The organism is Sodalis glossinidius str. 'morsitans', from assembly GCF_000010085.1.
Taxonomy (GTDB): Bacteria; Pseudomonadota; Gammaproteobacteria; order Enterobacterales; family Enterobacteriaceae; genus Sodalis; species Sodalis glossinidius.
Genome location: NC_007712.1, coordinates 690,128 through 1,151,500, shown reverse-complemented (window position 1 = coordinate 1,151,500; position 461,373 = coordinate 690,128). Strand labels below are relative to the sequence as shown.

At 55.9% G+C, this 461,373-nt stretch carries 363 protein-coding genes, 7 tRNA genes, 3 rRNA genes, 106 pseudogenes, 2 riboswitches and 2 other annotated features (2 of these 483 only partly in view); of the genes and pseudogenes, 218 read left to right on the top strand and 261 right to left on the bottom strand.

Translation table 11 applies throughout. The features are described from left to right. The 4 genes and pseudogenes from amt to SGP1_RS05800 all read right to left on the bottom strand — a co-directional run. A pseudogene (gene amt, locus SGP1_RS05815) lies at positions 1-328 on the bottom strand (ammonium transporter) (it extends 902 nt beyond the left edge of the window). A 37-nt stretch (positions 329-365) separates the two neighbouring features. After that, positions 366-704 (bottom strand): P-II family nitrogen regulator, encoded by a 339-nt coding sequence (glnK, locus tag SGP1_RS05810; protein ID WP_011410542.1) that lies wholly within the window; start codon positions 702-704, stop codon positions 366-368. 378 nt (positions 705-1,082) lie between these two features. Further along, a complete protein-coding gene (locus SGP1_RS05805; protein WP_011410541.1) occupies positions 1,083-2,858 on the bottom strand; it encodes a SmdB family multidrug efflux ABC transporter permease/ATP-binding protein in 1,776 nt (591 codons plus the stop codon). Continuing rightward, complete coding sequence (locus tag SGP1_RS05800) at positions 2,842-4,620, bottom strand: SmdA family multidrug ABC transporter permease/ATP-binding protein (protein ID WP_011410540.1); 1,779 nt, start codon at positions 4,618-4,620, stop codon at positions 2,842-2,844. Before SGP1_RS05800 ends, SGP1_RS05805 begins: the two co-directional genes overlap by 17 nt. Before the next feature lie 345 nt (positions 4,621-4,965). Between SGP1_RS05800 and SGP1_RS05795 the strand changes: the two are divergent. Further along, positions 4,966-6,004, top strand: a pseudogene (locus SGP1_RS05795) (PLP-dependent cysteine synthase family protein). A gap of 97 nt (positions 6,005-6,101) precedes the next feature. Next, positions 6,102-6,797: a 7-cyano-7-deazaguanine synthase QueC gene (queC, locus tag SGP1_RS05790; RefSeq protein ID WP_011410539.1), complete on the top strand. Its 696-nt coding sequence runs from the start codon at positions 6,102-6,104 to the stop codon at positions 6,795-6,797. Positions 6,798-7,048: 251 nt separating this feature from the next. Here the strand turns inward: queC and SGP1_RS30615 are convergent, their stop codons facing one another. The 8 genes from SGP1_RS30615 to bolA all read right to left on the bottom strand — a co-directional run bounded on the left by SGP1_RS30615 (position 7,049) and on the right by bolA (position 17,196). Continuing rightward, a complete protein-coding gene (locus SGP1_RS30615) occupies positions 7,049-7,207 on the bottom strand; it encodes a hypothetical protein (protein WP_158302339.1) in 159 nt (52 codons plus the stop codon). Between the two features lie 486 nt (positions 7,208-7,693). Further along, positions 7,694-9,547 carry a peptidylprolyl isomerase gene (ppiD, locus tag SGP1_RS05785; RefSeq protein ID WP_011410538.1) on the bottom strand — a complete coding sequence of 618 codons (1,854 nt, stop codon included), beginning with the start codon at positions 9,545-9,547 and terminating at the stop codon, positions 7,694-7,696. Between the two features lie 234 nt (positions 9,548-9,781). Beyond that, positions 9,782-10,054 (bottom strand): nucleoid-associated protein HU-beta, encoded by a 273-nt coding sequence (gene hupB, locus SGP1_RS05780; RefSeq protein WP_011410537.1) that lies wholly within the window; start codon positions 10,052-10,054, stop codon positions 9,782-9,784. A gap of 214 nt (positions 10,055-10,268) precedes the next feature. Then, positions 10,269-12,623 carry an endopeptidase La gene (gene lon / locus SGP1_RS05775; protein WP_011410536.1) on the bottom strand — a complete coding sequence of 785 codons (2,355 nt, stop codon included), beginning with the start codon at positions 12,621-12,623 and terminating at the stop codon, positions 10,269-10,271. A gap of 194 nt (positions 12,624-12,817) precedes the next feature. Next, positions 12,818-14,092, bottom strand: coding sequence for an ATP-dependent protease ATP-binding subunit ClpX (gene clpX, locus SGP1_RS05770; RefSeq protein ID WP_011410535.1), 1,275 nt, complete (start codon positions 14,090-14,092; stop codon positions 12,818-12,820). 148 nt (positions 14,093-14,240) lie between these two features. Then, positions 14,241-14,864 carry an ATP-dependent Clp endopeptidase proteolytic subunit ClpP gene (clpP, locus tag SGP1_RS05765; protein WP_011410534.1) on the bottom strand — a complete coding sequence of 208 codons (624 nt, stop codon included), beginning with the start codon at positions 14,862-14,864 and terminating at the stop codon, positions 14,241-14,243. Positions 14,865-15,255: 391 nt separating this feature from the next. Next, on the bottom strand, positions 15,256-16,560 hold the full coding sequence (tig, locus tag SGP1_RS05760) for a trigger factor (protein ID WP_011410533.1): 1,305 nt from the start codon (positions 16,558-16,560) through the stop codon (positions 15,256-15,258). A 318-nt stretch (positions 16,561-16,878) separates the two neighbouring features. Then, positions 16,879-17,196: a transcriptional regulator BolA gene (bolA, locus tag SGP1_RS05755; protein ID WP_011410532.1), complete on the bottom strand. Its 318-nt coding sequence runs from the start codon at positions 17,194-17,196 to the stop codon at positions 16,879-16,881. A gap of 289 nt (positions 17,197-17,485) precedes the next feature. On the opposite strand from bolA, the gene SGP1_RS05750 reads away from it, so the two are divergent. From SGP1_RS05750 to SGP1_RS05715, 8 genes and pseudogenes are all read left to right on the top strand, one after another. Further along, the gene (locus SGP1_RS05750) at positions 17,486-18,064 is read left to right on the top strand and encodes a lipoprotein (RefSeq protein WP_011410531.1); all 579 of its coding nucleotides are present in this window, start codon (positions 17,486-17,488) and stop codon (positions 18,062-18,064) included. A 61-nt stretch (positions 18,065-18,125) separates the two neighbouring features. Then, positions 18,126-19,522 (top strand): annotated as a pseudogene (locus SGP1_RS05745) (AmpG family muropeptide MFS transporter). Between the two features lie 462 nt (positions 19,523-19,984). Then, a complete protein-coding gene (gene cyoA / locus SGP1_RS05740) occupies positions 19,985-20,914 on the top strand; it encodes a cytochrome o ubiquinol oxidase subunit II (protein WP_011410530.1) in 930 nt (309 codons plus the stop codon). A gap of 5 nt (positions 20,915-20,919) precedes the next feature. After that, on the top strand, positions 20,920-22,914 hold the full coding sequence (cyoB, locus tag SGP1_RS05735) for a cytochrome o ubiquinol oxidase subunit I (protein ID WP_011410529.1): 1,995 nt from the start codon (positions 20,920-20,922) through the stop codon (positions 22,912-22,914). Then, positions 22,904-23,518 carry a cytochrome o ubiquinol oxidase subunit III gene (locus tag SGP1_RS05730; protein WP_011410528.1) on the top strand — a complete coding sequence of 205 codons (615 nt, stop codon included), beginning with the start codon at positions 22,904-22,906 and terminating at the stop codon, positions 23,516-23,518. Before cyoB ends, SGP1_RS05730 begins: the two co-directional genes overlap by 11 nt. After that, entirely contained in the window at positions 23,518-23,850 is a 333-nt protein-coding gene (locus tag SGP1_RS05725; protein ID WP_011410527.1) for a cytochrome o ubiquinol oxidase subunit IV, read from the top strand. Before SGP1_RS05730 ends, SGP1_RS05725 begins: the two co-directional genes overlap by 1 nt. Positions 23,851-23,865: 15 nt before the next feature. Then, positions 23,866-24,756, top strand: a complete 891-nt coding sequence (cyoE, locus tag SGP1_RS05720) for a heme o synthase (protein WP_011410526.1) — start codon at positions 23,866-23,868, stop codon at positions 24,754-24,756. Positions 24,757-24,967: 211 nt separating this feature from the next. Then, complete coding sequence (locus tag SGP1_RS05715; protein ID WP_011410525.1) at positions 24,968-26,329, top strand: MFS transporter; 1,362 nt, start codon at positions 24,968-24,970, stop codon at positions 26,327-26,329. 179 nt (positions 26,330-26,508) lie between these two features. Here SGP1_RS05715 and SGP1_RS05710 read toward each other — a convergent pair. After that, positions 26,509-26,999: pseudogene (locus tag SGP1_RS05710) on the bottom strand (YajQ family cyclic di-GMP-binding protein). A 191-nt stretch (positions 27,000-27,190) separates the two neighbouring features. On the opposite strand from SGP1_RS05710, the gene panE reads away from it, so the two are divergent. Continuing rightward, the gene (panE, locus tag SGP1_RS05705; RefSeq protein WP_011410524.1) at positions 27,191-28,102 is read left to right on the top strand and encodes a 2-dehydropantoate 2-reductase; all 912 of its coding nucleotides are present in this window, start codon (positions 27,191-27,193) and stop codon (positions 28,100-28,102) included. After that, positions 28,065-28,668 (top strand): annotated as a pseudogene (yajL, locus tag SGP1_RS05700) (protein deglycase YajL). Before panE ends, yajL begins: the two are co-directional and overlap by 38 nt. 157 nt (positions 28,669-28,825) lie before the next feature. Here yajL and thiI read toward each other — a convergent pair. After that, positions 28,826-30,277 (bottom strand): tRNA uracil 4-sulfurtransferase ThiI, encoded by a 1,452-nt coding sequence (thiI, locus tag SGP1_RS05695; protein ID WP_011410522.1) that lies wholly within the window; start codon positions 30,275-30,277, stop codon positions 28,826-28,828. A 218-nt stretch (positions 30,278-30,495) separates the two neighbouring features. On the opposite strand from thiI, the gene xseB reads away from it, so the two are divergent. The 4 genes and pseudogenes from xseB to SGP1_RS26705 all read left to right on the top strand — a co-directional run. Then, the gene (gene xseB / locus SGP1_RS05690) at positions 30,496-30,744 is read left to right on the top strand and encodes an exodeoxyribonuclease VII small subunit (protein WP_011410521.1); all 249 of its coding nucleotides are present in this window, start codon (positions 30,496-30,498) and stop codon (positions 30,742-30,744) included. After that, positions 30,741-31,643 (top strand): (2E,6E)-farnesyl diphosphate synthase, encoded by a 903-nt coding sequence (gene ispA, locus SGP1_RS05685; protein WP_011410520.1) that lies wholly within the window; start codon positions 30,741-30,743, stop codon positions 31,641-31,643. The genes xseB and ispA overlap by 4 nt, the downstream gene beginning before the upstream one ends. Before the next feature lie 37 nt (positions 31,644-31,680). Then, positions 31,681-33,543, top strand: coding sequence for a 1-deoxy-D-xylulose-5-phosphate synthase (dxs, locus tag SGP1_RS05680; protein WP_011410409.1), 1,863 nt, complete (start codon positions 31,681-31,683; stop codon positions 33,541-33,543). 162 nt (positions 33,544-33,705) lie between these two features. Next, positions 33,706-34,021, top strand: a pseudogene (locus SGP1_RS26705) (aldo/keto reductase); the annotation flags it as partial. A gap of 161 nt (positions 34,022-34,182) precedes the next feature. On the opposite strand, the gene pgpA reads toward SGP1_RS26705, so the two are convergent. From pgpA to nrdR, 6 genes are all read right to left on the bottom strand, one after another. Further along, on the bottom strand, positions 34,183-34,683 hold the full coding sequence (gene pgpA / locus SGP1_RS05675; protein WP_011410408.1) for a phosphatidylglycerophosphatase A: 501 nt from the start codon (positions 34,681-34,683) through the stop codon (positions 34,183-34,185). Next, positions 34,680-35,666, bottom strand: coding sequence for a thiamine-phosphate kinase (thiL, locus tag SGP1_RS05670; protein ID WP_011410407.1), 987 nt, complete (start codon positions 35,664-35,666; stop codon positions 34,680-34,682). Before thiL ends, pgpA begins: the two co-directional genes overlap by 4 nt. Before the next feature lie 72 nt (positions 35,667-35,738). Continuing rightward, the gene (gene nusB / locus SGP1_RS05665; protein WP_011410406.1) at positions 35,739-36,158 is read right to left on the bottom strand and encodes a transcription antitermination factor NusB; all 420 of its coding nucleotides are present in this window, start codon (positions 36,156-36,158) and stop codon (positions 35,739-35,741) included. A gap of 15 nt (positions 36,159-36,173) precedes the next feature. Continuing rightward, positions 36,174-36,644: a 6,7-dimethyl-8-ribityllumazine synthase gene (gene ribE, locus SGP1_RS05660; RefSeq protein WP_011410405.1), complete on the bottom strand. Its 471-nt coding sequence runs from the start codon at positions 36,642-36,644 to the stop codon at positions 36,174-36,176. An 86-nt stretch (positions 36,645-36,730) separates the two neighbouring features. Next, positions 36,731-37,858, bottom strand: coding sequence for a bifunctional diaminohydroxyphosphoribosylaminopyrimidine deaminase/5-amino-6-(5-phosphoribosylamino)uracil reductase RibD (gene ribD, locus SGP1_RS05655; RefSeq protein WP_011410404.1), 1,128 nt, complete (start codon positions 37,856-37,858; stop codon positions 36,731-36,733). Between the two features lie 23 nt (positions 37,859-37,881). After that, positions 37,882-38,331: a transcriptional regulator NrdR gene (gene nrdR / locus SGP1_RS05650; protein WP_011410403.1), complete on the bottom strand. Its 450-nt coding sequence runs from the start codon at positions 38,329-38,331 to the stop codon at positions 37,882-37,884. Between the two features lie 131 nt (positions 38,332-38,462). On the opposite strand from nrdR, the pseudogene SGP1_RS32775 reads away from it, so the two are divergent. Continuing rightward, a pseudogene (locus SGP1_RS32775) lies at positions 38,463-39,179 on the top strand (DUF3251 domain-containing protein). 104 nt (positions 39,180-39,283) lie between these two features. On the opposite strand, the gene secF reads toward SGP1_RS32775, so the two are convergent. From secF to queA, 5 genes are all read right to left on the bottom strand, one after another. After that, positions 39,284-40,195 (bottom strand): protein translocase subunit SecF, encoded by a 912-nt coding sequence (gene secF / locus SGP1_RS05640; protein WP_050747925.1) that lies wholly within the window; start codon positions 40,193-40,195, stop codon positions 39,284-39,286. Positions 40,196-40,264: 69 nt separating this feature from the next. Then, the gene (gene secD / locus SGP1_RS05635) at positions 40,265-42,112 is read right to left on the bottom strand and encodes a protein translocase subunit SecD (protein ID WP_011410401.1); all 1,848 of its coding nucleotides are present in this window, start codon (positions 42,110-42,112) and stop codon (positions 40,265-40,267) included. Between the two features lie 27 nt (positions 42,113-42,139). Next, entirely contained in the window at positions 42,140-42,472 is a 333-nt protein-coding gene (yajC, locus tag SGP1_RS05630) for a preprotein translocase subunit YajC (protein ID WP_011410400.1), read from the bottom strand. Next, positions 42,473-43,621, bottom strand: a complete 1,149-nt coding sequence (gene tgt, locus SGP1_RS05625; protein ID WP_011410399.1) for a tRNA guanosine(34) transglycosylase Tgt — start codon at positions 43,619-43,621, stop codon at positions 42,473-42,475. Between the two features lie 200 nt (positions 43,622-43,821). Continuing rightward, positions 43,822-44,883 carry a tRNA preQ1(34) S-adenosylmethionine ribosyltransferase-isomerase QueA gene (gene queA, locus SGP1_RS05620; protein WP_011410398.1) on the bottom strand — a complete coding sequence of 354 codons (1,062 nt, stop codon included), beginning with the start codon at positions 44,881-44,883 and terminating at the stop codon, positions 43,822-43,824. A 104-nt stretch (positions 44,884-44,987) separates the two neighbouring features. On the opposite strand from queA, the gene SGP1_RS05615 reads away from it, so the two are divergent. From SGP1_RS05615 to SGP1_RS05605, 4 genes and pseudogenes are all read left to right on the top strand, one after another. Then, positions 44,988-45,575, top strand: a complete 588-nt coding sequence (locus tag SGP1_RS05615) for an ACP phosphodiesterase (RefSeq protein WP_011410397.1) — start codon at positions 44,988-44,990, stop codon at positions 45,573-45,575. A gap of 138 nt (positions 45,576-45,713) precedes the next feature. Beyond that, a pseudogene (locus SGP1_RS05610) lies at positions 45,714-46,371 on the top strand (N-acetylmuramoyl-L-alanine amidase). 389 nt (positions 46,372-46,760) lie between these two features. Further along, on the top strand, positions 46,761-47,051 hold the full coding sequence (locus SGP1_RS29195) for a hypothetical protein (RefSeq protein ID WP_148203381.1): 291 nt from the start codon (positions 46,761-46,763) through the stop codon (positions 47,049-47,051). A gap of 130 nt (positions 47,052-47,181) precedes the next feature. Continuing rightward, positions 47,182-47,784, top strand: coding sequence for a peroxiredoxin C (locus SGP1_RS05605; RefSeq protein WP_011410395.1), 603 nt, complete (start codon positions 47,182-47,184; stop codon positions 47,782-47,784). A gap of 162 nt (positions 47,785-47,946) precedes the next feature. On the opposite strand, the pseudogene SGP1_RS05600 reads toward SGP1_RS05605, so the two are convergent. From SGP1_RS05600 to phoR, 5 genes and pseudogenes are all read right to left on the bottom strand, one after another. Next, positions 47,947-48,999 (bottom strand): annotated as a pseudogene (locus SGP1_RS05600) (amino acid permease). A 73-nt stretch (positions 49,000-49,072) separates the two neighbouring features. Next, the gene (gene brnQ, locus SGP1_RS05595) at positions 49,073-50,389 is read right to left on the bottom strand and encodes a branched-chain amino acid transport system II carrier protein (RefSeq protein WP_011410393.1); all 1,317 of its coding nucleotides are present in this window, start codon (positions 50,387-50,389) and stop codon (positions 49,073-49,075) included. Positions 50,390-51,015: 626 nt separating this feature from the next. Continuing rightward, positions 51,016-51,971 (bottom strand): annotated as a pseudogene (locus SGP1_RS05590) (5-methyltetrahydropteroyltriglutamate--homocysteine S-methyltransferase). Positions 51,972-52,164: 193 nt separating this feature from the next. Further along, positions 52,165-52,608, bottom strand: coding sequence for a PstS family phosphate ABC transporter substrate-binding protein (locus SGP1_RS05585; protein ID WP_070108738.1), 444 nt, complete (start codon positions 52,606-52,608; stop codon positions 52,165-52,167). Positions 52,609-52,826: 218 nt separating this feature from the next. After that, positions 52,827-54,114: pseudogene (phoR, locus tag SGP1_RS05580) on the bottom strand (phosphate regulon sensor histidine kinase PhoR); the annotation flags it as partial. A gap of 223 nt (positions 54,115-54,337) precedes the next feature. On the opposite strand from phoR, the gene SGP1_RS32770 reads away from it, so the two are divergent. The 6 genes and pseudogenes from SGP1_RS32770 to SGP1_RS23465 form a co-directional block, all read left to right on the top strand. Beyond that, on the top strand, positions 54,338-54,619 hold the full coding sequence (locus SGP1_RS32770) for an exonuclease SbcCD subunit D C-terminal domain-containing protein (protein ID WP_041866663.1): 282 nt from the start codon (positions 54,338-54,340) through the stop codon (positions 54,617-54,619). Next, positions 54,616-54,696 (top strand): annotated as a pseudogene (locus SGP1_RS36140) (hypothetical protein); the annotation flags it as partial. The gene SGP1_RS32770 and the pseudogene SGP1_RS36140, both read left to right, overlap by 4 nt. A gap of 352 nt (positions 54,697-55,048) precedes the next feature. After that, positions 55,049-55,195: a hypothetical protein gene (locus tag SGP1_RS30610; RefSeq protein WP_158302336.1), complete on the top strand. Its 147-nt coding sequence runs from the start codon at positions 55,049-55,051 to the stop codon at positions 55,193-55,195. Then, the gene (locus SGP1_RS05570) at positions 55,171-55,416 is read left to right on the top strand and encodes a hypothetical protein (protein ID WP_041866662.1); all 246 of its coding nucleotides are present in this window, start codon (positions 55,171-55,173) and stop codon (positions 55,414-55,416) included. Before SGP1_RS30610 ends, SGP1_RS05570 begins: the two co-directional genes overlap by 25 nt. Then, the gene (locus SGP1_RS23475) at positions 55,364-55,768 is read left to right on the top strand and encodes a hypothetical protein (RefSeq protein WP_158302335.1); all 405 of its coding nucleotides are present in this window, start codon (positions 55,364-55,366) and stop codon (positions 55,766-55,768) included. The genes SGP1_RS05570 and SGP1_RS23475 overlap by 53 nt, the downstream gene beginning before the upstream one ends. Before the next feature lie 328 nt (positions 55,769-56,096). Then, a pseudogene (locus tag SGP1_RS23465) lies at positions 56,097-56,973 on the top strand (SbcC/MukB-like Walker B domain-containing protein); the annotation flags it as partial. A 236-nt stretch (positions 56,974-57,209) separates the two neighbouring features. Here SGP1_RS23465 and mak read toward each other — a convergent pair. The 3 genes and pseudogenes from mak to SGP1_RS05545 all read right to left on the bottom strand — a co-directional run bounded on the left by mak (position 57,210) and on the right by SGP1_RS05545 (position 59,217). After that, positions 57,210-58,125 (bottom strand): annotated as a pseudogene (gene mak / locus SGP1_RS05555) (fructokinase). Positions 58,126-58,317: 192 nt separating this feature from the next. Further along, positions 58,318-58,707 (bottom strand): hypothetical protein, encoded by a 390-nt coding sequence (locus SGP1_RS05550; protein WP_041866660.1) that lies wholly within the window; start codon positions 58,705-58,707, stop codon positions 58,318-58,320. 21 nt (positions 58,708-58,728) lie between these two features. After that, positions 58,729-59,217 carry a hypothetical protein gene (locus SGP1_RS05545; protein WP_011410391.1) on the bottom strand — a complete coding sequence of 163 codons (489 nt, stop codon included), beginning with the start codon at positions 59,215-59,217 and terminating at the stop codon, positions 58,729-58,731. Between the two features lie 475 nt (positions 59,218-59,692). On the opposite strand from SGP1_RS05545, the gene rdgC reads away from it, so the two are divergent. Next, positions 59,693-60,610 (top strand): recombination-associated protein RdgC, encoded by a 918-nt coding sequence (gene rdgC, locus SGP1_RS05540; RefSeq protein WP_011410390.1) that lies wholly within the window; start codon positions 59,693-59,695, stop codon positions 60,608-60,610. 59 nt (positions 60,611-60,669) lie between these two features. Here rdgC and ppnP read toward each other — a convergent pair. The 9 genes and pseudogenes from ppnP to SGP1_RS05505 form a co-directional block, all read right to left on the bottom strand. Beyond that, positions 60,670-60,966, bottom strand: a pseudogene (gene ppnP, locus SGP1_RS05535) (pyrimidine/purine nucleoside phosphorylase). A gap of 111 nt (positions 60,967-61,077) precedes the next feature. Continuing rightward, entirely contained in the window at positions 61,078-61,749 is a 672-nt protein-coding gene (locus tag SGP1_RS05530) for an IclR family transcriptional regulator (protein ID WP_011410389.1), read from the bottom strand. 636 nt (positions 61,750-62,385) lie between these two features. Next, on the bottom strand, positions 62,386-62,577 hold the full coding sequence (locus tag SGP1_RS05525; protein ID WP_011410388.1) for a YaiA family protein: 192 nt from the start codon (positions 62,575-62,577) through the stop codon (positions 62,386-62,388). Between the two features lie 118 nt (positions 62,578-62,695). Continuing rightward, the gene (aroL, locus tag SGP1_RS05520) at positions 62,696-63,220 is read right to left on the bottom strand and encodes a shikimate kinase AroL (protein ID WP_011410387.1); all 525 of its coding nucleotides are present in this window, start codon (positions 63,218-63,220) and stop codon (positions 62,696-62,698) included. A 225-nt stretch (positions 63,221-63,445) separates the two neighbouring features. Next, entirely contained in the window at positions 63,446-63,736 is a 291-nt protein-coding gene (locus SGP1_RS29180) for an oxidoreductase C-terminal domain-containing protein (protein ID WP_148203377.1), read from the bottom strand. Further along, positions 63,711-64,613, bottom strand: coding sequence for an NAD(P)/FAD-dependent oxidoreductase (locus tag SGP1_RS29175; protein WP_148203376.1), 903 nt, complete (start codon positions 64,611-64,613; stop codon positions 63,711-63,713). The genes SGP1_RS29180 and SGP1_RS29175 overlap by 26 nt, the downstream gene beginning before the upstream one ends. After that, positions 64,535-64,975: a Rieske (2Fe-2S) protein gene (locus SGP1_RS29170; RefSeq protein ID WP_050747429.1), complete on the bottom strand. Its 441-nt coding sequence runs from the start codon at positions 64,973-64,975 to the stop codon at positions 64,535-64,537. Before SGP1_RS29170 ends, SGP1_RS29175 begins: the two co-directional genes overlap by 79 nt. 448 nt (positions 64,976-65,423) lie before the next feature. Next, positions 65,424-66,620 (bottom strand): annotated as a pseudogene (locus tag SGP1_RS05510) (MFS transporter). Positions 66,621-67,099: 479 nt separating this feature from the next. Next, positions 67,100-67,753 carry an epoxyqueuosine reductase QueH gene (locus tag SGP1_RS05505; RefSeq protein WP_011410385.1) on the bottom strand — a complete coding sequence of 218 codons (654 nt, stop codon included), beginning with the start codon at positions 67,751-67,753 and terminating at the stop codon, positions 67,100-67,102. A 242-nt stretch (positions 67,754-67,995) separates the two neighbouring features. On the opposite strand from SGP1_RS05505, the gene SGP1_RS05500 reads away from it, so the two are divergent. Then, positions 67,996-68,697, top strand: coding sequence for a DUF2076 domain-containing protein (locus SGP1_RS05500; RefSeq protein WP_011410384.1), 702 nt, complete (start codon positions 67,996-67,998; stop codon positions 68,695-68,697). A 168-nt stretch (positions 68,698-68,865) separates the two neighbouring features. Here the strand turns inward: SGP1_RS05500 and fusA are convergent. The 4 pseudogenes from fusA to bhsA form a co-directional block, all read right to left on the bottom strand. Beyond that, positions 68,866-70,325 (bottom strand): annotated as a pseudogene (gene fusA, locus SGP1_RS05495) (elongation factor G); the annotation flags it as partial. Positions 70,326-70,329: 4 nt separating this feature from the next. After that, positions 70,330-70,812: pseudogene (locus SGP1_RS26685) on the bottom strand (IS110 family transposase); the annotation flags it as partial. 187 nt (positions 70,813-70,999) lie between these two features. Then, positions 71,000-71,636, bottom strand: a pseudogene (locus tag SGP1_RS05490) (extensin family protein). A gap of 209 nt (positions 71,637-71,845) precedes the next feature. After that, a pseudogene (gene bhsA, locus SGP1_RS05480) lies at positions 71,846-72,106 on the bottom strand (multiple stress resistance protein BhsA). Between the two features lie 240 nt (positions 72,107-72,346). On the opposite strand from bhsA, the pseudogene SGP1_RS05475 reads away from it, so the two are divergent. The 7 genes and pseudogenes from SGP1_RS05475 to SGP1_RS05445 form a co-directional block, all read left to right on the top strand. Beyond that, positions 72,347-72,526: pseudogene (locus tag SGP1_RS05475) on the top strand (helix-turn-helix domain-containing protein); the annotation flags it as partial. Positions 72,527-72,867: 341 nt separating this feature from the next. Continuing rightward, positions 72,868-75,216 (top strand): annotated as a pseudogene (locus SGP1_RS32765) (M60 family metallopeptidase). Between the two features lie 39 nt (positions 75,217-75,255). After that, positions 75,256-75,414: a M20/M25/M40 family metallo-hydrolase gene (locus tag SGP1_RS36135; RefSeq protein ID WP_424141139.1), complete on the top strand. Its 159-nt coding sequence runs from the start codon at positions 75,256-75,258 to the stop codon at positions 75,412-75,414. A 42-nt stretch (positions 75,415-75,456) separates the two neighbouring features. Then, positions 75,457-75,789 carry a peptidase dimerization domain-containing protein gene (locus tag SGP1_RS36130; protein WP_050747428.1) on the top strand — a complete coding sequence of 111 codons (333 nt, stop codon included), beginning with the start codon at positions 75,457-75,459 and terminating at the stop codon, positions 75,787-75,789. 739 nt (positions 75,790-76,528) lie between these two features. Next, entirely contained in the window at positions 76,529-76,909 is a 381-nt protein-coding gene (gene mdtJ / locus SGP1_RS05455; RefSeq protein ID WP_011410383.1) for a multidrug/spermidine efflux SMR transporter subunit MdtJ, read from the top strand. Then, positions 76,896-77,225 (top strand): multidrug/spermidine efflux SMR transporter subunit MdtI, encoded by a 330-nt coding sequence (mdtI, locus tag SGP1_RS05450; RefSeq protein WP_011410382.1) that lies wholly within the window; start codon positions 76,896-76,898, stop codon positions 77,223-77,225. The genes mdtJ and mdtI overlap by 14 nt, the downstream gene beginning before the upstream one ends. A gap of 191 nt (positions 77,226-77,416) precedes the next feature. Further along, positions 77,417-77,585, top strand: a riboswitch (M-box (ykoK) riboswitch). A gap of 73 nt (positions 77,586-77,658) precedes the next feature. After that, a complete protein-coding gene (locus tag SGP1_RS05445; RefSeq protein WP_011410381.1) occupies positions 77,659-78,681 on the top strand; it encodes a magnesium transporter in 1,023 nt (340 codons plus the stop codon). A gap of 120 nt (positions 78,682-78,801) precedes the next feature. On the opposite strand, the pseudogene iraP reads toward SGP1_RS05445, so the two are convergent. Beyond that, positions 78,802-79,105, bottom strand: a pseudogene (iraP, locus tag SGP1_RS05440) (anti-adapter protein IraP). Positions 79,106-79,912: 807 nt separating this feature from the next. On the opposite strand from iraP, the gene SGP1_RS05430 reads away from it, so the two are divergent. After that, positions 79,913-80,536 carry a MurR/RpiR family transcriptional regulator gene (locus tag SGP1_RS05430; protein WP_011410380.1) on the top strand — a complete coding sequence of 208 codons (624 nt, stop codon included), beginning with the start codon at positions 79,913-79,915 and terminating at the stop codon, positions 80,534-80,536. Positions 80,537-80,631: 95 nt separating this feature from the next. Beyond that, a pseudogene (locus tag SGP1_RS05425) lies at positions 80,632-81,432 on the top strand (N-formylglutamate amidohydrolase). On the opposite strand, the pseudogene SGP1_RS05420 reads toward SGP1_RS05425, so the two are convergent. Next, positions 81,420-82,242 (bottom strand): annotated as a pseudogene (locus SGP1_RS05420) (NAD(P)-dependent oxidoreductase). The pseudogenes SGP1_RS05425 and SGP1_RS05420 overlap by 13 nt on opposite strands. 35 nt (positions 82,243-82,277) lie before the next feature. On the opposite strand from SGP1_RS05420, the gene SGP1_RS05415 reads away from it, so the two are divergent. Then, on the top strand, positions 82,278-83,123 hold the full coding sequence (locus SGP1_RS05415; protein WP_011410378.1) for an SDR family NAD(P)-dependent oxidoreductase: 846 nt from the start codon (positions 82,278-82,280) through the stop codon (positions 83,121-83,123). A gap of 35 nt (positions 83,124-83,158) precedes the next feature. On the opposite strand, the gene SGP1_RS05410 is transcribed toward SGP1_RS05415, so the two are convergent. Then, on the bottom strand, positions 83,159-83,857 hold the full coding sequence (locus SGP1_RS05410; protein ID WP_148203375.1) for a helix-turn-helix domain-containing protein: 699 nt from the start codon (positions 83,855-83,857) through the stop codon (positions 83,159-83,161). A 444-nt stretch (positions 83,858-84,301) separates the two neighbouring features. Between SGP1_RS05410 and SGP1_RS25460 the strand changes: the two are divergent. Next, positions 84,302-84,742: pseudogene (locus SGP1_RS25460) on the top strand (hypothetical protein). 223 nt (positions 84,743-84,965) lie between these two features. Here the strand turns inward: SGP1_RS25460 and SGP1_RS25455 are convergent. Together SGP1_RS25455 and SGP1_RS05395 are read right to left on the bottom strand one after the other, a co-directional pair. Next, positions 84,966-85,265: pseudogene (locus tag SGP1_RS25455) on the bottom strand (helix-turn-helix domain-containing protein); the annotation flags it as partial. A 77-nt stretch (positions 85,266-85,342) separates the two neighbouring features. After that, a pseudogene (locus SGP1_RS05395) lies at positions 85,343-85,959 on the bottom strand (TetR/AcrR family transcriptional regulator). A gap of 517 nt (positions 85,960-86,476) precedes the next feature. Between SGP1_RS05395 and SGP1_RS05390 the strand changes: the two are divergent. Continuing rightward, the gene (locus SGP1_RS05390; protein ID WP_041866654.1) at positions 86,477-86,731 is read left to right on the top strand and encodes a hypothetical protein; all 255 of its coding nucleotides are present in this window, start codon (positions 86,477-86,479) and stop codon (positions 86,729-86,731) included. A gap of 153 nt (positions 86,732-86,884) precedes the next feature. On the opposite strand, the pseudogene SGP1_RS05385 reads toward SGP1_RS05390, so the two are convergent. Continuing rightward, positions 86,885-88,064 (bottom strand): annotated as a pseudogene (locus tag SGP1_RS05385) (alanine racemase). 210 nt (positions 88,065-88,274) lie between these two features. On the opposite strand from SGP1_RS05385, the pseudogene SGP1_RS05380 reads away from it, so the two are divergent. Then, positions 88,275-89,606 (top strand): annotated as a pseudogene (locus SGP1_RS05380) (N-acyl-D-amino-acid deacylase family protein). A 76-nt stretch (positions 89,607-89,682) separates the two neighbouring features. Here the strand turns inward: SGP1_RS05380 and SGP1_RS05375 are convergent. After that, a pseudogene (locus tag SGP1_RS05375) lies at positions 89,683-90,661 on the bottom strand (IS110 family transposase). A gap of 223 nt (positions 90,662-90,884) precedes the next feature. Between SGP1_RS05375 and SGP1_RS05370 the strand changes: the two are divergent. Further along, a complete protein-coding gene (locus SGP1_RS05370; protein WP_011410375.1) occupies positions 90,885-91,283 on the top strand; it encodes a RidA family protein in 399 nt (132 codons plus the stop codon). A gap of 378 nt (positions 91,284-91,661) precedes the next feature. Further along, a pseudogene (locus SGP1_RS05365) lies at positions 91,662-93,082 on the top strand (sodium:solute symporter family protein). Between the two features lie 43 nt (positions 93,083-93,125). Here SGP1_RS05365 and SGP1_RS05360 read toward each other — a convergent pair. Beyond that, positions 93,126-93,496 (bottom strand): annotated as a pseudogene (locus SGP1_RS05360) (MurR/RpiR family transcriptional regulator); the annotation flags it as partial. 103 nt (positions 93,497-93,599) lie between these two features. On the opposite strand from SGP1_RS05360, the gene SGP1_RS05355 reads away from it, so the two are divergent. Genes SGP1_RS05355 through SGP1_RS05350 form a run of 3 tightly spaced genes read left to right on the top strand, consistent with a single transcriptional unit; the run spans position 93,600 to position 94,467 of the window. Next, positions 93,600-93,980 (top strand): MFS transporter, encoded by a 381-nt coding sequence (locus tag SGP1_RS05355; RefSeq protein ID WP_341532859.1) that lies wholly within the window; start codon positions 93,600-93,602, stop codon positions 93,978-93,980. Further along, positions 93,913-94,068, top strand: coding sequence for an MFS transporter (locus SGP1_RS36125; RefSeq protein WP_148203374.1), 156 nt, complete (start codon positions 93,913-93,915; stop codon positions 94,066-94,068). The genes SGP1_RS05355 and SGP1_RS36125 overlap by 68 nt, the downstream gene beginning before the upstream one ends. Before the next feature lie 51 nt (positions 94,069-94,119). Continuing rightward, positions 94,120-94,467: an MFS transporter gene (locus tag SGP1_RS05350; RefSeq protein WP_041866653.1), complete on the top strand. Its 348-nt coding sequence runs from the start codon at positions 94,120-94,122 to the stop codon at positions 94,465-94,467. Positions 94,468-95,145: 678 nt separating this feature from the next. On the opposite strand, the gene SGP1_RS05345 is transcribed toward SGP1_RS05350, so the two are convergent. Continuing rightward, entirely contained in the window at positions 95,146-95,409 is a 264-nt protein-coding gene (locus SGP1_RS05345; RefSeq protein WP_041866652.1) for a hypothetical protein, read from the bottom strand. After that, positions 95,409-96,038, bottom strand: a complete 630-nt coding sequence (locus tag SGP1_RS05340; RefSeq protein ID WP_011410372.1) for an AAA family ATPase — start codon at positions 96,036-96,038, stop codon at positions 95,409-95,411. The genes SGP1_RS05345 and SGP1_RS05340 overlap by 1 nt, the downstream gene beginning before the upstream one ends. A 429-nt stretch (positions 96,039-96,467) precedes the next feature. Here SGP1_RS05340 and SGP1_RS32760 point away from each other — a divergent pair, with 429 nt between their 5' ends. Both SGP1_RS32760 and SGP1_RS36120 read left to right on the top strand, forming a co-directional pair. Beyond that, positions 96,468-96,770 carry an RcnB family protein gene (locus tag SGP1_RS32760; protein ID WP_050747424.1) on the top strand — a complete coding sequence of 101 codons (303 nt, stop codon included), beginning with the start codon at positions 96,468-96,470 and terminating at the stop codon, positions 96,768-96,770. Then, positions 96,763-96,831 carry a hypothetical protein gene (locus SGP1_RS36120; RefSeq protein WP_424141155.1) on the top strand — a complete coding sequence of 23 codons (69 nt, stop codon included), beginning with the start codon at positions 96,763-96,765 and terminating at the stop codon, positions 96,829-96,831. Before SGP1_RS32760 ends, SGP1_RS36120 begins: the two co-directional genes overlap by 8 nt. A 491-nt stretch (positions 96,832-97,322) precedes the next feature. On the opposite strand, the pseudogene SGP1_RS26675 reads toward SGP1_RS36120, so the two are convergent. The 3 genes and pseudogenes from SGP1_RS26675 to SGP1_RS26670 all read right to left on the bottom strand — a co-directional run. Next, positions 97,323-98,183 (bottom strand): annotated as a pseudogene (locus SGP1_RS26675) (IS5 family transposase). A gap of 91 nt (positions 98,184-98,274) precedes the next feature. Then, positions 98,275-99,615 carry a WH2 domain-containing protein gene (locus SGP1_RS05325; RefSeq protein WP_011410371.1) on the bottom strand — a complete coding sequence of 447 codons (1,341 nt, stop codon included), beginning with the start codon at positions 99,613-99,615 and terminating at the stop codon, positions 98,275-98,277. 1,000 nt (positions 99,616-100,615) lie between these two features. Then, positions 100,616-100,801: pseudogene (locus tag SGP1_RS26670) on the bottom strand (helix-turn-helix domain-containing protein); the annotation flags it as partial. Positions 100,802-100,866: 65 nt separating this feature from the next. Here SGP1_RS26670 and SGP1_RS30605 point away from each other — a divergent pair. From SGP1_RS30605 to SGP1_RS32740, 5 genes and pseudogenes are all read left to right on the top strand, one after another. Then, positions 100,867-101,094, top strand: coding sequence for a hypothetical protein (locus SGP1_RS30605; protein WP_041866651.1), 228 nt, complete (start codon positions 100,867-100,869; stop codon positions 101,092-101,094). Continuing rightward, a pseudogene (locus SGP1_RS32755) lies at positions 101,024-101,172 on the top strand (mandelate racemase/muconate lactonizing enzyme family protein); the annotation flags it as partial. The gene SGP1_RS30605 and the pseudogene SGP1_RS32755, both read left to right, overlap by 71 nt. Further along, positions 101,167-101,722: pseudogene (locus tag SGP1_RS35580) on the top strand (M24 family metallopeptidase); the annotation flags it as partial. The pseudogenes SGP1_RS32755 and SGP1_RS35580, both read left to right, overlap by 6 nt. A 105-nt stretch (positions 101,723-101,827) precedes the next feature. Next, a pseudogene (locus SGP1_RS26655) lies at positions 101,828-102,151 on the top strand (dihydrodipicolinate synthase family protein); the annotation flags it as partial. A gap of 630 nt (positions 102,152-102,781) precedes the next feature. Next, positions 102,782-102,979 carry a hypothetical protein gene (locus SGP1_RS32740; protein WP_243466174.1) on the top strand — a complete coding sequence of 66 codons (198 nt, stop codon included), beginning with the start codon at positions 102,782-102,784 and terminating at the stop codon, positions 102,977-102,979. A 432-nt stretch (positions 102,980-103,411) separates the two neighbouring features. Here the strand turns inward: SGP1_RS32740 and SGP1_RS32735 are convergent, their stop codons facing one another. After that, positions 103,412-103,669, bottom strand: a complete 258-nt coding sequence (locus tag SGP1_RS32735) for a reverse transcriptase domain-containing protein (protein ID WP_243466257.1) — start codon at positions 103,667-103,669, stop codon at positions 103,412-103,414. 1,158 nt (positions 103,670-104,827) lie between these two features. Continuing rightward, complete coding sequence (locus SGP1_RS05295) at positions 104,828-105,010, bottom strand: hypothetical protein (protein ID WP_041866649.1); 183 nt, start codon at positions 105,008-105,010, stop codon at positions 104,828-104,830. A gap of 150 nt (positions 105,011-105,160) precedes the next feature. Here SGP1_RS05295 and SGP1_RS05290 point away from each other — a divergent pair. From SGP1_RS05290 to SGP1_RS34960, 7 genes and pseudogenes are all read left to right on the top strand, one after another. Next, positions 105,161-106,004, top strand: a pseudogene (locus SGP1_RS05290) (LysR family transcriptional regulator). A gap of 462 nt (positions 106,005-106,466) precedes the next feature. Beyond that, positions 106,467-107,420, top strand: a pseudogene (locus SGP1_RS05285) (MFS transporter); the annotation flags it as partial. 96 nt (positions 107,421-107,516) lie between these two features. Beyond that, positions 107,517-108,176: pseudogene (locus SGP1_RS26640) on the top strand (transposase). A 78-nt stretch (positions 108,177-108,254) separates the two neighbouring features. Beyond that, complete coding sequence (locus tag SGP1_RS05280) at positions 108,255-108,473, top strand: hypothetical protein (RefSeq protein ID WP_041866648.1); 219 nt, start codon at positions 108,255-108,257, stop codon at positions 108,471-108,473. Further along, positions 108,473-108,688 carry a hypothetical protein gene (locus SGP1_RS23425; RefSeq protein WP_050747422.1) on the top strand — a complete coding sequence of 72 codons (216 nt, stop codon included), beginning with the start codon at positions 108,473-108,475 and terminating at the stop codon, positions 108,686-108,688. The genes SGP1_RS05280 and SGP1_RS23425 overlap by 1 nt, the downstream gene beginning before the upstream one ends. Before the next feature lie 93 nt (positions 108,689-108,781). Continuing rightward, positions 108,782-109,333, top strand: coding sequence for a glycoside hydrolase family 28 protein (locus tag SGP1_RS34965; protein ID WP_050747421.1), 552 nt, complete (start codon positions 108,782-108,784; stop codon positions 109,331-109,333). Next, complete coding sequence (locus SGP1_RS34960) at positions 109,308-109,724, top strand: glycosyl hydrolase family 28 protein (RefSeq protein WP_158302332.1); 417 nt, start codon at positions 109,308-109,310, stop codon at positions 109,722-109,724. The genes SGP1_RS34965 and SGP1_RS34960 overlap by 26 nt, the downstream gene beginning before the upstream one ends. Positions 109,725-109,856: 132 nt before the next feature. Here SGP1_RS34960 and SGP1_RS05270 read toward each other — a convergent pair whose 3' ends face one another. Genes SGP1_RS05270 through SGP1_RS05250 form a run of 5 tightly spaced genes read right to left on the bottom strand, consistent with a single transcriptional unit; the run spans position 109,857 to position 116,029 of the window. Continuing rightward, entirely contained in the window at positions 109,857-110,849 is a 993-nt protein-coding gene (locus SGP1_RS05270) for a substrate-binding domain-containing protein (protein ID WP_243466256.1), read from the bottom strand. A 54-nt stretch (positions 110,850-110,903) separates the two neighbouring features. Next, the gene (locus SGP1_RS05265) at positions 110,904-111,941 is read right to left on the bottom strand and encodes an ABC transporter permease (protein WP_011410366.1); all 1,038 of its coding nucleotides are present in this window, start codon (positions 111,939-111,941) and stop codon (positions 110,904-110,906) included. Between the two features lie 33 nt (positions 111,942-111,974). Further along, a complete protein-coding gene (locus SGP1_RS05260) occupies positions 111,975-113,480 on the bottom strand; it encodes a sugar ABC transporter ATP-binding protein (RefSeq protein WP_011410365.1) in 1,506 nt (501 codons plus the stop codon). After that, positions 113,477-114,991 carry a xylulokinase gene (gene xylB, locus SGP1_RS05255; protein WP_011410364.1) on the bottom strand — a complete coding sequence of 505 codons (1,515 nt, stop codon included), beginning with the start codon at positions 114,989-114,991 and terminating at the stop codon, positions 113,477-113,479. Before xylB ends, SGP1_RS05260 begins: the two co-directional genes overlap by 4 nt. A gap of 3 nt (positions 114,992-114,994) precedes the next feature. Next, positions 114,995-116,029, bottom strand: coding sequence for an NAD(P)-dependent alcohol dehydrogenase (locus SGP1_RS05250; RefSeq protein ID WP_011410363.1), 1,035 nt, complete (start codon positions 116,027-116,029; stop codon positions 114,995-114,997). A gap of 223 nt (positions 116,030-116,252) precedes the next feature. Between SGP1_RS05250 and SGP1_RS05245 the strand changes: the two genes are divergently transcribed. The 3 genes from SGP1_RS05245 (at position 116,253) to SGP1_RS05235 (ending at position 119,335) form a co-directional block, all read left to right on the top strand. Then, a complete protein-coding gene (locus SGP1_RS05245) occupies positions 116,253-116,783 on the top strand; it encodes a D-lyxose isomerase (RefSeq protein WP_011410362.1) in 531 nt (176 codons plus the stop codon). 84 nt (positions 116,784-116,867) lie between these two features. Beyond that, the gene (locus SGP1_RS05240) at positions 116,868-117,869 is read left to right on the top strand and encodes a LacI family DNA-binding transcriptional regulator (RefSeq protein WP_011410361.1); all 1,002 of its coding nucleotides are present in this window, start codon (positions 116,868-116,870) and stop codon (positions 117,867-117,869) included. 494 nt (positions 117,870-118,363) lie between these two features. Then, the gene (locus tag SGP1_RS05235) at positions 118,364-119,335 is read left to right on the top strand and encodes a hypothetical protein (protein ID WP_011410360.1); all 972 of its coding nucleotides are present in this window, start codon (positions 118,364-118,366) and stop codon (positions 119,333-119,335) included. 184 nt (positions 119,336-119,519) lie between these two features. On the opposite strand, the gene SGP1_RS32725 is transcribed toward SGP1_RS05235, so the two are convergent. After that, positions 119,520-119,882, bottom strand: coding sequence for a hypothetical protein (locus SGP1_RS32725; RefSeq protein WP_243466255.1), 363 nt, complete (start codon positions 119,880-119,882; stop codon positions 119,520-119,522). Continuing rightward, a complete protein-coding gene (locus tag SGP1_RS32720; protein WP_041866647.1) occupies positions 119,867-120,094 on the bottom strand; it encodes an SDR family NAD(P)-dependent oxidoreductase in 228 nt (75 codons plus the stop codon). Before SGP1_RS32720 ends, SGP1_RS32725 begins: the two co-directional genes overlap by 16 nt. 272 nt (positions 120,095-120,366) lie before the next feature. Between SGP1_RS32720 and SGP1_RS05220 the strand changes: the two are divergent. Beyond that, positions 120,367-121,281 (top strand): annotated as a pseudogene (locus tag SGP1_RS05220) (AraC family transcriptional regulator). 39 nt (positions 121,282-121,320) lie between these two features. Here SGP1_RS05220 and SGP1_RS05215 read toward each other — a convergent pair. Then, positions 121,321-122,004 carry a TetR family transcriptional regulator gene (locus tag SGP1_RS05215; RefSeq protein WP_011410358.1) on the bottom strand — a complete coding sequence of 228 codons (684 nt, stop codon included), beginning with the start codon at positions 122,002-122,004 and terminating at the stop codon, positions 121,321-121,323. Between the two features lie 120 nt (positions 122,005-122,124). Here SGP1_RS05215 and SGP1_RS35575 point away from each other — a divergent pair, with 120 nt between their 5' ends. The 4 genes from SGP1_RS35575 (at position 122,125) to SGP1_RS32710 (ending at position 123,201) form a co-directional block, all read left to right on the top strand. Then, positions 122,125-122,298 carry a hypothetical protein gene (locus SGP1_RS35575; protein ID WP_341532844.1) on the top strand — a complete coding sequence of 58 codons (174 nt, stop codon included), beginning with the start codon at positions 122,125-122,127 and terminating at the stop codon, positions 122,296-122,298. A gap of 66 nt (positions 122,299-122,364) precedes the next feature. Beyond that, a complete protein-coding gene (locus SGP1_RS35570; RefSeq protein WP_341532858.1) occupies positions 122,365-122,559 on the top strand; it encodes a class I SAM-dependent methyltransferase in 195 nt (64 codons plus the stop codon). Positions 122,560-122,591: 32 nt separating this feature from the next. After that, a complete protein-coding gene (locus SGP1_RS35565) occupies positions 122,592-122,786 on the top strand; it encodes a methyltransferase (RefSeq protein WP_341532843.1) in 195 nt (64 codons plus the stop codon). Positions 122,787-122,847: 61 nt separating this feature from the next. Continuing rightward, positions 122,848-123,201 (top strand): hypothetical protein, encoded by a 354-nt coding sequence (locus tag SGP1_RS32710; protein WP_243466173.1) that lies wholly within the window; start codon positions 122,848-122,850, stop codon positions 123,199-123,201. A gap of 149 nt (positions 123,202-123,350) precedes the next feature. Here SGP1_RS32710 and SGP1_RS32705 read toward each other — a convergent pair whose 3' ends face one another. After that, on the bottom strand, positions 123,351-123,569 hold the full coding sequence (locus SGP1_RS32705) for a hypothetical protein (protein ID WP_243466172.1): 219 nt from the start codon (positions 123,567-123,569) through the stop codon (positions 123,351-123,353). Positions 123,570-124,069: 500 nt separating this feature from the next. Between SGP1_RS32705 and SGP1_RS23410 the strand changes: the two genes are divergently transcribed. From SGP1_RS23410 to SGP1_RS36115, 8 genes are all read left to right on the top strand, one after another. Continuing rightward, positions 124,070-124,405 (top strand): hypothetical protein, encoded by a 336-nt coding sequence (locus SGP1_RS23410; RefSeq protein WP_050747418.1) that lies wholly within the window; start codon positions 124,070-124,072, stop codon positions 124,403-124,405. Between the two features lie 2 nt (positions 124,406-124,407). Further along, positions 124,408-124,713, top strand: coding sequence for an alginate lyase family protein (locus tag SGP1_RS23405; protein WP_050747417.1), 306 nt, complete (start codon positions 124,408-124,410; stop codon positions 124,711-124,713). Between the two features lie 890 nt (positions 124,714-125,603). Next, positions 125,604-126,059: a dihydroxy-acid dehydratase gene (locus SGP1_RS34955; RefSeq protein ID WP_341532857.1), complete on the top strand. Its 456-nt coding sequence runs from the start codon at positions 125,604-125,606 to the stop codon at positions 126,057-126,059. Further along, the gene (locus tag SGP1_RS05195) at positions 126,028-127,236 is read left to right on the top strand and encodes a dihydroxy-acid dehydratase (RefSeq protein WP_279379442.1); all 1,209 of its coding nucleotides are present in this window, start codon (positions 126,028-126,030) and stop codon (positions 127,234-127,236) included. The genes SGP1_RS34955 and SGP1_RS05195 overlap by 32 nt, the downstream gene beginning before the upstream one ends. A 318-nt stretch (positions 127,237-127,554) precedes the next feature. After that, positions 127,555-127,716: a hypothetical protein gene (locus SGP1_RS32700; RefSeq protein ID WP_243466171.1), complete on the top strand. Its 162-nt coding sequence runs from the start codon at positions 127,555-127,557 to the stop codon at positions 127,714-127,716. Between the two features lie 387 nt (positions 127,717-128,103). Next, a complete protein-coding gene (locus SGP1_RS34950) occupies positions 128,104-128,238 on the top strand; it encodes a hypothetical protein (protein ID WP_279379441.1) in 135 nt (44 codons plus the stop codon). Between the two features lie 490 nt (positions 128,239-128,728). Further along, positions 128,729-129,091, top strand: coding sequence for a hypothetical protein (locus SGP1_RS32695; RefSeq protein WP_243466170.1), 363 nt, complete (start codon positions 128,729-128,731; stop codon positions 129,089-129,091). A 76-nt stretch (positions 129,092-129,167) separates the two neighbouring features. Then, on the top strand, positions 129,168-129,317 hold the full coding sequence (locus SGP1_RS36115) for a helix-turn-helix domain-containing protein (protein WP_148203373.1): 150 nt from the start codon (positions 129,168-129,170) through the stop codon (positions 129,315-129,317). A gap of 409 nt (positions 129,318-129,726) precedes the next feature. Here SGP1_RS36115 and SGP1_RS26620 read toward each other — a convergent pair. From SGP1_RS26620 to gpt, 9 genes and pseudogenes are all read right to left on the bottom strand, one after another. Further along, positions 129,727-130,586 (bottom strand): annotated as a pseudogene (locus tag SGP1_RS26620) (IS5 family transposase). Between the two features lie 745 nt (positions 130,587-131,331). Further along, on the bottom strand, positions 131,332-132,375 hold the full coding sequence (locus SGP1_RS05175) for a hypothetical protein (protein ID WP_041866645.1): 1,044 nt from the start codon (positions 132,373-132,375) through the stop codon (positions 131,332-131,334). 96 nt (positions 132,376-132,471) lie between these two features. Beyond that, positions 132,472-135,276, bottom strand: a complete 2,805-nt coding sequence (locus SGP1_RS05170) for an inverse autotransporter beta domain-containing protein (RefSeq protein ID WP_011410355.1) — start codon at positions 135,274-135,276, stop codon at positions 132,472-132,474. A gap of 2,008 nt (positions 135,277-137,284) precedes the next feature. Next, positions 137,285-137,360: transfer RNA gene (locus tag SGP1_RS05165), tRNA-Thr, on the bottom strand. Between the two features lie 373 nt (positions 137,361-137,733). Then, complete coding sequence (gene proA, locus SGP1_RS05160) at positions 137,734-138,987, bottom strand: glutamate-5-semialdehyde dehydrogenase (protein WP_011410354.1); 1,254 nt, start codon at positions 138,985-138,987, stop codon at positions 137,734-137,736. Positions 138,988-138,996: 9 nt separating this feature from the next. Beyond that, positions 138,997-140,100: a glutamate 5-kinase gene (proB, locus tag SGP1_RS05155; protein ID WP_011410353.1), complete on the bottom strand. Its 1,104-nt coding sequence runs from the start codon at positions 140,098-140,100 to the stop codon at positions 138,997-138,999. Positions 140,101-140,215: 115 nt separating this feature from the next. Then, positions 140,216-140,616 (bottom strand): annotated as a pseudogene (gene crl / locus SGP1_RS05150) (sigma factor-binding protein Crl). 67 nt (positions 140,617-140,683) lie between these two features. Next, positions 140,684-141,922, bottom strand: coding sequence for an esterase FrsA (frsA, locus tag SGP1_RS05145; protein ID WP_011410352.1), 1,239 nt, complete (start codon positions 141,920-141,922; stop codon positions 140,684-140,686). Positions 141,923-142,112: 190 nt separating this feature from the next. Further along, entirely contained in the window at positions 142,113-142,571 is a 459-nt protein-coding gene (gene gpt / locus SGP1_RS05140; RefSeq protein WP_011410351.1) for a xanthine phosphoribosyltransferase, read from the bottom strand. Positions 142,572-142,734: 163 nt separating this feature from the next. On the opposite strand from gpt, the gene pepD reads away from it, so the two are divergent. Continuing rightward, a complete protein-coding gene (pepD, locus tag SGP1_RS05135) occupies positions 142,735-144,195 on the top strand; it encodes a beta-Ala-His dipeptidase (RefSeq protein WP_011410350.1) in 1,461 nt (486 codons plus the stop codon). A gap of 202 nt (positions 144,196-144,397) precedes the next feature. On the opposite strand, the pseudogene dinB reads toward pepD, so the two are convergent. Next, positions 144,398-145,461: pseudogene (gene dinB, locus SGP1_RS05130) on the bottom strand (DNA polymerase IV). Positions 145,462-145,670: 209 nt separating this feature from the next. Between dinB and SGP1_RS05125 the strand changes: the two are divergent. Further along, a pseudogene (locus SGP1_RS05125) lies at positions 145,671-146,324 on the top strand (L,D-transpeptidase family protein); the annotation flags it as partial. On the opposite strand, the gene SGP1_RS05120 reads toward SGP1_RS05125, so the two are convergent. The 3 genes and pseudogenes from SGP1_RS05120 to SGP1_RS05105 form a co-directional block, all read right to left on the bottom strand. Further along, a complete protein-coding gene (locus SGP1_RS05120; protein ID WP_011410349.1) occupies positions 146,295-147,062 on the bottom strand; it encodes a class II glutamine amidotransferase in 768 nt (255 codons plus the stop codon). The pseudogene SGP1_RS05125 and the gene SGP1_RS05120 overlap by 30 nt on opposite strands. 34 nt (positions 147,063-147,096) lie before the next feature. Continuing rightward, positions 147,097-147,681, bottom strand: a complete 585-nt coding sequence (gene lpcA / locus SGP1_RS05115; RefSeq protein ID WP_011410348.1) for a D-sedoheptulose 7-phosphate isomerase — start codon at positions 147,679-147,681, stop codon at positions 147,097-147,099. Positions 147,682-148,186: 505 nt separating this feature from the next. Continuing rightward, positions 148,187-148,390, bottom strand: a pseudogene (locus SGP1_RS05105) (YceI family protein); the annotation flags it as partial. A gap of 84 nt (positions 148,391-148,474) precedes the next feature. Here SGP1_RS05105 and SGP1_RS05100 point away from each other — a divergent pair. Beyond that, positions 148,475-149,276, top strand: a pseudogene (locus tag SGP1_RS05100) (aminotransferase class I/II-fold pyridoxal phosphate-dependent enzyme). Continuing rightward, positions 149,264-149,911: pseudogene (locus SGP1_RS26615) on the top strand (amidohydrolase); the annotation flags it as partial. The pseudogenes SGP1_RS05100 and SGP1_RS26615, both read left to right, overlap by 13 nt. A gap of 120 nt (positions 149,912-150,031) precedes the next feature. Here SGP1_RS26615 and SGP1_RS05090 read toward each other — a convergent pair. From SGP1_RS05090 to dnaQ, 3 genes and pseudogenes are all read right to left on the bottom strand, one after another. After that, positions 150,032-150,931 (bottom strand): annotated as a pseudogene (locus SGP1_RS05090) (allantoinase). Positions 150,932-151,337: 406 nt separating this feature from the next. Beyond that, positions 151,338-151,414: transfer RNA gene (locus tag SGP1_RS05085), tRNA-Asp, on the bottom strand. 135 nt (positions 151,415-151,549) lie between these two features. Beyond that, positions 151,550-152,308, bottom strand: a complete 759-nt coding sequence (gene dnaQ / locus SGP1_RS05080) for a DNA polymerase III subunit epsilon (RefSeq protein ID WP_011410345.1) — start codon at positions 152,306-152,308, stop codon at positions 151,550-151,552. Positions 152,309-152,361: 53 nt separating this feature from the next. On the opposite strand from dnaQ, the gene rnhA reads away from it, so the two are divergent. Then, positions 152,362-152,853 (top strand): ribonuclease HI, encoded by a 492-nt coding sequence (gene rnhA / locus SGP1_RS05075; RefSeq protein ID WP_011410344.1) that lies wholly within the window; start codon positions 152,362-152,364, stop codon positions 152,851-152,853. 16 nt (positions 152,854-152,869) lie between these two features. Here the strand turns inward: rnhA and SGP1_RS05070 are convergent, their stop codons facing one another. Continuing rightward, a complete protein-coding gene (locus SGP1_RS05070) occupies positions 152,870-153,598 on the bottom strand; it encodes a class I SAM-dependent methyltransferase (protein ID WP_011410343.1) in 729 nt (242 codons plus the stop codon). Positions 153,599-153,644: 46 nt separating this feature from the next. On the opposite strand from SGP1_RS05070, the gene gloB reads away from it, so the two are divergent. Beyond that, positions 153,645-154,397, top strand: coding sequence for a hydroxyacylglutathione hydrolase (gene gloB, locus SGP1_RS05065; protein WP_011410342.1), 753 nt, complete (start codon positions 153,645-153,647; stop codon positions 154,395-154,397). Between the two features lie 70 nt (positions 154,398-154,467). Next, entirely contained in the window at positions 154,468-155,838 is a 1,371-nt protein-coding gene (gene mltD, locus SGP1_RS05060; RefSeq protein ID WP_011410341.1) for a murein transglycosylase D, read from the top strand. Between the two features lie 245 nt (positions 155,839-156,083). On the opposite strand, the pseudogene SGP1_RS26610 reads toward mltD, so the two are convergent. Further along, positions 156,084-156,866: pseudogene (locus SGP1_RS26610) on the bottom strand (endonuclease/exonuclease/phosphatase family protein); the annotation flags it as partial. A 426-nt stretch (positions 156,867-157,292) separates the two neighbouring features. Between SGP1_RS26610 and SGP1_RS05055 the strand changes: the two are divergent. Beyond that, entirely contained in the window at positions 157,293-157,931 is a 639-nt protein-coding gene (locus SGP1_RS05055) for a carbapenam-3-carboxylate synthase domain-containing protein (protein ID WP_011410339.1), read from the top strand. 25 nt (positions 157,932-157,956) lie between these two features. On the opposite strand, the gene SGP1_RS30600 is transcribed toward SGP1_RS05055, so the two are convergent. Then, positions 157,957-158,115 carry a hypothetical protein gene (locus tag SGP1_RS30600; protein WP_158302330.1) on the bottom strand — a complete coding sequence of 53 codons (159 nt, stop codon included), beginning with the start codon at positions 158,113-158,115 and terminating at the stop codon, positions 157,957-157,959. Between SGP1_RS30600 and SGP1_RS23395 the strand changes: the two genes are divergently transcribed. Continuing rightward, complete coding sequence (locus tag SGP1_RS23395) at positions 158,047-158,493, top strand: carbapenem self-resistance protein CarG family protein (RefSeq protein ID WP_424141154.1); 447 nt, start codon at positions 158,047-158,049, stop codon at positions 158,491-158,493. The genes SGP1_RS30600 and SGP1_RS23395 overlap by 69 nt on opposite strands. An 89-nt stretch (positions 158,494-158,582) precedes the next feature. On the opposite strand, the gene SGP1_RS05045 is transcribed toward SGP1_RS23395, so the two are convergent. The 9 genes and pseudogenes from SGP1_RS05045 to rluD form a co-directional block, all read right to left on the bottom strand. Then, positions 158,583-158,659, bottom strand: a tRNA-Asp gene (locus tag SGP1_RS05045). A gap of 132 nt (positions 158,660-158,791) precedes the next feature. Further along, positions 158,792-158,907: ribosomal RNA gene (gene rrf / locus SGP1_RS05040) — 5S ribosomal RNA — on the bottom strand. A gap of 196 nt (positions 158,908-159,103) precedes the next feature. After that, a 23S ribosomal RNA gene (locus SGP1_RS05035) occupies positions 159,104-162,108 on the bottom strand. Positions 162,109-162,303: 195 nt separating this feature from the next. Next, positions 162,304-162,379: transfer RNA gene (locus tag SGP1_RS05030), tRNA-Glu, on the bottom strand. After that, the gene (locus SGP1_RS29140; RefSeq protein WP_148203372.1) at positions 162,365-162,565 is read right to left on the bottom strand and encodes a hypothetical protein; all 201 of its coding nucleotides are present in this window, start codon (positions 162,563-162,565) and stop codon (positions 162,365-162,367) included. The genes SGP1_RS05030 and SGP1_RS29140 overlap by 15 nt, the downstream gene beginning before the upstream one ends. 35 nt (positions 162,566-162,600) lie before the next feature. After that, positions 162,601-164,142, bottom strand: a 16S ribosomal RNA gene (locus SGP1_RS05025). Together the 16S, 23S and 5S rRNA genes with 2 tRNA genes alongside form the textbook arrangement of a ribosomal RNA operon. Before the next feature lie 520 nt (positions 164,143-164,662). Next, positions 164,663-167,236 (bottom strand): ATP-dependent chaperone ClpB, encoded by a 2,574-nt coding sequence (gene clpB / locus SGP1_RS05020; RefSeq protein WP_041866643.1) that lies wholly within the window; start codon positions 167,234-167,236, stop codon positions 164,663-164,665. A 130-nt stretch (positions 167,237-167,366) separates the two neighbouring features. Then, positions 167,367-168,045: pseudogene (locus SGP1_RS05015) on the bottom strand (laccase domain-containing protein). Further along, entirely contained in the window at positions 168,036-169,016 is a 981-nt protein-coding gene (rluD, locus tag SGP1_RS05010; protein ID WP_011410336.1) for a 23S rRNA pseudouridine(1911/1915/1917) synthase RluD, read from the bottom strand. The pseudogene SGP1_RS05015 and the gene rluD overlap by 10 nt, the downstream one beginning before the upstream one ends. A 131-nt stretch (positions 169,017-169,147) precedes the next feature. On the opposite strand from rluD, the gene bamD reads away from it, so the two are divergent. The 3 genes from bamD to pheA all read left to right on the top strand — a co-directional run bounded on the left by bamD (position 169,148) and on the right by pheA (position 171,893). Further along, positions 169,148-169,879, top strand: a complete 732-nt coding sequence (gene bamD / locus SGP1_RS05005) for an outer membrane protein assembly factor BamD (protein ID WP_011410335.1) — start codon at positions 169,148-169,150, stop codon at positions 169,877-169,879. A 240-nt stretch (positions 169,880-170,119) separates the two neighbouring features. Beyond that, positions 170,120-170,449, top strand: coding sequence for a ribosome-associated translation inhibitor RaiA (raiA, locus tag SGP1_RS05000; RefSeq protein WP_011410334.1), 330 nt, complete (start codon positions 170,120-170,122; stop codon positions 170,447-170,449). A gap of 135 nt (positions 170,450-170,584) precedes the next feature. After that, positions 170,585-170,712, top strand: a sequence feature (Phe leader region). Positions 170,713-170,735: 23 nt separating this feature from the next. Next, positions 170,736-171,893, top strand: a complete 1,158-nt coding sequence (pheA, locus tag SGP1_RS04995; protein ID WP_011410333.1) for a bifunctional chorismate mutase/prephenate dehydratase — start codon at positions 170,736-170,738, stop codon at positions 171,891-171,893. A 108-nt stretch (positions 171,894-172,001) separates the two neighbouring features. Here pheA and tyrA read toward each other — a convergent pair whose 3' ends face one another. Further along, positions 172,002-173,123, bottom strand: a complete 1,122-nt coding sequence (gene tyrA, locus SGP1_RS04990) for a bifunctional chorismate mutase/prephenate dehydrogenase (RefSeq protein ID WP_011410332.1) — start codon at positions 173,121-173,123, stop codon at positions 172,002-172,004. Then, positions 173,117-174,208 carry a 3-deoxy-7-phosphoheptulonate synthase gene (locus SGP1_RS04985; protein WP_011410331.1) on the bottom strand — a complete coding sequence of 364 codons (1,092 nt, stop codon included), beginning with the start codon at positions 174,206-174,208 and terminating at the stop codon, positions 173,117-173,119. Before SGP1_RS04985 ends, tyrA begins: the two co-directional genes overlap by 7 nt. A 514-nt stretch (positions 174,209-174,722) precedes the next feature. Here SGP1_RS04985 and SGP1_RS04980 point away from each other — a divergent pair. Then, positions 174,723-174,962 (top strand): DUF2799 domain-containing protein, encoded by a 240-nt coding sequence (locus SGP1_RS04980; protein WP_050747412.1) that lies wholly within the window; start codon positions 174,723-174,725, stop codon positions 174,960-174,962. A 733-nt stretch (positions 174,963-175,695) separates the two neighbouring features. Here the strand turns inward: SGP1_RS04980 and SGP1_RS23390 are convergent. The 19 genes from SGP1_RS23390 to SGP1_RS23380 all read right to left on the bottom strand — a co-directional run bounded on the left by SGP1_RS23390 (position 175,696) and on the right by SGP1_RS23380 (position 196,211). Then, the gene (locus SGP1_RS23390) at positions 175,696-176,451 is read right to left on the bottom strand and encodes a transcriptional regulator (protein ID WP_011410330.1); all 756 of its coding nucleotides are present in this window, start codon (positions 176,449-176,451) and stop codon (positions 175,696-175,698) included. 120 nt (positions 176,452-176,571) lie between these two features. After that, positions 176,572-176,811 carry an acyl carrier protein gene (locus SGP1_RS26605; protein ID WP_083764673.1) on the bottom strand — a complete coding sequence of 80 codons (240 nt, stop codon included), beginning with the start codon at positions 176,809-176,811 and terminating at the stop codon, positions 176,572-176,574. 23 nt (positions 176,812-176,834) lie between these two features. After that, positions 176,835-178,529 (bottom strand): hypothetical protein, encoded by a 1,695-nt coding sequence (locus SGP1_RS04965; protein ID WP_148203371.1) that lies wholly within the window; start codon positions 178,527-178,529, stop codon positions 176,835-176,837. 709 nt (positions 178,530-179,238) lie between these two features. After that, complete coding sequence (locus tag SGP1_RS04960) at positions 179,239-180,798, bottom strand: hypothetical protein (protein WP_011410328.1); 1,560 nt, start codon at positions 180,796-180,798, stop codon at positions 179,239-179,241. 88 nt (positions 180,799-180,886) lie between these two features. Continuing rightward, the gene (sctE, locus tag SGP1_RS04955) at positions 180,887-182,896 is read right to left on the bottom strand and encodes a type III secretion system translocon subunit SctE (RefSeq protein WP_083764672.1); all 2,010 of its coding nucleotides are present in this window, start codon (positions 182,894-182,896) and stop codon (positions 180,887-180,889) included. Beyond that, positions 182,856-183,407, bottom strand: a complete 552-nt coding sequence (gene sicA / locus SGP1_RS04950) for a type III secretion system translocator chaperone SicA (protein ID WP_011410326.1) — start codon at positions 183,405-183,407, stop codon at positions 182,856-182,858. The genes sctE and sicA overlap by 41 nt, the downstream gene beginning before the upstream one ends. Positions 183,408-183,569: 162 nt before the next feature. Further along, entirely contained in the window at positions 183,570-184,682 is a 1,113-nt protein-coding gene (locus tag SGP1_RS04945; RefSeq protein ID WP_011410325.1) for an EscU/YscU/HrcU family type III secretion system export apparatus switch protein, read from the bottom strand. A gap of 2 nt (positions 184,683-184,684) precedes the next feature. Continuing rightward, positions 184,685-185,464, bottom strand: coding sequence for a type III secretion system export apparatus subunit SctT (sctT, locus tag SGP1_RS04940; protein WP_011410324.1), 780 nt, complete (start codon positions 185,462-185,464; stop codon positions 184,685-184,687). Positions 185,465-185,477: 13 nt separating this feature from the next. Then, positions 185,478-185,732: a type III secretion system export apparatus subunit SctS gene (gene sctS, locus SGP1_RS04935; RefSeq protein ID WP_011410323.1), complete on the bottom strand. Its 255-nt coding sequence runs from the start codon at positions 185,730-185,732 to the stop codon at positions 185,478-185,480. Next, positions 185,729-186,409 carry an EscR/YscR/HrcR family type III secretion system export apparatus protein gene (locus tag SGP1_RS04930; RefSeq protein WP_011410322.1) on the bottom strand — a complete coding sequence of 227 codons (681 nt, stop codon included), beginning with the start codon at positions 186,407-186,409 and terminating at the stop codon, positions 185,729-185,731. Before SGP1_RS04930 ends, sctS begins: the two co-directional genes overlap by 4 nt. A gap of 4 nt (positions 186,410-186,413) precedes the next feature. After that, positions 186,414-187,328 (bottom strand): FliM/FliN family flagellar motor switch protein, encoded by a 915-nt coding sequence (locus tag SGP1_RS23385; protein WP_011410321.1) that lies wholly within the window; start codon positions 187,326-187,328, stop codon positions 186,414-186,416. After that, positions 187,328-188,200 (bottom strand): type III secretion apparatus SpaN, encoded by an 873-nt coding sequence (locus tag SGP1_RS04920; protein WP_011410320.1) that lies wholly within the window; start codon positions 188,198-188,200, stop codon positions 187,328-187,330. The genes SGP1_RS23385 and SGP1_RS04920 overlap by 1 nt, the downstream gene beginning before the upstream one ends. Next, positions 188,190-188,642, bottom strand: coding sequence for a hypothetical protein (locus tag SGP1_RS04915; RefSeq protein ID WP_011410319.1), 453 nt, complete (start codon positions 188,640-188,642; stop codon positions 188,190-188,192). Before SGP1_RS04915 ends, SGP1_RS04920 begins: the two co-directional genes overlap by 11 nt. Further along, positions 188,626-189,933 (bottom strand): type III secretion system ATPase SctN, encoded by a 1,308-nt coding sequence (sctN, locus tag SGP1_RS04910; protein ID WP_011410318.1) that lies wholly within the window; start codon positions 189,931-189,933, stop codon positions 188,626-188,628. Before sctN ends, SGP1_RS04915 begins: the two co-directional genes overlap by 17 nt. A gap of 10 nt (positions 189,934-189,943) precedes the next feature. After that, positions 189,944-190,351 carry a type III secretion apparatus InvB gene (locus tag SGP1_RS04905; protein ID WP_011410317.1) on the bottom strand — a complete coding sequence of 136 codons (408 nt, stop codon included), beginning with the start codon at positions 190,349-190,351 and terminating at the stop codon, positions 189,944-189,946. A gap of 28 nt (positions 190,352-190,379) precedes the next feature. Continuing rightward, a complete protein-coding gene (locus tag SGP1_RS04900) occupies positions 190,380-192,434 on the bottom strand; it encodes an EscV/YscV/HrcV family type III secretion system export apparatus protein (protein ID WP_011410316.1) in 2,055 nt (684 codons plus the stop codon). A gap of 83 nt (positions 192,435-192,517) precedes the next feature. Further along, positions 192,518-193,510, bottom strand: coding sequence for a type III secretion system gatekeeper subunit SctW (sctW, locus tag SGP1_RS04895; protein WP_158302328.1), 993 nt, complete (start codon positions 193,508-193,510; stop codon positions 192,518-192,520). A 126-nt stretch (positions 193,511-193,636) separates the two neighbouring features. Continuing rightward, complete coding sequence (gene sctC / locus SGP1_RS04890) at positions 193,637-195,397, bottom strand: type III secretion system outer membrane ring subunit SctC (protein WP_011410314.1); 1,761 nt, start codon at positions 195,395-195,397, stop codon at positions 193,637-193,639. Continuing rightward, entirely contained in the window at positions 195,390-196,211 is an 822-nt protein-coding gene (locus SGP1_RS23380; protein WP_083764670.1) for a helix-turn-helix domain-containing protein, read from the bottom strand. The genes sctC and SGP1_RS23380 overlap by 8 nt, the downstream gene beginning before the upstream one ends. Before the next feature lie 214 nt (positions 196,212-196,425). Between SGP1_RS23380 and SGP1_RS04880 the strand changes: the two genes are divergently transcribed. From SGP1_RS04880 to SGP1_RS04845, 8 genes are read left to right on the top strand one after another with little or no spacing between them, the layout of a single operon-like run. Then, positions 196,426-197,670 (top strand): PrgH/EprH family type III secretion apparatus protein, encoded by a 1,245-nt coding sequence (locus SGP1_RS04880; RefSeq protein WP_011410312.1) that lies wholly within the window; start codon positions 196,426-196,428, stop codon positions 197,668-197,670. Between the two features lie 11 nt (positions 197,671-197,681). Next, a complete protein-coding gene (gene sctF / locus SGP1_RS04875) occupies positions 197,682-197,939 on the top strand; it encodes a type III secretion system needle filament subunit SctF (protein ID WP_011410311.1) in 258 nt (85 codons plus the stop codon). A gap of 51 nt (positions 197,940-197,990) precedes the next feature. Continuing rightward, positions 197,991-198,314, top strand: a complete 324-nt coding sequence (sctI, locus tag SGP1_RS04870; RefSeq protein WP_011410310.1) for a type III secretion system inner rod subunit SctI — start codon at positions 197,991-197,993, stop codon at positions 198,312-198,314. Then, on the top strand, positions 198,314-199,093 hold the full coding sequence (sctJ, locus tag SGP1_RS04865) for a type III secretion system inner membrane ring lipoprotein SctJ (protein ID WP_011410309.1): 780 nt from the start codon (positions 198,314-198,316) through the stop codon (positions 199,091-199,093). The genes sctI and sctJ overlap by 1 nt, the downstream gene beginning before the upstream one ends. Continuing rightward, positions 199,090-199,677: a type III secretion apparatus protein OrgA/MxiK gene (locus tag SGP1_RS04860; RefSeq protein WP_011410308.1), complete on the top strand. Its 588-nt coding sequence runs from the start codon at positions 199,090-199,092 to the stop codon at positions 199,675-199,677. The genes sctJ and SGP1_RS04860 overlap by 4 nt, the downstream gene beginning before the upstream one ends. Continuing rightward, the gene (locus SGP1_RS04855) at positions 199,655-200,323 is read left to right on the top strand and encodes a hypothetical protein (RefSeq protein WP_011410307.1); all 669 of its coding nucleotides are present in this window, start codon (positions 199,655-199,657) and stop codon (positions 200,321-200,323) included. Before SGP1_RS04860 ends, SGP1_RS04855 begins: the two co-directional genes overlap by 23 nt. Then, positions 200,320-200,697, top strand: a complete 378-nt coding sequence (locus SGP1_RS04850) for a hypothetical protein (RefSeq protein ID WP_011410306.1) — start codon at positions 200,320-200,322, stop codon at positions 200,695-200,697. Before SGP1_RS04855 ends, SGP1_RS04850 begins: the two co-directional genes overlap by 4 nt. Before the next feature lie 46 nt (positions 200,698-200,743). Further along, a complete protein-coding gene (locus SGP1_RS04845; protein ID WP_050747410.1) occupies positions 200,744-201,283 on the top strand; it encodes a lytic transglycosylase domain-containing protein in 540 nt (179 codons plus the stop codon). Between the two features lie 135 nt (positions 201,284-201,418). Here the strand turns inward: SGP1_RS04845 and SGP1_RS04840 are convergent, their stop codons facing one another. The 9 genes and pseudogenes from SGP1_RS04840 to ffh form a co-directional block, all read right to left on the bottom strand. Beyond that, entirely contained in the window at positions 201,419-201,793 is a 375-nt protein-coding gene (locus SGP1_RS04840) for a type III secretion system chaperone (protein WP_243466169.1), read from the bottom strand. Further along, a pseudogene (locus tag SGP1_RS36110) lies at positions 201,786-202,306 on the bottom strand (inositol phosphate phosphatase SopB). Before SGP1_RS36110 ends, SGP1_RS04840 begins: the two are co-directional and overlap by 8 nt. An 18-nt stretch (positions 202,307-202,324) precedes the next feature. Beyond that, on the bottom strand, positions 202,325-203,167 hold the full coding sequence (locus SGP1_RS29115) for an inositol phosphate phosphatase SopB (protein WP_050747409.1): 843 nt from the start codon (positions 203,165-203,167) through the stop codon (positions 202,325-202,327). A gap of 34 nt (positions 203,168-203,201) precedes the next feature. Further along, positions 203,202-203,570: a hypothetical protein gene (locus SGP1_RS29110; RefSeq protein WP_148203367.1), complete on the bottom strand. Its 369-nt coding sequence runs from the start codon at positions 203,568-203,570 to the stop codon at positions 203,202-203,204. 276 nt (positions 203,571-203,846) lie between these two features. Then, positions 203,847-204,194: a 50S ribosomal protein L19 gene (rplS, locus tag SGP1_RS04830; RefSeq protein WP_011410302.1), complete on the bottom strand. Its 348-nt coding sequence runs from the start codon at positions 204,192-204,194 to the stop codon at positions 203,847-203,849. Positions 204,195-204,257: 63 nt separating this feature from the next. Next, complete coding sequence (gene trmD / locus SGP1_RS04825; RefSeq protein WP_011410301.1) at positions 204,258-205,013, bottom strand: tRNA (guanosine(37)-N1)-methyltransferase TrmD; 756 nt, start codon at positions 205,011-205,013, stop codon at positions 204,258-204,260. Between the two features lie 38 nt (positions 205,014-205,051). After that, positions 205,052-205,600: a ribosome maturation factor RimM gene (gene rimM, locus SGP1_RS04820; protein WP_011410300.1), complete on the bottom strand. Its 549-nt coding sequence runs from the start codon at positions 205,598-205,600 to the stop codon at positions 205,052-205,054. Between the two features lie 18 nt (positions 205,601-205,618). Continuing rightward, the gene (gene rpsP, locus SGP1_RS04815) at positions 205,619-205,867 is read right to left on the bottom strand and encodes a 30S ribosomal protein S16 (RefSeq protein ID WP_011410519.1); all 249 of its coding nucleotides are present in this window, start codon (positions 205,865-205,867) and stop codon (positions 205,619-205,621) included. Between the two features lie 104 nt (positions 205,868-205,971). Next, positions 205,972-207,333, bottom strand: coding sequence for a signal recognition particle protein (gene ffh / locus SGP1_RS04810; RefSeq protein WP_011410518.1), 1,362 nt, complete (start codon positions 207,331-207,333; stop codon positions 205,972-205,974). A 165-nt stretch (positions 207,334-207,498) separates the two neighbouring features. Here ffh and SGP1_RS04805 point away from each other — a divergent pair, with 165 nt between their 5' ends. Together SGP1_RS04805 and SGP1_RS04800 are read left to right on the top strand one after the other, a co-directional pair. Continuing rightward, a complete protein-coding gene (locus tag SGP1_RS04805; protein WP_011410517.1) occupies positions 207,499-208,287 on the top strand; it encodes a cytochrome C assembly family protein in 789 nt (262 codons plus the stop codon). 26 nt (positions 208,288-208,313) lie between these two features. Continuing rightward, positions 208,314-209,603 (top strand): HlyC/CorC family transporter, encoded by a 1,290-nt coding sequence (locus SGP1_RS04800; RefSeq protein WP_041866639.1) that lies wholly within the window; start codon positions 208,314-208,316, stop codon positions 209,601-209,603. 247 nt (positions 209,604-209,850) lie between these two features. Here SGP1_RS04800 and luxS read toward each other — a convergent pair whose 3' ends face one another. The 11 genes and pseudogenes from luxS to pncC form a co-directional block, all read right to left on the bottom strand. Further along, positions 209,851-210,366, bottom strand: coding sequence for an S-ribosylhomocysteine lyase (luxS, locus tag SGP1_RS04795; protein ID WP_011410515.1), 516 nt, complete (start codon positions 210,364-210,366; stop codon positions 209,851-209,853). 157 nt (positions 210,367-210,523) lie between these two features. After that, complete coding sequence (gshA, locus tag SGP1_RS04790) at positions 210,524-212,086, bottom strand: glutamate--cysteine ligase (RefSeq protein ID WP_011410514.1); 1,563 nt, start codon at positions 212,084-212,086, stop codon at positions 210,524-210,526. A gap of 76 nt (positions 212,087-212,162) precedes the next feature. Beyond that, entirely contained in the window at positions 212,163-212,735 is a 573-nt protein-coding gene (gene yqaB, locus SGP1_RS04785; protein ID WP_011410513.1) for a fructose-1-phosphate/6-phosphogluconate phosphatase, read from the bottom strand. Between the two features lie 311 nt (positions 212,736-213,046). Continuing rightward, positions 213,047-213,123: transfer RNA gene (locus tag SGP1_RS04780), tRNA-Arg, on the bottom strand. An 8-nt stretch (positions 213,124-213,131) separates the two neighbouring features. Further along, positions 213,132-213,224: transfer RNA gene (locus tag SGP1_RS04775), tRNA-Ser, on the bottom strand. Between the two features lie 259 nt (positions 213,225-213,483). Continuing rightward, on the bottom strand, positions 213,484-213,669 hold the full coding sequence (csrA, locus tag SGP1_RS04770) for a carbon storage regulator CsrA (RefSeq protein WP_011410512.1): 186 nt from the start codon (positions 213,667-213,669) through the stop codon (positions 213,484-213,486). Between the two features lie 254 nt (positions 213,670-213,923). Next, positions 213,924-216,551 (bottom strand): alanine--tRNA ligase, encoded by a 2,628-nt coding sequence (gene alaS, locus SGP1_RS04765; protein WP_011410511.1) that lies wholly within the window; start codon positions 216,549-216,551, stop codon positions 213,924-213,926. Positions 216,552-216,694: 143 nt separating this feature from the next. Beyond that, entirely contained in the window at positions 216,695-216,874 is a 180-nt protein-coding gene (locus tag SGP1_RS32690; protein ID WP_050747407.1) for a regulatory protein RecX, read from the bottom strand. Between the two features lie 79 nt (positions 216,875-216,953). After that, positions 216,954-217,109 carry a hypothetical protein gene (locus tag SGP1_RS32685; RefSeq protein WP_243466168.1) on the bottom strand — a complete coding sequence of 52 codons (156 nt, stop codon included), beginning with the start codon at positions 217,107-217,109 and terminating at the stop codon, positions 216,954-216,956. Between the two features lie 85 nt (positions 217,110-217,194). Continuing rightward, the gene (gene recA / locus SGP1_RS04755) at positions 217,195-218,262 is read right to left on the bottom strand and encodes a recombinase RecA (RefSeq protein ID WP_011410510.1); all 1,068 of its coding nucleotides are present in this window, start codon (positions 218,260-218,262) and stop codon (positions 217,195-217,197) included. Between the two features lie 112 nt (positions 218,263-218,374). Continuing rightward, positions 218,375-218,862: pseudogene (gene pncC, locus SGP1_RS04750) on the bottom strand (nicotinamide-nucleotide amidase). Positions 218,863-219,154: 292 nt separating this feature from the next. On the opposite strand from pncC, the gene SGP1_RS04745 reads away from it, so the two are divergent. Beyond that, a complete protein-coding gene (locus SGP1_RS04745; RefSeq protein WP_011410509.1) occupies positions 219,155-219,925 on the top strand; it encodes an amino acid ABC transporter substrate-binding protein in 771 nt (256 codons plus the stop codon). Between the two features lie 21 nt (positions 219,926-219,946). Next, on the top strand, positions 219,947-220,606 hold the full coding sequence (locus SGP1_RS04740; protein ID WP_011410508.1) for an amino acid ABC transporter permease: 660 nt from the start codon (positions 219,947-219,949) through the stop codon (positions 220,604-220,606). Positions 220,607-220,612: 6 nt separating this feature from the next. On the opposite strand, the pseudogene mltB reads toward SGP1_RS04740, so the two are convergent. Beyond that, positions 220,613-221,727: pseudogene (mltB, locus tag SGP1_RS04735) on the bottom strand (lytic murein transglycosylase B). A 53-nt stretch (positions 221,728-221,780) separates the two neighbouring features. Beyond that, positions 221,781-222,122, bottom strand: coding sequence for a zinc ribbon domain-containing protein YjdM (locus SGP1_RS04730; protein ID WP_011410507.1), 342 nt, complete (start codon positions 222,120-222,122; stop codon positions 221,781-221,783). 777 nt (positions 222,123-222,899) lie between these two features. Between SGP1_RS04730 and SGP1_RS04725 the strand changes: the two genes are divergently transcribed. The 9 genes and pseudogenes from SGP1_RS04725 (at position 222,900) to mutS (ending at position 234,706) form a co-directional block, all read left to right on the top strand. Next, a complete protein-coding gene (locus SGP1_RS04725; RefSeq protein WP_341532856.1) occupies positions 222,900-223,535 on the top strand; it encodes a Na+-translocating NADH-quinone reductase subunit C in 636 nt (211 codons plus the stop codon). Between the two features lie 301 nt (positions 223,536-223,836). Continuing rightward, positions 223,837-225,778: pseudogene (locus SGP1_RS04720) on the top strand (FTR1 family iron permease). A gap of 27 nt (positions 225,779-225,805) precedes the next feature. Beyond that, a pseudogene (locus SGP1_RS04715) lies at positions 225,806-226,281 on the top strand (iron transporter). A 146-nt stretch (positions 226,282-226,427) separates the two neighbouring features. After that, positions 226,428-227,799: pseudogene (locus SGP1_RS04710) on the top strand (Fe-S-containing protein). Positions 227,800-227,801: 2 nt separating this feature from the next. Then, positions 227,802-229,041 (top strand): annotated as a pseudogene (locus SGP1_RS04705) (ABC transporter permease). After that, positions 229,031-230,159, top strand: a pseudogene (locus SGP1_RS04700) (ABC transporter permease). The pseudogenes SGP1_RS04705 and SGP1_RS04700 overlap by 11 nt, the downstream one beginning before the upstream one ends. A 6-nt stretch (positions 230,160-230,165) precedes the next feature. Then, a pseudogene (locus SGP1_RS04695) lies at positions 230,166-230,908 on the top strand (ABC transporter ATP-binding protein). A 269-nt stretch (positions 230,909-231,177) separates the two neighbouring features. Then, positions 231,178-231,696 carry a hypothetical protein gene (locus tag SGP1_RS31910; RefSeq protein WP_243466167.1) on the top strand — a complete coding sequence of 173 codons (519 nt, stop codon included), beginning with the start codon at positions 231,178-231,180 and terminating at the stop codon, positions 231,694-231,696. A gap of 445 nt (positions 231,697-232,141) precedes the next feature. After that, positions 232,142-234,706 carry a DNA mismatch repair protein MutS gene (mutS, locus tag SGP1_RS04685; protein WP_011410504.1) on the top strand — a complete coding sequence of 855 codons (2,565 nt, stop codon included), beginning with the start codon at positions 232,142-232,144 and terminating at the stop codon, positions 234,704-234,706. Between the two features lie 124 nt (positions 234,707-234,830). On the opposite strand, the pseudogene rpoS reads toward mutS, so the two are convergent. The 13 genes and pseudogenes from rpoS to cysG all read right to left on the bottom strand — a co-directional run bounded on the left by rpoS (position 234,831) and on the right by cysG (position 246,271). Continuing rightward, positions 234,831-235,821: pseudogene (gene rpoS, locus SGP1_RS31655) on the bottom strand (RNA polymerase sigma factor RpoS). A gap of 50 nt (positions 235,822-235,871) precedes the next feature. Next, on the bottom strand, positions 235,872-236,954 hold the full coding sequence (nlpD, locus tag SGP1_RS04675; protein WP_041866638.1) for a murein hydrolase activator NlpD: 1,083 nt from the start codon (positions 236,952-236,954) through the stop codon (positions 235,872-235,874). A gap of 207 nt (positions 236,955-237,161) precedes the next feature. After that, positions 237,162-237,788 (bottom strand): protein-L-isoaspartate(D-aspartate) O-methyltransferase, encoded by a 627-nt coding sequence (locus SGP1_RS04670; protein WP_011410502.1) that lies wholly within the window; start codon positions 237,786-237,788, stop codon positions 237,162-237,164. Further along, positions 237,782-238,543, bottom strand: a complete 762-nt coding sequence (gene surE, locus SGP1_RS04665) for a 5'/3'-nucleotidase SurE (RefSeq protein ID WP_011410501.1) — start codon at positions 238,541-238,543, stop codon at positions 237,782-237,784. Before surE ends, SGP1_RS04670 begins: the two co-directional genes overlap by 7 nt. A gap of 276 nt (positions 238,544-238,819) precedes the next feature. Then, a pseudogene (locus SGP1_RS04660) lies at positions 238,820-239,734 on the bottom strand (tRNA pseudouridine(13) synthase TruD). Between the two features lie 60 nt (positions 239,735-239,794). After that, entirely contained in the window at positions 239,795-240,271 is a 477-nt protein-coding gene (ispF, locus tag SGP1_RS04655) for a 2-C-methyl-D-erythritol 2,4-cyclodiphosphate synthase (RefSeq protein WP_011410500.1), read from the bottom strand. Further along, on the bottom strand, positions 240,272-240,991 hold the full coding sequence (ispD, locus tag SGP1_RS04650; protein WP_011410499.1) for a 2-C-methyl-D-erythritol 4-phosphate cytidylyltransferase: 720 nt from the start codon (positions 240,989-240,991) through the stop codon (positions 240,272-240,274). It abuts the gene before it with no gap. Continuing rightward, positions 240,991-241,308: a cell division protein FtsB gene (gene ftsB, locus SGP1_RS04645; protein ID WP_011410498.1), complete on the bottom strand. Its 318-nt coding sequence runs from the start codon at positions 241,306-241,308 to the stop codon at positions 240,991-240,993. The genes ispD and ftsB overlap by 1 nt, the downstream gene beginning before the upstream one ends. A gap of 160 nt (positions 241,309-241,468) precedes the next feature. Beyond that, on the bottom strand, positions 241,469-241,816 hold the full coding sequence (locus SGP1_RS04640; RefSeq protein ID WP_041866637.1) for a DUF3561 family protein: 348 nt from the start codon (positions 241,814-241,816) through the stop codon (positions 241,469-241,471). 59 nt (positions 241,817-241,875) lie between these two features. Then, positions 241,876-242,496, bottom strand: coding sequence for an adenylyl-sulfate kinase (gene cysC / locus SGP1_RS04635; RefSeq protein ID WP_011410496.1), 621 nt, complete (start codon positions 242,494-242,496; stop codon positions 241,876-241,878). Next, on the bottom strand, positions 242,496-243,923 hold the full coding sequence (gene cysN, locus SGP1_RS04630; RefSeq protein ID WP_011410495.1) for a sulfate adenylyltransferase subunit CysN: 1,428 nt from the start codon (positions 243,921-243,923) through the stop codon (positions 242,496-242,498). Before cysN ends, cysC begins: the two co-directional genes overlap by 1 nt. A 12-nt stretch (positions 243,924-243,935) precedes the next feature. Continuing rightward, the gene (gene cysD / locus SGP1_RS04625; RefSeq protein ID WP_011410494.1) at positions 243,936-244,844 is read right to left on the bottom strand and encodes a sulfate adenylyltransferase subunit CysD; all 909 of its coding nucleotides are present in this window, start codon (positions 244,842-244,844) and stop codon (positions 243,936-243,938) included. Between the two features lie 11 nt (positions 244,845-244,855). Next, positions 244,856-246,271, bottom strand: coding sequence for a siroheme synthase CysG (cysG, locus tag SGP1_RS04620; RefSeq protein ID WP_011410493.1), 1,416 nt, complete (start codon positions 246,269-246,271; stop codon positions 244,856-244,858). Positions 246,272-246,491: 220 nt separating this feature from the next. Between cysG and SGP1_RS04615 the strand changes: the two genes are divergently transcribed. Both SGP1_RS04615 and SGP1_RS26585 read left to right on the top strand, forming a co-directional pair. Then, positions 246,492-247,244: a M28 family peptidase gene (locus SGP1_RS04615; RefSeq protein ID WP_011410492.1), complete on the top strand. Its 753-nt coding sequence runs from the start codon at positions 246,492-246,494 to the stop codon at positions 247,242-247,244. A 29-nt stretch (positions 247,245-247,273) separates the two neighbouring features. Beyond that, positions 247,274-247,555, top strand: a complete 282-nt coding sequence (locus SGP1_RS26585; protein ID WP_041866636.1) for a hypothetical protein — start codon at positions 247,274-247,276, stop codon at positions 247,553-247,555. Between the two features lie 143 nt (positions 247,556-247,698). On the opposite strand, the gene SGP1_RS04605 is transcribed toward SGP1_RS26585, so the two are convergent. From SGP1_RS04605 to cysJ, 3 genes are read right to left on the bottom strand one after another with little or no spacing between them, the layout of a single operon-like run. Next, entirely contained in the window at positions 247,699-248,433 is a 735-nt protein-coding gene (locus SGP1_RS04605; RefSeq protein ID WP_011410491.1) for a phosphoadenylyl-sulfate reductase, read from the bottom strand. Positions 248,434-248,447: 14 nt separating this feature from the next. Beyond that, entirely contained in the window at positions 248,448-250,148 is a 1,701-nt protein-coding gene (gene cysI, locus SGP1_RS04600; RefSeq protein ID WP_011410490.1) for an assimilatory sulfite reductase (NADPH) hemoprotein subunit, read from the bottom strand. Then, positions 250,148-251,959, bottom strand: coding sequence for an NADPH-dependent assimilatory sulfite reductase flavoprotein subunit (gene cysJ, locus SGP1_RS04595; RefSeq protein WP_011410489.1), 1,812 nt, complete (start codon positions 251,957-251,959; stop codon positions 250,148-250,150). The genes cysI and cysJ overlap by 1 nt, the downstream gene beginning before the upstream one ends. Before the next feature lie 343 nt (positions 251,960-252,302). On the opposite strand from cysJ, the gene queD reads away from it, so the two are divergent. Beyond that, positions 252,303-252,665, top strand: a complete 363-nt coding sequence (gene queD / locus SGP1_RS04590; RefSeq protein ID WP_011410488.1) for a 6-carboxytetrahydropterin synthase QueD — start codon at positions 252,303-252,305, stop codon at positions 252,663-252,665. 161 nt (positions 252,666-252,826) lie between these two features. On the opposite strand, the gene queE is transcribed toward queD, so the two are convergent. The 6 genes and pseudogenes from queE to rlmD form a co-directional block, all read right to left on the bottom strand. Continuing rightward, positions 252,827-253,498, bottom strand: coding sequence for a 7-carboxy-7-deazaguanine synthase QueE (gene queE, locus SGP1_RS04585; protein WP_011410487.1), 672 nt, complete (start codon positions 253,496-253,498; stop codon positions 252,827-252,829). A 176-nt stretch (positions 253,499-253,674) separates the two neighbouring features. After that, complete coding sequence (gene eno, locus SGP1_RS04580) at positions 253,675-254,976, bottom strand: phosphopyruvate hydratase (RefSeq protein ID WP_011410486.1); 1,302 nt, start codon at positions 254,974-254,976, stop codon at positions 253,675-253,677. 79 nt (positions 254,977-255,055) lie between these two features. After that, positions 255,056-256,693: a glutamine hydrolyzing CTP synthase gene (pyrG, locus tag SGP1_RS04575; RefSeq protein WP_011410485.1), complete on the bottom strand. Its 1,638-nt coding sequence runs from the start codon at positions 256,691-256,693 to the stop codon at positions 255,056-255,058. Positions 256,694-257,068: 375 nt separating this feature from the next. Further along, complete coding sequence (gene mazG, locus SGP1_RS04570) at positions 257,069-257,875, bottom strand: nucleoside triphosphate pyrophosphohydrolase (RefSeq protein WP_011410484.1); 807 nt, start codon at positions 257,873-257,875, stop codon at positions 257,069-257,071. A gap of 18 nt (positions 257,876-257,893) precedes the next feature. Continuing rightward, positions 257,894-260,128 (bottom strand): GTP diphosphokinase, encoded by a 2,235-nt coding sequence (relA, locus tag SGP1_RS04565; RefSeq protein WP_011410483.1) that lies wholly within the window; start codon positions 260,126-260,128, stop codon positions 257,894-257,896. Positions 260,129-260,137: 9 nt separating this feature from the next. Continuing rightward, positions 260,138-261,413: pseudogene (rlmD, locus tag SGP1_RS04560) on the bottom strand (23S rRNA (uracil(1939)-C(5))-methyltransferase RlmD). Between the two features lie 60 nt (positions 261,414-261,473). Between rlmD and barA the strand changes: the two are divergent. Continuing rightward, complete coding sequence (gene barA, locus SGP1_RS04555; protein ID WP_011410481.1) at positions 261,474-264,251, top strand: two-component sensor histidine kinase BarA; 2,778 nt, start codon at positions 261,474-261,476, stop codon at positions 264,249-264,251. Between the two features lie 101 nt (positions 264,252-264,352). Here the strand turns inward: barA and SGP1_RS04550 are convergent. The 3 pseudogenes from SGP1_RS04550 to SGP1_RS04540 all read right to left on the bottom strand — a co-directional run. Then, a pseudogene (locus tag SGP1_RS04550) lies at positions 264,353-265,446 on the bottom strand (glycerate kinase). A 119-nt stretch (positions 265,447-265,565) separates the two neighbouring features. Next, a pseudogene (garR, locus tag SGP1_RS04545) lies at positions 265,566-266,382 on the bottom strand (2-hydroxy-3-oxopropionate reductase); the annotation flags it as partial. Between the two features lie 91 nt (positions 266,383-266,473). Continuing rightward, a pseudogene (locus SGP1_RS04540) lies at positions 266,474-266,938 on the bottom strand (aldolase/citrate lyase family protein); the annotation flags it as partial. Between SGP1_RS04540 and garD the strand changes: the two are divergent. Next, a pseudogene (garD, locus tag SGP1_RS04535) lies at positions 266,925-267,415 on the top strand (galactarate dehydratase); the annotation flags it as partial. The pseudogenes SGP1_RS04540 and garD overlap by 14 nt on opposite strands. A gap of 627 nt (positions 267,416-268,042) precedes the next feature. Here the strand turns inward: garD and SGP1_RS04525 are convergent. Next, a complete protein-coding gene (locus SGP1_RS04525) occupies positions 268,043-268,651 on the bottom strand; it encodes an AraC family transcriptional regulator (RefSeq protein WP_198408775.1) in 609 nt (202 codons plus the stop codon). Beyond that, on the bottom strand, positions 268,629-268,712 hold the full coding sequence (locus SGP1_RS36105; protein WP_424141153.1) for an AraC family transcriptional regulator N-terminal domain-containing protein: 84 nt from the start codon (positions 268,710-268,712) through the stop codon (positions 268,629-268,631). The genes SGP1_RS04525 and SGP1_RS36105 overlap by 23 nt, the downstream gene beginning before the upstream one ends. Positions 268,713-269,066: 354 nt before the next feature. Between SGP1_RS36105 and SGP1_RS34945 the strand changes: the two genes are divergently transcribed. Genes SGP1_RS34945 through SGP1_RS32670 form a run of 3 tightly spaced genes read left to right on the top strand, consistent with a single transcriptional unit; the run spans position 269,067 to position 270,055 of the window. Next, positions 269,067-269,426 (top strand): aldo/keto reductase, encoded by a 360-nt coding sequence (locus SGP1_RS34945; RefSeq protein WP_279379440.1) that lies wholly within the window; start codon positions 269,067-269,069, stop codon positions 269,424-269,426. After that, positions 269,374-269,904, top strand: coding sequence for an aldo/keto reductase (locus SGP1_RS34940; protein ID WP_279379460.1), 531 nt, complete (start codon positions 269,374-269,376; stop codon positions 269,902-269,904). Before SGP1_RS34945 ends, SGP1_RS34940 begins: the two co-directional genes overlap by 53 nt. After that, complete coding sequence (locus tag SGP1_RS32670) at positions 269,879-270,055, top strand: hypothetical protein (RefSeq protein WP_243466166.1); 177 nt, start codon at positions 269,879-269,881, stop codon at positions 270,053-270,055. The genes SGP1_RS34940 and SGP1_RS32670 overlap by 26 nt, the downstream gene beginning before the upstream one ends. 166 nt (positions 270,056-270,221) lie before the next feature. Here SGP1_RS32670 and SGP1_RS04515 read toward each other — a convergent pair. After that, positions 270,222-271,298 (bottom strand): annotated as a pseudogene (locus SGP1_RS04515) (enolase C-terminal domain-like protein). 21 nt (positions 271,299-271,319) lie between these two features. Beyond that, a pseudogene (locus SGP1_RS04510) lies at positions 271,320-272,561 on the bottom strand (enolase C-terminal domain-like protein). A gap of 545 nt (positions 272,562-273,106) precedes the next feature. On the opposite strand from SGP1_RS04510, the gene SGP1_RS31320 reads away from it, so the two are divergent. Then, on the top strand, positions 273,107-273,340 hold the full coding sequence (locus SGP1_RS31320) for a hypothetical protein (protein ID WP_070108732.1): 234 nt from the start codon (positions 273,107-273,109) through the stop codon (positions 273,338-273,340). 34 nt (positions 273,341-273,374) lie between these two features. After that, on the top strand, positions 273,375-273,815 hold the full coding sequence (locus SGP1_RS34935; RefSeq protein WP_070108731.1) for an MFS transporter: 441 nt from the start codon (positions 273,375-273,377) through the stop codon (positions 273,813-273,815). Positions 273,816-274,280: 465 nt separating this feature from the next. Here SGP1_RS34935 and SGP1_RS04500 read toward each other — a convergent pair. The 3 genes and pseudogenes from SGP1_RS04500 to dgt all read right to left on the bottom strand — a co-directional run bounded on the left by SGP1_RS04500 (position 274,281) and on the right by dgt (position 278,723). Continuing rightward, a pseudogene (locus tag SGP1_RS04500) lies at positions 274,281-275,440 on the bottom strand (CdaR family transcriptional regulator). 178 nt (positions 275,441-275,618) lie between these two features. After that, on the bottom strand, positions 275,619-277,055 hold the full coding sequence (degP, locus tag SGP1_RS04495) for a serine endoprotease DegP (protein ID WP_011410478.1): 1,437 nt from the start codon (positions 277,053-277,055) through the stop codon (positions 275,619-275,621). A gap of 153 nt (positions 277,056-277,208) precedes the next feature. Further along, a complete protein-coding gene (gene dgt, locus SGP1_RS04490; protein ID WP_011410477.1) occupies positions 277,209-278,723 on the bottom strand; it encodes a dGTPase in 1,515 nt (504 codons plus the stop codon). A gap of 159 nt (positions 278,724-278,882) precedes the next feature. Here dgt and mtnN point away from each other — a divergent pair, with 159 nt between their 5' ends. Genes mtnN through SGP1_RS04475 form a run of 3 tightly spaced genes read left to right on the top strand, consistent with a single transcriptional unit; the run spans position 278,883 to position 280,792 of the window. After that, positions 278,883-279,584 (top strand): 5'-methylthioadenosine/S-adenosylhomocysteine nucleosidase, encoded by a 702-nt coding sequence (gene mtnN / locus SGP1_RS04485; protein ID WP_011410476.1) that lies wholly within the window; start codon positions 278,883-278,885, stop codon positions 279,582-279,584. Next, positions 279,585-280,175 carry a helical backbone metal receptor gene (locus SGP1_RS04480; protein ID WP_041866633.1) on the top strand — a complete coding sequence of 197 codons (591 nt, stop codon included), beginning with the start codon at positions 279,585-279,587 and terminating at the stop codon, positions 280,173-280,175. Then, positions 280,172-280,792, top strand: a complete 621-nt coding sequence (locus SGP1_RS04475; protein ID WP_041867376.1) for a TRIC cation channel family protein — start codon at positions 280,172-280,174, stop codon at positions 280,790-280,792. The genes SGP1_RS04480 and SGP1_RS04475 overlap by 4 nt, the downstream gene beginning before the upstream one ends. 70 nt (positions 280,793-280,862) lie before the next feature. On the opposite strand, the gene erpA is transcribed toward SGP1_RS04475, so the two are convergent. Both erpA and clcA read right to left on the bottom strand, forming a co-directional pair. Continuing rightward, positions 280,863-281,207: an iron-sulfur cluster insertion protein ErpA gene (gene erpA / locus SGP1_RS04470; protein ID WP_011410474.1), complete on the bottom strand. Its 345-nt coding sequence runs from the start codon at positions 281,205-281,207 to the stop codon at positions 280,863-280,865. Positions 281,208-281,289: 82 nt separating this feature from the next. Beyond that, positions 281,290-282,717, bottom strand: a pseudogene (clcA, locus tag SGP1_RS04465) (H(+)/Cl(-) exchange transporter ClcA). A gap of 119 nt (positions 282,718-282,836) precedes the next feature. On the opposite strand from clcA, the gene hemL reads away from it, so the two are divergent. Continuing rightward, the gene (gene hemL / locus SGP1_RS04460) at positions 282,837-284,117 is read left to right on the top strand and encodes a glutamate-1-semialdehyde 2,1-aminomutase (protein ID WP_011410473.1); all 1,281 of its coding nucleotides are present in this window, start codon (positions 282,837-282,839) and stop codon (positions 284,115-284,117) included. Positions 284,118-284,185: 68 nt separating this feature from the next. Here hemL and SGP1_RS36100 read toward each other — a convergent pair. Beyond that, positions 284,186-284,491: pseudogene (locus SGP1_RS36100) on the bottom strand (iron chelate uptake ABC transporter family permease subunit); the annotation flags it as partial. A 46-nt stretch (positions 284,492-284,537) separates the two neighbouring features. Continuing rightward, entirely contained in the window at positions 284,538-284,720 is a 183-nt protein-coding gene (locus SGP1_RS04450) for a hypothetical protein (protein WP_041866631.1), read from the bottom strand. Between the two features lie 22 nt (positions 284,721-284,742). Here SGP1_RS04450 and SGP1_RS31900 point away from each other — a divergent pair, with 22 nt between their 5' ends. From SGP1_RS31900 to SGP1_RS31850, 21 genes and pseudogenes are all read left to right on the top strand, one after another. Continuing rightward, positions 284,743-285,000, top strand: a complete 258-nt coding sequence (locus tag SGP1_RS31900) for a hypothetical protein (RefSeq protein WP_050747406.1) — start codon at positions 284,743-284,745, stop codon at positions 284,998-285,000. Between the two features lie 51 nt (positions 285,001-285,051). Then, the gene (locus SGP1_RS31895; protein ID WP_166506412.1) at positions 285,052-285,228 is read left to right on the top strand and encodes a hypothetical protein; all 177 of its coding nucleotides are present in this window, start codon (positions 285,052-285,054) and stop codon (positions 285,226-285,228) included. Between the two features lie 426 nt (positions 285,229-285,654). After that, positions 285,655-286,221 carry an IS110 family transposase gene (locus tag SGP1_RS32655; protein WP_243466145.1) on the top strand — a complete coding sequence of 189 codons (567 nt, stop codon included), beginning with the start codon at positions 285,655-285,657 and terminating at the stop codon, positions 286,219-286,221. After that, complete coding sequence (locus SGP1_RS32650) at positions 286,187-286,618, top strand: IS110 family transposase (protein WP_243466165.1); 432 nt, start codon at positions 286,187-286,189, stop codon at positions 286,616-286,618. Before SGP1_RS32655 ends, SGP1_RS32650 begins: the two co-directional genes overlap by 35 nt. Before the next feature lie 18 nt (positions 286,619-286,636). After that, entirely contained in the window at positions 286,637-286,789 is a 153-nt protein-coding gene (locus SGP1_RS30595; protein WP_158302327.1) for a hypothetical protein, read from the top strand. Positions 286,790-286,926: 137 nt separating this feature from the next. Continuing rightward, positions 286,927-287,481 (top strand): enoyl-CoA hydratase/isomerase family protein, encoded by a 555-nt coding sequence (locus tag SGP1_RS04435; RefSeq protein ID WP_198408773.1) that lies wholly within the window; start codon positions 286,927-286,929, stop codon positions 287,479-287,481. Positions 287,482-287,543: 62 nt separating this feature from the next. Then, on the top strand, positions 287,544-287,681 hold the full coding sequence (locus SGP1_RS31890; RefSeq protein ID WP_198408772.1) for a hypothetical protein: 138 nt from the start codon (positions 287,544-287,546) through the stop codon (positions 287,679-287,681). A 164-nt stretch (positions 287,682-287,845) separates the two neighbouring features. After that, entirely contained in the window at positions 287,846-288,841 is a 996-nt protein-coding gene (locus SGP1_RS04430; protein ID WP_070108730.1) for an MFS transporter, read from the top strand. After that, the gene (locus tag SGP1_RS31130; protein WP_148203365.1) at positions 288,750-289,187 is read left to right on the top strand and encodes an MHS family MFS transporter; all 438 of its coding nucleotides are present in this window, start codon (positions 288,750-288,752) and stop codon (positions 289,185-289,187) included. The genes SGP1_RS04430 and SGP1_RS31130 overlap by 92 nt, the downstream gene beginning before the upstream one ends. A 109-nt stretch (positions 289,188-289,296) precedes the next feature. Further along, positions 289,297-289,941, top strand: a complete 645-nt coding sequence (locus tag SGP1_RS31885; RefSeq protein WP_198408771.1) for a CoA-transferase — start codon at positions 289,297-289,299, stop codon at positions 289,939-289,941. Beyond that, complete coding sequence (locus tag SGP1_RS31880; RefSeq protein ID WP_198408770.1) at positions 289,857-290,879, top strand: hypothetical protein; 1,023 nt, start codon at positions 289,857-289,859, stop codon at positions 290,877-290,879. The genes SGP1_RS31885 and SGP1_RS31880 overlap by 85 nt, the downstream gene beginning before the upstream one ends. Continuing rightward, positions 290,876-291,034, top strand: a complete 159-nt coding sequence (locus tag SGP1_RS31875) for a hypothetical protein (protein ID WP_198408769.1) — start codon at positions 290,876-290,878, stop codon at positions 291,032-291,034. Before SGP1_RS31880 ends, SGP1_RS31875 begins: the two co-directional genes overlap by 4 nt. Before the next feature lie 122 nt (positions 291,035-291,156). Further along, a complete protein-coding gene (locus tag SGP1_RS31870; RefSeq protein WP_011410470.1) occupies positions 291,157-291,621 on the top strand; it encodes a hypothetical protein in 465 nt (154 codons plus the stop codon). A 104-nt stretch (positions 291,622-291,725) separates the two neighbouring features. Then, positions 291,726-292,103: a sugar phosphate isomerase/epimerase family protein gene (locus SGP1_RS04415; protein WP_050747404.1), complete on the top strand. Its 378-nt coding sequence runs from the start codon at positions 291,726-291,728 to the stop codon at positions 292,101-292,103. Then, on the top strand, positions 292,090-292,650 hold the full coding sequence (locus tag SGP1_RS31865; RefSeq protein WP_198408768.1) for a hypothetical protein: 561 nt from the start codon (positions 292,090-292,092) through the stop codon (positions 292,648-292,650). The genes SGP1_RS04415 and SGP1_RS31865 overlap by 14 nt, the downstream gene beginning before the upstream one ends. Then, on the top strand, positions 292,647-293,285 hold the full coding sequence (locus SGP1_RS31860; protein ID WP_198408767.1) for a hypothetical protein: 639 nt from the start codon (positions 292,647-292,649) through the stop codon (positions 293,283-293,285). The genes SGP1_RS31865 and SGP1_RS31860 overlap by 4 nt, the downstream gene beginning before the upstream one ends. Before the next feature lie 6 nt (positions 293,286-293,291). Beyond that, entirely contained in the window at positions 293,292-293,474 is a 183-nt protein-coding gene (locus SGP1_RS31855; protein ID WP_198408766.1) for a hypothetical protein, read from the top strand. A 54-nt stretch (positions 293,475-293,528) separates the two neighbouring features. After that, positions 293,529-294,117, top strand: a pseudogene (locus SGP1_RS04405) (SDR family oxidoreductase). A 38-nt stretch (positions 294,118-294,155) separates the two neighbouring features. After that, complete coding sequence (locus SGP1_RS04400) at positions 294,156-294,635, top strand: MaoC family dehydratase (RefSeq protein WP_011410469.1); 480 nt, start codon at positions 294,156-294,158, stop codon at positions 294,633-294,635. A gap of 200 nt (positions 294,636-294,835) precedes the next feature. Then, positions 294,836-295,315: a TetR/AcrR family transcriptional regulator gene (locus tag SGP1_RS04395; RefSeq protein WP_011410468.1), complete on the top strand. Its 480-nt coding sequence runs from the start codon at positions 294,836-294,838 to the stop codon at positions 295,313-295,315. Then, positions 295,316-295,504: a hypothetical protein gene (locus tag SGP1_RS31850; protein WP_083764666.1), complete on the top strand. Its 189-nt coding sequence runs from the start codon at positions 295,316-295,318 to the stop codon at positions 295,502-295,504. It begins immediately after the preceding gene. Positions 295,505-295,638: 134 nt separating this feature from the next. On the opposite strand, the pseudogene mrcB reads toward SGP1_RS31850, so the two are convergent. Together mrcB and hrpB are read right to left on the bottom strand one after the other, a co-directional pair. Next, positions 295,639-298,113: pseudogene (mrcB, locus tag SGP1_RS04390) on the bottom strand (bifunctional glycosyl transferase/transpeptidase). Between the two features lie 90 nt (positions 298,114-298,203). After that, a pseudogene (hrpB, locus tag SGP1_RS04385) lies at positions 298,204-300,221 on the bottom strand (ATP-dependent helicase HrpB). A gap of 375 nt (positions 300,222-300,596) precedes the next feature. Here hrpB and sfsA point away from each other — a divergent pair. From sfsA to panD, 8 genes and pseudogenes are all read left to right on the top strand, one after another. After that, positions 300,597-301,304 carry a DNA/RNA nuclease SfsA gene (sfsA, locus tag SGP1_RS04380; RefSeq protein ID WP_011410466.1) on the top strand — a complete coding sequence of 236 codons (708 nt, stop codon included), beginning with the start codon at positions 300,597-300,599 and terminating at the stop codon, positions 301,302-301,304. Positions 301,305-301,497: 193 nt separating this feature from the next. Continuing rightward, positions 301,498-301,953 (top strand): RNA polymerase-binding protein DksA, encoded by a 456-nt coding sequence (gene dksA / locus SGP1_RS04375; RefSeq protein WP_011410465.1) that lies wholly within the window; start codon positions 301,498-301,500, stop codon positions 301,951-301,953. An 82-nt stretch (positions 301,954-302,035) separates the two neighbouring features. Then, positions 302,036-302,885 (top strand): annotated as a pseudogene (gene gluQRS, locus SGP1_RS04370) (tRNA glutamyl-Q(34) synthetase GluQRS). Positions 302,886-302,984: 99 nt separating this feature from the next. Further along, positions 302,985-304,376 carry a polynucleotide adenylyltransferase PcnB gene (pcnB, locus tag SGP1_RS04365; protein WP_243466253.1) on the top strand — a complete coding sequence of 464 codons (1,392 nt, stop codon included), beginning with the start codon at positions 302,985-302,987 and terminating at the stop codon, positions 304,374-304,376. Next, on the top strand, positions 304,376-304,882 hold the full coding sequence (gene folK, locus SGP1_RS04360) for a 2-amino-4-hydroxy-6-hydroxymethyldihydropteridine diphosphokinase (protein WP_011410462.1): 507 nt from the start codon (positions 304,376-304,378) through the stop codon (positions 304,880-304,882). The genes pcnB and folK overlap by 1 nt, the downstream gene beginning before the upstream one ends. Positions 304,883-305,203: 321 nt before the next feature. Next, entirely contained in the window at positions 305,204-305,992 is a 789-nt protein-coding gene (gene panB, locus SGP1_RS04355) for a 3-methyl-2-oxobutanoate hydroxymethyltransferase (protein WP_011410461.1), read from the top strand. Between the two features lie 14 nt (positions 305,993-306,006). Continuing rightward, entirely contained in the window at positions 306,007-306,861 is an 855-nt protein-coding gene (panC, locus tag SGP1_RS04350) for a pantoate--beta-alanine ligase (protein WP_011410460.1), read from the top strand. 20 nt (positions 306,862-306,881) lie between these two features. Beyond that, positions 306,882-307,262, top strand: a complete 381-nt coding sequence (panD, locus tag SGP1_RS04345) for an aspartate 1-decarboxylase (protein WP_011410459.1) — start codon at positions 306,882-306,884, stop codon at positions 307,260-307,262. Between the two features lie 213 nt (positions 307,263-307,475). Here panD and SGP1_RS04340 read toward each other — a convergent pair whose 3' ends face one another. Both SGP1_RS04340 and SGP1_RS04335 read right to left on the bottom strand, forming a co-directional pair. Then, positions 307,476-308,246 (bottom strand): ABC transporter permease, encoded by a 771-nt coding sequence (locus tag SGP1_RS04340; protein ID WP_011410458.1) that lies wholly within the window; start codon positions 308,244-308,246, stop codon positions 307,476-307,478. Then, positions 308,243-309,175, bottom strand: coding sequence for an ABC transporter ATP-binding protein (locus SGP1_RS04335; protein WP_011410457.1), 933 nt, complete (start codon positions 309,173-309,175; stop codon positions 308,243-308,245). The genes SGP1_RS04340 and SGP1_RS04335 overlap by 4 nt, the downstream gene beginning before the upstream one ends. A gap of 110 nt (positions 309,176-309,285) precedes the next feature. Here SGP1_RS04335 and can point away from each other — a divergent pair, with 110 nt between their 5' ends. The 3 genes from can to SGP1_RS04320 all read left to right on the top strand — a co-directional run bounded on the left by can (position 309,286) and on the right by SGP1_RS04320 (position 311,499). Then, positions 309,286-309,942 (top strand): carbonate dehydratase, encoded by a 657-nt coding sequence (gene can / locus SGP1_RS04330; RefSeq protein WP_011410456.1) that lies wholly within the window; start codon positions 309,286-309,288, stop codon positions 309,940-309,942. A 641-nt stretch (positions 309,943-310,583) separates the two neighbouring features. Continuing rightward, positions 310,584-310,976, top strand: coding sequence for an F-box-like domain-containing protein (locus SGP1_RS04325; RefSeq protein WP_041866630.1), 393 nt, complete (start codon positions 310,584-310,586; stop codon positions 310,974-310,976). 169 nt (positions 310,977-311,145) lie between these two features. Further along, the gene (locus SGP1_RS04320; RefSeq protein WP_041866629.1) at positions 311,146-311,499 is read left to right on the top strand and encodes a hypothetical protein; all 354 of its coding nucleotides are present in this window, start codon (positions 311,146-311,148) and stop codon (positions 311,497-311,499) included. Between the two features lie 521 nt (positions 311,500-312,020). Here the strand turns inward: SGP1_RS04320 and hpt are convergent. From hpt to SGP1_RS04295, 4 genes and pseudogenes are all read right to left on the bottom strand, one after another. Continuing rightward, entirely contained in the window at positions 312,021-312,563 is a 543-nt protein-coding gene (hpt, locus tag SGP1_RS04310; protein ID WP_011410455.1) for a hypoxanthine phosphoribosyltransferase, read from the bottom strand. Between the two features lie 169 nt (positions 312,564-312,732). Then, a pseudogene (locus SGP1_RS04305) lies at positions 312,733-313,632 on the bottom strand (IS110 family transposase). A gap of 424 nt (positions 313,633-314,056) precedes the next feature. Next, positions 314,057-314,800, bottom strand: a complete 744-nt coding sequence (locus SGP1_RS04300; protein WP_011410454.1) for a hypothetical protein — start codon at positions 314,798-314,800, stop codon at positions 314,057-314,059. Next, the gene (locus tag SGP1_RS04295; protein WP_041866627.1) at positions 314,763-315,359 is read right to left on the bottom strand and encodes a hypothetical protein; all 597 of its coding nucleotides are present in this window, start codon (positions 315,357-315,359) and stop codon (positions 314,763-314,765) included. Before SGP1_RS04295 ends, SGP1_RS04300 begins: the two co-directional genes overlap by 38 nt. A gap of 1,109 nt (positions 315,360-316,468) precedes the next feature. On the opposite strand from SGP1_RS04295, the gene SGP1_RS04290 reads away from it, so the two are divergent. The 3 genes from SGP1_RS04290 to speD all read left to right on the top strand — a co-directional run bounded on the left by SGP1_RS04290 (position 316,469) and on the right by speD (position 318,612). After that, the gene (locus SGP1_RS04290) at positions 316,469-316,816 is read left to right on the top strand and encodes a YacC family pilotin-like protein (RefSeq protein WP_011410453.1); all 348 of its coding nucleotides are present in this window, start codon (positions 316,469-316,471) and stop codon (positions 316,814-316,816) included. 109 nt (positions 316,817-316,925) lie between these two features. Next, the gene (gene speE, locus SGP1_RS04285) at positions 316,926-317,789 is read left to right on the top strand and encodes a polyamine aminopropyltransferase (protein WP_011410452.1); all 864 of its coding nucleotides are present in this window, start codon (positions 316,926-316,928) and stop codon (positions 317,787-317,789) included. Positions 317,790-317,817: 28 nt separating this feature from the next. Further along, positions 317,818-318,612, top strand: coding sequence for an adenosylmethionine decarboxylase (gene speD / locus SGP1_RS04280; RefSeq protein ID WP_011410451.1), 795 nt, complete (start codon positions 317,818-317,820; stop codon positions 318,610-318,612). 362 nt (positions 318,613-318,974) lie between these two features. Here speD and SGP1_RS04275 read toward each other — a convergent pair. Then, positions 318,975-319,201 (bottom strand): annotated as a pseudogene (locus SGP1_RS04275) (YacL family protein). A 242-nt stretch (positions 319,202-319,443) separates the two neighbouring features. Beyond that, entirely contained in the window at positions 319,444-322,041 is a 2,598-nt protein-coding gene (acnB, locus tag SGP1_RS04270; protein ID WP_011410450.1) for a bifunctional aconitate hydratase 2/2-methylisocitrate dehydratase, read from the bottom strand. Positions 322,042-322,528: 487 nt separating this feature from the next. On the opposite strand from acnB, the gene SGP1_RS04265 reads away from it, so the two are divergent. The 4 genes from SGP1_RS04265 to SGP1_RS04250 all read left to right on the top strand — a co-directional run bounded on the left by SGP1_RS04265 (position 322,529) and on the right by SGP1_RS04250 (position 324,675). Next, on the top strand, positions 322,529-323,143 hold the full coding sequence (locus SGP1_RS04265) for a chitinase (protein ID WP_011410449.1): 615 nt from the start codon (positions 322,529-322,531) through the stop codon (positions 323,141-323,143). 95 nt (positions 323,144-323,238) lie between these two features. Continuing rightward, positions 323,239-323,718: a hypothetical protein gene (locus SGP1_RS04260; protein WP_041866626.1), complete on the top strand. Its 480-nt coding sequence runs from the start codon at positions 323,239-323,241 to the stop codon at positions 323,716-323,718. Between the two features lie 167 nt (positions 323,719-323,885). After that, positions 323,886-324,287 (top strand): hypothetical protein, encoded by a 402-nt coding sequence (locus tag SGP1_RS04255; RefSeq protein WP_148203363.1) that lies wholly within the window; start codon positions 323,886-323,888, stop codon positions 324,285-324,287. Positions 324,288-324,492: 205 nt separating this feature from the next. Then, positions 324,493-324,675 carry a hypothetical protein gene (locus SGP1_RS04250; protein WP_041866624.1) on the top strand — a complete coding sequence of 61 codons (183 nt, stop codon included), beginning with the start codon at positions 324,493-324,495 and terminating at the stop codon, positions 324,673-324,675. 238 nt (positions 324,676-324,913) lie between these two features. On the opposite strand, the pseudogene SGP1_RS25420 reads toward SGP1_RS04250, so the two are convergent. Beyond that, positions 324,914-325,514: pseudogene (locus tag SGP1_RS25420) on the bottom strand (tyrosine-type recombinase/integrase). A gap of 66 nt (positions 325,515-325,580) precedes the next feature. Continuing rightward, complete coding sequence (locus SGP1_RS04240; protein ID WP_341532842.1) at positions 325,581-326,000, bottom strand: helix-turn-helix domain-containing protein; 420 nt, start codon at positions 325,998-326,000, stop codon at positions 325,581-325,583. 54 nt (positions 326,001-326,054) lie between these two features. Between SGP1_RS04240 and SGP1_RS04235 the strand changes: the two genes are divergently transcribed. Continuing rightward, positions 326,055-326,483: a Cox family DNA-binding protein gene (locus SGP1_RS04235; RefSeq protein ID WP_041866623.1), complete on the top strand. Its 429-nt coding sequence runs from the start codon at positions 326,055-326,057 to the stop codon at positions 326,481-326,483. 109 nt (positions 326,484-326,592) lie between these two features. Further along, positions 326,593-327,039, top strand: coding sequence for a hypothetical protein (locus SGP1_RS26565; protein ID WP_011410446.1), 447 nt, complete (start codon positions 326,593-326,595; stop codon positions 327,037-327,039). Positions 327,040-327,221: 182 nt separating this feature from the next. Here the strand turns inward: SGP1_RS26565 and SGP1_RS04225 are convergent, their stop codons facing one another. Then, the gene (locus tag SGP1_RS04225; protein ID WP_148203362.1) at positions 327,222-327,470 is read right to left on the bottom strand and encodes a hypothetical protein; all 249 of its coding nucleotides are present in this window, start codon (positions 327,468-327,470) and stop codon (positions 327,222-327,224) included. Positions 327,471-327,755: 285 nt separating this feature from the next. Between SGP1_RS04225 and SGP1_RS29075 the strand changes: the two genes are divergently transcribed. From SGP1_RS29075 to SGP1_RS04180, 7 genes and pseudogenes are all read left to right on the top strand, one after another. After that, the gene (locus SGP1_RS29075) at positions 327,756-327,947 is read left to right on the top strand and encodes a hypothetical protein (protein ID WP_148203361.1); all 192 of its coding nucleotides are present in this window, start codon (positions 327,756-327,758) and stop codon (positions 327,945-327,947) included. Positions 327,948-328,264: 317 nt separating this feature from the next. After that, positions 328,265-328,477, top strand: coding sequence for a hypothetical protein (locus SGP1_RS04215; RefSeq protein ID WP_041866620.1), 213 nt, complete (start codon positions 328,265-328,267; stop codon positions 328,475-328,477). A gap of 374 nt (positions 328,478-328,851) precedes the next feature. Further along, positions 328,852-329,265: a 3'-5' exonuclease gene (locus SGP1_RS04205; protein WP_050747399.1), complete on the top strand. Its 414-nt coding sequence runs from the start codon at positions 328,852-328,854 to the stop codon at positions 329,263-329,265. Positions 329,266-329,275: 10 nt separating this feature from the next. After that, positions 329,276-329,962 (top strand): Dam family site-specific DNA-(adenine-N6)-methyltransferase, encoded by a 687-nt coding sequence (locus SGP1_RS26560; RefSeq protein ID WP_011410445.1) that lies wholly within the window; start codon positions 329,276-329,278, stop codon positions 329,960-329,962. After that, positions 329,887-331,353 (top strand): replication endonuclease, encoded by a 1,467-nt coding sequence (locus SGP1_RS31310; protein WP_173340356.1) that lies wholly within the window; start codon positions 329,887-329,889, stop codon positions 331,351-331,353. The genes SGP1_RS26560 and SGP1_RS31310 overlap by 76 nt, the downstream gene beginning before the upstream one ends. Before the next feature lie 98 nt (positions 331,354-331,451). Then, a pseudogene (locus SGP1_RS04185) lies at positions 331,452-331,780 on the top strand (DUF4406 domain-containing protein). Between the two features lie 655 nt (positions 331,781-332,435). Then, entirely contained in the window at positions 332,436-333,758 is a 1,323-nt protein-coding gene (locus tag SGP1_RS04180; RefSeq protein WP_011410444.1) for a metallophosphoesterase family protein, read from the top strand. Between the two features lie 294 nt (positions 333,759-334,052). Here the strand turns inward: SGP1_RS04180 and SGP1_RS32640 are convergent, their stop codons facing one another. Together SGP1_RS32640 and SGP1_RS04170 are read right to left on the bottom strand one after the other, a co-directional pair. Continuing rightward, complete coding sequence (locus SGP1_RS32640; protein WP_243466081.1) at positions 334,053-334,523, bottom strand: phage portal protein; 471 nt, start codon at positions 334,521-334,523, stop codon at positions 334,053-334,055. A gap of 130 nt (positions 334,524-334,653) precedes the next feature. Continuing rightward, a complete protein-coding gene (locus tag SGP1_RS04170) occupies positions 334,654-335,247 on the bottom strand; it encodes a hypothetical protein (RefSeq protein ID WP_083764665.1) in 594 nt (197 codons plus the stop codon). Between SGP1_RS04170 and SGP1_RS04165 the strand changes: the two genes are divergently transcribed. Then, complete coding sequence (locus SGP1_RS04165) at positions 335,247-335,756, top strand: P2 family phage major capsid protein (protein ID WP_083764664.1); 510 nt, start codon at positions 335,247-335,249, stop codon at positions 335,754-335,756. The two genes, SGP1_RS04170 and SGP1_RS04165, sit on opposite strands and share 1 nt — an antisense overlap. Beyond that, positions 335,749-336,036, top strand: coding sequence for a glycoside hydrolase family protein (locus SGP1_RS29070; RefSeq protein WP_050747395.1), 288 nt, complete (start codon positions 335,749-335,751; stop codon positions 336,034-336,036). Before SGP1_RS04165 ends, SGP1_RS29070 begins: the two co-directional genes overlap by 8 nt. 160 nt (positions 336,037-336,196) lie before the next feature. Here SGP1_RS29070 and SGP1_RS04155 read toward each other — a convergent pair whose 3' ends face one another. The 4 genes and pseudogenes from SGP1_RS04155 to SGP1_RS04140 form a co-directional block, all read right to left on the bottom strand. Beyond that, the gene (locus SGP1_RS04155) at positions 336,197-337,090 is read right to left on the bottom strand and encodes a phage tail tape measure protein (RefSeq protein WP_041866617.1); all 894 of its coding nucleotides are present in this window, start codon (positions 337,088-337,090) and stop codon (positions 336,197-336,199) included. Positions 337,091-337,241: 151 nt separating this feature from the next. Continuing rightward, on the bottom strand, positions 337,242-337,412 hold the full coding sequence (locus SGP1_RS35560) for a hypothetical protein (RefSeq protein WP_341532823.1): 171 nt from the start codon (positions 337,410-337,412) through the stop codon (positions 337,242-337,244). A gap of 46 nt (positions 337,413-337,458) precedes the next feature. Next, positions 337,459-337,947, bottom strand: a pseudogene (locus tag SGP1_RS04145) (phage major tail tube protein). A gap of 34 nt (positions 337,948-337,981) precedes the next feature. Continuing rightward, a pseudogene (locus SGP1_RS04140) lies at positions 337,982-338,605 on the bottom strand (phage tail sheath subtilisin-like domain-containing protein); the annotation flags it as partial. Positions 338,606-338,681: 76 nt separating this feature from the next. Between SGP1_RS04140 and SGP1_RS04135 the strand changes: the two are divergent. Together SGP1_RS04135 and SGP1_RS23315 are read left to right on the top strand one after the other, a co-directional pair. After that, positions 338,682-339,640: pseudogene (locus SGP1_RS04135) on the top strand (contractile injection system protein, VgrG/Pvc8 family). 44 nt (positions 339,641-339,684) lie between these two features. Beyond that, the gene (locus SGP1_RS23315) at positions 339,685-339,912 is read left to right on the top strand and encodes an ogr/Delta-like zinc finger family protein (RefSeq protein WP_148203359.1); all 228 of its coding nucleotides are present in this window, start codon (positions 339,685-339,687) and stop codon (positions 339,910-339,912) included. A gap of 221 nt (positions 339,913-340,133) precedes the next feature. On the opposite strand, the gene lpdA is transcribed toward SGP1_RS23315, so the two are convergent. The 4 genes from lpdA to pdhR form a co-directional block, all read right to left on the bottom strand. Continuing rightward, positions 340,134-341,561 carry a dihydrolipoyl dehydrogenase gene (gene lpdA, locus SGP1_RS04125; RefSeq protein ID WP_011410442.1) on the bottom strand — a complete coding sequence of 476 codons (1,428 nt, stop codon included), beginning with the start codon at positions 341,559-341,561 and terminating at the stop codon, positions 340,134-340,136. Between the two features lie 220 nt (positions 341,562-341,781). After that, positions 341,782-343,362 (bottom strand): pyruvate dehydrogenase complex dihydrolipoyllysine-residue acetyltransferase, encoded by a 1,581-nt coding sequence (gene aceF / locus SGP1_RS04120; RefSeq protein WP_011410441.1) that lies wholly within the window; start codon positions 343,360-343,362, stop codon positions 341,782-341,784. A 15-nt stretch (positions 343,363-343,377) separates the two neighbouring features. Then, positions 343,378-346,044, bottom strand: coding sequence for a pyruvate dehydrogenase (acetyl-transferring), homodimeric type (aceE, locus tag SGP1_RS04115; RefSeq protein WP_011410440.1), 2,667 nt, complete (start codon positions 346,042-346,044; stop codon positions 343,378-343,380). A 127-nt stretch (positions 346,045-346,171) separates the two neighbouring features. Then, positions 346,172-346,936 (bottom strand): pyruvate dehydrogenase complex transcriptional repressor PdhR, encoded by a 765-nt coding sequence (pdhR, locus tag SGP1_RS04110; protein ID WP_011410439.1) that lies wholly within the window; start codon positions 346,934-346,936, stop codon positions 346,172-346,174. A 567-nt stretch (positions 346,937-347,503) separates the two neighbouring features. Here pdhR and SGP1_RS04105 point away from each other — a divergent pair. After that, positions 347,504-348,871, top strand: coding sequence for an amino acid permease (locus tag SGP1_RS04105; RefSeq protein ID WP_041867362.1), 1,368 nt, complete (start codon positions 347,504-347,506; stop codon positions 348,869-348,871). A 52-nt stretch (positions 348,872-348,923) separates the two neighbouring features. On the opposite strand, the pseudogene ampE reads toward SGP1_RS04105, so the two are convergent. Then, positions 348,924-349,753, bottom strand: a pseudogene (gene ampE / locus SGP1_RS04100) (beta-lactamase regulator AmpE). 16 nt (positions 349,754-349,769) lie between these two features. Then, positions 349,770-350,324, bottom strand: a pseudogene (ampD, locus tag SGP1_RS26545) (1,6-anhydro-N-acetylmuramyl-L-alanine amidase AmpD). Positions 350,325-350,415: 91 nt separating this feature from the next. Here ampD and nadC point away from each other — a divergent pair. The 4 genes from nadC (at position 350,416) to SGP1_RS23310 (ending at position 353,578) form a co-directional block, all read left to right on the top strand. Beyond that, positions 350,416-351,306 carry a carboxylating nicotinate-nucleotide diphosphorylase gene (nadC, locus tag SGP1_RS04095; RefSeq protein WP_011410437.1) on the top strand — a complete coding sequence of 297 codons (891 nt, stop codon included), beginning with the start codon at positions 350,416-350,418 and terminating at the stop codon, positions 351,304-351,306. A 184-nt stretch (positions 351,307-351,490) separates the two neighbouring features. After that, on the top strand, positions 351,491-351,880 hold the full coding sequence (ppdD, locus tag SGP1_RS04090; RefSeq protein WP_279379439.1) for a prepilin peptidase-dependent pilin: 390 nt from the start codon (positions 351,491-351,493) through the stop codon (positions 351,878-351,880). 8 nt (positions 351,881-351,888) lie between these two features. Then, positions 351,889-352,359 (top strand): ATPase, T2SS/T4P/T4SS family, encoded by a 471-nt coding sequence (locus SGP1_RS04085; protein ID WP_050747394.1) that lies wholly within the window; start codon positions 351,889-351,891, stop codon positions 352,357-352,359. 7 nt (positions 352,360-352,366) lie between these two features. After that, positions 352,367-353,578, top strand: coding sequence for an ATPase, T2SS/T4P/T4SS family (locus SGP1_RS23310; RefSeq protein ID WP_148203358.1), 1,212 nt, complete (start codon positions 352,367-352,369; stop codon positions 353,576-353,578). A gap of 184 nt (positions 353,579-353,762) precedes the next feature. On the opposite strand, the pseudogene SGP1_RS04080 reads toward SGP1_RS23310, so the two are convergent. Further along, positions 353,763-354,577 (bottom strand): annotated as a pseudogene (locus SGP1_RS04080) (GMP reductase). Positions 354,578-354,761: 184 nt separating this feature from the next. Here SGP1_RS04080 and coaE point away from each other — a divergent pair. The 3 genes from coaE to yacG are packed head-to-tail and all read left to right on the top strand — an operon-like array spanning position 354,762 to position 356,353. After that, positions 354,762-355,388, top strand: coding sequence for a dephospho-CoA kinase (gene coaE, locus SGP1_RS04075; RefSeq protein ID WP_011410434.1), 627 nt, complete (start codon positions 354,762-354,764; stop codon positions 355,386-355,388). Further along, positions 355,385-356,140, top strand: a complete 756-nt coding sequence (gene zapD, locus SGP1_RS04070; RefSeq protein WP_011410433.1) for a cell division protein ZapD — start codon at positions 355,385-355,387, stop codon at positions 356,138-356,140. Before coaE ends, zapD begins: the two co-directional genes overlap by 4 nt. Positions 356,141-356,152: 12 nt before the next feature. After that, a complete protein-coding gene (gene yacG / locus SGP1_RS04065) occupies positions 356,153-356,353 on the top strand; it encodes a DNA gyrase inhibitor YacG (RefSeq protein ID WP_011410432.1) in 201 nt (66 codons plus the stop codon). A 143-nt stretch (positions 356,354-356,496) separates the two neighbouring features. Here yacG and mutT read toward each other — a convergent pair whose 3' ends face one another. From mutT to secM, 3 genes are all read right to left on the bottom strand, one after another. Beyond that, positions 356,497-356,886 (bottom strand): 8-oxo-dGTP diphosphatase MutT, encoded by a 390-nt coding sequence (mutT, locus tag SGP1_RS04060; protein ID WP_011410431.1) that lies wholly within the window; start codon positions 356,884-356,886, stop codon positions 356,497-356,499. A 130-nt stretch (positions 356,887-357,016) separates the two neighbouring features. After that, entirely contained in the window at positions 357,017-359,725 is a 2,709-nt protein-coding gene (secA, locus tag SGP1_RS04055; RefSeq protein ID WP_011410430.1) for a preprotein translocase subunit SecA, read from the bottom strand. 77 nt (positions 359,726-359,802) lie between these two features. Then, positions 359,803-360,306 carry a secA translation cis-regulator SecM gene (gene secM / locus SGP1_RS04050; protein ID WP_011410429.1) on the bottom strand — a complete coding sequence of 168 codons (504 nt, stop codon included), beginning with the start codon at positions 360,304-360,306 and terminating at the stop codon, positions 359,803-359,805. Between the two features lie 32 nt (positions 360,307-360,338). Between secM and SGP1_RS04045 the strand changes: the two genes are divergently transcribed. Beyond that, the gene (locus tag SGP1_RS04045) at positions 360,339-360,866 is read left to right on the top strand and encodes a DUF721 domain-containing protein (RefSeq protein ID WP_011410428.1); all 528 of its coding nucleotides are present in this window, start codon (positions 360,339-360,341) and stop codon (positions 360,864-360,866) included. 70 nt (positions 360,867-360,936) lie between these two features. On the opposite strand, the gene lpxC is transcribed toward SGP1_RS04045, so the two are convergent. The 15 genes from lpxC to mraZ all read right to left on the bottom strand — a co-directional run bounded on the left by lpxC (position 360,937) and on the right by mraZ (position 377,907). Further along, positions 360,937-361,854, bottom strand: coding sequence for a UDP-3-O-acyl-N-acetylglucosamine deacetylase (gene lpxC / locus SGP1_RS04040; protein ID WP_011410427.1), 918 nt, complete (start codon positions 361,852-361,854; stop codon positions 360,937-360,939). A gap of 106 nt (positions 361,855-361,960) precedes the next feature. Next, complete coding sequence (gene ftsZ, locus SGP1_RS04035; protein ID WP_011410426.1) at positions 361,961-363,121, bottom strand: cell division protein FtsZ; 1,161 nt, start codon at positions 363,119-363,121, stop codon at positions 361,961-361,963. Positions 363,122-363,193: 72 nt separating this feature from the next. Next, positions 363,194-364,450 carry a cell division protein FtsA gene (gene ftsA, locus SGP1_RS04030; RefSeq protein WP_011410425.1) on the bottom strand — a complete coding sequence of 419 codons (1,257 nt, stop codon included), beginning with the start codon at positions 364,448-364,450 and terminating at the stop codon, positions 363,194-363,196. Beyond that, the gene (gene ftsQ, locus SGP1_RS04025) at positions 364,447-365,283 is read right to left on the bottom strand and encodes a cell division protein FtsQ (protein ID WP_011410424.1); all 837 of its coding nucleotides are present in this window, start codon (positions 365,281-365,283) and stop codon (positions 364,447-364,449) included. The genes ftsA and ftsQ overlap by 4 nt, the downstream gene beginning before the upstream one ends. Positions 365,284-365,339: 56 nt before the next feature. After that, a complete protein-coding gene (gene murC, locus SGP1_RS04020; protein WP_011410423.1) occupies positions 365,340-366,812 on the bottom strand; it encodes a UDP-N-acetylmuramate--L-alanine ligase in 1,473 nt (490 codons plus the stop codon). Between the two features lie 72 nt (positions 366,813-366,884). Then, positions 366,885-367,952, bottom strand: a complete 1,068-nt coding sequence (gene murG, locus SGP1_RS04015) for an undecaprenyldiphospho-muramoylpentapeptide beta-N-acetylglucosaminyltransferase (RefSeq protein ID WP_011410422.1) — start codon at positions 367,950-367,952, stop codon at positions 366,885-366,887. Then, a complete protein-coding gene (gene ftsW, locus SGP1_RS04010) occupies positions 367,949-369,151 on the bottom strand; it encodes a cell division protein FtsW (RefSeq protein ID WP_011410421.1) in 1,203 nt (400 codons plus the stop codon). The genes murG and ftsW overlap by 4 nt, the downstream gene beginning before the upstream one ends. Continuing rightward, on the bottom strand, positions 369,151-370,467 hold the full coding sequence (murD, locus tag SGP1_RS04005) for a UDP-N-acetylmuramoyl-L-alanine--D-glutamate ligase (RefSeq protein WP_011410420.1): 1,317 nt from the start codon (positions 370,465-370,467) through the stop codon (positions 369,151-369,153). The genes ftsW and murD overlap by 1 nt, the downstream gene beginning before the upstream one ends. 2 nt (positions 370,468-370,469) lie before the next feature. Then, positions 370,470-371,552 carry a phospho-N-acetylmuramoyl-pentapeptide-transferase gene (gene mraY, locus SGP1_RS04000; RefSeq protein WP_011410419.1) on the bottom strand — a complete coding sequence of 361 codons (1,083 nt, stop codon included), beginning with the start codon at positions 371,550-371,552 and terminating at the stop codon, positions 370,470-370,472. After that, entirely contained in the window at positions 371,546-372,913 is a 1,368-nt protein-coding gene (gene murF / locus SGP1_RS03995; protein ID WP_011410418.1) for a UDP-N-acetylmuramoyl-tripeptide--D-alanyl-D-alanine ligase, read from the bottom strand. The genes mraY and murF overlap by 7 nt, the downstream gene beginning before the upstream one ends. After that, complete coding sequence (murE, locus tag SGP1_RS03990) at positions 372,910-374,397, bottom strand: UDP-N-acetylmuramoyl-L-alanyl-D-glutamate--2,6-diaminopimelate ligase (protein WP_011410417.1); 1,488 nt, start codon at positions 374,395-374,397, stop codon at positions 372,910-372,912. Before murE ends, murF begins: the two co-directional genes overlap by 4 nt. Then, on the bottom strand, positions 374,384-376,156 hold the full coding sequence (locus tag SGP1_RS03985) for a peptidoglycan glycosyltransferase FtsI (protein WP_011410416.1): 1,773 nt from the start codon (positions 376,154-376,156) through the stop codon (positions 374,384-374,386). Before SGP1_RS03985 ends, murE begins: the two co-directional genes overlap by 14 nt. 25 nt (positions 376,157-376,181) lie before the next feature. Beyond that, positions 376,182-376,502, bottom strand: a complete 321-nt coding sequence (gene ftsL, locus SGP1_RS03980; RefSeq protein ID WP_011410415.1) for a cell division protein FtsL — start codon at positions 376,500-376,502, stop codon at positions 376,182-376,184. Further along, entirely contained in the window at positions 376,499-377,446 is a 948-nt protein-coding gene (gene rsmH / locus SGP1_RS03975) for a 16S rRNA (cytosine(1402)-N(4))-methyltransferase RsmH (RefSeq protein ID WP_011410414.1), read from the bottom strand. Before rsmH ends, ftsL begins: the two co-directional genes overlap by 4 nt. A gap of 2 nt (positions 377,447-377,448) precedes the next feature. Next, the gene (gene mraZ, locus SGP1_RS03970; protein WP_011410413.1) at positions 377,449-377,907 is read right to left on the bottom strand and encodes a division/cell wall cluster transcriptional repressor MraZ; all 459 of its coding nucleotides are present in this window, start codon (positions 377,905-377,907) and stop codon (positions 377,449-377,451) included. Between the two features lie 844 nt (positions 377,908-378,751). Between mraZ and SGP1_RS03965 the strand changes: the two are divergent. Beyond that, a pseudogene (locus SGP1_RS03965) lies at positions 378,752-379,218 on the top strand (L-alanine exporter AlaE). Positions 379,219-379,246: 28 nt separating this feature from the next. On the opposite strand, the gene cra reads toward SGP1_RS03965, so the two are convergent. Together cra and ilvN are read right to left on the bottom strand one after the other, a co-directional pair. After that, positions 379,247-380,251, bottom strand: a complete 1,005-nt coding sequence (cra, locus tag SGP1_RS03960) for a catabolite repressor/activator (RefSeq protein WP_011410411.1) — start codon at positions 380,249-380,251, stop codon at positions 379,247-379,249. A gap of 419 nt (positions 380,252-380,670) precedes the next feature. Beyond that, positions 380,671-382,349 (bottom strand): annotated as a pseudogene (gene ilvN, locus SGP1_RS03955) (acetolactate synthase small subunit). A gap of 539 nt (positions 382,350-382,888) precedes the next feature. Here ilvN and leuA point away from each other — a divergent pair. The 8 genes and pseudogenes from leuA (at position 382,889) to thiQ (ending at position 393,500) form a co-directional block, all read left to right on the top strand. After that, positions 382,889-384,466, top strand: coding sequence for a 2-isopropylmalate synthase (gene leuA / locus SGP1_RS03950; RefSeq protein WP_011410410.1), 1,578 nt, complete (start codon positions 382,889-382,891; stop codon positions 384,464-384,466). A 2-nt stretch (positions 384,467-384,468) separates the two neighbouring features. After that, entirely contained in the window at positions 384,469-385,560 is a 1,092-nt protein-coding gene (gene leuB / locus SGP1_RS03945; protein WP_011410299.1) for a 3-isopropylmalate dehydrogenase, read from the top strand. A gap of 5 nt (positions 385,561-385,565) precedes the next feature. After that, positions 385,566-386,966, top strand: coding sequence for a 3-isopropylmalate dehydratase large subunit (gene leuC, locus SGP1_RS03940; RefSeq protein ID WP_011410298.1), 1,401 nt, complete (start codon positions 385,566-385,568; stop codon positions 386,964-386,966). 10 nt (positions 386,967-386,976) lie between these two features. Next, positions 386,977-387,579 (top strand): 3-isopropylmalate dehydratase small subunit, encoded by a 603-nt coding sequence (leuD, locus tag SGP1_RS03935; RefSeq protein WP_011410297.1) that lies wholly within the window; start codon positions 386,977-386,979, stop codon positions 387,577-387,579. Positions 387,580-388,178: 599 nt separating this feature from the next. Beyond that, positions 388,179-389,858, top strand: a pseudogene (gene sgrR / locus SGP1_RS03930) (HTH-type transcriptional regulator SgrR). A 106-nt stretch (positions 389,859-389,964) separates the two neighbouring features. Then, a riboswitch (TPP riboswitch) is annotated at positions 389,965-390,079 on the top strand. 40 nt (positions 390,080-390,119) lie between these two features. Then, complete coding sequence (gene thiB / locus SGP1_RS03925; RefSeq protein ID WP_011410296.1) at positions 390,120-391,094, top strand: thiamine ABC transporter substrate binding subunit; 975 nt, start codon at positions 390,120-390,122, stop codon at positions 391,092-391,094. Between the two features lie 137 nt (positions 391,095-391,231). After that, complete coding sequence (gene thiP, locus SGP1_RS03920) at positions 391,232-392,815, top strand: thiamine/thiamine pyrophosphate ABC transporter permease ThiP (RefSeq protein WP_424141138.1); 1,584 nt, start codon at positions 391,232-391,234, stop codon at positions 392,813-392,815. After that, positions 392,802-393,500, top strand: a complete 699-nt coding sequence (gene thiQ / locus SGP1_RS03915) for a thiamine ABC transporter ATP-binding protein ThiQ (protein ID WP_011410294.1) — start codon at positions 392,802-392,804, stop codon at positions 393,498-393,500. The genes thiP and thiQ overlap by 14 nt, the downstream gene beginning before the upstream one ends. 32 nt (positions 393,501-393,532) lie before the next feature. Here the strand turns inward: thiQ and SGP1_RS29065 are convergent, their stop codons facing one another. Then, positions 393,533-393,751: a hypothetical protein gene (locus tag SGP1_RS29065; protein WP_162010777.1), complete on the bottom strand. Its 219-nt coding sequence runs from the start codon at positions 393,749-393,751 to the stop codon at positions 393,533-393,535. Here SGP1_RS29065 and SGP1_RS03910 point away from each other — a divergent pair. From SGP1_RS03910 to rluA, 3 genes and pseudogenes are all read left to right on the top strand, one after another. Continuing rightward, positions 393,717-395,010 (top strand): annotated as a pseudogene (locus SGP1_RS03910) (DNA polymerase II); the annotation flags it as partial. The gene SGP1_RS29065 and the pseudogene SGP1_RS03910 sit on opposite strands and share 35 nt — an antisense overlap. 175 nt (positions 395,011-395,185) lie before the next feature. Beyond that, positions 395,186-398,092 carry an RNA polymerase-associated protein RapA gene (gene rapA, locus SGP1_RS03905; protein ID WP_011410293.1) on the top strand — a complete coding sequence of 969 codons (2,907 nt, stop codon included), beginning with the start codon at positions 395,186-395,188 and terminating at the stop codon, positions 398,090-398,092. A 50-nt stretch (positions 398,093-398,142) separates the two neighbouring features. Beyond that, a complete protein-coding gene (gene rluA, locus SGP1_RS03900) occupies positions 398,143-398,796 on the top strand; it encodes a bifunctional tRNA pseudouridine(32) synthase/23S rRNA pseudouridine(746) synthase RluA (RefSeq protein ID WP_011410292.1) in 654 nt (217 codons plus the stop codon). A gap of 40 nt (positions 398,797-398,836) precedes the next feature. Here rluA and djlA read toward each other — a convergent pair whose 3' ends face one another. Continuing rightward, on the bottom strand, positions 398,837-399,661 hold the full coding sequence (gene djlA / locus SGP1_RS03895; protein ID WP_011410291.1) for a co-chaperone DjlA: 825 nt from the start codon (positions 399,659-399,661) through the stop codon (positions 398,837-398,839). A 183-nt stretch (positions 399,662-399,844) separates the two neighbouring features. On the opposite strand from djlA, the gene lptD reads away from it, so the two are divergent. The 6 genes from lptD (at position 399,845) to apaH (ending at position 406,582) form a co-directional block, all read left to right on the top strand. Next, a complete protein-coding gene (lptD, locus tag SGP1_RS03890) occupies positions 399,845-402,187 on the top strand; it encodes an LPS assembly protein LptD (protein WP_011410290.1) in 2,343 nt (780 codons plus the stop codon). A gap of 64 nt (positions 402,188-402,251) precedes the next feature. Next, the gene (gene surA / locus SGP1_RS03885; RefSeq protein ID WP_011410289.1) at positions 402,252-403,547 is read left to right on the top strand and encodes a peptidylprolyl isomerase SurA; all 1,296 of its coding nucleotides are present in this window, start codon (positions 402,252-402,254) and stop codon (positions 403,545-403,547) included. Next, positions 403,537-404,529: a 4-hydroxythreonine-4-phosphate dehydrogenase PdxA gene (gene pdxA / locus SGP1_RS03880; RefSeq protein ID WP_011410288.1), complete on the top strand. Its 993-nt coding sequence runs from the start codon at positions 403,537-403,539 to the stop codon at positions 404,527-404,529. The genes surA and pdxA overlap by 11 nt, the downstream gene beginning before the upstream one ends. Beyond that, positions 404,522-405,340, top strand: a complete 819-nt coding sequence (rsmA, locus tag SGP1_RS03875; protein ID WP_011410287.1) for a 16S rRNA (adenine(1518)-N(6)/adenine(1519)-N(6))-dimethyltransferase RsmA — start codon at positions 404,522-404,524, stop codon at positions 405,338-405,340. Before pdxA ends, rsmA begins: the two co-directional genes overlap by 8 nt. Before the next feature lie 13 nt (positions 405,341-405,353). After that, a complete protein-coding gene (gene apaG, locus SGP1_RS03870; protein WP_011410286.1) occupies positions 405,354-405,731 on the top strand; it encodes a Co2+/Mg2+ efflux protein ApaG in 378 nt (125 codons plus the stop codon). A 2-nt stretch (positions 405,732-405,733) separates the two neighbouring features. After that, complete coding sequence (gene apaH / locus SGP1_RS03865; RefSeq protein ID WP_011410285.1) at positions 405,734-406,582, top strand: bis(5'-nucleosyl)-tetraphosphatase (symmetrical) ApaH; 849 nt, start codon at positions 405,734-405,736, stop codon at positions 406,580-406,582. Positions 406,583-406,672: 90 nt separating this feature from the next. Here the strand turns inward: apaH and folA are convergent, their stop codons facing one another. From folA to dapB, 4 genes are all read right to left on the bottom strand, one after another. Next, positions 406,673-407,158, bottom strand: coding sequence for a type 3 dihydrofolate reductase (folA, locus tag SGP1_RS03860; RefSeq protein ID WP_011410284.1), 486 nt, complete (start codon positions 407,156-407,158; stop codon positions 406,673-406,675). A gap of 200 nt (positions 407,159-407,358) precedes the next feature. Beyond that, positions 407,359-410,583 (bottom strand): carbamoyl-phosphate synthase large subunit, encoded by a 3,225-nt coding sequence (gene carB, locus SGP1_RS03855; RefSeq protein WP_011410283.1) that lies wholly within the window; start codon positions 410,581-410,583, stop codon positions 407,359-407,361. A 1-nt stretch (position 410,584) separates the two neighbouring features. After that, positions 410,585-411,739: a glutamine-hydrolyzing carbamoyl-phosphate synthase small subunit gene (gene carA / locus SGP1_RS03850; protein WP_011410282.1), complete on the bottom strand. Its 1,155-nt coding sequence runs from the start codon at positions 411,737-411,739 to the stop codon at positions 410,585-410,587. A gap of 467 nt (positions 411,740-412,206) precedes the next feature. Beyond that, a complete protein-coding gene (gene dapB, locus SGP1_RS03845; RefSeq protein WP_011410281.1) occupies positions 412,207-413,028 on the bottom strand; it encodes a 4-hydroxy-tetrahydrodipicolinate reductase in 822 nt (273 codons plus the stop codon). Positions 413,029-413,286: 258 nt separating this feature from the next. Between dapB and SGP1_RS23305 the strand changes: the two genes are divergently transcribed. Then, positions 413,287-413,502, top strand: coding sequence for an SMP-30/gluconolactonase/LRE family protein (locus SGP1_RS23305; RefSeq protein WP_050747393.1), 216 nt, complete (start codon positions 413,287-413,289; stop codon positions 413,500-413,502). Positions 413,503-413,551: 49 nt separating this feature from the next. After that, a pseudogene (locus SGP1_RS32635) lies at positions 413,552-414,073 on the top strand (SMP-30/gluconolactonase/LRE family protein). Between the two features lie 111 nt (positions 414,074-414,184). Here the strand turns inward: SGP1_RS32635 and ispH are convergent. Genes ispH through ribF form a run of 5 tightly spaced genes read right to left on the bottom strand, consistent with a single transcriptional unit; the run spans position 414,185 to position 419,886 of the window. Then, the gene (ispH, locus tag SGP1_RS03835) at positions 414,185-415,135 is read right to left on the bottom strand and encodes a 4-hydroxy-3-methylbut-2-enyl diphosphate reductase (RefSeq protein WP_011410280.1); all 951 of its coding nucleotides are present in this window, start codon (positions 415,133-415,135) and stop codon (positions 414,185-414,187) included. Next, complete coding sequence (gene fkpB / locus SGP1_RS03830) at positions 415,116-415,589, bottom strand: FKBP-type peptidyl-prolyl cis-trans isomerase (protein WP_011410279.1); 474 nt, start codon at positions 415,587-415,589, stop codon at positions 415,116-415,118. Before fkpB ends, ispH begins: the two co-directional genes overlap by 20 nt. Positions 415,590-415,593: 4 nt before the next feature. After that, positions 415,594-416,100 carry a signal peptidase II gene (gene lspA / locus SGP1_RS03825; RefSeq protein ID WP_011410278.1) on the bottom strand — a complete coding sequence of 169 codons (507 nt, stop codon included), beginning with the start codon at positions 416,098-416,100 and terminating at the stop codon, positions 415,594-415,596. Continuing rightward, the gene (ileS, locus tag SGP1_RS03820) at positions 416,100-418,916 is read right to left on the bottom strand and encodes an isoleucine--tRNA ligase (RefSeq protein ID WP_011410277.1); all 2,817 of its coding nucleotides are present in this window, start codon (positions 418,914-418,916) and stop codon (positions 416,100-416,102) included. Before ileS ends, lspA begins: the two co-directional genes overlap by 1 nt. Before the next feature lie 31 nt (positions 418,917-418,947). Beyond that, a complete protein-coding gene (gene ribF, locus SGP1_RS03815) occupies positions 418,948-419,886 on the bottom strand; it encodes a bifunctional riboflavin kinase/FAD synthetase (protein WP_011410276.1) in 939 nt (312 codons plus the stop codon). 379 nt (positions 419,887-420,265) lie between these two features. Here ribF and rpsT point away from each other — a divergent pair, with 379 nt between their 5' ends. Continuing rightward, positions 420,266-420,529, top strand: a complete 264-nt coding sequence (rpsT, locus tag SGP1_RS03810; RefSeq protein ID WP_011410275.1) for a 30S ribosomal protein S20 — start codon at positions 420,266-420,268, stop codon at positions 420,527-420,529. A gap of 152 nt (positions 420,530-420,681) precedes the next feature. Here the strand turns inward: rpsT and nhaA are convergent, their stop codons facing one another. The 6 genes and pseudogenes from nhaA to tal all read right to left on the bottom strand — a co-directional run bounded on the left by nhaA (position 420,682) and on the right by tal (position 428,297). Next, complete coding sequence (nhaA, locus tag SGP1_RS03805; protein ID WP_011410274.1) at positions 420,682-421,878, bottom strand: Na+/H+ antiporter NhaA; 1,197 nt, start codon at positions 421,876-421,878, stop codon at positions 420,682-420,684. A 166-nt stretch (positions 421,879-422,044) separates the two neighbouring features. Beyond that, on the bottom strand, positions 422,045-423,169 hold the full coding sequence (gene dnaJ, locus SGP1_RS03800; RefSeq protein ID WP_011410273.1) for a molecular chaperone DnaJ: 1,125 nt from the start codon (positions 423,167-423,169) through the stop codon (positions 422,045-422,047). A gap of 116 nt (positions 423,170-423,285) precedes the next feature. Further along, positions 423,286-425,196, bottom strand: a complete 1,911-nt coding sequence (gene dnaK, locus SGP1_RS03795) for a molecular chaperone DnaK (protein WP_011410272.1) — start codon at positions 425,194-425,196, stop codon at positions 423,286-423,288. 249 nt (positions 425,197-425,445) lie between these two features. Further along, a pseudogene (locus tag SGP1_RS03790) lies at positions 425,446-426,521 on the bottom strand (MFS transporter). A gap of 139 nt (positions 426,522-426,660) precedes the next feature. Continuing rightward, positions 426,661-427,227: pseudogene (gene mog / locus SGP1_RS03785) on the bottom strand (molybdopterin adenylyltransferase). Between the two features lie 110 nt (positions 427,228-427,337). Beyond that, a pseudogene (tal, locus tag SGP1_RS03780) lies at positions 427,338-428,297 on the bottom strand (transaldolase). A gap of 202 nt (positions 428,298-428,499) precedes the next feature. Here tal and SGP1_RS03775 point away from each other — a divergent pair. After that, positions 428,500-429,978 carry an alanine/glycine:cation symporter family protein gene (locus SGP1_RS03775; protein WP_011410271.1) on the top strand — a complete coding sequence of 493 codons (1,479 nt, stop codon included), beginning with the start codon at positions 428,500-428,502 and terminating at the stop codon, positions 429,976-429,978. A gap of 56 nt (positions 429,979-430,034) precedes the next feature. Next, positions 430,035-430,814: a peroxide stress protein YaaA gene (yaaA, locus tag SGP1_RS03770; protein ID WP_011410270.1), complete on the top strand. Its 780-nt coding sequence runs from the start codon at positions 430,035-430,037 to the stop codon at positions 430,812-430,814. 283 nt (positions 430,815-431,097) lie between these two features. Here yaaA and thrC read toward each other — a convergent pair whose 3' ends face one another. From thrC to thrA, 3 genes are read right to left on the bottom strand one after another with little or no spacing between them, the layout of a single operon-like run. After that, positions 431,098-432,387 (bottom strand): threonine synthase, encoded by a 1,290-nt coding sequence (thrC, locus tag SGP1_RS03760; protein ID WP_011410269.1) that lies wholly within the window; start codon positions 432,385-432,387, stop codon positions 431,098-431,100. Positions 432,388-432,390: 3 nt separating this feature from the next. Then, positions 432,391-433,323 (bottom strand): homoserine kinase, encoded by a 933-nt coding sequence (gene thrB / locus SGP1_RS03755; protein WP_011410268.1) that lies wholly within the window; start codon positions 433,321-433,323, stop codon positions 432,391-432,393. A gap of 1 nt (position 433,324) precedes the next feature. Then, positions 433,325-435,784, bottom strand: a complete 2,460-nt coding sequence (gene thrA / locus SGP1_RS03750) for a bifunctional aspartate kinase/homoserine dehydrogenase I (RefSeq protein WP_011410267.1) — start codon at positions 435,782-435,784, stop codon at positions 433,325-433,327. Between the two features lie 26 nt (positions 435,785-435,810). Next, positions 435,811-435,930 (bottom strand) — a sequence feature (Thr leader region). Between thrA and SGP1_RS03745 the strand changes: the two genes are divergently transcribed. Together SGP1_RS03745 and arcA are read left to right on the top strand one after the other, a co-directional pair. Further along, positions 435,861-436,094, top strand: coding sequence for a hypothetical protein (locus tag SGP1_RS03745; RefSeq protein ID WP_041866614.1), 234 nt, complete (start codon positions 435,861-435,863; stop codon positions 436,092-436,094). (Overlaps the previous feature by 70 nt.) 783 nt (positions 436,095-436,877) lie before the next feature. Continuing rightward, positions 436,878-437,594 carry a two-component system response regulator ArcA gene (gene arcA / locus SGP1_RS03740; protein ID WP_011410266.1) on the top strand — a complete coding sequence of 239 codons (717 nt, stop codon included), beginning with the start codon at positions 436,878-436,880 and terminating at the stop codon, positions 437,592-437,594. Between the two features lie 211 nt (positions 437,595-437,805). On the opposite strand, the pseudogene SGP1_RS03735 reads toward arcA, so the two are convergent. Further along, positions 437,806-438,203: pseudogene (locus tag SGP1_RS03735) on the bottom strand (CreA family protein). Positions 438,204-438,414: 211 nt separating this feature from the next. Here SGP1_RS03735 and robA point away from each other — a divergent pair. Then, positions 438,415-439,284, top strand: coding sequence for an MDR efflux pump AcrAB transcriptional activator RobA (gene robA, locus SGP1_RS03730; RefSeq protein WP_011410265.1), 870 nt, complete (start codon positions 438,415-438,417; stop codon positions 439,282-439,284). Here robA and gpmB read toward each other — a convergent pair. After that, positions 439,281-439,906 (bottom strand): annotated as a pseudogene (gene gpmB / locus SGP1_RS03725) (2,3-diphosphoglycerate-dependent phosphoglycerate mutase GpmB). The gene robA and the pseudogene gpmB overlap by 4 nt on opposite strands. Positions 439,907-439,955: 49 nt before the next feature. On the opposite strand from gpmB, the pseudogene yjjX reads away from it, so the two are divergent. After that, positions 439,956-440,494 (top strand): annotated as a pseudogene (gene yjjX, locus SGP1_RS03720) (inosine/xanthosine triphosphatase). Here yjjX and trpR read toward each other — a convergent pair. Together trpR and SGP1_RS03710 are read right to left on the bottom strand one after the other, a co-directional pair. Further along, positions 440,491-440,820 carry a trp operon repressor gene (gene trpR / locus SGP1_RS03715; protein ID WP_011410264.1) on the bottom strand — a complete coding sequence of 110 codons (330 nt, stop codon included), beginning with the start codon at positions 440,818-440,820 and terminating at the stop codon, positions 440,491-440,493. The pseudogene yjjX and the gene trpR sit on opposite strands and share 4 nt — an antisense overlap. Before the next feature lie 54 nt (positions 440,821-440,874). Next, positions 440,875-442,533 (bottom strand): annotated as a pseudogene (locus SGP1_RS03710) (transglycosylase SLT domain-containing protein). Positions 442,534-442,940: 407 nt separating this feature from the next. Here SGP1_RS03710 and ettA point away from each other — a divergent pair. Further along, positions 442,941-444,605 (top strand): energy-dependent translational throttle protein EttA, encoded by a 1,665-nt coding sequence (gene ettA, locus SGP1_RS03705; protein WP_011410263.1) that lies wholly within the window; start codon positions 442,941-442,943, stop codon positions 444,603-444,605. Between the two features lie 132 nt (positions 444,606-444,737). On the opposite strand, the pseudogene nadR reads toward ettA, so the two are convergent. The 3 genes and pseudogenes from nadR to serB form a co-directional block, all read right to left on the bottom strand. Further along, positions 444,738-445,966 (bottom strand): annotated as a pseudogene (gene nadR, locus SGP1_RS03700) (multifunctional transcriptional regulator/nicotinamide-nucleotide adenylyltransferase/ribosylnicotinamide kinase NadR). A 13-nt stretch (positions 445,967-445,979) separates the two neighbouring features. Beyond that, positions 445,980-447,362, bottom strand: coding sequence for a DNA repair protein RadA (radA, locus tag SGP1_RS03695; protein WP_011410262.1), 1,383 nt, complete (start codon positions 447,360-447,362; stop codon positions 445,980-445,982). Positions 447,363-447,423: 61 nt separating this feature from the next. Next, positions 447,424-448,401, bottom strand: coding sequence for a phosphoserine phosphatase (gene serB, locus SGP1_RS03690; RefSeq protein ID WP_011410261.1), 978 nt, complete (start codon positions 448,399-448,401; stop codon positions 447,424-447,426). Between the two features lie 89 nt (positions 448,402-448,490). Between serB and SGP1_RS26530 the strand changes: the two are divergent. Then, positions 448,491-449,224: pseudogene (locus SGP1_RS26530) on the top strand (YtjB family periplasmic protein). On the opposite strand, the pseudogene deoD reads toward SGP1_RS26530, so the two are convergent. The 11 genes and pseudogenes from deoD to SGP1_RS03640 form a co-directional block, all read right to left on the bottom strand. Continuing rightward, positions 449,141-449,859, bottom strand: a pseudogene (deoD, locus tag SGP1_RS03680) (purine-nucleoside phosphorylase). The pseudogenes SGP1_RS26530 and deoD overlap by 84 nt on opposite strands. A gap of 108 nt (positions 449,860-449,967) precedes the next feature. After that, the gene (gene deoB / locus SGP1_RS03675) at positions 449,968-451,191 is read right to left on the bottom strand and encodes a phosphopentomutase (RefSeq protein ID WP_011410259.1); all 1,224 of its coding nucleotides are present in this window, start codon (positions 451,189-451,191) and stop codon (positions 449,968-449,970) included. 173 nt (positions 451,192-451,364) lie between these two features. Further along, the gene (deoA, locus tag SGP1_RS03670; protein ID WP_011410258.1) at positions 451,365-452,696 is read right to left on the bottom strand and encodes a thymidine phosphorylase; all 1,332 of its coding nucleotides are present in this window, start codon (positions 452,694-452,696) and stop codon (positions 451,365-451,367) included. 77 nt (positions 452,697-452,773) lie between these two features. Then, on the bottom strand, positions 452,774-453,553 hold the full coding sequence (gene deoC / locus SGP1_RS03665) for a deoxyribose-phosphate aldolase (RefSeq protein WP_011410257.1): 780 nt from the start codon (positions 453,551-453,553) through the stop codon (positions 452,774-452,776). Between the two features lie 350 nt (positions 453,554-453,903). Further along, a pseudogene (locus tag SGP1_RS03660) lies at positions 453,904-454,654 on the bottom strand (TatD family hydrolase). A 326-nt stretch (positions 454,655-454,980) separates the two neighbouring features. Beyond that, positions 454,981-455,171, bottom strand: a pseudogene (locus SGP1_RS32630) (CsbD family protein). A 64-nt stretch (positions 455,172-455,235) separates the two neighbouring features. Then, positions 455,236-455,397, bottom strand: coding sequence for a DUF1328 domain-containing protein (locus tag SGP1_RS25415; protein WP_011410256.1), 162 nt, complete (start codon positions 455,395-455,397; stop codon positions 455,236-455,238). A gap of 145 nt (positions 455,398-455,542) precedes the next feature. Then, positions 455,543-456,156: pseudogene (gene osmY, locus SGP1_RS03655) on the bottom strand (molecular chaperone OsmY). A gap of 560 nt (positions 456,157-456,716) precedes the next feature. Beyond that, complete coding sequence (gene prfC, locus SGP1_RS03650) at positions 456,717-458,306, bottom strand: peptide chain release factor 3 (RefSeq protein WP_011410255.1); 1,590 nt, start codon at positions 458,304-458,306, stop codon at positions 456,717-456,719. Between the two features lie 121 nt (positions 458,307-458,427). Next, positions 458,428-458,871 (bottom strand): ribosomal protein S18-alanine N-acetyltransferase, encoded by a 444-nt coding sequence (gene rimI / locus SGP1_RS03645; RefSeq protein WP_011410254.1) that lies wholly within the window; start codon positions 458,869-458,871, stop codon positions 458,428-458,430. Further along, positions 458,840-459,253: a DNA polymerase III subunit psi gene (locus SGP1_RS03640; RefSeq protein ID WP_011410253.1), complete on the bottom strand. Its 414-nt coding sequence runs from the start codon at positions 459,251-459,253 to the stop codon at positions 458,840-458,842. The genes rimI and SGP1_RS03640 overlap by 32 nt, the downstream gene beginning before the upstream one ends. A 112-nt stretch (positions 459,254-459,365) precedes the next feature. Between SGP1_RS03640 and rsmC the strand changes: the two genes are divergently transcribed. The 3 genes and pseudogenes from rsmC to SGP1_RS32625 form a co-directional block, all read left to right on the top strand. Next, positions 459,366-460,418 carry a 16S rRNA (guanine(1207)-N(2))-methyltransferase RsmC gene (gene rsmC, locus SGP1_RS03635; RefSeq protein ID WP_011410252.1) on the top strand — a complete coding sequence of 351 codons (1,053 nt, stop codon included), beginning with the start codon at positions 459,366-459,368 and terminating at the stop codon, positions 460,416-460,418. 158 nt (positions 460,419-460,576) lie between these two features. Further along, a tRNA-Leu gene (locus SGP1_RS03630) sits at positions 460,577-460,663 on the top strand. Positions 460,664-461,251: 588 nt separating this feature from the next. Continuing rightward, positions 461,252-461,373 (top strand): annotated as a pseudogene (locus SGP1_RS32625) (GGDEF domain-containing protein) (its annotated part continues 264 nt past the right edge of the window); the annotation flags it as partial.

Sequence of the window (461,373 nt, the reverse complement as noted above, 5' to 3'; positions counted from 1 at the left end):
CGCCGATACTTTTCAGCATAATCATGCTGAAATCGCCAAAGAAGGCGTTACCGGTGCCGAACGTTAGCGAGTAACCATAAATCATCCACAGTACGCAGACCAGGGCGAAGGTGACCGCCACCTGCGTCAGCATCGACAACACGTTTTTCCCGCGCAGCATGCCGCCGTAAAAAAGCACAATCACCGGCAGGGTCATAAACAGCACTAGCGCGGTACTTATCATCATAAACGCGTTATCGGCCTTATCGGCCGCGGGTGCCGCAGCCATGGCCCAGGACGGCAAAAGGGCCGCCGCGCCAAGAGCGGTGAGTGAGACAAGTTTCTTCATTTTTTTATTCATCCCTTTCTACAAATAGCGCATAACGTTAAAGTGCCGCTTCGTCGGTTTCGCCGGTACGAATGCGAATAACCCGCTGAAGCTCAGCAACAAAAATTTTGCCGTCGCCGATCTTGCCGGTGCAAGCCGCTTTGCTGATGACATCAATCACTTCATCAAGCTGATCGTCGGCAATAGCGATGTCAATTTTCACTTTCGGCAGGAAATTTACGCTGTACTCAGCACCGCGATAAAGCTCAGCATGGCCTTTCTGACGTCCAAATCCTTTCACTTCAGTGATCGTCAGCCCCTGAATACCCACAGAGGAGAGCGCTTCACGCACATCTTCCAATTTAAATGGCTTAATCACCACGGTTACCAGCTTCATATGTACCCCTCGAAAATTAAGTCCCGACTCGCGACCACTACGCCCAAGTAAGGCAAAATATGTGCCACAAATGTTTTGACATAGAAATTTACCATTAGCAGGCTATTCCTTTGGCACCTGCCCGTTGCTGGACAGGGCGTCGGCGTGAAAGGCGACGTTCAGCGAAGCGGGAATGCACCAAACGGGTGCTCAATGCTAAAAAAGGTGCGTGTGTCACAAAAATGGCACATTCATGCCATTCAGAGTGCGTATCGGGTGTGGGTTACAGGCGACAGGAAGGTTAAGGGTGGTAGCAATCCATTGCCCGCCTGCCAAAAAAGGCAGACGGTAGCGGCGTGAGAGGGGGCGTAGACGGCGACGCTGCGCGCCAAAGCATATTTAGCCGGACAGCGCCTGGGGCTCGTCGGCGTGCAGCGCCTGACCCGCTTGCTGCAGTTGATACATTTGATAATAGCGGCCCCGAGACTGTAGCAAGGCGGCATGGGTACCGCGTTCCACCGCTTCCCCCCTATGCAGGACCAGGATTTGGTCCGCCTCGACGACCGTGGACAGCCGGTGGGCGATGACCAAAAGCGTCGTACACCGCCGCACCGCCTGCAACGCCTGGGCAATCGCCTGCTCAGTACCGGAGTCGATATTGGCGGTGGCTTCGTCGAGAATCAATATCGCCGGCGTAGACACCAGCACCCGCGCCAAGGCCAGCAGTTGCTTTTGCCCGACCGACAGCGTGTTGCCCTGCTCACCCAGTTCAGCATAAAGTCCCCCTGGTAAGGCACGCACCAATGTAGCCAGTTGCACCTGTTCAAGCGCGCGCCAGACCTGATGCTCGTCGAGCTCCCGTCCGAGGGTCACGTTGGCATACACCGTGTCGACCAGCACGACCGGATCCTGCTGTACCATTGCCACTCCCTGGCGCAATACCCGGTGGCTGAGTGTTTCAATCGGCCTGCCGTCCAACAACAGCGTTCCTTCGCTTACCGGGTAGTACCCCATCATCAGGCTGGCCAGGGTACTTTTCCCGCTGCCGGTATGCCCTACCAAGGCAATAAAGCTTCTCGCCGGCGCCGTCAGCGAAATGTGACGCAGCACCGACTCTCCGCGATCATAGGCAAACTCGAGGTCGCACAACGCAATGGTGCCACCGCCGAGGAGACGATCATCCGGGCCATAGTGCTGTGCGGGACCATCCATTAATTCAAAGATTCGCTCACCCGCTACCGCCGCTTGCTGCATGATGGACTGCTGGGATGTCAACTCAATAAGCGGCTCATTCAACCGTCCGAGATAGTTGATAAAGGCGTAAAGTACCCCCACGCCGATTGCTCCACGCGGACTAAGCCCGAACAGCAGCAGCATGCCGCACAAGATAAGTGCGAATAGCAGGCTAAGCATCGGGCGCAACAGGTAGCCCTCCAGCCGCAGCGTCGCCATACGGGTTTGAAAGTGGGCATGGCTCGCCCGCTGAAGCTTGGCGCCGAAACGCTGCTGTTGACGGAACTGCTGTATGACGCCCATACCGTTGATGGCCTCGTTGAAACCGTCATTAATATCGGCGACATAGGACCGCAGACGCCGGACAATCGGCGTGCTGTAATGCTGATACAGCCACATCACCACAATGACCACCGGAAACAAAATCAGCGAGATACACGCCAGCCGCCAGTCCAACAAAAACATCGCCACCAGCATGGCGCCGATTAACGCCACGCTGCGCAGCACCGAAGCAACCACCGTGACGTACAGATCTTTCACCACTTCGGTATCGTTTGTGACCCTGGAAATAAGCTGCCCTACAGGCTGTCTTTCGAAAACGCTTAACGGTTGGCGCAGCGCAGCGTCCATCACTTCCGTACGCAGTTGCTGCACGACACTTAACGCCGTACGGTTAAACAGTAACGCCTGATAATAGCGCAGCACGGCCGACAGTACCTGTAGCGCGAGAAAAATCGTCACCAAGCCGGCCACCATCCCAAACGGCAACCTTTTCTCCGGCAGAATATGATCGATGAAATAGCTTATCACTATCGGCCCGGCAACCTCCGCCGCCGCCGCCAGCCATAGCATCATGACCGCCAGCGTTAAGGGCCGGCGGTACGGGCGGCCATAGGCAAGCAGCCGCTTGAGGGTGAGCCAGAGGCTAATCCAGTTGCGCATCGCCCGTCTCCTTGGGGTGGGGTTTCTGTTCGAGCTCGGCTTCCAGCTGCTGATAGCGGAACATATCCCGGTACCAGCCAGGCTGTTGCAGTAGCGCTTGATGATCGCCGCGCTGGCCGATGCGGCCTTGTTTTAACACCAGGATCTCACTCGCGCCCTGCAACGCCGACAGCCGGTGTGCGGTGATGATAACCGTACGGTGAGCGCCAAAGCGCCGCAGGTTCTGCAATATGCTGCGTTCCGTGCGGCCGTCAACCGCCGACAGTGCATCATCCAAAACAAGAATCTCCGCTTCCAGCAACAGCGCGCGGGCAATGGCCAGCCGCTGTTTTTGACCACCGGACAACATGACGCCGCGCTCACCGACCTCTGTTTGATACCCCTGGGGAAGGCGCAGTATGTCCTCGTGCACGCAGGCCAACCGCGCCGCCTCTTCAATTTGCTGCGCCGTAGCGTCCGGGCGACCGAGTGCGATATTGCTGGCGACGCTGTCAGAAAACAAAAAAGGCGTTTGACTTACCACTGCCAGCCGGCTGCGCCAGTGATCGAGCGCCAGCGCGGTCAAGGGCAGATCGTGAAAGCGTATCTCCCCTTCGGCTACGTCAAACTGCCGCAGGATTAGCGCCAGGAGCGTGCTTTTGCCAGCGCCGGTAGGTCCGCACACGCCCAGCATCTGCCCGGGAGCCAGCGTCAGATAAATACCCTGTAGCGCAGGATTCCGGGCGTGCGGATAACGAAACGCGTCTATCGCCACGCTCAGCGCTCCCCGCCCAGCAGGGAAAGATAAGGTGCCGTCCACCACCTCAGGCCTTTCCTCCAGCGTCTGGCGAATACGGCTATAGGCTGCGCTACCGCGCTCTACAATGTTAAACATCCAGGCCAAGGCGAGCATTGGCCAGATCATCAAGCCGAGATACATAATAAAGCTGGTCAATTGACCGAGCGTCATGGCGCCGCGCATCACCAGCCAACTGCCGCCGCCGACAGCCAGTAAATTGGATAGCCCCACCGCCAGATAGATAGTCGGGTCGAAGCGGGCGTCCACCCGGGCCAAATGCATATTTTTGTCACCGGCTTCCAAGGCGACGGCGGCGAAACGCGCCGACTGATGCTGTTCCAGGCCGAAAGCCTTGATCATGCGGATGCTGGCCAGATTTTCCTGTGCCTGATTATTCAGCGAGGAGAACGCCGCCTGCGCCACGCGAAAACGCTGATGCAGGCGCTGTCCGTCCCGCTTGATAAGCACAGCCATCACCGGCATCGGGAGGAGGGCCAGTACGGTCAATTGCCAGCTAATTTGCAGACTCATCACCAGCAAAACCGAACACCCCATCACCAGCGAATCGACCAGCGTCAGCACGCCTTCGCCGGCGGCGAACACCACGCGGTCGACATCATTCGTGGCGCGCGCCATCAGATCGCCGGTGCGGTGGCGCAGATAAAAGCCTGGCAGTTGCCTGCTGAGCAGATGATATAGCCGATCGCGCAGCTCCACCGCCAGCCTATAAGCGGCGCCAAATAACAAAATACGCCAGACATAACGCAGTCCGTAAACCAGCACGGCCGTCGCGGCCATTATCCCCAGCCACAGCGCCAGATGACGCCCCGTGGCCTGGCCCGCCACTACGCTATCGATGATAATGCCCACCAGCCGCGGCGACACTAATTGTAACAGCGCGATAATTATCAGCAGCGTCACAGCACCCAGGTAGTGCCGCCACTCGCGGCGAAAGAACCATCCTAATTGTGCAAATAATCTCACGAGGCGTTATTCCAAAAATATAAAAGGCAGTAGCGACGCGCCGGGCAACATTGTCGCCGTATTATACCGTGATTAAGAAATTAATGTTGGCTTCAGGCCCGGCCAAAGACATCAAAGGCGTCGGGCGCGACAAAGTCACCGGCCAATTGAGTCGCAGCAGAGATGACCGATCGATAAAAAGTTAAAATACCCAGTTAATGACCATTTAAAGGCAAAATGACACCATTAAATAAATTATAAATAGAAATATTTTCTACTGTTAGCGATAGTAATGTGAAAAAAAGCAAACTCTTTTCCCGCCGTTCCGGTTAGGCTATGTTTAGACTCATTATAAGGACTATAAGCATGTCGTCATGGGCAACACAGGCGGTAAACGAGATAGCGTGTGACTTTCAGCGCTCGGCGGATACCCATTTAATCTGGCTTACGTTGCCGGCCTTTCCCGATATTATTTTCTATCTGAAGGATGAGAGTACCCACCCCTTCCGGCAGCCTGAAACACCGACTCGCCCGTTCTTTGTTTCTCTACGGACTCTGCAACGGCTGGATCCGACAGGACAGACCCGTTATCGAAGCATCGTCCGGCAGTACCGCCGTTTCCGAGGCATACTTCGCCCGCCTGCTGGGGTTGCCTTTTATCGCCGTGGTGCCGGAATGCACCACACGGCGAAAAATTGAACAAATCGAGCACCATGGTGGCCGCTGCCATTTCGTCAGCCACGGCGGATTGATTTATGACAAGGCGAAACGGCTGGCGCGCGAGCAAAACGGCCATTATATGGATCAATTCACCTATGCCGAGCGTGCTACCGACTGGCGAGGGAATAACAATATCGCCGAAAGCATTTGGCGCCAGATGGCGCGCGAACCCTTTCCACAGCCCTCCTGGGTGGTGATTAGCGCCGGCACCGGCGGCATCTCCGCGACGCTTGGACACTATATTCGCTATCAAGGCCACCCTACTCGCCTGATGGTCGTCGACCCGGAGAATTCGGTATTTCATGCGTTTTTCCGCCAGAGCGATCCCGACCTGACCCATAATCGACCCAGCCGCATCGAGGGCATCGGCCGGCCGCAGGTGGAGCCGTCGTTTATTCCCAGCGTGATAGATGAGATGATGACCGTCCCTGATGGCGCCAGCATTGCCACGCTCGGATGGCTGGAGTCGCTGCTCGGCCGCCGCGTCGGCGGCTCTACCGGCACCAATATGTGGGGTGCGCTGCAATTGGCCAAACGGATGCGTGCCGCCGGCGAAGCGGGAGCCATTGTCACGCTTTTGTGCGACGGCGGTGAACGCTATAGCGACACCTACTACCAGCCGGCGTGGGTAAAGGAACATATCGGCGACATTCGTCCCTGGCAGGAAGCGCTGGAAAATCTCTAACGTCAGACCGTCGTCGGATTCTTCGCCGCCCGCTACTGTTCATCTGCTGGCAGAGACAGTACCCTATATCCTTTGCCCTACAGAGTGAATGAAACAGATGAAACGAGCAGTGGTGGTGTTTAGCGGCGGACAGGACTCAACAACCTGCCTTATTCAGGCGTTAAGTCAGTATGACGAAGTCCATTGCGTCACCTTTGACTATGGCCAACGCCATCGGGCGGAGATCGACGTCGCCCGCAAACTGGCGATGCAATTAGGCGCCCGCGCGCATAAAGTGATCGATGCGGGACTGCTTAATGCGCTGGCGGTCAGCAGCCTTACCCGCGACAACATTACGTTTCCGGGTTACGAGGACAGCGCCGGCGGTCTGCCCAGCACCTTCGTCCCCGGCCGAAATATCCTGTTTTTGACCCTGGCCGCCATTTACGCCTATCAGGTCGAGGCAAGCGCAGTCATCACCGGCGTTTGCGAGACGGATTTTTCCGGTTACCCCGATTGCCGCGATAACTTTATCAAAGCGTTGAATGCCGCAGTCAATCTCGGGATGGCGCGCGAACTGAGCTTCGTTACGCCGCTGATGTGGCTGGACAAGGCCGAAACCTGGGCGCTGGCGGATTATTACCACCAGCTCGATCGGGTGCGCCATGATACGCTTACCTGCTACAACGGCATCAAAGGCGACGGCTGCGGCCAGTGCGCGGCCTGCCACCTGCGCACACACGGGCTGGCGGCGTACCGTGCGCAGCCACAGGCGGTTATGGCCTCGCTTAAAGCCAAAACCGGCCTTCATTAAGCGCAACACCCTAGCCATAAACGGCAGCGGCAGTCTGATGGCCCTAACGGCAATATCGCAGCCCTGAATCGTAACGAGGCGGCGGCAAGGGCGACAACTTCAGCGCCACAAACCGCAGCCAAGTGGGCTGAAAGCATTATCGGCGCCCCAGCCGCATCAGGACAATACCGCCACCCCACGCCGCAGACAGCGGCGAAAATGCCTTTCGTGGACCCGCAGCACGTTGCGCTTACTGTCCACGCCCGTGGCGCCTACAGTTTCAGACAATCTTTGAGCCGTGCCATCGTCGCCGGCCCGATGCCTTTCAACCCCTTCACCAGATCGTCCAGCGACGCGGTGTTGATGCTGATTTTATCCTCTTCTTCGTCCTCCTCCGTGCCGCCCGTCGCCGGCGCGTTGTCTGGCTGCACCCCCTGGCGCTTTTTTCTCTCGCTTACCGCCTGGTGCCCTTTTACTCCCTGACGGGATAGGGCGCGCCGTAACGCTGGCGGTGGGGGGCGCGGGTTTTTCCTGCTTGATGTCCGGGGTGGTCGTGTCCGTGGTCTGGTAGTCCATCGGCGCGTGTGCTCCCTCCTGCGGCACCGCCGCCTCAAACATAACGGGATCGGTCTGGGTGGCTTTATCCGCGGTAGTGGGTGCCAACGCCGCTTCTCCAGCCCCAGCCAGGGTGGCTCGCACCGGCTCGGAGCATTACAGGGACAGGACGGCGATGAGGGTGAGTAACATTCTTATCAAAATGGGTTGTCGCATGCTCTTTTCTCCATAGTATCTTCCCAGCAGAGCATGCCTTGGCGTCTGATTCACCGCTATCGTCCGCGGCGAGAAACGTAACAGGCCGCGAAAGCGGCCCTGTTGGTAGTTGCAGAATTAACGGTGGAATTGCGCTCAACGCCGCATTATTGCATCTGCGCCGCCGCGCCCATTTTAATTTTCGCCTCCGCGCGCAGGTTCTCCAGCAGCGCATCAAAGGCGACGCCGGTCATCCCCTGATTCAACTGATCCACAAACTGTTTGCGCTGCTGCTCTTCCAGCGTCCGCGGCGTCACACTGTCCAGCGCGATGAGCACAATATCGCCCTGGGCATTGCTGGCCATGCCGTAACTGCTTTTGCCATGGGGCGGCTGTGGCAGCGTGAAGACGGTCTGCGCCAGCGGATCGCCCTGATTGGCGGAGTCGAATTGCTGCGGCGCGCTAAAGCTCAGTCCGGCCGCCTGCAGCGCCTCTGTGCCTTTGTCCTGCTTCAGGGCAACCAGCGCTTTTTCAGCATCGACACGCGCCTGTTCCAGCGCTTTCTGGCGTTTGACTTCCTGCTCCACCCGCGCACGCACATCCTCAAGCGGCTGCACGCGTTCGGGACGGTGCTCGGCAATACGGATGACAAAAGAGCGGTTGCCGTCCACGGTGATAACGTCCGAGTTGCTGCCCAAAAGCGACCCCTGGAACAGCACCTGTTTCACCGCGTCGTAGTTGAGCGCCGCGGGCACGTCATCGTGACTGAACCAGTCAGTCTGCTGCGCCTTGATGCCGGCGGCGGTTTCCGCCGACGCCAGCGTCTCGTTATCGTTGCTGGCTGCATCGCTCACTTTTTGCTGCAGCGCATAATAGGCATCAATAGCTTTTTCCTGCTTCACTTTAGCCGCCACTTCGTCGTGCACCGCGCTCAGCGGACTAACTTGCGCCGGCTGCATATCGTCCAGACGAATGATAAGAAAGCCTACCGACGATTTGATCACGCCCGATAGTTGCCCTTTCTGGCTCAGGTTAGCCTGCTTGAGCTCGTCGAGGGTATCGCTGTCGCTCATCCAACCAATATCGCCGCCGTTTTTCGCCGAGACGACATCAGTGGAGTGGGCTTTGGCCAAGGAGGCGAAATCGGCTCCCTGCTGCAGTTGTTTCAGCCAGTCGTTGGCATCGTTTTCGCTTTTGCTTTGAATGATACTGTAACGTTTACGCCCGGGAACGGTGAACTGGTCGTGATGCTGATCGTACCAGGCCTGAATCTCCTGCTCGTCAACGGTGGTTTTCGTCTGCATCGTTTCAGCATCCATCGGGATATAGCTCACCTTGAAGGCTTCCGGCGACAAGTACTGGTTCTTGTACGCGTTATAACTCGCCTGAATTTCATCGTCACTCGCGGTTTGCTTCGCTGCCAGCGCCGCGATAGCAAACATTGCCAGACGCGCTTCGCGGGTTTGTACCGCCACCTCCAGCAGCCGGTCGGTTTCTGCCGGCAGCAGGAAACCTGTTCCGCCGATACCCTGAATCAGCTGCTGGGTAAGTAACTGTTTGCGCATCAGCGTGGCATATTGATCCGGCGACAGCCCCATGTTGCCGATAAGCGAACGGAATTTAGCATTATCGAATTTATCCTCGGTGCGGAAGGCCAGGATGGCGAAAATGGCCTGTTTGATTTGATCGTCGCTGATAGCCAGTCCCAGCTTATCAGCGTACTGATCCAGAAGCGTTTCATCTATCAACTGCGAAAGCACCTGCTGGCGCATATAGCCCTCATTGGCCGCCAACTGGGAGAACTGTTCACCCATAGCTTCCTGCTGGCGGTTACGTTCGTTCTGCACCGCCTGCTCCAGTTGCGAACGGCTTATCTGCTGACCGTTCACCTTGGCGGCGTAGTCGCCATCGCCGCCGATCAGATAGTTGCCTACCCCGGTCAGCACGAATGAAAAGGCAATAAGCCCCAGAATAATTTTGAGCACGACGTGATTAGCGGCCGCGCGTAAATTGTCCATCATGGTGTTACAACACTCCGCTGTAAATGAATGAAACCTCTGCGCCGGTAAACGGTCTGCCCGCCTGCCGCAGCTCTCGGGAGCAGCTGCGCGTTAACGCTAGTTATCTGACAACACCAACCCTGCCTTGTCAGCCAATACAGAAAAAAAGCGCATCCTGATGATGCGCCTTGTATTCTACCCTACCCGCCTGACTGCGTCAGGTATTAGTTGACACAGGCGAGAACGGGAAAGCTATCAGTTCACCGCGTCTTTCAGCCCTTTACCGGCACGGAAGCCCGGAACCTTGGCGGCAGCGATGGTGATTTCTTTACCGGTTTGCGGATTACGTCCGGTGCGGGCGGAACGCTCGCGCACGGTGAAAGTGCCAAACCCGACCAGCGCAACGTCATCTCCCTGCTGCAGCGACTCGGTAACCGAACCGATGATAGCATCCAGCGCTCGTCCGGCGGCCGCTTTGGAAATATCAGCACCTGCGGCAATTTTGTCGATCAGTTGTGACTTATTCACTTTTTCATCCCCTCTTGAATTCTCGTCGCGGCGGATTTTTCCTTAAACGCGACAGCGCAGCTATTATATCAAACCCAGTATGTCGGAACAGACTGAACCTGCCCGCTGCCCCGACCCAACAGCCCACTAACTTAACGGTACAAAAAAAGGCTGGCAAGTCCGAAATGGCCTGCCAGCCCCTTTTTACTGGTTTACTTTACATAAACCCCTCATTTTACGTTTCGGGCACCACTTCGATGCCGAAAGGCGCATTCTGCAGCGCCAGATTCAGGACTTTGTCGATGCGCTGTACCGGATGAATGTCCAGGTCGTTTATCACGTTGGCTGGCATATCTTCCAGGTCGCGCTTGTTCTCAAACGGAATCAGCACGGTTTTTATACCGCCGCGATGCGCCGCCAGCAGTTTTTCCTTCAGACCGCCGATGGGCAGTACCTGACCGCGCAGTGTTATTTCACCGGTCATCGCCACGTTGGCTTTGACCGGATTGCCGGTCAGGCAGGACACCAGCGCGGTACACATAGCGATACCGGCGCTCGGACCATCCTTGGGCGTGGCGCCTTCGGGCACGTGGACATGAATGTCCCGCTTTTCATAGAAATCGGGATTGATACCCAGCTTGTCCGCCCGCGCACGCACCACGGTCAACGCCGCCTGAATGGATTCCTGCATCACCTCACCCAGCGAACCGGTATAGGTCAGTTTGCCCTTGCCAGTCACGCACGCGGTTTCGATGGTCAGCAAGTCGCCGCCGACTTCGGTCCACGCCAGACCGGTGACCTGACCGATACGGTTCTCGCCTTCCGCACGGCCGTAATCGAAGCGCTGAACGCCGAGGAAATCTTTCAGGTTATCGGCGCTGATGATGATATGTTTGGTGCTCTTGTCCATCAGCAGGGTCTTCACCGCCTTACGGCACAGTTTGGAGATCTCGCGCTCCAGGCTACGTACCCCGGCTTCGCGGGTGTAATAGCGGATAATCCCCACCAGCGCACTGTCTTCCACCGTCAGTTCGCCTTTTTTCAGCGCGTTGCGCTCAAGCTGCTTGGGCAGCAGATGCTGACGGGCTATGTTGAGCTTTTCATCTTCGGTGTAGCCCGACAGACGAATCACTTCCATACGATCAAGCAGGGGCGCCGGGATATTCATCGAGTTCGAGGTAGCGACAAACATCACGTCGGAGAGATCATAATCCACTTCCAGGTAATGGTCGTTAAAGGCCACGTTCTGTTCCGGATCCAGCACCTCCAGCAAGGCTGAAGCCGGATCGCCGCGCATATCCGAAGACATCTTGTCGATTTCGTCGAGCAGGAACAGCGGGTTTTTCACGCCGACCTTGGACATCTTCTGTATCAACTTACCCGGCATCGAGCCGATATAGGTCCGACGATGCCCGCGGATTTCCGCTTCATCGCGTACCCCTCCCAGCGCCATACGCACGTACTGACGCCCGGTCGCCTTGGCGATGGACTGACCGAGCGAGGTTTTCCCTACCCCCGGCGGTCCTACCAGACACAGGATCGGCCCTTTGATTTTACTGATCCGGCTTTGTACCGCCAGGTATTCCAAAATGCGGTCTTTGACGCGTTCAAGCCCGTAATGATCTTTATCCAGGGTCTCCTGCGCTTTGACCAGGTCTTTTTTCACTTTACTGCGCGCGTGCCAGGGTACCGACAGCATCCAGTCGATATAGCCGCGCACAACGGTCGCCTCGGCCGACATCGGCGACATCATCCTCAACTTCTGCAGCTCCGCCTCGGTCTTTTCCCGGGCTTCCTGCGGCATTTTGGCCGCCTCTATCTTGCGCTTCAGCGCTTCGTTTTCATCCGGCGCATCATCCATCTCGCCCAGCTCTTTCTGAATCGCCTTCATCTGTTCATTCAGATAGTACTCGCGCTGGCTCTTTTCCATCTGTTTCTTGACGCGATTGCGAATACGTTTCTCTACCTGCAACAGATCGATTTCCGACTCCATCATCGCCATCAGATATTCGAGCCGCTCGGTCACATCGGCCATTTCCAGCACCGACTGCTTGTCGGACAGCTTCAGGGGCATATGGGCGGCGATGGTGTCGGCCAGACGGGCGGCATCATCGATACTGTTTAACGAGGTAAGTACTTCGGGAGGGATTTTTTTGTTCAGTTTGATATAGCTTTCAAACTGATTGATGGCGGTCCGCACCAGCACTTCCTGCTCGCGCTCATCCAGCTCGGGCGCGTCGAAATAGTCCACTTCGGCGCTGAAATGATCGCCGCTGTCCGACAGTTCTTTGATACGGGCACGGGTCAACCCCTCTACCAGCACTTTTACCGTGCCGTCCGGCAGTTTCAGCATCTGCAGAATGGACGATACCGTCCCGACGGAAAAAAGATCATTGATACCCGGCTCGTCGGTTGACGCTTCTTTCTGAGCCACCAACATGATTTTTTTATCACTGTCCATGGCTGCTTCAAGACACCGAATCGATTTTTCCCGGCCGACAAACAGCGGGATGACCATGTGCGGATAGACCACCACATCGCGCAGAGGCAATACAGGAATTTCTATGCGTTCGGAACGCTCAGCATTCATAGAGCTCTCTCTTAGTTTAGCTTCCGCCAGGTTTGTGGGATGCGCAAAAACTCGGCTTTTGCCCGTTTCAACAATTAGGTATTTGAGTATATGGGGTCGAATCGCTTACATTCAACGGCAGCCGGTGATGAAAAAAAACGGGGGATAAAATCCCCCGCCTGGACGCTGTCACTCGGCGCGCACGCCGCCCCCCGTTACTCGCCGGAGGCCTGCTGCGCTTCGTGCTTGCCGTAGATAAGCAACGGCTCCGACTGACCGGCGATGACCGCTTCGTCGATCACCACCTTTTCCACGCTGTCCTGGGAAGGCAGTTCGTACATGGTTTCCAGCAGCGCGCCCTCCACGATGGAGCGCAGGCCGCGGGCGCCGGTTTTGCGCGCCATGGCTTTTTTGGCGATGGCGGTAAGGGCTTCATCACGGAATTCCAGCTCTACGCCTTCGAGGTTGAACAACGCCTGATACTGCTTGGTCAGCGCGTTTTTCGGCTCGTGCAGGATTTGAATAAGCGCTTCTTCGCTTAATTCATTCAGGGTCGCGACGACGGGCAAGCGACCGATAAATTCGGGGATAAGGCCGAATTTAATCAGGTCTTCCGGCTCCACCTGCGCCAACAGTTCACCCTTGGTCACTTTCTCCGAGCTGCCTTTGACGGTGGCGCTAAAGCCAATACCGCGGTTGGTTTCGGTGCGCTGTTCAATCACTTTATCCAGACCCGCAAAGGCGCCGCCGCAGATAAACAGGATCTTCGAAGTGTCCACCTGGAGGAATTCCTGCTGGGGATGTTTGCGCCCGCCCTGGGGCGGAACCGCAGCTACGGTCCCTTCTATCAGTTTCAACAGCGCCTGCTGTACCCCTTCGCCGGATACGTCGCGGGTGATGGAAGGGTTGTCCGACTTGCGGGAAATTTTGTCAATCTCATCGATGTACACAATGCCGCGCTGGGCTTTTTGCACATCGTAATCGCACTTCTGCAGCAGCTTCTGGATGATATTCTCCACATCCTCACCCACATACCCGGCTTCTGTCAGGGTGGTGGCGTCGGCCATGGTGAAAGGCACATCCAGGAAGCGGGCCAGCGTTTCCGCCAGCAGGGTCTTGCCGCTGCCGGTAGGTCCAATCAGCAAAATGTTGCTTTTGCCGAGTTCGATACCGTTGTTGGTGTCGCCATTGCGCAGGCGCTTATAGTGGTTATAAACCGCCACCGCGAGCACTTTTTTAGCCTTTTCCTGGCCAATGACATAATCGTCCAGGTGGTGCCGGATTTCATGGGGCGTCGGTAGCGCGCTGCGTTCACGATGCGGGGCGACTTCCTTTATTTCTTCGCGGATAATGTCGTTGCATAAATCGACACATTCATCGCAGATATACACCGACGGCCCGGCGATCAGTTTCCGCACCTCATGCTGGCTTTTACCGCAGAAAGAGCAATACAGCAGCTTTCCTGAACCGTCTTTGCGCTTATCTGTCATCAGTAAACCTCTTTCTTTCGTCTTTGTCCGGCGGGCCAATCAGGGCGGCAACACGACGGCTGGACTCAAAACCGGTCGCCGGAAGCGCTGATGCTTCCGCACGACGCACTACATTAACTATAGCCTATCGGATTCCGCCATTGAGCAATTACGTGCGCTGACTCAATACGGAATCCACTAATCCATAGTCTACCGCCTCAGGAGCGGAGAGGAAACGATCGCGTTCAGTATCCCGCTCTATTACTTCAAGAGGCTGCCCTGTATGTTTTGCCATCAATTCATTCATCCGCGCCTTGACCTTCAGGATTTCACGGGCGTGAATTTCGATATCGGTGGCCTGACCCTGAAAACCGCCTAGCGGCTGATGAATCATCACCCGCGAATTGGGCAGGCAAAAACGCTTGCCTTTGGCGCCGGCGGCCAGCAGGAATGCGCCCATGGAGGCGGCTTGCCCCATACAGAACGTGCTGACATCGGGCTTGATGAATTGCATAGTGTCATAAATCGACATCCCGGCGGTGATCACCCCGCCCGGCGAGTTGATGTACAGGTAGATGTCTTTTTCTGGATTTTCCGCTTCCAAAAACATCATCTGCGCCACAATCAGATTCGCCATGTGATCTTCGACCTGACCGGTCATGAAGATAATCCGTTCTTTCAGCAGGCGCGAAAAGATATCGTATGAACGCTCTCCGCGTGAAGTCTGTTCCACCACCATCGGCACCAGAGCCATATGAGGTGCAAAGTTATCTTGTTCGCCACTGTATGACATTATCGTCTCCTAGAAATAAAGCTTTCGGCGCCTGTGTTTCCGATTTTACGTGAGATGCGGCGTCATCGCCATGTCCTAAGAAGTCGCCGGTCCGCTGAACGGTTTTCGGCCCGCATCTGATCTGCGCGGCTTTTTCTCCCTTCTCCCTCTAATTGGGGGATCGCGGCGCCCTTTTCAAGGCCGCAGCTGTACTATTTCAGCGCCGGACATTACCGGGTATTTCAGCGGCGCACCTTCTTTTTAACACTGCTTACCCGTTAAATATAGCGCTATTTATCACCGTCAATAGTATGAAAAGCTTATACAAACAAAAAGCCTGCCACCGCAGGATGACAGGCTTTAAGGATGACGGCTTAGCCTAAGACCGCGCGCGGTCCGATGACGACGGCGCTTACGCCGCGCTCGGCTGATTCATCAACTCATTGAAGCCGGTTTCTTTTTCCGTCACGCGGGAGTTGGCGAGCAGCGCTTCCACCGCCTGTTCTTCCAGCGCTACGTTACGCATGTTGTCCATCAGCTCTTTATTCTTGCCGTAGAACTCGATGACTTCTTTCGGATCTTCATAGGCGGACGCCATTTCTTCAATCAGCGCGCTGACGCGGGCTTCATCCGCTTTCAGTTCATGTTTGCGGATGACTTCACCCAGCAGCAGACCGACCTTGACGCGGCGCTTCGCCTGCTCTTCAAACAGCTCGCGCGGTAATTCTAGCGCCTGTTTCTCGTTGCCGCCGAAACGCTGTGCCGCCTGACGTTTCAGCACGTCGATTTCACCGTCGACCAGCGCCGCGGGAACATGAATGTCGTTCGCGTTAAGCAGACCGTCGATGACCTGCGTTTTCACGCGGTTGCGCACGGCGTTTTTCAGCTCGCGCTCCATGTTTTTACGCACTTCAGCGCGCAGCCCCTCAAGGGAAACGTCAGCAACGCCGAAACGTTTGATGAAAGCTTCATCCAATTCAGGCAATTCGCGCTGCTCGACTTTTTTCAGCTCAACGGCGAACTTGGCGGCCTTTCCTTTCAGATTTTCCGCATGGTAGTCTTCCGGGAAGGTGACGCTGATGTCGAAGCTTTCGCCTGCTTTATGACCGATGACGCCCTCTTCAAACCCGGGGATCATACGGCCCTGGCCCATGGCCAGTACGAAGTCGGTGGCTTTGCCGCCGTCAAACGCTTCGCCGTCAATGGTACCCGTGAAGTCGACGGTGACGCGGTCTTCCGCGCCGGCGGCATCCGTGGTTTCTTTCCAGTCGGCCTGCTGTTTTTGCAGCGTATCCAGCATGGTGTCGACGTCGGCGTCTTTCACTTCTACGCGCGGTTTTTCGACTTCGATGGTGTCCAGACCCATCAGTTCAACTTCCGGGTACACTTCAAATTCCACCGCATAGCTGAAATCTTCACCGGTCTTGTATTCGCCCGGGACATAATTCGGCGCGCCTACCGGATTGATTTTTTCCTGGATAATGGCGTCGACAAAGTTACGCTGCATCAGGTCGCCCAGCACGTCCTGACGGACGGAGGCGCCATAGCGCTGCGCAACGATATTCATGGGAACTTTCCCTTTGCGAAAACCGTCAATGCAGACTTTTTTGGCGACGTTCACCAATTCGCTTTTCACCGCTTGCTCAATCGTATCGGCGGCAACGGTAATGTTTACGCGGCGCCCCAGGCCTTCAGTGGTCTCAACAGAAACTTGCATCTCGTTACCTCAAAAAATCACAGTGCTCGATCAACGCCAGAAGCCGTTTTCAAAGAAGCGGTCATCCAGGTCCACTGACGTGAAAATGGCCTCTTTAGATCCGGGTGGTCTGAGGAATCAAAACCTGTTGCCCGTTGTCGTCAGAAGCATCCCGAATACCTTCCGGAAATATAAGACGCGGCATTATAGCGGGATAGGGTTTATGAGTCGAGGACGGCGCGCAAATTGCGCGCTGCGGGGCGGGAACGTGGTCAAGAGAAACGGCCGGCGGGCCATCTCCCCGCCCTTCCGGCGCGTTGAACTTTGTCCGTTTACGGCTTAAGCCGTCAGGCCGGCGCCCCGGCAAGGGGGTGACGCCGGTACCGTATCCTGCAGCCCCTCCCACTCTTTTACGGTGTAGGTGTGCAGCGCCAGCGCATGGACAGGCCCCGCCAGTTCATCCGCCAGAACGCCATATATCGCGCGGTGGCGGCTAAGGATACGCTCGCCGTTGAACCGATCGCTGACCAATACCACTTTGAAATGACTCTCAGAGCCCGCCAGGACGTTATGCTGATAGCTTTCGTCCACGACCTCCAAATACAGCGGAGTAAACTCTGCCCTGATTTTTGTTTCTATTTGCTCGCGAATCATCATCTCTTCTCCTCAACGCCAGGCAGAGCTCTTTGCTCCGTCAGTTAAAATTTTAGCTGAATATTATTTAACGCCTAGCTTTTAAGCGACAAATTTCACGCCCGACGCCCCAAGTCGTCCTGCACGGGGCCATTGCACGGTATGGCTCAGGGCCGGACGGCGTTTGGCACGCGCGACACGGCAAAATGTTCGGTAACGTAAATTAGCGCGATTTGGGGCTTTCCCCTCCCGTCGGCGATGCTATGATGAGGCCATTTTCACCTTCCCTATCCTGATGAATGAGAAAGCTTATATGCTGAAAAAATACCTGATGCCGTTTGTGGCAATACTGTTACTCTCCGGCTGCGCCGCCAGCACCAATACGCTGGATATTTCACCCAAGATCCAGTTGCCGCAGCAGGATCCGTCGCTGATGGGCGTTACCGTCAGCGTTAACGGCGCCGACCAGCGGCCGGATCAGGCGTTGGCCAAGGTCAACCGCGACGGCCAGCTGGTGACCCTGACGCCGTCGCGCGATCTGCGTTTCCTGCTACAGGAAGTGCTGGAAAAACAGATGACCGCCCGCGGTTACATGATTGGTCCGAACGGCGCCGTGGATTTGCAGATCGTGGTCAATAAACTTTACGCCGATGTTACCGAAGGTAATGTGCGCTATAACATCACCACGCGGGCGGATATCTCTATCATCGCCCAGGCGAAAAACGGCAACAAGCAAGTGAAGAGCTACCAGTCGGTGTACAATGTGCAGGGTGCCTTCCGCGCGGCCAATGACAAAATCACTAGCGCCGTGGACAGCGTGCTGGCAGACGTGATCAACGACATGGCGAATGACAGCAGCGTCAACAGTTTCATTAAACAAAACGCGCGCTAGGCTTCCCCGTTCACCCGCCTGCCCGCGGTGCCGGGCAGGTTAACCCGAAAGCCGTATGACCATGACCTCCGTTCGTCTTGCTACCCTGACCCAGCGCCGTTCCGTCATTCTGCTGTGCCTCGGCTTTGCCTCCAGCTTACCGCTGGCGCTCACCTCCGGGACATTGCAGGCCTGGATGACGGTGGCCCAGCTGTATCTGAAAACCATCGGCTTCTTCTCGCTGGTCGGGCAGGCGTACGTCTTCAAGTTCCTGTGGTCGCCGGTAATGGATCGCTACAGTCCGCCGCTGATGGGCCGCCGGCGCGGCTGGCTGGTGATTTGTCAATTACTGCTCATCATGGGTCTGCTGGCGATGGGCACCCTTGATCCGGGGCGCAATCTGGCGTGGTTAGCGGCGCTGGCGGTATGGGTGGCTTTTTGCTCCGCCTCGCAGGATATCGTGTTTGACGCCTACAAGACCGATCTGCTGCCGGCGCAGGAGCTCGGCACCGGCGCCGCAGTCTCGGTGCTGGGCTATCGGCTGGCCATGCTGGTGTCCGGCGGTCTGGCGCTATGGCTGGCGGACCGCTGGCTCGGCTGGCAGGCCACCTATTGGATGATGGCCGCCCTCATGCTGCTGGGCCTTGTCAGCACCCTGCTGGCGCCGAAGCCGGACCAGGCAATACCCAAGCCGGCCAGTCTGTAGCAGGCGGTGATAGCGCCGCTGCGCGATTTCTTCGGCCGCGATAACGCCTGGCTCGTCTTGATGCTGATTGTGCTTTACAAGCTCGGCGATGCCTTCGCACTCAGTCTGAGTACCACCTTCCTTATTCGCGGCGTCGGCTTCGACGCCGGTCAGGTCGGGATGATTAACAAAAGTCTGGGGCTGTTGGCGACCCTGGTCGGTACGCTGGCGGGCGGATTGCTGATGCAGCGGTTGTCGCTGTTTCGCGCCCTGTTGCTGTTCGGGCTCTTGCAGACGGTATCCAACGCCGGCTATTGGGCGCTGGCGGTGAACGATAAGCATCTGTGGTCGATGGCCGCGGCGGTCTTCGTCGAGAACCTGTGCGGCGGCATGGGTACCGCGGCTTTCGTCGCGCTGCTGTCGGCGCTAGCTGCCGTTGGCCGGGTCTATATCGGCCCCCTCGCCGGCTGGTTTGTCGAATTGCACGGCTGGGCCTGGTTTTATCTCTTCTCCGTGGCGATATCTTTCCCGGGTCTGGGCCTGCTCATGCTGTGCCGCACTACGCTAACCCTCACCCAGCATACCGGCGAATTCCTGCACCGTGGCCATTTCAACGCCGGTTATCGCCTGGCGCAACGGCTGTTGGCGTGCTGGTGGTGCTGGCCAAGGCCGCGGGCATGGTGTCGACCGGTACGATCATGAATTTATGTTGGAAAATAGGTGCCCTTCTGCTCACGGTGAGTATACTCATGGGGTGCGTACTCGATTATCGCGCCATGAAACGATCCCGCTAGCCGAAGCACTGTGACGTGTCATCGATGACCCAGGGCAGTGCGGCGCCGAATAAAATTTCGCGGCGGCGGTCGCATTCCGACTTATTACTGTTTCGGCTTAAGGTCATTTTTTTAATTATGTTGCAGGAGTGACAGTTTATCGCCTCTACTATTTTACAGGGTTCATATTTACGTATTTGTAGTTTCTTTGTCAAAGAATGATATTGATTTGTTAACGCGATGATACAGATTGCACGCCGTTATTCTTTCCGTTAACGGAATCGGGGTATTCTGAAGGTTAATTCTCTAACCCTTTGTCGCGATTAATATTTTGTCATCATTCCCAACAGGTGTGACACGCCTGGCAGAATGCAGAAACATGTTTCTGACATAAGCTTAAGCGTGTTTACAGTACTGCAACCTTCCCGTAAAATGCCCACACACAAGAAACGACATTAGAGCACATTTTATTGAGGTCGTTAAATGAGACTCAGGAAATACAATAAATATTTAGGGATGTTGTCGCTGTTTAGCGTCGCCGCCTTAGTTAGCGGCTGCAGTGACATGGTGTTAATGAATCCCAAGGGACAGATTGGACTGGAGCAACGTTCATTAATACTGACCGCCTTCGGGCTGATGTTGATCGTCGTGATACCCGCTGTCGTCATGGCATTCGTCTTTGCCATTAAATATCGCGCATCCAATACCAAGGCAACGTACAGCCCCAACTGGTCCCACTCCAGCAAGGTGGAACTGGTAGTGTGGACGGTACCCATCCTTATCATCATTTTCCTGGCCACCCTGACCTGGAAGTCGACCCATGCGCTGGATCCGAGCAAACCCATTGTCTCAGACGCCAAACCTGTCACCATTCAAGTTGTCGCCATGGACTGGAAATGGCTGTTCATTTACCCGGAGCAAGGCATCGCTACGGTAAACGAAATCGCTTTCCCGGCCAACGTACCGGTGAAATTCGATATTACCTCCAATTCGGTCATGAATTCCTTCTTTATTCCCCAGTTGGGCGGCCAGATTTATGCCATGGCCGGTATGAATGCCACCCTGCATCTCATTGCCAACGAGCCGGGCAGCTATAAAGGCATTTCAGCGAACTTCAGCGGCCGGGGCTTTTCCGGTATGAAATTCACCGCCGTCGCCACGCCGGATCAAGCCGGTTTCGACCAGTGGGTTCAGAAGGTCAAGGCATCACCGGAAACGCTTGGCACCATGCAGGCTTACGAGCAGCTGGCGGCGCCGAGCGAGTATCATCCGGTTGAGTACTTCTCCAGCGTTAAACCCAGTCTGTACCAGGATGTGATCGGCAAATTCATGGGCAAGGGGACGAGTATTGCCACCACCCAGGACGAAGGGATGTACATGGGTGAACACTCTCACACGGGTACAGAGGAATAATAACGATGTTCGGAAAATTAACGCTTGATTCGGTTCCGTACCATGAACCGATCATTATGATAACCGTCGCCGCCATCATTGTGATTGGTCTGGGGCTGGTGGCCGCCATTACCTATTTTGGTAAGTGGCAATATCTTTGGCATGAGTGGTTCACCTCGGTAGACCATAAGAAAATCGGCATCATGTACATAATCGTGGCGTTCGTGATGCTGCTGCGCGGCTTTGCCGACGCCATCATGATGCGTTCGCAGCAGGCGCTGGCCTCGGCGGGCGAAGCGGGCTTTCTGCCGCCGCATCACTATGACCAGGTGGTAACCGCCCACGGCGTTATCATGATCATCTTCATGGCGACGCCATTCGTGGTCGGCCTGATGAACCTGGCCGTGCCGCTGCAAATCGGCGCCCGCGACGTTGCTTTCCCTTTCCTGAACTCCCTGAGTTTCTGGTTCTTCGTCGTCGGTGTTATCCTGATAAACGTCTCCCTCGGCGTGGGTGAATTCGCCCAAACCGGTTGGGTAGCCTATCCGCCGCTGGCGGGCAAGGAGTACAGTCCCGGCGTCGGGGTCGATTACTGGATCTGGAGTATTCAGATAGCCGGTATCGGGACCACCCTGACCGGCGTGAACTTCTTCGCCACCATTTTGCGGATGCGCGCGCCCGGCATGCCGATGATGAAAATGCCGGTCTTTACCTGGGCCGCGCTGTGCACCAACGTGCTTATCATCGCCGCGTTCCCGATTTTGACCGTGACCATCGTACTGCTGACCCTGGATCGCTATCTGGGCACCCATTTCTTCACCAATGACATGGGTGGCAATATGATGATGTACATCAACCTGTTCTGGGCATGGGGCCATCCGGAAGTGTACATACTGGTGCTGCCGGTATTCGGCGTGTTCTCGGAGTTGGTCGCCACCTTCTCGAAAAAGCGCCTGTTTGGCTATACCTCGCTGGTGTGGGCAACCATCGCCATTACCGTGCTGTCGTTCTGCGTCTGGCTGCATCACTTCTTTACCATGGGGTCCGGCGCCAACGTCAACGCCTTCTTCGGCATCATGACGATGATCATCGCCATCCCGACCGGGGTGAAGATTTTCAACTGGCTGTTCACCATTTATCAGGGCCGCGTGGTGCTTAACTCCCCGATGCTGTGGACCGTGGGCTTCGTCATCACCTTCTCCATCGGCGGGATGACCGGCGTGCTGCTGGCGGTGCCCGGCGCCGACTTCGTGTTGCATAACAGCCTGTTTTTGATCGCCCACTTCCATAACGTCATTATCGGCGGTGTAGTGTTCGGCTGCTTCGCCGGTATGACCTACTGGTTCCCGAAAGCGTTTGGCTATACCCTGAACGAAACCTGGGGCAAGCGCGCTTTCTGGTTCTGGATTATTGGGTTCTACGTCGCCTTTATGCCGCTTTATGCGCTGGGCTTCATGGGGATGACCCGCCGTCTGAGCCAGCAAATCGACCCCGTTTTCCATCCTCTGTTGATGGTGGCCGCCGCCGGCGCCGCGCTTATCGCGCTGGGTATCCTGTGCCAGGTCATCCAGATTGTGGTCAGCGTGCGCGATCGGGAACAGAACCGCGACCTGACCGGCGATCCGTGGGGTGGCCGCACCCTGGAATGGGCGACCTCCTCTCCCCCGCCGTTCTATAACTTTGCCATCGTGCCGGAAGTTAACAATCAGCGCGATGTGTTCTGGGAAATGAAGGAAGAAGGGTCCGCCTATCAGAAACCGCTGGCGTATGAACCGATTCATATGCCGAAAAACACCGGCGCCGGCGTAGTTATTGCCGCCTTTAGCCTGGTGTTCAGCTTTGCTCTGATCTGGCATATCTGGTGGCTAGCGATCGTCGGGTTTGCCGGCATGATCGTGACCTGGATAGTTCACAGCTTCAATGAAGACGTGGATTATTATGTGCCGGTAGAGGAAGTCGAACGTATCGAGAACCGGCATTTTGACCAAATCAGTGAAGCGGGCGTGAAGAATGTCAACTAAGATCCTATCCAATCATGAAGCCGCCCATACCGAGCATGGGCACCACGATGCGGGAGCCACCAAAGTATTCGGCTTCTGGATCTACCTGATGAGCGACTGTATTCTGTTCGCCACCCTGTTCGCCACCTATGCCGTGCTGAGCAATAGCGTGGCGGGCGGACCGACGGGCAAGGACATTTTCGAGCTGCCATTTGTGCTGGTCGAAACCTTCTTCCTGCTGTTCAGTAGTATCACCTACGGCATGGCTATCCTAGCCATGTACCGCGGTTACAAGAGCCGAGTCAACGTCTGGCTGGGCATGACTTTCCTGTTCGGCCTCGGCTTTATCTGCATGGAACTTTACGAGTTCCATCATTTGATTGCCGAAGGCTATGGGCCGGACCGCAGCGCCTTCCTGTCCGGCTTCTTCACGCTGGTGGGTACCCATGGTTTGCACGTCACCTCCGGCCTAATCTGGATTCTGGTGATGATGGTTCAGGTCTCCCGTCGCGGTCTGACACCGGTTAACCAAACCCGTTTGCAGTGCCTGAGCCTGTTCTGGCACTTCCTGGACGTGGTGTGGATTTGCGTCTTTACCGTGGTGTATTTAATGGGGGCACTTTAATGAGTCATGCATCCGCAGGGCATACTGGCGCCAGCCAAGGCAGCCATAAGTCTTATTTGATTGGTTTTATTCTCTCCATCATCCTGACGGTAATTCCGTTTGCCATAGTGATGCAGGGCTCCGCCAGCGAAAGCATGCTGATCGCGGTGCTGGTGATTTGCGCAGTCGTACAGATTGTGGTTCATCTGGTGTACTTCCTGCACCTCAGTACGTCGTCCGAGCAGCAGTGGAATCTGATAGCCTTTGTGTTTGCGGTGATGATCATCGCCATCCTGGTAGTCGGCTCCTTGTGGATTATGTGGTACCTCAATCACAACTTGATGGGCCACTAACAGAGCACAACGGTAATGATTAAGCAATACCTGCAAGTAACAAAACCAGGAATTATTTTCGGTAATCTAATTTCTGTCATCGGGGGCTTCTTGCTGGCCGCAAAGGGCCAGATTGATTATGCCCTGTTTCTCGCCACGCTGCTCGGTGTGTCGCTGGTGGTCGCCTCGGGTTGTGTGTTTAACAACTATATCGATCGCGATATCGACCGGAAAATGGAAAGGACCAAAAACAGGGTCCTGGTGAAAGGATTAATTTCTCCGAAAGTCAGTCTGGTTTACGCTACGGTGCTGGGTATTGCCGGTTTTGCGTTGTTGTATCTGGCGGCGAATCCGCTGGCCATGTGGCTGGCGGTGATGGGCTTTGTCGTCTATGTCGGCGTGTACAGCCTGTATATGAAGCGCAAATCCGTCTACGGTACGCTTATCGGCAGTTTGTCCGGCGCCGCGCCGCCGGTCATCGGTTACTGCGCCGTCAGCGACGGGTTCGACACCGGCGCACTGATTCTGCTGCTGATCTTCAGTCTGTGGCAAATGCCTCATTCCTATGCCATTGCCATTTTCCGCTTCAAGGACTATCAGGCAGCGTCGATTCCGGTCTTACCGGTCAAACGCGGTATTTCGGTCACGAAACACCACATCACCCTGTATATCATCGGGTTCATGGTGGCCACGCTGATGCTGACGTTGAGCGGTTATGCCGGCTACAAATACCTGATCGTCGCCGCCTCGGTAAGCGTTTGGTGGCTGGGCATGGCGTTGCAGGGCTATAAATCAGCCAATGACGATAAAGTGTGGGCGCGCAAGCTGTTCATTTTCTCGATCGTGGCCATCAACTCGTTGAGCGTGATGATGTCGGTAGACTTCATGGTGCCGTCCGCCAACAACCTGCTCACTTACCTCGGGTAACCCTCGGGGTTACCCGTTCCGGCAGGGCGCACGCCCTGCCCTCTTTCTCACCTTTCACTTCATTAACCGCCAGGGCGTTAAACGCTTTCCGGTGCCGTGCCGGCTAGCACGTCGCGTATGAGCGATGACGTTAACATCTGTTAAATATCATTCGATTTCCCGTCCTGCGTTATGGCATTACAATAGCCCGGTAAGATTTTTCGAGGTAGTGATGAACGACACAAAAATGACCGGCATGGAGCTGCGGGCCACCTGGGGCCTGGGTACGGTATTTTCTTTGCGCATGCTGGGCATGTTCATGGTATTGCCGGTGTTAACCACCTATGGCATGGCGCTACAGGGCGCCAGCGAAGCGCTCATCGGCCTGGCCATCGGTATCTACGGGCTGGCGCAGGCGGTGTTTCAGATCCCCTTCGGACTGGTATCCGACCGCGTCGGCCGCAAGCCGCTTATCGTCGGTGGTTTGCTGATCTTTGCCCTCGGCAGCGCCATCGCCGCGCTGACCGACAGCATATGGGGCGTGATCCTCGGCCGCGCGCTACAGGGATCGGGCGCCATTGCCGCCGTGGTGATGGCGCTGCTGTCGGATTTGACCCGCGAGCAGAACCGCACCAAAGCGATGGCGTTTATCGGCGTCAGTTTTGGCGTGACCTTTGCCATCGCCATGGTGGTCGGCCCCATCATGACCCATGCCATCGGTCTTAGCGGCCTGTTTTGGGGCATCACCGCGCTGGCGTTGGCAGGGGTCGCGCTCACCCTGTTAGTGGTGCCCACCGCCGGCGCCCATACGCTTAATCGAGAATCAGGCATCGTGCGCGGCAGTTTCGGCAAAGTCCTGGCCAATCCGCAGCTGCTGAAACTCAACGTGGGGATTTTTTGCCTGCATGCCATGTTGATATCGAGTTTCGTCGCCCTGCCACCCATGATGGCCCGTGCCGGCTTTTTGCCCGGCGACCAGTGGAAAGTGTACCTGGTCACCATGCTGTTTTCATTCGCCGCGGTGGTGCCGGCCATCATTTATGCCGAAGTCAAACGGCGCATGAAGCGCGTGTTTCTGGGTTGCGTGACGCTGTTGCTAGTTGCCGAGCTGGTATTGCTCGCAGCGGGCGGACATCTCTGGGTCATGTTCGCCGGCATTCAAGTGTTCTTTTTGGCGTTCAACGTCATGGAAGCTATGCTGCCATCGCTTATCAGCAAAGAGTCGCCGGCAGGCTATAAAGGCACCGCTATGGGCGTTTACTCCACCAGCCAGTTTCTCGGCGTGGCGTTCGGTGGCACGCTCGGCGGCTTTCTGTTTCAACTCCAGGGCGACTGGCTGGTCTTTCTGGCAGGAGCGGCAATAGCGCTGACGTGGTGGCTTGTAAGCATTACGCTGCGCGAGCCACCCTATGTAAGCAGTCTGCGCATTGCCCTGCCCGACCGCATGGCGGCCGATGGTCAGTTGGCTCAGCGTCTCCAGGCGCAGCCGGGCGTCACCGAGGTGGTGGTGGTGCCCGAAGAGCGCAGCGCCTATGTCAAGGTCGATACCAAACAGACCAATCGCGCGGCGCTGGAAAAAACGGTCGCTGCCTGAGGGCGGCGTGTCCATCCCGACAGGCCCCAATGCCCCCCCTTCGCGCAGCGGTCACCACCTTAGCGCTATCATCACCCTGCGCCGGCGTGCGTTAGCGCCTAAGGCGACGCGGGAAGGATAAATGGGCCAAGATTAGCTTATAGCGCCGGCAGGAACAAAATTCGGCGCCGCAACGCAGGTTAATCGCGGAAGTTGGTAAACTGGAAGGGTTGCCCCAGCTCCGCACCTTTTACCAGCGCGATGACCTGCTGCAAATCGTCCCGCGCCTTACCGGTAACGCGAACCTGTTCACCTTGTATCTGCGCCTGCACTTTCAGCTTTCTGTCTTTAATCAGTTTGACAATTTTTTTCGCCAGCCCGGTTTCGATCCCCTGCTTGAGCTTGGCGTCGACGCTGTAGGTTTTCCCGCTGTGCTCCAATTCATCCGGTAATTCAATAGCACCACCTTCAATGCCGCGCTTGGCTAACTTATCGCGCAGGATTTCGATAGCTGTTTGACCTGAAAATCGGATTCGCTGGCGGCCTTGATAGACTGATTTTTTTCATTCAACTCAAAGCTTGCCAGGACATTGCGAAAGTCCCAGCCGGTGATCAATTCGCGATTGGCGTTTTCCACCGCATTACGAACTCCTTGCATATCAATTTCTGACACGATATCAAATGAGGGCATACTGTGGCTCCGGCAAGGCAAAATTTGCCCATATCATACCCGCAAGGGCAAAGAGTTAAAAGACGGGATACCCGCAGTAGATTTCGAGCTGGCGTGCATAACCTCCTGCCGTACAGCAGAAAAGTCTATACTTATGGCTCCAAGGTGATGCGCGGGCCGGAGCCCTTTTATTTGGCTACAGGGTAAGGAAAATGAAAATTACCGTTCTGGGTTGTGGCACATTAGGACAGCTGTGGCTAGCGGCGCTTAGCCGTCAGGGACACAACGTTCAGGGATGGCTGAGGGTGCCGCAATCGGTATGCACCGTGGATGTTATCAGCCCAAAAGGGCAGGAAAACCGTTTACAATTGCCCGCCAATAACGCTGAGCATCTGGCCGCAAGCGATCTGTTGCTGGTGACATTGAAAGCCTGGCAGGTATCCGGGGCGGTACGGGCGCTGTTGCCGCAACTGCGCGCCGATTGCGCCATCCTACTGCTGCATAACGGCCTCGGCACGCGTGAGGAGTTACCTGTCCTGATCCAGCCGCTGATTATGGGTACCACCACCCATGCCGCCCACCGTGAAGAGAACAAAATCCACCATATCTATGCCGGCACGACGCGCATCGGTCCCGGCAATAGTCAGGCGCAGCAAAGCAGCGCGATGGCGAAAGTGTTACATCATGCCCTGCCGGAGGTTGCCTGGCATAACAATATCACCGCCTCAAGTTGGGTCAAGCTTGCCGCTAATTGCGTGATAAACCCCCTCACCGCCATTTACAATTGCCGCAACGGTGAGCTGGAACGCTATCCGGCCGAAATCGAAGCCATCTGCCGCGAAGTGGCGATGGTGATGGACCGCGAGGGTTACCATACTCATTATGAAAGCCTGCTGTTCTATGTCGGCCAGGTAATCCGCAGCACCGCGGATAATGTTTCCTCTATGCTGCAGGATGTCCGAGCCCAGCGGCAATCGGAGATAGATTACATTACCGGCCATGTCCTGCGGCGCGCACGTGCGCACGGGCTGAATATGCCGAAGAATCAGCGGCTATTTGATTGGGTGAAACGCAAGGAGGAAAGCTATGGACAAATCGATTCTTCTCTGTCTGGCCGATGGTAGCGAGGAAACCGAAGCCGTCACGACGTTCGATTTGTTGGTACGCGCCGGAATGCAGGTACGCGCGGCCAGCGTCAACGGCGATGGCGGATTGACCATCGTCGGTTCGCGCGGCGTACGGCTGCTGGCCGATGCGCCGCTGGCGCCTTTAGCGGAGCAGCCCTTTGACGCCATTGTCCTCCCCAGCGATATGCAGGGCGCCGAGTGTTTCCAGCGCAGTCCGCTGCTCCTGGAGTGCGTACGCCGAATGCACCTCGACGGTAAACTGGTGGCGGCGATATGCGCCGCCCCGGCCTTGGTATTGCAACACCATCAGCTGTTTAGCCAAGCCTATATGACCGGTTTTCCGGCGCTGAAGGACCGTATTCCCGCCGATCGCTGGGTGGATCAGCGGGTCGTCCATGATGCGCGTTACCGGCTCCTCACCAGCCAGGGGCCGGGGACGGCCATGGATTTCGCCCTGAACATTATCGCGTTGCTCTGCGGCCTTCCGGCCGCGGCCGAGGTGGCGGCCGAGGTGGCGGCACAGGTTAGTACTACCCCAGGGCATTGCAAATTTTCAAGATTAGCTATGTATCAAACCAGAGGTTCGGCGAGCGCGGGCAGAATATGCAGGAGGGGGCTGCAAAAGGCCTGCAGCAGGTGCAGGACAACATGGGCAGCGGGGCAAGACACAACCCGCGGCAGGCGCGGGCCGCATTCTCGCTGGAAGCGCCCGCCGGCAATTTAAGGGCGGTAAACCTTCACGTTTTGGAAGCCCTGCTCGCGCAAATAGAGCGCCTGCAAGCGACTCATCACCCCACGGTCGCAGTACAGTAAGTATAATTTACTCTGATCCAGCTCGCCGAAGTGACTGCCCAACTTGTAAAACGGCAGCGTTTGCACCGCCACATTAGCCAGCGTCAGCGGGCAGCCTTCCTGCTCATCCTGCGAACGGATATCCAGCACGACATCGCCGCTGCCCAACTCCGCGGTGGTTTCCACCTCGGCGACAGGCGCGTTCCCCTCCTCGGCGACCAGCTCGCGGATATCCACCACCTGCGCCTGCGCCACCGCCGTTTCCAGTACGGCAAAATCGAATTGCCCCTCTTCCTGCTCGATACGGCTTTTCACCGCCCGCACGGTTGGGCTTTTGGAAATCACGCCACAGTATTCCGGCATGGTTTTGGCGTACTCTTCCGTGCCAATCTGGTGCGCCAGCGTAATGATATGTTCTTTGTCATGAGAGATAAGCGGACGCAGAATAAGCGTGTCTGACGCGTTGTCAATTAAACGCAGATTAGTCAGCGTCTGGCTGGACACCTGCCCCAGCGCCTCGCCGGTGACCAGCGCCTGAATGCCGTAGCGCTCCGCAATGGCCGACGCCGCACGCACCATCATGCGTTTCAACACTATCCCCATCTGGCCATCTTCCACCTTGGCCAGAATTTCGTTTACCACTGGCGCAAAATCGAGGGACACAAAGCGGACTTTGTGGGACTGGCCAAAGCGGCGCCATAAATGATGCGCCACCTGACGGACACCGATTTCATGCGCCGCGCCGCCAAGATTGAAAAAGCAATAATTAACCCGGCAACCGCGGCGCATCAGCATATAACTGGAGACGCCGGAATCGAAGCCGCCCGAGATAAGCGACAGCACATCTTCCTGGGTACCTATCGGGAAACCGCCAAGCCCTTCGAGGCGCTCGGTTATCAACAGCAGCCGATCATTATCAATTTCCAGCAGAACCGTTTCGTCGGGGTGGGTCAATTTTACGCGGGTATTGTCCACATTCTGGTTTAAACCGCCGCCGACGTAGCGTTCCACGTCCTGGGAGGTGAAATCGTGCGTGCCGCGGCGCTTGACCCGCACGCAAAAGCTTTTGCCCACCAGACGATCGCGGTACATGACCAGCGTTTGCAGGTAAATATCATGCATATCCTGCCAGGGGCGCTCTTCCACCGCCAGGATGTGATGAATCCCGGGGATGAGGGTCAATGCGTCAGCTACCAGAGGACGGTGTTGTTCATCGCCGGCGCGGACCTCGATATGATCCCAATGACGCACCACCGCCACCGACTCATCACAATGTTTGAGAATATTGCGAATATTGCTAGTGAGTATTTTTATAAAGCGCAACCGCACGGATTGGCTTTTTATCGTGATTTCCGGAAACAGTTTGATGATAAACTTCATGGTGATAGTCGTTATTTGATCATTAAAGAGTAACGCGCCGCAACACGTTATATAATGGGACACTGGCCCACGTTAGCCCTGGCGTCGGCCTGTCGCCCTTGCGGCGCGGAGTATACCACTTTATGCCGCGGGATTAAGGCGCAATTTGCTTATCACCGCACTCTGGGCTAACGTGGGCCGCCACTCGCGCCTTCGCTATCTACCGGTAGGATACAGACATGCCAAAAAAAGCAGAAAAACCCGCCAGTTTTGAGACTGCGCTTAAAGAACTGGAGCAGATAGTCACCCGCCTGGAATCCGGTGAACTGCCGCTGGAGCAGGCACTTAATGAATTCGAGCAGGGCGTGCAGCTGGCGCGACAAGGTCAGAAAACCCTGCAACAGGCAGAACAGCGGGTGCAGATTCTGCTAAACGATACGCCAGACGCCCCGCTCGCTCCCTTTGCGCCGGAAAATGATGCGCTATGACTGATTTCGCGCGCGCGCTTGAAAATAGCCGCCAGCAAGTGGACGCGGCGCTGGAACGTTATCTCAGCGTCCTCGCCAATCCGCAGGCTCCCCTTATCCAGGCCATGCGCCACGGCGCTTTGCTGGGGGGCAAACGGCTGCGCCCGTTCCTGGTGTACCAGACCGGCCGGTTGTTCGGGCTTACAGCCGCAAGCCTTGACGCGCCGGCCGCCGCGATTGAGTGTATCCATGCCTATTCTCTGATTCATGACGATCTGCCGGCAATGGATAATGATGCGCTGCGCCGCGGGTTACCGACCTGCCACGTCAAATTCGGCGAAACGACCGCCATTCTGGCCGGCGATGCACTGCAGACGCTGGCCTTCAGCATTCTGGCCGACGTGGAGATGCCGAAGGTGTCGCCACAGGATCGGCTACAAATGATCTCGGCGCTGGCCGCCGCCAGCGGCGCCGACGGTATGTGTCTTGGACAGGCGCTGGATTTAGAGGCCGAGGGGCAGCAGGTCTCCGCCGCGCGCCTCGAGACGATTCACCGCCACAAGACAGGCGCGCTTATCCGCTCGGCGGTTCGGATGGGTGTTCTGGCGGCCGGGGAACGCGGCGGACCGGCGCTGCGCTATCTCGATCGTTTCGCCGCCGCCATCGGCCTGGCTTTCCAGGTACAGGACGACATTCTTGATGTCGTGGGCGACAGCCAGACCACCGGCAAACGACAGGGAGCGGACCAAGCATTGGGTAAAAGCACCTATCCGGCCCTGCTGGGACTGGACATGGCGCGGGCCAAGGCTCAGGATCTGTATCATGAATCCCTGGCGTCCTTAGAATGTGTCGCCGCGCTCGGTTATGATACCGCCACGCTGATGGCGCTGGCGCGCTATATTATTGAACGTGACAAATAAGTGATGCGGTTTTTTACACCTCAGATATGAGTACCCCATGAGCCTTGATATCAAAAAGTATCCGACGCTGGTCCTAGCCGACAATCCTATGGAACTGCGTCAGTTGCCCAAAGAGAGTTTGGTGGCGCTGTGCGACGAGCTGCGGCAATTTCTGCTCGACAGCGTAAGCCGCTCAAGCGGCCATTTCGCCTCGGGGCTGGGCACGGTGGAACTGACGGTGGCGCTGCATTATGTGTACAACACGCCGTTCGACCGGCTGATTTGGGATGTCGGCCATCAGGCTTATCCCCATAAAATCCTGACCGGGCGACGGGACCGTATTGCTACTATTCGCCAGCGTAACGGCCTGCATCCGTTTCCCTGGCGTGGCGAAAGTGAATACGACCAGCTCTCGGTAGGTCATTCCTCCACCTCCATCAGCGCCGGTCTCGGTATGGCGGTGGCGGCGGAACATGAGGGATTGGGCCGCCGCACGGTTTGCGTTATCGGCGATGGCGCCATTACCGCCGGCATGGCCTTCGAGGCCATGAACCATGCCGGCGATATCAAATCTGATTTGCTGGTGGTGCTGAACGACAATGAAATGTCCATTTCGGAAAATGTCGGGGCGCTGAATAACCATTTGGCGCAGATCCTGTCCGGCAAGCTCTACTCGACCCTGCGCGAAGGCGGCAAAAAGGTGCTGTCTGGTATCCCGCCGATTAAAGAGCTGGTGAAGCGCACCGAAGAGCACATTAAAGGCATGGTGGTGCCGGGCACACTGTTCGAGGAGCTGGGGTTTAACTATATCGGCCCGGTGGACGGCCATGATGTCCAGGGACTGGTGCAGACGCTGAAGAATATGCGGGCCAAAAAAGGACCGCAGCTGCTGCATATCATGACGAAAAAAGGCCGTGGCTATGCGCCAGCCGAGAAAGACCCTATCAGTTGGCATGCGGTGCCGAAATTCGATCCCCACATGGGAACCCTGCCGAAAAGCGGCGACGGATGCCCCACTTACTCAGCCATTTTCGGCGACTGGCTGTGCGCCACCGCCGCGGATGATGACAAATTGATGGCGATTACGCCCGCCATGCGCGAAGGCTCCGGCATGGTGGCGTTTTCGCGCCAATATCCGCGCCAGTATTTTGATGTAGCCATCGCCGAGCAGCATGCGGTCACCTTTGCCGCCGGGCTAGCCATCGGCGGGTATCACCCCGTGGTGGCCATCTATTCTACCTTTTTACAGCGCGCCTACGATCAGGTGATCCATGACGTCGCGATACAGAATTTGCCGGTACTGTTTGCCATCGATCGCGGCGGCGTTGTCGGCGCCGACGGGCAGACTCACCAAGGCGCGTTTGATCTCTCCTACCTGCGCTGCATCCCCAATATGGTCATCATGACGCCAAGCGATGAAAACGAATGCCGACTGATGCTGCACACGGGTTATCACTACCAGGCTGGGCCAAGCACAGTGCGCTACCCGCGCGGTAACAGCACCGGCGCCCCGCTCACCGATTTGCATGAACTACCGCTGGGTAAAGGGGTGGTACACCGCCAGGGCGCCGGCGTGGCAATTCTCAATTTCGGTACGTTGCTGCCCCAAGCCGAACACGCGGCGCAAGCGATAAATGCAACCCTGGTGGATATGCGCTTCGTTAAGCCCCTCGACGACACGCTGATAAGCGAGCTGGCCGCCAGCCATCAGGCGCTGGTGACGGTCGAGGAGAATGCCATCATGGGCGGCGCCGGCAGCGGCGTAAACGAGTATGTGATGCAGCAGCGGCTGCAGGTGCCGGTATTGAATATCGGCCTGCCGGACCATTTCATTCCTCAAGGCAGCCAGGAGGAGATCCGCGCGGATCTGGGCCTCGACGGCGCAGGGATACAGCGGCAAATCAAGGATTGGCTGGCTTAAGCCCGCGGCACAGGAGCGCAACCGCGCTCCTTTTTTTGCCGGTGCCCCTCCTTCCCGGGCCGTGCCGCGCGCATCGTGCTTAACCCCCTGTGCCGGCCCGCGTTGACCGCTTAGTGACTTTTTCGTCTGCGCCGGCCCAGGTTAATCCCTAGCGTCGCTATTCAGCCTGCGGGAGAAACGACCGCTAGGGTCGTGTCGGATGAATTTGGCAAGACACTGTATGAACAAAGCGAAGATAACGACGCCCGTATTGCCGAACGGGTCGGCGTGATAGCCAAAGTCCGCGGCGTTTCCCGCGCGCAGGTGGCGCTGGCGTGGATGCTCAGCAAGCCGGCGGTGACGGCGCCCATCGTTGGCGCGTCGCGCCCGGCGCAGTTGGCCGAGCTATTGCAGGCTTACGGAGGTCAAGCTGGACAGCGAAGAGATAGCCGAGCTGGAAACGGCTTACCTATCGCATCACGTGGTAGGCTTTCGCTAGCGGGACCGGCGTTTTCCCTTCACCACCGGCGTTGGGAAAACGCCATGACAGACCGGCCGGTAACGTCTATTCGGCATGAGACAGCGGCCGATGCGTCGTCCTGCATTAAAATAGCGGCCGCAACACCCGCGCCCAATCAAAGCGACCGTGACTGCCCGGTATCAAAACAGCGGCCAGTGGTGTCCTATCCAGTAAAACACGCCGGCGGCGATAATTCCCGCCACCACATCGTCGATAATGATGCCCATACCGCCGTGTACCTTGCGGTCGAACCAGCGAATCGGCCAGGGTTTCCAGATATCAAGCAGCCGGAACAGCAAAAAGCCCGCCAGCACCCAGCGCCAATCGTTTACCGGCAATGCCATCAAGGTGATCCACATGCCGACAAACTCGTCCCAGACAATGCAGCCGTGGTCGTGTACGCCCATATCCCACGCCGTCTGATGGCAAAAATAGACCCCCATGCACAGGCTGAACATAACCGCCAGCGAATAAAGCTGCCACGGCAGCACCACCAACAGGCACCAAATCGGAATCGCCGCCAGCGAACCAATGGTACCGGGCATCCAGGGAAACATCCCGCTGCCAAAACCCGTCGCCAGCAAATGCCAGGGATTGGAGAGTTTAACCCGCCGCTTGGCGACCAGCATATCCATCGTCATGCAATATCGTCCCGTTTGAAATGGTCATACCCGTGCCAGTCATACTCTACCGGCTGGTGATGACGCATAAATTGAATCCCTTCGCTTCGCGGCCCGATTTGGCCGATGCAGGTAAAAGGCGCGCCGGTATGGCTTAAAGCCACATCTAACGCGCCGCGGTTGATTTCAGGCACTGTAAAGCACAGTTCGTAATCTTCGCCGCCGCCGAGCGCCCAGCGCAGCGCCTGGTCGGGTGTGGTGTGGCGCAGCAGCGCCGGTGAATAGGGGATATCGTCCAGATTGATGCGGGCGCCGCAATCACTACGGGTAAGGATATGGCGTAAATCCGTGATAATACCGTCGGAAATGTCGATGGCGGCGCTGGCGAGATCGCGCAGTGCCTGCCCCTGCAAAATACGTGGCTGCGGACGCAAATGACGCGCCAGCAAATATTGCCTGTCCTGTGGATCCAGAACCTGCAGACGCTGTTGCAGTATCGCCAGGCCGGCCGCGCTGTCCCCCAGCGTTCCAGTAACATAGATCCAGTCGCCGATGCAGGCACCGTGGCGGGACAGCGCGCGGCCCGCGGGGACGATACCTTGAATAGTCAGCGTCAGGCTCAGCGGGCCTCGGGTAGTGTCGCCACCGATAAGCTGCATATCGTAATAATCCAACTGCTGGAAAAAGCTGTCGCTAAAGGCGGCCAGCCAATCCTCTTCCACCGAGGGCAAGGTCAGCGCCAGCGAAAGCCAGGCCGGATCTGCCCCTATGGCGGCCAGATCGCTCAAGTTCACCGCCAGCGATTTATAGCCTAAGTCAGACGGACTGATGTCCGGCAGAAAATGCGTGCCCGCCACCAGCGTATCCGTACTGACCGCAATCCACTTTTTCTCAGCTACCGACAGCAGCGCACAGTCATCGCCGATGCCCACCACCACATCCCGGCGCGTACTGCGCATCCGGTTGAAATAGCGGTCAATGAGGTCAAACTCACCACATGCCATACTCTGTCCAAAGTTGTGTTGGTGGTGCTGACGCGGCGTCACGGTGGGAGCGGTTATTCCGACCCCGCCCCGCTATTTTCTGTTGGGACGAATCTGGGGGGCTACCTTGTCCAGCACACCATTAATAAACTTATGACTCTCTTCTGCGCCAAAGGTTTTGGCCAGCTCGATAGCTTCGTTGATAGCGACCTTGTAAGGGACATCCTGACGCTTGCTCAATTCAAACAGCGCAATGCGCAGCACGGCACGCTCAACGTGGCCGAGCTCTTCCAACTGACGTGAAAGGTAGGGCGCCATCAGCTTGTCCAGCTCCTGGGCGTTCGTCGCCGCGCCGGCATACAGATCGCGGAAATAAGCGACATCCACATCCGACGTGTCCTGCTCCGCCAGAAACTGAACTTCGATATCGGCGATGTCGTTATGTGATAATTGCCATGAGTAAAGCGCCTGGACGGCACATTCACGAGCACGGCGACGAGCGGCTGGTTTCACAAAATTCCCCTTTACTTACGCTTTAATGGCTTGCAATACTTTGATCATTTCGAGCGCGGTCAGTGCGGCTTCCGCGCCCTTGTTGCCGGCTTTGGTGCCGGCGCGTTCGATAGCCTGTTCGATACTCTCAGTGGTCAGTACCCCGAACGCCACCGGCAGCGCGGCGCGCGCGGCAACCGCGGACAGGCCGGAGCTGCACTCGCCAGCGACGAATTCAAAATGCGCGGTGCCGCCACGGATAACCGTCCCAAGCGCCACGACGGCGTCGTAGTTTTTGCTGTCGGCCAGCGCGCTGACCGCTAACGGCAATTCATAAGCCCCAGGCACCCAGACCACGGTAATATTTTCGTCTTTGACCTGGCCGATGCGTTTTAGGGCGTCGACTGCGCCATTAAGCAGGCTGTCATTGATGAAGTGGTTAAAGCGCGCGATAGCGATAGCGACGCGCGCATCGGGGGCTGCAACAACACCTTCAATAACGTTCATGGTTATCCTTACAAAATGGCAGAAAGCTGAATCGTCACTCGAGGGAACGGATTCTAACATAATACTTTGTCCGCTGCGCGGGCCAATTAAGCGCGTTCGCCGGGTTTCAGACACAGGCGAAGGTCGGGTCCCACCTGCCGGACGTCAAGCAGGGTAAAACCCGGCGCCGCACCAAGCCGTTCCAGCCCCGGCAGCAGACACAGCGGGCGGGCGTCAGCACCGAGCAGTTTTGGCGCCTGATACAGTATCAGTTCATCCACCAGCCCGGCGCCCAGCAGCGCGCCGGCAAGCCCCGCGCCCGCCTCGACCCACAGGCTGTTAATCTGACGGCGGCCCAATTGCATCATCAGCGCCACCAGATCGAGATGCGCGGCGTTTGCCCCCTCGCCGGCCGGCAGTAGGAGTTGCTCTACCGACGAAGGCCACGTCAAATCATCCGGCGCAAGGCGCGCCAGCCAGGTCAGCCCCACCCCCTGCGCCACCCAATGGGATGGCGTCACGCTGTTGGCTCTATCGATGATAACCCGCACCGGCTGGCGCAACCGCTCCTCGGGGTAAAGGGCCTGGACATCCTCCGGCAGCGACGCCCAGCGTACCGTCAGGGCGGGATCGTCCGCCAGCACCGTGGTGGCGGTGGAAAGAATGGCGTCGCTTTCGGCACGCCAGCGCTGGACATCCCGCCGCGCTTCGGTAGAGGTAATCCACTGGCTCTCCCCGGATGCCATGGCGGTGCGGCCATCAAGCGATGCCGCAAGTTTGAGCCTGACCCAGGGAAAACCGGTGCGCATGCGTTTAAGGAAGCCTGGATTCACCGCCTCCGCCTCGGGCAGCATCAGGCCATGGCGCACCTCTATCCCCGCCTGCTGTAACCGATAAAACCCACGGCCCGCCACCTGAGGGTTCGGATCGGGCATCGCGGCCACTACCCGCGCCACGCCAGCGTCTATCAGCGCGTCGGCGCAGGGAGGCGTGCGCCCATGGTGGCTGCAGGGCTCTAGCGTGACATAGGCGGTGGCGCAGCGCGCCGCGTTCCCCGCCTGACGCAGCGCGTGCACCTCGGCATGCGCATAGCCGGCGCGCTGATGGTACCCTTCGCCAACAATGCGCCCGTCGCGAACGATTACGCAGCCGACATTGGGGTTAGGCGCCGTCGTGAAACGCCCGCGGCGCGCCAGCTCAAACGCGCGCGCGAGATAAACCTCATCATGATCCATAGGATGGTCCTTAAGGGTTGTGCCTAATCCTGCAGCCGGGCGATTTCTTCGCCAAACTCACGGATATCCTCAAAACTGCGGTAAACCGAGGCGAAACGGATATAGGCGACCTTATCGAGCTTTTTCAGCGCGTCCATGACGAGATTACCGATCATTTTGCTCGGCACCTCTCGCTCGCCGGTGGCGCGCAGCTGGGATTTGATGTGGTTGATGGCCATTTCGACATCGTCGGATTTGACCGGCCGCTTTTCCAACGCCTTCAAAAACCCGCTGCGCAGCTTTTCTTCATTGAACGGTTCGCGCACGTCATTGCTTTTGATAACGCGAGGCAACACGAGTTCCGCCACCTCGAAGGTGGTGAAGCGTTCGTTACAGATGACGCACTGCCGGCGGCGGCGAACCTGAGTTCCTTCCCCCACCAGACGGGAATCAATCACTTTGGTATCGACTGCAGAACAAAACGGGCAATGCATAGCGCTTCCTGGCCGGCTGATTAGGGATAGGATAGTTTAACGCGAACTCCGCAGACTACAAAGCAACAGTACTTAAAGCGGAACCGCCGCCGCAGAGTTGGGGATATTGACGGTGAAGCGCCGCCGGTCCCATGACTTTCCGCCGCTTACAGGTTAAACTGGAATCAACCGTAAAAAAGGAAATTGCCGCTATGACAATCAGTTATCGCGCGGGTTATGCCGTTGCAGCCCTGCTGCTGCTCACCGGCTGCGCCAGCCGGCAGGAAGCGCAGTTGACCCAGCTGCACAGCGAAGTCGGCCATTTGAACCAGCGTTTGGAAAACCTGACCAATCAAGCCGCTGCGCTAGTGGCGCAAAACGAGCAAAATCGGCAGTCCACCCGCGGCATCTACTTTTAATCCGGCGGCGAAAACGGCGGCGAAGTGCAAAGCGAGAGGCCGGCACATTGCGGGTTTCTGTCGATTCAGGTGGAAGTGGAAGCGTAGGCCAGCGGCTCCCGTGCGCAGCTGCATATCCGCAGCGCCGACAGCGCGGCCTTGACGCCGCTGCATGGCATTGTGGATTGGGGACAGGTGGACGCGGCGACGGGTAAGCCACTGACCGCCGACGCTCTCAGCCAGCCGATATACGTGCCGGCCTCGCTGCTGCCGAGAACCTAAGCCACCATCGAACTGCGGATGTCAGGCCTGACGCCGGAGCAGGTGGGGTTTATCCGGCTGCATGATATTCAACCGGACACGCCGCAGACCCCGCCGACCGCGGATGCCACCAAACCTGTCGACAACAGTAGGCCTAGCACTTACGGTTCGCCATGCGCCAGACCTTGCGCGCCTGGCCCAATAGGTTAGCCGGCAGCGCGAACAGCAGGTGATAACCGTTGCTCCTCATGCGCCTGGCCGGATGCAGCTGGCCAAGCTGACTACAGCCGCAGACCGCGGCTGCGGCGCCTCTATCAGGGCAGCAGTGACGGCTGATCAGCGCCTTCTTTCTCCACCTTCTGCAGCAGCAGATGCTCACGCTTCATACCGAGCTTAAGCGCCAGCGCCGACGCCACATAGATGGAACTGACGGTACCGATAAACACGCCGATGAACAGCGTGGTCGAGAAGCCGCGCAGCATCGCCCCACCAAAAATCAACAACATCAGCACCACCATCAGCGTGGTGGCCGAGGTCATTATGGTCCGGCTCAGGGTCTGCGTTAGCGAGACGTTGAAGATATCGTAAGCGCTACCGCGGCGAATCTTGCGGAAGTTCTCACGAATACGGTCCGACACCACGATACTGTCGTTCAGCGAATAGCCGATCACCGACATCAGCGAGGCGATAATCGTCAGATCGATCTCGATGTGGAATAGCGACAAGACACAGAGAGTGATCACCACGTCATGCGCCAGCGCCAAAACCGCCCCGGTCGCCAGCCGCCATTCAAAACGGAAACCGACATAAATCAGGATACAGATCAACGCAACCAGCAGCGCCATGCCGCCATCCTGCGCCAGATCGCTGCCGACGCTCGGTCCGACGAACTCGACCCGTTTCACGGAGGCGTTCTGGCCCGTGGCCTGATTAATCACGCCAAGAACTTTATTACCCAATTCCTGGCCAAGCCCGTCTTGCACCGGCGGCATACGGACCATTACGTCGCGGCTGCTGCCGAAATTCTGCACCAGCGGATCGGTAAAGCCCGCGTGCTCAAGCGCGCCACGCATCTGGTCAAGATCGGCGGGCTTTTCCAGGTTAAGTTCAATCACCGTTCCGCCCGTGAAATCCAGCCCCCAGTTAAAGCCCTTCACCGCCATGATGGCGATGGAGGCGATAAGCAGGATAGCCGACAGGCTGAACGCGACATAATCCCAGCGCATAAAGTCATAGACTCTACGGCCGTAATTCAATTCTTCAACATTTCGTTGTTGCTGAGCCACAAGCCACTCCTAGATAGACAGCTTATCGATGCGTTTACCGCCGTAAAGTAGGTTAACGATGGCACGCGTGCCGATGATCGCCGTAAACATGGAGGTAGCGACCCCGATGGCGGTGGTGATGGCGAAGCCCTTGATGGACCCGGTCCCCACGGCATACAGGATAATGGCGGTAATCAGCGTGGCGACGTTGGCGTCAACAATACTGGAGAACGCGCCTCGATAGCCCTCATGAATGGCCTGCTGCACCGTGCGACCGTTGCGCAGCTCCTCTTTGATGCGCTCATTGATGAGCACATTGGCATCCACCGCCACCGCCAGCGTCAGCACAATACCAGCAATCCCCGGCATGGTCAGCGTCGCGCCGGGCAGCAGGGACATAATGCCGATAATCAGCACCAGGTTGACGATGAGCGCCATGGTGGCGATAAGACCAAATTTGCGATACCACACCACCATAAACAGAATTGACGCCACCAGCCCCCATAAACAGGCCTCCAGCCCCTGGGTAATATTCTGCAACCCCAGGGTCGGACCGATGGTACTCTCTTCCACAATCTGGATTGGCGCAATCAACGCCCCCGCCCGCAGCAACAGCGACAGCTGACGCGCTTCGTTGGGATTGTTGATGCCGGTGATACGGAAGCTGTTACCGAGTCGCGACTGAATGGTAGCGACGTTAATAACCTCTTCCTGCTTCACCAGAATGGAACGGCCGTTGGCATCTTTCTTGCCGCTATCCTTATACTCCACAAACAAGGTGGCCATCAGCTTGCCAATGTTGTCCTTGGTGAAGTTGGACATGGTCGTACCGCCGGTGCCGTCGAGGGAAATATTCACCTGCGGACGGTTATATTCATCGGCGCTAGAAGTGGAATCGGTAATGTGATCCCCGGTCAGGATGACCCGTTTGTACAAGACGACCGGCTGGCCGTCGCGGGTGGCTTTCACCTCCGAATCCCCCGGCACACGGCCGTTGGCGGCGGCGGTTTGATCCACCGCGCTATTGACCAGACGTAACTCAAGCGTCGCGGTCGCCCCGAGGATTTCCTTGGCGCGGGCCGTATCCTGAATACCCGGCAGTTCAACCACGATGCGATCGGCGCCCTGTCGTTGCACCAAAGGCTCGGCGACACCCAGTTGGTTGACGCGATTGCGCAGGATGGTGATGTTCTGCTGCACCGAGTATTTGCGGGCCTGGCGCAGGCGCTCGTCCGCCAGCGTGGCACGCAGGGCGTTATCACCCTGGCTGTTAATCACCAGATCGCGGTGGCGTGGCGTGAGCCAAGAGATCGCCTGATCGCGGGTTTCGGCGTCGCGGAAGCGGATTTCGCTGCCGTAATTCTCTATCTTGCGCACCGTCGCATAAGGAATGCCCTTATCGCGTAAATCGCCGCGCAGGGTATCCATCGTCTGTTCCTGCAGCTTGTTGAGCGCGGTATCCATATCCACTTCCATCAGGAAGTGAACGCCGCCGCGCAAATCCAGGCCCAGCTTCATCGGCGCGGCCCCGAGCATAGCTAACCAGGCGGGCGTAGCCGGCGCCAGGTTGAGCGCCACGACATAATTGTCACCGAGCGCGGTCATTAACGCTTCTCGGGCTCGCAACTGCACATCGGAGCTGGCGAAACGGGCCATAATGGCGCCATTTTCCAGCGCAATGGATTTGCTGGCGATATGTTGTTGTTCTAATACGTTTCGGATCTGGACCAGCGTCGATTCACTGGCACCACCACCCCGCGCGCCAGTGATCTGTACGGCCGGGTCCTCACCATAGATGTTGGGAAGCGCATACAGCAGGCCGACGACCAACGCCAGCACCAGCATGATGTACTTCCATAAAGGATAACGGTTTAACACGGTGGTTCCCTTCGGGAAAATCGGCTATTACAGCGCTTTCATCGTACCTTTCGGCAAAACAGCGGCCACAAAATCACGCTTGATGACCACTTCATTGGTGTCGTTGAGCGCGATGGAAATATAGCCGGTATCCGCGACTTTCACCACGCGGCCCACCAACCCGCCGGTCGTCAGAACTTCATCTCCTTTGGAAATGGAGCTCATCAGTTCTTTATGCACTTTGGCGCGTTTTTGCTGCGGGCGCAGGATCATGAAATAAAAGATCAGACCAAAAACAACCAGCATCACCACCAGAGAGTAAGGACTAGACTGGGACGGAGCACCGGTGGCGGCAACGGCGTCAGAAACGAAAAAACTCATTTAAATTCCCTCATTGTTATGTAACTCGACGACTAAAGGTGGAGCCGGCTTACCTGTCCGGCGATAAAACTCACCTACAAAGTGCTCTAATTTACCCTCATCGATAGCCTGGCGTAAACCCGCCATCAAACGCTGGTAATAACGTAGGTTATGGATAGTATTCAGACGGGCACCCAATATTTCGTTGCAACGGTCAAGATGATGCAAGTATGCGCGGCTATAATTGCGACAGGTGTAACAATCACATTCCGCATCCAGCGGCGCGACATCGTCTTTGTACCGGGCATTGCGGATTTTCACCACGCCATCGGTGACAAACAGATGGCCGTTGCGGGCATTACGGGTCGGCATAACACAGTCGAACATATCGATACCGCGGCGCACACCCTCCACTAAATCCTCGGGCTTACCGACCCCCATTAAATAGCGCGGTTTATCAGCCGGAATCTGCGGGCAGAGATGCGCCAGAATTCGGTGCATATCAGCCTTCGGCTCCCCTACCGCCAGGCCGCCCACAGCGTAACCATCAAATCCAATCTCTACCAGTCTTTTTACCGATACATCTCGTAAATCTTCGTAAACACTACCCTGAATAATGCCAAATAGCGCATTGTGATTACCCAGCTCGTCAAAACGCTGACGGCTGCGCGCCGCCCAGCGCAGCGACATTTCCATCGATTGTTTGGCGTAATCCCAATCAGACGGATAAGACGTACATTCGTCAAAAATCATTACGATATCGGAACCCAGATCGTACTGGATTTCCATCGATTTTTCCGGGCTGAGGAAAATCGTATCACCGTTGATCGGATTTCGGAAATACACACCTTCTTCGGTGATTTTGCGAATGTCACCTAGGCTAAATACCTGAAAACCGCCGGAATCAGTCAGTATCGGGCCATGCCATTGCATAAAATCGTGCAAATCGCCGTGCAGCTTCATCACGGCCTGCCCCGGCCGCAGCCACAGATGAAAGGTATTACCCAGCAGGATTTGCGCGCCGGTCTCTTTTACTTCTTCAGGGGTCATGCCCTTAACCGTGCCGTATGTCCCGACCGGCATAAACGCCGGCGTTTCCACCACGCCCCGATCAAAGACCAGGCGCCCGCGGCGGGCCTGGCCATCGGTTTTTAATAATTGATATTCCACACATCCTCCAACACCAGAGAAACAGTCCGATGCTTGATGAAAAGGAGCGCATTCTACCAACCTCCCAAGCCGCTATACAAGCCAGTCCGCGCGCTGTATTTATCGCCGGCGTTGTCAATGAATGCTTTCTCCCGCCGACGGTCTGCGCCTAAATCAGGTCCGATAGGGATGGGTTTCAGGGCCGGACGGTGACAACTCGCCTACCCCCGCTCTGCGGCAGCGGCGGGATTGCGGGTGATAAACATCGCATCTCCGTAGCTGAAAAAACGATACGCCTGCGCCACCGCTTCCCGATAAGCCGCCAGCGTATGGCGATAGCCGGCGAACGCCGAAACCAGCATGATCAGAGTAGACTCGGGAAGATGAAAATTGGTTATCAGCACATCCACCACGCGGAACTGATAACCCGTGTAAATGAAAATGCTCGTATCGCCGAAAAACGGTGTCAGCGCTTGCTCACCGGCCGCGGCGGCGCTCTCAAGCGAACGGACGGCGGTCGTGCCAACGGCAACGACCCGGTTGCCGCGCGCTTTGCATGCCAGTACCGCATCGACCACCTCCTGCGGCACTTCGGCATACTCCGAATGCATCTGATGGTGCTCGATCTGGTCCACCCGTACCGGCTGAAAGGTACCCGCCCCTACATGAAGAGTGACGAACGCCATTTCAACGCCTTTAGCGCGTAGCGCTGCCAACAGCGGCTCATCGAAATGCAGACCGGCGGTAGGCGCCGCCACCGAGCCGGGCCGTTCGCCATAGACCGTCTGATACAGCTCACGGTCCGCGACGTCATCCGGCCTATCGATATAGGGCGGCAAAGGCATATGGCCGGCGTCATTCAAGAGCGTCAGAACATCGCGGGCGTCGTCAAAGCGCAGCTCAAAAAGCGCATCGTGACGGGCCACCATCGTGGCGGCAATACTGTCATCATCCCCCAACAGCAGCGCGCTGCCGGGTTTCGGCGCTTTGGAAGCGCGGACGTGCGCAAGTACCCGCTTATCATCCAGAACCCTTTCTACCAGGACTTCAATTTTACCGCCGCTGACTTTGCGGCCGAATAACCGCGCGGGGATCACCCTGGTATTGTTGAAGACCAGTAAATCCCCTGGCGCCAGTTCCTCCAGCAAATCGGTAAAGACCTGATGCGCCAGCGCTCCTGTTTGACCATCGAGGGATAACAAACGACAGGCGCTGCGTTGCGCCTGAGGATAGCGGGCAATCAGATTATCGGGTAATGCAAACGAGAAGTCGGCAACGCGCATGACAAGTCACTTCAGCTTAAAAACAAGCGGCTTAGTCTAGGGCTATGCGTTCCGCCCTGCAAGAATTAAGCAAAAGCGGGCCACTTTTGCCGTATACTGAAAGGATGAATTTTCTTGCTCATCTGCATCTCGCCACCCTGGCGCAAAGTTCCTTACTCGGTAATCTGATGGCGAATTTTGTCCGCGGCGATCCCGACGGCCTCTATCCGCCCGCGGTCGTCGCCGGCATCCGTATGCATCGCCGCATCGATAGCCTTACCGATGATCATGACGCGGTACGCCAGATACGGACGCTGTTCTCACCGGCGACACGGCGGGTGGCGCCTATTGCGCTGGATGTGGTTTGGGATCACTTTCTGGCGCGCCACTGGTCGCAGGTCGAATCTCAATGGCCGCTGGCGGGATTCGTCCTGCGGGCGCAGCTGGAAATTGCGCCTGCCCTGCCGGATACGCCGGCGGGCTTCCAGTCCCTCAACCGCTATCTATGGCGTGAACGCTGGCTGCTGCGCTATCCGGATATGCCTTTTCTGGCTCAGGTGCTTAACGGGATGGCCCAACGGTACCTACGACTGTCGGCCCTGGAGGCAATTTTTTCGGAGATCCAAATGCACTATCGCCCGCTGGAGGAGGCGTTCTGGCATTTATATCCAGCGATGATACAGTTGGCCCGCCAGGGTGCGCTGGGCCGTTAAACGAATCCGGTCTCAAGGCGCCTCCCCTCCTCCCCCTGCGCAATGTCCCTGCAATGGCACAACGGTCCTGGATTGCCGGCGGTGGCCACGGGTATGAATGAAAGGAGGACAATTTTCAGACAGGAGTCAACGTTGACCATGTATCCCATAGATGCGACAAGTTACCGTTCGGTGAAAGGATTCAATTCACGCGTACGCTTTTTAATCATGCATTATACCGCGGTTGATTTCGCCGGCTCGGTCAGGGCGCTGAGCAGCGACGCGGCATTCAGCGCGTGGGCGGGGCGCAACAATCTCAACGATACCTCTATTGGCATTGAAAATGTAAATCTGGCATCGGTCAAAAACGGGAAATTGATCTTTCCGCCCTATCATCCGGTGCAAATTGCGGCCATCATTCAATTAGCGCAGGATATCCTGCAACGGTATCCGGATATTACCCCAACTCAGATTATCGGCCACAGCGATGTGGCACCCGGGCGAAAATTTGACCCCGGCGCGGCGTTTCCCTGGCAAACATTGTTTACTGCGGGCATAGGCGCCTGGTTCGACGAGGCGACCAAACAGTATTACCTTGACGAATTTGCTGGGCAGGGCCTACCTGATCAAGCGGCGATTATCGGTAAACTGAAAGCCTATGGATATAATACCTCCGGGGCGACAGATGCCAGCGTCTATAAAAATCTTATCCAGGCTTTTCCAACTGCATTTCCGCCCCGCCGACTGGCAGGGCACAGTGGATAATGAGACGGCGGCGATTCTGTATGCACTGGTGAAGAAATATTTTAACAAATAATTGCCGCCCATCAAGACACCATCGGCCCCGGCCTTCAACGGCGTATTCAACGGCGTATTCAACGGCAAAATACCAGGATAATTGACACCCTGAATAATCGCATCAGGGTTTGACGAAACCCGGTATTACTATTTATTCCACTACCACCCTGGAGTTGATAAATATCTTTATTGCTGGACACTACGATGCCGTGAACGCTGCACCATCTGATTTCCCTGTTTTCATTCTATGAAGCGCGCTTATCCTTCAATGACGCAGCACGCTGAATATGCCTTTATCTATCCGCCCAAAATAGATTATTGCCGAACCTGGACGCCTGCATAACCGCTAAAACTACGCCCTATCACTTTACCTGTTTGCGCGCCGTTATCCATAAATGCGTCACCCCCATGAGTACAGCCCGCATTTATTCAGGTTATGCCTCGTGTGAAAAAATTTTTTGCTTCGGGTATTTGGATGATGATTTTTCCGATTTTGAACGCGAGGTAGCCGAAGAGGTTTCCCTCTTTCTACAGAGTGAAAATCCACCGCCCCTCACCGATCACGCCACGAGCTCACTGCTTTTGCCTTTAGCTCTGCCTTCGCCATTGGCTCTGCTTTTGCTCTCTGGCGAGGAACCGCGTTCAACGCTACCGGCTGAGCGACCAACGTATTTAACGGGGTATTATTGGCAAGATTGACCTATCCCTTCGATAGGTATAACCTATTTAACCAATCGGTACAGGTGACTTTATTCCCCCCCCGGTACGGCCTTATACTAGGTTGGCTCAAATCCTATCAATCCGCAAACGCTATTTTACAGGAGTTAATATGGTCCTGGTCACTCGTCAAGCCCCCGATTTTACGGCTGCCGCCGTGCTCGGCAACGGTGAAATCGTTGACAATTTCAATCTTAAATCGCATATCCAGGGTAAACCGGCAGTCATTTTTTTCTGGCCGATGGACTTCACCTTTGTCTGCCCGTCCGAATTGATTGCGTTTGACAAACGCTACGCAGAATTTCAGAAGCGCGGCGTTGAAATCATCGGCGTGTCTTTCGATTCTGAGTTTGTACACAACGCCTGGCGGCAAGTACCTACCGATAAAGGCGGTATCGGACCGGTTCAGTACCCCATGGTGGCGGATATCAAACGCGAAATCATTAAAGCTTACGGCATTGAACATTCAGACGCCGGCGTCGCTCTGCGCGGTTCGTTCTTAATCGACAAAGACGGGCTCGTCCGCCATCAGGTTGTTAACGATCTGCCGCTGGGCCGCAATGTCGACGAAATGATGCGCATGGTCGACGCACTGCAATTCCACGAAGAACACGGTGAAGTTTGCCCGGCACAGTGGGAAAAGGGACAGGAAGGGATGGGCGCTTCTCCGGAAGGGGTTGCCAAATATCTGTCCGAGAACCTGACCAGGCTGTAAGCGCCTTGCGTTCGTGCAGATAAGGCAGTCAAGGCAGTGACTCTGCCCGTATCACGCCGGTAGGCAACCCGACCGGCTTTATTTATGCCGAATGGTCAGGGCGCATGCCCTGCCGTACACGGGGAGCTCTTCCCCATCATGGCACTATATCCGGCACGGTCCTTAGGAGGCGGCTACGCGCTTCGTTTTTACCCGGCGGTACCCCAGTAACAGCAATAAAATCCATACCGCACCAACGTACAGCGAGGCGCGAGTAGTAGGAAAATACCCTATCAGGCCGATGATAAACAACAGGAAGACTACGCCGATACTCGCAGTGAGGACGCCACCGGGCAACGGGAATTTCAGCGCCTGCACCTGCTCAGGCTTGAGCCTGTGGCGAAAGGCGATTTGTGAACATAAAATCATGATCCACACCCACACGGTGGCAAAGGTTGCCAGTTAGGCAATCAGCAGGAAGACATTTTCCGGCATAATATAATTCAAATAGACCACCACCAGCATGGCCAGCAGCATCACCAATACCGTTACCCACGGAATACCGTGGCGCGATACGCGCTGGAACAGGCGCGGCGCGTGCCCCTGCCCCGCCATATGCAGCGACAGTACCATGCCCCAGACGCCGTGGGTGAAGAAGCCGCCGTGGCGCCATAAATTCGCTACGCCGGTGGGCTGGCCACCGTTGCCGATTCCCCAAACGATGATGCCGATGCCGGCCAGGATCATGACAATGATGGTGGCCACTTTGAAAAAGGAGAACCAGAACTCCAGCTCGCCGAAGGCCTTGACGCTGAGTAGATTAATCGCGCCGATAAACAGCACCACGCTTAACACCCAGACCCAATGCAGCACCAGGGGAAACCATGCACCCATATAAATGCCGAAGGCGGTGACATCGGCGATGGCGACAATCAAAATTTCAAAACAATAGGTCCAGCCGGTGATATAGCCCGCCATAGGGCCCAGATTATCCTGTGCGTAGCGTGAGAACGAACCGGCATTCGGGTTTTCCACCGACATTTCACCCAGGGCACGCATGATGATATACGCCGCTAGTCCCCCTATCAGATAAGCCAGCAGCACGCTGGGACCGGCCATTTTAATTGCATCAGCAGAACCATAGAACAAGCCGGTGCCAATGGCGGACCCGAGCGCCATAAACCGAATGTGCTGCGTAGAAAGCCCCCGCTTCAGCGAAGGGGTGGAAGATTGCATGACCTGAACCCTTTTTTTCACAAGAAAAAACCACGGAACGGTGTCCGTGGTCTATTGATTACATCGCCACCACTTACAGAACAGAGATTTGCTGCCGCCCGCGGGATTGATCGTAGATCGCCGCAACGATGAGCATGACAAGCGTCGGCGGCAGCCAAGCCAGTCCCTGGGCACTTAACGGCAGGCGCTCTACCCAGGCAGGCAGGAGGGTCGGGTAAGCCGACACCTTAATGCCATCGAGACAGCCAAACAGCAGGCTGACCAGCATGCCCGGTGCGACAAGACGGCTGCTGGAGTACCACCAACGCAGGGTAAAGCTCAGCAGAATCAGCACAATGCAAGGCGGATAAATGGCGGTAAGTACCGGCACGGAAATCGATATCAGATGGCTCAGTCCCAAATTGGAAACCACCATGGAGAACAGCCCTAGCAGGAACACCCATTTGCCATAACCGATACCGGTATGCGCGCTAAAAAACTCGGCACAGGCGCAGGTCAACCCTACCGCGGTGGCCAGACAGGCTACAGTAATCAACACCGTCAGAAAACCGCTGCCGGCGGCGCCGAAGGTGTATTGCACATAGGCGTGCAGAATTTCCGCGCCGTTTTGTGCCTCAGGCACCAGCACGCCGCTACCCGACCCTAGTTTAAACAGCGTCAGATAGACGGCCGTCAGACCAATACCGGCAATAAGGCCGGCAAAAATGGTATAACGGGTGAGCAGCTGCGCGCTCGCTACACCGCGCGACCGGGCAGCGTTGACGATAACGATGCCGAAAACCATCGCGCCCAAGGTATCCATGGTGAGATAGCCGTTCACAAAACCGCTGGAAAACGGCAAATGACTATAGCTCGCCGCCACCGGCAGTGGCTGCCCTGCCGGCCATAGCATTGCCGCCATTCCCAGCACCGCCAGCGCGATAATCTTGAGCGGCGCCAGCACATGGCCCACCGTATCCAGCAAGCGCCCGGGGTAGAGAGAGATACCGATCACCAGGGTGAAATAAATCAGACTATAAACCAGCAGAGGCAGTTCGCCGTTGCCGGCAAACGGGGCCACCCCGACCGCAAACGACACGGTAGCGGTGCGCGGGGTAGCAAACAGCGGCCCCACCGCCAGATAGCAGACCACCGCCAAAAGCAGACCGGCTTTCTGACCGATAGGCGAGCTTAGCGCATCAATGCCGCCGCCGACCCGCGCCAGCGCGATAACGGTGATAACCGGAAGGCCAACCGCCGTAATCAAAAAGCCCGCCGCCGCCAACCAGACATGCTGGCCGGATTGCAGGCCCACCATTGGCGGAAAGATGATATTGCCGGCGCCGACAAACAGCGCAAAGGTCATAAAGCCCAGCGCGAGGATGTCTTTGGAGGTTAAACGTTTTGTCATGGGTTTGTATTAAGGCCTGTAGTAATTCGCAATAATAAATTCTTATGACGGAGCGGTGATTTGCACGCCCTTGACCGCGGCGGTTGGCAACGCGTGAACGGCTGTTAAGCCGGACAGAAAAATAATGCGGAGTAGCAATACTGACGGAGGGCGCGACAACGGCGGCTAATTTAATAGTTTATAGCGGTTGCTGGCAAGTCCATCTGCCAAAACTGGCATTATAATCTGCTATTTAAATAATTTTCAGATTAAGTATTAAAATATTTCCTTATCTGCGCTACATGATAACCCACCCGGCAGCGAAAATCGCATTTGCGACATAAGAAATTTCTATGATGCAGCAGACCCCTATGCACGAGCTGGGACAAAGCGGCAAAGTCCGGAGCTGCTGAGACATTGTGGGTAATGATATCCTGAGGTACAGGCGCTGTTTGGCGTGAGGGGGCCTCGATGTTCAAGGCCTGCCACGATGCTTATGAGGCAACCCCCGATGCTCATGCCACTACCCCGCTACTCAGGGCTAACGCAGGTCTATATGCTGCCCCTAGATTCAGGGGGGTGTGCAGGGGTCGCCCGCTGAAAGGAAGACGCGCGGGCAAGCTATTACCCGCGCTTAAGGGGCATTATCAGGTGCGGCGAGCGATATCCAACACCAGCTTCAGCTTATCCCACTGCTGCTGTTCGCTGAGCTTATTGCCCTCTTCGGTCGAGGCGAAACCGCACTGCGGGCTCAGGCACAACTGATCCAGACTGACATACTGGCTGGCTTCATGGAGGCGATCCAGCACCGCTTGCGGGTCTTCGAGCGCCGGCGTTTTCGAGGTGATAAGCCCCAGCACCGCCTGTTGATGCCCGGGTTTGATAAAACGCAGCGGTTCAAGCCGCCGGCGCGCTCGGTATCATACTCCAGGAAGAACGCGTCCACCTGCACCTGACTGAACAGGATTGGCGCGACCGGCTCATAACCCCCCTCGGATATCCAGGTGGAACGAAAATTGCCACTGCAAACATGCAAGCTGACCACCATATCTTCCTGCTTACCGGCCAACGCTTTATTTAGCACATCGGCATAAGTTTGCGCCAGATCGTCAAAATACGCGGCCAGATCGGGATAGACCTGCTTATCAATCGCCGCGCGCCCGCCGCGAAAATGCAACACGCTAGGGCTGGGAATGGTCATTTTCGGCACGGCATCGCCGGCCACGCTTTGCAGAAAACGGAAATCCTCCAGCATCGGGTGATGGCTGAAACCGAGTTTACCGGTGACTTTGACGCTGCTGGCCTTGGTCTATACGCCCTGAAATTGAATCCCCTGATCGGGTTGGTAACCCTCGACCCCGTCCAATCCTTCAAAGAAATCCATATGCCACCAGGAGCGGCGGAACTCTCCGTCCGTGACAACCTGTAGCCCCAACGCGCGATGCTCCGCGACAACCCGTGCAATTTCGTTATCTTCAACGGCGCACAGCTGCGCGGCATCTATCTCGCCATCGGCGAAACGTTGACGGGCCTGCTTGATAGCGGCGGGGCGTAACAGACTACCGACCACATCAGCACGGAAAGGGGCTTGCGTTCTTTGCATTCTACTGCTCCACGAGGGCGTCATCAGCGTGATGACCAGGATAGTTTAGCAACGGGATAATCACGCCCTGCAATTTATAGACATCTAGACGTCTATATATCTTAACGGCAGTGTGTCACTTCGCCAACGACCGCACAAACGAGAAAATTTCAATGATATTGAAATTTATTCATATTCAGTGTGAAACTTTCACCTACGCGGCTGTGGGCAATCCCGCCGCCTGTAGCGCCGCCAGCCGCTGGGATTCCGTCAGCGGTATGTAACCCGCCTGGCTGACCTGTGCCTGCCCCTCGGGGGACAACACACGCACCAGAAATGCCAACGTCAGCGGATCCAGCGGCTTGCCGGGCGGTTTATTAACGTAAATATAGAGAGGACGGGTGAAGGGATAGTCTCCGCAGCGCAGCGTTTGCGCATCGGCACGGTGGGTGTGACCCGCCGCGTCAATAATTGCCAGCCATTTCACCCCACTGGCGTGAAATCCCATGCTGGTATAGCCGATCGCGTTTACCGAGGCGGCCACCGCCGCCGAGCCCGACAGCTCATTCACCGTGGGCTGCATATCCCCGCCGCACAGCACCCGGCGGCGGAAAAAGCCCTGGGTGCCGGAAGCGGTATTGCGGCCATAGCGCAACACCGCCAGGGAGAGCCATTCGTCGGGCAGCCATAGCGGCAGCGGAAACCCTCTATTTCCGGCTCGCTCATCGGTCGACTCATGGGCCCCAACTCCGCCGTGCCGGCGGCGGCGAGACGAGCTGCGCCGCGCTGCCTGGCCCCAACAGGCAGTAGGCGAACAGGCTGCCCACCAGGAAGGAACAACATCGCATTAATCTTTAGCCTGAGGTGAAAGGGGGAGACGCTATTGTCCACCCGCGGCAAGGTGCTAATCAACCGCGCTGGCAGGGTAAAACCGAAACGGGTGCCCTCCCCCGGCACGCTGCTGACCTCCAGCCGCGCATCGTGATGGCTCAGGGCATGCTTGACAATAGCCAGGCCCAGGCCGCTGACGCGAGCGGGCTTTGTCTACCCGGTAAAAGCGCTCGGTCAAGCACGGCAAATGTTCCGGCGCGATATCCGGGCCGTTATCGCTGACCTGAAACGTCGCGCCCAGGGCGCTTCGCTGCCAGCTGACTTCGACACGGGTACCGGCCGATGGATAACGGCATTGTACAGCAGATTCGATACCGCGCTGCGCAGTTGCTCCTCATTACCGTTGACCCATAGTTGGGGATTGACCCGTGCACCAGCGGATGCTGCCCCTGGCTAAGCCCTTCGACGCTGGCCTGCAAACGTTTGAGCAAGGATGGAATATCTACCGGCCTGGGGGTTTCCCCCTGCGGGGCAGCTTCGATACGCGACAGCTCCAACAATTGAGCAACCAGGCGCTCCACGCGTCGGGATTGATCCTGCATGGTCTGCACCACCCGCTGCCGCATATGAGGGTCGAGGCTATCATCGGTCATCATCTCCAGATACCCTTGCAATACCGTCAGCGGCGTACGCAATTCATGGCTGGCGTTGGCGAAAAAGTTGCGCTGCGCGCCTTCCAGTTGTCGCATTTGGGTGACATCGCGCACGACCATTAATAACTGGTTATCGGTATAGGGCATTATGCGGAACTCAACCCAATGCTGATTATTCAACTGGAGCGTCAAAGGCAGCTCAAACGCTTTCCGCTGCAAATAATCATTAAACTCCAGGTAACGTAACAGATTGAGGATCGGCTGTCCGTTATCTTCCGGCCAGCGGAAACTGAGCAGTTGTTGGGCCAGCCCGTTGCACCAGAAAATATGGCCGTCCGCCGTTAACATGACCAACGTATCAGGCAGCGACTCGGCGCCGCTGCGAAAGCGCTTGAACAATATCGCCAGTTCGCGCCGCCGGCGGCGCTGACGCTGCTGCATACAGTGCAAGCCATAAAACAGCGAAACCCAGCTGCCTCCGCCAACCGGCGGCGTCCGGCCGGGGTTGCTCCATAGCCAGTGGGACAGGCGCAGTTGAAAGTAATAATTGCGCACCAGCACAGCCAGCAAAGAGAGCGCCAGTAGCCAGCCCAAATGCCGATGAACAGCGACAGCAGCAGCGCCGGCAGACAAAACAGCACGCCTTCCAGCAACACTCTGCTCCAGGTAATAGGTTCAATCTCCTTCGCGACAGCGCCTGTGCCGCGGCCGCTTGCTTATCATGCGTCGGCGGCTGCGAGTGACGCAATTTTCCAATGGGCTCCAGATCCGCGCCAGCACAGTGTTATAGCCTGTGTGGACGCGGGCCGTAGGGAGCCGCAGCGCGGGTCTGGAGCCCGCGCGCCGCGCAGGCGCCGGATTAATAGTGTCCGGAGAAACGGTAACCGGTACCGCGCACCGGTCGTGGCCGACGGCTATCTGACCGACATTCAGCAACGCCTCCAGACGCTGTCGACACCGCTGCCGGTGGAAATACTGCTGCTGCGCCGCAGCCGCGAACAGCGGCTAGACAGCCTTCACCGTTTGCAGCAGGAGACGCTGAGCGAATTGAGCGTCAGCGAGGTGTTTGAACGGCGATTGGCGCTGGAAAATACGCCGGATGAACCACGGCGCCAGCGCATTCGGCACCTGTTTGATCAGGTGGTCAACGATCTGCGCACCGAACACGAGGCGCCGGACGCATGAAAATACTGACGCTGCGCCTGAAAAACCTCAATGCTCTGCAAGGAGAATGGAAAATCGACTTTACCGCCGCCCCCTTTGACCGCAGCAGACTGTCTCGCTGGGGCAACGCCAGGATGACCTCCGGCAACAGTTGGTGCCGCTGCAACAGCGCCATCGGCAGGAAAGCGCGACTCTGGCAACTCAGCAGCAGGCGCTTCATCAGGCGCGGAAGACGACTGGCTGGCCCGCCATGCCGCCTGCCGTCTGTGGGGCGAGCAGCTCCCGCTGTGGGGTGAGCAATTCGACCGCCGCAACGCGGCTCAAAAACACCAGGACGACCTGGAACAGCGGGTGGCCCAGCAGCAATTACGGCTTTCCGCCTTACAGAACGAGGCGCAGCAGTTGACAGCGGAGAGTCAGCGGCTGGCGTAACAGCGCGAAGCACTGGACATGAGCTTTGCCGGCGAGCAGCGGCGACGCGAAGAGCAGGAGCAAGCGCCGGGCGGCGGCGCCATCGAGGCGCGCTGGAAGCATCGACAGCGGCAGCGCCCCATTATACGCTGCTGGCCACTTTGCTACCGCAGCTGGAGGGCCTGACGGACAGGCTTCGACAGGAGGAAGAGCAACAGTCCCAGCTTCAGCAAACACAGCGTACGTTACGCCAGGCGCAAAAGGCCCTGTGCGCCAGCCTGGAAGACAAAACCCGGCTGCTGGCGCAGACGAAGACGACGCTGGAGCTGGAACGACGCATTGTGCGGCTTGAGGATGAGCGCCGCACCCTGCGCGCGGGCGGTAGAACAATTGTGCTCCGCCCCTGATGAAAACACCCCTGTCCCCGTTCTGGGGACGCTGACGCCGGCAGCGCTGCAGACGGCCGCAGACGCGCTGGCGGCTTATGAAAGGGAAGAGGTTCAACTGGAGCAGCGGATCGATCAACAACAACAGGCGGCTCAGGCTTGGCAGGCGGCGCTGACGCTTAACGGTCAGCAGCAACGCGATCTGGCAGAAAATCTCCAGGTGTCCTTGCGTAGTCTGGCACAGCAGCAAACCGACATGGCACGGCTCAAAGAGGACCTGACCACCGCCCTCGGCGCGGCGGGTTTGACAGTGCCGGTGCCGCAACAAACCGCGGCATGGCTGGACATTCACCGGGCGCAGTGGCAGCGGTAGCAGCAGCGCCACGAACAGTCACAGCGGCTCGCCAGCCAAGTTGTCTTGCTGAGCGGCAGCGTCGAGGCGCTTCTTCAGACCGTCGCCGATCTCACACAGCGTCAGAAGGCGTTGACGCAAGCGCTGACGGGCCACTGACGCTAAGCTGGCCGAAGTACATCATCGGCGCCAGACCCTGGCCGGCGATGTCTCAACCGCCGAGTTTGGCGCGCGCCTGCGCCGCGACGGTGAACAATTGCGACAGGAGCAGCTTCAGGCCGGCCAACAACTGCAGACGGCTCAGCGTCAGCTGCATGAACTAGCGGGCAACATCCGCTCGCAGCAGCGCCAGCAGGAGACGTCAAGCACCAGGCAGTTGCAGGAGGCTTTGCTCTCCTCACCGTTTGCCGATAGCGCGACCCTGGATGCCGCGCTGCTGTCCCCTGACAAACGGAACGCCTTACGCGAACGCCGTGAGCAGCTCGAGGTGCAACAGCAGCGCGCAGATGCCCTTCAGCAGCAGGCCGAGGACAATGAGGCCGCGGTGGCGCAGCACCCTGGCGGCGCTGGATGACCAATTGCGCCAGTTGGCCCGACAGCAGGGGGAAATTCAGCAGCAGCTTGATAGCCACCACCAGCGTCTGTGGGAACAGCATCAGTTGCTGCAGCAGATAGAGGACAGCCGCGATCGTTGCCGGGATTGGGGCTACCTCAATGATCTTATCGGGTCAAAAAAGGGGGATAAATTCCGTAAATTTGCGCAGGGATTGACGCTGGAGCACCTTATCTCTTTGGCTAACCAGCAATTGGCGCGTTTGCACGGCCGTTATCAGCTGCAGCGCAAAACACAAGAAGAGCTGGAGCTTGAAGTGATGGACACCCGGCAGGCGGACGCCATACGTGATACCCACACACTGTCCGGGGGCGAAAGCTTTCTGGTCAACCTGGCGCTGGCGTTATCCGATTTGGTCAGCCATAAAACCCGCATCGACTCGCTGTTTCTTGACGAGGTGTTTGGTACACTCGACGCACAGACGCTGGATATCGCGCTGGATGCATTAAACGCCAGCGGCAAGATGATCGGCGTGATAAGCCACGTGGAAGCGATGAAGGAGCGTATACCGGTACAGATTAAGGTCAGTAAGATCAACGGCCTCGGCATCAGCCGCCTGCAGCGGCAGTTTGCTGTGGTCAAAAACGCAGCCGCAGGTGATGTTATCAACTGACATTTGCCGGCGTTAAACGTCCTGAGCCGCTTTAATGCCGGCGATAACATTCCCAATCGGCCTTGACGCCGCCGGCGACACTATGCCGGCGGCCAAACACGCGATTCGGCTTTAACACCCGCCGGTGTGCCTGCATGGAGGTCGCATCCCAGCGCTTCAGGTATGCGCTCCGCTCCCCAGGCGCGAGACGGCGCTGTCGCTGCGCAGGCGACACGGGCAGGGTTTCGAGGCGAGAATTAATCGCCCTCTTCCTGCGGCCAGAGCCACGCCGCACCGCGCACGCCGCTGGAGTCGCCATGCACCGCCTTGCGAATCGGCGTCTGGCATTCGTGGCCAAATACCCAAGGCGTGATGAGAGACGGCAATGAATCGTACAATCTGTCGGCATTGCTCATGCCGCCTGCCAGCACGATCATATCCGGATCCAGCAGATTAATTACCTGCGCGAGCGCCTTGGCCAGACGCCGTTCATAATGATGCAGCGCCCGCTCGGCCAGTCTATCGCCCCCGGCGGCGAGCTGGACGATCTCCGCCCCGCTGCGGTGTTGACCGCTGAGCCTTTCGTAATCCTGCATGAAGCCGGTACCGGAAATAAAGGTCGGTACAACCGGATTTCCCGCAGTAACAGGGAACCGTTTGTTGAATGCTCCGTTCATCCTCATCCATCCACGGCAGCGGGTTGTGTCCCCACTCCCCCGCTACGCCGTTGCCGCCGCTATGCACTTTTCCATTCATGGCGATACCGGAGCCGCAACCGGTACCGATAATCACCGCAAACACCGTCTGCATGCCGATGCCGGCGCCATCCGTCGCCTCCGATACCGCCATGCAGTTGGCATCGTTGGCCATCCGCACCGGACGCCGCAGCCGCGTTTGTAAATCTTGATCCAAAAGTTGACCGTTGAGCCATACCGAATTGGCGTTTTTCACTTTCCCGGTATAAGGCGACAACGTGCCGGGAATACCGACACCGACGCTGCCGCGCTGCTGGGTCTCTTGCTATATCCACTCTACCAGCGCCGCCATCGTCTCCACCGTTCCCGGGTAATCATCGCGCGGCGTCGCGACCCGTTTGCGTAATATTGCCTGACCTTGGTCATCCAGCGCTATTACCTCGATTTTCGTACCCCCCAAATCAATGCCGATACGCACGTTGTCAGCCCACGTTCCGTTTAGTCACTGCGCCGTTACCTCTCCCCGGAAACAGCATGAAGCGGCACGGCGCACTATTTGGGGATCAGCATAGGGTATCCGACGGAAAAAGTTGAGCTATTCCCGCCGTGGGAGAACGTTTCAGCCCGGCTTTGTGGCGCCGGCCACCCCGCGCACTAAACAGCGCTGGTGTTAGCCTACGTGATAGCGATCGCCGCTTCTCACGCCCCACCAGCCGCCAGCAGTGCTGACTATCGCCCCCAGCAACAGAGTAATGAATAGCCAAAGCGCAGATTTGGCAGTGGCGGCGGCGGCTTTATCGGTGGCTTGATTCAGCTCCTCCGGCGTTATCGAGCGATTGCCCGAAGCAAGCGCCTGATGCACATCGTCCCGCTTGATTTCGTCGGCGACCGCATCAGTGCGGTGTTTCAATCGCTCAGCCAACCTCGCCATAATTTTTGCTCGCTGCTTTCGGGTGCGCGCATCGCCTCGGCTACCGCCCTGGCTGACTTCCGAACGTATTTCCGTCAGTTGACGCTGTAGATAATCGGGATGCAGCGCTTCTATATCGTTATTTTGCAACGTATCGGTAATATTTCTTGGCTATGCATCGCTGGACAACGTATCGTCCAGCGTGATTTTCCCCAAACCATTATTGACCGCACCTGCTAAATCGCCGCTATTATTAGCAAGCGTTGTAGCGATATCCCCGGCGGCGCTACCCGCCGCGCCAAGCATATTTCCTGCCAACCGTATTGCCCCACTGATAATGAAGCCGCTGATAATCACCGCCAATAGCAGAGATAATGCCCAGGTTAGAAAACCGTGGGGCACACCTGCCATCATCGCCAATCGACCGGCCACAAAGCCGCCAGCCAGCAGACTAATAAGCAGCGCTGCCGCCGTCCATATCGTCATGGTGGTACCCACGCCGCTGGCCGGCCGCTGTGCCCAGGGATCGACCATGCTGAATCCCAGCACACTGCCCAACAGGGCTAATAATAGTGAAATAGATAATGCCGTAAGAACGCCATTGAAAAGTGATCCCCATGACACCCGGCTGGCGCAAATAGCCACATCCCGCGTTTCCATAAACTGACCCCTTTAATTTCGGCGAAATAGAACAATGCTACGCCCTTAAGTTAGTCTATGTTTACGGTAATACAATAATAATTTTGAATTTTATTCTCAGAACATGAAATCGGGTTAACGTTATTTATGCAAACGACAAAGGAAGGATCAATTAATAAAATTATTATCCTCAGATAGTCGCCACGTCATTACAATAGGCGGCGTCGGCATAGACGCACTGCCGTCGAAAGGCTTTTTCACGTTACATCATCAGTTTCGCCACAATGAGCGCCGTCGTTTACTTATGCGATCCTCGCGCCGTACCCATGTTCCTCCCACGCGCCCTTTTCTCTCACTGCCTGCACCGGTCCGGTGTCAAATACGGACAACTCTGTGCGCTTTTTCCTAGGGTTAGAGCCAGCAATTCGTTATTATGCGCGCTGCGTTTGTTGGCAAATCGCGCCAGTTGCGGTGCCTCAGGTCAGGGATATCTCATATGTTGTGGTTTAAGAATGTCATGATTTACCGTTTGAACCGGCCAATCGAGCTGTCGGTTGAGCAAATCGAACAGCAGTTGTCCGCCTTCGCCTTCACTCCCTGCGGTAGTCAGGATATGGCGAAATCCGGCTGGGTTCCCCCAATGGGCGCCAAAAGCGATGCGCTGACCCATTCGATACCGGGGCATGTCCTGCTTTGCCTGCGCAAAGAAGAAAAGATTCTTCCGTCCTCGGTTGTCAAGCAGGAGCTCGAGGGCAAAATCAGCAAGCTGGAAAATGACCAAAGCCGTAAACTGCGTAAAACTGATAAAGACGCGCTTAAAGATGAGTTGTTGCACCAATTAATGCCCCGCGCCTTCAGCCGTTTTGGCCAGACGCTGCTGTGGCTGGATTTGGCTAACGATCTGGTGCTCGTTGACGCCGGTAGCGCTAGAAAGGCGGAAGATTGCCTGGCGATGCTGCGAAAATCAATCGGCTCGCTGCCGGTGGTACCGTTGACCATGGAAAAACCGATAGAGATGACCCTGACCGAATGGGTACGCAGCGGAGAGCCCGCCGCCGGTTTCGCCATTCAGGATGAAGCTGAATTGAAAGTACTGTTGGAAGAAGGCGGCATCTTGCGCTGTAAAAAACAGGATTTATCTAGCGATGAAATCGCGGTGCATATAGAGGCGGGCAAACTGGTGACCAAGCTGGCGCTGGATTGGCGTGAGCGGGTGCAATTTCTGCTTGGCGACGATGGGACGGTCAAGCGCTTGAAGTTCTCCGACACGTTGCGCGAGCAAAATGATGATATCGACCGCGAGGATTTCGCCGCGCGTTTCGACGCCGATTTCCTATTAATGACCGGTGAACTGACGGGCCTCATCGCCGAGCTGATTGCAGGGCTGGGCGGCGAGGCGCCGCGGCAGGGCTAAGCGGTAACGCGTCGCCAGGCGACAGCACCGCGAGGGCGCTCCGGCCCCGCCCATGGCTTTCAGGGCGAGTGGCTGAGATATTTGCACAGATAGCTGCTGGTTTCCGCCAGCTGCAGGTAGAATTCGCTGTGCGCCGGCACGTAAAAAGTCTCCCCCTGCATAAAGACCTGCTAGTCGTTCGCACCTGGCAACAGCGTCTTCAGCGCGCCGCTGATGACCATCATCTCTTCCGGCTGGCCGGTGGTAAAGGTGTACTCCCCCGCTTCCATGACGCCAACGCTGGCACGGCCCGTGCTGGCGGCATCGAATCCAATGGACTTTACTTTCCCTGAAAAATAGTCATTCACCTTCAGAATCGGTCTTTTCCTATCGATTAATGTCTTAGCAGTGTAAAAGGGGCGCTGACGGGCGTCACGCCCTTTTCTGCAAAAACCCCGGTCGGGACAAAGAAATTGCGCTTCGCCGCTTCATTGATGCATATTTTGGGCAATCATCCTCGTGGCGGACTGCAATCCCGCTAATTTGTCGACCGGAAACGCGCCTTTATCTCCGGCATTAACGAAAGACAGACATAACCCGATTTGTTCACGTCGTTCGCTGTCCGCCAGCGCCGTTGCGAGCACGCTGTAACCGGGACGGGTGTCATTGCGGTTAAAATCCCAGCCCTGCCCGCGCACCAACGACATACGCTGCAGCAGGCGGACAATGCCGGGCTGATGAAATCCACCCGGTAAATTCTGACGCGGCATCAACCGCGCTATCACTTCCCGCTCGGAGAAACAGGCCAGCAGCGCTCTGCCAGCCGCCGTGTTCATGGCGGGCAGATGTCGGCCCACCGCATAGACCGCCGGCGCGGCGGCGCTGCTTTGAAAGCGGTCAACAATATGGACCCTATCCTGATGCAGCACGCATAAATACCCCGTGCAGCGATAGCGTGCGCTGAGCTGGTGCAGTGGCACAGGAGGGTTCAGCGATCGCACCAGGTGACCGATCGAATAAAGACGACTGTGGGGATCCCGCGCCAGCAGCCCCTGCGACTCCATCGCGACAAGCAGCCGGGAAAGCGTGCTTTTCGGTAATGGCAGCCGGCGGGCCATATCGCTGAACGACAGACCTTCCGTCGGCACCCAGAGCGACAAACAACGTTAACACCGCAGCGGCGTTTTCCAATGTCGACATAATGCTATTTTTTGCAGGTGAACTGATGTCGGAGTTTTCATCATTCATCGCCGGCGCGTCGGCGTCAAGATATTATTGCCCTGTACTCCTCTCCCCGTTCTTTTTTTTCGTTACGCAGGAAAATCCGGGGTTATTAATATTTATTATTAGGTTAATTAAACCTTCGGCCGTCGTTATCGGCGCCACTAATGGCGGAGAAATGTCGATTACCGTTATTTGCACCATCGCCACCGCGACAATAAATAACAGCCGAACAGATACAGGCATTAATTTTACGTCAGCATAACAACTCGCTTTTCGTGACAGCGTAATATGTCGCTATGGCATTGCGGAAGAGAAGGCAGAAAACGTGCGCAACAGGAGGGAAAAACGTCACTGACGAGGAAAAGAAGACAGGGAGATATCAAGACAGGGGAACATGAGGGGCGGCAAGAGCATGGAATACGACGCCTAGAACGTCCGCGCAGAGACGGCGCCTGCGGTTTTAAGTCAACACGGCATCATGAAAAAGAGGGCAGACGCGCCTGCTCGGCAACCGTGCAAACACGGCTGGCGCCGAAGACGGCGACGGGATAATGCCCCCTGCCGCCGGGAGATCAGCTCTTGCTTTCGTCCTCATAGCGCTCTTTGGAATCCAGCGCCTCCTGCTCGGTGTCATGCTCACTGATAAACGTATTGGGATGAGGATGGTCGGCACGCAACTCATAGACGGTTTTCGCCTTGCCGGCCGGCCCCTTTTCTTTTTTGACGATATGCGCTTCGCGCGGATAGGGCGGTTTGCTTGCCATACTGACTTCCTTATAGTTATGCTCACGTCAGGTAAGTATAGCCAACACCTCACGCCTCGTGTGCCGGCACGATTTCCCCGACTACACCGGTCACATTCCGCCACGGCATCTAAAGGGTTTAACTCGCCGCGCTGGGGTAAAGCTGTTGCAAAATGGCGGAGACTACATCGTCAGGGGGCTGGCTGGCGTCCAGTACGTGGTGTGCCGCCTCCTGGTAGAGTTTTTCTCGAGCGGCGAGCACTTCAGCAATTTCTTCTATCATGGGTTTCCCCGTCAAACTGGGCCGCTGATCATCCTCGGGGTAGGCCCGCAGACGGCGCGAGAGTTCCTGCGCCGTCGCGTGCAGGTACACGACGGTGCCGCGCGCGCGCATGAAACGGCGGTTAGCGGCCGATAAAATAATACCACCGCCCGTCGCGACAACGGCGTTTCCTTGCGTCACGCTGGTCAGGATTTCGCTCTCCCTTGCCCGAAAGCCCGTCCAGCCTTCTTTAGCGACGATCTCTGCCACAGTCTTACCGGTAGACCGCCACAACATATCGTCGGTATCGGCAAAGGCATAGCCCAATACCCGCGCTAATGCCTGACCCACCGTGGTCTTGCCGCATCCGCGCGCACCAACCATAAATAGGTGCTGTGTCATTACCTGTCTGTCCTTTTCCTTACCTGAAATAGCGGACGAGAACACTCATCGTCCCTGGGCCGGAGCAGGTTGAGGCGGAGAGTTGCCGCCCCGTTGCGTACCGGCAGCGCATCATATCATCGACCTTCGGCGACGCACATGTTTGCCGGCAACATTTTGCGCTACCGGTAAAGGTATCGGCGCCGTGACGGGCGCCGGACCCGTGGTGACGGCGGCGTCAGGCGATTAACTATCCGGTTCGCGGGTCTCGGCGACGATACGCTGCGCCTCGCGAAAACCGAGTTTTGCGTCCATTATCAACAAAAGTACGCCGGTGGGGCGCATACGCCCGACCGCCACGACCGCCACCAGGTTGCCTTCAAGGCCATACAAAGAGACAAACTTGTCCTCATCCGGCGAGCCGATGATTTCCTGCTGATCCCATTTGGCGGCATGGCCAAGATATTCATAGCGGACGCCATAATGCTGCGTCCAGAAAAAGAGCACAGAATCATAGGATTGTGGCTTGTCCATCATCGCGGCGGCGGCGATACGCCCGTGCTGTTGCGCGACGCGCCAGTGCTCGATGCGGGTCGCCTTGCAATTTAGCGGAAATGTTGCGATATCGCCAATGGCATAGATGTCCTCGGTCACCTTCATCGTCTCGTCTACCGTCGTCATTCAGCGGTAGATCGTGGATAAACCGCGTCGCCGGCGCCACACTGGTTGCCAGCAAGACCAGCGTCGCTTCGATACAGCGGCCGTCCTTCAACGTCACCGTGCTAACGCGTTTTTCCCCTTCAAAAGCGGCCGGTTCGCCGTCGACAAAAGCGACGCCTTTTTCCTGGTGGCGGCGGTGGAAAAAGGTGCCTAACTCGGTGCCGAATTGTTTTTCAAAGGGTAAGGGGTGGGGAGAAATGATGGTCACCGCAACCTCTTGTTTACGAAACGACGCCGCCACCTCCATGCCGATAAAACTGTTGCCGATGATCACCAGCCGGTGCTGGCGTTCCACGGTGTCAATCAGCGTTGCAGCTTGCTCTAAGCTACGCAATACCTGCACGCCGTGCAGCGCCTTACCGGGCAGATCCGGCCGCTGCGGCGTGGCTCCGGTGGCCAACAGCAGACGATAATAGGACAGGGTTTTACCGTCGTCCACCCGCAAGCTATGGCGTTTGCTGTCCAATGCTTCCACATTGCCGTTAATGCGCTCTATCCGTTGTTGCTGATAATAGTCTTCCGGCAGCAGAGAAGGCACCTCGTTGATATCCATGTCGCCTTGCGGGACAAATTTTGATAGCGCAGTACGATCGTAGGGCGCCTGTTTTTCCCTCTCTACCACCACCAGCCTGCCGGTAAATCCCTCTTCCCGCAGCGCTTTGACTGCCGCGCTGCCGCCGGCGCCCAGTACCACACAGGCTGCTTATCCGCCGCCTGTAGCGGGTTCGCCTCGTCCAACGGCTGTGGATCGATCCATACGGCATCATGATCCACTTTTACCGGGTAGCGTTTTAATGCCCGCAGTGAGGGCGGTTCCAGTAGTTCCCCTGCACGGTTTTCGCCCTTGGCGAAAACCGATTTATGCCAGGGGCACACCAGCTTATCATCGCAGAGCGCGCCTTTTTCCAGCTGTGCACCGGAATGCGGGCAGGTGGCTTCCAGGACGTAAACATCTTCACCTCGACGGATCACTACAATATCAGTTTCTCCGACGGTGACTTTGCTCGGTGTCATCTGCGCCAGCGATGATAACGACATGACTTGCTCATAGGCCACGGTTGCCTCTTTCTGTATTTATAAATACCCTACTCTTTAAGGCACTATCAGTAAGCCTAGCAGCAAAATCATAAATTACTTTGGCGTAAAGCGCCGCTTCCGGCTGCGACTAAACCCCACATTCCGATTTGACCCTGGAACCACATTCAGACGTAACCCCGGATTGAGACCTGGCTCTGGCCCCGTATCCAGACTTAACCCTGGACTAAGACGCCCACGTAGACCCAGCGCCATTCCCAAACACAGACATCAACGTTGACCTGGAGCTGAACCTGGACTTATATTTGGACTTGGCCCTGGACCTGAAATTGGATCTGGAGCTGGAACCGGGCCTTAACGCCAGTTTGCCTTAACGCCAAAAGCCCGCGGCGTGGCGGGCTTTTGTACGAAGTGGGGGAACAGATATCGGCTATTTGCCGGGCAGGTCTCCAATTGCCGTGGGAGGTCTTTACTCGCCGTGTGCATGCCCCAAACGGTAGCTGTGCTTGCCGTCATCTCCCGGCTGGCGCAGCGTCAGCGAGATTATCAATGCGATAACCAACAAAACCGCGATGAGTTGGAAGGTCACCATAAATCCGCCAAACAGAGATGCAACGAGTTAGCCGATGATGCTGCCAATACCGAAACCCAGATAAATAATGCTGTAGTTTTTGGTCAGATTATTCAACCCGAAGAAATTGCTCACCAGCGACGGGTATACCGTGATAGTGCCGCCGAAGCTGAAATCCACACAGGCCAGTGAGATAAAAAAACAGCGTTCCGTTAAGATGGACAAATAACAGCATAACCATCCCCGCCATGGCGATGACCTGGGCCAGCGAAACGACCCGAATCCGGGATAGTTTATCGGACAGAACACCCAACACCAGACGGCCGCTGAGATTGGCAATGGCAATAACCGCATTGGCCGCCACCGCCGTCGTCAAATGGACCAGGCTCTCGCCGATATCCTTGGCGACGCCTATAACATATAACCCGCTCATGCAGGCGGTAACAAACATTAGCGCCAACACCAATACTGCGATTCGGCCAACGTGTAATCACGGGCTGCGCGATGCTGACGTGCTTCTTGGTGCGGCGCGTCTCTCATCATCACCGCACCGCTCACCATCAGCAGCAGCGCAATGGCGCTCCATAATCCAAATGTCGATTCCAGGCTGAAATGAGCCAGTAACTGACTGTTAATGTATTTGAATCCCAGACTCCCCAGGCCATAAGCGCCGATAGCGCAGGCAGAGATCACCACCTTGCGTTCGGGAAACCATTTCACGCAATTGGACAGCGTCAAGAGATAGCCGATCCCGTCCACCAGCCCGACCAAAATACCGGCGCATAGCCAGAGCATGATGACCGAGCTGGACCAGCCGGTCAGACAAAGGACGACGCCCAGCAACAGGCCGGCGCCCATTGTCACCTTACGGACACCGAAGCGCTCCTGAAATTTCCCGGCGGTGGTTGACGCCACCGCCATCGCCAGACTCAGCAAGCCGAAAGCGAAAGCCACCTGACTTATAGGATGTCCCAATTTATGCGCCAGCGGGCCATTGAACAAACTCCAGGTATAGACCGACCCCAGGGCAAACCGGGTGATAATGGTGCCAGCCAGCGTGAGCCAGCGAATAAAATGGGATAGTAGCGTCATCATGCTCTGCCTCGCATAAACAATTCAAAATTGAATCTGTTTCCCTATGGGATAATGTAGGCACTATAAAGCTATTGCGCGCAGGCCGCGTCAAAACGGGAATGAGTTGTCAATGAGAGGGAATGAGATGCTTTATTTTCGGCATGAATGACATGATGCCGGCAGTGCGGACGGCACCGCCGTCAATAATCGCTGTCGCGGCATAGCGCAATTTAAACAGTTATTATCACACCCTGTCAATATAGCCTGAAAAAAATAACATTTTTAACATTAAAGTGATACGAGCGCAGGACGCATTACGCCACACGCTCACTGGTCATCTCTGCGTCATTAACAGCACAGGGATTAAGTTCTGAGGTGATTTGCGGGCTGCGGGAGGCGGAGCTATCACGCCGCGGCTCCGACGAACTCACCGGGCGTTCGCGGCAACCCGGTGAGGCAATTATTCCCTACTCCGTTCGGAGAGGACAAATCAGGAAATATTAATCTTCGTCGCCATAATATTGCGTACCGATACGGATAATATCCCTACCCTGCGAACGACGGTGTTTATTTGTATCACGTAGTGAATAAATACAACCGCAGTATTCCTGCTGATAAAAGCGCTCACGCTTACTAATGTCAATCATCCGGGCGGAACCACCCTGCTTGCGCCAGTTATATTCCCAGTAAGTGATACCGTTATAATGGCCAGCGGCGCGTCTGCCGCACTCGTTAATCTGCTGCATATTTTTCCAGCGGGAAATACCTAGCGAGCTTGAAATGACGCTAAAACCATTTTCGGCGGCGAAAAGCGCGGTGCGTTCAAAACGCATATCGAAACACATCGTGCAGCGTATGCCCCGTTCAGGTTCCTGTTCCATACCTTTAGCGCGGGCAAACCAGTTATCGCTGTCGTAATCCGCATCGACAAACGGCACCTTATGCTTTTCAGCAAAACGAATATTTTCTTCCTTGCGGATCAGATACTCGCGCTGCGGGTGGATATTGGGGTTATAGAAGAAGATAGTGTAATCGATCCCCGACGCGGTGATGGCCTCCATCACTTCCCCCGAGCACGGTGCGCAGCACGAGTGAAGCAGCAATTTGTCGGCGCCGTTGGGCAACGTCAGGATGGGGCGGCTGAATTCGACCATAGTAAAAAACTCTCCAGCGGCAAAATGGGCGATCACTGGCGGCAATAGTAGCATAAAAAGAAAGGCACTTTGCTCCCCTCACCGGCATTGGACAGGGCAGTCATGCCCGTAAGGGGGTGCCAACTGGTAACAATTAACCATAAACCTTTACGCTGGGCGCCTTTCCGCTGCGGCAGGATGGGGCTAAATTTAAGTATAGGCCTCATGGCCCTTCCTACACATCATTTACGGGAACATCACTTATGCAATCTGAAGAACAACGTCTTATCGAAGGCCTGTTTCAACGTCTGAAGCAGGCGGAACAAAACGCAGGCCCTCGCGATGTCGAGGCGGACCGGCAGATTCAAAGTTTTGTTCAGCAACAACCGGCGGCCCCCTATTACATGGCCCAGTCTATGTTGGTTCAGGAAGCCGCGCTGAACCGGCTGAATCAGCAAGTCCAGCAATTGCAAAACGAAGTGGCGCAGTTGAAGGCGACAGCACAGCAGCGCCCGGCGGGCGGCGGCTTTCTCAGCGGGTTATTCTGCACGGAGCGTCAGCAACCGTCGGCGTTGCCATGGGGCAATCAACCCTCGCAGCAGCAAGCGGTAGGTTATAGCGGTTATGCACAGCCGTATAACTCCCCGCGCGGCGGAGGGTTTCTTTCCGGCGCGCTGCAAACGGCCGCGGGCGTTGCCGGCGGCGTTGTGCTGGGTAATATGCTCACCAATATGTTCCATCAGTCCGCGCCGCAAGAGATAGTCAATATCATTGACGATCCTGCCGCATCGCTTACTGGCGGCAGCGATCCCCTGCTAAATCAGGATTTCAACGCCGATAATCTGGATAATTTCAATAACGTTTCCAACAGTCATTTTTTCGATCAAAACAGTGATCCGGGCAACACAGACTATAACGATTTCGGTGATGATGATTTTAGCAACGACGATGATGACTTTATCTGACTCCCGCGACGATCGGGCGGGTACGTTTTAGGCCGTAATGCCGGGCCGTGACAATAACCCTTCACGGCCCGGACGGCTAGGTTCTTCGTAATGTAAGGCCCGCGCGGCGCGCTCCCCCTCACGCAAATCCCCTGACACCGGCGTTGTGCCGCCGCCTGGAAGCCAGCCAGCTTTGGCAATTTGCCGCGGCGCCGCGGCATAATGCTTAAACTCCATCGTATAGGTCGGCCCACCCCTGCGACATCGAGCGCCGCACGGTGGAATAACCGAATATCTCGGCCAGCGGCACCTCGGCGCGTATCAGCTTACTGCCGGCGATATCCTCCATTCCCTGCACCATACCGCGCCGGGATGAGAGATCCCCCATCACATTGCCCATAAACTCCTCCGGCGTTTCAACTTCCACCGCCATCATCGGCTCAAGCAGCACGGGGCACGGGCGCCGCCCGGCGCATGCCCTCTTTGAAGGCCATTGATGCCGCCATACGGAACGCATTTTCATTGGAATCCACCTCATGGTAGGAACCAAATACCAGCGCCACTTTGACATCCACCACCGGGTAACCGCTGAGGACGCCTGTAGTCAGGGTGTCCTGGATCCCTTTATCCACAGCCGGGATATACTCTCGCGGCACCACGCCGCCCTTGATGTCATCGACAAAGGCATATCCCTGACCGGCAGGCTGCGGGGTCAAATTCAACACCACATGCCCAGATTGTCCCCGGCCGCCGGACTGTTTGACAAATTTGCCTTCCACCAACTCGACAGCTTGCGTAATGGTTTCCCGATAGGCCACCTGGGGTTTTCCTACCGACACCTCGACATTGAATTCCCGGCGCAGGCGATCCATCAGAATTTCCAGATGCAGCTCGCCCATTCCCGAAATAATCGTTTGAACGGACTCCTCGTCGGTACGCACGCGAAACGACGGATCTTCCTGCATCAAACGGCTAAGGGCGATACCCATTTTCTCCTGGTCACCTTTGGTTTTCGGCTCGATAGCCTGGGAGATAACCGGCTCAGGGAACACCATACGCTCAAGTATGATAGGCTGCGCCGGATCGCTTAGCGTATCGCCGGTAGTCATGTCCTTCATCCCCACGGTGGCGACGATATCCCCGGCGCGCACCTCTTTGATATCCTTGCGTTCGTTGGCATGCATTTGCAGCAGCCGGCCGAGACGTTCCTTCTTGCCTTTTACCGGGTTGTAGAGGGTATCCCCGGTCTGGCAAACGCCGGAATAGACCCGAAAGAAAATCAATTGCCCGACAAAGGGATCGGTCATGATTTTGAACGCCAGCGCAGAGAAAGGCTCTCTGTCTCTGGCGTGTCGCACCGCTTCGTCATGGCCGCTTATCGCCCGCACGTCTACCGGCGACGGGAGATAATCCACGACCGCATCCAGCAGCACCTGCACGCCTTTATTTTTGAACGCGCTACCGCACAGCATCGGCACGATCTCATTTGCGACAATACGCTGACGCAGCGCCGCTTTCAGCTCCGACTCACTCAGGGGCTCGCCGTTGAGATATTTCTCCAGCAGCGCCTCGTTGGCCTCGGCGGCGGCTTCCACCAGCCGGTTATGCCAGGTTTCAGCCAACGGCTGCAGATCGGCCGGGATGGCCTCATTGTTGTCTTGGAACTAATCCAACCGATGCTGAGAATTCTCGCCCTTTAGTAAATTGTTTTCCATCACTAAGTTCTGGAGTTAAGAGACTTGCTGTAATTGGTCCGATCGCAGGAATAGATAGCAATCTTAAACCATTTTCATCAGCAGCTAACGCTATTTCAATTTCTTTATCAATTTCGCTAATCTGTTGATGTAAATATTTATAATGTTCATGAAGACGTTTTAGTGCTGAAATTAAATAGCAGGGAAACTGGTTATCGTTTAATAACTCCGCTAATCTCTTTACTACGGCAATTCCTTTAGGTAAGCAGATGCCGAATTCATGAACGAAAGCATGCATTTGGTTAGTGACCTTAACGCGTTCGGTAACCAGATTGTCACGTACTCGGTGTAGTGTACATAAAGCTTGTTGGGTCTCTGTTTTCGGCTTTACAAAACGCATGTTGGGTCTGGATGCTGCATCACATATAGCTTCGGCGTCAATGTGGGCACTGATACCGATGTTACGGTAGCGCTCAATAGGCGTTCGACGGGCCATAGTCTTTTCTTCCTAACCTGCGGGAATTCCCCGCGTTGTGATTGTTACCGGCGCGCCCGCGTCGGAACCGATTTGCTTCGGACCAACGGCGGCGGTACCGGCTAGCCCTTGAGTAACCTGTAAACCCTGACGATTAGCGACACAGACCGAAACCGCGCATGCCTAAATGAAAATGACTGGAGTGGGTGGCGTTATAGTCCGGCCCAAGCGCATTGCCATAATAGGCGCAACTGGCGCTGAAAAGGCTGCGCACATAATCGCCACCGGCGTTGTTAGCGCGATAATCGGCGCCGATAGTCAAACGACTGCCATCGCTGAATCGAAAAGCGGTCACATCTAGTGCCTCCGCGCTGGCGTGCTCGCTGCGCCGTCCTTCGGCACGGTGATAAATATTGCGGCAGGCAAAGCTGCCGACATGGTCAATGCGCACCAGACGCTTTCCCAATAACGTTTGCGCCTGAGGCGCAGCCGCTTGTCCAACAAACATGGCACTGCTGAACGCCAGCGGACAACTGGCCAGAAAACTCGCGCTCAACACCACCGGCCCGTACCGGGTTGTCGAGCGGACACGCTCCAGTGCTCGAAGGCTGCTCGCGAAAGGCGATGCGTCCTGCCGCCTGAGCACGCATTAATACCGCGATCCAGGTGGGCGGATCGTCTACCGACAACGGCGAAAACGGGTGATAACCCGGCGGTAAATATTTATCAATCCAGGGATATGCTCCCGCTAAAAGCACCACCAATAACACCAGGCCCAGCAAAAAACGCACGTTGCCCCTTGGGTCTAAACCGTTTCGTTACTGGCTGAAAGTATAGTCATCATCGCCGGCGCCCGAAGGGTACCGGGGGAACAAGCCGGCGTTACCCCGAGTACTCATCACCGTTGCCAGCGGCAATAAAAAAACGGCCCCGGAGCTATTGTTGCCACCTGGGCCGATTATGCATTCAGGCATCAGGAAATCGCCGTCTGACGATTTCATTATTGATAAATGACGGCGGTACCATGCAGATTGTTCTCGCCCGAGGCGGAAGTAATCTGGTAAGACTTGGCGCCGCTGGCATCAGCCTGCGCGGCCAGTTCTGACTGCAACTGCGACAGGTTGCTGTTATTCACCGTGGCTGACACTACACCGACTTTATGCTAATCCGCCGGGGCTTGCTGAACCTCTTGCGCAGCAAAACCGGCAAAGGACAGAGTGCTGAGCAGCATAGCGGCAATGGAGAAGGTAACATTTTTCATAAAATTCTCTCTTCTCTGGTCGCTGAAATGGGGAGCAAACGCTTTAGTTAACGTTCGATAACTAAATACTAGACCCGTTCATCACGTCGATCAAGAATTTTATTAATGATTATTAATTTTTATTTTTCGAGCGGCCACCCCGACAAGCGACCGGGTTAACATTGTGGCGTAAAGGGGGTTTTATTTTTTTATATGATCACTAATTATATAGTTGAATGTCATAAATCCAGAGAGGAGACCATGAGCAGCAACACGGCCACTACCGCCCCTCGCGGACGCGGCAGGCCGAAACACTTTGATGCCGATGCCGCACTGGACGTGGCTCTGCGTTTATTCTGGCAACACGGCTTTGAGGCGACATCAATGCATGATTTGGTGGCCGCAACCGGCGCCAAGGCGCCCACCCTGTACCATGCTTTCGAGCGCCATTAATTGCTACCGCCGTTGAGCCTCAGCGCCGCTAAACACTCAACGGTTTCGCCCGACTGTCTCCCAACCCGCCATGCACAGCCGCCCAGGGAACAAAGCGCGCGGCGTCATTAGCGCGTCTCACTACGACCCGCGCTAATGCTGCCGCTGCCTCTGTGGTTCCTGCCGGTTGGCCGCCATGCTGGCTGCTTTCACTATTCTGTTTATCTTTGCCTTACACGTCATTATGGCATTCACGCCAAGAACCCAGCTCATTATATTATGCTGGCGATTTATTTTAATTCTCAGATTCAGTCATCAACAAACTAACACATAACGAGTAAGGATAAATAATGGAAATATTTACGGTTCATGGTAATGGTTCCGCCAGCACTTTTTGCGATCTGCAAAGACGTTCATTACGCCATAGCGAACTGCGGCCGACAGGGTTTTATGCGCAAAAAGGGAATAAAATCACACTCACGGTGCGGGGGGACACCAATAAATTAGTATTCGCTCAAATAGGCATTCCTAATATGCACAATACCACTGTGACCCCTCTCGCCAGAGGTGAAAACACCTTTACCGCTGCCCATGATGGCTTATTATCCTTTATTAATAAAAATGCCGGTTGTGCAGTCGAGATAACGTTAGATTCTGAACTAATGCGCATACCTTCATTTAGTCTGGGAGTCAGTAGCAATGAGACGTTCTTTGCCGAAATGGACAAATACCCCAAAGCGCCGATCATTCCGCTTTCCAGCAAACGGGCGGATATCGTGGTTTATTACAACAGTGCCGTCAAATTTCTTTCGGATCCCGATAGCCTCATGCAAAATGTTGAACGTTTCCTGCAGGCGCAAGAAACGATATCAGGTTTGCAAGCCAACGGCCACTATGACTATGGCCTGGATCCTAACAAAATGCTCTATATTGAAGCCGATCATGGTTACATGTTTGCTACCCATGGCTATATGGGCTTTCATGGAGAGGCGGCATTAAAAAATTTACTGAAGACGCAAACGAGCTGGGGGGTTTGGCACGAGTCCGGCCATCAAATGCAACAGCACCCGACCAAGTGGAACGACGGTAACGGTATGACTGAAGTGACGGTTAACCTCTATTCTATGGCTGCAGAGGAGGAGTTATTAGGCAGGGCTTCATGGCTCGACAATTACTACCCCCAAATACATAAATTTTTGAATCTGTAGGAAAAAAATTATGATACGCAAGATTTTCCTATTAAATTAGGCATGCTGTGGCAACTGCGATTGGCGTTTGGCGAGGCTTTCTATCCACAAGTCCACCAAGCCTATCGGGTGATGGATGAGTTGCCCACGACTTCACAAGAAAGAAAAAACACTTTCATACTCGTTTGCTCGCACATAGCCAATATCAACCTGATTGATTACTTTGATAAATGGGGAATTGTGGCCAGTAAGAAAACCCGAGATTTATTAAGAACATTACCACCGTTAACCAAAAAAATATGGGAGAACGACCATAATAATACTATTACGCTCCCGCTGCCTTACGATAAATACCTTCCACAACTGCATTATATTAAGAAAACGGTAAATCACATTGTTCTCTCTGCAACCGAGATCATGTTCAGCATTGAAAATATGTTTATAAAAAACAACGATTACATCATAAAAGTCAACCACCAACGCGTCGCAGAGATCAAAAATGGCAAATCAACTGAATGTCAACTCACCGAGATCCCTACTGGGGTAGTCTGCTCACTACCCTATGATTTGGCCAACGATGATCTGGTAGAGGTATGCCTTGCGATCAATGAGGATGCCTATGTCATCTGGCAAGGAAGCATCGATTACATCACTATTTCCAAAAGATTGACAAGTCTTTATGCGGACGATAAAACGATTGCAAGCTGGGTCACGCAAGCCGATCTTGATAATCTTTATAAAAGCATCATTTCACTTCAGCACACTAATGACTTACTTTTAGCATACCATGACGCGCAGAGGCTATTTCTTATACCGACGATTGATCACGTCAACGTAACAGATACAAAAATAAATGTGTTATTTAACATGGGCGGCATTGAAAACTATAAATATGTTATTTTATACAACGGTAAGTATCTCGCCGAATTAGATAAATTAAAACCTTATTACTCTTCATGGTATCAGCCAAATCGATGGTCCATTACCAAGCCAGCGGATACCGACCTGGAAACGATTTGCATCGAAGTCAGAATGAGCATGGGAAAATATACCCTCTTTGAACAACCCCGTGCCATCCTTGATTTGAGTGCTGAAATAGATGCACTTTACATCGATGAGGACAGGAAGATCATCAAACCGGAAATTGACCAACCTACGTTATCTGACTTATACCAGAGGATCGTCGTTGTGTGTAATAACTTACAAGACAATACTCTTTTGCGCGAAATTGATAAAGCGGAAATGATTTTTTTGCAGCAATCCATACAGGATGTCACCCTGAAAAGCAATAACATACAGGTATCTTTCTTCCCAGAACATTATACAGAATTGAAATATATTCTCATAAGAAATGGCCAATATTTATCTGAAGTCAATCAGGGAAAAGCCTTTTATTCGTTTATCGAGGATGATATTTGGCTAACGATGGTGGATACCACGCCCGGTGACCTATTTTCAATTGAGGTAAGAGTCAATGACAAAAAATATACCCTATTCACGCAAATAGCATAGTCTGGGTAAATCCCCCGCGGGGCAGCCGCTGACCTGGCCATGTGTGGCAGCGCTCTTTGCCGAACCCGCCGGTTTAGCGGCACCCTGTATTTTATTTTCCAGCCGGCGGAGGAAAATTTGGCCGGTGCCCACGCCATGATTGATGACGGCCTGTTCCGCCGCTTTCCCATGCAGGGGATATACGGATTACATAACTAGCCGGGACTGCCGGCGGGCCATGTCGGTGTTAATCACGGCGCCATGATGGAGTCGCTGGATACGTTTGAGATTACATTGACCGGCAGAAGTTGCCATGCCGCCATGCCCGAAATGGGCAACGATCCGCTTATTGCCGCCGCCCATCTGTTGCTGGCACTGCAAACTATCACCGCGCGCCATATCTCGCCGATGCATTCGGCAGTATTGAGCGTCACCCAGATTAACGGCGGTGTAGCGCTGAATGTAATCCCCGACCATGCGGTGTTGCGCGGCACATTCCGTTGCCTGCAACAGCCGGTGCGTAACCGGGTCAAAACGCTGATTAGCGATCTGGTGGCCTCCCTGCCGCCGTCCTTCGGCGTTGCGGCTAGGTGACGTTCAGCGTCGGTTATCCGGTCAAGTGCAATCACGCGTTAGAGGCGGAAAAAGTGCGCACGATTGCCATCAATACCCTGGGCGCCGAGCACGTGCACAGCGACATTCCGCCGTCGATGGCGCAACGCCCTCCCGTCCCCTGCACAACGCCAGCTACGATTTTAACGATGCGCTTATCGGCCCAGGTATCGCGCTATGGCACGCCATTGTCGAAACACTTCTGCCCCAGCAGGTATAAGCCCAAGTTCAGCACTTTTTTCCGCCATGGGCTATAACCCGCCACGCCGTGCCACATCAGGGGCGACCCCCGCTTCATACCCGCGCTTTACAAATCCTGAAATTTCCCGCTTTGCCTTTTATCTGCCCATATGGTAAAAATATCCATAGATGATAATTTTATTTTTACGAGGATTTTCGGAATATTACAAGGACTTCAGCTAATAACTGAAAATAACCATGATGTTTACTAAAAGTCTTACCCTCAATTGTTCTTCTTACCGGTATTTCATTTTGGCTACCGCTGCCAGTGAGCAGCACTGGTGCGGCGAGCTGTAGCGTAGTTTCTTCCAATACCGGACCTGACAGCCTTGGCTTGACGCCTGCCGTCGCCAGGATCCGTGTTAATGATGCGTTTGGGGCAGCTTAATCCCCGCCGGCAGCAATCCGTGACTGGCCCTCTGGCCGCACATCCCCCGGCATAAATGCCCCGACATGCGTGTTATCCGTCGGGAGAATTACCATGATTTACTGGATCTTTTTAGCACTCGCCATAACGGCCGAAGTTATCGGCACGCTGTCGATGAAATATGCCACCGTCAACGGCCAAATAACCGGTCATATTGTGATGTACATTATGATCACCGCCTCCTACATCCTGTTATCGCTGGCGATTAAACGGGTAGCGTTGGGGGTCGCCTATGCGCTGTGGGAAGGCATCGGTATTCTGTTTATTACTCTGTTCAGCGTGATGTGGTTCGATGAGCCCTTTTCGTTGACCAAGCTGGCGGGGCTGGCCATTTTAGTCATCGGCATTGTGATGCTGAAATCCGGCACCCGTAAAGCGCAGGGCGATAGCGGTCTGAAAGCGCGGCAGAAGGAGCGCCATCATGCAACAGTTTGATCTCTATCACTCCGGTTTCCTAGCGTCGGCGGTGGTATTGGAAATTTTGGCCAACATTTTGCTCAAAATGTCGGACGGTTTTCGTAAATTGTGGCTGGGCCTGCTCTCGCTCTTGGCGGTACTCGGCGCTTTCAGCGCCCTGTCACAGGCTGTCAAAGGCATCGATCTTTCCGTCGCCTATGCGCTTTGGGGGGGGTTTGGCATCGCCGCGACCATCGCCGCCGGCTGGATAATGTTTAATCAGCGCTTGAGCAGCCGCGGTTGGGCTGGTCTGGTATTGTTGCTCATCGGCATGTTGGTGATAAAGTTGGCGTAACCCAGGATGACGCCCGACGGCCAAAGGTCATTTTTCTTTGGCATCCCCTGTCACAGGACTCTTTTTTTACCCCCGTTTTATTCGCTCGTGGATTTTATTTCCCGGGATAATAATCAACGGCTGATAAACGGAAAGCGTGTTCGCTTTGCCGGATATTGTTTTTAAAGATATAATCTCCGCGATTTTTATTTGCAGTATCTCGTTTGGCGAGGCTCCTATACAAATACAGGTTACTGATCTGACGACGTCGAGAGACGCCCAAGGTTAGGACAGGCTTTATCGGATTAAGGTTTAGCCCAAAGTAACTTCTGTTGTACAGATACGTTGTATAGTGCCAAAACCGTGACGTGGAGATAGGCTTGCTGCGCTCTCTTCTCAGGTTTATGCCCCTTTTGAGAACTGTTGATGTCGAAAACAGCTTGGGGAACCCATCATGCATTACTCATCAACACCCTCGACAGTAACCGCCGTGGGGGAAAAAATTATGGATCACGCGGTCGCTTATTACATGAGTGACCGCTATATTGCTATTTCAGGCGCCCTGTCCGCAGGGGATGCCCGGCAATATTTATTAGATCATCTTACCGACAATGCTATTCCACCACAGATTTACATTGTCGATAAAGATAATTATCTGGAAGGGCTTCTTTCGGTCAAACGGTTATTTACCGAAGATAACGCCGATGTACCGGTCGCCAGCCTGATGACCCGGGATTATGTGACCGTCACACCGGAACAGGACCGCGAACAGGTCGCTGAAATGCTGGGGAATCATCTTAACGGCCCGGTGCCAGTGGTACGCTATGCTAAACTTATCGGCGAACTGGGCGAACGGGAAATCGCCGCGTTGCTGCGTGACGAATATACCGAGGATGCCCAGCGTCAGGGGGCCAGTCTGCCGCTGGACGAGCCTTATCTCAGTTCCTCGCCCTGGCGGCTGTGGCGAAAACGTATCAGTTGGCTGATGCTGCTGTTTGTGGCGGAAGCGTACACGGGCACGGTATTGAAAGCTTTTTCCGATGAATTGGAAGCGGCTATCGCGCTGGCGTTCTTTATACCGTTACTGATTGGCACCGGCGGCAACAGCGGGACCCAAATCACCTCGACACTGGTGCGGGCCATGGCGCTGGGCGAGGTCAGCCTGCGCAATCTGCCCGCCATACTGCGCAAAGAAATTCCAACGTCGTTTTTAGTGGCGATATCTATCGGGCTGGTGGCGTGGATACGAGCCTGGATCTTGAACGTGGGTCTGCAGGTAACGCTGGTAGTCTGCCTGACGCTGATTGCTATCACGATCTGGACGGCGATTGTCTCGTCGATAATTCCGCTGCTGCTTAAGCACTTGCGCATCGATCCGGCGGTTGTATCGGCGCCATTCATCGCCACCTTTATCGATGGCACCGGGCTGATTATCTATTTTGAGATCGCCAAGTTGGTCATGCGTGATTTGGGCTGATCATCGCTAAGGGAGTGAGTTTAACGTACAACCCTCGTAGGGGCGTGCTCTTGACGGCGCGACCCTGCCCTGGATGGGCCTTCCCCCCCCCTCCCCGGCGGCTCGGGGCGGAAGGCGCGGCTAACGGTGGGCTAAATCGCTGTCGGTATTCTCCTCCACAAAATGCGATACCGAAATCAGCCGGTCAAAATGGGCCAGCCAGCAGTAAATCGGCGTCGGTCGAGAGGATTTCGGCAGAGGCCTCGGGCGCCGACAATATTGCTTTTTGGATATTGCTCGACATGCTGGCGGGAATGCCTTTGCCCACGGTCAGCCCCAGCGCCGCCAACAGCAGCGATTGCGCTTCCACCTGCGCCGTCAGTTCTTTAGTCTGAACATCCGCCTTGGCCATTTTAATTAAAAGATCGATTACGAGATTTTTCATGGTGGCTTACTCAATAAGAGATGTCCTGTAAACGCTATCAAAAATTTAGCGACGCGTATACTTCACCGCGGCTAATGTTGGCCCTGCGCCTTTCAATAGCCGATTAATCAAGCGTCCACCGCCTGCAACAGCAGTGAGAGACGCGCATTTCGCCTTATCCCTTATGATTTTCCCTCAGGCCGGTTGCGCGGTAGGCGTCTCTTCTGGCGCAAAAAAGCGCTGTATTTTTAAACACATTCATTAACGTCGACGACATGCTTCTGAGATGAGCCGAAGAAAAAGGCGGCGCCCCGCGTCAATTTTGGACCGACATGAAGGACGGCGTTCGGCGCGAAGCGCCGGAAGCCGTAAGGGTAACGCGTGTGCTGAGCAAGAACATCAGCAGCCATGCCGGAGTGAACGAAACCACTCGCCGTGGCGGCGTTGCTAAGCGCGTCGATCCGTCCAGCGCTAATGCCCTGCGTTCTCGCCACATCTTATACGCCGCTGTCGTTAGAATGTGCAGCGTGCTTTCCCGAGTGTTGATACTGTCGCGCCATCGTCGCCACCTGCCGGCTGCGAATAACTGCTTGCGTCTATTTTATATCTGTAACAAAATCGCTGCTAAACCAGTATCTGTAATGAATATAATACCATTGACATTCATTAACCTATTTCTTAGCGAAGAAAATAGCGTGGCAGATGACGGAACCTCTTACCGCCCCCCCCCCCACCGGACGGCGCGCCTGAAGCGCCGCTGCTGATTCAGCATCTGCGAACGGGATTGGCGCAGCTTAGCCCAACCGAGAGGAAAGTGGCGCGCGCCGCATGGGATTTAGCGGCTTCGTGGAATTGCAGCAGGCGCTACGCGCCGAACTGTCCTGGCGATCAAATGGCCCGTTGCAATTACTGGACCGCCATCAAACCGCCGGCGGCCATCTTGAGGCGATGGAGACATCGTTGCAGGCCACCTGCGACTCCATCAGCCAGTCGCTGCGTCAAATACCTGCCTTCGATATACAGCAGGCGATCGCGCTACTGGGCCAGAGCGGCAAACGGGTAACGCTGGGGGGCAGGCGTTTCAGTCAGTCGCTGGCTATCTATCTGGAACGTCACCTGCGGCAACTGCGCCCGCAGGTCATGCTGTTGCCGGAAGTCCCACATCAGCGCATTCTGCCTGTCGTCGATGCCGGCCGGCAGGACATTTTTGTTTTATTTGATTTTCGCCGTTACCAACGCAATATGGTGGAACTGGCGCAACAGGTCACCGAACGCGGCGCGGCCCTTATCCTGGTGACCGACTCACACCTCTCCCCTCTTGCCGCCCATGCCCAGGTGGTATTACCGGTGCAGGCGAATCCTGTTGGCCCTTCGGCACCCACGCCGTGGCATTTGTCCTGGTGGAAATGTTGGCGGCGGGGGTGCTTGCCAGTCTGGGGGATCAGGCGTTAGCACGGATGGCGCAATGGGAGCGGCTCGATCCGTCGTCGTAACCCCTCTTTTCATTCAGGGCGCCGAAAGGGGCCGCAGGAGACACCACAGACGTGATGAATGCCGCTTTACCGCCGCCGCTGCTGACGCAGGATGAACCGGAACCCGTCAGCGTTGTCCGACCTGATGCCCGTTCTCCCTTCGTGATTCTTTGCGATCACGCCGGTAAACGCATACCGCGCCGGCTGAATTCGCTTGGACTGCCGCAGCGGGAAATCGCGCGCCACATCGGCTAGGATATCGGCGCGCTCGGCGTGGCGAAGTGGCTGAGCGCACGACTGAAGGCCACGCTGGTCCACCAGCGCTATTCGCGGCTGGTTATCGACTGTAACCGACACCCGGGCGCGCCCGGCACTATCATCCCCGCCGTCTCGGAGCGTACCGCCATCCCCGGCAATCTGGCTCTGGACACCGCGGAACGGACGGCACGGCGGGAAGCAGTGTTCGACCCTTATCATCAGGTTATTGATAATCTTCTTCAGCACCGCATCGCGCGCAGGCAGCTCACCTGTCTCATCGCCATGCATAGCTTTACGCCTGTGTTCATGGGCGTGTCGCGGCCGTGGCAAATAGGGGGGCTTTTTGATCGCCAGCCGGCGTACGCCCGGGAAGTTCTGCGCTTATTGCGAGTGGTGGGGGATCAGGTGGTCGGTGACAATCAGCCTTATGCGCTGGACGACACCGACTATGCAGTACCGGTTTACGCCTACGGCCATCGCCTGCCGTATGCAGAGATCGAAATCCGGCAGGATTTGATTGGCGATATCCGCGGGCAACGGGCGTGGGCGACGCGGTTGGCCCACGTCTTGCCCGCGGCCTTAAGACGGTGGCGAGCAAACGGCGCTCAGGTCAGTTGACGCACGGGCGCGCCGTCCAGCCAAGCCTGGATATCCTCCACCGCCTCACGAAAATAAATACGGTAATTACTGTCCGCCACGTAGCCGAGATGGGGCGTCGCCAGCACATTGGGCAATTGACGTAGACGGTCCTGCGCCGGCGATCCGCCCTTGCTCCAGCGCCGTTATCAGCGCCTAGCGCTCGACAATGGCTGCCCGCAACGTATTGATCAATAGCGCGCCGGGCTTCATACGCGCCAGCGCGACCCCCGCAGCCGCGGCCAAATCCGCGTCAAGATGCTGACTCCAGGCGATAACGTCCATGCCGAATGCCTGCGTAACAGAGACCATGGCGCCACCGATTTTGCCGAGTCCCAGCAAACACAGCAGTTTCCCTTTCAGCGTCATTCCCAGGATCTGCTGCCAGGGGTCGCTGTGCCGCAGCGCCTGATTTTCAGGCACAAGATGACGCGCCAGGCCCAAAATCAGCGCCCAGGTCAACTCCATCGGTGGCGCGGCATCGCTAGCGGTACCGCACACGATAATATTGTGCGCCCGCGCGGCGTCAAGGTCGATAGCCACATTACGCATCCCGGAGGTCACCACCATGCGCAGCGCCGGCAATCGTCCCATTAGCGAGGCGGTGATCGGCGTACGCTCGCTCATCACCACAATAATCGCGCAATCGGCAAGCTGCGCCGCCAATGCGGATTTATTGTCATAATACGCCGCCAGGCTGAAGACCTCGACGCTTGCGCCGTGAAAGGTCCAGTCGGCGAGGGGTAAGGCGACTTGCTGATAATCATCAAGAATGGCGCAACTTAGGGTCATGGCAGCTCTCTCTGGTGACAGCAGCAGGGGGAACGATGGCCGGCAGCGAGGCTTACGCCGAAACCCAGCCGACCCTTGTCCTCAACGAATCATCACACCATAGCAAAACCCCGACAGTGCCGGCAATGGCGCAAAAAATGATCGATGCCCCTTGCGAGACACTCGTCGGCAAGCGGCGCACCGCGCCGCCCTATAACAGTTTTTTATTGGAGAAGACAATTATATCAACGTTTCTTTCTACGCCCGATGAAGTGGCTGGCAAAGTGGTGTTGGTCACCAGCGCCGCCAGCGGTATCGACCGCAGCATCGCCGAGTTGATGCATCAGCGCGGCGCCCGGGTTATCGCAGAAGATGTTCAGCCAGAGGTCAACCAGCTTGCCGCCGAAAGCCTGGTCCCGCTGGTGGCCGACATCATCGCCGATGGCGCGGCGGAGCAGGCGGTGGCCCTGGCCCAGAATGCCTTCGGCCGATTGGACGTCCTGGTTAACTGTGCGGGACGGATCCTTTATAAGCCGCTGATCGACATAACCCGCGAAGAATGGCACTGGCAGATGGAAACCAACGTTACCGGCGCGTTTCTGCATTCCCGCGAGGCGATGAAAGCAATAATGCCGCAGCGCAGCGGCGCCATTGTCAATGTCAACATTGCGTCTTATGCCGCCTATTTCGCCTTTCCCGGCATCGCTGCGTATACCGCCTCCAAAGGCGCGCTGGTACAGCTGAACCGCACCCAGGCGCTGGAAACGATTGCCCACGGTATCCGGGTCAATGCTATCGGCGTCGGCAACGTCGTGACCAATATCATCAATCACTTCCGCGAAGACGGGCGGGAATTTCTTGCCGAACACGGACGCAATGCCCCCATAGGCCGGGCGGCATAAGCGTAGAGATAGGCTAACGCCTGCCCTATGGCGCGCTATTGCCGGTAATGGCTGGGTGACAGTCCGACTTCACGCCGGAATATCTGCGAGAAATGGCCGGGGCTGGAATAACCGACCTCCAGGCCGATATCGATAATACTGCGCGATGTATCAGCGAGCAATTGGCGGGCACGTTGCATACACAGCCGGATAAAATAACGTGAGGGAGATAATCCGGTGGAGTTTTTAAACTGCCGGCTGAAATGGTATTTGCTCAGCCCTGCCGCTTGGGCAATGGCGGTAAGATCAAAAGGCTGCGCCAGACCGGCGAGAAAACAGGCGCTGGTGCCGTGCCGGCCCAGCAATTCGCGCCGGCACAACTCCAGCAGTTGTGAAATCACTTCGTCTCGCTCACCCTCCGTCTCGCGGATGCGGCACGGCCTGCCCTGCTCCTGCACGACAGCGTCTTCAAGCAGCGAGACCCCCAGATAAACGTGCATGACGTCAAACGACTCGGGACCGCGGGCCTGCCAGCGCATTTCATAAGGCACGTCGGTCGCGGTCAAATAGAAATCCCCCGCATGGACGTCCTTCCCTTGCCATACTTCGCCGACGACACACTCTTCAACCCGGGCGTTACCGTTCATAATCCACACCAGCAGTGGCTCCGCCACGGCGGGAACCTGCACGCTGTGTTCAGTACGCTGACGGCGGAACATCTGCACCAGCATTGCCCGGCTGCAAGCTGTCTTCATTGCCGGCAATGCGTTCCCCTGGAATATACGCCTCCAGACCGCGGGGCTTGGTTTGTCCAGTCGCCCCCGTCACGGCGCACGGCGCCATTTGTGCGGCAGAGGCCTGCGCGGTGACGTGATATTTTTCCCGGCTACCACCGACAGGGCGTTTCCATCCCTATGCACCGGTCTCATCCTGTTGGTACCCATATAGCCTCCCCCTTCTTGCGCGAAACCCACCGTGTTTCGCGCCTGCCCTGCCAGGGAGGAGCGGACAACGCCGGGCATACTTGCAGTCTGTATGGCATTTTACTGTAAAAATACTAGATAAAAAAACAGTAAAGTTATATATTTATTGTAATCCTATGGAGAGCCAAAGCTTTAACTTGAGTGGTGAACATTATGATGATATCCGCAGCGGGTTTTGCAGCCCATCATCAAGCCGTCGTAATGAGCAGCCGTTAGCTGGCCGAATTAACCGGCGTCACCCATGGCGAAGTCAAGCGCCTGATAAATATCCTGGACAGCGGCAAACGCCTTTCCCGCCCCCTTCGCACGGCAGAGTATCTCTATGCTAACGGACAACCGTGCCAGGAGTACCTGTCGACAAGCGTGATTCGCTGACCGTTGTCTCCCTACTGTCGCCGTCTTTCACCCCTGTGGTGATCGACCGCTGGCAGGCGCGGGAACAAACGCATGATCTTCCTGATTTTACCAATCCGGCGGCCGCGGCGCGCGACTGGGCGGAAGAGTTTGAATGCCGGCAGGTTTGAGGTGCACACCGGTACCAGCGGCAGCCGTTATACCTTTTCACAAGCGCGTTTTACCGCCAAGGGCGTGAAGTGGGTCGCCGATCTTTGGGCCGCCTATTCGGCGACGCCGCAGACAAAAGGCGCAGCAGCGTAAACGCTTTTGGCACTAAGGCCCCCTTGCCTTTCATCGTTATCGCGCACAACGGACTACCGTCTGCGCGCGCTTAACGATCCTCAACCCGCGCTTCGCCCGGGGGAAAAGCGTGGTGAAGTCTTGCACGGGCCTGGGCCTGCTGCACGTCGTGCTCCGCATCCTGCATTGGCTGCTTCGGACAGACGCAGCAAAGGGGAATACCGCCCTGGCGTTTGCCCGCCATACGGCGATATATCCCTGGCGATTCACCATATTCACGTTTGAAACTTCGGGAAAACGACTGTTGGGAATCAAACCCAACCGCCAGAGCAACCGACAAAATTGCTTTCTTGCCGGTTGCTAATCGGCAGGCGGATTCACATAGGCGCCGGCGACGAATGTAGTTGGCCAGCGGATAACCGGTATGGTGTTTGAACATACGCTGCAAATACCATTTAGAGAAACCGGCACGCTCCACCACATGGTTAATATCCAGCGGCTGTTCCAGATTTGCCTCAATCCAGGCGATTAGATCCTGTACTATTCCGGTATGACTCGTCTTATCTCTCCCTTGGCTAGCGAAGGAAAGATACTAACCTAGTGACTAATTAAGTCACTAGGTTAGTATACATCTTGACGTTTAAAGCTGCGCAGCACCAATCTCGAAAGCTGCTCTGGACCCAGCGGCAATGACTCAAGATGATGCTGTAAGAGCAAAGGATTGATAAAAGGCTGCATGACTAGGTAGACAGCCTGGCAGCATTCATCCAGCGGGGTTTGCTGCTCAAATTCGCCATTTTCGCGACCTTCTTGAATGATCTGGCGCAGCAGCGCGCGGATTTCCTTCTCATAGGCCAGCGCTCGGCCGCTGCATAGACCGCAATATCATACAGTTTGCGATCATTAACGAATAATTTGGCGGCGTTGCCCACTAGCAAATCGAAAAGACGGCAAAATTTTTCCGACGCGCTGCCCGCAGTGCGCATCGCTTCCCCCACCGCCTCCAGCGCGCCGTTCATGCAGCGGCTGCAGATAGCTTCACAGATTGCCTGTTTGGAGTCGAAGAATTTGTAGATGTAAGCCTTGGAGAATCCAATGGCTTTCACCAAATCCGATACCGTCGTTTTGCCATAGCCGTAGTGGCTAAAGTGGTCATTGGCAGCGCTGACGATTTGGTCGCGAATACAGTGATCGGTCGGGCCACGCAGGCCACAAAGGGTAGCAGTATGTTCTTTCATAAATAAAGTGTAACTCAGTTAGCGCAAGACCACATCCAGCAATTAATGTCCGGTTGATGGAATCGTGATGGTGAGCGCCTGAGCCTGACCGCAAATTACCCCTTGCGTGTGCCCACCCGTGGCCAGGGCGATGAAAAAACGCCTTGTGGGTGCAGTATGCCGCAATCGACGCGGCCACAACGTACACTCTGGGCTTTTCACCCTCCTGCGCCCGGCAACGAACTTTGGTTAAATAAGTCATTAACCTTCACGAGAAGCAAACCTCTCTATTATTAGTTTTGAAACCGTTGCTGCAGGGTCGTGTGCGTTCGCGGCTACCTGAGCCGTTAGCCGTAATAGTTGGTTTTCCCTTTATCGGTTAGCGAGGCAACGCGCTGCCGGTTGCGCGGGAAGGCACGTAGCGTTTCAGCGGAGCGCATTTTTTACATAGATTTAACCAATGGAAGGTCAATAATCAATGTCAGCAGTCTTTCTGTCACTCAGATGAAGTCATAGCAATGAAAACAGGCATTCTTTATTGCCCGTCCTGCTGATGGCGACGTCGGCCTATGACCTGCATGCCGACAGTACCCTCAATGCTGCCCGGCCCGCCGCCGGCTTTGAAACGGTCAGCGTCATCGACACACGGCAACTTACCCCCAACACGCCCTCCGACCTGACGGCGGAGCACGCCTCTTCACCCTGCAAACCGGATATTGTCCCGCCAGGTAAATTTCGCCGCCGCTCGCTGGATGGTAAAGACAGCAAGCTGAGCAAGTTTGGTTTATTTTAACCTCGGCGCTCGTGGGCGGCAGTCAACCGTGACCTCTTGCGCGACGCACCGCCTAACAGGTGCCACTGCACGCGCCCCCGGCAACGACCGGCCCGGGAAACAACGCCGACGGCCGGGCGCCGGCGGTGCATTTCCCGCCACGGCCGTCGCTGGCTAAAAGCAGGTTTCTATCTCTTCCAGCACGTTATAATCGTTATCGATTAAAAACAGTGTTTTCCACTTATCAAAAGTCAGGCAAGGATGCGACTTGGTAAACACCAGAATATCGCCGACCCGGACCTCGCTGCCGGGCGCAAGGGTCAGCATGGCGTGCTGGTCCATGATATCCACCGTCGTGAGCGCCCCGGGCGTGAACGGCACCGGCTGCCCCCTGGCGGTAATGCGCTACCGGCTGCGGCAACCCGGCATCAAACGCGCTGTCCCGATTGCCAAAATTTACCACGGCTCTGCCGAATTCTGGCACCGATTGCACCATCGCCAGAAGCTCCAGCGCCAAGTGCAAATCGCCGCCCAGATCGCATGCGACCGGATCGCGCGCCATCACGGCTTCCTGGGCTTGCTGATAGATCCCGCCGTCATGGGTAATATAACAGCCCGGACGGATCACCAGCCGGCGCCGGTCAGGATCATTTCTCCCTTTACCCACCGATGGCGGCTAAAGGACAGCGCCAGGGCGGCGGCATCGCGCAGCAGCTGTTCAACCCGCGGCCGCGGATCCTCATCGTGAATCACCCCTTCATACAGCTCAATACCATGCAGGGTCAGGCCAGGTAGCGTGGTCACCCGTTCCGCCAGCGTCTCCGCTTCCGCGCCACTGCGGCAACCGCAGCGGCCGCACCGGGCACGCCCAGCTCAATCAGCACGTCCAATCGCTGGCCGCGGGCGGCAAAAAACGCCGATAGCTCACCGGCGTTGGCCTCGCTATAAACGCAGAAGAAAAAATGACACGCCGGATAGTCGGCTTTTAGCTGTGACACCAATTGCATATTCGCACGGCCGACCAGCTGATTGACCATCAGTATCCGGCGCGCGCTGCTGCGCATGGCGACGCTGGCCTGCCAGGGGCGCTACCGACGCCGATAGCCATGGCGCCAAGGGCGATTTGCCGGCGAAAAATCCACGGCGTCATCGTCGTTTTACCGTGAGGCGCCAGCGACACGCCCCGTGCATCGACATAGCGCTGCATCCAGGTAATATTATTTTCCAATGACTGACTCTTTACCGCTACCGCCGGCAAACAGACATCCTCCAACAGCAAATTGACCGGGCGATCATCAGGCCGGTGCATGATGGCGGCCTGATGCGCCGCTCCTGCGACATCATGATACCTCATAACATATTCCTATTATTTAATCATTATCAGAGATAAGCGATATCACACATTAAGAAAGTGAAAATAAAGTGTATTTTATATAAAAGTAACTTTTTACGATAAAAAGTACCAATAAATGGTCTATTTTTTTGTGTAGTTTTCCACTGTTTTCATCGGGTGTAAATGATTATATTCAATCTATGTTCCGGTCAATGTGGTGAAAAGAAAATCATGGAGTACGACTACCTGTTCAAGCATGTTACGGTCATCGACGGCAGCGGCGGTCCTGAATACCGCGCCGATGTAGCGGTAGCCGGGGTTTATCTATGTCCATACCCACGATGATATCAACGTCATTCCATGCCGACATACCTGCCTAAGATAAGCCAGGGCATCACGACGGTTATCGTCGGCAATTGCGGCATCAGCGCCGCCGCCACGCTACAGGGTGAAGTACCGGATCCCATGAATCTTCTGGGTGAGGCGGAACAGTTTATCTATCCGACGGTGAATCACTATGCCCGGGCCATCAGCGATGCACGCCCCGAGGTCAACGTCGGGACATTGATGGGGCATACCGCGCTGCGCAATAACCATATGGACGATCTGTTCCGGCCGGCGCGGGAAAACGAAATTGCCGCCATGCATGGTGATTTGCGTGAGGCGCTGCGTCAGGGCGCGCTCGGGTTGAGCACCGGCCTGGCCTATGCTAGCGCCTTTTCCTCCACCACCGAAGAAGTGATGGCGCTGGCTGAAGAGCTGACCGACGCCGGTGGTCTTTATACCACCCACCTTCGCTCCGAGTTCGCGCCGATTCTGGACGCGATGGATGAGGCCTTCCGCATCGGCCGCCATGGCCTACCGGTCCTTTATTTCCCCACCATAAATGCGCCGGCGCGCAAAACTGGGGACGGACGCGGGAAACGCTGAAGTTATTTGATAAAGTGCGGGAACAGCAAGATGTGTCCTGCGATTGCTACCCCTACTCCGCCAGTTCGTCGACGCTGGACAAAAAGCAAATCACTGATGAATTCGATATCGTGATTACCTGGTCGACGCCGCATCCTGAAGTGGCCGGCCGTAAGCTGGCAGAGATTGCCGCCGATTGGTCGATGAAGCTACAGGAAGCCGGCGCGATTTATTACAATATGGATAAGCAGGATGTCCGCCGCGTGCTGAGCTACCCGGTTACGATGATAGGCTCTGACGGCCTTCAGAATGATCCGATACCGTATCCGCGGCTGTGGGGCGCGTTTCCGCGGGTGTTGGGCCACTACAGCCGTGAAGAAAAGCTGTTTCCGTTAACCACCGCCATTCATAAAATGACCGGTTTATCAGCGGCACGCTTCAATCTGCCCCATTGCGGGCTGGTGCGAGAAAGCTATTTTGCCGATTTGGTGCTGTTTGATCCGCAAACGGTGGCGGCGCGCGCCACTTTCGCCGAACCGCAGCAGCCCGCGGTGGGGGATAGAAACGGTGATGGTGAATGGCATTATCAGCTACGGCGAAGCCAACGGCGCTACCGGGCGCGCCGGCCGTTTTCTGCGCCGCGCGCCGAACTAACGCGCCGGCAGCCCCATTCCTCGCCCTTATCCGCGGGGAAGGCATATGAGATAAGCAATTTTCTTGAACGATAAAATTATAGAGAAACGTGATGGTACGATTCATCCCACTCTTCGTTCTTTCTGAGCATCGTGTTCAGGATAGTCAGAAGTTTACGCATACAGGCAACCAGCGCGACTTTTTTGGCTTTTCCCGCTGCAAGCAGCCGCGTATAAAATGCTTTTATCACCGGATTAAAGCGGGTTGCGACAAGTGCGGCGATATAAAGCGCTGTTCGGACTCCGCCCCTTCCGCCAAAGATGGTTCGCCGGCCCCGCATGGTACCCGAGTCCCGGTTTATGGGAGCAACGCCTACAAGCGCGCTGATGGCTCGTCTCGAGAGGCTACCCAGGTCGGAAACCTCCGCCAGCAACGCTGCAACCGTCATTGTACCAACCCCTTTAATACTGCTCAGTCTGGCAGCCAGCTCTTTGAAGTGGTTCCTGATGTGGTTGTTCATGTCTTCATCGATTCTGGCAAGCTCATCTTCCAGCGCTTTGATGATGATATTGATACTTTTCCCGCTCTGTGGATGAACGGGATAAAGACGGTTACGCTTACGCTCAGCAATCAACATCGCTGTTAGCTGGCGTCGGCGCACTACCATCGCAGCAAGAACCTGAAGCTCCGCATCCAGCATGGCACGGATAAAGCGTTCCCGCCCTGGATGTCGATTAATGACCTCCGCCATTTGTGCAAGCACCCGTGCATCAATACGGTCCGTTTTTGCCAGATAGCCCATAGTGCGGGCAAAGTCACGAGCCTGTCTGGGATTGACCACCGCGACGTCAAAGCCTTCAGCCTGAAACAAGCAGGCCACGGCAGCTTCAAGTCCACCAGTGGCCTCTATCAGAACCAACACCACCGGATACTTTCTCAGTTCATCAGTAATAGCATCAAAACCGTCCGTCAGAGTCATTACTGACCGTAAACTGAGCAATATCACTGCTGGCAGCAATGTCCAGTGTCGCTTTAGAAACATCAATTCCCACAAAAAGTGGATTTGGCAGACTCATTATTACCCATCCTTGCAAATACGTTATGGAGTACGGACAACTGTTCAGGTTTCAGATGAGTGGCTCAGTATAGGCGTCATTAACTTCTCTACGGGCTATAAACCCTGGGATGAATCAGACTACATACACCTTGCCAAATCTATTCGTAACCATGCTAACTAAATTTCAAGATACAAGGGTGTAATTGCGCCTCTAGCGCAGAATTTCAGGAGAAAAAAGAACTATGAGTATCAAACGTTATGGCATTGAAGGTGGCACCGGCACGGGCGGGCAACATCTGCCGTTCTCCAGTGCGGTAGAAGCCGGCGGCTGGCTGTACGTATCCGGTCAGACGCCGATGCTCCATGGAGAAGTGGTGGAAGGCGGTATCGTCGAACAGTCGCGTCTGGCCATCCAGAACTGCCTCAATATTATGAAGCAGGCGGGCTACGGCCTGGAGCATGTGGTGCACGTCAAAGTTTTTCTGACCGATGCCCGTTACTTCCAATCGTTCAATAAAGTCTTCCGCGAGGTCTTTGGCGAACACCCTCCCGCCCGCGTGTGTTGCTTGGCGGACCTGGTGGTGGACTGCAAGGTGGAAGTGGACGTCACCTGTTATAACGCGGCGCGGGTAAACGGCTAAGGAAACCGGAATGACCCACCGGCGACGGCGGGTATGCCTGGGATCAGGCCACAGTTTGCTTATGGCCAATGCCTTTACTACGGCGAAGCAGCACCGTCACCCTATTAACTTTAACTATCGGCAGAGGCGTTTCAAGATTAATAACCAGACCCTGCAGTAAACTATTACGATGCCACATTCGCTATAGGCTCTATTTGGCGCTACGTAACGAAATAATAACTTTATTCACCACCGGCGATAATCATTATCGGCTATCCGGTAAATGCTCTGCGCGTGATAAGCGCAATGTCGTGCCATGCACATTGATGTAATACTGCCAGAATGTGAGTCATGAATAATATTTCTTTTCTGTTGTAGTTCTCCGTTTATACCCTTGCCATGATAATTCTTGGCTGGTATGTCTCGCGTAACCAAAAAAACGGTGACGATTTTCTATTGGGTGGCCGATCAATGCAGATGATCCTAACGCTGGGATCGACGGTGGGCACTATGGTAGGTACAGTCTCAAGCGTCGGCGCGGTGGGCTTTGGTTACCTTAACGGCTGGGCCGGCATGCTGTACGGCATTGGCGGCGCGATTGGCATTTTGCTGGTGGCCCTCCTCTTTGAGCCGGCGCGCAGAATGCGCTTTATGACCATGAGCGAAGAAATTTGTTATTACACCGGCGGTAGCCGTCTGGTTAAAAACCTGGTCGCTGTTTTAATTTTTATTGCGTCTATCGGCTGGCTTGGCGCGCACATTCTAGGCGGTGGGTTATATCTCGCCTGGGCTAGCGGCATTGATATTAATACTGCAAAAATCATCATTGCGCTGGCATTTATTGTGTATATCGGAATTGGCGGTTATTCCGCGGTCGTGTGGATTGACACGATCCAATCTATTGTATTATTCCTTGGCTTTATATTAATGGCGGTGCTGGCGGTCAATTATGTCGGTGGCTGGAGCCATATTCAGCAGGCGGTGGATCCGGCGGCGCAAAACTTGTTTGCGGTGGATAAACTGGGATTGTTACCCGCGTTCTCGCTGGCGCTGGTAATAGGCGTCGGCGTCATGGCCACCCCCTCCTACCGTCAGAGGATCTACTCGGCGAAAACCGTCGGTGCGGTACGGCAATCGTTCACCATCACCGGCGTGCTGTATTTGTTTTTTCGTTCCTGCCGGCTATCATCGGCACGGCCGCCTGGACCATGAATCCGCACCTTGAAAACAGCGGCTTCGCGTTCTTGTTTGCCACCCAAGTCCTGCCTCATGCGCTGGCGATGGTAGTGCTCATTGCAGAGATGTCAGCCAATATGTCTTACGGCAGCTCCGACGCTATCGCCAGCGTATCGATTATTCTGCGCGATCTTTATACGCTGATTAACGGCCATATGCCGGCCGAAGATAAAGCCATTCGTTTGTCGCGTATCATGCTGGTGGTTGGCCTGGCGCTGCTGTTCGCACTGACCTCCAACGATATCATCAGCTATATCACCAAAATGATTTCGATGATTATGTCCGGCATGTTCGTCTGCCCGATACTGGGGCGGTTCTGGCGCCGCTTTAACTGGCAAGGTGCCGTCGCGGCGCTGGTCGGCGTAGCGGCAGCGGCAAGCGTCGTTCTGATGGACAGCCAATGGCTGGCATTCTGGGGCAACCCCTGTTTCCCGTCAGTACTGTTCAGCCTGTTGTTCGCCGTGGTAGCGACGCTGGTGACGCCCGCCAGCAAACTGAGCCGGGAAGAGGCGTTGGAGCTCATTACCCGTGAGCGGGAAAATCACCCGGCGCCGGTGATTCTGGGGAAAAAACGCCCGGAATGATACCCGCTCAGCGGCGCCGGCACGCAGCCATCATCAGGGGGGATCAGTCCCCCAACGGCTGGCGGTTTTCGCCGCCGCGATGGCTGTCAAGGGAGATTTTGATCCGGCGCAAATGATCTTTGGCCTGCCGCTTGTTGGCCATCACCATTTCCGTGGCCAGCACATCCACCATCGCCAGCATCGCATAGCGCGAGGTGTGGGTTTAAAGATGTAATCATTTTCCTGCACCACTAGCGCCAGCAAGGCATCAGCATGCTGAGCCAGCGGCGTCCCCGCCGGCGTGATGGCAATGACCTTGGCGCCATACTGGCGGGCGATGGCCGCGCTGTCGACGATCTCGGGCGTATAGCGGCCCAGCGACAGCGCCACTACTACATCTTTGGTACTGACGACCGAACACATCATCCTTTTCTTTCCATCATCATTTCCCGCCGTCGGCGGTATTATTTACGGCTACGACACCGGTATTATCGGCGGTGCCGTGGCCATCATCGGCGCAGTCTTTCACCTCGGCATCATGATGCAGGGCGTTATCGTCAGCGCCTCGCTGCTGGGCGCGATGGCCGGCGCGGGAGTTTCCACCGTCAGCAGCAGTGTGGCGGTGCTCGTGGCCGCGCGCATGCTGCTTGGCACGGGGGTGGGCGCCTGCCTGGTGCTGGTGCCGGTGTATATTGCAGAGCTTGCCCCGGCGCGGATCCGCGGGATGTTGGTGGCCTCATTCCAGCTACTGATCACCCTCGGTATTTTGCTGGCCTACGGCATCAATACGCTGTGCGGAAACCGGCGGCGTCTGGCACCTGCCGTTGGGGATTGCCGCTCTGTTCGGTGCGATGTTAGCCTGCGGCGCCCTGTTTATCACCGAATCGCCGCGCTGGCTTATCTCCATCAATCGCCGTGACGAAGCACGCCGTATTTTGATTACCTTGCGCGGTATCGACAAGGTAGAAAAAGAGCTGCGCACAACCGAGCGGCTGAATGAAAAATAAAAGCACGAGGTCAGTTGGGGGGAGTTATGGCGGGGTCCTGCGCGGCACATCATGATAACCAGCGCACTGGTCGCACTTCTGTGCAACACCTGCGGCATCAATCTGGTTATCTATTTCGCGCCGCAAATCTTGCAGTCCAGCGGTTTCGACACCGATACGTCCTGGCTGGGTACCCTGGGACTCGGTGCGACCAATGTAGTGTTCACCCTGGTGGGTATGCTCACGGTTGATAAGATTGGCCGCCGACCGTTGCTCATTGGCGGCGCTATTGGTTTGACGCTTTGCATGACGCTCCTGACGTCAACCTTTACTTTCTCTCCTTTCGCCGGCAGCGACTGGTTGGCACTGACCGATTATATCGTCATGTATGCCATCAGCCCGGGGGTGATCTGTTTTTGATCATTTCCGAAATAGCGCCGCTACGCGCACGCGCCAAAGTGACCAGCCTGTCGATCCCGGCTGGGCGCCGCCGCTACCTTCTGGAGCTTTGCCGTCATCTGCGCCAGCTTTGTGTAGTTAAGTTTTCATGTGCCGAAAACCCGGGGCAAAAGTCTGGAAGACGTGGAGCTGCATTTCCGGCAACGTCACCGTGAACGGCAGCGCCAGAACCGCGGGAAGCGGGTTATCCCCGGTCCACCGAGCGCAGGCGGCCAGGCAACCCGGAAGGCCCCTGGAGGGGACGGAGCGACCGATAGTAGGCGGCAGGGGCCGAGACAGGCGTCGGTAACAAATACGGCACGTTTGGCTGAAGTTTAGCCTCGTTGTGAGACAGTAATGTCTCTCACCTTCTTTCTTCTTTGATTATTTATTCTCCGCTTGGGCATGTTATGCCCAATTTTTTTCCGCAACGGTGTTGCCTAACGGCAAACCGGGTTTAGGAGCATTCCTGTATAAGCGGAGCGGTACAGGGGTTAAGGTTTTGCCTCTTCATGAGGATGGAGGGTAGGGACAGCAGCAGGACGCGGGCAAAGGAGTCGCCCGAACGCTTTAGGGAATAAAGGTCCGGACGGAACCGGCACCCTCCTGTAGGGCAACAGCGGCCTGAAGGCAAGACCACAAGCGATGCGAGCTGACGCGTTATTTCGCCGCATCTTGCTGCGCGTAGATGAGCAACGCGTGGCGAATCATATTCAGCTTGGAGCGGTTGGTCTGCTGACAAAGCTTTTCCAGCGTCTCGTACTCATATTGATTAAATGGCACCCGAATCGCTTTATAGTCCCGCGGCGCTTCTTTATCGATCTGGCGCTCCGCCGTTTTTACGCCGTCCGCCGCCGCGGCGAACTCTTCAATGCGCCGCTCCACGTCCAGTGAAGGGGTAACGCTCTCTCTGCGTTTAACCATTAGATAAGCTCCTTTACCAGGCATTGTAACTCAGCTTTCGCTTTCGAGTTGTTCATTTCCACGACGCCTTTACCTTCTGACATACCGTCACGGTAAATTTTGCGATCGCGGATGACCGTTGATAGCAGCTTAAGTTGCGGGTAGTCACGCAGATAAGCGCGGGCTTCGGCGGTTTCATTAATGACAGGATTAGTGGGTGCCATAGTCAGCATCGCCACCGCCCGTAGCACCGGATTAATATCCTGCGCTTCGGCAATAATCTCATTCATGCGCGGCAGCGTGTCCAAATCCGGCTGCGACGGGCGAAACGGCACAAGGATAATATCCGCCGCCGTCATGCCGGTACGCACCTCGCGGCTGTCGCGTCCGGCGGTATCGACGACCACATAGTCATAGCGCGCCTTCAGATCCAGCAGCGTCTCACGAATATTATCGAACTTCTGGATACTGTGGATGGTATCGAGTTCGCCGGCACTGTTTCTGTCGCTAATCCAAGTTGACGACGTTCCCTGCCGATCGGCATCGACAAGCACCACGTCTTTACCCTGTCTGACCAGTTCGCTGGCAATATTGACGCACGTGGTTGATTTACCGCAGCCGCCTTTTTGGCTGCCGATAAGAATGATCATACTCCCACCTTACAATTCCGGTGCTTAAGCGGTATCAATAAAACACTAAATTTGTCGTATAATCAACTGCCTTGCAGCGCGAGCGTCTTTTTTCGCTAAAAAAAGGCTCCTGCAGCGGCGCCCTCCTCGTTCAACAAGCGTAAACCGACTTCGCCATCGCCAAAAGTCGCGTCTGACGGCACAGCGCGAGCCGCTCCTGGCAAGTCTGCCTGAAGCCGGCATGCGCGATAAGTGCTACCGGCACTTGCCGCCATGAGTCATTGCAAAATGCAACAAGCGGCGGCATAAGTGTAAGCAATGCGAAAAGATCCCCTCCGTTTAAGAGTTTTCATATTTCCCCTCTCCGGCCGTTGCTCTATGTTCTTTTTTCGTCATTGCCGTCCCGACAGGGGCAAACCTTAATCCGATTAATCCGTGATAGGCGGTACTATGAAAAAAATAAACGTCATGCTTTTTTCGGGCGCGTTGCTGGCATTGGCCTCCGCCCCGACCTTCGCTCAAGGCGAACAGCCCAACGGCGGTGCGCCGCAAAACGGTGGCAAAAATCAGAATGCCCATACCTCCAGCAAAGCGCACTCTGGCCAGCCGCAAAGGCAGCGAAAGGCAGACCATGCTTTTCGTCAGGGCCATGCCTTACCCCACCAATATCGCGCCAAGCAATATTACGTCGACGATTGGCGCGCGCGGACTGAAAGCGCCGCCGAGCGGCCATCGCTGGGTACGGGTGAATAATGACTACCTGTTGATTGCAATCACCACTGGCGTGATTACTTCCATTATCACTCATCCTTAACAGCGTGTCCGCCGGCGGTGGCGCATCAGGGGAAGATTAGCCGAATTGGTGACTTATCTGGCGGGACCGGATTCCGCCTAGCGTAACCCTGGTTATCTACGGCAGCTTGCTATGTAATTATTCAAAGCTGTGAGCAGAAATAATACTGTCGCGACGGAGTCTGCCCTGACGGTAGCGGGTAAACCGGGAAAAGCGGCATTGGGGTTCATCGAACACTGCTCGGCTACGAAGTGGCAAAAGGGATGCTTTAGCAGACAATAGAGATCGTTTTCGCCGGCGAAGCTTTAACCAGAGTGGCGCGCTTTTGATGCGGAAGTGAAAGTGAAGCGTTAGGGCATGTGTCACTCCTTTTCCGTATCTTTTATTGCAATGACACAGAACCTCTAACGCTCCTTCTTACAGTAGATTCAATCTACAGCAACTTTATACTTCGCTACGGCTTTGTTGAATAAATCAGAATTTATGACTACGCCCCCCTAGCAGATCGATTGTTATGCGATCCGGATGCTGTTCGGCATTCCTAACAGCGTCATTTTGTTAAGCGCTTTGACCATCGCCATTGCCTCACCTACCTGCGCATCATAGTCACGCAGACTTAGATGATCGCCCATAAGCGTTTTGAACCGGAATATAGCTGTTTCAGCCACTGAGCGTCGATGATAGCCCACTTGCTTTTTCCATACATCGTTACTGCCGCTTAGACGCTGATTCGCAACAGCGTAGTTACCGCTCATGGTATCGGTCTGGCCAATATTGCGCCCCACCTCGTGGAGAAATAAAAGGCCTTATTTTCTTCCTCAGCAGAGCATCATGACAGTAGCGGGTAGGGCCTGAGTATCCGTCGTACCGCTGAGCGATAAGTCAGCACAGATAATCTCATGCATTACACTGTCTGCGGCCATATGCAGCTTACGCCACACCCTCCGTCTGTCGGCACCATGCTGTCGGACTTTCTATTCGCCTTCGCCAAAGACCTTCAGGCCGGTTCCGTCAATGACTAGAGGTGAGATTTCACCACGGGTCGGCGTTTTTATGCTGATCTTAACTGTCTTTGCTCGCTTGCTGATCAGCGAATAGTCTGGGCATCTTAGCAGCAGCACCATCAGTTTAAAAATGGCGTCAACGAAGCCCTGTAAAGCCCTTAACGAAAGGCCAAACACGCGTTTCATCATCAGAACAGTGGTGATAGCCATATCTGTGTAGTGAAGCGGCCGACCACGCCGTTCAGGCGTTGTTTTTTCCGCCCATGCAACAATTGCCGACTCATCCAGCCATATCGTTAGAGCCCCGCGCTGCTTGAGAGCTTTGTTGTAAGTGGACCAGTTGGTTATTTTAAACTTTTGCTTTGCCATGAAGTGCAGATGTTGAAATGACGGTAGTGATCTGAGCAGACGATCACCTAAAAGTTATATTTATTTAACAAAGCCCTTCGCTACTGTTTTCTTAGTCATCCCACTCATCGAAATCAGTATTATCGATGCCGGAATCGTCGTCTGGAGCCATAGCTCTCATTCTTGCTTTCAAAACGCCTTGAAGCGTGCTTTTATCTGCATCGTCGCTCTCGGCTGTTGGCTGTTTTTCAGTGGCTTTCGCCTTCTTTAGGTTTTCCTTACTAAATTGGCGAATACTCGATAACAGCGTTGCTCTTTCATCGTTCTCAACCTTTTGCTTCTCAATGATTTCTGCCTTTTTGAGATTTCCCTTATCAAATTGGCGAATACCAGATAACAACGCTGCATTATCTTCGTTCACAACCTCTCGCTTCACTTCTTCAAATTGAGCTTCTCTGAGGGATGCAGGGGTAGTCTTCTGCTCAGAAAGAAGAGAAGAGGCGGCTAAACTACTTTCTCCCTTCGGCATAGGCGGCGGAACGGGAATAGTCGGCCCAGCCAGCGCTGGCGATGCAACTGGATGCGTGGACTCAGTCGGCATAGGCGGAGGTGCGGAAATTGCTGACTTGGTAGCTTCCCTCGTCCCTTTACTTGCGGTCTCCTTAACCTGCTGTTGTGGTGCGGGAGTGACCTCTGCTTTTTCTGCAACAGAAACTTTGCGATTGCTAACGGCATCATGCGGTGGTGATGATTCTCGTTGAGCGGCAGGAATGACCGTTGTTTTCTCGGCCGGTTTACCGCTTTGGATATCGCTTAAGGTATTTAACGCCGCTACATATTTATCTCTTTTATTTAACAAAGGCTGTAGTTTCTCCTCAAACATCGACTGAATCTTGGGAGTGTTAATTTCGCTCTTTGAAAAGGTAGAAAAAAATTCATTTTGCATTTCAGGACTGGTCTTAGACAAGTAGTACTCGATGCTTTCTTTATAATTAGCCGTCTTATGTTGCTCATCTCTCAGCTTGCCTAAGATTTCACTGTTTGCCTTTAATTGATTGTTCAAATTCTCTAATTTTTGTTGGTTGCCTGCTTGTTTGATGACCATGATATTATTGTGTATCCCAGACCTGTGGGATTTGGTGCTGTTCCCATTAGAAATTTTATTTTCTAATCTAGCTATTTCATTCTCAATATTTTTCTTTTTCTTCTCATAGATAGTAATATTTTTTGTAATCGTTGAGATATATTTTTTCAGAATTTTATCTTCTTCGGTGATTATTTTTTTAACCATCTCGGTTATTTTAAGATTATTATCACTGTTTTTGACACTAACCAAGTGATGTCCAATGCTTGCTTCATTAGCATTGACTTTAGAGCGTTCGACAATTTTATCGGTACTGTTGTGTGTAACGAGTTTGATAAATTGCGTATTTGCCTGAATATTAAGACTCATAAAACCTCCTTTGCGACCTAAAAAATAATGGTAGAAATTACACTTTTACCGAAAAATCAAGACATTCTTATATATATCACAGCACGATCTACGAAATTCAACTTCCACCACGTCTATGGTTACTGAATTGAAATACACATAATTTTGTAAGACGATACAGTTTCTCTAATATGCAAAATATCAAATTTCATCACTCAAATTTTTTTCATTGATTTAAGTCAAGTTATCATGATGCCTTATCAAGGAAGATAACCCGGGCTATCAGCTCTCGGCTTCAGGGAGGAACTGGATATCGCAGCAGATCATCTCGAATAACGTGTGATATAGCGAAAATCGCAATTCAGTAATTACTCTACATCACAGCAGACACATCCATCAGAATTGATGCTTATGCATCTTTCGATGATTTCGGTTCTTTCTTTATCAAAGATGTGGATCCCCTATCGGTCTGCGTCCCGCGATGACCGGGCTAAGCAACACCGAGCATTATCCGCACAGTTCAGGCCAGCGCGAGGTAAATTTTGCCGCGAAGAATACGCGTACCGACGCGCGTGAGGTCCAGCATTATTAAAATAGCCATTGATGGCCAGCTCGGCTGTACGCGACTTCCTCTCCCGCAACTCGACATTTGATACCCCGAAGAGGGGCACATTGTTCAGTCGCTACAATCCCTCAACGGTCACATCGCCCGGTACAAACCGTTTTTTCAGTGCAACAACATTCACCCAGCATTTAAGCGTGGCCGAGGCCTGCGCCCATGGTTGAACCAATAAGGTCTAGAACCGCTTGCCGTTCTGAGGATTCAATAACGTCAAATCTCAATGTGGATAATGGCCGTTAACGCCTCAATGAGACTGTACAGTTCCCGTACAGGCACTTTAATTCCAATAAGCGCATCATCCGTGCAGGCATATACGGGTAGGCATATAATGTGGGGAAATAAAGCCCCTTGCAGCTCTCTATAAATGTGAATTAAGGCTCACCCCTATCTCTCCAACCCGTTAATCCAGCGTGTGACTGAACGGCGAGCACAGCAGAGCATTCTGGCAACTCCACTGACGCAGTCCCTCCGATGCAACAGCAACATGGCGGTAAGCCTACGGGCGTGGTTTTTGTCACGCGTTTTACGAATCGTCTTTTTCATCAGGCGTCTTTCAGTTCGGGAGATATAAGCGATGAACGACATGACTTGGTCGAAGTAGTGATTTGATGATTGATCAGATCGCAAAATAGGAACCGAGTTCCGCCCAAGTGATTGAAGGCCAGGTAAAACAGGAGATTGACGCACTGCTGGCGCAGGAACGCTTCGGCGTACGCGCGGAGATCCTACGCTATCAACAGACCACCAGCGGCGCGACCGAAACCGATAGCCGCGAGCGTATCGTGCAGGCCGGTTTGGCCGCCTGCCGCGCCCACGGTTCGCGCGGCGCGCCGTCTGCAGGAGGCCGGCGTGCCCTTCATGATCGGGCAAATGAATGAAAGCGCCACCGCCGCGGCGTTGCATGTTACGCACCTGACCCGGCCGCGCTTTCCGAACTGTATGGCGCCGACGGGCTGGAAGTAATGATTATCACCGGCCCGGAAAATATTTTTTATCTGACCGGTCAGCAAACGCCCGGCTACTACACCTTCCAGGCGCTGCTGTTGCCGGTAGAGGGAGATCTGGTGTTTGTCATCCGCCAACTGGAATATTGAAACTTTATCCCCAATACCTGGATTAGCGACGCCGCCATTTACCAAGACGGCGACAATCCTATCGATTTTCTGTTTGGCGTTCTGCGCGACCGTCGCTGGCTGAACAGCCGCATCGGGCATTGATAAGCGCGGCTGGTTCCTGCTGATTGCGGTGTATGAAGCCTTACAGGCGAAACTTGGCACCATTTACGACGGTGCCGGCGTCATCGAGCAACTACGCGCGGTGAAATCTGCAGCTGAGCTGGAGAAAATGGGCCACGCCGCCCGCTATATCGATGCCGGCACCGACGAAAACGCTCTGGTCACGGCCATGATGGACCAGGCGATTGCCGCCGGGTCGGAATATGTCGGCATGGAGCCGCTGGTTTCCTCCGGCACGCGCAGCGGCGTACCGCACGGCACCTGGCGTCAGTGAAACCATTGTCGTAACGGAAACCGGTTATCGCAGCCTCGGCACAATCCCACGGCTGCTGACCCTGATTAACGCTTAATAACCCTGCACCCTAAAGGATATCTGATGAAAGACATGACCGAATGCCGCGAACGCCTGCGCGGTATTTTCAATATCACCGTGACACCCTTCACCCAGAATGGCGACATCGACTACGCCGGGCTGGCCGCCAATATTGAACGGGTTATCGGCCTGGGCTATGACGGCATTCTGATAGGCGGCACCTACGGTGAATTTCCCGCCCTCTCCCCGGACGAGCGCGTGGCGATTTTTCGCCACGTCATGGTGGTGGTGAACGACCGGGTACCGATAATATTGTGCAGCGCCGGGTCCGATGCCCAGGTGGTAGCGCAACTCACCCAACTGGCGGGCGATCTCGGCGGGCTGCCGGGCCAGCCGTTCACAGGCACGCTGCGGCGCGAAATACAGATGGTGTTTCAGGACCCCTATTCTTCCCTACATCCGAAGCATACATTAATGCAGACATTAGCTGAATCGTTAAACCTTCTGCATGAACGCGACGTGATAGACCACATGTATGACCGGGCGGCGACGATGGCGCAGGGGTCATTGTCGACGGCGGCAATTAACCGCTGCGAAGGTTAATGCAGCGTGATCCCTAACGCCGGGCACCCTTGCGTGCTCGTCGGCATAAACTTCGCTCATTTCTGCCCGCGGCGACTACACTTTCTTACATCACCGACCGGTTAGAGCCACACGCGTTGTCAAAACAATAACGGCCCGACTGGCGAAATGGCCGGTTGCCGGTCGTACACCCGCCCGGCGGGAGGGAAGCAGCCAGACAGATCCGACGTCAATAATATAATAAGGAAGATGAGGCTATGGCGTTAAAGCAGGGAGTCAAATCACCGCGCGCAGGGGCAAAGTTAACCCGGCCATTACGCACCGGCCAACGGGCCGGCATCGCGCTATGTGCGTTACTTCTGAGCGCCTGCGCATCGCAGTACCGGGGCGGAATGCCAGGGGGAAATCAAAACGCTGGTGGGACAGCCGCTTGGCGTGACGCAGGCGCTGATTATTGACTGGTTCACGTCTTTCTCGGTCGCCATGCCGAAAATGACCGTGGAAAGCGGGCCGCTGAAATCCACCGATCGTCATAAATATATCCCTTCTGCCGTCACCCAAGAGGCTATTTGGCGCAAAGGGTTTCCGACCATAAATTCAGTATCATCAATGCGCCAGAGAATAAATGGGTGACCTACACCTGCCCTTGAAGGCGGCGCCGGACCTTCATTTGTCAGCCACGGCACGGCACGCGCCTGTCTGTTTGCTTTGCAACGTTCCCTAGCGCATCACTCCCGGGCGGGTTAGCGGTCCTCTCTCGCGGTTTTTTCGACAAAAAGAACACCCTTCGTTGTCAGAATCCGCCTAAGAATATAATCACCCATCTTGACCTTTACCCGATGCCGGGTTGGCTGTTTACGGCGGCTTGGCGACAGTTAAAAACAGCAGCGGGTTACAAAAACATTCTATTTTATTCGAGGAATTATTATTGTTAATAACCAGGGCAGCCCATGCGCTGAGGTATTGTGAGCTGCAGAAGAAGCGAAAGGCGCACGACAAGATCGGGATAGGGGCGGCCAGTAACTGGCCAGTCCCCTCCCACACCGCCCTTCATGATTCCTGCGTTCAGGAAGCACGCACCAGCCGGATCACTCCAGCGTCGTTAACGTACTTCCTTAAACGATCAATCAGAATGTCGTGGTTAATCCGATCAAAGAACTTCGATAGATCAACATCAACCACAACGCGGTAGCCATCTTGTACGTACTGATGTGATGCAAGAACAGCGTCATGCCCACGACGACCGGGGCGAAACCCGTAGCTGTATTCACTAAAAGTGGGATCGATCAGTGGTTGCAGTGCCTGGAGCAGTGCCTGTTGAATCAGACGGCCGATGACGGTGGGTATCCCCAGTTCACGTTCGCTTCCATCCGGTTTTGGGATGCCTACGCGTCGTACCGTTTCACCTCGCCCTGAAACGATCGCTCCGCTGGCGCGGACATCTGATGCAATACACGATTCATCGGCAAGGCGTTTGATGCTCCTTCTCGTTCGGCCCTTCGCCCAGATTGCGACTACTACGATCTCTGCTGACTTCTCGCTCCGGCTTGCACCGTCGCCCTTTCAGGTGTCAGGCGAGATCTCCCCAGGTAAGAACGCATTCCTTCACTGCACAACCACCGGATCTACGCCACCTCGCCTTGACCACAAGAGTTTCACGGTTTCTAGCCCACTCACCCTGCTCGCCAGCGCCTTCTATCCGATTCTTGTTCATCGGCTCGCAGTTTCTCTCTACACTTCCTCCCCACGCTCAGTCACCCTTGCGCAGTTGTGCTTCGCTCACTGTGGCCAGCTCGCGGCGGGACTTGCACCCACAAGAGTGCGCCCATGCTGGGCGCACTAAAAAAGCCCGGGAAAACCGGGCAATGTAAGAGCGAAGGAGGATGGTACAGTGGTTTTATTAAATGATAGCATTGGCGTCCCAGCGTGTAATGAGTGCTGTTTACCAGGGAATTGCGTCATCCTCCAACGCTTAGGGAGATACGCCTATGTCAGGAAATAAGCGCATGGATAGCCCGCTTTTTTAGCATCATTATTCCCAGCGCCATGAACACCTTAGGTTAGCGATATCCCCCCGTTTAATAAGACCTGACCGGCCGCGAGTTCTAGAATATTGGCCCGTTTCCGCCAGCGAAGGCGATATTAACTCCTGGTCGCCGCATAAGCTGCGTTGGCTGAGTAATTATTTCTCTGACCAAGTAGCAAATAATAGGCTGGATAACATGATTTAACGCATAATTTGATTAACCGGGGGGTCAACTAACCCACAACGCCAGCGAGCATCCTCGTGCCGGGTGTAGAATTACTTCTGACAGAGGTAGCCACTAAATTTCGCGGCGTGCAGGCGCAACGACTATCGGTTGCAAACCTCTATCCTGCGGCGGTGGGATAAAACAGATCTGGTGTTGGCACCTAACACTCTACCCTCGTAGCGGCACCGTCCTTGCCTACGGTTTGACGGTCTTTGCCAATGACGCAGCATCAATCCTGCCCTGCTGACCAACGATATTGCGCGTCGGAAACCGGCTCCAGCCAGGTTACCGTGGCGCCCCCGACTCGGGCCGGCGCCGGCGTCTGGAAAGGAGAATCGATCCTGACCCGGCCGGTGAAATAGGCCTCCGATCCGATGGCGGAGGGGATTGATGCGCTGCGGCGAATGTTCATAAAGGTTTTCTCGCTCTGAAGGGATGCGACCAGCCTATCAGCCCACCAGCGTGACGATTAGCGGGGCAAAGAAGAATAGCGTTATGAATCTTATTCATCAGTCAACCCGCTATAATGCGTTATCGACACTCGTTAAAGAGGACAGTTTGGGTGCTAAAAGAGAACTTCAATGATCTCATGGCGTTCCTCGTTGTCGCCGAAGAGCGCAGTTTTAACCGTGCGACGGCGCGGCTGGGGTTATCGCAATCCGCCTTAAGCCACTCCATGCACAATCTGGAAGAGCGGATGGGTATTCGTCTGCTCACGCGTACCACGCACAGCGTATCGCCGACCCAGGCCGGTGACCGATTGCTCGCACGTATTGGGCCACATTTCAACGATATTGAAATTGAGCTTAATGCGATGAAAGACATGCGCGATGTGCCGGCAGGAAATATCCGGATCACCGCCGGTGAGCATGCCACCGATTATATTCTCTGGCCGGTATTGCGCACCTTTATGCCGCAATGGCCGGATATACAGGTTGAGGTGACGGTGGATAATGCCTTGACTGATATCGTTAGCCACCGTTTTGATGCAGGGGTCCGCCTGGAAGAGCAAGGTGGCCAAAGATATGGTGGCGATCCCGATAGGTCCGCCAATGAGGATGGCGGTCGTAGGATCACCCGCTTATTTCACCCGCCATCCACCACCGCTGACGCCATCGGATCTGCAACACCACCGCTGTATCTCGATGCGCTCGTTGACGCTGGGCGGGCTGATGCCTTGGGAATTTGCACGCGACTGCAAAGAATTGCGGGTACGGATTGAGGGCCAGTTGATTATCAATGCCCTCCGCCATCGTATTGCAGAGGCGAAGGCCGATATGGGTCTGATTTACCTGCCTGAAGACACCGTCGCTCTGGAAATTGCCAAGGGACGCCTTATCCTGGTGTTAGAGGAGTGGTGTGACGTTTTTCCCGGCTATTATCTCTATTATCCAAGCCGACGTTAGCACACGACGGCATTCTCCCTCTTCGTCACGGCCCTGCGCGCCAACAGGGAGGCGGGCGCAGATTGACGGCCGCTATTCCCCCAGCCACCCACTACCGGCTAAGCGCAGCGCCTGGCGTATACCTTCGGGCGCCGGCGGCGTCAACGTCACAGCAGATTGTGAGCTGGCGCACGTTTGGGAAATTTTTCAATAACATAGTGAAATAATGGAATTGTTCACGACACCGTTCCCGCCAAGAATACCTCCGAGCCTCCGGCGCTGACGATGCAGTTGATTATTCAAATACCTACCGCGGCGGCCCAGCGGGCATCGCCTGACAACGGGCTTTCCACCTCCAAATGACGGCTGCCGTCGGCCCAACGGCCGATTCATGTGCAGCGTTATCGCGGCAGGGTAAACCCGCCTGTTATGAAACGCATTCGACACGCTTAATTGCTGATTCCATTTTTGCGAGGGAGATAAATGTCGCAGCATCCTGACTATGACAACATGCGCGTTTATAAGAAGAAAAACATCACGATGCTTCGCTCTTTAGCCTATGCCATGACGGACCTGAATGGATCAGCCTGGGGAACACTGGTCAGTTCTTATTTGATGTTATTCTTGACCACTTTCGCCGAACTTAATGCCGGCCTTGTTGGCACCATGTTATTTGTCTTGAAACTACTCGATATGCTGGTGTGCGGCACTATCGGCGGCGTGTCGGATCATCTCTTTAGTACCCGTCTGGATCGTCGGCTTGGCCGCCGCCATACATTATTTATCGTTGGGGCGATATTAACGCTTATTTGCTTCCCGCTCCTCTTTACCGTGCAAGTAGGTTCCTATCTGTGGTATTTCATCGTCTTGTTCCTGCTGGACACCGCGCAATCATTTAACAACATTGCCTATGAAACGCTGGCGACCGAGATGACCGATGACGCCAATGAACGGGTAAAGCTGAGTTCGGTACGGATGTTTATCTCCGCATTTGGTACCTTTGCGGTAACCAGATTGCCCGCCATTTTGCTTTCCGCCCTGGGGAAAGACAGCGCCGAGGACTACACCCTTTCTGGCATCATTTTCGGCATTGCGCTGTGCGCCGGCACACTTATCACCTATTTTACCACCTGGGAATTTTCCCCTCGATACGTGGCAGAGTTTGAACAAAATACCAAAACCGCTGAAAAGAAAACAGTTCTGTATGCTTTCAAGGAATACGGCCGGGTTTTAAAAACCAAGGCCTGCCGCAGGACCTGCACCCTCTATTTCGTCTCTTATTTTGCCAAGGATTGTTTTAATACCGCTTTTTTCTTTTTCGTCGCGTTTGTGCTGGGCCTTTCCCAGGCGATGGCACAAGCGGCCTCCTCCCTTTCCATCATTGGCCTGATCGTGATCCCCATCGCCACCTATTTTATGTACCGGTACGGGCCGAAATGGCTCTGGACTTGGGCTTTCTCGTTGATGATCCTAGTTCTGGTCTATTATTATCGTCTGCTCAAATCACTACCGTCATTTCAATATCTGCACTCCATGGCAAAGCAAAAGTTTAAAATAACCAACTGGTCCACTTACAACAAAGCTCTCAAGCAGCGCGGGGCTCTGACGATATGGCTGGATGAGTCGGCAATTGTTGCATGGGCGGAAAAAACAACGCCTGAACGGCGTGGCCGGCCGCTTCACTACGCAGATATGGCTATCACCACTGTTCTGATGATGAAACACGTGTTTGGCCTTTCGTTAAGGGCTTTACAGGGCTTCGTTGACGCCATTTTTAAACTGATGGTGCTGCCGCTAAGATATCCAGACTACTCGCTGATCAGCAAAGCTGCATATGGCTGCAGACAGTGTAACGCATGAGATTATCTGTGCTGACTTATTCAGGCCCTACCAGCTCTGATAAACCAGACCCAGCGGAAAATCAGGGAAGTGTTGGCTGATGGCGCTTACGATACCCGCTACTGTCATGATGCTCTGCTGAGGAAGAAAATAAGGCCTCTTATTCCTCCACGAGGTGGGGCGCAATATTGGCCAGACCGATACCATGAGCGTAACTACGCCGTTGCGAATCAGCGTCTAAGCGGCAGTAACGATGTATGGAAAAAGCAAGTGGGCTATCATCTAAGTCTGCGTGACTATGATGCGCAGGTAGGTGAGGCGTTAGGAATGCCGAACAGCATCCGGATCGCATAACAATCGATCTGCTAGGGGGGCGTAGTCACAAGTTCTGATTTATTCAACAAAGCTACCGACGGCGCCAAACTCGCCATTATGCTGGCCTTTATCATTATTCCACTCATATGCTTACTGTATTCGCTCTATCTTGCTCGCACCTTTAACCTTAATCCGCACACCTACAAAATCATCAAAGACGAAATGACCCGCCTGCAGCAGGGTGGCTCAAAAGCGGACGTTGATCCTATCACCCGCGCCGTAGTTGAAGATTTGACGGGTTATCCTTACGCTGAAATTTGGGATGCCAATAAATAATGACCCGCTATAACGCCACACATTACCCCCACCTGCAGGATGCCATTGACGCGACCGCAGCGGCCGCCTCACCTGGCGCCAGCGCGGAGCTGGTCGTTCCCGCAGGTCTCTATGAAACCGGTCCTCTGACGCTTTATAGCGATTTAATTATCACGCTGGATCCGGGGGCCATCATTCGCTTTATCGCTGACCCCGATTGCTATCCGCCGCTATAGACGCGCTGGGAAGGTATTGAGTGCTATGCATGCGGCCGCTGATGTATGCGAGCGAGGCCCATAACATTACCCTGTGCGGCGAGTGTATTATTGATGGCGCGGGCCAGTGGTGGGGGATACCTTTCGCCAGATCGAAGCAGAAGACCGCATGACCCCCGCGAACCTTATGAGCTGGCGCTCGCCGAACGCAATCCCGATTATCTCTCCCGCCCCGGAGGCAGAGCGCGGCCGCAAACGCAGTTTCTTCGTCCGCCGCTGCTGCAATTTTGGAAATGCAGCCAGATTCGCCTTGAGGATATCACGCTGCAAAATTCGCCTTTCTGGACCTGCCATACTGTGTATTCGCGGGATATTACCCTCAAGGGCATCAAAATAATCAATCCCGCCGATGCGATCAATACGGACGCCATCGATCTTGACTCCTCGGAAAATATCCTCATCGAAGAGTGTCTTTTCGATGTCGGCGATGATGCCGTGACGTTGAAATCAGGCTCAGGCGCGGATGGGTTACGCATTAATATGCCAACACGCGGCGTCTCGGTCAGCCAGTGTAAAATTTTGGCAAGTCACGGCGGTATCGCCATCGGATCCGAAACCGCGGGGGGGGGGGATCGAGGATGTGACGGTACGCGATTGCGTCTTTGAAGGGACTCAGCGGGCGATACGACTGAAATCACGGCGCGGCCGGGGCGGCACCATCAAGAATATCACGCTGAGCAATCTGACCATGACCGGCTGTTGGTGCCCGATTGTCATCGGACAATATTTCGCGCCCGGTGTCCTGCCGGCCAAGCGCGACACCACGTTATCTGAAGCACCGCAACCGCTAACGGCCATGACGCCGCGGATAGAGAACGTGCGGATAGCCCATGTGCTGGCGACCGATGTCCGCGGCGCCATCGCCGCTTTTATTGTCGGGCTGCCCGAAGCGCCTATTCAAAATGTCACCATAACAGACTATCGCTACGCTGGCGCAGGAAGACCAGTTGCTTCCAACCTGGCATACCGAACCCACCGAAGGTCATTTCCACGATGACGACCGCGATATAAAAGTGATTAACGCCGACAATGTGACCTTCTCGTAACGCGTCAGCCCGACGCATCGCGCCGGGCTGACGTTTCCCTTAACCGAGGCCACGCTTACCTGACCGCGCGAGTGGTCCAGGACTTATTTACGCGCGTCCAGCAGTTGGGCTGCATTTTGCGGCGTCACTTCGGTCCAGGGTACAGAATAGCGCTTGGCCTCGCCGCCGTCCCAATTCATTTGGCCGGCATACTGCTTCCAGATATCCGACTGCGGTTGGTAGCTATCGCCTTTCACCGCATGCAGCGCAACGTCAATCGATCCCTGCATCTGCGCGTGCGCATCCTGCAGAATCGATACCATTTCGCCCGCCTGCACTGCGCGGATGGCATCGGATACACCATCAACGCCGGCAATGGCGAAATCTTTCACGTTCAGATTGGCGCTTTTGATAGCTTCGATAGCGCCCAGCGCCATTTCGTCGTTTTGCGCAATGACGCCATTAATCTGGCCTTTATGCTTCTGCAACCAGTTTTCCATCAAAGGCAGCGCTTCAGCGCGCGACCAGTTGGCGGTTTTGCGCTCCAAAACTTTGATGTTGCCCGCGACGCATTCGGCGATAGCCTTATCGTTACCGTGCCCACGCTGGATCTCGCCGCTGCCTCCTTTTGGGCCTTCGATAATCACCACGTTGCCCTTGCAATTCATTTTCTTCAGCACGGACTTGGCTTCCAAATAACCGCCCAGCACATCGTCAGAGACCACTTCCGACGTCATTTTGTAGGTATTCAGCCGGGCATTGGTGACGATAACCGGAATTTTGGCTTCGTTCGCCATAGTGACCACGTCAATATTGGCCTCGTAGTCCATGGGGTTGATGATGATGGCATCAGCATGGGTCTGAATAGCGGTTTCGGCCTGGTTGTTTTGCACCATCGGATCATAACGGCCGTCATACATGGTCAATTGGACATCGCCGCTTTTTACAGCCGGGTGCTCTTTCGCCGCTTTTTCCATCAGTTGGACAAACTCTGCTTTCATGCCATACATCAATACGGCGATTTTTACCGGCGCAGCCTGTGCCACTACACTATTGGCAAAAAACAGGCTGGAGGTCAGTAACGCTATTTTCGTCATCTTATTCATGGATGCTCCTGGTCATGTAGGGAAACCGCGTGAGTTATTGGTGTTTTAATCGCGCTGTTGTTTGCGCGAAGGGTCGAGCAATACCGCCACAACGATTAATGCGCCTTTGATAATCTGCTGGTAATAAGACTGCACGCCCAGCAGGTCAAGTCCGTTATTCATTACGCCGATAATCAAAATACCGAAGAAGGTGCCGACCAGAGTGCCTACGCCACCCGCCATACTGGTGCCGCCAATGACCACGGCCGCAATGGCGTCAAGCTCATAGGCGGCCCCTGCGCTGGTCTGCGCGGAGCCGGTGCGGGCGGTCAATATAAGACCGGCGATACCCGCCAACGCGCCGCACAAGGTGTAAACCAGGACTTTGATTTTCACCACGCTTATCCCGGACGTGCGGGCGCTTTTCTGATTGCCGCCCACCGCATAGACATAGCGTCCAAACAGAGTTTTATTCAGCAGCACCCAGCCCAGGGCAAACAGGGCGATAAACAAAATGACAGGCACCGGTATCCCCAGCACATAGCCATTACCCAACCAGCGAAAATCCGGATTGAGCTGCGAGACCGGGTTACCGTCGGTGGTGAGCAACGCCAGACCGCGCGCCGCCGATAACATACCCATGGTGACAATAAACGGCTGCAGGCGGTAACGAGCCAGAATGGTACCGTTAATCAACCCGCAGACAATACCAATGGCCAACGCCACCAGCATCGGCATAATCAGCGCGTGGGCGCTGTCGCCAATCGACAGGCCGCTATTGGTCGTGGCAAAACGTGCTGCAACGATGCCGCTCAACGCCAGTACCGAGCCGACAGAAAGATCGACGCCTGCGGTAATAACCACAAACGTCATACCGATGGCCAGAATGCCGTTAATGGAAATCTGACGTAATACAATCAGCATATTTTCATTTCTGAGAAAATAATTATTACTCCAGGCGCCGTTTGCCACCTGAACCTCACCAATAATGGTCACGACAAGGCAAAGAACAAAAAACGCGATGATAATGCCGTATTTGTGCAGGCGCCGTTTATTGCGCGCAATAAACGTCAGCCCCTGGGTCAGTGAATGCGTACTGTCCATAATAAGGTTCTCGTTAATTTAATTATGCCGGCTTTAAACCGCCAGCTTCATCAATTCCGCCTGGGTCGACTGTCCGGCCTGCACTTCCCCCGCCAGACGGCCGTCTTTAAACACAATAATTCTGTCGCTCATGCCAATAATTTCGGGCAGTTCGGAGGACACCATGATGATGCCTTTATCCTTCAGCGCGAATTCAGACATGAACCGGTAGATTTCCTTTTTGGCGCCCACATCAATCCCGCGCGTGGGTTCATCCAACAACATGACCTGCGGGTCGAGCAGCGCCCAGCGTCCAAGCACGACTTTCTGCTGATTGCCGCCGCTGAGATTACCGACGATATGTTCTCCGTCCGGGGTTTTGACGTTGAACCTTTTTATCATTTCCGCAGAACGCTTCCGCTCCAGCTTATCGTTGATAAAACCGCCGCGGCTGATGGAGGTAAACGAGGCGATGTTAATATTTTCCATGACCGATCGGCACAGCACCAGCCCGGTATCCTTGCGATCTTCTGTCACATAAGCGATACCGCTGGCAATAGACGCTTTGGGCGAATGACGGGCCAGTTGCCTGTCGCCAATCCTGACCGAACCGCTGTCGGCATGCTTGATACCAAAAATCAGATCGAGAAATTCGCTGCGCCCTGAACCGACTAGACCGTAGATACCGAGTATTTCCCCCCGCTTGAGCGTCAGGCTGATATCGCGGATCTTGCTGCCCCAACTGAGGTTTTTCACCTCCATAATCACGTCTTCGCCCGGTTGGTTAAATTTGGCGAATTCGTCTTTGAATTCCCCGCCGATGATATGCTCAATCAGCTGTTCGCGGGTGATATCGCGCAGGAAGCCTTCATGAATATAGGCGCCGTCGCGAAAAATGGTGTAGCTGTCGGCTATCTGGAAGATTTCCGACAGGCGATGGGACACGTAAATGATACCCTTGCCTCTCTGTGCCAGACGGGTAATCACCTGGAATATTTTCTGCACATCCTCTTCGCCAATCGCCGAGGTGGGTTCATCCATGATGATAATGTCGGCATCGGCATGGGACATCGCCTTGGCAATTTCCACCAGTTGCTGTTCAGCCACGCTCAGGTTGCGCATTTTTTCCGTTGGCGACAGGGCGAACTGTAGGTCTTCCAGCAGCGCCGCGGTCTGCTGATTCATTTTACCGAAATCAACAAAACCGAGCCGGCGCGGCTCGCGCCCCAACCAGATGTTTTCCGCGACCGTCAAGTCAGGGATCGCGCTCAGCTCCTGTTGTACAATGGCCACGCCGGCTTCCAGGGCCTCTTTGGGATGCGCGAATTCGCAGCGTTTCCCGTTGATAAAAATATCGCCGCCGTCCGGCTGAATAAAGCCCATCAGGATGCTGAGGAAAGTGGATTTTCCAGCGCCGTTGCCGCCGCACAGGGCATGAATCGACCCGCGCCGCAGACAAAACTCGGCGTTTTTCAGCGCCACGACGGGGCCAAAGCTTTTTTTGACCTCCGTGACCTCCAACAAATAGGCCGCTTCAGCGCCGGCGTTTTCACTGCTCATAGGCTCACCCCATATTCTTGTTGCAGCAGGCGCAGATAGCCCGGATAAAGCTCGGCGTAGCGCTGCTGGCGCTGCGAATCCGGGCGACAACGGCTGTCCTCATCCAAATGGACAAAGCGTTCGCACAGCGACTGCAACTGTTCACGGGCCGGACGCTGCGGGTTTTGCGCCACGCGCAGGGACCAGATAGCCTGAATGGCGGCGCCCAATGCGGCGGCTTCTTTTTCCACGGGACAGACCACCGGGCAATTCATCACGTCCGCCACAATTTGCCGCCAGCGCGGACTGCGGGCACCGCCGCCGGTCAGGCGAATTTCCGTGACCGCGATCCCCTGCTGACGAAACAAGTCCATACCGAAGCGCAGCCCGTAGGTGGAGCTCTCTACCACCGCCAGGCAAAGATTGGCCGCGGTGAAATTATCCGCATCCAGATTATGCAGACTGGCCTTGGCGCCAGGCAGTTGAGGCACCCGCTCGCCGTTGAAGAACGGCAACATCAACATGCCGCCGGCGCCGGGGTCCGCCTGTTCCAGCGCCTGGTTGAATGCGCTGACATCCTTATCAAGCAACTTTTGCACGGCCCCGCTGGCGGAGGTGACATTCATGGTGCAAATCAACGGCAACCAGTTGTTGGTGCTGGAGCAAAAACCGGCGATCATTTCCGAATCGGCCACCACCGGCGCATCAGCACAGGTAAATAAGGTGCCCGACGTGCCCAGGCTCATGGTCAGAATCCCCGGCTGGATATTGCCGGTGCCGATGGCCGCCATCATGTTATCGCCGCCGCCGCTGGCCACCGGCGTACCTGGCGTCAGCCCCAGACGTTTGGCCGCCTGAGCCGTTACCCCGCCAATACAGGTTTCAGCGCTTACCAGCGGCGGCAGCGCACGCCACAAACGGCCGCTGCTGTCGATTTTATCGATGGTGTCACGATCCCAGCAGCGCTGACGAATATCGAATAGACCGCTGCCGGAGGCATCGCCGTATTCCGCCACGCGCTGCCTTGTTAACCAGAAATTGAGGTAGTCGTGCGGGAGTAACACCGTCGCCAGCCGCTGCCACAGTTCCGGATGTTGCTTCTTGAACCAGATGATTTTGGAAGCGGTATAACCAGTGGTAACCATCAATCCAAGTTGCGCCAGCGATCCGCTGATACCACCGAGCTGCTCCAGCAGCCAGTCGTTTTCCGCCGCGGTTTCGGTATCGCACCACAGCTTGACCGAATGCAACACCTCGCCCGCCTCGTCGAGCGCGACAAAACCGTGTTGCTGGCCCGACACCGCCAACCCTTGAATGTCCTCCGGGTTGACCGCTGCCGCGTCGATGGCGCGACCGAACGCGCTGACCAGCGCGTCGACCCACCATTGTGCCTGCTGTTCGCGGCGCCCGGAGGCGTCGCTTATCAGCGGATGCAAGGCGCTGCCTTCACCGAGGATCCTTCCGGACTCGTCATCGACGATTACCACCTTCGTCCCCTGCGTACCGCAGTCGATACCGGCAAAGATCGCCATGTGTTACTCCATTTCCAGCATGATTTTGATATCGCTCGGGCTCCCCGCGGCAGCGCGATCGAACGCCTCGATGGCATCGTTGAATTTGTAGGTTTGCGAAATCAGCGGCTGGACTTTCAGCTTGCCAGCGCTGAGCAGCCGCAGCGTGCGGGGATACATGTTGGCATAGCGGAAAATGGTCTTGAAAGTGACCTCCTTCTCCTGGGCGGCAACGATATCCATCGGCGCGGCATCAATCGGCATCCCCACAAGCACCGCAGTTCCACCGGGGGCGATATGATCGCTGATGCTGGCGATGGCCTGCTTCGCCCCGCTACATTCAAACACCACGTCCGCGCCGTTACCGGAGGTCAGAGCGGCGACTTTCTCGGCCAGATTGCCGGTTTTGATATTGACCGCATGCAGCCCGGGATAACTTTCAGCGACTTTCAATTTTTCCGCGAACATATCGCAGATAATGACATCGGAACATCCGCCTGCCAGCGCAGCGAGCGCCGTCACAACGCCGATCGGACCAGCACCGATGACCAGCGCAATATCGCCGGGTTTAATGCCGGCTTTGGTTGCGGCATGCATACCGATCGCCAGCGGTTCCACCATTGCGCCTTCGGAGAAACTGACATTGTCCGGTAATTTGAAGGTAAACGCGGCCGGATGGACTACCGTTTCGCGCAGACAGCCGTCGATGGGCGGCGTGGCCCAGAATCGGACCGCTGGATCCAGATTATAAATGCCGGCGCGGGATTGTGCGGATTGCATATCGGGAATGCCCGGTTCCATGCAAACGCGATCGCCTTGCTGTAAATGACGAACATTTTTCCCGACGGCTAGCACAACGCCGGCGGCTTCGTGGCCGAGGACCATCGGCGCTTTAACCACAAACGGGCCGATACGGCCATGTTGGTAGTAATGCACATCGCTGCCGCAGATGCCGACGGAATGAATTTTTATCAGTACATCGTCATCACCAGGCTGCTCGTTAAATTCGCGATCCTGAATGGCAATTTTGCCCAATTCTTCAAGCACTAATGCTTTCATAACACGTTTTTCCTGATCATTTTAATGATATCGATATCATTATCTTGCGGCGGATACTAAATGACTTATCGCTGAAAATCTGTGAGGTGGGTTAAAAAATGAGGAAATTTGTAAACATTAAGACTATTTTGGCCGTAATAATAGTCTCAATCGCCGCCTGTTAGCGGTGTGAACGGCTTTTTGTCAATGATACCGATAACATTCACCCTAGTAGGAGGACGTCATGACAACGCATGAAAAAGCGCGGGAAGAAACGGCATCCGTGCTGAACGAGGCAGGCATCGTTATCACCGAAGCGGAAAAGGAAAAGATTGAAATCGCCGATTTTGGCCTACAGAGTTATCCTGTTTCCGGCCTACAATTACTGACCTATTGTAATTCGCCACGCTATTGTGCGAAGGAGCTGGTGTTATTCCCCGAACAAACGTGCCCAGAACACTTGCATCCGCCGTTCGACGGCACGCCCGGTAAGCAAGAAACCTTTCGCTGCCGCTGGGGAGAAGTTTACCTGTTCGTCGACGACCCCACCCTGGCCCTGAATCACGGCGAAGTGGCGCCACCGGCCGGCGACGAAGAGTGGTATCATTGTCAGCGCTACATCGTACTGCGTGCAGGGGGACAATATACCATCCCTCCCAACACCCGCCATTGGTTCCAGGCCAGTGCACAGGGTGCGGTCGTGTCCGAATTTTCCTCCGAAAGCCGGGACGATTTGGACATATTTACCGACCCTCGCGTGCGACGCGTGGCATAAAACGGGGAAGATCATTCGCTTCCGGCACAGGGATGTGTCATGATACTAAAATGATACAAAATGATAAAAACATAGGAGTGTAAATTGGCACCAGGCAGGAAGGTCAAGGCTACGCTTGCAAGCGTAGCCGCACAGTCCAACGTCAGCAAAATCACCGCATCGCGCGCGTTCTCCCATCCGGAGAAGGTTCATCCGGATACGCTCAGGCGCGTGCTGGAAACGGCGCAGGAGATGGGCTACGTTGTGAACACGGCGGCGAGAAATCTGCGCGCCAGAGCCAGTAAAACGATAGGCATCGTCAATCCCGATATGGGCAACCCTTTCTTCGGCAATCTGACCAAGCTCATGACGCTTGAAGCGCAGAAGGCCGGTTATGACACGCTGGTCTTCGATTCATGGGAATCACAAGAGCAGGAAAACCGTATTATCGACAAGCTTATTGGCTACGGCGTCGATGCGATAGTGTTGTCGGTCATCTCTGCCGATCAAAACTATCGACCGGCGTACTTCGAGCGGCTGGCGTTATTGAATATTCCGATCATCCTGGTGGACCGCGAGCTGGATATTGCCTCCTGCAGCGGCGTATATATCGACAATCTCGATTGCGGGCTACAGGCGGGCCGCTTTTTACAAGAGCAGCAGGCGCAGCGGGTGGTTGTGGTGTCCGGTCCGGACGACTCGAACGTCGCCCGCGAAAGGGTTACCGGCGTTACCGCCGCACTGCAGGGCAAAATAGCGCACCTGGATATTCTGTATGCCGATTTTTATATGGATGTGGCCTGGCAGGTCACCACGTATTATCTCAATCACCAGCCGGCGCCAGATTATTTCGTAGGCTGTAATAACCAGATATCGCAAGGCATCATCAAATCCTGCATTGACCATCGGCTGCGACCGATGCAGGATGTTTCCGTTTTTAGCATCGATGAAATTCCCCATGCCGCCGTTTTCGGATTCAATTTCCCCTGTATCGCCCATGATCTGTATGAGATGGCCTGGCAGGCGATTAATCTGGCGGTACGCCGCGCCTCGGATAGTCAAATCAAACCGGGTAAAGTGATTATTCGCGGTAAAATGATGGTATGACGCGGGCTGGTTTGTCCCGGACATCCCCCGTTGTACCAAGCGCATACCGCTCACGCGGTGCCGCGTCCAACGCGTTCGCTGAGCGCCCCCAGTCCCCCCTTTTCCCCGCAACGGCGATTTTTGCAAGAAAGTGCTACATCCCGCTCCAGCGGTTCCGCCCGGGACATAGACTGCCCTGCTGCCCCCTCACCCGACTGCGCAGGCATTATGCCTGAGTCTTATTCCATGCCTTGAGCAGACGTGGTGTCCCGCGACGACCTGACACTTTGCGCAAGCCTGAACATCGCTTCCTGCGCTGTTGCCGGCGGTCTACATCCGGCCGCGCGGCGGATGAAGCGCATGCCTGTTTTAGCAATAACTCATTAAAAAGCGCTTTTGCTCTTTTCCCTATATTTAGAAGGGATTAATACTACTCCTGTGCTGCACAGTGCAATGACCCATTCCTCAAACAATAAGCAGGAGATAATCGATGTCTATCGTCACTTCCCTCATAAGTGAGTCATCCGCACATCACCTTTCATCAGCTCGCTCTCGGTGAAGCGGAAAACGTTGCATTTCATCGATCGGCCGCCACCGGGTGGGCGAAAAGCCGTAGTCCGGTTCCCCCCTCACCTCCGCTACCGGATCACCATGCCGGCCCTCTGACTGCGGAAGACCGCAGGCCCTCACCGGACCGTTGGGGCGGTCTCTGGAACAATATTGCCGTCTGGCGGCGCAAGAATGAAGAGGTTTGCCAACAGGAGGCGCTGACCGCGGAAACAGGCGCAACCGGCACGTTGGTGGGGACGCTCAAACGCCTTACCGATTTGCTTTTAGGAGCAAGTTTACTGACTGGCCTGAGTAGCACGGGCGTAATGCCACCGCGTCGTCGTTCTTTAGGCTCGGACTGGCGGGGATGGCCCGCTCCGTTCTCGCTTGAAGATCCCATGGGCGAGACCCTCCTGCGCGAAAACGCCGGCTGGCAGAGCGGCGGCGCAGGTTTGGCTATAGCCAAACGGCAGATGCCCTTATTGCCTCGCCATGACCAGGTTGAAACTTTCCCGCTTTATACCCTGCTCGAAAAAACCCTTAATAGTATCGCTGTGGAAAAAGAGAAAAACCGCGTTTACGTCGCCATCCTCAATCATAACCGGCGCAAGTACGGTGATGGAAAGCTCTACCGCATGCAAAAGAAGAATCGGGGCAATCATTTTCACCACGTGCGGTATGTCGACATGGACGGCAAACTTATTCCCGTCAGGGTGGTGCGGTATCCGGGTCAGCATTTGAATTATGAAATCTACGATGTGGGCCATCCAGCCGCAAAAGGGTTTCCCATAAAATTTGACGGCGCCCGTTGGGTGTTTGATAAGCCGCCGGCGGAGCCGTTGAACACCCGCCCAGCCTCTTATCGCGGCGGAGCAAATCACGTCCATAATTTCTCCTCGCCTGCGGACGTGGATCATGTGTTTCTGCGATTCGGTTAGTCGCTCGCGAGGAGGGGTCTCACCCGTGCTTAGCCGACCACGGCACAGCCATGGTCACTCGCTCCGCTCCGGTATTGGCGCCAACAGCGGCAAAATAAGCCTCCCCTTTGCCAACCACATCGTCTATGGCCGCAGGCCGCCATAGACGATAACCCTCAGCCGACAAAAGACGCTTAAGCGCCCCTTAGCCCGCGACATCATCATGATCGGTCGTGAACGACAGGCTTTCCCAAGCATCGATTTCTGCCAAGCGTTCCGTCAATGCTTTGCGAGCGATCGCCAAGGCATCGGAACCGAGCAATAAATGCCGGGGCGGTGTCTTTTCGTTCGCCAATCGAAGAATGGCGGGTCCGAATTTCACCGGGTCGCCCGGCTGCTTATGATTATATTCCCGGTACACGGCTTCCGTTTGCTCTCTGACATCATCATAATCCGCGATGGGATCAGCGGAAAAACGGACCGAACTGGCGTCAAGAAAATCGGTGCGGAAATAGCCCGGCTCGACGACGGTCACATGAATGCCGAAAGGGGCTAAATCGCGCGCCAGGTTAATGCTGAAACCTTCAACTGCAAACTTGGACGTGCCATAAAGGGTACATAAATCGAAAGCCGGTCGGTATGGGCCGTAAAGGCCGCGCGGGCCGCTTCGCTATCCCGTGCCGTCACCACGACATTGTCCCCTGCCGCGAGTACGGTCTGCGCCAGTTGGGCGCCCAGCCCGCGGCCTGCTCCCGTGATAAGCCAAGTTTTATGCGTCATAGTATCAGTCTCCTATCGGGTAAAGAGATAGCGTTGTTGGGGAAGCGCGACGTGCGCTTCGAGGGTGCGCAGGCAGAAAGGATATCGCCCGTGCTCATGGCCCGTGGTCGCCGCGGGATACCCGACTCCAAACACCGCTATAGTGTTTAAGCGTAGGCAGGCACAGCGTTGACGAAAAGGCGTATTCCTCTTCATTGATTGCCTGATACTATTCAAACCAGAAATAGAGCGATTATCAGGCGAAAATGAGTTTTCATCAGGATGTAGGAAAAATGCGCGACGCTATTGCCTCGATACCGCGTCAAATGGCGCTGCTGCTGGACACGCTTGCCCGCGCCGAGGGTTACACACGCTCATTGCTTGAGGGTATACAGTTTATGCGGGCCGAACACCCACTCGAACGTACCCCGGTGCTGTATGATCCCTGCATCGTCATCGTATGTCAGGGCCGTAAGCGAGGGTATTTGGCGGAAAAGGGGTATTGCTATGATCAGCACCACTATCTGGTTCTGTCCGTACCCTTACAGTTTCTCACGGAAACGGAAGCCAGCCCGCAATATCCCCTTCTGGCCGTGGCGATAGCCCTGAATATGGCGGTGCTGTCGGAGCTGGTCATGTGGCTTGACAGGCCCGGAACGCGGGCCTGCGACGCGCCGGAAGGCATTATCTACACGCCGCTGGATGCGGCAATAGCCGATACCACATTACGCCTGTTGCAGGCGCTGGCCTCAAAGGAAGAAGCACGCATCCTCGGCCCGCAGGTGGTGCGCGAGCTTTATTATCGAGTGCTGGTGGGGGAACGGGGCAATGCGCTTAGGGCGGCGTTGGCGAATCAAGGGCATTTCGCCCATATCTCCCGTTCGCTGGAGCGCATTCATCGCGGACTACCCCCGCGCTGTGTCCATCGCCACGCTGGCAGAAGATGCCGGGATGAGTGTTCCTGCTTTCCATAAACGCTTTAAAGCCGTCACCGGCACCTCGCCGCTACAGTACATTAAATCCTTACGCCTGAATCAGGTGCGATTGTTGATGATACGCAACTCTCTCAGTGCCACGTCAGCAGCGTTCAAAGTGGGTATGAAAGCCCGTCGCAATTCAATCGCGAATTTCGGCGTTTTTTCGGCCGCAGTCCGGAGGAAGAAGCGCGGAAAATGAAAGCAACCTTTGCCTTGCTGCCGCCGGTTTAACCCTGTGGGTCGCGCCGTTCTGCCTTTGCTGCTAGTGACTCAAGTTGGCTCGTCGCTATCGTGACGCGCCTGTGTCGGATTGTCACTATTCTGACGCGCCTGTAAGGACGTCAGCCAGGCACAGAACATATCCGCCATCCCCTCCGCCCAGCGGTTAACCGCTTTCGGCGAGCGGGCATTTTCTGAAACCGCATGGCCCACCGTGCTTAAGGTGGTGGTAATCAATTCCCCCGCCTGGACAAGGGTGGCCTGCGACGCGCCGGGCAGGACTTCCCGCATAAATGTTTGAAAAACAATGTCACCTGCGGCTTTCGCCTGCTGCGCTTCAGGCGCATCGCGATAAAGGGACGCGGCGTCGTTCAACGCGACGCGCATCGCGACTTCTTCACACTCGGATTGAATAAAACTGTGGACCAGGGTGCTCAGTCTGTCCAGCGGCGGCCTGCCAACCTCTTCCAAAATACGGCGCAACATTTCCGTGGTTTGCTGCCATTCATCGAACTGCAGGCGAAAAAGAATCGCCGCTTTGTTGGGGAAATACTGATACAGGGAGCCAATGCTGACGCCGGCTTTTTCGGCGACCCGCGCGGTGGTGAAACGCTGAGCATCCTCCTGGGCCAAAACCTGAGTCGCCGCCTGCAAAATGGCGGCAACCAGCTCCGTGGAACGGGACTGTTTGGGGTGTTTTCGTGAGGAAATACGCGCGGTCTGGCGATTGGTCATAAGCGTGTTTTAACCCGGCAATGAATGCGAATAGCAAATATGAGTTATTCGTCGCATTATAACAATGTGATAAATTAATAGCATTCTTTTTTACGGCTAGATACAGATCGGGATACCGTTATGACTTCAACACTCACCACCGCTCCGCTGGCGACATTACTGGAAAGCCTGTATGCCCAAGCTGCCGCGGCGACCAGCCCGGCGTTGGCCGGCATACCCCGCGAGGAGCGTGAGCGCCTGCTGCGCAGTAAAATCGATTATGTGGATTTTTACGGCCATCTGAAAGATCTTTAGTTGCCGGTGTCGCGCCAAACCGGCGTGCTGCTTTATCTATTGGCGCGCAGCGCCAATAGATAAAGCATTGTCGAATTTGGCACCTCGTTCGGTCTCTCCACCCTGCATCTTGCTGCCGCACTGCGCGAAAATGGCGGCGGTCTCATGATAAGCAGCGAGTTCGAGCCTTCCAAGGTGTTGCGCGCGCGAGCATATCGCGGCGGGCGGGGCGGGCTTGCTGATCTGGTGGAAATACGCGAAGGAGACGACTGCAAACGCTGACAGACCCGCTGCCCGATGTCATCGATCTGCTGTTGCTTGACGGCGCCAAGGCGCTCTACACCGACATTCTGTCGCGTCTGGAAACCCGACTACGCCCGGGCGCACTCATTATCGCCGACTATGCACACCACAACCAGGACTATCTGGAGTATGTCCGCACGCCCGCAAATGGCTACCTGTCCGTTGCCTGCGGCGAGGACGTCGAGCTGTCCATGCGGATCCATTAACCCCTTTTCATTCCATTCAGGAGACTCTTGGTATGCATGTATTTGTCACTGGCGCGACAGGATGAGTCGGCTCAGCCGTGGTTCAGAAGCTTATCAACGCCGGCCACCGGGTGACGGGACTCGTCCGTTCCGACGAAAAGGCGGCGACCCTTGCCGCGACAGGCGCCCAGGCGCAACCCTGGATGATCTTGATGTGTTGCGTCAGGCGGCAGGAGCGGCGGATGCCGTGATACATACCGCCTTTAATCACGATTTCTACCGGTTCATCGAGAGTTGCGAACAGGACCGGCAGGTGATTGAGACGCTTGGTAGCGCTTTGGCGGGAAACGATCGCCCGCTACTCGTCACGACCGGAGTATCGGGGCTGCCGCGAGGGGCGACGGAATATGACCGGGCAAGTCCGTCCGCGCACTGAACGACCGCGGTGTCCGTGCCGCTTTGATCCGCCTTGCCTCATCGGTTCATAGTCTGGGAGACCATGGCTTCGTGGCCCTCCTGATGCATCTGGCGCGGGAAAAAGGCATTTCGGCCTAGCTTGATAACGACCAGAACTGCTGGTCGGGCTTACATCGGCTGGATGCGGCACTCGTCTACCGTCTGGTACTGGAGCAAGGCGTGACCGAACCGGTGTACCACGCCGTGGCGGACGAGTAAGTACCTTTCAGGCTCATCGCGGCGACGATAGGTCGGCAGTTGGGGCTGCTCGCGGGGAGACGGGAGCCCCAGCATTTCGGCTAGTTCGCGGGGATGGTGGGCACGAAAATGGCCGCCTCCAGCACGCACACGCGTGCGATGCTGGGGTGGAAGCCAGAGGGTCCGGGTCTGCTGACCGAACTGGAGGATCCCGAGTATTACGCCGGCTGACGCCCTGCTTTTTCAAGCCGAAGGCTCTCGGCGGCAGGAGGCAACGGGTTCAGGGTGACCTGGACCCGTCATCATTGTCCCCTTCTTACTTAATGTAGAGCCAGCCACCGGTTAAGGCCTATCCGCTTTCAGGTTCTCTGCCCTCTGACGTCCATTTTGCCCGTGTCTGCGAAACCTATCCTAATACGAGACAGCGTCAATTTTGCCGTCAACGCGCCCTCCATTACCGTTTGTGGCATAAATGGGTTACCTTGATGCCTAATGCTAAACTGCGCCGCTCATCGGCCTGTTCCGGGGACAAGGAGGCGACGTTATGAATCGGTATAGCGCACGTTCACAGTATTAACCGCCGCGATGCTGCGGCCTTACCGTCGGTTTACGCGGCGCAAACCACAAAAGCGGCCCCGACCGCTTTACAGTTGCAAACGTCATCCTTGCATCAAGCGGTGATTTACGCCAGACGCCATGCCCCACAGCCGATAGCGCATTTGCATACCGAAGGAACGTTACCGCATCAGGGCATTTACGATCAAAACGTGCAGGCCCGGAAGGACCTGCCGTTAATGCTGAAAAACGCCCTCGCCTGGCAGGCCGGCATCGATGGTGATGAAGGCCTGCGCCAGGCGCGGCGCTATCTGTTGGCGTGGGTGACGACCTGGCAACCTGATGCCAACCCGATTGATGAAACCCCCTGCGGCCAATTAATCCAAACCTGGCACGTATCCGGCACCACGTACCGACGAGCGAGCGCCTGACGGTGGATCGCTTTCTCAGGCGTTGGGCCGATAGCTATCTGCACCGTATCGCGCAGGCCAATCAGGCCATGATCTGGCGCAATAACTGGCAGAGCCATCGTATCAAACTTCTGACCCTTATCGCCGTGGCCACTGACGATAGCAGGTTGTCTAATCGCTCCCGAGCCCTCTTCCGGCAGCAGATCGCCCAGAATATTGATAATGCGGGCGTGACGCTGGATTTTAAGGATCGAGATGCGTTGCATTATGTCGTCTATGATCTTCAGCAGCTGGTGGATGCCGCGTTGGCGGCCCGACACCGGGGGTAGGATTGGTATCATTGGCGGGCGGATAATGGCGCGTCGCTGGCCGGCGCGATCCATTGGCTACTGCCCTACGTCAACGGTGACAAGACCCACCAAGAATTTGTTCACACCTAGTCAAATTTGACCGGATACGGGCCAACGCGGGCATCAAAGGTTTCACGGGCGCTTTCGACGCCCAAAACGCCAGTGGATTACTGTGGCGCTCAACGCTCTTTGATCCATCATTTAACACGCTCGCCAGAACGCTTTCCGCTCAACCGCCCTGTTCTATCGCCGGCGACTTTTCGCCGCAGGGAACTCCGCTGTAATAGCAGCGTTATCATTAACCGCGACCTGCCAAAGCGGTCCGCTAGTTATCAGGGCTTTTATCAGCCGCGATAAGCGCCCCTGCGCGGCACGCGGGCGGGGGGATGTGAGCGATAACTACCTGCGCACGCCCCCCCTCCAGACAATTAACGCGCAATAGTTTCCCCCGAGTGACGGGCTTTACACGCGCTCAAGGCGTTTAAACCTGTTACAAAGATCACACTTCTGATATTTTCCTGGCGAATTTTCACTTTCACTAATAAAAGTAACTTCTATTAGCTGTTAATTTACCCACTGATTTGTAATCTTTTTTCCGTTGTCACCACCCATAAGCTACACACTGACTTTCATATATAAAAATTGCTCCCCAAGACGCAAGTCATAATCCCCGTCCTTGTTCACAAAGTCTTTAAATTGCGGCGCCGGGGGACACTATTGACGGATTACGGCCGCCCCCGCCACACTCCCACCTCATCATATCCCGTTAGCTAAGTGTGGGTAAAATGAAAAAGTATCGTAGCAAGGAGTGGTTCGGTCGCAAGGATAAATCCGGATTTATTGCCAGGAGCTGGTTAAAAAACTAAGGGCTGCCCAATGACGTTTTCGACGGGCGGCCGGTTATCGGCATCTGTAATACCTGGTCGGAATTAACCCCGTGCAATACGCATTTACGCGACCTGGCCGAGCAGGTGAAAACCGGCGTTCTTGAGGCGGGCGGTATTGCCTTTGAATTCCCGGTCATGTCGTTGGGTAAAGCATTAATAAAACCGACGACGATGCTGTACCGTAATCTCGCTAGCATGGACGTGGAAGAATCTATTCGCGCCAATTCCATTGATGGCGTCGTTGTCCTCGCCAACTGCGACAAAACCACACCGGCCTGCCTGATGGGCGCGGCCAGCGTTGACTTGCCTACAATGGTCGTCAGCGGCGGCCCCATGCTCAACAGCAAACACCAGGGGCGTGATATCGGTTCAGGCACTGATTTATGGAAATTCAGCGAAGATCTGCGTGCCGGTAATCATCAGCCAGTCGATGTTTGACGAAGCAGAAAACAGTATGTCGCGCAGCCCTGGTGCCTGTAACACAATGGGAACGGCTTCTACCCTCGACTGTATGGTGGAGGCGCTCGGCATGTCCCTGCCGGGTGCCGCTGCTATCCCTGCCGTAGATGCATCACGGCGCCGCGCGGCGCGTTTGTCTGGCCGCCGTATCGTCGGCATGGTGCAAGAGGAGCTGCGCATGTCGCAGATCCTTACCCGCGACGCGTTTGAGAACGCGATTATCGTTAACGCAGCGATTGGCAGGTCGACCAAATTTATATTGCATTTGCTGGCCATTGCCGGTCGGATTGAAGTGCCGCTTACACTCAGTGATTTCGACGTATTGAGCCAGAATATTCCCCTGCTCGCCAACCTTAAACCCTCAGGGGAATTCCTGATGGAAGATTTTTACTACGCGGGCGGCATACCGGCGGTGATAAGCCAGCTGCGCCATAAGCTGCACGATAATGTTATACAATGTAATGGCAAGACGCTGAGCGAGAATTATGTCGATGCCTCTATCTTTAATCCGCTCGTTATCGTCCCTGCCGAACAGGCCCTAATCAAGGATGCCGGCACCATTGTTCTGCGCGGCAATCTGTGCACGGACGGCGCGGTGATAAAACCCACCACCACCCCCGCGCTGCTAAATCACCAGGCCAGAGCGGTCGTCTTTGAGAATATCGAAAACTACAACCAGCGCATTAACGATCCCCAGTTGGATGTCACGCCCGACGATATTTTGGTGTTAAAAGGCACCGGGCCACGGGGCTATCCAGGCATGCCGGAGGTGGGGAATTTCGGCATGCCGCTAAAGCTAGTTCAGCAAGGCGTACGGGATATGATCCGTATCTCGGATGGACGCATGTCCGGAACCGCGTTTGGCACCATCGTCTTGCATGTCAGCCCGGAAGCCACCGTCGGCGGTACGCTGGCGTTGGTACGTAACAGCGATATTATCGAACTAAACTGCCATGAGCGTCGCCTGACATTGAACGTCAGCGAGGAAGAGCTGGCGCGGCGGAAAGAACAATGGCGGCCGCCCTTGCTGGATTATCCGCGAGGTTACACCCATTTGTATATACAGTCCGTCGAACAAGCCCACACCAGTGCCGATCTGAATTTCCTGCCGGGGAAGTCCGGCGGCCATATCCAACGCGAGCCGCATCCTGAATAATCACTAATGGAGGCATTATCAGCCAGTACTCGAAAGAAAAATTATTCGTCGCCCTGCTGGGAGACGTGTTGGACACCATGGGATTATTTCATCAATTCCTTTCACCGCAATTAAAACCCATTGACGCGGGAATGGTTATTTTAGGGCATGCCATGCCTGTGCTGGAAGCAGATTATTTTCAGCAAAGCGGACCGGGAAATTCCGCGCTGAGTGAAAAACCCTTTGGATTAATGTTCCATGCTCTGGATGACTTACAAACAAATGAAGTGTACATCTGCGTAGGGGGCTCGCTTCGCTATGCACAGTGGGGGGAGATTAATGTCCACACTCACCAGACAATGCGGTGCGGTAGGGGCGGTGGTCCACGGCTTTCATCGGGACAGAAATGAAATTCTGAAACTGGGCTTCCCGGTAGCGTCCTTCGGCAGTTACGCGCAGGATCAGGGACCACGCGGCAAAGTGGTCGACTGGCGCGTTTGAAAAATCGAAGGGTGAAAGCGAAGTTCTACAGATATTGAAAAAAGGGATGACGACCGTAGAGGCCTTTGACAAATTCGGTATTATGTAATCATTTCTTTTCCGCTTAATTAAGGTGAATCTATACAATACGCTGATAGTCGTCTTGGTATCACGACGATAAAAAATATCAATTAAATTTTTGCTAATAATGATTTTGCTTTATGTCATCGCTTATATAGACAGACAAAATATCAGCTTTACCAAACTCCACATGGTGGAAAGCTTATCATTAAGTGAAACCGCTTATGGCTTCGGCGCATCGTTATTTTTTATTGGCTACCTCTTATTTGAGGTAACCAGCAACATCATAATGCATAAGTTGGGTGCCATGTCTGGTTCGCCCGTATTATGTTCTCATGGGGACTGGTAACGATTCTGATTGCCTTCACCACCAGCACGACCATGTTCTATATTCTGCGGTTTTTGCTGGGTGCCTTCGAGGTGGGGCTGTATCCCGGGCTGCTTTATTATATGACCCGCTAGTTTCCCATCGAGCACCGCCCACGCGTCGTTGGCTATCTCATCATGGCAAGCCTGATAGCCAACTTGATAGGCGCCCCGCTAAATGGCCTGTTATTGAATATTCACGGTCTGCTTAATTTGGAAGGTTGACAATGGATCTTTATCGGCACCGGGTTGCCTGCGCTGGTATTGATTCTTCCCGTTTTATACTGGCTGCCGGAGTCACCCGAAAAATCGCAATTTCTCAGCCAAGACGAAAAATCCTGGCTTAAAAACACGCTGAAACAGGAGGAAAGCCGCGACCAGGATCATCATGTCAGAGGTGTTTTGACCACGTTGAAAGATTCATGCGTCCTGTTGCTCGCCCTGGTGTTGGGGTTCATCTCATTCAGCGCCTAAGGGCTAAGTTACTGGATACCGACCATCGTGAAAGGCTTTGGCGTGTCGGATATCGCCAACGGCGTAATCAATATGATCCCGTGGCTTGCCGCAATCGTGTTGCTCTAGGTGGATGACGCGAAATCCAGCGCGAACCGCCGATCCGGTGAAAAATATCGCGTTGCCGATGTTCGTGGCGGCGGTGTTTCTGACCGGCAGCGCCCTGTTTATTGCTACGCCTTGGTTGAGCTTCTTGTGCATCACCGTAGTCATTATGGCTATCTTCTCTATTCAACCCTGTTTTTGGACGCTGACGCGTTTTTTGGGTGGCTCCGCCGCGGCTGCCGGACTTGCCGCAATTAACTCGCTGGCCAATTTAGGCGGCTTTTTCGGGCAAAATACCGTGCCTGCGGTACGCGAAATGACAGGTAGCCCGAGCACGCCAATCTATTATCTTGGAGACTGTATGGCGATAGGGGGGGTATCACGCTCCTGACCATCCGTTATCTCCATCTCCATGGCCGGCAACAAGAGAGCAGCGCTACTGCCGATATACCGCAAAAACGCGCGCAATGAGCGATTATAGCGCGCCAGCGTTAAGTCGAAGCCTGGCTATTTTGGAACATCTATCTCAGGCTGGAGCGCCATTGATGATGAGTGAAATCGCTGCACTACCTGGGCTTTCCTTTAACCGGTTATTTCGCGTAATGCAGTGCCTGTAAAATGAAGGATATTTAGATCAGGATGAGCGTTGTTATTATCACCTGACCGGTAAATCCATTTTCGGAACCTAAAAGGGTAGGTCCCTTACTATCACGAAAGCTTCATCGACGCAGGCGATATTGATATGCCAAGAGTACTGCAAGTCTTGAAACGTCATGAATTTGATGGCGTGTGGATCCCGGAGCATTCCGTACAAATGCGATGTGATGCGCCATGGCATGCCGGCATGGCGTACACGATGGATACATGAAAGCGTTAATGCAAACCCCTTGACGGAGGCCCCCGGTCTACACAGGCGGGCGCTGCGCATTCAGCGAACGCCCGCCAAAGGGCCTTCAATGACAATGCTCCGCCGGCTTTGTTGAATAAATCAGAACTTGTGACTACGCCCCCCTAGCAGATCGATTGTTATGCGATCCGGATGCTGTTCGGCATTCCTAACAGCGTCATTTTGTTAAGCGCTTTGACCATCGCCATTGCCTCACCTACCTGCGCATCATAGTCACGCAGACTTAGATGATCGCCCATAAGCGTTTTGAACCGGAATATAGCTGTTTCAGCCACTGAGCGTCGATGATAGCCCACTTGCTTTTTCCATACATCGTTACTGCCGCTTAGACGCTGATTCGCAACAGCGTAGTTACGCTCATGGTATCGGTCTGGCCAATATTGCGCCCCACCTCGTGGAGGAATAAGAGGCCTTATTTTCTTCCTCAGCAGAGCATCATGACAGTAGCGGGTAGGGCCTGAGTATCCGTCGTACCGCTGAGCGATAAGTCAGCACAGATAATCTCATGCATTACACTGTCTGCGGCCATATGCAGCTTACGCCACACCCTCCGTCTGTCGGCACCATGCTGTCGGACTTTCCATTCGCCCTCGCCAAAGACCTTCAGGCCGGTTCCGTCAATGACTAGAGGTGAGATTTCACCACGGGTCGGCGTTTTTATGCTGATCTTAACTGTCTTTGCTCGCTTGCTGATCAGCGAGTAATCTGGGCATCTTAGCAGCAGCACCATCAGTTTAAAAATGGCGTCAACGAAGCCCTGTAAAGCCCTTAACGAAAGGCCAAACACGCGTTTCATCATCAGAACAGTGGTGATAGCCATATCTGCGTAGTGAAGCGGCCGGCCACGCCGTTCAGGCGTTGTTTTTTCCGTCCATGCAACAATTGCCGACTCATCCAGCCATATCGTCAGAGCCCCGCGCTGCTTGAGAGCTTTGTTGTAAGTGGACCAGTTGATTATTTTAAACTTTTGCTTTGCCATGGAGTGCAGATGTTGAAATGACGGTAGTGATCTGAGCAAACGATCACCTAAAAGTTATATTTATTCAACAAAGCCCCATCAATAATAACGTTAACGCCGCTGGTAGACATATTTTCCACTAAAGAGAAGGATGTTCATCTCTCATAGGACGATAAAAAACAGACTACAAAAAATTTATAGCAAAATAGACAAAAATTCCCTCAAAGGACTTATCGAATACTGCCACCTTGTCGGACTAAATCGTTATGTACCTAAAAACTCCTCAGGGAAGGCGTTAATTTCTGCTGGTATCCCTTTATGGCAACGTTCTGCATTGCCAGCCCATCAGTTGAGCGCAGGCTTTGCTTTTCCTCACCCTCATCACCCTCACATCCATTGCAGTAACGTTATAGCCGTAGCTTGGTGCTTAAACGGAATAGACCGTTATGTTGCGCTTGTCCTGTTGCCCGCGGTTGATCCGCCGTTCAACGCGGCCAGACGCCTGCCGCCCGCGCGGGTATCGCGCCGCCACATCATTATAGCGAGTCCTGGAGGGCGTTCCTGATGAGCAGGCCTGCGATCAGCGTTTCGCCCCACGGATAACCGATAACTTCAGCGGCACCCTCGCCATCGGCCCTGCACCAGCGCACATGTCCCTCTTCCGATACCCCACGCCACCTTGATAGGATGAGTGACAGGAGGCGGGTGCCCGGCGTCAACCTGGCGGAACGCGGCGGCACGCCGGTTATCGTCCGAGGGCCCAGACTTAGTGGATATTCAGACTTTGGGGAGTAAACGTCATCGTCATCGTACTGTTAATGGCCTGCGCCTCATCAGTAAACAACCAGGCCGGATTACCCAGCGCTAACGACGTGGTCAAATACGGCTTCAGGGTAAAAGTCAGGTCTTGGCTAGCGACACCTGCGCTGACCGGCACACTTACACTTTTGGTCCCGGCGGGGGCAAGGGAAGTACCGTCATAAGACAGGCCGACGCCCAGACCCGTTTTATCAGTAGCGAAATAGCTGCTGTTACCACTGAACGCAGTCCCGTTTACCCTCAGTGTACCATTGACGCTCTTAATGTTACTCAGGACATTCGCTGACTCACTGCTGCAATTAATTTTAATCGATGCCAGGGCACTCTCTTCGGATGCCGTACCGGCTAATGCCTTGTCGGTATCGATGGACGAGATTGTCGCATTCTTACTTGTAATGGCAGTATCACAACTCACGCTGCCAATATTGTCCCAGCCATTAATGGAAAAGGCGTAATTCTTATCTTTTAACGAATTTACACCATCCAATTGAAATAAGGTTAAATCCGACATGCCCTGGGTACTAATCTCACCTTCCTTCACCAAATAGACTTTGAAAGAAATCTGAAGAGATTTCGTTTGCCCTTTTTCAATGATATGTTTAGTCGCGACTCTACTTGCATACACGTCGCCATCAGCGTTGAATATGCCTAGATCATCACCATCAAAAATCAAACCTAATTTCACCCCTTCCGGCAATTGTTGTGTTCCTCGTCTGGGGTAAGGGTAGACATATAAATTTTCCTCAGTTTTCGAATCTCTCAGTTCACTTTTGCACGTCACCGTTCTGTTATAGGTTTGCGACTCCCAAATCCTGTCCCCATTAGCTGTCCCCTTTAAATAAGCAATTGTGCTCAAGGTAACCGACTCGGCCGTGGCGGAAGTGTCCTCTCCGACATAGCATATCAGCGCGTGAGCGTTCGACATCGCGAACATCCACATGATAAATGATGCAAATAACGCTAAGGACGACTTACTGATTTTACTCTTCATGCCATTATCCTCGCACCGCGATAGCCACCGCGATGCTCTGAATTGATACTGAGATCCCTGAGCGCCGATCATTTTCCGTACGGCGCCCCGCGGGGATTAAGAACTCACATTTACCGAAAGCGACAGCGTCGATGAATAAACACCCGCGTCTACCGCCGTTAGCTCCTCCAGCCGGGTGCCATTGACGGCAACACCAATAGTGCCAACGCCAGTCTTGGTAGAGGTAAAGGTGGCGGTATAAACCCCATCCTGTTCACTGACCGTGCTTATTTTTCCCTCAACGCCATTCGGTTCGAATGCCACCGTCAGCCCGGTGACGGCATTGTTGTGGTTATCATGCGCGGTGAACGTCAGGCTGATTGCACTGCTTCCATTTGAAGCAATAAGGGATTTATCCGCTGCCAGCGTGGATTTGACACCCACCACCCCACCGGCGACAAAGACCACGGAGGCAGTTTTAGAATAGCCGTTCGTCGTCGCGGTCACCTTAAACGTTCCGGATGTGGTGCTCATGGCGTTAAAGGTTGCCGTACCGTCTTTATCGGTGGTGACGCTATTAGTGGACAAAACGACGCCGCCTTCGGCCTGCAAGGTCACGGGCTTATCTTCGATGACATTGCCATTGGCGTCCGTTACGCTGACTTTTAACTGATTTTCCGCTTTACCGTCGGCGGTGGCGCCGTCTGACACCACTTTCAGCTCGGCGACCATCGCCGATTTGTCATCGCTGACAAAGGTGGTCTTAACGGTTTTGGTCACCTGATTATCCAGCGCCGCCGTCACAGTCACCTCACTCGCTTTTACACTGGTGAGATCCGCGACGGCTGCTCCATTGGCGTTGGTGGTCGCGTTATCGATGATAGTCGCGCCGTTATCCGCCGAGAACGACACCACATGGTTGGGTATCGGGTTGCCATTGGCATCTATAACGGTCACTTTAACCTGATTAGTGGCCTGACCGTCGGCGGCGGCATTGTCCGACACCACTTCCAGCGCTTTTATCTGCGCGGTCGTACCGTCTGCTTCAACCGTGACGCTGGCGGAGGCAAAGTTTGCACCTCGGGCGCTGGGGGTAATTTTTATTACATCAGTGCCCGTTCCCGCCGTCACCACCAGCGTGTAGATACCGCTATCCTGGCGTTGTAAAGCGGAGACCTTGGCACCCGAATTCTCTTGCGCATTATTGCTGGTGACAGTGATTTCATCTTCGCCGATATCAACGGGATTGCCCTGGATATCCTTAACCTTTAAGGTCAGCGTTTGCTGGGCGACAGTATCGGCCGGCAACGTGCTTTTCACCGGCGTGAATTCGCTGGTGGTAGTATTAATCGCGGGCTGCGTAACGGTGAGGGTCGTCTTGGCCTTTTTCGACACATTACCGTGGGTATCGATGGCAACACCGCTAATTTCATAAACGTTTCCGTTAGCCGAATCAAAATTATAATCAGGCAGTACGATACTGTAATTATCTATGCTTTCCTGGACGATTTTACCGCCCGCCGCCAGCAATTCCGGTGCCGACCAATCGATACGCTCAAGCCCGTATTTGGTGTTAATCGACACATTCAGCGATTTTTGTTCGCCCGCATAACCGGCCAAATGATCGGCGGTATACAGATGGATGACTTCTTTCTTGCGATATTCCAGAACGATATTGTTGTTGCGATCCACCAAATCATAGCGGCTACCCGCGAGGGTACGCATAGCGCCGACGGCACTGGTATCCAATTGATGTTGCCACGGGGTACCGAGCTGAATATTCAACTGTACGCCCAAACGGGTATCGTTTTGTCCCGCCTTGCCCTGACGCTGGTCGGCGCTAAACGTTAACAGAGGAAACGGCGTATAATTAACCCCTACGGTGATGGCATGGGGGTCTTTTTGTCGGTTGTCCTTACCGAATAGCGCGACCTCTTTACCATAATATTGTTCGTATTTCAGATTCCCGCCCAATTGCGGCAACGCCGGCACCCAGCCTTCAAGACTCATATCCCAGCCGTTGGCCGGACGCTCCTGGTAATCGGCAAAATCTTTGCTGTCACGCCAGTTGGTCAGACGCAAATAATTGTTAGCGCCTATTTTCAGGTAATCACGCCAGTATTCTACGCCCATCCCCATACGCGCATGGTCGCGAGACAAATCGTAATCCAGGAACGTGTTGCCTCCCAACATATAGCCGTCATTGAACCAGCGCATGCCCATCCCGAGATTAGTCTGGGTACGATCGTCGGTGCGGTGCAGACTTCCCTGGGTAAAAACGAGTTTATCCGGCTGCTCATAAAGTGGGATGAGTAAATCAAGTTGGGAATTTTTCAATGAAAACTTGTTATCGACATCCAATTGCAGGCGGGCGGTACCGAATTGGCTCAACCATTGCTGAACCTCGGTGCTGGCGGCCCCGGTCGCCATGCCTCGGGCAATAGAAGCGGCGGCATCTCCGCGCGGACTGTTAGCCAAGAAATTACCGGCCTGGCTAGCAATACCGGCGATTTTTTGCGCTTGTAGATCCTCTTTCGACGCAGAAGCCGGTACGGGCGTTTCTTCAGCCCACGTGACCGCAGGCAGCGGCGCTAAGGGGACATCAAGCTCGTCCCCCGGCTGCAAATGATCAAAGCCGCGAGCAAAAGTGCGAAATTGATTCAGCTTGCGCAGAGCCTCTAGGCTCATGTGATATTTTTGCGCGACGGAAGCTGTTGTTTCACCGGTAGCAAGGGTATATGTTTTGGTGTCCAGCGTCGCCTTATCTGCAGAGCCCTTAAGGAATTTGGTGTTACCTGCAGCGCTGGCCTGTGACGGCACAAAAGCATACGTTAACGGGACAATGGCCTGAATGCCGATATTTAACCAGGTGAAAAGAATAAGACCCCATGAAAGGTCTTTTTTTCTGTAGACTTTTTTCATTTAAAAGCACTCTTTGATTTACATTTATTTACTACCACGCGCTAAACGGGAGATGAAAAACACCGGTCCCAATACGTATTACTTAAGAAAGGAAGCTATAGAAAGTTTTGACAGACACGCAAAGCGAAACGGAGGCCCCAACCTGATTCAGTAAATGAGCCTTTTCGTTCTATTTGAGCAATATAAAGCCAACCGACAGAATCGGTAAAATAGCTAAACCTTCTTGTCATTCCGCGTGCTAACCATTTAATGATCGCTGATTTTGCATTAACACCAGCCCATCGATCTGACGATTTAAACAACACTCCTGATTAACAAAATAATAATGGATGCGTCAATTTTTCGTAAAGACCATCCACTCTGGTTGTCGTAAAACGACAAAAAGTCAAGTGTGCCTACCAGCATTTATTATCCGGAAGCAAGATAGCTTATCTCGATAATTTACACCGGGCGAACCGCGTGCATGATCTCACCTACGATATCGTAAAGGACCTAGAATAAACATCATGATGAAAGACAAATTTTTATTGGCAACAGAGATGGTATGACCCGTTAACATAAGCACAATACGCCATTACGACGAAATAGAGGAGATAATGCTTTATGCCTTATGACGTCTAAACGACATTATTGTGGCGCGGCGGTCGCGTCGTCACGATATAGCCACCGTCACAAAACCGAATCAGGGCTATTGCATTCTCCTCAGGTAAACTGCTGTCACACTCATTCTTACCCTGGAATGCCAATGTTTATCTCTGTTATCCCTTTTATAATAACGGGCGTAGGGGGCAAAGCTCAGACTTTGTCTTTTAATTCAATCAGTCGAATATCATATGAAACGGATTATTACATGTCGATATATAAAATTCAAATCACTTTTCAACGAGTGACTTACTGTCATCCATTCTTGTTAATGAGATTACCGGGGAAGTTCGCGCAAAGATGTAACTAAAAAATCAATAAATTCATAATGATAAAATATATATCTTTGTCAGTAAATTTTTTATTTTAAAAAATAACCTCATTACGCTAACTAAATAAATACGATAAAGCAACAAACCAAAAACAATTAACTGTAGGTTCGTTTGGAATTCATTTAGATAATTAGTCATTCTCTCTAATGGCGTTGCCGACAAATTAACGCCCTACATTACTTATAATGACAGTGAAATATGAACCCCTTCCAGTTTTCACCCATCACAAAAATAGTTTTCACTGCCGGTAATATACACTCAGCATGAGTAATGCTTTTCCTCCTTGTGATAACGGGCTTTTTCCTCCGGCAAATATACCGCTTACCTGCTTTGTTAAGCGCGGTAATCTTAAGTCGTTACAATGCGAATGGACGTCCCAACGCGTCAAAGAGGCAAAAAACGCTGGGCTGCACCTTGCCACGCCCGCTTGATTGATTAGTAGCCGATGTTGCAGCAAAGCCTGATAGCTGAACGTGGCGAGAGCCGCTACCTTCAGATTGTCCCAAGGACAGGCCGTATCGCTTCGGCGTAAACACGCAGCAGCCTTTTTCAATAACGCGATGCCAAAGTGGCTTACCTCAATATTAAAATGGGACGTGACAAGCGATGCTATGCCGGTAGTGAGAAAAGCAGGCGTCGCCGGAGGTCGCAAACCCCTGGCTAGGCTACGTAAGCCACGGGCTGTTCATTAATCACTACGCCGTTTAGAGAATTAGAAAGGAAGGCAGGGCATCGGGCTAAGCGCTCGCCATGAAGTGAAACCGCCGCAACGGTGGCTAGCACGTCATAAAACATAACGCGGGACCGTGTGCCGGTGACGCGGGCCACCTTGCCCGTTGCCGGTGTTATTTAGGTGCCAGGCAGGATGCCAGAGGGACGCCTGGGGATCACAGAGGGGGGATGGGTAACATGTGGCGTGTGCGCCCGCTAAAAGAAGTTACTTGCCTGTCGACACCTTTCCGGTTGAGAAAGACATAAATAGTGCGCAAGATACTTTTGGAATTCAGTGGATGTTATCTGACTTATTGCTTTGATGGTGCCGATAATAGGAGTCGAACCTACGACCTTCGCATTACGAATGCGCTGCTCTACCAACTGAGCTATATCGGCATGGGGAAATCAGCATGCGGGCGTTAATCTCGGGTGAACACGTTATGCAAATCCGGGAAAAGAGTCAATAGGCACGCGTGCAAGTGCTGATAAATGCAGCATCTCATTCCCTGCGGGCGCCGAATAACCTTTGATGTCTCTTGTCGCTCCACGGATACCCTGCGCTGTCCATCCTCTCTCTCCTGGCGCATTTGCGCCAATCTCGATTGTAACGGGAACAGCCACGGCGCGAGGAGAAGCCTCGCCGCCGCGGCCAGAATGTCAGCGCGCGGCTGGCTCCGCCCTGAGCGCTTACCTTTTCGCTGGCTAACGCCTGCCCGCTTGTGCCATCTGGCGCGCGAGCGCCGACGCGCGTTTGTCCATGCCGCCGTTATCAGGGTCGGCTCAGGTTGTCGCCGTAGCCGATCCATTTGTAAGTGGTTAACGCTTCCAGCCCCATCGGTCCGCGCGCGTGCAGTTTTTGCGTGCTGACCGCCACCTCCGCGCCCAGACCGAATTGGCCGCCGTCGGTGAAACGGGTGCTGGCATTAACATACACCACCGAGGAGTCCACTTCACGCACGAAACGATCCGCCGCCTGAATCGATCGGGTCAGGATGGCGTCAGAATGCTGAGTGCCATAATGACGAATATGCGCCACAGCTTGCTCGAAGCCGTCCATCAGTTTGACATTCAGATCGCGCGACAGCCATTCGTCATGGTAGTCGGCCTCCGTCACGGCAACACAGGTTGCCGGGCCATCAGCCAGATACGGGCGCGCGTTGTCGTCGGCGTGCAATGTCACGCCCAATGTATGCATATGATGGCTCAGACGCGGCAGGAAACGTTCGGCGATGGCCTGGTGTACCAGTAGCGTTTCCAGCGAATTACAGGCGCTGGGACGCTGTATTTTGGCATTTTCAATGACCGGCAGCGCCTGCTCGAAATCGATAGTGTCATCGACGTAGATATGGCAAACGCCGATGCCGCCGGTGATAACCGGAATGGTAGATTGTTCACGGCACAGTTTGTGCAGCCCGGCGCCGCCGCGCGGGATCAGCATATCAACATAACGATCGAGGCGCAGCAGTGCATTGACCAGCGCGCGGTCCGGATCCTCAATGGCCTGCACCGCGCAGGCCGGCAGACCGCAGTCTGTCAGCGCCTGCTGTATTACTTTCACCGTGGCGGCGTTGGTACGATAGGTTTCCTTACCGCCGCGCAGAATCACCGCGTTGCCGGTTTTCAGGCACAGGGCCGCCACATCGACGGTAACGTTGGGGCGTGCTTCATAGATAACCCCTACGACGCCGAGCGGAACCCGGCGGCGTTCCAGCGACAGGCCGCTGTCCAACCGCTGGCCGTCTATCACCTGCCCCACCGGGTCGGTGAGACGGCACACTTGGCGCACGTCGGCGGCAATAGCGGATAAACGCGCCGGGTTTAGCAACAAGCGATCCAACAGCGCGTCAACGAGGCCGTTGCGGCGCGCTTCCGCCATATCCTGCGCGTTGGCGTCGAGGATGCTCTGGCTATTGGCTTCCAGACTGTCTGCTATGACCTGCAGCGCGCTATCTTTTTGTGCGCTGGTCAACACCGCCAACTGCCACGAAGCCGCTTTCGCCGCCTTGCCCATTTGCTCAAGCATGTGCGCTCCTTAACATAAAATCATGTCGTCGCGGTGGATAACCACAGGCCCGTATTCATACCCCAGAATATCACTGATGTCCTGTGAATGGTGACCGGCAATCATGCGTAGGGCATCGCTGTTGTAGCGGCTGACACCGTGGGCAATATCGCGGCCATCGGTGCTGCGAATACGCACGACAATCCCGCGGGAAAAGTCGCCTTCCACCGCCAGAATGCCTTTGGGCAACAGCGAGCTGCCGCGTTGTAATATTGCCTTCAGCGCGCCATCGTCGACGGTAATGTCCCCCGCCGGCGGCGGGCCGAACAGCCAGCGTTTGCGGCTCTCCAGCGGCATTTTCTGGCCGTGGAAACGGGTGCCTACCGATGCACCGGCCATCATATCGCCAATCACACCTGGTTTGCCACCGGCCGCAATCACGACTTCGATTCCGGCGCGGTTGGCGACTTCGGCCGCTTGCAGTTTCGTCTCCATGCCGCCGGTACCGAGGCCGGAGACGCTGCCGCCGGCCATTTTGCGCAACGCATCGTTGATACCTTCGACCTCGCGTATGAGCTCCGCGTCAGGGTTAGTGCGCGGATCGGCGGAGAACAGGCCTGGCTGATCGGTTAGCAGCAGCAGCTTGTCGGCATCGGCCAAAATCGCCACCAGCGCCGACAGATTATCGTTGTCGCCCACTTTGATTTCGGCGGTCGCGACCGCGTCATTTTCATTGATGACCGGCACGATACCGTTATCCAATAAGGCGCGCAGCGTATCGCGGGCATTAAGGAACCGTTCGCGATCTTCCATATCGGCTCGGGTCAGCAACATTTGGCCGATATGAATGTTGTAAAGGGAAAACAACTGTTCCCAAAACTGAATCAAGCGGCTCTGCCCCACCGCCGCCAACAGCTGTTTTGAGGCGATGGTGGCGGGCAGCTCGGGATAATTGAGGTATTCCCGTCCGGCGGCAATGGCGCCGGAGGTAACGATAATAATCCGGTGCCCGGCGGCATGCAGCGGAGCACACTGGCGCACCAGCTCGACAATATGGGCCCGGTTGAGCCGGCGCGAACCACCGGTAAGGACGCTGGTGCCTAATTTAATCACCAGAGTCTGGCTGCTGTTCATAACGATATCTGCCGTTAAGGATGTTGATTGACTTAAGGTTTGCCTGCCGCCGACGGGACCAGGCGCTATGCCTGCCAGCATAGCGCGAAACGAATGAGAAAGCAGGAACGGAAAATCAGGCGGTAAGATTGAATGGCTGCTCTTTGAACGCATCGGCTGTCTCCAGCGTCATGTTCAGCGTTTCAATATACGCGCGCAGGCGGGTATGAAAGGCACGTAGCGAACTTTCCAGTTTCTCGATAACGTCCTAATCGCTAAACTCGCTTTCGGTCCATTTGCCTTCTTTGTCGAACTTACCCAGATGGTAGGTGTAGGTGTAACGTTTCGCTTCCGCTTCCAAATTGATCCACCAGCCCCAAAATTCACGTTTTTCGGGCGCAGGCTGCATATTGATGCATACCGCAAGACAGTCGAAGAAAAATGGTTGTCGCTGCACTGCCCTTCACGAATATAGGGGCCGAGGGCGCTAAAACCTTTCAATATCTTGCCCCTGGGATGCCCACGCACTAACGCCATGCTATAACCTCACTTTGCTTATTGTTCACCTTAAGGAGCAAACAAACGGTAGTGCTATATTAACTTTTCAAATTGTTTTCAGCCAGCGGCTGATTTGTGTTAACGCCAGATGGAAATTGCGGTATAGCGGTGATGAATTAATCGGCAATAATTTACCCGCCCGCGAGGAAGAGACGATCAACTGCGCCTCGGCCGGCGGGCAAAAGGGATCGTCGGGCCAGCAGCCCGCCAGCATCGGCGTCGGACAATGACGGCCGAGCAGCCCCTGCACTTTGAGAGAATAGCTGTTCAGCTCGGTTTTCAGCGCACCGTCAGAGACGCCGGCCATGCCGATGCGGCTGGCCAGCACATCGAGGTACATATCCGGTGCGCTGTCCTGTCTTTGGCTGTCGGTCAGTAACGCATGCACGACCGGACCGAGGCAGGCGACGCCTCTGAGCCGCTGCGGTTCCAGGTAGGCGAGCCTGACCGCGATGCTGGCGCCGAAGCGGAAACCGAAAGCGCTGACGCGGCGCTGGTCAACCCAGGGGACGGCATCCAGACCGCGCAACACTTGCTGGTGTAAAAAACTGGTGTCCTGACTGAGTTTCCATTTGGCGGAAAAGCCGATGGAGGGCATATCGATGGTCAGCATTGCCAGGCCCGCCGGGGCGAAGTAATCGTCAAACAGTCGATAGGTATCGTTTTGCAACATATCCAGACTGCCGCAAACCAGCACCGTCGGATAGGGAGCCTGCCCCGTCGGCGGCAGATGCAGGAAACCGGTCACATTGCCGCCGCCGATCGGGAAATCCAATTGTTTGATTTCATGCGGCAGGTGTTTGGCCGCCTCTTCCCAGGCGTGATTGGCCAGCGTCTGCGCCTGCTCCGCCAGCATATCGCCTTTCAAATGCGGATAACTGGCGATGCTGTAAAAGCGGGCCGCCTGTAGCCAGTCGCGCGCCACGGTAGCGCCGTCAACGCCTTCCATTGCGCGCTGCTGCCAGACCATCCCCTGATGGCACCATTCGTAGATCCAATTGCCGCCGCGGTAGCCTATGACGGTATCCAGCAGCCGATCGTTAGTGTGGGGCGCGCGACTCGCGGCGATACGCGCCAGGACCTCCTCGATCTCCCAGGGATCGATGCCGCGCCAAATCCACATCAGACGATTGATTAACCGGTACCAGTTGCCGGGATTGGCCCCGTCTAACTCCGACATTATCCTATTTTGCCCGTCATGACGGACGCGGGCCACCAGCGTGGAGGTCTCACGGTGTTTAACCGAGGGTTTGAATAGGGTTTCGCTCAGATTGTTACCTGCCATCGAGCATCGTCTCCAAAGACGGGGGCTGGAATTCCAGAACGATGCCTGCAAGGTTAACCATTCAGCCCACAAAAAACAAACGCTCGGCGATGCCGGGCGCCGGCAGAGACAAATAGCCGCTGTGCGGCACAAGCCGAATTCGCGTCCGGCGCCAGCTGTAACCGCTCCCAGGCTTGGCGCAGCAGACAGATTATTTGCCCGCCAGCGGCGACACAAACACCACGCCCATATCCCAGGGCTGCTCAATCCAGGTATTTTGCGGGATGTCGATAATATAGTCATCCACCAGCGGACGGCCGGCCGGTTTGGCAAAAATGGTGACGAAGTGCGCCTTGGGGTACATTTCGCGAATGGCTTTAGCGGTAACGCCAGTATCTACCAAATCGTCAACCACGATAAACCCTTCTCCGTCCGCTTCCGCCCGTTTTAACACGTTCAGGTCGCGTTGATTGTCATGGTCATAACTGGCGATGCATACGGTATCCACGTGGCGGATCCCCAGCTCGCGCGCCAGCAAAGCGCCGGGCACCAGGCCGCCGCGGCTGACCGCGATAATCCCTTTCCATTGTTCAGCGGGCAGCAGGAGTTTAGCCATAGTACGCGCGTGGATTTGCAACATGTCCCAGGTGACGACGTATTTTTCGCTCATAAATTCAGACGCAGCCGTCCAAATACCAGTACCTCCCCCTTTTTAACCTCAGTTTTACCCTCAGGTAAAGTAAAGTGATATCCTTGGTACACCAGGGTTGCGCCGCCGCCGGCCGCTCACCGCCGCCAGCGCGGTTTTTACGATATCACAGGAGTTTTTTATCGTGTCTGAATTGTCTCAACTTACGCCGCAGCCGCTGTGGGATCTTTTCGCCAACATTTGTTCAATCCCACATCCGTCCTACCATGAGGAAGCGCTGGCAGTGCACATCGTGCAGTGGGCGCAGGACAAGGGCCTGTTCGCCGAACGAGACCAGGTAGGCAATATCCTCATCCGCAAGCCGGCGACGCCGGGTTACGAAAATCGCCGTCCAGTGGCGATGCAGGCGCATCTGGATATGGTGCCGCAGAAAAACAGCGATACCCAGCATGATTTCACCCGGGATCCCATCAAGCCCTGGGTAGACGGCGAATGGGTCAAGGCACGCGGCACCACGCTCGGCGCCGATAACGGCATCGGCATGGCGTCAGCGCTGGCGGTGCTGGCCGACGACAGCCTGGAGCATGGTCCGCTGGAAGTGCTGCTGACCATGACCGAGGAAACCGGTATGGAGGGCGCTTTCGGGCTGCAGCCCGGCTGGCTGCAGAGCGAGATCCTCATCAATACCGATTCCGAAGAGGAAGGCGAGATTTATATGGGCTGCGCCGGCGGCGTTGACTTCAAGACCCAGCTGCCGATTAGCCGCGAGGCAATACCGGCCGGGTATCACACGTTGCGGGTGGCGCTGACCGGCTTGAAGGGCGGCCATTCCGGCGCCAATATCCATCTGGGTCTCGGCAACGCCAATAAGTTGCTGGCTCGCTTCCTGGCAGATTTCTGCGCCACGCTGGACATCCGTCTGCTGGATTTGCACGGCGGGACACTGCGCAATGCCATTCCGCGCGAAGCATTCGCCGTTCTGGCGCTGCCGCAGGAAAACGTCGACAGCTTGCGTCTCCAGGCGCGCACCTTTCTGAGCACCATCGAAAGCGAACTGACGGCGGTCGAGAAAAAACCAGCGCTTGACGTTAGCGATAGCCAGCCCGGCGAACAGGCGCTGACCAAAGCCTGCAGCGACCGGCTTATCGCGTTGCTCCATGCCATGCCGAACGGCGTCATCCGCATGAGCGATGATGTAAAAGGCGTTGTGGAAACGTCGCTGAACGTTGGCGTCGTGTCGATAAAGGCCGACAAAGCCGAAATCCGCTGCCTGATCCGCTCGCTTATCGACAGCGGCAAACTACAGGTGGAAGGGATGATGCATGCGCTGGGGCGACTGGCCGGCGCGACCACCTTCGCCAAAGGCAGCTATCCGGGCTGGAAGCCAGACGCTAACTCGCCGGTGATACACTTGGTGCGCGATATTTACCGGCAGCTGTTTGACAAAATGCCCAACATTCAGGTGATTCATGCGGGTCTGGAATGCGGGCTGTTCAAAAAACCCTATCCCGAGATGGATATGGTCTCCATCGGGCCGACCATTACCGGCCCGCATTCGCCGGATGAGCAAGTCCATATCGCGAGCGTCGGCCAATACTGGAAGCTGCTGACCGCGCTGCTGAAAGCGATTCCCGTCAAGAAATAAACCAGACCGGCGCTGGCCTTTTGGCCGGCGCCGCAACGAGACAGCCTCCCCACCGCCGTTAGGCCCACCGCGTCATTCTCTTCTACGTGGCTCATCAGCCCGACGCCCAGAACAGCCATGGGCGTGAGCAGAGCGCGACGTTTTCACCGCCCATGTATGACCCGTGCGGCCATTGGCCGCTACGTGCCTAAAGGAGAGAATCTCATTCCTCTTCCCAATTCAACAACAGCTGACGCTCAAGTTGCGGATCCATGAGCGTGACATGCAATCCCACCAGCCGGACGCCGCGATCGCCGTGCCGCTGTTCCCAGGCCTGGCGCGCGATGGCGATCAAGTCCGTTTTATTCAGCCGCGGCCAGACATACTCCTGCGTCGTCTGCTGAAAATCGGCGAATTTGAGTTTGATACCCTGACGGGCCATCTGCAGATCGGGACGCACGCGGGCTAGACGCCGTTCCAGCTCGGGGGAAAGATGGTCGATAATCTCCTCGCACGCTTCCAGCGGGTGATATCTTGCGCCAGGGTACGTTCGAACCCCACCGACTTGCGCAGCCTATCGGCGGAAACCTGTCTCTCATCAATACTCTGCGAGCGTTCCCAAATGATACGGCCGAATTTGCCAAACTGGCGCAATAGCGTCGCCAGGTCAAATTGCTGCACGTCCGCGCAGGTGACAAGCCCCATATCGCTGAGTTTTTTGGCCGTCACCTTACCGACCCCCGGATCTTCGCCAGCGGCAACTGTAATAAGAACGCCGGCATAACGGCGGAGGTAATGACATATTGGCCGTTGGGCTTATTGAGATCGGAGGCGATTTTCGCTAAAAACTTAACCGGCGCCACGCCTGCGGAAGCCTTCAACCGCAGTTCATCGGCAATCTCCTGGCGTATGGAGCGCGCCACCAGTGTGGCAGAGCCGTTGCAGCAATCGCTGTCGGTGACGTCCATAAACGCCTCATACAGCGGCAGCGGCTCAATCAGCGCCGTATAACGGGCGAAGATGGAACGGATATGCTCAGACGCCTCTTTATACACCGCCATACGACCGGGGATCACCGTGAGATCGGGGCAGAATTTTAATGCCATGGCGGTGGACATGGCGCTGTGCACACCAAAGCGTCGTGCCGGATAGTTGGCGGTGCTGATAAACGCCGCGGCGGTCGGCGCTGCCGCCTATCGCCAACGGGATGTGGCGCAGGTGCGGATTGTAGCGCATTTCGACCGCGGCAAAAAAGCAATCCATATCGACATGTATGATTTTACGCATCCGGCCCCCTTGACTTGTACAAGTATACAGTAAGGATTCTCATCTATACAAAATGTATCTTGATAAAATAATAGCAGTAATATCTTGTCGCTGATTGCCCACGGGCAGTTGACAGTCCCGCCGGTAACGTTCGTGGCCGGCTGCTCATTTATTTGATGAAACAGGAATGACAATGCGCAGATTCGCGCTGCTGTTGGCGATGCTTACAGGCAAAAGTCGGCCAGGAACTTAAGCAACAACTATTAGGCTCACCGGTATTTATTCAAGTCTTTAAAGAAGAACGCATTTTGGAACTGTATGCCAAGATGGGTAATGCATACCATTTGGTGGACAGCTTTCAAATTTGCAAGTTCTCCGGCGGACTGGGCCCGAAACGGCGTGAAGGCGATTTCATGAGTCCGGAGGGTTTTTACGCCATTGACACGCGCAATCTGAATCCGAACAGTCATTATTATCGCTCCATTAATATCGGTTTCCCCAATGACTATGACCGGGAGCAGGGCTATTCAGGCGCCAAGCTGATGATTCACGGCGATTGCCGCTCTATCGGCTGCTATGCCATGACGGATTCTTCGATTGCGGAGATTTATCGCTATGTGGAAGATGCTTTGCTTAATGGTCAGGCGCAGGTAAATATTAATATATTTCCGTTTCGCATGACGCCGGCAAATATGCAGCGCCATCATTATTCAGTTAATTACAAATTCTGGAGCCAGCTTGCGCCCGGTTACGCCTATTTCGCCTAACACCATCAACCGACGGCAGTATCGGTGGTAAATGGTCAGTATGTGATAAGCGCGCCGCTGATGTTGCAAAGCGGCGCACCGGCCGTCTCACAATTCGCGCTCGCCAAGCCGGAATAAGACCCATTCCCCCGGTGCCACCCGCTGCCAGGTTTCATTGCCGGTCAGCGGCTGGGTGGCTATCACCGTGACCACGTCATTGGGCGTGGTCTGCTTTTGAAAATCGATTTCCACATCCTGATCGAGCAACGTGGCTTTACCAAAGGGCGCGCACCGGGTAATCCAATACAGATGACTGGAACAATAGCCCATAACGTAGCAGCCGTCGGACAGCAACATATTGAAAATCCCTTTTTGCCGCAGCGTGTTCGCTAAACCGGCGATATAGCGGAATACCGACGGCCAATGGCGCGGCGTGTGCGGGTAGCGTTCCGCCAGGCGCGCCAGCAACCAACAAAACGCCTGCTCGCTGTCCGTCTGCCCCACCGGGCGGAAATTGCCGGTTTGCAGCGTCCGGTAGCCACGCAATTGGCCGTTATGAGCGAAGGTCCAGTGGCGTCCCCAAAGTTCGCGAGTGAAAGGATGGGTGTTTTCCAGCGCCACTCTACCGCGATTGGCCTGACGAATGTGTGAGACCACCGCGCAGGATTTGATCGGATAGTCCTGCACCAACCGGGCGATGGGCGAGTCGATGCTGGGCAGCGGATCCTTGAACGTGCGGCAGCCCAGTCCTTCGTAGAAGGTGATTCCCCAGCCATCTTTGTGCGGTCCGGTTCCACCGCCGCGCTGCGCCAGGCCGGAAAAACTGAAACAGATATCCGTTGGTACATTGGCGCTCATGCCGAGCAATTCACACATGCCCCTCTCCTGTCGCTCCCCTGCCGAACAGGGGTTATCCCTGCGCCACCATTTCTTTCTCGATAAGCAGTATCAAGATATGGATAGCCTTGATATGGATTTCCTGAATGCGGTCGGCATAGCCGAAATGCGGCACGCGAATTTCTACATCCGCGCTGCCGGCCATTTTGCCGCCCTCTTTGCCGGTGAGGACGATCACCCGCATGCCTTTGGCGCGCGCGGCATCAATAGCGCGGATAATGTTCGCCGAGTTGCCGGAGGTCGAGATGCCGACCAGCACATCGCCCTTGTTGCCCACCGCTTCTACGTAGCGTGAAAAGACCTGCTCATAGCCGAAATCATTGCTCACACAGGACAGGTGGCTGGGATCGGAGATGGCGATAGCGGGATAGCCCGGGCGATTCTCGCGATAGCGGCCGGTCAATTCTTCGGCGAAATGCATCGCGTCGCAATGTGAGCCGCCGTTACCGCAGGAGAGCACCTTCCCGCCGGCTTTGAAGGTATCGGCGATAAGTTTGGCCGCGTCTTCAATAGACTGAATATGGCGCTCATCGCTGAGGAAATTTTGCAGCGTTTGCAGGGCTTTGTTAAGTTCGTTGCGAATCAAATCCTGATACATGGGGTCGTCCCTCAATCAAGGCTGGCGATAAAAGATATTTTCCGGCAGCAGTTTACCGGAATGCCCGTACCGCGAGAAGCGCCGGTCCGACGGACGGTTTGCGCTATCTCATAAAATGGGCAGATAATAAATCTATTGATAATAGTATTGCATAATGGTATCGAGAGGACATGGCCGCGGCGCACAATGCGACAAGAGCGAGCCATAGGTTGGCGCATTCCGTGCCAGAGCAACAACAGCTGCGGCTGCCGGATTCAGCGCCGGCGCGGCGGCAGTCACCGTTGTCGCAAGCAGCGCCAAGGCAGCAACCTAGCCTGCCGCGCCATTTTCGCCCTTTGCCGCGGCCTGGATTGGGTTGCACGTTTTTCCGCTGCCTGCGATGCCCGGAGCTGAGAAAAAAATGTCCCGCGTCACGAGGAGGCAGGGCAGTGGAGATCGCATCGGACAGGCGGAAGGATCACCCCGGCAGCAGCAGTGTCACGCCGGCGTGGCCGCGCGCGGGTAATTATTTTGCCAGCGCTTTTGTCGAAATGCTGATGGTGACGTCATCGCTCACGTTGGGCACGAACTGCCCCATTTTAAACTCAGAACGTTTGATGGTCGTGGTGGCATTGAAACCCACGGTGGCTTTTTTAGCCATGGGATGCTCGCCCTGCTTATTCAGCACCGCATCCAGGATCACCGGGCGGCTGATGCCCTTGATCGTCATTTAGCCGTCTACACGTCTTGATTGTCAAATATAGCCAGCATGTTATATTGGCTGAAAACCCGGCTATCAGGAGTCATATTAGCCATGAGTACCCCGCTTGTACCGCAAAGTAAACTTCCGGCGCTGGGCACCACCATCTTTACCCGGATAAGTGCGCTAGCGCAACGCCACCAGGCGATTAACCTGTCTCAGGGACTTTCCCGATTTCGACGGTCCCGACTATTTGAAATCCCGGCTGGCCTGGCATGTAAGCCAGGGCGCCAATCAATATGCCCCGATGACCGGCGTCACGCCACTGCACGAGGCCATCGCCGATCGGGAAATCTATGTCTTGAGCGATGAAGTGTATGAACATATCTGTTTTGCCGATGGCGGCCATCAAAGCGTGCTCGCCCATGACGGACTGTGCCAACGTGCCATTGCCGTTTCCTCCTTCGGCAAGACATACATATGACCGGCTGGAAAGTCGGTTATTGCGTAGCTCCGGCGGCCTTAAGCGTCGAAGTACGCAAAATACACCAATATCTGACCTTCGCGGTCAACACGCCGGCACAGCTGGCCCTCGCCGATATGTTACTCCAGGAGCCGGCGCACTGGCAGTAGCTGCCGGCGTTCTATCACCAGCGGCGCGACCACCTCATGCAGGCGCTGGCGCCCAGCCGGTTGAAACTGCTGCCTTGTGAAGGCACCTATTTTCTGCTGGCGGATTACAGCGCCCTCTCCGATAAAGACGACGTTAGCTTTTGTGAGTGGCTCACCACCCATGTCGGCGTAGCCGCTATCGGTGTTCTGCGCCGACCCCTTCCCACATAAACTAATCCGCCTGTGCTTCGCTAAAGGCGATCAGACGCTGGACGCCGCCGCGGAGCGCTTATGTCGACTTTAGCGCTTAGCCTGTTGCAGCCGCCGCTGGTGTGGATGGACGGCGAGGCAAATCTGGCACACTTTGACCGCCTGCTGGCGCCGCTCATTGATCAAGATCTGATTCTCCTGCCGGAAATATTTACTACCGGTTTCTCCATGGAAGCGGCAGGCAACGCCCTGCCCGAGCAGCGGGTAGTGGCATGGCTTGGGGATTGGGCCCAGCGCCCTGGCGCAATGGTAGGTGGCAGCGCGGCCATCGCCACGCCCGCGGGGGCGGTCAACCGTTTCTTGTTGGTGCAGCCCAACGGCGTGACGCACCGCTATGATAAGCGTCATCTGTTCAGAATGGCCTACGAGCATCACCATTATCAGGCCGGCCAGGAACGGGTGGTGGTAGGCTGGCGGATATTGCCGCTGGTCTGTTATGACCTGCGCTTTCCGCTGTGGTCGCGCAATCGGCAGGACTACGATCTGGCGCTGTACGTCGCTAATTGGCCAGCGGCGCGCGCCATCAAAAATCAGGCTTATGTCGCCGGCTGCAATCGCGTTGGCGACGATGGCAATCGGCACCACTATAGCGGTAACAGCCTGATCCTGGATCCCATGGGAACGGTGCTGGCACAGGCCGAGCCGGACGCGGCAACCTGCCTACAGGCTCGCCCGTTACTCACGTCCTGGCCCTTTTCTGCTTTGTTTTCCCAGCCACCAAATGGTCATCCGCGCCTGCGCTTTGCCAACGGGCATAAGCGAGGACGTCTCGGCACGCGACGCTCTTTGTTACCCGTCCTGCGCCGGATGCGCTTCCTGGTAGGGATGGTGGGCAATCCAGTGGTCAGCGATATCTTGACGACGGCAAATCCACACCCGTTCGTGCTGTTGGATATAATCCAGAAAACGTTGCAGCACGCGAAACCGGCCCGGCCGGCCAAATATGCGGCCGTGCATGCCGATGGAAAGCATCTTGGGTGACGTCTCCCCTTCGGCGTAAAGTACGTCGAAACTGTCGCGCAAATAGCTGTAGAACTGGTCGCCGCTGTTAAACCCCTACGGCGTGGTAAAGCCCATATCGTTCGCATCCAGCGTATAGGGGATGATAAGATGCGGTTTTACCGTGCCGTCCTGGCGGGTGACCTGCGCCCAAAACGGCAGATCGTCGCCGTAATAATCACTGTCGTAGAGAAAACCGTCCTGCTCCACCACCAGCCGCCGGGTGTTGGGGCTGTCGTGGCCGGTATACCAACCCAGCGGCGCTGAACCAAATAATTGCGTCAACCATTCACCGCCTGCTGCATATGCTGGCGTTCGGTTTTGGCATCGACGCCCTGATAATGCAGCCAGCGCCACGCCAAAGACGGTCAACGGCAGACCGCGGCGGCGGAACTCCTGGTGAATCCGCCAGAAACCGGCACGTGAGCCGTATTCGTACAGTGAATCCATCGACATATGCCTCTCCGGATAACTGGCGGCGCCAATGATATCGGAAAGGAACTTTTCGAAACCCGCGTCCCCATGCAGCACATGACTTTCGACCCCTTCTTCATAATTCAGGACAAATTGCACCGCGATACGTGCCTGCTGAGGCCAGCCGGCATGAGGGGGCTTTCCGGCATAACCGATAAGATCGCGCGGGTAATTGGCGTTGAAATCGAAACTCTTATTCTCGGTCGCGTCACTCATGGTCAGTTCCTTTTTTGTGAGCCGGTGTTTTAGTTTAGTCCTATAACGCGAGCGGTTAGTTCTTTTTGTGTCGGAATGTCGCGCTCGACGCCCTCCGTAAGGAAGAGTAGCGCCTGGGGGCTCAGATTCAGGCTTGGGATTAGGTTTAGGTTTGGGCTCAAACTCACACTTAAACTAGGACTGGGCTCGGGCCATGATGGCGAAGACGGCGTTGGTGGCAATCCGCCCGCTATTGAATGGGTTCATCGGTAAGCAGCAAAACGCCCGGATACGGGTTTAGTCAGGCTATTCGCGGCCTGAATCTCTGCAGGGCTGGCGCAAGATACGCTGGGGAAATGCAAGGCGGCGCTGCTGCCGCAGAAAAGACAAAACCCTGTGTTTAGGCAAACACAGGGTTTCAAATGATTGGCGGTGCGGATGGGACTCGAACCCACGACCCCCGGCGTGACAGGCCGGTATTCTAACCGACTGAACTACCGCACCGCACTTGTGCTTTGTCGGGAAAGCGAGGCGAATAGTAAGGTCAGTGCCGTTTGACGTCAATGCTTTTTATGCGCCGGGAAATCGTTTGCTGATCATTGCAGCACCCTGCGTTCATTTTGACCTGACAGGATGATTTTATTCGCTTTGTGCAGATCTTTCCGCCCGCCACACACAGCTACCGCCCTTTTTCTGCACCAGATCCAAACGCTGCTCATGGGCTACGACCTCCTCGTCGCTGGCATAGATCACCTTCAGCGACGTCTGGACGCGCTGCACCCGCTGAATTTGTACGGTTTCGCCCACATCGCGTTGCTCTTGCTCTCCTTCCATGGCAAAACGCATCGCGGTCTGGCCACCGGTCATCAGCAGGAAAACATCCGCCAGAATTTCGGCGTCAAGCAATGCGCCGTGGAGGGTACGCTTACTGTTATCGATCAAGTAGCGGTCGCACAATGCGTCCAGGCTGTTGCGCTTACCCGGGAACATTTTGCGCGCCAGCAGCAAACTGTCCGTCACCTTACAAAAGGTGTCAGTCTTGGCAATGCCGCGGTTTAGCATGCCAAACTCATAATCCATAAAGCCGATATCGAAGGGGGCATTATGAATGACCAGTTCGCCACCGCGGATAAAGTGCAGAAACTCGTCCGCCACGTCGGCAAATGTCGGCTTATCCGCCAGAAACTCGTCGCTGATGCCGTGCACGTTGAACGCTTCGGGATCGACGAGCCGGTCCGGTTTCAGATAAACATGAAAATGCCGGCCGGTCAGGCGGCGATTGATGACCTCCACCGCGCCGATTTCGATAATCCTGTGTCCTTCATAGTGGACCCCCAACTTGTTCATACCGGTGGTTTCGGTATCCAGAACAATCTGTCGCGTAATGTCAGTGCTCATAATGCTCGTTTATGTCAGACTTGGGCTTTTAACATGGAGCAAGTTTACCAGAGATGCGTAAACAGGTTGCAATTTTCACCGACGGTTCGTGCCTGGGCAATCCCGGTCCCGGCGGCTATGGCGCCATACTGCGCTATAAGCAGCACGAAAAAACCTTCAGCGCCGGTTATCGCCTGACCACCAATAATCGCATGGAGCTGATGGCGGCGATTGTGGCATTGGAGGCGCTGACGGATGCCTGCGAGGTGGTGCTTAGTACCGACAGCCAGTACGTCCGCCAGGGGATTACCCAATGGATACACAACTGGAAAAAGCGGGGCTGGAAAACCGCCTACAAGAAACCCGTGAAAAACGTCGACTTATGGCAGCGGCTGGACGCGGCCATTCAGCCTCATACCCTGCGCTGGGATTGGGTAAAGGGCCACTCGGGCCACCCGGAAAACGAACGCTGCGATGAACTGGCTCGCACCGCCGCCTGCCATCCGGCATTGGAGGACATCGGTTATCGAGTGGAAGCGCAAACGAGCGGCGGCCGGGCGGATTAAATCGGGTTCACTTTGTTTATGAGACATGCCGTTGCCGGCAGCTGCGGGTGGTGGCGTTAACCGGCCGGCTTAATCCCCGGGAGGGCGTCGAGTTCTTCAGCGGCGTCAGGCTGAGGGGGAATGTGCGTTTTCGCGCGACAATCACGCTCAAGCAACCGATAGCCGGAAAATGGGTGCTGAGCAGCCTCCCCCCCTGGCGCCGCCACGGCAGCACCTGCAGATGGGTGCGGTGCAAAACCTCGAAATTAAGCACCCCCAGCCAATCCAATAGCCGCATCTGTGTATACATGCGGCTTCTGTACGGCTGGCGGCGAAAGAGAACCGGGCAGATTTTGCCCAACCCCAGCATACTTACCGGGTTAAACGTCGTGATGACCAGCCAGCCGTCATCAATAAGCACGCGGTCCACCTCCCGCAGCAGCCGATGGGGATCGCCGGTATAGGATAAGGTATGGGCCAGCAGACAGACATCAGCCGACTTATTGGCAAAGGGTAATTGATAAGGGTCGGCGATAACCTGCAAACACTCGCCTTCAAGTCCCACATTCACCTGATGAGAAATCGCACAATCGCTGGTATCCAGATCCGCGCTCAGCGCGCCGATTTTAAGTAAATGGAAACCGAACAGCTTTGGCCACCAGGCTTTCAAACCCTGCTCCAGCGCCTGACGATAGTAAGCCCCGCAGGGAATATCGTCCCATGAGACAGGCGCCTTAATCGTTTTGTTACTTTGCGCTGGTTTCATGTTTGTCTATCTTCTAAGTGCCATAGAAAAAATAACGAGGTTAACAATGAATCTTATCAGCATTCCCGCATTGGCGGATAATTACATTTGGCTTTTACACAATGACGACAGGCGCTGCCTGGTGGTCGATCCGGGCGATGCGACGCCGGTGTTGCAAGCGCTGGCCGACCACCGGCTGACCCCTGTCGCCGTTTTATTGACTCATCATCACCAGGACCATGTAGGCGGCGTTAGCGAGCTGCTGCAGCATTTTCCCGTGCCAGTCTATGGCCCAGAAGAAACCCGTTCCAAAGGCGCAACGCAGATAGTCAACGAAGGCGATAGCCTGACATTACTGGACCACACCTTCAGCATAATGGCATTACCCGGTCATACACTCGGACATATCGGATTTTATAGCGCGCCCTGGCTTTTTTGCGGCGACACGGTTTTTTCCGCAGGTAGCGGCCGGCTGTTTGAGGGCACACCCAGGCAAATGTATGAGTCTTTTCAGAAGGTTAACCAGCTTTCGTCCGCTACCCTTATTTGTGCCGCACATGAGTATACTTTAAGCAATTTAAACTTTGCTGCCGCCCTATTACCCCAAGATAGCGTTATCACTGATTATCAACGTAAAATTAAAGAGTTACGGCTGAAAAACCAGCCCAGCATGCCGACAAAACTGCATTTAGAGCGACAAATTAATCTTTTCTTACGTTGCCATGACGTTAATTTACAAAACAAATTAAACGTTCACCCCGCTCCCAGCGAGGAATGGCGTGTTTTTGCGGCATTACGCGAGAAGAAGGATCATTTCTAAAGGTTTTATTTGTAATGTCCCAGCCTTCAAAGTACCATTGCCCGTCTTTTAAGCGACTATTGACATACAGATGAAGACTCATGCGATCTTATTCGCCTCGGTCTTGCTGGTGGGGTGTCAGGCGTCCAGGCAGGACACGCCACCCCACGAACAGCATGCACAGAGTGTTTCTTCGGCAGGTCAAGGTGAAGCAGGAAAGTACACAGATGACCGAGCGGGCACCGCGCAATGGCAAGATATTAACACTAGCCTGCCGCAAGGCGATTTGTGGGACTTCATTGGCGACGAGCTGAAGATGCATATACCGGATAACGCCCGGGTCCGCGAGCAACAAAAGCGTTATTTGAAACAGAAGAGCTATCTCCACGATGTAACATTACGGGCAGAGCCGTACGTGTACTGGATTGTCGAGCAGATTAAGCAACGTAAGATGCCGATGGAATTGGTACTGCTACCCATAGTGGAGAGCGCTTTTGACCCTAAGGCAACATCCGCCTCTAACGCGGCTGGCCTTTGGCAGATTGTTCCCAGGACAGGCAAGAATTATGGCTTGAAGCAAAATCAGTGGTATGATGGCCGCCGTGATGTGGTGGCGTCTACCACCGTTGCGCTGGATATGATGCAGCGGCTTAACCGTATGTTCGACGGCGACTGGCTATTGACTATCGCTGCCTATAACAGCGGTGAAGGCCGTATTATGAAGGCCATTAAGCGTAATAAGGCCAGGGGCCGCCCTACCGACTTCTGGTCGTTGGCGCTGCCTCGCGAAACCACCATTTATGTTCCGAAGATGCTTGCGCTTAGCAACCTCATTAAGAATAGCAAACAATTTGGCATCGCGTTGCCTAAATCGAATGCACAGCGCGCACTGGCGCGGGTGGAAGTCGGCCAGCAGATCGGCCTGACGCAGGCGGCGGAAATGTCGGGCCTGTCGCTGACCAAGTTGAAAAGCTTCAACACTGGCTATAAGCGCAACGTGACGGCGCCCAATGGACCGCATTACATAATGCTACCCAAGGAGCATGCCTCCCAGCTGCGTACCTCGCTGGCGGAAGGCGGCATTGCGGTGGTACAGTCCACGCAGCTTGCCGATAACCTCGGCGGCAGCTATGAGGTCCGCGCCGGAGATACGTTATCCGGCATCGCACAACGGCTTAACGTTAAAACCGCTGAACTGCATAAGTGGAATAATCTGCGCAGCGCGCGTAGCCTGAAGGTGGGCCAGACGCTGAAAGTTGGCAGCGGCACGATGCAGATTGCCAACAACAACAGCATTACCTATCAGGTGCGCAAGGGGGATTCCCTGGAGAGCATAGCCCGCCGGCACGGCGTCGATATCAAAGACGTAATGCGCTGGAACGATGCGTTGACTAATGCGAACAACCTGCAGCCGGGGCTTAAGCTCACGCTGTTCGTTAACGGCAAGTCAACGGATTCCTGAGGCAGCGCTGATCGCCTCGTTTTTTCGGCGATGTGAGACAGCACGACGCGATGCCTGGGCAGATTCATGCCACCGTTAGCATTATAAAAAGCATACGCTACAACGTCTGCTTTTTTTATGTCTGTCTGCAATCCCCCGTTCTGAACCCCGCTACAGTATTGGAAATATAGACCCCCATATGCTGAGGGCCTAAGTCCCGATACCGACGATTTTCGGTTCCGCCGGGGGCCGCGCGCGACGGGGGTAGGCTCAAACTCGACCAGTAAGGGATTATGGTCTGAGGCCTCGGTAACCAGCACTGACGCCTCGCAGACGTTCATATCGCGGTAAAAAACGAAATCCAGCGGACGGCCAAACGCCCGCCGGCGCTGATCGTCGACAAATCTCACTTCGCCCAGGCCCATTTGTTCCGCGAAACGGTAAAGCGCCAACATACGCTGTCGGCTCCAGGCGTTAAAATCCCCCGCCATGATCACCGGACCGCTGTGATTACGGATCTGCTCTCCGATGGGGTCCAACTGCTTACTGTATACATCAATGCCCAGACTGAAATTCACCGCATGGATATTGACCACCATTAGTAGCTGGCCATTGTGGATTGGATATACGGTGACCAGCGCCGATTTAGCTAACCGTAACAGCGGTTCACGTTCGCGTAGCGGACAGCAGTAGACGGGATGAGCCGCGGACAAGGTCATCACCCCAGACGGGTGCTGCGGGAAAATCAATGCAGGAACCTGATCCGCCGCCAGATAATGAGAAGTGGCGAATCGGACCAGTTCAGGAGTAGTTTGCGCTTCCTGTAGCAGGACCAGCTGGGTGTCTTTTCCAAACCCCTGCAGAACCGATAGCCAATTGGCGCGCTGCTGTTTGAAGATATTCCATACCATCACCCGCAAAATGCGCGAGCCTGGCAGAGGTTCTCCCGGCGGCAACGCCTGACCTAATTGACCAGAGGCAAGAGGTGGGAAAATACGCTCGACTGGCTGGCCCGCGACATACCTGACGGCATATGTTTTTTTTGGCACGGTTACCGCCTATGTTCTCAAATTTTTTTTGCGCCCGTGGCAGTGTTTGAGTTAATTCCCCGCTGTTTTTCGTCCACAGGCACCTTACGATCTTATGCTGTTATAAGCTCTCGGCCCGGAAAATTCAATGTGAAGCCATGACGTAGCGGCCCGACCCACACAGTATATCACAAACCCTTCTTACTGAGACTGACTCCGGGTACGACAACAGCAATCCAAGCTGTGTGGCATCGGCTAAGACCTTTCCGGCCTTTCCTATAGGGACATTGGCCCTGGTCTGATCTGCTGATTAGGCCATCCGCCGCCGTCAACTACTGAACTATAGTCCAGTATTCATTACTGCCAAACTTGTTTATCGTGAGAGTTTAAAAGTCGAGCAGCCGGCACCGCGCTGCAATCGATAGCATAATCGAGAGGAGTTGAGAGATGGTGGACAATGACTTTTGCATCATTCATGGTAATATCAACAAAGATATCAGTCTATTAGCACACTGCTGCAGCGGCAATATTGAAATGCTGCGTAATGGATGCCTGTTTACCGGGCGCAAAACCCCGGTGCAGAGTTATCGCTTCACCACCGGCAGCGCCTATCTCATTGGATCGCTGCGTAACAAGCGCCTGCTGCGCCATCTGGCGACGCACTTCACCGGCGGTGTGCCCGTGGTTAACGGGGCGGAAATACTCTACCAGATTAGCACGCAACTGGGCTCAGCGGCGCTTGGCCTCGCTGAAGGTGACTTTTGCTTTTTTATCGAAGATCGCAACGGCACCCTGACGCTGCTGACCGATGCCTGTGGCCAGAACCCGGTGTATCTGGTAAATGCGGGCGACCGGTGGATTACCGATAAATTGAAACTCATCAGCGCGCTGCACGACCACGATATCCAGCACGACCCGCAGGCAGGTGAAACGGCGGTCAGTACGGGCTGCCATATTCAGCGCATTTTGCCGGGAACGTTGAACGTATTTCGCTTTAGCAACGCCGATTATCAGGTCTGCGAGAGCCGGCAATTACTGCGCCCGGCCAAGATGCCTCTGGCGATTGAGGGCAATATATTCAATTAGGGCGTTACTGCTAGCCCTGTTTGTCTCAGTCAGCGCGACAGGCGCCAATCTGACGCCGGTTCCGCTGGTTCCAGGCGGTAATCGGGTAGACATTGATAATAATGGCAAACCTGACCTGGTAATCCTGGGGCAATTCGATAATAACCACACGCATAATTGCCACGGCATCAGTTTTTTCATTCACCACCCGGATGGCGTATTTAGCATGGTACCCGTCGCCAACAGCGACAAATTTGTATGGCTGGATAGCCGTCTTACCGCCAGTTCTGCCAAGGTGCTGGTCAACCGCCTGTTTCACGACGGCAGGCGTTATCATTTAGTGAAAGCGCAAAAATATGGAGCTAATTTGTATACCCTGCTGCCGGTAAAATTTACCTTATATCTGCTCGACAAGCATCAGGGTGAACCCGGCGAACCGCATTACCGCTGGCACGCCTGGCGCAGTTTCCTTAGCCAGCAGCGTTATGGCTCCGTTGAGGAGTCGTTTGCGGAGATCGCCCGCTTCAATCCGGATAACCCCGAGAAGCGCTACATTGCGCCATTGCCCAACGTTGCGCCATGAGGCGATTATGCCGCGGTCAGTGATCGGAGCCTGCTCGGTGTCTGAAACAAAAAAAGCCCTAAACCGATGTTCAGGGCTTTTAATTGGAGTGGCGGTGCGGACGGGACTCGAACCCGCGACCCCCGGCGTGACAGGCCGGTATTCTAACCGACTGAACTACCGCACCACCGAATCACTACACACACACCAGATTAACATGAGCGAGGTCAGACGCCTGTTGACCATCCCGGGTGTTACCGCAGCTCGCGCTACCTGTTGATACTGCTCGTCACGGGCTACCCGTTAGGACGTAATGGATGCCTGGCAGTTCCCTACTCTCGCATGGGGAGACCCCACACTACCATCGGCGCTACGGCGTTTCACTTCTGAGTTCGGCATGGGGTCAGGTGGGACCACCGCGCTCGTGCCGCCAGGCAAATTCGTTTTCCGCACCGCTTTCACCATGCAGACTGCTCTTGCTGCCCAACCCTCACTTGCGTGACCATCGGGCGTTATCCGGAACATCGCTGATATCGTCTTTCTGGCGCTCGCGTTCATGTCGCTTGCGCTTTGCCGCTAACGTTCGTTACAGCTCTGGCTTTCGCCCTCTCTCAAACAGCTCAGGTGTTGTAAGGTTAAGTCTCACGGGTCATTAGTATCGGTTAGCTCAACACCTCGCAGCGCTTACACACCCGACCTATCAACGTCATCGTCTTTAACGTCCCTTTAGGAGGCTCAAGGCCTCAGGGAAGACTCATCTCGAGGCAAGTTTCCCGCTTAGATGCTTTCAGCGGTTATCTCTTCCGCACGTAGCTACCGGGCAATGCCATTGGCATGACAACCCGAACACCAGTGGTGCGTCCACTCCGGTCCTCTCGTACTAGGAGCAGCCCCTCTCAATCTTCCAGCGCCCACGGCAGATAGGGACCGAACTGTCTCACGACGTTCTAAACCCAGCTCGCGTACCACTTTAAATGGCGAACAGCCATACCCTTGGGACCTACTTCAGCCCCAGGATGTGATGAGCCGACATCGAGGTGCCAAACACCGCCGTCGATATGAACTCTTGGGCGGTATCAGCCTGTTATCCCCGGAGTACCTTTTATCCGTTGAGCGATGGCCCTTCCATGCAGAACCACCGGATCACTAAGACCTGCTTTCGCACCTGCTCGAGCCGTCACTCTCGCAGTCAAGCTAGCTTATGCCTTTGCACTAACCTCACGATGTCCGACCGTGATTAGCTAACCTTCGTGCTCCTCCGTTACGCTTTGGGAGGAGACCGCCCCAGTCAAACTACCCACCAGACACTGTCCTCGGCCCGGATGACGGGCCTGAGTGAGAACATCAAACATTAAAGGGTGGTATTTCAAGGTTGGCTCCATGCAGACTGGCGTCCACACTTCAAAGCCTCCCACCTATCCTACACATCAAGGCTCAATGTTCAGTGTCAAGCTATAGTAAAGGTTCACGGGGTCTTTCCGTCTTGCCGCGGGTACACCGCATCTTCACGGCGAGTTCAATTTCACTGAGTCTCGGGTGGAGACAGCCTGACCATCATTACGCCATTCGTGCAGGTCGGAACTTACCCGACAAGGAATTTCGCTACCTTAGGACCGTTATAGTTACGGCCGCCGTTTACCGGGGCTTCGATCAAGAGCTTCTCCTTACGGATAACCCCATCAATTAACCTTCCGGCACCGGGCAGGCGTCACACCGTATACGTCCACTTTCGTGTTTGCACAGTGCTGTGTTTTTAATAAACAGTTGCAGCCAGCTGGTATCTGCGACTGGCTTCAGCTCGGGGCGCAAGGCCCTCCACCTACATGCCAGCGTGCCTTCTCCCGAAGTTACGGCACCATTTTGCCTAGTTCCTTCACCCGAGTTCTCTCAAGCGCCTGGGTATCCTCTACCTGACCACCTGTGTCGGTTTGGGGTACGATTCGATGTGACCTGGAGCTTAGAGGCTTTTCCTGGAAGCGTAGCATCAATTCCTTCACTACCGTGGTAGCTCGTCATCACGCCTCAGTGTTATGAAAGAGCGGATTTGCCTGCTCTTTCCACCTGCACGCTTGAACCGGGACAACCGTCGCCCGGCAAACCTAGCTTTCTCCGTCCCCCCTTCGCAGTCACACCTAGTACAGGAATATTAACCTGTTTCCCATCGACTACGCCTTTCGGCCTCGCCTTAGGGGTCGACTCACCCTGCTCCGATTAACGTTGAACAGGAACCCTTGGTCTTCCGGCGAGCGGGCTTTTCACCCACTTTATCGTTACTTATGTCAGCATTCGCACTTCTGATACCTCCAGCAGCCCTCACAGGCCACCTTCACAGGCTTACAGAACGCTCCCCTACCCAACGGACGTATCCTTAAAACGCCTTGCCCTTGTCCGGCTGTTGCCGACTTAACGGGAATGTGGCTTGCACGCGCCCGCTCATCGTCGCGTGGAGCGTTTTAAGTGATACGTCCGCTGCCGCAGCTTCGGTGCATGGTTTAGCCCCGTTACATCTTCCGCGCAGGCCGACTCGACCAGTGAGCTATTACGCTTTCTTTAAATGATGGCTGCTTCTAAGCCAACATCCTGGCTGTCTGGGCCTTCCCACATCGTTTCCCACTTAACCATGACTTTGGGACCTTAGCTGGCGGTCTGGGTTGTTTCCCTCTTCACGACGGACGTTAGCACCCGCCGTGTGTCTCCCGTGATAACATTCTACGGTATTCGCAGTTTGCATCGGGTTGGTAATCCGGGATGGACCCCTAGCCGAAACAGTGCTCTACCCCCGTAGATGACTTCACGAGGCGCTACCTAAATAGCTTTCGGGGAGAACCAGCTATCTCCCGGTTTGATTGGCCTTTCACCCCCAGCCACAAGTCATCCGCTAATTTTTCAACATTAGTCGGTTCGGTCCTCCAGTTAGTGTTACCCAACCTTCAACCTGCCCATGGCTAGATCACCGGGTTTCGGGTCTATACCCTGCAACTAGACGCCCAGTTAAGACTCGGTTTCCCTACGGCTCCCCTATACGGTTAACCTTGCTACAGAATATAAGTCGCTGACCCATTATACAAAAGGTACGCAGTCACACCCCGAAGGATGCTTCCACTGCTTGTACGTACACGGTTTCAGGTTCTATTTCACTCCCCTCGCCGGGGTTCTTTTCGCCTTTCCCTCACGGTACTGGTTCACTATCGGTCAGTCAGGAGTATTTAGCCTTGGAGGATGGTCCCCCCATCTTCAGACAGGATATCACGTGTCCCGCCCTACTCATCGAGCTCACAACAAGCGCACCTTCGGATACGGGGCTATCACCCTCTGTCGCCGGACTTTCCAGACCGTTCTCCTGATGCGCAAGCTGATGATGGCTCTGGGCTGTTCCCCGTTCGCTCGCCGCTACTGGGGGAATCTCGGTTGATTTCTTTTCCTCAAGGTACTGAGATGTTTCAGTTCCCCTGGTTCGCTTCGTCAAGCTATGGATTCACCTGACAATGATGCAACGAGTTGCACCGGGTTTCCCCATTCGGACATCGCCGGCTGATAACGCTTCATATCAGCTCACCGGCGCTTTTCGCAGATTAGCACGTCCTTCATCGCCTCTGACTGCCTAGGCATCCACCGTGTACGCTTAGTCACTTAACCTCACAACCCTGAGCTGTCTGCGCGCTACAGTGATAACGCTTGCGCGTTACCTCAGGTTTGCTTACTTCGTTTGAGAGACTCGCATACTGAGTTTGCACTTCAGCATGTGTTTCAAATTTTCAGCTTGTTCCGGATTGTTAAAGAGCGGTATTTCGCAGCGCGCTTGATAAACGCGCTCTGAAATAACAAGCAAAGTGGCGTCCCCTAGGGGGTTCGAACCCCTGTTACCGCCGTGAAAGGGCAGTGTCCTAGGCCACTAGACGAAGGGGACTCGAAAAGCGCGGGCATCGCGATACTTTGGCGTGGAAGGCACCGCTTTCAGTAAGGCAAAGCGGGTAACCCTGACCGCAAAAGCGGTGGTAACTTCGCTCAGCCGCCAATGACTTTTACCTTGCTCGCCGGGTGAACAGGAAAAAGCCGCCGACGGGCTGCTTTGCTCGTGACAGTTATCAGACAATCTGTGTGGACACGTCACTCAACGTATCGCTTAGGTAAGGAGGTGATCCAACCGCAGGTTCCCCTACGGTTACCTTGTTACGACTTCACCCCAGTCATGAATCACAAAGTGGTAAGCGCCCTCCCGAAGGTTAAGCTACCTACTTCTTTTGCAACCCACTCCCATGGTGTGACGGGCGGTGTGTACAAGGCCCAGGAACGTATTCACCGTGGCATTCTGATCCACGATTACTAGCGATTCCGACTTCATGGAGTCGAGTTGCAGACTCCAATCCGGACTACGACGCACTTTGTGAGGTCCGCTGACTCTCGCGAGATCGCTTCTCTTTGTATGCGCCATTGTAGCACGTGTGTAGCCCTACTCGTAAGGGCCATGATGACTTGACGTCATCCCCACCTTCCTCCGGTTTATCACCGGCAGTCTCCTTTGAGTTCCCGACCAAATCGCTGGCAACAAAGGATAAGGGTTGCGCTCGTTGCGGGACTTAACCCAACATTTCACAACACGAGCTGACGACAGCCATGCAGCACCTGTCTCAGAGCTCCCGAAGGCACCAAGGCATCTCTGCCAAGTTCTCTGGATGTCAAGAGTAGGTAAGGTTCTTCGCGTTGCATCGAATTAAACCACATGCTCCACCGCTTGTGCGGGCCCCCGTCAATTCATTTGAGTTTTAACCTTGCGGCCGTACTCCCCAGGCGGTCGATTTAACGCGTTAGCTCCGAAAGCCACAGCTCAAGGCCACAACCTTCAAATCGACATCGTTTACAGCGTGGACTACCAGGGTATCTAATCCTGTTTGCTCCCCACGCTTTCGTACCTGAGCGTCAGTCTTCGTCCAGGGGGCCGCCTTCGCCACCGGTATTCCTCCAGATCTCTACGCATTTCACCGCTACACCTGGAATTCTACCCCCCTCTACGAGACTCTAGCCTGCCAGTTTCAAATGCAGTTCCCAGGTTAAGCCCGGGGATTTCACATCTGACTTAACAGACCGCCTGCGTACGCTTTACGCCCAGTAATTCCGATTAACGCTTGCACCCTCCGTATTACCGCGGCTGCTGGCACGGAGTTAGCCGGTGCTTCTTCTGCAGGTAACGTCAATCGATAGCGCTGTTAACGCTAACGCCTTCTTCCCCGCTGAAAGTGCTTTACAACCCGAAGGCCTTCTTCACACACGCGGCATGGCTGCATCAGGGTTTCCCCCATTGTGCAATATTCCCCACTGCTGCCTCCCGTAGGAGTCTGGACCGTGTCTCAGTTCCAGTGTGGCTGGTCATCCTCTCAGACCAGCTAGGGATCGTCGCCTAGGTGAGCCATTACCCCACCTACTAGCTAATCCCATCTGGGTTCATCCGATGGTGTGAGGCCCGAAGGTCCCCCACTTTGGTCTTGCGACGTTATGCGGTATTAGCTACCGTTTCCAGTAGTTATCCCCCTCCATCGGGCAGATCCCCAGACATTACTCACCCGTCCGCCGCTCGCCGGCAAAGAAGCAAGCTTCTTTCCGCTGCCGCTCGACTTGCATGTGTTAGGCCTGCCGCCAGCGTTCAATCTGAGCCATGATCAAACTCTTCAATTAAAAGCTTGATGCTCAAAGAATCAAAACTGGTATTCATATGAATATTTGTTGTTCACTCTTCAAGACTTGATATTTCGGTATGTCGATATCGTCTTGTGAGTGCCCACACAGATTGTCTGATAAATTGTTAAAGAGCAGTGCCGGCTGTTTTCTCGACCCGCACGGGTGGCACATATTACGCTTGCTGTAAAGTCAAGCTTTTATTTTCCCGTAGCGGGCCGCCTGCCTCTGGCTGAACCGGTGCGCCGTAGCGACTGTTTCCGGTCAGTGGAGGCGCATTATAGGGCCTTCCCAGCCGGTGGCAAGCGCTAAATGCAAAATAAGTTTTAATTGGTGAAATATGCAGCAGCCGTAACAAGATGTTGGTGGTTAACGCGGGAAGATTTCGGGACAAAAACCGCGTCCCGATGCGGTGTGCCGCAGTCGGGACAGGTTTTACCATGAAGGTCAGTTATAGGGGGCAACATACCATACCCAGACTGCTCGGACCGGGGTAATCGTCCCTCTCACCGCCGTGGGTTTACTGGCTGGCGACGATATGATCGTCCTGTACATCCAGTCTGATGGGTTTGCCCGGCAATAGCTGACCGGACAGGATCTGCTGCGATAACGGGTTTTCGATCTCTTGCTGAATAGCGCGTTTCAGCGGGCGTGCGCCATAGACGGGATCGAAGCCGGATTTGCCCAGCAGCGCCAACGCCTCGTCGCTGATAGTCGTGGTGTAACCCCGTTCTTCCAACCGCTGATACATACGCTGCAGTTGGATCTGAGCAATCTCGGTAATATGCTCCCGGCTCAGCGGATGGAACACGACAACTTCATCCACACGGTTGATAAACTCCGGCCGGAAATGGTGCCTGACCACATCAAGCACCATATCCTTCATTTCCTGATAGTTCATCTGGCCGAAGCGTTCCTGGATAACATCCGACCCCAGGTTGGAGGTCATGATGACCACTGTATTGCGAAAATCCACCGTGCGTCCCTGACCGTCGGTCAGTCGGCCGTCATCCAATACTTGTAGCAGGATATTGAAGACATCGGGATGCGCCTTTTCGATCTCATCCAGCAGAATGACTGAATAAGGACGGCGGCGCACCGCCTCGGTCAGATATCCCCCTTCTTCATAACCGACATAGCCGGGAGGGGCGCCAACCAACTGCGACACCGAATGTTTTTCCATGAATTCGGACATATCGATACACACCATGGCATCGTCGCTATCGAACAAGAACGTGCCCAGCGCTTTACACAATTCCGTTTTACCTACCCCGGTCGGTCCCAGGAACATGAAGGAGCCGATGGGACGATTGGGATCCGCCAAGCCGGCACGGCTGCGGCGAATAGCATTGGAAACCGCTTCTACTGCTTCATTTTGCCCAATGACCCGCTGATGTAAATCCTGCTCCATACGCAGCAGCTTTGCCCGCTCGCTTTCCAGCATCCGTGAAACTGGAATCCCCGTCCAGCGGGCTAATACTTCGGCAATCTCAATGTCGGTCACGCGATTTCGCAGTAAGCGCATACTTTTTCCTTCAGCTTGCGAGGCCACCGCCAGTTGCTTTTCCAGCTCGGGAATTTTACCGTATTGCAGCTCGGACATCCGTGCCAGGTCTCCGACGCGCCGTGCTTGTTCTATCGAGATTTTTGCCTGTTCCAATTCCGCCTTCAAATGCTGGGTGCCCGACAAAGAGGCTTTCTCCGCTTTCCATTCCTCTTCAAGTTCGGAGTAATCGCGTTCTTTTTGCGCCAGTTCGTCATTAAGCATCGCCAATCGCTTGAGACTGGCGTCATCCGATTCTTTCTTCAGTGCCTGCTGTTCCAGCTTCAACTGAATGATCCGGCGATCCAGCCGGTCAAGCTCTTCCGGTTTAGAATCGATCTGCATACGAATGCTGGATGCGGCTTCATCAATAAGATCAATAGCCTTGTCAGGCAGTTGCCTGTCGGCAATATAGCGATGGGACAGCGTCGCGGCGGCAACAATGGCCGGGTCGGTAATCTGTACATGGTGATGCAGCTCGTAACGTTCTTTCAAGCCGCGCAGAATAGCGATGGTATCCTCTACGTTCGGCTCAGCGACAAACACCTTCTGGAAACGCCGTTCCAGCGCGGCGTCCTTCTCGATAAATTTGCGATACTCATCAAGCGTCGTTGCGCCAACGCAGTGCAGTTCGCCGCGTGCCAATGCAGGTTTGAGCATATTACCGGCGTCCATCGCTCCATCGGCCTTGCCGGCGCCCACCATGGTATGCAACTCATCGATAAATAGGATGACATTGCCCTCTTTTTTGGACAGATCGCTTAAAACGCCTTTCAATCGCTCTTCAAATTCACCGCGATATTTCGAGCCCGCCACAAGCGAGCCCATATCCAGCGATAACACCCGGTTGTTCTTAAGGCCTTCGGGTACTTCTCCGTTGACAATACGCTGCGCCAGCCCTTCAACAATCGCGGTTTTACCCACCCCGGGTTCACCGATGAGGACTGGATTATTTTTGGTGCGCCGCTGGAGCACCTGGATGGTGCGGCGAATTTCTTCGTCACGCCCGATAACGGGATCGAGTTTGCCCTGTTCGGCGCGCTCGGTCAGGTCGATGGTGAACTTTTTCAACGCCTGGCGTTGATCTTCCGCGCCCTGATCGTTCACCTGCTCGCCGCCGCGCATCTGCTCAATGGCCTGGGTGATGGATGCCGTCGTGGCGCCCGCCGACTTCAGCAGCTCGGCCAAGGTGCCGCGCGACTCCAGCGACGCGAGAACGAAGAGTTCGGAAGAGATAAAACTGTCGGTGCGTTTTTGCGCCAGCTTGTCGCACAGGTTTAACACCTGCACCAGATCCTGCGAAGGCTGAACATCGCCGCCGGTTCCTTCCACCTGCGGCAAACGCTCGCAGGCCTGTTCCACCGCACTGATAAACGTCACCACGTTAACCCCGGCGGATTGCAGCAGCGGACGTACGGTACCGCCCTCCTGCTTTAGCATGGCCGCCATCACGTGTAAAGGTTCGATAAATTGGTTGTCGCGCCCGAGAGCCAGGGACTGGGCGTCGGCGAGGGCAAGCTGGAATTTATTGGTAAGACGATCCAGACGCATAATTCCTCCCATATTGGTCAAAATTGCTACTCTGGAGATTAAATAAGGTCGTTTATTTAAAATTCAAGGATATTTCGCCAATAAGCTGGAAGATAATTGCTATCCATCCTGGATCGTCTTAGGCAAGAGATTATATCAGCCAGACCAAAGTTGCCATACGTCCGGTGATACCTTCGCGCCGATAGGAGAAAAAAGTGTCGTTTTCCTGCACCGTGCAATGCTGACCGCCATATATGGCGCGGATCCCGGCCGTCCACAGACGTAAACGCGCCAGTTGATAGAGATCGGCCAGATATTTTTCGCCCCGGGGGACAAACGCATCGGCCGCCGCGGGGTCGTAACGGGCAAAGGCATCTTTGACTTCGGCGCCCACTTCAAACGCCTCGGGACCGATGGCCGGCCCCAGCCAGGAGAGAATATCCGCGCGCGGCGTGTGCCGCGGCGACTTCCCGCCCTGCCCGATCGCAAAACAGCACCGGCAGACAATCGGCGGTCATGACGGCGCAGACCTCGCCGGGTGTCCGGGTGTAAACCGCATCACCACGCAACGACGGCGGCGTGGCACCATCCAGCGTGACCACATCAATACCGTGCACCTGCGTTAACCAGCACGGTGCGGCGTGTAAATCTGCCAGCGCCACCAGCCAGCGACGATTTTCCGCCACGGCCTCGTGATCGTCCCCGACATAGTCGCCTACATTTAGCAAATGCCAGGGCGCGCGGCTCACGCCGCCCTCGCGGGTTGTGCTGCAGGCCCGGACCCGGGCGGGAGCAGGCCAGTCGGGCAGAATAAGCCGGCTTACAGCCAGTCCATGCTATCTTTGAACAGTTCTGTATCTGCCTTCAACGCCGCTATCAGCGCCACCATATCCTGCGGCAGCGGCGCATGCCACTCCATCTCAATCGAGGTAATGGGATGGTATAGCCGCAGCAAAGTGGCATGCAGCGCCTGACGATCGAAACTGCGCAGCACCTCATTGAAGGCGTCGGAAGCCCCCTTCGGCGGTCGCGAGCGCCCACCGTAGAGCGGATCGCCTACCAGCGGATGATTGATATGCGCCATATGCACGCGGATCTGATGCGTTCGTCCGGTTTCCAGACGCAACCGCAGACGCGTATGGGCGCGGAAGTGCTCCATTATACGGTAATTGGTCACCGCCGGCTTGCCCATCGGGTGCACCGCCATATGCGTCCGCTTGGTAGCGTGGCGCGCGATCGGCTGCTCCAAGGTGCCGCCGGCGGTCATGGTGCCGATAGCGACCGCTTCGTATTCGCGGGTAATCTCCCGCGCCTGTAGCGACTCCACCAGACGGGTCTGCGCCGGCACGGTTTTAGCCACCACCATCAAGCCGGTCGTGTCTTTGTCCAGACGATGCACGATACCTGCACGAGGAACATCCACAATGGGCGGAAAATAGTGCAGCAGCGCATTCAACACGGTGCCATCTGCATTGCCGGCGCCGGGATGCACGACCAGATCACGCGGTTTATTGATGACGAGAATATCGTCATCTTCATAAACGATATTCAGCGGTATAGCTTGCGCTTCCCAGCGCGGCGCTTCTTCTATAAACGCCTGTATTTCAACAGATTCACCGCCAAGCATTTTTTCTTTGGGGACTGCCGTGACCCGTCTGTTCACCCTCACCAGGCCGTCAAGGATCCAGGCTTTTATCCGCGATCGTGAATAATCAGGGAACAATTCCGCCAAAGCCTGATCTAAACGTTGCCCGAGTTGTGATTCACTCACCGTTCCGGTGAGGTGTTGATACTGTGCCATATAAGGTATCTTCGTTAACGTTGGGTTTTCACGGCGATGCCGTTTAAAATAGTATGCTATTATAGCTGGTCTCATCCGAGAGCTAAACGGACAGTCTCCCGGAACAACACTCTGAGGATAAGCAAAACGTCATGATGCGTATGAAATATCTGGTGGCAGCCGCCACACTTTGCCTGGTGCTGGCGGGTTGTTCCAGTAACAAAGACGCCGTTCCCGATAATCCCCCCTCCGAGATCTATGCCTCCGCGCAGCAAAAGTTGCAGGACGGTAATTACAAAGGCGCAATCAAGGAGCTTGAAGCGCTGGACAACCGTTATCCGTTCGGTCCCTACGCGCAGCAGGTTCAGCTTGACTTGATTTATGCCTACTACAAATCCGCCGATCTGCCGCTGGCACAAGCCTCTATCGATCGTTTTCTGCGGCTGAATCCGACTCATCCGAATGTCGACTACGTCCTTTACATGCGGGGTTTGACCGATATGGCGCTGGATGACAGCGCATTGCAAGGATTCTTCGGCGTGGACCGTTCCGATCGCAACCCGGAGCATGCCCGCGCGGCGTTCCGTGATTTCACGCAGTTAATTCGAGGTTATCCGAACAGCCAGTATGCCATGGATGCCACCAAACGTCTGGTTTATCTCAAAGACCGGCTGGCCAAGCATGAATTGTCCGTAGTGGAGTACTACGACAAACGCGGTGCTTATGTCGCGGTGGCCAATCGCGTGGAGCAAATGCTGCGCGACTTCCCCGACACGCAGGCGACGCGCCAAGCGCTGCCCTACATGGAAAAAGCCTACCGGGAATTGCAGTTGAGCGGCCAGGCGGACAAAATGTCGAAAATCAGAGCGGCGAATCCGGCCTGATGCCGTGGCGAGACGTGCTATGAACAGCGGCTTCGGCCGCCGTTTCTAAAAGGTTAACCTGATAATATTGCCCCATTGTGCATGCGCTGACAAGGGCAGAAACCCCGTTCCTGACCCCCGCTCACAGAACCCATTCCCTCCACCGCCACGCCGAAAAAAAAGTGATCTAAATCACAAAAAAGATACCGGCTGCAGGTATGCTTAAACTATGTCGACGGAAACACGCAGAGAGGTAAGTTTATGATAATCAACATTACCGGTAAGCAAATGGATATCACTCCCGCCATTCGTCAACACGCGGAAGAGCGCTTGGCTAAACTGGCGAAATGGCAGACCCAGCTGATTAATCCCCATATTATCCTCTCTAAACAGCCGCAGGGATTTGTGGCCGATGCCACCCTGAGCACGCCCAACGGACAGCTGGTGGCCAGTGCAACCCATCAGGATATGTATTTGGCCATCAACGAGCTGCTGGCGAAACTTGAACGTCAAATCAATAAAGTCCAGCATAAGGGTGAAGCTCGCCGCGCCGCAGAATGCGTTAAAACTGCGAATTTCATGGCGGTGTAATCCTGCCGGCCGGGTAAACCGTCCCGCCCGACAGTGAGCAACACATTGCATACGCGCCCCCGGGCGCGTTTTATATTGACAGAAAGAAAAGCGAGCGGTTACTGTACCTCCTATTCTTCATTCCAAAGAGCTCACCATGACAACACCGTCGTTTTTCTTCGCTTTCTTTTTTAACTTCCGTTGCTAAGAGGCCCGCGCTCGTCGTGTGAGAAATAAAGCGAAGACGAACCGCAAAGCCTCCTGAAACAGGGGGCTTTTTTTGCTGGCGTGAAAGGTAACCCATATTATGAATGACAACACTTTATTGACGCTGCGCGATCGGATTAGCGCGCTGGATCTCAAATTGCTGTCTTTACTCGCGGAAAGGCGCGCTCTGGCCCTGGACGTCGCGTGGAGCAAGATAGCCTCCCAGCGGCCAATACGCGATATGGCGAGGGAGCGCGAACTGCTAAAACGCCTGGTCGCGGAGGGTCAGAAATGTGATCTGGATGGCTTCTATGTGACCCGGCTGTTCCAAATGATTATTGAAGATTCGGTATTAACGCAGCAAGCCCTACTGCAGTTGGATCTTAATCACCAGGAGCAGCTTTCGGCGCGCATCGCCTTTCTTGGCCCCAAAGGCTCTTATTCTCACCTGGCGGCCCGGCAGTACGGCGCGCGCTATTTTGAACAGGTCGTCGAATGCAGTTGCCAAAAACTTGCCGATATTGTGCAACTCGTGGAAACGGGCCAAGCGGAATACGGTATTTTTCCTATCGAAAATAGTAGCTCAGGTTCCATCAATGAAGTGTACGACCTGCTGCAACACACGCATCTGTCTTTAGTGGGCGAAATCGCTATCCCTATCGATCATTGCGTTCTGGTCAGCGGCAATACCAATCTTGATCGTATCGAGGTCATCTACAGCCATCCGCAACCTTTCCAGCAGTGCAGTCAGTTTCTGGGACATTTTCCTCAGTGGCAATTTGAATATTGCGAAAGCACCGCCGCGGCCATGGAAAAAGTGGCGCAGCTCAACCGGCCTACGGTCGCCGCGCTAGGCAGCGGCCAGGGTGGCGCCTTATACGGCCTGCAGGTGCTGGAAAGCAACTTGGCCAACCAGCAGCAAAATATCACCCGCTTTATCGTACTGGCCCGCAAACCTATCGACGTCACCGAGCAGGTGCCGGCTAAAACCACTCTTATCATGGCTACCGGCCAACAGTCCGGCTCCCTGGTTGAGGCGCTGTTGGTGCTGCGGACCCACGGTATTGTGATGACGCGTCTGGAATCCCGGCCGATACACGGTAATGCGCATGAAGAGATGTTTTATATCGATGTGCAGGCCAATTTGCGCAGCGTGAAAATGCAAAAAGCGCTGCGCGAACTGCAAGCCATTACGCGTTCGTTAAAAGTGCTAGGCTGCTACCCCAGCGAGAACGTTTTGCCGGTGGATCCGGAGTAACCGGCACCGGTAATCAGCCACTTGTCATTAGCGACTTGTGACCTGCAAGGCGCCGCCGCCGTGCTTCCCGTCTCCCCGTCCTACGCCTGTTTACGGCGAGTGTAGGGCCTATTTACGGCTATCGTTGGCCTGGCGCAATAACACGCAGCTTTCCGCCAGGAAATGGTCGGCGTAAGCGCCAAACCAGCGACCGATATGGGCGAAACGTTCGATAAAGACCCGCTTGTCGCCCTGTTCCAAAAGTTCGATTGCCACCCCGAAACGCTGATAGTAGCGTTTGATCAGCGCCAGATTGTCCTCTGACGCCATAATGATATCGGCATACAGCTGTGGATCCTGCGCAAACAGGCGCCCTATCATCGCCAGCTCGAGGCGATAAATCGGTGAGGACAGCGCCAAAAATTGCTCCAAATCGACATTTTCCTCCGCCAAATGCATGCCGTAGGTAAAAGTGGCGAAATGACGTAGCGCCTGGATAAAGGACATATTTTGGTCGTGTTCGATGGCGCTAATGCGATGCAACTGCGCGCCCCAAACCTGTATCTGTTCCAGCAACCATTGATAGGCTTCCGGCTGGCGCCCTTCGCAATAAACGACCACTTGCTTGGCCAGACTGCCGCTATCGGGACCGAACATGGGATGCAGGCCGAGGACTGGCCCATTGTGCGCCGCTAGCATTGCCTGCAGCGGCGCATTTTTCACGGAGGCCAAATCCACCAAAATGCAATCTTCCGGCAGGGGCGGCAATTGCTCAATGACTGGTACGGTCAAATGAATCGGCACGCTAACGATGACCAACCCCGCATCGGCCAACAAGGCTTCAGCGCGCGGCCAGTCCTCTTTTTCCAGGACGCGTGCACTGTATCCTGACAGCGTCAGCATTTTGTCAAACAAGCGTCCCATCTGGCCGCGGCCGCCAATGATCACCACCGGTCTCAGTTGCGGACACAGCGTTTTAAAACCTTTGTCGTTTTCGCTGGCGTAAGACTCCCGCATCAGGCGGCGCAGGACATCCTCAATCAAATCGGGCGGCACGCCCAATGCTGCGGCCTCACGCCGCCGCGAGGCCAGCATCGCCGTCTCACGATCCGGCGCATAAATAGGCAGGCCGGCACGGCTTTTTACTTCACCAACCTCGGCCACCAGCGACAGGCGTTTAGCCAACAGATCCAGCAGCGCTTTATCCACGTCATCGATCTTGTCCCGCAGGACGCTAAGCTCTGCTACCATGCTGCGACTTCGCCCGCTGCCTGTCGCGCCGCGAGCACCCTTTGCAATTCGCCGTGCAGCTGACGCAGCAGGCTATCGGTGCTTTCCCAATCAATACAGGCATCAGTCACCGACACGCCGTAACGCATTTCCTCACGCGGTAATTCAGAGGATTGATTACCGGCATGAATATGGCTTTCCAACATTAAACCGATAATGGAACGATTACCGGCTTTAATCTGCGCCAGCGCCGACTGCACCACCTCGGCCTGTCGGCGATAATCTTTATTGGAGTTACCGTGGCTGCAATCGATCATCAACGCCGCCGGCAGTCCTGCCGCCGCCATCTGGCGCTCGCAATCGAGAATATCTTGCGGATGGTAATTTGGCTGTTTGCCGCCGCGCAAAATCACATGACCGTCAGGATTACCGCGTGTCTGGAGTAAACACACTTGTCCTGCCTGATTGATGCCCATAAAACGGTGGGCCATTGCCGCAGCACGCATCGCATTGATTGCGGTCGCCAGGCTGCCGTCGGTGCCATTTTTTAAGCCTACCGGCATAGACAGCCCGGACGCCATTTCCCGGTGGGTCTGGGATTCGGTAGTTCGTGCGCCAATCGCCGACCAGCTGAAGAGATCGCCGAGGTATTGCGGGCTATTGGGATCCAAGGCTTCCGTTGCCAAAGGCAGCCCCATTCTCACCAGTTCCAGCAACAGTCCGCGGGCGATTTGCAGCCCGGCCTCGACATCAAAAGACCCATCCATATAGGGGTCGTTGATTAAGCCCTTCCAGCCAACCGTGGTACGGGGTTTTTCAAAATAGACGCGCATAACGATATACAGCTGATCGCTCAATTCAGCTGACAGGTTTTGCAAACGGCGGGCATAGTCAAGCGCTGCATCGGTATCGTGGATTGAACAAGGTCCACAGACCACCAGCAGGCGCGGGGCGCGACCGTGGATGATATTGGCTATGGTACGCCGGGATTCGGCAATAGAGTGCTGCTCCGCCTCGCTTAAAGGAAACTGGCGTTTTAATTCTTCGGGGGTGATCATTACCTGTTCATCACTGATATGGACATTATTGAGCGCGTCTTTTTGCATGATACTAATCCTGACTAAAATGAGATGGCCGCAAAGCGTTACATTAAACTCTTACGCCAAAGCGTATAGATAGCTACCTTACCAGCAATCGTAAAGTTTTCAATCCAATTTTGTAAACAATTTATTACTCTTTGTTCTCCGGTGCGCACCGTTCAAGGCCGCCTTCGGCGTCAGGAGGAAAGGATTTCGCTATAGGCGAGCTATACAGCGGTATGATACGCATCCTACACCAAAATTTAAATCACTTATTGGACATAATAAAGTGTCAAAATGCCAGCCAAAGTGTAAATAATAAATTACACTCCTAACCCGGTCAGACATGAGCTTTTGCGCTTTGCAACTGAGAATGCGGCTGAGGGAAGATAATCCCGCCAACGTGGCTAACAAGATGAGAATGCAACTTTATTTCTTGCTCTGTGCATTGCTCATGCTGGCAGGCTGTAGCGACTCCGATCGTCCCGCCAACACAGCATCAGGGGATTCGGCATGGCATCAGGCCGGCTAACACGACGCTATGGCCGGTAAAGCGGTACGCGACAATGATACCCTGACGGAATGGTATGGCACGCCGCACGTCGATAGAGAAGACTATCTTTCGGGCTACACGGCGGGACAGGCCGACCTCTGTCGTGCCGCAACTCTGCGCGCTTGGGGTGAAAAAGGCCGTAATTTCCCCGCCAACTGCGATGGTATCGCCAACGCTGAGCAATTGCGTCAACAATGGCAAACGGGAATGGATCACGCTACACGGTAAGGCACTCCTCCCTCCAGGCGCTATAGGGAACCCTGACCAAAATGACCGTGTTGAGTCATCCGGCTTTGTTGGCGGTTCTCTTCGGCTCGGAAATGGCGGATCCCGGTGACCCTGGTTTCAATCATGACGGGGGCAGTTGCGCGACCTAAGCCGATTTAGTCATTCAATTTTGCAGAATAAAGAAGGGTCGTCCAGCGCTTGGTGAATAGCATGCCGGTGCGGCGGTTTCTCTTTTTAAAACCAAGGCTCAGCGCTATTCTATTATTATGGAATTATAGCTTACGCTATTACCGATAACCTTAATGCCGGCCTTAAATATTAATGCAACATGAAGTCAAAAGGGACCCTCGCCTTAAGAAAACCTCAACTCTCGTGCTCAATGCCTATACTGCTTGCAAAGTTGATTAGCGGTAATGGGTTGAAAATTGATATGGCGACGCAGACTAAAAATGCGGTTTTTGATGCTGAGCTTGATAGCACTCCGCATAACTCATTCTAAGGGAAAACCCCTTATATAGACAGCCACTCTTAGTAAGAATTAAAAGTTATACGTTGGGCTTAATTGAACCATTCATGCTTGTCGCTCGAAAGAAACATTATGCGCATTTGAGTATGAGACTTTTAAAGACGACGTACTGCCAGCAGAATAGAATAGTCAGCTAAGTTACAATGTAGTAGAAACGATAACGCAATGCCTGAATAGATAACGACGGTCCTGTCTACCGGAGCATGATTAATTAATATTGAAAGTATCGCTTCCCGTATAGCATTTAGTTAACTCCGACTTTACATTATTGCTTAACATTGCCGTTTTAGTAATATCTCCATACAAAATCACATAATCATCCTTAACTTCTACATCCTTTATTCCCGAACGGGGGATTATCATTAATATCTCTTTATCTTTGGGCTGGTGAAACACTTGGGATTTAGGCATCAAACCGCAATAAACACCGTAAGATGCCGGAAATAATAACATAAAAATCAATAACCTAAAAAACCACTTTACTACTTTACCCGAGGTTTGATACAGTCGCGGCGGCGGCGTTGACGGATGCCGGTCTCCTGAAGACACGAAATAGTCTTCTTCTGCGGAATTACCTGCATTTTCCTGTGAAAAATCAAATATCTTAACCTCATTCCCTTCATCATATTGCGGCTCTATACCGAGACGATACCCTAATTTCGGGATTGTCAGAATGATGTTTTTACCATTTTTCTTCAGCAGCTTCCTTAAAGAACGGATGACCTGGGCAATGCTATGAGACGTAACATACCCACCACCCCACACCTCATCCAGAAACTCGGAATGATGCACTGGATTGGGATATTTCCTGCATAACAAAGCCAGAACTTCCGACTCTTTCTTTCGCAGCTGATGGATAGTACCTTCTAATTCCAAACACCGTTTTTTTGGATAAAAGGTAAAACATGATGTAATTACCTCAACAGGTTCTTTATAAACATTAGCCAACTTATCTTCAGTCACAGAGCATATTCCGGGTCAATGGTTTTTTTGCAACTACATTAATGTTTTGGGCGGAAATTTTCAAGTGAAAATTCATTTCTGGCGACAAACCACTAATAAGAAGTTCGCAAACCCCGTTAACTAATTGCTTGTCGCTCCGCTGATGGAAACCACCTGTATCAGATCAGAAACCGTTAATTTCGGCGTTAAATCCTTTTCTTTAATAATTATACCCCGATCTTCCAACCTTATAATAACATCAATAAGATCGACCGAATCCATCTCAAGATCAAAGAATAATTCATTCTGTGGCTTGATATCCGATGGATGTCGGCCAGTAACATCCGACAATACACCTATAACAATATTAAATTGTGACATAATTAAATTAATTCATATTTATATTATTTTTTAAACATATCGGGTGTGGGCATGGTCATGGGTTTAGCTTCCGTAGTATAAACGCGATTATTCTCTTCCACCCCCCACCTAAAGTTTTGGCGTATGGACTCGCTTTTAACCTCATTTCCCTTGTTAAAGAGCGCCATTTTTTCCCGTACCATGGAACCCTTTTCGACATTATTGACAATGTTGCTGTCAACCTTGTTACCAGGGTGATTGGTTTCATCAACCTGAACCTGAGGAGCGTGATCAAGTTCGTTTGTGCTCGCGAGGCTATTGTGGTCCCCCTCGCTATCGTAACCACTTTCAGCGGCCGAGCTCTCGCTCATACGCCGGGAGACATTACGGGGAACATCGTCACCATTGCTGTCAATGCTGTTTAGAGTGGCCGTTTCGCTATCGTACATCGTCGAAAGGTAGCTGCCGGCTGTGCTTTCGTAGCCTGCATCGCTCTCAGGGTTAAGGCCATTGGGGTGAACAGGCACGTTGGATTCCTCAATCGCCACGTTTTCCCATGCATTAATGAGATTTCTTACGCCTTTCAAGTCAGCAAAACTGTTCTTCCCAGCTTGGTAGTCTACCTCTTGGCGTGGCTGGGGAGACCGCTTAAGGTTGCCCGTAAAGAGGGGCTGATTGGCGCTATGTGGCACACTGGCTACAACCTGCATCTTGACCGCCGCAATGTTGTGCGCAATTGCACGGACATAGAATTGCGCCACCCCAACATTCACATCTTTATTAACTTCTTTCTTCGCCTGTTTGATTTCTTTAAGCGGTGTATGAGTGAGAGTAAGGCTGTCGATGAACTGTTCATCGTTTGCAATCGGTTGTTCCATCTCCGCGTCGAGCACATCATCGCCTATCGACTTTGGCGGTTGTGCCCCTTTACGGGTTGGCTCCTGCGCAACATTCTCAGGTGAATCGGTTTGCGTCCCCATATCTGCCATAGCGGCACGTGCAGCGGTCGGGACGCCCTTATGGTGCTCGCCAGGTGGCAAAATGGTTGACGACGTGTGCTCCGTTGTCGTCACCTTTTCGCTAACCACAGTGCCAGATGGGCGGCCACTGGTATTATCATTACCCGGCGGCGTCCCATAATAATGGTTATGAATCGTATCGCCCTGTTGATTATGAATATTACCGAACGAGACCCCTTTATCGGTGGCGGGGTTCTCCGTGACATCCGGTCCCGGATTAGCTGCCGCTGGCTGATCTGGAGAACGAGGGATCAACGTATGGCAAATCGTGGTTAAGGCATCAATAATTTGGTTAGCAGGACCGCTAATCGCTTGATTACTCGCATCAGAGGGCATGTTAGTCAGTTGTACCAGACTGTTTCTGACTTGAGTCTTACACATTTCTAATTCGTGTCTAAACGGAAGAGGATTCGGGATTGCCTCGCCGGGATGAAATGCTTGCCATGCCTCTAATGCATTGGCAGTCATTTTTTCTTCTACCTGAGCGAAAATGGCGTTGCCCTGCCCTTTTATTTGCGGCAAAAGATCCTGCCAGCTATTACCTGACACTGATTCCAAACCGAGCAGATCTGATATGATAACAGTTTTTTTTCCTTGCTCATCATTCTGCAATTGGACACGCTCATTCTCAGAAAGATTGCTGGCGTGGCTGGCGAACAAGAAATTGAACGCATTTTCCTGCACGGGACGTGTCAGGAAAGCGGCACGGGCCGTGGTCACCTCTGGCCTCTCATCGATCCTCTCCGAAGAAGATCCGACATTCGCCGTACGGGAAGATGAGCTTGACGCCTCTTCCACTGTACTCCGGTCGCTGCTTGTTCCCTGCCTCTCCGCCGTAAGGGTGGAACGGCTTGACGATTCCCCGCTACCGACTGTATTTCGGGCGCCTCCCTGTACGTTTAAAGACTTTATCTCCCGGGCACTATTCTCGACGCTGGTCACAGTATTAGACAACGGAGACTTCCTCAGGTTTTCAGAGGGCGGAAGCGTCAGGTTAATAGCAAAGCTATTTTTCCCGGTGGCTATATTGCAAGTTCCAGACATAAAGTATTTCTCCCTGGAGATAATCGTTCATGGTCCACTCACCGGCTGTCGTATTGTTCCTCAGCCGATCTCAGGCCATTTGAAGCGACATAATAACCCTTTACACAGTGAAGGATGTATGTTAAATAATCATTATCAAAGTGACATATCACTCACCTAGAATAATCGCCTTTGATATATGCCGTAACCCGATGCCGGTTATATCGCCTTCACTTTGTGAAAGAAGATAATGTTATTTATTACTGCTTGCCGTAGGCGTATTTCGCCCACAGCAAGCTCATGGATTTCGGTGCACAATTGTTTCGCACCGAATTGACAACCCGTTTTTCCATTGACCTAACCGTCATATTCCGGGACGGTTATCTTTATCAGACTCAGGTCAAAGCTAGCCGCGCATATTACCGGCAATAACGCTGTTGGTATCCTGAGTACGAGATATAACGCTTTGCAATGTTTGCAATAGTTTATCCCTGTTAGATTGGTTTGTATCGCTGGTTTTATTCGCCATGGCGCTAAGGGTGCTGGCAAGTTCTTTACTGGCATCCAGCTTTTTGGAATCCGCGTCATTCGACGCAGCGGCGACATTGAAAGCTCTGGAAACAATATCACTCGAACCGCGTCCCATTGCAGCCAAAACATCAGCATTGGCAACGGTGATGCCGGTTTCGCGTTGGACTTGTTGGTGTTGCATTTCAAAGGTCATGATATCCGCTTTCTGTTGCGGATGTGATTTACGTAGTCCCGCGCCCACGTCAGAAGACATATCCGTACCCTTCGCGACAAGCTTACTCTGTGAGGTCAGAATGCTATTTTCCGATTCGCTCAGCCCTTTTTGCATATTCCGCGCTTCGCCTAAATTAGCTTTAGCCGACGCGCCTTCTTTATTCCAGGCGCCGACTTTCTGCTTCGCCGAGCTATAGGCAGCGGTCATTTGGATCGCCGCCGATGCTATTACCCCCCCTAAGCGAACACCCGCGGCATCCACCAGCTTTTTAGCCGATTGATTAGCGGCTTTAGCCATCAGCTCACCAAAATGTGCAGAAAGTTTATTATTTTCATTGCACATTTCTGTTGTAAGACCGATGACTCTGAGCAATGCCTCAAACGAGAGATCCGATCCCAGCATCACCGACGGGTTTGATGCCCGCTCTGTGGCGAGCTTTTTCTCCACCTGATCCAGGCCTTCAGAAAATTTGCTTACAACCGCAGCCTGCTCTTCAGCGAACTTATTTTCACCTTCCAGACCTTTCGCTAAATTGCTAACCGTTGTACCCATATTTTTAGCGAAGGCGCGCGCGGCCGAAATCAAGCTGTCAGCGGACTTGAATGTCACTACAGCCAGGTCTTCAGGCGTTTTGAGATTCGACCCATTAAGGTCAGCAACAAATTTGTTTGCTATTGCATCTATGTTATTAGCAAAACCAAACTCCAACTTTGCCCGGTCGACAGCATAATTGTTTATCGTTATTTTCTGACTTGCAGAAAACTCAGTGTTTAACACACCTGGTTCTACAGTAACTTTTCGCATCTTCGCGGGGATTTCAGCATAATCCGTTGCCGCCCTTTTTTGGCCAACCGAAAATGTACTTAAGTCTACATTCAAATCTTGCGCAGCGTTGCGCGCCGCTACCTCAACGGTATAACTGGCCATAGCATATTGATCGGTACTGTAATAAGTCGCGACGGTATTAGCCATTTGTTTTAACGCTTCTGGATCGTTGGCTTTCTTGGCATTGGGTGCAAATAATATTATCATTGGAGCTGCAGTATATAAGGCACCAGCTTGTGTAACCCCTTCCACATCGGATTTATTTAATGCACTGGCCTCGCGTCGATTGACTTTGGCTAATACAGTGTTATCTTCCGCCGAGGTATTGCCGATAGTGTACGATGTTGGATACTGCTGTTGCATGACCGCTGAGTTGTTTAATGAAAATCCTGACATATTAGTTCCTTATAAATATATTATGAAATGTATCCATCGCTTCAACCGGTCGATAAAAACAGCCAGGATGCGACATGCATGCGTAACGTCACGCAGGACGAAGCGCGATCTGCTGCGTAATGAACCGCTTCGTTTGCTGATCCTGCAGACCCACTTGGCTCATTTGATTCATAATTTCGTTCATGGTGGCTAAATTATGGGTGAATACATTCACCGCTTCATCCATCATTTTCTTTAATAGCTCTTGTGTCGCCATTGCCTGCAGCAAATCAGCTTTATCTTGTGCTGCGCTTGACTGTAATGCCGCGACGGCAATATTTCCGCCGGCTTGCGCGGTCGTGTTTACCACATCGGCTACGACGACAACTTTTTGTACTGTGGCAGCATTACCCTTATTAATCGGTGAGAATTTTGCCAAACGGGTACCGGATTTTTTGGCGAAGGAGGTCAGTGTATTCAGTCCAAGTTTTTTCCCCAACGTCTCAGCCACTTTTTTGCCCATGTTTTGAAGCATTCGTTTGGCAAATGCCATGCCCGCCTTAACAATCATGGTACTGCCGATTTTTGACGCTATTGATTTCACCAGGCTTCCCGCCATCATGACGGCGGCTATCATCATTACTGCGGCCTGTATGGCCCCCATTATTTGACCTATGGTGTCAGCGAGACCTTTATCCAAGCCTAATCCCTCCAGCACTTTGCTAAACAGATTGGCATAAAATTGCATCAATGGTTGAATTATCCCTTTCATGATCGGATCCAGAATCGCCCCCATCGCTTCTTGCATGAAGGATTTCCCGGTGATTGCCTGGCCAATTTCATCCCCGATCGCTAACGACAATCCTACTCCCGCCAGCGCGAGCGAGGCACCGCCGGTAAATGCCGCTGCGGCAACACTGACCACCGTGATGATCCAGCCGATAATTTTACCGATGCAACCCATGGTTTTTTGCATCTCTTCGGCTTTTGCCTGCTTGGCGGCGAAATCTGCGGCTCTTTCCTTCGCCTCTTTAATAGAGGCTGCACTCAGCTTTTTGTTGAGTTCGGCACTCGCTTCCAATTTTTCGCTGGCGCTTTTGCCGATCAATTCATTGATGACCGCCAGGAGATAAGTCAGGCTCAAACCTTCATTTTCTTTTTGCTGTTTACGTTCCAGCGCGCCCTGCTGCTGCGGTGTCAGTGCATTGATAAAACCGCTGACTTTGGCACTGATGGCATCAAGATTTTGCCGGCTGCTTTTTTCCGCGCTGATAGCGGGATTGAGCGTATTAATGATGAATTTATCGCTTTCCGCCCGCGCGCGGCTCGCCTCACCATCGGCCTTTTCACTTAAGGCTTTGGCGGCATCGAGTTTTTTTTGTAGGGCAGGAGAGACGCTGCCGCTATCGGCTATCTCTTTCGCCGCCTGTGCCTGCAATTCTTTCAGGCTCTTTAGCGCCTCGCTTGCCGCTTGCGTCGCCTGGTCCGCCGCTGACTGGAGTTGATCCGCATGCTCTTGTGCCGCAGTTAAGTCGTCCTTACAACCGGCCCATTGAGATGTCGCCTGTTTGAGGACCTCCGACATCGCCGACGCTGCCGTCTGAGTCCCTTTACTTTGCGCGACATAGGCCGCCAAGTTATTTGAAAGCTGCTGCAGCGATTTGTTGCCGGTCAGTTTGATGATGTTCCCCATGATATAGGTCAAACTGGCCATGCCGCTCAACGTGCCGCCCTTCCCCGCCTCCGCGCCTTCCGTCGACGAGGCGTCGGCGGTCGGGACGGTTGTGGCGCTGGACTGAGCCGGCGCTGCCAACCGTGGTGTATCGCCTACGTCAGCAAGCAGCCTTCGGGGCTGCTTGCTGACGAGCTCCCGTTGCGTCTCCTGGATCACCTTTTGCAGTTGTTCGGCGGTCAAACTTTGCTGCAGGGTTTGGACTTTGTTCTTTAGGCGATGTTGGGCATAGCGCTCATCGCCAAATCGTCTCGCAGCTTCCTGCTCCCGCTTGGTGACTGCATTACTCGCCTCTTCATGGCCAAAAATTTCGTTTAAGTATGGCAATGAGTGGCTATTCACTGCACTAGTCATGGTCGCTGGTCTCCTTATTGTCTCCTGGTGCATCCGCTTCGTTTGTCTCCAACTCCGCTAATGCAACAAGGTAAGCCTGGGCTTTTTGCATGAGGTGTTCATCCTGTGATTTTTCAAGCACAATCTCAAAACAGCGTTTGGCCATATCTCCTTTACGCAGCATGAGATTACATTGACCTGCATATAACATAGGACGGTAGTCGTTTTCCGATAATGAATACGTCAGGGCATAAAGCTCGATAGCTTTTTCATAGGATTTTTTTAACTGATGTACCGCCGCCAATCCCATAACGTATTCGGGATTATAAAAATCATAAACACAGAGGAAGCGAAACAATGATTCCGCATCATCCAGACGACCCTGCTGATAAAAATCGTAGGCATACAAATAAACATCCTGCATAGTCAACTCAGGTATCTGATGTATATCTTTCAATGTGGCACCATCTTGTATCGCCTCCATGAAATTCTCTGTATATTGTTGCTCCAGATTCTCTTTCTGGTGAGAGGAATGGCTTTTGGCGTGTCTGGTTTTAGTTTTCATTAGTGAATCAACCTTTAATGGAATGAGATCTGACTTGGAGTTGCCGCTCGCAATCCCGGCCTACTGGGGTCGATGCACGCTTTCCTGCCCTGTACTTGTAAGGAAAAGTAACATCAGCCCCAGGGGATAAATATCAAAAAACAGGATCACAATAGGGGATAATTACCCTTCTTCTGGCTCTTTTGGCGAAGATTTTTCCTCAGAAGACGGCTCGGGTGGAACATTTTGCTCTGGTTCGGGTTGCCCCGCGCTTTCAACCTGTTTTAGCCAAATGAGAATACGCATAATTTCTATCAAATCGTTGTCATTCAACGAGATAAAGCTGTGTACGGTATAGTTTTTATATAATCGACGCGCCAGGGGTATGCTGCGCACGACCGGCACACCCACCTTCTCGGCATAGGCGATGATTGCCCGCGCCTTCATGTTAGTGGCCCGCAAGGTGATAAACGGCAGCATCGCGACGTCAGGATTAAAAAATATACCAAGCGCGATGTGCGTCGGGTTGGCCAATATCATCTCTGAGGAACGAATCGCCGCCTGCTCCGCACCGCTCAGCAATTCAAAATGAGCGTTACGTCGTGCAGATTTTATTTCCGGGTTACCCTCATTTTCTTTATGCTCCTGCTTTACCTCGTGCTTTTCCATTTTCATATCTTTGAATTGGAGAAAATATTCACATAAGCCATCAAGCACTAGAACAATCAGTGAGACGCCGACATAGATAAAGACCAACTTCACCGCAAGCTCGGACCAAATGCGGATAACCTGCCAGATATTCCCGTGATAGATTGATAATAGTTCTTTTAGATAATGTGATTGAAAATAATTTACGCCAACCACAAATACGGCGACATAACATAACGTTTTCACCAATTCTTTTACCGCGCGTAAATTGAATATCCTTTTGAGGCCCTTTACCGGATTAAGCGCATCAAAATTTAATTTAATCGCTTTGGTGGCGATCACCATCCGTGTTTGAAGCAACGTCGAGAAAGTACCTGCTATAAAACAGACCGCCACGATGGGTAGTGTCAATTGCATAAATAACATGGCTAAACTGATGAGGTAAGCTTGATAACTCAGGCGTTCGCCGTTTAGGACCACATTATTATAGAAGGCGATAAACGGTTGAAAATCCATACCGTATCCTAAATAGGCGATACCGCCTATCAATACCACGGTTGTGGTAACATCTTTGACCTTAAAAGATTGCCCTTTTTGCGCAGACTCTCTGCTTCGTTTTTCTGTAGGTTTTTCTGTTTTCTCAGCCATGATTAATTCCCTACGGCAGGAAGAACAAATTGGTAGAAAGGTGTAAGCGTAAACAGGAGCATCAAGGGTTCCGACATGGCCCCAAAACCGTAAAACATGAAGATGGTAAAGGCGATAAAACTCTTTAGCGATAGCGACAATGAAAAGGGGTTGAGCTGAGGGCAATAGCGGGAGAACACGCCCAGGGTCATTTCCGATAACATTAACGTGATGAGTGTCGGGGCCGCGAGTATGACGCTATTTTCTAATAACAGGTGCACCAATTTCCCTGCAACGGCCCACTGCGCTCCCAGCAGAGAAGAACCTGAGGGAAAGACGCGGTAACTTTGTACCAGCGCATTCATCAACAGAATCATACCGCCTTGCGCCATGAAGATAGCGCCAAAGGCAAAACTGAGGAACGATGACATGGTGGTGCTTTGTAGGCCGTTGACCGGGTCAATACTGTCGCTGATTGTCGCGCCGCGCTGGTTATCTATGACTTCCCCGATCGCGCTGGCAATCCAGAACGGTAAACTCAGGATCATCGCCAACATCAGCCCCGTTACACATTCTCTTGCGATGAGGACCAGCCAGCCTTGTTCAATATTCGGAATGGTTCGGATGTCAGGCCAAATGCCTATCAACGTGATAAAGATAACCATATTCTTCACGATAAGATGCGACAATATTCGTCCCCCCAATAGGGGCAGCATCAAAAAGACGATGCCTACGCGCACGTACGCCAGCATGATGATCATGCTGTTTTCCTGGTAGGCGAAGAATAAACTAATTAGCGGCATAGATGCACTTTATTTACCGGAAACCAATCAGAAATGATTCGGTGGCGAAACGCAAGCCTTCGCTGGCGAACCATCCCATCAGCATAAGAAGGCAGGCAAATACCGCGAGCATTTTCAAACCAAAGGGCAGAGTTTGTTCTTGGATCTGCATGACCGTTTGAAATAACCCTACTACTAGACCGACGATAGTCGCCATCGCAATAGGCACGGCAGAAAGCTTCAGTACCAGGAGCAAAGCAGAATTGCCTATATATGAAATCTCACTCATTGCTTAATCAAATCCGCATATTGCAGGATCAGTCCTTTTGTTAATAAGGTCCAACCGTCCATTGCCACAAACAGGATCAATTTGATAGGTATTGAAATAGTGACTGGACTCATCATCATCATCCCCAGCGCGAGTAGTATACTGGAGACCACCATATCAATAACGACAAAGGGGACATACAAAAAGAAGGCAATTTTAAATGCACTTTGTACCTCACTGAGCGCATAGGCAGGCATCAGCATCATCAATGACAACGATGACATATTCTCTTCGGTGCATTCAAGATCCGTTTCCTGCTCGCCGCCGCTTTGTCGATGTTGGGTCTCACAAAAAAAGCGAATCAATTTTTTATCTGAATAACGTACTAAATAGTCTCTATAACTTCCCAGGCCTTGGTCGACAAATTGCATCGTTGAGTCAATATTATTAAAATTGGTCTGATGCGTTTCGATATAGTGGCTTATATTTTGGCAAACAGGCATCATAACGAAAGCGGTTAATATCAGCGCAATACCATTAAGCGTAAGCGTAGAAGGTATTTGCTGTATGCCCAGCGCATTTCGCACCATCACCAGTACGATAGAAAATTTGATATAGCAGGTGCCCCCCGCTATCACAAAGGGCAACAGGGTGGTGAACGAAAGTAAAACAATGAGCGTCATGTCGTTGGTGAGCATAGCGTCACTCTTCAACCGGGGTCTGGAAAGTATTAAGACCGGTGATTTCCACCGCCAGGCGCTCATCTTCCAGCGTCACCAGTTCGCCGTGGCCAACTAATTGTTGATTGAGGAAAATTTTGATGTTTTTTTCCACATTTTCCGACAAATCAAAAACGGTCCCCGGCTGCAGGTTGTCTAATTCCGCCAGAGGGTAGGAATTCGCTTCAAGGACAAATTCTACCGTTACCGGCACGCGGCTCCAGTCAAAGAGCGGCAACGTATGCTGCGGCTGAGTTTCCTCATTTGAGGGGGCGATGACATTATCCACAATGATTTCCTTCGATGGTGCTTGATGACAGCTAAAAATAGCGCGCCCGTTGACAGCCAAATGCAATTCCGGTCGAGTAATCAGTAGCAGGTCCCCGGTATCCAGCCTCACCAGGTCTAGGGCCGCCAAACGACTGCATCCCAAGACACAGCGTAGCTCGAACGGCAGCCGTTTTAGCCAGGCGCTGGCTGTTTGCGCCTGAGGGAATGCTTGCTTTGGCCAGTCGGCGACATGCACGATGAGGTCTTCACCCGGCAGGGCCAATAATTGCATCGGTAATGGTGCTTTTGGCACGCGGACCGCCTGCAGCGTCCACGTCTTTCCGTATAGCGCTTGTGGGCCGACGCTTCCTTGCAACAGCGGACAGAGATAGTCCAGCGGAATCTCCTGCCAGGGCATACCCGGCAACGCCGTTCGGCGAGCTGCAAACCAGCGGGTCATGTCGACAAAACCCTCTTGGCGCAGGCCATGTTCGTTTTCCAGCGTGACCTGCAGGTAGCATTGGCTGGCGCAAACCGTCACTATCACGCTTTGCGGTAAGGCGTTTTGCAGCTGCAATAAACGCTGATGTTCACGATTCACCCGTCGCAGGCGAGACGAAAGCTTCATTACTGCGCCTCAGGATCCGGTTGTTCATCGGAATGACGCTGCTGCTGTTGCTGCCCTTCGTCCTCATCCGTCGGGACCACCACCATGGTGCTGTTACCCTGCCAATGTTCCATTTCACGGTTCATTACCTGGCCGACCTGAAGGCTGGAGGGCTGCAGCATCAGCACGCTTTCCTGCAAAGAGCGGGGTGCAGCGGACAGTTTGACCGAATGATTACCGGTCCATCCCTGAAAGCGATATTCCATGGAGAGGGCATTATTGGGCGCCTCCACCTGGTGTTTTGCGATCGGCGGCTGTGTCGATTTAGGCTGTGGCGCCGGTGTTGCAACCTGCTGCGGGTCGGTATTCGCAGGCGGGGTCGCGGCGCTATGGCCCTGCGGCTGGGTGGTCAGTCCGTCTGCCGCGGCGGATTGACGGCAATTTTTATCGGACTGCTTTGCCTGTCCGGACGAGGAAACGGTAGCCGAGGCAACAGCCGCCGCACGGGTTATATCAGGCTGCGAGGTTTGTGTGTGCTGCCCGGCACCAGACCAACCCAGCGGCACCGTGCGGGCGGTAAGATCAGCAGGCTGACTCTCGGATTGCCGTGCTGCATCGGTTTTCCCGCTGCGGGCGTCATCGTCGCCGGTAGCTTTTATCTGACCTTTCTGCGCTTTTGTCTGCGCCAGGCCCCCTCGATTAAGTTGCAGGTCCGGTCTTATCTGATCGATAAGTTGCTGCAAACCATAGGGGACCGCCTCGGGGGATGCGCCGCGACGCTTTTCCTTTTTGTTCTTGTCACGCGGGCTCCAATTCACGCCTGTGTCGTCTTCCGGAGTCGTTACGCCGGAGGGTATGGATACCAAGGCTGCAAGCTCTGCTTTAGCGGACATAATTTGCCATCTCCTGTATATCGTTCTCGTTTTGCCGTTCCCGGCTGCGTAAATGTTGCGCACGCACAGAATGAAAATAACGATCAATTTTGCGCTGCCGTTTCTCCAGTGCGCTGATTTGCTGCTGATAATGCTGCAGTTGTTGCAAGTGTTCCTCGCGCTCTTCCGCCAATTGCAGCAGTTGCTGTTCAATCTCCTCCTGTCGGCTTAGCAGCACGGCCTGACGACGCTGTTGTTCATATAACGAGGCGCGGGACACTGCTCCTTTGACCTGACAGGCTACCACCTCCTGGCGCAATGCGGCCGACTGACACCGGCATTCTTCGTGCTTCTGTTCAAGCTTTAACAGCGCGTGTGTGATGTGTTGCGTTTGCCGTTGAAAACCCTGCTGTTTCCGGTTCAATAAGGAAATAAATTGCTGCCCCCTAAGCCAGACATTCATTCAATCGCTCCAGTGTTTGGCTAAATTCCATACATTCGTCCAGCGGCTGGCGCAAAAAATCGCTCATGATGTTTTCTTTATCGAAAGCGTTATCGTTTTCCTGATTTTCACCACGACGGTATTCACCCAAGTCCAGATAGAGCTGCATATCTCGCTGGCGAACTAATAAATCGCGAAAACGAACGGCGGCACGCTGCTGTTGCTTGTCGGTAATTTGTAGAAACAGTCGGCTGGTGCTGCGTAATATGTCTATGGCCGGGTAATGCCCCTGGGCTGCCAGAGTGTGGCTGAGATAAATATGGCCATCGAGGATCGACCTTACTTCATCACCGATTGCATCCGGTTCTTCCTCATTTTCCAGCAGCACGGTATAAAAGGCGGTAATGGATCCCAACTGGCTGCTGCCCGGTCGTTCAAGCAGCTTGGGTAAGCGTTCAAACACCGACGCGGGGTACCCGCGCCGCGCGGGTAATTCCCCCATGCTTAACGCCATATCGCGCAATGCGCGCGCATAACGTGTGATTGAATCAATGAACAACAGCACGTTTTTGCCTTGGTCGCGAAAATATTCAGCGACAGTGGTGGCCACCTGCGCCGCATTACAGCGTTCCACCGAGGAGCGATCCGAAGTCGAATTCACCAGCACCACTTTCCCGCTGCGCGAGGAATGTTTTAACTCTTCGATGAATTCCGTCACTTCGCGGCCACGTTCTCCAATAAGTCCCACGACATAAACGTCAGCCTCGGAGTGCTCAATCAACATATTCATTAACGATGTTTTTCCGCAGCCCGCCGCTGCGAAAATACCCAACCGCTGGCCGTGTCCACAGGTTAATAAGCCATCAATGGCACGGATCCGCGTAATGAGTTTTTCCGCGATAGGCTCACGTTCGCTAAAATGCAGCGCCTCCACGTCAATCGGCCTATGTTCGGTGGCGATAAGCGCCGTCTCCGTTGCGCCGTCCAGCCGTGCGCAGATATTTCCCAGCGGGTCAAGCACCGCCCCCAATAAGGCCTCCCCCAGAGGGAATTGGAAAGGTTTACCGGTGGGCACCAAAAGATGGTGCTGGGAAAATCCCGCGCTATCGCAAAGCAGGCTCAGCATGGTGCGACTGCCGTTGAAACCAATGACCCGGGCATAACCCGCCAGAGAAGTGTCGTTAATTGATGACAGCACTTCACAGACTTCGCCGATCGCGGCCGCCGGCAAACTGGCTTCAATAATGTTTCCCTGAATCCGCGTTGGATGGGCCGCATAGTCAAAACAATTTTGCAGAGGACTTCTTCTCATCGTTAACGCCTCAGGCCATTGCCGCCTGATAGTCCATCAGTTGAGTGAAAAAAGCGTCCAGCATATCTGTAAAGGCGGTTACCGATTCCAGATTCTCTGATTTTACCTGCGCCCTGAACTCAAGGTTCCCTTCTACTTCCACCAGTGAGGGTTGGCCAAAAATGAAGTTATCGCTGTGGCTGTTAATCATAAACGGCAGGAGATTGGCGCTGTTGAAGGTCAGCGCATTCTGATTGAACTCACCCAGCACCGACCAAATCCAGGTTTCATCATTTTGGGTGATAATATTGATATCCGGGTTGTCATCGGTAAGCTTTAGCGTGATGGTAGAGTGATCATCCAGGCTGCCTTGGGCAACATCGCTAATACCCATTTGCTCAAGAGAAGACATCAATAATTCCGAAACATTATAACTCATGGTGATTTCCTTATTGTGGACTAAAAACTTAATTGGTCTGAATAGTTGCGATAATGTCGATGTCGATGCCATCAGTCATTTCGTTAAATGACAGCACCTCAAGTTCAGGATAACGCCCTTCCACCAGCTTTTTAATAAAACGTCTGATATCAACTGACACCAGTAAAATGATGTCACGGGATGATATACCATTTTTATTAAGACATTCCGTCAAATAATTCAGAATCTCATCAATCTCGGGCGGGGTTAAATTGATAAAACTCCCGCCCGACGTTTGCCGGATCCCACCGCGAACTTTTTCTTCAATATCATGTGTAAATACCAATGCGCAAATTTTACCGAGATAAGAAAAACGATTACAAATATAACGTCCCAGCGCACCGCGTACATGCTCTACCAGCATGATCGGGTCCTTTTCCTTGGGTCCCCATTGCACCAGAGATTCCAGAATGAGCTTCATGTTGCGAATTGATATTCTTTCCTTCAATAAGCGCTGAAACACCTCAGAAATACGCTGCACTGTATTATTGCGATAGCTTTCTTTTAGCAACTCGGGGTATTTTTTCTCTAAATCATCCAATAACATCTTGGTTTCCTGAATCCCGAAGAACTCAGAGATATTATGGGTAAGCAAGGTGGAGATGCAGAAATAGAATTCGTCAATAGCAGAGCGGGTAACGTAACCCATTTTCTGTGCGTTATCCGCTTTTTCTTCCGGCAACCAGTAACTTATGCCTTGAGGGGTATTGATACTCTGAACACTATTATCCAGCATCTTGAGTTCTTCACCGTTGATCAGCACTTTATGCATTCCCGGCATTACCGTATAGTCGGCGACGGGGATCTCGTTGATAGCAATACTCATTGAGTCACATGCCGATTTGGGCGCATAGCCGATAGTGATTTCCGGCAGCCTGACGCCATACTCAATGAAGAAATTTTTCTTCAGCAGCGAAGATAAATTGTGCTGCTCCAGCTTCGGCTTGAACGCCTCATTGAAGGTGATCATCAGCGGTAAGGTTTCCGGGATGATATCGCCGTCAATGGTAACCGCCTCGGACTGTCCTTCATCATCGGCGGTCTTATCGCGATGACCTTCCCCGCTTTTAACCTTGTTCCGGTTGCTCCATTTGTCTTTGAAATAAATCACAATCAGCAGTGCGGACAGCACAATGAATACCGGTAACGGGAAGCCGGGTAAAAAACCCATCGCCAGCGCCAGACAGGCGGTCACCATGAGCGTTGACTGGTTCGCGAACAAATCGGTAATAATCTTGGAACCCAGATTATTGTTTTTATTGTTGTTAACCCGGGTTACGATAAACCCGCCGCTGATGGAGATCAGCAGCGCAGGGATTTGCGCCACCAACGCATCACCAATCGAGAGGTGGGTGTAAACTGTAAGCGCCTCGGAAAGCTCCATACCGTGCTGAACCATGCCAACCGAAATGCCGCCTATCAAGTTGACAAAAATGATGATAATGCCGGCAATGGCATCGCCTTTGATGAATTTCATCGCACCATCAAGCGCGCCGTATAATTGACTTTCCGCTTCCAGGACTTCGCGGCGTTTCTTAACTCCATCCTCATCCAGCACGCCTGCTTTCAAATCGGCATCAATGCTCATTTGTTTGCCCGGCATGGCGTCCAGGGAGAACCGCGCCGCCACTTCGGCAATACGTTCCGACCCTTTCGTGATGACGATAAATTGCACGACGGTAACAATAAAGAAGATGACGAAACCGACGACCAGATTATCGCCTATCACAAATTGCCCAAAGCTGGCCACGATTTCACCGGCGTCTGCATCCATTAATACCAGTCGGCTGGTACTGATCGATATTGCCAGACGAAACAGCGTCGTCACCAGCAATATAGACGGAAAGCTGGAAAAATCAAGAATCCGGGAAATATAAAATGATCCCATAAAAATCAGGATCGCCATGGTCAAATTAAGCCCTATAAGAAAGTCAATCAAATAGGTGGGTAAGGGAATAATCAGCATGACGATAACGAGTACCATCATCGCCAGAATAATAAGCTCCGGCCGTGATTTAATCTGATACAAAAGTGTATTTATCATTATTTATACTAAATCATCTAATCAAGGCTTAAGAAATTCACCGATTATTTATCCATTAATCTGGGGAATGCACGATGTAAACATTATCTACTGTAATAATTTTTCCAAACACCGCTTTTCTTTTCGATCGCAAAGAGCTCCGTCAAATAGTTTTCACATAACGCCAGCACGCTATCTCGATCTTCATCAACGGCATATAACATCGTTGGTGTCTGATTAAACACACCACGCATTGACTGCATGAAGTTTGTTTTTTGTCTAACGGTTTGCCGTTTGAGATATTTCTTAACGAATTCTGCGAGCGCGGCGATGAGTTTTTTGTGATCCAGCAAGCCAAGTAAAAAAATATGCATCGCGTCAACTTCATAAGGCTTGTGCGGCGGCTGTAGCGATAGTTTGGCCAGTTCCTTCATCAATATCAGGTCTACGGTATTCAAAATACGCGCATCGGACAATTTACTGCCAAGCGGGCCATATTCCTCGCTATTCAAGCCCGGGAGCGTGGATTTCATATCGCATACCAACGCACGCAAGGTAAAGGCCAGTAAGCGGGTACGATGCATAAAACCAAATTGCTCAATCCAGTCCTGATAGATATAAGCCGCGGCCAGATCCAGCTCGATAAATTGCTGGTAGCTGACACGTAGGGCTTTCGCCGTCAGGTTCGCCACTCCCTGACTATATTGCTTGGCGCACTGGCCTACGTTAGCCCCGGCGTACATCTTGCGCTGATCGGCATGCTTCTCAAGGTCAGTAATCGCTTTTTCCAGCTCTTTTTTTTGCAGCGCTGAGAGTTTATGCCGATACAAAAGCTCCCGTAATGCCAGGAGTAAATCACTGTCGTCAGGGAACAGGCTGCGGGCATGAGAAAGCAGACGGGTGTAGCTCATTTTCCCTTTGCCGAGAACGGTAATCAGCGCGTTGATCTTCTCGTCTGCTGACTCCTCAAGCATTTGCGAGAGGAAATCATTTTCTTCAATGTCATTGCCCTTACCACGCCTGTTCATACGCCGGAAAGCATTAAATATTTGACCTATCTCCTCCATGCCGAGCGCGATTTCCGTTTCCAGATTCACCTCAACCACCGGCATGACGTCATCGATGGGTATCGTTTCGCTCTGGCCTGTTTTGGCGGAAAGGGAGATAAAATCCCGAAAACTTCTTGTGTCTATCGAATTGATCGCCATCGCACCGCTCTCAGGTTAATGCTGGGCCATATAATTGTGCAGCATGGCCACGGTCGCTTTTAAGGTAATATTGGTGCCCAGTGAGGTGTGGCCGAGCGACGGGTTTTCGTCAACGCCTTCCCATACCGCTCCCTGAGGCAACAACTTGGGCTGTATAAGGAACATACGTACAAATTGTTTGGTTTGTTTATAACGGTAATCAAACAGTCGCCCCAAAAACGGGATGTCTCTCAGCACGGGAATCCCCCAACCGGCGTTAACACGCTGATCGCGGCTATAGCCCCCCACCAGCAAACTACTTCCCTTGGGTACCCGCGCCTCAGTACTGATTTGGGTAGTATTCACCAGCGGTAACTCGGCAACCTGCATGACGGCGTTATCGTCGCCGGTCATGAGACCGCCATCCTGGATATCCAGAATCATTTCGATTTCTTTACTGCCGCTGGACAGCCGCGGCAAGACGCTTATCAGCGTGCCGTAAGTGATTTTTTCCAGCGTGGCGGTACGTTCACCTTTCACCTGCACATAAAAACTCGAATTGTTGTCAAATAAAGCCGGAATGTTTTCCTGCGTTAAAATTTCCGGATGTGCGACAACTTGAGCATCCTTACGACTGGCTAGCGCGCTGACCTTGGCAAGAAACTGATAACTGGTGCTGGCGCTCAGCGAACTGGAATTAAACTCAATGCTGCCGCTCCCAATATTAGCGCGGGCTGCCCAATCCACACCCAGTTGATTAACCTCTTCCTTGTCAATATCCAGTATCCAGAGCGAAAGCTGAATCTGTTGCTTGGCAATATCAATCGCCGTAACCAGATCTTGCACATAGCTCACCTGCTGGCTCGCCCCCTGGATTAGCAAACTGTTGGTGTCGGGATAAGCAACGATATTTATCGTGCCGTAATTGATGTTTTCCGCCGTCTGGGCACTCTTATTTTGCTGTGGCAAGGGAGGCAGCGCGGGGAAATTGCCCCCACCTTCTGTGGCATTGGCAGCGGCCAATGCGCTGCGGGTATCGCGGTCAATCGTGATGGTTGCCAGCGGCACCGGATTACGGCTGTCCCGTGAGACACCTTTGCCGTTAGCGCCGTTCAGCAATTGATTTAATACCGTTGCGATGCCCGGTATCGTAATGGGTGAGTCCCGCTGCGAATAATTACGATCGGTGACGAAGGAATTTTTCAAACTGATCACGCGAATCTCATTTCTGCCGGTCGTGGTATCGCTAAAGGTATTGTCAAGATACTTGGCAGCAGCGATGACCAAACCGACATAGACCGGCGGTCCGGAGATGTAAAACCCGCCTGAACTGCGGTTAGTGCGCGGCGGGAAACGCTGGTCATACAGCATGGTGGACTTGAGAAAGGCCATCAAACGTTCAAATGGCGCATGACGCAGCTGTACCATCTGGCTTTGCATTTCACTGACGTCATAGACATAAATTGCGCTACCGTCGTTATACCAAATCAGAGCCGTCCTGGCGGCCAGGCTTTCAAGCAGCTGTAACGGTTTCTCCATGTCGAACTTGCCCGAGACCTGTTTACGACCGGCCAATTCGCTGACGATAATAGGCTTATGTATTTCGCCCGATAACGCGGAGAGCAGCTGGCGTATGCTGCTTTTGTTGGCGACGTATTCATTAATACTGCCGCTGGAGATGTCATTGTTCGCCTGCTCGGAGCGAAACGGCCCTGCCGTGGCCGCCGTCGGCATGCCTACGGTGGCTAGCAACAGCCAGGCACAACCGACCTTAAAAAAATGCACTACCTTACTCATATAAAAAACCTTCCAGCGCTCTGAAACTTTTTGGTGTAATACCAAAAAAAGACTTCATTTCCATAGAAAAATGTGACGATGAACTATAGCCATTGTCTTGAGCAATAACCGAAATGCTGCTATTGCCTTCAATAAGCTGCAGGGCGCAATAGGCCGCACGCCAGATTCTCATCTGACCTTTGGCGCCGCGCTTCAAATAGCGATGGCACAATCTTCTGAAATAAGACTCGGAGACGCCATAACGCTTACTGACTTCCTGGATTTTATTATTTACCGCATCACCATTACCGTTCACAATGAGCGATAGCAGGTAGTTGACTATCCAGTAGCATTCCCGCTGGCGAATAAAATGGTAAATTCCCGCATAGGATTCCTGAAAAGCTGGGTTTTTACTCAACAGCAGGATGTCCTGCAATGTCACGTTCTGATCTTTCACTAACAAGCTGTAGAAAATATTTTCTTCAACATTGATAATGGGTGATTGTATTTCATCATGATACTTGATATCGTATTCGGTAAAGGCTAATAATGCCGCGGCTTCATTAAGAGAGATGTCGATCATCCGCCATTCACCATAAAAGCAAAAGGTCACAAGGGATTGCACACCGACGATAATAGCGTGAAAAGGCTTTACCCATTTCCCCGGTCCTTCATTAGTGTGAATGCTAAAATAAGCGTTTTTTGAAATAGGAACTAAATATAGGACTTTATCATGTAGCTGAGTAGTCACTCCTCGTTCACCGCTAATTTCTTCAGCATTGACGGAAAATGAAGGGCGGAAATCAGACATCACCTGCTGAATTTTACCTCTCATATTTCACCCTTTGGCCGTTAGTGGAAGTTAATTTTCTTTTCGTAATAAGACCAGAGGATCGTGTGACCGTCAATCATCCGGCTTAAATATCATAAAAAAATCATAATATGATAAAAAGATCATAAATTTTTGATTTTAAAATGACGTAAACAACATTCCTATTTTCATTTAAGTTCACTATCATCGCGTCTGAACTTATTTAGAGATGGAAATAATGTCTGACGTTTTCACTGATAATAAAAATGAAGCCGATGAATTAATCTATACGCTTAAAATCTTGTTTGGCCCGATGTACGGTAGCGATCTTATTTTACCGCCCAATACGTATTCTATTATTATCGGTCGCAGCCAAGCGCTTATGATTGACGCGCAGGGGGATGAACAAGGACATGCTTGTCACTTCGCGCACAATACTTTATTCATTCCTTATGACGCTCGCCACGTCAATATAGCATTGCACCTCCCTGCCATCCAGGAAACGGGCGCGGAGGAACAAAATGATTTTATCCTCGAAATAAATAACCCCGAGGCGCCTCAGCAACGGCGGGTGACGCACAATGCCGTATTCAGCGATGGGGATATTCATTTTGCCGTTAAGCGAGCCAATGAAGAATGGCATCCGGATATCAGCGACTTCAAACAGCCTAACGCGAATCCAACGCCCGTAGGTGATGGCGGCGCCGCCTGGGACAAACTGAGAAAGCGCCGGGTCCTGGTGGCGGGCATATTAGCAGTCTTCATGCTCCTTATCGCCTACGTAATCGGTGTTCGTTATTATCGCACCTCCCACCAGATTATCTCACTGACTGCGGCCCTTGCTGGTTCCCCTTCGCCGGTAATGTTACTCCAAGGTAGCGACGGTAAAATTTATGCGCTCGCCAGTCATTATCGCGACCTGCAATGGCTGAATGCCGCCCTGGCCAAACGGCCGAACACCGCGGAGGTTGTGCCGCTTTGGTTAACGCAGACCGCCCAGGACATTACCAGCAGACTGCGTTTGGAGGGTGTACCGGTACTGCGATTAGATATGACGCACCCCGCTTCGCCGGTACTGCTGGTGCTGGAGGACATGACGCAGGCCAAGCAAAACGCGTTGCGAAAAAAGCTATTACCCATGTTGCCCTACGCCAAGACCCTGAATTTCCGTAGCTTTAGCAAAAATTTCCTGGTGCAGCAGGCCAAGCAAGGTCTTAACAGAATGCACATTGTCTATCGCCAGGTCGCCACACCATTCGGCTTTAGTTTCCTTATCCACGATCAGCTGAACGACAATACTATGGCGGAATTGCAGGGTTTCATGGAGATCTATTATTCACAATGGGGAAGTGATTTTATCACCTTCTCCATCAATCTTGACGAAAACTGGCTGCGGGACAAGTCCTATCTTGCTGCACCCAACGGCTATGTTTTCGTCAATCAACATAACTGGTATTTCCCATCAGTTAATGCAACGCAATAAGGACAATACGTATGAGTGACCTCAGAGCCTGGAACGGTAATGGCTGGTTTATCGATGATATCGCCAAAGATTTTGATACCGGCGCACAAACCATGATGGAGCAGCTTGAAACGGCGCGCAAAGCGTTATCTGACGCTCCCGATAATCCAAGTGTGTTAGCGGAGTTCCAGGCTAAATTATCTGAGTATACCCTTTTCAGAAATGCCCAATCGTCCACCGTCAAAACGTTTAAAGATATTGGCGCCGCGATTATCCAAAACTTCCGCTAAGGTATTTACCCCGGGTTAAGCCTGACGGCTTACCCGACCCAGGAGCTATTTATGACCATGCAAACATTGTTGTCCCTGAAGGAACTGACTGCATTATCCACCCAATTCATTACGGCTGCTTCACATATCGAATTGCCCACCGGTGGCACAACATCGCAACTGGTTTCCTCCGCATTTAAACAGTTAAGTGAGCAGGATTTAGATTTTAAGCAAATGATAAATGCCTTAAGTTCATCGCCTGAAACGACCAGCAACCCAGAAAAAATAGCGCAATTGCAATCGCTTATCGGTGAATATTCCAACTATGTCTCATTAGTGTCCACTATTGCCAAAAAGGGAGTCAATACCGTCGAGACACTGGGAAAAGCACAATAATGTTTAAGCGACTTCTATTAACCTGTATGGTCATTATCGCCGCTTTGCTGACGACAGGCTGTGACAACACCATTTTGCTGAACAATTTAAGCCAGGAACAGGCCAACAAAGTTTTAGCGGTATTACAGCAGCATAATATCGCCTCGCAAAAAAGCGGTTCGCTGAAGGAAGGGTATGCAATTACGGTTCCCAAAAGCGATACCACCACGGCGCTGTCAATTCTGAATCAGTATCAGCTCCCGGCCAAACCTGAAGTCCAAATTTCTCAGGCGTTCCCCGATAACGCCTTAATTGCTTCGCCGCAGGCTGAACGGGCACGTATGTTGTCATTACAGGAGCAGCGTTTAGAACAATCGTTAAAGATTATCAGCCAAGTGGTGAATGCTCGTGTTCACGTCAGTTATCCGCTGAACGATAATACGTTTATTACAGACCCACCCGCTGAGCGGGTCTCTATTTTGATTACCTACAGCGGCAGTCTCAATGAAAATATGTTCATCAGCAAAATAAAAACGTTGATCAAAAACGGTCTGGCCAACGTTCGCTTTGAAGATATTTCCGTTGTGCTGTTCCAGGCGCCTCCCTTGCAATATAGCGCGCCAACGCAGGGTGCCCAGCCGTTTATAACACCTTGGTTGTATGCCCTTTGCGGAGTGCTATTGGCCGCATTGCTGGCAGGCGGCTCGGTGTTATATCTGCTGGTCAAAAAACAGCGACCGGAGACAGCGCAGGAGCTCACGCCACAGGATCCACCGGCGCAAGAGGAGAAACCGGTATGACCCCGCTCCGGTTTGCCAACGTCATGCGCGTGATGTACCACCCTGTCAGTTACCTGCACGCCAGCCGTTTCCCTTCCGGCTGGCACCGCGAGGATCAAGCAGCGCATCCGCTACTTAATCATTGGATATTACGGCATTATCACTGCCCCAGTGATGACGGCGCGGACAGGGGAGATCCTTTTTATCGGTTCTTGCTCGATAATTGGCAACGGCTTGGCGATGCCGCGCTTTTGATAGGCGCACATCTGTTGCGTAATCGTCTACTGTCCGAAGGGCGGTTTATTTTACTGTCGGCGCCGGTGCAATCTTTTCTGGCGCTGCCTCTACCGCCCTTGACACCGGGCGCCCTACCGCAAGAGCAGGAAGAACCAGCGACGACGCTGTTGCAAGATCCTGACCCGGCCGCCTGGGGTGCCTATTGCCTGTTGTCGATGCTAAAGCGTTTATCCCCCGCCGTTTACCGGCGGGCCTGCCTGCTGTTCCCGGTGGAGCAGCCGTTACCACAGCAAGCGACGTCTTTGTCGCCGTCCTCCATCAATCTGATCAAAATGGCCCTTCATCATGCGCAATATTTTACTCGATGAGCTTAATGAGGGCGGAGACCCCGTCATCATCAAAGCCCGGCGTTCGCGTCGCGCCCGCCGGGCCGCGAACATGCTGGAGCGAACCTATCGGCGATGTCAGGAGTTGGTCGCCGAGAACCAGCGTGAATGCGAAGCGCTATATCAACAGCAATACCAGGCAGGTTTTTGCGCCGGTTTCCAGCATCTCTATCAACAATGGCTGATGCATCTGGATGAATGGGTCGGTTTGCAAAACGAATTGGCTCAGGCACGCCGTTTGCAGTTGGCCGAGGATTTAAGCGCGCTGTTCATCCAGCCCAACATAGTGGAATTTATCGTTAAACAATTAACCCAAACACTGGGTGTCGACGTCCCTTCGGTCATTGTACTGCCCCAGGGCGTCACGCCGCCTGCCGCGCTGTTGCACATTCATTGTATCAGCGCCGAATACGACAGTTTCGCGGTAAAAGAGGGCGAACACATTGTCCGTTTTCCTCAGGATCTCCTGTGTCGGCAATGGTTGGCGGATATAGAGACGCAGGATGGAATAAGCGCACTTCAGCAGCATATCAACACGTTGCCATCTTCCCGGGTCGACACGTTACGCCAGTCGATGACCGATTTCGTACAACACCTTTTTACGCCTGAAAGCGAGGAAGAATCATGAATATCAGCGCCATGAGCGCTGCCGTCAGCAGCGCCCGGAGTTCATCCACTGCCACGAGCGGCGATTTTAATCAAATTGTTACCGACTGGCTGTCAAAGGAGCAGCCGAAATGCACCCTGACGGAACTGAAACAGCAAATCAAAGCGTTGTATCCCAACAGTAGCCATGTTGTCACCCAAAAGGAAATCACCTCTGCCCTATTGTACGCCAGCGCGACGCTGAAGCAGTCGCTTAGCCTTGAAATACAGAATTACCTGAAAGATACGCTCAATCCCCTGACGTCACAATCTTTGGGGTTGAGCTACACCTATGACAATTTTATGCAGGCCATGATTATGGGCAATGATGATGACGCGCCCGAGCCTTTTTTCTAACACCGTCCCATCCCTGATTCAGCAGCCTCTTAAAGCTTTTGTCGGTTTGAGAGGCCTGGCAACATTCATCCAAACGCCAAAAACCGTCGCTTTACTGCTACTGTTGGGCTGTGGGGCCGCCAAGGCGGAAACGGATTGTGTGCGATATGCCGCGCAATGTTTTCAGGTCAATCCGTTACTTATTCGGGCGATTATTTGGCAGGAGTCCCGCTTTGAACCGCGGGCGATTAACCATAACAGTAATCGCACACGGGATATCGGCCTGATGCAGATCAACAGCGTGAATCTACCGATGCTTAACACCCTGGGTATTAGCGCACAGAGTATACGGGAAAATAGTTGCGTCAACGTCTTCTCCGGCACCTATATCCTGCATAAGCTGGTGCAGCGCTATGGCTACTCCTGGAATACCATCGGGCGATACCATTCCGCCACCCCGCGTTTTAACAGCGTTTATGTCGATAAATTGCTAAATACGCTGACCAAACCCGCCCAGGTGGCCGATTTACGCGCCTATCGCGTCCCTATCGCATCGCGCGAAGAAATTGATAAACTCTTTGCGCCGCACTGCCTGGCCAAACCCTGACCCCAGGCGTAACGGTGGGCGCCTCCGGTGCACCCTGCGGGAATGCGACGGATCCTCTTACGCCGTCTTGCCGATGGCGCGCCGGCAGTTTCTCGATTTAAGCTCACGCCGCGGCTTCCCGCGACGTGAGTCTTTTCAGGCGGGTCTGAGCGCAGGTTCCTGAAGCAGTTGCTCTACAGATTCGACAAACAGCGATAATCCTGCAAGCATTTCCTCCTCACTGCTTTGTGCCGGCAAGCGATAAAGCGCTAACAAGACGGAACGTTCAGCATCCACCGCTAGAGTAACTGGACTGGCATAATTAATACTCAAAATGGTCTGCAGCCGCTCGCTGTTGTCTGGCAGAACTATTAACGGACAGCTCATTTCCAGGCCTTCAAATGCTTCGTCAAAGTAAATTTCCAGATCATCATTAATTAACACCGCAGGCTCGTGTAGCGGATCGAGACCGAGTGCTTCATACAGGCATAACACTGAATTAAAATTAATATTCTCTTCACGACTAATCAAGATGGGATAATCCTTTCGCTCTAGACCAGAGGGCGTCCAGCCCAATGCGTCTTGATAGAGATAAATTGAAGCAAGGCAGTTTGAACTTCTTCAAGACTTTGTTGCCTTTAACGCCCGTATTGCAACGCTGAATTTCCATATTGCCGCTTTTCATCAGTACCTCTTGCAACAACGTTCTATGCGCGTCGTTAAGAGGCCCCGCGGGGTGACTTAGCGGCTATTGGGTATCATAGTGGATAATCTCTCTCTTCAATTCCACATCAAGCATACCGGTCCGGTCTTTGCCGCTCTTACAATTCCAGCATGGTACGGCACCAATGTCGTAGGCAGCATAGCGATGCACTGCGGTGCTTTGTAGGGCTCGCCGCCATCGCTACGATGTGCTTTCCGCGCCCAAATACTTTTTATCTGGTAACAAAGATCGCGTACTTTCCTGGCATTAGCAGGTTCGGAACCTAAATACTCGCCATCCCCCCCGGTTCGGCCTCTGGCCGCAAATCGTTCCCCAGCAATTGAGCGAGGGCGGGGGCGTTATAAGAGTAGGAGGTCGAGGTACCTAATCCTAGTGAGTGCCGCTTCATTGACCCCAAAATTCAATGCGGCGACACTCAGCGCCACTTGGACCGTCTTTATGTTACCTTCGTGGTCGTGAACGCAAATCTCCAGCGGCTGTTTTAGCGGATCACACAGTGTTTTCCAGGCCGCCATCTGGTCACGCAGCATGGCTTTTTCCTTGCCAGCTACGCTTGTGGGCGTTAGCAGCGATGTGGATACTAACCGAAGCGGTACCACCTCTCCTTCCAACGCGCGCGTCATGAGGTCATTTTGGCTATACAGGGCGGTGGCGACCACCTCCTTTGCCCGATTTAACGCGCCTGATGTGCGTTGTTCGGAGCCGGCGGGCAGACCATAGGGCGACAATACGCCGTGACGTATTCCCTGAAACAGCACCTTTTCCTCACCGTTGGCATCTTTAACGCTTAGAGAGGATTGCCACAAATTGGCGGCGTGGTCCAATTCAACCGTATCGGCGCTACAGATACCTTTACCGTTATAGGATTTCTCGAAGATATCGCGCTCACCCAATTTCATCTCGGCCGCCAGGCGTTGTGTACTGACATAGGTATGCGCTTTATGGCTGAGTTCGTGTCGTAAGGTTTTCCAGGGTTTGTGATTAAGAAATTTGATACGCGCGGCATGATAGTCGCCAACTGCAAGTCGTTTGGCCTGGCAGTAAGACAAGCCGTTACGACGGTATTCTCCAGCGATCAGACTGACTAACTTATTGCGCAGGCGGCCAGCCTTTCGCAGCTCGGTTGGGGTGGCATTCCTATCCTGCTCAAGATGTGTCATTGCATCAGCAATTTCTTGCATCAATTTGCCTAACTACGGCGCGTTTAGCTCCGACTCAAAGCGCTGATACCCTCCTATCCCGGTGCGCCTGGCGGGCGCCATCCAGTTCATCTCCTTCCGCCCGGTTTCTGGTAGCCAGTGCCAATGCTGCCGTATTGATCATGTCGAGCTGATATTGCAGTAGTTCGCGCACCGACTGGCTAAACTCAGAAACATGATTTTCGGCCAAGGGTAAAGACACCGCTTGTTCTTCGTCCCTGCCAAAGGAGGCACTATCGCGGCGCAATGACGCATTGAAACGGTATTTTTCCGGTCGGGGACTCGCGTCTTGTCCAACGCTTAAGTTAGGCCGTGGCCGATAGACAGGGAGGTTATGTTTTTTATTTATTAAGATTTCAAAAAACGTAACCTGCCGTTTAGTCACGATGCGGCAAACATAACCGTCAGCACATCTGCAATGCATTGACACAGCGAAACCCGAGCGCGTTTAAACGACAGAACTGGCGCTACGATGTCGATAGGGCGTTTAAATGACAAAACCGGCACTGCGAGGCTGCAGGAACGTGCCAGGCTTCACCGATGCAACGCGCGGTGATTGAGTAATAAAGGGGAGATTGACCGGCTTAATGATAAAAAAGGGTTAGGCCGCGGCCTAACCCTAGGGTGGTTATTAACTTTTGGATGAGGCGTGAGCCGTACCTTAGTTCAGGCGTTCTTTGATGCGCGCTGCCTTACCGGTACGTTCACGCAGGTAATACAGTTTGGCCTGACGCACGGCGCCACGACGTTTCACAGTAATGCTATCAATGACCGGAGAGTGCGTCTGGAATACGCGCTCAACACCTTCGCCGTTGGAAATTTTGCGAACAGTGAATGCAGAATGCAGACCGCGGTTACGAATAGCGATAACCACGCCCTCGAATGCCTGCAGACGTTTTTTGCTGCCTTCAACAACCCATACCTTGACTTCCACCGAGTCGCCGGGGCGGAAAGACGGTACGTTCTGCTTCATCTGTTCTTGTTCAATTTGCTTGATAATGTTGCTCATAATTTGGTCTCTTACCCTAGATAAACTGATAGTTCAGGTTAACCAGCCATCAGGCCAATCCCTTTAATCATCGTGTTGCCTTACCCGATATTCCCGCTGGAACTCGTTCAGCAATGTTGCTTGCTCGTCAGTCAGAGCTAGGCTTTCCAGAAGTTCAGGTCTTCTGAGCCAGGTACGGCCCAAAGACTGTTTCAGACGCCAGCGACGAATTTCAGCATGATTACCCGACAGCAGAACTGACGGTACCTCCATGCCGGCCAATACCTCAGGACGGGTATAGTGCGGGCAATCCAGCAACCCTCTGGCGAAGGAGTCCTCCGCCGAGGAGGCTTCATGTCCCAGTACACCCGGGATGAACCGGGATACCGAGTCAATCAGAGCCATCGCCGCTAATTCACCGCCGCTGAGCACATAATCACCCATTGACCATTCTTCATCAATCTCGGTGGCGATTAAACGCTCATCAATACCTTCGTAACGGCCGCACACCAGAATCATCTTCGGGTTAGCGGCCAGCTCGCTCACGCCTTGCTGATCGAGCTTGCGGCCCTGAGGGGAGAGATAAATCACCTTTGTCCCTTCGCCTGCCTTGTTTTTTGCCTCGTGAATCGCATCCTGCAAGGGCTGCACCATCATCAGCATCCCCGGTCCGCCGCCGTAAGGGCGATCGTCCACCGTACGATGCCTGTCGTGGGTAAAATCACGCGGGCTCCAGCATTGCACATTCAGCAGGCCATTCTTCACTGCCCGGCCGGTCACCCCGTAGTCGGTAATGGCACGGAACATCTCGGGGAACAGACTGATGACGCCAATCCACATTCCACCGCTTCCACTATCGCCACCCTCAAGTTCGGGGTTCAAAAGCCCGGATCCCAGTCAACTTCAATGATGTGGGCCGCGAGATCGACGTTCTTAATCACCTTCCCGTCGAGGAACGGAATTAACCGCTCCTGAATGCCAAAGGCATCTTTCAGGTTGGCTTTCACCACCAGAACATCGTTCGAGCCGGTTTCCATCAAATCAATGACTTCGCCCAGCTGATAACCGCCAACGGTGACAACCTGGCACCCCAGGAGGTCTTTCCAGTAATACTCACCGCTGTCGAGATCCGGTAATTGCGACGCGTCGACGACGATTTCGCAATTGGTCAGCAGCGTGGCCGCTTCCCGGTCTTCGATGTCCCTGACCTTGATGATCAGATCCTGATTGTGGCGCTTCCAGCTTTCCAGCCCGATCGGCTGCCACTCTCGGGCCCTTTTGATAAACCAGGGCTGGTAATCAAAAATGCTTTCGGCTTCTTCAGTGGATGAAAACACTCTGAGCCAACCGCGAATGCCATACGCCGAGCCCATCTTGCCCACGACTACCGGCTCAACGGGTGCTGCGATACGGAGTTGTTTGCTCATTTTCACCACCAGCAGGTGTTAGGCTGCTTTTTTCGCGTCTTTAATCAGCGCGGAAACGCGTTCGGAAACCGTTGCGCCCTGGCCAACCCAATGTTCAATACGATCCAGATCCAAACGCAGACCTTCAGCCTGACCGGTGGCGATCGGGTTGAAAAAGCCAATACGTTCAATAAAGCGACCGTCGCGGGCATTGCGGCTGTCGGTCACGACGATTTGATAGAACGGGCGTTTTTTAGCGCCGCCACGTGCCAAACGAATTGTTACCATAACATCCTCTTTAGTTAATAAAACAACCGGGCCCTGTCGGGGCCCGGTTGCCGTATAAAAAGCCCCAAAATTTTACTCGTTTCGGGGTAAAAAGCAATCGATAGTTAACGCCCGGGGAAGCCGGGCGGCATCATGCCCTTCATATTGCGCATCATTTTCGCCATACCGCCTTTTTTCATTTTCTTCATCATGCGCTGCATGTCGTCGAACTGTTTCAGCAAGCGGTTGACGTCCTGGACCTGCATGCCGGAGCCGGCGGCAATACGACGCTTGCGCGAACCTTTAATAATGTCCGGGCTGACGCGCTCCTTGGCGGTCATGGAATTGATGATAGCCTCCATGCGCACCAGGACTTTATCATACATTTGCGATTTGACGTTGTCCGGCAGCTGGCCGACGCCGGGCAGCTTGCTCATCATGCTGGCCATACCGCCCATATTACGCATCTGCTTGAGCTGGTCGAGGAAGTCGGTGAGGTCGAAGCCATCGCCTTTTTTCAGCTTGCTGGTCAGCTTTTCTGCCTGAGCGCGATCGACTTTGCTCTCGATATCTTCGATAAGCGACAACACGTCGCCCATGCCGAGTATTCGTCCAGCCAGACGATCGGGGTAAAACGGCTCCAGCGCATCGGTTTTCTCACCGACGCCCATGAATTTGATCGGTTTACCGGTGATATGCCGGATGGAGAGCGCCGCGCCGCCGCGCGCATCGCCGTCCACCTTGGTCAGGATAACCCCGGTCAGCGGCAGCGCCTGATTAAACGCTTTAGCGGTATTGGCGGCGTCCTGCCCGGTCATGGCGTCAACCACAAACAGGGTTTCCACCGGTGTGATAGAAGCGTGAATGGCGATGATTTCCGCCATCATCGTTTCATCCACGTGCAGGCGGCCGGCGGTATCCACCAGCAGCACATCGTAGAACTTGAGCTTGGCCTGGTTCAGCGCCTGATTGACAATGTCGATCGGCTTCTGGCCGGCGTCGGACGGGAAGAAATCAACGCCGACGGTTTCGGCCAGGGTTTCCAGCTGTTTAATCGCCGCCGGGCGATAGACGTCGGCGGACACCACCAGCACTTTCTTCTTCTGCTTCTCGCGCAGATATTTGCCGAGCTTGCCGACGCTCGTGGTTTTCCCGGCCCCCTGCAAGCCCGCCATCAGCACGACGGCCGGCGGGTGCGCCGCCAGATTAAGGGAGTTGTTTTCGTCGCCCATGGCGTTCACCAGCTCGGAGCGCACAATCTTGACGAATTCCTGTCCCGGCGTCAGGCTTTTATTGACTTCCTGCCCCAGCGCGCTCTCTTTGACCCGGCTGATAAAATCCCGCACCACAGGTAGCGCCACATCCGCTTCCAGCAGCGCCATGCGGACTTCCCGCAGGGTATCTTTGATATTGTCTTCAGTCAGGCGGCCTCTGCCGCTGATATTGCGCAACGTGCGCGATAATCGATCGGATAAATTGTCAAACATCGTTTTTACTCAACGTAGCGTCCGGCCGCTTGCGCGACATTATTGGCGGCAGTATAACACGAAGCAGGCCGGGATCGCTGCACCCCTTACGACAACGGTTGGAGCATGACGCGCTGAAGGCTATACTGGTCGCCTCTTTTATTTAAGTCAGACGATGACGCTGCTATGTCCTGGATTTCCCTTCTGGCCTTTATTTCCTACTCTTTAAGCCTCGGCCTGATTCTGCACAGCATTTTGCGCCGCAGCAGCGCCTATCGCCGGCTGGCCCTACTGTCGGCCACGGTGACGATGTTGGGACATGGCGTTCTCATCTGGCTACGTATCTTCGGCGTGCAGGCGGGGCAGAATCTGAGCTTGTTGAACGTGGGCTCCTTAATCAGCCTTATTATTTGCGTGGTGATGACGGTGGCGGCGTCGCGCAACCGCGGTTGGTTCTTATTGCCTATCGTCTATATCTTCGCGATGATTCATGTGGCGTTCATTACGCTGATGCCGGGTGAATTCATCACCCACTTGGAAGCAACGCCCGGTTTGATGGTGCATATCGGCCTGGCGCTGTTTTCCTATGCGGTGCTGATTATCGCCGCGCTGTACGCGTTCCAATTGACCTGGCTCGATTACCTGTTGAAAAACAAGAAGCTGAATTTTCATTCCGATATGCCGCCGCTGATGGGTATTGAGCGTAAAATGTTCCACATCACGCAGGTCGGCGTGGTGCTGCTGACGCTGACGCTCGCCACGGGTCTTTTCTTTATACGGGATTGGTTTGTCGCCGAGAACCGGCATAAAGCGATACTCTCTTTCATCGCCTGGCTGGTCTATATTGTAATACTATGGGGTCATTACCGGCAGGGCTGGCGCGGCCGCCGGGTGGTGTGGCTCAGCGTGCTGGGCGTGCTATTGCTGACGCTGGCCTATTTCGGCAGCCGAATTTGGCAAAATGTGATGGCGTAAGATAACGCCGATAAGGAAAGCCCACTTTGGAACATGTTTCAACCAGTACACTGCTGATCATCCTTATTATCATGGTATTGGTTTCCGCCTATTTTTCCGCTTCCGAAACCGGCATGATGACGTTAAACCGCTATCGTCTGCGTCATCAGGCCAAACAGGGCAACCGCGGCGCCCGCCGCGTTGAGAAGTTGCTGCGGCGTACGGATCAATTGCTGAGTCTGGTGCTGATTGGCAATAATCTAGTCAACATTCTTGCGTCGGCGCTGGCGACCATTGTCGGGATGCGTCTGTACGGCGATCTCGGCGTAGCCATCGCCACCGGCGTTTTGACCTTTGTGGTGCTGCTGTTCGCCGAGGTGCTGCCAAAAACCGTGGCGGCGCTCTATCCTGAACGTATCGCTTTCCCAAGCAGCCTGCTGTTGGTGCCGCTGCAAAAACTAATGTTGCCGATAGTGTGGCTGCTGAATCTGATTACCCGGCTGCTTATGCGGCTGATGGGCATCAGGCTCCCTTCCAACGTACGCGATGCGCTGAGTAAGGAAGAGCTGCGCACCATCGTGACGGAATCCCACTCGATGATTTCGCGTCGCAATCAGGACATGCTGATTTCCGTGCTGGACTTGGAAAAAGTGACCGTTAACGACATCATGGTTCCGCGCAATGAGATTGTCGGCATCAACGTCAACGACGAGTGGCGGTCGATTATTCGTCAACTAACCCACTCCCCTCATGGCCGTATCGTGCTGTATCGCGATAACCTTGATGACGCAATCGGTATGCTGCGGGTGCGTGAAGCCTACCGTTTGATGACGGAAAAGCAGGAATTTACCAAAGAAAACCTGCTGCGCGCCGCCGACGAAATTTATTATGTGCCAGAAGGAACGCCGCTTAATGTGCAGCTGGTGAAGTTCCAGCGCAATAAAGAGAAGGTGGGCATCATCGTCAATGAGTACGGCGATATCCAGGGGCTGGTGACGGTGGAAGATATTCTTGAGGAGATCGTGGGAGATTTCACAACCTCCATGTCCCCGAGCCTGGCGGAAGAAGTCATTCCGCAAAGCGACGGTTCGGTGATTATCGAGGGCGGCGCCAGTATCCGGGAGTTGAACAAGGCGTTTAACTGGTCGCTACCGGAAGAGGAAGCGCGCACTATCAACGGCATGCTGCTGGAGGTGCTGGAGGATATTCCGCTAGCCAATACCCATACGCATATCGGCAGCTATCAAATTGATATTCTGGATGTGCAGGACAATATGATAAAGCAGGTGCGCATCACCCCTATCAAACCGTTAAAGCAGGGCGTCGACGGCAAATAAACGCGCCGTCTGCGCAGAGCCACGCCGTTGCACAGGCTTTGCAGGGCGCATGAGACCGTAACGGGTAATCTCTCGCGAGCAGAAACTAAAAAAGCTCACCCGGGGGTGAGCTTTTATCTTTGGTTGAGGGTGAAGATCTACTGACTCCTCTGCCGGTTGAGCCCGCCACCGTCCACCGCCGTGCCAACCGTTAATGCGGCCAAGGCGGCGGACCATGCGAACATCCCCCCCCCCGGCCCGCGCTAGACTAGATGTGTAGTTCCGCCAGCTTTTCTTTCGGCAAAGTCAGTTCGTCGTTCTGGTTGACGCGGATAGCGTTATCCAGAATATGTTGCGCGATATCTTGCGCTTCCGTGAGCGAATGCATTTGATACGTGCCGCACTGGTACTCATTCAGCTCAGGGATCTGCTTCTGGTCTTTAACTTTCAACACATCCGCCATCGCCGCTTTCCAGGCATCGGCCACGCGCTGTTCCTCCGGCGCGCCGATAAGGCTCATATAGAAACCGGTACGGCAGCCCATCGGGGAAATATCCACGATTTCAACGCCTTCACCGTTCAGATGGTTACGCATAAAGCCCGCAAACAAATGCTCTAGGGTGTGGATGCCCCGCTCCGGCATGACTTCCAGATTCGGCCGGCAAAAACGCAGGTCAAAGACGGTGATAGTATCACCATGAGGTGTTTTCATGGTTTTCGCAACACGAACCGCAGGCGCTGCCATACGGGTATGGTCTACGGTAAAGCTATCCAAAAGTGGCATGATTCCACCTCCTTTAAAAATAATTTATTTTTTGCGAATGTAAGGAAACCTTTTTCCCCGCCGTGGGTCCTAATTAATGAAAGATGCGCATTTGTTATCATCATCCCTGTTAACAGGAATGTTAATTTAGCCACAGTTTCTGTGGCCTTTTCTTTTTTCAGCGCCCGTTCTGGCTCGCCAAAAACTCATCAAAACTCAGGTGGTCCGCCACTTCAAGGCTACGCTGTCGTTGCCAGGATCGCAGGCGTTCTTCATCCAGTTGCGCTTCGTTTAGCACCTGCAGCGGTTCATCGCGCAGCGTCTGGCGATAGTCGTTGGCCAGAATAAGCCCCAGCCCGCCAATACCATGCTCTATCAATTGATCCATAAAACGGGCGGAGAGCGTCAGTTCGGGATTATCGAAGCCCGCCACCAGTTTATCGCACACCAGCTGGTAGTGCGTGTCGCCATTGTTGCTATCGAGGGTTTCGGCCACGCGCCGCAGATCGCTAAACAGCGATTTGCCAAGGATCGTCAGCGGCTGCTCGGTGCTGCCGCAGTCAATGCCAAGCATCAGGCCGGGCTTGCGCCCTTCGAGGATCACCCGATTCCAATTGGTGCGGGTACAGCGTAATTCTTCCGCGCTCATTTCGGGTGCTTCAGCCAGCGTACACCAAATCAGGAAAAGATCCAGAAAGCGCGCCTGCTCCTCGTCAACGCCCACCGGCGAGAAGGGGTTGATGTCCAGCGAGCGCACTTCGACATACTCGATACCGCCGCGCATCAGCGCATCGGACGGGGATTCGTCATCTCGCGTTACGCGTTTCGGGCGTATCGGCGCGTATAGTTCATTTTCAATTTGCAGCACGTTGGTATTCAACTGCAGATAATGGCCGCCTCGTTGCAGCCCCATGCGCTGATAGTCGGCAGAGGGCGTTTTAATCGCCTGCTTCAAACCGCGGACATACTCGTCCAGATGGTTAAAGGTAATGTTCAACTGACTCTGGGACTTGTTGGTATAGCCTAAATCGCTCAGGCGCAGTGAGGTGGCATAGGGCAGGTAAATGAGCCCCGATGGTGCTTGTTCAAACAGCAGATCGGTCTTGCGGCCGTTCAGGAAAGATGGACAAATACCCGGCGAGGCGCCGAACAGATACAGGATAATCCAGCCGAAGCGGTAGTAATTGCGGATAAGCCGCAGATAGCCGGCGGAAATCGCCTCTTTGCCGCTCGCCTCATCGCGGATACCGGCGTAAGCCTGCCAGAAGGCCAGCGGCAGAGAGAAATTGTAATGTACGCCGGCTATCACCTGCATCAGCGCGCTGTAACGATTCTTTAATCCTTTCCGGTACAGAGTTTTCATCCGCCCGATGTTGGAGCTGCCGTATTGCGCCAGTTCAATGGGTTGAGCGCTGTCAATGAAACAGGGCATGCTCATCGGCCATAGGCGTTCATCACCCAGACGGCGAGCGACGTAGCGGTGGATATCGCGCAACAGTGTCAGCATATGATCGATATCGTCGTCAACCGGCGTAATAAATTCCAGCAGCGCTTCGGCAAAATCGGTAGTGATCCACTTATGGGTCAGCGCCGAACCGAGCGATTCAGGATGGGGGGTCTGCGCCAGGCTGCCGTTGGCATTGATGCGCAGCCCTTCGCGCTCTACGCCGCGACGAATGCCCTTCAGTGCTTGAGGGTTGGCTTCCAGCCAGGAAAGCGCGGTGGATACATCCGGGATCAAATTGACCTCCCGCAGTTGACAGTATTTGGGCTTAGCATAAGGGAGCCGACTTGTTGATAGCTATGTCTGGTCAACGTCACGCGCTCAAGGCACGGACATCCACAAACGCCATCCTGGCAGCCTGTGCGGCCATGATACCAAAGTCGGCGTCCTCAAAAACCACGCAGGCTTCGGGGGAAACACCGATAAGCTCCGCGCAGCGCAGGAAGGTTTGCGGATCGGGTTTATGACGGGTAACGTCATCGGCACCGACAATGGTGTCAAAGTAGTGCAGCAGCCCGAGATGGCGCAACAGGGCCTCCGCTATCGCATGTTCACTGCCGGTACCCACCGCCATAGGACGCTTACCATGGTAGCGCTTGACCACGTCAATAAGGGGCAGCGCGGTCACATCGTCAAAGAGAATTTTGTGTAGCGCCGCGGTTTTTTCGCTAGCCAGCTGATGGGGATCCATCTGGGCCTGATGACTTTCAATGATCATTTTCGCGATATGCCAGGTCGGCGACCCGTTTAACGAGACGACCGCCGCCTCGTCGAACTGCATCCCATAAGGGGCCAACGCCTGTCTCCAGGCTTTGCGGTGGGTCGGTTCCGTATCAAGCAGCGTACCATCCATATCGAAGATCAATCCTTGGTACTGATCGTACATCGTTGCTCACCTGAAGCTGTAAATTAAGCGTTTACTTTAGCGCAATCTCGTAACATTGTCGCTGATTCTGTTGGCACCAGATGTGCTCCCTGGATTGGAATCACGCGCTGTGACAGGGCGGTGGTCCGGGCGAGATAGGCGAAACGGCGGCCCCATGGCGGTATGGCCACAGAAGACAAGAAGTCGTTCACCGGCTGCGGCATTGCGGGGCGTTTTGCCGCTTCACGGTAGAGCAGGTTATCAAAATGGAAACAGAGAGAGGTAAGAGAGAGAAAATCATTGGCGCAATGAGGGAGGCAATGCGTTGGAAATGGTGCATCCGGGAGGATTCGAACCTCCGACCGCTCGGTTCGTAGCCGAGTACTCTATCCAGCTGAGCTACGGATGCAGTGTAAATGGCGGTGAGGGAGGGATTCGAACCCTCGATACAGCTTTTGACCGTATACTCCCTTAGCAGGGGAGCGCCTTCAGCCTCTCGGCCACCTCACCTACGCGCCGTTGTTGAAGCTCATCGGCACTGCGTGGCGAACATATTACTTTCTGGGCTTGATAAGTCAAACCTTTTTTGCCCCCCGGGAAGCGATTGCGCAATTCCCATGCAGCTTGCGCATATAGGCAGCTAAATAGCGGTAAATTAACCGTCTTTTAAAGATTTGGGAAAGGAAACAAAAAGCAGGAATAGGAAGGCGCTGATAATGGAATTATCCAAGGGGCTGCGCCTCGCCTGGGGCAAGGCGCTGAAAAAGGATCAGTAAGGAGTCTGTTGTGACTTCTCAGCCTGGATACGCTGGTATATTTCTTCGCGGTGCACAGAAACTTCTTTAGGAGCATTAACACCGATACGGACTTGGTTGCCTTTGACGCCTAAAACAGTAACCGTAACCTCATCGCCAATCATGAGGGTTTCACCAACTCGACGAGTCAGAATAAGCATTCTTTGCTCCTTGAAAGATTAAAAGAGTCGGGTCTCTCAGTTTCCCGCCACTATCCATCATATACCGTGAAAGCGTAAGCCGTGCAGCATGCATGTGACACACGCCGGCCGGCCGGGCGCTTTCCATATCTGGTATAAGTTTAGTCGATATGACCAGCTTCGCGCCTAACTTTTGTTTCCCGAAAGAGTATGTATTGAAACACCCTAACTTAACAGAAAGTTAGGGTGTTTATTATAACGTATTCTTATTCTACTCAGAGTTTTGCGGCCAGCATCGCATCTACACTTGCCAACGCGGCCGGCAAAGCGGCGATATCGCTGCCACCCGCCTGCGCCAGATCGGGGCGTCCACCGCCTTTTCCCCCTACCTGCTGTGCGAGATGACCGACGATGTCACCTGCTTTGACCCGATCGGTCAAATCTTTGGTCACGCCGGCTATCAGGCTGACCTTCCCCTCCGCCACCGTGGCAAGAATGATAACCGCCGACCCCAACTGGTTTTTCAGATCATCCACCATGGTACGCAGCATTTTCGGTTCGGCACTGTCCAGCTGTCTCACCAGAACCTTGACGCCGTTGATGTCGCGCACGTTGCGGCCGAGCGAGGCGCTTTCCTGTGCCGCCTGTTGGTTCTTCAACTGCTGAAGGTCTTTTTCCAGCTGTCGGGAACGCTCCTGCAGCGCCCGCACCTTGTCCACCAGCGTTTGGCTATCGCCTTTCACCAACTGGGCTATGTGCTGCACCAGATCGCTTTGCTGATGTAGCGACGCCAGCGCCTCTTCACCGGTGACCGCTTCGATGCGGCGGATACCGGCGGCAGTGCCGGATTCAGCAATGATGCGGAACAGACCGATATCGCCGGTACGGCTGGCGTGGGTACCGCCGCACAATTCGGTGGAGAAATCCCCCATGCTCAACACCCTGACCTGCGCCTCGTATTTCTCGCCGAACAGCGCCATAGCCCCTTTGTTACGGGCGTCTTCCAGCGCCATGATGTCGGTTTGGATGGGCAGATTGCACCGGATCTGCTCATTGACAATCTCTTCTACCCGACGGATTTGTTCGGGTTTCATGGCTTCATTATGGGAGAAATCGAAACGCAGGTAGTGGTCGTTTACCAGCGATCCTTTCTGCCCGACGTGATCGCCCAGCACCTGACGCAACGCCGCATGCAGCAAATGGGTGGCGGAATGGTTCAGGCGAATGCGCTCGCGGCGTGCGCTATCCACCTGTGCGGTGACCTGCGCGCCCAGTTTCAGTTCACCGTAGCTGAGCTTGCCCTGATGCCCGAAGGCCTTGCCGTATTTCTGCGTATCCGCCACCTCGAACACCCCGGAGGCCGCTTTCAATACCCCCCGATCGCCCACCTGACCGCCCGATTCACCATAAAACGGCGTCTCGTCGAGTACGACCACCGCCTCTTCTCCCTGGCGAATGACGCCCACCAGCTGGCCATCGCGGAACAGCGCGGTCACCCGTCCCTGATGCTCAAGGTGTTCATAACCGAAGAAGCGGGTGGTTTCATCCACGCGCAGCAAACTATTATAGTCAGCGCCAAAACCGCTCGACTCACGGGCGCGTTTGCGCTGCGCCTCCATGGCGCGCTCAAAACCCGCCTCATCGACGCGCAGGTTGCGTTCACGACAGACGTCGGCGGTCAAATCCAGCGAGAAACCGTAAGTATCGTAAAGACGGAAGGCGGTTTCGCCGTCGAGCGTATCGCCGGTCAGTTTGGCCAGCTCATCGTCCAGCAGCGTCAGACCGCGTTCCAACGTGCGGGCGAACTGCTCTTCTTCGGCGCGCAGCACCTGTTCTACCATTGCCTGTTGCGGCTGCAGCTGGCTGGCGGCGCTGCCCATCACGTCGATGAGCGGCGCGACCAGCTTGTAGAAAAAGGTGTCGCTGGCGCCCAGCATATTGCCATGACGAATCGCCCGGCGGATGATGCGGCGCAGGACATAGCCCCTGCCCTCGTTGGATGGCACGACGCCATCGCTGACCAGGAAGACACACGAGCGTATATGATCAGCGATAACCCGCAGCGATTTGCTGTCGGGATCGCTGGCGCCCGTTGCTTCTGCCGCGGCTGCGATAAGCGTCTTGAACAGATCGATATCATAGTTTGAGTTGACATGTTGCAATACCGCCGCAATACGCTCCAGCCCCATGCCAGTATCCACTGAGGGTTTCGGCAGCGGCAGCAGAGTACCGTCGGCCTGGCGGTTAAACTGCATAAACACCAGGTTCCAGATCTCAATGTAGCGATCGCCATCTTCCTCCGGGCTTCCCGGGGGACCGCCCCAAATATGCTCGCCGTGATCGTAGAAGATTTCCGAGCAGGGACCGCAGGGGCCGGTATCGCCCATTTGCCAGAAATTATCGGAGGCATAGGCGCTGCCTTTATTATCGCCGATGCGGATAATGCGCTCGGCGGGGATCCCCACTTCGCTGGCCCAGATGTTGTAGGCTTCATCATCGGTGGCATACACCGTGACCCAAAGCTTTTCTTTGGGCAGGTTGAACCAGTGTTCCCCCGTCAACAGTTCCCAGGCGAACCGGATAGCGTCATGTTTGAAATAGTCGCCGAAGCTGAAATTCCCCAGCATCTCAAAAAAGGTGTGGTGGCGCGCCGTGTAGCCGACATTTTCCAAATCGTTGTGCTTGCCGCCTGCACGCACGCAGCGCTGTGACGTGGTGGCGCGCCGATAGAAACGGTTATCCAGGCCCAGGAACACATCCTTGAACTGGTTCATGCCGGCGTTGGTAAACAGCAATGTTGGATCGTTATCAGGCACCAGTGAACTGCTCGCCACCACCTGATGTCCCTTGCTATGGAAAAAATCGAGAAACGCCTGACGGATCTCAGCGGTGCTCTTGCTCATAGTTGTCCCGGAATCATGCAAAAAGATCGAATCTCGAACAGAATAGCGCAGTTGTAAGGCGCTCTAGTAGCGTTCAGGATCGTAAAAAGTGGGAATAAGATAAATTTTCTTTGGTGCGAAGTAAAATCCCGCACACCATCTATTTATAAATTTGTATAAATAGAGCAGATTTCGTCGAAGGAAAAGCCACGGGAGAGAAGATAACGCTGTAGTTTGATTTTGATCTGCGGCGCGTCCGGCAGCGGCTGACCGAACTTTTTTACCGCTACGGCGAAGGCCGCATCGATATCATCCCTGTCGATGCCTTTTTGCAACAGCTCCATGCGGATACGCTGTTCGCCATAGCCTTGTTTACTACGCCGGCTGACATATCGCCGGGCAAAACGCCCGTCGTCAAGCCAGTCATGCTCGTGACAGTAGGTGAGCCTGGTTAATCTCTTCCTGGCTTACCGCCTGCACGGGTTGCGCGTCCGGACGCTCACGAAAGCGGCGGCGCGCAACCGGCGGTATCGCCAGCTTACGCTGCAGCCCGGCTTCGCTGTGATCGCGGCGGGACAATAGCCCCAAGCCCGGTCAAGAAGGAAGGCCACCGCGTCAGCGACCTCGCGTCGCGGCCGGAACCGCCGTTTTCACTGCCGGTAGGTTAAAACTCTTCATTGCTCTCGCTAGCGCCTTCATCCTCACTTTCCACGTCGCTGACCAGGCTGTTGCCTTCAGCGCTGTGCAGCAACATGTCGCGCAGCTTTTTGTCCAGCTCAGCCGCCACCTCGGGATGATCCTTCAAGAAGCTGCAGGCATTGGCTTTGCCCTGGCCGATCTTCTCGCCGTTGTAGCTGTACCAGGCGCCGGCTTTCTCAATTAGCTTGTGCTTGACGCCCAAATCAACCAATTCACCGCGAATATTGATACCTTCGCCGTACATGATCTGGAATTCGGCCTGTTTAAACGGCGCGGCAACTTTGTTCTTCACGACTTTGACGCGGGTTTCACTGCCCACCACCACATCGCCTTCTTTTACCGAGCCGATACGACGGATATCCAGGCGAACCGACGCGTAAAACTTAAGCGCATTACCGCCGGTGGTGGTTTCCGGATTGCCGAACATGACGCCGATCTTCATACGGATCTGGTTGATGAAAATCAGGAGTGTGTTGGCGTTTTTCAGGTTGCCCGCCAGTTTCCGCATCGCCTGGCTCATCATACGGGCGGCCAGCCCCATATGGGAATCGCCGATTTCGCCCTCGATTTCTGCTTTCGGCGTCAGCGCTGCCACGGAGTCGACGATGATGACGTCTACCGCGCCGGAGCGGGTCAAGGCGTCACAGATTTCCAGCGCCTGTTCGCCGGTATCCGGCTGGGAGCACAGCAGATTGTCGATATCGACGCCCAGCTTTTTGGCATAGATGGGATCCAGGGCGTGTTCAGCATCGATAAAGGCGCAGGTTTTGACTTCACGCTGCGCCGCGGCGATGACCTGCAGGGTCAGGGTCGTTTTACCCGATGATTCCGGGCCGTAGATTTCGACGATGCGGCCCATGGGAAGCCCACCGGCGCCCAACGCTATATCCAGAGACAGAGAACCTGTGGAGATCGTTTCAACATCCATGGAGCGATCTTCACCCAGACGCATGATCGAGCCCTTGCCGAATTGCTTTTCAATCTGGCCCAGTGCTGCCGCTAACGCCTTTTGTTTATTCTCATCAATAGCCATTTCAACTCCTATCAAGCGGGGAGCGACATCGCCACCCTCTTTCGCCAACGATATGTACCGGCGGTACTCAGTGCTAATTATACTGTATAATTGTACAGTATCAAGCGGATTTTTAGAGAAAAGTGGCAAGCAGCGTGGTCAGCGCGAAATGCACCGCCTGACGACGTACTGCCTCCCTATCGCCCTCGAAATGCATAAGCTGGGAAAAAGGCTCCCCGTTTGCAGCGGCGAAGCCGAACCAGACCGCACCGACCGGTTTTTCGATCGTGCCGCCGTCGGGGCCGGCAATACCGCTTATCGCCACCGCATAGTCGGCGGACGCGGCGCGAAGCGCGCCGGAAACCATCTCCAGCACGACCGTGTCGCTTACCGCACCGTGCTGCTCAAGTGTTTTGGGCTGCACGCCGAGCAGATCGATTTTTGCCTGATTGCCGTAAGTAACAAAGCCGCGCTCGAACCAGCCAGCGCTGCCGGAAACATCGGTAATGGTCTGGCAACCCAACCGCCGGTGCACGACTCGGCGCAGGTAATGAATGTGTTGTCCCGTTTGAGCGCCGCGCCCAGCCGCGCGCTGAGCACATAGAGTTCGCTGTCGTTTATTATCATTTTATCCTGAGCCCCTATCGACCTACCGCGATCGTGCAGACAGGGCGGCCCGGCTGTCAATAGGTGTTTATGAAGGACGTATTCCAACTTTAGCCTGCGGGCTGCCGCTACGCGCGCCCTTGTCACGATTCACGCTATGCACTACAGTTGCAAACGTACGGAGATTGTATAACTAAACGCAATGACTAATGACATAAAATGCTTTAGCCCTGAAAGTAAAATAGTTTAGCATTGCCGGCTCTCGAAGCGATATTCGCCTCTCTTCACGGTCTTTTCAGGAATAATCATGAAAAAAATAACTTTGGCACTGTTATTCAGTACCCTCGCATTTACCGCAGCGCAGGCAGTGGCCGCCGACGATTTGGCGGCCATTAAATCCTCTGGTACCATTACCTTCGGTACCGAAGGAACTTATGCGCCCTACACTTTTCACGATGAGATCGACAAACTGGTCGGCTTCGATGTTGACCTGGGCCGCGCAGTGGCTCAGAAGCTGGGCGTCAAGGCCAAGTTTATCGAAGGTCGCTGGGACGGTCTCATTGCCGGTCTGGACGGTAAACGTTACGACGCGGTAATTAATCAGGTAGGCATTACGCCGGAGCGACAGGCGAAATATGATTTCTCCAAGCCTTATATCGATTCCAAGGTGGTGTTGATAACCCGCGACGACAATACCACGATTAAAAACTTCAGCGATCTGAAAGGCCAGAAATCCGCGCAAAGTCTGACCAGCAATTATTCCCAGCTTGCCAGCAAATATGGCGCCGATATAGTGCCGACTGATAGCTTTACGCAATCGATCGGTCTGGTTATAACCGGCCGCGCGGCCGCTACGTTCAATGATAATTTGTCGTTCCTGGATTTCAAAAAACACCAGCCGAATGTCAAAGTGAAAGTCGCCGCTTCTGAACCCGCCAATGCGCCGTCAGGCATTTTAGTGCGTAAAAACCAAACCGCGCTGGTGGACGCCATTAATAAAGCCCTGGATGAAATTAAAGTCGACGGCACGTATAAAACTATTTCGCTGCGCTATTTCGGCCAGGACGTTTCTCAGTAATTTTTTTCGGGAGTCACACCGATGCCGCCATGGCTGCAATTGATGTACGACTCCTTTTGGCGTTTGTTTACAGCCGGGCTAATGTTTACCCTGCCGCTGGCTCTGCTGTCATTTGTCGGCGGCCTGGTGCTGGGGTTTCTGGTGGCGCTGGTTCGTTTGTATGGCCCGCAACCGCTGAAAGGGATCGCTGATTTTTATGTCTGGGTTATCCGGGGAACACCGCTGCTGGTGCAGCTGTTTTTGATTTTCTATGGTCTGCCGAGCGCAGGCGTCACCCTCGACGCTTTTCCAGCGGCGCTTATTGGATTTACCTTGAGCGTCGGCGCTTATGGCTCGGAAATCATCCGCGGCGCTATTGTTTCGGTGCCCAAGGCACAATGGGAAGCCGCCTGGGCTATCGGGATGAATTCAACTCAGGCGATGCGCAGGGTTATTTTGCCCCAGTCGGTATTTGTTTCTATACCTCCTCTGGCCAATTCGTTTATCTCGTTGATAAAAGACACATCGCTGGCGGCGGTGATTACTGTGCCGGAAATGTTTCTGGCCGCGCAACGCATTGTGTCAGTGACCTATGAGCCGTTAATTCTTTATATCGAAGCGGCGGCAATTTATCTGCTGTTCAGTACGGTGCTCAGCAAAGTGCAAAATCGTCTTGAGGTCTATTTCCGCCGCTACGAATAATGGCGTTCACGACAGTGGATGCAGCCAACCTTCTCCTCCGGCCGGTTTATGGGATCGCAACGGGCGCCTTCGCAAGGCGCCCGTTTTCTGTCCCGCTAGCCGCCGAGCCGTGCCTGCTTCACCGCATTGCCCAGTTGCCATGGCGTATTGGGTATTGGGTATTGGGTATTGGGTATTGGGTATTGGGTATTGGGTATTGTGATTGTGATTGTAGCGGGTAATGACATAAAAGTTGGGTAGCCCGTACCAGTACTGATAGCGGGTGCCGATATCCAGCCGCAGCAGGCTGGCCTGCTGTTCATCCCCAAGCGGCTCGAGGGGCGACAGCCCCGCGGTGGAGAGCGTCACCAGCGTATAACGGGTATCATAGCCATTCTGTAGCCAGGGCGCCTGACCGTTGGCGGGTACCGCGACCTTACCGCCCGGCACCCAGTCGTGGGCATGGAAATAGTTGGCAACGCTGCCGATAGCGTCCTGGGGATCCCAGAGATTGATGTGGCCATCGCCGTCAAAATCCACAGCATAACGTTTGAAAGAAAAGGCATAAACTGCCCATAGCACATGGCGCCGGCAAAGGAGCCGCGCAGCGCCAGCGGATCATCGCCCTCATCGCGCGCCATCAGCAAAAACGTTTCCAGCTCGGCGGCGAAATAGTCGCCGCGGCGCGGATAATCAAAAGCCAGCGTCGCCAGCGCATCGATAATGCGCGTTCTGCCCATTACCCGTCCTCAGCGTGTCTCGACGCCGATGATGCCGACGATAATTTCGGGCGGCACGCCGTATTGACGCCAGGCGCGATCTAAGGCGTTCTGGTTCCAAAACGCAACTCCGTTTTGTACGTTGTCCGGCGTGATGAATTTTTGACTGTAGCGCAGCCAGGCGCCAGTCAGCCTGGTAGGCCCCTGTGCAACGGGGGCCTACCTGTTCATGAGCCGCAACAAGCCGTCCAGCCGCTGCGTTTGGGCCAGCAGGTTATGCAGCGCCTGGCGATCGAAACCATGTTTGCTGACCATTTTATCGATGAAGCGCTCGACGTTGGGATTAGTGGCAAAATCGCCATACAGCACAGGGCGGGCGGCGAGCAGAGCAATAAAAGGAACAAGGGCTGCCAGGTGACACATTGAGGATCCATATACCATAAAAAATAGGAAAACAACGCCTCGTTTATGAAAATTTATATTTTCTTCACGAATTCCGATTTGAGTTTCATGGCGCCGAAACCCTCAATTTTACAGTCGATATTGTGGTTCCCTTCCACAAGACGAATACTCTTCACTTTAGTGCCGATTTTTAGCATCGAAGTGCTGCCCTTGACTTTTAGATCTTTGATAACCGTCACCGCATCGCCGTCCGCCAGGAGATTGCCGTTAGTGTCGCGCACCACCAGCCCTTCTTCCGTTCCGGCGCTCGCCTCTGCAAGCGACCATTCGTGGCCACATTCCGGGCAATTAAGCTGTTCATCCTGCTGCCATGTGTAGGCAGAGTCGCATTTAGGGCAATTTGGTAATTGTGACATGGTCATCTCTCTAAAAAGTAAGGTATCTGCAAAATTTGGCAAGAAAATCATAGCTAAGCGTTTTGCTGGTCGACAATTTTAGCCGATCTCCCGCCGCTTGACTACCTTTCGTCCCGCCGGCGCGTCCCCTAATCGCCCCAGGCTGGGGTGGATAGCCCCTCCCAGGCCACCGGCAGGGGCGGAGATATTTGGTCTGTCTGGTCTGGCTTGACCATGCGATCCAGACCCGGCATCCCCCCGTTCTAACGGCGCTGACGGGCGTGAAGAAAAGCGCTGCGCCACCTTGCTATTTCTATTTCCCATGCCAGATGACATTGCCCATTCCTCTCGACTGCGTTTAATTTAGCGGCTGCCTCACTGTTAAGGGAAGCCAGTTGTAATTTCTCTCACGCCTGGCTCATTCCGCACAACCTGCCCATTTGTTCAACGCTAACCCCAATAATTCAACTGTACCAAACCTTGCCAGCGTGCCTTGACCGTTTTATTTTTCCGCTGCTATAGCGATTTAATTTCCCCTTTTTTATCTCATTTCCGCCCTGCCCTTTATTGCTATTTGCAAACCTGACCTATCGGTGGCATATGTATGCGCCAAGAGCAGCGTTATTTTCTGGCGTGCTATGAGCGTCGCAAGAAAGGGGAAGAAAATAAAAAGATGAGAAAAGGTAAAATTATTGTTGCGTCGATGATTTTATTTTGTGTCGTCTGTTTCGCGGCGGGGGTCAGTTATTTTTTGCTGATTAACAAAATAATAGTGCGGAACCCGAGGATGCACAGCGAATCGCAGCGATCATTCAAGTCGTCGGGCTGGGCTGGGCCGGTGAAACCGACACGCGCACGCTTAACGCCCTCTACCACCGGCGGGTCATTGCCCGTCAGGTCAATTTGGATAGTGGTGCATTACTGCCAAACGCTTCCCCTAAAAATACACCTCAATCCTGTGTGAGTCTCCCAACGGATCAGGATCCCGAGCAAATCCGCCAGCGCTGTACGACAGGCGATGTCTACTTTATTCATATTAACGATGAACTTCAGCAGATTATATTGGCCATTTATGGCAAGGGCGCCAAGTCGATGATGTATGCGTTTGTCGCTCTGACCCCGGACGGCCGTACGGTAAAAAATTTACTGCACTACCAGCAAAACGAGACGCCTTTTTTGGGCGCGCGGGTGGAAGATCCCGACTGGCTGCGCCAATGGACAGGAAAAAAACTGCTAAATGACGACGCCCAGCCCGCCTTGAAGGTCGTGCAATCTGGCGCCGATCCCCAAGATGTTTACACCGTCGATAGTATTAGCGGGGCGACCATGACCTCCACTGGCGTGGAGAAAAACGTTAATTTCTGGATAGGTGAGTGCGGTTATGGTCCTTTTTTACAACGCCTCGCCAGGGAAAAACTTTTGCTATCTCATTAAGCCTGAGCAGCAATAACATTCGATAGCATCACGTGACGCCGGCGCGAGCGTTATTGCCCATGTCATGTTTGCATATACGTCGTCGTTTATTTCCACGTGTTATACAGGGGTTTTCCGCCGGAATAGTACGCCAATAAATATAAATTACCAATCCACTAAAGAGAGGTGTTAGTTCGTTATTCTTTTCCAAGGAAACTTAAACATTTTGTCACTGTTTTTCATTTTTATGATCTTAATCATGCACAAATAACAAAAAAGATTCGTAATAATTATTATCATTTGCGTTTTGACGGTATGCATTGTGTTTATTGCCCGATCCTTTCTGCTGGCCGTATTAAGGGTGCTCTTTAGCACCTGCGTCTGGGCGCAAACTCAGTACGCGTCTTATATTGAAGATATTGAGCAACTCCTTGATAAAACTGCATAACTTTACCAACAACAGCAAAACACCGCGGCACGACGCGAAGTACAAATGGCTTATTTCGGGGTTTTTGAGAATCTCGAAAGGCCGATTCGCATCAATATCTCCGCCAGCAAAAGCTATGAAATGGAGGCTGCCTTCGGTGACATTCGCCGTATGATCGGCGAGAGTAAACCGGTCGGCGACGTTTTGGCCAGAATCGAAGGGCTAAAAAAGCGCTGCGCGAGGTAGAGCCAGTTCTGGACAGTCGGCATCAACTGGTAGCGGAAGAACAGCACACGGCATTAACCCGTTCCGATATCGCCGTTTACTGGCAGGACAGCTTCCGTAGCATTGATGACTTGCTGGCTGAGGCGGTGACGCTATATCAGGCCGGCCAATACGACGTCGCCAGCCAGCGCATCAAGCAGACACATTTTCAGGGGTTTAAAAATTCCGAAATGGAAATGGCGGTACGATAGAATCGTTCCGCCCAGGACGCCGCCGCCATCAATCAGCAATTTACCGCGCTGGCCAAACAGCCCGACCGGCTCAATGACGTTGCCTATCAGGTCACAACCCTGCGGCAGGATATCGAAGACACTTTGCCAGGTCTGCCGACACGCGCGATAACCAGCCGGTAAGCGCGCAGCAAACGGCAGATAATGCCGCTGTCGCCAGCGCCAGCGTACCGGATGCCGACTGGGCAAACGTGGCGTCAGGGATTAATCAGAGCATCAGCGAGGCGATTACGCGTTATCAAAGCGGTGAAGCGCAGGAGGCAATCCTGGCGGTGCAGGATGCCTATTTTGATCGTTTTGAAGCCACCGGCATGGAAAATAAAATAGGCGCGCGCAATGCCGCGTTCAAAACCACGCTGGAAAACTATTTTACCCGCCTGGTCAGTCTGATGAAGGCCGGCCAGCCGGTAGACCAGCTTACGGCCCAGGCCAGCGCGCTACAGCAAGACTTGCAAAAGGCGGTCGCCATGCTGGGAACAGGCGATGAAACTCACTGGAGCCTGCTGCTTTACAGCCTGATGATTATCGTGCGCGAAGGGCTGGAAGCGCTGTTGATTGTGGCGGCCATCGTCGCCTATCTGGTGAAAAACAACCACCGCGACAAGCTGCCGTAATTCGTCAGTCGGTGATCTTCGCGTTGTTGGCGAGCGGGTGACCGCCGCCCTATTCCAGCTACTATTCGCCAATTCCGGCGCCAGCCGGGAGTTGCTGGAGGGTATCACCATGCTGATAGAGGTGGTGATGCTGTTCTTTATGAGCTACTGGCTGCTGTCCAAAGTGGAAGCGCGTCATTGGCAGGCCTAGCTGGAAGGCAAACTATCCCACTCCTTATCCCGCAATTCGCTGATCGGTCTGTGGCTGACCAGCTTTTTGGCCGTGTACCGCGAAGGCGCGGAAACGGTGCTGTTTTACTATGCACTTTTCGGCGATACGCAGAATTTGTCCGGCCATTTGGCGATTGACGCCGGTTTTGCGATTGGCTGCGTCGTGCTGTTGCTGGCCTGGCTGGTCATGCGTTACTCGGTAGTCAGGCTGCCGCTTAAACCGTTCTTTATGGTAACCGGCAGTTTTATGTACCTGATGGCTTTCGTCTTTGCCGGTAAAGGGGTGCTGGAACTAGTGGAAGGCAAATTGTTCCAGCCGACGCTGATTAACGGCATACCGGAAATCGGCTGGCTGGCATTTACCCCTATCGCGAAACCTTGCTGCCGCAGGCGGTCTGGCTGCTTGTGGCGCTGGTGGCGCTGGTGGCGCTGGTGGCGCTGTGGGTTATGCAGCGCCGCGGTCAGATGGCCGACAAAACAATACACACTAATCCGTAGTTCTTTTTTGACCAGAGGAAATGTCAGATGAACATCAATAAGACACTGATTGCCGGCGCCGCGATCGCCGGCATTTTTACCGCCCCCGCCGCGCTGGCGTTTACGGAATACCCCGCGGGCGAGCCGGTCACCATGAATGAAATGGAGCTGGCCGCCGTGTATTTGCAGCCGATTAATATGGAGCCGCCCGGTATGGGGCTGTCGGCGGCAAAATCCGACATCCATCTGGAAGCCGATATTCATGCTACGGAAGGGAATAAAAACGGTTTTGGCGCGGGCGAATAGATTTCGTTTCTGACGATCAATTACACCTTAGTCAACAATAACACCGGCGAGAAGCAAGAAGGGATTTTTATGCCCATGGTCGCAAGCGTGGTCCGCACTATGGCACCAACATCAAAATGATGGGCATAGGCAACTACAAGGTCACCTATCATATCGATCCGCCGTCAAAAGCCGGTATGCACAGCCATACCGATAGAGAGACCGGCGTCGACCGCTAGTGGAAGCCGTTCGACGTCAGCTACGAATTCAAGTATGTCGTCCTGAATTAAAGGGCGCGGATCGCCATGACAATAAGGCGGGAGGGTCGTAGGGCCGTCCCGCATGTTTTATCTGGCGGCGCAGAAGCCGTTTTTGAGTCGACGTTATGAGTTATTTTTTCACCACAACGCTACAGTCCTTTTTCTGTATCGCCCTGCTGGCCGGTGTCCTGTGGAGCCGTAACCCGCCGCCCGCACTGCGTCCGCTGGTGTGGACCACGCTGGCGGGTCTGGTCGCCGGGCTGCTGTGCGGGCTGTGGTTCCGCGGCTCCCAGCCGCTGCAATTGCTGACTGTCAGCACCGAAGTGTTGATTTCGTCGCTATTTCTGCTCAGCTTCTGGTGGGTGCCGCACTCTGTCCGTTATCTTTGGCAGGGGATTCTGGTGTTTGGCGCAGCGCGCCATTAGGGCCTGGATCCGAATCTGGGCGGGCTCACCAGCACGCACGCTCAATACCGATCTGCTATTGAATCTCACCGCGCTGGCGCTGGCGTTTGCGCTACTGAGCCTTATCGCTGCGGTAGTGCGTCTGCTGGTGGCACGTCTGCGCTTGCTTTACTGGCCTCTGACGCTGGTGGTGCTTTTCATGCTGTGGCTGCCGATGAGCGGAAACCTGCTGTTGCTGCTGATGAAACTGCAAGTGGTGCCGCTGTTGAAGTCGTTGCTCAGCTTTGTTGCCCACGTCACCAACAACGCAGCGATGTTCAATTGGGTAGGTGCCGGTCTGCTTGTGCTGCTGTCAGCATGCTGGCTGCCGACCCTGCGGCGTCATTTCCGCGCGACGCGCGACCCCATAGCCCGCCGCCTTGCCCGTGCCGACCGACGCGATGCCCTGCGGCTGGCGCTGACCACGGCCGCTTGCGCCGTCATCGTCATCGTCATCGCCGGCCAGTTGTGGTGGAATCTGGTCTCCTCGCAACCGCCGCGTCTGTCCGAAGCGCAGACGGTGACGCTTGCCGGTGATGGCCTGGTTCATCTTCCCATCGAGGGTGAGCGACGGAAAACTTCACCGCTTTGTCTGGGTGGCGGATGATGGAAAAGCGGTGCGCTTCTTTGTCATCAATCGTTATCCCGACAAATTGCGTTTTGGCGTCGTGTTTGACGCTGTCTGCTGTGCGGCGATCAAGGGTACGTCATGGAAGGCAACCAGGTCATTTGCGTTGCCTGCGGCGTCCATATTTTCATTCCATCGATTGGCAAGCCCGGGGGATGTAACCCGGTACCCATCGAAAACTGGCGCAACGACGCGCGGGAACTGGTCATCCCCCGCGATGCCCTGGCCGCGGGGGCAAACTATTTTTCCACAGTTTTGACCATCAATGTGGTCGATCCGGTGGACGGAACACGGCTTACCAACACCGCCGCTGACTATAAATACGTGTGGGCCGGCAAAACCTGGTACTTTGCCTCGGACGCCAACTATACCCGTTTCCGCGATGCGCCTGAGCAGTTTGTGCCCGGCGTGGCGAAGGAGGAGTAGCCATTTTATGGAGAATGTTGCGTCAGTCCTGGGGGCACCATTTACGGTGGAAAGGGCTGGCGGTGTCTATCGATATTGGCGATAAGATATCGCGCGAGCTGAAATCTTACGGCGCTAATATTCTGATTGAACCCGCCGGCCAGGCAGCGCTGCCCGCCGTGTTCAGCGGGAAAAACAACCCGCTGTCAGGTCAGGACTTCCTGGATGAAGCCGAACTGCCCAACATCAAAGATATCTTCTGGCGCAACAATATTGTCGGCTTCGCACCGATGCTGGGCGGCGACGTGCAGGTCGGCAACCGCGATGTCGGCATGCTGGGGACCTTTTTCAGCCAACCGGTGGACATCCCCTATGAAGAGGGGTACCAGACCGGCCAGCTCACGGTTAGCCCGTTCTGGCAGGTTACGGGGGATTGGCCCCGAGAGCCGGCAGGCGCGCTGCCGCAAACGCTGGTCGGTCAGGCGCTGGCCCATCGTACCGGTTGGCAGGTCGGCGACAAACTCCCGCTGCCCGTCGATGGGAATACGCGTGAAGTCATCGTGAGCGGCATCCTGTCCAGCGGTGGCGAAGAAGACAACCAACTGGTGATGCCGCTGGGTGTAGTCCAGTCATTACTGAACCTGCCGGGAAAAATTCAGGCTATTCGCGTTTCGGCCCTGACGGTACCGGAAAACGCGCTATCGCGCCGGGCGTGGGAAAACCTGGACGCGCTTAACTCCGAAGACTATGACCTTTGGTACTGCACCACCTATGTCTCCTCTATTGCGCACCAGTTGGAAGAGGCGATTTCCGGGGCGGAAGTGCGTCCGGTCTGGCAGGTAGCCGCATCGAAAGGGGTAGTCATAGATAAAATTCAACTGCTGATGGCGGTGGTGACGCTGGCCGCGGCGGCCATGGGTATCGCCTCGCTGATGACCAGCACCATCATGGAACGTGCACGGGAAATCGGGTTGATGAAAGCGCTCGGCGCACCCCCATAGCAAATTCTGTTGCTGTTCTATCTCGAAGCCGCGACCAGCGGTTTACTCGGTGGCGCTGTCGGTTGCCTTGGGGGCTGGGGGCTGGGGGCTGGGGGCTGGCGCAGGTTATCGGCCTGATGTTTTTGGCTCGCCGCTGAATTTCGCCTGGATAGTGGTGCCCTGTGTCTTGGTTATTGCGGGGCTGATCGCGTTAATCGGCACCTGGTTCCCGGCCCGGCGCATCGCCCGTCTATACCTTGTGGAGGTGCTCTATGGCAGTTAAGCACGACCTGCTCTGGTTGCTGGTCTGGCGTGCATTACGCCTGCGTTTGCAGCGCGTGGGGGGGTGTTTGTCGCCCTCACGGTGGGCGCGACTATTGTGACCGCGCGCTCTGCCGTCTGGTTCGACATCAACACCAAAATGAGCGAAGAGCTGCGCACCTTCGGCGCCAATTTCTACCTCGGCCCGGGGCACGGCACCCATATGCCGCAGCAGGATTTGCAAACCATTATCGAACAGGCGCCTGCCGGACTCATTCACAGCGCCAGTCCGTGGTTTTATGGCATGGTGCGTACCGAGCTCGAAAAGGTCGTCATGGTGGGCGTATGGTTCGAGTCGCTGCCCAAACTGGTGCCTTATTGGCAGGTCACGGGCAAATGGATCGGCGTCAATTTTGACGATCGCAACGCCATGGTGGGCATCAAGCTCGCCGAGCGTCTCAATCTGAAGCCAGGCGATAGCTTGACGCTCGTGGATCACCAAGCGCGCAAAAAACTGTTGGTGAAAGGGATCGTTGAGGCGTGCGACGCCACGGATAACATGCTGATCGTGAGTCTGGACGTAGCGCAGGCGTGGCTAAACCAACCGGGAAAATCAGCCACGGCTTATTGAGCGTCAGCAATGACGTAGGACAGGTGGACAGCTATGCCCGGCGTCTTTCGCAGCACTATCCCGCCCTCGATATTCTCCCGATACGTAAAGTGTCCGCCTCCGAAGGACAGGTGCTCGACAAGATCAAAGGATTGATGGGGCTGGTATCGGTCGTCATTCTGGCGCTGTCGTCGCTATGCGTAAACACCACGCTCATGGCAATCGTCAGCGAACGCACGCGGGAATTTGCGCTGCAAAAAGCCTTGGGCACCAGCAACGGCGATATTATCCGCCAGATCCTACCGGAAACGAGCATCATCGCGCTGGCAGCGGTGGTGAGTGGTTGGGTGCTAGGCTATCTGCTGGCGCAGCTATTGGGGTTGACGGTTTTTAATTACGCCATTTCCCTGCGGCTACCGGTCTTGCCCATCACCCTGCTGTTGTCTTTGCTGGTCGCGGTGCTCGCGGCCATCGTTCCGGTGCGGCGCGCGGTCAGCGTCGAGCCGGCGAAAGTGCTTAAAGGAGAGTAGTGCCATATCCGTCATACACCTACCCAGAGGGTGATTGAAACCCGCCATTTGTACAAACGATTCGGTGAAGTTACCGCACTGGAAGATATCAATCTGCACATCGCGCGCGGCGAATTTGTGGCGGTCATGGGAGCATCGGGTTCGGGTAAAACCATGCTCATGAACATCCTCACCTGCCTTGATACCGCAAGCGAAGGTCAGGTTCTCCTTGACGGCACCGACGCAGAGGCGCTGGATGAGGAAGGACGGCGACGTTTCCGGGCGCAGAAGATAGGCCTGGTGTTTCAGCAATTCCATTTAATCCCGTTTTTGACCGCGCTGGAAAATGTGATGCTGGCACAACATTACCATAGCATCGTAGACGAACCCGCCGCCCGGGCGGTGCTGGAGCAGGTAGGTCTGGGTCATCGCGTCAGCCATTTACCCAGTCAGCTTTCCGGCGGCGAGCAGCAACGCGTCTGTATCGCCCGGGCGCTGGTTAATGAACCGCCGGTGATTTTCGCCGATGAGCCGACCGGCAACCTGATGAAGAAAACAAGCAGCGCGTGCTGGATGTGCTGCAAGACCTGCACCGGCAAGAGCGGACCATCGTGCTGGTAACGCATAACCCGGCGTTGGGGCACGTTGCCGACCGCATCCTACGGTTGCAACACGGAAAATATCTCGGCGAGGAGAAAAACCAACATGCAATAGCGTACTTTACCCGATGCGTGATGACGCATCCCGATAGAAACAATAACGTCGAATAGCCCCTTGACTTGAAAACATGATTTCGGATTATTACACTCAAATCACAGGGAAAAAAATGAACCAGGACGTCTTCTAAGTGGTTTTCGCAATACAGTAAGTGGACAGGGATCACTACGCCCATGATGGTAACGTTAATCGGCCGCGTGAGCGCCCCGGCTATAGTGATCTATGCCAAAGCGAGTATCATTTTGACGTAACGACGCCCAACGGAAAAAAAACGCTCATTCTTGAAACCTATCTTTATGACCATAGTATCCCGGGCTTGGTCATGACCGAGAAGCGGTGGAGCTTTACCCTGCCCAAAGTGCAGGGGACGGAAGCGCGTCCTGAGTTTTACGTGCAATTGATTGCCTATAATAAAGGTCGCCTGCGCCCTTCTCGTGCCCGACAAAAGGGTGAGCCTGCTGTTCCCATTCTCTATGATAGCCGTCAGGCCTATGTCGACATGGGCGACGGTTCGCGTCAGTATGCCAGACCTGAGATCTTCCTCGGCACGGACGCATTCCCCTATGACTTCCCGGGTGACACGATGAAGTATGCGCGGCCCTTACTCTATGATATCAACAGTGATGAGGTGCACCGTCTGGTTCCGCGAATTTTCAACAATGACGATTATGGTTCGGTCTATATGGTATTCAAAACATGGAATAAAGGTGCAAATGAAAAATGGACAATTCACTTAGGAGAATTGGCGATAGCGGGGCAGAAAATCGCCCTACCGCCCCTTCAGCTTTGCTATCGACCAACAAAAAAATGGGTCGATATTGAACCGCTGATGCGCCCTTAAACACTCCGCCAGTCGGGCGAATGCGTGCGTTGCGCCATCAGCCCGCCGGCGTTCCCCGCACAGGCCCGCGTCCGGGATCTCGCTGGCCGGAAAAAGCGCGTCTGTGTCGGGGCGCTTTACCCTCCGTTCCCCGCCTGCGGTGTTCAGGGGCTTTGTTTTCCTCGCCTTCTCCCGACGGCCGCGCTTCCTGATTATTTTGCCCTCACTGCTGCCCTTAGCTCTCGGCCAACGTACGAAATTTGCCTGAAGGCGCGTATTTTACCCTGTGACAGCGGAACAGTCGCTGGGCTAGTATAGCGGTAGCAAAAGGGACGGTCCTCCCCCACCCTACGTGAAGGCGTCGAGCAGAAGGGAGCAGGGCTGCGTTACCAGACATCGTGATACTCAATGACAACAACAAAATCACAATAAACTTAAAATTCAATGGATTATTTTAAACATGTCGATGATTGACACCAAAAACCTGGATTCACACACCCCCATGATGCAACAGTACCTGAAGCTGAAGGCGCAGCATCCGGATATACTGCTGTTCTACCGGATGGGGGATTTTTACGAGCTTTTCTACGATGACGCCAAACGTGCGTCGCAGCTGATGGACATATCCCTCACCAAACGGGGCGCTTCCGCCGGCCAGCCTATCCCCATGGCCGGGGTGCCCTATCACGCGGTGGAGAATTATCTGGCCAAGCTGGTGGCGCTGGGGGAGTCGGTCGCCATCTGTGAACAGATTGGCGATCCTGCCACGACGAAAGGGCCAGTGGAGCGCCGCGTGGTCCGCATCGTTACCCCAGGCACGCTAAGCGATGAAGCGTTACTCAATGAACGCCAGGATAACCTGCTGGCCGCCCTCTGGCAGGCGCCGCAGGGTTTCGGTTACGCCACTCTGGATATCACTTCAGGCCGCTTCCTGGTTTCCGAGCCCGCAGACCGCGAAGCGATGGCCGCGGAATTACAGCGTACTAATCCGGCCGAGTTGCTTTATCCGGAAACACTGCAGGATATGAAGCTTATCGAGCACCGTCGCGGCCAGCGGCGCCGCCCGCTGTGGGAGTTCGAGCTCGATACCGCCCGTCAGCAGCTCACCTTGCAATTCGGCACCCGCGATTTAAACGGTTTTGGCATTGAGCGGGCGCAGCTGGCCCTGCGCGCTGCCGGCTGTCTGCTGCAATACGCCAAAGACACTCAGCGCACATCGCTGCCGCACATTCGTGCCGTCACGCTGGAGCTGCAACAGGACGGTATCGTGATGGATGCCGCGACGCGGCGAAATCTGGAGTTGACGCAAAATCTTAGCGGCGGCGGCGAAAATACGCTGGCGGACGTTTTAGACCGCACGGTGACGCCCATGGGCAGCCGCATGCTTAAACGCTGGCTGCATATGCCCACCCGGGACATCACCACCCTCACCTACCGTCAGCAGAGTATCCGTGCGCTACAGGACCACGTGGCGGAACTGCAACCTCTGCTACGTCAAGTAGGCGACCTGGAGCGGGTGCTGGCGCGGCTGGCGCTGCGTTCGGCGCGCCCGCGCGATCTGGCGCGCATGCGTTATGCCTTTACGCAGTTGCCGGCCATTCAGGCGCTGCTCTGCGGCCAATCGGAGCCGTATTTACCGCAGTTGCTGGACAGGGTCGGTGAATTCGAGACGCTGCGCGATTTGCTGGCGCGGGCCATTATCGAGGCGCCGCCGGTGCTGGTGCGCGACGGCGGCGTTATCGCCCCGGGTTACCATGCCGAGCTGGATGAGTGGCGCGGTCTGGCGGCGGGGGCGACCGATTATCTCGATCGTCTGGAACTGCGCGAACGGGAGAAAACCGGGCTGGAGACGCTCAAAGTTGGGTTTAACGCCGTACACGGCTATTTTATTCAGCTTAGCCGCGGCCAAAGCCACCTGGTGCCAATCCACTATGTGCGGCGTCAAACTCTGAAAAACGCTGAACGCTACATCATTCCCGAACTGAAAGAATACGAAGATAAAGTGCTGACCTCGAAAAGCAAGGCGCTGGCGCTGGAAAAAGCGCTCTACGATGAGCTTTTCGACCTGCTATTGCCCCATTTGGCGGCGCTACAGCAGAGCGCCACCGCGCTGGCGGAGCTGGACGTATTAAGCAATCTGGCCGAGCGCGCGGAGACGCTGCGCTATGTGTGCCCGACAATCGACGCCCGTCAGGGGATCCACATTAGCGGTGGGCGCCATCCCGTCGTAGAACACGTGTTAAGCGAACCTTTTATCGCCAATCCGCTGACGTTGTCCGACGCGCGGCGCATGTTAATCATCACCGGTCCAAACATGGGCGGTAAAAGCACTTATATGCGCCAGACCGCCTTGATTGTGCTGCTGGCGTATATCGGCAGTTTTGTACCGGCTGATGAAGCTACTATCGGTCCGATAGATCGCATTTTTACCCGCGTCGGCGCCGCCGATGATCTGGCCTCCGGCCGTTCCACCTTCATGGTGGAGATGACCGAAACCGCCAATATCTTGCACAATGCTACGCACCAGAGCCTGGTGCTGATGGATGAAATCGGCCGCGGCACGTCGACCTACGATGGGTTGTCGCTGGCCTGGGCCAGCGCGGAGAGCCTGGCAGGCCGCATCAAGGCCATGACCTTGTTCGCTACGCATTACTTTGAGCTGACCACCCTGCCGGAAAAAATGGAGGGCGTGGTTAACGTGCACCTGGACGCGGTGGAGCACGGCGACACCATCGCCTTTATGCACAGCGTACAGGAGGGCGCCGCCAGCAAGAGTTACGGCCTGTCGGTGGCGGCGCTGGCAGGGGTGCCTCGTGAGGTTATCAAACGCGCGCGCCAGAAGCTCAGAGAGCTGGAAACGCTGTCTACCGGCGCGGCGGCAGGCAGCGTAGACGGCTCCCAGCTGTCGCTGCTGCAACCGGAGGAGCAGCCCGTGGCACCGGCGGTCGAGGCGCTGGAAAACCTGGATCCTGACAGCCTGTCGCCACGCCAGGCGCTGGAGTGGTTGTACCGGCTGAAGAAAATGCTATAAGTTCCGGTAATGCGGCAGGCACAAAAAAAACGGTGAGGGCAACCTTACCGTTTTGGGTGGCGTCCGCAGCAGTGAGTAACGCCGACGGGCCTGACATGGCGCTTGACCGGCGCCAAGAGTAAGCTTATTCGCGGAACAGCGCCTCAATGCTCAGGCCCTGACCCTGCAGGATCTCCCGCAGACGGCGCAAATCTTCCACCTGAATCTGACGCACGCGTTCGCGGTTCAGACCGATTTCACGGCCCACATCTTCAAGCGTCGCGGCTTCATAACCCAGCAAACCGAAACGTCTAGCCAGCACTTCACGCTGTTTGGCGTTCAGCTCGAACAGCCACTTGACGATGCTTTGCTCCATGTCATCGTCCTGCGTGGTGTCTTCCGAACCGCTGTCTTTTTCATCGGACAGAATGTCCAGCAGCGCCTTCTCGGAATCATAGCCCAGCGGCGTGTCCACCGACGTGATACGCTCGTTCAAACGCAGCATACGGCTGACGTCTTCCACGGACTTGCCAGCTGCTCGGCAATTTCTTCCGCGCTCTGCTCATATCCAGTTTATGCGACAGTGCACGCACGGTGCGCAGATAGACGTTCAGCTCTTTAACGATATAGATCGGCAGGCGAATGGTACGGGGGTTTGGTTCATGATGGCCGGTTCAATCGTCTGGCGAATCCACCAGGTGGCGTAAGTAGAGAAACGGAACCCTCTTTCCGGGTCAAATTTTTCTACCGCGCGAATCAGACCGAGGTTACCTTCCTCGATTAAATCCAGCAACGCCAGTCCACGGTTACTGTAACGGCGGGCAATTTTCACCACCAGACGCAGGTTGCTCTCAATCATCCGGCATCGTGAGGCAATGTCACCCGAAGAGCGCGCCGTGTGCAAAGTAGACCTCTTCTTCAGCGGTCAGCAGCGGGGAGTAGCCGATCTCGCCCAGATACAGCTGTGTGGCGTCCAGAACACGCTGACTTGCTCCCTGAGACAGCAGCTCTTCTTCGGCTAAATCATTATCAGCAGGCTCATCGACTAGCGCCTTCTCGTCAAATGTTTCAGCCCTATTCTCATCGAATTCGGCCTCTTCATGTAACTCGTTAACTTTCAGCGTATTTTGGCTCATAGTGCTCCTACCCGTGATCCCAGGACAGAACGTCGAGACATTCCGCCAATTTATCGCTGCGGAAGATAACGCAGCGGGTTTACGGATTTCCCCTTGTAACGAATTTCAAAATGCAATCTGGTTGTGCTGGTTCCGGTGCTACCCATGGTAGCGATTTTCTGCCCCGCCCTGACTTCTTGTTGTTCTCGGACTAGCATCGTATCGTTGTGGGCGTAGGCGCTCAAGTAATCATCATTGTGTTTGATGATGATAAGATTACCGTAACCCCGCAAGGCATTGCCGGCATAAACCACTCTGCCGCTGACGGTCGCCAAAATTGGCTGTCCTCGAGAACCGGAGATATCAACCCCTTTATTACCGCCTTCAGCGGCGGAAAAGTTGTCAATAATCTTCCCATCCGTCGGCCAACGCCAACCGGTGATTGCCGTGCTGCCAGACGCCGTGGCGGCTGGTGCCGTGCTGGGTGCTGCGACCGGCGCAGTTGTGGTAACAACGGTGCCGGTGGTAGGTAACATTTTGCCATTCGACGACGGCAACATTTTCCCTACACTCTGTTTACTTGAACTTTCAGGATAACCATTGTTTTTATTAGAATCAACACTTGATTCTGTCAATCGTGTATTCGAGGTAGGAACCAGGGCGACCACAACACCGGTATTGGTCTGGTTGGCGTTGGACGCCAGAACGGTTCCAGCCGGCGCATTGCCGGTAATCGGTACCGTTCCGTTACCTACCTGCAAAGTCTGACCTACGTTCAGGCTGTAAGGTTCCGGAATGTTGTTCCTTTGCGCCAGATCCCGGTAGTCGTTCCCCGTAATCCAGGCTATATAGAACAGCGTATCGCCGCGTTTCACCTGATATGTCGCGCCGGAATAGGAACCTTTCTGAATATTGTCATAACTCCTGTTGTAAACAATATTTCCTTGCGGAGAGACATTCACCTGGCCCTGCTCGCCACCGCTCACCACAGCGCGCGGCTGACCGAGCTGGGGGGCGCGCTCAACGGTGGTGGCACTGCCGCCGCCCACGCTGCTTATCGGTGCGCTGGATTCATTATTGGCGCACCCCGCCAGCCAGATACTCGCCATGGCACAAACCGCAACGCGGCGCCACGCGCTCTTCGGGCTTCCCATGCTCAATTCTCCCCTATGGCAGCAACGCCAGTCATCATTCCAAATAGGCCAGACATTATGTGTTATACATCCTTTTTTGGCTTATTGTCCCACTAACAGGAGCATTTTCAGCTATTTCTTAGTTAATAATTATACTATCGTTAATGCTAGCAACAACCGGTCGCCTGCGCCATTAAACACTTGTATAGAAATTTAAGCGCCGGGAGATCAGGCCAGTTCGCCTTTCACCAGCGGAACGAATCGGACCGCTTCAACGGTATCGACGACAAACTCGCCGCCCTTACGCCGTACCCGCGTCAAATGCTGCTGTTCATCGCCGACCGGCAACACCATCACGCCGCCTTCATCCAGCTGCGCCATCAGCGCCTGAGGGATTTCCGGCGGCGCCGCCGTGACAATAATGGCGTCGAACGGCCCGCGCGACAGCCAGCCCTGCCAACCGTCGCCGTGGCGGGTGGAAATATTATGCAGATCGAGAAGTTTTAGCCGGCGCTTGGCCTGCCATTGCAGCTTTTTGATGCGCTCTACCGAGCAGACGTGCTTCACCAGATGCGCCAGAATGGCGGTCTGATAGCCGGAGCCGGTGCCAATCTCCAACACCCGCGATTCCGGCCACAACGCCAGCAGTTCGGTCATTCGCGCCACGATGTAAGGTTGGGAAATGGTCTGCCCAAGGCCGATGGGCAGTGCGGTATTATCATAGGCTTTGTGCTCGAAAGCCTCGTCGATAAAATGTTCGCGCGGCACCGCCTCCATGGCCTGCAGCAGGCGTTCATCGCGGATACCCTGCTGACGCAGCTGCGCCAGCAGCGTCTGCGTACGTACGTCTACCATGAGCCAAGCCCCTCCGTATCGCCAAGCCAGTCGCTCAGTACGGGCAGTGCGGCGCTGGCGGTCAGATCCACCTGCAGCGGCGTCAGGGAGACATAACCGCGGTTTACGGCGTCGAAATCGGTGTCAGCCCCCGCATCGAAGGAGCCGGCCGGCGGCCCGATCCACAGCATTTCCCGGCCGCGCGGATCGGTTTGCCGGATAACCTCGCTGGCAGGATGCCGGCTGCCGCAGCGGGTGACTTTGTACCCCTTGAGGGACGACAGCGGCAGGTCGGGGACATTGACGTTAAGAATTTTGCCCGTGCGCAACGGAGTGCTCGTTAGCGCGCGCAGCAGGCGGCAGGTGACGGCGGCGGCGGTGGCGAAATGGCGGGTGCCGTTCAGCGACACCGCCAGCGCCGGGTAGCCCAGATGGCGCCCTTCCATCGCGGCGGCGACGGTGCCGGAGTAAATAACGTCGTCGCCCAAATTCGGCCCGGCGTTGATGCCGGACACCACAATATCCGGTCCGGGGCGCATCAGTGCATTGACGCCGAGATAGACGCAGTCGGTGGGGGTACCGGAGAGGATGGCGATATCGCCGTTGGGATGGGTTTGCATGCGCAGCGGCGCGTCCAGCGTCAGAGAATTGGACACTCCGCTGCGGTCGCGGTCTGGCGCCACGATCTGTACGAAAGCAAGCGTGCGTAACGCTTCCGCCAGCTGCTGTATGCCGGGCGCATGAATGCCATCATCGTTGCTTAAAAGTATGTGCATAGTCTTTTTTGAGGTTATAAGAAAATCTCCCGCACCACGACGCCCTGCGGTGAAAGGCAAAAACCGGCCTGACCCGCCGCCGGTCAGGGTCACCGGCGCACGATCAGGGCGGAAATAGAGATCAATAATGGCATGAAATGTCACCGTGGTGAAGCTGGCAATTCAGCGGATGAGGCAAATTTCGCCGCCGTGCAAGAGAGGGTGCGCGAGGCGTAACGGCGGGCTGACCACGGCAGTCACGCCGCAGCTGAAAGGTTTCGTGAGGACGATGGCGGGTCAGTGGTCAATTTCGGCGGTGGCATCCAGCAATTCACGCACTACCGCCGTAGCATAACTGCCTGCAGGCAGGCTGAAGGAAAGCGTCAGCGTCGCGTGGTCTTGCCAATGCCAGCTTAACTCCTTCGGTCGCAGCAGCAGGGCGCGTCGCCAGACAAGTTTGTTTAAACGCCGCCGCAGCAGCAAGGGAACCCAATTCCCCCTCCTCCGGCAATGGCGCCGTCAGCGAAAGCTCCCCCGCCACCAGCCGGTCGGTCAGCGCCGGTAGCTCCGCCGTCGTGGCGACAAACCAGCTGCCGCGGCCGGTTAATTGCAGGGCGTCGCCGTTCAGAACACGCTCTGGCCCAAATTGCGCCAGACGCTGGCTGACCACGTTATTGAACAATGCGCTGCGGGCGGCGGAAAGCGCAAAGCTGCGCTTGCTGCAATCTTTAATGCGGCGATTATCCTCGGCCCAGCGCTGCGCCAGCCTCAGATTATTGCCCTGATGACCGAAATAATCCGGTACGCCTTCCCGGGCAAGGCAGTTCAACCGCACGTCGACATCCGCCTGGTCGCTTATCTCACTCAGCGTCAGGGTGAAGGCGTTGCCCTTAAGAGTGCCAATGCGCAGTTTGCGGCCGATGACGGGCGGTGGCGAGAATCTCGCAGCCCGCAAGCTGGAAAGCCGCGAAGTTGGGATCGCTTCTACCGGACAGATGCAGGCAAAGCCACTGTTCGGTAACGACGTGGCGATCCTTCAGCCCAGCGTAGCTCACGGACCGGGCGGGTACCGGCAAAGGCCGCCAGCGCCTCGGCAACATAGGGCGTATTGCAGCCAGTTTTGCGCAGCCGCACCAACACACGTTCACCTTCGCCGTCCGGCTCGAACCCGAGCGTTTCTCGTACCTGGAAATCCGCCGCCCCGGCTTTCATCAAACCGGTCGCGGCCGGTTTGCCCTGCAACCAGCAGCTGATGATAGTCCAGATCGTCAGTTATGAGGTCCTGACCAGTAGAGCCACCGCCTCGCAGGCAATGCCTTCGCCGCGACCGGTAAAGCCTAACTGTTCGGTGGTGGTCGCCTTGACGTTGACATCATCCATGTGGCAGCCGAGATCTTCCGCGATATTCACGCGCATTTGCGGAATATGCAGCGCCATCTTAGGTACCTGGGCAATAAGGGTAATATCCAGATTGCCCAGACGGTAGCCTTTGGCCGCAATCCGTCGCCAGGCTTCGCGCAATAACGCGCGGCTGTCGGCCCCTTTGAAGGCCGAATCGGTATCCGGAAACAATTTGCCGATATCGCCCAGCGCGGCGGCGCCCAGCAAGGCGTCGGTGGCGGTGTGCAGCGCAACGTCACCATCGGAATGCGCCAGCAGGCCCTGCGGGTAAGGGATACGCACGCCGCCGATGATAAGTGGGCCTTCGCCGCCGAACTTGTGCACGTCGAAACCGTGTCCGATACGCATTTACACGCTCTCCGTATTAGCCAATTGAGAAAAAAAGAAGCGGGCCAGCGCCAAATCTTCCGGGCGGGTCACTTTGATGTTGTCCACGCGCCCCGGTACCAACAGCGGCGCATAACCGCAATACTCTAAAGCCGAGGCCTCATCGGTGACGGTCGCACCTTCCGCCAGCGCCCGCTCAAGGCAGGTTATCAGCAGGTCGCGCGCAAACAGCTGCGGCGTCAATGCGTGCCATAAATCCTCGCGCTCGACGGTGGCGGCAATAATGTCCGAGCCAGTGTGGGCGCGTTTCATGGTGTCGCGCACCGGCGTCGCCAGGAGCCCCCCCACCTCGGTATGCGCGGTTATCACCAGCAGGCGGCGGAGATCGTCTTGATGCAGGCAAGGGCGAGCGGCGTCGTGCACCAGCACCCATGATGCCGCGCTGGCGCAGCGCAGCGCAGCCATGACCGAGTCGGCGCGCACCGACCCGCCGGTGACAACACGCACCCGTGGATCGGCCGCGACCGGCAACTGGTAGAACCAGCGGTCTTCCGCGCTTATCGCCACCACAGCCTCGCTGATGCAAGGATGACACAGCAGCGCGTCAATGGCGTGTTCGAGCAACGTTTTGTTGCCGATGGTGAGATATTGTTTGGGAAGGGCGGTCTGCATGCGGCTGCCGATACCGGCCGCCGGTAGTATGGCGATAACGTCAGGGGTCTGCCCTGCTAATGCGATCATTATTGATTGTCTTGTGTCGCGGGCGCTGCCGGCTGCCGTTTCGACTGCTCCGGCACCAGACGATAGAAGGTCTCGCCCGGCTTTATCATGCCAAGCTCGTTGCGTGAGCGTTCCTCGATGGCTCCCTGGCCGCCGTTCAAATCATCAATTTCCGCAAACAGCTGATCGTTGCGCGCTTTGAGCTGCGCATTGTTGCTTTGCTGCGCCGCAACGTCGCTCTCGACGCGCACCAAATCGTGCACACCGTTTTTACCCAGCCATAGCGAATATTGTAACCAGCCAAGCAATACTAATAACAGCAGCGTCAGTTTTCCCATACCTCCCCCCCTGAATGACGGCATAATCATCCCATAACCTGCGGTCGGACTCCACACCAGCCAGCAAATACCGCGGCATTTACGCCAAAAAGTCGGCGGCTCAGGGGCTTTTTTACCGATTTTTTACGCTTTGTTACCGCATGAGGAGGCGTACTGGCCGTTACCAGCCCGAGAGAAAAATGAACACCAGCCAGAACAGGCTGAAGACCGACAGACCCGTGGCCAGCAGCGACAGGCAAACTCTGCCGCCAAGCAGCACGCTGTAGATGACGCCCATCAGCACGCACACCGGCAACAGCGCCAGAAAGAACGGCCAGGTGTAGAGCAGGAAAAACAGGGCGTTGGCGCCAAATTGCAGAATCGGCACGGCAAAAGCCAGCCAGTAAAAGACAAACCCGGCGATACCGCCCCACAGGGCATAAGGCGGCTCATCCCGGCGAAACTTACGGTCAAGGGCGAGGCTGAATTTGAAAGGAATAGCGCGTTTTATCTCGGTAACGTTCGGCATCAAGACCTGTCTCTGGCTGGTAATCGCCGGCGACGTTCAGTCGCTCGCCGGCAGCGCATTCAGAAGTTGATAATAACGCGCTCATCCAGCAGATCTAATAAACGACCGGTCAAATTTGTTACCAATTGTTCGCCATCCAGATGCAGATCCGGCCGCTGCGGTGCCTCGTAAACCGTGTCAATACCGGTAAAATTACGCAGCTCGCCGGAACGGGCTTTTTGGTAGAGCCCTTTGGGATCGCGCGCCTCGCAGACGGCCAGCGGCGTATCGACAAACACTTCGATAAAGCGGCCGGCGGGCAGCATATCCCGCACCAGCTGACGCTCGGCGCGATGGGGCGAAATGAAGGCGGTTAACACGATGAGACCGGCGTCAACCATCAGCCGCGCCACCTCGCCTACGCGGCGAATATTCTCGCGGCGATCGTCATCGCTAAAGCCCAGATCGCGGCACAAACCGTGGCGGAAGTTGTCGCCGTCCAGTAAATAGGTGCTGACGCCCCGCTGATGCAGTACCTGCTCCAGCGCGCCGGCAAGGGTCGATTTGCCCGAGCCGGACAGACCGGTAAACCACAATACCGTCCCCTGGTGCTTATGCAACCCCTCGCGGTCCTGACGGGTAACCGGATGCGTATGCCAAACCACATTGTCGTCGACAGGACGCCCTGCGTCGGCGGTCATTATTTGCCTCCCAGCAGGTCGCGTGCGCCCCAGTGCGGAAAATGGCGGCGCACCAGCGCGTTGAGCGCCAGCTCAAATTCGCCGTAGGCGCCCGGCTCGCGATAAACGTCCTGTAGCGGCTGGCGCACCATGCCGGCGCCAACGGTGACATTGCTTAACCTGTCGATGAAAATCATGCCGCCGGTAGTCGGATTATCGGCATACTTATCCAGAATCATCGGCTCGTCGAACGCCAGCTCCACCAGACCAATACCGTTAAGCGGCAGACTGTCGGCCACACGCTGAGTCAGGGTGTTGATATCAACCTGATACTGAATGTTGTCCACCCGCGCGCGGGTTTTCTTGCCGGCAATTTTGATATCAAAGCTCTGGCCCGCCACCAATGGCTGTTCGGTCATCCACACCACATCGACCTGGGCGTTTTGCACCTCCGTCAGCGTCTCGCCGGCGTCCACCAGCAAATCGCCACGGCTGATGTCTACCTCATCTTTTAAAACCAGGGTCACCGCTTCACCAGCCCAGGCCTCCGTCAAATCGCCATCAAAGGTCACGATGCGGCTGATGGTGGAAGTGACGCCCGACGGCAGCACTTTCACCGCCTGACCGACGCGCAGTACGCCCGCCGCCACGGTGCCGGCGTAACCGCGAAAATCCAGATTGGGACGGTTAACGTATTGCACCGGAAAGCGCGCCGGCTGCTGCTCGTTAAGATTGATAACCTCCACCGTTTCCAACACATCCAGCAGCGTCGGGCCGTTATACCAGGGCATGGCCTTCCCCAGCGCGGCAACATTATCGCCCTCCAGCGCCGACAACGGGACGAAGGTAATGTCCAGATCGACCGGCAATTGCTCGGCGAAACGCAGATAATCCTGGCGAATACCTTGAAAGATCTGCTCGTCGAACGCCACCAGATCCATTTTGTTCACCGCCACCACCAGATGACGGATGCCCAACAACGTACTGATAAAGCTGTGGAGCCGGGTCTGATCCAGCACGCCTTTGCGCACGTCGATAAGCAGTATGGCCACATCGCAGGTCGAGGCGCCGGTCGCCATATTGCGGGTGTACTGTTCATGCCCCGGCGTATCGGCAATAATAAATTTACGCTTTTCGGTGGAGAAATAGCGATAGGCAACATCAATCGTGATGCCCTGCTCGCGCTCGGCCTGCAAGCCATCCACCAGCAGCGCCAAATCGAGTTTGTCGCCCTGGGTACCCAGGCGCTTGCTGTCGGTATGCAGCGTCGACAGTTGATCCTCGTAGATTTGCCGGGTGTCGTGCAGCAGGCGGCCAATCAGCGTACTTTTGCCGTCATCGACGCTGCCGCAGGTCAAAAAACGCAGCAGGCTTTTATGCTGCTGGGCGTGCAGGTACGCTTCTACCCCGCCCTGCTCGGCGATCTGTTGGGCTATGGCATTGTTCATGTAGATGGCTCCTTAAAAATAACCCTGACGCTTTTTCATTTCCATCGACCCGGACTGATCGCGATCGATAACACGGCCCTGACGCTCACTGGTGGTGGATACCAGCATCTCCTCGATAATCTCGGGCAGGGTCTGCGCGTCGGAGGCCACCGCGCCGGTCAGGGGCCAACAACCGAGCGTGCGAAAGCGCACCATACGTTGTTCGATAACTTCACCCGGCTGCAGGTCGATACGGTCGTCGTCCACCATAATCAGCATCCCGTCGCGTTCGAGCACGGGGCGCTTCTTGGCCAGATACAGCGGTACGATTTCGATGTTTTCCAAAAAGATGTATTGCCAGATATCGAGCTCGGTCCAGTTGGAGAGCGGGAAAACGCGAATGCTTTCCCCTTTGTTGATCTGGCCGTTGTAGTTGTGCCACAGCTCCGGACGCTGGTTTTTCGGATCCCAGCGGTGAAAGCGGTCGCGAAAAGAGTAAATACGCTCCTTGGCGCGGGATTTCTCCTCATCGCGCCGGGCGCCGCCAAAGGCGGCATCGAAGCCGTATTGATTCAGTGCCTGTTTCAGGCCCTCGTTCTTCATGATATCGGTGTGCTTGGCGCTGCCGTGGACAAAGGGATTGATGCCCATCGCCACCCCTTCCGGGTTTTTATGCACCAGTAGCTCGAAACCGTAGGCCTTGGCGGTGTGATCGCGGAACGCATACATTTCGCGGAATTTCCAGCCGGTATCCACATGCAGCAGCGGAAACGGCAGCTTGCCGGGATGAAAGGCCTTACGCGCCAGATGCAGCATCACGGACGAGTCTTTGCCGATGGAGTACATCATCACCGGATTGCTGAATTCGGCAGCCACCTCACGGATAATATGGATACTCTCAGCCTCCAGCTGCAGAAGATGGGTAAAACGTTGTTGATCCATAAATGACATCCTTATGCCAGATTAACCACCGACGCGCGCTTTTGCGCCGCCAGGTTTTGCTGACCAAACCAATTGATTTCATGATGAAGGGCGACCACTTCGCCAATCACCACCAATGCGGGGGTGGGCGCCTTTTGCGCCAGTTGATCCAGCGCCTCCAGCGTGCCCGTCTGCACGTACTGGTCGCTGCAGGTCCCGCGGCTTATCACCGCCACCGGCGTTTGTGCCGACCGGCCATGGCGAATCAGCTGGCTGCTGATTTCCGCCGCCTTGACTACCCCCATGTAGATAGCCAGCGTCTGGCGCCCACGCGCCAGCGCCTGCCAATCCAGGGCATCGGCGCCGTCACGCAGATGCCCGGTGATAAAAGTAATGCTCTGGGCATGTTCGCGATGGGTCAACGGAATGCCGGCATAGGCGGTGGCGCCCGCGGCAGCGGTGATGCCGGACACCACCTGAAAGGGTATGCCCGCCGTCGCCACGGCTTGCAGCTCTTCGCCGCCGCGGCCGAAAATAAAGGGATCTCCCCCTTTAAGCCGCACCACCTTTTTGCCCTGCTGCGCTAGCGTCACCAACAGGCGATTGATCTCCTGCTGCGGCATCGAGTGCTCGCCGACGCGCTTGCCCGCGCAAATCCGCTCCGCATCGCGGCGCACCAGTTCGAGAACTTCAGGGCTTACCAGATAGTCATACAGCACCACATCCGCCTGCTGCATCAATTGCAGCCCGCGCAGCGTCAATAGCCCGCTATCGCCGGGGCCGGCGCCGACCAACGCCACCTCGCCCCCGTGTTCCGGGCCCGCGTTCAGGGCCTGCTCCAGCGCCTGTTCGGCCTGTTCCAGCCGCCCCTGCGCCATCAGACTGGCAAAGCGGCCATTGAGCGCTTTCTCCCAGAACCGGCGACGGCCGGCCATGCTGCGGATCCGCTGCTTTACCCGGCCGCGCCAGGCGCCCGCTATGGCAGCCATGGGGCCGAGAAAGGTCGGAAGAATCGATTCCAGTTTCTCGCGCAGGATGCGCGCGAGCACCGGCGCCGTACCGCTGGAGGAGATGGCCACTACGATGGGGGCGCGATCGATAATTGAGGGAAAGATAAATGAGCAGTACGGCTGGTCGTCCACCACATTGGCCAGCAGATGGCGCTGTTCGGCGCACTGGGAGACCCTGGCATTCAGCGCCGCATCATCGGTGGCGGCGATCACCAGGAAAACGTCGTCCAGCATGGCCGGTTCAAACGATTCGCCTAGCCAGGACAGACCGCCGGCCTGGCGGATTTCCTCAAGCGCCGGGCATAAAGCCCGCGCCGCCACTATGATTTGCGCACCGGCGCGCATTAACAGTTGAATTTTGCGCGCGGCCACCTCGCCACCGCCAACCACCAGTACCGGACGACGCCTGAGATCGGCAAATAGCGGTAAATATTCCACAGCAACCTTTCTGTTCGTGTTTAGTAATATAATGACTATACGTCGACCATTTATGGTATATGAAATTCTTAATTGGAATTTGATTTACCTTTATGGAATAACGACACCATTGACTTTCCAGCGAAACGGAATTGTTTTGCCGCCGTCGCCGCCCCATACTATAGCCGACAGTTGCGCGGCCGAATATTGAGGCCATTCCGGTAAACAAGGACTTTCCGTTATGCGTTACCCCGCTTGCCTGCGTATTGCGCTCTGGCTGTTCGTAAGCGCTGGACTGACGCAGGCCGCCCAGGCCGCTTCTCCTCTCTCTCCCGAACGCTACGCCCAAGAGCAAACCCGCGCTATCGCCACCTATTTTCCCGGGCGCATGGCGGGCAGTCCTACGGAGCTGCTGGCCGCCGAGCACCTGCAGCAACAATTTCGCGCGCTGGGCTATCAGAGCTATCTGCGCGCTTTCAATACCCGCTATCGCTATGGCGCGCCGGGCGAACGAGTGGACTGGCAGCGCATTACCGCCAGTTCTACTATCGCCGCCAAAGCCGGCCTGGCCGGGCAAGGGGAGATTCTGGTTATCGCCCACCTCGACACCTACCTGCCGCGCAACGATCGCGATCTGAACCACAACCTCGGGGGGTTGACGCTGCAGGGGGTGGACGACAATGCCGCCGGGATCGGTATCATGCTGGCGCTGGCGCGCGATCTGGGACGCCTGCCGCTGCGCTCCGGCGTGCGTTTCGTGGCGTTGAGCGCCGTCACGCCCGATTTGGCAGGCAGCCAGGACTACCTTGATCGCGTGTCGCCGCCGGAGAAACAGCAAACGCGGCTGGTGGTGGATCTACAGCAGCTCATCGCCTGCGAAAAGCTGCGCGTCGATTATCAGCTGCTGGCAGGCGCGAACGCGCTATTGCCGCAAATTAACGCCCTGCGCGCGCAGGCCCGCCGCGCCAGCATACCGCTGCTGATCCATCAGTAACTTCGCGCGGGCTGGCGTGCCCGTCACCATTGCTGCCGTTCGCCCGCGCCGAGCTACCGGTGCTGGATATCACTTCCGGCGTTGCCGGCGACAGTTGCCTGCAACGGAAAGTCAGCGCCTACATCCCGCAGGGCACGGTGTGTTACCAGAGCCAGCAGGATAACCTATTGTGGCTGGACCGCCACCTGCATGGTCAACTGGCACGGCGTACCCGCGATGGTCTGATCCTGCTGCGGCCGTTACTGCGCGAACCCACCGGCGCCCAGGTGAAGGCCACGGCGAAAACGAACCGCGCCAGCACGCAAACCTGAACAAGCCCCCGCTCCGCCGCGGACGGAGCTTAGAGGACCGTCCCGACTGAGGTAAATCCAAAATAGCGCCCTCCGGCGCCCACAACTGCACTCAAGGGGCATCCGCCCCGGGCTTTTCCCTCTCCCCCCAACGGGGCAGAATCTTAGCCTTCATGCAACCCGCATTCGCGTTTCAACCCGAAGAAGCGCGTCTCTTCTTCGCTCATGCCGGGCTCACACTTGCGCGTCGTGTGAGTGTCACCCACAGACAGGTAACCCTGTTCCCACAAGGGATGATAGCTGAGGCCGTGACGGGTAAGGTATTGGTATACCTGCCGATTATCCCAGTCGATAATGGGCAGCAGCTTGAAGACGCCGCGCTGAATCGCCAGCACCGGCAGGTGGGCGCGGCTGCCGGACTGCTCGCGCCGCAGACCCGCAAACCAGGTCCCCGCGCCCAGAGTCGCCAGCGCGCGATTCATCGGCTCCACCTTGTTGAGCTGGTTATAGCGTTCGATCCCCTCAACGCCCTGCTCCCACAGTTTGCCGTAGCGCGCTTCTTGCCAGGCCGGCGAGGTCGTGGCGCGAAAGATTTGCAGGTTCAGCCCCAGCGTCTCTGTCAGCTCATCGATAAAGCGATAGGTCTCCGGGAACAGATACCCGGTGTCGGTCAGAATAACCGGAATATCTGGACGCTGGCGCGTCACCAAACGCAGGCTGACCGCGGCCTGAATGCCAAAGCTCGATGACAGCACCGCCTGCTCCGGCAAATGTTCCAGCGCCCAGGCGACCCGCTGTTCAGCCGTCTGACTTTCCAACTGCTGGTTCACCGCCGCCAGCGCCGCCGTCTGCTGCGCTTTTTCCAGCGCATTCAATTCGCCGAGATCCCAATCGCTCATGCCATTCTCTCAGCTTAATCGTAAAAGTCGCGCGCCGAATCAACCACCGGGCGCACTATCCCGGCCCGCACCAGATAATCGCCGTAGGACTCCTGCGGCTGACGCTCACGCGCCCAGCGGCCCGCGGTGTCATCGATGATGCTCAGAATTTCGTCTTCGGTGATATTTTCCCGGTATATGCGCGGTATCCGGGTACCGATGCGATCGCCGCCCAAGTACAAGTTATAGCGGCCGATGGCTTTACCCACCAGCCCGATTTCCGCCAGCATCGCGCGGCCGCACCCGTTAGAGCAGCCGGTCACGCGCAGGATAATCTCGTCCTCCGCCAGCCCATGTCCCGACATGATGGTTTCCACATTGCTGACAAACTGCGGCAGGAAACGTTCCGCTTCAGCCATCGCCAGCGGACAGGTGGGAAACGCCACGCAGGCCATGGACGCTTTGCGTTGGGGGGTGGCATCATCGTTAATCAGCCCGTGCCGACGCGCCAGCGCCTCAATAGCCGCTTTGTCCTTCTTATCGACGCCGGCAATAATCAGGTTCTGATTGGCGGTCAGGCGGAAGTCTCCTTTGTGCCTGCGGGCAATTTCCGCCAGGCCGGTTTTCAGCGTGCGATCCGGATAATCGAGGATGCGGCCGTTTTCGATAAACAGCGTTAGGTGCCATTGGTTATCGATCCCCTTAACCCAGCCGAAGCGATCGCCGCGCTCGGTAAAGGCGTAGGGCCGGATAGGGGCAAACTGCACCCCCGCGCGCACCTCCACCTCTTCCCGAAACGCGCCGACGCCTTCGCTCTCCAGGGTGTACTTGGTCTTGGCGTTCTTGCGGTTGGAGCGGTTACCCCAATCACGCTGCGTGGTGACCACCGCTTCAGCGATTTTCAGCGTGTCGTCCAAAGCGATGAAACCGAATTCGCTGGCCTTGCGCGGATAGGTGCTCTTATCGCCGTGGGTCATCGCCAGGCCGCCGCCCACCAGCACGTTAAACCCGACCAATTGGCCGTTATCGCTGATGGCAACAAAATTGAGATCGTTGGCATGCAGATCCACGTCATTGAGCGGCGGCACCACCACCGTGGTTTTAAATTTACGCGGCAAATAGGTCGGCCCCAGGATCGGCTCTTGATCGGTGGTTTCGGTCTTTTCGCCGTCCAGCCAGATTTCCGCATAGGCGCGGGTTTTCGGCAGCAGATGTTCGGAGATTTTTTTCGCCCATTCCCAGGCCTGTCGGTGCAGCACCGATTCCACCGGATTGGAGGTGCACAGGACATTGCGGTTGACGTCGCCGGCGGTGGCGATAGAGTCCAGCCCCAAACAGTGCAACAATTGATGCATCCCTTTCAGCTTCGGCTTCAGTACGCCGTGAAACTGGAAGGTTTGCCGGGTAGTCAGACGGATACTGCCGTAAAGGGTCTGCTCGGCGGCGAACGCGTCGATGCCCAGCCATTGTTGCGGTGTAATCACACCGCCCGGCAGGCGGCAGCGCAGCATCATGTTAATCAACGGCTCCAGCTTCTCCTCGGCGCGCTCAGCGCGCAGATCGCGATCGTCTTGCTGGTACATACCGTGAAAGCGGATCAGCTGAAAGTTATCGCCATTGAAGCCGCCGGTCAGCCCGTCCTGCAAATCTTGCGCGATGGTGCCACGCAGAAAACGGCTTTCGCCTTTTAACCGCTCATTGTCGGAAAATTTGGCTTTCGGTTGTTGTTCGCTCATCAATAGACATCCCGCTGATAACGGCGCTCAATGCGCAGCTCACTCAAATATTCGTCCGCCTGCTCAGGGTCCATGCAGCCATACTCGGCCACCACCGCCACCAGCGCCTGCTCGACATCACGGGCCATACGATTGGCGTCGCCGCAGACATAAATATGCGCACCCTGCTGGATCCAGCGCCACACTTCGGCGCCCTGCTCGCGCACTCTATCCTGCACATAGATCTTTTCCGCCTGATCCCGCGACCAGGCGAGACTGATTTTGGTCAGAAGCCTCTCTTTGACATAACGCTGCCATTCCACCTGATAAAGAAAATCATCGGTGAAATGGGGATTACCGAAAAACAGCCAGTTCTGGCCCGGGGCGCCGTCGGCTTCGCGCTGCTGCAAAAAAGCGCGGAAAGGCGCAATCCCGGTGCCCGGCCCTATCATGATGACCGGTGTATTGGGATCGCCCGGCAAGCGGAAATTATCGTTATGCTCGATAAACACCCGCAATTCATCATCTTCTCCCAACCGATCGGCCAGATAGCCGCTGGCGCCGCCGGTACGCGGCCGGCCATCGATCTCGTAACGCACCACGCCGACCGTGATATGCACTTCCTCGCCGACTTCCGCCTGCGACGACGCGATGGAATACAAACGCGGCGTCAGCGGCCGCAGCAGCGACAGCAACTGTTCGGCGCTCAGCTCGATGGGCGCGCGGCGCACCATGTCGACAATCGGCGTCGCAAGCGCGAACTGTTGTAATTGCGCTTTATCCGCCACCACGGCCAACAACGCCTCGTCCCGGGCGAAGGCGGCATAGCCTGCCACAATGGCCGGGGTGTTTTGCGTCAACTCGTAATGCTTTTGCAACGCCTCAGCAAGGGGCAGCGTCTGCCCGGCCACCGGGACCGGCTCATCACCCTTACCCTTGAGCCACAAAAGCGCCAGCAGTTCACAGATAAGCGCCGGATCGTTTTCATACCATACCCCCAGCGCGTCGCCAGGCTGATAACGCAGGCCAGAATCGGTCAGATCGATCTCCAAATGGCGCACATCTTTGAGCGACTGACGGCTGGTGATCTTCTGGCTCAGCGCCAAATGCGCGGTGAGCGGCGCCTCTTTGGTGTAAGGACTGGAATCCACCTCGTTAACGTTACCGCTGGCCGCCAGCTGCTGCTGCGCCGGGCTGGCGACGGCTACCCGGGACTTCAGCTGTTCAACGATGGCGGCACGCCAGGTCTCGGCCTGCGCCTGATAATCCACATCGGCATCCACGCGGTCATGCAGGCGCTGCGCCCCAAGCTCCGCGAGCCGGCTGTCGAAATCTTTGCCGGTTTTGGCAAAATGCTCATAAGAGCTGTCGCCGAGGCCGAAGACTGCGAATTGCGTCGACGGTAGTGCGGGCGCTTTCTTGGAAAATAAATACTTATATAATGCGACTGCCTCTTCCGGCGGATCGCCCTCCCCTTGAGTGGAGGTGATTATCAGCAGCAATTTTTCCTGCGCGATCTGCTTGAATTTGTAGTCACCCGCGTTAATCAGCACCACATCAAGCCGGGCGGCGATAAGATCATCGCGCAGTTGCTCCGCCAACCGGCGTGCGTTACCGGTCTGGGAGGCGCTAATTAGCGTAATGGGTGCCGCTGCGGCGGCACTTTGCGACGGCGGCGGCACGGCGGGCTTCCCTTCCGCCACCCGCCCCCAGAAATAACCCGAAATCCAAGCCAGCTGCAGGGGAGATAAATCACCAGTCGCTGTCTGTAAGCGATCCAGCTGCTCCTCGCTTAGCGGCAGCACTGTCGTAGGGGGGGCCTGTTTCGTCATGGGGGTAGGCAGTTCCTTGTGCCGGCACGCCGGGCCGGGCCATAAAGATCATTAGAGTTTGTAATGTTAATCACTCGCCGGTCCACAATAAAGGATGCGATGTGAATAATAAATAACTAAACATCATAAGGTATAAATAAGCTTAAACTTACCGGAATTATCGATAGAACAGGTCCGCCGAATGCGCGTACACTTTACACTGTGAAGGCGCCGGCGCGATCGATGCGGGCTGGCCACCAGGTTAACCGCATTTTTCGCACCCGGGGTTGCCGGCGGCGCCAGACATGGCATCATAGCGCGCTAACCGTTATCATGCAGTTAATGTAGTTGAAGAGAAGCGACAGTGATTACCACGTTATATAAAGATTTTACCTTTGAATCCGCCCACCGTTTGCCGCATGTCCCCGCGGGGCACAAGTGTGGCCGGCTGCATGGCCACTCTTTCCTGGTACGCCTGGAAGTAACCGGCGAAGTGGATCCCCATACCGGCTGGATCATGGATTTCGCCGAATTGAAAGCCGCCTTCCAGCCGATCCTAGATCGATTGGACCACTATTATATTAATGAAATCCCCGGCTTGGAAAATCCCACCAGCGAAGTGCTGGCGCAATGGATTTGGCAACAGCTCAAACCGCAGTTGCCGCTGCTGAGCGCCGTTACCCTGAAAGAAACCTGCACCGCGGGTTGCGTTTACCGCGGCCAATAGCGCGCGCTACGTCAGCCACCCGCCACGTCCATCACGCCGGACGTCTGCGGGCATTTCTGCGAAGCGGAGAGGGTTGGGACGGTATAGGGTCCAGATTTTAGCTACGCGCGCGCTGTTACACCCTAAGCGTCTGACCGGATAAATGACGTGGCGGGCAGCTATCAGGAGATATTGAGATATTTGTGAGTTTGCATCGACAAGCGCCAATTGCGGGCGATACAGGTTTCGATACACAAGCGGGTGGCCGCCTCTTTCTGGCTGATGGGCTGCAGCGCGATTACCCGCTGCTTGGTATCGTGCAGGGTCGCCAATAGCGCGTCCAGCTCGTCAATATCGCTCTGTCGCGCCGCCGGGTGCTTGATTTCATCGCTGCGGCCCAGCGCCTGCGCCAGTACCGGCAGCCCGCCCCGCATGTTGATCTTCGGCGATACCGTCACCCAGGTTTGCGGCGTGCAATGTATCTCCTGGGTTCCGCTGGTTTCAATCTGGCAGCTAAACCCCTGCTGCTCCAGCGTATGAGTCAGCGGCATCAGATCATGCAGGCAAGGCTCGCCGCCGGTTATCACCACGTGGCGGGCGGTCCAGCCTTGCTTTACCATCAGCGCGATGATCTCTTCTGCCGTTATGCTGGCCCAGCGGCTGCTGTCGGCGGTTTTTAACGGGATCTCCCCCGCCGTCACCCTCTCGGCCTCGTCCTGTTGCCAGGTGTGTTTGGTATCGCACCAACTACAGCCCACCGGGCAACCTTGCAAGCGGATAAATATCGCCGGTACGCCGGTAAAATAGCCTTCGCCCTGGAGTGTCTGAAAAATTTCATTAAGCGGGTACTGCATAGCTTTCTCATAATGACGGCTGCGGATAAGACTGTATTGTCTACCCGCCGGAAATCGCCAGCCGGTTTAGGCATGGGCCGCAGCGATGGATAAAAAAAGCCCGCCGAAGCGGGCCTGACTGCTTTCAGACGCTGCTCAGGGGCCCAAGGGCCGCAGAGCAGGACTGAGTGCCAGCGTTACGCCTGGCCTTTCACTTCACGCAGACCGTTGAACGGCGCGCGGTCGCCCAGCGCTTCTTCGATACGAATCAGCTGGTTGTATTTCGCCACGCGATCGGAACGGCTCATGGAACCGGTCTTAATCTGGCCAGCCGCGGTGCCTACCGCCAGGTCGGCGATGGTAGCGTCTTCGGTTTCGCCGGAGCGGTGGGAAATGATGGTGGTATAGCCCGCATCTTTAGCCATCTTGATAGCCGCCAGCGTTTCGGTCAGCGAACCGATCTGGTTGAATTTTATGAGGATTGAGTTGGCAATGCCTTTCTCGATACCTTCTTTCAGGATCTTGGTATTGGTGACGAACAGATCGTCGCCCACCAACTGGATTTTGTCGCCCAGTACTTTGGTCTGGTAAGCGAAACCGTCCCAGTCAGATTCGTTCAGGCCATCTTCAATGGACACGATCGGATACTGTTTGGTCAGATCTTCCAGGTAATGGGTGAATTCCTGGGAGGTGAAGGTCTTGCCTTCGCCTTTCAGGTTGTAGTTACCGGTGGCTTCTCCAAAGAATTCAGAGGCCGCGCAGTCCATAGCCAGGGTGATGTCTTTACCCAGCATATAACCGGCTTTCTCGACCGCTTCCTTGATAGCGGCCAGCGCCGCGGCATTGGATTCCAAGTTCGGCGCATAGCCGCCCTCATCGCCCACGGCAGTGTTCATGCCTTTGCTTTTCAGCACTTTCGCAAGGTTATGGAATACTTCGGAACCCATACGGACCGCTTCTTTGATGCTTTTCGCGCCGACCGGCTGGATCATGAATTCCTGAATGTCGACGTTGTTGTCGGCGTGTTCACCGCCGTTGATGATGTTCATCATCGGCAGGGGCATGGAGAATTTACCCGCCGTACCGTTCAGCTCCGCAATATGCTCATACAGCGGCATGCCTTTGGAGGCAGAGGCCGCTTTGGCGGCGGCCAGGGACACTGCCAGAATGGCGTTGGCTCCGAATTTGGATTTGTTTTCAGTGCCGTCCAGGTCGATCATGGTTTTATCCAGCGCGGCCTGATCTTTGGCGTCTTTACAGGTCAGGGCCTGAGCGATAGGACCGTTCACCGCGTCAACCGCTTTGGTGACGCCTTTGCCCAGAAAACGGGATTTGTCGCCGTCACGCAGCTCCAGCGCTTCGCGCGAGCCGGTTGAGGCGCCCGACGGCGCGGCAGCCAGACCAACGAAACCACCCTCCAGATGTACTTCTGCTTCTACGGTCGGATTCCCGCGAGAGTCGATGATTTCACGGCCAATGACTTTTACAATTTTGGACATTCGTATTTCCTAAGTACAAGTTAAAACATAATTCCTGACGGGCTGCCGGCGCCGCTCGCGCTCTGGCCGCTCCCTGTTTTTATTTCTGCGCCCGTTTTTGATACTCGCCCGCGGCTTTAACTAAGCCTGCGAATAACGGATGACCATCGCGCGGCGTTGAGGTGAACTCCGGGTGGAACTGGCTAGCAACAAACCACGGATGATCCGGGTATTCGATGATTTCTACCAGCTTATGATCTCCCGACCAGCCAGCAACGCGCAGGCCGGCGGACTCGAGATGTTTCAACAGCATGTTGTTGACTTCATAGCGATGACGGTGGCGTTCCAAAATGGTGGCCTCGCCGTACAGCGACCGCGCCAGGCTATCGTCCGCCAAATGGCAGAGCTGGCTGCCGAGGCGCATGGTGCCGCCCAGATGGCTCTGCTCGCTGCGCATTTCTACATTGCCGTCTTCATCACGCCATTCGGTGATAAGCGCCACCACCGGATATTTACAGTCTGGCACAAATTCGGTGGAGTTGGCATCCTGCATCCCCGCCACGTGGCGGGCGAATTCGATTAACGCCACCTGCATCCCCAGACAAATACCCAAATAGGGGATATTCTGCTCACGCGCGTACTGCGCGGTCAGGATTTTACCCTCCACGCCGCGATAGCCGAAGCCGCCGGGGATCAGGATAGCGTCCAAATCTTTCAGTATTTCGACGCCGCGGGTTTCGACATCCTGGGAATCGATCAGACGAATATTCACCGTCAGACGATTTTTCAGGCCGGCGTGTTTCAGGGCCTCGATTACCGACTTGTAGGCGTCTGGTAAGGCAATGTATTTGCCGACCATGCCGATAGTCACTTCGCCGACCGGATTCGCCTGCTGGTAAATCACCTGCTCCCACTCAGACAGATCTGCTTCGGGACAGTTCAAGCCGAATCGTTTACAAATATAATCGTCCAGCCCCTGTGATTTCAATAGCGCCGGAATTTTATAAATCGAATCAACGTCTTTAAGCGAAATCACCGCCTTTTCCGGCACGTTGCAGAATAAAGCAATTTTCGCCCGTTCGTTGTTGGGCACCGAACGATCGGAGCGGCAAATCAGCACGTCGGGCTGAATGCCAATGGAGAGCAGCTCTTTCACCGAGTGCTGGGTCGGTTTGGTTTTCACCTCCCCGGACGCCGCCATGTACGGCACCAGGGTTAAATGCATGTAGAGGGTATGCTCGCGCCCGACTTCTACCGCCATCTGGCGGATGGCTTCCAAAAACGGCAGCGATTCGATATCCCCGACGGTACCGCCGATTTCCACCAGCACCACATCATGGTCCTCTCCGCCTTCTATAATGCGTTCCTTGATGGCGTTGGTTATATGAGGAATGACCTGAATGGTGGCGCCCAGATAGTCGCCGCGGCGCTCTTTGCGCAACACGTCGGAGTAAATGCGACCGGTGGTGAAGTTATTGCGGCGCGACATTTTGGTACGAATGAAGCGCTCATAATGCCCCAAGTCCAGATCCGTTTCGGCGCCGTCTTCGGTCACAAAAACCTCGCCGTGCTGGATAGGGCTCATGGTACCCGGATCCACATTGATATAGGGGTCCAGCTTCATGATGGTAACGTTAAGGCCCCGGGCTTCGAGAATAGCAGCCAGGGAGGCTGCGGCAATGCCTTTACCCAAGGAGGAGACGACCCCGCCGGTTACAAAAATATAGTTTGTTGTCATGCTGAACCTGAGAAATTAGGTGTAAAGACGGAATAACCAAGACGGGAAAACAGTATACCTGAAGCCACATTGCGCCACAAATATTCGTTTTGGTTCACAGCGCACGCCTGTTGGCCTTCCGTAAAGGCAGGCGCGCCGCAGCAAGGTTAAAATACAGCTAAAAATCAATAATATAGAACAAAATTTACTTTTAATCGCACTACTCGCGCCCTTGGCGTAAACGCCTTATCTGACGCCTGAGCATCTTCGGCTGACGCGGCCTCGCCTCGTACACCGGCGGCGCACCGGGCCGTTGCGCTCTTTCCCGGCGCTTTACCTGCCGTCTGCGCGCCTCTCTTGGCCGCGGCCCCATCCCTCAGCCGACAACGTAGCGCGCTACTGTGCCTTCTCCCGGCGCTTCACCTGTTGCCAGGCGTCCTCCATTTGCTGCAGGCTGGCCTGCCTCAGGTCAAGTCCCTGCGCGCCGATAATCGCCTCCACCTGGCGGAAGCGGCGCTCGAATTTGCGGTTAGCCTGCTGCAAAGCGATTTCCGCCGTCTGGCCCAGATGGCGCGATAAATTCACAGTGGCGAACAGCAGATCCCCCACCTCCTCCGCCAGCTTGTCCGGATCGACCTCCGGCTGCCGCGCCTCATGCATCACTTCGTCGATCTCTTCGTACACTTTCGCCAACACCGGCACTAATGTCGACCAGTCGAAGCCCACCGCCGCACAGCTCTGCTGGATTTTTTGCGCTTTCATCAGCGCCGGCAGCGCGGCGGGAATATCATCCAGCGGCGACAGGCGGGACTTTTCCGCCCGCTCCTGCGCTTTCAGCCGTTCCCACTGCTCGCGATGGTTCGTCGGCGCGACCGGCGCATCGCCGAACAGGTGCGGATGCCGGCGCTCAAGTTTGTCGCTGATGGCATCGCAGACCGCGGCAAAATCAAATCGCCCTTCCTCACGCGCCAACTCGGCGTAAAACACCACCTGAAACAGCAGATCGCCCAGTTCGGCGCGCAGGTCACCATAGTCGCGGCGCGCGATAGCATCGAGCACCTCATAGGTTTCTTCCAGGGTGCAGGGTGCAATGGAATCCAGGGTTTGGCTTTTGTCCCAGGGACAACCCGTTTGGGGATCGCGCAAACGGGTCATAATGGCCAACAGCCGATGCAGCGCCGTGGCGGCATGTGGTTCAGACATAAAACGCCCTTTGACGCGTCAATTTCCGTGCAGCCGGCGCGCGTTAATGACGTCCGGCAGTTGGTTAAGTTTCGACAACACCCGTCCCAGCACCTGCTGGTTATAGATTTCGATATCCATATCGATGGTGGCCAGCTGTTTTTTCACATCGCTGCGGCTGGCCACGCCCAGCACGTTGACCTTTTCGTTGGCCAGAATGGTGGTGATATCGCGCAGCAAGCCGCTGCGATCGTTGGCGGTCACTCTCACCACCAGCGAATAGCCGCTGGAGTAGCTCTCGCCCCACACCGCGTCAACGATGCGCTCCGGCGCATTGGCTTGCAACTCCGCCAGCTGTTCGCAATCGGCGCGGTGAATGGAGATGCCGCGCCCCTGGGTGATGAAGCCGGTGATATCGTCCCCCGGGATCGGCTGGCAGCAGCGGGCGATATGGTGCATCAGGTTGCCTACGCCCTCCACGACCACCCGCCCGTTGTCGCGGTTGCGCGGCACCGGCGGGGTTTTCTGCGTCAGCTGGCGCAGCGCCTGTTTGTCTTCCTCTTCGGCGCTGGGCTTGTTCAGCTTGCTCTGCAGGTAATTGACCATCTGATTGATGCGCACGTCGCCGCCGCCGATGGACGCCAGCAGTTCATCGAGCGTATTGACGTTGTAACGCGGCAGCAGCATTTTTTCCACCTCGCGCACGCTGATGCCCAGATGTTCCAGTTCGTCTTCCAGCAGTTGACGCCCGGCGACAATGTTCTTATCCCGATCCTGCTTGCGGAACCAGTTATGGATCTTGGATCGCCCGCGGCTGGTGGTGACGTAACCCAAATTAGGATTTAGCCAGTCGCGGCTCGGGTTCGGGTGTTTCTGGGTGATGATTTCGACCTGATCGCCCATGCGCAACTGATAGGTAAACGGCACGATGCGGCCGCTGATTTTAGCACCGATACAGCGGTGGCCAACGTCGCTGTGGATATGGTAGGCGAAATCCAGCGGCGTGGATCCGGTCGGCAGGTCCACCACGTCTCCTTTAGGCGTAAATACATACACGCGATCGTCGAACACCTGACTACGCACTTCGTCGAGCATTTCGCCGGAGTCCGCCATCTCTTCCTGCCAGGCCAGCAGCTTGCGCAGCCAGGCGATACGCTGTTCGTAGCCGGAGCGACCGCCGGTAAGGGCAGTGCCGCCCTCTTTATACTTCCAGTGCGCGGCCACGCCCAGCTCGGCATCTTCATGCATCTGGCGAGTACGAATCTGGATTTCCAGCGTTTTGCCGCGCGGGCCCAGCACCACGGTATGGATTGACTGGTAGCCGTTGGGTTTCGGGTTGGCGACGTAATCGTCGAACTCGTCCGGCAAGTGGCGAAAGTGCGTATGCACAATGCCGAGCGCGGCATAGCAATCCTGCAGACGCTCGACCACGACCCGCACCGCGCGCACATCGAACAATTCGTCGAATTCCAGCGTCTTTTTCTGCATTTTTCGCCAGATGCTGTAGATGTGTTTCGGCCGGCCGTAAATATCGGCCTTCAGCCCTTCTTCCTGCATGGCCTTGCGCAGGGAGGCGACAAAATCCTCAATATACTGTTCGCGGTCAATTCGCCGCTCATGCAGCAGCTTGGCGATACGCTTGTATTCATCGGGATGCAAATAACGGAAACAGAAATCCTCCAGCTCCCATTTCAACTGACCAATGCCGAGACGATTGGCGAGCGGCGCATAGATATTGGTACTTTCTTTCGCCGCCAGCACCCGTTCGTCTTCCGGCGCATCCTTCAGTTCGCGCAGATGGGCGATACGTTCGGCGAGCTTGATGACCACACAGCGGAAATCCTCGACGATCGCCAGCAGCATGCGACGCACGTTATCCACTTGCTCCGGCGCCATCGAATCGTTATGGGTTGCCTTCAACTGGCGGATGGCGTCCATATCGCGCACGCCGTGCACCAGTTCGACGATGCTCTTGCCGAATTCCGCCTCCAGCACCGTCTCTTCCACCACACCGGCATCGGCCAGCGGGAACAATAGCGCCGCGCACAGGCTGTCGTTGTCCATGCTGAGCATGGACAAGATTTCCACCATTTCGATGCCGCGCCACAACAGCAGGGGGGCATCCGGATGGTCCTTGCACCGCTGCTCGCAATAGCGCCAGGTGTCGGCCAGCCATTCACTTGATTGCGGATTGGCGATGCCCAGACTGGCCACCCAGTCATCCACGGCAAATTCGCCCGCCGGATTCAAATGTGCACTTCTTACCGCAACCATACCCACTCCCTATCTTGCAGAGATGCCGGAACGCTTGATAAATAACGCCATCGATTCAAGATGGCCGCTATGCGGAAACATATCCAGCATCGCCAGGCGTGCCAGGGTGTAGCCTGCCGCCAATAAAATTTTGCTATCCCGCGCAAGCGTCGCCGGATTGCAAGAAACATAGACAATGCGCTGCGGCGCCCACGCCGCCAACAGAGGCATCACGCCGGCCGCACCCGCTCTGGCCGGATCGAGCAATATCTTATCAAATCCGCCGGCGGCCCACGGCTGCCGCATCACATCCTGCTCAAGATTTTCGTGAAAAAAAGTCACGTTACTTAGTGAATTTACTCTGCTCATTATATTGCCTATTAGCTACTAACGCCGCAACCCCTTCCACGCCGGTGACTTGCCCGCTTGAACGTGCCAGCGGCAGAGTGAAATTGCCCATGCCGCAAAACAGATCTAGTACCCGATCGCCGGAGGTCGGCGCCAGCCAGTCCAGCGCCTAGGCCACCATTTGCCGGTTGACCTCGTCATTGATCTGAATGAAGTCGCGCGGGCTGAAACGCAACGTCAATGCCGCTATCCGGTAAAAAGGAGGCTCGCCGCGCAAACAGTCCAGCAGCCGGCGGCGGTCCTCTTCCCCCAGCGGCTGCAGGTGGCGCACCACCACCAGCGGACCGTTATCCGCCGCCGCCAGTTCAACATGCCCCAGATGCGCCACGGCCCGCAACCCTTCCAGACAGGCGCGCAAGGGCGCGATAAGTTGCTCAAGCTCCGGCCGCAAAATCGGGCAGGCGTGAATATCTACTAATTCACTCGACTTTGCCTGTCGATAACCCATGCTCAGATGACAGCCTTTCGGGCGATAGACCAGCCCCAGGCGCGTACGCCGCCGGTAACAATAGGCGCTGGAACCGATTTGCGCCACATCTGGCACCGCGCCTGGCTGTTCGCGCGCAATAAAGCTGAGCCAGCACCGCGGCCTTGGTACGCTGCTGCAGCGACTGGCTGATATGCTGCTGACAGCCGCCGCACACGCCATAATGCGGACAGCGGGGCGTGACCCGCTCAGGGGGTCGTTCAGACGGCGGATAACTTCGCCGCGGCTGTATTGGCGCTTATCCTCGGTCAGACGCACTTCGACCTGCTCGCCCGGCAACAGTCCGGGGATAAACATCACCTTGCCCCGGTGGCGAGCCAACCCCTGGCCGAACGCATCCATTTGGTCACAAGAGACCGTGACCCTCTCGCGGGTAGCCACGCGGCGGTTTGCAGAGTAGAATTGTGCCATAGATTGCCGGAAACGCCTTTGCGAAATGAGCCTGACGCTATTCTCCCATATTGGACCGTTATGACCAAATACAGCTTGCGTGCGCGAATGATGATACTGATCCTGGCTCCGACGCTTTTCATTGGCTTACTGCTCAGCGCGTTTTTTGTCGTCCACCGCTACAACGAACTCCAACATCAGTTGGTCGACGCCGGCGCCAGTATTATCGAGCCGCTGGCGCTGTACAGCGAATACGGCATGACGTTTCACAATAGCGAATCAGTACGCCACCTGGTCAATTTGCTGCATCGCCACCACTCTGATATTGTGCGGTCCATCTCGCTGTTCGATGCTAACAATACGCTGTTCGTTACCTCCAATTATCAACAAAATATGGCGCGGCTGAAGTTGCCGGACGGCGCGCCGATGCCCGAAGGATTGACCCTGCTACGCACCGGCTCATCGCTCATCATGCGTACCCCCATCGTGCGCGAGGACAGTCTGCCTGACGGCGAGCACGCTTATGGCGCGGCCAGCGGCGCCATAAAACCGCTTGGTTATATCACCATCGAACTGGATATGGACGCGGTACGGCTGCAACAATATAAAGAGGCATTCGTTTCCACGCTGCTACTGCTTCTGTGTCTTTGCTGCACCGGGTTGTTCGCCTACCGTATGATGCGCGATGTTACCGGCCCTATCCGCAACATGGTCAACACCGTCGACCGTATCCGCCGCGGCCAATTGGACAGCCGGGTGGAAGGCTACATGCTCGGCGAGCTGGACATGCTGAAAAACGGCATTAACGCCATGGCGATGTCCATTAGCGCCTACCACGAAGAGTTGCAGCAAAATATCGATCAGGCCACGTCGGATTTGCGCGAAACCCTGGAGCAAATGGAAATCCAGAACGTCGAACTGGATCTGGCGAAAAAACGTGCTCAGGAGGCAGTGCGCATCAAATCAAAGTTCCTGGCGAATATGTCTCACGAGCTGCGCACGCCGCTGAATGGCGTCATCGGCTTCACTCGTCAGACGTTGAAAACACCGCTCTCCCCTACCCAGCGCGATTATCTGCAAACCATTGAGCGCTCGGGTAATCACTTGCTCAGCATCATTAACGATGTACTGGATTTCTCCAAACTGGAAGCCGGCAAACTGATGCTGGAAACGATCCCCTTCGCGCTACGCGCCATTCTCGATGAGGTGGTGATCCTACTGGCTCATACCGCCCATGAAAAGGGGCTGGAGCTGATCTTACAGGTGCAGCGCGAGGTGCCGGAATATGTCATCGGCGATCCGCTGCGGCTGCAACAGGTGATGACCAACCTTATCGGCAACGCTATTAAATTTACCGAGCAGGGGCATATCATCATTCGCGTCAGCTGCCAGGGCCACGAGCGGGAGCGCGTGGAAATCAACGTACAAATCCGCGATACCGGCATCGGTATTCCTGAGCGCCAGCAATCGCAGCTGTTCCAAGCTTTCCGTCAGGCCGATGCCAGTATTGCCCGCCGGCACGGCGGTACCGGTCTGGGGCTGGTGATTACGCAAAAACTGGTGCACGAAATGGGCGGGGAGATCACTTTCCGCAGCCGCACCGGACGAGGATCCACCTTTTGGTTCCATATTCCGTTGCAGATCAACTGTCACGCCTGGGTCGATCCGCACCGCTACGACGCCCTGATGCATAAGCGTCTCGCGCTTATCGAGACCAATAGCGCCTCGGCCCAGGCCACCCTCGAACTGCTGGCGGATACGCCCCTTGAGGTCAGCCATTACCCGGACCTGGACGCGCTGGGGGATGCGCAGGTGGATATTCTGCTTCTCGGTAAACCGGTCACCGCGACACTATCGCTGCCGGAAATGCGCTATGAGCTGTTGCAGGCCAGCGGCCATGCCCGTTGTATTATCCTGGCGCTGCCGGGCTCCTGGATGGTAGAGGCAGAGCTGCTGAAACAAATGGGCGCGGACGCCTGTCTGACCAAACCGGTATCCGGCCAGCGCCTGCTTCCCTTGTTGCAATCGCCCCCCTCACCGCGGCCAAGCAGCGAGCCCGAGGCCGGCACGCCCTGCCTGCCGCTGACCGTAATGGCGGTGGATGATAATCCCGCCAATCTCAAGCTTATCGGCGCGTTGCTGCAAGAGCAGGTGGAGCAGACCCTCTTGTGTAACAGCGCCGCCGAGGCTGTTGCCTACGCCCGTAAAAAACCGCTAGATATTATCTTGATGGATATCCAAATGCCGGAAATCGACGGTCTGCGCGCCGCGGAGCTGATTCGCCAGTTGCCGCTGCATGCCCATACGCCGATTGTGGCGGTCACCGCCCATACCATTAGCGACGAACGCCAGCGGCTGCTGGATGCCGGCATGGTGGATTGTCTGGCCAAACCTATCGATGAAGCGATGCTGCGCCGATTGTTGTCGCGTTACGGTATTCACGACCCTGCGTCGCCTGCGGCGCCGCGTGAGGGACCAAGCGACGTCCGCCCGCCGCCGCTGCCTTCCGGCAATCAAGATGTATCGCTTGATTGGCAGCTGGCGCTGCGCCAGGCGGCGGATAAGCCGGATCTGGCACGGGAGATGCTGGGTATGCTGCTCGAATTTCTGCCCGAGATCAAACAGCGTGTAGAAGCGGTGGCGAGCGGCGCGCACGACGAGCATATCGGCAGCCTGATCCATAAACTGCACGGCAGTTGCAGCTATAGCGGCGTGCCGCGGCTGCGGCGTTTGTGCGCCAATATTGAGCAACAGCTGCGCAGCGGCTTCGAGGTCGCGGCATTGGAGCCGAAGTGGCTGGAAATGCTTGATGAGATTGAGAATGTCCGCATCGCCGCCCGTGCCTGGCTGAGCGGCTAGCGTGGGATAAGCGTGCAAACCTGCCGTGTTTGGACGAACGACGAGCGGGTGCCCGTGGCTGATGCGGCGCGCGAGCGCAGGGCGAGTGTTAGCCAGTGCCGTTAGCGTAGCGTCTGACCGAGCTTCACCGGCGCCGCAATATTGCGCGCCGTCATACGCACATTTTCGCCGGCGTTTTCCAGCGCCTGCTCCAGAGTACAAATGCTATAAAGCACGCTAAATACCGCGTCCAGCCCGTGTTGATGCACGACGCCCAATCAGCGGTCAAACTCCCGGCGATGCCGATAACCGGCTTCTGGTGCCGTTTCGCCACCCGCGCTACGCCGATCGGCACCTTACCCTGTAGCGTCTGGCTGTCGATGCGGCCTTCACCGGTTATCACCAGCGACGCATCTTTCACCAACTACTCCAGCCCCAGCACCTCGGTGACAATTTCAATACCCTGACGCAACTCGGCGCCGGAGACCCGATCGACATCCTAGTCAAGATCGCGCTTAATGATATCGGCGTAATGCTTCAACGCCACATCCAATTCGCGGATCATTGCCGGCGTTGCCCCCTTTTGCGGGCCGAAGATCGCCGAAGCGCCCTCGTCACCGGTCAGCGGATTGCTGACGTCGCAGGCGACTTCAAACCGACAATCGCGAATACGCGCATCCAGACCGCTAATATCAATGCGGGCCAATTTGGCCAACTGGCTGCCGCCAAAGCCGATAGCCTCGCCGTTGCCATCCAGCAAACAGACGCCAAGCGCCTGCATCATGCCGGCGCCGCCGTCGTTGGTGGCGCTGCCGCGATACCGATGATGCAGTGCTTGATGCCGTGGTCCAGCGCGCAGCGGATTAATTCACCGGTACCGAAAGAGGTGGTCAGCAGCGGATTGTGATCGTCGCTGCGCACCAGCTCCAGCCCGCTGGCGGCGGCCATTTCAATAAACGCGCTGGCGCGATCGCCGGACAAACCGAAGAACGCTTCCACCTGCTTACCGAGCGGGCCTGTGACCCTGCACGCGGATAATTTCGCCGCCGGTGGCCGCCACCATGGCCTCCACGGTGCCCTCGCCGCCGTCCGCCACCGGTAACTTGACGTAATCGGCGTCGGGAAACACCTCACGAAATCCTTTTTCGATCTGCGTCGCGACTTCCAACGCCGATAAACTCTCTTTGTATGAATCCGGAGCGATGACTATTTTCATAAACTACCCGCTACGCCTGTTGAGAGCTGAAGCCGACGACGTCGGCATTCCGCCGGGTGAAAGAGCGCCCGGCCGGCGCTCGAGGCCGTTACTGCCGCTTTACGACAAAATGGGCCAGTCTTTACATAATAGAAGGCCAGTGCGCTATGGTATGCGGTACCCAAATCGTCTTGTTTCAGCGCCTGCATCATTTCCATGACCACGGCGGTCAGCGGCAGCTGCGCGCCCACGCCGTGGGAGGTATCGAAGACATTGGCCAAATCCTTGATATGCAGATCGATACGGAAACCGGGTTTGAAATTGCGATCCAGCACCATCGGCGCTTTCGCGTCCAATACGGTGCTGCCGGCCAGGCCGGCCGCCGTGGATGGCTTGATAAACCATTTACGGATCCATAACGGCTTTAGTGGCGAGTACCATGGCTTCCGACATGGCGGCAATGTTCAACGCCACAATCACCTGATTCGCCAGTTTGGTAACGTTGCCGGCACCGATGTCGCCGGTGTGCACCACGGAGCCGGCCATCGACTTAAGCAGCGCGGCATGGCGCTCGAAAATCCCTTTATCGCCGCTTACCGGCACGTCCAGCATCTGAATTTGCTTTGCCGCCAGCGCCGCGGCGATTTCACGACTGGCCAGCGGCGCGATGGAACTCATATCAATGACCACGCTGCCGGCTTTGGCCCCTTCAATTACGCCGTTCTCGCCCAAAACGACCTCTTTGACATGGGGAGAATTGGGCAGCATGGTGATGATAACCTCGCACTGCTCAGCCAAGGTTTTCGGCGACGAGGCCCGTTCGGCGCCGGCGGCGACCACCTCTTCAACCGCTTCAGTGTTGCGATCCAGCACGACCAATGCATAACCCGCTTTAAGCAGATTTTTACTCATTGGTTTTCCCATGATCATCCCCAGGCCAATAAATCCAATCTTCATCGTGACATCCTCTTGATTCGTGTAATTTACGCCAGCCGGCGTTTGGCTTTTCGCATTTTGCGTTCAGCATGTTGCGTTTAACGCCAGACGCTCAGCCTTTGAATTTGTCGCACAGGGACTGGGTTGCGCTGCGAAACACCCCCAAATCGCTGCCGACGGCGACAAAGCGCGCCCCCCATTCCAGATAACGACGGGCGTCGGCTTCGACCGGTGCCAGAATGCCGCTCGGTTTACCCTGCGCATCGGCGCGGGCGAAAATGTGCTGGATCACCCGCTGCACTTCGGGATAGTTGGGCGCTCCGAGGTAGCCCAGCGCCGCCGACAAGTCCCCCGTGCCGACGAAAATACCGTCCACTCCATCGCATCGACTGCGGCAATGGAGTGGATATTGTCCACGCCGTCCTGACTTTCGATTTGCGTCAGTACCGTGATGTTGTCGTTAATCAGCGAAAAATACTCCGGTACGGTCGGTGCCGTAATTATTACAGCGGTGAGACACCGATACGCCGCGCATGCCCGCGGGCGGATAGCGCGTGGACGACACGGCCCGCAGCGCCAATCCCTCCCCCGGCAACAAAAAGGGTGGCCTGGCCAATGTGGTGGAAAAGGCGCTCGGCTCTATCGCCAAATCCGGCACCAGCGCGATCGTCGAAGTGCTCTCCCCGGGTCAGCGCCCCACCCGGCGCGGCCTCATTTATGCCGCTACCCCGGCGAGTGATGTTGTCTGCGGTACCCAGAAATTGGCCTCCAGCATCACCGTGCAGGTGTTCACTACCGGCCGCGGAACACCCTACGGTCTGGCGGCGGTACCGGTGATTAAAATGGCCACCCGTACGGCGCTGGCGGATCGCTGGTACGATTTGATGGACATTAATGCCGGCACCATCGCCACCGGCGAGGCCACCATTGAGGACGTGGGCTGGGAGCTGTTCCATTTATTCTGGAGATTGCCAACGGTCGCAAAAAAACCTCGTTGGATCAATGGAGTATCCATAATGCGCTGTCGGTCTTTAATCCGGCGCCAGTAACCTGATTCGAGACGGCGCCTACGCGATGCCGGCGTTTTGCGCCGGTCTATTTATCCCACCCCCAGTCGCCCCTCGCCTGCTGGCCGGGGCTTTTTCCCTGCCGGCAAATAAGCCTCTTCCGCCGTTTTTCCCATAGCGAACGCCGCTTGGGCCTCTCCGCGCCTTCGCTGCCCGTGTAGTGGCCCACTAAATGGGCAACCGGGACATCCGCTGCCTGTGAAGCCAGTGCCAACATTGATGACCTGCGAGTCGGCATCGGCCCCCTACTGCTGGCAGATGGCTACAATAGCGGCTGGAACCGCTGATCAGTTTGCCTATTTCCGCGCTGCGCTGGCATAGGCTGAACGGGACAAAAGCGAATATTATCTGCTGGCTGAAACGACTATGGCACTGGCAAACATCGCCGGCGGCGGGTCCATGGGGCCCATTAGCGTACTGTTGATTCTGTCACGCGAAGACAGCTTATCTGCGCCGACCAGGAGTTAACCGGTAGCGTTACGTTTACGGGGGTTACGGGTATGTACCAAGTCAAAGAGTGTATCGAATCACCCATATTTTGCCAGGCGTAAATCCATCACGTTACCGGCAGCGAGCCGTGGCTTTTAATTTGCGGCCGTCAGGCTGCCCTGTTCCTATCTCAACCGGTGGGCATGCTTGGCTGGGTACATGCCGAATATGCGTGCATAGTCACGGCTGAACTGTGAAGGGCTTTCATAACCAACCTGGAAGCCGGCGCTGGCCGCGTCGGCGGCCTCACTCACCATTAGCCGCTGCGCTTCCTGTAGCCGCAGATGCGTACGGAACTCAATAGGACTTAAGGTCGTCACCGCCTTGAAATGCAGGTAAAAGGTGGAGCGGCTCATTCCCGCAATCTCGGCAGCGTTATCAATACGATAGGGCTCACGAAAGTGTGTTCTGATCCACAGGATCGCACGGGCAATCTGATTGAGCCGGCTGTCCGCCAGGACCATGTTCCTGATAATGCAACCATTTGGCCCGACCAGGTGGATTGCTGCATCAAGCAACAGAGGGGACGTTTTGTTCAGCGTTAACCCGGCAAGCAGGGGGCTCTCATCCCTGGGGGGTGCCGGATGGCGGATCGCGAGGTCTGACAGCTCTGACGAGTCCAGATCGAGTTGGAGACACAGATAAGGATGGCTTGCGCTGGCCTTGATGACCGATCCCATCACCGGTAGCCACCAGGTAATGCGCGGGATCTTAGCAATACGCCGTGGTGCCAAGGGATGCTTGCTTCGTCCCCTGGGCGACCAGACAGAGCATCGGGCCATAGATCACCGGCATTGGCATGGTAGGTGAAGAACTGCGATGCAGTTTTACCCCCCGGAATGGCGCTCGCATGCGTGCCATCCGCCGACGCATGGCGGCTGATGAGATCAACCAACCTATCAAGTCTGTTCATCGTTTTTATGTTACAGCAGCCATCGCAAAATGCGCCGTTTAAAGACCGGACAATCGTGCAATGAAATAGGACAAGCAGGCTACCCTTGCTGAAGGGCGCTGATTGAAGATATTGCCATAGATAACTCACTGCAACCACAGGATAGGATAGCGCTACATGACAACATTAAGCTCTCTTGACCAATACCGTCTGCTCGGACGATCCGGCTTCGCGTTTCAACGTTTGCGCTCGGTACGATGACCTTCGGCACCGAATGGGGCTGGGGCTGCGACGAGGGAGAGGCAAAGCGCATCTTCGATGCCTATGTTGATCGCGGCGGCAATTTCATTGATACCGCAGTCAACTACACCAACGGCAGCTCCGAGAAAATCCTGGGGAGGATTATCAAGGACAAGCGAGGCCGTATCGTCCTGTCAACCAAGTTCACCATGGCCCGCGAGCAGGGCAACCCAAATTCGGGCGGCAATCATCGCTACAACCTTGTCCGCTCGGTAGTAGGACAGTTTGCTCCAACTCGACACGGATCGCATCGAACTTCTGCACGTGCATGCCTGGGACTTTACCACGACGCCCGAAGAGGTAATGCGTGCGCTTGATGACTTGGTGCGGGCGGGGAAAATTCTGTATGTGGCCATCTGCAATACACCCGCTTGGCGCATCTCACAGATGCAAACCATCGCTGACCTACGCGGCTGGTCCCCTTTCGTCGCACTACAGGTCAAATACAGTCTGGCCGAGCGATCTGTTGAGCATGAATTGTTGCCGATGGCGCAGGCGCTGGGGGTATTACCCTGGTCTCCGCTCGGCGGGGGTATCTTGACCGGCAAATATCGTCGCGCCGACCTGTCGGAGGCGAACGTCGCCGACGTATCCCCAACCCGAATAGGGATCATTGCCTCTACCGGCCACCTCAACACGAAGGCGCTGGACATCGCCGATGTCGTGGGCGAAATCGCCGTTGAACTGGGGGCCTCGCGCTCGCAGGTGGCGCTGGCGTGGACGCTGCTCAATCCGGCGGTGGTCCGCGCCGATTGTGGGAGCGCGCACGTTGGAGCAAGCCGAAGACAACTTTAAAGCCCTGTCCGTCGTCTTCACTGAGCAGCAACGCGACCGTTTGGAAAAGGCCAGCGCCTTGCCTCCGATCTTCCCGGCGCGGTTCATGGTCCGTCCGATGGCCCAGCAATTAATGTTCGGCGGGACGACGATTCTGAACCGCAGAGGGTAATGAATGAGGCCGACGGCGAGCGCCCTCATGAATCCCTGAATCACCCAACGCCGGATGAGAGCAATAGGGGCTGATGACGAAAACAATCTTTTCCCTTTCTCCTGCTCAGATAGGGGGAGTGACCGGGCCCCTGACAGGGGACACTGCACCTTGCGGCTCCCAGCGATTAGCGCACCATACAGGGACGTTTACCGTCAAACGTCCAGCCGGGGATAAGCGCCTGCATACCGGCAGCATCGTTGCGCGCGCCCAGGCCATGCTGGCGGTAAAGCGCATGGGCCTGCATGACACGGTCCATATCCAGCTCAACGCCAAGCCCCTGCGTTGACGGCACCGTCACCTTACCGGCGCTAATTTCCAGCGGCGCTTGGGTCAGGTGCTGATTGCCCTCCTGCCAAATCCAGTGGGTATCGATGGCGGTAATGTTACCCGGCGCGGCGACGGCCACATGGGTAAACATCGCCAGCGAGATGTCGAAATGGTTATTCGAGTGCGATCCCCACGTCAGTCAGGCCGCATGGCGATGGCATGGCACATTTGCCGCAAGTCGGTGGCTATCATGTTGGTTGCGGTCGGCAGGCCTGTGGCACGGCGGAATTCGGCCATCACCTCGCGCCCGGAAAAGCCCTGCTCGGCTCCGCAAGGATCCTCGGCGTAGGCCAGTACGTGGCGCAGTGATTTACCGAGCTCAATGGCCTCGTTTAATGACCAGGCTCCGTTGGGCTCAAGGGTAATCCGCGCGTCAGGGAAATGGCGCGCCAACGCCGTCACCGCCTGCGCTTCCTCCTCCCCCGCCCAGACCCCGCCCTTAAGTTTGAAATCACTAAAGCCGTACTTCTCCTGCGCCGCTTGCGCCAGCCGCACAATAGCGTCCGGGCTCATGGCGCAGGCGGTACCAATCGCACCCCGCCTCGGGCTGACTTTGATAGAGCAAGCCGGTTTCGTTACCCTCTCCGATATAAAACAGATACCCCAGCATTGCCACCTGATCCCGCTGCTGGCCTTCGCCCAGCAACGAGGCGACATTGACGCCCAAATGCTTACCAAGCAAATCCAGCATGGCGGCCTCGCCACCAGGGACCTCCCCCACGTCGCGCTGGCCGGCGCTGTCTTCCAAGAGCACGAGATTACACGTGAAAAACGGCGCATGGGCACCGCTGAGATTCAACAACATACTGTCATGGCCGGCGACCGGTATCACCTGCATACCGCGCACTACCGGCGTATCGTTGCGCTTCATCATCTTTTTCTCCGCCACCGTGGCTCAGCCGCGACCGAAAGCCAGGCATTTGCGATCAAATTGCCAGTCCGGCACCAAATAGCGCATCGCGGTAGCGTCATTGCACGCCCCGCCCGGCAGGCTTTTGTACAGGGCATTGTCCTGCTCCACCTGCTCCCAATCCAGCTCAACCCCGAGCCCGGGCTGCTCCGGTACCGCGATTTGCCCGTGGCGAATTTCCAGCGGCGCCTTGGTCAGGCGCTGATTGCACTCTTGCCAGATCCAGTGGGTGTCGATAGCGGTGGGACGGCCGGGAACGGCCGTGCCCACGTGGATAAACATCGCCAGCGAAATATCGAAGTGGTTATTGGAATGGCAGCCCCAGGTTAGCCCCCAGTCGTCGCAGAGCTGCGCGACGCGCACTACTCCGTGCATCGTCCAGAAATGCGGGTCGGCCAGCGGAATATCCACCGCCTGCAGCATGACGGCGTGATTCATTTCGCGCTAGTTGGTGGCGATCATATTGGTCGCCACCGGCAGCCCGGTAGCGCGGCGGAATTCGGCCATGACTTCACGGCCGGAATAGCCTTGCTCGGCCCCGCACGGATTTTCGGCGTAGCTGAGGATCCGCTGCATCCCCTTACACAGCCGGATGGCCTCGTCCAGCAACCACGCACCGTTGGGATCGACGGTAATGCGTGCGTCGGGGAACCGTTTCGCCAGCGCCGCTTCCGCCAGCCGCACCACCACCGCTCTGTCCAGGGCTTTTTGATGACGCAAATGGTACCAATCATGGCCGCCTTGAACGCCGCTTTGATAAGGCAGGTCGGTACGTTCGCGATCACCGACATAAAACAGGTAGCCCAGCACCGTCACCGCATCGCGCTGTTTGCCGGGGCCGAGCAGTTCCACTACCGGCACGCCGAGGCACTGGCCCAGCAGCGCGGCCACGGCGTTAACCCGCAGTTCAAACGTCCAGGCGCCGCCGACGAAAGCGTCAAAGCCTGAGGATTGATTACCCAAATGCACCTGCTGCACCAGCCGGTTCATCCGCGCTACCTCGGTACCGATTACCCTCGGAATTGCCTCTTGCAGCGTTTGCAGGATGACTTCGCCACCCGGCACTTCGCCGACGCCGGTATGGCCGGCGCTGTCGGTGAGAACCACGAGATTGCGGGTAAACCAGGCGCTATGCGCACCGCCGATGTTCAGCAGCATGCTGTCGTGGCCCGAGACCGGGATCACTTTCATCTCGGTAATAACGGGACCGCTTTGGGTATTGGCCATTGACGTTTCCTCTCACGAAAATACGCTATTGCTCCCCCGCCGGATGCGGGAAAACCCAAGGTTTAAGCAGTTGATACCTCAGTATAAGGACATTGCTCCGCCGTTTTCATTGGGCATCTTCCCAATAAAAAAGGCAAAAAACCGCCGCGGATTGCAGCGGATGTCCATAACGGCCCGCGTCAGCTCACAAACCGCCTCTGCCAGACACGGCTGGCCAAAAATAAAACGCCTTTTTAATAATCTAGCGCGCGGCGAGGATCAGTGATCGCCATCACTTGCTTTCAGCGCATTTCTGTAAAAAGCCCGCGCATCGGCCCGCCGCCCTATTCAGCCATAAGCCCAATGTTTGCCGGGAAATTAACTCTTATACTGCTGCTGAACCGCTATGCAGATTAAAAAACGTTCATTTTACTTCACTACCGTACAGGACACGACTATGCAGCTTTTCAGCCCATGGATCGTTAGGTATACCGTCCGTTGCGAACAACGGGCCTTCTCTAGCCACCACACTCCCTTTGCAGGTGCTCTGCCGGGAGTCGCTTATCATGGATAATACGGTGATTGACTCCAGCGCCCATAAAACGCGCTCGCGCTTTTGGATCTTGGCAGTGTTATTCATCATCCGTACCGTCAATTACGCCGACTGCTCCACGCTGTCCATCGCCGATCCGCATGTGGCGCGGGACTTGGGTCTGGACCCGCTGCAAATGGGCTATGTCTTTTCGGCCTTCGGCTGGGCCTACCCTGGCTCAGCTGCCGGGCGGCTGGCTTTTGGATAAATTCGGCTCCAAAAAAGTCTAAGGTTGCGCGATAGTGATCTGGTCGGTGTTTACCTTCTTTCAGGGTTTTGTCCATTTCTTCGCCAATACCGCCATGATGCTGTTTATACTACGGTTTATGGTGGGTTTCGCCGAAACGCCAGTGATGCCGGCCAATAGCTGCATCGTTTCTGCCTGGTTTCCCGTGCGGGAGCGCGGCACCGCCTCAGCGATATTCAATATTTCACAGTATGCCGCGCTGGTGGTGTTTAACCCGCTTCTGGGCTGGATAACGCAAGAGGTGAGCTGGGAATACGTGTTCATCGTAATGGGCGTAGTGGGCATCGTTCTGTCGGCGGTGTGGGTGAAAACCATGTACAGCCCGCTGAGCCATCCCCGGGTAAGCCAGAGCGAACTGGCGTACCTGCTGCGGGCGGCGCGTTGGTGGAGATGGACGCCGCGGCGGGACGCAAGGAAGATCGCACGCCGCAGTTAGGCTATATCAAACAATTGCTGTCCAGCCGTATGCTGCTTGGCATCTATCTGGCCAATTACTGTGTCAACGCCATAACCTGATTCTTACTGTCCTGGTTTCCCATTTATCTGGTCAAAGGGCGCGGGATGTCGATTCTTGAGGCAGGCTTTGTGGCGGCACTGCCGGCAATTTGCGGCTGTATTGGTGGGGTGTTCTCCGACTATCTGCTTAACCGGTGCTACTCGCTGTCGGTGGCGCGTAAAAAGCCGATTATCGTCGGGATGCTGTTATGCACCAGCATGGTCATCTGTAACTACACCGCCTCCTATGTGGTGGTGGCGGCGGCAATGAGTCTGGCGTTCTTCGGTAAAGGCATCGGCGCTTTAGGCTGGACGGTGAACGCCGACACCGCCTCCGCTGCCTGGATTGCCCGACGCCGGGCAAGTTTAGTCCCCCTGCGCCGGCATAGCGGGCCGCCCCGCTGCCTCAGACATTATCGTCCAGCTGTAGTGCCACATACAGCAGCAGACGATCATCAAAATTGGCCAGATCCAGGCCGGTCATTTCGGAAATGCAGTTCAAACGATATTCCAGGGTATTGCGGTGAATAAACAGCGCGCGCGAGGTGGGCGTTGGCTGCACGTTATGGCGAAACCAGGCGATAAGGGTTCGCCGCAGCAGGCCGTTGCTGTCCATCGCTTTGAGTTTTACCAGTGGCCGCACCAGTTCATTGGCTTGCCATCCGCCGCGCAAGCTGTCCAACAGTACCGGCAGCATCAAATAGGGATAAAAGTAGCGCCGCTCATCCGGATAGCGTTGCTTGCCTACCGCCATGGTCGTACAGGCGGTAAGCCAGGAACGGGCAATGCCGCCAGGTCCGGTAAAGAAGTTCCCCAATGCGATACGTACCCGCAGGCGGCTACTTTCGGTCATGCGCGAAAACAGACTGTCCACCCGGACGCCGGTGTTCCTCGACATCCCAGCGGCCGTGGCTGTTCAGCACCGGCTTCAATACCACCATTTCGGTCAGGGAGACGATAGCGATAAGATTGTCCCGCTCCGGCGTCGTCAAAAGGGTTTGCAATTGTTGCAGTTCGGCCACGGCGCTATCGACACCGAACTGCCCGCTGTCCACCTCCACCACCGCCGCCACGCGCGGCTGATGAATATCGATCCCCAGGCGCTGCGCCCATTCGGTCAGCGCCGGCGTCACTTCTTCGGCGCGGATAAGATTCAGCACTAGTTCCTCGCGCAGCCGGCTGTCCTGCGCCAGCATATGCAGCAATCGCGCCTGCTACAGCATCATCTCGGCGGTCATGCACACCAGTTCGCCATATTGACGCAGCTGGCCGAGATTGCCGGTTAACTCGATGACGCCAACGATATTACCGTCGATTTTCAGCGGCAGATTGATGCCGGGGTGCACGCCATGGAGGTGCTTGGCCACCCCATCGTCAATATCCACTACCCGTGGCCTGGGACAGCGCCAGCAGCGCCCCTTCATGCAGTTCGCCGATACGCTCTCGATCGCCGCTGCCGATAATCCAGCCGCGGGCGTCCATCACGTTAATGTTACTGTCGATAATCTGCATGGTTCTTGCCACGATTTCCTGCGCCAGCCTGGCATCAAGATGATAGGTTGCCATCGCCGTCCTCACCGCTGATTACACAATCCTTGCAGCATACTCACCGTCACGTCTTCAAACATTGTGCAAATGCACAAAGTCAGCGGCGGTGCATGCAAGTTGTGGTTAACATCACGTTTTTTTGCGGGCAAAAAAAACCGGACGGCGTGACGCCGTTCAGTTTTGATAAAGCAGCGATTTATTGCGCCAATAAATACAACGAGGTATCGCCGCGGCGAATACTCAGCGCCAGTACGTTAGGTTTGGTGTCGAGGATTTTACGCAGCTCACCGATATTTTCCACCGGCTGCTGATTCACACCCAAAATGACATCCCCTTTCTTCAGTCCAACCCGCTCGGCGGTGCTGCCAGCTTTCACGTTATCCACCCACACGCCTTTCTGACCATCCAACTCGGTATTACTGAGCTCCGCACCCTCAATACCGGTAAAAATCATTCCGGAGTCAACCTGAGACTGCATACTTTGCTCAAGGGTAACATCGACCGTCACCGGTTTACCGTCACGCAGCAGGCCAAGAGTCATTTTGGTGCCCACCGGCTGCGAGCTGATATCTGCCCGAAACGAGGCGAAGCTGTTCAGCGCCTTGCCGTTCATGGTCACGATGACATCTCCCGCCTTGACTCCGGCTTTCTCCGCGGCGGATTTCGGCATCACCTGACTGACGAACGCGCCGCGCTGGGCGTCGATCTTCATCGCTTTGGCCAGTTCTGGCGTCAACTCGGTGCCGAGGATGCCGATTTCGCCGCGTTTAACCTGGCCGAATTCGACGATCTGTTTGGTCAGATTTTTTACCATATTGCTCGGTATGGCAAAGCCGATACCGATGTTGCCGCCGTCCGGCGCCAAAATGGCGGTGTTAATGCCGATAAGCTCGCCGTTAAGATTAACCAGCGCGCCGCCGGAATTGCCACGGTTAATGGCGGCATCGGTCTGAATAAATTTTTCATAATTTTCGATATTCAGTCCGCTGCGTCCCAGCGCCGACACAATCCCAGACGTTGCCGTTTCACCCAGGCCGTAGGAATTGCCGATGGCCACGGTATAATCCCCGACGCGCAGCTGATCGGAGTCCGCCATTTTGATGGCGGTCAGATTTTTAAAATCGATCAGTTGCACCAGAGCAATATCAGAGCGCGGGTCCTTACCGATAAGCTTGGCATCGAATTTGCGACCATCGCTGAGCTGTACCTGTATTTTGGAAGCGTCGTTGACCACATGATTGTTGGTCACCACATAGCCTTTCGCGGCATCGATAATGACCCCAGCACCCAACGCCTGGAATTTTTCCTGGGCCAGCGCGCTGCCCCCCTCCCCACCGTCATCGCCGCCGCCCTGGCACAGCGGCGACGCCTGGAACGGCGAACCGTCCTGGCATAATGGCGAGTTTTGGCCGAAAAATTGTTTTAATTGATCGGGCATTTGCCGCGACGTAATCGGCGTGCTGCCCTCTACGCTGATACTCACCACAGAGGGCATGACCTTTTCAAGCATCGGCGCCAGGCTTGGTAACTGCTGATTGGACAAGGCGGTTTCTGCCGCAAAGACAGAGACGGGACTTAGCGCCATACCCAAACTTAGAGCAAGCGCCGTCAGGGCCAACGTGGATTTTTTCATCTGTGATTATCTCGACTAAAATTAAGGGGTCATAATGCAGAGCGTGTTGCATTTCTCCATAAGAGTAATGAAATACCCCGTAGTTCAGCGCAAAGAAAGCGGCAAAGGTAAATAAATATTGATCCGCTTTACAAATGACCACCGTTACCGCGGCTACTCGGCCGCCATCAACCGACGATATTCATCCCAGGCATAAAGATCGGTCATTCCGCTAATATAATCTTGAATCAAACGGGCGCGATAATAAAATTCCATCATGGATTGCTGCCCGGCGGGATAGCGGTTGACCGTTTCCATGGCTTCGCCATAAGCCAAACGATGCTTGGCGGACAGTTTATGATACAGCCGGCTGGCGATGGGATGCGCGGGATGGTAGTCCTCCGTCACCAACCGCTGAAAATCCGCCTGCGACATCTCGAGCAGGGGATTATAAATTTCCAGCAGGCCGCTTATCACACGGTAGCCCTGTAGTTCCAGCTGCTCTACTTCCAGATGATTGAACACATGCTTAAAAGCAACACTTTTAAATATCTTTAACAACCGAAACGCCGGACTTGAGTCCTCCAGCAGCGCCTGATTGAAACGGCCGTCGTAAATAGGCGCCAGATTATCCAGAAAACGCTGCGCCGCGTGGGGCACCAGTCGCGCCACGGTATTGACCCGTAAATACATAAAAAACTGGTCGCCACTGCGCAATCCTTGATAACGCCTTATTTTATTAAACGCCTGGCCGATGACTTTATCGAACAAATCGCCTTTGACGACGCTGCCCCATTCTTTTTGCAGGAATAGGTACAATTGTTCCACGGTAAAGATTTTTTTCTCCACCGCGTCTTCCAGATCGGCAATGCAATACGAAATATCATCGGCGGCTTCCATAATATACGTCAGCGGAAAGCGGTGGAATTCACCCAGGGATAATTCGCGGCGCAGCGTCTGGACATACTCCTCTTCCGCCAGATAAAAGCCGGGCTTTTTCATCAAATAGCTGAAGGGCGCCGGGGCCGGCCCATGCCAGTAGGCCGGACGGGTGTATTTGAGAATGCAGCCGACCTGCGCATAGGTCAAATTAAGCTTCAGCAGGCTATGGACCATACGGATGGCCTGGGCGTTGCCTTCAAAATGGCACAGGTCGAGGCGGATACGGCTGCGCAGCGCATTGTTGTCTTCGTCGCCGGCGCGCAGGCGCAGGCTGGCTACCTGGCAGCGGTCATTGCCGAGCGCATCCTGTTCCAGACCGGCGATATCCAGCCAGCGACGAAACCAGTCATTGATCGCCGCTTCGCCAAAATGGCCGAACGGCGGATTGCCGATATCGTGCATCAGGCAGGCCATTTCGACCATACTCTCGCAGGGCGCTTCCAGTTGCGATAATCCCAGTGCGCCAATGCGCCCGTCGTTTTTGAGATGATGAAATATCTCTTTCACGATATGGCGACCCACCTGCTGTACTTCCAGCGAATGCGTCAGGCGCGAACGTACCGCGGCATTGCGCTCCAGCGGAAAAACCTGGGTTTTTTGCTGAAGCCGGCGTATGGCGGCGGAATTGATGATCCGCCCGCGGTCGCTTTCAAACTGGCGAATAATGGCATAATCATCCTGGGCCCTGATCGCCGGACTATAGGAACGTTGAAAACTGATTTTATGACTGAAGTCGATTTCGGACATCTTTTTCCCCGCTTGAAAACCGCACCCTGCCGTGATACCAATGCCGGTTGGCAAACGCAAGCCCACCGGCCGTTATTTCTCCGCACCAGGCATGCTAGAATGCAGCCTATGAACGCCCCCTAACATTTCAATACGCATTTTTTAACGGGAACGCTTTTTATGAAAATTGGTATTATCGGCGCAATGGAACAGGAAGTAGCGCTGCTGCGCGATCGCATAGACCACTCTACCCTGTGTCAGCAGGCGGGGTGTGAAATTTATATGGGTCAGCTACACGGTGTTGAGGTGGCGTTGGTGAAATCTGGCATCGGCAAAGTTTCCGCCGCGCTGGGCACGACGCTATTGCTGGATCATTTTAAACCGGAGCTGGTCATCAATACCGGCTCTGCCGGCGGTTTGGCGCCGTCGTTGAAGGTCGGCGATATCGTGGTGTCCCATGAAGTGCGCTATCACGATGTCGATGTGACCGCTTTCGGCTATGAACCTGGCCAGATGGCGCAGTGTCCGGCGTCGTTTAATGCCGCCCCGTCGCTGGTAGCGCTGGCAGAGGAGAGCGTCGATCGTCTGGGTATGCATGCGGTACGCGGTCTGGTGGTCAGCGGCGATGCCTTTATCAACGACGCCGACGGCCTGGCCCATATCCGCCAGACCTTCCCGCAGGCTATCGCCGTGGAAATGGAGGCGACGGCCATCGCCCATGTGTGCCATCAGTTCGCCGTCCCCTTCGTCGTGGTGCGCGCGATTTCCGATGTCGCGGATCAAGCATCCCATCTGAGCTTTGATGAATTCCTCACCGTGGCGGCGCAAAGCTCCTCCCGCCTGGTGGAGGAAATGGTGCAAGCGCTGGCCGGCCAGCGGTAAATGCGCTACCGACGCGCGGCGCAACGGGTGGTCAGCCTCGCGCCCCACACCACGGAACTGGCTTACGCCGCCGGCATGGGGGCGGTGCTGGTGGCGGCCAGCGACTGGTCGGATTATCCTCCCGCGGCGCGACATCTTGAGCGGGTCGCCTCGTGGCAGGGCGTCAATATCGAGCGCATACTGGCGCTGAAACCGGATCTGGTACTAGGGTGGCGCGGCGGCAATCCGCAGCGTGCGTTGGAGACATTGGCTGCTTTCGGGATTCCGGTGGTGACCCTGGATCCGCAAAGCATCGACGAGATGGCCGGCGCGCTGAACACCTTGGCCTCCTATAGCCCGCATCCGGAACAGGCGCGGCAAGCGGCCCATGCGCTGGAGGACCAGCAGGCGACGCTGCGAAAGCGTTACGCCGGCGGCGCGCCGCTGCGGGTCTTTTTGCAGTTCGGCAGCCGGCCGCAGTTGTCGGCGCCGGTGCTTGCCCTCAATGAGGACAGTTTTACCCGTCCGGGGCCGCGCATTCTGCTGGCGGCGCAGCAGCTTTGTACGCAACTGGCGCCAATCCGCGCCGCCCTCCCGGCAAAGGTGCCCTGATGCTGTACTGGCTGGATATTCTCAGTACGGCGGTGTTCGCCATTTCCGGCGTTCTGCTGGCCGGCAAATTGCACATGGATCCCTTCGGCGTGCTGGTGCTCAGCGTGGTGACCGCGGTCGATGGCTGCACCATCCGCGATATGGCGCTGGCTAACGGCCCCGTATTCTGGGTACGCGATTCCACCGATTTGGTGGTGGCCATTATCACCTGTTTCGTCACCTTGCTTGTCATCGGCCAGCCGCGCCATCTGCCGAAATGGATCCTGCCGGTGCTGGATGCTATCGGGCTGGCGGTATTTGTCGGTATCGGCGTCAATAAAGCATTCTCCAGCGGCGCCGTGCCACTTATCGCGGTATGTATGGGGGTCATTACCGGCGTGGGAGGCGGCATGCTGCGGGATGTGCTGGCGCGAGAAATTCCGCTTATCCTGCGCACCGAGATTTACTCCACCACCTGTATCGCCGGCGGTATTGTGCATACCGTGACCTACAGTGAGTGGCGTTTCACGCTTCAGCACGCCGCCATGCTGGGAATAGCGACGACGCTGCTTATCCGGCTGGCGGCCATCTGCTGGCACCTAAAACTGCCGGTATTTGAATTTCACAGCCGCAACTAGCGCCGACCGCCGCGCCGGCGGAACCGACATAGGGCCCTATCGCGGGCATAAAAAACCGGCACGCGGCGCGTCAGATGCTGAACGACGACCCACAACCGCAGGTGGTCTTGGCATTAGGGTTGGTGACGATAAAGCGCGACCCTTCCAGCCCTTCGCTGTAGTCAACGGACCCGCCCACCAGGTATTGCAGGCTCATGGGGTCCACAACCAGCGCAACACCCTGTTTCTCGATGGTAAAGTCGTCTTCGTTGACTTTATCGTCAAAGGTGAAGCCATACTGGAAGCCGCTACAGCCGCCGCCGGTGATGTAAACCCGCAATTTCAGATTCGGATTCTCTTCGTCTGCGATAAGGTTTTTGACCTTGCTTGCCGCTGAATCGGTAAACCGTAATGGCAAAGTTGCCGTTTCACTCATAATTCTACTCCCGGGCCATCGTCGGGCTGAAGGCACGTCAACCCGATCGCTAGGGCTATTATCCGTTAGGCATCGTTTACGTTCAAGTATTGCGCATCGGGGAAATCGCGTTTGCCTCAACGTGCGCTTGCCGAGCATCCTTTTCCTGCCCTAGGCGCTGCAAGGTGCGCGCCAACAAGGAGGAATAAAGCGGCTTGCTCCCCCAGGAACTGCGCCAACAGCGTCACGCCCAGACAGGTGATAATCATCAGCAGAATAAGTTGATAGCTATCGATCATCTCCAGCACCAGCACAATACCGGTCAGGGGTGCCCGTACCGAGGCGGCGAACAGCTCCCCCATGCCGGCGATGGCAAAAGTGCCCGCCTGCAGGCCGTCCTGGGGAAATAACATCATTGCGCCCACGCCGAAAGCCATACCCAGCAGGGTGCCTAACGCAGCATTGGCGCGAAAATGCCTCTTGGCGCTCCTGAACAAAAGCACAAAAGTGTGGTAAGCATGCGCGCGAGAAAGATGAATATCAGCATGCCGAACGTATAGTGTCCGGCTGCGGCGAGCGGGATCAGGCTGAAACCACCGCTGGCGGCAAACGGACCCACCAGTACCAAAATGCCGCAGCCGCCCCCCAGCAGACCGCCAATGGCGATGATCTTGCGCCAATCGCCGCCGTGCAGGCGTTGAAAAACGTCCTGTACGCGAAAAATCAGGGCGTTAAACAGAACGAACGCCCACCGCGCCAAAAAGGGCGCCTAACAGCAAATAGAGCCACAAGGTATTGACCGGCGCGAAGGCCAGTTTCCCTACCGCGATGACCGCCCGTTCGCCATTGAACAGGCGAAACACGATACTGGCCATTAATGACGCCGATAAATACCGCTTTAATCGAAATCAAATTGTAACGGAACTGCGGCCTCATCTCTTCGATGATAAACAGAATCCCTGCTAACGGCGCATTAAAGACCGCGGTCAATCCGGCGGCAGCGCCGGTCGCCAGTAGAGTGTGGCGCGCTTCCGCACCGCGCAACCTACACACATCCAGCACCATACGGCCAAGATTGTCCCCCAACTGCACCGTAGGGCCTTCACGCCCCAAAACCATCCCGGCGCCAAGCGTGCCCATGCCGCCGATAAATTTCACCGGGATGACCCGCTACCAGCGTACCGGCCGCAGTTCTTCCAGCGTGTCTTCGATTTCCGGGATGCCGGAACCGCCGGCTTCCGGGGCGTAGCGGCGCCAGAAAATAGCCGATCATCGCCAGCAGCGCCGAGAGCACGAACGCCGCCGGCATCAGCAGCCAGGCATGCTGCGGCAATACCGCCAGCGCAGCGAGACGGGCCTGTACGCCATTGACCGCTTTCTCGAACAACACGCCTACCAGCGTTCCCACCAACGCGGCCATTAACAAGATCAGCACCGGCGTTTTATCGCGGTAAAGCAGCCGGCGGATCATACGTCGGCGCGCCTGCCGCTCCTGCAGCACCCACGTATAAGAAGGATTGGATTTATTCATAACACACGTAGTTTGACACTGCTCTTTGATGTTAAATGCCAGGCGCGGTGATTTCACAATGGCCGCCAGTTGATTACACTACAGGGGTCAGGTTAATTTTGCCATTCAGGAGTCGATTGATGAGTCATTCCGCAAGTTTGTACGCCGAGGCGCAGCAGCTGATCCCCGGCGGGGTCAATTCACCGGTGCGTGCATTCAACGGCGTTGGTGGCACGCCGCTGTTTATCGCCAGCGCCGACGGCGCCCGTTTGACCGACGCCGACGGCAATAGCTATATCGACTATGTTGGCTCGTGGGGCCCTATGGTGCTGGGCCATAATCACCCGGCGATTCGCCAGGCGGTGCTGGACGCCGTGCAGCGCGGTCTGAGTTTTGGCGCTCCTACGGAAATCGAGGTGAAAATGGCGCGGCTGCTGACCGAGCTGGTGCCCTCTATCGAGAGTGTGCGCATGGTCAACTCCGGCACCGAAGCCACCATGAGCACCATCCGGTTGGCGCGCGGCTATACCGGCCGCGACAGGGTAATCAAATTTGAAGGCTGCTATCACGGCCACGCGGACGGACTGCTGGTCAAGGCCGGATCCGGGGCGCTCACTCTGGGGCAACCCAGTTCTCCCGGCGTCCCGGCGGATTATGCCAAATATACCCTCACCTGCAGCTATAACGACCTGCAATCGGTGCGCGAGGCGTTTACGCTGTACCCGCGCGAGATCGCCTGTGTCATCGTTGAACCGGTGGCGGGGAATATGAACTGCGTCCCGCCGCTGCCGGAATTTTTGCCCGGCCTACGCGCGCTGTGCGACGAGTTCGGCGCACTGTTGATTATCGATGAGGTGATGACCGGTTTCCGTGTCGAGCTGGGCGGGGCCCAGGCTTATTATGATGTGAAACCAGATTTGACCTGCCTGGGCAAGATCATCGGCGGCGGCATGCCGGTTGGCGCCTTCGGCGGCCGCCGTGAGGTGATGGCGGCGCTGGCGCCGACGGGGCCGGTCTATCAGGCAGGTACCCTGTCGGGCAATCCGGTCGCCATTGCGGCGGGCTACGCCTGCCTGCGCGAGGTCGCCCGGCCGGGCGTACATCAGCAGCTAACGCAGCAGACCGAACGTCTGGCGCAGGGGCTGCTGGCGGCAGCGGAAGCGGCGGGCGTGCCTCTGGTGGTCAACCGCGTCGGCGGTATGTTCGGCCTGTTCTTTACCGAGTCGCCGACGGTGACCTGCTTCCAGGACGTCCAAGCGTGTGACGTGGATCGTTTTAAACGGTTCTTCCATCTGATGCTGGCGGCGGGGGTTTATCTGGCGCCGTCGGCGTTTGAAGCCGGCTTCATGTCCCTGGCGCACGGCGATGCCGAAATTCGCCACACGGTGGAGGCCGCGGCACAGAGTTTTGCCCAGCTGTGAACTGTCTGTCGCCAGGCTTGTGCTTGCGCGGCTTTTCCCGACAGTGGCCCCTATGCCATGCAGCCCCGTCAGGCGCGGTTTGCTCCCGGCCCCGCCTGACGGTGGTGGCCGAACAGCGTACCGCGTCGCCCGTTTCTTTTCTTCCGGCGACGCAGCGAAGGGGTCGCCCACACCGTCCCACAGTACGCGGGGCTGCGGACGGCGGGGATTTGGTTCGGAAACATCACCATACGACCGCACCAGTCGGCGAACATCATCAAGATGCCCCCTACCGCCGAGGCCATCAGCCCCTGCGCCAGCGGTTTGTGGAAGCCCAGCATGCGCACCATATGCGGGGCCATTAGCCCGATAAAGCTCAGCGGTCCCACCGTTAGCGTGACGCCGGCGCGTCTCTACCCGGCGTTAACAGCCCACCCGGCCTCAGGGTTTAAGCAGACGAAGGGTGGTGTCGACATTAAACGCGAAACGCGCCTCGAGAGCGTCGGCGGAAACAAAGTTCTGACCATAGATGACTTCGAGAGTATAGCGATTGTTGAGATAATAATAGCCGACTGACGCCATCGTAATATAAAGATGCCCCGGGTCGACGCCCGTACTGGCCACGGCTCTGGTTCCCTGGTTAGCAGTGAGTTTCGGCTGGCAAAGCGCTTTTTTGCTGACCGGTATCCCCGGCTTCATCTGGTTTGCCTTTTGGTACGTCATGTATCATGCGCCGCAGCAGCATCCGCGCGTCACCCCGCAGGAATTAAGCGTGATCTGCCACGACAAAGAGACTGACCAGGAACAGGATAGCGGGCACGCCGTCGGTTGGTTCTCGCTGTTTAAACACCGCGCCACCTGGTCTATTTTGGTGGGCAAAGGCATGACCGATCCTATCTGGTGATTTCTACTGTTCTGGCTACCGTCTTACTTCAACAGCCGCTTCAATCTAGATTTGCAGAACCTCGGTCTGCCGCTGATCATTGTCTATATTTTCACCTCCATCGGCAACGTGCTGGGCGGGGCGGCAGCGTCAAAATTGATCGCGCGCGGCTGGTCCGTCAGCCGCGCCCGCCAAACAACCATGCTAGGGCTTGCCATGCTGGTGATGCCAATGATGGCGGCGCCGTGAATAGAGAATGTGTGGGTCATCGTCGGCTTACTGAGATTGACCGTGGCGGCGCATCAAGGCTGGTCGGCCAATATGTTTACTCTGGCCTCCGATATGTTTCCCAAACGGGTCGTGGCTTCGGTCGTGGGCATCGGCGGCATGGCGAGCGGCGTGACCTCCGCGCTGTTTCCGTTTGTGGTGGGCGCTGTGCTCGATCACTTCAACCTTATATCTCGATCATTGTACTCAGGGTATTATGCTCCCCGACTGATCATCGGGAAGTCGTGGGTGAGATGGAACCCTCCCTCGGGCTTAGAGCCTGTCCAATAGATTCATCCCCCACGACTTATCTCCCGCCTTCAAGACTGGACGGTATCCTGTGCCTGGAGCACGTATCTATAAGGAAGGTCATGGCGGTTTCCTGATTCACCCAGAAGGAGATAGCACGTGCAAATTCTCACCCCTGTCGGCATTGATGTTGCTTCCCAGAAATTTGACGTTGCAGTCTGGAAAGGTAAAGCAGCCTACAAATCCAAAGCCTTTTCTAACACGCCTAAGGGTTTCGATGCGCTGAAAAAATGGCTTGAGCCGTTCGGTGACTGCCATATATGCATGGAAGCAACAGGTGCTTACAGTGAGCCATTGTCTACTTTCCTGGCTGATGCAGGTTACGCTGTAAGCGTGGAAAATCCAGCACGCATAAAATCATTCGGCTGCAGTGAACTGAGTCGTAACAAGACAGATAAAGGCGATGCACGCATGATCGCGCGTTATTGTAAGCTGCATGCTCCCGTGTTGTGGCAACCGTTGCCGCTGAATGAAAGAAAGCTGAAAGCGTTGGTCAACCGGCTAATAAATCTGCAGGAAATGAAGCAGATGGAAGAAAATCGCCTGGAAACAGCCCCCCTCGTTAGTACAGGTTTCCATCTGCGCGGTCATCGCTGCGCTGGATACCCAAATAGCAGAGATAAAACAGGCGATGGACAATCATATAGGCAACGATCCAAGTCTTAAGCAAAACAGGGAACTGTTGGAATCGATCCCTGGGATAGCTGGCGTGTTGAGTAGCATGATATTGGGCTATTTTGGTGATATGTCACGGTTCGATAGCAGCAAAGCTGTCGTGGCTTGGGCTGGTCTGAATCCGATGTTGCAGGAGTCTGGGCTGTGGAAAGGTAAAAGTCGGATATCAAAGGTGGGCAACGCCATGATACGTAAAGCCCTGTATATGCCGGCCCTGACGGCAATGCGCTATAACCCAGCAATAATAGCGCTGAAAGAGCATATGAATGCACGTAATAAATCAGGGAAAGTTGTCGTGTGTGCGGCAATGAAGAAACTATTGCAACAAGCTTACGGAGTGCTGAAATCAGGACAGGTGTTCGATGCTGGAATATGTCTTGCAAGATAACTGGCAAGACGGTATCTATTGGGCAAAATCGGTCTCGGTTATAACCTGTTGTTTATCCTTTGCGGCATCACCTATATCGCGGCATGGCTCTGCATGCGGTTTATTTACCCGTCGCAAGATAAAGTGTCCCTGGCGCAGACCGCCGTTCAGAACACCCACACTACCACGTGAACAAATTAATTCCATGGTAAGAATGCAATGACGTAACGACCAAATTATAAAACTGTTATGTTGATCACCATTTACTAGTAAATAAATATAACTAGTAATGCGCTACCCTGCGCTTCATAGGACTATAAGGACACATTATGAGCGACCAAATCGCTTTATACCGACACGGGGCCGTTGCCGAAGTGGTGATCAACCGGCCGGAGAAAATGAACGCCATGACGCCGGAAATGAGTGAAGCTCTGGCGTCGTTATTCGCCCGGCTCGACAACGACGACGCGGTCCACGTCATCTTGCTGCGGGGAGAAGGCGAACGGGCATTCAGCGCCGGCAGCGATTTACAGACGCTGTCAAGCTATCGCTCGGCCATGGAGTTTCGCCATCGTACCGATTACGGCACCACCGTGCGCCGTGCGCGCAAGCCGGTAGTGACCGCCGCGCTGAAAGGCTGGGTGCTTGGCGGCGGCCTGGAAATGATGCTGGCGGCGGATATCCGCGTAGCGGGCCAAAGCGCCAAATTTGGCCCGCCTGAAGTCGTGCGCGGCTGGGTGGGCGGCGGCGGAGCCTCGCAGTTGCTGCCGCGGCTGGTGGGGTATGGTCAGGCGATGCGTTTACTGTTAAGCGGTGACACCATCGACGCGCAAGAGGCCTGGCTTCTAGGCTTGGTGGAATACCTGGTGGCTATAATGACGTAAACGACACCGCCCTGACCTTATGCCAGCGGCTGGCAGAGCATGACCCGCTGGCGGTGCAGGCCGTGAAAAGCGCCGTTCGCGCCTCGTTATCGATGCCGCTGGAAGCTGGCATGCAATATAAAAATGAATTAACCACTCTCTGTTTTGCCACGGGCAATTACCAACAAGGAGCGGCGACATTCAGCCAACAACGATCGTGACAAACACGGCGCAGCCTGGCGCTTCCCTCCGGGGAATATTTCGCCACCCGTTATAACGGTTTTTCGCCGGCCACCCTGCGGCAGCGATGGCCCCCTGAGGCAAAGCATTCTTCTTATTATGCTGTGAGGAAGAACATCTCGTCTTGTATGCAGGAGAACGTTCGATGAACCCGATATCGCAACAACCCGTCAGTATCGATAAAAATGTCAAACGCGCAATCTTTGCGTCGACGCTGGGCACCATCATAGAGTGGTATGACTACGGACTGTATGCCGCGGCCTCCGGGCTGATTATCAATAAACTGTTCTTTCCGCAACTGAGCCAACTGGGCGGTATGCTGGAAGCGTTTGCCACCTTCGCCATCGGATTTATTATTCGCCCGGTGGGGGGGATAGTGATTTCCCATATCGGCGATAAATTTGGCCGCAAACCGGAGCTCATCCTGCCGACATGGCACAGTATCGGCATCTGGGCGCCGATACTCCTTATCTTCCTGCGCATTCTGCAGGGTTTCGGCGCCGGCGCCGAACTGGCAGGCGCCATTACCCTGGTCGTGGAATACACCCCGGTCAAACGGCGCGGCTTTTTTACCGTTATCCCCAATACAGCCACCAATTTTGGCGTATTAATCGCGACCGTAACGTTTTTGTTCTTTTCTTGGCTGCCGGAGGAAACGTTATTAGGCTGGGTATGGCGTATCTCTTTCCAGCTGTCGGTATTGCTGTTCGTTATTGCGCTTTATATCCGCGCCAAGCTGGACGAAACGCCGGAATATGTAAACGCCATAGATAAAGCGCAGCGTGAGCGCCAGCAGCAAAAAGCGCCGATTCGTCAACTGTTCAAAGAAAGTCCCCGCGAGCTGCTCTGTGGCTTCTTTGCCATGGGGGGCCATCAGGCGCTGACCTATGTCCTCAATACTTTTGCGCTGAGTTATATGATTAATACCCTCGGTATGTCGAAAACCGACGATCTGATGGTGTTGATCATCGCATTTACCTTCACGCTTATCTGCGGGCCGATTGGCGGTTGGCTGGCCGACCGGTATGGCAGCACCAAGATATTTATCTGTGGCGCGCTGTTTTTTTGTCTACCCCCTGTTTTATCTGGTCGATACCAAAAATACTTTATTAGCGGCGCTGGGCGTAAGCGCCATCTATGACATCAGTTGGGGCTGCACCGGCGGCGCACAAGGCGCTTTTCTCTCTAATTTATTTCCCACCCGTTATCGGTTCTCCGGCATTGCCATGTGTCGAGAATTATCCGGCGCCCTTATCGGCGGGCCAACGCCTTTTATCGCCACAGCGCTGGTGGCGTTAGGGGGCGGCAGACCGACGTGGGTCATGGTGTATTTGGGCGCGTTTTGTTTGTTTACCGTCATTGCCGTGGCGCTGGGAAAGCACTTATCCCACCACGATGAAGACCGCACGCCGTTATTGCAGCAGAAAAGTAACGCCGAGCCTGCGTCCTCACTTTCAACCGCGGCGTTAATGCCGCGGCCGAAATAGCGCAGTGGATTGGCAGCAAATTGCAATGTGGTGTTAATGCGATGCAGGGCATGGCCTGTTTACCCGCGCCTTTGGGTAGCCAGGGTTGATTATTCACGAATGGAGAAAAATGATGCGGATTGTATCGGCTGATGACGCGGTTTCATTACTGCGCGATGGATATACCCTCATGATCGAAGGATCGGGAGGGGGACATGCGGTACCCGAAGCGCTGCTTGAAGCTGTGGAACGGCGTTTTCAGCAGCAGGGCTCTCCCCAACGCTTAACCGTGCTTAATCCGGTGGGGCTTGGGGATTGCGGCCAGCGCGGCGCCTCACGGCTGGCGCATACGAGCCTGCTGAAACGCGTAGTCTGCGGCACTCTGGTCGATTCTCCTGCCCTGGCGCAGCTGGCGCTGGCGAATGAGATCGAAGCCTGGACGCTGCCTCAGGGCGTATTGTCGCAGTTGACCCGAGAAATGGCCGCCGGCAGGCCCGGTTTGATAAGTCATGTCGGGCTGCATACTTTTGTGGATCCGCGCCTCGGCGGCGGCCGCCAGAGCGAGCGTTGCCATGAGGAATTGGTCAGTCTGATTGAAATTGCCGGCCGTGAATGGCTGTACTACAAACCTTTTCACGTCGATGTTGCTTTTTTGCACGCACCACGGCGGACGAAGACGGCAATATCACCATGGAGCAAGAGGCCATCTTCGGCGACATGCTGTCAATGGCACAGGCAACCAAACGCTGCGGCGGTCTGGTCATCGTTCAGGTGAAACGCCTCGCCCGCCGCGGCACGCTGCCGGCCAAGAATGTCAAGATACCGGCGATGCTGGTGGATCTGGTGGTAGTAGACGCACAGCAGGCCGTGACCTATCAAAGTCCGAACGATCCGGCGTTTACCGGCGAGTTCCGCATTCCGCTTAACGATTTTCCATTACTGCCGCTCGATGAACGCAAAATCGTGGTGCGCCGCTTCGCCATGGAACTGTTGCCCGGCGCCGTATGCAATGTGGGATCCGGCATTTGCACCGGCATCGGTCTGGTGAGCGCGGAAGAGGACGTGCTGGATTCTATTGTGTTCACCAACGGGAAGGGCTTATCAGCGGCGCCCCTGCCGCCGGGCTGGATGCCGGCGCCGTGCGCAATTACAGCGCGCTGGTGGACCAGCCCTATCAGTTTGATTTTTACGATGGCGGCGGGATTGATATCGCCTTTCTTTCCGCGGCCGAAATCGACGCCGGCGGCAGAGTCAATATCAGCCGCTTCGCCAACAAACTCATCGGCGTCGGCGGTTTTATCAACATCAGTCAAAACGCCAAAAAAATGGTATTCGGCGGCACATTTACCGCCGGCGGCCTGCACCGGGGGGCAATTACATATCGAACAAGAGGGCGCCCACCGCAAGTTCGTCGCCGCCCTGCAGCAGATTTCCTACAGCGGCCCCTACGCAGCCAGCGGTGTCAGACGGTGCTGTTCGTCACCGAGCGCGCCGTGTTCCGCGTGGTCGACGGCGCACTGGACGCCCGGTATCGATCTAGAACGCGACGTTTTGCAACAGATGGCCTTTCGGCCGCGCATTGCCGCTGATCTCAAATCGATGGACGCCAGACTGTTTTTGCCGCAGCCCATGGGCCTGCATGAAGAGATGGCGGCGAAAACGCGCGCACGGCATCCGCGTCTCGCTCAACTTGCGCCGCAGGTACCGCTATGACGTCGTTAACGATTGACGGCAGTACGCGGCTGTACGGCATTGTGTGCGATCCCATCGCGCAGGTGAAAACGCCTGAGTTGATGAATGCGTTCTTCCAGCAAAACGGCATCAACGCGGTCTACGTGCCTCTACAGGTGGTCGCCGCTACCTTTTAGTCCAGCCTGCGCGGCATCATGGCCTTGGGTAATGTCGCGGGTCTGGTGATAACCATGCCCCATAAGGTGCGCGCCTGCGCGCGGCGGATACGCTTTCCGCGCAGGCGCAGCGGGTCGGCGCCGTGAATGTCCTTCGACGCGACGCGCAAGGTGGGTGGCAGGGCGATATGTTTGATGGCGCGGGGCTGGTCGCCAGCTTGCAGGCGGAGGGCTTCATGCTACGCGGACAGCATGTCAAACAGCTCGGCAGCAGCGGTGCCGCGGTGGCCTTATTGGGGGCCGGCGTGGCCTCTTTGACGCTGTGCGATCCCAATGGCGAAGTGGCACAGGCGCTGGTAGACCGTATCAACGCCTATTATCCTAACGAGCCTACCCGCGTTAGCACCGCACCTGCTGACCTGCATGGGATCGATTCTGCTTATCAATTGCTCCCCCGTCGGGATGAAACCCGGCGAGGACCTCCCTGCGCCCTTTACCGCGTTCAGTCCGGCGCTACAGGTGGTGGATATCATTATGCATCCTCCCGAGACGCCGCTTATCGCACGCGCGTCAAGCGGGCTGCCGGGCGACTAACGGCAGGCCGATGATTGAAGGTCAGCTGGCGGCGTTCCTAACCTTCTTCGGTCTGCACGCTAAGGAGTCGCCATGCCGCCATTGACAGCGCAGCAGATATCGCTCAATACCGCCACCCTTGGCGCTGGCGCTTTGCGAGCGTCTGGGCCCGGAGGTAGGTATTGCCGCCGACGTTTATCACACTTGGTGGGATCCCGACGTCATCCCGCAATTACCGCGTGCGTGCCGGACGCAACGGTTGCTGGCGTTTCATCTCAGCGATTGGCTGGTACCCACCCAACACCTGCTGACCGATCGCGGCATGATGGGCGATGACGTCATCGATCTGCCGCTGCTATGCCAAAGCGTGGCCGACGCCGGCTATCGCGGCCTGTATGAAGTGGAAATCTTCTCCGCCGACAATTGGTGGCGGCAGACGATCGATGTGACGTTAAGCACCCTCCTGCAACGATTGCCCATGCTAGACAGCAAAGAGGACCCCAATGAAAATCGATGACTCTCTGACCCCCGCCCGTTTGTTGCCCGCCATTGAACGCATGTGGGCGCTTTCGGCTCATAAAATCAGCGCGCTCGACGCCAGTTTCGATCGCGCCCGGGGAGCGCCGGTGCATACCGTTGCCGGACGCTATCAGCCCAAAGGCTGGACGGATTGGACTCAAGGGTTTGAATACGGCAGCGCTCTGTTGCAGTTCGATGCCACCGGCGAACGGCATTTTCTGGATACGGCGCTGACGCTCATCCGCGACGACATGCCGCAGCATATCACCCATTTTGGCGTGCACGACCACGGCTTTAATCAGGTCAGCACCTACGGCAATCTGCTGCGCCTGGTGGCCGAGGGCAAACTACCGGCCGAGCCGGGTTGCCTGGACTATTACCGCCTGGCCATCCGTTGTTCGGGCGCGGTGCAGGCCTATCGCTGGACCGCGCTCGGCGCCGGTGAAGGATTTATCCACTCCTTTAACGGAGCGCACTCCCTGTTTATTGACACGCTGCGTACCCTACGGGTGTTGCTGTTGGGCACGACCTGGGACAAGTCATGAAAATCGAGGGGGATGAGGGGCCGTCTCGCTTCTGGATCGCGCCGTGGCGCATTCTCTCACCAGCGCGCGCTATTGCATTTTCTATGGCGAAGGGCGGGATATTTACGATATCCGCGGCCACACGGCGCACGAAGCCCTCTTTAACTCGCGCAACGGCGCTTTTCGTTGCGTGGACCCAGCAAGGCTATTCCGGCTTCTCTACCTGGACCCGCGGGCTGAGCTGGGCGATATGCAGCTTCGCGGAACTGCTGGAGTATCTGCAAGCGCTGCCCGCCGACAAATGGCACGCCTCTCAGGACAGAGCCAGTACCGTGGCGACGCTGGAAAAAGCCGCCGCCGCCGTGTGCGATTTCTATCTGGCGTTCACCACCCTTGATGGCATCCCCTACTGGGACACCGGCGCCCCCGGTCTTGCGACCCTAGACGCGCCCTACGAGCGCTACCCGGATCCGGCCAACGCCGTCGAACCCGTCGACAGCTCCGCGGCGGCGATTGCGGCGCAGGGGCTACTGCGATTCGGCGCCTGGCTCGGCGCCAATCAACGCGCCGGTGCGCAACGCTATCGCCAGGCGGGATTAACAGTGCTGCAAACGCTGTTGGACGACCGGTATCTCAGCCTGGCGCCGCAGCACTAGGGATTATTGCTGCACAGTCAATACCATCGACCCAACGGCTGGGATTATGTCCCCGCAGGCCACCAGAACCCGTTCGGCGAAGCCATCCAGTGGGGGGACTATCATCTGCGCGAGCTGGCGCTCTATGTCGAGCGTTTGGCGGATAACGGCCCCTACCTAACCTTTTTCAGCACCCTAGGAGACGCCTGATGCAGCCGCATTACCCGACCGCCACCGCAATTATTACCGGCAGCGGTGGCAGTGATGCGCCAACGCGCGCCGACGGGCCACGCCGCCGTGCTGGATAGCATCGAGCAGCAGTTGGGACCGATCGCCGTACTGGTTTCCAACGCCGGCATCGCGCCGCCTGAGCAGCTTGATGTGCTGGACACCCCAGCGGCGAACTTCGACGCAGTGCTGAACACCAACTTGCGCGGCGTTTTTCCTCGCCCAGGCGGTGGCCAAGCGCATGCTGATCCGAACAGCTGCAGAGGGCGAGCGCAGCATCGTTTTTATTTCCTCTTGCTCCGCGCAAATGGCATCGGTGAACCAGCTGGAGTATTGCATTGCCAAAGCGGGACTCGCCATGGTGGCGCAGGGAATGGCAGCGCGCCTGGCCGCAGATGGCATCGAGGTGTTTGAAGTCCATCCGGGCATTATCCGGACCGATATGACCGCCGGCGTAAACGAAAAATATGACCGATTGATCGGTGACGGTCTGGTGCCGGCACAACGCTGGGGCCGCGGGGACGATATCGCCGCGGCCGTCGCCATGCTTATCAAACGCGAGGTGTTTTTCGCCACCGGCTCGGTTATCCATGCCGACGGGAGTTTAACGCTGCAACGCTTATAACTCTGTGCAACGCTCAAGGCGGACGCTAAGGAGATGCTATGTCACAATCCGCTACCGTTCCCCCCACGGGACGGCGGTTACCGGCCGGCGAATATGGTTATGCCGATTTGCACTCGGGCGATCATTATGACACCCAAGCGATCACCCTGACGGAGTCGCATATTGTGGCTTTTGCAGGCATTACCGGCGATTTTTTTGATGTGCATATGGACGATACTTTCGCCCGGGAGCAGGGATTTCCGGGACGTATCGCCCATGGTTTATTGGGGCTGGCGCTTCTCGAGGGCTTGAAGACCCGCTCGGCCGTGCGATTGAGCGGCATCGCAACCCTGGGCTGGAACTGGACATTCTGCGCGCCGCTGCTGCCCGGCGATCGCATTTACGCCGAGATTACCGTGGTGAGCAAACGTCCGACCAAACGTGCCGACAGGGGCATTGTCACCTTTGGCCTGCGGATGATCAATCAGCATCAGGCTATCGTGCAACAGGGCGAGACCCTGTTGATGATGCGGCAATAATCCCGTCTAGTGCCGCCGGACGCGACGTCTTCATCCTGAAGCGCCGCCAGACTTCTGTTGCGCAAATTGCTGCTCCGTGTTTTGCTATCCCCCTGAAAAATGCTAAATATTCTGCCCACCTTCTCCGTTTAATTATATCGTGCAGAAAACGCCATCTCTTGTTGCAAGGCGCAGTGGCATTAGCTAGCCTCGAGAGGATTATGCCAAAACCAGAATACAGCCAGTGCCTGACAACCAGCAGCTCAATGCAGGAAAAGATCAAAGACATTACGCACAACTTGCTGATTGCCCATGGTTACCATAAAACCACCTTTGGCGTTATCGCTAAAGCCTTACAGATCACGACCACCAATATTCATTATCACTTCGGCAATAAAAATCATCTGGTGGAAATCGTAGTGCGGGAATATGTGGCCGAAGCCAAGAAAAATCACAGTATTATTTGGCTGGATACCACCACGCTGGAACAAAAGGTGGCCCAGGTGGTAGCGTACAATTATCGGCTATACCGCAAATATAATCCTGATGATAAAGGGAGGCATCCCTGGAGTTTAATAGGCCGATTGCTTCTTGAAAGCGATGTTCTGAGCGATGCCGCCTACCGTTCTCTTGCGTCGTTCACGCAGACCATGTATGACGTGATTAGCCAGGCGGTGGAGTATGCCTGGCAGCAGGGATAGTTGAAGACCGATACGCCGCGGCAGGACCTGGTGTTTCTGCTGACCAATCTGGTGGACAGCTCATCGGTATTTGCCCAGGATGCGGGAAGTTTTGCTCACCTGGAGCAATTCTTCACCACCTTCTCCCGGGTGGTGCTGTCGGTCTATACCCTCGAGCCGCACGGCAGCGACGCTAAACGTCCAGAATGAGGCCAGCGCCGGCGGCGGGCTTGCCGGACAACGCCGCTGTTAACCTGCCCGCTGCCCGACGGCGCGCCGCCCGTATTCGATCGCTATTTACCGAACATTTCCCGAATCCAATTCGCGACACCGTTACTGTCTTTTTATTCATCCTGCGACGGCGGATTTTGCTGCGGCTGTCCCGCCGGCGCGGCGGCGTCAGGCTGCTATTGCACCTGCGTCTGGGCCGGCTGGCACAGCGACTGTGGGTCGTCGGTCCACACCGGCAATGTGCGCATCGCGCTGCCGCTGTTGCAGACAAAATTCCCCGCGTAATCGATGGACATCTGACTGATACCCTCCGGCGGCGTCAAGTTCAGCGTCAACGGCGCCTGGTTTTCCAGATAACGGCGATACAGCGTCAATGCGCCGTTGGCGCCGGTCAATTTGGCAGGCCCGTTATTATCGCGACCGACCCAGGCGATAGAGACCTCTTTGCCGTCAATACCGGCGAACCAGCTATCGCGCAAATCGTTGGTGGTCCCGGTTTTCGCCGCCAGATGTGAAGACGGAAATTTCATCGACAGCGAGCGCGATGTCCCTCGCACCACAACCTGCTGCATCGCATACAGCGTCAGATACGCCGCCTGAGCGGGCACGACCCGCTCTGCCTGCGGGAAGCTTTGGTACAGCACGGCACCGTCTTCCCCTATCACCGATCGCACCGCTGACAGTGTGGCATGGTTACCGCCGCTGGCGATGGTCTGGAATTCCTGCGCCACTTCCATTGGCGTCAGGCTTATAGCGCCAAGCAACATCGACGGCACCGGGTTTAGTACCAAAGAGGGGATGCCCAGCTTCACCAGGGTCGCGGTAATACGATCAAGCCCCACCGACAGACCGAGGTTGACCGTCGGCACGTTAAGCGAGTTGGTCAAGGCATCCACTAACATGACCTTGCCGCGGAATTGCCGATCGTAGTTTTTGGGCGACCACAGGCTGCCGTTCGGCTGCTTAAGGGTAATCGGTTCATCGGCTATCCAGGTGTTGAGCCGATATTTATCCGGCTCGCTCAGGGCGGTCAGATAGGTGGCCGGTTTCGCCAGCGATCCCACCGAACGCCGCGCCTGCATAGCGCGATTGAATCCGGCAAACTGCGGCTCCGCGCCGCCTACCATCGCGCGCACTTCGCCGCTTAATCGATCGACCACCACCATCGCGGCCTCCAGATCCTTCACGCCACGGCCGGCGCGCAGGGCGGGGATGCCGACTTCAACCGCTTTTTCCGCCGCATCCTGCGACAGCGGGTCCAGCGTGGTGAAAATCTTGACGCCGGACAGATCATTAATTTTATCGCCCAGATTGCTTTGCAGCTCTTCGCGCACCATCTGCATGAAGGCCGGCTGGGGCGTCAATACCCCGCCGCGCGGCTGTACCCCCAGTGGGCGGGCGCTCAGCATATTATACAGCTCACCGTCGATAACCTGTTGGTTCTCCAACAGCTTCAGCACCAGATTGCGCCGTTCCAGCGCCAGTTTGGGATTGCGCCAGGGATTATACAGAGACGCCCCTTTCACCATCCCCACCAGCATCGCCTGCTGATCCAGACTAAGCTCATCCACCGGCCGACCGAAATAATACAGGCTGGCCAACGGAAAGCCGCGGATTTGATCGCTACCGCTCTGGCCGAGATACACCTCGTTCAGATACAACTCCAGGATGCGATCCTTGCTGTAGCGATAGTCGACGATCAGCGCCATATAAGCTTCATTGGCCTTACGCCACAGCGAGCGTTCATTGGTCAAAAACAGGTTTTTCACCAACTGCTGTGTCAGCGTGCTTCCTCCCTGCACCGCGCGTCCGGCAGTGATATTGGCCAGAAAAGCGCGGCCGATAGAGGAGAGACTGATACCATCATGCTGGTAGAAATGCCGGTCCTCGGTGGCAATCAGGGTATCCACCAGCAGGTCCGGAAAACCGGCGCGCGGCACGAACAGCCGCTGCTCACCCTTCGGCGATTGCAACATGGTAATCAGCCGCGGGTCGAGGCGGAAGAAACCAAAATTGCGCCCGGTGTCCTGATTCTTGATTTCCAGCAGCTGGTTTTTGGCAAAGGTCATGCAGGCGTGGATCTGGCCCTCCTTGCCGTCCGGGAAATCGAACGGCCGGCGCAGCAGCTCGATGCTGTTGCCGCGTACGGTGAATTCGCCCGGCCGGGTAATACGCGATACCTCGCGGTACTGCATGCCTTCCAGCAGCGTCGCCATGTCGCTGCGGCTGTAGGACATGCCAGGCTCCAGGTTCACCATGCGACCATAGACCGCCGCCGGGAGTTGCCAGACTTTGCCATCAATGCGGTGACGAACCTGAGCATCCAAATACACGCCATAGATCGCGATAACAACTACCAGCAGCAGCAAGATGCTAATAAGCCAGCTCAGCAGCCGGCGTTTTTTCCGCGGCGCGCCTCCCCTTCCCTTACGTGGCGGCATCAGGTACTCCTCTTCGTCTTCGTCATCATCCTGCCAACGGTCATCATAATCATCATCCCGCCTGCGGCGCGGTGCGGCCTTACGCGGGGCCTTGCGGCCTGACGGTCGTCCATGACGTCCGATAGGTTCACGGTCATCCCCAGACATCGTTTATTACTCTCCCAACTGCCGACGGCTAAACCGTCTACTTTGTTCCTACCCCGGCCGGGCCGAAAGCGGAAACCTCTGAATTTCCCGTTATTGCGGCTTACGGGTGCGCCGGGTGGGCAACGCCTGTGCCGGATCGTCCGGCCAGGGGTATTTTGGATAGCGCCCTTTCATCTTTTTTTGCACCTCGCGATAGGCGCCGCGCCAAAAAGCCGCCAAATCACGGGTGATCTGCAACGGCCGGTGGGCGGGCGACAGCAGCTCCAGGACGACCGCCACGCGCGGCGTCTGCTGCTCGCCGAACATCTCCTGCATGCGTACCGCCAGCACCGGCGGCTCGCCTTGCTGATAACGCAGCAGCAGCAGCGCCTCGACGAGATTGACGCGCGCATCGCGTACGCCGGACAGCGATGGTAGCAGCCAGAGGGGCAATGCGGCGAGTAATGCGTCATCATCAACCGCCGGCCAGCCGCTTTCCGGCAGCCATTCGGCTACGCACAGCAGGCGCCCCAAGCGTTCGCGCTGTACGACCCGCAGGCTACCTTTGTCCTGATCCCATTGCATGGCGGTGGTGCGACTGAACCAGGCGGGCCGGGGGCTATCAGCCACTCCTGTGCGCTCAACGCGTCGTCCGGCGCCAGCGCTGCCCCGGCGCCGCTGGCAAGCTGGTAGCGTCCATCGGCGTCGTAGCAGCGGGCGATGCGATCGCGAAAGCCCCAGGCCAGCAGCAAAGGGGCCAGATCGAGGTCCGGCCGTCCCTCGCCGCCTCCGCGTCGACTACGCAGTTGACGTGCGCGCGCCGTCCAGTGCGGCAACGGGCGGTGGAAATGGTCACGGATATCCGGCGAGCCGCTCTTGGGCGGCTCCTCGATCATGGCCGCCAGCAGCGCGGCGGTGGCGACGGCATCGGCCTCTTCGCCGGCGTGGTACAGCATCGCCCCCAGGCGCGGATCGCAGCCGTAGCCGGCCATGGCGCGGCCGGCAGGCGTCAGGTTCTGGCGGGCGTCGATGGCCCCCAACCGGGTCAGCGTATCAACCGCCGCCAGCGCCGGCGGGGCGTCCAGCCAGGTCAGCTGCCCGCTCTCGCGCACGCCCCATTGCAGCAGCTCCAGCCAGAATGGGGCCAAATCGGCGTAGGTGATTTCCGGCGCGTAATGATCCGGCGCACTCGCCCCCTGCTCCTGACTAAACAGATGTAGGCACACGCCCGCAGACAGCCGCCCGGCCCGGCCCGCGCGCTACGCCATCGACGCCTGACTGATGCGCCGGGTAAGCAGACGCGACAGCCCGCTGCGCGGTTCGAACTGCTCCACCCGCTCCAGACCGCTGTCCACCACCAGGCGGATGCCCTCGATGGTCAGGCTGGTTTCGGCGATATTGGTGGCCCGCACCACTTTGCGACGGCCCGCAAGGGCGGGATGGATTGCGCGCTGTTGGGCCTCCAGAGGCAGCGCGCCGTACAGCGGGCACAGCATGACGTCCGCTGCAACCCGCTCGCCGAGCAGCCCCTGCACCCGGTTGATTTCCGCCACGCCGGGCAGAAACAGCAGCAGCGAACCGGGCTGTTGCCGCAGGAGTTGCTGCACCGCGCCGGCGATCGCCTCCTCCGGTCGCGTCTGGGCCGGCAGCGCCTGATAGCGCCGTTCCACCGGATAGCTGCGTCCTTCAGAGCGAATCACCGGCGCCTCAGGCAACAGTTGACTCAGCCGACGGTCATCCAGGGTCGCGGACATGATCAGCCCCACCAGATCGTCACGCAGGCCGCGCTGCACATCCAGCAATAACGCCAGCGCCAGATCCGCCTGCAGGCTGAGCTCGTAAAATTCATCCAGGATCACTAGCGAGACGCAGTCGAGCGTCGTGTCCTGCTGCAGTTGACGGGTCAAAATGCCCTCGGTGACCACCTCCAGCCGGGTCGCCGGACCGCAGCGGCTCTCATTGCGCATCCGGTAGCCGACCGTCTGACCCAGACGCTCGCCCAACTGCTCCGTCAGCGGCAGCCAGGTAGATTTGCCAGCGCCGGTTGGCGCATGCAACATGACCTGCGCGGCTCTTTGCAAGGCGGCGAACACTTCATCAACCACGGCACTGACCGGTAATAACGCCACAACGTCTCCGCGAAAAGGTTAACATTCCAGGGCAGGCATTGTAGCATCGCTGCATCCTGGAACAATGATCGGTTCCGCCCCTGACGGCGTCAGGGGCGCCGCCTCTTGATGAAGAACCCGTTTATGCCTGCACCTCACACCCGCCGTCCCGTCGAAGCCTCTAGCGCGCCGCGCAGGAGCGGGCGCTCATCGCGGCAGCGGGTCGTCTGCGGCAGGCGACCAAACCGGTAGCGCTTCCGCCGGATACGCCGGGCTGGACAAACCACGTAAGCCGATTCAGTCTCTAGCTATCGGCGTTTGACAACGGTCGCGTGCGCTATACGCTGGTGCAGAACTGGCCCCTCCACCGCGATGCTCCACATTAAGGAAGGCCTTATGCTATTCGAGCCTGCTCTCAAACCCGCCCGACTGATACAACGTTATAAACGTTTTCTTGCCGATGTCGTCACCCCTGACGGCGAAGCATTAACCCTTCACTGCCCCAATACCGGCGCCATGACCGGCTGTGCTACCCCTGGCGATACCGTATGGTATTCCGCCTCGGATAACCGCAAACGACGTTATCCCCATAGTTGGGAACTAACTGAGACCGCCAGCGGTCAATGGATAGGTGTTAATACGCTGCACGCCAATACCCTGGTGGGGGAGGCGCTACGCGCTGGAACGATTCCAGAGCTGGCCGGATATGCGCATCTTCGCGGCGAAGTGCGATATGGCGCAGAGAACAGCAGGATAGATTGGTTATTATCGGCAGAAGGTCGCGCGGACTGCTATATTGAGGTGAAATCCGTGACGTTATTGCAACACCAGTCGGGTTATTTCCCGGATGCGGTCACGCTGCGCGGACAAAAACATTTACGAGAATTACAGGCAATGGCGGAAATGGGGTATCGTGCGGTGCTGTTTTTCGCCGTGCTGCATTCGGGTATCGACCGGGTGTCGCCAGCCCGCCACATTGACCCACACTATGCCGATCTGGTATTACAGGCTCAGCAGTATGGCGTAGAAGTCCTGTGCTATGGTTGTCAGTTATCCCGGCACGGCATGCGTATCCACACTCCGCTGCCGATAATTATTTCATAGGGCGGTTATCGGCAAAATGGCGTAAAATGCGTCAGTTTTCCAAAGTTTACCGTCGCGCTAAATACGCCTTTCCTGACACCCCTGTCAAGTAGGCGTTATGAATATTGCCAACCTTAACGTCATCTGCTATTTATAGCGGCCTGTTTTTCCCCCACGTTGGGGATCGCTAGTGCGTGTTAGAAGGAGAAGCACCATGCAAGAAGGGCAAAACCGTAAGACATCCTCCTTGAGCATTCTCGCCATCGCCGGGGTGGAACCATACCAGCAAAAGCCTGGTGAAGAGTACATGAATGAAGCCCAGCTTCTGCATTTCAAGCGCATTTTAGAAGCGTGGCGTAATCAGCTCAGAGATGAAGTCGGGCGTACCGTCTCACATATGCAGGACGAGGCCGCCAACTTCCCCGATCCGGTAGACCGTGCCGCACGGGAAGAAGAGTTCAGCCTTGAGCTGCGCAACCGTGACCGGGAGCGTAAACTTATCAAGAAAATCGAGAAAACCCTCAAGAAAGTAGAAGAAAATGATTTCGGCTTCTGCGAATCCTGTGGCGTGGAAATCGGTATTCGTCGCCTGGAAGCGCGGCCGACCGCCGATTTGTGCATTGACTGCAAAACCCTGGCTGAAATTCGCGAAAAGCAGATGGCAGGGTAAGAGTGAGCCCAGTTTACTGCGGTGTCGTTGACGGAAATTCATGACATCGCGGTAGCTGCTCGGTTACTCCTTCATCACCATCATGCCAGCCTCAGTTTCCTACATCGGACGTTTCGCTCCGTCGCCTTCCGGCGCGCTTCATTTTGGTTCTCTCGCCGCCGCCCTCGGCAGCTATTTGCAGGCGCGCGCATGTCGCGGCCAGTGGCGGGTGCGCATCGAAGATATCGACCCTCCACGGGAAGTCCACGGCGCCGCCGATACCCTGCTGCGCCAGTTACGCCATTATGGCCTGCACTGGGACGGTCCGGTCATGTATCAGTCGCAGCGGCATGAGGCGTATTTGGCCGCGCTGGTGACGCTGCACTGGCGCGGCCTCAGTTATTATTGCGACTGCACCCGCAGCCGTATCCAGAGCCTGGGCGGTCTCTACGACGGCCATTGCCGCGATCAACACCTGAGCGCCGCAGGGGCGGCTATCCGCCTGCGGCAAACCGCGCCGGTGTTTCATTTTCACGATAAATTGCGTGGCCGAATCGATGCCAGCCCGGTGCTGGCGCAGGAAGATTTTATCATCCGCCGCCGCGACGGGCTGTTCGCCTATAATCTGGCGGTGGTGGTGGTGGATGCCGCTACGGGCGTCACGGAGGTCGTGCGTGGCGCCGATCTCATCGCCCCAATTAGCGTTCTATCGTCAATTAGGTTATAAAGAACCTGACTATATTCATCTGTCGCCGTCAGGGCTGAAATTATCGAAATAAAATCACGCTCCGGCGCTGCCGATGAGCGACCCCCGACCGCTGCTGACGCAGGCGTTACAGTTGTTAAATCAGCTGCTACCGCCGCAGTGGCGCGCTATGCGCCTTGAGTGTATGTTAAACTGGGCGGTGGACCACTGGCAGCTTGATGCCGTGCCGTCCACGCCCGCCCCGTAAGGGACAAAACACCCACCCATTCTCAAACTTAGCGGGGTGAGCTATTATTAGCCGCGGTTTTAGGTTGTTCCTGTTTATTTGTTACTATTGAGGTGTACTATTTTTACCCGAGTAGCCAACTTCTGCCGTAAGATGCTCAATCGTGAAAGCGTGGAAACGGCACCCGAGGATATACGCCCTTTGACGATTATCCCGCGCGACCAGCACACCATCTCCCGTAAAGAGATCAGTGAAAACGCATTAAAGGTCCTTTACCGCCTGAACAAAGCGGGATACGTAGCCTACCTGGTCGGCGGTGGCGTGCGCGATCTGCTGCTGGGTAAAAAGCCCAAGGACTTCGACATCACCACCAGCGCGACCCCGGAGCAGATGCGTAAACTGTTCCGCAACTGCCGTCTGGTCGGCCGCCGTTTCCGGCTGGCTCACGTCATGTTCGGGCCCGAAATTATCGAAGTCGCCACCTTCCGCGGCCATCATCAGGTGCTGGAGCCGGAAGAAGGAGCGACGGGGGCAGCCCTGACCGGGCAAAACGGCATGCTGCTGCGCGACAATATTTTCGGTTCCATTGAAGAAGACGCCCAGCGCCGTGACTTTTCCGTGAACAGTCTCTATTACAGCGTGGCCGATTTCACCCTGCGCGACTATACCGGAGGGCTTAAAGATTTACAGGAAGGCACTATTCGCCTGATTGGCGATCCGGAAACCCGCTACCGGGAAGATCCGGTTCGCATGCTGCGCGCGGTGCGCTTTGCCGCCAAGCTGGACATGACCATCAGCCGCGAAACCGCCGAACCGATTCCCCGTTTGGCGGCGTTGCTGCACGACATTCCGCCCGCGCGGCTGTTTGAAGAAGCTCTCAAGCTGCTACAGGCGGGCTATGGTGAAGCCACTTACCACCTGCTGTGCGAATACCAGCTGTTCCAGCCGCTGTTTCCGCTGATTAGCCGTAACTTTACCGAGCACGGCGACAGCTATATGGAGCAGATGGTCATCCGCGTTCTGGCCAACACCGATCAGCGTTTGCGCAGCGATATGCGGGTCAATCCGGCCTTCTTGTTCGCCGCCATGTTGTGGTATCCGCTGCTGGAGCATGCGCAAAAACTGACCCAGGAGAGCGGCCTGTCCTATTTCGACGCGTTTTCTCTGGCGATGAACGACATCCTCGACAAACAATGTAGAACACTGGCCATCCCGAAACGATTAACCGCCCTGATGCGGGATATGTGGCAACTGCAGCTGCGGCTATCGCGCCGCCAGGGCAAGCGCGCCCATAAGCTGATGGAACATCCCAAGTTCCGCGCCTCCTATGATTTGCTGACGCTACGCGCCGAAGTCGAAAAGAACGCTGAATTACAGCGACTAAGCCGCTGGTGGGGTGAGTTTCAGGTCGCCGCGCCGCCGCGGCAAAAAAATATGCTTACCACCCTTGGCGATGAGGGTCCGACTCGTTCCCGTCCGCGCCGTCGGGCGCCCAATCGCGACAGCGCCTGATGGAGTGCGTCTGGCTGGCTCTTGGCAGCAATCTGGCGGAACCTCTACAGCAGGTAAGCGCCGCCCTCGTGGCGCTGGCGAGCCTGCCGCAAACCCGGTTGGTCGCCTGCTCATCCTATTATCGCAGTCGCCCGCTGGGCCCGCAGGATCAACCCGATTTCCTTAACGCCGTCGTGGCATTGAACACAACCTTGGCACCGGAAACGCTGCTCGATCACACCCAAGCGATCGAACTGCGCCAGGGACGTACGCGCAAGGCCGATCGCTTTGGGCCACGCACGCTGGATCTGGATATTTTGCTGTTCGGCGAGCGCATTATCGCTACCTCGCGTCTGACGGTACCGCATTACGACATGCACAACCGCGAGTTTATGCTCTATCCCCTCGCGGAGCTCGCCCCGGATCTTCAGTTTCCCAACGGCGTCCCGCTGGCTGAACGTCTGCGTCAGGTGCCGCGCAACGGCCTCACCTATTGGGATGAGGAGCACAGTTACCACCAGGACTGAGCGCTGCCGCCCGCACGCTGACGCCATGGCACACTAACGCCCGTGCGGCGGTCTCTGCCTTCTCTCGCCTCATGCCAGAGGCCACGTCGCGGCCCGCCCTCACGCGCCGGCCTCCGGGTTTCAGCACAAGGATGCATGTTCGCGCCTCCCCCACCTTCTCTCTCTGGCCGGCAGGGTAATAGCACCCGCGACGGGGTCATGTCAATGTCCCCCCCTTGTTTTGTGCGATAAACGCTATACCCCCGGCAAAGCTTCCATTAAAATAGGCTGCCATTCTTTAAGCTGACAGCGGACGCTCCCGCGGCACAGAGGTTACACACCATGACCACGATTTCTCATTTGCGCAAATGGAAACAGCAACAGCGCAAATTCACCTCCATTACCGCTTACGACGCCGCATTTGCCCGCCTGTTCGCCGAACAGGGGATTAAGGTGATGCTGGTGGGCGATTCTTTGGGCATGACCATGCAGGGCCATGACTCGACGCTGCCGGTCACCCTGGAGGATATGGTTTATCATACCCGCTGCGTGCGGCGCGGCGCGCCCTCGTGCCTGCTGCTGGCCGATCTGCCATTCATGAGCTACGCGACGCCGGCACAGACCTTTGAAAATGCGGCAGCGCTGATGCGCGCGGGCGCCAATATGGTCAAGCTTGAGGGCGGCGCATGGCTAGCCGATACCGTTAACGGTCTGACCGCGCGGGCGGTACCCGTCTGCGGCCACCTTGGCCTAACCCCGCAATCTGTGAATATCTTCGGCGGCTATAAAATTCAAGGGCGCGATGCGGTCGGCGCAGACCAGCTGCTGGCCGACGCACGGACGCTGGAACAGGCCGGCGCCCAGTTGCTGGTGCTGGAATGCGTACCGGTCGCGCTGGCGGAACGCGTAACGCATGAGCTGAGCATTCCGGTTATCGGCATTGGTGCCGGCGCCGTGACCGACGGCCAGATCCTGGTCATGCAGGATGCGCTCGGCATCACCGGCGATAGCGCACCCTCCTTCGCCAAAGATTTTCTGGCGGCAGGCGGGGATATTGCCGCCGCCGTACGCCGCTACGTGCAAGAGGTCGAAACCGGCCAGTTTCCCGCGGCCGAACATAGCTTTCAATGATGAAGGAGACTCCCGTGCTGATTATCGAAACGCCGCCAACACTGCGTCAGACGGTTAAACAGTGGAGTCAGGAGCATAAGCGTATCGCCCTGATCCCGACCATGGGAAATTTGCACGAAGGCCATATGGCGCTGATTGACGCCGGGCGCGCCCGCGCGGATAAAGTCGTGGTCAGCGTGTTCGTCAACCCGATGCAGTTCGACCGGCCGGAAGATCTTGCGGCCTACCCGCGAACGCTTCAGGAGGACTGCGAACAGCTAACAAGGCGCGGCGTGGACATGGTCTTCGCACCGGCGACGGGGGTAATCTACCCCGACGATCTCGCCAGTCAGACCTTTGTCGATGTGCCCCGTTTCGCCAATATCCTGGAAGGTGAAAGCCGGCCGGGCCATTTCCGCGGCGTCGCCACCATTGTCAGCAAGCTGTTTAATCTGGTTCAGCCGGACGTGGCCTGCTTCGGCGAAAAGGACTTTCAGCAACTGGCGTTTATTCGTCAACTGGTGCGCGACATGAGCTATGATATCGAGATTATCGGCGTACCAACGGTGCGCGCCGCCGATGGGCTGGCGCTCAGTTCGCGCAACGGTTATCTGAGCGCCGAGGAGCGCCGCCTGGCGCCGCAGCTCAATCAGGTGCTCATGCGGCTGGTGGCGCAGTTGCGCGAAGGCGAACGCCACATTGATGGGTTGCTGACCTCAGCGACGGAACAACTGCTTCAGGCCGGGCTCAGGCCGGATACATTGGTCATTCGCGACGCGCAGACCCTGCAGCCGCTGACGGTCGACAGTCGGCGAGCGGTGGTGTTATTCACCGCCTGGCTGGGTAAGGCCCGGCTGATTGATAATGCGCAAGTGGATCTCATTTCATAACGGTTAAAAGGCTTAAGCTCATGCAACGCACGATGTTACGAGGCAAGCTACACCGGGTGCACGTCACCCAGGTGGATCTCCATTACGAAGGTTCCTGCGCTATCGATCAGGACTTTCTGGATGCAGCGGGTATCCTGGAGTATGAAGCGATTGATATTTATAACGTCGACAACGGTCAGCGCTTCTCTACCTACGCAATTGCCGCCGAACGCGGCTCGCGCATCATCTCGGTCAACGGCGCGGCCGCGCGCTGCGCCTGCGTCGGCGATTTATTGATTATTTGCGCCTATGTGCAAATGCCGGACGAAGAGGCGCGACATCACGCACCCCGGGTGGCCTATTTCGACCAACACAATCAGCTACAGCGCACCGCCAAAGCACTGCCGGTGCAGATGGCCTGAACCATCCGCGCCAAACCCCACAGGCAGCGTTACCCAGCGGTACGGCGCGCCAAGGGCCGCAGGGAGAGACTGCCTGAGTTCTGGCACCCGCGGGCCGCGGGTGAATTTACGCCCGCGCCCGTTCCCTATCGTGGTGGCCCAACCGGCCAGCCCGCGCTGAAACAGGATTAAGCCGCAACACGCCACGGCGCGGCGCTAGCGCCGCCAGTCAGGCTAGGTGCGCAAACCGCGTCCGCGCTGGATAAGCGTCCAGCACAGCAGATAAAACACCAAGATAAAAGCCACCAGCACTGCAAGCGTAAGCGTAAGCGGCACGTCGCTGATGCTCAAGAAGCCATAGCGGAAGCCGCTAATCATATACACCACCGGGTTCAAGCGCGACACCACCTGCCAGAACGGCGGCAGCAGCGTTAACGAATAGAACACGCCGCCCAGATAGGTCAGCGGTGTAAGCACGAAGGTGGGAACAATGCTGATGTCATCAAAGCTTTTGGCAAAGACCGCATTAAGCAAACCCGCCAGCGAAAACAGCACCGCGGTCAATATCAGTGCCAGCACGACCATCCACCAGGAGTGGACCTGGAGCGGCATGAAGAACAACGATACCGCCGTCACCAGAATGCCAACGCAAATCGCGCGCGCCACGCCGCCGCCCACATACCCCGCAATGATCACATGGGTAGGCACCGGCGCCACCAACAGTTCTTCGATGTTGCGCTGAAACTTGGCGCTGAAGAACGATGACGCGACGTTAGTGTAGGCGTTGGTGATCACCGCCATCATAATCAGGCCCGGCACGATGAACTGCATGTACGAAAAGCCGTGCATGGCACCAATCTGCGATCCGATGAGATTGCCGAAAATGATAAAATACAGCGTCATGGTAATGACCGGCGGCACCAGGGTTTGCACCCAGATCCGTGCGAACCGGTTAATTTCTTTACGTAATATGCTTTTAAATGCGACCCAATACAGCTGCATCATGCCCGTTGACCCCTTGCTTTGCCGTCCGTGACCAATGACACGAATAATTCCTCCAGGCGGTTGGCCTTATTGCGCATACTCAACACCTGTACCCCCTGTGCGCTTAGCTGACTGAACAGGCTATTAAGTCCCTGTTCGCGCATCACTTCCACCTCCAGCGTACTGGTATCAAGCAGCTGGCTGCGATACCCGTTCAGCTGCGGCAGCGCGCTTTTCGCCGCCAAATCCAGTATGAAGGTCTCGGATTTCATCTTTGACAGCAGCTCGCGCATAGACGTATTTTCCATCAGTCGGCCGTGCTGGATAATGCCGATATGCCGACAAAGCATCTCCGCCTCTTCCAGGTAATGCGTCGTTAATATAATCGTGGTGCCGCTGTTGTTCAGATCGCGCAAAAAAACCCACATGGAACGGCGCAGCTCGATATCGACGCCGGCGGTGGGTTCATCCAGGATCAGAAGCTTCGGCTCATGCATCAGCGCGCGCGCGATCATCAGCCGGCGCTTCATGCCGCCGGAGAGCATGCGGGCGCGCTCGTCGCGTTTGTCCCACAGATCCAGCTGGCGCAGATATTTTTCCGCGCGGGCCGCAGCCTGCTTGCGCTCCACGCCGTAGTAGCCGGCCTGGTGTACCACGATTTGATAGATAGTTTCAAACGGGTTGAAATTAAATTCCTGCGGCACCAGACCCAGCTGGCGTTTCGCATTGACAATGTCCTTATCGGTATCGTAGCCGAACACCCGCACTTTACCGGCGCTCTTGTTCACCAGAGCGCTGATAATGCCGATGGTGGTGGATTTTCCCGCCCCGTTGGGGCCAAGTAGCGCATAGAAATCGCCGGCTTCCACATTCAGATCGATCCCTTTCAGAGCCTGTACGCCTCCTGCGTAGGTCTTGGTCAACTGCTCCAACTCCAATGCATATGTCATTTGTGACCGGTTACCTTATTCTAAACGGTTTTCAGGAACTGATTTTAAAACACCAGCGCTTGGCCTATATTAGCGCATCGCATTACGACAGTTACGGGCTATTAACATCTATGAAAGACATTTCAACCCTTATCAGTAACAACAAGGACTGGTCCAAGCTTCTGCATGAAGAGGACCCGGGATTCTTTGAGCGGCTGTCGCTGGCGCAGAAACCACGTTTTCTGTGGATTGGCTGTTCTGACAGCCGCGTCCCGGCGGAAAGATTGACCGGGCTGGAGCCCGGTGAGCTGTTTGTGCATCGCAACGTCGCCAATCTGGTTATCCATACCGATCTCAATTGTCTGTCGGTGGTGCAATATGCGGTCGACGTGCTAGAGGTCGAGCATATTATCATTTGCGGCCACTACGGCTGCGGCGGCATTCAGGCGGCCATTGACAATCCCGAGCTGGGGCTTATCGACAACTGGCTGCTACATATCCGTGATTTGTGGTACAAGCATAGCTCACTGCTGGGCGAGCTTCATCCCGAAGACCGCGCCAACATCCTGAGCGAGATTAACGTGATTGAACAGGTATATAACCTGGGACACTCGACTATTATGCGCTCTGCCTGGAAACGGGGCCAGAAGGTCACTATTCACGGTTGGGTGTATGCCCTGCACGACGGACTGCTCCGCGATCTGGAAATTACCGCCACCAGCCGCGAGACACTGGAACAGCGTTATCGTCAGGGGATGGCCACCCTGCTACAGCGCTACGGCAGTTAATTCGACGGACGTTCACTTTGGCAACGGCTGTTCTTGTTGACCGACCTGCCTGCGCCTGATGTGCGTTTAACCGATCGGCGTCCACTTAGTCGCCAGTGATCCGGTTACTGCTGCGGCCAACGGCCTCAGGACATTTCCAATCCATTTCCGGCGGTTTTGTACAGTATAGACGATCTGCACACGCGGTCTTTAACCGCACAAGCCCTGCCGTGGGTAGAGTATGACCTCGCCGAGATCGACATCGGCAGTGCGGCCGACGGTTCTTGCTGGAGTGGTGATGATAAGGCTCGTCGTATTCTGGAATATACGCAGCGTTTTTCAATATGCCGCCGTCTATCCCGCAGAAAGCCCCACTGGTAAGGGTTTCGCTTATTTCCCTTTGCCCCGGCAAATAAATCGAGCGTTAGTGCAGCTTGACGGGTCGTTCACATGATGGTCATTCCTCTTTGAGCGTGGTGCTCACAGTTATTCACGTTGACGTTTTATTCATATATTTGTGTTATAAAACCATTCACTTGACTGGCTGAAAATGTTCTTAACTCATAGAGAGGTCTATCAATGATATGTAAACACAACGCCCGATATTTTAAACACGGCCGGCCCGAAAAATAGAGTTTCAGCTACACCACCTGGCATCCCTGATGCCGATAAGGGTAGACAATACGCCTGTCGATTTAAACACAGCGGCACCAAACAAAAAAAACATTAATGACCTACCACCTGAAATGCTCGAACATATATTTAACTATATCGGTAACGACAAGTTCAACGTGCGCTTAACGTGCCATGCTTTCAACGATGTTGTAGAAAGAACACTTAATGAATATGAATTATTCAAGATTGCATATAGTGAATTGCTTCTTAAATCAAGTTTTGATTCAAGATTAATTAATGATTTAATAAAACAAAGCGAAGAGGAAAAGCGTTTTGTCCTGAAAAATTGTCAAGTTCTGCATAAAGCAGGATTTGATATGAGCCACATATTAACGCTTGACAAAAAAGACGATAAAACTCAGCCCAGTCTTTTTTATTAGATCATTTCAAAGTGCTACATGATATGGAGGCTAGCATGGAGTATATTTATCACCTTGCCACCAACCCCCCCCACGGACACAGACGTTTTTGGTTGAAAATGGAAACGCACTGCTTAAAATGGGTTTCAGTCTGTTTCACACGCACACCCTGTCGTAAAAAAGCGATGAAGTGCATAATTTTATTTTAAACAATTTTTATCATCTGCATGACGCTGGACTGGATCTTGTCCATATCGAAAACCTTGCTGGACGAGACGTCCGTGAACAGAATTTTGTCATGAAACACGTTAAATACCTTCGTGATGAAGGCATTAGCGTGATCCTTATCTTTTCACTGTCTACTCAAAAAAGGAAAATACAGGATTTCATAATCAAAAACATTAAGCACCTGCGTGAAGAGGGGCTTGACACGGAATATATTTTTACTTTTGCTCGTCTGGAAGAGAAAGCGCGGAATTTTCTATTAGCAGAACGAGGTAAAGAGCTGGGTAAAGACTTTAGCAAATTAAAATCAAACCATTAACACACTGTTGCCAATACCATTTCGTGGGCCGTTTCATCGCCACTGACCGGAGATCGTGAAGAAGTCTGCTTCTGCTCACTCATTAGCCTAGACTATGAAGAGAGGTTTCTGAGAGTGTTTATTTATGCGAGGCTTCATTGCGTAATAGAGAATCATGCTTTTCTTAAGGTCGATTTGGCATAAACAGCTCACGTAAATAATGATTTCTACTAAGAATCGACATTCTGATAATATTTTAAGGGTGGTAACAGCCCTCCTCCTGTAATAACAACATAAAATCTCATTATGCCATAAAGTCTCAGTGGTGGTTGTATTGGCCCCGCCCCGGCCATCCAGCAGGGCGCGTGACGTAAAGCGAACTGCCTTCAATCCCGGTTTCCCCTTCCAGAACACACGTTTTCCTGGCCCGCACTCCGGTCAACGATGGCAAATACCGTGGCCGCCTATATCAGGTGTGCCGACCCCACAATCTCTGTGGACGCTCTTGCCCGGCGGCCAATCTGACTGGATGACAAAGCGGTTTAGGCAGATTCTGTAGCCGTCACGACTTTGCCGACATAGGGTAAATACCGGTAATGCTGGGCATAATCGATACCGTAGCCGACGACAAACTCATCGGGAATGGTAAATCCCACCCACTCCACCGTTACCTTGACTTCCCGGCGGTCTGGTTTATCGAGCAGTGTGCAAATGGCGAGGGATTTTGGCTGGCGCAAGGCGAGGATCTCGCGCACCCGGCTCAGGGTATTGCCGGAATCGATGATATCTTCGACAATCAACACGTCCTTGCCGCGGATATCCTCGTCCAAATCTTTCAGGATTTTTACGTCGCTGCTTGAGCTCATACCACTGCCGTAACTGGAGGCAGTCATAAAATCCACTTCGTGGGACACGGTGACAACGCGGCACAAATCCGCCATAAACATGAATGACCCCCGCAACAGGCCGACCAGGATCATTTCGCTGTTGCTATCGCGATAATGCTCACTAATGGATTGCCCCAGTTCGGCAATACGCTTGGCGATGTCCTGTTCGGAGATCATGACTTCCACGTGATGTTTCATAAATTACCTATACCACTTATGTTAATCAGTCAAAACCATTACGACCGTGAATGAAAAGCTGTCAATGAGATGCCGACTGACCGCAGACACATCGCGCCATCAGGTACCCGCTTCGCACCTCTTAAGGCGGGGGATTATATCAGGGAAGCAACTGTCTTGAACGATAAAATTATAGAGAAACGTGATGGTACGATTCATCCCACTCTTCGTTCTTTCTGAGCATCGCGTTCAGGATAGTCAGAAGTTTACGCATACAGGCAACCAGCGCGACTTTTTTGGCTTTTCCCGCTGCAAGTAGCCGAGTATAAAATGCTTTTATCACCGGATTAAAGCAACAAGTGCGGCGATATAAAGCGCTGTTCGGACTCCGCCCCTTCCGCCAAAGATGGTTCGCCGACCCCACATGGTACCCGAGTCCCAGTTTATGGGAGCAACACCTACAAGCGCGCTGATGGCTCGTCTCGAGAGGCTACCCAGGTCGGAAACCTCCGCCAGCAACGCTGCAACCGTCATCGTACCAACCCCTTTAATACTGCTCAGTCTGGCAGCCAGCGCTTTGATGATGATATTGATACTTTTCCTGCTCTGTGGATGAACGGGATAAAGACGGTTACGCTCAGCAATCAACATCGCTGTTAGCTGGCGTCGGCGCACTACCATCGCAGCAAGAACCTGACGCTCCGCATCCAGCATGGCACGGATAAAGCGTTCCCGCCCTGGATGTCGATTAGTGACCTCCGCCATTTGTGCAAGCACCCGTGCATTAATACGGTCCGTTTTTGCCAGATAGCCCATAGTGCGGGCAAAGTCACGAGCCTGTCTGGGATTGACCACCGCGACGTCAAAGCCTTCAGCCTGAAACAAGCAGGCCACGGCAGCTTCAAGTCCACCAGTGGCCTCTATCAGAACCAACACCACCGGATACTTTCTCAGTTCATCAGTAATAGCATCAAAACCGTCCGTCAGAGTCATTACTGACCGTAAACTGAGCAATATCACTGCTGGCAGCAATGTCCAGTGTCGCTTTAAAAACATCAATTCCCACAAAAAGTGGATTTGGCAGACTCATTATTACCCATCCTTGCAAATACGTTATGGAGTACGGACAACTGTTCAGGTTTCAGATGAGTGGCTCAGTATAGGCGTCATTAGCTTCTCTACGGGCTATAAACCCTGGGATGAATCAGACTACATACACCTTGCCAAATCTATTCGTCACTATGCTAACTAAATTTCAAGATACAAGGATGTCGGATGGGGTGAAAGCATGAAAACAAAGCGACATATCTGGCCGCTGAGCGGTGTTATCGCTACCCCTCCCCCTCCAGGCCAGGTTGGCACCAGCGTACAGACAAGGGAGTATCCATTACGAAGACGATAAGCACGGACGGGAAGCGAACAACCGCCATCATAGCGGGGGAAGAAAAGCGCGCCATTGCTAACGTGGCGGGACGGCAGATAGCCGCTGGCCCTAGCCGCAGCCGTCCATGATTCTAGGCCAGTGCGAGCTTGACGTCATACCGGCTGGCATGACCGTCAGTCTTATTGAATTTTGCCCGTAACAGGGGCTCAATAGTGTTTAACATGGCGCGGATCGTCTCTTGTGAGAGACCCCGGTTTTCCCAGACCTGCACCATGCACCAAATAAAGACGTCGACCCGCTGTGGCGCCGCGTCTTTTCTTTTGTTAGCCAGCGCAAAAACCGCCTCATCATCGCTGAGACCGCACTCCCGCGAGATGGTCTGCCAGGGCAATCCCTGCGCCACCTTCTCCCCGGCCGGCCCGTTATCAACCGCGATCCGTACCGCGTTGGTTTTCGTGATGCCCAGCGCGTCAGCGACCGCCCGGCAGGATTCACCTTTGATAACCCTATCAGCGGCCGCGCTCTTTACCGAAATCATCTCTAGAGCGAAGGCAGCCTGGGCATCGCTAATAGCACATTCTTCGGCAATCACCCGGCATGAATCGCCCTGCCGCGCGCGATGACCTGAGGCTCCTTCCACCGCCAGCAATTGCAGCTCAAGCTGCTCCTCAGGCAGGTCAATGCCGTAGCTTTCGCCTATGCTGCGACACGATTGCCCCTCTTTGACGCCTTCGCCCGCCGGACCGTTGACGGCAAGCAATTCTAGCGCGATAAGCGCATCTCTCCTGTCGATTCCGAAGGCGCTGGCGACCTCCTCCTGGCAAGGACTCCCCTCTTCAACGCTTTGCACGGCCACGCTTTCGACGGCAATCAACTGCAGGTCCTTTAACCGTCAGCATCTCCAGGGCCAATCGCGGGGCGGAATGGAGAATCTCGAGCGCATCCGCAATGGTTTTACAGGTTTGTCCGTCCGCGACCCCCTTGACGCTAGGCCCCATAACTGCGCTGAGTTCAAGACCGCATTGCACCAGTTCATCCGTAATCCCATGCTCCTTTGCGACCTTGTGGCAACCTTCGGCCATTTTGACTCTCGCCTGCGCAATACTCACCACCAGCAATGGGGCAGTTTGATAAGGTATAGAGCACAATGTTTGACCAAAAGCAGCCAGGAGCTGCGGCGCTATTTCTGCCGGCGCCGCCAGAATGGCGCTATGCAGATTTTTAATCTTCACAAAATCATTCGCCAATGAACGACAGGAGCATTTTGGGCGAATTGTCGGTGGGGGAACCCTCCACCTCTCAGCGCTATTCCCGACGTGTAAAATCTTCTGAATTATACGGTGATCGTCGGCGTCGAGGTTTACTTTCAAAGACAGCATCTTTTTGACGCACTGAAACTGGTTATCTAATTCTGCATAACTTGTGATTGGCATTTTCCTCTCCTGTGTACAGGTTATTTCCACCAAGACAGCCCCTTGAAGAATATATTGCATTCATTCATGGGGCGTAAAATGTGTAATCCCGCTTGATGCCGCCACGCCGCACCTAATGCTTATATGACCGTCAGCGTATAATAGCCAAACTTACGCTTTATTCTCGTCACCCACCCCATCCCATAATTAGTGTTTTTTGGCTATAACGTTCAGAAAAATATAGATTACAACGCGCGCGTCAAGCCCTCTTCAGGCAATGATGTTTGAATCAATTTGCGTTAAGCAACACCAGCCAGGCTGTTACGGCGGGATACTCACTGCTAGCCTTTATAAAATAATCTTCTGTCCGTTTAAAAAAATCTTGTTGCCAGTATATATCTGCCTTCCACCAAGAGCAGACGTCGTTAATAATTCTGAGGTCTGGCAAAGGGGTAATCCTGCCGGGCCGGGCACGAGGCTATATTATTCAACCGGCGACGTGTCATTATCTTCGCGATAACAAACGGGGCAAGACGCTGTCCGGCCTGTAAACTCTATTTATCACACCCTGCCAAATTATCTTAAGCCAACGTCGACCTGAACAAGAAACACCTGTTTTTGACGATAAGAAAGGGGCGGCAATGACCGACATACTAAATTAGTGTTTTATTAATATAATATTAGTTATAAAATAGATGTTATATCCCTGATTGCAAATACGGCCTCAGGTACTTTCGCTTCACGCCCAACGCTTCAATGCCCGTTACCAACGCGAATGGGCAGCTCACCGGTCTGTGCTGACGGCATAATAACGTTAATCAGACTGAGCCAGGCGCAAAGCAGATTCAGTAACCCGAGGCGCCGACAAGGCAACGAAACGGCGGCCCTGTCGAGGATGACGCGTTCCGGGTATTGGGTTAAGGATTGTCACCGTGCTTGACGGGAGAGGCTGAGATGGTGGTAGTGTAGCTAGTTAACGGTGTGACTGGTTGGCGGTGTGGCAGGGAGGCAAGACAGTTGCATTATCCTGTTCCATACTAAGGAGATGCGGTCCTGCGGCCAAAAAAACTGAAGGCGTCCATCCTGAAATATGATAACGTCAAAGTATAACTATCGAATTGAGTTTCACTATGAAAAACACCGTATTGGTGATGCATTTTATTAGCATGCTATTGATTTCCAGCGCTGCGCAGGCGCTGACGGAGAATGAAGCAGAAGACATGGCCTACTTGACGGCGGTATTTGTCTATCTTAAGAATAACTGCGGTTACGCGGATATGCCCAATGAACAAATTCGCCGCGCCATTTTAATTTTTGCCCAGCAAAACCGCTGGGATCTGAGCAACTATGCCGCCTACGATATGCGTACGCTGGGTGAAGACAGCTACCGCGACCTGAGCGGCATCCCCTTACCGTCGGCGAAAAAATGCGAATCGCTGGCGACTAACTCTCTTGGTTTGCTCGCCTATACCAAATAATACGCTCTCCTAGCCCCTGTGCACGAAATTTAACCGTGCAACGGCGGGCAGAGTTAGCTATCATATTGCGCTGTTTTTTCATGGCGGACTTGCCAAGGAGCAGCCAGACATGTCCCATCAAGAAACCTGGCACGAAACGTTACACGATCATTTCGGCCAATATTTTACTGTGGATAATCTTCTGTACCGGGATACAACCGGCCAGCAGGATTTGGTGATATTTGAAAACGCCGCGCTCGGCCGCGTCATGGCGTTGGACGGCGTGGTGCAGACCACCGAGCGTGATGAGTTTATTTACCATGAAATGATGGCTCATGTACCGCTTATCGCGCATGGCGGTGCCAAAAAAGTGCTGATCATCGGCGGCGGCGACGGCGGTATGCTACGCGAAGTCAGCCGGCATCCCGGCGTTGAACAGATAACGATGGTTGAAATCGATGCCGGCGTAGTGACGTTCTGCAAGCAATACCTGCCGCGCCACAACGCCGGCGCGTTTGACGATCCGCGCTTCAAGCTGGTGATCGCTGACGGGGTGAACTTTGTTTCCCAAAGCAGTGAGAAATTTGATGTCATCATTTCCGACTGCACCGACCCTATCGGGCCGGGAGAAAGCCTATTTACCTCTAATTTTTATCAAGACTGCGCACGCTGTCTCAATGAGGGCGGCATTTTCGTCGCGCAGAACGGCGTGTGTTTTTTACAGCAGGATGAAGTGGTAAACAGCCATCGTAAACTTGGTCACTATTTTAGCGACATCAGTTTTTATCAGGCGGCGGTGCCGACCTATTATGGCGGCATCATGACCTTCGCCTGGGCGAGCCAGAATCCGGCGCTACGCCAGCTCGACACGGCGACCCTGGCGGCTCGTATCGACGAGACCGCGCTAACCTGCCGCTATTACAATGCGGCGATCCATCACGGCAGCTTCGCCCTGCCGCAATATTTGCTGAATGCCTTATCAGCCTCCCGCTGAAACGGTATCCATAAGGGGGTGAACCAAATTGCAGAAGCTAAAACTACACGGCTTTAATAACCTGACCAAGAGCCTGAGTTTTTGTATTTACGATATTTGCTATGCCAAAACGGCGGACGACCGTGACGGCTATATCACCTACATTGACGAACAATATAACGCCAATCGTCTGACGGAAATTCTCAGCGAAACCTGCTCCATGATAGGCGCCAATATCCTGAATATCGCCCGCCAGGACTACGAGCCGCAGGGTGCGAGCGTGACCATACTGGTGAGTGAGGAGCCGGTTGATCCGGGCAGCATTGACACGTCTGAACACCCTGGCCCGCTGCCGGAGTCGGTAGTGGCACATCTGGATAAAAGCCATATTTGCGTGCATACTTACCCGGAAAGCCATCCCGAGGGCGGTCTGTGCACCTTCCGCGCCGATATTGAGGTATCGACGTGCGGCGTCATTTCCCCGCTAAAAGCGCTCAATTACCTGATCCATCAGTTGGAGTCGGATATTGTCACCATGGATTACCGCGTGCGCGGCTTCACCCGCGATATCAACGGGGTAAAACATTACATTGATCATGAAATCAATTCGATTCAGAATTTCATGTCGAAAGATATGAAAGCGCTCTATCACATGATGGATGTGAATGTGTATCAGGAAAATATTTTTCATACCAAGATAATGCTGAAAGATTTTGATCTGAAACATTATCTGTTCAATGCCCGACCGGACGATCTCAGCGCCGAGGAGCGTAAAGCGATTACCGACTTACTCTATAAAGAGATGCAGGAAATCTATTACGGCCGCAACTTGCCGGTGCTGTAACCCCCCGCCGCTGCCAGCGTCCTGGTCTTCTACCCTGGTGGGGATCAGGGTCGGCTATCCCGGTGATATGCCTGCCGCCCTGAGCGGGTGCAAAAGGGGATACGCCGGGGCATAGCCTTTTGCCGCTAAGGGGACCAAAAGCGATTATCCCGGCAGTAAAGCTTCCGCCCTCTAGAGGACTAAAAGCGGTTGTCCCGCGGCGGTGCTCCAGGCCCGAGCGGAGGTAAGCATGGCGTGCGCCGGTACGCGGTAGCGATGAGCGGCGACAACGGGCGACGTCGCGTTCAATATAATACTATCGGCCGCACTGCCGTTATTCCCCACGCTTCATCCGCCGGTTTGGATAAACTAGCGATACCGGCTTATAGCATCAGCAGAAAATCGTCGCTGCCGCACAGCGACAGGCTTTCTTCATTGTAATAACTCGCCCCTCCTCCAGCGCGTCAAAGGCCACCGACATGCCGTTGGCGCGGACTATCACCTCTTCGGCGTCAATAAGCAGGGTAAATTCATGGCCGATGGCTTCATGGCCCATGGAGAATTTGACAATCACCTGGCCGGTAACATCGCGGAGGAATTCGTAATCCATTGTAGCTGTCCACCCCGCAAGAGGCGCAATGCCGCATCCGTTTAAAACACGACGGTGGAAGATAAGGGGAGTTTACGAGCTTTTTCTTCGTCAGCCAAAACCGGATAGCGGGAACAATCCACAGCTGGCTCCGCAGCACATCGCGTGCCACGTCCATCCTCAAAAAAATGCCAGTCAGCAACGACGGGCGGTGGAGGAGTAGCCGAAGCGGTCGGCAGAGAACGCCGCCGACCAGAGACGCGTCAGACCACGGTTTGAAAAATGACCTGATCGGCTTTATCGGTATATTCACTGAGGCGGTCGAAATTCAGGTAACGGTAGGTATCCACCGCCGTCTGATCCACCATCGCCATCGCCTGCAGATACTCCTCTACCGTCGGCAAGCGGCCCAGCAGCGAGGTGACCGCCGCCAGCTCTGCGGAAGCCAGATATACGTCGGCGCCGTTGCCCAGACGGTTGGGGAAGTTACGGGTCGAGGTAGACACCACCGTGGCACCATCCGTTACCCTCGCCTGGTTACCCATGCACAGCGAGCAGCCCGGGATTTCCATGCGAGCACCGCTCTTGCTAAATACGCTATAGTAACCTTCCTCGGTGAGCTGAGCGGCGTCCATTTTGGTCGGCGGCGCAACCCACAGGCGGGTCGGCAGCTGGCCCTTGTGGCTGTCCAGCAATTTGCCCGCAGCACGGAAGTGGCCGATATTCGTCATGCAGGAGCCGATGAAGACCTCATCGATTTTGCTGCCGGCGACATCCGACAGCAGACGGGCATCATCCGGATCGTTCGGAGCGCATAAAATAGGCTCGTTGATCTCGGCCAGATTGATATCGATGACCGCGGCGTATTCGGCATCCGCATCCGCCGCCAGAAGCGAGGGATTGGCCAGCCAGCTTTCCATGTCTTTAACACGCCGTTCCAGCGTGCGACGATCGCCATAACCTTCCGAAATCATCCATTTCAGCAGCACGATATTGGAATTCAGATATTCGGTAATCGGCGCCTGGTCAAGCTTGATGGTACAACCAGCGGCAGAGCGCTCCGCCGAGGCGTCGGCCAATTCAAACGCCTGTTCCACTTTCAGCTCCGGCAGCCCTTCGATCTCCAGGATGCGGCCGGAGAAAATGTTCTTCTTGCCCTTTTTCTCGACCGTTAGCAGCCCCTGCTTGATGGCGTAATACGGAATCGCATGCACTAAATCGCGCAGGGTGATGCCCGGCTGCATGGTGCCTTTGAAACGCACCAGCAGCGATTCGGGCATGTCCAGCGGCATCACGCCGGTCGCGGCGGCGAAGGCGACCAGACCGGATCCTGCCGGGAACGAGATGCCGATCGGGAAGCGAGTGTGGGAGTCCCCACCGGTGCCAACGGTATCAGGCAGCAGCATACGGTTTAGCCAAGAGTGGATGATCCCGTCGCCCGGGCGCAGAGAGACGCCGCCGCGATTCATGATGAAGTCCGGCAGGGTATGATGGGTCTGCACGTCAACCGGCTTCGGATAGGCAGCAGTATGGCAGAACGACTGCATAACCAGATCAGCGGAAAAGCCCAGGCACGCCAGATCTTTCAATTCATCGCGGGTCATGGGGCCAGTGGTGTCCTGTGAACCCACCGAGGTCATTTTCGGCTCGCAATATTGTCCCGGACGCACGCCCGGTACACCGCAGGCGCGGCCGACCATTTTCTGCGCCAGAGTGTAGCCTTTGTCGCTGGCGGCAACATCCCGCGCGTGGCGGAAGATGGTGCTGGAGGAAAGTCCCAGTGATTCGCGCGCGCGCGCGGTCAGACCACGACCGATAATGAGCGGAATACGGCCGCCGGCGCGTACTTCGTCCACCAGCACGTCCGTTTTCAGGGCAAAATTGGCCAGCAGCGCGCCGGTATCATGATGACGTATTTCACCCGCAAAGGGATAGATATCGATGACGTCGCCCATATTCAAATCGGAAACATCGACTTCGATCGGCAGAGCGCCGGCATCTTCCATGGTGTTGAAGAAAATCGGCGCGATTTTGCTGCCCAGCACTATCCCACCGCCGCGTTTGTTAGGCACAAAGGGAATATCATCCCCCATGAACCACAGCACCGAGTTGGTGGCGGATTTACGCGAGGAACCGGTCCCCACCACATCGCCAACGTAGGCCAACGGGAAACCCTTGCCGTTCAGCGCTTCGATCTGCTGAATGGGGCCCACGTTGCCGGGCTGATCGGGGATAATGCCGTCACGGGCGTTCTTCAGCATCGCCAGGGCATGCAGTGGAATATCCGGCCGCGACCAGGCGTCGGGCGCCGGCGACAGGTCATCGGTATTGGTTTCGCCGGTGACCTTGAACACGGTCACGGTCATTTTTTCCGCCAGTGGCGGTCGTGATAAGAACCATTCCGCTTCGGCCCAGGACGTCATGACCTCTTGGGCATGCGCATTGCCGGCCCGGGCTTTTTCTTCCACGTCGTAGAAATTGTCGAACATCAGCAGCATGGACTTCAGCGCGCGCGCGGCGAGCGGCGCCAACGCGTCATTATCCAGCGCGTCCACCAGCGGCGAAATGTTGTAGCCGCCTTGCATGGTGCCCAGCAATTCAATGGCCTTTTCCGCCATCACCAGAGGAGAATGCGCCTCGCCCTTGGCAACGGCCGCGAGGAAACCCGCTTTAACGTAAGCCGCTTCGTCCACACCTGGCGGGACACGATTGGTCAGCAGGTCCAGCAGATAGGCTTCTTCACCCGCCGGCGGGGTTTTCAACAGTTCAACCAGCGCCGCCATTTGTACAGCATCGAGAGGCTTAGGGACAATGCCCTGTGCAGCACGCTCGGCAACGTGCTTACGATAATCTTCTAGCACGACGTTCTCCTCGCTTTCATTGTCATAGTAGTGCCTGGCTTTCCATTCCTCACCAGCGATATATTTATTAGAAAAGGTTTGTTGTTATCCGGCTGGGCAAGCGCCAGTTTATCAGTATTTAACCGCCTTGTTAATTTGTTTACATAAAAGCAACATGATATTTAGCTGAAACGATAATGCTTTAGCGACTCATGACGAGGCAGGCAGCCGCACGGCGTGAACCGCGAGCCGCCTGACGGATCACTTTGACACGAAAGCATGCCGATGCATAGCGTCAGCACCCGCCCGGTATCTACGTTATCGTCAGCACAATACAGCCAGGGCGGATAAGCGCTCGGCCGCCGTTGCTGCGCACCCGCTCTAACCGGCCGCCCTCTGCTCTCTGCCGCTGCGCTTTCGTTCAAGAGTTAATGCCTTACGTCCTCTTTTTTTTCATCAATACTCCTCTGGCGCGCGCAATTATTAATTCCAATAGTAAGGAGACTGAATGAACACCCCTTTGACTTTTACGCCCTATGTGGATGTTTCGGTTAACGCAGAGTGGGATGTGGGAGAGGCATTTCCCACTGGTCGTCCCAACCCTTTGTATGCCGAACTCACGGCCGCCTTGAAAACCGATGGCCTGACACTGTCCTTCATAACACTTGGTCAAGATAATGCTCCCTGCTGGGCCAGGCAGAGCACGACCCCTCTGGCATGGGCCAAACCGCTTGCCGACGCCCTGACCGAAACCGGGTTGGGTTTCAATCTGTCCTTCGGCAGCGCTAATGCTCGGGATATTTCCAGCACCCTATTCGAAGATGAGTTGCTGGAAGCCTATCACCAGGCGATTACTCTATATCAGCCGCGAGGTTTGGATTTTGACCTTGAGAACAACCAATTCGATATGGGGAAAATCAGCGCGGCGCTTGCCCGTCTACAGCCGGAATTCCCGGACGTGAAGCTGACGCTGCCAACCGGACTGGCGCCCGCGCAATTTGCCCTGGTTGAGCAACTGGCCACTGCAAACGTGGATTTTATCATCAAACGGCATGGCGATGGATTTCTTCCAGCCCGGCGTTGCCGGCGAAATGGGACAGGCGGCGAAAGACGCGGCCGTTAATATCGCCGCCCAGCTAGAGACGCTTTATCCCGATATCTCCGAGAAAGCGCGCTTCACGAAAATCGGCGTGACGCCCATGATAGGCCGCAATGACGATGGCACCATATTTACTTCTGGACAATGCCTTCAACGTCGGCGCCTTTGCCGCTCAGCATGGATTGTCTTCGCTCTCGTTCTGGTCGCTGAACCGCGATAATCCCTCCAATCTCGATTATGTGGACAGCGAGAGCAGCAACAACCCTGAACAGCGCGTGACTGGAGAATATACCCGCAGCTTCCTGGCGGGCGCGTTGAATGTGTTATTGCCTACGCTGCCAGATGTCTTACAAGTGGTTGATACTCATATGAAAACACAGCCGGTCGATATTACTTCTTCGCCGCATTGGCGGGCGAAAGAGATTGAAGCCTCTGTCGCCAGCGCATTGCCCCCCTCCACACCCGCCGTGGAGGAACCGGCGCCGGCACGGCTCAGGGGGACGTTATTTCGGCCTGGCAAAGCACGCTCCCCCTCATCCCCTTTACATGCACCGTCTTATCATCACCAACCACCTATTCTTACCTTTTTAATCACCTAACGGAGAACCGCCCTGTTTTGGGGTCTGCAACCACCTGTGCGAAGCCACACCGATCGAATTGCAAAAAGCGCCCAGTCAATCGCAGGTGGTTAGCATTAGGTGGTTGCCCTTTACGACGGAGGCATCATGATATGAATATCATCTCTTCTCGCCCTCTCGGTACTCTTTTGAATAGAGGTTTTGCGCTCAACAGCAGGCGCATCGCGCGCATTATCCACGCCCGAATGCTGGAAGACGCCAGCCATATGGAGCTAGTCGATCGACTGTTTGACAAATTTCTGCGTCAAGGGGGCAAACGCACCGCTATCGCCCGGCTGTACCGGCAAATTAGCCAGCCCGGCGCCGGCGAGCCGCGGGATCTCTCCCCGGTAACGATGGTTGCCCGCTTTATGCAGTTACGCGCCTTTGCCGACGGCGAGTACCGCGGCGTTTTTCAGCTAGCGCTCCTCTACGACCGCTGGAACAGGCATTGTGGTCTTATCTGCTACAAATCGGTGATCATCGGATCTATCAATCGCCGCCTCTGGATTACCGTCTGGAACATCAGTTTGCTGAAGTTTGCACGATGAAAGTCTGCCAGTCGCTGGGCGATGCACTGGCAGAAATACGTGAACAGCTGACGCCGGAACGGTACATCTAATCGCAAATCGAAAGCATGGCCGACGCGCCGGCGATGCGACAAAAACTTCATGCCGTACTTGACGATCCCGCCACGGCCGCGCGACCTGCTGCGCATTACCGATAGCGCCTGTTTTCTGGCACATTTGCCATGATGTGCTGGCGCTTGCCAATCGCTGCGCCACCCACGATGAGTTTCGCGGCAGCCGGTTGAAAACGGCGCTTCGGGAAACTGACTATAGCGATTTGCGGACGCTTTGCCTCGCGGACTACATGACCCGAGAGGATGCGCTGCTGAAATATATGGCCAGGCCTCATCTGCTGCAATTGAGGGACTAAATCGGCGACGCGATTTATCGCCCGGAGGTGAGACAACTGTTAACCCGTTTTACGGTGGGGGAAACAACCGCCTGTGAACTGTTTGATCTGGCGCAGCCGATAACGGCGATAGCGACGGGCAGCAAGCGCGCATAGCGCAATAAAAAAGGCGCCCTCCGGCGCTTTTTTCGCCCCTCGATGGATTTTAAATTTATTTATTTTTCAAAAAATTAATAATAAATCAAAGGGCGATCCAGGCTTATTTAGGCCATATCGGTGGACAGAATATGGACACTTTTGGCCAAGGGGTTATGGGCATGGCATCGCGTAAAAAGTCCGGCGCGAAGTGCGCGTAGACCATGGTTTGCATGATGTTGGCGTGCCCCATAATGCGTTGAAGCGTAATAATACTGCCTCCATTCATCATAAAGTGCGTACCAAACGTATGCCGTAAAACGTGCGTCGCCTGCCCTTTGGGAAGGTTTGGCTTCACTATGCGCAAATTTTCTCTAAAAGCGGTATACCTCACATCAAATAGCGGCCCGCTCTGGCAGGTTTTGATCAGTGCGACAACTTCATCTGCTACAGGAACTGTTCGCTTTTTGCCGTTCTTTGTTTCAACAAACGTAACCCGATTACCCACAATATGCTCCGCCTTCAGATTGGCGGCCTCACCCCAGCGGGCACCGATCTGCGGGTTTATCTACCCACGCTTTGGAGTGGTAGTTAACAAGAACATGCAAATCGTAAGCCTGTGCTTCCGATTTGCTTGCAAACATCTTGCGGATGCGTTTCCCTTCTGCACCCTGCGGTCTAACATCAACCTGATAACGTCCGTCTTTGAGCTTCTTAATCGACATGATGAAGCCCTCCGACATCACTGAGCGACTGACTTTCTGCCCAGTCTAAAAATGCGTTGTGAAGTGTCAGCCAGTTTTGCGGACATAGCAGGACGATCTCACATCCGAACCCACGACCGTTTTTTCGGTTGGCTTGCCGACTTCCATACCATCGGATCCATCATGAGAGAGAGCAGGCTCAATTTGGCCGGCTTCTGGTGCTGTTTTATTAATTGTCAACCACATTGAATATTTTTCAAACATTTCAACTTGAAGAATCTTTTCCATGATTTCAGCCATGGCTGGTTTATGCCCAGATTCGTAGTTTCTCACGGTGCTAAGAGCTAGCTGTGTCATTTCGGAAAATTGCTTTTGAGTTAGTTTTTCAGCTTTTCGGATCGCGCAGAGCTTTCGAGAATAATCTATTGACAAGATACTTATGAGGGGATCAACCTCTAGCAAAAGATCCCCCTTGCGGGGATTTAATAGAAAAGCAAACGCCGCCATCTCTAGACAGGTCTGGACAGATAGCGACAAATGCACCCGTTAGGAGGATACCAGATGGAGCCTACGCTTTCAGCTGAGGCATTAATCAGAACTATCACCGAGCAGATCGCAGATCACGACGAACAGGACGACGAAGAGATGGACATCTCCTCCGAAACTGACGAAGACGAGGAAGAATCTCAGCTAGATCAATCTGTTGGAAAAGCACACAAAAAGAAGAAAGAAGTTACCTACGATGGCCCGATCTCCGCTTTGGTGACTGTGGCGCTTTTTGCTCTTTATGTGGGGTATACGGCTGCTGCGGTTCGCAAAATGTGCCAGCGTGGCATGTTGCCAGCGCATCAAATGAAACAACCTGATAAACCGAACGGTAAAGGTACCTGGTACATCAATCGGGCGCGTTGGGACAAACTGGCGGAAATACTTCCCGATCTGGAGCCGCCAGCCAGAATGGCACTCCTGGGAAGATTACTGGATGTATGACCGTGGGACAAAGAAGTTAAAACTCAAAGATGACTCTCAAAGCAACGGTGCAGAAAAGCCGCGCATCGTCGCAGTAAGCTCGAAATCATGATGCAGGAAGCGGCCGCCAATGAGTGATTTAACTCTCATTGCCCGCTGCCTGATGGTTATTGGCGCTATTGGTTTCATGCTCTATGTGTTCTTCAACAGACTAATAGACATCATTCAGCAAAAACGTGCCGACGACATGCGCAAAGCCTATCAGGCCCGCAAGGCAGCGTTGAACGCCAAGCTCGCCAACGTTTGTAGGAGAAAGCCAATGCAACCGGCCTACGCCACATTGATAAATGAACTTGTGCAGGAATACCACACCAAGCGGGCAAACCTCCGCGCGGCGACAGCCACGCCGCCCGAGTTGCAGCAACAGCTAGACGACGATTACGCCTACCGGCTGAGTATTGGTCTGGAGGATGCCTTAGAAGATGCCTATTCCGCCGGAGACATCGACAGCGCCAGGCAAATAGACCGCGTTATTCGGCGGTTTTACACCGGTCAAGGGGTAGTCTATGCAGCGTGATAGCCTGAGTACTGCGCAAGATCCTTTCGAGGCGAACTCAGGACCGGGCCATGTTGTTACCTGCACAAAGTTTACGCGAGGTGGCGGCGTTATTAGCTGTGAATACCGAGCGGAAGACAATGACAGCAACACTATTGACGCGAGTCATTATGCTGCGGGGATCATTAAAAGTCTGGGGTGCGTTAATGACGACCTTCTTTGTCAAGAAATTCATGCTCATGCTCGGCGACATAAACAGCGCCTTGAAGATCAGCGATTAGCTTTTTTATCTGAGGAATAGTCAGGGCTGTCAATATTTCATCGGCAGGCGGTAACGGATTTTTACTGGATTGATAAGAAAAGCGTAGCGCATAAGCCTGACCGATGTACCTGGAATCAGCCTCAAAGATAACGAATGACTTAGCAAAGTTGAATTTATCTTCAATGCTCATGTTTATTATCTCCTTTTTGTGGGTGGTGATCATGCCCGTGTTCCGCTCAGAACATGACGGACATGGTGAGATTACCACAGAACCATGCGCCGGGCATGGCTAAAACCCGGCCATATTTTATTAACGCGAGGGTTAACATAAATGAGCGAAAAAAGTCGAAACAACGAGGCTGGCAGAATCCATGTCACTGAATTCCATCGTAGATATTTCAAAGATGGTCGTTATGTGGGAGCGCTTAAAACCAGTGGTTTTGGTTCTGCACCAGAAACACGTGAGGAATAAATCATGATATTGCAAGATTTATGGTGGATGGATTATTTGGTACCGGTACTCCTGTTACTTATTGCGCTGCCACTCTCCCTCTATGCAGTCATTATCGATATCAGGGAAAGCAGGCAGCGCAAAGATGACCAGATACGCGCCAAAGCCCACCGAAAACATGCGGCAAGGCATGTCAAAAAAGTTTATCGGGGATAAAAAGGAGTCGGTCATGAATCATTTTTATGCCGACTATATGAATGAAGCATTACGACATTATTATGTTGACTGCGCGAATAAACCGGAAAAGAGGCTGGTCTATTTTCGTATTCATGGCACATGAAATACGCGAAATTTATCAGATCGCCTTTTTCATCGGGGATAGTGGAAGTGTAGAGGCATTAAAGCCCGCACTTAAATCCCTGGCATTAGGCGATGTCCCCGGGCCGATATTGCCGAAGGAGGTGCAGCGTTATGTTATGCTGTCCTGTTCAAGCAGCTGCTAAAAATACCTGTCACCATTAAGGATTTTTATTATGAATACCGACGATATGGCCCGTATTCTCTATCATGTATTGCCCGCCATGCAAAATGATTTTTCTATTCGGGCACAGGATGATTACACCTATTTTTATGTTGATCCACAACAGTCTTACGCACAGGCATTTATTGCCGGAATAGAAAAGGATTTGAGGCGGCGCATAAAGTGGTTAATGGAGAATCACACTGATGGCTTAGTGCCACAATAATTTATTACCCGCCATTAAAGTGAAATAAAAAAGGCGCAGGGCGCTAGGGCTTCATACGGCCTGAATAAAGGAGAACTTACCATGACTGAAATAATCCATTCCCGTCAGGACGGCGCGCCGGGTCGCTACCGCCATCCGCCATCCGCCATCCGCCAAAATTTGGCGAATCTGAGTATCTGAATATTGGTGCGGAAGCCAGAAAAAACGAACTTGCTCATACGCTTGCGGTGATACGCACCATGCTGAAATCGAAACGCGAACGTGGGCTGGCGCCAGAAAAAATACTGGATGAACTGCTCGCCTGGATGCCCCGGCATTTATCGAAGCTTGACACGCATGAGGGGCCGAAGCCATGAACCACCTGATGATAGACATTGAAACCCTCGGCGTTCGCGGAAGTCGATACGGCGTTGTGGTGGTTACGTCAGGATGCACAAGCGCGCGCCGAACTGATTATTGAACCGCGCTCTTCTGCGCGAGATGCCCTGAATGACATCAACGCCAGCCAGATACCCGCTGGCCGCAAGCACCTGAATATCTGGTGCAAGGGAGGCAACTTTGACGTGGTGATTATAAGCGCCGCCTTTGAGCGCCATGGCCTGCCCATCCCCTGGCATTACTGGCGGGTGCGGGATATGCGCACTCTGCAATGTCTGGCACAGGCAACCGGCTGCTCGCCCGCGCGCCAGACCCTGAAGCACCACTCCCTTGAGGATGCCTGCTATCAGGCGCAGGTGGTGGCAGAAATCTGGCAGCGTCATTCCGACGCTTTTATCGAACATTGCTGAGGACATGCAGATGAAACCTATCCTGAAATGGGCGGGCGGCAAGTCTCGCCTGATGCCCCGCTTGCGCCCCTTCCTGCCGGCGGCTGACTGTCTGGTCGAACCTTTTGTCGGCGGTGCCTCGGTTTTCCTCGCTACTGACTACCCTCGCTATGTGCTGGCAGACATTAACCCGGACCTTATCAATTTCTACCAGGCGGTTGTTGATAGCCCGGAAAGCGTCATACAGGCAGCGCTGCCGCTGTTCAGGCACGCTAACACTTCTGTTGACTATTTTCGTTACCGCACCAATTTTGCCCAATGGCGAGCGACCAGGGGCATTAAACGTGCCGCCGTGTTCCTTTACCTCAATCGCCATGGCTACAACGGCCTGTGCCGCTACAACCTGCGTGGCGAATTTAACATCCCGTATGAACATTACAAAAAGCCCTATTTCCCCGCCGCAGAAATCCGCCTGTTCGCCGAAAAGGCGCGCGATACCCATATCCGGTTTGTCTGCCTGCCCTTTGAGGAAACACTGGCGCTCCATGTAGATGAGCACTACGCAGTGTATACCGACCCGTCTTATTTCCCGCCTGAAGACAGGGACGGCTTCACCGGTTATTACATCACGCCGTTGAGGAAATGCGCCTTACCGAGCTTCGCCGCGAGGACACTCTCCTGGCGAAAAAGCAGGTTGACGACCAGCTGGAAACGGTGAGTTCCAGTATTTACTGGCGCTTTGACCAGCGCGAAAAGCAAAAGGGCTTTGACAGCGCCCGCCGCTGGCTAACCGAGTCCGTGGTTAAGGTGATGTTGCCGCGCATTGCGTGTGCAAACGCCGGCTACCGCCTGAATGAAATAGCAGACGACGATTTCCGGGCGCTGTTTGGCGACCGCGCAACCCAATCCCCCCAGCATAATGGCGTGGTGGCCTTTTTACGCCTGCGCACCCAGCGTCAGCGTCTGCCCGACCTGGACAGTCATGCGCTCAAGTCCCTGGCGAACGACGCCGCCCATGTTGCCGCCACGGAAGTGGCCCGCCTGACCCACGCGCAGTGCGATAAAAGCGAATGGCGCATCGTCTATGACCACCTGGCCCACATTGTTCATCTGCTGGGCCTACAGCCGCCGCTCTGGCGCAAGCTAGAAAAATGTTTTGTTCCCTTTGATGCCCAACCGGCCATCAGACGAATGTGTGATGCGCGGTGGTGGCTGAACAGCCTGCGCCGTACCGCCAACGAGTGGCGCAAATGCATGGCGCTGGAAGATGGAGAGGGTAACCGTATCAGCCTGATGGATGGCTATGCCGCCAGCCAGGCCAATCCCGCCATCCGACACACTGAGCTGATGGTACGACTACAGGGGTATGAAGATATCGCCAATGAACAGGGCTATATTGGCGCATTTGTAACTGTTACAGCCCCCTCAAGCCATCACGCCACGCTGGAAAATGGGCGCGTTAACCGTAAATGGAACGGGGACAGCCCGGCAGACACCCAGCGCTACCTTAATGGCGTCTGGACTTGCGCCCGCGCCAAATGCCATCGCCAGAAGCGGCGCTTTTTCGGTATGCGTGTCGCCGAGCCGCATCATGACGGCGCGGTAGAAATCTATAGTTCAGGTTTTCACACCTGCGAATATCCGCTTGATGTCTTTAATTACGACGAGCCTGCAAATCATCGTTTTGCCGAGGTTGAAGTATTCGGCGATATCGCCCATGGAGCGAGAGGCAGCAAACTCGCCAGTAGCACAATTACCATCAAGAAGGCGCTGTCCCTCCACCAAATGGTTGGCCGCGCCGTCGAGTGCATAGCGAGTAAAATTGATAAGTCCGCAGAACGGACTATCGTTGAAGGCGACGGGTCCGCCGCCACCAACACCGGCCACCGGTCGACGGCAGACGTTAGCGGCATCGGATCGGTTGCCGCGTCTCTCGGCGCGCAGGGTAAGGCTAAAGCCGCTGAGGGCAGCGCAATCGTACTGTGCTACCGCAATGATGAGGGCGACATTATCCACATCCGCGCCAGCAAGATTGGCGACAACGGCGTGAAACCGGATACCTGGTATGTGCTTAATGCAAACGGCGAATTTGAAGAGGCCGGTGATTGAGCCCTGGGGAGCCATTTACGACGCCTTGCCGTGCGTTCCTTTAAACCAACATTTCCTGTTAAACCGAACGCCCATTCAATACTTATTAAGAGGTCATCATGCGAATTTACATTGCCGGTCCTATGACCGGAAAACCCGATTTCAACCGGACAACTTTTTCCCTGGCCGGCTATCCGCTCAGGGCGCTATTCCACTCAATCCCACCATGCTACCGGATGGTCTTTCCGAGGCTGACTGCATGCGCATCGGCCTGGCCATGTTGCAATGCACCGACGGAATTTACCTGCTGGACGGCTGGCAGGACAGTGCGGGTGCCTGTGCTGAAGTTGCCTTGGCTAAAAAGCTCGGATTGGCGTGCCTCTCTCAGACGGCACACGCTGCCATACCTAGGGCCGATTTTACAAGCGTCAACGAGGTTTCCGGCTAGAAGGGAATGACTTTTGAAGAGGCTTTCAAACGCTGCAGGATGCAGCATGCTGAGGTACTGAAAAGGCTTGCGGATAACTAAAATCACTCGTCGTTTCCAGTCCGCTGCCATCGTGATTTCTGGCTGCACAAAAGTGCACAATTTTTACCACCCCCGAAAACCCGTCTCGGGCCAGTACTGGCGCGGCGTCTCCCCCTCTGCATAGGTGCACAAAAAAGCCCCCTTTTTGCGCGCTGAGGGGTTTTGGCGGCAAGAAACCCTGCGTGCACTTACCGACGAAAAAGGCGAAAAAATACGCCGCCGCGGCACTGCACGGCGTTAAATTTTCATTGGCGGGAGGTTATCGTGTTTTTACATGTGCCTTGCTTGGTGGGCTGTTCAGGGGTTAACGAGAATGGCTATTTTTGTTTGAGTGAATTTTTGGTGCGGGCCAGACGTTTTAGACAAGATCAGGGTTCGATCTCTGAAATCGTCTTAACATGCTTTATTTGTCGTTTTCTGAGATTTCCCCTTATTGTTTCAACCTTCTATCAATAAACATTAAATTAATTTAATAAAAATCATAAATAATATATATTGATAGTTATAATAATTATTATCGTTGTTAGACACACTCATAAAAGTTAAATGTAATTTATAGTAAAGGATATGTGATATGATTATTGGCGTAATTAGTGATATACACCAGAATGGTAAGCGTGAGAATGATATACTTGAGGTGTCATTGAAAAATATGGTAAATAATGGAGCCACAGCATTAATTATGGCCGGTGATATTGGTGATTATCATAGAGATAGAGAAAAGGCTCTTTCAATTATAACAAATTGTTTCCCAAGTGATTTTCATAATCACATGATGCTTATGTTGGGTAATCACGATGTGAGAACAGGAGCTAAACCAGATCAATCTTTAGACCCGGATTTGGTTGGTTTATATCACAAACATTTAGATAAATTTGGCATTAAATACTATGATAATATGATGTGTATTGATGCTTGGTTTAATGAATATCATGTTTTATGCTTGAATACCGATCTCGGTCTTAAAGATAAAATGTATTTGAATGATAATTCAATAAGATGGCTAAAAGAAAAGTTAGCTGAAAATAGCGACATCCATAAACCAATTTTTGTTGTCACACATCAACCATTTAACTCCTCTCATTGGAGAGCAGGCCTCTTTGGTGGTTTCGGCGATCAGGATGAAATCCTAAAGGAATTATTCAACGAATATCCGCAAATCATCATGCTGAACGGCCATATACATAATGGTTTTGGAGTAATTGAATTTATTCAACGCCCTTTTGGTACACTGGTTGAAATTCCAAGTTTGACGAAAGGAGAAAATGGAGTTAAATCAGATGGTCCTGGTTGGTTAATAAAAACAAGTCGTGAATCACTAGTTTTTGAAGCATGGGATTTCTTTAACAACAAGAGATTAGACCAATATGACCAGACTATCAATCTCCCTCAATTATCGGTTTTGGCTAGAGAGCTAACTGAATTAGAGAGAAATGACCGAAATGACCTGTTGACCAATGCGTCAATATTAATGAACAAAAAATATCTTAACGATATGCCTGATGGCAACAATACCGTTAAAGAACAAAATTATTACAAAATTGATAAAATATATGATCAAAAAACCTGGCTTAAAATTGATGAATTACGGCATGAAATCATTGATTATTTAGATGAAAAATCATTCCATACTTTTCCCATAATTAATGGAAAAGATATAACCGAAGAGGCGTTGCGCAACGCATTAAATGAACAAAATCATATAATCATTAAGATGTATGATGGCGGATGGGCATCTAAAATTTTTATTCCTTCAGTTGTAGAAGAAAACAAAATAATAAAAATTGCCACGAACGCAGGCTATCAGACACACGTCTATTACGATAACAAAGAGGTGGTTCTCAATAGAGGGGATGCCTTGACGCTAACCACCAAAGTGATTTGGCATGAGTTATGAGCGTCTGATTATTAAGTCTTACTTGCTCCCAGCGCATCCAGCAGGGCATAAGACTTAAAGCGGATAACCTCCTGCCCCAGCCAGCCATTGAGGGAGAGCAGGCTTTCCATCACCGGTGTCAGTTCATTGATGGCAAAGACCTTCGCTGCCTTCTCTACGTCCCGAAATTACTGCTGCTGTTGGGGATAATCCCCATCAGCTGCGGCGGGACGCGATGCATGGCCAGCATATCGTCGCGCGTCGCGTCCTTGATGTTCATAAATTCATCTTTGGCTGCAATCTGGCTAAAAGGTTTTATCTGGATGCCGTCCTTTGAACCGCTACCGTATGTAAAAACACATTCCTGAAGGCCCCGTTGCCACGGGCACTGCTCAGGGCCTGCTCCAGTTTTTTGGCCCCTTCCGGATCTGCCAGCGCGTCCGTCAAATGGACCAGCACTCCGGCATGGCTGCCGTTCTCAAAGAAGCGGGTACGAAACAGCGTGGCCACCTGACTCAGGCTGGCGGACACCAGTCCTGCCAGATATTCCGGTAGCCCGTAAATTTCCTGATGAATATCCGGGTTCATCAGATGAAATACGCTGTCGGGGGCAAACTCATGCTCTTCCATCCAGCTTTTCACAAACCAGTAGCGCCCTGCCTGCTCACCGCGCCGCATATATTTGGCGGGCGTGCGGATTAACCGGATTACCTGTCCCAGCCGGTTACGCCTGGCTTCCAGATAGGCATTGCCAAACACCAGAAAATCCAGCACAAGCGCTTTCATATCATCATGCGTCAGCAGCAGGTGTGGCTCAACGCAGCTTATGATCACATTGCATTTAAAAAACAGCGGCGACTGGTGATAGACCGCCGAGGAAAATGCCCGCGCCAGTCCGTCAAAGCTGATGGGCGGCTCATACCAGTGCCCGCTTCAGTGCCGGGGAATACTGCAGGCACTGGGCCGCCGGAAAGAACTTACGCACCAGTGACCAGACCGCTTCACCGGCACCGGTACCGTCAATACCGATAAACTGGACCTGATAGCGCCGGGTTATCAGCCGGATGGCTTCTGCCTGCTGCTCAAACTCCAGGCCGCGTAACTGCTGGCGCTCCACGATACGAAAGGTGCCGCCGGCGACCTGTGGCGGAGCCAGCACCACCAGACCTCCGCTATCCCCCTTGCCGCCGCTGCCGGTCGGATCGTACCCCAGCCATACCGGGCGATCGCCCAGCGGGCGCGGCGCGAAGGGTTGCCAGTCTGGCCAGACGTTTTTGTTGTAGCCATCGACGGCGCAGCGCAGCAGTGCATCATAGTCGAACGCGGATTCGCCCCTGCGCACAAATTCACACATAAACAGATTGGCAAATTCGTCCGGTCTGTACTCGGCCATCAACGCATTGATATCAACGCGATCATACCCCTGGTCGATGGCATCGCGCAGGGTCACACGTTGTCGCCAGAGGTTATCTCCCCCCCCCCCCCAGCGATCGCCGTGAGCCAGTCTCACTGCATACCCTGACGGCGCACCGCTACCGCTGTGAGCAAACCAATTTCGATACCTTCCTGTCGTATACGCAGATTGATGCCTGGAGCGGCCACCCGCAGTTTCATCAGATGATAAGCGACCAGATCGCCCGCCAGGAGGCGAATGACCGGCTGATGGTGGGCTTCAACGGCACTTCTCGCGCCGCGAAGTCGGACCGGGCCAAACATCCGCTGCTGCAGGACACCAAGAAGGGCTGGTTACAGCACCTGCGTGAGGACGCGCCACAGCGCATCATGAAGGGGATCACCCTGACTCAACGCGATGAAGACGGCAAGATTGTCGCCAAAGGCAAATATGCCCACCTCGACGCCTTGGTGTATGACGCCCTTACCTCCCTGCTTAAAACGCTGGCGTACACCCTGAGAAACAGGGCCGCCGACGGGGACAGCGCCGAGGCATTGTCACTGCTGCAACAGGCCTTGCGCCTGCACAGCGGTAATCGAGGTCAAGCGGGATATCGAAGTGCTTGATCGCCAGTTGAAAAAAGCCGCTGAGTCGACACCGGCCAGCAAGACGACGAAACGCACACCGGCGGGACGAAAACGCGCCGCCGAGTGCCGGGCCTTACTGGAGCGCGACTGGGCAACGTTTTCCCGTGTGGTTGACCGTGCCGTCAGCGTACCGATGAGCGATTACCAGCGGGCGGTGCTGGTCTCCTTTAGCTACAACGTCGGTGCCGCCGCGTTTGAGCACTGGTGCATTTTTCGAGGGAGGCTTTTGAGGACGCCACCGGCGTCAGAAGACGCGTAGACCAGTCCCACACCTGGCTGATAGAGTGACCAATACCGTCAAAGACCGGGGCCAGAGGCGTAAAGACCGCCATAAACGCCTCTTTCAGTGGTGCCAGTCCTGCTCAGGCCGGTGAAAAAACCGGAGAAAAACGCCTTAAGGGGTTCCCAATACGTCCAAATCAGTACGCCCGCGGCCACCAGTGCCGCAACCAGCAGGGTAACCCCCGCTCTGGCAACATTGCACAACATACCAAAGCCCGAAGTGGCCAGCGTCCTGAGCCCATTGCCCAACACGGCCAGCGCTGCCCCCGTCCGGCCCTGGCCGCACCCCGTGACAGGCCCATCTGCAGGGCATTGCCAGCAGCGCCCCGCGGTTGCGCAATGCGCCCAGTTTCGCCGCCCGCGTGCATCAGGGCGTTAAACAGGGCGTCATACTTGCCGTTAACGGCGGCCTCCATCACCGCGCCCATGCCCACCATGGCCTCTTCGCCAAACAAATCTTTTTTCAGGCGCGCCTGGCTGGGTTGGTCAAACGTGCGCAGCGCCTGCCTGGCCTCCTTGAGGATCTCCGCCATGGCCGCCATGCTTTCCAGACTGACGCCCAGATCCGCCGCCATCGGGCCCGCATAGGTCATGGTTTCCCCCAGCTGGCGTAAATCGGTATTGGTACGGGTAAACGCACCGGTCAGGACGTCGGACACGCGATCCATCTGCCCCGCATCCAAGTAGCCCAGGCGGGTCAACGCCTGCACGCTGGACATGCCGGCATCAAAATCCCGTCCAGGGGCCAGCAGGCGTTGTGAGGCATACAGCTCGCCCCCACCCGCCGCCATGGCGTCGGCCCCTCTGCCCGCGAGCTTGCCGCGCGTCTCTTTGGCGCGGGCATAGCTGGCCTGCATGCGCGTCAGGGCACTTAAATGGCGCTGCTGCGCGACCAGCTGGCGGTTATAGCTTTCAGTGCGGCGGGTGAGCTGCGCGGTAGCGTTATCGCTCTGACGGATGGAAATGCCGTGACGGTACAGCTGGGCGGCCACCGCCTGGAGTTTTTTCTTCTCCTTCGGCAATAAGCTCATCAGTTTCTACGCAGGGACAGCGGATAACGCATCGTCCGATGTCGTCCCAGTCGCTGCCGAGTTCGGTGCCAAAAAATCAGCCACGCCCGCCGCAAACTGTGAAAAGTACTGAACATTCATGGTGATAATTTTTCCGTCAGGCGTGGGTGTGTTACGCGGGCAGAAGCGTGATCAGGGCATTCACATCACTGGTCATCACGTCATACAGTTTCAGGCCGCGCAGCGCACCGACCTGTTTTAGGGTATCGGTTATCGTCACTTCCGTGATTTCTTCGCCGCTGGTACGTTTGATGGCAACACTCAAAGGGATAATTTTAGACATAAGTCGCGTCTTCCTGTGGTTTCATAAAGGGATGGTGCCTGGCGTATCAATGACCCATGTTGGCACGGTGACTCTCCAGCAGATCCTTGCCGCCGACTTTCCAAATCATGTTAATCATATCGACTTCGAGCACATCCTCGCGTTCGATGGCGATGCGACAATAGGTATTTTTCAGCGTGTACTTGTGCTGGGTGTTTTCTCCCTCCTTGGCGGCCCCCCAGTCCAGCTCGGTAAAGCGGCCACGCGTCTAGATTTCACAGGCGACGGCCTGCCTGCTGGCAGCATCCGTGTAGGAGCCCGCGAAGCGCAGCTGCAGGCTGTCAATGGGGCCGCCCAGGGTTTTCAGCAGGCTCACTTCCAGCCCGCACATGGTCAGCTCCATATCCAGGGCGCTGCTGTCAAACCCCATCAATACCGCTACCGAGCCTGGCATGCCGGCCCCCTGATAGTCTTCGGTTTTCAACGACAGCTTGGGTGGCGTAATTTCCTCAATCAGCCCCAGATAGGTCTGGCCGTTAATATAGGTATCGAACATAAACAGCTTTTTCGGCATTCCCATGATGTCTTCCTTACCCCAGCTGATTGAAAACGGCGAAGTATTCGTCCGTGAAGGTCTGGATCAGTCCCATGCTCTCCAGTGGCGGTACCGGCGTGTATTTGTAACGGATATGTGCCTGCCCTTCGCGCAGGGTTTCTTTCGGGTTATCGGCCGGATCATACCAACAGGAAAAGCCCAGCAACCGTCCCGACGTCACCAGCTGCATCCCCTTGCGGTTGATGCCGTCGACCACATCTTTCACCAACAACGGGGTAAGCGTTTTATCCATATAGGAAAAATGCGCCTCGGCGATCATGTCCGCCAGGATCTGCGCGGTACGGGTATAGAAGCCACCACGCTTGATAAGCGTGGTGACGTGATGCGCGTTGAGGTCGCTGGCATCGGTGTCCTTGCCCTGCAACGACCACCAGATGTCCGCAGAAATCCCCAGTACGCCGTCCAGCGCCACATTCGATAACGATTTGTGCCAACCCTGCTCCGCATCCAGTTTTGCCCGTAGCCCCAGGGCATAGGCAGTGGCCGGTACGGTCTCGTTTTTACCTGACTGGGCGTTGTAGGCAATAAAATCCGGGTAGATGATCATCAGCTCGCGCTGGCTAAAGGTCTTGCGGTAGGTTTTCACCCCTTCAAGGGTCTTCTTACAATCTGGCAGGATTGCCCGCGCAGGGCCTGGCGGCAATGCTGTATGACAAAAAAGCGGAGACCGTACCATGGAATTTGTCGACACCCTGCTCAGCAATGAGGATGCCCGCCGCCCGGCGTTTGATTTGCTGATGGGCGGAAAGCGCGTCGGGACGGTGAATGACCGTCTTCTCTCCCTGACGCTGACGGATAACCGGGGATTTGAGGCCGACACGCTGGAGATGGTGCTCGACGATGCCGACGACGGGATAGATTTGCCTGCTCGTGGCGTACAAATCTCCGTCTCCCTGGGCTGGGAAGGCGAAGCGCTGGTTCATAAGGGGCTATTTACCGTCGATGAAGTGAGCCACAGTGGTCAGCGCGATAGCCGGACGCTACCGCCTGCAAACCGGCGTGAGCCGCAGTCTGAAGGACGTGGAAATTGACCACGCCGATCAGACTCAGGAGAGTGATATCAGCTTTTTAACCCGCATGGCTGAACTGCTGGGTGCCATTGCCACCATCAAGAACGGCATGTTGTTGTTTATGGTGCCAGGGCAAGGAACAACGCAAAGCGGTAAGCTGTTGCCAGCCATCAGCCTGACCCGTGCAAGCGGTGACCGGCACAGCTTTCGGGTGGCGGACTGTGACGCCTATACCGGCGTACGTGCCTACTGGCTGGATTTGAATGTGGGCAAAAAAGCGGAAACGACCCTGACGCGCAAACGGGCGTCCGACAAGAAAAAACACGCCTCCTCCCGCCGTGAAGGGGATTATCTTGCCGGCGCGACGGGCGGCAGCGGCGAAATGGTCCACCCTACAACGCGGTGCAGCGGAGTTCGGCATTACCCTGGCCCGGGGCAGACCCGATATTTACCCTGAGCTGCCTGCGCGCGTCAGCGGCTTCAAGCCGGCCATAGACAACGCCGGGTGGGTGATTGCCCGTGTGGTCCATACGCTGGGCGAGCGGGGGTATGTCACTGCTCTGGAGCTTGAGGTCAGCCTGCGGGATGCCGAGATGGCGCTGGCTGACAAGGTGTCAACATAATGACACACTATCCGTAAACAAATAGTGTCATTGTGGGAAGTTTTATGGCGTTCAAGTGTCCACGTTGCGGCGCGGTGGCAAAAACCCGCACCAGCGAGGGAATGAGTTCGGAAACCCGGCGCAGCTACCATCAGTGCCAGAATCTGTTATGCGGTAGCACCTTTACCACGCTGGAAAGAATGCTGAACACGCCGAAGTCCGTTGACTTGCCGAAAGATTTTACCCTGCCCAAAACGTTTTTCTCCGCACACATTACGGCAATGACCTGCTGACCCTGAACCTCTCTTAACTCTCTGCATCAGGCAAAAACGGCAGCCCAGGCGATGCTGTGTGCTGTCGTTGACGACAAAAGAAAAGCCCCGGAAACCGGGGCCTTTTGGTCAAAGATGGACGTTATCTGGACACTGCGAAATTAAATCCCTTTATTTTCAATGCATTGCCATTTAATTTAACGCTCCCTCCGGCGCCTTTGTTGCGGATGACCGCAGATACTTTATTTCTTTTTCTTCGCTTTGGCGTTGGGCAGATCGGTAATGGTACCTTCGTACACTTCCGCCGCCAGACCCACCGATTCATACAGCGTGGGGTGCGCATGGATGGTCAGCGCGATATCTTCCGCGTCGCAGCCCATTTCGATGGCCAAACCGATTTCGCCCAGTAGCTCGCCGCCGTTGACCCCGACCACGGCGCCGCCGATGACCCGATGGCTTTCTTTATCGAAAATCAGCTTGGTCATGCCGTCCTGGCAGTCGGAAGCAATGGCACGTCCGGAGGCTGCCCACGGGAAAGTGGCGACTTCATAGCTGATGCCTTTCTCTTTCGCTTCTTTTTCCGTCAGGCCGACCCATGCCACTTCCGGCTCGGTATAGGCAATAGACGGAATGACTTTAGGATCGAAATAGTGTTTCTTGCCGGCGATGACTTCCGCCGCCACGTGGCCCTCGTGGGTGCCTTTGTGCGCCAGCATCGGCTGGCCGACGATATCGCCGATAGCGTAAATGTGCGGCACATTGGTGCGCATCTGTTTGTCTACACGGATAAAGCCGCGATCGTCTACCTCGACCCCGGCCTGGCCGGCATCCAGCAGCTTGCCGTTCGGCACGCGGCCGATGGCGACCAGCACGGCGTCATAGCGCTGGGTTTCCGACGGCGCTTTTTTCCCTTCCATGCTGACATACACGCCGTCTTCCCGGGCTTCCACAACGGTGACTTTGGTTTCCAGCATCAGGTTGAATTGGGAACTGATGCGCTTGGTAAAAACTTTTACCACGTCTTTATCGGCCGCCGGGATAACCTGATCGAACATTTCCACCACATCGATTTCCGAACCCAGCGCGTGGTAAACGGTGGCCATTTCCAGACCGATGATCCCGCCACCCATCACCAGCAGACGCTCTGGCACCGACGTCAGGGCGAGCGCACCGGTGGAATCCCATACGCGGGGATCATCATGGGGGATAAACGGCAGCTGGATCGGACGGGAGCCTGCGGCAATAATAGCGTTGTCGAAGGTAATGGTTGTCGTGCCGTTTTCGCCTTCCACCTGCAGGGTGTTGGCACCGGTAAATTTACCGTAACCGTTCACCACCTTCACCTTACGCGCTTTGGCCATACCGCTCAGACCGCCGGTCAGCTGATTGACCACCTTTTCCTTCCAGGTGCGCACTTTGTCAATATCAGTTTGCGGCTCGCCAAAGACGATACCGTTTTTGCTCAGCGCCTTGGCCTCTTCGATAACCTTAGCGACGTGCAATAATGCTTTGGAGGGGATACAGCCTACGTTCAGGCAAACCCCGCCGAGGGTGGAATAACGTTCCACCAGGACGGTCTCCAGACCTAAATCCGCACAGCGGAATGCCGCGGAATATCCGCCCGGGCCTGCCCCAAGTACCACGACCTGAGTTTTTATTTCAGTACTCATAATGACCTCTTAGTTGATTGTCCGGCGGGTCAGACGTCTATTTTATCGCGTGTATTTGCATAACACGCTGTGTCCACCGGGACGTCTCCATCGCGCATAGTTTACAGAAATGTTAATAGACTGCAAAGTATGTTACGACGGCGCTTGTTGAGTTGGTAACGCCGAGGACAGCCCTTTGCCACCGGCGGCGACGCAGAAAACAGGCAGGCCGGCCTGGAGGTTACATCACCAAGCGGCGAATATCAGACATAACGTTATTGATGAAGCTGATGAATCGCGCACCGTCGGCGCCGTCGATGACCCGGTGGTCATAGGACAGCGACAGCGGCAACATCAGCCGCGGCGCAAACTCTTTACCATTCCATACCGGTTTCGTCGACGATTTTGATACACCGAGAATCGCCACTTCCGGCGCATTGACGATAGGCGTGAACGCCGTGCCGCCAATGCCGCCCAGGCTGGAGATGGTGAAGCAGCCGCCCTGCATATCCGACGAAGTCAGTTTGCCGGCGCGGGCCTTTTTCGAGATCTCCGCCAGCTCGCGCGACAGCTCTACGATGCCTTTCTTATTCACATTGCGGAACACCGGCACGACCAGGCCGTTCGGGGTATCAACCGCCACGCCGATATTGATGTATTTCTTCAGCGTCAGTTTCTGGGCGTCCGCCGACAGCGAGCTGTTAAAATGCGGCAGCTCTTCCAGCGCCTTGGCGACCGCTTTCATGATAAACACCAGTGGGGTGATTTTCACATCCAGCTTCTTCTTCTCGGCTTCAGCGTTCTGCTGTTTGCGGAAGGCTTCCACTTCGGTGATATCGGCTTCGTCGAACTGGGTTACATGGGGGATCATGACCCAGTTACGGTGCAGGTTGGCGCCGGAGATTTTCTGAATCCGGCCCAGCTCCACCTCTTCGGTGTCGCCGAACTTGCTGAAGTCCACCTTCGGCCACGGCAGCAGCCCCGGCAGCGTACCGGCAGCGGCTGGGGCGGCCTCAGCGCGTTTGACAGCCTCTTTGACGTATGCCTGAATATCTTCACGCAGGATACGGCCTTTGCGCCCGGTGCCTTTCACTTTCGCCAGGTTGACGCCGAACTCGCGCGCCAGACGGCGAATCACCGGGGTAGCGTGCACATAGGCATCATTCTCGGCAAATTCACCTTTGCCTTCGGACGATGACGGGGCAGCAGCTGCGCTTTTGTTGGCGTCTGATGCCGACGCAGGGGCCACAGCCGCGGCGCTTTCCTTGGCGGCTCCTTCCACCTCGAACATCATAATCTGCGAACCTGTGCTGACTTTATCACCAACGTTAATCTTGATCTCTTTGACGATACCCTCGAACGGCGCCGGCACTTCCATCGACGCCTTGTCGCCCTCGACGGTGATAAGCGACTGTTCGGCTTCGACCTTGTCACCCACCTTCACCAGCACTTCGGTGACTTCCACCTCGTCGCCGCCGATATCGGGAACGTTAACCTCTTTACTCTGTGCGGCACCGCCGCCGGCGGCCGGTTTGGCCGCCGCGCTGTCGGCCTTCTCCGGCGCTGCGGCAGGCTTCTCAGCGCCACCCTCGGCTTCCTCGAAGACCATAATCAGTTTGCCGGTGGTGACTTTATCGCCCACCGCCACCTTTAACTCTTTCACCACCCCCGCCTGCGGCGAGGGCACTTCCATGGACGCTTTATCGCCTTCCACGGTAATCAGCGACTGCTCGGCGTCAACTTTATCGCCCACGCTGACCAGGACTTCGGTGACTTCCACTTCATCTGCACCGATATCCGGTACGTTGATTTCAATAGCCATGATTTACTCTACCTCTTACACCAGACGCGGGTTGACTTTGTCAGCATCGATGCCGAATTTGCTGATGGCCTGCGCCACCACATCAGCGCCGATATAGCCGCGTTTGGCCAATTCACCCAGCGCCGCAACCACCACATAGCTGGCGTCCACTTCAAAGTGATGACGCAGGTTCTCGCGGCTGTCCGAACGGCCAAAACCGTCGGTGCCCAGAACGCGGAACTCGCTTGCAGGAATAAAGTTGCGGATCTGCTCGGCGAACAGTTTCATATAGTCGGTGGACGCCACCGCCGGTGCATCGTTCAGCACGGTGGCCACATAAGGCACGCGCGGGGTTTCGGTCGGGTGCAGCATGTTCCAGCGCTCGCAATCCTGGCCGTCGCGCGCCAGTTCGGTGAACGAGGTCACGCTGTACACATCTGAGCCTACACCATAGTCTTTCGACAGGATCTGCGCTGCTTCGCGCACGTGGCGCAAAATGGCGCCGGAGCCCATCAGCTGCACTTTGCCTTTGCCGCCTTCCAGCGTTTCCAGCTTGTAGATCCCCTTGCAAATACCCTTTTCCACGCCTTTCGGCATGGCAGGCATGGCGTAGTTTTCGTTCAGCGTGGTCAGATAGTAGTAGACGTTTTCCGGCTTATCACCGTACATCCGTGTCAGACCGTCATGCATGATGACCGCGACTTCATAGGCATAGGCCGGATCGTAGGAGATGCAGTTCGGGATGGTCAGCGACTGGATATGGCTGTGGCCGTCTTCGTGCTGCAAGCCTTCACCGTTCAGCGTAGTGCGCCCCGAGGTGCCGCCGATAAGGAAACCGCGCGCCTGCTGGTCGCCCGCCGCCCAGCACAGATCGCCGATACGCTGGAAACCGAACATCGAATAGTAGATGTAGAACGGAATCATCGGCAAATCGTTGGTGCTGTAGGAGGTCGCCGCCGCCAGCCAGGAAGAGGCCGCTCCCAGCTCGTTGATCCCTTCTTGCAGGATCTGCCCCTTTTCGTCTTCGCGGTAATAGGCGACCTGCTCGCGGTCCTGCGGCGTGTACTGCTGGCCGTTGGGGCTGTAGATGCCTATCTGGCGGAACAGACCTTCCATGCCGAAAGTACGGGCTTCGTCGGCGATGATCGGTACCAGGCGATCTTTGATCGACTTGTTCTTCAGCATCACGTTCAGCACGCGAACAAAAGCGATGGTGGTGGAGATCTCTTTTTTCTGCTCTTCCAGCAGCGGCGCAAAATCCTCAAGCGTCGGCAGCTCCAGCGGCTTGGTGAAATCCTTCAGACGGCTCGGCAGATAGCCGTGCAGCGCTTTGCGGCGCTCGTGCAGATAGGTGTGCTCTTCGGACCCTTCTGCAAAAATGATATAGGGCAGCGCTTCGATCTTGTCGTCGGTAATGGTGCTCAGATTGAAACGATCGCGGAAGTAGAGTACCCCTTCCATGTTCATTTTCTTCACTTGGTGCGCGATATTCATGCCTTCCGCGGTCACACCCATGCCGTAGCCTTTGATGGTGTGCGCCAGGATCACCACAGGCTTGCCGGTGGTTTTCTTGGCCTTTTGCAGAGCGGCATAGATTTTCTTCGGATCGTGGCCGCCGCGGTTGAGAGCCCAAATCTCGTCGTCGCTCATGTCTTTCACCAGCGCGGCGGTTTCCGGGTATTTACCAAAGAAGTGCTCGCGTACGTAGGCGCCGTTTTTCGATTTAAAGGTCTGATAGTCGCCGTCGACGGTTTCGTTCATCAGCTGAATCAGCTTGCCGGAGGTGTCTTTGCGCAGCAGCTCATCCCAGCGGCTGCCCCAGACCACCTTGATCACTTCCCAGCCGGCGCCGCCGAACACGCCTTCCAGCTCGTTGATGATCTTGCCGTTACCAGTGACGGGACCGTCCAGACGTTGCAGGTTACAGTTAATGATGAATACCAGGTTGTCCAGCTTCTCGCGGGTCGCGATGGTGATGGCGCCCTTGGATTCCGGCTCGTCCATCTCGCCGTCGCCCAGGAAGGCGTACACGGTCTGATTGCTGGTGTTCTTCAGCGCGCGGTGGTCAAGATATTTAAGGAATTTTGCCTGATAGATGGCGCTTATCGGGCCAAGGCCCATCGACACCGTCGGGAACTGCCAGAACTCCGGCATCAGCTTCGGATGCGGATAGGATGACAACCCTTTACCGTACACTTCCTGGCGGAAGTTGTTCATCTGATCTTCGCTCAGACGACCTTCAAGGAAGGCGCGAGCGTACACGCCGGGGGAGATGTGCCCCTGGAAGTAGACCAGGTCGCCGCCGTCTTTATCGTTGCGCGCGCGGAAGAAATGGTTGAAGCACACTTCATAAATGGTGGCGGACGACTGGAATGACGCCATGTGGCCGCCCAGTTCCAAATCTTTCTTCGACGCGTGCAGCACGGTCATCACGGCATTCCAGCGAATGGCGGAACGGATGCGGCGCTCCAGTTCCAGATTGCCGGGATACTCAGGCTCCTCTTCGACTGGAATCGTGTTGATGTAGTTGCGTCCGGCGGCACCTTGCGCAATGCTGACCCCACCTTTACGCGCTTCATCCAGCACCTGATCAATTAGGAATTGCGCGCGTTCAATACCTTCTTCACGGATAACCGATTCGATCGCCTGGAGCCAGTCGCGTGTTTCGATCGGATCCACGTCATTGTACAAACGTTCTGACATGGTGGTGTTCCTTATCTATCTTTAATATTGGTTTAGTTGGAGCCTGTCTTCCTATGCTCTGGCCGTCAGAACATACGAAGACAGGCCCATAGCTTCTGCTGCCGCGTGGGCCGCCGTTCCCGGAGGCTTAGTCCTTGCGTTGCTGGAGACGTCGAAGCGATCGTTCCCGCCGGCTATGTTCCCGGCCAAGGTCCAGCAAAATTTCCTCAATAAACGCCAGATGGCGATGTGACGCCTCGCGCGCCTTTTCCGGCGCGCGCGCAACTATCGCCGCGAAAATTCCGGCGCGGTGGCTGCTCACCTGCGCCAGCATTTCCCGGCGCGAGTAGAGCAATTCAAAATTCTGACGCACGTTGTTTTCCAGCATCGGCCCCATACAGCGCACCAGGTGCAATAAAACCGCATTATGCGCGGCTTCGGTGACAGCAATTTGATAATTCATGACGGCATCGGCTTCCGCGTCGAGATCACCGCTGTCCTGCGCCGCCTGAATCGCCTGATGGCATTCACGGATATGCTCGAAATCCTGCTCGGTACCGCGCAGCGCCGCATAATAGGCTGCAATCCCTTCAAGGGCGTGACGGGTCTCCAACAGGTCGTATTGCGATTCAGGATGCTCCGCCAAAAGTTCAGTCAGCGGATCGCTGAAGCTTTGCCATAAATTACTTTGCACAAACGTCCCTCCACCCTGCCGACGCAGCAGCAGGCCTTTAGCTTCCAATCGCTGGATGGCTTCCCGCAGCGAGGGGCGGGACACGTCAAACTGCTTGGCCAGTTCACGCTCGGGGGGCAATTTTTCGCCGGGGCGCAGCGTCCCTTCCAGAATCAAATATTCCAACTGTTGTTCTATGACATCCGATAACTTGGGTTGGCGGATCTTACTATAGGCCATTTCTTGTCTTCTCAGCGGATGGTGCGGAGTCAATTGGTAATACCAATTACATTTACACGGCGCTAAAAGTAACAAAGTATTCACCTTCTGTCCATCGTGGCTTTGACCTAAATCATCAAATCGCGCACATTCTCACAAAAGCCTTACATCTGTGCTGTATCAGGCCCGCTCTCCAGCACAATCGTGTTTTCCGGCGAAAACGTTATTAACGTCTATGAAACGTTCCGGGGACGCCGTGGGAAGATGACGGACACGTAAAGCCAGGGAAAAACGCCGCCAAATGCATAGTCATGCAACCCTGACATGACCTTATGAACCCCGGCGATTTTCCCGGCGCCGTTACGCCCATCGTCCAGCAAACGACAACGCCGGTTTATTACGCGCAAGTGTCATAAATCCCGTGCAAAGCCTACCACACATCACTATTCTGTTGCCCGCGACAGCCCGAACGCGAAAATACCCCGCCGGGCCGCGTAAATTAAAACGTACAATAACCGTAACCGTGGACAGACACAGCGCAGGCCGGCATCCAGGTACTTGCCCGCCTTAACGACAGAGGATTCGATGATGGAAGGTCAACAGCGCGACGAGACGCTGAAACGCGGGCTAAAAAACCGCCATATACAGCTCATTGCTTTGGGCGGCGCGATTGGAACCGGCCTGTTTCTAGGGATTGCACAAACCATACAAATGGCCGGCCCTTCGGTTATTCTGGGCTATGCCATCGGCGGTTTTATCGCTTTCCTTATCATGCGCCAGCTGGGCGAGATGGTGGTGGAAGAGCCGGTAGCGGGCTCGTTTAGCCACTTCGCCTATAAATACTGGGGTAATTTCGCCGGTTTCGCCTCCGGCTGGAACTATTGGGTGCTCTATGTCCTGGTGGCGATGGCGGAATTGTCCGCGGTCGGCATCTATATGCAATATTGGTGGCCCGGGCTGCCGACCTGGGTATCGGCGGCGGTGTTTTTCCTGCTGATTAATGCCATCAATCTGGCCAACGTGAAGCTTTATGGTGAAATGGAATTCTGGTTCGCCATTATCAAGGTGATCGCCATCGTCGCGATGATCGTGTTTGGCGCCTGGCTCCTGCTCAGCGGTCGTGGCGGCCCGGAAGCCAGCGTCACCAACTTATGGGCGCAGGGAGGCTTCTTCCCGCACGGCGGCAAAGGTTTGCTGATGGCCATGGCGGTTATCATGTTTTCCTTCGGTGGTCTGGAGCTGGTGGGTATTACCGCCGCCGAGGCCGACGACCCGACGCGCAGTATTCCTAAAGCCACCAATCAGGTCATTTACCGCATCCTGATATTCTATATCGGCGCGCTGGCGATCCTGCTTTCGCTCTACCCCTGGGCCAAAGTGGTAGAGGGCGGTAGCCCATTTGTCCTGATTTTCCAGGCCATTAACAGCTACTGGGTGGCTAATATCCTCAATCTGGTGGTCCTGACCGCCGCGTTGTCGGTCTACAACAGCTGCGTTTACAGTAATAGCCGCATGCTGTACGGTCTGGCCCGTCAAGGCAATGGCCCGCAATCGCTGGCGAAAGTAGACCGGCGCGGCGTGCCGGTGGCTGCGCTCGGCGTCTCGGCGGTCGCGACCGCGATTTGTGTGCTGCTCAACTACCTGATGCCCGGTCAGGCTTTTGGTGTGCTGATGGCGTTGGTGGTGTCAGCGCTGGTAATCAATTGGAGCATGATCAGTCTGGCGCATTGGAAATTTCGCCGCAAAAAAGCGCAACAGGGCGTCATTCCGCGTTTTCCGGCGCTGTGGTACCCGATAGGCAACTGTCTTTGCCTGCTCTTCATGGCGGGTATTCTGGCGATTATGCTGCTCACCCAGGGCATGGCGATTTCGGTGTATTTGATTCCGGTTTGGCTGGTGGTGCTGGGTGTCGGCTTCGCGCTGAAAACTTCCGGCCAGAGCGCTGACGCACGCTGATCCCCGGTTTCCGCACCGGCCGATTTTACCGTGCCGGCGACAGGCGGACAGCCTAGACCAGCGCGCCGTAAATGGTCAACAGCGCCACCACCACAATCACCAATGTGACCTTTTTCGCCAGCGACACCGCGGCACGGGGCGTTTGCACCGCATCCAGATGCGGCTCACGCGCCAGCGAAAACTGCGCCAACCGCGTGAGAACCTGATACTGGCTGCTATGGATATCCCATAGCGAAGCGAACCAGGCCGGCAGCGCCTTCTCGCCATGCCCCAGCAGGGCATAGGCCACACCCGCCAGCCGCACCGGCAGCCAGTGCAGCAGCAAATCGATGCCGGAGCGCGCGCGTTTTAACGGTGTTGAGCGGCGCGCCAGCCAGGTTTGCCAGGCGCGCAAAAAGGCATAACCCGCCAGTGGCACGGGTCCCCAGGGGCCGCCGATGACCAGCCAAAACAGCGGCGCCAGATAAAACCGGAAATTAATCCACAGCAGCGCGTTTTGCAGTTCGCGCAACCGTTCCGCCGGAGTACCTTCCACCGGCAGGCCGTGTATTAACGCCAGCTCATCGCCGCGCTGGCATCGATATCGCCGCGGGCGGCGGCAATCAGATAGTCACGATAATGGCGCCGGATCCCGCCCGCACCGATGCACAATAGCGCCAGGATGACCCACAGCAACGGGATTTGGTAAAACCACCCTGAGGCCAGCCGCAGGCAGACCGCTACCAGTAAAATCCAGCACAGCGCCAGAATCAGCGTCTGCGCCAGCGACGTCTCGCGCAGACGGCTGAACGGCCGCGCAAGCCAGTGGTCCAGTTGCCAATGCTCGCCGTGTTTGAATAACCGCTCCCAAGCCAGCACCAATAGTAATGTAAACAGCGTCATAACCCGCGTCTCCCTGTTAAATGTCGTCAGCCTGTGGTGATAATAATTGCCGAAAATCGTGCCAATTGAAGGACGGTCCTGGATCGGTTTTCCACTCGGCGCGATATCGCTATGGCCGGTAATGTGCGCCGGCGTAATGGGATAATGGCGCATCAACAAGCGGGTCACGTCGGCAAGCTGGTGATACTGGACATCGGTATAGGCTAGCGTATCGGTCCCCTCCAGCTCGATATCGATGGAAAAATCATTGCAGCGCTCACGCCCCTCTGATAGCAGGACACTCCCGCGTGCCAGGCGCGTCGATGAAAGGGAACATACTGCACCACCTCCCCATCGCGCTGGATGAGACAATGCGCGGACACGCGCAGTTGGATAGCGGCAAAATAGGGATCGTCCGCAGGGTCCAGCGTACCGGTAAACAACCGATCTATCCAGGGCCGCCAAATTGGCCCGGCGGCAAACTGATATTGTGCACCACCAGCAACGTAGGAAATATGTCCGCCGGTCGATCGTCGCAATGGGGAGAAAGCACGCGCTTCACATCTGCAATCCAACCGTTATCCAACCGCATGGTGACCTCATTTTACCAAGTATGGTACTTCGCCCGGCTTCAGGGTAGCATGAATCCTCGCTTCCCTTTATCCGCAGATACGGAGATTTTTATGTCTACCCGCCGTTACAACGTTGAGCGCCGCCGGGCGGAATTGCTTGCTCGAATTCAACAGGATATCCCGCCGTCGGTCAGCGCCGCATTGAAAGAAGATCTGGGCGGCGGCACCGACGCTCAGGCCGATATCACCGCGCTGCTGCTGCCAGTGGACAGTCAGGCCAGCGCCGTGATTATCACTCGCGAAAACGGCGTTTTTTGCGGCCAATGCTGGCTTGAAGAGGTATTCAACCAGTTAGGCGGCGGCGTGGCGATTGAGTGGTTGGTTGCGGATGGCGATGACATTCTAGCCAATCAACCCCTGTGCCGACTGAGCGGGCCGGCGCGCCTGCTGCTTACCGGTGAACGGACCACGCTCAATTTCGTCCAGACGCTGTGCGGCGTGGCCAGCGAAGTGAAACGGTATGTCGCTGCGCTGGCGGGTACCGGTACCACGCTGCTTGATACGCGCAAAACCGTGCCGGGCCTTCGGACCGCCCTGAAATACGCGGTGCTGTGCGGAGGCGGCAGCAACCACCGGCTTGGACTGGCGGACGCGTTCCTCATCAAGGAAAATCATATCATCGCCGCCGGATCCATCGCCAATGCCGTCACCAACGCCGTGGCGCTGCGCGCCGATGTGCCGGTGGAAGTCGAAGTAGAATCTCTGGACGAGCTGCATCAAGCGCTGGATGCCGGCGCTGATATCATTATGCTCGACAACTTCAGCCGTGAAGATATGGTGCAAGCAGTGGCGGTAACCCGCCAGCGAGCGGCGCTGGAGGTGTCCGGCAATGTTACGCTCGCTACGCTGCGCGATTGCGCGCTGACCGGCGTCGATTACATTTCCGTCGGCGCACTGACCAAACATTTACGGGCGCTGGATCTCTCCATGCGTTTTCATTAACGATCACTATTGCGCGCGGCCACGCAATTTACTTGTCACAACCTGCAGCCGCGCGGTGTAGCGCCGAATCCGTCTGCCACTTTTTCTTTCCGCCGCTATCTGGGCGTCTGCCGGGCCGCTAGGGTGAAGGGGTTTTCGTTCACCCTAGCGGCCAGACATGCATCGTCAGCGCGGATTTACCCTCATGGAGCTAATGGTGGTGATCGCCATCATCCCTATTCTTAGCGCAATTGCGCTGCCCGACTATCAACGTTATCTGGATCGCGCGGCGCTGACCGATATGCTACTCATCGCCAGCCCCTTCCGTCTGGCGGTGGAGCTGTGCGCCATGCAGCAGGGCGACATCGATAGCTGCAATGCCGGTCAGCTGGATATTCCGGCCAGCCATCGTTCCCGTTATGTCAGCAGCGTCAGCGTGCGTCAGGATGTGATAAGTCTTACCGGCCGCCAAACCCTGGCGGGGCTGACGCTGGTGATGACGCCCGAAACACAGGGCGACGGTCTGCTCTGGCAGCGACACCGCGGCCGACGGCCATCTTGCCGCTCCGTGCGAAGCGTTATTCCAGAGCGCTGAACACTAGGGTGCGTAATGCTCAACCGTACGCATGCCGAGGCGCGCTGGCCGGTACTCCTCTGCACGACGATATACCGGTAACCGGCACGCTGGATCTATTGCTGCAGCGCGCGCTCTGTCGCGAGGCGTCGGATATCCACATCGAACCCTGTTCGCCCACAGGCTACCGGCTGCGGCTGCGCGTCGATGGTCTGATGACCGCCGCGCAGGGTTGTCCCGCCGGCCTGACGGAAGGTCTGGTCGCACGTCTGAAGGTCCTGGCGCGGTTGGACATCGCCGAACGCCGCCAGCCCCAGGACGGGCAATTCAACGCTAGCGGCGATAGCCTGCCGTGTTCACTGCGGCTTTCCACACTGCCCACGCTGTATGGAGAAAAAACGGTACTGCGTCTATTACGCTGCTCGCCACAGCGCCTGACGATTAAAAGATTAGGTATGCCGGCGTCCGCTCAATATTTGCAGCGTGGAGGATCCGGTTGAGCTGCCGTTGACTGGTATTAACCAATGTCAGGTCAATTCCCGGGCGCGGCTGGATTTTCCGCTGCTGCTGCGGGCGCTGCTGCGTCAGGACCCGGATGTGTTGATGGTCGGCGAGATTCGCGATCCGGAAACCGCTGCTGTAACGCTGAACGCTGCCCGCACCGGCTATCTGGTCCTTTCAACGCTACACACGCTGTGCGCCGACTCGGTCTGGAAGCGGCGCAGGCATGGCGCTGGCGCAGCAGGGCACAACCTCGTTCGCCGAACTCAGGCGCGTTTTGGGTCATTCGCCATGAACGGCCTCTGGCTCTGGCGTTGGCAGGGTCTGTGCGCCGAAGGCCGATTCTGCCGGGGAAAGATGATAGGCCGTAGCCGCCGCGACTGCGGCATGCGTTTAGTGGCGCAGGGCTACCAGCCCTTTCGCCTGCGTATTCACTGCTGGCTGCCGGCACGCTATTGGCAACGCCGGGCGCTGATTACTCTTACCGACCGGCTCGCCTCGCTACTGCATGCCGGCCTCCCGCTGCGGGAAAGCCTGACGCTGCTGGCCGCCGAATACCCGCGTGCAGGCTGGCGCTGTCTACTGGCACAGATCGGCGCGGATATCGAACGGGGACTGACGCTGTCGCGGGCCTGCGCCGCCTGGCCGCAGGTCTTTCCGCCGGTGTGGTGCGCCATGTTCGCCCTGGGCGAGCTTACCGGCAGACTGGACAGCTGCTGCGCCGAGCTGGCGCAAAGCGAAGCACGGCTATGGCGTATTAGGCAGCAGGTAATGCGGTCGCTGCTGGTCAGTTTGGGCGCGGTTGGCGACGGTTGTGCCATTATCATCCGCGCTGGCGTCACCCGCCTGCGCACCGCCGCACTGTGGCTGCCGCTGGCGGGTCCCCTGTTGCGTCATCACACGCTTCATCAGTTGTTTCAAACGCTGTCGATGACCCATCGCGCCGGCATCGCTCTCGATCGGGCGCTGGCGCCGACGTCGCTGTTTCCGGCGCATTGCCACTGGTTGATTCGCAGCGGCGGACTCACCGGCACGCTGGACGAGATTTTGTCGCAGCTGGCACGGTTACACGGCGAGCAGGCGCGGCAAAATGCCGAACAGCTGGCGCAGCTGGCTGAACCTGCTCTGCTGTTGCTCACGGGCGCCATGGTGTGCGGATTGGTGGTCATGCTTTATTTACCGCTGCTGCAGTTAGAAGAGGTCTTTAGCCAGTTTTAAGCGACTACGGCACACCCGCCGCGCGCGGTTGCAGGCCGAAGGATGCGCTGGTTGGGGGCGCCGGCGTCACCTCTATTTGCAGGGCCGGGAGAAGCTCATCAAAACGGCAGGCTGAGAGCAACGCTGAACCACGCAACCGGGGACAGGTTAAGGCGGTGGCGTCCTGTTCGCCGCCTGGCGCTGTTTACAACTGGGTGAAGATCCTGTTTTCCTGCTCGGCGACGCGAATAAACGTGGTGCGTTTGGTCAACTCCTTCAGTCGTGATGCGCCAACGTAGGTGCAGGCGGAACGCAGACCGCCGAGGATATCGCGGATGGCATATTCCACCGGCCCGCGCAGCCGCCGTCGCTGACAATCTGACCGATCAGACCGTGGGCGCATCGGCACACTCGATCACCGCCGACAGCTGGGGATAGCCGACGCCGGTTTTTACCCGGGTGGTGCATACCGAGCCGGGACCAATACCCACTTTGACGATATCGGCGCCGGAGAGAATAAGCTCCTCCACCATTTCGCCCGTGACCACATTGCCGGCGCAAATCACTTTATCCGGGCAGGCTTCGCGAGCTTTCTGGACGAAGGTCACAAAATGCTCCGAATAGCCGTTGGCAACATCAATGCAGATAAAATTCAGCTGCGGTGACAACGCCAGGATCTGCTTCAATTTCTCGAAGTCGGCGGGCGGAGGTCCCGGTAGACACCATCACATGACGCAGTACCGATTCCGGCGCCCGCGCCACAAATTCACGCCACTGATCCACGTTATAATGTTTATGCACCGCGGTGAGCACGTCGAATGCGGCCAGCGCCTCGGCCATATGAAAGGTGCCGACGGTATCCATGTTCGCGGCGATAACCGGCACGCCGGACCAGCGAATGCCGGGGTGTTTGAAGGTGAAGTCGCGCTGCAGTTCAACATCGGAGCGGCTTTTCAGCGAGCGCTTAGGCCGAATAAGGACATCTTTGAAACCTAACTTCACATCTTCTTCAATACGCATAGAGTTTTCCTGTTAAAAGGCGACGAGTCGCTAATCAATATCGGATACAATTTGCCTATTCCAGTAGCGGTATCATACTCGGGATTAAAGTTAGGGCAAGACTGCGAAATCTGCCCATTTTACGCTACAATCGTACCAATTTACCTTATGCTAGGAGATTCTCTTTTAGGGTGAGGCAGTTAACGTGACCCAATACATTGTGGCGTTGACCGGCGGTATCGGCAGCGGTAAAAGCACGGTGGCCAACACCTTTGCCGCACTCGGCGTGCCCCTGGTGGATGCCGACGTCATCGCCCGGGAAGTGGTGCAGCCGGAAAGTGCGGCTCTGCGCGCCATCGTACAACGTTTTGGCCCAGCGATGTTAAGCGCGGACGGCTCGCTGGATCGCGCCGCGCTTCGAGCGCGTATTTTCAGCGACCCGGCAGAAAAAACCTGGCTTAATGGCCTGCTTCATCCGCTTATTCAACGGCAAACCGAGCAGCAATTGCGCTCCGCCCGCGCGCCGTACGTGCTGTGGGTGGTGCCGATGCTGATCGAAAACAACCTGCAGCAGCGCGCCAATCGGGTGCTGGTGGTGGATGTGGACCGCGAGCGCCAGATCGCGCGCACGATCAGCCGGGACGGCGTCAGCCGCGAGCAGGTGGAAAACATTCTGGCGGCGCAGGTGTCGCGTCAGCGGCGTCTGGCCTGCGCAGACGATATTATTGATAATAGCGGGCGCCCCGAGGAGATAACGGATCGCGTTGCTACTTTGCATCAACGCTATCTGGCGCTTGCGGCATCGGCAACCCGACAGGATAAATCATCATGAGTAACGTTTACTCGACAACTGTGCTGTTTGAACACCCGTTAAATGAAAAAATGCGTACCTGGCTGCGGTTGGAGTTTCTACTACAGCAGCTTTACCGACATCCGGCGTTAAGCGAGACGGCTAACACGCTGACGTTTTTCCGTACCTTGGCCGATTTGCTGGACGTTCTGGAGCGCGGCGATATCCGCAGTGAAATTCTGAAAGAGCTCGATCGTCAGCAGCAAAAGTTATTGCAGTGGGAGGGCGTGCCCGGCGTCAACAGCGAACGCGTCAGCGCTCTGCGCACCGAGTTCAAACGCTGCGCTACGACGCTGATGGCGGCCCCGCGCCTGGGGCAATTGCTGCGCGAGGATCGCCTGATCGGCGCCGTGCGCCAGCGGCTTTCCATACCCGGCGGCGGCTGCAGCTTCGACCTGCCGGCGCTGCATATCTGGCTCCATCTGCCGCAGCCGCAGCGGGACACGCAGGTAAACGGCTGGCTGCAAACGCTGGATCCGCTTAACGCCGCGCTGACCCGCATACTGGATATCGTTCGCCATTCAGGGCCGTTCAAGAACCAAATCAGTTTAAACGGCTTTTTCCAGGATAACGATGGCGATGGCGATTTGCTGCGGCTGCGCATCTCAGTAGAGCATCAACTCTATCCGCAAGTATCCGGCCATAAAACCCGTTACGCTATCCGTTTTTTATCCCTGGACAGCGAAAACGGCGTGGTGCCGAACCGCCTGCCGTTTGAACTGGCCTGTTGTTAGGAGAACGCTATTATGAGCGACGATATCGTTAACGTCACCTGCCCCACCTGCGGCAAAGCGGTGGAATGGAGCCCGACAAGCCCGTTCCGGCCGTTTTGTAGCAAACGCTGCCAGTTGATTGATTTGGGCGAATGGGCGGAAGAGGAAAAACGCATCCCAAGCGATGTGCAAATTACCGATAGCGATGAGTGGAGCGATGAAACCCGCTATTGAGAGGAATGCACCGGCGGCGCTATATCTGCCGTCGCAGGCGACACGCTTCACCCCCGATGCCGCGCCAGACTTTCACCTTACCTTGGTTATCCCCGCCAGCTGTTAGCGGCATGGTGCGCTAACAGCTGTCCCCACGCGCGCTTCTAGTCCGCCGTCAGTTGGCGGATTATGGCCGCGTTGGCTGGCGGAAACTCATCCGCACGCAGCGCCTGCTGCGGGCACCAGCGCACCGGCTGTCCCTCGTTGCCGCAGGGCGTGCCGCGCCACTGCTCCACCAGATAGAAATAAAACGCCAACTGCCGCTCGGCGAAAGCATGCTGGGTGGTCGCCAGCAGTTGGGCACGCTCGACGTCAATGCCGGTCTCTTCACGCAATTCGCGATACAGCGCCTGCTCGGGGGTCTCTCCAGGCTCCACCTTACCGCCTGGAAACTCCCAAAATCCTCCCATGTGCACGTCCGCCGGGCGGCGGGCGATAAAGATCTCCCGCCGGGCGTTACGAATGATGCCCACCGCAATGGTTCGTATCGTCATAGCTGTCAGCGCTCCTTCACGTTGTCCCGCACAGCCAGGCCGCGTGCCCTAGAAAAAGTGTAACACGTTTTCACTAAAACGCCCGGCGAACCGGGCATGATGTGCGACTATTGACCGCGGGATGCCATCATTATTGCAGTTTGCCGTGGCAATGCTTGAACTTCTTGCCCGAACCGCACGGGCAGGGATCGTTGCGCCCGACTTTGCGACCTTCCTGCGCCGCTGCCGCGCTCCCCTGGGTGAGTTCCTCCACCGGCGCCTGATGGCTTAACTGCTGCTGTCTGGCGAGACGTTCGGCCTCTTCGCGCCGCTGCTGCTCCATCGCCTCAACCTCTTCCGGCATACGCACCTGCACCTTGCTAAGCATGCTGATCACTTCATATTTCAGCGACTCCAGCATGGCGGCAAACATGGCGAAAGATTCGCGCTTGTACTCTTGTTTCGGATCTTTTTGCGCATAACCGCGCAGATGGATGCCCTGACGGAGATAGTCCATCGCCGCCAGATGCTCTTTCCACAGAGAATCCAGCGTTTGCAGCATGACGCCTTTCTCGAAATTGCGCATTATATCGCTGCCGACGATCTCTTCCTTACGCTGGTATTGGGCCAGCATCTGTTCTAGCACTCGCTCGCGCAGGATTTCTTCGTGCAGGCCCGGTTCGTCGTCCAGCCATTGGGCGACAGGCATATCCAGATCGAAGTCATCCTTAAGGCGATGCTCCAGCCCCTGCACATCCCACATTTCCTCCAGGGACTGCGGCGGAATGTAGCTATCGAGAATGGTTTTCAGCACATCTTCGCGGATGCTCTTGACGGTCTCGCTAATGTCCGCCACATCGAGCAGTTCGTTCCGCTGGGTGTAAATTGCACAGCGCTGGTCGTTGGCGACATCATCGTATTCCAACAATTGCTTACGAATATCGAAGTTGCGGCTTTCCACCTTGCGCTGGGCGTTGGCAATCGCTTTGGTGACCCAGGGGTGTTCGATAGCTTCGCCGGGCTTCATGCCCAGCTTGCGCATCATGCCGGAGACGCGATCGGAGGCGAAAATACGCATCAGGGCATCTTCCATCGACAGATAAAAACGGGAAGAGCCGGCGTCGCCCTGACGGCCGGAGCGACCGCGCAGCTGATTGTCGATACGGCGCGATTCATGGCGCTCGGTGCCGATAATATGCAGGCCACCGGCGGCCAGCACCGCCTCATGGCGCGGCTGCCAGGCATCCTTGATGGCGGCGATCTGCTGCTCGTCCGGGGACTCCAGGGCCGCGACTTCCGCCTGCCAGCTGCCGCCCAGCACGATGTCGGTACCGCGCCCGGCCATGTTGGTGGCGATGGTGACCGCCCCCGGCTGGCCCGCCTGGGCGACGATGTCGGCCTCCATGGCATGGAATTTGGCGTTCAGCACCTTGTGCGCAATGCCGGCTTTTTCCAGCTCGCCGGAAACCAGCTCCGATTTTTCAATGGAAATCGTCCCCACCAGGACCGGCTGACCGCGTTCGGTACAGGTTTTAATATCCTCGATGATGGCGTCGATTTTTTCCTTTTCCGTCATATAGACCAGATCGGCCAAATCCTTACGGATCATGGGACGGTTGGTCGGCACCACGATGGTATCGAGTTTATAAATGGAGCTGAACTCAAACGCTTCGGTGTCGGCGGTACCGGTCATACCGGCCAGCTTCTCATACAGGCGGAAGTAGTTCTGGAAGGTAATCGACGCCAGCGTCTGGTTTTCATTCTGGATCGCGACATTTTCCTTGGCCTCCACCGCCTGGTGCAGCCCGTCGGACCAGCGGCGTCCCGGCATGGTGCGGCCGGTGTGCTCGTCGACAATGATCACTTCACCGTCTTTAACGATATAGTCCACGTCGCGGGCGAACAGCACGTGGGCGCGCAAAGCGGCGGTCACATGATGCATCAGCATAATGTTGGCCGGCGAGTAGAGCGATTCGCCCTCCTCCATAATGCCGGCTTTCACCAGCAGCTCTTCAATCAGCATCAGCCCGCGTTCAGTCAGATTCACCTGGCGGGACTTCTCATCCACCGAGAAGTGCCCCTCGCCCTGAAAACTCTCGGAGTCTTCTTTGTCCTGACGAATCAGATGGGGGATAAGCTTATCGACGCGGCGATACATATCAGAGCTGTCCTCCGCCGGGCCGGAGATAATCAGCGGGGTACGCGCCTCATCGATAAGGATGGAGTCCACCTCGTCCACCAGCGCGTAATGCAGTTTGCGTTGCACCCGCTCTTCCGGGCTGAACGCCATATTGTCACGCAGATAGTCAAAGCCGTACTCATTGTTGGTACCGTAGGTGATATCGGCGGCGTAAGCGGCGCGTTTGGCCGGCGCCGGCAGCCCCGGCAGGTTGATGCCGACGCTCAGCCCCAGGAACTCGAACAGCGGGCGGTTGTTTTCCGCATCGCGCTGCGCCAGGTAATCGTTCACCGTGACCACGTGCACACCTTTTCCGCTCAGGGCGTTCAGGTAGGCCGGCAGCGTAGCGGTAAGGGTCTTCCCTTCACCGGTGCGCATCTCGGCGATGCAGCGGTCGTTAAGAACCATACCGCCCATCAATTGCACATCAAAATGGCGCATTCCGAACACCCGCTTGCTGGCCTCGCGCACCACGGCAAAGGCTTCCGGCAACAGGCTGTCAACGGTCGCTCCCTGGGCGATACAGTCGCGGAATTCAACGGTTTTGGCCGCGAGCTGTTCATCGCTCAGCTGCTCCATCGCCGGTTCCATCTGGTTGATAGCGTCCACCGCTTTGCTCATACGGCACAGGGTACGATCGTTACGGCTGCCAAAAATCTTGGTAAGTAATTTTGCTAGCATAGTTAGTCACATCTCATCACGGCCCCGTCCATCAGCGGCCAAAAAGTCGTTTGCGGAAAAGTTACGGTCCTTCAGCGTCAGACGGCGGCGTGCGGGCCGGCGCGTATTCCCTGCTGCTGCGTCAGACGAATGCCGCTACGGTTGTCGATGAAAGCGACGTGGCCCGTTGACCGCAGCCGGCGGACCAGCACCGGCGGCCGCGCTTCGCGGTTGAGCAACAGACCCAGCGTGGTCAGCAGTACCTGATGCTGCACGCGCAGCGGCGCGACGGCCTCGGGCAACGGCGCGGGGGCCCAGGCAATGGAGAGATGACGGATGACGGTACGTATGGCATGCTGATGCCAGTAGTCAACAGCGTAGGTGGTGCGACACGGGACATCTTTCAGCCGTGCCAGCTGGCTGAAGCCGGCCTGAAAGGCACTTTGCCGGCTGAGACTGGGGCAATTGTCGGCCTGGTACAACATCTCCTGGCCGCCGCCTGGCAACAAAGGCACGCCAAAGCCGGCCGCAACAATCCCCAACAGGAGATGCGGCCAGAAATAACGTCTGCCAATTTGTCGCCAACGATTTAGAATACCCATTACCCGATAATGTCTTCCGCCGGAGTGTTGTTATGCGCGATAGTCGTCCACATCCCATCGACAGCCTATTTGGCGACGCCGCCGAAACGGGCCGCGTGTCCCTGTCAAAGATTCAGCAGCGTGCCATCCTGCTGCTGAAGCTCAACCGCGCGGTCAATGCGCTGTTGCCGACACCGCTGCGCCCCTGGTGCCGTGTCGCCAACGTCCGCCAGGGAGTGCTGGTACTGGAAACCGCTAATGCCAGCTGGAAGATGCGGTTACGCTATGAACAACCTCAATTATTGTCTGCGTTAAGAGCGCAGATTCTACCATCATTGTCGTCTATCGACATCAGGATTAACCCTGGCCTGGCGAGAAAACAGGAGTTGAATGCGCAAAATAACGACAGCGGCCGGCAACCTGACCGGCCGCTGGGGGAAAAGCCACGGCATTTGAGCGTACAGAGCGCGGCGTCTATTCGCCATGTAGCGGCGCGCAGCGAAGGAAAATTAAAGAACGCGCTGGAACGACTGGCGGAGCTGGCCGGAGAGAGTGCCAACCCCACCCGTCGCGGGAAATAGACGCCAGAAGGTTAACCCTGCCGACGACAAGCCGGAACGCCGCAATAACACTGCGTCACCGCGACCTCGTTCAGACCATAACGAAGGAAGGGGCTTTGAACGCCAGCGGCAGTTTAGCCTCATCCTCGAAGGTCACCAGTTCCCAGGCTTCCTGACGCGCCAGTACCGCCTGCAGCAGCTTGTTATTCATGGCGTGGCCGGATTTGAAGGCAGTAAACGCGCCGATGATGTTGTGACCGAACATGAATAGGTCGCCGATGGCGTCGAGCATTTTGTGGCGGACGAACTCATCTTCAAAGCGCAGGCCGTCTTCGTTCAGCACCCGGTAGTCATCGACCACGATAGCGCAGTCGAAACTGCCGCCAAGCGCCAGGCCGCGAGATTGCAGGTACTCAATATCACGCATGAAGCCAAAGGTGCGCGCACGGCTTATCTGGCGAACGAACGACTCCGCGGAGAAGTTCAGGAAATAACGTTGCGAGCTGGCATCAATCGCGGGATGTTTGAAGTCGATGGTGAAATCGAGCGTAAAGCCGTTATACGGCGCAAGCTCGGCCCATTTATCCCCATCCTCGACGCGCACCGCCTGTTTCAGACGCAGGAATTTTTTGGCACTGTTAAGCTCCTCAATGCCGGCATCCAGCAGCAGGTAGACGAAGGGGCTGGCGCTGCCGTCCATGATCGGGATTTCAGGCGCATCCACTTCAACGATGATGTTGTCGATTCCCAATCCCGCCAGCGCCGCGTTCAGGTGCTCTACGGTGGAAATACGCACATCATGCTCGTTCACCAGACAGGTGCAAAGCATGGTGTCGCGCACCGACTTGGCGTCAGCGGGAAAATCTACCGGCGGGTTCAAATCGGTTCGACGATAGATGACCCCGGTGTTTGCCGATGCAGGGCGTAGTGTCAGTGTGACCTTTTTGCCGGTATGTAACCCCACACCGGTGGCCTGCACGATACGTTTCAATGTCCGCTGTTTGATCATCTGTTTCTCTCGCAATGTTTAACCATGCCGCCTACTCCACACAGTATAGATAAGAGTGGGTGGGCCAGTTTAGCACAAAGAGCGGCGTTTCCCAAAACTGCACGGTTTAATCCGCCTGTTTACGCAAGAATGCCGGAATATCCAGGTAGTCGGGTTCCTTACTCCCCTGGGCGTTTTGCTCATTGACCGCCTTGGCCGCCGTTTTCTGCTCCTGATTGAGCGAAGACATGCCCGCGGCGTGATCGCGATAGAGGTTATCCATCACCCGCTGGCTGCTCTGCTTATTGGTCACCAGCGTTATTTCCGGCCGTTTGTCCATACCGATGCCGGTCGCGACCACGGTAACGCGCAGTTCGTCGTTCATATCCGGATCCAGCGAGGTACCGATGACGACCGTGGCGTTGTCGGAGGCAAAAGCGCGGATGGTGTTACCCACGGTTTCAAACTCGTCCAGACGCAGGTCGAAGCCCGCGGTAATGTTGACCAGAACCCCACGGGCGCCGGACAGATCGATATCTTCCAGCAACGGACTGGAAATGGCCATTTCCGCCGCTTCTTCCGCGCGATCTTCGCCGCAGGCAACGCCGGAACCCATCATGGCATAGCCCATTTCAGACATTACGGTGCGCACGTCGGCAAAGTCGACGTTCATCAGCCCCGGGCGGGTGATAAGCTCGGCAATACCCTGCACCGCGCCTTTCAATACATCGTTGGCGGCGCCAAACGCGTCAAGCAGCGAAATACCGCGTCCCAGGACTTTCAGCAGCTTGTCGTTGGGGATGGTGATAAGCGAGTCGACATGCTTGGAGAGTTCAGCAATGCCCTGCTCGGCGAACGCCATACGTTTTTTGCCCTCAAAATTAAAGGGCTTGGTGACCACAGCCACGGTCAGGATACCCAGATCCTTGGCGACTTCCGCGACAACCGGCGCAGCGCCGGTACCGGTACCACCGCCCATACCGGCGGCGATGAACACCATATCGGCTCCTTCAAGCGCGGCCCGCAGCGCTTCGCGGTCCTCTTCGGCGGAGTGGCGGCCCACTTCGGGATTGGCGCCGGCCCCTAGCCCTTTGGTAATGCCGCTGCCGATTTGAATAGTCTGGCCCACCGCCGTCTTACGCAATGCCTGAGCATCGGTATTCACCGCGAAGAAGTCCACGCCTTCGATGCGCTCTCGCACCATATGCTCGACGGCGTTGCCGCCACCGCCGCCGACGCCGATGACTTTAATCACCGCGTCGTTGGTTAATTCCATAGGTTCAAACATAATTTCTCTCCGTTTTGTGCCTGTCGCTTCGGAATCGGCCGCCTGCACAGCCGGGTTCCGTCTTGAAAATCGTTAAAATTCTTTTCGCAGCCAGCCGCTGAACCGCTTGAACCATGTGCTGACCGACGTTCTTTTTTCCACGTCTACTTCGCCGCTTAAATGTGACTCTTTACCGTAATGCAGCAGCCCCACGGCGGTAGAATAATAGGGCGCCTGCGCATAATCCGTCAGGCCGGTGATATTCAGCGGCTGGCCAATACGCACCTGGGTATGAAATACCCTCTGCGCGCACGCCGCCAAACCATCGATTTGCGCCGCGCCGCCGGTCAGGACGATGCCGGCGGCCAGATGGTGCTTCACTCCCTGCGCCCGCAGTTGCTCCTGCAGTTGCAAAATCTCGTCGTTGACCAGATTAAGCAGCTCAGTGTAACGCGGCTCGATCACCTCAGCCAGGGTCTGGCGCTGCAGGCTGCGCGGCGGCCGGCCGCCGACGCTCGGTACCTCAACGCTCTCGTCCTTGCTGACCACCGCGCCCAGCGCACAGCCGTGGCGGACTTTGATCGCCTCGGCGTCGGTGGGCGGCGTGCCGAAGGCGTAGGCGATGTCGCTGGTGACCACATTGCCGGCGTAGGGAATCACCTTGGTATGGCGCAGTGCGCCGGCGGTATACACCGCCATGTCCATGGTGCCGCCGCCGATGTCGACCACGCACACTCCCAGTTCGCGTTCATCTTCGGTCAGAACCGCGTAACTTGACGCCAAACCGGCGAAAATAAGTTGGTCAACTTTCAGCCCGCAACGTTCAACCGCTTTGACAATGTTCTTCGCCATATCATTATGGCAGGTAATCAGGTGGACCTTGGCCTGCATGCGTACGCCGGACAGGCCAACCGGGTTTTTTATTCCTTCCTGATAGTCAATCGCATAATCCTGCGGAATGACGTGCAAAATACGGTGCTCATCGCGTACACGCACCGATTTGGCGGTATGCACCACATTCTCCACGTCTTCCTGGGTCACTTCTTCTTCGGAAATCGGTACCATGCCAATTTCATTCTGGCAGCTAATATGTTTGCCGGACAGGGCAAGATACACCGAGGAGATCTGGCAGTCCGCCATCAGCTCCGCCTGATCAATAGCGCGCTGAACGCATTTCACGACCGATTCCAGATCGTTAACGCCACCCTTGTCCATGCCGCGCGACGGGCAACTGCCGACACCGATGATATTCACCATACCATCGGGCAGCACCTCCCCTACCAGCGCGGCCACCTTGGCCGTGCCGATCTCCAGTCCTACTACCAGTTTTCTGTCCGTCGCCTTGATCATTGTTGTTCTGCCTGTGCCTGAATCTGTTGCTGATTACTATTTTCCGGTTCGATATAGGCCGCTGCCCAACCGACGGCCAAGCCCGAGTCATAGCGCAGATCCACATAGCTGATGCGCTTATTATCGTTCCGGGCCTGCTGGAGAAGAACCGGATAAATCCCGATAAAGCGCTGCAGGCGCCTGGCTCTGTCGTCCCGGCCCAGTTCCAGCCGGGTATCGTCCCGTAACGTCAACTGCCACGAATGGCGGGCGCTCATGCTAACCGCCTTGAGCTGAAACTTGGCCGCCGTCAGCACCGCGTTCATGGTGCGATAGCCGCTCAGCACGTCTTGCTCGCTGCCCTCCGGGCCATAAAGCATCGGCATGGGCTGATTGCCGATACGCTCCGCCGGCGCGCTGAATACCTTGCCGCTGCCGTCAAGCAGATGTTGATCGTTCCAGCGCACCACCGGCACATATTCCACCAGGTGGATTTTCAACTCGTCCGGCCACTGTTTACGCACGCTGACCTGCTTTATCCACGGCATGCGTTCAATTTGCTGCTGAATAACGTTAACGTCCTGCGTCATAAAGGTGCCGGGCGCTCCCAGCGCCAGAATCGCCTGGCGGATATCGTCATTGGTGGTGTAATGACGATATCCGGTCACCACCAGCCGGGACAGCGGTAAACGATGGGCATCTTTCATCCAGCCCACGACCATCCAACCTCCCCAGACGATGGTGCCGAGCACCATCAGCAGGAAGATCAGACCCGCGAGCTGGCCGCCGTTGCTGCGTCCCGCAGCGGCTCTCTCTGTCTCACGGTTGCGTACGTTTATCGCCGCCTGCGACATGTCAGGCCGCTCCCGCCGCGGCGACCGTCGGCGCATACCGCTGAAAATCAAGCCGTTTAACCATGACGTCCCTCGCCAGGCTGCGGCTGCAGCCTGCTGTCAGCCAGTTTACGGGCTATTTTGCCCACCGTACCGGCGCCCTGCATCAGCACCAAATCGTTGTCTTGCAGCACCTGCGCCAGCGTTGCGGGCAGCGTCTCCATATCCGGCACCAGAATCGGATCCACCTTGCCGCGGCCGCGAATAGTGCGGCACAAAGAGCGGCTGTCGGCGCCGGGGATCGGCGCTTCGCCGGCGGGATAAACATCCAGCATCAGCAGGACATCCACGCCGGAGAGGACGTTGGCGAAATCGTCGTAAAGGTCTCGCGTACGCGTATAGCGGTGCGGCTGAAACACCATTACCAGACGCTTATCCGGCCAGCCGGCACGCGCCGCTTTAATCGTAGCGTCCACCTCGGTCGGGTGATGACCGTAATCGTCCACCAGCATGACTTCGCCCGTTTTGCCGTTGACGTTGACCAAATCATAATGGCCCAAATCATCGAAGCGGCGGCCGGTGCCCTGAAATTGCAGCATCGCCTGCAAAATGCTCTCGTCGTTGATGCCCTCTTCGGTCGCCACCGCAATCGCCGCCACCGCATTCAGCGCGTTGTGGCGACCCGGTGCGTTGAGCTCCACCCGTAAATCGGCCTTTTCCTGCCGGGTGAAGGTAAAGCTGCCACGCGCACCGTCCTGGCGATAATCGGTGATACGCAAATCGGCATCGTCGCTGAAGCCATAAGTGGTGATTTGCCGCCCGACGCGGGGCAGCAGTTCGCGGATCACCGGATCGTCGATACACATCACCGCACGGCCGTAAAACGGCAGATTGTGCAGAAAGTTGATAAACGTCTGCTTGAGATTTTCAAAGTCGCCCTGATAGGTATCCATATGGTCGGCTTCGATATTGGTAATAATCGCCACCATCGGCTGCAAATGCAGGAAGGAGGCGTCGCTTTCGTCGGCCTCGGCAATCAGGTAGCGACTGCAGCCCAGACGGGCGTGCACGCCGGCGGCTTTCACCAGTCCGCCGTTCACGAAGGTCGGATCCAGGCCGGCCTCGGCATAAATACTGGCCACCATCGCGGTCGTCGTGGTTTTACCGTGCGTACCGGCAATAGCGATGCCGTGACGAAAACGCATCAGCTCCGCCAGCATTTCCGCGCGCTGAATGACGGGAATACGCACCTCTTTGGCCGCCACAATTTCCGGGTTATCAGCCGCGATGGCGCTCGACACCACCACTACGCTGGCATCACTGATATTCTCCGGGCGGTGGTTGAAATAAATTTGCGCACCCAGGTCCGTCAGTTGCTGCGTGACCGCGTTCGGCGCCAGATCGGAGCCGCTGATTTGATAGCCCTCGTTCGCCAGCACTTCCGCGATACCACCCATGCCGGCACCGCCGATGCCGACAAAATGGATTTGCCTGACGCGGCGCATCTCTGGGACAAAAGTTCGCAGTTTAGCCAGTTGTTGTGTATTCACAGTGTCATCGCTTAAGTCAAAAAAAACGCTCAAGATGGCACGCCCGGCCCGTCCGGTGTTGTCGGCGCACGCTCAGGCGCGCACCGCCGCCGCCACTTCCCGCGCCACGCGCTCCGTTGCATCGGGTATAGCCGCCGCCCGGGCGCGTTGCGCCATGGTCAGCAATGTCGGCCGATCCCAGCCGGCCAGTACGTCACTAACCCGCTCAACGCTAAAGGCCGGCTGCTCAATAATTTTTGCCGCGCAGGCCTGCTCCAGCAGCCGCGCGTTCCAGTACTGCTGACGATCTTTGTGCATAAACGGCACAAACAGGGCCGGCAGCCCGGCGGCAGCGATTTCGCTCACCGTCAGCGCCCCGGCGCGGCAGACCACGGCATCTGCCCAGGCGTAGGCGGCGGCCATATCGTCGATAAATTCTACCACCTTGTGCTGTGTCTCGCCGTTCGCCGCGTAAGCTCGGTTAACCTCCTCCAGCGCCCCTTTCCCTACCTGATGCCACAGCGTCAAGATGCCCGCCAAACGAGCGGCGACCGCCGGCATGGTCTGATTGAGCACCCGCGCGCCCTGGCTGCCGCCGATAATCAGCACCCGAATCGGGCCTGTGCGATCGCGAAAGCGCGCTTCGGGCGCCGGCAGCGCCAGCACCGCATCGCGTACCGGATTCCCCACCACGTCGGCATGGGGGAAGGCACCGGGAAACGCCTGCAGCACTTTGCGGGAAATTTTCGCCAGGCCGCGGTTGGTCAGGCCGGCGATACCGTTCTGCTCGTGCAGGACCACCGGGATGCCGCAGCTCCAGGCCGCCAGACCGCCGGGCCCGGAAACATAACCGCCCATACCCAGCACCACATCCGGCCGCCACGCGCGCATAATCCGCCGCGCCTGCCGCAGCGCGCGCCAAATGCGCACCGGCGCCAGCAGTTGCGCTTTCAATCCCTTGCCGCGCAGGCCGCTGATGCGGATAAAATCGATATCAATGCCGTGCTGCGGCACGAGATCGGCCTCCATGCGATTGGCGGTGCCGAGCCAGCGGACCTGCCAGCCCTGCGCCATCAGGTGATGCGCGACCGCCAGCCCCGGGAACACATGTCCGCCGGTACCACCCGCCATCACCATCAACCGCCTTGTCTTTGCCGTCATCGCGGTCCCCTCGCAAACGCCTGCGCTTTGGCCAGACGCGTCTCAAAATCCACCCTCAGCAGCAGTACTATCGCCGTCGACATGATAAGCAGGCTCGAACCACCGTAGCTGATTAACGGCAGGGTCAAGCCTTTGGTCGGCAGCATGCCGGCGGCAGCGCCCACGTTGACCAGCGCCTGAAAGCTGAACCAGATGCCGATGGAACAGGCCAGGAAACCGGAAAAGCGCTGGTCGATTTCCAGCGCTTTGCAGCCGATGGACATGGCGCGGAACGCAACCAAAAACACCATCAGTAGCGCCAGCACCACGCCGAAGTAACCCAGCTCTTCGCCCAAAATGGAGAAGATAAAGTCGGTATGGGCTTCCGGCAAATACTCCAGTTTCTGTACCGAGTTGCCCAGTCCCTGTCCCCAGAATTCGCCGCGGCCAAACGCCATGAGCGACTGGGTAAGCTGGTAGCCGCTGCCGAAGGGATCATCCCACGGGTTCCAAAACGACGTCACGCGCCGCATACGGTAGGGCTCAGCGATGATGAGCAACACCACCGCGAAAATGCCCGAACCGATAATCGATAAGAATTGCCATAGTTTGGCGCCGGCCAAAAACAACATGGCCAGAGTGGTGACGAACAACACCACCACGGTCCCGAGATCGGGCTGCGCCAGCAGCAGTACCGCCAGCAGCACCATCACGCCCATCGGTTTGCAAAATCCCCAGAAGTTAGTACGTACTTCCTCTACCTTGCGTACCAGATAACTGGCCAGATAGCAAAACAGCGCCAGCTTGGATAATTCCGCCGGCTGGATACGCAGCTGCCAGAGCGCTATCCAGCGCGACGCGCCGTTAACCGAGCTACCGACCACCAGCACCACCAGCAGCATCACCAGCGTGATAAGCAGCATCACCGAGCTGTAGCGCTGCCAGACCGCCATCGAGATCCTGAGCGTTGCCAGCGACAGCACAAACGCCAGACCGAGATAAAACGCATCACGTTTGGCAAAATAGAACGGGTCGTCCGACAGGCGCGCCCCGATCGGCATCGACGCCGAGGTAACCATCACGAAACCGATACCGGCCAGCCCCAGCGTCAGCCACAGCAGCGTACGATCATAGAGCAGATGGGTCGGCGCCTCAGGCTCGCGCCCCCCCATCACCCACGCTTTCAGGCGGGGAATCAATCCTAAACCGGGAAAGCGCATCAACCCACCTCCCGCGCCAGGCGGGTGAATACGTCACCACGCACTTCAAAATTGCTGAACTGATCCAGGCTGGCGGAGGCCGGCGACAGCAGCACCAGATCCCCTGCCCTCACCCGGGAACCGATGATGCGCATCGCCTGCTCAAGCGTCTCGGTGAGCGTAGCGGCTTCAGGACACAGGGACGCCAACTGCGCGCCATCCTGGCCGAAACAATACAGCTGTACCCGGTCTCCCTGCAGCCACGGCGTCAGCGGCGTGAAATCGGCGGATTTACCATCGCCGCCCAATAGTAAATGGAGCGTACCCACCACCTCCAGTCCGTTCAGCGCCGCCTCGGTACTGCCCACATTGGTCGCTTTGGAATCATTAATCCAGCGTACGCCGCGGCGTTCATGCACTAATTCAAAACGGTGCGTCAGACCGCGGAACTGACGCAGCGCCGCCAGACTTGCAGCGCTCGGAATGCCCAGCGCATCCGACAGCGCCAGCGCCGCCAGGGCGTTGGTGTAATTATGGCGGCCGCCAACGCGCAGTTCCGCGCCTTCCAGCAGCGGCTCACCGCGCGCCATCAGCCAGGTCTGCCCCGCATGCCGGCGGAGGCAGTAGTCGCCGCGCTCCGCGCCGAAGCTGATGCAGCGCGCGTCATGTCCGCGCACCGGCAGGGTGAGCGCATCCTCTGCGTTGACCACGCAGACCGCGGCATCGTGGTAAATTTTCAGCTTGGCTGCCCGGTACTGTTGCAGGCCAAGCGGATAGCGGTTCATGTGGTCTTCACTGATATTAAGAACCGTCGCCGCCGCCGCTTTCAGGCTATGTGTGGTTTCCAACTGGAAACTCGACAACTCCAGAACATACAGCTGGCACGGCGAATCCAAAAGCGTCAGCGCCGGCAGACCAATATTGCCGCCAACGCCCACCTGCCAGCCGGCGGCGGCGGCCATTTCGCCCACCATACAGGTGACGGTGCTTTTGCCGTTGGAGCCGGTTATCGCCACCACCGGCGCCGATGCCTCACGCGCAAAGAGCTCTATATCGCCGATAATGGCAACGCCGGCCGCCGCGGCCTCGGCCAGCGCGGGATGCGACAGGGGAACGCCGGGGCTGGTGACGATAAGCGTAGCGTCGAGCAGCCACTGTTCATGCAACGACCCCAGGTGGCGCGGCACATCGGCCGGCAGTTTCTCCAGACCCGGCGGTGTAAAACGGGTGTCCATCACCCGCGGCGTCACGCCGCGGCGGCGCAAAAAGTCAACGCAGGAAAGGCCGGTAAGCCCCAGCCCGATGATGACCACTTGTTCGCCCCGATAGTCCGTCATCATTACCGTACCTTCAGCGTTGCCAGTCCGATAAGGACCAGCATCAGGGAAATAATCCAGAAACGCACAATGACGCGCGGCTCCGGCCAGCCCTTCAATTCATAATGGTGATGGATGGGCGCCATACGGAAAATGCGCTGACCGCGCAATTTGAACGAACCTACCTGTAAAATCACCGACAGGGTTTCCACCACGAACACCCCGCCCATAATCAGCAGTAAAAATTCCTGGCGCAGCAGCACGGCGATTGTGCCGAGCGCGCCGCCCAGCGCCAGCGAACCGACGTCGCCCATGAACACCTGCGCGGGGTAGGTGTTGAACCACAAAAACCCCAGGCCGGCGCCGACGATAGCCGTACACACCACCACCAGCTCACCCGCGAAACGCACATAAGGAATGTGCAGATAGCCCGCAAAATTCATGTTGCCGGTCGCCCACGCCACCAGCGCCAGACCGGCGGCGACAAACACCGTCGGCATAATCGCCAAACCGTCTAGACCGTCGGTCAGGTTGACCGCGTTGCTGGTGCCGACGATAACAAAGTAGGCCAACAGCACATACCACAGCCCCAGCTGCGGCATGATGTCCTTGAAAAATGGCACCGCCAGCTGGGTCGCCGGCGTATCTTTGCCCACCGCGAACATGGTGAAGGCAACTGCCAGCGCTATCACCGACTGCCAGAAATATTTCCAGCGGACGATAAGCCCCTTGGTGTCTTTGCGCACCACCTTGCGATAGTCGTCGATAAAGCCCACGATGCCGTAGCCCACCAGGACAAACAGCACACACCAGACATACGGGTTGGACGGATAGGCCCACATCAATACCGAAATCGTGATCGACGTGAGGATCATCAACCCGCCCATGGTCGGCGTGCCGCGTTTGCTGAAATGCGATTCCGGGCCATCATTGCGCACTACCTGTGCGATCTGCAATTTTTGCAGCCAGGCGATAAGGCGCGGTCCCATCCACAGCGACAGGAACAGAGCGGTCAGCAGGCTGACGATGGCACGAAACGTCAAGTAAGAGAAGACGTTAAATCCTGAGTAAAATTGGACCAGATGTTCGGCCAGCCAGACTAACATGGTGCTTTTTCCTGTAACGCGCGCACCACCTGCTCCATCGCGGCACTACGTGAACCCTTCACTAATACGGTCATGACCGCCTGTTCGGACAGCAGCTGTGCCAGTCGGGCGGTCAGCGCGGTTTTGTCCTGAAAATGTTCGCCCCGGCCGCTGGCCTCACCGATAAGGTGGCTAAGGCTGCCGACGCTTAAGACTTTGTCGATACCGGCCAGGGCGACGGCTTCGCCGACCTGTCGATGGCATTCCGCCGCTTCCTCCCCCAGCTCGGCCATATCGCCGACCACCATCACCCGGTAGCCCGGCATTTCCGCCAGTACCTGTGCGGCGGCGGTCATGGAGCCGACATTGGCGTTATAGCTATCGTCCAGCATCAGACGGCCGGCGCCGAGCGCAATAGGGAACAGCCGTCCTGGCACGGCCTGCAACTGCGCCAGACCGGCGGCAACCGCCGGCAGCTCCGCCCCCACCGACAGCGCCAGTGCGCATGCGGCCAGGGCATTGGCGACATTATGCTTGCCCGGCAGCGGCAACCGAACCGGGCATTCATCCAGCGGACTGTGCAGGGTGAAACGCACGCCCTGCTGGTCGCTTTCGATGTCGCTGGCAAAAAAATCCACGCCGCCGGCGGCCTGTACGGCGAAACGCCAGACCGCCTTGTGGCCCAGTACCTGTTGCCAGTGCGGCCAATCATGGCTGTCGGCATTAAGAATGCCGCAGCCATTGGCCGGCAGGCCGGCGAAAATTTCGCCCTTGGCCTGCGCCACGCCAGACAGCGAGCCGAACCCAGCCAGATGGGCCGCGGAAAGATTGTTCACCAGCGCGGTTTCCGGGCGCACCAAATCGGTGGTCCAGGCTATTTCGCCAAGATGATTGGCCCCCAGCTCGATAACCGCAAAATCATGCGCCGGCGTCAAACGCAGCAGCGTCAGCGGTACGCCAATATCGTTGTTGAAATTACCTTCGGTCGCCAGCACCCGCCCGCACTGGCGCAGAATGGCGGCGGTCATTTCCTTGACCGATGTTTTGCCGGAGGACCCCGTCAGGGCCACCACCCGCGCCGGGACCTGCTGGCGCACCCAGGCGCCCAATTGCCCCAGCGCGCGCCGGGTATCGGCGACAACCAACTGCGGCACGTCCAGCGGCAGCCGGCGGTTGACCAGCAGCGCGGCGGCACCGGCGGCGACCGCCTGCTCGGCGAAATCGTGGGCGTCGAACTGCTCACCCTTCAGCGCGACAAACACACTGCTTTCGGCAGCGCTCGGCGCCCGCGAGTCGGTGACGACAGACAGGATAGTACAATCGTCTCCCACCCGTTCGGCGTTAAGCACCGGCGCGATTGCACTAAGCGTAAAGGGGATCATGCCATCACCCCCAGCAACCGCGCCACAGTGGTGCGATCGGAGTAGTCCAGCCGCTGCTTACCGATGATTTGATAATCCTCATGACCCTTGCCGGCCACCAGTACCAGATCCGCCGGCGCGGCCTGCATAATGGCACTGGTCACCGCCTCGGCGCGGCCTGAAATCACCTGGGCGCGGCCCGCATCCAGCAAGCCGCTCTTAATGTCGTTGATAATGTCCTGCGCCGCTTCCCCGCGCGGGTTATCGTCGGTAATAATCACTCGGTCGGCGTACTGTTCGGCGATAGCGCCCATCAGCGGCCGCTTGCCTTTATCGCGATCGCCACCACAGCCGAACACACACCAGAGTTTACCGTGGCAATGCAGCCTGGCCGCCGTCAGCGCCTTTTCCAGCGCGTCGGGGGTATGGGCATAATCCACCAGCACCGTGGGACGGTCTTCAGCGTGAAAGACTTCCATGCGGCCACAAATCGATTGCAGGCGGCTGGCGCTGTCAAGCAGCGCCGGCAGCGGGTAGCCAAGCGCCAGCAGCGTGGTCAGCGCCAGTAACAGGTTACTGACGTTGAATTCCCCGATTAATTGACAGTGGACGATCCCCTCTCCCCAGCTGGAGCGGAAGGGAATATCCGCGCCGCGCGCATGATAGCGCACCTCGCCCGCACACAGCCAGTCGCCCTGCCGTTCCGGCGGCAGCGTGCCGCTGACCGCCACCGCTATCGCCTGCGGCAGTTTCTGCAGCCAGCGCCGGCCGGTGGCGTCATCGGCGTTGATAATGCGCTGACCAACATCAAGCTCGCCGAATAGCCGCCATTTGGCCGCTTCGTATTGCGCCATGTCGCCGTGATAATCCAAATGATCGCGGCTCAGATTGGTAAAGACCGCAGCGGCGAAATGCAGAATGCTGACCCGGTGCTGCACCAGGCCGTGGGACGAGACTTCCATCGCCGCGAAGGTCGCGCCCTGGCGCTGCAACTGCAACAACAGCTGCTGGACTTCGATCGGTGAGCCGGTAGTGTTGTCGGCCGGATGGATGTGACCCAGCACGCCGTTGCCGACCGTGCCCATCACCGCACTGGTCTCGCCCAATAACTGCGCCCATTGCGCCAAAAGATGCGTAGTGGTGGTTTTACCGTTGGTGCCAGTGACACCAGTCAGTCGCAGCGCGTGCAACGGCTGCTGATAAAAGCGCCCCGCCAGCGCCGATAACCGCTCTTGCAACCGGTGAAGATAGATGACCGGCACGCCGTGCAGCTCACGGATTTCACCTTCTTCGGCTTCGCCTTCCGCTTGTGCCACGACGGCGGCAACGCCTTGCGCGATCGCTTGGGGGATATAGCGACGCCCGTCCGTCTGATGGCCGGCAACGGCCACAAACAGATCGCCCGCAGCCGCGGTGCGGCTGTCCAGCGTCATTTCCCTTAGCACGCGTCCCGGCGCGTTAGGCACCCAGGGCGCGAGCAGCTCACGCAAATTACGATCGGTCACCTGATGCCTCTTTTCGATTATTGACGATCATGTCGGATTTCTCACCGGGCTGCGGCAGCGCATCCGGCTCTATGTTCATTGTACGCAGTACGCCGCCCATGATGGCGCCAAACACCGGCGCGGAGACCGCCCCGCCGTAGTATTTGCCGCCCTGCGGATCGTTTATCACCACCACCAGCGCAAAGCGCGGATTACTGGCGGGCGCGACCCCGGCGGTATAGGCGATATATTTATTGATATAATTACCGTCCGGCCCGACCTTTTTGGCGGTACCGGTCTTGATAGCGATGCGATAGCCCTTGATCGCGGCTTTGGTACCGCCACCACCCGGCAGCGCCACGCTTTCCATCATGTGCACCACGGTACGCACCAGCGATTCGGGAAACACCCGCTCTCCCGCCACCGGGGGATCGACCCGGGTAATGGAAAGCGGGCGTAAAACGCCCATACCGCCGATCGTGGCGTAGACCCGCGCTAATTGTAACGGTGTTACCATTAGCCCGTAGCCGTATGAGAAGGAGGCCCTCTCCATGTCAGACCACCGTTGTTTATAGGGATATAAGCCACTACTTTCTCCGACCAGCCCCAAATTGGTCGCCTTACCCAATCCAAAGCGCGAGTAAGTTTCTACCAGCGCCGAGGACGGCATCGCTAACGCCAGCTTAGACACACCGACGTTACTCGATTTCTGCAAAATACCTGTCACGGTTAATTCGGCGTAGCGCGCCACATCCTTGATTTGGTGGCCGCTAATCATGTAGGGCAGCGTATTGAGTACGCTGTTTTCCCGCACCACGCCGCGCTGCAGCGCGGTCATCACCACCATCGGCTTGACCGTCGAGCCCGGCTCGAAAATATCGGTGATGGCGCGGTTGCGCATCACATCCATGGTGGTGCCGGTCAAATTGTTGGGGTTGTAGGAGGGGCTGTTGGCCATGGCCAGTACTTCGCCGGTATTGACATCCACCAGAACCGCGGTGCCGGACTCGGCCTTATTGAACGCCACCGCATTGTTCAACTCGCGATAAACCAGCGCCTGTAGACGCTCATCGATACTCAGCACCAAATTGTGCGCCTCCTGGCTGTCCACCGAGGAAATATCCTCAATAACCCGGCCAAACCGGTCTTTGCGCACCGTACGCTCGCCGGGCTGGCCGGTCAGCCAGCGGTCAAAACTCTTTTCGATGCCCTCAATGCCCTGGCTGTCGATATTGGTCACTCCGATGAGATGCGCGGTCACCTGACCCGCGGGATAATAGCGCCGCGACTCTTGGCGCAGGTAAATGCCCGGGAGTTTAAGTTTATGGATGTAATCGCCGATAGCAGGATTAACCTGGCGCGCCAAATAGACAAAACGCCCTTTGGGATTGGCGTTGATGCGCGAGGAGAGCTGATCGAGAGGGATGGAAAGCGCATCGGACAGCGCCTTCCAGCGGCTGTCGGCGCTGATGCCGCCGTGATCGTTAAGTTCTTTCGGATCGGCCCAGATGGCGTTAACCGGCACACTCACCGCCAGCGGACGGCCGGCGCGGTCGCTTATCATACCGCGCGCGGTGGGAACCTGCTGCACGCGCAGCGAACGCATATCCCCTTCGCGCACCAGTTTGTCGGGATTGATTACCTGCAAATAGGCCACCCGCAACATCAGCCCCAACAGCGCCAGCAGGATGCAACCACACAGCAAGGCGAAACGCCAGCTGACAAAGCTGGTCTGGTTCTCCTGGCGTTTCAGTTTCATCGTGCGTGCTGCGGCTTTCATGTATCGTTAGCGATCCCTGTGTAGATTACGGTTGAACCACAATATTTTCTTGCGACGGATCCACATGCTGCATCTGCAGCTTCTCGGTGGCGATACTCTCCACGCGGCTGTGATCCCCCAGCGCGTTCTCTTCCAGGATCAGGTTGCGCCATTCGATATCCAGCGCGTCCTTCTCCAGTACCATCTGTTCACGTTCCGCGGTCAGCCGCCGGGTCTGATGGGTGGTGGTGACCACCAGGACCGCCGAGACCAGAACGGCAATCAGCAGCAACAACGGCAACTTGCCGTGGCGCAGCAAATCGTTGCCGATAATCCCGATAAGGCCGTGCCGTTCGTTGCCGATCATGGCGCAAGCTTCTCGGCGAAGCGCAGTACCGAACTGCGCGCGCGCGGGTTATCGCTTATCTCTCGCGCCGAAGGCTGCATTTTGCCCGCCGCTTTCAGTAGGCGCTGGTCCTGGTACTGCGCGGCAATCTGCGCCTCCGTGAGCGGCAGCCCCGCCGGTACCTGCGGTCCGCGGCTGTGCTGACGAATAAATTGTTTCACCAATCGATCCTCCAGCGAGTGGAAGCTGATAACCGACAACCTGCCGCCGGGGGCCAACACCGTCAGCGCGCCGTCAAGCGCCCGTTCGATCTCTTCCAGCTCGCTGTTGATGTAAATGCGGATCGCCTGGAAGCTGCGCGTCGCCGGATGCTTATGCTTATCGCGAAACGGGCTGGCATCGGCAATCAGCGCCGCCAGTTCGCGGGTGCGGGTCATCGGCTGCTGCCGGTTGTGCGCGACGATAGCCTGAGCGATGCGCTTGGCGAAGCGCTCCTCGCCGAAGGTCTTCAAGACCCAGGCGATGTCCTCCGCCGACGCCTGCGCCAGCCACTGCGCGGCGGATTGGCCGCGCGTGGTATCCATACGCATATCCAGCGGTCCGTCACGCATGAATGAAAAGCCGCGTTCCGGATCATCGAGCTGTGGCGACGAGACGCCAAGATCCAGCAATATGCCGTCAACCTTGCCCAGCAGGTCCCGTTGCGCCATGTATTCCGCCATGGCGGAAAACGGTCCGTGAATAATGGCAAAGCGCGCATCCTCAATAGCCCGCGCCGCCTCGATGGCCGCTGGATCGCGGTCGATGGCGAACAGCCGTCCCTGCGCACCAAGCTTTGATAAAATAAGACGCGAATGCCCGCCGCGTCCGAAGGTCCCGTCCAGATAAACGCTATCTGGCCGAAGATTCAGACCCTTCACCGCTTCATCCAGTAACACGGTGGTATGTAAATAATTTTCTGACATGGCTATAGCGATAAGTCTTGCAGCCGGTCGGTAAGCGGTAGCTCCGCCGACAGCTCAGCGTCGATGTCATCCTTGACTTGTTGATACCAGGTCTGTTCGTCCCACAACTCGAACTTATTGAATTGCCCAACCAACATCACTTCTTTTGACAGCCCGGCATGCTGCCTGAGCGTCGGCGCCAGCAGTATTCTGCCTGCGCCATCCATCTGGCACTCGCTCGCATGTCCCAGCAACAAACGCTGTACCCGGCGTTCCGCGGGATTCATGCTCGACAATCGCGACAGCTTTTGTTCGATGATTTCCCAGGCCGGCAAGGGATAAAGCAGCAGACATGGCTGATGGAGGTCAATGGTACACACCATTAAACCTGCCGATTCCTCATTCAGCTTTTCCCGGTGACGGGTAGGCACGGCGAGCCGGCCTTTGCTGTCAAGGTTAACCAAGGTTGCGCCACGAAACATGCGTCCGTTTACCCCTTAAAAACCTTAATCACCACTTTGCCCCACAAATTCCCATACAAAAGAGTGTACGAATGGTGTCAAAACATTGTCAAGCGACTAAATGACTCAGAAGAGATTATTTACGTCGGTAATTACCCTTCGAGAGGAGAATATGTAATACATCACGAAAAAAAGCTAAAAATAACATCACTCTATTCATCGTCATTCTGTTTGGATTAAAAATATAAATATTCGCGCCTGCAAAACCACCGCCGGCCAAAAAACAGGTCTGACGGACTTCATGGCTGCGGTACAACGCTAGGCGACACGAGGGCGGATGAAGCAAGGGGGGGAGTAACAGAAGGGTTTACCATTCCTCTTTTTTCATACTGCGCAGATATTTTAACGCCTTATATTGATCCGGTGAAAGCGTTCTGTTCGATGGCTTAAAATACACCTCTAGTTTTATATGCCCTAATCTTTGTTGATTTTATCATCAGATGTTTATTGGTATCCCTCCGCTTTATTTTATAGCCAGACTAATCCTAAAAATGGCGCAATTCTTTTTTCTCACCGCGGCGGTAGTTAAAACCTATCAGGACCGCCCCTGAAAATCATTAAGCTCAACCATTTGATTATCATTATCTTTCATTATCCGACGGCGAGAAATCGCCTAAACGACGACCCCCGGATATTTTATCGGTACAAATCACGAGATTAACTATTTAAATAAAAATTATTAACTAGTTAACTAAGTATAGGCAGTGATGTACTCTACACTCCATAAATTAATCCTTAAAAATCACTCCGTCCCCTGCATCTTTGGCCGGTTTTACTTCTCTTTTTGCGCTGGAGCTGTCACCCCATGTCTTCTGTCACATCTCGTCTGCGCAGTGCCACGGCGGATACCTTCGCGCTGGTGGTGTATTGTTTCTTTACCGGGATGGCGATTGAAATCCTGTTGTCCGGTATGAGTCTGCAGCAATCGCTATCGTCGCGTGTGCTGGCGATACCGGTCAATGTGATTATCGCCTGGCCGTTTGGCCAGTATCGCGATGCGGTAGTGAGTCTGGCGTCACGTCACGGGCCCAAACAATTCTGGACCCGGAATCTGGCTGATCTGCTTGCGATGTCAGTTTTCAATCACCGGTCTATGCGGCGCTTCTTCTTGCGGTGGGGGTGGAGTGGCGGCAGTTGCTCGCGGCGGTGGTCAGCAATGCGGTAGCTTCTATGGTGCTCGGTGTGGTGTACGGCTACTTTCTGGATTATTGCCGCCGGTTGTTCCGGGTAACCGGGCCGCTACCGGTCGCCTCAGCGCCGTCCCGGCAGTAACCCGGGCTCACGGCCCGGCGGCGCAGGGTTAATTACGGCTAAGCTGACCGCGCCGGAACAGGCTGCGGCGTATACGCGTCAGACCCGGCTTGGGCCGGTGGGGCTCGTCGAGGCTGGCGAGCACCAGCTCCAACACTTGCTCCGCCACTTCCCGATGGAGCTGTGCGACCGCCAGCACCGGACATTCCAGAAAATCCAGCAGCTCATTATCGCCAAAGGTGGCGATAGCCAGATGGGTGGGCAGCCGGCCGCTGCGTTTCAGCGTCACATCCATCACCCCCTGCAACAGTGAAAACGACGTGGTGAACAGCGCCTGCGGCATTGGATTATTCTCCAGATAACGGCCGAAGAGTCCTGCCGCCGCCGAACGCTCATAGCTGTTGGCATAGAGAAAGTCCGGCTTGCGCCGATCCTGCCCCCAGCCGCGCCGAAAGCCTTGCTCGCGCAGAAAGCTCACCGACAGCTCCGGCAGTGCGCCAAGATACAGCACGTGATCCCCCGGAAACTGGCTCAGCTCCTGGGACAACATTTCTGCATCTTCCTCATCCGCGCCGACAACGCTGATAAAGTGCTCGCGATCCAGCGCACGGTCGAGGGCAATGATGGGGAACGCGTCATTGGCCCAGCGCTGATAGAACGGATGCTCTGGCGGCAAGGCGGTTGAGACGATAATCGCGTCAACCTGCCGCTGGAGCAGATGCTCCACGCAGCGCATCTCGTTGTCCGGCTGGTCTTCCGAACAGGCGATCAATAGCTGATAGCCGCGCTGACGCGCCTGGCGTTCGAGATAGTTGGCGATGCGGGTATAACTGGTATTTTCCAGATCGGGGATAACCAGGCCGATGGAGCGGGTACGCCCGGCACGCAGGCCGGCGGCTACCGCATTTGGATGGTAATTATGCTCCCTGACCACTGCCATAACCTTTTCCACGGTTTTATCGCTGACGCGGTATTGTTTCGCTTTGCCGTTAATGACATAACTGGCGGTTGTGCGCGAAACACCAGCCAGGCGCGCGATTTCATCCAGTTTCACATAGACCCCTTTATGCTTATCAATTAACCGTTTGCCCGAATATCCATAGTCGCACCGGGGAATTCAACCATGCTACAACTATCAGCACAAAATGCTAAGCGAAAATCCGACGGCCTGTGCCGAAGCGGCGTCAGCCTCCGGCTGAAGTCGCTGATAGCCTATCTTCAGCGGAACAAACGACAACAGAAACATCACACGGTGTCGGATCGGGGAAAGTCTGAGAGCACGTCATCCGGGCTCGGGGAACGCGACGGATTGGGTCTGAGAGCGCATCACGCCGGTCCGGGGTAAGGCACCGGGCACACGCTTTCAGCCGGGCGTCAACAAAATCATTCGCCGGAGGACACCAACTTGTCGCCCGGCGTAAAGCAGGACATTCAGCCGATACCGCAGGCTTCAGCCCTGTGTGAAAGACGCGTTCAGCACATGACTTTATCGCCGCGGGACAGGCCGACGATACCCGAGCGGGCGACTTCCACTATCTCCGCCACCTCACGCACCGTAGCGAGAAAAGCATCCAGTTTTTCACTGGTGCCCGCCAGCTGTAAGGTATAGATAGCCGGCGTGACATCGACAATCTGACCGCGGAAGATTTCGGCGCAGCGTTTCACCTCTTCGCGACCGAAACCGCTGGTCTGCACTTTCACCAGCATAATTTCCCGTTCAACGTGGTTACCACCCCCCTGCCCCGATTCGCTGACACGCAGCACGTCCACCAGCTTATGCAGTTGCTTTTCAATCTGCTCCAGCACCTTCTCGTCTCCCACGGTCTGAATGGTCATACGTGAGAGGGTCGGATCGTCGGTGGGCCACTGTTTCACCATACCGAGATAGCGGTTGTTCAAACTGACCACCACCACCGGCAAATCGTATTGCAGTGCGGTGGACAGCTCTTGAATATTCATCTGGATACTGCCGTCGCCGGTAATGCACAGCACGGTTTCCTGCGGAAAGGCTATCTTCACTCCGAGCGCCGCCGGCAGGCCAAAGCCCATGGTGCCCAGGCCGCCGGAGTTGATCCAGCGCCGCGGTTCATCGAACGGATAGTACAGCGCGGCAAACATTTGATGCTGGCCCACGTCGGATGTCACGTAGGCGTTACCCTGCGTCAGCCGGTACAGCGTCTCGATCACCGCCTGGGGTTTGATTTTATCGCTGCTGTTGTCGTATTTGAGGCAGGCGCGGGCGCGCCATTGCTCGATATCCCGCCACCAGTCTCGCAGCGCGTCGAACGGCTGACGGCTTTCTCCCGCCGCCAGCAGCTCCAGCATCTGGTCAAGGACATGGCGGGCGTCGCCAACAATCGGTACGTCGGCGGTGACGGTTTTGGAAATCGACGCCGGATCGATATGCAGCATCGTGGCATCCGGACAATATTTCGCCAGATTGTTGGTGGTGCGATCGTCAAAACGGACACCGACGGCGAAAATCACGTCGGCACGATGCATCGCCATATTCGCCTCGAAGGTGCCGTGCATCCCCAGCATACCGAGGCTTTGCCGATGGCTACCGGGGAAACTGCCCAGCCCCATCAGCGAGCTCACCACGGGCAGATTCAACTGTTCGGCAAGTTGACGCAGCGCGTGATGGCAGGCGGAAGTAATCGCACCGCCGCCGGTATAGACCACCGGCCGCTCGGCGGCGAGCAGCGTCGTGAGCGCGCGCCGGATTTGCCGTTTGTGGCCCTGTACCATGGGGTTGTAAGAGCGCATCGTCACCGAGTCGGGATAGAGGTAGGGCAGCTTGTGCGACGCGCTTAAAATGTCTTTCGGCAGCTCGATCACCACCGGCCCTGGCCGGACAGCACCACCAAGGGAATCGAGTCCATATAGGCGGTGGCGATACCGGTGACCGCATTGGTGGCGCCGGGACCAGAGGTCACCAGTACCACACCGACCTCGCCGGTGGCGCGGGCGTAGCCGTCGGCCATGTGTACCGCGCCCTGTTCGTGACGCACCAGCACATGATCGATCCCGCCGACCGTGTGCAACGCATCATAAATATCCAGCACGGCACCACCGGGATAACCGAATACCTGCTTAACGCCCTGATCAATCAATGACCGGACGACCATCTCGGCTCCTGACAACATCTCCATGGTTTGCCTCCAGGCTTACAGTGTTACGCCGACAGCGGAACGCCTTTCCGGTGTCGTGAGGGACAGTGAGATAAGCACCCTGAATACTGTGTAGTTATATTTTATGGCCGATTACGATAGCGCCTGTTAATGATGCAGGCAAAGAGCAAAAAACCCTGCACCCTTAAAGGGTATATTTAATACGCTACCCCGACGCAACCTGGCAAGATAATATACTGGATAAGACCCTTCTTTGTGGCAGGTTGTTTTTGTCGGTGAGTCAATTTTAGCAGGCGCGCGACCGCAATGAACGGTTGACAGCACGCGCCAGATGCGGTACCAATAACCTTACTAACCGAATTCATTAATGGAAAGCGCATAACTTATGTTCAAGTCTATCCGTCTACTAAGCCTACTACTACACGTAGAATTGATGCGCGGCAGGCTGGTGCACGGTATTCAGAACTGAATTCGGGCCACTCCAGATTAAAACCCGCGCACTACTGCGCGGGTTTTTTTATGCCTGGCGTGTGCGGAAACCAACAGAATAAGGATCGACCATGAGCCAACAAGTCATTATTTTCGATACGACGCTGCGTGATGGTGAACAGGCGCTGCAGGCGAGCCTGAGCGTAAAAGAGAAACTGCAGGTTGCGCAGGCGCTGGAAAGAATGGGCGTTGACGTCATGGAGGTGGGCTTTCCGGTGTCTTCCCCCGGCGATTTCGAGTCGGTGCAAACCATTGCCCGCCAGATCAAAAACAGCCGGGTTTGCGGCCTGGCGCGCTGCGTCGATCGCGATATTGATGTCGCGGCCGAGGCGCTGCGCGTGGCGGAAGCGTTCCGTATCCATTTGTTCCTGGCCACCTCGACCCTGCATGTGGAATCCAAGCTAAAAAAGAGCTTCGACCAGGTGGTCGAAATGGCGGTGCACTCTGTTAAACGTGCGCGCAACTATACCGATGACGTCGAATTTTCCTGCGAGGACGCCGGCCGCACCCCGATCGACAACCTGTGCCGTATTGTTGAAGCCACCATTAAAGCTGGTGCGCGCACCATCAATATTCCCGATACGGTGGGCTACACCACGCCGAATCAGTTCGGCGGCATTATCAGTTCCCTGTATCAGCACGTGCCAAATATCGATAAGGCCATCATCTCGGTCCATTGCCACGACGACCTGGGCATGGCGGTCGGCAACTCTATCGCCGCAATTCAGTCCGGCGCCCGTCAAGTGGAAGGGACGCTGAACGGCATCGGCGAACGCGCCGGCAATACCGCGCTGGAAGAGGTAATCATGGCGATCAAAGTGCGCCAGGATCTGCTGAACGTCCACACTGGCATCCATCATCAGGAAATCTACCGCACCAGCCAGGTAGTCAGCCAGCTGTGCAACATGCCTATCCCCGCCAATAAAGCAGTAGTGGGCGCCAATGCCTTCGCTCACTCTTCCGGTATTCATCAGGACGGCGTGCTGAAGAATCGCCAGAACTACGAAATCATGACACCGGAAATCATCGGCCTGAAAGAAGTGCAGTTGAATCTGACCTCCCGCTCCGGTCGCGCGGCGGTGAAACACCGCATGCAGGAGATGGGCTATCAGGAAAGCAATTACTCCCTGGACGAACTGTATGACGCCTTCCTGAAACTCGCCGATAAAAAGGGGCAGGTCTTCGATTACGATCTGGAAGCGCTGGCGTTTATCAATAATCAGCAGGAGCAATCGGAGCATTTCCGCCTGGAATACTTCAGCGTGCAATCCAGCTCCGCCGATATCGCCACCGCCTCGGTGAAACTGGCCTTCGGTGACGAGGTGCACGCCGAAGCCGCTACCGGCAACGGCCCGGTAGATGCCGTCTACGAGGCGCTGAACCGCATTACGCAACTCCCCATTCAGTTGGAAAAGTATCAGTTGACCGCCAAGGGTCACGGCCGTGACGCGCTGGGCCAGGTGGATATCGTCGTGGAGTATGAGGGTCGCCGTTTCCACGGCGTCGGTCTGGCCACGGATATCATCGAATCCTCCGCCCTGGCGATGGTCAATTCGATGAACACTATCTGGCGCGCGCGGCAAGTCGGTATCGAATTGCGGCGCCTGCACCAACACAACAACAGTCAGGATATGCAGGAAACGGTGTAATGATGAGCAAGACCTACCATATTGCGGTTTTACCCGGCGACGGTATCGGCCCGGAAGTCATGGCGCAGGCCTATAAGATTCTTGATGCGGTGCGCCAGCGCTTCAACGTGCGCATTTCCACCAGCGAGTATGATGTGGGCGGCGCGGCTATCGACCGCCAGGGCAGCCCGCTGCCCGCCGGCACCGTTGCCGGCTGCGAGCAGGCGGATGCGATTCTGTTCGGTTCAGTGGGCGGTCCGAAATGGGAACACTTGCCGGCGGCGGAACAGCCGGAGCGCGGCGCCCTGCTGCCGCTGCGTAAACACTTCAAGCTGTTTTCCAACCTGCGCCCGTCGCGCCTGTACCCTGGGCTTGAGGCCTATTGCCCGCTGCGCGCCAATATCGCCGAACGCGGATTCGATATCTTGTGCGTGCGGGAACTCACCGGTGGCATCTATTTCGGCCAACCGAAAGGCCGCGAAGGCACCGGTCCGCACGAGCATGCTTTCGATACCGAGGTGTACTATCGCTTTGAGATTGAACGCATCGCCCGCATAGCTTTTGAATCGGCGCGCAAACGGCGCGGCAAAGTCACCTCCATCGACAAAGCCAACGTGTTGCAAAGCTCCATTCTGTGGCGCAAGGTGGTCAGTCAGGTGGCACCGGACTACCCGGATGTCGCTCTGTCGCATTTGTATATCGACAACGCCACCATGCAATTGATTAAAGATCCGTCCCAGTTCGATGTGATGCTGTGCTCGAATCTGTTCGGCGATATTCTCTCCGACGAATGCGCCATGATCACCGGCTCCATGGGCATGCTGCCTTCGGCCAGCCTGAATGAGCAGGGCTTCGGCATGTATGAGCCGGCCGGTGGCTCGGCGCCGGATATCGCCGGCAAGGATATCGCCAACCCGGTGGCACAGATTTTGTCCGCCTCCCTGCTGCTGCGCTACAGCCTGGGGCTGGACGACGCCGCGGACGCGATTGAGCTCGCGGTTAATCAGGCGCTGGAAGCCGGACACCGCACCGCCGACCTGGCCGGCGGCGGCAGCGCGGTAGGTACCGGTGAAATGGGCGATATTATCGCCGCGTTAATCAGTCAAGGGGCATAATCAACATGGGCAAGTCGTTATACCAAAAATTATATGATGCACACGTGGTTTATGAAGCGGAGAACGAAACGCCGCTTTTGTATATCGACCGCCATTTGGTGCATGAAGTCACCTCGCCGCAAGCGTTTGACGGCTTGCGCGCCCATGGCCGCACCGTACGTCAACCGGGCAAAACCTTCGCCACCATGGACCACAACGTTTCCACGCAAACCAAAGACATCAACGCCTGTGGTGATATGGCCCGCATCCAGATGCAGGAGCTGATGAAAAACTGCGCGGAATTCGGCGTGCAGCTGTATGACCTGAACCACCCTTATCAAGGGATCGTGCACGTCATCGGTCCGGAACAAGGGATGATCTTGCCGGGCATGACTATCGTCTGCGGCGATTCCCATACTGCCACCCACGGCGCCTTTGGCGCGCTGGCGTTCGGTATCGGCACCTCAGAAATAGAACACGTACTGGCGACCCAGACCCTGAAACAGGGCCGTGCCAAAACCATGAAAGTGGACATGACCGGCCACGCCTCCCCCGGTATTACCGCCAAGGATATTGTCCTGGCGATCATCAGTAAAATCGGTTCAGCTGGCGGTACCGGCCACGTGGTGGAATTCAGCGGCTCCGCCATTCGCGCGCTTAGCATGGAAGGCCGCATGACGCTTTGCAATATGGCGATCGAAATGGGCGCCAAGGCGGGCCTGGTCGCCCCGGACGACACCACCTACGCCTACCTGCAAAACCGGCAGTTTGCGCCCAAGGGCGATGACTGGCATCAGGCCGTGATGTATTGGGATACGCTGAAATCCGACGATGATGCCCGCTTCGACAAAGTCGTGACGCTGGATGCGCAGGACATCGCGCCGCAGGTGACCTGGGGCACCAACCCCGGCCAGGTCATTGCCGTCAATCAGGTCATCCCGTCGCCGGAGTCATTCAGCGATCCGGTAGAGCGTAATTCTGCCGCCAAGGCACTGGCCTATATGGATTTGCAGCCCGGCATTCGTCTGACCGACGTGACGATTGACAAGGTCTTCATTGGTTCTTGCACCAACTCACGCATCGAAGATCTGCGCGCCGCCGCCGCTGTTGCCCGCGGTCGTCGCGTTGCCGCCGGCGTACAGGCAATCGTGGTCCCCGGCTCCGGTCCGGTTAAGGCGCAGGCCGAAGCGGAAGGGCTGGATAGAATTTTCCTCGATGCCGGGTTTGAATGGCGCCTGCCGGGCTGCTCCATGTGCCTGGCGATGAACAACGACAGCCTGAACCCCGGTGAGCGCTGCGCGTCAACCAGCAATCGTAACTTTGAAGGCCGTCAGGGCCGCGGCGGACGCACCCATCTGGTCAGCCCCGCGATGGCGGCGGCGGCGGCGGTAGCCGGCCGTTTCGCCGATATCCGCGAATTAAATTAAGGAAAAAGAGATGGCTAAATTTACCCAACATACCGGCATCGTGGTGCCCCTTGACGCCGCCAACGTCGACACCGATGCCATCATCCCCAAGCAGTTTCTGCAGAAGGTGACCCGCACCGGATTTGGCCAGCATTTATTCAATGACTGGCGCTTTCTGGACAACGCCGGGCAACAACCTAACCCGGATTTCGTGCTGAATCAGCCGCGCTATCGCGGCGCCAGTATCCTGCTGGCGCGGGAAAACTTCGGCTGTGGCTCCTCGCGCGAACATGCGCCCTGGGCATTGACCGATTACGGCTTTCATGCCGTGATAGCGCCGAGCTTTGCCGATATTTTCTACGGCAACAGCTTCAATAATCAATTGCTGCCGATTACGCTGTCGGAAGAGCAGATCAACGAACTGTTTGCTATGGTCGCGGCGCAGGAGGGGATGACATTTACCGTCGATCTGGAACGACAGCAGGTCGTGGCCGGCGATAAGGTTTATCCTTTCGAGATAGACAGCTTCCGCCGCCATTACATGATAAACGGCCTCGACAGTATCGGTCTGACGCTGATGCACGATGAAGCGATAAGCCAATACGAGAGCCGGCAGCCGGCATTTCTGAACTGATCGTCGCCGTCGCGCCCGGCGGGTGCGACGGTCGGGCCTCGCCGTTCCTCTTTCACCACGGCGGTATCGAATACTCACTGTGCAGACGGAACCCACCGCTATGCACCGGGGTGGCCTGGCGTTTTTTCTATCCCGAAGTCGCGTATCTCCTCTCGCGCCCTGTCGTCCCCCCCCCCCCCGCCACTGCCGTGTCTGCTGTTATCCTCCATGAAACGGTTTCATCCTTACCCGGTTAGCCAATACTGTTACCGCCTCGCAACATTATGCGTTACCGTCCCCCCATTCGCCGCTGCGCGCAAGCGGTGGCCGATGGCTTGGCAACCTCATGTGCGGCGATCGGCGGACAAAAAAAAGCCGGCACCCTACATCGCCGGCCGGTGATCACCACCTGATTCAAGAGTTAATGTGTCTAGGCGCTTGTCCATTGCATCGTTTGCACCACGGTATCGGCGGCTGGCTAACTTGAGACACATTGAGGAGGTACAGCCGCTTAACCGCGGCGCAGCGGAGGTGCATCCTGCCGCGCTTTCGGCCTCTAAAGTATCGGCGTAATATACGGAAAGAAAAACAGATGACTTTTCAGGGAGGGTTCCTCTTTTATGACCTCACAGCGTTTACAGCAGCAATTTATCCGACTATGGAAAAGCTGCCAGGGCGAGTCACGCGATACCCCCCTCAGCAAATTGGCGTTACAGCTCAATTGCTCACGCCACCACCACGTCCGTTCGCTGCTGAAAAACATGCAGCATGTAGGTTGGCTCAGTTGGCATTCTCAGGCCGGGCGCGGTAAACGCTCCCGGTTAGACTTTCACTATACCGGCCTGGGGTTGCAGCAGCAGCGCGCCAGCGAGCTGCTCGAACAGGATCGTATCGATCAGTTGGACAGTTGGTGGGAGAGATCGCGAGAGCCTGCGGACGATGCTGCTTTCTCACCTGGGCCGCGGTTTCCGCCAGGGCAATCATATCCTGCGGGTGCTCTACTATCGCCCGCTGAACAATTTGCTGCCCGGTACACCGCTGCGGCGTTCAGACAACCATATCGTTCGGCAAATTTTCAGCGGCCTAACGCGCATAAATGAGGAAAATGGGGAACTGGAGGCAGATATAGCACACCACTGGCAAGCGCTGGCACCCGACCATTGGCGGTTCTATCTGCGGCCTGCGGTACGTTTTCACCACGGCCGGGAAATGACCGTCGACGATGTCATCCAATCGCTAGCGCGTATGACCGGTAACCCGCTGTTTGCACCTATCCTGTCATTGGGTTCGCCCGCCCCCCCATACGCTGGATATTCAGCTTGCCGAGCGCGATGACTGGCTCCCCTGGCTGCTGGCGAGCGTACCGGCGATGATACTGCCCGCCGAATGGCGGACCCTGCCGGATTTCGCCCGCCGGCCGGTTGGTACCGGCCCCTATAGTGGTACATAATCACCCGAGCCAGCTCACCATCCGCGCCTTCGACGATTATTTCTGCTATCGAGCGCTTATCGATGAAGTCAATATCTGGGTCTTGCCGAAGTTATCCCATGAACTCAGCTATAGCGGAGTTCAGTTGCAAAATTTGGGTGTGTCGCCGGCAGAAGACGGCAGCGAGAGCGCCGCTGCGGAAATTCGACAGGAAGAAGGGTGCTATTTTCTCCTCCACGATCAGCGCTCGCCGCTCATGCAGCAACCCGAGGTTCGCCGCTGGCTGGGCGACTATCTCAATCCCCTGGCGCTGTTGCCCCATACCCCACCCCCAAGCCAGCATTTCTGGTCGCCTGCCTATGGGCTCCTGCCGCGCTGGAATCATCGCCGTCATCAACCGCCGGGGGCCAAACCGCCGGAACTGACCCGCCTGACCCTTTATCGCAACCATGCCGAATTCGAGGTGCTGGCCGCCGCGCTAACGGCGATATTGGAGGCAGAGTCCATACAGTTGGACATCAACACTGTGGACTATGAGCAATGGTACCGCGGCAACACCACCACGGATATTTGGTTGGGCAGCGCCAATTTCTCGCTGCCGCTATCGTTTTCGCTGTTCGCCACGCTGTATGAGATGCCGCTGCTACATCGTTGCCTGCCGCCGACGCTGTTTGATGCAGCCGAACGTTGGCGCAAAAGTCAATTGCCAATGGCGGAATGGAGCCGGTCGCTGGTTGACGAACATTGGCTGCACCCTTTGTACCACAATTGGCTTAGTCTGCAGGGCAGCCGCAGCATGCGTAGAATTCGTATGAATACGCTGGGCTGGTTTGATTTTAAATCTGCCTGGTTCGCGCCGCCGGCGCCGTAGCACCGCTTACGCCATCGTCCTGAGTAACTTTTTCTTTATTTTTTTCTTTGTGACACCAAATAGGGGATTTACTGTCAACCAGACTCGTAAGCATTTACAATCAATGCCGTTCTCAACGGGGTGCCCATGCTACCGCCCGCCGCGGTCGGAGTGAGCTGAGAGAAGACCCGTCGAACCTGATCCGGTTAATACCGGCGAAGGGATTTGAGAGTGCGCACTGCTGCCTCAAGTCCTTTGCTACCTTGTCCTTAGGAGCGCAAAGTGTTGAAAAAATGGTTATTCTGCCTGTTACTGGCCGCGCCGGCACTGGCCAAACCCATCCTGACGGTATACACCTATGACTCGTTCTCTTCGGAATGGGGTCCGGGGCCGGCGATAAAAACGGCGTTTGAAAAGGAGTGTGGTTGCGAACTGAAGTTTGTCGCGCTGGAAGATGGAGTGGCGCTTTTGAACCGCTTACGTCTGGAAGGGAAAAACAGCCGGGCAGATATCGTGCTGGGTCTGGACAACAACCTGATCCAGGCGGCGCGGGACACCGGACTGTTCGCCCCCCATGCCGTTGCGACCAAAGCGCTAACCCTGCCCGGCAGCTGGCATAACGACCTCTTCCTGCCCTACAATTATGGCTATTTCGCGTTTGTCTATGACCAGACCAAACTCAAGAACCCGCCCCGCAGCCTGCATGAGCTGGTGGACGACCCCGCGTCACTGAAGATCATTTACGAAGATCCGCGCACCAGCACCCCGGGGCTGGGACTGCTGCTCTGGGTGCAAAAGGTCTATGGCGACGCTGCGCCTGCGGCCTGGGAAAAGCTGGCCGCGAAAACCGTGACCGTGACCAAAGGCTGGAGCGAAGCCTATGGTCTTTTCCTGAAAGGGGAATCGGACATGGTGCTAAGCTATACCACCTCGCCGGCCTACCATATTATCGAAGAAAAGAAAAATCAGTATGCGGCGGCGGCCTTTAGCGAAGGTCACTATCAGCAGGTGGAGGTGGCCGGACAACTGGCGGCCAGCAAGCAACAGGCTCTGGCCCATCGCTTTATGCAATTTATCCTTACCCCGGCTTTCCAGCAGGCCATTCCGACCGGCAACTGGATGTATCCGGTGATTGATACCGCGCTGCCCGCCGGTTTCACCCCGCCACCGCAGCAGACATTAAGCTTTACCCCGCAGCAGGTGGCAGCCGGGCGCGCCGGGTGGGTCAGCGGCTGGCAGCAGGCCGTTAGCCGTTAATGTCTCCTGCAGGTCGTCACGGCGGCGCGTCCCCGCGGTCCCCGACGCCGACGCAACCGCCCCGGCACCGGGGCGGGCGCAGCGGATCTGACCTGTTCCTCGCCCGGTCTGCGGCAGTGGCGGGCCGCGTCAAAGCAATGCCCGGTTGGCTGTGGCCCGGCGCTACGGCGGCGGCGGTGATTGCCGTTATCGCACTCGCCGCCTTCAGCGCCCTGTGGCGTCACGTCCCCTCCCATCCCTGGCGTCCACTGCTGGCGGATCGTTATCTTTGGCATGTGGTGTCTTTTACCTTTACTCAGGCCCTGCTATCGGCGCTGTGCGCCACCCTGCCGGCCGTAGCGCTGGCACGGGCGCTTTACCGCCGACGGTTTCCCGGCCGCGCCTTGCTGCTGCGGTTCTGCGGTATGACGCTCGTGCTGCCGGTGTTGGTGGGCGTTTTCGGCATTATGAGCGTTTTTGGCCAGCAAGGCTGGCTGGCCCAGCTGTGCCGGGTGCTACAGGTGGAATACCGTTTTTCCCCCTACGGCCTGGGTGGCATCCTGCTGGCGCATGTTTTCTTCAACCTGCCGCTGGCGACGCGATTACTGCTGCAGGCGCTGGAAAGTATTCCGGTGGAGCAACGGCAACTGGCGGCTCAATTAGGTATGACCGCCGGACCGTTTTTCCGCCTGGTCGAATGGCCCTACTTACGCCGTCAACTGCTTCCTGCGGCCGCGTTGATTTTTATGCTCTGTTTCGCCAGTTTCGCCACCGTACTGGCGCTGGGCGGCGGTCCGCGCGCGACGACGATCGAACTGGCGATTTATCAGGCCCTCAGCTACGACTTCGACGTCGGCCGCGCCGCTTTGCTAGCGCTGGTGCAAATGGTCTGCTGCCTCGGGCTGGTAATGCTGAGTCAACGGCTGGCCAGCGCGCTGCCGGTAGGGCATTCCCATCATGCCCGCTGGCGCGATCGCCAGACGGCGACAGGGGGAAGAATAGGCGACGCGTTGATTATCCTGGCGGCGCTACTCTTGTTGCTGCCGCCGCTGCTGGCGGTCGTCATCGACGGGATCAACGGCGATCTGCCGACGGTGTTGCGGCAAACGGCGCTATGGCGGGCGGTATTCACCTCTCTGGGGGTTGCGCTGTGCGCCGGTCTGTTGTGCCTGCTGCTTACCGGTATGTTGCTCTGGAGCAGCCGGGAACTGCGCCTGCGTCAGCGATGGCTGGGCGCCCAACTGTTGGATCTGAGCGGCATGGTGATCCTGGCGATGCCCGGTATCGTGCTGGCGACAGGTTTTTTCCTGCTGGCAACCGATAACGGCGGATTACCCGCCTCGCCGGCGCCGGTAATTATCCTCGCCAATGCGCTAATGGCTATTCCCTATGCGCTAAAGGTATTGGAAAGCCCGATGCAGGACGTAGCCGAATGCTACCGGCAACTGTGCCTCACGCTCAACATCGGAGGCCTCAACCGGTTACGTTTGGTCGAATGGCGCGCACTGCGCCAGCCGGCGGGACGTGCGCTAGCCTTCGCCTGTATCTTGTCCTTGGGGGATTTTGGCGTGATAGCGCTCTTCGGCAGCGAGGATTTCCGTACCTTGCCGCTTTATCTTTACCAGCAGATCGGCGCCTATCGCAGCCAGGATGGCGCGGTGACCGCCCTGGTGTTGCTGCTGCTGTGTCTGCTGCTGTTTACGTTGTTTGAAAAAGGGTCGGGGACCAATGATAACGCTTGATAAAGTGACCTGGCTTTATCGCCATTTACCCTTGCGGTTTGACCTGCACGTCGACGCCGGCGAAAAGGTGGCGATACTTGGCCCGAGCGGCGCCGGTAAAAGCACGCTACTCAATTTGATGGCGGGTTTCCTGACACCGCACAGCGGCGAACTGTGGCTGAACGGCGCAACCCATAACAAAACGCCGCCGGCCCGGCGACCAGTATCGATGCTGTTTCAGGAAAACAACCTGTTTGCCCACCTGACCGTGGCGGAGAATATCGGCCTCGGGCTGCATCCCGGATTGCGACTGACGTCTGCTCAACGTTGTCAATTAAAGGATACGGCGCGGCAGGTCGGGTTGGAAAACCTGCTCGAACGCTTGCCGGCGGCGATCTCCGGCGGCCAACGGCAGCGCACGGCGCTGGCGCGCTGTCTGGTGCGCCAACAGCCGATACTGTTGCTCGATGAGCCTTTTTCCGCGCTGGACCCCGCGCTACGCGCCGAGATGGTGAAATTGCTGGATGAGGTTTGCGCCACGCGCCGGCTGACGCTGCTGATGGTGTCGCATAATTTGGATGATGCCCTGCGGCTGGCGCCACGCACCCTGTTAGTGGTCGACGGCCGCATTTATTATGATGGGCCGACCGCGGCGCTGGCGAGCGGTGAGTCCCAGGCGGCGGCGATACTGGGCATCGACTGCTAAGCGCCGCGGCCGCGCTGACTGTGCACAGAAGCTCAGGTGATACGCTCGATTTTCCCCATAATCACAATCCAGGAAAAAATACTGAGCAGCGTCATACCGCCGACAAACATCAGTGCCGGCGCAAAGTTACCGCCGGAGACCAGATAGCCGATAAGAATAGGAACCAGAATTCCTATACTGGTGCCGACGAAATTAAATATACCGCCCGTAATGCCCACCCGGCTGCTGGCGTTCCTGCTGGAGCGGGCCACGGTCACCGGACTCGCAGTGGCGGATCGGTGGCGGCGTTTAGCTGGCTGTATATGCCGCGCATGCATCGCGCCGGCTATGTCGCGCCCAACCTCGGGGACGTGGCGCCGCAGGCCAGCCCCGGCGGTTATGTCATGGATTCCCGCCCCGGGCTGTACGATTCAGTGCTAGTGCTGGACTACAAAAGCCTTTATCCCTCCATCATCCGCACGTTTTTGATAGACCCGATCGGATTGATTGAAGGGCTGGCGGCGGGTGAAAGCCCCGACACGCTTGCGGGTTTCGCCGGTGCGCGCTTTTCGCGCCGGCATCACGTCGACCAGCTCTGGCAGGGCTGTGAGCGCGCCAAACGCGACCATAACGCGCCGCTGTCCCAAGCGATGAAAATCATCATGAACGCTTTTTATGGCGTGTCGGGCGCGCCCGGCTGCCGTTTTTTCGACAACCGGCTGGCTTCCTCCATCACCCTGCGCGGCCACGCCATCATGCACCAGACGCGGGAGCTTATCGAGGCGGAGGGTTATCCGGTCATTTACGGCGATACCGATTCCACTTTCGTCTGGCTCAAACGCCCCTTTGTACAGGACGCGGCGGTGTCCATCGGTCAGGCGCTGGTAAGCAAAATCAACGACTGGTGGCGAGACCATCTGCGCCAGCAGTGGGATCTCGACAGCGCCCTGGAACTGGAATTCGAGACGCATTTCAGTCGGTTTTTCATGCCGACCATCCGCGGTGCGGAGCTGGGCAGTAAAAAACGCTATGCCGGGCTGGTACAGGACGAGCAAGGGGAACGGATGGTGTTTAAAGGGCTGGAAACGGTTCGCAGCAATTGGACGCCGCTGGCCCAGCAGTTTCAGCAGCAACTCTATGAGCGCATTTTTCGACGGCAGCCTTATCAGTCTTTCGTGCGCGATTATGTGTGCCAAACGCTCGACGGCAGCTTCGACGATCGGCTGATTTATCGCAAGCGGCTGCGGCGCAAACTCGGCGATTACGAGCGCAACGTCCCGCCCCAGGCCCGCGCGGCACGCATCGCCGACGATTATAATCAGCGCCACCACCGCCTGCAGCAATATCAAAACGGCGGCTGGATAAGCTATATCATGACCACCGCCGGCCCCAAGCCGCTGGAATGCCGCCTGAGCCAGCCGGATTATGATCATTACCTCAGCAAGCAGCTGCAGCCGGTGGCGGACGCGATCCTACCTTTATGCAGGATGATTTTGCTACCCTTATATCAGGTCAAATGGGATTGTTTTGATTGACGGGCCGATTGACAGGTGACGTCGCCGTCACCATCTATTACTATAGCGCCCTCAACGCGTAATGTTAACCTCTGACCCCGTTTCACGCCGTGTACTTCAGGCTTGCACCTGCCACGGCCAGTTCCTCTATTGCCGGTAATTTAGCCCAATACAACACTGAGCCGAGAATTTATGCCATTTACGCTAGGTCAACGCTGGATAAGCGATACTGAAAACGAGCTGGGACTGGGTACCGTCGTTGCCCAGGACGCCCGCATGGTGACCCTGTTGTTTTCCACCAGCGGTGAAAACCGCCTCTACGCCCGTACCGATGCCCCTATTACCCGGGTGATGTTTAATCCCGGTGATACCGTTACCAGCCACGAAGGCTGGCAGCTGCTTATCGACACCATCGAGGAAAAAGAGGGCCTGCTGACTTACATCGGAACGCGTCTGGATAACGGCGAAACCGGCTGTACGCTGCGCGAGGTGTTGCTCGACAGCAAACTGACCTTCAGCAAACCGCAGGATCGCCTGTTTGCCGGCCAGATCGACCGCATGGACCGTTTCGCGCTGCGCTACCGCGCGCGCAAGTTCTACAGCGAGCAGTTTCGCGCGCCGTGGAATGGCCTGCGCGGCATTCGCGCAAGCCTGATCCCCCATCAATTACATATCGCCTCCGAAGTCGGCCAGCGCCACGCCCCGCGCGTCCTGCTGGCGGACGAAGTGGGGCTGGGGAAAACCATCGAAGCCGGGATGATAATCCATCAGCAAATGCTGACCGGACGCGCGGAGCGGGTGCTGATCGTCGTGCCTGAATCGCTGCTGCATCAATGGCTCGTGGAAATGCTGCGCCGCTTTAATCTGCATTTTTCCCTCTTTGACGACGAGCGCTACAGCCAATCATTGCTCGATAGCGACAACCCCTTTGAAACCGAACAGTTAGTGCTTTGTTCGCTGGATTTCGTGCGGCGTAATAAAGAGCGGCTGACGCACCTGACCGAAGCGGAATGGGATATTCTCGTGGTGGATGAAGCCCACCATCTGGCCTGGAGCGAAACCGCCCCCAGCCGCGAATATCAGGTGATTGAACGGCTGGCGCACCATATCCCCGGCGTGCTGTTGCTGACCGCCACGCCGGAACAGTTGGGCATGCAAAGCCATTTCGCCCGCCTGCGCCTGCTGGATCCGAACCGTTTTCATGACTATCAGGCCTTTGCCGACGAACAGCAGCGCTACCGCCTGGTGGCCGATACCGTTGGACTGCTGCTGAACAACGAGCTGCTGGATGCCGCGGCCATGACGCTGCTGGCCGAGATGCTCGGCGGGCAAAATGCCGATGCGCTGCTGGCCCGTGTCAATGAGCAAAACGCGGCCGACGACGACGCACGCCGCCGGCTCACGGCCATGTTGATGGACAGCCACGGCACCAGCCGGGTCATGTTCCGCAATACCCGCCAGGGCGTGAAAGGCTTTCCGGCGCGTCGACTGCACGCCTGCGCCCTGCCGCTGCCCGCGCAGTACCAGACGGCCTTCAAGGTGGCCGGCATCATGGGCGGCAAGCAGAGGTTGGATGAGAGCGCACGCCACATGCTCTACCCGGAGCAGATCTTTCAGCAATTTGAGGGGCAAAATGCGACCTGGTGGAACTTCGACCCGCGCGTGCAGTGGCTGGTAGACTTCCTCCTTGATCTGCGTCAGGAAAAAGTATTGGTGATCTGCGCCCATGCCGGCACGGCGCTGCAGCTGGAGCAGGTATTACGCGAACGGGAAGGCATTCGCGCCGCGGTGTTTCATGAAGGGTTATCGCTGGTGGATCGCGACCGTGCCGCTGCGTATTTCGCCTCCGCAGAAGACGGAGCCCAGGTACTTTTGTGCTCGGAAATCGGTTCCGAAGGCCGCAACTTCCAGTTTGCCAGCCAGATGGTGATGTTCGACCTGCCCTTTAATCCGGATCTGCTTGAGCAACGTATCGGTCGTCTGGACCGTATCGGCCAGAACCGGGATATCCAGATACATGTCCCCTATCTGGAGCAATCGGCGCAGGCGGTGCTGCTGCGCTGGTACCATGAAGGACTGGATGCCTTCGAGCATACCTGCCCCACCGGCCGCGCGCTGTATGACGAAACCTATCAGACCTTGCAAGGCTACCTGGCGGAGCCGGGCGCGCTTACCGGCCTGACGGCGTTTATCCACGATTGCCGCGCGCGGCACGATGCGCTGAAGGCACAAATGGAGCAGGGCCGCGACCGCTTGCTTGAGCTGCATTCCAACGGCGGCGAGCCGGCGCGCGTCCTGGCGCAGACCCTTGCCGAGCAGGATAACGACAGCCAACTGGTAAATTTTGCTCTCAATCTGTTCGATATCATCGGCATAAGTCAGGAAGACCGCAGCGACAATCTCCTGGTGCTCAAACCGTCGGATCATATGCTGGTGCCTGATTTCCCCGACGTGTCGGAAGAGGGCTGTACCATTACCTTTAATCGCGATCAGGCGCTGGCGCGCGAAGAGACGCAGTTTATCAGTTGGGAACACCCTATCATTCGTAACGGCCTCGATTTGGTCCTGTCGAGCGAAAGCGGCAACAGCGCGCTGTCGCTGCTGAAAAACAAGGCGCTGCCGGTCGGCACCCTGTTGTTGGAGTTGATTTACGTGGTGGAGTCCCAGGCCCCGCGCAATTTGCAGCTTAATCGCTTTCTGCCCGCGACCCCGCTGCGCCTGCTGCTGGATAAAAACGGCACCAACCTGGCGCCGCAGGTGGAGTTTGAGCAATTTAACCGTCAATTGAATGCCGTGAAGCGCCATACCGCCAGCAAACTGGTCAGCGCGGTTCAGCCGGAGGTGCATGGGATGCTCACGCACGGCGAGCACCTGGTTGCCGAACAGGCCCAGGCGCTGATTGATGAGGCGCGGGCGCAGGCGGATCTTCTCCTCAGCGCTGAGCTGAGCCGACTAAAGGCGCTGCGGGCGGTCAACCCGGCTATCCGCGACAACGAGCTGGAGGCGGTGGCGGAAAACCGCCGTCAGGTGCTCCGGCACCTTGATGAGGCCAGTTGGCGTCTGGACGCGATCCGCCTTATCGTGGTGACACATCAATAAACAGCAACCTCTTCCCGGCGGTCATTGCCACCGGGATCACCCGGAGACCTATGGAACCTTATCATCCCCCGCAAATGCCCTGGCTGCATATCCTTTATCAGGATACGCACATCATGGCGGTCAATAAGCCGAGCGGGTTATTGTCAGTGCCCGGGCGTGCGCCGGAGCACAGAGACAGTGTCATGACGCGGATTCAGGCGAATTTCCCCCAGGCGGAATCGGTGCACCGGCTGGATATGGCCACCAGCGGCGTACTGGTGGTGGCGCTGACCAAGGCCGCAGAGCGTGAGCTGAAACGCCAGTTTCGCGAGCGCGAGCCGCGCAAAACCTATATTGCCAGCGTCTACGGGCATCCCGCCTGCGATGAAGGCGACATTGACCTGCCGCTGATTTGCGACTGGCCTAACCGGCCACGGCAAAAGGTCTGTTTCGGCACGGGTAAAGCGGCGCTAACCCACTATGAGGTACTGTCCCGCGACCCCGACGGCAGCGCCCGGGTGCGCCTAACGCCGATGACCGGCCGCTCGCATCAGTTGCGGGTGCATATACAGTCCCTGGGTCATCCCATCCTGGGCGACGGGTTTTACGCCACGCCTGAAGCCAAAGCGATGGCACCCCGGCTCTTGCTGCACGCGCAAACGCTGGCCATCACCCATCCCCAATACGGATCGCCTATTCATTTTCACTGCGAAGCGGATTTTTAAGCGCGATAACGCGGCGGCTAACCATCGGCCAGCGTTCCGCTTAGCGAAACCCTTTCTCCCGCTTCAGCAAATCATAGGCTTGCTGAATCGCCTGGGTCTTCTGTTTGGCCATCTCCATCATCTCCGGCGGCAGGCCTTTCGCCACCAGCTTGTCGGGATGATGCTCGCTCATCAGCTTGCGGTAGGCGCGCTTAATCGTCGGACCATCGTCCTGCGGGCTGACGCCGAGCACTTTGCAGGCGTCTTCCAGCGTCGGCCCCTGCGACCGTCCCGGCTGACGATAGCCGCCCTGATAAGACTCCTGCTGTCCGCCGAACTGCGCGCCTCCCTCCATCATGCTGAGGAACTGGTCAAACTGGCCACGGCTGATGCCCAGCTCTTCAGCGATAACGTACAGCACCTGCCGTTCGTTGGGATGCAGCGAGCCATCGGCGAAGGCCGCCTGGATCTGAATTTCCAAAAACATGCGAATAAGATCGAAACGACCAAAGCAGACCTGGCGAAACTCGCGCAGCCGGCCGCGCAGCGGGAAATCGCTATCTTTCCCTTCGCGGAACGCCTCCTGCGCGGCGCTTTTCAGCGCATCATTAAGCTGCATCCGCGTCATCAGCCTGTTGGCGTTGACAATGTCCGCCTCGGTAACCCGCCCTTTGGATTTGGTTAAATGGCCCATCACCTGAAACGTGGTGCGGAAAAAAACGTTTTGACGGGTTTGTTGATCGGAAAAATAACCGGGACCGGTCACGCGGACGCCCCGTGCCTTGTCCACCATATGGCCTATTAACAGGCCCAGCACCACGGTCCAAAAACCGCCGCCCGCCCAGATAGCCAGAATAACGCCCAACAGCTTACCCCAATAACGCATATACTCCTCAATTCATCATGCCGTCGGTACAAAATTGCTTTATCATACCTGTCATTTAACGCTAAGCCTAACGGTGCGCGGCGAAACGGCAGGATTTAACACTGGCGCAACGCTGGTGAGTGATATAGCCTCTAACCATTTGCCGCGATGAGCCCTGGATGACGGAACACCTGAAAAACGCTTATGAAAAAACGTTTACCCACACTGCTGGCCAGCCTTATCGGGTCCGCTCTTTATAGCCAGCAGGCGCTGGCCGATCTGGCGGATCAATGCCTGTTGGGCGTGCCGGCCTATACCAAACCGCTGGTCAGCGGCGATGCCAATTCGCTGCCGGTGCATATCCAGGCCGACAAGGCCGCAGCGAATTATCCCGAACATGCGCTCTTTAGCGGCAACGTGTATATTGAACAGGGCAACAGCACGCTCACTGCCGATGAAGTGCAGCTCACGCAGCGCCAGGAGCAGAACAACGCGCCGCTGCGTACCGCCACGGCCACGGGGAATGTCAATTATTCTAGCAACGAGATCAAGCTGCAGGGGCCAAAAGCCTGGTCCAATCTCAATACCAAAGATACGGATGTCTATCAGGGCAACTACCAGATAGTGGGCAGACAAGGCCGCGGCGACGCCGATACTATGAAACAGCGCGGCGATAACCGCTATACGGTATTGGAAAACGGCAGTTTCACCTCCTGTTTGCCCGGGGACGACAGCTGGAGCGTTGTGGGATCGGAGGTCATCCACGACCGCGAAGAGCAGGTCGCCGAGATTTGGAACGCGCGCTTTAAAATCGGCAAAGTGCCGGTATTCTACAGCCCGTATTTGCAAATACCGGTGGGCGACAAGCGCCGTTCCGGCTTTCTTATCCCCAATGCCAAATACGGCAGCAACAACGGCTTCGAGTTCAGCGCACCCTATTACCTGAATCTGGCGCCGAATTATGACGCCACGATCATGCCGAATTACATGAGTAAACGCGGTACCCAGATCCAGACCGAGTTCCGCTACCACACCACACCGGGCGAAGGGCTGGTGGAGTTCGACTGGCTGCCTAAAGACCGGGTTTACAGCAGCGAGCACGCCAGCGACGGCGATAGCGATCGCTGGTTGCTCTACTGGCGCCACAACGGGGTCATGGATCAGGTATGGCGTTTTAACGTCGATTACACCAAAGTCAGCGACTCCAACTACTTTGACGATCTGGATTCCAAATACGGTAGCACCACCGACGGCTACGCCACGCAGAAATTCAGTTTCGGCTATGCCGACGAGAACTGGGACACCGCCCTGTCATACAAACAGTTCCAGGTCTTTGACACCAACAGCAGCGACGCTTACCGCACCGCTCCTCAGCTCGATGTGACCTACTATAAAAACGACGTTGGTCCGTTTGACTTCAAAGTATTCAGCCAGGCGGCCAAATTCACCAACGTTAACAACAGTTACCCTGAAGCGACTCGGTTACACATCGAGCCCACGCTCAACCTGCCGCTGGCCAACCGTTGGGGCAGCTTAAATACTGAAGCCAAGCTGATGGCCACGCATTATCAGCAGGAAAATATCGACGAATATAATGAAAATACCGGCACCGGCCGCCATCTGAAAGGCTCGGTAAACCGCGTGTTGCCGCAGTTCAAAACCGACGGCAAGATGGTGTTCGAGCGCGATATGGATTACGCACCGGACTACACGCAGACGCTGGAACCGCGCCTGCAGTACCTGTATGTGCCCTATCGCAACCAGAACGATATCGGCGTCTATGACTCCACCATCCTGCAAACCGACTACTCCGGTCTGTTCCGCGATCGAACTTACAGCGGCCTGGACCGCATCTCCTCCGCCAACCAATTGGCGGGCGGTGTCACCACCCGAATTTATGACGATCAGCGCGCGGAACGATTTAACGCTTCCGTCGGTCAAATCTACTACTTCTCGCGGCCTCGTACCGGTGATATCACCGGCACCTGGGATAATTATGATAATACCGGCAGCGTGGTATGGGCGGGAGATAGCTACTGGCGTATCAGCAATCAGTGGGGGATCCGCGGCGGCCTGCAGTATGACTCCCGGCTGAACAGCGTTGCGTTGGGCGATGCGGTGCTGGAGTACCGACGCGACGAAAACCGCATCCTGCAGCTAAATTACCATTACGCCAGCCCGCAATATATTGAGCAAATGCTGTCCGATATTAGCCATACCGGCTATCAGCAGGGCATTTCGCAGGTGGGTGTAACCGGCAGCTGGCAGCTGGTGGACCGCTGGTCGCTGGTTGGGGCGTATTATTACGATACCAAGGCGAATCAGCCGGCGGACCAACTGGTCGGCCTGCAATACAACACCTGCTGCTGGGCTATCAATGTGGGCTATGAGCGGAAGATTACCGGCTGGAACAGCACCGACAGCTCCAGCCAGTACGACAACAAAGTGTCGTTTAATATTGAACTGCGCGGTTTGAGCAGCAATTATGGCCTGGGTACGGACAAGATGCTGGCCTCCGGCATTCTGCCCTATCAGCGGGCGTTCTAAGCTGCAGTCTCGACGCAAACATTGAACTTAATCCGCATATGCGGCTGATATATATGGAAAAGTTATGAAAAACTGGAGAACGTTTATCCTCGGCCTCGCCCTGTGCGCCAACGGCGCGCTCGCCGCGCCGCAGGTTGTGGATAAAGTTGCCGCCGTGGTGGACAACGGCATCGTCCTGGAAAGCGAAGTGGACAATATGCTGTCCACGGTGAAACACGGCGCTCAGGAAGCCAACCAACAGCTGCCGGACGACACGACGCTACGCCGCCAGATCCTCGACCGGCTGATTATGGATAACATCATTTTGCAGCTGGCCCAGCGCACCAATATCACCATCAGCGACGAGCAGCTGGATCAGGCCATCGGCAATATCGCCGCCCAGAACCATATGTCACTCGATCAGCTGCGCAGCCGCCTGCCCTATGACGGCATAGACTACAACACATATCGCACGCAAATCCGCAAAGAGATGCTGATTGCCGAAGTGCGTAACGGCGAAGTCCGCCGTCGCGTCACCATCTTGCCGCAGGAAGTCGAGTCGCTGGCGCAACAAATTGCCGCCCAGACCGGCAACGGCGCCGAATTCAATCTCAGCCATATCCTCATCCCGTTACCGGAAAACCCGACGCAGGATCAACTGGACAAAGCGGAAGAACTGGCCACCTCAATTGTCGAGCAAAGCAAAAGCGGCGCCGACTTCGGAAAGTTGGCAATTACTTACTCCGCCGATGCCCAGGCGCTGAAAGGCGGCCAGATGGGCTGGGGGAAACTAGAAGAGCTCCCATCGCTGTTCGCGGCGCGCCTTCAGGGCGCTCAAAAGGGCAGCATTGTCGGCCCGATTCGTTCCGGCGTCGGCTTCCATATTCTGAAAGTTAACGACATCCGCGGCGGCGATCAGAAAGTGGCGGTCACCGAAGTACATGCGCGCCATATTATGCTGCGCACCTCGGTCGTGATGACCGACCAGCAGGCCCGCGCCAAGCTTGAAGATATCGCGGCGCAAATCAAGAGCGGACGTATCAGCTTCGCCGCCGCCGCCAAACAGCTGTCCGAAGATCCGGGCTCGGCAAATCAGGGCGGCGATCTGGGCTGGAGCTCAGCCGATGCCTTCGATCCAGCGTTCCGCAACGCGCTGATGCACCTGAAGAAAGGGGAAATCAGTACGCCGGTGCACTCCTCCTTCGGCTGGCATCTGATTCAGCTTATCGACACCCGCCAGGTGGACCGTACCGACGCTGCCCAGAAAGATCGCGCCTACCGGCTGCTGTTTAACCGCAAGTTTGCTGAAGAGGCGCAAACCTGGATGCAGGAGCAGCGCGCGTCCGCTTACGTGAAAATCCTCGATAGCAATGGGCAGTAATCAACGCATTGTCATCACCCCCGGCGAACCCGCCGGGATTGGTCCGGACCTTGTCGCCGCGCTGGCCCAGCAGGCGTGGCCGGTTGAACTGGTCATTTGCGCCGATCCCGCACTGCTGACGGCGCGGGCGCAGCAGCTTGGCCTGCCGCTGCGGCTGCACTCCTATCGGCCTGAACAACCGGCTACCCCGCGGCCGGCCGGCGAGCTGACGGTGCTGGCCATTGATACGCCGGCGCCGGTCGCCGCCGGTGAGCTCAACGTCGCCAACAGTCATTACGTGGTCGAAACGCTGGCCCGCGCCTGCGATAGCTGTCTTAACGGTGAGTTCGCGGCGTTGCTCACGGGCCCGGTACATAAGGGCGTCATCAACGACGGTGGCCTACCATTCAGCGGCCATACGGAATATTTCGCCCAGCGCAGCGGCCGCGAAAGGGTCGTGATGATGCTGGCCACCGAATCGCTGCGCGTCGCATTGGCGACCACTCATTTGCCGCTGCTGGCGGTTCCGGGGGCCGTCACCCGCCAGTCCCTCGATGAAGTCATAACGATTCTGGTCCACGATCTGCAGCAGCAATTCGGCATCGCGCAGCCGTGCATCTACGTATGCGGGCTGAATCCCCACGCTGGCGAAGGCGGCCATATGGGCCGGGAAGAAATCGAGGTGATAACGCCAGCCCTGGATACGCTGCGCGCCAAAGGTTATAATCTCGTCGGTCCCCTGCCCGCCGATACCTTGTTTCAACCGAAATATCTGCAGCAGGCGGACGCGGTGCTGGCGATGTATCACGATCAGGGTCTGCCGGTACTGAAGTATCAGGGATTCGGCCGGGCGGTCAATATCACGCTGGGACTCCCCTTCATTCGTACCTCCGTCGATCACGGCACCGCGCTGGAGCTGGCCGGATCGGGTCAGGCGGAGGCCGGCAGTATCAAAACGGCTCTTAATATCGCCATCGACATGATAAAACATCGTAATGAATAACCGCGTACATCAGGGGCATCTGGCGCGCAAGCGTTTCGGCCAGAACTTTCTGCACGACAGCTCAATCATTGATGCTATTGTTGCCGCCATTCATCCGCAGCCCGGCCAGGCAATAGTGGAAATCGGGCCCGGCCTCGGCGCCCTGACCGAACCGGTGGCGGAGCGCGTCGATGAGATGACTGTTATCGAGCTCGACCGCGATCTGGCCGCCCGTCTGGCCAGCCATCCTTTTTTACAGTCCAAGCTGAACATTGTGCAGAAGGACGCGATGACGGTCGATTTTGCCGCGCTGTCCGCCGAACGGGGGCAGCCGCTGCGGGTCTTCGGTAATCTGCCGTACAATATTTCCACGCCGCTTATGTTTCACCTTTTCAGCTATACTCATGCCATTCGCGATATGCACTTCATGCTGCAAAAAGAGGTGGTCAACCGACTGGTGGACGGCCCGAACGGCAAGGCCTACGGCCGGTTAAGCGTCATGGCCCAGTATTACTGCCAGATCATCCCGGTGCTGGAAGTGCCGCCTGCCTCGTTTCGGCCGGCGCCGAAAGTGGATTCGGCGGTGGTGCGGCTGGTACCCTATGCCACGCTGCCGTTCCCGGTGAAGGATCTGAGCAAACTCGCCACCTTGACCAGCCTGGCGTTCAACCAGCGCCGCAAGACGTTGCGTAATAGCCTGGGTAATCTTTTTAGCGCGCAACAGCTGGCGGAACAGGGTATCGACGCAACGCTGCGCGCGGAAAATGTGAGCGTTGAGCTTTATTGCCGTTTAGCCAACGTGCTGGCGGAGCGCACCGTTTCACAAGACTAACAGGAGTGCTTTGATGATTAACTCGCCCCGTGTCTGTGTTCAGGTTCAGAGCATGTACATCGAGACGCAGTCTCAGCCGGAAAGTGATCGTTATGTCTTTGCTTATACCATCACGCTGCGCAATTTGGGTCGGCACCCTGTGCAGCTGATAGGACGTTACTGGTTGATCACCAATGCCAACGGTCAAGAGACAGAGGTTCAGGGCGAGGGCGTCGTCGGTGAAAAGCCGCGCATTCTGCCCGGTGGCGAGTTTCAATACACCAGCGGCGCGGTGCTGGAAACCCCTCTGGGTACCATGCAAGGCCATTACGATATGGTCGATGACCAAGGACAGGGATTTCACGTTGCCATCCCCGTCTTCCGCCTGGCGATTCCTTCTCTTATAAACTAACTATGTCGACTTATTTAATTGGTGATATTCACGGCTGCTACGATGAGCTGAAAATCATATTGGCGCAGGTCCGGTTCGATCCAGCGGTGGATACGCTGTGGCTGACCGGCGATCTGGTCGCGCGCGGGACCGGTTCGCTAGAGGTATTGCGTCTGGTGCGCAGTCTGGGCGACAGCGTACAGTTGGTGCTGGGCAATCACGATCTCCATCTTTTGGCGGTGTATGCCGGCATCAGCCGCAATAAGCCGAAAGATCGCATCACGCCGCTGCTGGAAGCGCCGGACGCTGATGAATTAATCAACTGGCTCCGCCGTCAGCCGGTGCTACAGGTGGATGAAGAGAAAAAATTGGTCATGGCTCACGCCGGCATTACGCCGCAGTGGGACCTCGCCACGGCGCGCCAGTGCGCCCGTGAGGTGGAAGCGGTACTGAAGAGCGACAGCTATCCGCTGTTCCTCGACGCCATGTACGGCGATATGCCTAACAACTGGAGCCCTGAGCTAAGCGGTCTGGCGCGCCTGCGGTTCAGTACCAATGTCTTTACCCGCATGCGCTACTGCTTCCCCAACGGTCAGCTGGAAATGAACTGCAAGGATACTCCGGAAAAAGCGTCGACGCCGCTGCGGCCGTGGTTCGCGCTACCGGGGCCAGTGTCTGAGCGCTATAGCATTGTTTTCGGTCATTGGGCCTCGCTGATGGGCCAGGGAACGCCGGCGCACATCTACGGGCTTGACACCGGCTGCTGTTGGGGCGGCGAATTGACCCTGCTGCGTTGGGAAGACAAGGCGTTTACCCGCGTACCCTCGAACCGTCAAAACGAAACCAGCGTCGAAAATCCCATCAGCGCCTGAGGTCCACGCCCCTTAATCTGGCGGTTTAACGGCCTGACGGTTCGGCGGTGTTCCGAATCCAGCGCGGGGGCGCCCCGGGAGGGTCTGGCATCAAACGCGTCGATCCAGGATTTCAAAGCAGTAGCTGTGGGTATTCTTCTCGTCAGCGTCATGAAATGCGCTGAAGGTAGAGCGCCATTCATCCGGTTCATAGTCGGGAAACCAGGTGTCACCGTCCACTTCAGCGTCGATATGGGTCAGATAGAGCCGCCCGGCCTGGGGCAGAAACGTCTCGTAGACCTTACCGCCGCCGATCACCATCACCTCAACCACCTCACCCGCCGCCGCCAGCGCCTGCGCCGGCGTCGTCACCCAGGTCACGGCGTCGTTATCGCCGGGATGGCTGCTTAACACGATATTCTGTCTTCCCGGCAGCGGCTTGCCGATGGACTCAAACGTTCTACGCCCCATGATGACCGGTTTATTAAGCGTGTTACGCTTGAACCAAGCCAGATCGGCGGAAAGGTGCCAAGGCATGGTATTTTCCATCCCAATCACACGATCTACCGCCAGAGCGGCAATCAGGCTAATAATCATAAAAGACCTTACAGGCAACAAAATTGCTGACACTATACGGAAAGAGATCCGGGGCGTCGATAGCTGCCATTGTAAGGCGTGACAAATTTCAGAAAGCGCTTAAAAGCACCGCGCCGGCAGAATGAAATCGGTTAAACCGGAGCGAAACAGCCATAAAAAAGGGTGCTTTCGCACCCTTTTCAGCACTGCCAGGAGTGACTTTACTCCGTGATTTGCGCGTGCATTTCCTGTACCGAAATCACCTGGGCGGTGGCGTCGGCGTTAAGGGACATCGCAGTCGCGAAGCCGCCGTTCAGGGTCGTGTCATAATGCACTTTATATTGCAGGGCGCTGCGCCGGATGAGTTTGGAGTCCTCAATGGCCTGGCGGCCGGCGGTCGTGTTGACGATATAGCTGTATTCACCGTTTTTGATTCGGTCCTGAATATGCGGCCGCCCCTCGTGAACTTTATTGACCAGACGCGGATTAATTCCGGCCTCTCCCAGAATCACCGCCGTGCCGTGGGTCGCATCCAGCTCAAAACCGTGTTTCAGCAGCTTGGCCGCCAAATCGACTACCCGGTCTTTGTCGTCTTCGCGCACTGACAGCAGCGCGCGGCCGCTTTTCTTCATGCGTGACTGGCTGCCAAGCATCGCCTTGGCGAACGCTTCGGCGAACGTCCGTCCCACGCCCATGACTTCACCGGTGGAGCGCATTTCCGGGCCGAGGATCGGGTCCACGCCGGGGAATTTGTTAAACGGCAGCACCACTTCTTTCACCGAGTAGTAGGGCGGGATAACCTCGCGGGTCACACCCTGCTGCTGCAACGATTTGCCGACCATCACCCGGGCGGCAACTTTCGCCAGGGCCACGCCGGTGGCCTTGGACACAAACGGCACCGTGCGCGCGGCGCGCGGATTGACCTCAATCAGGTATACCTCATTGTCCTTCACGGCGAACTGCACGTTCATCAGGCCTCTGACCTGCAGTTCAAACGCCAGCTTCTCCACCTGCTGGCGCATGACGTCCTGAATCTCACGGCTCAGCGTATAGGCCGGCAGCGAACAGGCCGAGTCGCCGGAGTGTACCCCGGCCTGCTCGATATGCTCCATAATGCCGCCTATCAGCACGTTTTCACCGTCGCAAACCGCGTCCACGTCCACTTCCACAGCATCGTCCAAAAACCGGTCAAGCAGCACGGGCGCGTTGTTAGAGACACTGACCGCATTGTGGAAGTAGCGCAGCAGATCCGTGTCGTCGTAAACGATTTCCATCGCCCGGCCTCCGAGAACGTAGGAGGGGCGGACCACCAGGGGATAACCGATGGTCGCGGCTTTCTCCACCGCCAGATCGATGGTGGTGACGGTCGCATTGGCCGGCTGTTTCAGCCCCAAACGCTCGACCGCCTGCTGGAACCGTTCCCGGTCTTCCGCCCGGTCGATAGAGTCCGGGCTAGTGCCTATCACCGGCACGCCGGCGGCTTCCAGCGAGTGGGCCAGCTTCAGCGGCGTTTGACCACCGTACTGGACAATGACGCCCTTGGGCTTTTCGATACGTACAATTTCCAGCACGTCTTCCAGGGTCACCGGCTCGAAATAGAGGCGATCGGAGGTGTCGTAATCGGTGGAGACCGTCTCGGGATTACAGTTGACCATGATGGTCTCGTAACCGTCTTCCCGCAGCGCCAGCGAGGCGTGTACACAACAGTAGTCAAACTCGATGCCCTGCCCTATCCGGTTCGGCCCACCGCCAAGCACCATGATTTTTTCACGATCCTGATGCGGCTGGGATTCACACTCTTCGTCGTAGGTCGAGTACATGTAGGCGGTATCGGTAACAAACTCGGCGGCGCAGGTATCGACCCGCTTGTACACCGGATGCAAATCGTAGCTTTCGCGTAATTTGCGGATTTCCGCCTCCGCGACGCCCACCAGCGCGGCCAGACGCGCATCGGCAAAGCCTTTGCGTTTCAGCTGACGCAAATAATTGGTGCTGAGCGCGGTGACGCCGCGCTCAGCCACGTCGTTTTCCAGTTTGACCAGTTCCTCAATTTGCACCAGGAACCAGCGGTCGATGTTGGTCAGGTTGAATACGCCATCCACCGACATGCCGGCGCGGAATGCGTCGGCCACATACCAGATACGCTCTCCGCCGGCGTCCTTCAGCTCACGCCGCAGGGTGGTCAACGCTTCCGGATCATCAAGGTTGACCTTGGGATCGAAGCCACTGGCGCCCACTTCCAGTCCGCGCAGCGCCTTTTGTAACGACTCTTGCTGGGTGCGGCCGATAGCCATGACCTCGCCGACCGATTTCATCTGCGTGGTCAGGCGGTGGTTGGTGCCTGAGAACTTCTCAAAGTTGAAGCGTGGGATTTTGGTGACCACATAGTCGATGGACGGCTCGAAGGAGGCTGGCGTGCGACCGCCGGTAATGTCGTTCATCAGCTCATCAAGGGTATAACCCACCGCCAACTTGGCGGCCACCTTGGCGATAGGGAAGCCGGTAGCCTTGGACGCCAGAGCGGAGGAGCGGGAAACGCGCGGGTTCATCTCGATAATGATAAGCCGGCCGGTTTTCGGATTGACCGAGAACTGGACGTTGGAGCCGCCGGTTTCCACGCCGATTTCACGCAGTACCGCCATCGAGGCGTTACGCATGATTTGGTATTCTTTGTCGGTCAGGGTCTGCGCCGGCGCGACGGTTATCGAGTCGCCGGTGTGGATCCCCATCGGGTCGACGTTTTCAATGGAACAAACGATAATGCAGTTGTCTTTTTTATCGCGCACCACCTCTATTTCGTACTCTTTCCAACCGATAAGCGATTCATCGATCAGCAGTTCGGTGGTAGGTGACAGATCCAGACCGCACTCGCAAATCTCTTCAAACTCTTCGCGATTATAGGCAATGCCGCCGCCGGTGCCGCCCATGGTGAACGACGGGCGGATGATACAGGGGAAACCGACATCCGCCGCCACCGCCAGAGCCTCGTCCATGGTATGGGCAATGCCGGAGCGAGCAGTTTCCAGACCAATTTTTTTCATCGCCTTATCGAAACGCTGGCGATCCTCCGCCTTATCGATCGCGTCAGCGGTAGCGCCGATCATCTCGACGCCGAATTCTTTCAGCACCCCTTCACGCCCCAGCTCCAGCGCGCAGTTGAGCGCCGTCTGGCCGCCCATGGTTGGCAGCAGCGCGTCCGGCCGCTCCTTTTCAATGATTTTACGCACCACTTCCCAGTGGATTGGCTCGATATAAGTGGCATCGGCCATGTCAGGGTCGGTCATGATGGTAGCGGGGTTGGAATTCACCAGCACTACGCGGTAGCCTTCCTCGCGCAGGGCTTTGCACGCTTGCGCGCCGGAGTAATCGAACTCACAGGCTTGGCCGATAACGATAGGACCAGCGCCGAGGATCAGGATACTTTTTATATCGGTACGTTTTGGCATCTCAGGCTCCTGATACATTAGGCTTTGAGCGATAAGCGTTGATGAGCTCGATAAAATGGTCAAACAGCGGTGCGGCGTCGTGCGGGCCAGGGCTGGCCTCGGGATGCCCCTGGAAGCTGAAAGCCGGTTTATCAGTACGGTGCAGGCCCTGCAGCGTGCTGTCGAACAGCGAGGTATGCGTCACCCTGAGCGTGTCGGGCAGCGTTTTCTCATCCACCGCGAAACCGTGGTTCTGGGCGGTGATCATCACCCGATCTGCCGCCAGATCTTTAACCGGATGGTTGCCGCCGTGGTGACCGAACTTCATCTTCACGGTTTTGGCGCCGCTGGCCAGCGCCAGCAGCTGGTGGCCAAGACAGATGCCTAACAGCGGAATATCGGTGGTAAGGAAGGTCTGAATCGCGGCGATCGCGTAATCGCAGGGCGCCGGGTCGCCGGGACCGTTAGCCAGGAAGATGCCGTCCGGATTCATCGCCAGCACCGTTTCGGCCGGAGTCTGCGCCGGCACCACCGTCAATCGGCAGCCGCGATCTACCAGCATGCGCATGATATTGCGCTTGATGCCGTAGTCGTAGGCCACCACATGATAGGGCAGATCCGTCGCCGGCGCGGGCAGGCCTCCTTCCAGGGTCCAGCTGCCCTGGGTCCAGCTGTACTGTTCGGTGGTGCTCACTTCTTTCGCCAAATCCATGTCGTTCAGACCGGGAAATTCACGGGCTTTACGCAGCGCCAGCTGCGCGTCCGGGGCATCGCCGGCAATAATACAGCCGTTTTGCGCTCCCTTCTCCCGCAGCAAACGCGTCAGCTTACGGGTATCTATATCGGCGATGCCGACAATATTCTGCTGCTTCAGGTAGTCCGACAGCGACAGCGTATCGCGAAAGTTGCTGGCGATGAGCGGCAGATCGCGGATCACCAGCGCCTGCGCCTGCACGCGGGGTGATTCATTGTCTGCTTCATTAGTGCCGGCATTGCCGATATGGGGATAAGTAAGGGTGACGATTTGGCGGGAATAGGAAGGATCAGTGAGGATTTCTTGATAACCGGTAATTGACGTATTGAAAACCACTTCCCCCACCGCCGTGCCCTCTGCACCAATGGCCCGACCGTGGAATTGGGTTCCGTCTTCCAGAACCAACAGCGCTGACTTTATCAAAACACCCTCCAAGGAATATTCAGTCATTATATTTGCATATTAATTCATTAAAAATGGGGGGAATCAATGCAAAAATCACCTGTAAGGTAGAATTTTGGCAAATTGGGCGCATTTTAAAGATGACCCTGCACTTTGTCTACCCAAAAGGAAGAATATTTATCTGCTTTCGTCTACTTTAGGGAAATGACAGCATGAACAGGTTAAAAAAGAGAATAAAACCGGCCGAGAAAACGGTTGCCCGCCATTTTATTGCCGCCAGCGCGGCAGGGAATGCTTAAAAAGGTACTTTAGCGGAAAAAACCGCCATACGCCGCAAAAAAATCAGCGTCAAATGCTACATTTTAGCCTATTAGTATATAAAACGCCAATAACACAGAAAAAAAACAATACTGCATCCGACGGTATTTTTTTTATATTAAAATCATCACGATATGTCGTTAATTTTGGCATGACTGCCGGAAAATGGGTTAAATTTTATCGAGATTAAGCACATTTACCATGTCAAAAAAACCCCTTTTCTGGCCAGAAAGCCAAACGGCGGCACGAACTGCCCCGCTGGCAAACGTCATCCTGCTGGAAGCCTTATGGGTAATCTCCAGACGCTCGCCGATCTCGGCAAACATCGCGGTATGCTCACCCACAATGTCACCGGCCCGCACCGTGGCGAAACCGATACTTTTAGCTTTACGTTCGCCGGTGTGCCCTTCACGGCTGTACACGGCGCAGCGGGCCAGATCGCGCCCGAGCGCGCCGGCTATCGCTTCGCCCATGGCCAGCGCGGTGCCCGAGGGAGCATCCACTTTGTGGCGGTGATGGGCCTCGATAATTTCAATATCGGCTTCCTCCCCCATCACCTGCGCCGCCTTTTCCAGCAGCTTGAGCATCAGGTTGACGCCAACGCTGAAGTTGGCGGCGAAAACAACGCCCGTCTCTTGCGCCTCAGCTCTGATGGCCTCTTTCTGGGCATCGCTGAAGCCGGTCGTGCCGATAACGATACCTTTATGATGCCGACGGCAGAATGCCAGATACGCCATGCTGGCGTCGGGACGGGTGAAATCGATAAGGATGTCAAAGTCGTCTTTTACCGCTGCCAGCTCGCCGCTTATCGCTACACCCAGGGCACCGATACCGGCCAGCTCACCGGCGTCTACACCGCACAATGCCGAATCGGTACGGGTTAACGCGGCGCCCAGCGTCGCCTGTTCCGACTGCGCCACAGCCTGAATAAGCTGGCGCCCCATCCGGCCGCCCGCGCCGGCTACCGCAATGCGGATTGATGTATTGCTCATGAACCTTCTCACTCTTATGACCTGTCATTTATCCTCAGGTTAACCGCGCCCGTGCATCGCCGCCAGCAAAAATCCGTTGCGATAATGAATTCGCGATAGGGCGCGCAGCTGATAAGCAACAATGCTGGCAATCGACTTTTTTGCACGGTGCCGCGCACTTTGAATAATTATTCACCTCAGCCACGTTGATGCGCTTTTCCCCGGAACAAAACCGCTACACTTAGGGCTTATCGGGAAGCAAACGAAGAAGAGGTCAGGATGGAAACGTTTTTCAACGGCCCAGTGCGTCCGGTGGGCCCTTACCGCGCTCAGTTGGGTGAATCCCCGGTCTGGTGCAATCACAGCCCGTCCCTGCTGTGGGTAAATATTGAGCAGCAGCGCCTGCTGCGCTATTGGCCGACGAGGGATGTCATCGAGCAGCGTCCGTTCGCAACCTTGTTCAGCGCCGCACTATTGAACGAGCGCCATGAATAGTTTCTACTGGTGAGCGACCAGGGCATCCTGCTGTATCAATGGGACGATCATGAGGCGCAACCGACAACTCTGTGCCCCTACCCGCTGGACGCGGCAGGGTACCCGACCGAACGAGGCCGCTATCGCTCCTGACCGATTCCTGTGGTTCAGCACCATGGACGTTAACGAGTCAGCGCCGCTCGGCGGCTGGTATCGTTTCTCCCCGGGCGATACCCGGCCGGTGAAGATGGAGGGCGCGATGACCATTCCCAACAAGCTCGCCTGGCATGAAGATCGCGTCTAGTTCGCTGATAGCGCGGAACGATTGTTCTTCTCGGCCAGCGGCCTGGGAATTCTGCCGCAGGAAATGCGCAGGCACCCCGCCGATGATATGACGCCTGACGGTTCGGCGCTCAGCCGCGAGGGGGAGCTGATTACCGCCCGCTTCGGCCACGGTTGCCTGAGCCGCTACCGTATTCGTCAGGGGACGCTGACGCTGGCAGAACATGTGCCGCTACCGGTCATACAGCCCAGCTGCTGCGCTTTCGGCGGTCCTGACGGCACGACCCTTGTACATTACCTCGGCGCGTAAGCAACTTACTGCCCCCGGCGCGCCAACGTATCGATTCCGGTTCGATTAAGCCTCGCCAGCGGTCTGCACCGCCGACCAGGGTAAAGGAGAAAGGAGCGACGAGGGTGGGTGTTATTCCACCGTTTTCACTTCCAGGCGCAGCTCTTTCGGTACCTCGAACACGATATTCTCCTCCCGGCCGATGAGCTCTTTAGCCCCTTCGGCACCCAACAAGCGCAGGCGTTCGATCACCTGCTGTACCAGTATATCCGGCGCCGACGCGCCGGCGGTAACGCCGATAGTTTGCGTCCCCTGGAGCCAGCTTTCCTGGATGTCGCCGGCGCTGTCAATCAGATAGGCCGGCTTGCCGACCCGCTGGGCCAGTTCCGACAGCCGGTTGGAGTTGGAAGAGTTTTTTGAACCAACGACCAGCACCACATCGGCATCGGCGGCAAGACTGCGTACCGCTTCCTGACGGTTGGTGGTGGCATAGCAAATATCGTCCTTGCGCGGTCCAATGATGGCGGGAAACCGCGCGCGCAGCGCGTCGATGACATCTGAAGTATCATCCACCGACAGCGTGGTTTGCGTCATAAAACACAGGTTATCGACGTTTTTGACCTCAAGCTGCCAAACATCCTCAGGTGATTCAACCAGATACATGCCGCCGGCGGGGTTATTGTATTGCCCCATGGTGCCTTCAACTTCAGGATGACCGGTATGGCCAATGAGGATGGCCTCGGTGCCTTTGCGGCTGGCGCGGGCCACTTCCATATGCACTTTGGTCACCAGCGGGCAGGTGGCGTCAAACACGGTCAAATCGCGGCTGCGCGCCTCTGCCCGTACCGCCTGAGAAACGCCGTGGGCAGAGAAAATCAGGATTGAACCATCAGGTACTTCCGTGATTTGCTCAATAAAAATCGCGCCCCGCTGGCGCAGCGTATCGACGACGTAGCGGTTATGCACGACTTCATGGCGCACATAGATGGGCGCACCGTAAATTTCCAGCGCGCGCTCCACGATACTGATTGCCCGGTCTACGCCGGCGCAAAATCCGCGTGGATTAGCCAGCAGTATGCGCATCGGTCGCCTCCTGTTGCGAGTCAATCGCCAGCACTTCAATGTCGAACCACACCACTTTACCGGCAAGCGGATGATTAAAATCGATGGTGATGGAGTCTTCGGCCACATCGCTGATAAGCCCCGGCATTTCGCTACCGTTGATACCGGTGAAGAGCATAATGGTGCCCACCTCCGGCACCCCGGTCTCGATAAAATTGCGGCGCGAATAAAACTGAATCAGATCGGGATTGGATGGACCAAACGCCGCCTCCGGCGCCAGTGAGAAGGTTTTCCTGTCTCCCAGATGCAGGCCAAGCAGCGCCTGTTCCAACTCGGTGGACAGGCTGCCGTCCCCAAGCCGGAAGAGCGCCAGTTTGTTCTCGCGCCGGGTGGAATCGGCCAACTGCCCGTCCGCTAGTTTAACATCAAAATGCAGCAATACCGAGCTGTCCGGTTGTACAACGTGAGTCGTCATTACTTCACCCTTTCTGACTGGCGGTTTTACCGGCGGGGCGGCAAAAACCCTCCAGCACAATCAATACGGCGCCGATGCAGATGCCCACATCCGCCACGTTGAACGTCGGCCAATGCCAGTTGCCGACATAAAAATCGATAAAATCGATCACGACGCCGTGCACCATCCGGTCAAACAGGTTGCCCAGCGCGCCGCCGATAATCATCGCGTAGGCGGCGTTAGACAACCTGGCACGCTTGTCCGAACGATACATCATGACCAGCAACACCACCGCGATCACCACTGCAATCGCGGAAAACGCCCAGCGTTGCCATCCTCCTATGTCCGCCAGAAAACTAAAGGCGGCGCCCGGGTTATGGGCGTAGGTAAAATTGATAAACGGGATCACCGGCACCGACTCACCTAGCCAGAAATGCGTCATGACCCACTGCTTGCTGCCGAGATCCAGCGCCAGGACCACCAGCGCCAGCCAAAGCCAGCGCAGTCCCGTGGACATTATCGTTCTATTCATCAGACAAACTTACGCTCTTCGCCCGGGCCGGCCACATTCGTGACGCAGCGACCACAGATTTCCGGATGATCGGCATGCTGGCCGATATCCGTCTCATAATGCCAGCAGCGCGGACATTTTTCCCCTTCGGCTTTCGCCAGGGCAATTTTCAGCCCCTTGAGCCCTTCACACTGCACCGCGTCATCGCCGGCGTCGGCATAATCCGCGACTACCGCGTTGGAGGTGAGCAGCGTAAAGTAGAGTTCATCGCCAAGCTCGCGCAGCGAAGCGGCAAGATCAGGCTCCGCATACAGCGTGACGCGGGCTTCCAGTGAGCCGCCAATGCGCTTGTCCGCCCGCGCCTGCTCGATAACTTTGTTGGTCTCGCTGCGCACCTGCAACAGAATTTGCCAATAAGCATCGTTCAACGGTTGGGCGGCGTCCAGTCCGAACAGGCCATCGTACCACTCTTCAGTGAAGACATACTGCGCCCGTTCCCCCGGCATAAAGCCCCAGATTTCATCGGCGGTAAACGACATGATGGGCGCCATCCAGCGTACCAGGGCTTCAATGATATGATACAGCGCGGTCTGGCAGCTGCGGCGGGCAATACTGTCCGCTTTGGTGGTGTACTGACGGTCCTTGATGATATCCAGGTAAAAAGAGCCCATCTCGACGGAACAAAACTGCATCATACGCTGCACGACATTATGGAAATCATAGCTGTCGTAAGCGGCGACAATCTCCGCCTGCGCCGCTTGCGCGCGACCCACCGCCCAGCGATCCAGCACCACCATCTGCTCCGGGCTGACGCTGTGGCGCGCCGGATCAAAACCGTTCAGGTTGGCCAGCAGGAAACGCGCGGTGTTGCGGATGCGGCGATAGGCGTCGGCGGAGCGCTTGAGGATCTCATCGGACACCGCCATCTCGCCGGTATAATCGGTAGAGGCCACCCAGAGGCGCAGGATATCCGCGCCCAGCTTGTCCATGACCTGCTGCGGGCTGACCACGTTGCCCACCGATTTGGACATCTTCCGGCCCTGCCCATCGACGGTAAAGCCGTGGGTCAGCACCTGACGATACGGCGCCTTGCCGTGCATGGCGGTGGAGATCATCAGCGATGACATGAACCAGCCGCGATGCTGGTCGGACCCTTCCAGGTACATATCGGGCGCATGGCCTTCAAATTCCGGCCGCACCGCCACTATGGAGGAGTGGGTAGAGCCGGAGTCGAACCAGACATCGAGCGTATCCGGCACTTTGTGATAATGAGCGGCATCGTCACCCAGGATCTCGGCCGGATCCAAATCCCACCAGGCCTGAATGCCGTCCTGCTCGACCCGTTGCGCCACGGATTCCATCAGTTCGATAGTGCGCGGATGCAGCGCTTCGGTCTCGTTATGCACAAACAGCGCCATCGGCACGCCCCAGGTGCGCTGACGCGAAATGCACCAGTCGGGACGGTTGGCGACCATGGTTTCGATGCGCGCCTGGCCCCAGCCGGGGATCCACTGCACGTCCTTGATCTCCGCCAGCGACTGTTTGCGCAGACCGCGCTGATCCATGCTGACGAACCACTGAGGCGTGGCGCGAAAGATAATCGACGTTTTATGGCGCCAGCAGTGCGGATAGCTGTGCTGTAGCTTTTCCACGTGCAGCAGGGCGCCGCTGTCGCACAGCAGATTGATGACCACGTCATTGGCTTTAAAGACCTGCAAGCCATCCAATGCAGGTAGGGTACCCGGCAGATAGCAGCCATCGGGGCCGACCGGATTGGCGACTTCCAGGCCGTATTGCTGACCGATGACATAGTCATCTGGGCCATGGCCGGGGGCGGTATGCACCGCGCCGGTACCCGCGTCCAGCGTCACGTGCTGGCCGAGGATGGCCGGCACATCGAAGCCCATAAAGGGATGGCGGAATCGCAGCAGCTCCAGCGCGCTACCTTTGGCGCTACCGAGCACCGTCCAGCACGTAATGCCGGCGCGCGCCATCACACTGTCCACCAGATCGGCGGCCAGAATATAGCCTTGCCCTTCCACCTCAACCAATTGATAGTCGAAGTCGGGGTGGACAGCGATAGCGCGGTTGGCCGGCAGAGTCCACGGCGTGGTGGTCCAGATGATCAGGGAGATCTGGCCAGCGAAGTCTGCGGCGCCGAACTTGGCGGCGACCGCGCGGACATCATCGGCCGCGAAAGCGACGTCGATGGACGGCGAAGTACGGTCGTAATACTCCACTTCCGCCTCCGCCAGCGCGGAGCGGCAGTCGATGCACCAATGCACCGGCTTGGCACCTTTATGCAGGTGGCCGTTGGCGATAATCTTGCCCAGCGCGCGGATGATATTCGCTTCGGTGGCAAAGTTCATCGTCAGGTAAGGATGTTCCCAGTCACCGAGCACGCCCAGGCGGATGAAATCCTTTTTCTGCCCTTCCACCTGTTCGGCGGCGTAACGACGGCAGGCGGTGCGGAATTCCGCGGCGCTGACCTTCTCCCCCGGCTTACCGATGAGTTGCTCCACCTTCAGTTCAATCGGCAGGCCATGGCAGTCCCAGCCCGGCACATAGGGCGAGTCATAGCCCATCAAACCTTTGGATTTGATAATAATATCTTTGAGAATTTTATTGACCGAATGACCGATATGAATGCTGCCGTTCGCATATGGCGGGCCGTCGTGCAGTATGAAGGTCTTTTTGCCCTTCCTGGCCTGACAAATAATCCCGTACAGATCCTGTTCATACCAACGCTCTAGCATGCCAGGCTCACGCTTGGCTAAATCGCCGCGCATGGGAAACCCTGTGTCCGGCAAATTCAGGGTATTTTTGTAATCAGTCATTCGATTCTCGGTTCCGTTATCGGTTTGAGCATTATTGGGGTGTCGCCAGTCCGAAATAGTCGCGGGCACTCACCACATCATTCGCGATTTGCCGCTTTAGATCGTCTAGCGAGGCAAACCGTTGTTCGTTGCGCACTTTCGCACGTATCACCACTTCGATATGGCGACCGTACAGATTTTTGTCCACATCCAGCAAATGCACTTCCAGCCGCTGGCGCAAACCGGCCACCGTGGGCCGGGTGCCGATGTTCGCGACGCCAGGCAAAGGCCGCTCGGCAAGGCCGTGGACCTCTACCGCATACACGCCGTTTATCGGCGCCTGTCGCCCTTTGAGCGACACGTTGGCGGTCGGGAAGCCGATGGTCTGCCCCAGCGCGTCGCCGTGCACCACGCGGCCGGAGAGACGGTACGGATGCCCTAACAGCATTTCCGCCTCCGACAGCCGATCCTGCGCCAGCGTCTCACGGACGGCGGTGCTGCTGATGCGCCGGCCGCCTTCGGTGTAGGTCACGGTGCTCATTACCTCAAACCCGGCCTCCTTCCCCGCCTGCTGAAGCAGGGCGAAATCTCCCTGACGCCAGGCGCCAAAGCGGAAATCGTCGCCAACGCCGATGAAGCGCACGCCCAATTTTTTTACCAGCAGATCGGTCACAAACGCGCGTGCACTTAGCGCCGCAAAACGCTTGTCGAAGGTGACGCACACCGTCGCGTCCACGCCGGCGGCCGCCAGGTATTTCACTTTGTCCCGCAGCCGGGTCAACCGCGCCGGCGCGGCATCGCCGGCGAAATGCTCCTGCGGCTGAGGCTCAAAGATCATCACCATCACCGGCAAACCGCGGCGGCGGCCCTCAGCCTGCAACTCTGCAATAAGAGCCTGGTGTCCGCGGTGAAAGCCGTCAAAATTGCCGATGGTCAGCACGCACCCATGGTGACGTGGCTGTAAATTATGTATGCCGCGAATAAGCTCCATAGCAGGCTCAAGACACCTAAAACAGTGGAAATCGGCGGATTATACCTTGTACAGCGGTTAAGGTTAACCCGCGATTCCAATCTTTGGCATCGCGCGAAGAGAAAGCCACGCTTATTTCGCCCCTGCGCTATTTTCACGCAGCTTATGCTGGCGCGTTGCCGGCGGGCAATGGGCGTCCGTACACCGGTAATCGCTTTTTTCGCCTTAAGCACTGTATTCCGCCGGCAGAAACTGGTAGAATCCTGCGCCATCACATTTGTAACAGGCGTCGCACATTTCAGCGGCGCTTATTTGCACAAATCCATTGACAAAAGAAGACCGAACGGGCATATTCCTCGGCCTTTGAATTGTTTCATAGAACAAGTTTGGGAGTTGGACCTTGGCTAATATCAAATCAGCTAAGAAACGCGCCGTACAGTCTGAGAAGCGTCGTCAGCATAATGCAAGCCGTCGCTCCATGATGCGCACCTTTGTGAAGAAGGTTTACGCTGCTATCGCCGCCGGCGATAAAGAAGCTGCGCAGAATGCGTTTTCTGCCATGCAACCGATTGTTGACCGTCAGGCCAGCAAAGGGTTGATCCACAAAAACAAAGCAGCACGTCATAAATCAAACCTGACTGCGCAAATCAACGCCATGCAGTAATTGCTGTCGCGTTGTGCTTTTGAGAAACCGGCTCTGGCCGGTTTTTTTATGCCTGCAAACCGGCCAAGGCCGGCTGTGGGGGAAAGCGCACCGGCCAAATTCGCATACTTTCCCCCCATTTGCTAGCTAGGCCCGCGTATTGCCTTCATCCGTTAACCCCCGACCGGCACTGACCCGCTACCCTGCGGCTGCGGCAGGATAGCGCGCAGCAGCAGGTAACCCAGCAGCGCCGCAATCACCGAACCGGATAAAATGCCGACTTTCGCCAGCACAATCGTTTCCGGGTCATCATGCCCAAACGCCAGATTGGCGATAAAAATCGACATGGTGAAGCCGATGCCGCACAGCATGGCCGCCGCGGCAATGTGGCGGAAAGCAATGCCGGCGGGCAACCTGGCCAGTCTGAGTTTCACCGCCACGGCGGTAAACAATACTATCCCCAGCGGTTTACCGACCACCAACCCGGCAGCGATCCCCAGCGGTAAGAAGGAGATCAAATGCCCGGGCGCCACACCTTGCAGCGAAATCCCCGCGTTAGCGAAGGCGAACAGGGGCAGGATCAGATACACCACCCAGGGCTGCAACCAGTGCTCCAACGCACGCGCCGGGGAGACTTCGGTGGAGGGCAGCGTGAGCGGGATAAGCCCCCCGACCACTACGCCGGCGAGCGTCGCATGGATACCCGAAAGCAGAATACAGCCCCACAATACCGCCCCCAACAGCAGGTATAGCGATAGAAAACGAACATTGGCGCGATTCATCAGCGCCATGATTCCAATCACGGCACCCGCCGCGGCCAGCGCCAGTGGCTCCAGTGCAGTGTTATAAAACAACGCGATAATCACTATCGCACCCAGATCATCAATAATCGCCAGCGCCAGCATGAAAACTTTCAGGCTGACCGGCACCCGCGTCCCCAGCAAGGCCAATACGCCGACGGCAAAGGCAATATCGGTGGCGGCCGGAATCGCCCATCCGGCGCGCAATGCTGGCGTCCCGGCGGTCATCAGACTGTAAATCACCGCCGGTGCCACCATGCCACCCAGCGCGGCAATAGCGGGAAAGGCCGCCCGCACGCGGCTATTGAGCGCACCCTGCAGCAGTTCGTATTTGACTTCCAAACCGACGGCCAGGAAAAACACCGCCATCAAGCCATCGTTGACCAGCACCAGCAATGACAAGTGCGAAGGCGTCGCGCTAGCGGATTGTGCCGGAAAGTAAATGATGGCGTTGTACAGCGCGCGGGCGTCGGTATTGGCCATCACGATAGCGGCAAGCGCGGCGGCGAAAAGCAATACGCCACCAGCGGCCGGGTGGGTAATCATGCGGCGTAAAGACGCAGCTATCATAGTGTTTCCTCACTCGTTGCGGGCAGGGGAATATTGTGCAACAGGACGCGGTAGGGGTAAATGAAAACCGCCCCCGGAACCGACGAAAAAGCGCTTACGGCGCCGCAGGCGCAGCAAAAAACCCCGGCGGAGGCGCCGGGGAGAGGTGAAGCGTGCGCGGACCCGACTAACGGGTTAAATCATCGAAGAATTTTTTCACGCCATCGAGGAAGCTTTTCGAACGCGGACTGTTCTGATCGCCGCTCGGCCCTCCAAAGCTCTCTTCCAGCTCCCGCAGCAGCTGTTTTTGGCGCTCGTTGAGTTTCACGGGTGTTTCCACCACCACGCGACACAGCAGATCCCCTTGCGATCCGCCGCGCACCGATTTCACGCCTTTGCCACGCATGCGGAAGAGTTTACCGGTCTGCGTTTCCGCCGGCACTTTCAGCTTCACCCGCCCGTCGAGCGTCGGCACTTCGATCTCGCCGCCCAGCGCTGCCATGGCAAAGTTGATCGGCACTTCACAGTACAGGTTGTTTTCTTCGCGTTCAAAGATAGGGTGTTTGCACACCTGGACCTGTACATACAGATCGCCTGCGGCCGCCCCATGCTCCCCCACTTCCCCTTCGCCCGACAAACGGATGCGATCGCCGGTATCCACGCCGGCCGGGATCTTCACCGACAGCGTCTTGGATTTCTCTACCCGACCATGGCCGTGGCACTTGGTGCAGGGATCTTTGATGATTTTGCCCTGTCCCTGACAGGTAGGACACGTCTGCTGAATCGCGAAGAAGCCCTGACGCATCTGAACCTGGCCCTGGCCGTGGCAGGTCGGACAGGTGACTGCCGACGTCCCCGGCTTCGCGCCGCTGCCGTGGCAGACATCGCACTCTTCAAGCGTCGGAATGCGGATTTCGCGTGTCACGCCACGCACTGCTTCCTCAAGGGAAAGCTCCATGTTATAGCGTAAATCCGCGCCCCGGCTGACGCGCTGACGCCGGCCGCCGCCAAAAATATCGCCAAACACATCGCCAAAGATATCGCTGAAATCCGCGCCGCTGGCCCCGCCGCCGCCCATGCCGCCCTGTTCAAAGGCCGCATGACCATACTGATCGTAGGCGGCACGCTTTTGCGCGTCAGTCAGCACTTCATAGGCTTCTTTAATCTCTTTGAATTTCGCTTCGGCTTCGGCATTCCCTCGGTTGCGATCCGGGTGGAATTTCATCGCCTGGCGTTTATAGGCCTTTTTGATTTCACGCTCCTCCGCATCCCGGGAAACGCCCAAAATCTCGTAGTAGTCTGATTTCGCCATCGTTGTCTCTTCCTGCCCTCAACATGCTTGCACGGGCGCAGAGTTTCCCCGACGCCCGTGCCTGTTGCCCGCAGCGGCGGTGTAAGCTACCCCGCCGCCGTGCCCGTTTAGGGCGATTATTTTTTATCTTTAACTTCTTCAAACTCGGCGTCGACAACATCATCGTCCGCCTTGGCGCTACCGTCCGCGCCGCCGTCGCCCGCCGCCTGAGCCTGCTGCTGAGCCACTTCGAGCAGTTTGCCGGACACCTGAATAAGCGCCTGCATTTTCGCTTCGATATCGGCCTTATCCTCGCCTTTCAGGACAGTATCCAGATTTTTCAACGCGTCCTCAATGGCGGTCTTGTCATCAGCCGGCAGTTTGTCACCCGCGTCTTCCAACTGCTTACGGGTGCTGTGCAGCAAATGGTCGGCCTGGTTACGGGTCTGCACCAGCGCTTCAAACTTGCGGTCGGATTCGGCGTTCGCTTCCGCTTCCTGCACCATCTTCTGGATTTCCTCTTCGTTCAAACCGGAGGAGGCCTTGATGGTAATCTTCTGTTCCCGGCCGCTGTTCTTGTCCTTGGCGGAGACGTGCAGAATGCCGTCGGCGTCGATATCGAACGTCACTTCAATCTGCGGCGTGCCGCGCATGGCCGGCGAAATGCCGTCCAGGTTGAACTGGCCCAGCGATTTATTATCGCCGGAGCGCTTACGTTCCCCCTGCAACACATGGATAGTCACGGCGGACTGATTATCTTCCGCGGTGGAGAACACCTGGCTGTGCTTGGTCGGGATGGTGGTGTTCTTGGCAATCAGCGGCGTCATTACGCCACCCATGGTTTCGATCCCCAGCGACAGCGGGGTAACGTCCAGCAGCAGCACATCTTTCACGTCGCCGGCCAATACACCGCCCTGAACCGCGGCACCGATGGCCACCGCTTCGTCCGGGTTAACGTCCTTACGCGGCTCTTTGCCGAAGAAGTCGGTGACTTTCTTCTGCACCAGCGGCATACGGGTCTGCCCGCCGACCAGGATAACGTCTTTGATGTCGGAAACCGACAGGCCCGCATCCTTCAGCGCCACTTTCAGCGGCTCAAGCGTGCGATTGACCAATTCTTCCACCAGCGACTCCAGTTTGGCACGGGTCACTTTCAAGTTCATATGCTTAGGACCGGAGCCGTCGGCCGTAATGTACGGCAGGTTGACGTCGGTCTGCTGCGCGGAGGACAGCTCGATCTTGGCTTTTTCGGCCGCCTCTTTCAGGCGCTGCATCGCCAGAGGATCGTTGCGCAGATCGATGCCCTGATCTTTCTTGAATTCGTCGACCAGATAGTTGATAAGACGGCTGTCGAAATCCTCGCCACCCAAATGGGTGTCGCCGTTGGTCGCCAGCACTTCAAAGGTTTTTTCACCGTCGACATCATCGATTTCGATAATCGAGATATCGAAAGTCCCGCCGCCCAGGTCATAAACCGCGATGGTACGGTTGCCGGTTTCTTTGTCCAGGCCGTAGGCCAGCGCGGCCGCGGTTGGTTCGTTGATGATACGCTTGACGTCCAGTCCGGCGATACGGCCGGCGTCTTTGGTCGCCTGGCGCTGTGTATCGTTAAAATAGGCCGGCACGGTGATGACCGCTTCGGTGACTGGTTCGCCCAGATAGTCTTCCGCGGTTTTTTTCATTTTCTTCAGAATTTCAGCGGAAATCTGCGGCGGCGCCATTTTCTGTCCCTTGACTTCCAGCCAGGCGTCACCGTTGTCAGCCGCGACGATTTTGTACGGCATGATACTGACATCGCGCTGTACTTCTTCATCCTGGTAACGACGGCCGATCAGACGCTTGATGGCGAACAACGTGTTCTGCGGATTAGTGACAGACTGACGTTTAGCCGGTTGGCCAACCAGAATTTCACCATCCTGCGTATAGGCAATGATAGAAGGAGTCGTACGATCGCCTTCGCTGTTTTCAAGTACGCGAGGTTTGCTGCCTTCGATAATTGCGATGCAGGAGTTGGTCGTACCCAAGTCGATACCAATAATTTTTCCCATCTAAACATCTCCACTAAAGTTCAATTTCGTTGTGGTCGTAAACCTGATATGCGGCCGAAAATTACCTTTTCAAGTTTTCGCCGCCCGATAATTTCCCAGGTTTAACAACGTTGGATGCAAATAAGATGGGGTCATGCTGCCCTGCATCAAGGGGTAATAGCAAAAAAAAAACGGCGCCGGCACCCTATTACGACGGGCGTTTCGCTTCTGAACGCACAGCGCATTAGCTAATGCATTTAATTATTAAGGTCAGGCGCGCCTGCCAAAGAAGGTGTTACAAGACCGCTTTAGCCCGATCGGTGTGCGGCAGCGCAAATATCCCAGCGCTACACCCATCAGCGCAAGCACGTACCAGGACGGCGCCATTGGCGTCACTTTCATCAACAAGGTCACCACCATGGGCGTTAGCCCGCCGAAAAGGGCGTAGGAAATATTGTAGGAAAAGGAAATACCGCTGAACCGCACCGGCGCCGGAAACGCGTGGACCATGATAAAAGGCACCCCGCCTATGATGCCGACGAAGAAACCGGCTGACCTTAGGTCAGGAACAGTTGCGCCGGATGGGTGACGTCGCCGTGGTAAAAGATCCAACTGCCGACGGCCAATAGGGCGCAGCTGGCGACAAAGGTTTTTCGCGCCCCGAACCTGTCTATCGCCACGCAATTGACCTGCAGAGCCATGGTGGCACTGACGCCCCGCTGTTGTTACAGCCACAGCGGCGCCATCAGGATAACCACCACGATGCCGGCGGAAAGCAGCCAGGTAAGCAGCATCGATACCGCTACCGCTTTCTTGTGATTGACGACCACGGATTTGAGCGGCAGCTCGCGAGCCAGCGCTTTGCGCGCCTGCAGTTCGATAAAGATGGGCGTTTCGCGCAGCCAGCGGCGTAAATACATGGCAAACAGGCCAAAAATCCCGCCGATGAAGAAAGGAATGCGCCGGGCGGGTACGTGTTCGGCGACAAAGACCCAGGCGCCGCGATACCCAGCGCGGCATAGGTCGGCAACAGACCAATCAGCAGCGTCGGTAGCGCCATCAACAGGATAGACAGGGTAAACATTTTCTTGCGCCCCACCCTATCGCCGAAGTGCGCCATTACGATCCCCCCAGCGGCCGCGCCAGATAGCCTGCGGCAAAAATACCGAAGGTTTGCATCTGGCGCAGCCCTCCGGCATGTCAGCAGGGAAAAACAGCTGCCCCATCACCCCGGCGAAAAACACAAAGATAATAAAGTCGTAAAACTCCAACGCCCTACCCAGTGCCGACAGCGTAAGCGTCTTATAATCCTGCCGGTTCAACCGGCGGTGACGTTCGTCCTGCATAATCATCTGCGCTTGACAAGAGAAATGGCAACAATATATCACGCCTTGTAAACTTACACTTACTGGCTCGGTAAAAATGTCTACCGTTCAGGCATTAAATCATGAACGCGGCGCAAGGTGCCCATTATCGCCGCGGCGCTCACTCGTCCACTGCCCTGCGCGCGCTTTTCGGTCGAAACGCCACAACCACCGAAGGCTCGGTTTCCAAATAAGGGCCATCTAGCAGTTGGATACAATAGGGCACGCTGGCGAAAATGCCCTGAACCTCAACATCGCCGTACGTATTTTTTACCCTTCCAGCGTCTCCTGGATCGATTTTGGCTGGCCCGGCAAATTAAGGATCAGGGACTGTTTACGGATAACGGCGGTCTGACGCGATAGAATAGCTGTAGGAACAACGTGCAGACTGATTTGCCGCATTTGCTCGCCAAACCCCGGCATTTCGCGATCGGCCACCGCCAGCGTGGCATCGCGCCGCGCTGGCCCGGTGTCGCCGGTGGTCAGGACCAGATGGCAACCGCTCTCATCCACCAATTCGCGCAGCGTTCAGAGGTTGCTCGTCCGGCACCAGCCGGGTCTCAAGGCTGAACGGGCTAATAAGGGCGCGGTTTAGCCACGCTTCGAGCGCCGGCACCCCCTGATCGACATAGACACCGCGGGCGGCGCGGTCTGAAATGGATACCAGCCCGATGCGACAAGTTTGCATAAAAATGTTCTCCTTAACCACGATCGCGGGCGCCGGCGCCATAAAAAACGGCCCCACCGGGCCGTAAACGTTTTCTTTCGCTCCGCCGACGGAACAGCCGGCGGTCTGCGTTACAGCAGTTCGCCCAGCATTTTCTCCAGTTTTTCCTGGTCAACGGCGAAATTACGGATACCCTGCGCCAGTTTATTCACCGCCATGGGATCCTGATGATGCTGCCAGAGAAAGGCCGCTTCGGTTAACGTCTCCGGCCGCGCCTTCACCGGCCCTGTATAGGAAAGTTTACGCTCAAGCTCTCCCTCACTTTCCTCCAGCTCTTTTAGCAACGCCGGCGCGATAGTGAGCCGGTCGCAGCCGGCCAACGCCATAATTTCGCCGCTGTTGCGAAAGCTTGCGCCCATAACGACGGTGTCATACCCATGCTCTTTATAATAGCGATAGATGGCGGTAACCGATACCACGCCGGGATCCTCCTCCGGGCAAAAGTCTGGCGTTCGCCGTTGGCCTTATGCCAGTCGAGAATACGCCCGACGAAGGGAGAAATCAGATACACGCCCGCCTCGGCGCATGCTCGCGCCTGGTCCCTGGGCAAAAGAAAACAGCAGCGTCAGATTACAATTGATCCCTGCTTTTTCCAGCTGTTCGGCGGCACGGATACCCTGCCAGGTAGAGGGCAGCTTGATCAAAATACGTTCGCTGCCAATACCGGCGACGTTGTAGAGTTTGACAAGACTCTTGGCCTTGGCAACGCTGGCCTAGGTATCGTAAGAAAGGCGGGCGTCCACTTCGGTCGAAACACGGCCGGGCACCAGTTTCAGAATTTCCATGCCGATATTGACCGCCAGCCTGTCGGCGGCGTAGGTCACCTGTGCCGTCCGATCGTTACTCTGTCCGCGCGCCCAGGCAATAGCGTCGTCGATATAGCCACGATATTCCGGGATTTGGGCGGCGTTGAGAATCAGCGACGGATTCGTGGTCGCGTCCTGGGGCTGGTAGCGCTTGATGGCGGTAATATCGCTGGTATCGGCCACGACGGTGGTCATTTTACGCAGGGAACTGAGTTTGTCTGTCATAATCATATTCTCATGTTGTCGCGTGCTCTGAGGAATCGGACATACAGCGCCGAAATGATAGCACGGGCTGCAGCGGCGGAAATCGGCCGGACGCGGACTTTTACCTGTCGCACCTATCGATGAAATCATTCGTAAAATAGGTAAAATGGGCGCTGGGCCCTACAACACCCAGCCAGGATGCTGGAGCAGGAGAAAAGGAACGATGGCTGAGCTATTGAATTTTATCAATAACCTGTTACGGGATTCACTCTTAATTTATCTGCTGTTGGGAACCAGCATCTGGTTTACGCTACGCACCGGCTTTATCCAGATACGCCATTTCTGCCATACCTTCACGATTCTCAAAGACTCAGGGACGCGCGGCGGCGGCGGTATTTCACCGTTTCAGGCCTTATGCACCTCCCTTGCCGCCCGTATCGGCTGCGGTAACCTGATGGGCGTCGCCATCGCGCTGATCCTGGGCGGACCGGGCGCCATTTTCTGGATGTGGCTGGCGGCGTTGATTGGCATGGCGACCGCCTTTGCGGAAAGCACCCTGGCGCAGCTGTACAAAATACGTGATGACCGCGGCAACGCCTGCGGCGGGCCGGCTTGGTATATGGCCAACGGACTCGGTTTGCGCTGGATGGGCACGTTATTCACCCTCTTTCTGTTGGCGGGCTATGGCGGTTTTTTCAGCGCCGTTCAGGCCAACGCGATTACGCTGTCCGCGCAGCAGCTGTCCGGCATGGGCCGCTGGCCGATAACCCTGGCTCTGCTTATCCTGAGTGCCGCGGCCATTTTCGGCGGTCTTCGCGCCATCGCCCGCCTGACCCAATGGCTGGTGCCTATAATAGGTATTATATACTTACTACTGGCAGGTTGGGTGGTCGTGCATCACTGGCGCCAGCTCGCGACGGTCGCCGCCCTGGTGTTCAACAGCGCCTTTGGCCTGCCGGAAGCCGCCTCGGGGCTGGTCGGCTATGGCCTGGCGCAGGCGATTTTCCAAGGGGTACAGCGCGGTTTGTTCTCAAACGAGGCGGGCACTGGCTCGGCGCCGAATATCGCCGCCGCCGCCGCGCCCTGGCCGCCGCACCCTGCCTCGCAAGGCTATATTCAGATGTTGGCGGTGTTCATCGATACCCTGGTTATCTGCAGCGCCACGGCCGCAATCATCCTCACCTCCGGCACGCTGGAGCATGCTCATGCCGATCTCCACGGCATCGCGCTGATTAATCAAGCGCTGGCCACGGTGACCGGTCACTGGAGCATGCCGCTACTCATGGCGTTGGTGTTTGTGTTCTCCTTCGCCGCCATCATTGGCAATTACGCCTATGCGGAAAGCAGCCTGCGTTTTTTCGTGCTGCAGCCAATGAAGCTGAAATGGCTGCTGCGTCTGCTGACGCTGACCATGATACTGTTTGGCTGCGTAGCGGAAGTCTCGGTGGTCTGGAGACTGGCGGACCTGGCGATGGGCCTGATGACGATAACCAACTTGATCGCCCTTTTATTGCTGTCGCCGGTCGTGTTGATGCTGGCCAATGATTACAATAGCCAGCGCGCCATCGGGAAACTACCGACATTTTATGCGGTAAACTTCCCGGCTATCGCACCGCAGTTGGCGCCGGATCTGTGGGGACGGCCGACCGCGTCACACCAGGAAAGCAGCAGCACGGCAGCGCCCAAACCCCTTGACCGTTAACGCGCCGCCGCGACATAACCGGCGCCCGTCTTTTTTCGCGACAACAGGAATTTGCAATGCTGATTGTTATTTCTCCGGCGAAAACGCTGGATTTTCAGAGTCCTCTGGCAACCCGGCGCTACACGCAGCCCGAATTACTGCCTCAGTCGGCGGCGCTTATCGATCTGTGCCGGAAGCTGACGCCGGCGCGTATCAGCACCCTGATGGGGATTAGCGATAAATTGGCTGATCTGAACGCCGCGCGCTTTCAGGCCTGGCAGACGCCGTTCACTCCCGACAATGCGCGACAGGCGATATTAGCCTTCAAGGGGGATGTTTATACCGGGCTGGCGGCGGAGACCTTCAGCGAAGCGCAATTCGATTTTGCCCAACGTCACCTGCGGATGTTGTCTGGGCTATACGGCGTACTGCGTCCGCTGGATCTGATGCAGCCTTACAGGCTGGAGATGGGGATCCGCCTGGCTAATCCGGCCGGGGCCTCTTTGTATCACTATTGGGGCACTATGCTCACCGACAAACTCAACCAGGCGCTGGCGGAACAGGGCGATACCTTAGTGATTAATCTGGCTTCGGACGAGTATTTCCGCGCGGTGCAGCCGGCGCGGATTAACGGGCGGGTCATCAAACCAGTGTTTCTGGATGAAAAAAACGGCCAGTACAAGGTGATCAGTTTTAACGCCAAAAAAGCCCGCGGCATGATGAGCCGCTGCATCATCACCGAAGCGTTGACACAGCCAGAGCAGCTGAAGGCCTTTGATGCGGGCGGTTATCGATTCGACGCCGCGGCCTCCAGCGACAATGAATGGGTATTCAAACGACTGCAGCAGGACGGTTAACGCCGCAGCCAAAGACCGCCGGTGGCGCGCTCATGCGCGGCCGCGACGCTGACCGACACTAGCGTCAGCCGACATGCCATCCGCCGGCCAGGGACGCAGCCTGGCGCCAGCGGATGCACCGACCAAAGCGACTGCGCCGCGTGCAGATGAAACCCGTGGCGACATGTCGCTAGGACGCCAGCCCCACCAGTGAGCGGGCGCCGGGCGCTTAAGGACTCCGGCGAACGCTTCGACGAGAGCGACGGCGCAGCGCGAACATAACGCCCGCGGCGACGACGGGCCATTAGGGCGCCAGCCCCAACATCAGCGTGCGCAGGGCGCTGAAAGACGCCGGCATGCGCTCCGACAACAACGGCAACGTCGCGCGCACCGCCAGCGCTGGCGGCAACGGCAGACTTTGGCCGAGGATCGTGTCCACCGATTCCTTGAACTTGGCCGGATGGGCGGTGCCGAGGAATAATCCGTACTCCCCAGGCTGTAAACTGTCGCGCAACAGGCGGTAGGCGATGGCGGCATGCGGCTCGGAAATATAGCCCAATCCCGCCAGCTCGCGCATCGTCTCGGCGGTGGTGTTATCGTCGACGCAGCCGTAATCGAGCGTGGTCAGTTGCCAGTTTTTGCGCCGGAACAATTCTTTCACCCGCGGCCAATTATTGGGCTGGCTGACGTCCATCGCGTTTGACAGCGTGGCCACGGTCGGATTAGGCAGCCATTTACCGTCGCGTAAAAACCGCGGTACGGTATCGTTGGCGTTGGTGGCGGCGATAAAACGCTTCACCGGCAGCCCCAGGGTTTTGGCCAGCAGACCGGCGGTGAGATCGCCGAAGTTGCCGCTCGGTACCGACACCACCAGTTGATTACGCGCTTTCTGCGGCAGTTGCGCCACCGCTTCAAAGTAATAGCAAATCTGCGCCAGCAGACGACTGATATTGATAGAGTTGGCGGAGTTCAGCCCTAGCGTCTGTTTCAATTCTTCATCATCGAACGCCTGTTTCACCAGCGCCTGGCAGGCGTCGAAATCGCCCTCGACCGCCACAGTGTGAATATTGCCGCCCAGCGTACAAAAGAGTTTTTCCTGCAGCGGACTGATTTTGCCCTCGGGGTAAAGGATCACGACCCGCACATTCTCCAGGCCGTAAAACGCATGCACCACCGCAGCGCCGGTATCACCGGAGGTCGCGGTCAGGATGGTGACCTGCTGCCCTTTGCCAACCTCGGTGAGCATCTGCGCCATAAAACGGCCGCCAAAATCCTTGAATGCCAGGGTCGGGCCATGAAACAGCTCCAGCGCGGCGATATCCTTGGAGACCGGTACCACCGGCGCCGGGAACTCAAACGCCGCCGCCACCCGCGCCAGAACGCGCTCCGGCGGCAGCTCATCACCGATATAGGCCGACAGGATGCGCGCGCTGCGTGCGACGAAATCCATTTCCAGCAACTCGTCTATCTCGGTCAGGGCGAATTCGGGCAGCGCCATGGGAAAAAACAGCCCCTGCTGACGGCCGAGGCCCTGCTTGATCGCCTGGGCGAAGCTGACCTGCTCGTTGTGTTCCTTGATATTGTAGAGTTTCATCATTTAATCCATCATCAAACGGGCACCGGAGGTATCCAGGCGGCAAATATGAACAAAACCTTCGTCGTTTTGCAGGTAGTGCTGCGTCAGCCAGTCGGCGACGCGCGACGCGGTGTCCTGGCGATCGCAGATAGCGAATAGCGTTGGTCCCGAACCCGAGATACCACAGGCCAGCGCGCCGATATCGCCCACCGCCTGGCGCGCATCGGCGAAGCCCGGCAGCAGTCGGGTGCGATAGGGCTCGGCGATAACATCTTTCATCAGTTTAGCCGCAAGCGCCGGCTGACGGGTATGGCAGGCGTGCACAAAGCACGCCAGATAACGGCCATGGCTGATGCAGTCCTGGCGACGATATTGTGCCGGCAGAATCGCCCGCGCCTCGGCGGTGCTCACTTTGATGCCCGGATAGGCCATCACCCACAGCCAGTCGTCAAACCCCGGCACCGTCTGGCTGATGATGCCGTTTTCCTCAAGCATCAACTGCATGCCGCCGAGAAAACAGGGTGCGACATTATCGAAATGCACCCCGCCGGAAATGCGCCCCTCCATTTCCCCCATCAGCATCAGCATCTGATCATCGTTTAGCGGGCGGCCGCAATGGGCATTCATCGCTACCAGCGCCACCACCACCGAACAGGCGCTGGAGCCCAGACCGGAGCCAATGGGCATATTTTTTTCCAGTAGCATGGCGACCGGCACCGTTTCCCCCACCGCCTCGCAAAAACGCTGCCAGCATTGATAAACGATATTCTGCTCCGGCTCTGCCGGTAGTTTGTCGACAAAGCGCCCGGCGCTTTGCAGGCTAAAGCTGTCGGCGCGGGATACGCTGACGCAATCCCCCAGTAGCGTCCCGTCCACAGGCGACACCGCCGCGCCCAGCACGTCGAATCCCACGCTGACGTTGCCGATTGAGGCCGGCGCATACACTTTAACCATGTTAAACTCCCAACTTCCATGACAGCGTGCGTAATAGATCGGCGAATACGCCGGCGGCGGTGACATCATTGCCAGCGCCATAGCCGCGCAGCACCAGTGGTAACGGTTGATAATAGCGGGTTGAGAACGCCAGAGCGTTTTCCCCGTCTTTCACTTTAAACAGCGGATCGTTGCTGCCCACCGCCTCGATATTGACTTTACAGCGCCCTTCGTCAATGCTGCCCACATAGCGCAGCACCTGCCCTACCGCGCGGGCCTTCGCCACTCTGGCGGCAAACTCAGCGTCCAAGGTCGGCAGTCGGGCAAGAAAAGCGTCCACGTCGCCGCCGGCGTAAAAACTCGCCGGCAGCACCGGCTCGACGTCGATATCCGTCAACTCCAGGGCATACCCTGCCTCGCGTGCCAAAATCAGCAGCTTGCGCGCCACATCCATACCGGAAAGATCATCCCTGGGGTCAGGCTCGGTGTAACCGTTGCCGCGTGCCAGCAGCGTCGCCGCCGACAGTGACATCCCCTCGTCCAACTTGCCGAAAATAAAGGACAGCGAGCCGGAAAGAATACCGGAAAACCGCGTCAGCTCATCACCGGCATTCAATAAATTCTGTAAATTTTCGATAACCGGCAGACCGGCGCCAACGTTGGTATCATAAAGGAACTTACGGCGCGAGACTGCTGCTGCAGCGCGCATCTGATGGTAGTAATCCATTGAGGCGGTATTGGCTTTCTTGTTAGGCGTCACCACGTGGAAGCCGTCAGCCAGAAAATCCGCATATTGATTGGCTACCGCCTCGCTGCTGGTGCAGTCGACGATGACCGGGTTGAGCAGGTGGTACTCTTTTACCAGCCGGATCAACCGCCCCAGATTGAACGGCTCGCGCGCTTCGGCCAGCGCCGCCTGCCAGTTCGCCAGATCGATACCGTGCACATTGGTCAGTAGCGCACGCGAGTTAGCGATACCGCACACCCGCAAATCGATATGTTTGCCTTTTAGCCACGCATGCTGGCGGCGGATCTGCTCGATCAACGCGCCGCCGACGCCACCCGCACCAATAACGAACACCTCGATAACCTGATCGGTATTGAACAGCATCTGGTGCGCCACCCGCACGCCGGTGGTGGTGCTGTCATTGTCTACCACCACCGAAATGGAACGCTCGGACGATCCCTGAGCGATAGCGATAATGTTGATATTGGCGCAAGCCAGCGCCACAAACAGCTTGGCGGACAGGCCGCGCTGTGCGCGCATCCCATCGCCCACCACCGAGATGATCGCCAGGCGGGAGATAACATCCAGCGGCTCCAGCAGGCCATCCTTGAGTTCCAGGTAAAATTCCTCTTCCAGCGCCCGACGGGCGCCCGCCAGCTCATGCTGCGGCACGCAAAAACTAATGCTGTATTCCGAAGAAGATTGGGTAATTAGTACCACAGAGCTGCCGGCGCGCGACATGGCGGCAAAAACCCGTGCCGCCATACCGATCATCTCTTTCATCCCGGGACCGAAAACGTTAATCATCGCCATATTGTTCAGATGGGTGATACCTTTGACCGGATTGCCTTCCTCACCGCTGGTCGGCCCGATTAAGGTACCGGGCGCCTGAGGATTGGTGGTATTTTTGATAAGGCAGGGAATTTGGAACTGAGCAATGGGAACGATGGTGCGGGGATGGAGAACCTTGGCGCCGAAATAAGACAGCTCCATCGCCTCCTGATAGGAAAGCTGACTCAATAAACGTACATCCGGCACCTGATGAGGATCGCAGGTATACACGCCGTCCACGTCGGTCCAGATTTCACAACAATCGGCGCGCAGACAGGCCGCCAGCACCGCCGCGGAGTAATCGGATCCATTGCGCCCCAGCACCACCAGCTCGCCGCGCTCGTTACCGGCGGTGAAGCCCGCCATCAGGATAATGTGATCGGCGGGGATCGCGGCGTCATTAATATGCCGGGTAGATTCCGCGATATCCACCGTCGACTCTAGATACCCCCCCTGCGCCAGCAGTTTTGCCACCGGATCGATGACCGTCACGCCGAAGCCGCGCGCGCGCAATAGCGCTTCCATCAGCGCGATGGACAGTTTTTCACCGCGGCAGATGATGGCGGCGTTAACGTTGTCAGGGCAATATTTCAGCAGCGAAATACCGTGCAATAGTTGCTTGAGCTGGGCGAATTCCTGCTCGACCACACTACGCAGCGCCGCGTGATCAAACTCCGGCTGCGCGGCGGCCAAACCGTCTAACAGCCGGCTGAAGATCTGTTCAGCATCGAGGATATTCGGCTGGATATCGCTGCCGTTGAGCGTGCGGTCGATCATGGCGACTAGATGATTGGTAATTTTGGCCGGCGCGGATAATACCGCCGCCACCTGTCCCTGGCGACTATTGCTCTCGAGGATATCAGCGACGCGGATAAAACGTTCCGCGTTAGCGACAGAGGTACCGCCAAATTTCAGTACTCGCATTTCTGTTTCATCTCCTGAATTAAGCTTAAAAAAAAGCCCGCATTATCAAGGTGCGGGCTTTTTTCTGGATTCCTGTATGCGTCAGCCCGCGCCGCTACCCGTGGTGGTATCGGTGGTGGTGGTAATAATGGTGCTGTGGCTGAAGCGAGTACGCATAGTAGTGGGTGTTATCACTGTTTTTTTGTTAGTACCCTATTGGTTAAAGCAATCAGGCGCTAAAGTCAATGAATATCTGCTTTTGCCAGGCGGCGCGCAGTGCATGCCGTGGCGTTCAATATTGACATCCCGGCGCGCCGTCGGCACGCCGTAATGTTTATCACCCCCTATCCAGCATGTTATGCTATCAATGAAAGATATAACGGCAGGTAACACCGTCAGAATTTGGCCGCCGATGATGCCCGCCACAGCATACCGGCCTGCTCCCCAGCCCCTCTCGCAGGGAGTAACGGCAACCCCTGACGAAAAGAGTTAATTAGGTAGTCACTTACATTATTAAACAACAGCTATTGTCATTTGTGGAAAATCATCGGCGGGAAATAGAATATTCGCCGCCGTTGAGCGCGCAATTAGAATGTTTATCTATTATAGCAGACGTTATCCGTACGCGCCCGCTCAGACGCCACGCCGCAGGCGCTCAACGCCCTTCTGACACGACCGGCAGCCGCTCGGCTGGGGCTATTTCTCCCCTCTCATTGCACCGAGTTAAACAATATAAGATAATGGTACATAAAGAGACATTAAAGTTATCTTAAGGGCCACGCTGTTAATCCCGTCTAGTGAAATGGCACAGGTGTTAGGGTTTATTTTGATATACGTCAGCAAAATGATACTTTCTTGAGTGGTAAATTCGGTTGACGCTGTTATATTGTTGTTAATAAGGGTAAGCTATGCAGCATTTAAGCTTGAGAAATCAAGTCCTATCCTATATACAGGTAAGCGTCGCCGGTAACAAAGCGTTAATCACGATAGGGCACGTTGATGTGCTTAGGCCCGAAGCCTTGGAGGATGCATTTTGTTCCTCCGCTACCGTTAAGGACGACAGCGGCTTGAGTACCTCCTCTTTCAATTATGTTGTTAATTTTAGGTAGCAAACATGCAGACCCCGCACATTCTTATCGTTGAAGACGAGTCAGTCACCCGTAATACCCTCAAAAGCATTTTTGAAGCTGAGGGCTATATGGTTCATGAAGCTACCGACGGCGCAGAGATGCACCGCGCGCTGTCGGAACATGATATTAATCTGGTTATCATGGATATCAACCTGCCGGGTAAAAATGGCTTGTTGCTGGCGCGAGAACTTCGGGAACATGCCAGCGTTGCCCTGATGTTTCTTACCGGCCGCGATAACGAGGTGGATAAAATCCTCGGATTGGAAATTGGCGCCGACGATTATATTACCAAGCCTTTCAACCCGCGCGAACTCACTATCCGTGCGCGCAACCTGCTGTCCCGCACCATGAATCTAGGCGGCGCCCTGGAAGAGCGCAAGGTGGTGGAAAGCTACAAATTTAACGGTTGGGAGCTCGATATTAATAGCCGTTCTTTGCTAAGTCCTCACGGCGAGAGCTATAAACTGCCCCGCAGCGAGTTTCGCGCCATGCTGCACTTTTGCGAAAATCCCGGCAAGATCCAATCGCGCGCCGAGCTGCTGAAGAAAATGACCGGCCGCGAGCTGAAGGCCCACGACCGTACCGTTGACGTCACCATCCGTCGCATACGCAAGCATTTTGAATCCACGCCAGATACGCCGGAAATCATCGCCACCATACACGGCGAAGGGTATCGTTTCTGCGGCGATTTGGAAGAGTAAGTTTCACCAATGGCGCCCTCCCCACCAGGGGCGGGCGTTCGATTATCCCCACCGGTAAACGTTTCCGCGTCGCCCCGAACGGTGCCGCCCGTTACACCCGCTATCCCTCGACCGACTCAAGCACTCATCCTCGTTGCAAGCCGACGCGTTTTACTACCGGCCAACGCCGGCTAGTGTGACGCCGCCTTAAACATGACGCCAGATAAAGCGGTTACGGACCCTGTTCGCCCAAGGGAATAATCGGTACCGCACTCAGCGCATTTTTCGGCGAGCCTTCCACCACCCGATCCGAATAGGACAGATAGACAAGCGTGTTACGTTTGGGATCATAAAAGCGGACCACCTGCAGGCGCTTAAATATCAGCGAGGTGCGTTTTTGATTTTATCGCTCAGGGTAATCGGCCCGACCTCTTGACAAGAAATCGCCGCATCGGAGGTACCTTCCGCCAGGCCGAGGCCGCCTCTGATGCCGCCGGTTTTAGCACGGCTGAGATAACAGGTCACGTTGGGGACATCAGGATCGTCAAAAGCTTCCACCACGATTTTGTGATCCGGGCCGAACAGCTTGAACACGGTGTCGACGGAGCCAACTTCCTCGGCCAGGCCCAGGCCATCAGGGCGAAAACGATTTTTTTATTCATAGTCGTAGCATGATTTCCTATAGCGCTTAAGGGCCGCCGGCGCGATGACGTCGGCGGGACTGGTCAATATTAACTATAAATAATAAGCCATTAAATCTTTTACGATCTGTTAGCCAGATTATTGCTATCATGCGTCGACACTTTTCTAATGACGCCATCACCGCTTTCTGAGGATTCTTATGGATCAAGCCGGTATCATTCGTGACCTGTTAAGCTGGCTCGATAGCCATCTGGACCAGCCGCTGTCGCTGGATAATGTCGCCGCCAAGGCCGGCTATTCCAAATGGCACCTGCAGCGTATGTTTAAAGAATTGACTGACCACGCCATCGGCGCTTATATTCGTGCGCGCAGGTTGTCCAAGGCCGCGGTGGCCCTGCGGCTGACCAGCCGGCCGATATTGGATATCGCGCTGCAGTATCGTTTCGATTCTCAGCAGACGTTCACCCGCGCTTTCAAAAAACAGTTCGCCCAGACGCCGGCGCTGTATCGCCGCAAAGAAGAGTGGGATTCCGCCGGCATCAGACCGCCGATTCGCCTGGAACACATCGCGCTGCCGCAGGCGGAGTTCATCCGGCTGCCGGCGATAGAACTGGTCGGCGTTACGCAAAGCTATACCTGCACCCTTGAGCAGCTCAGCAGTTTCCGTACCGAGTTGCGCATCCATTTCTGGCGCCAGTATCTCGGCGAGGCCAAATGCCTGCCTCCCACCCTGTACGGCCTGAACCATACCCGGCCCAGTCTGGAAAAGGATGACGAGCAGGAAGTGCTCTACACCACCGCCATCGAACCGCAGCATATGCCGGAAAATGTGCACGGCGGCGAGCACATCCATTTGGAAGGCGGCGAATACGCCCGCTTTATTTACCAGGGCCCGCCCCACGACCTGCAGGACTTTATCCTGGCGCTGTACGGCACCTGCCTGCCGTCGCAAAGCCTGGTGCGCCGTAAGGGATGCGATATCGAACGCTTCTTTCCGCTGGAACGCAAACCGGACGCGGAACTGCCGCACACCATTCGCTGCGAGTATTTGATTCCGGTAAGGCGTTAACGCTGTAGCTCATCCAGGGCGGGCATATCCAGATGGGAGACATCGCCCGCCGTTTCCACCACCCAACCGGGCGCCAGCCACGGGCTTTGCTGGTAATCCATGCGCGAAAGGGAGGAGTTGCGCAGCCTGAGTCGGCGCTCGGCATAGGCCGGCAGCCCCAGAATGGTGCTTATCAGACAGCCAAGGGCCATGCCGTGACTGACCAGCAGCGACAGGCAGCCGTTCAGGGCGGCATTCATACGCGTCGCCATTTCAGTCATCGACTCGCCGCCGGGGATGCGGCCGCCTTCGGTGCCGTTGACCAATTGCCGACGCCAGTTTTCTTCCTCGTCGGTCAGGGTCACGATATCGCGGGTTTCCAATACCCCCATATCAGCTCGCGCAGCCGCGCATCGACCGTCATCGGACAACCGCAGCCGGCGGCGATGATCTCTGCGGTACAGCGTGTACGGCCCAAATCGCTGCTGATAACATGAGTGATACCCAATGATTTGGCCCGTTCTGCGACCTGTTCCGCCTGGCGCTCACCCTTGGTGGTTAATGCACTGTCGGATTGCCCCTGAATACGGCGCAGCGCATTCCATTCAGTTTCGCCATGACGAACAAGATAAACCTGTAACATACTTTTTTCCGTTATACTGCGTGAAAGAGACGGGAGTTAACCAGATACTATGTACAATGTAATCGCTGCCACCCATAATCCGGCCAAGATTGACGCCATTCAGTACGCTTTTGACGATACGTTTGGTGCGGGCAATTGCCGAGTGGAGGGCATTGATGTTGACAGCGGCGTGCCGTCCCAGCGCCGATGGGCGATCATCAAACCCGCAGCGGCGCGCGCAACCGGGTGATGGCCGCCCGCCAGGTCAATCCGGAGGCGGACTTCTGGGTCGGCGTCGAAGCCGGCGTGGAAGAGAATATGACCTTTGCCTGGATGGTGATTGAAAATGCACATCTGCGGGGTGAATCGCGCTCCGCCAGTTTAATGTTACCTAATAGTATATTACAGGGAATCGCAGAAGGGCGAGAATTGGGTCATGAAATGGCACAATTAACCTGTATTGAGAACATAAAGCGCCGCGGCGGGGCTATTGGCGTCTTCACGGAAGGCCGTCTGACGCGCAGTAGCGTATACCATCAAGCACTGTTACTGGCGTTGGTGCCTTTCCATAACGCTATCTTTCAGGAACCACGCCGACCGCGCAATTAGAGCGGCGTGTCCCGCAGTTGCTGTATGAGCCAGCGTTTCAGCTCCGGCGGCGCGGATTTCAGGCTGTTCGATCCCCGGGTTATCGTGGCGATACCGGTTCCAAGCTCATTTTTCAGCTCCCGCTGGCTGACATCGCCGGCCAGCAGGGCCTGAATAATGCGGATACGCGTCGCCAGCGCCTCGCGTTCGTCGGGGGTGAGCATCAGTTGCAAGAGCGGCACGTGCAGCTCGTCGTCATAGGCCTGGCCCAGCAGGCGGGCGAAGGTGCGCCAGTCCTGCTCCAGACGTTCGGCGCCCGCGCCGGGGGTGGAAGATGTCGCGTTCATAAGCTACCGCCATACCATTAAACTAGTACAGTAGCTTATCATACTTTTTGCCGCTCAGTAGCGGCGCTGCCACTCGGCGTCGGTCAGCAGTTTCGCCGGCTGGTGCAGGAAGTAGCGGTAAAACACGTCATATGCCAGCACATTTTTGACATAACTGCGGGTTTCGGAAAATGGAATACTCTCGATGAAGGCGATGGCGTCGGCGCTGCCGGGACCAGCGTTATAGGCGATACTGGCAAGGATGCGGTTACGGCCGAACATCTGATAAACATACTCCAGGTAGGCCGTGCCGAGGGCAATATTGATTTGCGGATCCAACAGTTGGCCAGGTTGGGTGTAGTTCGCCATATTAAACATCTGCGCGGTGGCCGGCATCAATTGCATCAGCCCGGCAGTGCCCACCGGCGAACGCACTTTCGGATTCCAGGCGCTTTCCTGGCGGGCAATAGGCATGGCGTAACTCTGGCTTATCCCCTTATCGTTAGTCGCCTGATGAAACGTTTGGTACCAGGCCAGCGGAAAGCGTTCTTCCAAATGGTCCCACAGCTTGCCGCTGATTGTGGCCTGCACGCTTAAATCCGGCCACTGCTATAAAAACGCGTAGCGAGCCAAATTGTCCATATTCCAATACATCAACTCGCGCACCCGGGCGATAGCCGGCTCCCGCGCCAATAGAGCCATTCATCCTTTTGCCAATCCTCTTGCGGTAGCCGCTCCAGCCAGGCGCGCACCTCCTGCTTGTTGCCCTGCCCCAGCGACATGCGGATACGCCGTTCCAATAGCGCAGTGGAGTGACCGCGCAGGATAACGCCGTCGCGCCAGCGCGCTTGTTCAGGGTTGGCATCGGTCCCCATCAGCCGCCAGGAGACGCTCTCTTCCAGCGCCAGACGCTCGCTGTCACGCATTTTCTGCGCGCGCGCCACAATCGGGATCAGGGAACGGACGTTTTCCACATCGCTACGGGCCAGACGGGTGAAGGCTATCTGCGTCGCCTGGCGGGTCAAATCAGTGGGGCCGACGCTGCGGGCGAAATCCGCCAGCGTCGCCGGGTTATCCTGTAGCGCCGTCAGCGCATTCCCCATGGTCTGGTATTCGGCAGGCAACTGTTTCGACAGGTAATTAACCAGGCTGGTATTACCCTCGTTCATCGCCAGCCGGATCCGTTCCAGTGTCGCCAGCGGGCTGCGTTCGCCGGCCTGATCCCAGGCGCCGAACAGCTTGTTGCAGCTGTCCGGCAGAGAATGGCCGTTCAGCCAGATATCGCGCGCGCCGTCCCAGGCCTCCTGCGGCTTGCCGGTAGCCCATTTGGCGTAATAATAATTGCAGCGCGCCGCCACCGGTTTAGGCGGTTGGGGGCTGAAAGCCAACAAGCTATACCAGTCCTGGCGATTCTCCAGTTCGTTGACATAGCGCGCGCAACGAACGGGCCGGCGGCAGCGTCGGGTAGGCCTCGGTAAAAGCATTGATTTGATCGGGACTGACCTGGGAGAGATCTTGCGAGAGCTGCCGGTATGCCAAATAGGGATACAGCAGGTAATCACGCAGCGTGGGCAGCAATTGCGCCACCACGTCCATCTGATACGCGTCCCAAGCCTGCTTCACCTGCAGATAGCGCTGCCGCTGGGCATCAATGGAATCCGCCTGCGCCAGCAAAGGCAGCGCCATCATCCCGATTGCCGCTACCCACAACCGCCATTTGTCCACCTTGACCATCTCTACACATCCTCAGCTGATTACCCGTCCCACTGGGGGGACTTCGTTGCGCGCTTGACCGACCGGGTTCCGTTCACATGCTAGACACGCTGGCGGAATCGCGCCAGCCACACGTGAGAATACAAACATTGTTTATTAATTAATGTTTTTATGCATTAATATAGCAAACTGCGACCGCCAGACGGGCTAAAGTCGGCGATTTACGTAGTTTTACAGCCCAGCGCCATCAGAAAACCGCCCCCTGCGTCCTAACCGCGCGCGCCGGCGTTGCCGTTGCCGGTCAGGCTGTGATTACGCGCCGAAACGGGCTAAACTGCGTTATCGCAGCACTGGCGTGGCCCCGCCACGCTATTTCCCGCCAATCCGCGGGACAGGCAAAAACCCGTTAACATGAGGCTTATCGCAACGTGGCTCAATTCGTCTACACTATGCACCGCGTCGGCAAAATCGTTCCGCCGAAACGGCATATCCTGAAAAATATTTCGCTGAGTTTCTTCCCCGGCGCCAAAATCGGCGTGCTGGGTCTCAACGGCGCGGGGAAATCGACGCTGCTGCGCATCATGGCCGGCATCGACACCGATATCGAAGGCGAGGCGCGACCTCAGCCGGGCATCAATATCGGGTACCTGCCCCAGGAGCCTCGGTTCGATAATGAAAAAACCGTGCGCGAAGAAATAGAAACCGCCGTGGCGGACGTCAAGCAGGCGCTGTCCCGTCTGGACGTGGTGTACGCCGCCTATGCCGAGCCGGACGCCGACTTCGATAAACTGGCGAAGGAGCAGGGGGAGCTGGAAGCCATCATCCAGGCCCACGACGGCCATAATCTGGACAACCAGCTGGAACGTGCCGCCGACGCGCTGCGCCTGCCGCCCTGGGATACCAAAATCGGCACCTTGTCCGGCGGTGAGCGCCGGCGGGTAGCGATTTGCCGGTTGTTACTGGAAAAACCCGATATGCTGCTGCTCGACGAACCCACTAACCATCTGGACGCCGAATCCGTCACCTGGCTTGAACGTTTCCTGCACGACTATGAAGGCACCGTGGTGGCGATTACCCATGACCGCTATTTCCTGGATAACGTCGCCGGCTGGATCCTGGAGCTGGATCGCGGTGAGGGGATCCCTTGGGAAGGGAATTACTCATCCTGGCTCGAGCAAAAGGATCAGCGCCTGGCGCAGGAAGCCTCATCCGAGGCGGCGCGCCGCAAGTCCATCGAAAAGGAACTGGAGTGGGTACGCTCGAACGCGAAAGGCCGCCAGTCGAAAGGGAAAGCCCGCCTGGCGCGTTTTGAAGAACTCAATAATGTCGATTACCAAAAACGCAACGAGACCAGCGAATTGTTTATCCCGCCCGGTCCCCGTCTGGGTGACAAAGTGCTGGAAGTCAGTCAGCTGCGCAAATCTTACGGCGACCGACTACTGATCGACGATTTGTCTTTCTCCCTGCCTAAAGGGGCAATAGTCGGCATCATCGGCCCCAACGGCGCCGGTAAATCCACGCTGTTCCGGCTATTGTCGGGCAAGGAGCAACCGGACAGCGGCAGCATCACGCTGGGGGATACGGTACAGCTTGCCTCGGTGGACCAATTCCGCGACAGTATGGACAACAGTAAAACAGTGTGGGAGGAGATCTCCGGCGGCCAGGATATTATGCGCATCGGTAATTTTGAGCTGCCGAGCCGCGCCTACGTCGGCCGTTTCAACTTCAAAGGCGTGGATCAGGGGAAACGGATTGGTGAGTTGTCCGGCGGCGAACGCGGCCGCGTCCACTTGGCCAAGTTGCTACAGGTGGGCGGCAATATGCTGTTGCTCGATGAGCCGACCAACGATCTGGATGTGGAAACGCTGCGCGCACTGGAAAACGCCCTGCTGGAGTTCCCCGGTTGCGCCATGGTTATCTCCCATGACCGCTGGTTCCTCGATCGCATTGCGACGCACATTATCGATTATCAGGACGAATGTAATATCGAGTTCTTTGAAGGCAATTTCACCGAATACGAAGAGTACAAGAAGCGGACGTTGGGGGCGGAAGCGCTACAACCGCACCGTATCAAATACAAAAAAATGGCTTAACGTTAAGCCCATTGTGACGGCGCCGGCAGGCGCCGTTTTTGTTTACCCCTACACCCGGGGTTTGCTCCTGCACCGCGGGTTCAATCCTGCGCCGGGCATTTGCCCCTGTGCCGGCGTTTGCCGGAAATGCCGTCAGCGCTCCCCCAGCAGCTCTTTCACCAGGGTAATGCACTGTAAAAAGCACTGATCGTAATCCGCCACATCGACGCGCACGTAAGGGATCTGATTGACGTGCAGCAAATCCTCCAGCAAGTGCTGAAACGCATCGCGGTCCATCGGCGCGCCGAGACTGCGCAAACCATCGGCGACCCAGGGCGTATTGTTTTTCAGCAAAATCACTAAATCAAAGCGGTATTCGTCGATCATCGCCTGCACAAAGGGATGTTCCCGGCCGTGATATTTTTTGCAAAACGCCTGGCTGGTGACAAAATCCGTATCGATAAAAGTCACTTTATTGGTATATTTCACTGCAAAATCAATAAACTGAGCCTGACCCAGCGCAATTTTATCGTAATCGGAATATTGCAGCGCCATTTCGTCGTCGCCGAGGTGGGAAACACGTAATCCCAGCCGTATTCCCACGCGCTGGTGGTATTGAAGATATTGGCCAGCTTATTGACCATGGTGGACTTACCGCTGGACTCTCCGCCAATCAGCGCGACGGTGCGGACAAAGAAGGGTTTGACTTCCGTTGGAATATACTCCCAATAGCAGAAGGGATCCTGACGGATTTGCTGTCCGCTGATGGACATAAAGGAACGATCCGGATCGATAATCACGGTTTCAATCCCCAAATGTTCACGATAGTGCTCAAGATCCTGTTTTTCGCTGGAGTAAATAAAATCCGCCTCGATGCCTTTATCGTCCATGAAACCCTTGACGCCCCAGCTCCAGACATCCCAGCCGTGGGGATAAGGCTCCATTCCTTGTTCATTAAAGGCATGAATACGAATATTTTTCTGATACTTGAAGGTTTGCAACGGCCAGCGCAGCCTGTCGCTGAGCGTGGGCTGCTGGGACATGTCGCTGTCCTCGAACAGCCGCAGGTCGCGCTGATCGTCGTAGTTGAGGATCACATGCAGCTAATCAACCTGACTACAGGCCCACTGAATCAAGTAGATATGGCCGGTGTGCAGCGGATAAAACTTGCCGAAGATCACCCCGACCGTTTTTTGCCGGCGGGGGAACTCCAGCCCGAGGAAACGGTGGATGGCTTCGAGCTTCTGGGCGCTCGGACTTTTGATTTTGGCGTTCAGCAGCTGGCTAAGGTAACCTTTGGTTACGCCGCAGGCGTCCGCCACCTGCTGTAGGGTGCATCCTTGTTGTTTAATGGAGCTTTTCAAATAATTGAACGACGACATACCTTCCTCAACGTCAGAGTTCTTCCAGTATCGCCAGCGCATCGGCCAGTTTTTTCACGCCGAAAATCTGCATATTTTCCGGCGCCTTTTTCGGCACATTGGCCTGAGGCACGATGGCGCGGCGAAAACCATGTTTGGCGGCCTCGGTGATGCGCTCCTGCCCGCTCGGGACCGGCCTGATCTCGCCCGCCAGCCCCACTTCGCCGAAGACCACCAGATCCTTCGGCAAGGTTCGGTCGCGCAGACTGGACACCATCGCCAGCATTAGCGCCAGATCAGCGCTGGTTTCGCTCACTTTCACCCCGCCGACCACGTTGACGAACACATCCTGATCCGCCATCTGCAACCCGCCGTGGCGGTGCAGCACCGCCAGCAAGATAGCCAGCCGGTTTTGCTCGAGGCCAACCGCCACCCGGCGCGGATTGGACATCATCGAGTGATCCACCAGCGCCTGGATTTCCACCAACAGCGGGCGGGTGCCCTCCCAGACTACCATCACGCTGCTGCCGGGCGTCATCTCTTCCCCGCGGCTCAAAAAAATCGCCGATGGATTGCTGACTTCGCGCAAACCCTGCTCGGTCATGGCGAATACGCCAAGCTCATTCACCGCGCCGAATCGGTTTTTATGGCTGCGCAGCGTGCGAAAACGGGAATCGGAATCGCCGTCCAGCATAATAGAGCAGTCGATGCAATGCTCCAGCACTTTTGGCCCCGCCAGCGTGCCGTCCTTGGTTACGTGACCGACCATGATGATCGCCACCCCCTGGGTTTTGGCGAAACGCGTCAGATAGGCGGCAGATTCCCGCACCTGGGCGACGCTGCCCGGCGAAGACTGCACATCCGCCATGTGCATTACCTGAATCGAGTCGATGACCATCACGCGCGGTTTTTCCTGCGAGGCGGTCAAACAAATCTGTTCGATACTGGTTTCCGACAGCATGTTCAGTTCGTCGGTGGGCAGTCCGAGCCGATGCGCACGCATCGCCACTTGCTGCAGCGATTCCTCGCCGGTGACGTACAGAGTTTTCATGCCGACGGCAAGCTTGCACAGCGTTTGCAGCAGCAGGGTACTTTTCCCCGCGCCCGGGCTGCCGCCGATCAGAATGGCGCTGCCCGGCACCATGCCACCGCCCAGCACGAGGTCTAGTTCTTTAAAACCCGTGGAAAAGCGCGGCAGCGCTTCGAGGCTTATCTCAGAGAGCTTTTGAACTTTACTTACGCCGCTATCGCCGGCGTAGCCGCTAAACCGCTCGTTGCGCGCCGCCGCCGGAGTGGACGCGATGCGCACCTCGGTGATGGTATTCCAGGCATGGCAGGCGGTACATTGTCCCTGCCAGCGCGGATAATCCGCACCGCATTCATTACATACAAAAGCGCGCTTTACCGCTTTAGCCACACATTACCTCGGCAAGACATGGCGCGCCGCACGCCGCGACCGCGGTCGCCGGCGGGCAAGCTCAGCGTTCATCGTGTTTGAGATTGCCGCTCAGGATGCACAGCACTCCCAGCAAATCGGCGTGACGGATTGTCACCTTGCTTTGTTCATTGACCTTCGGCTTGGCGTGGAACGCAATGCCCAGCCCCGCTGATTGTATCATCAATAAATCATTTGCACCGTCGCCAATCGCCACCGTCTGGCTGATAGGGATAGCCAGCTTATCCGCCAGGCGCGCCAGCTCGCGCGCCTTGTAGCCGGCATCGACCACGTCCCCCACCACTTCGCCGGTCAGACGGCCATCGTGGATCTCCAGCTCATTGGCGGCGATGGAAACCAAACGCAGCTTGTCGCGCAACAATTCGGCGAAATAGGTAAAGCCGCCGGAGGCAATGGCGACATGCCACCCCAGACTTTGCAGCTTTTTGGTCAGTTGGGTCAGACCGGGCATCAGCGGCAGCACCTCACGCACCTGACGCAGAATATCGGCATCGGCGCCTTTTAGGGTCGCCACCCGCTGACGCAGGCTGGCGGTGAAGTCCAGTTCGCCGAGCATGGTCCGCTCGGTCACCGCCGCCACATCCGTGCCGACCCCCACCAATTTGGCTATCTCATCGATGCACTCGATTTGTATCGCCGTGGAGTCCATATCCATAATCAGCAGGCCCGGCGCGCGCAAATGGGGCGTTTTGCCAAAGGGGGCCACGTCCAGCTCGTGCTCATGGGCCAGCCGCGTAGCGCGCGCCGTCAGCGATCCCGCCAGACGCACTACCTGATAATCATCGATTTGCCAGGCGGAAACCACCACCATCGCCGCGCCCAGCGCGCGCTGATACCGCGACAGACTCTGTTTATCCAGATTTTTGCCGTATAATAACCAACCGGTATGGCCAGCTCGGTAATCCAGCGGCATTACTTCGTCGCCGCTTAATGACAAAGGCAAACCCGGCCAGTGTGAAATACCCTCGGGCAGATCGCAGTAGGTCAGACTATTGGGCATTTTAACTCCTGTAGGAAGATGTTCAACCGCCGTTCTCAACGCGCAACAAGCTATCCTATCGTCGACGAATCTGAAGAGAAAGGAAACCTATGGCCCGCGCCAGACTCTCATTCCGTTTGCACCGCACGGTTATCGTGCTGATTTGCGTCGCGCTGCTGGTGGCGTTAATGCAGGGCGCGACCTATTTCAGCCTGAGCCACCAAATGGCCCGTTCGGCGCAGGTGGAAGAGTTGGCGGATACGCTGATTCGCCAGGTTACCGGCGAGCTGGCGCCGCTAATGGCCGGCCGCGACGACAACAGCGCGCCGATCAAACAGGTGCTGGATCGATTAACGCAAAACAGCCGCATTCTCGACGCCAGCGTGTACAACATGGACGGCAGTCTGGTGGCCCGCGCCGGCGAAAACATCAGCGTACGCGACCGGTTGGCTATCGGCAATCAGCGGGCGGGCAGATTCTTCAACCATCAGCTGTGCGGACGATTGAAGATAATAAGGGCCCCAGCGGTTTCGTCCGCCTGACGCTGGATACCCACTCATTAGAGATCGAAGCCAAACAGGTGGACAATACCACCAATCTGCTGCGCCTGATGATGATGCTGGCGCTCGCCATCGGTATCATCCTGGCGCGCACGCTGCTGCAAAACCGCCGCAGCCGCTGGCGGAACGACGTGGGGAAGAGGACGCCGACGCGCGCCCCACAGACGACATTAAGCCGCCCGAGGCCCCCTGGGGCGGCGTTAGCGCGCATCGCCCAGCAAGACCGATTCCAGCGCCACTTCAATCATGTCGTTGAAGGTGGTTTGGCGATCGGCCGCGCTTAAGGCTTCACCGCTAAGGATATGATCGGATACGGTACAGATCGCCAGCGCGCAGGCGCCAAATTCCGCCGCGACGCCATAGATCCCGGCGGCTTCCATTTCCACGCCCAGAATGCCGTATTTTTCCAGGACATCGAACATCTGCGGATCCGGCGTATAGAACAGGTCGGCGGAAAAGATATTGCCCACACGCACCGGAATACCGGCGGCCTTGGCGGAATCTACCGCATTGCGCACCAAGTCGAAATAGGCAATGGCGACGAAGTCATGATCTTTAAAGCGTATGCGGTTCACCTTGGAGTCGGTGCTGATGCCCAAGCCGATAACGATATCCCGCACGTGGACATCGCTTCTGATAGCCCTGCAGGAGCCGACGCGAATGATCTGTTTGACGCCAAAATCGGTGATTAGCTCTTTGGTATAAATCGAGCAGGACGGAATGCCCATGCCGTGCCCCATGACCGAGACCGCGCGACCTTTGTAGCTGCCGGTGTAGGCCAGCATGCCGCACACCTGATTAACTTCCCGGGCATCGGCGAGGAAGGTGTTGGCAATATGCTGCGCCCGCAACGGGTCGCCCGCATGAGCCCGACCTCTGCGAAATCGCCCCTCTCAGCGTTAATATGCAACGTTGCAATACTCTCTTTCCTTTTGTGTGAATGTTAAAAACCAACCGCCGGCCCGGCAGGCCAGCGGCGAAATCCAATACCGGCGCCAGCGCGAAGCCTGACGCCTCCGTGCAAGGCCTACATTATCGCCTTGCCGTAGTCCATCGGCGAGAGGCCGAAGTAGCGCGCCACCGTCTGGCCAATGTCGGCGAAGGTGGTGCGATGACCGTAAAAACCCGGATTAACCGTCGGTCCGTAAATCAGAACCGGCACATGTTCACGGGTATGATCGGTCCCGTGCCAGGTGGGATCGCAGCCGTGATCGGCCGTGAGGATCAAGATATCATTGCCTTGCACCCGCGACATCAGCTCCGGTAAACGGCGATCGAACAGCTCCAGCGCCGCCGCGTAGCCGGCGACATCCCGCCGGTGGCCGTAAGCGGAATCGAAGTCAACGAAATTGGTGAACACCAGCGTATTCTCCCCCGCCGCGTCCATCTCCCGCACCGTCGCATCAAACAAGGCGTCCAGGCCGGTGGCCTTCACCTTTTTACTGATGCCCACCTGGGCATAAATATCGGCGATTTTGCCGACCGACACCACCGTCCCGCCTTTCTCCTCCACCAGTTTTTGCAACATGGTCGCTGACGGCGGCGGCACCGCTAAATCGTGCCGGTTGCCGGTGCGCTCAAACTGGCCGGCTTTCGCGCCGACAAAAGGCCGGGTGATGACGCGGCCGATGTTGTAACCGCCATCGGTCAGAATCTCGCGCGCAATCTCACACAACGAGTACAGGCGCTCAAGCCCGAACGTCTCTTCGTGGCAGGCTAACTGAAACACCGAATCCGCCGAGGTGTAAAAAATCGGCTTCCCGGTGCGCATATGCTCCTCCCCCAGTCGGTCAAGGATCACCGTCCCAGAGGCGTGGCAATTGCCGAGAAAACCCGGTAGGCCCGCCCGGGCGACCAACGCCTCCAGGAGCTTCGGCGGAAAGCTGTTTTCCACCGCGGGGAAATAGCCCCAGTCGAACAGCACCGGCACGCCCGCTATCTCCCAATGTCCCGACAGCGTGTCTTTGCCAGAGGAAATCTCGCTGGCATAAGCGTAGGCACCGACGATTTCCGCCTGCTTATCCAGTCCCGCCGGGAAGCGTCCTGTGGATTGTTCAGCGGCTTTAGCCAGGCCGAGGCGCGTCAGATTAGGCAGCTTCAGCGGCCCTTTGCGCCCGTGATTGGCATCGCCGCGCTCACAGCGTTCAGCGATATGCCCCAAGGTATCCGACCCGCGATCGCCGAACTTATCGGCGTCCTCTGCCGCCCCGATACCAAAAGAATCCAGTACCATGATGAATACACGTTGCATCATTGTTCTCCTGCTTGCGGCGATATGCCGACCCATCGGCCGCGCCATTACCACCATTGAGGGGAGCGGCATACGCCGTTCCCGCAATAAAAAGTTGACCGACCCACCGGCCGCCGTCTCTCGCACGCCGGGAGATACCACGCCTGCCGTTTACGTACTATGGGGGCGGGCGGTTAATCGGCCGCCGCGGTGATACGGCGATAAACCACCGGTAACGCTTGTGGCGCCACGTCCCCCAGTTGGATGGCCGCGCGTACCGCCTCGGCCGCGCGCGCCCAGCTTTCCTCGCTGGCGGCATGGACTACGGCCAGCGGCGTGTTGGCGTCGACATAGTCTCCCAACCGCGCCATCTCGGTGAGACCAACGCTATAATCAATGGCGTCTCTGGCCCTCTGACGGCCGCCGCCCAACGCCACAACGGTCATACCCAGCGCGCGGGTATCCATGCTGCGAATATACCCCTCTCCGGCCGGAAAGACCGGTTTGCTGAGCGTCGCCACCGGCAGGTAAAGATCATAACGCTGGACAAAATCCGCCGGGCCACCCTGCACCGCCACCATCCGGCCGAAACGTTCCGCCGCCTCGCCGCTGTCCAGCGCCCGCACCAGCGCCGTGCGCGCCGCGTCCTCACTGTGCGCCAGGCCGGCGATCATCAGCATTTCGCTGCACAGCGCCATGGTGACCTCGAACAGCCGCGGGTTGCGTTCGTCGTTGGTCAGAAACCGGACCGCTTCGCGCACTTCCAGGGCGTTGCCGGCGCTGGAGGCCAGGACCTGATTCATATCGGTCAGCAACGCGATCGTCCTGCAGCCCGCGCCGTTGGCAACGCCGACAATAGCCTGCGCCAGCGCTTCCGAGCCCGCAAGGGTGGGCATCAGGGCGCCGGAGCCTACCTTGACGTCCATCACTAGCGCATCCAGCCCTTCCGCCAGCTTTTTCGCCAGAATCGAGGCGGTGATAAGCGGGATCGAATCCACCGTCGCGGTAATATCGCGGGTAGCATAAATGCGCTTGTCCGCCGGCGCCAGCGAGTGGGTCTGCCCCATAATCGCCACCCCGACCTGTTTTACCTGGGAGCGGAAGGCATCGTCGTCCAGAAAAATCGCCAGCCCCGGAATGGCCTCCAGTTTATCGAGCGTGCCGCCGGTATGCCCGAGTCCGCGCCCGGAGACCATAGGTACGAAACCGCCGCAGGCGGCGATCATCGGCCCGAGCATCAGCGAGGTGACATCGCCCACGCCGCCGGTAGAATGCTTATCCACCACCGGCCCGCCCAATGCCTCACGGCGCCAGTCCAGAGTATGGCCGGAGTCGCGCATCGCCAGCGTCAACGCCACACGTTCCTGCAAATCCATATCGTGGAAAAAGATGGTCATCGCCAGCGCTGCGATTTGGCCCTCCGAGACGGTGTTATCGTATACCCCATTGATGAAAAAGCGAATCTCTTCGTCGCTCAGCGGCTCGCCATCCCGCTTTTTACGGATAATTTCTTGTGCCAGAAACACAGTATCCCCTCTGCAAAGCAAAGCGGGCCACAGCCCGATAAATGGCATGCGCCGCCGCGGCGGCGCACCGTCACGGCTTAATACCCGTTTGCGTCAGGTTGCGCTTCCTGGCCCAGGACCGTCAGCAGACTGCCCAACAGACTGGAGGCACCGAAGCGGAAATGGCGCACATCAGCCCAGCCCTCTCCCATAATCTCATCGGCAAGGGCCAGATAGGCCGCGGCCTCTTCGGCGGTGCGCACGCCGCCGGCGGCTTTGAACCCTACCCGTTCGGCAGCGCCTTCCTCCACGATAGTGGTTAGCATAATGCCGGCGCTTTCCAGGGTGGCGTTCACCGGTACTTTACCGGTGGAAGTTTTGATAAAATCCGCGCCACCCGCAATCGCCAGCTGCGACGCGCGGCGGATGAGATCCAGCCGGCGCAGTTCGCCGCTCTCGATAATTACCTTCAGCAGCACCTGCCGAGCGCGGCACACTTCGCTGGCCTCTTTCACCATTTCCAGCCCGATGTGTTCATTGCCGGCAATAAGCGCCCGATAGGGGAATACGATATCCACTTCATCCGCACCATAGGCAATAGCGGCGCGGGTTTCCGCCAGCGCGGTTTTCAGGCAGTCATTGCCGTGGGGAAAATTGGTCACGGTAGCGATACGTACCGCCGTGCTGCCTTGAGCGTCAATCGTCTGGCGAGCAATGGGAATGAAACGCGGATAAAGACACACCGCCGCGGTGTCGCCCACGGGGGTGTGGGCCTGGCGGCAAAGGGCGATGACCTTTTCATCGGTATCGTCATCGTTCAGGGTGGTCAGATCCATGAGGCTCAGCGCGCGCTGGGCCGCAAGGGTTAATTGATTCATTGTACTCTCCAACTTACCGTTTTTCGCCCTGGAGCGAATCTGCAAACAGCGCGCGGAACAGACGAGTGTTCACACGCAACGAGGTTGGCGAGCGGACTTGGTTCCATGAAGAGCTACCCGCCGGCCATGCAGACCGCGGGCGTCATAGCTCCCTCTCGCCGCGCCGTTATCCAATGCACGGGGCATTGTGCTCTCCCCATATTGCGCTGACGCTATTTTTTCATATTTATGTGAAATAAGCTGCTGCATTATCGCGTTTTATGCGCCACAACACGGAAATCATGCTGCAACTGCACTGCCGCGTGCGCCGGGCCAACACGTACCCGCGCTGGTGGGGATGACCCGTTTTGTTATGCCGCGCCGGCGCCATGCGCCGGCAGTCCAAACAGACGCAGGCTATTTTGATATAGCGTATCGGCAATCACCACCGGCGGCTCGGGGCACAGTTCGCGCAGCGCGGCAAACGTTAGGTGGATGCGCTCTGGCCGGTTAGGCTGCCCCTGGTAACCGGACAGCAGCATATCAGGCGCATCGGTCTCCAGCAACAGACATGCCAACGGCAGTCGGGCCATGAAGTCACGGGTTTTGCTGGCGCGGGGATAGGTAATGGTTCCACCGACGCCGAGATAATAGCCCAGCCGAACAAACATCTCCACCTGCTGTTAGGGTCCACAACAGCTTGGCCAGCAGGTCGTGGGTACGGCGGGAGTGCAGTATCACCAGCAAATCGTAGCGCGCCGCCAGACACAGTTGCGCCGTCAATAACGATAGCTGACGCGGCAGTTGCGGCTACGGCATATAAGTATCCAGATCGATTTCCCCGACTGCCGCAAGGGTAGCACGATGCCGGTGCAACTGCTGCTGTAATTGGTCGACATCCTCATCCTGATGCCGATCGATGGCAATGGGATACAGACCGAGCGCGGCATGCAGCATCGGGTAACGCTGCGCCAGCGCGCCGGCGAATCTTTCTGCCGCCACGGACGGCACCAGAATGCGCTCAACTCCCACCGCCGCCAGTTGTAAACTTTGCTGCTCCTAGCCTGAAAACGGCGGGAAATCAAAATGACAATGGGTGTCGATAAAGCGCGGTTGGTGCATTAGCGCCCCTGTTTTCAGCGGCGTTTCATCAGCCGCCCTAACCTTTCCTTTTACAGCTTATAACATAACGCATCGCCCGCGGTGACAAAACGCCAGCCGGCGCGGAAAATCAACGAGCCAGGCCGCCGCTATACCGTTAACGGACGCAATACAAGCGGCTACGATTGCTGATAGCGGCAGGGCAGTAAGGGGGGGTGATAGGGAATCTGAGTACAGCGCTGGAAAATCCGGGTAAGACGATAGAGAGAAACGCATGGCCGCTACCCGTATGGTAAACATTATTGCCGGTGGCGGAATGACGGGATTTTGAACATCGTGCCGGTGGCTTAATGACAGGGCTTATCGGGGTGATAAGAGTCCGGATTCATCGCTTTACCGTAATCTTCCTGTAAACGCCGGAGAGGTAATCATTGCTTCCCGCAACCCAGGCACAGTCACTGTCAAACCACTCTACCCACAATAATCACATCTGTATTTTCCATTGTTTCCATTTTCCAACCACGATGTCGCTATTCATAAGCCTCTCCGTAAAACCGTTCAAAAGTACTGGCCCGAAGGCCAGTCTGGTTTCATAGGCAACACTACCTGCCGCGACGGCCGGTGAACAGGCTTATCAGGAACAGGATAATACCCACGACGAATACGATTTTCGCGGCCCAGGCTGCTGTACCCGCCAGACCACCAAACCCCAATGCAGCTGCAATCAAGGCAATAACCAGAAAAATAATGCCCCAACGAAACATAAGCCTCTCCTTACCCAAATGATGGAATGACAACTTTTGTGTAACCAGGGAAGAAGGAGCGGTTCCCTCTTCCTCTTACTTTACCGGCTATTTTAGATCCTTTAACCGCCAACTCACCGCGGTTACCGTTCTCTCGTGTTACACCTTATTGGCCGGAGGTGAGATCGTTTTTGACGCTCTTCACGCCATCAACCGCCTTGGCAACGCTTTCTGCACAGGTTATCTGCGCAGCATTTTCGACTTTACCGCTTAACTGCACGATACCGTCGGTAGTTTCAACCTTAATCATGCGCGACGGCACGCTCTTATCCGCCAGGAATTTTGCCTTCACTTTACTGGTGATCGCCGCGTCGCTGGCGTAGGTTTTAACCGAAGTGTTATTAGTTTCTTTAACATGCAGTTTGTCGCTAACGGATTTCACGCCTTTGACATTACGAGCAGAGGCGACCGCTTTTTCCGCCTGGCTCTGGTTCGCGACAAAACGGCTCAGCGTAACGACTCCTTGATTGGTCTCGACGGAAATATAGTTGCTATTGACGGCATCATTGCCCACCAGCGCGCTTTTTACTTTTGCGGTAATGGCGCTATCGCCCATAACCCCAACGCTGACTTCATGGAGCTATCGATTTTCTGCCCCGTGGTATTGGCCGCAGATTTGGCCTCCTGCGTCACGGAAGTGTCCGCCATTGCGGTTGCGCCGGCCAGGACTGAACCCTGTACGATAGCCGTGAGCGATTGTGCAATCTTGTTCTTATTCATCGATGTTTTCCTTTTATCATTCCACCCAATGCCTGGGCGATACACCACAACTGTAGCTTGAATAATCTGCCGCCGCGCAATAAGGCGGTCAGGCATTCAACAATTTCCGCGTCCTGCAACCTTGCAGTGAGCTTCATTAAAAAAATATCAGGTGATAATCACCGTTGCTGCGGTCTTCTCTCCTATTGGCCTTATTCCATCCTGAGAGCCGCGGACAATAACAGCCTGTCGTCACGACTCTTAACAGCAAATTTCTCTGACTTCACCGGATTTATTAGCTTAATTAACCGCTCCGTCAGTGACAATTTAACTATAGACCACCACGGGTAATTTGCATGCTCAGGGAAAAGAAAATCGTCGAATTAAAAGCAGAAGCAAGGATTTAGGAACTTTCCGGGAGGCGGTAATCTACCGCAAGGGGGAAGCCAGCGGACGACGGAGGCACACGCGCTGCGGGCAAAACAGGGCTGGAATCGCCACCGCTACCATGGATAACATAAGGATATTAATGCCGGCGCCCTGACGCATCACGCCGGCCAGGCGGCGGGTGCAGCGCGGGATTAGTGTTCGCGTGTTTTGTGGAACTGAATATCCGGATAGCGCTCCCGGGTCAGATTGAGATTAACCATACTCGGCGCGATGTAAGACAGATTATCACCGCCATCGAGGACCAGATTGAGTTCATTTTTTCGCTTGAATTCTTCCAGCTTTTTGGCGTCGCCGCACTCCACCCAGCGGGCGGTGGAAACGTTGACCGGCTCGTACAGCGCTTCCACGTTGTATTCGCTTTTCAGCCGCGCCACGACCACATCAAATTGCAGTACGCCGACCGCGCCGACGATGAGATCGTTATTGGCCAGCGGACGAAACACCTGTACCGCGCCCTCTTCCGACAATTGCACCAACCCTTTGAGCAATTGTTTTTGCTTGAGCGGATCGCGCAGGCGGATACGGCGGAACAATTCCGGCGCGAAATTGGGAATGCCGGTAAATTTCAGTTCTTCGCCCTGTGTGAACGTGTCGCCAATCTGGATAGTACCGTGATTGTGCAATCCAATAATATCGCCGGCGTAGGCCTCCTCGATATGGGAACGGTCTCCCGCCATGAAGGTCAACGCATCGGCGATGACGACGTCTTTGCCGGTTCGCACCTGGCGCAATTTCATGCTTTTCTCATAACGGCCAGACACGACGCGTAAAAACGCCACCCGGTCCCGATGCCGCGGATCCATATTGGCCTGGATCTTGAACACGAAACCGGTGAATTTTTCTTCTCGCGCGCTCACCACCCGCACGTCGGTCTGACGCGGCATCGGCGGCGGCGCCCATGCCACCAGGCCATCGAGCATATGATCGATGCCAAAGTTACCCAGCGCAGTGCCGAAGAAGATCGGCGTCAGCTCCCCCGCCAGGAAAGCCTGTTCATCAAACGGATGAGAGGCGCCCTGCACCAGTTCCAGCTCTTCGCGCAATTGCGCGGCCAGATCCTCGCCCACCGCCTGGTCCAGCTCGGGGTTGTCCAGCCCTTTCACTACCCGCACAGCCTGAATGGTATGGCCCTGGCCGCTCTGGTAGAGGTAAGTTTCATCCTTCGCCAAGTGGTAGATGCCCTTGAACAGCTTGCCGCAGCCGATAGGCCAGGTTATCGGCGCGCAGGCAATGCGCAGCTCGCTTTCCACCTCATCCAGCAGTTCCATCGGGTCGCGAATATCGCGGTCCACTTTATTCATAAAGGTCAGGATCGGCGTGTCGCGCAGGCGGGTGACTTCCATTAGCTTGCGGGTCCGATCCTCAACCCCTTTAGCGGCGTCAATCACCATCAGGCAGCAGTCCACCGCCGTCAGGGTACGATAGGTATCCTCGGAGAAGTCTTCATGCCCCGGGGTATCCAACAGATTGACCAGCGCCTGGCGGTAAGGGAATTGCATCACCGAGGTGGTAATGGAGATACCGCGCTGCTTTTCCATTTCCATCCAGTCGGATTTTGCGTGCTGGTTAGAGCCGCGGCCTTTAACGGTGCCGGCGGTTTGTATCGCCTGTCCGAACAGCAGCACTTTTTCAGTAATCGTCGTTTTACCAGCATCGGGGTGCGAAATAATCGCAAAGGTGCGCCGTGCCGCAATCTCGTCGGCGTAAAGTTCGTTCTTCATGGTCACTTTCTCGAGGGGCATACGACTGACGCACGCCACAAATTAGGTCTAAACGGAATTTGCTGTTGCAGATTCTACATGGTGTGGGGAGGCATTGATAGCACCCCGGTCGGCACGGGCGTCAGCCCAGCGGCAAGGCCATAATTACCGCATCTTCGCGGCCGTCTGCCGTGGGATAATAATGGCGCCGGACCGAGACTTCATTAAAACCCAGCGCGCGGTACAGGGCGATAGCCGGTGCATTGGACTGACGCACTTCCAGCCACAGCGTGAGCACCTGACGCTGTTCCAGTTCGGCTATAAGATGGTTCAGCAACGCCCGGCCATGCCCCTGGCGCTGAAAATCGCGATGGACGGCAATATTGAACAGCGATGCTTCATCCAGCACCGTCTGGGTAATTGCGAAAGCCACAATGAGATCCCCCACGCACAGCTTGTAATTGAGATAGCGATCGCCTTGATTGCCTGCAAAGGTTTTGGCGCTCCAGGGAAAGGCGTGGCTGGCCTGTTCAATGTGCCAGGCTTCGGTTAAATCAGCCGGCAGCAGCGGTAATACCGTGTTCATTATCACTTATCCGGTGCCATAGCTCGCGTTTCGCGCCAGCGTCCTGTGAAAGCGCCGCTAGCGGCGGCGTGTGGAAAGATATGCCGGCAAAATCGCGCGTGGCTTCCAGCCCAAGCCACCAGCAATGGCAGCGCACGCTGTCAGGCAACATCACCACCTGCTCCGGCGTCACCCCATAAAGCTGCGCCGGCGTCAGCGCCATGCTGCGGGCCACATCGACCACCAAGGGATGATCCACCGGCGGCAGCGGGTCGGCCACCAGCAACAAACGAATCTGATCCGGCAATTTGACCGCAACCTCACCCTGCAATACCGCCGGGCGCCGGAGCGTCCATTGCGTAATGCCGAGCTGTTGTAATTGCCAGTCGCGCCTTGTCGTCATCGTTATTCCCATGGGCGGCCATGATTCCGCGCCGCTATGCTACCAAACCCATCGAACCCAGGGCAATAAAGCACTATACTCCCTGCTCGATTTAATGAGGAGCGTTTGTCGCATGTCTGCTTTAATCCCCGCCAGTGAAGTCATACTCCGGCATCAGGATACATTTTCAGATAAACAGGTCGTGATCGCAGGCGACGTGCAGGATTTGCTGCCGGCCCGGCTTGAGGCGCGGAGTGTTAAGGTGCATACCGCCTGGTTTCACCATCGGCAGACGCTGGCGCGCGCGCTAGGCGAGCAGGCGGTGCAATTCGGCCTGGTGGCGGACGCCGCGCTGGGCGGCGGGTGCGACACGCTGATCTATTACTGGCCGAAAAACAAGCCGGAAGCGCTGTTCCAATTGACCAATCTGCTATCGCTGCTGCCGTTGGGCTGCGATGTATTTGTGGTGGGGGAAAACCGCAGCGGCGTGCGCAGCGCCGAACCGATGCTGGCAGCCTGGTGCCCGCTGGCTAAAATCGATAGCGCCCGGCGCTGCGGGCTGTATCACGGCGAGCTTGTTCAGCAGCCCCGTTTCGATGCCGAGGCGTTTTGGCAATCCTACCAGCTTGAGGATGTGGTGATAAAAACCCTGCCGGGCGTTTTCAGCCGTGACGGGCTAGACAACGGTAGCCAGTTGCTATTGTCGACGTTTGATCGGCCGTTTCAGGGCCATGTGGCCGACATCGGCTGCGGCACCGGCGTCCTGTCGGCCGTTCTGGCGAAAGGGGCGGCGGGAGTGCAATTAACGCTCAGTGATGCCCATGCGCCGGCGCTGGCGGCCAGCCGCGCCACCCTGGCGGTCAATGGGCTGCAGGGAGAGGTGCTGGCCGGCGATGTGTACTCCGCTATCAGCGGTCGCTTCGATATGATTATCTCCAACCCGCCGTTCCATGATGGTATGCAAACCAATCTAAAGGCGGCGGAGACGCTGATTCGCGGCGCGCTTAACCATCTGCGTATCGGTGGCGAATTGCGCATTGTCGCTAACGCCTTTTTGCCCTATCCGGATCTGCTTGATGCAGTATTCGGCAATCATCAGGTGCTGGTGCAAAACGGCCGTTTCAAAGTTTATCAGGCTATCCATCAGGTAAAACGCAGCCGCGATAAGGGTCCTAAACGCCGCTGACACAGGCGGTAGCGCGCGGTCATGTGGCGCGGGTCCCGCTGAGCGTGGTATTTTTTTGCAGCAAACGCCCGCGAAATCACAAATAATCATTGACCTTAACGCCAAAACCTCTAAAATCCGCCTCCGTGGTGATAGCCTTAAGCGGCTGTCTGTATCAGGCGAAGGTAGCGGAATTGGTAGACGCGCTAGCTTCAGGTGTTAGTGTCTTAACGGACGTGAGGGTTCAAGTCCCTCTCTTCGCACCACTGTCAAGATGTCGGTTTTCCACCCACACGTTTCCCCCTTGCTTTCTGATTATCCTTCTGCAGACTGCTCTCTTCGCTGGCGTAGTTTTTGCGTGACCTTCCCTGTGCCTTGTCAAACCGCATTGTCTTGGATCCACAATGGTTCAGAAGGCTGACGGTGGCGGCCAACACTTAACGTTTCGCAGGCGTTCGGTCGCGGCGACTCGGCCGGCTTCACGACCGCCGCTGACCTGTGACTTGCAGGCGGCAGACTCCCATTTTTTGTGATGTTATTCCATTTGTGAAGGACCCTAGTTAATGACATTGGCGACTAAAGCTGCTAAATTAGCCCGGAAGCGAAAAATTAAATTCAGTTATAAAAACGCTTGGCGATTTTCAGCCATCCATCATTTTCTCGCAGCAATATTTAATATTTGTTTTCACAGCCGGGGCTTAACCGTTTGTTTATGTCCAAACCTTATAACACCTATTATCAGCTCCGCCAAAGCAAGCTTCGCACGTCGCTTTTGTTATTTTTGTTACTAAATATCGCATTTTCTCTTTTCTATGTGGTTAACGCGATAAATAACAGCCGTCAGCGGCGGCGATAATCGTCGCGGGCTGCACAACAGACTTGAAGGGTTGCTGGCTGCCACTATCTGCTGCTGGATATAGACCATTTTAAAGCCTATAATGATAATTATGGCCACACCATGGGCGACAAAGCCCTT

Coding starts and splice junctions, on each gene's coding strand:
- glnK (WP_011410542.1), bottom strand. CDS start 704: ATGAAGCTGGTAACCGTGGTGATTAAGCCATTTAAATTGGAAGATGTG.
- SGP1_RS05805 (WP_011410541.1), bottom strand. CDS start 2,858: ATGCGCAACTGGATTAGCCTCTGGCTCACCCTCAAGCGGCTGCTTGCC.
- queC (WP_011410539.1), top strand. CDS start 6,102: ATGAAACGAGCAGTGGTGGTGTTTAGCGGCGGACAGGACTCAACAACC.
- ppiD (WP_011410538.1), bottom strand. CDS start 9,547: ATGATGGACAATTTACGCGCGGCCGCTAATCACGTCGTGCTCAAAATT.
- lon (WP_011410536.1), bottom strand. CDS start 12,623: ATGAATGCTGAGCGTTCCGAACGCATAGAAATTCCTGTATTGCCTCTG.
- clpX (WP_011410535.1), bottom strand. CDS start 14,092: ATGACAGATAAGCGCAAAGACGGTTCAGGAAAGCTGCTGTATTGCTCT.
- clpP (WP_011410534.1), bottom strand. CDS start 14,864: ATGTCATACAGTGGCGAACAAGATAACTTTGCACCTCATATGGCTCTG.
- tig (WP_011410533.1), bottom strand. CDS start 16,560: ATGCAAGTTTCTGTTGAGACCACTGAAGGCCTGGGGCGCCGCGTAAAC.
- bolA (WP_011410532.1), bottom strand. CDS start 17,196: ATGATGATTCGCGAGCAAATAGAAACAAAAATCAGGGCAGAGTTTACT.
- SGP1_RS05750 (WP_011410531.1), top strand. CDS start 17,486: ATGCTGAAAAAATACCTGATGCCGTTTGTGGCAATACTGTTACTCTCC.
- cyoA (WP_011410530.1), top strand. CDS start 19,985: ATGAGACTCAGGAAATACAATAAATATTTAGGGATGTTGTCGCTGTTT.
- cyoB (WP_011410529.1), top strand. CDS start 20,920: ATGTTCGGAAAATTAACGCTTGATTCGGTTCCGTACCATGAACCGATC.
- SGP1_RS05730 (WP_011410528.1), top strand. CDS start 22,904: ATGTCAACTAAGATCCTATCCAATCATGAAGCCGCCCATACCGAGCAT.
- SGP1_RS05725 (WP_011410527.1), top strand. CDS start 23,518: ATGAGTCATGCATCCGCAGGGCATACTGGCGCCAGCCAAGGCAGCCAT.
- cyoE (WP_011410526.1), top strand. CDS start 23,866: ATGATTAAGCAATACCTGCAAGTAACAAAACCAGGAATTATTTTCGGT.
- SGP1_RS05715 (WP_011410525.1), top strand. CDS start 24,968: ATGAACGACACAAAAATGACCGGCATGGAGCTGCGGGCCACCTGGGGC.
- panE (WP_011410524.1), top strand. CDS start 27,191: ATGAAAATTACCGTTCTGGGTTGTGGCACATTAGGACAGCTGTGGCTA.
- thiI (WP_011410522.1), bottom strand. CDS start 30,277: ATGAAGTTTATCATCAAACTGTTTCCGGAAATCACGATAAAAAGCCAA.
- xseB (WP_011410521.1), top strand. CDS start 30,496: ATGCCAAAAAAAGCAGAAAAACCCGCCAGTTTTGAGACTGCGCTTAAA.
- ispA (WP_011410520.1), top strand. CDS start 30,741: ATGACTGATTTCGCGCGCGCGCTTGAAAATAGCCGCCAGCAAGTGGAC.
- dxs (WP_011410409.1), top strand. CDS start 31,681: ATGAGCCTTGATATCAAAAAGTATCCGACGCTGGTCCTAGCCGACAAT.
- pgpA (WP_011410408.1), bottom strand. CDS start 34,683: ATGACGATGGATATGCTGGTCGCCAAGCGGCGGGTTAAACTCTCCAAT.
- thiL (WP_011410407.1), bottom strand. CDS start 35,666: ATGGCATGTGGTGAGTTTGACCTCATTGACCGCTATTTCAACCGGATG.
- ribE (WP_011410405.1), bottom strand. CDS start 36,644: ATGAACGTTATTGAAGGTGTTGTTGCAGCCCCCGATGCGCGCGTCGCT.
- ribD (WP_011410404.1), bottom strand. CDS start 37,858: ATGGATCATGATGAGGTTTATCTCGCGCGCGCGTTTGAGCTGGCGCGC.
- nrdR (WP_011410403.1), bottom strand. CDS start 38,331: ATGCATTGCCCGTTTTGTTCTGCAGTCGATACCAAAGTGATTGATTCC.
- secF (WP_050747925.1), bottom strand. CDS start 40,195: ATGCGCTGGGATTATGTCGCGTTCAGCCTGTCGGCTATCCTGCTTATC.
- yajC (WP_011410400.1), bottom strand. CDS start 42,472: ATGAGTTTTTTCGTTTCTGACGCCGTTGCCGCCACCGGTGCTCCGTCC.
- queA (WP_011410398.1), bottom strand. CDS start 44,883: ATGCGCGTTGCCGACTTCTCGTTTGCATTACCCGATAATCTGATTGCC.
- SGP1_RS05615 (WP_011410397.1), top strand. CDS start 44,988: ATGAATTTTCTTGCTCATCTGCATCTCGCCACCCTGGCGCAAAGTTCC.
- SGP1_RS29195 (WP_148203381.1), top strand. CDS start 46,761: ATGAGTACAGCCCGCATTTATTCAGGTTATGCCTCGTGTGAAAAAATT.
- SGP1_RS05605 (WP_011410395.1), top strand. CDS start 47,182: ATGGTCCTGGTCACTCGTCAAGCCCCCGATTTTACGGCTGCCGCCGTG.
- brnQ (WP_011410393.1), bottom strand. CDS start 50,389: ATGACAAAACGTTTAACCTCCAAAGACATCCTCGCGCTGGGCTTTATG.
- SGP1_RS30610 (WP_158302336.1), top strand. CDS start 55,049: ATGAGCTTTGCCGGCGAGCAGCGGCGACGCGAAGAGCAGGAGCAAGCG.
- SGP1_RS23475 (WP_158302335.1), top strand. CDS start 55,364: ATGAGCGCCGCACCCTGCGCGCGGGCGGTAGAACAATTGTGCTCCGCC.
- SGP1_RS05545 (WP_011410391.1), bottom strand. CDS start 59,217: ATGGAAACGCGGGATGTGGCTATTTGCGCCAGCCGGGTGTCATGGGGA.
- rdgC (WP_011410390.1), top strand. CDS start 59,693: ATGTTGTGGTTTAAGAATGTCATGATTTACCGTTTGAACCGGCCAATC.
- SGP1_RS05525 (WP_011410388.1), bottom strand. CDS start 62,577: ATGGCAAGCAAACCGCCCTATCCGCGCGAAGCGCATATCGTCAAAAAA.
- aroL (WP_011410387.1), bottom strand. CDS start 63,220: ATGACACAGCACCTATTTATGGTTGGTGCGCGCGGATGCGGCAAGACC.
- SGP1_RS29180 (WP_148203377.1), bottom strand. CDS start 63,736: ATGATGGACAAGCCACAATCCTATGATTCTGTGCTCTTTTTCTGGACG.
- SGP1_RS05505 (WP_011410385.1), bottom strand. CDS start 67,753: ATGGTCGAATTCAGCCGCCCCATCCTGACGTTGCCCAACGGCGCCGAC.
- SGP1_RS05500 (WP_011410384.1), top strand. CDS start 67,996: ATGCAATCTGAAGAACAACGTCTTATCGAAGGCCTGTTTCAACGTCTG.
- SGP1_RS36135 (WP_424141139.1), top strand. CDS start 75,256: ATGTGTGGCAGCGCTCTTTGCCGAACCCGCCGGTTTAGCGGCACCCTG.
- SGP1_RS36130 (WP_050747428.1), top strand. CDS start 75,457: ATGATGGAGTCGCTGGATACGTTTGAGATTACATTGACCGGCAGAAGT.
- mdtJ (WP_011410383.1), top strand. CDS start 76,529: ATGATTTACTGGATCTTTTTAGCACTCGCCATAACGGCCGAAGTTATC.
- mdtI (WP_011410382.1), top strand. CDS start 76,896: ATGCAACAGTTTGATCTCTATCACTCCGGTTTCCTAGCGTCGGCGGTG.
- SGP1_RS05445 (WP_011410381.1), top strand. CDS start 77,659: ATGCATTACTCATCAACACCCTCGACAGTAACCGCCGTGGGGGAAAAA.
- SGP1_RS05430 (WP_011410380.1), top strand. CDS start 79,913: ATGGGATTTAGCGGCTTCGTGGAATTGCAGCAGGCGCTACGCGCCGAA.
- SGP1_RS05415 (WP_011410378.1), top strand. CDS start 82,278: ATGGCCGGCAGCGAGGCTTACGCCGAAACCCAGCCGACCCTTGTCCTC.
- SGP1_RS05410 (WP_148203375.1), bottom strand. CDS start 83,857: ATGAAGACAGCTTGCAGCCGGGCAATGCTGGTGCAGATGTTCCGCCGT.
- SGP1_RS05370 (WP_011410375.1), top strand. CDS start 90,885: ATGAGTATCAAACGTTATGGCATTGAAGGTGGCACCGGCACGGGCGGG.
- SGP1_RS05355 (WP_341532859.1), top strand. CDS start 93,600: ATGATGCAGGGCGTTATCGTCAGCGCCTCGCTGCTGGGCGCGATGGCC.
- SGP1_RS36125 (WP_148203374.1), top strand. CDS start 93,913: ATGTTAGCCTGCGGCGCCCTGTTTATCACCGAATCGCCGCGCTGGCTT.
- SGP1_RS05350 (WP_041866653.1), top strand. CDS start 94,120: ATGATAACCAGCGCACTGGTCGCACTTCTGTGCAACACCTGCGGCATC.
- SGP1_RS05345 (WP_041866652.1), bottom strand. CDS start 95,409: ATGGTTAAACGCAGAGAGAGCGTTACCCCTTCACTGGACGTGGAGCGG.
- SGP1_RS05340 (WP_011410372.1), bottom strand. CDS start 96,038: ATGATCATTCTTATCGGCAGCCAAAAAGGCGGCTGCGGTAAATCAACC.
- SGP1_RS32760 (WP_050747424.1), top strand. CDS start 96,468: ATGAAAAAAATAAACGTCATGCTTTTTTCGGGCGCGTTGCTGGCATTG.
- SGP1_RS05325 (WP_011410371.1), bottom strand. CDS start 99,615: ATGAGTCTTAATATTCAGGCAAATACGCAATTTATCAAACTCGTTACA.
- SGP1_RS05295 (WP_041866649.1), bottom strand. CDS start 105,010: ATGAACATTCGCCGCAGCGCATCAATCCCCTCCGCCATCGGATCGGAG.
- SGP1_RS05280 (WP_041866648.1), top strand. CDS start 108,255: ATGCTGGCCTTTATCATTATTCCACTCATATGCTTACTGTATTCGCTC.
- SGP1_RS23425 (WP_050747422.1), top strand. CDS start 108,473: ATGACCCGCTATAACGCCACACATTACCCCCACCTGCAGGATGCCATT.
- SGP1_RS34965 (WP_050747421.1), top strand. CDS start 108,782: ATGGCGCGGGCCAGTGGTGGGGGATACCTTTCGCCAGATCGAAGCAGA.
- SGP1_RS05270 (WP_243466256.1), bottom strand. CDS start 110,849: ATGACGAAAATAGCGTTACTGACCTCCAGCCTGTTTTTTGCCAATAGT.
- SGP1_RS05265 (WP_011410366.1), bottom strand. CDS start 111,941: ATGGACAGTACGCATTCACTGACCCAGGGGCTGACGTTTATTGCGCGC.
- SGP1_RS05260 (WP_011410365.1), bottom strand. CDS start 113,480: ATGAGCAGTGAAAACGCCGGCGCTGAAGCGGCCTATTTGTTGGAGGTC.
- xylB (WP_011410364.1), bottom strand. CDS start 114,991: ATGGCGATCTTTGCCGGTATCGACTGCGGTACGCAGGGGACGAAGGTG.
- SGP1_RS05250 (WP_011410363.1), bottom strand. CDS start 116,029: ATGAAAGCATTAGTGCTTGAAGAATTGGGCAAAATTGCCATTCAGGAT.
- SGP1_RS05245 (WP_011410362.1), top strand. CDS start 116,253: ATGACAACGCATGAAAAAGCGCGGGAAGAAACGGCATCCGTGCTGAAC.
- SGP1_RS32720 (WP_041866647.1), bottom strand. CDS start 120,094: ATGACGCATAAAACTTGGCTTATCACGGGAGCAGGCCGCGGGCTGGGC.
- SGP1_RS05215 (WP_011410358.1), bottom strand. CDS start 122,004: ATGACCAATCGCCAGACCGCGCGTATTTCCTCACGAAAACACCCCAAA.
- SGP1_RS35575 (WP_341532844.1), top strand. CDS start 122,125: ATGACTTCAACACTCACCACCGCTCCGCTGGCGACATTACTGGAAAGC.
- SGP1_RS32710 (WP_243466173.1), top strand. CDS start 122,848: ATGAGTCGGCTCAGCCGTGGTTCAGAAGCTTATCAACGCCGGCCACCG.
- SGP1_RS32700 (WP_243466171.1), top strand. CDS start 127,555: ATGTCCACACTCACCAGACAATGCGGTGCGGTAGGGGCGGTGGTCCAC.
- SGP1_RS34950 (WP_279379441.1), top strand. CDS start 128,104: ATGTTCTCATGGGGACTGGTAACGATTCTGATTGCCTTCACCACCAGC.
- SGP1_RS32695 (WP_243466170.1), top strand. CDS start 128,729: ATGACGCGAAATCCAGCGCGAACCGCCGATCCGGTGAAAAATATCGCG.
- SGP1_RS36115 (WP_148203373.1), top strand. CDS start 129,168: ATGAGCGATTATAGCGCGCCAGCGTTAAGTCGAAGCCTGGCTATTTTG.
- SGP1_RS05175 (WP_041866645.1), bottom strand. CDS start 132,375: ATGAAGAGTAAAATCAGTAAGTCGTCCTTAGCGTTATTTGCATCATTT.
- SGP1_RS05170 (WP_011410355.1), bottom strand. CDS start 135,276: ATGAAAAAAGTCTACAGAAAAAAAGACCTTTCATGGGGTCTTATTCTT.
- proA (WP_011410354.1), bottom strand. CDS start 138,987: ATGCTTGAGCAAATGGGCAAGGCGGCGAAAGCGGCTTCGTGGCAGTTG.
- proB (WP_011410353.1), bottom strand. CDS start 140,100: ATGAACAGCAGCCAGACTCTGGTGATTAAATTAGGCACCAGCGTCCTT.
- frsA (WP_011410352.1), bottom strand. CDS start 141,922: ATGGCAGGTAACAATCTGAGCGAAACCCTATTCAAACCCTCGGTTAAA.
- gpt (WP_011410351.1), bottom strand. CDS start 142,571: ATGAGCGAAAAATACGTCGTCACCTGGGACATGTTGCAAATCCACGCG.
- SGP1_RS05120 (WP_011410349.1), bottom strand. CDS start 147,062: ATGTGTGAATTGCTCGGCATGAGCGCCAATGTACCAACGGATATCTGT.
- lpcA (WP_011410348.1), bottom strand. CDS start 147,681: ATGTATCAGGATTTGATTCGCAACGAACTTAACAAAGCCCTGCAAACG.
- dnaQ (WP_011410345.1), bottom strand. CDS start 152,308: ATGAGCACTGACATTACGCGACAGATTGTTCTGGATACCGAAACCACC.
- rnhA (WP_011410344.1), top strand. CDS start 152,362: ATGCGTAAACAGGTTGCAATTTTCACCGACGGTTCGTGCCTGGGCAAT.
- SGP1_RS05070 (WP_011410343.1), bottom strand. CDS start 153,598: ATGAAACCAGCGCAAAGTAACAAAACGATTAAGGCGCCTGTCTCATGG.
- gloB (WP_011410342.1), top strand. CDS start 153,645: ATGAATCTTATCAGCATTCCCGCATTGGCGGATAATTACATTTGGCTT.
- mltD (WP_011410341.1), top strand. CDS start 154,468: ATGAAGACTCATGCGATCTTATTCGCCTCGGTCTTGCTGGTGGGGTGT.
- SGP1_RS05055 (WP_011410339.1), top strand. CDS start 157,293: ATGGTGGACAATGACTTTTGCATCATTCATGGTAATATCAACAAAGAT.
- clpB (WP_041866643.1), bottom strand. CDS start 167,236: ATGCGTCTGGATCGTCTTACCAATAAATTCCAGCTTGCCCTCGCCGAC.
- rluD (WP_011410336.1), bottom strand. CDS start 169,016: ATGGCACAGTATCAACACCTCACCGGAACGGTGAGTGAATCACAACTC.
- bamD (WP_011410335.1), top strand. CDS start 169,148: ATGATGCGTATGAAATATCTGGTGGCAGCCGCCACACTTTGCCTGGTG.
- raiA (WP_011410334.1), top strand. CDS start 170,120: ATGATAATCAACATTACCGGTAAGCAAATGGATATCACTCCCGCCATT.
- pheA (WP_011410333.1), top strand. CDS start 170,736: ATGAATGACAACACTTTATTGACGCTGCGCGATCGGATTAGCGCGCTG.
- tyrA (WP_011410332.1), bottom strand. CDS start 173,123: ATGGTAGCAGAGCTTAGCGTCCTGCGGGACAAGATCGATGACGTGGAT.
- SGP1_RS04985 (WP_011410331.1), bottom strand. CDS start 174,208: ATGCAAAAAGACGCGCTCAATAATGTCCATATCAGTGATGAACAGGTA.
- SGP1_RS04980 (WP_050747412.1), top strand. CDS start 174,723: ATGGCCGGTAAAGCGGTACGCGACAATGATACCCTGACGGAATGGTAT.
- SGP1_RS26605 (WP_083764673.1), bottom strand. CDS start 176,811: ATGTCACAATTTAATATTGTTATAGGTGTATTGTCGGATGTTACTGGC.
- SGP1_RS04960 (WP_011410328.1), bottom strand. CDS start 180,798: ATGTCAGGATTTTCATTAAACAACTCAGCGGTCATGCAACAGCAGTAT.
- sctE (WP_083764672.1), bottom strand. CDS start 182,896: ATGCACCAGGAGACAATAAGGAGACCAGCGACCATGACTAGTGCAGTG.
- sicA (WP_011410326.1), bottom strand. CDS start 183,407: ATGAAAACTAAAACCAGACACGCCAAAAGCCATTCCTCTCACCAGAAA.
- SGP1_RS04945 (WP_011410325.1), bottom strand. CDS start 184,682: ATGGCTGAGAAAACAGAAAAACCTACAGAAAAACGAAGCAGAGAGTCT.
- sctT (WP_011410324.1), bottom strand. CDS start 185,464: ATGCCGCTAATTAGTTTATTCTTCGCCTACCAGGAAAACAGCATGATC.
- sctS (WP_011410323.1), bottom strand. CDS start 185,732: ATGAGTGAGATTTCATATATAGGCAATTCTGCTTTGCTCCTGGTACTG.
- SGP1_RS04930 (WP_011410322.1), bottom strand. CDS start 186,409: ATGCTCACCAACGACATGACGCTCATTGTTTTACTTTCGTTCACCACC.
- SGP1_RS23385 (WP_011410321.1), bottom strand. CDS start 187,328: ATGAAGCTTTCGTCTCGCCTGCGACGGGTGAATCGTGAACATCAGCGT.
- SGP1_RS04920 (WP_011410320.1), bottom strand. CDS start 188,200: ATGTCCGCTAAAGCAGAGCTTGCAGCCTTGGTATCCATACCCTCCGGC.
- SGP1_RS04915 (WP_011410319.1), bottom strand. CDS start 188,642: ATGAATGTCTGGCTTAGGGGGCAGCAATTTATTTCCTTATTGAACCGG.
- sctN (WP_011410318.1), bottom strand. CDS start 189,933: ATGAGAAGAAGTCCTCTGCAAAATTGTTTTGACTATGCGGCCCATCCA.
- SGP1_RS04905 (WP_011410317.1), bottom strand. CDS start 190,351: ATGAGTTATAATGTTTCGGAATTATTGATGTCTTCTCTTGAGCAAATG.
- SGP1_RS04900 (WP_011410316.1), bottom strand. CDS start 192,434: ATGATAAATACACTTTTGTATCAGATTAAATCACGGCCGGAGCTTATT.
- sctC (WP_011410314.1), bottom strand. CDS start 195,397: ATGAGTAAGGTAGTGCATTTTTTTAAGGTCGGTTGTGCCTGGCTGTTG.
- SGP1_RS23380 (WP_083764670.1), bottom strand. CDS start 196,211: ATGAGAGGTAAAATTCAGCAGGTGATGTCTGATTTCCGCCCTTCATTT.
- SGP1_RS04880 (WP_011410312.1), top strand. CDS start 196,426: ATGTCTGACGTTTTCACTGATAATAAAAATGAAGCCGATGAATTAATC.
- sctF (WP_011410311.1), top strand. CDS start 197,682: ATGAGTGACCTCAGAGCCTGGAACGGTAATGGCTGGTTTATCGATGAT.
- sctI (WP_011410310.1), top strand. CDS start 197,991: ATGACCATGCAAACATTGTTGTCCCTGAAGGAACTGACTGCATTATCC.
- sctJ (WP_011410309.1), top strand. CDS start 198,314: ATGTTTAAGCGACTTCTATTAACCTGTATGGTCATTATCGCCGCTTTG.
- SGP1_RS04860 (WP_011410308.1), top strand. CDS start 199,090: ATGACCCCGCTCCGGTTTGCCAACGTCATGCGCGTGATGTACCACCCT.
- SGP1_RS04855 (WP_011410307.1), top strand. CDS start 199,655: ATGCGCAATATTTTACTCGATGAGCTTAATGAGGGCGGAGACCCCGTC.
- SGP1_RS04850 (WP_011410306.1), top strand. CDS start 200,320: ATGAATATCAGCGCCATGAGCGCTGCCGTCAGCAGCGCCCGGAGTTCA.
- SGP1_RS29115 (WP_050747409.1), bottom strand. CDS start 203,167: ATGCAAGAAATTGCTGATGCAATGACACATCTTGAGCAGGATAGGAAT.
- rplS (WP_011410302.1), bottom strand. CDS start 204,194: ATGAGCAACATTATCAAGCAAATTGAACAAGAACAGATGAAGCAGAAC.
- trmD (WP_011410301.1), bottom strand. CDS start 205,013: ATGTGGATTGGCGTCATCAGTCTGTTCCCCGAGATGTTCCGTGCCATT.
- rimM (WP_011410300.1), bottom strand. CDS start 205,600: ATGAGCAAACAACTCCGTATCGCAGCACCCGTTGAGCCGGTAGTCGTG.
- rpsP (WP_011410519.1), bottom strand. CDS start 205,867: ATGGTAACAATTCGTTTGGCACGTGGCGGCGCTAAAAAACGCCCGTTC.
- ffh (WP_011410518.1), bottom strand. CDS start 207,333: ATGTTTGACAATTTATCCGATCGATTATCGCGCACGTTGCGCAATATC.
- SGP1_RS04805 (WP_011410517.1), top strand. CDS start 207,499: ATGTCCTGGATTTCCCTTCTGGCCTTTATTTCCTACTCTTTAAGCCTC.
- luxS (WP_011410515.1), bottom strand. CDS start 210,366: ATGCCACTTTTGGATAGCTTTACCGTAGACCATACCCGTATGGCAGCG.
- yqaB (WP_011410513.1), bottom strand. CDS start 212,735: ATGTACGATCAGTACCAAGGATTGATCTTCGATATGGATGGTACGCTG.
- csrA (WP_011410512.1), bottom strand. CDS start 213,669: ATGCTTATTCTGACTCGTCGAGTTGGTGAAACCCTCATGATTGGCGAT.
- alaS (WP_011410511.1), bottom strand. CDS start 216,551: ATGAGCAAGAGCACCGCTGAGATCCGTCAGGCGTTTCTCGATTTTTTC.
- SGP1_RS32690 (WP_050747407.1), bottom strand. CDS start 216,874: ATGGAGCTGTTGCAAAAAGGCATCGACAGGGATGATATCGATGCGGCC.
- recA (WP_011410510.1), bottom strand. CDS start 218,262: ATGGCTATTGATGAGAATAAACAAAAGGCGTTAGCGGCAGCACTGGGC.
- SGP1_RS04745 (WP_011410509.1), top strand. CDS start 219,155: ATGAAAAAAATAACTTTGGCACTGTTATTCAGTACCCTCGCATTTACC.
- SGP1_RS04740 (WP_011410508.1), top strand. CDS start 219,947: ATGCCGCCATGGCTGCAATTGATGTACGACTCCTTTTGGCGTTTGTTT.
- SGP1_RS04730 (WP_011410507.1), bottom strand. CDS start 222,122: ATGTCACAATTACCAAATTGCCCTAAATGCGACTCTGCCTACACATGG.
- SGP1_RS31910 (WP_243466167.1), top strand. CDS start 231,178: ATGACCGAGAAGCGGTGGAGCTTTACCCTGCCCAAAGTGCAGGGGACG.
- mutS (WP_011410504.1), top strand. CDS start 232,142: ATGATTGACACCAAAAACCTGGATTCACACACCCCCATGATGCAACAG.
- nlpD (WP_041866638.1), bottom strand. CDS start 236,954: ATGGGAAGCCCGAAGAGCGCGTGGCGCCGCGTTGCGGTTTGTGCCATG.
- SGP1_RS04670 (WP_011410502.1), bottom strand. CDS start 237,788: ATGGTAGACGTACGTACGCAGACGCTGCTGGCGCAGCTGCGTCAGCAG.
- surE (WP_011410501.1), bottom strand. CDS start 238,543: ATGCACATACTTTTAAGCAACGATGATGGCATTCATGCGCCCGGCATA.
- ispF (WP_011410500.1), bottom strand. CDS start 240,271: ATGCGTATCGGACACGGTTTCGACGTGCACAAGTTCGGCGGCGAAGGC.
- ispD (WP_011410499.1), bottom strand. CDS start 240,991: ATGATCGCATTAGCAGGGCAGACCCCTGACGTTATCGCCATACTACCG.
- ftsB (WP_011410498.1), bottom strand. CDS start 241,308: ATGGGAAAACTGACGCTGCTGTTATTAGTATTGCTTGGCTGGTTACAA.
- SGP1_RS04640 (WP_041866637.1), bottom strand. CDS start 241,816: ATGCCGAACGTTACCGAGATAAAACGCGCTATTCCTTTCAAATTCAGC.
- cysC (WP_011410496.1), bottom strand. CDS start 242,496: ATGACCGCCGACGCAGGGCGTCCTGTCGACGACAATGTGGTTTGGCAT.
- cysN (WP_011410495.1), bottom strand. CDS start 243,923: ATGAACAATGCCATAGCCCAACAGATCGCCGAGCAGGGCGGGGTAGAA.
- cysD (WP_011410494.1), bottom strand. CDS start 244,844: ATGGATCAACAACGTTTTACCCATCTTCTGCAGCTGGAGGCTGAGAGT.
- SGP1_RS04615 (WP_011410492.1), top strand. CDS start 246,492: ATGCGTTACCCCGCTTGCCTGCGTATTGCGCTCTGGCTGTTCGTAAGC.
- SGP1_RS04605 (WP_011410491.1), bottom strand. CDS start 248,433: ATGAGCGATTGGGATCTCGGCGAATTGAATGCGCTGGAAAAAGCGCAG.
- cysI (WP_011410490.1), bottom strand. CDS start 250,148: ATGAGCGAACAACAACCGAAAGCCAAATTTTCCGACAATGAGCGGTTA.
- cysJ (WP_011410489.1), bottom strand. CDS start 251,959: ATGACGAAACAGGCCCCCCCTACGACAGTGCTGCCGCTAAGCGAGGAG.
- queE (WP_011410487.1), bottom strand. CDS start 253,498: ATGCAGTACCCGCTTAATGAAATTTTTCAGACACTCCAGGGCGAAGGC.
- eno (WP_011410486.1), bottom strand. CDS start 254,976: ATGTCCAAAATTGTAAAAGTCATTGGCCGTGAAATCATCGACTCTCGC.
- pyrG (WP_011410485.1), bottom strand. CDS start 256,693: ATGACAACAAACTATATTTTTGTAACCGGCGGGGTCGTCTCCTCCTTG.
- mazG (WP_011410484.1), bottom strand. CDS start 257,875: ATGTCTGAACCACATGCCGCCACGGCGCTGCATCGGCTGTTGGCCATT.
- relA (WP_011410483.1), bottom strand. CDS start 260,128: ATGGTTGCGGTAAGAAGTGCACATTTGAATCCGGCGGGCGAATTTGCC.
- barA (WP_011410481.1), top strand. CDS start 261,474: ATGACCAAATACAGCTTGCGTGCGCGAATGATGATACTGATCCTGGCT.
- SGP1_RS36105 (WP_424141153.1), bottom strand. CDS start 268,712: ATGCCGGTGATCTATGGCCCGATGCTCTGTCTGGTCGCCCAGGGGACG.
- SGP1_RS34945 (WP_279379440.1), top strand. CDS start 269,067: ATGACCTTCGGCACCGAATGGGGCTGGGGCTGCGACGAGGGAGAGGCA.
- SGP1_RS31320 (WP_070108732.1), top strand. CDS start 273,107: ATGGATAATACGGTGATTGACTCCAGCGCCCATAAAACGCGCTCGCGC.
- degP (WP_011410478.1), bottom strand. CDS start 277,055: ATGAAAAAATCCACGTTGGCCCTGACGGCGCTTGCTCTAAGTTTGGGT.
- dgt (WP_011410477.1), bottom strand. CDS start 278,723: ATGTCCGAAATCGACTTCAGTCATAAAATCAGTTTTCAACGTTCCTAT.
- mtnN (WP_011410476.1), top strand. CDS start 278,883: ATGAAAATTGGTATTATCGGCGCAATGGAACAGGAAGTAGCGCTGCTG.
- SGP1_RS04480 (WP_041866633.1), top strand. CDS start 279,585: ATGCGCTACCGACGCGCGGCGCAACGGGTGGTCAGCCTCGCGCCCCAC.
- erpA (WP_011410474.1), bottom strand. CDS start 281,207: ATGAGTGAAACGGCAACTTTGCCATTACGGTTTACCGATTCAGCGGCA.
- hemL (WP_011410473.1), top strand. CDS start 282,837: ATGAGTCATTCCGCAAGTTTGTACGCCGAGGCGCAGCAGCTGATCCCC.
- SGP1_RS32650 (WP_243466165.1), top strand. CDS start 286,187: ATGGACAATCATATAGGCAACGATCCAAGTCTTAAGCAAAACAGGGAA.
- SGP1_RS04435 (WP_198408773.1), top strand. CDS start 286,927: ATGAGCGACCAAATCGCTTTATACCGACACGGGGCCGTTGCCGAAGTG.
- SGP1_RS04430 (WP_070108730.1), top strand. CDS start 287,846: ATGAACCCGATATCGCAACAACCCGTCAGTATCGATAAAAATGTCAAA.
- SGP1_RS31885 (WP_198408771.1), top strand. CDS start 289,297: ATGATGCGGATTGTATCGGCTGATGACGCGGTTTCATTACTGCGCGAT.
- SGP1_RS31880 (WP_198408770.1), top strand. CDS start 289,857: ATGGAGCAAGAGGCCATCTTCGGCGACATGCTGTCAATGGCACAGGCA.
- SGP1_RS31875 (WP_198408769.1), top strand. CDS start 290,876: ATGACGTCGTTAACGATTGACGGCAGTACGCGGCTGTACGGCATTGTG.
- SGP1_RS31865 (WP_198408768.1), top strand. CDS start 292,090: ATGAAAATCGATGACTCTCTGACCCCCGCCCGTTTGTTGCCCGCCATT.
- SGP1_RS31860 (WP_198408767.1), top strand. CDS start 292,647: ATGAAAATCGAGGGGGATGAGGGGCCGTCTCGCTTCTGGATCGCGCCG.
- SGP1_RS04400 (WP_011410469.1), top strand. CDS start 294,156: ATGTCACAATCCGCTACCGTTCCCCCCACGGGACGGCGGTTACCGGCC.
- SGP1_RS04395 (WP_011410468.1), top strand. CDS start 294,836: ATGCCAAAACCAGAATACAGCCAGTGCCTGACAACCAGCAGCTCAATG.
- sfsA (WP_011410466.1), top strand. CDS start 300,597: ATGCTATTCGAGCCTGCTCTCAAACCCGCCCGACTGATACAACGTTAT.
- dksA (WP_011410465.1), top strand. CDS start 301,498: ATGCAAGAAGGGCAAAACCGTAAGACATCCTCCTTGAGCATTCTCGCC.
- folK (WP_011410462.1), top strand. CDS start 304,376: ATGGAGTGCGTCTGGCTGGCTCTTGGCAGCAATCTGGCGGAACCTCTA.
- panB (WP_011410461.1), top strand. CDS start 305,204: ATGACCACGATTTCTCATTTGCGCAAATGGAAACAGCAACAGCGCAAA.
- panD (WP_011410459.1), top strand. CDS start 306,882: ATGCAACGCACGATGTTACGAGGCAAGCTACACCGGGTGCACGTCACC.
- SGP1_RS04340 (WP_011410458.1), bottom strand. CDS start 308,246: ATGATGCAGCTGTATTGGGTCGCATTTAAAAGCATATTACGTAAAGAA.
- SGP1_RS04335 (WP_011410457.1), bottom strand. CDS start 309,175: ATGACATATGCATTGGAGTTGGAGCAGTTGACCAAGACCTACGCAGGA.
- can (WP_011410456.1), top strand. CDS start 309,286: ATGAAAGACATTTCAACCCTTATCAGTAACAACAAGGACTGGTCCAAG.
- SGP1_RS04325 (WP_041866630.1), top strand. CDS start 310,584: ATGCCGATAAGGGTAGACAATACGCCTGTCGATTTAAACACAGCGGCA.
- hpt (WP_011410455.1), bottom strand. CDS start 312,563: ATGAAACATCACGTGGAAGTCATGATCTCCGAACAGGACATCGCCAAG.
- SGP1_RS04295 (WP_041866627.1), bottom strand. CDS start 315,359: ATGCCAATCACAAGTTATGCAGAATTAGATAACCAGTTTCAGTGCGTC.
- SGP1_RS04290 (WP_011410453.1), top strand. CDS start 316,469: ATGAAAAACACCGTATTGGTGATGCATTTTATTAGCATGCTATTGATT.
- speE (WP_011410452.1), top strand. CDS start 316,926: ATGTCCCATCAAGAAACCTGGCACGAAACGTTACACGATCATTTCGGC.
- SGP1_RS04265 (WP_011410449.1), top strand. CDS start 322,529: ATGAACACCCCTTTGACTTTTACGCCCTATGTGGATGTTTCGGTTAAC.
- SGP1_RS04260 (WP_041866626.1), top strand. CDS start 323,239: ATGGCACCATATTTACTTCTGGACAATGCCTTCAACGTCGGCGCCTTT.
- SGP1_RS04240 (WP_341532842.1), bottom strand. CDS start 326,000: ATGGCGGCGTTTGCTTTTCTATTAAATCCCCGCAAGGGGGATCTTTTG.
- SGP1_RS04235 (WP_041866623.1), top strand. CDS start 326,055: ATGGAGCCTACGCTTTCAGCTGAGGCATTAATCAGAACTATCACCGAG.
- SGP1_RS26565 (WP_011410446.1), top strand. CDS start 326,593: ATGAGTGATTTAACTCTCATTGCCCGCTGCCTGATGGTTATTGGCGCT.
- SGP1_RS04225 (WP_148203362.1), bottom strand. CDS start 327,470: ATGAGCATTGAAGATAAATTCAACTTTGCTAAGTCATTCGTTATCTTT.
- SGP1_RS29075 (WP_148203361.1), top strand. CDS start 327,756: ATGATATTGCAAGATTTATGGTGGATGGATTATTTGGTACCGGTACTC.
- SGP1_RS04215 (WP_041866620.1), top strand. CDS start 328,265: ATGAATACCGACGATATGGCCCGTATTCTCTATCATGTATTGCCCGCC.
- SGP1_RS26560 (WP_011410445.1), top strand. CDS start 329,276: ATGAAACCTATCCTGAAATGGGCGGGCGGCAAGTCTCGCCTGATGCCC.
- SGP1_RS31310 (WP_173340356.1), top strand. CDS start 329,887: ATGCGCCTTACCGAGCTTCGCCGCGAGGACACTCTCCTGGCGAAAAAG.
- SGP1_RS04180 (WP_011410444.1), top strand. CDS start 332,436: ATGATTATTGGCGTAATTAGTGATATACACCAGAATGGTAAGCGTGAG.
- SGP1_RS32640 (WP_243466081.1), bottom strand. CDS start 334,523: ATGAAAGCGCTTGTGCTGGATTTTCTGGTGTTTGGCAATGCCTATCTG.
- SGP1_RS04155 (WP_041866617.1), bottom strand. CDS start 337,090: ATGAGCTTATTGCCGAAGGAGAAGAAAAAACTCCAGGCGGTGGCCGCC.
- SGP1_RS35560 (WP_341532823.1), bottom strand. CDS start 337,412: ATGTCTAAAATTATCCCTTTGAGTGTTGCCATCAAACGTACCAGCGGC.
- SGP1_RS23315 (WP_148203359.1), top strand. CDS start 339,685: ATGGCGTTCAAGTGTCCACGTTGCGGCGCGGTGGCAAAAACCCGCACC.
- lpdA (WP_011410442.1), bottom strand. CDS start 341,561: ATGAGTACTGAAATAAAAACTCAGGTCGTGGTACTTGGGGCAGGCCCG.
- aceF (WP_011410441.1), bottom strand. CDS start 343,362: ATGGCTATTGAAATCAACGTACCGGATATCGGTGCAGATGAAGTGGAA.
- aceE (WP_011410440.1), bottom strand. CDS start 346,044: ATGTCAGAACGTTTGTACAATGACGTGGATCCGATCGAAACACGCGAC.
- pdhR (WP_011410439.1), bottom strand. CDS start 346,936: ATGGCCTATAGTAAGATCCGCCAACCCAAGTTATCGGATGTCATAGAA.
- SGP1_RS04105 (WP_041867362.1), top strand. CDS start 347,504: ATGGAAGGTCAACAGCGCGACGAGACGCTGAAACGCGGGCTAAAAAAC.
- nadC (WP_011410437.1), top strand. CDS start 350,416: ATGTCTACCCGCCGTTACAACGTTGAGCGCCGCCGGGCGGAATTGCTT.
- ppdD (WP_279379439.1), top strand. CDS start 351,491: ATGGAGCTAATGGTGGTGATCGCCATCATCCCTATTCTTAGCGCAATT.
- zapD (WP_011410433.1), top strand. CDS start 355,385: ATGAGTAACGTTTACTCGACAACTGTGCTGTTTGAACACCCGTTAAAT.
- yacG (WP_011410432.1), top strand. CDS start 356,153: ATGAGCGACGATATCGTTAACGTCACCTGCCCCACCTGCGGCAAAGCG.
- mutT (WP_011410431.1), bottom strand. CDS start 356,886: ATGACGATACGAACCATTGCGGTGGGCATCATTCGTAACGCCCGGCGG.
- secA (WP_011410430.1), bottom strand. CDS start 359,725: ATGCTAGCAAAATTACTTACCAAGATTTTTGGCAGCCGTAACGATCGT.
- secM (WP_011410429.1), bottom strand. CDS start 360,306: ATGGGTATTCTAAATCGTTGGCGACAAATTGGCAGACGTTATTTCTGG.
- SGP1_RS04045 (WP_011410428.1), top strand. CDS start 360,339: ATGCGCGATAGTCGTCCACATCCCATCGACAGCCTATTTGGCGACGCC.
- lpxC (WP_011410427.1), bottom strand. CDS start 361,854: ATGATCAAACAGCGGACATTGAAACGTATCGTGCAGGCCACCGGTGTG.
- ftsZ (WP_011410426.1), bottom strand. CDS start 363,121: ATGTTTGAACCTATGGAATTAACCAACGACGCGGTGATTAAAGTCATC.
- ftsA (WP_011410425.1), bottom strand. CDS start 364,450: ATGATCAAGGCGACGGACAGAAAACTGGTAGTAGGACTGGAGATCGGC.
- ftsQ (WP_011410424.1), bottom strand. CDS start 365,283: ATGTCGCAGGCGGCGATAAACGTACGCAACCGTGAGACAGAGAGAGCC.
- murG (WP_011410422.1), bottom strand. CDS start 367,952: ATGACGGCAAAGACAAGGCGGTTGATGGTGATGGCGGGTGGTACCGGC.
- ftsW (WP_011410421.1), bottom strand. CDS start 369,151: ATGCGCTTTCCCGGTTTAGGATTGATTCCCCGCCTGAAAGCGTGGGTG.
- murD (WP_011410420.1), bottom strand. CDS start 370,467: ATGACGGACTATCGGGGCGAACAAGTGGTCATCATCGGGCTGGGGCTT.
- mraY (WP_011410419.1), bottom strand. CDS start 371,552: ATGTTAGTCTGGCTGGCCGAACATCTGGTCCAATTTTACTCAGGATTT.
- murF (WP_011410418.1), bottom strand. CDS start 372,913: ATGATCCCCTTTACGCTTAGTGCAATCGCGCCGGTGCTTAACGCCGAA.
- SGP1_RS03985 (WP_011410416.1), bottom strand. CDS start 376,156: ATGAAAGCCGCAGCACGCACGATGAAACTGAAACGCCAGGAGAACCAG.
- ftsL (WP_011410415.1), bottom strand. CDS start 376,502: ATGATCGGCAACGAACGGCACGGCCTTATCGGGATTATCGGCAACGAT.
- rsmH (WP_011410414.1), bottom strand. CDS start 377,446: ATGTCAGAAAATTATTTACATACCACCGTGTTACTGGATGAAGCGGTG.
- mraZ (WP_011410413.1), bottom strand. CDS start 377,907: ATGTTTCGTGGCGCAACCTTGGTTAACCTTGACAGCAAAGGCCGGCTC.
- leuA (WP_011410410.1), top strand. CDS start 382,889: ATGAGCCAACAAGTCATTATTTTCGATACGACGCTGCGTGATGGTGAA.
- leuB (WP_011410299.1), top strand. CDS start 384,469: ATGAGCAAGACCTACCATATTGCGGTTTTACCCGGCGACGGTATCGGC.
- leuC (WP_011410298.1), top strand. CDS start 385,566: ATGGGCAAGTCGTTATACCAAAAATTATATGATGCACACGTGGTTTAT.
- leuD (WP_011410297.1), top strand. CDS start 386,977: ATGGCTAAATTTACCCAACATACCGGCATCGTGGTGCCCCTTGACGCC.
- thiP (WP_424141138.1), top strand. CDS start 391,232: ATGCCCGGTTGGCTGTGGCCCGGCGCTACGGCGGCGGCGGTGATTGCC.
- thiQ (WP_011410294.1), top strand. CDS start 392,802: ATGATAACGCTTGATAAAGTGACCTGGCTTTATCGCCATTTACCCTTG.
- rapA (WP_011410293.1), top strand. CDS start 395,186: ATGCCATTTACGCTAGGTCAACGCTGGATAAGCGATACTGAAAACGAG.
- rluA (WP_011410292.1), top strand. CDS start 398,143: ATGGAACCTTATCATCCCCCGCAAATGCCCTGGCTGCATATCCTTTAT.
- djlA (WP_011410291.1), bottom strand. CDS start 399,661: ATGCGTTATTGGGGTAAGCTGTTGGGCGTTATTCTGGCTATCTGGGCG.
- lptD (WP_011410290.1), top strand. CDS start 399,845: ATGAAAAAACGTTTACCCACACTGCTGGCCAGCCTTATCGGGTCCGCT.
- surA (WP_011410289.1), top strand. CDS start 402,252: ATGAAAAACTGGAGAACGTTTATCCTCGGCCTCGCCCTGTGCGCCAAC.
- pdxA (WP_011410288.1), top strand. CDS start 403,537: ATGGGCAGTAATCAACGCATTGTCATCACCCCCGGCGAACCCGCCGGG.
- rsmA (WP_011410287.1), top strand. CDS start 404,522: ATGAATAACCGCGTACATCAGGGGCATCTGGCGCGCAAGCGTTTCGGC.
- apaG (WP_011410286.1), top strand. CDS start 405,354: ATGATTAACTCGCCCCGTGTCTGTGTTCAGGTTCAGAGCATGTACATC.
- apaH (WP_011410285.1), top strand. CDS start 405,734: ATGTCGACTTATTTAATTGGTGATATTCACGGCTGCTACGATGAGCTG.
- folA (WP_011410284.1), bottom strand. CDS start 407,158: ATGATTATTAGCCTGATTGCCGCTCTGGCGGTAGATCGTGTGATTGGG.
- carB (WP_011410283.1), bottom strand. CDS start 410,583: ATGCCAAAACGTACCGATATAAAAAGTATCCTGATCCTCGGCGCTGGT.
- dapB (WP_011410281.1), bottom strand. CDS start 413,028: ATGAGCAATACATCAATCCGCATTGCGGTAGCCGGCGCGGGCGGCCGG.
- SGP1_RS23305 (WP_050747393.1), top strand. CDS start 413,287: ATGGAAACGTTTTTCAACGGCCCAGTGCGTCCGGTGGGCCCTTACCGC.
- ispH (WP_011410280.1), bottom strand. CDS start 415,135: ATGCGCATACTGCTGGCTAATCCACGCGGATTTTGCGCCGGCGTAGAC.
- fkpB (WP_011410279.1), bottom strand. CDS start 415,589: ATGACGACTCACGTTGTACAACCGGACAGCTCGGTATTGCTGCATTTT.
- lspA (WP_011410278.1), bottom strand. CDS start 416,100: ATGAATAGAACGATAATGTCCACGGGACTGCGCTGGCTTTGGCTGGCG.
- ileS (WP_011410277.1), bottom strand. CDS start 418,916: ATGACTGATTACAAAAATACCCTGAATTTGCCGGACACAGGGTTTCCC.
- ribF (WP_011410276.1), bottom strand. CDS start 419,886: ATGGAGCTTATTCGCGGCATACATAATTTACAGCCACGTCACCATGGG.
- nhaA (WP_011410274.1), bottom strand. CDS start 421,878: ATGATAGCTGCGTCTTTACGCCGCATGATTACCCACCCGGCCGCTGGT.
- dnaJ (WP_011410273.1), bottom strand. CDS start 423,169: ATGGCGAAATCAGACTACTACGAGATTTTGGGCGTTTCCCGGGATGCG.
- dnaK (WP_011410272.1), bottom strand. CDS start 425,196: ATGGGAAAAATTATTGGTATCGACTTGGGTACGACCAACTCCTGCATC.
- SGP1_RS03775 (WP_011410271.1), top strand. CDS start 428,500: ATGGCTGAGCTATTGAATTTTATCAATAACCTGTTACGGGATTCACTC.
- yaaA (WP_011410270.1), top strand. CDS start 430,035: ATGCTGATTGTTATTTCTCCGGCGAAAACGCTGGATTTTCAGAGTCCT.
- thrC (WP_011410269.1), bottom strand. CDS start 432,387: ATGAAACTCTACAATATCAAGGAACACAACGAGCAGGTCAGCTTCGCC.
- thrB (WP_011410268.1), bottom strand. CDS start 433,323: ATGGTTAAAGTGTATGCGCCGGCCTCAATCGGCAACGTCAGCGTGGGA.
- thrA (WP_011410267.1), bottom strand. CDS start 435,784: ATGCGAGTACTGAAATTTGGCGGTACCTCTGTCGCTAACGCGGAACGT.
- SGP1_RS03745 (WP_041866614.1), top strand. CDS start 435,861: ATGCGTCAGCCCGCGCCGCTACCCGTGGTGGTATCGGTGGTGGTGGTA.
- arcA (WP_011410266.1), top strand. CDS start 436,878: ATGCAGACCCCGCACATTCTTATCGTTGAAGACGAGTCAGTCACCCGT.
- robA (WP_011410265.1), top strand. CDS start 438,415: ATGGATCAAGCCGGTATCATTCGTGACCTGTTAAGCTGGCTCGATAGC.
- trpR (WP_011410264.1), bottom strand. CDS start 440,820: ATGAACGCGACATCTTCCACCCCCGGCGCGGGCGCCGAACGTCTGGAG.
- serB (WP_011410261.1), bottom strand. CDS start 448,401: ATGCCCAATAGTCTGACCTACTGCGATCTGCCCGAGGGTATTTCACAC.
- deoB (WP_011410259.1), bottom strand. CDS start 451,191: ATGCAACGTGTATTCATCATGGTACTGGATTCTTTTGGTATCGGGGCG.
- deoC (WP_011410257.1), bottom strand. CDS start 453,553: ATGAATCAATTAACCCTTGCGGCCCAGCGCGCGCTGAGCCTCATGGAT.
- SGP1_RS25415 (WP_011410256.1), bottom strand. CDS start 455,397: ATGTTTCGTTGGGGCATTATTTTTCTGGTTATTGCCTTGATTGCAGCT.
- prfC (WP_011410255.1), bottom strand. CDS start 458,306: ATGAAGAACGAACTTTACGCCGACGAGATTGCGGCACGGCGCACCTTT.
- rimI (WP_011410254.1), bottom strand. CDS start 458,871: ATGAACACGGTATTACCGCTGCTGCCGGCTGATTTAACCGAAGCCTGG.
- SGP1_RS03640 (WP_011410253.1), bottom strand. CDS start 459,253: ATGACGACAAGGCGCGACTGGCAATTACAACAGCTCGGCATTACGCAA.
- rsmC (WP_011410252.1), top strand. CDS start 459,366: ATGTCTGCTTTAATCCCCGCCAGTGAAGTCATACTCCGGCATCAGGAT.